The following is a 404,338-nucleotide window of genomic DNA, read 5'->3' on the forward strand; positions in this document are numbered from 1 at the left end:
GGCAGGATGATCCGGCGCAGGGCTTGCAGGCGTGGCATACCGATCGACTTGGCGGCTTCGTACTGCCCGGTGTCCACCGAGAGCAGGCCGGCGCGCACCACTTCGGCGGTGTAGGCGCCCTGGTTGATGCTCAAACCGAGGAGGGCGGCCACGAACGGTGTCATCAGGCTCACGGTGTCCATTTCGAACAGGCCGGGGATGCCGATGGTGGGGAAAATCAGCGCCAGGTTGAACCACAGCAGCAGCTGCAAAATCAGCGGCGTGCCGCGAAACAGCCAGGTGTAGGTCAGCGCCACATAGCGCAGGATCGGGTTGGCCGACATGCGCATGATGGCGGTGATCACCCCGAACACGATGCCCAGCGCCATCGCCAGCACCGCCATGACGATGGTGTTGAGCAGGCCCCACATAATGGCCTGTGAGGTAAGGAACTGGCCGATGTACGACCATTCGATCTTGCCTTCGGCGAAGGCCCGTACCAGACCGATAATTGCAATCACGATCACCGTGGCGAAGAAAATCCGCCCGTAGTAACGCCGTGGCACATGCTGGTACTGGGTGATATCGAACTGGTTTTCCGCCAGTTTGCGCTCCGCCTGGAGTCGTTCTGCCTGAGTCTGGCTCATGTTGTTTCTCCGTACGCTTGGTAATTCAGGCCAACCACAATCCCCTGTGGGAGCGGGCTTGCTCGCGAATGCGGTGTGTCATTCAACATAAATGGCGACTGACACGGCCCCTTCGCGAGCAAGCCCGCTCCCACAGGTTTTGTGTCCTGCTTCAGAGCCGGAAACCCTGATAGTTCTCGGTCCATTGCTGCTGGGCGGCGAGGGCGGTTTTCAAACGGCCGATCTGCTCGCGCACCTGTTGCGGCGCGGTGCCGCCCCAGCCGCTGCGGGCGGCGATGGCGGCTTCCAGCGTCAGGCTGTCGCGCACTTCAGGTTTGAGGCGCGAATCGATCTCGGCCAGCAGCGCCGGGGATGCTTCCCACAATTCGATCTCATGTTTCTCACAGGCCTGGACCAATGCACCGGTGATTTCGTGAGCTTCCTTGAACGGCACGCCGCGCACTGCCAGCCAGTCGGCCACTTCGGTAGCGAGGGTGAAACCCAGCGGGGCCTGACGACGCAGTTCTTCGACGTTGACCTTCATCGTCGCGACCATTCCGGCCATGGCCGGCAGCACCAGCAGCAGGGTGTCGACGCTGTCGAGCACGCCGTTCTTGTCCTCACTCAAGTCGCGGTTGTACGACAGCGGCAGGGATTTGAGGGTCGACAGCAAACCGGTCAGGTTACCGATCAGGCGGCCAGCCTTGCCCCGGGCCAGTTCGGCGATGTCCGGGTTTTTCTTCTGCGGCATGATCGAACTGCCGGTGGCGTAGGCATCGTCCAGCGCGACCCAGCGAAATTGCCGCGACGACCACAGGCAGAACTCTTCGGCGAGGCGGGAAATGTTGATCCCCAGCATGCTAGCGATAAACAGGAACTCGGCAACGTGATCGCGGCTGGCAACGGCGTCGATGGAGTTTTCGCACACGCCGCTGTAGCCCATTTCCTTGGCCGACTGCTGCGGCAGGCGAGCAATGGCGGAACCGGCCATGGCCGCCGCGCCGAGTGGCGACAGCGAGGTGCGCACATCCCAATCCACCAGGCGCTGCACGTCACGCAGCATCGATTGGGCATGAGCCAGCAAGTGATGAGCGAAGACGATTGGCTGGGCCTGTTGCAAGTGGGTGAACCCAGGGCAGATGCTCTCGATGTGTTGCTCGGCCTGATCCACCAGCGCTTGTTGCAAGGCCAGCACTTCGACGGCCAGGGTGCGTACGTGATCACGCAGGAACAGGCGCAGGTCATTGGCGGTCTGGTCGTTGCGCGAGCGGCCAGCGCGCAGTTTGCCGCCCAGCGCGCCGAGGCGTTCGGTCAGCAGGCGCTCAATGAAGGTGTGGACGTCTTCATCGTCCAGCGTCGGCGCGATGCTGCCGGCACGGAAGTCATCACCGATACGCTCCAGGGCGTCGAGCATGGTCTGGGTTTCCTGCTCGCTCAGAAGCCCTGCGCGCTGCAATTCCCGGGCATGCGCCTTGGAGCCGGCGAGGTCGTACGGGGTGAGGCGAAAGTAGCGCTCGGGGCAACGGGACAGGGCCGCCAGGGCTTCGGACGGGCCGCTCTTGAAGCGGGCACCCCAGAGACGGTCGGTGGTTTGAGACATTGTTGTTTTTCCTCGTCGTTGCTCGGAAGTTAAAAATTAATCTGGTGTGAGGCCGAAGAGCTTCGCGGGCAAGCCTCGCTCCTACAGATCATCAGTGTGCAGAGCCTGGAACACCCGCCGAAAATCATTCGGGTGTGGTTCGGCTCAATCAAATTCAAGGGCAGGGGAAAAGCGCAGTTGCTAAATGGCGAGAGCTGATCGAAGTGTCAGCTTTTAATAGTTCGAAATCAGTGAGTTGGCACTGATCGACGGGATTTATTAACGGTTGCCAAGCCTTGTTTTCTGTGTTCATTATTATTAGCCAGCACTGTTTTTGTTGTTGGGCACAGATTGTTGAATAGGGCGCCAGAGGTAAATAAGCATTATGGAAACCCCACTTTCCAATTCCGGAAACCCGCCGCCAAAAACGCTACATCGGGCACCGCTGGCCCTCAGCGGTCTGGACTTCAAACTGCTCAAAGTATTCAAGGCTGTGGTCGAGGCGGGTGGCTTCAGTGCGGCGCAGAATGAGCTGAATGTGGGCCTGGCGGCCATCAGCAAACAGATATCCGACCTCGAGATTCGCATCGGCATGCGCCTGTGCACCCGAGGGCGGGAAGGGTTTCACCTGACCGAAGAAGGGCGCCTGGTGTACCAGGCATCAATCGATTTGTTTGCCTCCGTCGACAACTTTCGAGACCGGCTTAGTTCGGCGCAGAATGAACTTATTGGCGATCTTGGGGTGGGTGTTATTGATAATACGATCACCGACGATAATTCACCGTTAGTTGCGGCGCTTAGAAAAATAAATGAAGAGTCGCCAAAAGTAAGGTTTCAACTTCAAGCGTCTCAGTTAGATGAGGTAGAAAGAGGCGTCGTCGAGGGGCGGTTAGTGGCCGGGATCGTGCCGGTTTATCAGAAAAGAGAGGAGTTCGATTACTTCCCGCTTTATGAAGAACGCTCGTACGTGTATTGCGCCGTCGGCCATCCGCTGTTCTCAGTGCTGGAGGCGGAGATGGGCAGCAATGTGCTGCAGGATTACGAGTGCATCAACCACCGTTACGCGATCCATCGAGACAAACTGAATTTTGCCCGCTACGACAGCTTTTCTGCGTCGGCAACTCAAGTGGAAGCCGTGGCGCTGCTGGTCAAGACCGGCCGTTTCGTGGGTTTTCTGCCCGAGCATTACGCGGCAACCCTGGTGGCTCAGGGACAGTTTCGGGCGGTGCGGCCGGACCTGATCAACATCGTCACGCCGTTCAATTTGATCCTGCGTCACAACACTGTGCGCAGTCCGCTGGTAAAGGCGTTTGCCCAAGCGTTGGGGGTGGATTTGAAGGCGTCGGTTTGACGCTAACGCCGCGTCAAGCGCATCGCACAGCGTCGCTCCCCCGGAAAACCGTGGTTGCTTTCATTGTTCAACACCGCCGTTAAACGCGGGCCGATTTCAGCCAGGCTCAAAGTTTCAAAACCGAGTTGCCGATAAAACGATTCATTCCAGGGCAAGTCGCGAAACGTAGTCAAAGTCAGACCGTGGAGTTCTCGTCTACCAGTGCCGTTAACAGCAACTTGCGGCCAGCGCCCAGGACAAGACTGCGTACACCGAGTTCATGTAGGAGCTGCCGCAGACTGCGATCCTTTGATCTTGATCTTCAGCAATTTCAAAGCCGCCAAAAGATCGCAGCCTTCGGCAGCTCACAAAGGGGGGCTGGAAGATGGGCGCGTCACGCCACGACCGAGGCCGCTGGCCATTGCTGATGGGGAATCGGCAGGTTGCGTGATTCGCCACGGCCCATCGGGAAGTACAGGAAGCCACTGCGGGCCAGGCGTTCGGCGTCGTACAGGTTGCGCCCGTCGAAGATCACCGGAGCGTTAAGCCGTTGCTGGATCAGATCGAAGTCCGGCGCCTTGAATTGCTGCCATTCGGTGCAGATGATCAGTGCGTCGGCCCCGGTAAGAACCGATTCTGGTGTGCCCATGAGCATCAGCTTAGATTCGTCCGGGTAAAGATGTTGGGTTTCCTGCATGGCTTCCGGGTCGAACGCTCGTACATTGGCCCCGGCGGCCCACAGCGATTCGAGCAGCACCCGGCTCGGCGCATCGCGCATGTCGTCGGTGTTGGGCTTGAAGGCCAGGCCCCACACAGCGAAGGTCTTGTCGCGCAAATCGCCCTTGTAGAAGGCGTTGATGCGTTCGAACAGTTTGTGTTTCTGCCGCTCGTTGATGGCTTCCACCGCTTGCAGCAGGTCGCTGTTGCAATGGGCTTCTTCGGCACTGTGAATCAGCGCGCGCATGTCCTTGGGGAAACACGAGCCACCGTAACCGCAGCCGGGATAGATGAAGTGATAACCGATGCGTGAATCGGCGCCGATGCCCAGCCGCACCGATTCGATGTCGGCGCCCAGGTGTTCGGCCAGCTCGGCGATCTGGTTGATGAAACTGATCTTGGTTGCCAGCATGCAGTTGGCGGCGTATTTGGTCAGCTCGGCGCTGCGCAGGTCCATGAACATGATGCGGTCATGGTTGCGATTGAACGGGGCGTAGAGATCGCGCATCACATCGCGCACGTCGTCGCGCTCACAGCCGATGATGATGCGGTCCGGGCGCCGGCAATCAGCCACGGCCGAACCTTCCTTGAGAAATTCGGGGTTGGAGACGATATCGAACTGCAGCAGTCGACCGACCTTGAGCAGGCACTTTTCGATATGCGCGCGCAGCGTATCGCCCGTGCCCACCGGCACCGTGGATTTCTCCACCAGAATCACCGGTTGTTCACGGTGACGCGCCACTGCTTCACCCACCGACAGCACGTAGCGCAGGTCCGCCGAACCATCCTCCCGGGACGGCGTGCCGACGGCGATGAACAGCACCTGGCCATGCTGCACCGCGAGTTTTTCGTCGGTGGTGAACTGCAGTCGTTTGGCTTCCAGGCTCTCACGCACCAGGCTGGCCAGCCCCGGTTCGAAGATGCTGACGTGGCCTTGTTGTAGCAACGCGACTTTCTTCTCGTCAATGTCCATGCACACCACGTCGTGGCCGACTTCAGCCAGGACGGCAGCTTGCACCAGGCCAACATAACCGCTACCAAATACACTGATTTTCATAGAGCTCTCCTGATAGTGGGCACGTGAGCAGGTCGAGAGTTGATGGTGATGACACCGAGAATGACCAGCGCCACCCCGAGGGTTTTCGAAAGACTGAAGGTTTCGTTGAACAACGGCAGGCTGGCGGCCAGCACATACACCAGCGCGTAGCTGATGCTCAGCAGCGAATAAGCCCTACCCAGGGGCAAGTCCCGCAGGGCGGCGAGCCAGGTAAGCATCGACACGGCATAGGCGAGAATGGCGGCCAGCACGACGACTACGGCGGACACATCGACGCTGCCATTGCTCAAGGCGGATATCAATTGTTCGGGATGGGGCAGGCGGGTCATGCTCCAGCGCATACCCAACTGCGCGGCGCTGCCCAGCAGCACGCTGCCCAAGGCGAAGGCGAGTCCGCGACGCAGGCTCATGCGTGTTGCCCCAGCAGCGCCACGCCAGCGATTACCAGCGCCACGCCCAGCCAGTGACGGCGGTCGATGGTTTCATGAAAGACGAAGCGGGCGACCAGGGTGATCAACACAAAATTCAGGCTGAGCATGGGATAGGCGACGCCGACTTCGAGGCGCTGCAACACCAGCAGCCAGACCAGCAAGCCCAAGCCCAGAGAGGCGAGCGCCAGCCACAGCCACGGCGAGCGCAGTTTCTCGCCCCAGCCCGACGTCTTGCCGCGCCAACTTTCCACGGCGTATTTCTGGGCGATTTGGCCCAGGCAGGTCAGCAGGCAGGCAGCCAATACGAGCAGCAGGCTCATGGCGCCCCCTGAGGAAAGATCAGAATCACCAGGTTGCCTTGTTCATAACGTTTGCCATCCTTGGGCAGTCGTTCGATTTCTTGCAGCTCGCCATCGCCCTTGACCCGCATCACCACGCCGACCGAACCACTCTGGCGGGCTTCGCGCATCCACTGTTGCACCTTGTCCAGGTCGACTCGCTGCTTCACTGAATCAGGATAGGCGAGGCCATATTTCAATTCGCCTATCGTGTTGTATAACGCCACGTCGGGGCGTTTCAGGCGCCAGGCCAGGGCTGCAGCGGCGCCCAGGTCATTGCTCAGTAACTTGCCGGTCTGCGCCAGTTCCTCGGCGTGCTCGAGGATGAACTGGTCAGGCATCTTGTTCGCCACCACCGAGTCGGGCAGTCCGGCCGGCAGCACACCGATCAGCAGCAAACTGCCAAAGGCCGGTGCCGCCCAGCATTGCAACGGGCGGAACGCTTGCAGCAGGTTGGCCATGATCCAGCCGGTCAAGCCGATGAACACCAGAACGAGGTTGTGCAGTTCATGGTTGTACAGCGGTTTTTTTAGTTGCAGATAGATCAGCGCAATCAGGATGATCAGGCCCAGCGTCAGGTTCAGCAGGCCATTGATCCCCAGTACCCGACCCTTTTCCAGCTTCAGACGGTCTGCCAGTGCATGGCCCAGCAACAGCGCCAGGGGCAGCAGGCAGGGCAAGATGTAGGTCGGCAATTTGCCGTTGCTCAGGCTGAAAAACGTCAACGGCATCAGCAGCCACAGCAACAGGAAAGCAATGCCCGCCTGATGCCGGGTCTGCCACGCCTGTTTCAGTGCCGACGGCAGCAACGCCGCCCACGGCAGACTGAACGCCACCAGCAGCGGCAAATAGAACCACCACGGTGCGTCATGCTGGGCGTCATCCCCGGCGAAACGGCGAATGTGTTCGTGCCAGAAGAAGAACCGCCAGTAATCGGGTTCCTGCGCGTGCACCGCCAAGGCCCACGGCAGGCTCACCGCGATGGCCACGGCAATCGCCACCGGGCCGTAAGTCAGCAGCTCCCGCCAGCGTTTTTGCCAGAGCATCCAGGGCAGGGCGATCAGCACCGGCAGCAGCCAGGCGAGAAACCCCTTGGTCATGAAGCCCATGCCGCAGGCCAGCCCCAGAACCGCCCAACCGAGCAGACGCCGGCCACGGCTGACGCTGTCCAGCGCAAACCACAAAGCCACCAGACTCAGATTGACCCAGAAGGTGAATTGCGGATCGAGGTTGGCGTAGCCGGCTTGCCCGGCGACGATGGTAAAACTCATGTACAGCAGCGCGCAGGCGAAGCTTTTGCGCGGTTCGTTCCACAGCCGGCGGGCGATCAGATAACACAGCAACACGCTCAGCCCGGTGCTCAACACTGAGGCGATACGCACACCAAACAGGTTGTCGCCAAACAGCGCTTGGCCAATGGCGATCATCCAATAACCGGCCACTGGCTTTTCGAAGTAACGCAGGCTCATGAAGTGCGGCGACACCCAGTTACCGCTCAGGAGCATGTCCTGGCTGATCTGGGCGTAACGGGTTTCGTCGGGAATCCATAAACCGTGGGTGCCCAACGGCAGCAAGTACGCCAGCGCCAGAACGACCAGCAAAAACGGCAGTGCCCAGCGTTTGCTCATACGCCTTGTACCCCGAGCCAGCCTTCACGGCCCTCGAGGGTTCCGCGCGCGACATGACCCATGGGCAAAGTGGCGGGTGCCTCGGGCAGCAGGTCGCCCAGGGGTTGGAAATGAATGTCCTGCCGGCGCGCATCGGCCAGCAGTTGACGGAAATCGTTGGCCATTAGAATCCCTTCTACTTCGGCATGGATCGTGTAGACGTTGAGTGCTTGCGGGGTGAACCGCTCAAGAATGAACGCGTTGAAGTCCTTGGCGGCGACGTTCGGGCCGACCACCTCATCGAAGGTCGGCAGGTCCACCGGAATCTGCGGTGTCCCCGGACTGCCATCGGCCAGCGTCGGCCGGAAGAGGCGCTGGCCCCGACAATCGCTGTTGTAGCGAAAGCCGAAACCCTGCTTGGCCTCGATCACACGCTCGTCCGCCCGCCAACCGGCAGACGCCGAGCACTCGACCTTTTGCCCGAGAATATCGCTGAGGCTGTCGACGCCACGGCGAATCTGCTCGATCAACTGCGCCTCGCTCCAGCGCCCGGCATTGGCCTGCCAGCCGTGGTGATCCCAGGCGTGCAGGCCGACTTCATGCCCGGCCGCCAGGGTCTGACGCATCAGGTGCCCGAGGTCGCGGCCGATCGGTTTGCCCGGCCACGCGGTGCCGGCCAGCAAAATGTCCCAGCCATACAGGCCGGCGGCGTTTGAACGCAGCATCTTCCAGAGGAACTGCGGACGGATCAGGCGCCACAGATGGCGGCCCATGTTGTCCGGCCCGACACTGAAGAAAAACGTCGCCTTGACCTGAGCCTCATCGAGCATGTCCAGCAGATGCGGCACCCCCTCACGGGTGCCTCGGTAAGTGTCGACATCGATTCGTAGGCCTGCCTGCATCAGCATGATTCTTCTGTAGATCGCTGCGCGACTTCGAGCATGGCTTCACGCAGGAAGAAGTCCAGCGTGTTGCCGATGGTTTCGCTCATCTCGACTGTTGGTCTCCAGTCAAGCAGACGTTTGGCGTTGGCGATGCTCGGTTTGCGATGAGACACGTCCTGATAGCCAGTGCCATAGAAGGCTTTGCTTTCGATATCGCGGAATCCGGCGAATGGCGGGAAGTTGGCGCGCAGCGGGTGCGCCTCGAACTGACGCAGCAGTTCTTCGCCCAACTGACGAATGCTGGCCTCGTTATCCGGGTTACCGATGTTGATGATCTGGCCGTTGCAGACGTCGTTCTCATTGTCGATGATCCGCGCCAGGGCTTCGACGCCATCGGCGATGTCGGTGAAGCAGCGTTTTTGCTCACCGCCATCGAACAGGCGAATCGGTGTGCCTTCCACCAGGTTCAGGATCAGTTGGGTGATGGCCCGGGAACTGCCAATGCGTGCCGAATCCAGACGGTCCAGGCGCGGGCCCATCCAGTTGAAAGGGCGGAACAGGGTGAAATTCAGGCCTTTCTGGCCGTAAGCCCAGATCACCCGGTCGAGCAACTGCTTGGAGATCGAATAGATCCAGCGTTGCTTGTTGATCGGGCCGACCACGAGGTTGGAGCTGTCTTCGTCGAAGTTGCCATCCTGGCACATGCCATAGACTTCGGAGGTCGACGGGAAGATCACGCGCTTGTTGTACTTGACGCAGTAGCGAACCAGTTTCAGGTTCTCTTCGAAGTCCAGTTCGAACACGCGCAGCGGATTGCGGGTGTATTCGATCGGCGTGGCAATCGCCACCAGTGGCAGAACCACGTCGCACTTCTTGATGTGGTACTCGATCCACTCCGAATGGATGCTGATGTCGCCTTCGACGAAGTGGAAGTTCGGATGGCTGCGCAGCCGCTCGATGGCGTCCGAGCCGATGTCCAGGCCGTACACTTCATAGCGGTCGTCACGCAGCAGACGTTCGGACAGGTGATTGCCGATGAAACCGTTGACGCCGAGGATCAGGACCCGGGTGCGACGCGGTACACGGCCCGATTCGGCGCCACGCAGCACAGAGCCATCGACCAGCCCCAGTTCGTTGGCCAGTTGCGGGCCGCTCAGGTACAGGCCGTTGTCGTTACGCTGGCCGGCGTTTATCACCAGCGAGTCTTCGCCGCAGGCGATACGCAATGGGTCGACGCTGATGACCCGGCCCGGTAGCAGTCCTTCATTGCCCTTGACCACGTCGGCGCTCCAGACAATCAGCTTGTGCTCACCCACCGCGCAGAACGCGCCCGGGTAAGGCTGGGTCACGGCGCGGACCAGATTGAACAGCTCTTCAGCCGGTTTGCTCCAGAGCAGTTTGCCGTCCGCCGGGGTGCGACGGCCAAACACCGTGGCTTGGGATTCGTCCTGAGGCGTTTCGCTGACTTTGCCCTGAAGCAGCGCGGGGAGGGTGTCGCGCAACAGATCGGTGGCCGCCAGGCGCAATTTACCGTGCAGGGTCAGCGCGGTGTCGGTGCGCTCAATCGCCACCCGTTGCTGGGCGATGATCGCGCCGGCGTCGGCACGTTTGACCATGCGGTGCAGGGTCACGCCGGTTTCCGTTTCACCATTGACCAGCACCCAGTTGGCCGGTGCCCGGCCACGGTAGCGCGGCAGCAACGAGCCATGCAGGTTGAACGCACCTTTACTGGCCGTGGCCAGCAGTGGCTCACTCAACAGATTGCGGTAGTAGAACGAGAACAGGTAATCGGGGTTGAGCTTGCTGATGCGCTCGATCCACAGCGGATGGTTGGCGTCTTCCGGGGCGTGCACCGGGATGCCTTTGCGCGCGCACAGCTGCGCAACCGAGCCATAGAACGCGTTTTCCTTCGGATCGTCGGGATGGGTGAACACGGCGGCAATCTCGTAACCTGAATTGAGCAGGGTTTCGATGCCGGCACAGCCAATATCGTGATAAGCGAAGACAACAGCTTTTGCGCTCATGAGAGAACCTGATCTGAAGAAGTGGAAGTGAGACCATCAACGGTGACAACGGGAGCAGGGGCAGAGGGGGTGCTGCGCAGAACCTTTTCGATAAAGAACCGTGGACGCGCCCGGACGTCGCTGTACATGCGCCCCAGGTACTCGCCCAACAGGCCCATGCCAATGAATTGCCCACCGGTGAAAACGAACAGCACGGCGAACAGGACGAACGTACCGTCGCCGGCCCAACTGGCACCGAAAGCCAGGCGCAGTACAATCAACGCGATGGCGAACAGCACGCCGAGGCCGGCCATGCCGAAGCCGACGATGCTCAGTAATCGCAGCGGTGTGGTTGTCATGCAGGTGATCAGGTCGAACATCAGGTTGATCAGGCGCATCGGGCTGTATTTGGATTCGCCGTGTTCGCGCTCGGCGTGGGTTACCAGGATTTCCGTGGTGTGGCGGGCGAAGCTGTTGGCCAGGATCGGGATGAAGGTGCTGCGTTCGCGGCAGGCGAGCATGGCGTCGACGATGGTCCGGCGATAGGCGCGCAGCATGCAGCCGTAGTCGCTCATGGCGACGCCGGTGGAACGCTGCACGGCGAGGTTGATCAGCTTCGACGGCCAGCGGCGCAAGGCCGAGTCCTGACGGTTATTGCGCACCGTGGCAACCACGTCGTAGCCCAGTTCTGCCTGAGCCACCAGCCGCGGGATTTCTTCCGGCGGGTTTTGCAGGTCGGCGTCGAGGGTGATGACCACATCACCTTTGCACTGTTCGAAACCGGCCATGATCGCTGCGTGCTGGCCGTAGTTACGGTTGAGAATGACCGCCACCACCGGGCTGCACTCGCGATTGGCAGCGTCCTCGAGGATTTGCGCCGAGTTGTCGCGACTGCCGTCATCGACCAACACAATTTCGTAATCCTGGTGCAGTTGCTGGCACGCCGCTTCGGTGCGCCGGAGCAACTCGGGCAGGCTGTCTTGCTCGTTGTAGACCGGAATGACGATTGACACGCAACGGATTGGGTAAGGTCTCACAGGCTTGTATCCAGAATGGTTTCAATGGCGCCGACGACACGATCGACATCATCGGTGGTCATGTCGGGGAACAACGGAATCGAACACAGCCGCGCCGAATTCCATTCGGTGTTGGGCAGGTAGATGTTGGGGAAACGCTGGCGGTAATACGTGTGCAGGTGTGTGGCGATGAAGTGAATGCCGGTACCGATGTTCTGTTCTTGCAGGGCTTTCATGAACGCCTCACGGTCCAGCCCGCAACGTTCGGTGTCGATACGCAGAATGAACAGGTGCCAGGCGTGCTGCTGCGCATGCGCCGGAATGGCCAGTGGCTGCACTGGTAAGCCTTCCAGGCGTTGCAAATAGGTTTGGGCCAACTCCGTGCGCTTGGCGTTGATTGCGTCCAGACGCTCCAGTTGCACCAGAGCTATGGCCGCGTTGATGTCGGCCAGGTTGTACTTGAAGCCGGGTTCGATCACCTGGGCCTGGGGTTTGCGGCCGTGGGTAAGGCGGTCGTAGGCATCCACGCCAAGGCCATGAAACTTGAGCATGCGCACTCGAGTCGCCAGGGCTTCATCGTCACTGACGAACATCGCGCCCTCGGCGCAGGTCATGTTCTTGATCGCATGGAACGAGAAGATCGCCGTGCCTTGGGCGCCGACATGACGACCTTTATAGAAAGTGCCCGCCGCGTGGGCCGCGTCTTCGATGACGGCGATCCCGTGCTGGTCGGCCAGCGCGTAGAGCGGATCGAGGTCGAACGCCGCACCGGCGTAATGCACCGGAATGATCGCCTTGGTGCGCGGCGTGATTGCCGCGTCGATGTTCGCCAGGTCGCTCATCAACGTGTCGCGGTCAACGTCGACGAAAACCGGCGTCGCGCCGAGCAGGCAGATCATGTTGGCGGTCGATACCCAGGTCTGGGACGGTGTGATGACTTCGTCACCGGGACCAATTCCCAAGGCCAGTAACGTGATGTGCATCCCGCCGGTGGCCGAGGACAATGCGACGGCATGGCGACAGCCTACATAGTTGGCGAAGTGCTCTTCCAGTTGCTGGTTTTTCGGCCCGGTAGTGATCCAGCCGGAGCGCAGTACTTGCTCTACGGCAGCAATTTCTTCATCGCCGATACTGGGGCGGGAGAAGGGGAGAAACGCCTGATTCATGGGCACCTCGCAGCTGAAAAATGAATAGCCTTACAGGCGAAAACATCGGATCCAACATTAGCGTAGACGCAAAAACGAAAGCTGCATCAAGTAGTTGCCAGAACTCGTGACAAATCACATTGGTTGACTTTTCGTGTCGTGGCCGGCACGTTGGACGCTTACAAGGTGTTATTTCGGATCCATGGAGGTTAAGCGCGGTTTTGTGAAAGGAACATGAAAAACCGGTAGGCAAATCGTTTATCTGAAGCTGATACAGCCACTGTTCAGACTTCTGCCGTTTATTGCGATTTTTATAGGAAAAGACTTACAGATGTGTCCGCGTTATAGGACTTGTGTTGCATTGCTTAGTTGTTTTGTTGAACTTATTCATTTCCAAGGCCGTTTCATTGATTGACTTACCTGCTACTGAATCCAGCATTTCCAAAGCCAACCCGTTAACCCTGTACCTGGCGCGTCTGGCACCATCCAGCCAGTTGACCATGCGTTATGTATTGCAGGACGCCGCCGACCGTCTGGACTTCGAAGACATGAACATCGAAGAGATTCCCTGGCATCAACTGCAGCCCGAGGATGTCGTTGCACTGGTGGCGACCTTGCGCGAAGACGGCTACGCGCCCAATACCTCGTCGCTCTACGTTAATGCGGTGCGCGGGGTGATGAACGAAGCGTGGCGCATGAGCCTGATCAGTCAGGAGCATCTGCTGAAAATGCGTTCGGTCAAAGGCATTGCCGGCACGCGGCTGTCCCAGGGGCGCAACCTCAAGCGCACCTTGATTCGCGACTTGATGGAGGTCTGCGCCGCCGATCCTCGGCCACAAGGGCTACGGGACGCGGCAATCATCGGGATTCTGTACGGTTCGGGGATGCGCAAATCGGAGTCGGTGAATCTGGACCTGGCCCAGGTGGATTTCACCGAGCGCAGCCTGTGCGTCACCGCCAAGGGCAACAAACAGCTGATCAAGTACGCGCCAGCCTGGGCCTTCGCCAAACTGGATGCGTGGCTGGAGTTGCGGCGTTCGCAGTTAAAGGAGGGCGAGACGGATGATCCGTTCCTGTTCAACCGCATCCGCCGTGGCAGCCACATTACCCGCGAGCGCATCACCAAGCATGCGATTTACTACATTGCCCGGCAACGCGGTGCGCAGGTAGGGGTGAAAATCATGCCGCACGATTTTAGGCGGTCGTTCATCACCCGCGTGATTGAAGAGCACGACCTGTCGATCGCGCAGAAACTGGCCCACCACAGCAACATCCAGACCACGGCCAATTACGATGTGCGCGACGATAATGAACGCCGTCGGGCGGTTGATCGCTTCGATTTGTGACCGCCATCAGAACGCCGAAGGAATGCCGGTTAAGACACAGAACCTGTGGGAGCGTGGCTTGCCCGCGAAGAACGATGACGCGTAGTACCTGAAAAACTGCGGTGCCTTCTTCGCGGGCAAGCCACGCTCCCACAGGATTTTCGTCGCTCAAATTTCTTAACTTACCGGCATTACGGTGAAGGACATCCTTTTTGCGAGCCGATCGCCTGGCTAATGGCGGCAGCTAACCGTTTCACATTGTTCTGATGGGCGAGCACCAGCTCATCGATGCTCGGGCCGGCGGGGGTCTGCAACGTGCTGCGACAGGTGATCAGCGCAGCATCGCCGGGACTTAGATTGCGCAGGCGCCATTTGACGTCGATCAGCGCGTATTGACCGGGGATCGAATCAAAGCGCTGCACGTCCAGTCGCAACGACACTCTGCGTTGCAGATTGCTGGTGACCAGTTGATCGACCAAGGCGCTGCGCAATTCATCCACCAGACTCGCCGCCCACCATTCGGTTTCGAGGATCGCCAGGCCACTGTTACCTTGGCGAATGACAATCTGCGGCCGATCGACCTGGGGCGGCACCGTGATGCCTTCGATCTGAATCTCCGCGCCGCCGCTTGCGCCGCTCAGTTGGGTCGGGGTCAGGGTATGGAACTGAATCGGATCGCTGCGGCAAGCGGTGAGCAGTAACAGCGCAGTGACCAGCGAGATCTTCAGCGGGAAAGCCATGGGTATTGCTCCTGTGGTCAGTTGCGCGGTGGCGCCTTCATATCCATCGGTGCGGCGTTGTCGGGACGACCGCGAATCAGTGATTCCGGATGCCGGCCCAGGTAATCCGAGAGTTCACGCAAGGAGCGTGACATGCGTCCGAGTTCGTCCAGGGTCTGGGTCAACTGCTCCCGTTGCGGCGAATCATCGGCCAAGGTCGAACTGGCCGATTGCAAGGCCTTGCTGACGTCGCCCAAGGTGGTCTGCACGCCGGGCAGGGTCCTGGCGTTGAACTGTACGAGGCCCTTGCGCAGTTCGACGAGGTTGCTGTCGAGATTGCCGGCAATGCGGTCGATCGGTAGCTGGTTGATCTTGTTGATCATGTTTTCCAGTTTTTCCTGCAACTGCTCGAGGCTGCCAGGAATGGTGGGGATGGTGACGGGGCGGGCGGTTGGATCGAACACGACTTTCTCTGCGTCGGGGTAGAAGTCGAGCGCGATGTAGAGCTGGCCGGTCAACAGATTGCCGCTACGGGCCTGGGCCCGCAGGCCGCTTTCGATGAAGCTGCCCATCAGCCGCACACCAGCGGCTTCGTCATTAGGGTCATGCTTCAAGGCCTCGAGCATTTTGGTATGAGCCTGACCGAGGCGTTGCGGGTAGATCACGATGCCGACATTGACCGGGAAGCTGCGCTTTTTCGCGTCGAAATCCAGATTGACCGAGACGACTCTGCCAAATTCGATGCCGAGGAACTCCACCGGCGCGTCGATCTTCAGCCCGCGCAAGGCCTGATCGAAGCGCAAACTCAGGAACTGCCCCTTGCCAAAGGGGGGCGCGAGGGCGGTTTGTTGGTCTTCGAACAGGTCGAAGGCTTTATTCTCGCTGGCCGGCTGATCATTGGGGCTGTATTCCGGCGCGCGAAACGCGATGCCGCCCACCAGCAACGAAGACAGGGATTCGGTATTCACCGCAAAACCATTGGCCCCCACGCTCACATCGATACCACTGGCGTTCCAGAACCGGGTGTTCTGCGTGACGAAGACGTCATTGGGCGAATGCACGAAAATTTCGATGTTCACCCCTTTGCCGTCGGCATCCAGCGCATACGCCACCACTTGCCCGACTGGAATCTTGCGGTAATAGACGGGGGAGCCGATGTCCAGCGAGCCCAGGTCCTGGGTGCGCAGCATGAAGCGCTTGCCCGGCTCGCCATAGGTAATGGGCGGCGGGTTTTCCAGACCAATGAAGTGTTTGGAACGGGCATTGGCCACGCCGATGTCGGCGCCAATGTAATCGCCTGACAGCAGGGTATCGATGCCCGAGACACCGCCGGCACCAATGCGCGGTCGCACGACCCAGAATTGCGAATCTTCGCGGGTGAAGTTTTCAGCCTGTTTGTCGAGTTTGATCGTGGCGTTAACGCTTTTCTGATCGTTGCTCAGCTTCACTTCAGAGACATGGCCGATGACTACGTTGCGGTATTTGACCTCGGTCTTGTTGGCCGTAAGACCGCTACCGGTCTTGAACGTGACGGTGATGGTCGGGCCTTCCTGCATCATGCTGTGTATCACCAGGGAGATCCCCACCAGCACCGCAACGATCGGCACAATCCACACCAGCGAAACGCTGAAGCGACGGGTCTTGATACTGGCCTGGCCGGGGTCTTGCGGCCCATCAGTGGCTTGCGACTTCATCCATGACCTCCTCGTTGGGTGGGTTATGCCGCTCGTTATCCCGCTTTTCATCCCAGATCAGCCGCGGATCGAAACTCATGGCAGACAGCATGGTGAATACCACCACCAGACCAAAAAACAGAATACCCAGGCGCGGTTGAATATCGCCCAGCGCCTGGAATTTCACCAGTGCGGCGACTAGCGCGACAACAATCACATCGAGCATCGACCAGTAGCCGATCAGCTCGACGAAACGGTAAAGCTTCGAACGCTCCTTGCGCGCCCAAAGGCTGCCGCGTTGCACGGTGATCAGCAGCAGGGAGAGGGCAACGAACTTGATGCCTGGTACCGCGATGCTGGCGACGAAAATAATCAGGGCAATGTCCCACGCACCGTGTGCCCAGAACTCCAGCACACCGCTCATGATAGTGCTGTCGGAGCCGTTGCCGAACAGACTGGTGTTCATGACCGGGAGCAGATTGGCCGGGACATAGAACACCAGTGAGGTCAGCAAGTAGGCCCATGTGCGGGTCAATGAGTTGGCTTTGCGAGCATGCAGGGGCGCGCCGCAGCGTGGGCATTCGTGAGGGTTATCGGTGATGTCGCAGGCCAGGCCGCAGCTATGGCACAGGCACAGGTTGAGTTCGCTGGCGAGCGGTGGCCTGTTCATAAGGTGTCCCACAATTCCCGGACATCGCGCCCGGCGATGCGGATCAGTAGCAGGCTCAGGACAGCCAGGGCAAACAGGCCAAGGCCGGGTATTACATCGAGCATACCTGCCAGTTTGAACACCGCCACCATTGCCCCCAGCAGACAAACCTCGAGCATGCTCCAGGGCCTGAGGGTTTCCAGCCAGCGCATGCACAGCTTGAAGCCTGGCGAGCGCCGATGCACGAGGGCGAAGCTCAGGACCCAGATCAGCAACACCAGTTGAAACAGAGGCGCGATGATGATGGATATCGCCGCCACCAGCGCAATAAAGGTGATCGGCCCCTGGCTCAACGCCAATACCGAATCCCACAGCGTCGCACTGTTTTTCAGGCCCTTGAGGCTGATGCTCATGACGGGATAGAAGTTGGCGAAAATCCACAGCACCGTTGCCGTGAAGGCCAAAGCCAGACGCTGCTCCACCGACAGTCCGTTATAACGCTGCAGCACGCCGCCGCAGCAGGTACACAGGGCTTTCTGATGTTTGGCGAGCGTGACTTTTTCATACACGCAGTCGCAGTGCTCGCAGATGATCAGTTGGTCAGTCGTAGCCATAGGCCGCACTCGCCAGGAGGCAGGAAAGTCAGAGCACTCCCTCAATATAGAAGTGACTTGCGATTGAGCAAATTAAAAGACCGATCAAGAGGACGGGGACATAAAGTCTGATCGACCGTGTCATCGTTCTTCGCGAGCAAGCACGCTCCCACATTCGACGCATTCCTCTGAGAGAACTCGGTCAATTGTGGGAGCGGGCTTGCTCGCGAAGACGGCCTGACATTCAACCAATAAGTGGCTGACATGTCGCCCTCGCGAGTAAACCAGTACCCACGATGGCACCCCCTTCAGCCGAGCAATTCGCGCAGGCGATACCAGAACATGCCGAGGGCCAGCAGCGGTGAACGCAGGGCTTTTCCACCGGGGAAGGTCATGTGCGGGACGGCGCTGAACACATCGAGGCCCTTGCTGTGCCCGGCATGAATCGCTTCGGCCAGCAACCGTGCGCACCAGTGGGTCACGTTCAGGCCATGACCGGAGTAACCCTGGGCGTAGAACACGTTCGGGTACTGGCTCAACCGCCCGGCCTGGGGAAAGCGGTTGGCGGTGATGCCGATCATGCCGCCCCATTGATAGTCGATGCGCACGTCCGCCAACTGTGGGAAGACCTTGAGCATTTTTGGCCGCATATAAGCGCCGATATCCTCCGGATCGCGCCCGGAATAATGGCAGGCACCGCCGAACAACAAGCGTCGATCCGCCGAGAGCCGGTAATAATCGAGACCGACTTTCTGGTCGCACAGCGCCAGGTTCTGCGGGATCAATTGCGCGGCAACCTCAGGTGCCAAAGGCTCGGTGGCGATGATGTAACTGCCGGCCGGTAAAACCTTGCCGCTCAGGCGTGGTTCGAGTTCTTCCAGGTGCGCATTACAACCCAGCACCAGACTGCCGGCGCGAACCGTGCCGCCGGCGCAACGAACCTGCACGGTGCTGCCATGGATCAACTCCAGCACCGGGCTTTGTTCGAATATTCGCACCCCGAGGGATTCGGCAACGCGCGCTTCGCCAAGCACCAGATTCAGCGGATGCAAATGACCCGAACCCATGTCGATCAGGCCGCCGGCATAAACATCGGAGCCCACCACTTGCTGGCGGATCTGCTCGGGGCCGACAAGTCGGGTTTCATGGCGGTAACCCAGTTCGGCAAGGTTTTGCAGTTCCGCCTTGAACGCCTCGTACTGCGCCGGGGTGTTGGCCAGCTCGCAGAAGCCCCAGCGGAGGTCGCAATCGATCCCATGCTCACGGATGCGATTGCCCACCAGTTCCACTGATTCGATGCCTGCACGCTCTAAATAGCGCACACCGTCCTGGCCGACATAACGGGCGAAACCTTCGACGTCATGACCGATGCCGCGGATCAACTGCCCGCCATTACGCCCACTGGCGCCCCAACCGATCCGCCGGCCTTCCAGCAGAATCACCGAGAGCCCGCGCTGCGCCAGTTCGATCGCGGTATTGACCCCGGTAAAGCCGCCGCCCACCACGCAGACATCGGCCTCAAGATCCGAGCCCAGCGCGGGGTAAGGTGTCATGCCCTTGGCCGATGCAGCGTAATAGGAATGAGCGTGTTCGTTGTCGTACTGATTCATTGGTTGGACTTCACTTTGCTCCAGGAGCGGGTCATCAGACGCATGATCGGCTGGGGCGGGGTGGTGGAGATGTAGAGTTTGTCGAGCACTTCCTGAGGAGGATAGACCTCTGGATTATTGACCAGCTCCGGGTCCATGTATTGCTTGGCCGCCGGGTTTGGATTGGCGTAACCGACCGACGCGCTGACCTTGGCGATTACCTGCGGATCCAGCAGGTTGTTGACGAACGAGTGGGCCTCTTTCGGGTTGCTGGCGTCGGCAGGAATCGCCAACAGGTCGAACCACAGGTTGCTGCCTTCCTTGGGGATCGAGTAGGCGATGTTTACGCCGTTCTTCGCTTCCTTGGCGCGGTTCGCCGCCTGGAACACATCGCCCGAATAGCCGAACGCGACGCAAATGTCGCCATTGGCCAGATCCGACACGTATTTGGACGAATGGAAATAGGTGATGTAAGGCCGGATGGTGAGCAGTTTGGCTTCGGCCTTTTTAAAGTCCTCGGGGTTTTCGCTGCGTGGGTCCATGCCCATGTAGTTCAGGACCGCCGGGAACACTTCATCGGCCGAATCCATCATCGACACGCCGCACTGACTGAGCTTCTTCAGGTTCTCTGGCTCGAAAAACACCGCCCAGGAATCGATGCGATCGATGCCCAGCACTTGCTTGACCTTGTCGACGTTGTAGCCAATACCGTTGGTACCCCACAGGTACGGCACCGAATGTTCATTGCCCGGATCGTTTTTTTCCAGCAAGGCCAGCAGTTTCGGGTCGAGGTTTTTCCAGTTGGGCAGCTGCGAGCGATCCAGTTTGAGGAACGCGCCGGCCTTCACTTGGCGTGCGAGGAAGTGATTGGAGGGCACCACCACGTCATAACCTGTACGGCCGGCGAGCAGTTTGCCCTCCAGGGTTTCGTTGGAATCGAATACGTCGTAGATCACTTTGGTCCCGGTTTTTGCCTGGAAGTCGGCGAGGGTGGTCTCACCGATGTAATCGGTCCAGTTGTAGACGCTCACACTTGATTGAGCGTGTGCAGTTACGCTGAAGAGCAAGGCCAGCGAGGTCGGAACCACGGATTTCAATAGACGCATATCGACACCTCTTGGAGTTATTGGATTTTTGTGGGAGCGGGCTTGCTCGCGAAGGCGATTTCACATTCAACATTGAAGTCGCCTTACACGCCGCCTTCGCGAGCAAGCCCGCTCCCACAGGGGGTTGTGATCTCATGTGGGAACGAGGTTTTAGACGCTAAGCAACAGAAACTCGCGCTCCCAGGAGCTGATCACGCGCTTGAAGTTCTCGTGTTCGGCCCGTTTGACCGCGACGTAACCCCGGACGAATTTGCTCCCCAGATAACGCTCGATGGTTTCGCACTCTTCCATGCGCGTCAGTGCGTCCTCGATGGTGATCGGCAGGCGCAGATTGCGCCGCTCGTAGGCACGGCCCTGCACGGCAGCACTCGGCTCGACCTTTTCGACCATGCCCAGATAACCGCACAACAGGCTCGCGGCAATCGCCAGATAAGGGTTGGCATCGGCACCCGGCAAGCGGTTTTCCACGCGCATGGCGTCGGGGCTGGAGGTCGGTACGCGCAGGCCGACGGTGCGGTTTTCTTCGCCCCATTCAACGTTGACCGGCGCCGAGGTGTCGGGCAGGAAGCGGCGGAACGAATTGACGTTGGGCGCAAACATCGGCAGCACTTTGGGAATGTATTTTTGCAAGCCGCCGATGTGGTGCAGGAACAGTTCGCTCATCTGCCCGTCGGCATCGGCGAAAATCGGCTGGCCGGTGGCAATGTCCACCACGCTCTGGTGCAGGTGCATGGCACTGCCGGGCTCGTCGCCGATGGGTTTGGCCATGAAGGTCGCGGTGACGTTGTGCTTGAGTGCCGCTTCGCGCAGGGTGCGTTTGAACACGGTGATCTGGTCCGCCAGGTCCAGCGCGTCGCCGTGACGGAAATTGATTTCCATCTGCGCCGGACCGTCTTCGTGGATCAGCGTGTCGAGGTCCAGGCCCTGGAGTTCGCACCAGTCGTAAACGTCTTCAAACAGTGGATCGAATTCGTTGGCGGCGTCGATGGAGAACGACTGACGACCGCTTTCCGCTCGGCCGGAGCGTCCCAGTGGCGCTTTGAGCGGCAAGTCCGGGTCTTCGCAGCGCTGGGTCAGGTAGAACTCCATTTCTGGCGCGACAATCGGCTTCCAGCCTTTGTCGGTGTAGAGCTGCAGCACTTTCTTCAGCACGTTGCGCGGCGACAGTTCGATGGGATTGCCGAACTTGTCGAACGTGTCATGGATCACGATGGCGGTGGGTTCGATGGCCCATGGAATGACGTAAACCGCATCGGCGACGGGCTTGCAAACCATGTCGATGTCGGCCGGGTCGAGCAGGTCGTAGTAGATGTCGTCGTCAACAAAGTCCCCGGTTACCGTTTGCAACAGCACACTTTCCGGCAGGCGCATGCCTCGCTCATGCAGGAATTTGTTGGTGGGTGCAATCTTGCCGCGAGCGATGCCGGTCAAGTCGCTGACCACACACTCGACCTCGGTAATCTTGTGATCTTTCAGCCACGTGAACAGCTGATCGAAAGGGGCATTCATAAAAACCTCATTATTGGTTTGATTAACGCCGGGGAGGGACGCGGCTTCATCCACCGAACACTTCCCCTGTGGCGCGTTGACGACTATCTTGGGTGAGCCTTGCCGTTCCATCTATCCACTTTGAACAAGCACAGAGCGCACCAAAAGAGTGCGTAAGGCACCCCATGACAGCGTGCAATCCATTGCAGGTTCAAGCGTTCAACACCGCCGACGTGGCCGAGCAAATCCGCGCCACACCGGGTTGGGTGCAGCACTATCAGCAAATGTCCCCGGGGCATTTCGCCGGAAGGGTGCGCTATCTGGATTTGCAAGGCGTCGAGATTTACGAGGAACAGATGAACACCCGGGTCGAGCAGAATTTCAGTGCCCCACAAGGCTCGCTGGCGTTCTGTTTCGATCGCAGCGACAACTCGCTGTACGTGTTGAACGGTGAAAGCCGCAATATCTGGATCACCCCGGAGAACTACCAGGAAATCGCCGTGGTGTTCGGTCCGGAATTCGTTCAGCGCCATGGCCTGGACGTGGCGCGGCTCGAAGGCTTGTTCATGTCGCCGCTCAATTCAGGGCAGAACGCGCTGTTCAGTCGCTGGTTGAGCGGGACGTTGACGCGGCTGACGCAGACGCTGGATCCGCCGAGCAAAGAGGCGTTGACCCAGCAACTGTTGGAGGACTGTTTGTACATCCTCGATAACGCCTGTGTGTGCCTGGATCGCGCAGGTTTGCAGCGCCGGGCGGAGGAGCGAACGATCATGAAACGCGTCGCCGAATGGGCCGCCGATACCCCGGAAGAAACCCTCAATTTGCTGGAGCTGTCCCAGGTGGCCGGGGTTTCGCTGCGTCAGTTGCAGCATGCATTCAAGGCGTATACCGCAATGACACCCACGCATTGGTTGCGCTTGCGTCGGCTCAACAGCGCGCGCCGCGAATTGCTCAGACGAACAGCCGGGGAAACCACGGTCGCGCAAGTGGCGATGAATTGGTCGTTCTGGCATTTGGGACGATTTTCCAGCAGTTATCGAGCGTTGTTCCAGGAACTTCCCAGCCAAACGCTGGCCCGCAAACACAACGGACCGTGTCGGAGAACATCATGAGTCGGTTAACTTCTTTCAGCCTGTGTGCCGTCATGTCGATGGTCTATACGCCGGTTCAGGCCGAAACGGTCGTGCCCTTGAACGGGCAGAGCTCCCAACAAATCCAGCTGGACATCGACGATTGCAGCAACGTCACGGCCAGCCAGAGCACCTCTGGCCCGCCAGCCTCGGAGGGTGCTGCGGTGGATGCTACGCAGGTACTTGGACGTCAACATGACGAGTTTTATGAGCCGGTCGAGGTCGATGTGAAACAGCACTATCACGGCTGCCTGCAAGGGCGGGGTTATCAGGTCACTCCGTGAGCTGAGTGACACGTGGATTGCGCTGCCGCCGATCAAGTAGGTGGACCATCAGCAAGGCATAGAGCGTGAGGGCGATAAACAATCCCATGCGCACGGCGAAGGCGGTATAGACGTCTTTCCCGGCGAGGCTGTCCTGAACCGACTGACCCAGCAGGATGATCAGCGTGACCAGGCTGTTGAGCCAGAACCCCGGGGTTTGTCGGGTCGGGCTCAGGGCATAGAGCTTGCGCGCCAACAGCAAGCCGAACAACAGCATCCACAGAAAGAACATCCACAAGTGCACAAACAGGCTGAGTGCGCACCAGAACCCAACAGCCAACAGGCCACCCATGAAGGTCGAACCGAGCAATTCATGAGCAGCGTTGCGCGTCGTTGTCGTCGAACTCTGTTGGCCAAGACTGACCGCTTTCAAGATGATCGGCAGATAGCTCGCCGGGTCGATCAGGGCCAACAGGAATGCCGGTATAACAATGAGGGTTGCACGCAGTGCAACCCTGCTAACTTCTTGCGCCGGCAAAGCGCTGGCGGCGGGTGGGGAGGGCGCATTGGCGGGGTCGGGAAACAGCCAGTGACTAATCCCCACAACGAGAACGGCGAGGATCAAGCCCTTGACCAGGGCACCGATGACCATCATCGCCAGATCGAACTCGGCGACGCCGGCCGAAGAAATCATCGTCAGGCCAATGATCATGAAGGTCATGATCAAGGCGTTGCCGCCGCGCAGGCCAAAACCAAACGCCAGGAACATACTGACGCCAATCAGCAGCACACCGGTAATCGGGTAGTAACGCAGGATTGGAATCAACAACAGGCCGACGCCGGTGGTTAACATCGCAGCCAGAGCGAGAATCAATCCGGCCTTCAATGGCAGCGGCCGATTGAGGGAAGCCAACAGCAACACGGCCAGCACCGGCGCGAGAAAAGGGATCGGCAAGCCCAGGCCGAAGCTGGCCGCCAGGCACAATGCGGTGCCTGTGCCCATGCGCAACGCACGCTGAACCCGGGGCGTGCGCTGGGTAGGCACGCCCTTAATAGGCATAGCTCAGCCAGCTCATTAGCCCAACGAACAAACGACCGAGCAGGTTCAATGGGTTGTCTTGAGTCGGGAATGCCATCACTTCAGCCTGCCCACCGGCACGGATGGCGCGGCTGGCGAACAGCGTTTTCCTTGAGTCCTCGGAGAACTCGATAATCACTGGAAAACGCTGGGCCGGACGCAGCCAGTCGCGGCTGTTCTGCACACTGGGAAGGCTGCCGGGCGCAGTACTCTGACCGACGCTGACACCGTAGCCGAGACTGCGCACACGCCCCTCGAAAACCCTCCCCGGCAGGGCATCCAGCACGATCGAAACAGGGGTGCCGACCTCGACCAGGCCAAGGTTGTTTTCGGTCATGTCCGCGCTGATCCACACATCGTGGATGGCAATCAGGGTCATGACCGGGCTGCCGGCAGTGGCGAACTGTCCGACATCGGTGCGCAGGTCGGTGATCAGACCCGCCGACCGTGCGCGAATCTGCGTGTTGGACAAGTCCAGTTCAGCTTTTGACAACGCCGTGGCGGCGCTGCGCAACAGCGCGTTGTCTTCTTCGCTGCCGCCTTCCTGTTCCCGTGCCCGCTGGACTTCGGCACGGGCTGCGGCGACCTGACTGATGGCCTGCTCACGGCTGGCCCGAGAGACTTCCAGCAGGCGCACGGAAATGGTGCCAGGGTCTTCGCGGTACAAACCTTCAAGGCGCTGATTGTCCTGCCGCGCCTTGAGTTCATTGGCCTGGGCGGCGCGCAAATTGGCTTGAGCCGAAGCAATGCCGGCCGTGCTGGCACCGATCTGCCGGCGTGTCGATTCAAGGTCTGCGCGTGCGCGGTCGACAGCTATTTGATAGGGCTGCTGATCCACTTCAAACAGCACATCGCCCGCCTTGACGTCCTGGTTGTTGCGCACATTCACACGGATCACCTGGCCCGCCACTTCGGAGGCCACCGGAATGACAAAGGCGCCCACCCGAGCCTGTTGCGTATACGGTGTGAAACGGTCAGCCAACAAGTACCAGGCCAGGCTGAGGACGATCAGCAGCATCACCCACTTGATGCCCTTTTTTGCAGGATCGGCGGCAGGCTCGGATGCCTTGGGGGAAGGCGCCTCAGTGACGGGCGGCGAGGGTTCAGTCATCGGCTTTAACCTTCTGGCTCGGGATAAGAGGCTTGCGAAGGGGCCGGCTCATTCAGCAGGTTGCCCCAGTCGGTACGTTGTTCCATTTGCTGGCGAGTGTTTTGATCGACTGTCGGCTGGGCGCTGTACCACCCACCGCCAAGGGCTTTGTACAGAGCGATCAGGTTGCTCACGGCATTACTGCGGCTGAGCAGGTAATTGTCCTGCTGTTCGAGCAATGCGCGTTGAGCGTCCAGCACGCGCTGGAAGTCCGAGTAACCTTCCCGGTATTGAGTGCTGGCCAGGCTCAATGAACGCGCTGCGGCGACCTGCGCTTCACCCAGGATGCGCTCGCGTTCCAGTGATTTGATCAGGCTGCTGGCGGCATCATCGGCCTCTCGTGCGGCCTGGCGGACTTTGTCGCGATAAACCTCAATCAGCTGCTGCAACCGCGCATCCTGTATGCGCACGTTGTTGCTGATCTGGCCGTGGTCAAACAGGTTCCAGCGCAAACTGGGACCGCCGATCAGGTCCAGGCTGTTGGAGGTGCCGCTCAACGTATCGGTGGTCCAGACGATGCTGCCCAGCAAGGTCAGCGACGGATAGAAGTCGGTTTGCGCCACACCGATCAGAGCCGACTGCGCCGCGACATTGAGCTCGGCGGCGCGCACGTCCGGTCGACGTAACAACAGGTTGGCCGGCACGTCTTGCAGCACGGCTTGGTCCACCAGCGGGATCAGTCCCTCGTTTTCAAGCAATTGGGGCAGGGCGCTGGGTGGCTGTCCGATCAGCACAGCCAACGCGTTACGGGTGCGCACTACTTGCGCCTCAAAATCCGGAATGCTGCTCAAGGTGCCCAGGTATTGGGTCTTGGCTTGTTGCAAGTCGAGTTCGGCGCTCTGGCCACTGTTGAACAGTTTTTCGGTGATCTCAAAGTTGCGCTTTTGCTGTTCGGCGTTTTCTCGGGCGACGCGCAAACGCGCTTCGGTGGTGCGCAACGAAAAGTAGGTATCGGCCACCTGAGCACGCAGCAGTACAAGAACGTCTTCATAGTTGGCTTGAGCCGCGAAGTAACTGGCATCGGAGGACTCGATGGCTCGACTGAAACGCCCCCAGAAGTCCAGTTCCCAGCCGGCATCAAAGCCCGCGCTGTGTTGCCAGAAGTGGCTGTCTTGCGGGTTGCTGCCACCGGACTGCTTGCGGTTGAAGTACAAGCTGTCGGCGCTGGCCTGTTGCAGCTGCGGATAACGCCCGCTTTGCGCAATGCCCAACCGGGCACGGGCTTCCATGACGCGGAGGCCGGCAATTTTCAGGTTGGAATTGTGCGCATCCGATTCGGCGATCAGCGCGTCGAGGACCGGGTCGGCGAACACTTGCCACCATTGGCGAATGTCGGGGCTCAGGCTTCGTTGGCTGGCTTGCTCAAGCGCGGGGCTGCTCCAGAGTTTTGTCCAGGCCTCGCCGGGGGGCTGAAAATCCGGCCCCAGACGGACACAACCGCCAAGGCCGAGGGCGCATAGCAGAAGCAGCCGACCCGAGCGCGTCAGCATCGTTGCACTACAAACAGATAACGGGAAAACCTCATCCGAGCGTCCCCAAGTATTGAGTGCCTACACAAATCCTGTAGGAGTAAGGCTTGCCTGCGAAGAACGATGACGCGTAATACCTGGAAAACCGCGGTGCATTCTTCGCGGGCAAGCCTCGCTCCTACAGGCATCAAGGCTTGAGCTGGTTCGCTTAGGTTAGTACAGCTGCGACAAATACAAGGTCATGTTGAATGATCCGGGATCGACTAACTGCTACGCTTCTGAAGATCCATTAATCCCGGCCAAAAAATGAAGGTTAAGAAGACCATGAGCAACCCTCAGGATGACAACGCACCTAGTTCCGCTGGTTGGCGCTTCAAACTGGGCATCGCGATTATCTGTTTGATGCTGGGATCCTGGCTGATGGTGCCTATCGCTGCCGCACTGGATGTGCCCGGCTCAAAGATCGCGGCACTGACAGGCGTTTTGTTTATCAGTAACAAGGTTCTGTTGATTCTGGTCATAGCCATTATGGGCAAATCCGGCTTTCAGCAGCTCAAACGCAGCATGTTCGGTTACGTCTCCACACTTGCACCGGCAGACGTGGAAGTAGGCCCGGCTCGCCATAGAATCGGCCTCGTGATGTTTTGCCTGCCGCTGATTTCGGGATTTCTCGAACCTTACATAGATACTATCTGGCCGGGGCTGAGACCCAATATCTGGCAGCTCCAGGCGCTGGGCGATGCCATGTTGATCGGCAGCTTTTTTGTGCTGGGGGGCAATTTCTGGGACAAGGTACGCGCGTTATTTATTCGCACGGCACGTGTCGTTAATACGAGCGCAGTGTGAATCGCCTCTAACGCGAAATGATCCCGTGATCGATCGCGTACTTTACAAGTGCGGCGGGTTTGTCGATGTTGAGCTTGCGACGGATGCTCAGGCGATGAGTTTCTACAGTCCGCACACTGATATCCAGTTCACGAGCCATTTCCTTGTTGTTCAGCCCCTGAGCCATCTTGTACAGCACCTGGCTTTCGCGCGGAGTCAGCTCGTTGTCGGTACTTTTATCGGCGATGAGCCGCTGTGCGATCTCGGCACTGTAGAACGTCCCGCCGCTGACAATGGCTTCGATTGCCGCAATGATTTCCCGTGAAGGCGCATTCTTCAGCACATAGCCGCTGGCACCCGAGCGAACGGATTCACTCACGTATTCATAGTTGTCGTACATGCTCAGCACCAACACCTTGAGCGACGGGTATTGGCTGCGTAACAACCGCGTCAGCTCAAGGCCATTGATGTCCTTCAGGCTGATGTCGACCAGCAACAGATCCGGCTGGCAGCGCCCGACCATTTCAATGGCATCGGCGCCATTCTCGGCTTCTCCCACCACTTCCAGCTGCGTCATGACCGCCAGCAGCGATTTGATTCCGTCGCGGACCAGGGAGTGATCGTCAACCAGGGCGACGCGGATCGGGTAGGGCAGGTTCATCGCAGGCATTCACTCTAATTGTTATGGGTTGAGTCAGTGTTCTGTACCGGGCATTTTCATCGGCAGCAGCACGTCCAGCTCACTTCTTCCCGGCATCGAGGTCAGGTCGAATCGACCGCCAAAATGCTCGACACGTTCACGGATGTTGCGCAGGCCAATGCCCGCGTGACGACGTTCGACTTGGGCGACGTTGAAACCGATGCCGTCATCGACCACTGTCAAACGTACGGACTTTTCAGAACCGTGCAGGGTAATGATGACGTTTTTTGCTTGTGCGTGGCGTTCGATATTGGTCAGGCCTTCTTGCACGATGCGAAACAACGAGACGGCGGCGCCATCGACCAGATGACAGTCGAATTCGTTATCGTTGAAAGTCACGACCAGACCGCTGCGCTGCTCGAATTCTGCGGCGAGTTGACCGATTGCCGCCGGCAGGCCGAGGGTGTCGAGCAGCGACGAGCGCAGGTCGTGAGAGAGGCTGCGAACTTCGCCAATCGCATCCCCGAGGCGCTCCGTGGCGTCTCTTAAAATGCTCAATCCCTTGTCTTGCCCATTCTCCAGCACATGGCTGGCCAGTTCGAACTGAAACTTGATAGACACCAGTAGCTGGCTGATGCCGTCGTGCAGCTCTCGGGAAACCCGTGACCGTTCTTCCTCTTGAAGGCTGACAATGCGTTGGGTCAGGCGCTGGAGTTTTTTGTCGGCCAGGCGATGCTCGCTGACGTTCAGCGTCATGCCGCTGGCGAAGACAAACAGCACCGCCACGAGGGCCACCGCGGCGATCGCCAGCATGGTTTTGCGGATGCCCTGAGCCACCTCGTCACGGGCCTGTCGGGTGGCGCGTTCAACGTCTTCAAGGTAGATGCCAGTGCCGAGCATCCAGCCCCAACGGTCGAGCATCACCACGTAAGCGAGCTTGTCGGTCACTTGGCCGGAAGAGGGTTTGTTCCAGGCGTAACGTTGAAAACCTTCGCCCGATTGCGCACTTTTAAGCAACGCCTGGATCACCGGCAAACCGTGAGGGTCGGTCATGTCCCACAGGTATTTGCCCACCAGCTCTGACTGGCGCGCGTGCATCAGGCTGCGACCTTCGCGGTCGTAGACGAAGAAGTAGCCGTTGATGCCAAAGCTGAGCTTGCGCAGTTCTTCGAGCACTTGTTGCTGCGCGCGCTCATCACCCCGGCCGTTGTCGTACAGCGGCGCGATCAGGCTCTGGGCCATTTCGACGTAGTTTTTCAGTTCTGCGCGCTTGCTGGCCAGAATGCTGTCTTCGATCAGTTGCGCCTGTTGATCACCCAGTTGCCGGTTCAGGGAAATCACCAGCGCGCAGATGACCGCGATCGCCAACACCAGCGGCAGGATCCCGAGCGCGACGATTTTGTGTTTGAGCTGCATCTCTACTCCTGGCCAGACCGAGGGAAGGCGAAGGCCAGGCATCATATGCCAAAGATACGCGCCTCCAGTAGCAATGCTGGACAGAATGACCTGCGGCTGTGATGAAAACGCAGAACCTTGTGGGAGCGGGCTTGCTCGCGAAGGCGGTCTGTCAGTCAACGGTGATGTTGAATGTACTGGCCTCTTCGCGAGCAAGCCCGCTCCCACAGGTTTTGTATTTCATCTGACAGATCAGCGTCATCTACGTAGAACTACGTAGACACCACGTACGTAGTAACGCGGATTTATTTGTCGACAGCATGGGCGGATATTGGGCCCGCTCCGCACTGCGGACACAATTATAATAATTACCGCCGCAGCTACTGGCTGTCGGCAGGAGACACGCTATGCCCCGTCTGGCTAAACACCTCGCCTGGTTTGCCGTGGCTGTCCTGGGAGCGTTTGCGCTAAGTGTCGTGGCCCTGCGCCGCGGCGAAGCCATCAACGCCCTCTGGATCGTAGTCGCAGCAGTCGCTATTTATCTGGTCGCATACCGCTATTACAGCCTGTTCATCGCCACCAAGGTGATGCAGCTCGATCCCAATCGAGCCACTCCCGCCGTACTCAACAATGATGGTCTGGACTACGTACCGACCAACAAACACGTGCTCTTCGGACACCACTTCGCAGCGATCGCTGGCGCAGGGCCGCTGGTAGGCCCGGTCTTGGCGGCGCAGATGGGCTACCTGCCCGGTACGCTGTGGCTGATCGCCGGCGTGGTGCTGGCCGGTGCGGTTCAGGACTTCATGGTCCTGTTCATGTCCACCCGCCGTAACGGCCGTTCCCTGGGCGACATGGTCCGTGAAGAAATGGGCCGCATCCCCGGGACCATCGCGCTGTTTGGCTGCTTCCTGATCATGATCATCATCCTCGCGGTGCTGGCGCTGATCGTGGTCAAGGCCCTGGCCGAAAGCCCTTGGGGCATTTTCACGGTGATGGCGACCATCCCGATCGCGATGTTCATGGGCATCTACATGCGCTACATCCGCCCGGGCCGCATCGGTGAAATCTCGGTGATCGGCGTGGCACTGCTGCTGGGTTCGATCTGGCTGGGCGGGCAGATTGCTGCTGACCCGGTGTGGGCCAAGGCGTTCACCTTCACTGGAATCCAGATCACCTGGATGCTGATTGGCTACGGTTTCGTCGCGGCGGTACTGCCGGTGTGGCTGATTCTGGCGCCGCGTGACTACCTGTCGACCTTCCTCAAAATCGGCACCATCGTTGCGCTGGCGATCGGCATTCTGATCACCATGCCCGACCTGAAAATGCCGGCATTGACCCAGTTCATCGATGGCACCGGGCCGGTATGGAAAGGTGGGTTGTTCCCGTTCCTGTTCATCACCATTGCCTGTGGCGCGGTGTCCGGTTTCCACGCACTGATTGCTTCCGGCACCACGCCGAAGTTGCTTGCCAATGAAGGTCATGCCCGTTACATCGGTTACGGCGGCATGCTGATGGAATCCTTCGTCGCCATCATGGCCATGGTGGCTGCGTCGGTGATCGAGCCAGGCGTGTACTTTGCGATGAACAGCCCGGCGGCCCTTGTCGGCGCGGATGCTGTTTCAGTGGCGCAGACGGTCAGCAGTTGGGGTTTTGCAATTACCCCGGAAGCGCTGCAAGCAGTGGCCAAGGACATCGGTGAAACCACCATCCTGGCCCGGGCCGGTGGTGCGCCGACCCTGGCGGTTGGTATCGCGCAGATCCTGCATCAACTTCTGCCGGGTGAAAACACCATGGCGTTCTGGTACCACTTCGCGATCCTGTTCGAAGCGTTGTTCATCCTGACGGCGGTGGATGCCGGCACCCGTGCCGGGCGTTTCATGCTGCAGGATTTGCTCGGCTCCTTCGTTCCAGCGCTCAAGCGCACCGAATCCTGGACCGCCAACCTGATCGCAACCGCCGGTTGCGTGGCGATGTGGGGTTACCTGCTGTATCAAGGCGTGATCGACCCGCTGGGCGGGATCAACACCTTGTGGCCACTGTTCGGCATCTCCAACCAGATGCTGGCGGGTATCGCGCTGATGCTGGCAACTGTCGTATTGATCAAAATGAAGCGCCAACGCTACGTCTGGGTCACCATGCTGCCAGCGGTGTGGCTGCTGATCTGCACCACCACCGCAGGCTTCATCAAGCTGTTCGACGCCAACCCGGCAATCGGCTTCCTGGCGCTGGCGAAAAAGTACAGCGACGCCTTGGCCAACGGCCAGGTCCTCGCGCCGGCCAAAAGCATCGAGCAGATGCAGCACGTCATCTACAACGCCTACACCAACGCAACGTTGACCGCGCTGTTTTTGCTCGTGGTGTTCAGCATCCTGTTCTTTGCACTCAAGGTCGGTATAGGCGCCTGGGGCACCAAAGAACGTACGGATAAAGAAGCGCCGTTCCAGGCTTTGCCGGATGCTTGATGGAGGAGGGTGCCCATGTTCAATGACCTGAGTCGCCTCGGTAAATACCTCGGTCAGGCTGCACGCCTGATGGTCGGCATGCCCGACTACGACACTTACGTCGAGCATATGCAAACCAAACACCCGGACAAACCGCTGATGAGTTACGAAGTGTTCTTTCGCGAACGCCAGGAAGCTCGTTACGGCAGCAAGGCGGGACCGAAGTGCTGTTGATGCGAAACATTTAAGCGGTATTTTGCTTTAGAAGCCCGGCCTGCCGGCGATAGCGATCTTCGAGACGCTATCGTTGGCAGGCCGGGCTTTTTTTTGTTGTTGTACTTTCTGATATTGGCCGAATTCCTCCTTGAAGCGGGCGAAACACTCCATGACCTTTTGCTTGTTTTCAAGCAAATAGCCCTCTTTGAAGTACACCGTAGCGATCAATTCCAGCCTGATGACTGGGGTGTTATCCGGCAATTCAAAGGCTAGGTCAGGAGCCTTCTCGTTTAATCTTTCCGGTCTGACGCGCACCTTCAAAAACAAGCCTGCCTCCTGCGGGCAGGCTTTGAAGCTAGATGTCCGACGGTGATGTATTCAATGGGATGATGCGCTCATTTCAGGCGTAAAACCTTGAACCCATGGGTATCTGGCCGAACATCAACACTACCTGCTTCCTCTGGTTGCCCTTTTTCCGCGAAGTAGTCATAAACCAGGAACTTTCCTGGGACCTCGTTCCCGATATTTGGAATGACCAACCGCATTTGCTCTTGTCCAAGATAAAGCCAGCGGGGCAGGGACTTCTCTGCAAAATCGATTCGTTCGATCGAATGACTGACGGGGTTTTTGCGTAAAACAACACCTTTCAAATACGGTGAGCCGTAGTTGAGCGCAAATATAAAGCTGGAGGAAATACACTTTGCCAGGACCACCTGCCCGACAAAGTCGGTATCAGGCATGTCCGTAAATGCAGTCTGCGTTTTCTGATCGAGCTTAAGAAATAAGCGCTGACCCTCGGCAGTTGACTCGGCCAGTAAGGACACCTGTGTTCCATCAGACAAAGGGCAGCCGAGAATTGACTTGGGCGGCTCTGCATAGGCAGCCCCTATAAACAAGACAGTGATTAAATACAGCCGCACGGTTTTCATTTTATATTATCCCTGAGTACGGTCTGTTTTCTCGAGAACTGTTTTTCGTTGAATTAGTGGCGTATATACATCGTGATACCACTCGTCTACATCGTGTCGATTTGGCATTACCTTATTCAATAAGAGTTCATAAAGCGTGTCATCACCTTTTATCTGCTGTGTTTGGTTCGCTGTAATTGCATGCGGTAAGAAAGGCGGAGGAGATGATAAGCCAATAAAATTTCATTGCGCGCTCGCCTAGGCGGAGAGCCTCGCCGCTCTGGTCGAACTGGACATCAAGGTCGCGGTGTTTGACCCGGTGCTTTGTTGCAATCTGTTGACGGTTGCTCAGCAGCGGATGATGGTGTGGAAGGCGCCGGTCTGAGGTCACCGCATTACAAACAAGCCAGTCTCTCGTGGACGCTGGCTTGTTTGCGGGACGCACTGAAACCTAAGCCGTTCTCAAGTTACTGCTACTCGCTTGAGGAATCATCGCTAGCTGGACCTCGACTTTGTTTTCTTTTTTTGCCATCCAGCGATCGACGTTGATTTTATGTTCCGGCGACTGGGTGGCAGAGCCGTAAATATCTTCGGGGGTCAGTTTAAGGAAACTCAAGGCATGCAGCCGTTGCCGGGCTGTATTCAACCGACCTATTTCCGCTCTCAGTAAACTTGCTTCTCGCTGGTTCGCCTGACGGTCATATTGAAAGGCGTTGTTCAGTTCGGCTTCCTTCGTCTTCAAACGGTCCTGCATTTCTTGCAGTTGATAGTAGACCTGATCGTACTCAGTCTTGGTCACCACCGTGGTTCCGCTTTCCTGGGTTTGCTGCCAGCGACGCAATGTTGCCCAGGCGTACGGAATGTAGGAGGGCACCATGTAGTGATCACTCATGTGGAACAGTTGCTGCACAAAAGCGGCACGGTCGGGCAAGTCTCCGAACTTTTTCAATGCCTTGGTGCAGGCAGCCTCTTCGATGGAGTCGCAACCTGGATCCCAGAGAACGGCGGATTGCTCGCGTCCTTTAAACTGGACGGGCATGAAGTGGTGCAAATTACCGTGGTGCTCGTATGGCGAACCGCCCGTTCGCGACAGGCCTATAGCGAAAATAAGTGCGCCTAAAGGGGCGGTGACAAAACTGATGATTACACCGGGTACCCAGATACTTTTGCGAGTGTTCATCCATGGCGCGGGAACACTTGGGATCGGGTCGTTGTTGTTGACCATGCGGTGATGGGCCAGTTCTGCAGCGCCGTTGACGAAGTCGGCGTCGCCGGCTCGTGGGGAGCCGTAGGTGTAGAGCAGGATATCGAACTCGTTGGGATCACGTCGTAATGCTTCTGCAAGCAAGGTAGCGATTGCCCCACCAAGGCTATGCCCACAGACGATGATCTTTTGGCCCGCGTAAAACTGATCGAGGTAGACCTTGATGAATTCGCTCATTGCTTTAAATGCGTCGTAAAAGCCTTGGTGTGCTTTACCTACACCTTCCACAAATGGAACTTGCTCTGCGTCAGTATCCCGTAAGAAGTCCGCGCCTTCCAAGGTTCCTCGGACGGCGATCAGAATGATTTCGTCATGGTGAGTTATGAACGCCTGGGTATCACTGCCACCTTTGATCTTGCCATCATCGAAGAAGTGCCATTTGGCGGGGTGCTCTTGCTTTACACCCGAGTCAGGCTTGTTTTGTTTGTACAACGTAGGGTCGAATGGCAGGATCTCGAAACGCTTCGAATAAGGTATATCTTCATAAAGCGGATAATAAGTAGTTGTTTGATCTTTATTGACTTTCCAAGTTTCTATGAAGCTGGCAAGGCTATTGCCAAACATATATCCGACGCTCGGTTCTAATGGGAACGATACCCTGTCGATAGGGTTTTCGGCTGGCTCTTGGCCAAAGTTGCTGTAGCTCAAGCTGGCAAACAAAGATAGTTGATACAAATTCAAGGCGCTGAACTTGTTATCTTTTGAAAGCATAGGTCGGAAAGCACGCAGTGGCCGAACTTCGAGGGTTGAGTGTTTGTTGGGAAGAAGAGCAACCCCCGATAAGTTTGACTTTTCCGGTCCGAAACCAAGGTCGCCCATCACCTTTAGCAAGTTTTGATTTGGTGGGTATTTACTTTTGGATTCAGGAGGTAAATGACTGCTTTTTTCAACAAGATGTCGAACCTCTACGTGAAAGAACTGGTCAGCTTTGGCTTTCGCAGGATTGTTTTCGACGCGCAAACCATCTTTTCGAACGAAGCGGGTTTTTTCGGCTCGTACCTGGAGTTCGGTAATTCTTAGCGGATAGTTTGGTCTTGTCATCAGCAGTTTATAATTTTTTTCGTCTCCTTTGTAAGCGTTATCAATAGTGAGAGCTACTGGTCCTTCATAATGGTTTTCAACTTTTGCAAAACCTTCAGCATCTAAAACTCCCTCATGGATTTGCTCTGTACTATCCACAAGTTTATAGGCGAGACCTGCATAGGGCTTACCATCTCCCGACTCATCCACTAGTTGAAAACTAACCCATGTGCCTCTGAGTGGGCAGGCGGGTTTAGTTTCGTTCAGTAGAGGTTGCGTTGGTTTTTTAACCGGCATAAATGAATTTCCTTATTCAGTGCAAGCCGGGTAGATGGTGCAGTCACGTCCATCCGGCATTTTGAAAGGCTTGAAATCAGTTTTATTGTCACCACAGAATGCGTAGGGATCCTCGATGCTGTCACCCATGCAGCGTTTCCAGCCAGTAGGAAACTTTACCCAAGTATCGCCTATAGCTGGTTTTTCCTCGTTTATCATAGTGAAGACTACTTTTACTGTCTTTCCTGCGAGCTGGTCACGTTGCAGAGCGCCACCGACAATTGAACTGGCTGTCTGGCTTTCATCAGTTGCCGTTTTGCATTTAAGTATCTTCGTGATGTAATTTTTTTTTCCAATAGTACGAAATAACCATTGGCACTCGTTCTGAAATACTATTGGTGATATGAGCGATTGGCTGTTTGCGATTCCATCTTGGAATGAAAGACCTGCATAGTCTCTCCCGATATCCAGTCGTTTTGCGCCATATTTGCCTTGAACCTCGAAACTAAAGCTATCCAGTACTAAAGGGCATCCTCCAGCCTTGCTGGATAGGGGGATCTCAAAGTTGGCAGTTTGCGCATCTTTGTTAAGCTCTTGCTCAAAGAATTTTAAGCCTGGGTAGTTTCTTCCCTCGCGGGGTGGAACAGTGCATGTTTCTCCAGTGCGGGGAACATACGACGCTTCACCTCTCAAGCGGAATTCAGGTGGGAGTTCAGTTAGTAGCGTGAAACTGTCAGATTGAGCAGACGAACAACCTGTAACCCCAAACGCTCCCAAACTGAGGATTACAACGCGGGTAATGCAACGGAAAAAGTCGCGAGTCTCCATAAATAAAGTCCTTATTCAGTGCAGTTGGGGTAGACGGTGCAGTCACGTCCATCCGGCATTTTGAAGGGTTTGAAATCTGTTTTATTGCCATCACAAAATGCGTAGGGATCCTCGAGGCTGTCACCCATGCAGCGTTTCCAGCCAGCAGGGAACTTCACCCAGTTATCACCTACGGCCGGGCTCTCCTCGCTTGAAATAGCGAAAATTACGTTTATTGTCTTTCCCGCGAACTGAGCACGTTGCATGGGGCCTTTAATATCTGAGTCACTTGCCTGATCCGGCGTTTCCACAGATTTACATTTCAGAAGTTTTACAATGTAACGGTCAGGTCCAGCGGTGCGAAAGAACCATTGGCACTGCTTCTGTAATACCAAAACTGAGGGCGGAACGGGACTGTCTGCATTTCCATCCCGGAACGAGATCCCTGTGTGGGCCCTACCTACATTCCGGAAGTCAGCACCATATTTGGCGTCAATCTCATAGGCGAAGGTGTCAAGCACCAAAGGACAGCCACCTTCCTTGCTCGTCAGCGGAACTTCGAAACGCGCCGTTTGTGCATCGTTACTCAGCTTCTGCTCAAAAAACTTCAAGCCCGGATAGTTCCTGCCTTTCCGAGGAGGGACCGTACAAGTCTCTCCCGTCCTAGGCACATAAGACGCCTCACCTTTAATGCTGAACCCCGGTGGCAATTCCGTCAGCAACGTAAAGCTGTCAGTAGGCCTGATGGCCGAACAACCAGAAGCCGCCATTGCACCGGCAACAGCGAACAACCAAAGCATACATCCCGAAAAGGTCGCGTCAGACACCTCAACCTCACCCACGCTCTGACTCACCAAGCTGTGCATCAAACACCCGCTGACACCGCGCAAAATGTTGCTCCGGCGTCTCACCCGGCAGAGGCTGCCAAGCCATGTCGTCCGCGCACTTCGGATCAAGTCTCAGGCTGAGCATGAACTCGCGCTGTTCCGGCGTGTTCCATTGCCAGGCCTCAAGCAGGTCCATCTGCTCTTCCAGCCATTCGCGGACATTGCGGGTTTCGGTGAGTTTGGCGGCGGCCTCGACGTGGTACACCAGCAACCAGCGTTTCAGGTTCTCGCGCAAGATGCTGCGCGTACGCTCCGGCGAGTTTGGAATTCGCAACCATGGCGCGGGGTTTGGTACTGGGTATATGCCGGGCCTGGCGTTATCTGCGCTTTTCCACTGCTCCTCATCCCAATACAGCACGCTGCTGATCGGGCCTAACAGCAAGGGGCGTTCGGCCTCGCTCAGGTTGGCAACGCAGCGAGCAATCACGCGGTTGTCCTGAAAGCGGAACAACGAACGTTCGCCATCTTCCTCAATAACCATTCGGGCTTGCCAGTGTTGGGTCAGGCCGTCGAGGTCGGCTTTGTCCATGCTGCCGATCCAGCCCCAGTTGCGCTGTGGGTCGTCCAGCAGTTTGCGGAAGGCATCGGCGCCGGGATTGTGCAGTTCGGTCAGCCAAGGGCTGATGGCGGCGAACTCGGCGTATTGGGTGCGCCGATAGAGTTGCACCGAGCGCTGCATCAGGCCTGCGCTGTACAGCGAGGTGACGGGGTTCGGTTCGGCGAGGCTGTCGAGGGCCAGGATCAGGACGCGATTGAGTTTTGCCTGTTCGCCGAGCCAGTTGTTGAGTGCGTCGCTCATGCTGTTGCCCCCAAATCACATTTTCCTTCACGGCAGGCTTCGCAAATCGGGCAGCGGATATCACCGGCTGCCCGGGCCGCTTTGGCCATGGCCATTTGCACGGCGGCCGGGACGAGCAGGGCGCCGGCCTTGTCTTTGGCGGCAGCCCATGGGATTACCGGGTCGAGAATCTGGATTCCCGTACCGGCACCGGGAGCACCCCCGGAATTAACCTTCACCTCAGCCCCGCTAATCGTCACCCCACCCGCATCAATCTTCACAAAACTCCCGCCAGCCTTGGCCGTCAGCTCCATGCCACCCTCAACCACCACCTTCTCCCCGGCGTGGTAATGAATCTCCGTCCCGGCCTCGACAAACTGCGCCGTCCCCACTTTCACATGCCGGGTCACGCCGACGGTGAGGTGATCATCCGCCCGCGCTTCGGTCGTGCGGTCCAGATGGGTGAGGCGGTGCTCTTCCACCTTGAACTCGCTGAACGCGTTGGCTTCGACCGTGTCATGCCGTTCGTTGCCGATGCGGATTTTCTGGTCGTGCTCGATGTTTTCATCCCAGTCTCGCTGGGCGTGCAGGTAGATCTGTTCCGCGCCTTTCTTGTCTTCGATGCGAAACTCGTTGTAGCCCTTGCCGCCCGGTGAACTGAGGGTCTTGAAGGTGCTGCGGGTTTTGTTCGCCGGCAGGTCGTAGGGGACGACGTTTTCCTTGTGGTACAGGCAGCCGGTGATCAGCGGCTGGTCCGGGTCGCCTTCGAGGAAGGTCACGAGCACTTCCATGCCGATTCGCGGGATGGCGATGCCGCCGTAGGCGTTGCCGGCCCAGCCGGTGGCGACGCGCAGCCAGCAGCTGCTGGTGTCGTTGCCCTGACCGTCGCGATCCCAGTGGAACTGCACTTTGACGCGGCCGTATTCGTCGCAGTGGATTTCTTCGCCCGGCGGACCGGTGACGATGGCGGTCTGGCTGCCCAAGGCCTTGGGTTTCGGGTGTTCCAGGGCCGGGCGGAAGTGCGCGTCCCACGGCGTGGCGAGGAAGCGGTTGCGGTAGCCCTGGTGGAAGTCGTCCTTGTTATCGGTGACCTCGCTGGTGATGTTCTCGCCGAGCACTTGCGGCTGCTTGCCTTCGTGGACGATTTCCAGCAGCAGCCAGAGGTCGTTCCACTCGGCGCGCGGGTGTTCGCTCAGGGCCATGAAGTGGCCGCTGACCAGGGTCGGTTCGTCGCCTTTGCCTTCGGCCAGTTGGTAGTCGCTGCGATGGCGTTCCAGGGCACGGGTCGCCAGTTGCTTGCCGCGTGCGCGGTCGGTGAAGCGGCCGGGGTAGTCGTAGTCTTCGAGGTCCGGGGCGAACGCGCTTTTGGCCGCGCCTTCGGGCAGCAGGCGCGGTTTTTCGAAGTCGTAGTCGCGGCGGCTGACGCGGGTGGTACGGGTTTCCAGGCGCAGGTTAAAGCGCTTGATCACCGGTTTTTTGGCGGCCATGCCGGAGTCTTGCTGGTAGCTCACCGGCGCGAGTTTGCGGAACACCGTCTGGTCATCGCCGAACACCAATTTGTGGCCGCTGGCCGAGTGCTGGAAGTGGAAGTGAATGCCTTCCTCTTCGCACAGGCGCTGGATGAAGTGCAGGTCGGATTCGTCGTACTGCACGCAGTACACACGCTCGGGGTAGATGGCGCCGAGCTGGAAGCTGTAGGCGTCGGCCAGAATGCCCCGGGCTTCGAGAACCTGGGCGATGATCTTCGGTACGGTTAACTGCTGGAAAATCTGCTGGTCGTGGTTGTGTCGCAAATAGGCCAGTTGCGGCACCAGGCTGATGCTGTAGCGGGTCAGGCTCTTGCCGGAATCCCCTTGCTCGATGCGATAGACCAGGCCATGGATTTTGCCCTGGCCGGTGGCGCCAAAGGTCAGGCAACCGGGCTTGTGCAGCAGTTTTTCGAGTTTCAGGTCGGGGCGGGTGCTGACCAGTTCGATGTCGAAACAGAACGGCTGGTTGAGGGCTTCGCGACCGACGAAGCTGAGGACCTGCAGGTCGACGGAAACGCCTTCGAGTGTGAGGGAGATATGGATTGCGTTTGCGTCCAGCATGCCTTGAGTTCCGTCCTTTGAAAAAGCAGGGGCGGATGGTGCAGCATTAAAGTGCCATGATCAAGGTTGAAATGCCGTAGGTCCGGGGCCTGAGGGGTATCGGGCTTTCCCCTATAGCCGAGGTTTTGCGCAATGAATACAGGTATTTTTTTTGAGGCGATTGGGGCCGTCACACCAAATAAAAGAAGGCCCCACGGGGTGGGGCCTTCCTTTATTACTCAGCCAGAAAACTCAAAGCGATTGCAAGGAAATGGTCGCGCTCTGAGAGTCTTGCGGGCTGTCAGCATCCATCCACACCCATTGCGTGCCGTCGCCTTGCAGATTATTGGTGATGCTCTGAATCTGCGAGTAAACGATCTTGACGCTCCCAGCCGCACTGGCAGTAGGCCCAATGTTGGTAACCTGATTGGCAAGGAGGCCGTTTGAAGTCTCATTGACGACAAACACGGTCGCTTGCGCCTCACGGAACTGACAAGAGAGGAACTGTGTAATGGTGCTGGTGATCGTCAGGTTCATCCATTTGGATGGGGGTACCGCATAGTAACGGGAGTACTTGTTGAACGGATGCTGCTCACCATCGGCCGGTAGCGGATAATTGGTCAGCCCCGATGTGTTGGTCGGCATGCCGACACTTCCCAACCAGATTTCGACCTGGGAGCTACCGGCATTGCTGGGCAGTGAAACCGAAACGGTTTGAGTATCGGTGCCCGAGACAAAACCCAGCGATGCCAGACCTGCATTGGCCGTGGTGCCAGGCACCGTGATCGGTACGGGCGGCTGGCTATTGCTCCAGTTCACGGAGACAGTCGAGTTGTTGTCATTTTGAGCGGAGTTGTAGATAAAGATGCCATAAAGCTGGCCGGGGCTAAGTGCGGTACAGGTGGCTGTATCTCCTGCGGTTAGAGTAATGCGTTGCCCGCCGTTCCAGTTGATTTGGGCAGCTGAGATAGCGACACTTTCCATGTTGGAGTTCCTTTTCCTGTTGTGGGGTATAAGGATGGCCGCACAGCAATTTCCTTACCTGCGCTGTGCGTGGAAAGGATATTAGTTGAAGGCATGTAGCGGTCAAGTAACGGACTGGTTATTTTTATTGAGCGCACATTATCTTCAGTAGCCGCTGGATTGTCTCGGCGGAGATCCGTAGTGATCATCTATTTATTAATATAATTCAATAAGATAAGAATCGGTTATGCATTCAGTGGTAGTGCTTCTTGAAGAAATAGGAGTTTAAGGAGTTGATTTTTGGAATAGCTAAAATCAGGAAGTGCTATAACTGTGCTCTTAAGTTTAAAAGCTATAAAACTGTCAATATCCGTTTGTCTTTTATTTGGGTTTAGGACTCGTTACATATCTTTAATCGAAATAAAAATATATCAAAAAAATATTTAATCTCTACCGCAGGTCCTTAAACCAGCACCTGCGGCAGGGAGAAGGCATGAGGTCCGGATTTCAGCTCAACTGCTGCCGATACGGCAAATCCGGCCCTGTCTTACTGCACGTCAGCGCCGCTGCGCTCACCGCAAACCTGAGCATCCCGTTGATCTGTTCACGGCTCAGCTGCTGCAACCCTTCAACCGAATCCAGCTGCTGCTCGGTCAGCCAGGTAATCAGCGCCGCCTGGAAGGTATCTCCGGCACCCACAGTGTCCGCAATTTTCACCGAACAGGCCGGTACCGACCACGAACCGTGGGCACGGCTGAATACCGTTGCGCCTTCGCCGCCACGGGTCAGGAACACCAACTGACAGCGATATTCCAGCCAGCCTTCGATGACGCGCTGAGGATCTTGCTCGGGGTACAACAGACTCAAGTCTTCGTCGCTGACCTTGATCAGGTCGGCCAGCTCCACCAGCGTGGCAATCCGCGAGCGCCACAATTCGATGTTCGGCTCGGGATTGAGGCGAACGTTCGGGTCGAGGCTGATCAGGCGTTTGCCGCTTTCCCGTTGCACCAATGCCAGCAGGGTATCGGCAATCGGTTGCACCACCAGCGAAAACGAGCCGACGTGCAAACCGCGCACTTCAGGCCCAAGCGTCGGCAGATGCGCCAGGCTCAACTGCCGATCAGCGCAGCCTTCGCCACGAAAGCTGTAATGGGGCGAGCCGTTGGCACCGACCGCGACCATCGCCAAGGTGGTCGGCGCGGCAAAGTCCACGAGGTAGTCCGGGCGCACACCTTCATCCTGCAGCACTTGCTGCAAACGTCGGCCGAGGTAATCGGTCGACAGTCCGCCAAACAGCGCGGCGTCTACGCCCAAGCGGCGCAAACCTACGGCCACATTGAACGGCGAGCCGCCGGCAATCGCCTTGAAATTCACTTTGGATGCCAAGCCGCTGGCATCGTCTTCGCTGAAGAAATCGAACAGCGCTTCGCCACATACCAGATACATAGTTTCTCGCTCTTTAAAGGGTTGCGACATGCTGTCGATAGCGTTCATAGGCCTGCTGACAGGCCGCCACATTTTCTGCAATCGGTAAGGTTTCACTGGCCAGATCGAGCTTTACGCAACGCTCGCACAAGTCCGCCAGGCTGTCTTCGTGACCGTTTGCCCAGGACTTGCACCACGCCGCCTGAATCGCTGCGCCGAGGGCCGCGGCTTCACTTTGCTCGGTACAAATCACTGGCGTATTCATGATGTCAGCGACGATCTGTCGCCACACTGGGCTCTTCGAACCACCCCCAGTCAGGCAGATGCGCAGGCTTTGTAAGCCATTCTGGCGAAGCAGGTCCAGCCCGTAACGCAAACCGAAGGTGGTGCCTTCCACCACGGCGCGGCACAGATTGGCCCGGGTCAGGTTGGTCATGGTCAGCCCTAGCAGACTGCCGCTGGCATGGGGCAGGGCGGGGACGCGTTCGCCATTGAGGAACGGCAGCATGCACACGCCGTCGGCACCGATCGGCGCTTGCGCGACCAAGGCGTTGAACGCTTCGATATCCAGTTCGAACAACTCGCGAATCGCGCCGGTCGCGTTGGTCAGGTTCATCGTGCAGATCAGCGGCAGCCAACCACCGCTGGAAGAGCAAAACGTCGCGACCGAGGCGTCCGGGCTGACGTTCGCTTGCTCGGCATAGGCGTAAACCGTGCCCGAGGAACCAAGGCTCATGGTGATCGCGCCGGGCTTTATATTGCCGGTTCCGATCGCGCCCATCATGTTGTCGCCACCGCCGCTGGAGACCAGTGCTTGCGGGTTGATGCCCAGATGTTCGGCGATACTCGGCAGGATTGTGCCGACCGGTTGATGGGCATCGATCAGCTCCGGGAGCGCGGCTTGCAGGCGCCCGGTGGGGTCGATGTCGCGCAGCAGTTGCAAGTCCCATTGGCGGGTGCGCACGTTGAAATACCCGGTGCCCGAGGCATCACCGTACTCGCTGCAACTGCGCCCGGTGAGCCAGTAGTTGAGGTAGTCATGGGGCAGCAAAATGCGGGCGATCCGGGCGAACACTTCCGGGTGCTGTTCTTTGGTCCAGAGCAGTTTGGACACGGTGTAGCCCGGCGCGATGACCACGCCGAGGCGTTCCAGGGAGCCTTTTTCGCCGCCCAGATGGGCGAGCAAGCGGTCGTTCTCCGGCGTGGACTCGGTGTCGCACCAGAGCTTGGCCGGGCGCAACACCTGGCCGCGATCGTCGAGCATCACCAGGCCATGCTGCTGGCCGGAAACACCGATGCCGAGGATGGCCTGACCGTCTACATTCGCTGCGAGCAATGCACGGTGGGTGGCCAGGGTAAAGGCTTCCAGCCATTGGGCGGTGTCTTGCTCGCGACGACCATTGGCGCCGCTGATGAGGCTGTGGGCAGCGGCGCCCTGACCGAGGACCCGGCCGCTGTGCGCGTCGAGGATCACGGCTTTGGTGCCTTGGGTGCCGCAATCGATGCCCAGGAATAGTTGTTGGTTTGCCATGGAAGATCCTTGGTGTGTCAGGTCGATCTCGGTGAACCCATTCGCGAGCAAGCCCGCTCCCACATTGGATTGTTGTCGAACACAAAATCTGTGTTCACTGAAGATCTACTGTGGGAGCGGGCTTGCTCGCGAAGACGGCAGCAGGTTCACCACCACTCTTACGCCAGCACCCGCTCCAACGTCCGTGTCACCCCAACATCGCGCAAGCTGTTACAGCACCACTCGAACGCAGCGACAAACTCCGGTGAGCGCGGTATCGCCGTCCCAAAAATCTCCTCCACTTCCAACAACCGCTGAGTGATCAACACATCATCGGCCACCAGTGCCTGACAGAACGCCGCCCGTGGATCCGCAATTGCATAGGTCTGGCCATTCTCATCCACGCCTTTGAGGTACAGCGCCCAGGCCGCCACCACCAGCGCCGCACGTTTGGTTTCCTGGCCATCAGCAATCAAGCGATTGATCGTCGGCACGGTGAACTTCGGAAACTTCGACGAGCCGTCCGAACACACCCGCTCCAGTTGGTCGGCAATCGCCTGGTTGGAGAAGCGCGCCACCAGGGTGTTTTTGTACTCAGTCAGGTCAATGCCCGGCACCGCTGCCAGTTGCGGCGTCACGTCCAGGTCCATGTAGGCGCGCATGTAACGCACGAACAGCGGGTCGTTCATGGTTTCGTGAACGAAGCGGTAACCCTTCAAAAAGCCCAGATAGGTCAAGGCCAGATGGCTGCCGTTGAGCAGTTTGATCTTCATCTCTTCGTAAGGCGTGACGTCATCGGTGAACTGCACGCCGACCTTTTCCCAGGCCGGGCGACCGTTGACGAATTTGTCTTCCAGCACCCATTGCACAAACGGTTCGCAGACCACCGGCCACGCGTCGTCGATGCTGTGTTTGTCGTGCAGTTGCAGACGATGCTCGGTGCTGGTCATCGGCGTGATGCGGTCAACCATCGCATTAGGGAAACTGACATGGCGCTCGATCCAGTCGCGCAGATCGGCGTCGCGCAGGGCGGCGAACGCGAGCAGGGCTTTACGGGTTACGGCGCCGTTGTGCGGCAGGTTATCGCAAGACATCAGCGTGAACGCGGGCGTGCCGGCCGCACGACGTTTGGCCAGTGCGGCGCAGAGGAAACCGAATACAGTCTTTGGCGCGTTCGGGTGAGCCAGGTCGTGCTGGATTTGTGGCAGGTGCGCCATGAACTCGCCGTTGCTGTCGTCGATGCAATAGCCGCCTTCGGTGATGGTCAGCGAGACGATGCGGATCTCTGGATCGGCGAGTTTGTCGATCAGCACCTCGGCGCTGTCTTCGGCCAGCAGCATGTCGCGGATGGCGCCGATAACCCGCACTTCAGCGTCGTCGCTGTCGCCGAGTTCGAATAGGGTAAACAGATAATCCTGCTCTTTGAGATCGTCCCGGGCGCGGCGATCTTCAGCGCGCAGGCCGACCCCGCAAATGGCCCAGTCCAGCGCTTCGCCGGTATTCATCAAGGCATCGGTGTAGTACGCCTGATGCGCACGGTGGAAACCGCCGACGCCAATGTGCGCGATGCCTTGGCGGGTGTCGCTCAGGGTGTAGGCGGGCAGGGCCACCTCGGGGGCGAGGCGGTTGAGGTTCTGTTTATTCAGTTTCATCGCATGCTCTCGGATCAGGCTGCGGCGCGCAGTGGGCGGGTCAGCGCCACGCCGTCGGCATCGAATAAATGGCAGTGTTCGGCATCCAGGTGCAGGCTCAGGGTTTCGCCATAACGGCTGGCCAGATCGCCGCGAACACGCATGGTCAGCGCTTCGCCGGACGACGTCAGGACGTGGCAGAAAGTGTCGCTGCCCAGGCGTTCGCTAACGTCTGCCGTGACCTGCAAGGTGCAGTCGCCGGTTTGCGCGAGATTCAGATGCTCCGGGCGAATGCCCAGGGTCACCGCGCCGCCGACGCTGAGGTTGGCGCCGCTCAGCGGCAACGTGACGCGGGTGCCGGCGTCCAGCAGCACTTCGCAGCGCTGGCTTTCGACGCGGGTGACTTTGCCCTTGAGGAAGCCCATTTTCGGCGTGCCGAGGAAGCCTGCGACAAACAGGTTGGCCGGCTGGTGATACAGGTCCAGTGGCGAACCGACTTGCTCGATCTTGCCGCCATTGAGGACGACGACTTTGTCGGCCATGGTCATGGCTTCGACCTGGTCGTGGGTCACGTAGATCATCGTGGCTTGCAGTTCTTTGTGCAGGCGCAACAGTTCCAGGCGCATCTGCACCCGCAGGGCGGCGTCGAGGTTGGACAGCGGTTCATCGAACAGGAAAATTTTCGGGTTGCGCACGATCGCCCGCCCGATGGCCACGCGTTGACGCTGACCACCGGACAGTTGCTTGGGTTTGCGCTCCAGCATCGGCCCGAGTTCAAGGATGCGCGCCGCTTCGCCGACTTTTTTCTCGACTTCGGCTTTCGCTACACCGGCCAGGTCCAGCGCGAACGACATATTTTTGCGCACGCTCATATGCGGGTACAGGGCGTAAGTCTGGAACACCATCGCCAGGTCGCGTTTGGCCGGGCTGACTTCGGTGATGTCGCGGCCATCCAGTTCGATGGTGCCGCCGCTGACTTCTTCAAGGCCGGCGATCAGTCGCAGCAGGGTGGATTTACCACAGCCCGACGGGCCGACGAACACCACGAATTCCTTGTCATTCACTTCCAGGTCGATGCCTTTGATGATGGAAAAACCTTCGAAGCCTTTTTGCAGATTTTTGATTTTCAGGTTGGCCATGATGATGGGCCTCCAGGTGTTGTTATTCAGTTGAGCCGGACGGGCTTTTCTGTAGGAGCCAGGCTTGCCGGCGAAGGCGTCCATCAAACCGCCTTCGCCGGCAAGCCGTGCTCCTACAGGGATCGGATCGGATTCATTTCACGGCGCCGAACGACAGGCCGCGGACCAATTGTTTCTGGCTGATCCAGCCGAAGATCAGGATCGGCGCACAGGCCAGGGTCGACACCGCCGATAACTTGGCCCAGAACAAACCTTCGGGGCTTGAGTACGAGGCGATCAACGCGGTCAGTGGCGCGGCCTGGGACGAGGTCAGGTTCAGCGACCAGAACGCCTCGTTCCAGCACAGGATCAGCGACAGCAGAACCGTGGAAGCCAGGCCACCCTTGGCGATCGGCAGCAACACCCGGACCATTTCCTGCCACAGCGTTGCGCCGTCCAGGCGTGCGGCTTCGAGGATGTCTTTGGGGATGTCTTTGAAGTAGGTGTAAATCATCCAGACCACGATCGGCAGGTTGATCAGCGTGTAAATCACGATCAGCGCGATGCGCGTGTCCAGCAGGCCGAAGCTCTTGGCCAGCAGGTAGATCGGCATCAACACGCCCACCGGCGGCAGCATCTTGGTCGAGAGCATCCACAACAGCGTGCCTTTGGTGCGCTGGGTTTCGTAGAACGCCATGGAGTAGGCCGCCGGCACCGCGATCAGCAGGCACAGGGCCGTGGCGCTGAAGGAAATCACCACCGAGTTCCAGGCGAAGCTGAAGTAGTCGCTGCGCTCGTTGATGTGCAGGTAGTTCTCCAGCGTCGGTGTGAAGATGAACTGTGGCGGCGTGGCGAACGCATCGATTTCGGTTTTGAAACTGGTCAGTACCATCCAGAAGATCGGGAAGAAAACCAGGATCGCAATGGCCCAGGCCAGGGTGCCCAGCAGCAGGCTTTGCAGACGACGGGATTGTTGAAGAGTCATGGCGCAGGCCTCAGGCTTTGTCTGTCAGGTTTTTGCCGATCATCCGCACCAGCACGATGGCCGCGACGTTGGCAATCAACACCGCGATCAAACCACCGGCGGACGCCATACCGACGTCGAACTGCACCAGCGCCTGGTTGTAGATCAGGTAGGCGAGGTTGGTCGAGGCATAACCGGGGCCACCGTTGGTGGTGGTGAAGATTTCGGCGAACACCGACAGCAGGAAGATGGTTTCGATCATCACCACCACTGCAATCGGCCGCGCCAGGTGCGGCAGGGTCAGGTGCCAGAAGATCGCGATGGGGCCGGCACCGTCCAGGCGCGCGGCTTCCTTCTGCTCCTGATCGAGGGACTGCATGGCGGTCATCAGAATCAGGATCGCGAAGGGCAGCCATTGCCAGGACACAATGATGATGATCGACAGCAGCGGGTAATGCGCCAGCCAGTCCACCGGTTGCGCGCCGAACAGCTTCCAGATGTAGGCGAGAATTCCCGAGACCGGGTGAAAGATCAGGTTCTTCCAGATCAGCGCACCGACGGTGGGCATGATGAAGAACGGCGAGATCAACATCACCCGCACGATGCCGCGACCGAGAAACTCACTGGCCTCCAGCAACGCGCTGATCAACACGCCAAACACCACGCTGATCAGCAACACACTGCCCACCAGCAACAGCGTGTTGGTGGCGCCGGGCAGGAAGCCCGAGTCGCTCAGAAAGTAGCTGAAGTTCTCCAACCCCACGAACTGGTTTTCACCGGGGTAGAGCAGGTTGTAGCGAATCATTGAAAAGTAAACGGTCATGCCCAGCGGCACGATCATCCACAGCAGCAACAACGCTACCGAGGGGCTGACCAGAAACCAGCCGGGGTTGGTCAACCGGCTTTTACGCACCGGTTGGGCAATGTCCATGTGAGCTTTGACAGTTGAAATATTCATGGCGATAGAACCGATTAAGTGCGAAAGCAGGCATAGCGCAAAACCAGTAGGAGCGAGGCTTGCCCGCGAAGGCGATTTGTCTGACACACCGCTTTCGCGGGCAAGCCTCGCTCCTACAGGGGCCGGGATTACTTGGGATAACCGGCACGCTTCATCTCACGTTCGGTGGTTGACTGGGCGGCGGTCAAAGCCTGGTCGACCGTGGTCTGGCCGATCAGCGCTGCCGAGAACAGTTTGCCGACCTGGGTGCCCACGGCCTGGAACTCAGGAATGGTCACCAACTGGATGCCGACATAGGGCACGGGCTTGAGGGACGGTTTACTCGGGTCCGCAGCCTTCAGCGATTCCAGCGTCACCTTGGCGAACGGCGCGGCGCTCATATAGGCCTCGGTGTAAGTCGAAGTACGAGTGCCTGGCGGCACGTTGGCGATGCCGTCTTTTTCCGCGACCAACGCACCGTATTCCTTGGAAGTGGCCCAGGCGCTGAACGTTTTCGCCGCGTCCTTGGCCTTGGAACTGGTCGGAATGGCCAGCGCCCAGGAATACAACCAGGCCGAACCTTTGTCGGTGGTTTCATGCGGTGCGTAGGTGAAGCCGACGTGATCGCTGACCTTGCTTTGGGTCTTGTCGGTGACGAACGAGCCGGCGACGCTGGCATCGACCCAGATCGCACATTTGCCGCTGTTGAACAGCGCCAGGTTTTCGTTGAAGCCGTTGCTTGAGGCGCCCGGCGGGCCGGACTTCTTCATGGTGTCGACGTAGAAGTTCAGCGCGTTTTTCCATTCGGGGCCGATGAATTCCGGTTTCCACTGCTCATCGAACCAGCGTGCCCCGTAAGCATTGGCGACGGTGGTGATCAGTGCCATATTCTCGCCCCAGCCCGCCTTGCCGCGCAGGCAGATGCCGTACTGTTCTTTGTCTTTGTTGGTGAGTTTGCTGGCAAATTCGCTGATCTGGGTCCAGGTCGGGCGTTCGGGCATGGTCAGCCCGGCGTCCTTGAACAGGTCGGTGCGGTAATAGGTGATGGAGCTTTCCGCGTAGAACGGCAGGGCATAGAGCGTGCCCTTGACCGAGAGGCCTTCCCGGACTGAAGGGAACACGTCGTCGAGGGCGTAACTGGCCGGCAAGTCCTTCATCGGTTCCAGCCAACCCTTGGCGCCCCAGAGTGCGGCTTCGTACATGCCAATGGTCAACACATCGAACTGCCCGCCCTGGGTGGCGATGTCGGTGGTCAGGCGTTGGCGCAGGACGTTCTCTTCGAGCACCACCCAATTGAGCTTGATGTCCGGATGCTCGGCCTCGAAGGTTTTCGAGAGTTTCTGCATGCGGATCATGTCGCTGTTGTTGACGGTGGCAATGGTCAGGGTCTGGGCGCCGAGGCTGACGCTACTGAGGGTCATGCAGGTGAGAGCAAGCAGAGCTTTTACAGAAGGTTGCATCGTGCACTCCTTTTCTGCACCCGGCGGGTTACAGAAGGACAGTTATTGTTTTTGTGTCTTCCTGCGCAGGAAGAATGTGCACTGATTACAGCCTTCAATTGATGGGGTGACAAATCATCCATCGCACTGTGACCGATACTTTTTTGCACTGGGGTTTGGGGCGGGAGATGCAAGGACAGGCTTTGCAGAGGCGAGCGGTCATTGAATATGTATAGATTTCACTGGCCCCTTCGCGGGCAAGCCTCGCTCCTACAGGGTGATGTGGTAAGGCTTTGCAGAGGCGGGCGGTCATTGAATTTGTACAGGTTTCATCGGCCCCTTCGCGGGCAAGCCTCGCTCTTGTAGGAGCGAGGCTTGCCCGCGAAGGCGATCTGAAAATCACCACATGACCAAGGTCTTCAGCCCAGGTTTTGCTCAGTCAAACGCTGCACCGCCAACCGCCGATAGTGCGACGGCGTCATGCCCTTGAGCTGTTGGAAACGCCGGTTGAAGTTGGAAATATTATTGAAGCCCGATTCGAAACACACATCGGTCACCGTTTTGTCGCCATCGGCCAGCAGCTCGCAGGATTTGCTGATGCGCAGACGATTGACGAATTCGATGTAGCAGCGCCCGGTGGCCTGTTTGAACACTCGGCTGAAGTAGGTCGGCTTCAGGCCCAAGTGCTCGGCGACTTCTTCCAGCGGCAGTTCCCGGGCGTAATGGGCAAAGATGTAATCCACCGCCCGGTTGGTGCGGTCGATATTGTGTTCATCGGCCAATTGCGGCGTCGTGGCACCGGACAGCAACTGATAGTCATCGGATGCCGCCAGCAACTCCAGCAGAATGAAAAAATGCCCGAGCCGGGTCATGCCCTTGGTATCAGCGATGCGCTGCATCAAGGTCATGGCCTGGCGAATCGTGCGCTTGCAGCGAAACTCGATGCCGTACTGCGCGCGCTCCAGCAAGGGTGCAAGCGTCTTGAGCTCGGCGAACACCTGATGGCCGCTTTCGAACAGTTCGTCAGTGAAATTGACCAGCATGTCGCGTTTGGGCACCACTTCGTCTTCGGCCACCTGGCTGATCCAGTTGTGAGGCAGGTTGGGACCAGTCAGGAACAGCGTTTCCGGGTAGAAGTTACCAATGTAGTCACCAATGAACACCTTGCCGGAGCTGGCGACGATCAGGTGCAGTTCGTATTCCTTGTGGAAATGCCAGCGCACCAAAGGGCACGGGAAGCCATGCTGACGATAGATGATGGACAACCCGTTATGGTCGTCCATCAATTCGTAGGAAGGATCGGTAACTCTGGCTGGTCGGCTCATGTCAGGACACTTTTATTGTTATCGCCCGTTGATCATGCCTCTTTCCAGGCTCTCTGTACCAGCCTGCGACGTTGACCGTTCAGGACCGGTGATACAACGAACGGCCATAGATGGCTTTCATGCTGGAGGCGATGCAGCAGTAGCGGACATAGCCAACTGATAGCGCGGCTGCGTGAAAGTTTATTTGATTCGATTGTTCGCTTTTATCACGCTGGCGGTTCGACAATAAGAAACCATAGTGAAAATTAAAAACAATCACTATTGGTTTCGATTCTTTGCCTCGATCCACTGGGCCATGTACTGAGTGCTTTTGTGATGATGATGGCGCAACATGCTGCCGGTGAAGTTATCCCTTCTAAGTTGTGCCAGGTGTTGCTGGCAATACAACAACTTCTCGATCAGCGCCGGGCCATGTATCGCGGGCTGATAGCGATCGGCTAATAATTGCTGGCCATGGGATTGGGCACTCATCCAGAGGTCTTTGTCTTTATAAAGACGAACCGCACAATCGGCGAACTCGCGCGCGGTTCGGGTCACGGCGCCCGGCCACGGCTGTTCGCGGTGCATCGCTTCTGCGCCAATGGGGGTGGTGACATTGGGCGTGCCACACAGCATGGCGTCGACAATCTTGCCTTTGATACCCGCACCAAAGCGTAACGGTGCCAGGCACACCCGGGCTGCAGACATGACTTGCAAGGCATCTTCTGCCCAGTTCATCACATGAAACCCTTGGGCCGCATTGTGCAGGGCGGTGGCTTTGGGCGGCGTATAGGCGCCATAAATATGCAGTTGCGCCTCTGGGAGCTGCGCACGGATCAGCGGCCAGATCGTGGTTTTCATCCAGAGCACGGCGTCCCAGTTGGGCGCGTGGCGGAAGTTACCGATACTGAGGAAATGCGCACGGTCTTCAAAGGCTGGCGATGCGGTGGCCAGCGGTTCGACCATCAACGGACACCAGTGCAGCAGTTGTTGTGGTAAGCCGAACTGCTCGACCAGCAATTCAATCTCCACTTCGGAGATCATCAGGTTCAAGTCGCAGCGATACAGCGCGGCGATCTCCCGTTTTGCCAGATCGGTATCGGCCATGAGCTCGAACTCTTCGCGCAATGCAGGGGCGAACAACTCACTGAAATCATTGGCGTCATCACTGGCTTTCAAGCGCTCCTTGAGTCGCTGATGCCGGGCATGTCGCAGGCTTTGCAGGTCGGAGGTCTCCAGCACGCGCAAGGCGTCGGGGCAGTGTTTCTCTACTCGCCAGCCGAACTGTTCTTCCATCATGAACTGGTCGAACAACACGATATCCGGTGCCAGTTCACTGACAAAGGTGTCGAAACTGCTGTTATTCAACTCGATCGGCACTTCGCGGATGCCCAACGCGGTCAGGTCCGCACGGTGCTCACCGGTGCCGGCCGGGCTGCTGAAGGTGATGTCCCAGCCTTGCTGCAGGAACATATCGAGAATTTGCATCACATGCCCACTGGCCGCAGAAGAGCGGGGCTCGGGCCAGACGTAACCAATCACCAGGACTTTGGTTGCGCGGGGTTGACTCATTGACGGGTATTCCTTGACGCGGGTAGAGAACGCAGAAAATCGGGGGGGAAAAATCAGGCCTTGAGGATGTCCTTGACCTTGTCCCGCAACTGATCAATGGAAAACGGCTTGCCAATGATATGCATGCCGTCAGGCACCTCGATGCTTTCGGCATAGCCGCTGGCGAACAGAATCGGCAATTCGGGACGCAGCATGCGCGCCTGCTTCGCCAGTTCCCGACCGTCCATGACCGGCAACCCCACATCCGTCATCATCAAGTCGATGTACTGGTCTTCGTCGTTGATGAACTCCAGCGCCGCTTCACAGCCGTCCGCCGCAAGCACCTTGTATTCGAGCTCCTCCAGCACATCGACGATCAGCGTGCGTACGATGGCATCGTCTTCGACGACTAGAATGGTGGAGGTGTCAGCGGGCATAGTGGGGCTCTCAAAGGTTGAATTCGCGGTTGCCGGACAATCGAAACCGCCGGGTTCTTGCGTGATTGAGTGATGAATCACGACAGGTTCCCGACGCGCTACAAAAACAATAGCCGCACAAGAGCCGCAGAGAATAACCGCTCCTTTGTCCCAGAGCAGCTAAATGCAGGTTTTTGCCGCAAAACATGTCAGAAAAATGGATGAGCCCGGACGTTTTGGGGCAGACTCGATGCTTTTCAACAGTACGACAAGGCTTCCCCATGACCTCTGCGTCCTCGGTTGATGAGCAACGATTCCGTAAACTCCTGAGCCGCAACGTCAGCCTGCCATTGGGTGTGGGCGTCATCAGTGCGGTTTTCTTCGTTGCGCTGATCACCTACCTGCTGTCGGTGATTCAGTGGGTCCAGCACACCGACCGGGTGATCAATAATGCCAATGAGGCGATAAAGCTGACCGTCGATCTGGAAACCGGCATGCGTGGGTTCCTGCTCAGTGGCGATGAACATTTCCTCGATCCCTACGAGACGGCCAAGCCGAGAATCGCCGTCGCGCTCAATACCTTGCTCGAATTGACCGCTGACAATCCGGTCCAGACCGATCGTCTGCGCCGGCTCCAGGCCTTGCAGACGGAGTGGGCCAATTACGCGCAAGCGATGATCGATTTGCAGCGCGCCAGCGGTGACTACCGTGGCGCCGTCAAGGCCGGGCGTGGCAAGCGGCTGACCGATGAGATCCGCAAGCAATTCGAAGACGTTATCGACCTGGAGCAGCAGTTGCGTGGTACACGCAACGAGGAAGTGCGCCAAACCACGATCTGGAGCATCGCCCTTTATCTGCTGTTCGTGGCCGCTATCAGCGGGTTGCTGGCCTACATTGGTCGTCGGGACTTGCTCAAACTGTCGCAAAGTTACAGCACCAATCTCGCCGGACAACAGGCCAGTGCCCGACGCCTGGAACAGCAAGCCTGGTTACGTAACGGCCAGACCGAACTGGCCGAGCAAGTTCTGGGGCAGCTATCGCTCAATGTGTTGGGGCGCAACATTTTGCAGTTCTGTGCGCAATATTTAGGCACGGCGGTCGCGGCGATCTATGTCCGTGAGGATCATGGTGGCCTGAAGCGTATCGCGTCTTACGGTTTCTCCCGGGAGCAGGAAGCGCTTGAACAGCAGATCTACAGTGGCGAAGGGATTGTCGGCCAAGTGGCGCAACAGGCGCGTTTGATTCGTCTGGATGACGTACCAGGCGACTACTTCAAAGTCAGTTCCGGCCTGGGCGAAGGTTTACCGCATAGCGTATTGGTGGTGCCGACCAGCGATGACGATCGGGTCAACGGTGTGATCGAACTGGGGTTCCTGCGCACGCTGACGGATCGTGATGTTGAACTGCTCGAATTGATTGCCGGCAACATCGGCACCTCGATCGAGGCCGCTCGCTATCGTCAACGTTTGCAGGAGGTGCTGGCCGAAGCCCAGCAACTCAACGAAGAGCTGCAGGTTCAGCAAGAAGAACTCAAGAGCGCCAACGAAGAACTGGAAGAGCAGTCGCGGATTCTCAAGGAATCCCAGGGCCACCTGGAAACCCAGCAGGTAGCGCTGGAGCAAACCAACGAACAACTCGCCGAGCAGGGGCAGATCCTGGCCGCGCAACGCGATGCCATGGACCAGAAAAACACCGAGCTGAATCTGGCCCAGGTTGAGCTCGAAGCGCGCGCCGAAGAGTTGCAGCGCTCCAGCAAGTACAAATCCGAATTCCTCGCCAACATGTCCCACGAACTTCGCACGCCGCTGAACAGTTCGTTGATTCTGGCCAGGCTGTTGGCGGAAAACCCGCAGGAAAATCTCAGTGCCGAGCAGGTCAAGTTCGCCGAGTCGATCTATTCCGCCGGCAATGATTTGCTCAACCTGATCAACGACATTCTCGACATTTCCAAGGTCGAGGCCGGCAAGCTTGAGGTGCGAGCGGAAAACACCAGTGTCGCGCGTCTGGTGGAAGGCCTGCGTGGCATGTTCCAGCCGTTGGCTGCGCAAAAGAACCTGGATTTCCAGGTGCAATTGCTGGCCGATGCGCCCCTGATGCTGTTCACCGACCGCCAGCGCCTGGAGCAGGTGATCAAGAACCTGCTGTCCAACGCCGTGAAGTTCACCGAGAAAGGCACTGTCAGCCTGAGCGTCGCTGCTCAACCGGGCGAGGGCATTGCCTTTATCATCCGCGATTCGGGCATCGGTATCGCGCCGGATCAGCAGGAAAGCATTTTCGAAGCCTTCCGTCAGGCCGATGGCACCATCAATCGTCGTTACGGCGGCACCGGCCTGGGTTTGTCGATTTCCCGTGATCTGGCCACCTTGTTGGGCGGCTCGATCAGTGTGACCAGTACGCCTGGGCAGGGCAGTGTGTTCACCCTGGTGCTGCCGCAGCATTACGTCGAGCCGGGCGACGCGCCTGTCGAGACGATGGAAGCCACGCCGGTTGTCATGCCCAAAAGCGCCATGGTTGCTGCGCCTGGGCCGCTGATTGCCGCCGTTATTCCGCGTTTCGACGATGATCGCAACAAGGCGCCATTCGCTACCCGCTGCATCCTGGTCGTGGAGGATGAGCCCAACTTTGCGCACATTCTTTACGATCTGGCCCATGAACTGGGTTATCAGTGCCTGGTGGCCCATGGCGCCGACGAAGGCTATGACCTGGCCATGCAGTTCCTCCCTGATGCGATTCTGCTGGACATGCGCCTGCCGGATCATTCCGGGCTGACGGTATTGCAGCGCCTGAAAGAACATGCTGAAACCCGGCACATCCCGGTACACGTGATTTCGGTCGAAGACCGTGTCGAGGCGGCCATGCACATGGGCGCCATCGGTTATGCGGTCAAGCCCACCACCCGCGAGGAGCTCAAGGAGGTATTTGCCCGCCTCGAAGCCAAACTGACGCAGAAGGTCAAACGGGTCTTGCTGGTTGAAGACGATGATGTGCAACGCGACAGCATCGCTCGGCTGATCGGCGACGAGGACATTGAAATCACCGCTGTCGGCCTGGCGCAGGATGCGCTGGACCTGCTGCGCACCACGATTTTCGACTGCATGATCATCGACCTGAAGCTGCCGGACATGCTCGGCAATGACTTGCTCAAACGCATGTCCACCGAGGATATCTGCTCGTTCCCGCCGGTGATCGTCTATACCGGACGTAACCTGACCCGGGACGAAGAGGCCGAGCTGCGCAAGTATTCGCGTTCGATCATCATCAAGGGCGCGCGCTCGCCCGAGCGGTTGCTGGACGAAGTGACACTTTTTCTGCACAAGGTCGAATCCCGCTTGTCCCAGGATCGTCAGACGATGCTCAAAATCGCCCGCAGCCGCGACAAGGTTTTCGAGGGCCGCAAAGTGCTGTTGGTGGACGACGATGTACGCAACATCTTCGCCCTCACCAGTGCGCTGGAGCAAAAAGGCGCAATCGTGGTCATTGGTCGCAACGGCCGTGAAGCGATCGAGAAATTGAATGAAGTCGAGGACATTGACCTGGTGCTGATGGACGTGATGATGCCGGAGATGGATGGTTTCGAAGCCACCCTCGAAATCCGCAAGGACCCGCGCTGGCGCAAGCTGCCAATCATTGCGGTGACGGCCAAGGCGATGAAGGACGATCAGGAGCGCTGCTTGCAGGCCGGTTCCAACGACTATCTGGCCAAGCCTATCGACCTGGATCGCCTGTTCTCTTTGATTCGTGTGTGGTTACCGAAGATGGAACGAATATAAGTGTCCTGCCTCGCAAGTATGTTCCTTTTTGGCGGCGTCTGTTGTCGCCATACTGCGTTGCCGCTCCTCGCCATAGCCAGCTATGACTCGTCGCGGCGCCTTGTCTGGCAACATCAGCCACTCCCCAAAAAGGGACATACTTGCGAGGCAGGACACTAGTGGAGCGCGACACCGAAACCGAATTGCGCTTATTGATCGAGGCGATCTACCTCAAGTACAGCTACGATTTTCGCGATTACTCCAGCGCGTCGATCAAACGCCGGGTCAATCACGCCTTGAGTCAGTTCGAGTGCAAAACCATCTCGGCGCTGCGAGAGAAGGTTCTGCATGATCCGACCGCGTTCATGCAATTGCTGCAATTGCTGACGATCCCGGTCAGTGAAATGTTCCGCGACCCTTCGCATTTCCTGGCGCTACGTCAGGAAGTGGTGCCACTGCTCAAGACTTATCCGTCGATCAAGGTCTGGATCGCCGGTTGCAGCACTGGCGAAGAGGTCTATTCGATGGCGATTCTGCTGCGCGAAGAAGGCCTGCTGGATCGCACCATCCTCTATGCCACCGACATCAACCCGCACTCGCTGGATAAAGCGCGGCAAGGGATTTTCTCCCTGGAGAACGTCCGGGCCTACACTCACAACTACCAACAGGCGGGTGGTCAGCGGTCGTTCGCCGATTACTACACGGCGGCCTATGGTTATGCGATTTTCGACAAGAGCCTGTGCGACAACGTGACCTTCGCCGATCACAGCCTGGCCACCGACAGTGTGTTCTCGGAAACTCAATTAATTTCATGTCGTAATGTATTGATTTATTTCAATAAAAAACTTCAGGGTCGTGCGTTGGGCTTGTTTCACGAATCGCTGTGTCATCGGGGCTTTCTGGCACTGGGCAGTAAGGAAACCGTGGATTTCTCAGCCTATGGCAATCAATTTGAAGCATTGGTCAAACCAGAACGGATCTATCGCAAATCATGAACAGGGCAGTGCTGGATACTCATCGGCTGGATCTTCGCGGCATTGGCCGTCTGTTTGTCGAGCTGGAACGAATCGCATGTTAAGTAATGTCCTGGCCAAATTACTGATCGTCGACGACCTGCCGGAAAACCTTCTGGCGCTCGATGCATTGATCAGGCGTGAAGACCGTATCGTCTACAAAGCCCTGTCCGCCGACGAAGCCTTGTCGCTGTTGCTGCAGCATGAATTCGCCATGGCCATTCTCGATGTGCAGATGCCCGGCATGAACGGCTTCGAGCTGGCCGAGTTGATGCGCGGCACGGAAAAAACCAAAAATATCCCGATTGTGTTCGTCAGTGCCGCCGGCCGCGAGCTTAATTACGCGTTCAAGGGCTATGAAAGCGGTGCGGTAGACTTCTTGCACAAGCCGCTGGACGTTCATGCGGTCAAGAGCAAGGTCAATGTCTTTGTCGACCTGTATCGCCAGAGCAAAGCGATGAAGCATCAGGTCGAAGCGCTGGAGCAAAGTCGCCGGGAACAGGAGGCGCTGCTCAAGCAGTTGCAGAACACCCAGAATGAGCTGGAGCAAGCGGTGCGCATGCGTGATGACTTCATGTCCATCGTGGCCCATGAAGTCCGTACGCCGCTCAATGGCCTGATTCTCGAAACCCAGTTGCGCAAAATGCACCTGGCCCGGAATAACGCCGCGGCATTCACGCTGGACAAGATGCACGCCATGGTCGACCGCGACGAGCGGCAGATCAAAAGCCTGATCCGTCTGATCGAAGACATGCTCGATGTGTCGCGGATCCGCACCGGTAAGCTGTCGATCCGCCCCAGCCGGTTTGACCTTGTACAACTGGTGAACAATCTTCTACAAAACTTTGCCCCGCAGGTCGAGGCCGCCGAGTCGTCGATGACCTTGACGGCCGAGCAGCCGGTGGTGGGCCACTGGGACGAGTTCCGTATCGAACAAGTGATTTCCAACCTGCTGACCAATGCGTTGCGTTATGGCGCCAAGAGCCCGATTGACGTACGCGTGTACAATCAGGACGGGCAAGCGTGGCTCGAGATTCAGGATCGCGGTATCGGGATCGGTGAAGAGGATCAGCAGCGCATTTTTCAGCAGTTCGAACGGGTTTCCGCCAAGGCCGTTGTGGCGGGGTTGGGCCTGGGGCTGTTTATTTCGGAGCAGATTGTCGCCGCCCACGGTGGCTCCATCACTGTCGAGAGCCGGATTGGCGAAGGCGCCTTGTTTCGCGTTTGTCTGCCGCTGCAGGAAAACAGCCCAATAAACGCAACCTCTGAGTGACCGCACGGTCGTATCAGCAGCTATTGACCGAACAAAGGCTTTCCATGAGTGAAGATGCACAAGATGTGGTACTGATCGTCGAGGATGACCCTTCGATCTTGATGGTGCTGTCTGCTTATTTGTCGGGTGAGGGGTACCGGGTGCTGCAAGCCGAAAACGGCGAGCAGGCCTTTGAAATTCTGGCGAGCAAACCGCATCTGGACATGATGATCACCGACTTCCGCTTACCGGGGGGAATCACTGGCGTGCAGATCGCCGAACCCGCCGTGAAGCTGCGACCGGAGCTCAAGGTCATCTTCATCAGCGGTTACCCGCAGGAAATTCGCGAGACCGACAGCCCGATCACCCGCAAAGCGCCGATCCTGGGCAAGCCGTTCGATCTGGATGTGTTGCAACAGATCATGCAGGACATGCTGTCCTGAAGACGGCTGGCCCCCCGTAGGAGCTGCCGCAGGCTGCGGCCGTTCCTGCACAAGAATCCCTCAGATTCTGATCATCTCCCGCACCTTCGCCGTCAATAAATATGAAGAACACCTTTCTTGGCGCTGGAGTCGGCCCCAAGATGATTCATCGAGTCGCGCAATGCCGACGCCTGTGCACATCCCGGACTAGGGAATTGACGGATCCAGATCGTTGGGGTCATAGGTGAACACTGCATTCTCCGAGGAATTGGTAGGCAAGGTTAGCTTGATAATGGGTAATACATCGCCGGATTGATTGCGAAAATGCACTTGATCCTTCCGGGCGTTCGACAGGCCATCGCCCGTGTAGAAGAGCGCCTGGATCGGAAGTCCATTCGGGTTGTCTGTCTGCGCCCACGTTCTCAGAATCAACTCATTCTGTTGAGGGAACCAGGTCGCGCCCAGCAGGTTTCTTGTGCGTAGGGATTGGTAAAACGAGTCGGCGGCCAATTGGTTCATAGAGTCCCTTACATCAAAACTGCACTGGTAAGCCGGCCTGTATGCGCTTGAGGGGGCAGCGTTCCAATGTGCCATCCACTGCTCGGCGGTAGAGATGCCCATCGTCTGGCAGCGTTTGCTTTGTGTCGGGTAATAGGGGTGAGCTCCGCATCCTGGGGTTTCACGCAACTGAGTCCAGCCGTCGATGGGGTAGCTGCACAAGATCTCGATGTGCTCTTTGCCTGGAGGAGTGTTAAATACCGGATAGAAAACAAATCCGTTATTTTGGCCAAATACCAGCTTCTGGAACTTTGCATCTTTACGTAAATAGGAAAAGGACACGCCTCCGCTCTGCTGTGAATGGGGACTTGGATTCCAGAAGAAGTAACCAGGCCCATGCACCGTCGAACGCAAGATGATACCGGAGCACAAAAATGCCGGCGTCGATGGCGAACCGCAATTGATGCGAACATCGTTGTAACGTGCCGTCAGATCTGCTGCGATCTCAGGACCGCTTTGTGCGATGCTTGATGTCGTAGCCGATTGTAGTTGTTGATCGCGAACCTGACAGCCCGCCAAAACAACCATCAACATTAGCGCAGTTATTTTTTTCATTGCTTGTCCACCCCTTGAAGGTTGACCTGCTCAAGGCAGGCGAGCGCAGGCGGCCCTCCAACGGGTATGCTGCGTACTTCAGAAGGGATTTAAACCTCAAGGAATTGCTGTGAATAGCTGTCAGAGTTGACAGGTGACAACCTTTACGCTGGCGTATAGCGTGGTCGATTGATCGACGCGCAATTGCGCTTTTTGAGCGGTCTACCAGCCATTGCGCTCAGGCGCAGCGAAATTTGACGACTGCCTAAAGCCCTTGCTGCAACGCCGGATCGTCGGGGTTTAGCTGCTCCAGCTGTGCCAACAGAATCTGCACGTTCTGCAACTGACCGCTTTCCTTCCAATAGTTGATCAAGAGCACACGCGCCTTGCGATCGGCCGGGTGGCGCTGGACGATTTCCTGCAGCTGGTTCTGCGCCGCTTCCAGCTCTTGCTCGCCATGCAGCGTGGTGGCCAGGTCGTAGCGGTAATCCTTGTTGTCGGGCTCAAGCTCCACGGCTTTGGACAACCCGAGCAGAGCGAACTCACTTTGCCCGTGATGCAGCAACCAAAGCCCCAGGGCATGTTGCAGGTAGGCCGAATCGGGCTGCGCCTTTAATTGCTTGGCCAACAATTGCCTGGCCGCATCGCTTTGGCCCTGTTTATCCAGCACTTCGATCTGCATCACCAGTGCCGGCAGGTTGCCGGGCTCCAGTTGCAACGTGCGTTCCAAGGCCTGCTGCGCATTTTTCAGCTCGGCATTGTGCAAATGCAGGCGCGCCAGTTGATATTGGGTTTCAGCACTTTCCGGCCGATGCTTGAGGACCTGTTCCCAGGCGTCGATGGCTTGCTCCAAGGGGCCGAAATACAATCCCAGCTCATCCGGCGTCAGACCCAATAACGCGTTGACCGCCGCAAACCGGACGTTGGGGTCGCTGTCATCGAGTAAGGGGCCCAGCAACAGACTGCGCTGTCCACCGGGCACCAGCCCGCTGATGCTTTTGATCGCCGCGATGCGCACATCCGCCGAGGGGTGTTGCAGGTCTGCATCGGCCAGTTTCAAAGCTTGCGGGCTTGGGTAGTTGGGCAGTTCGGCATGCAGCCAGACACGACGCTTGGTCGACAGGTCAGGGCGCCCCAATTGCTGATAAAGCACCCGCGCCGCCCCCGGTTGACCTGCACGAGCCTGGGCCAGCGCTTCGCTGTAGCCATGCTTGATCGCCGCCGGCACCACGGGCGTCGTGCTGCGCAGGAAAAACCAGGCGAGGGCGAGGGCAAACAATACGCAAACGCTGATGAGCAAGTAGCGGCGGGACTGAGGCATGCAGGAATCCGGGGTGGCAGGTTTTTGCAAGGTCATCAGCTTCGGTCAGGCCGGGCTGTGAGTCAAACCAGGAGTGAGGTTTTCGCGATTCGAGCCTTGGGGGCGCAGAACTGTTCAATCCTGACACCCCCAAATCCCTGTGGGAGCGGGCTTGCTCGCGAATGCGGTATGCCAGCCACAGAATATCTGTCGGATGTACCGGCCTCTTCGCGAGCAAGCCCGCTCCCACAGGTTCTGTGAAGAATCAAAAAAAAGCCCCGCGACCGAATGAGGCGCGGGGCAAAAGAATTGGTTGGTTGCGGCCAACCAAAGGAGCTCGTTGAAACGTTACTTGCTGGCGACCGTCTCTGGTTGCCAGCCGCCGCCAAGGGCTTTGTAGATCGCGACAATGCCGCGATACAAATCGACTTCGGCCTGGGCCTGGGTGTCTTCGGCTGCGAGGCGCTCACGCTGGGCATCGAGCAACACGAGGAAGTCCACGGTGCCTTCGCGGTAGCGAATGTCGGCCAGATCCGCAGCGGCGCGGCTTGATTCGCTTTGACGAATCAGCGAGATCAGGCGCTGCTGACGTTTGCCGTAATCGCTGAAGGCGTTTTCCGACTCTTCCAGCGCCAGCAGCACTTGCTGCTCGTAGGTCGCCAGGGCGCCTTCGGCTTCGGCATCGGCACCGCGCAAACGGGCCCGCACGCTGCCCAGGTCAAACGCCGCCCAGGTAATGCTTGGGCCCAGTGCCCAGGCGTTGGCCGCCGAGGAACCGATCTGCGATCCGCGCCCGGCGGTGAAACCGAGGAAGCCGCTGAGGCTGACCCGTGGGAACAAATCAGCCTTGGCCACGCCGATGCGAGCGGTGGCGGCCGCCAGTTGGCGTTCGGCGCTACGGATGTCCGGACGCCGTTGCAGCAGCTCGCCCGGATCACCGATTGGCAGGGCCTTGGCGATGGCCGGCAAGTCTTTTGGACTCAGGTCGACGCTCAGCTTGTCCGGACGCTCGCCCAGCAAGGTGGCGATGCGGTTGCGCTGACGCACCTGTTCGGCCTGCAGTTGCGGCACGCTGGCTTCGACAGACGCCAGGCGCGCATCGGCGCGAACCACGTCCAGCTGATCGCCGACACCGGCATCACGCAGGCTTTCGGTGATCTTGCGCGATTCCTGCTGGTTGTTCAGGTTGGCCAGGGCGATCTTTTCTCGCAGTTGTGCACCGCGCAGTTGGCCATAGGCGTCCACCAGTTCGGCAATCATGGTGACTTGCAGTTGGTAAAGATCGGCTTCGGCGGCCTGCTGTTCAGCGTCGCTGGATTCCAGGTTGCGCTGGATGCGACCGAACAAGTCCAGTTCCCAGGCCATGTCCAGGCCCAGGTCATAGCGTTCACTGCTGACCCGGTCGGTGGTCTGGCCGGGAATCTGCCCCTTGGCCAGATCACTGCTGGCGCGGCTGGTGATGGTCGGCATGGCGTCATTGCTGGCGTCATCGCGAATCGCCCGGGCCGCTTTCCAGCGAGCGAAGGCCACGCGCAAATCACGGTTGCCTTGCAAGGATTGGGTCACCAACTGGTTGAGGGTCGGATCGTCGAACTGCTGCCACCAGATGCCTTCGAAACGGGCGCGGTCGAAGTTCTTCTGACCGGCGCTGCCATCGGTGGCGGCCGTGATGTTGGCCGCCTCCGTGGTTGGGGTTTTGTAGTCCGGGCCAACGGCACAGGCACTCAGGGCCAGCACCAGAAGGCTCGGCAGGAAGGCTTTCAGGCTCATTGTTGCGCCTCCAGTTGCTTTTCCAATTTCAGCGCCTTGGCCGCTTTGCGCGCTTCACCGCGCTCCACAAAGTTACGAATCAGTACGTAGAACACTGGCGTCAGCAACAGACCGAAGAAGGTCACCCCGAGCATCCCGGAGAACACCGCCACACCCATGGCATGACGCATTTCAGCACCGGCACCGCTGGAGAAAACCAAAGGCACCACACCCATGATGAACGCGAAGGATGTCATCAGGATCGGCCGCAGACGCAGACGGCAAGCTTCCAGCACCGCTGCCAGCGGGCCAAGGCCTTCTTCCTGTTTATCCTTGGCAAACTCGACGATCAGAATCGCGTTCTTACAGGCCAGTCCCACCAGTACGATCAAACCGATCTGGGTGAAGATATTGTTGTCACCGCCCGAGGCAATCACACCGGTAATGGCCGACAGCAGGGTCATCGGTACGATCAGGATCACCGCCAGTGGCAGGCTCCAGCTTTCGTATTGAGCCGCGAGCACCAGGAACGCCAGCAGTACGCAGAGCGGGAACACGAACAGCGCTGTGTTGCCGGACAGAATCTGCTGGTAGGTCAGGTCGGTCCACTCGTAGGTCATGCCGTTGGGCAATTCGTCCTTGAGCAGTTTCTCGATGGCTTTCTCGGCCTGGCCGGAGCTGTAGCCGGGGGCTGCCGCACCGTTGATTTCAGCGGTGATGAAGCCGTTGTAGTGCATCACGCGGTCCGGCCCCGAGGTGTCGCTGACCTTGATGAAGGTCGCCAGCGGAATCATCTCGCCGCGGTTGTTACGCACTTTCAGCTGACCGATCTGGTCCGATTCGAGGCGGAACTGCTGCTCAGCCTGAACGTTGACCTGATAGGTGCGACCGAAGCGGTTGAAGTCGTTGGCATACAGCGAGCCCAGATAGATCTGCAGGGTGTCGAAGATGTCGCTGACGGCAACGCCGTGGGTCTTGGCTTTTTCCCGGTCGATGGCGGCATCGACCTGCGGCACGTTCACGGTGTAGCTGGTGAACAGGCCGGCCAGTTCCGGCACGCTGTGGCTTTTGGTGATGATGTTCATGGTTTCTTTGTACAGCTCGTCATAGCCCAGGTTGCCCCGGTCTTCGATCTGCAGGCGGAAACCGCCAATGGTGCCCAGGCCTTGTACCGGCGGCGGCGGGAAGATCGCCATGTAGGCTTCCTGAATCCCGGCGTACTGGCCGTTCAATGCACCGGCAATCGCACCGGCGGACATGCTCGGATCCTTGCGCTCGTCGAACGGTTTAAGGGTGACGAACACGATGCCGGAGTTAGGGCTGTTGGTGAACCCGTTGATCGACAGACCCGGGAAGGCCACCGCGCTTTCCACGCCAGGCTGTTTCAGGGCCAGGTCGGACATGCGCTTGATCACGTCTTCGGTACGGTCCAGGCTCGCGGCATCCGGCAGTTGCGCGAAGGCCACCAGGTATTGTTTGTCCTGGCCGGGTACGAAACCGGTCGGGGTATTGGAGAAACCGAAGAACGTCAACACCATCAGGCCGGCGTACAGCAGCAGGGCGATACCGCTGCTGCGGATAACCCTGCCTACAGTGCCGACATAACCTTGGCTGGCCTTGTCAAAGAAGCGGTTGAACGGACGGAACAACCAGCCACCGAAGATATTGTCCAGAACCTTGGAGAAACGGTCCTTCGGCGCGTCATGACTTTTGAGCAACACGGCGGCCAGCGCCGGCGACAAGGTCAGTGAGTTGAAGGCCGAGATCACGGTCGAAATCGCAATCGTCAGGGCGAACTGTTTATAGAACTGCCCGGTCAAGCCGGAGATGAACGCAGCCGGGATAAACACCGCGCACAGCACCAGCGCCGTCGCGATGATCGGGCCGGTCACTTCACGCATCGCACGCTTGGTGGCTTCTACAGGGGTTAATCCGAGCCCGATGTTTCGCTCGACGTTCTCCACCACCACAATCGCATCGTCGACCACGATACCGATGGCCAGTACCAGTCCGAACAGCGACAGGGCGTTCAACGAGAAGCCGAACAGGTGCATCACGGCAAACGTACCGATCAGCGAAACCGGCACCGCCACCAACGGGATGATCGAGGCACGCCAGGTTTGCAGGAACAGGATCACCACGAGTACAACGAGGATCAGCGCTTCGAAGAGGGTGTGAACCACCGCCTCGATGGAACCGCGCACGAAGATCGTCGGGTCATAGACGATGCTGAAGTCCATGCCTTCCGGGAAGTTCTTCTTCAGCTCGGCCATTTTCTCCCGAACATCGTTGGAGATCTGGATCGCGTTGGAACCAGGGCGCTGGAAGATCGGGATCGCCACCGCCGGCTGGTTGTCGAGCAAGGAGCGCAGGGCGTACTGGCTGGAGCCGAGTTCGACGCGAGCAATGTCTTTAAGGCGAGTGATTTCACCATTTTCGCCGGAGCGAATGATGATGTTCTCGAACTCTTCCTCGGAAACCAGACGGCCTTGCGTGTTGACCGACAGCTGGAACGCCGTGGCATTCGGTGCAGGCGGAGCGCCCAGGGCACCGGCCGCCACTTGACGGTTCTGTTCACGAATCGCGGTGACCACATCGGTCGCGGTCAGGTTGCGCGAAGCAGTCTTGTTCGGATCGAGCCACACCCGCAGCGAGTAATCGCCCATCCCGAACAGCTGCACATCACCGACACCGCCCAGACGCGCCAGCTCATCCTTGATGTTGAGCAAGGCGTAGTTGGACAGGTAGAGCATGTCGTAGCGTTTGTCCGGCGAGGTCAAGTGCACAACCATGGTCAGGTCGGGCGAAGCTTTGTCGACGGTGATACCGATACGCGTCACTTCCTCGGGAAGCTTGGGCTCGGTCCGGGTCACGCGGTTCTGAACCTGCACCTGCGCGTTGTCCAGGTCGGTGCCCAGGGCGAAGGTGATGGTCAGGGTGATCTTGCCGTCAGCGGTGGACTGTGAGGACATGTACAGCATGTTCTCGACGCCGGTGATGGCTTGCTCCAAAGGAGCGGCCACGGTTTCACCGATGACTTTAGGGTTGGCGCCCGGGAAGTTGGCACGGACCACAACGGTCGGCGGCACGACTTCGGGGTATTCGCTGATCGGCAGCTGGAACAGCGAGATGGCGCCGGCGATCAGGATCAGCAGCGACAGTACCGCTGCGAAGATCGGCCGTGAAATGAAGAATTGGGAAAAATTCATCGGAGTAATGGTCCCTTAACCGCGTGGAGTGGCAGCAGCCACTTTCACAACCGCACCCGGCGCGACCTTGGCAGGTGCGACTTGGGGCAGGTTGCTGGCTTCCAGCGCTTGTCGTTGTTGAGCCAGCGCCGCGAGGGTTTCCTGGCTGGCCATCGGAATCACTTCAGGGGTGACCGGTGAACCAGGGCGAACCCGTTGCAAGCCCTTGACGATGATGGTGTCGTCTTTGTTCAGGCCGCTGCGCACGATGCGCAGACCTTCGATCTTCGGACCCAGTTCGACGGGGCGGTAAGCCGTTTTGTTGTCGGCATCCATCACCAGCACGAACTTTTTACCCAGGTCGGTACCGACCGCTTCGTCGTTGATCAACACCGCGGAGTAAGTGCCGCTGCCCACCAGTTTCAGGCGTGCATAAAGCCCTGGGGTGTAGGTGCCGTCGCTGTTGTCGAACACCGCGCGACCGCGGATGGTGCCGGTCTTCGGGTTGACCTGGTTGTCGACGAAGTTCATCTGGCCCTGGTGCGGGTTGCCGTCTTCATTGGACAGGCCGAGGTAAACCGGCGTGGTTGCGCCGCGTTGGCCCTGGCGGGCGAGCTGGGTATATTTAAGGAAGACACGCTCGTCGGCGTCGAAGTAGGCGTAAACCTTGTCGGTGGACACCACGCTGGTCAGCGCGGTGGTATCGGCGGTCACCAGGTTGCCGGCGGTGATTTCCGCACGGCTGACACGGCCGCTGATAGGCGCAGTGACGCGGGTGAAGCTCAGGTTCAGTTTGGCCAGGTCCAGTTGCGCCTGGAGCGCGCCGACGGCGGCGCGGGCTTCTTGAGCCGCGCTGGTACGCGAGTCGGCGAGTTCGGCGGAAATCGCGTTGCTGGTGCGCAGGCGTTCGCCGCGCTGGGATTCGTTTTCACTGCGGGTGGCGGTGGCGCGAGCTTGGGCAACCAGGGCTTCGAGGCGGCGGACCTCAGCCTGGAATGGACGCGGATCGATCTGGAACAGCAGGTCGCCTTTCTTGACCAACGCGCCTTCGGTGAAGGCCACATCATCGATCTGGCCGGAAACCCGTGGACGAATCTCTACCGTTTCCGGCGCTTCAAGGCGCCCGGTGAATTCGTCCCACTCGTTGACCGGTTGCTCCAGCACCTTGGCCACGCTGACTTTGGCCGCGGGCATCGTGGCGGCAGCGTCCGGGGTCTTGCCGCAGGCGCTCATCACCAGCACGGCCAACAAGGCCAAGGGGAAGCGCAAATGTTTGAGTGACTGTTCCATGGATGCATCCGCCAATGTATTGAGATGGACGGATGATGCTTGGCGGGGTTGTATGGCACGAATCGAATGAACCGAAGGTAACTATCATTCGGAATGATATAAGTTCATTGCTAGCCCTCTAGCATGCACCTCCCATTAGGGGCCTTTCAAATGAATTGATGACAATTGTGTGTTGCGGGGAATGCAAAGGTTGGCTTGAAACCGAGTCTTGGCGGGCGGGTTCGGCCAACTCTGCCTGTGCTCTCTGAATTCAGCTACGGAATCTGAGCGTTGTTGAGGGGGCTTCGCCGTAGCGTCTTTTGTACTCCTGAGCAAATCGCCCCAGATGGGCAAAACCCCATTTGAAGGCGATATCTGTGACCGAACCTTCTTGTTGCTGGCGGCAAAGTTCAAGGTGCACTTGTTCCAGCCGTAAATTGCGCAAGTAGGCCATGGGCGTGGTATCGCAAAAGTCGCGGAAGCCGGCGAACAGCGTGCGAACGCTCACACCGGCATGTTCGGCCAATTGCTCGATGCTCAGCGGTTGGTCGGCGTGAGCGCGCATGAACTCTTCGGTTCTTTTGACGAAGTGGGGTAAAGGCGCTCTGGGTCTGCTGGCACAGTCCAGGCGTTCTCGAAGATTGTTCGGTTGGCCGTAAACCAGAGCATTGATCAGCATTGACTCGAACTGCTTGAGTACCAGCGAATGGTGCAGTGGATGGTCATCCAGCTTGATTGCGTCCGCCAGAATGCTGATTAGCTGGAGAAAGTAGTGACCTCCAGGTGTGGTCAGGTCGAGTTCTGGATCGAATTCCAACGGTCTGTCCAAATTGTGTCCCAGATGCTGGACGCAATGGTATTCGACTTCACTGCGCTCAATCCTCAAGGCCAATTGTGGCGCGTTAGCCTCCCAGCTCATCGACAACGGCAGATTAGGGGAGATCAGCGAGGCCCGTTCCGGCGTGGAAATGAAGTCATGTCCTGCGCATTGAATGCGTGCTTGTCCCTTGATGGGCACCTGGATCAGGAAAAAATCCTCGAGGCGACCTGGATCGATAAAGACGTTGACGCCGTATTCCAATCGGTTCAAGGACAGTCGTCCACGGTTGATGTGGTGCATCCGTGCGCTGACCCGTTCGGTGCTGTCGATGCAGCGCAATTCGTGGTTTTTGAAGACGCCGCTGACGCCCTCGCGGATGCCGTCCAGATCATTGAGCAGGAACAACTGGTTTTCCGGGGTGAACAGCGACGCACTGTCGAAAAGGCTGGCGCAGCGCTGTGCGATGAGATTCTGACTCATGGTCACCTCAGTTGCATGCACGATTCAAGGCATGTCGCACGGTGGTGTTACCCAGGTTTTGCAGGATCTGGATGATCGCTGCGTTATCCGGATAACCCGTGTGCATGTCCGTTTCTTTTTGTGCCCTTATTGGGCTTTCTGCCTAAGCCAGCAATTGGTGTGCCAAGCGACGACAGTGGCATTCTGACGCAGCGTGCCGTAGTCGGTATTTCTTAGAATCCTCCCGCAAATCCTGGGCGTCCAACTTTTTTTGGAGGGGTGAGGCATAGGTGAATGCGGCAAAGGCACCGACACATTTTCGCAGCTCGCGGACAACGACAGCATCAGATGGATAGTGCTGGCAAGGGCAGGGTCGCACCATGACTTCAACGCTTGTTGATTCGTTGAAGCCGCCAGACGGCGAGGTTGAACGCCATGAACATTACCCATACACCGCCTGTTCCAAGCGCTCATCAATGGCGCAACTGGGACGACCTGGAAAACGCCGACGTTCAGCCTGGCAGCCATCTCATCACGTCAAGACGTCGTTACTACCACCATGGGATTTATCTGGGCGGGCGTCGAGTCGTGCACTACGCAGGCTTTCATAAAGGTTTTCAGGTCGGTCCGGTCGAAGTGTTGGCATTGGACTGTTTTGCTGGCGGGCAACCAGTGTGGGTCGACGATGCCCCGATGTCTCAGTTCGACGGTGAGGAAGTGATCCGCCGGGCACTCTCGCGCCTGGGGGAAAATCACTACCGGTTGCTGACTAATAATTGCGAGCACTTCTGTAACTGGTGCCTGTACGGCAAAAGCAGTAGCGAACAGGTTCGAGGCTTCATGACCCATCCATTGGCACTGCTGCGGCTGGTGCTGCAAAGCCTGCCGGATAACTTCCTGCAGGCCTCGGACAAGCGTTGCACTCAGCGGATAGTCGGTGCAGCAGAAGGTGCCCAATATCACATCCAACGTTCCTGAGCCCTTGGAGATTCGAGATGAAAGGCCAATATATCAGCGTGCCGGTTCCGTCCGGCGGTCAGTTCCAGGCGTACCTTGCGACCTCTATCGATGGTCGCGGTCCGGGTGTGGTGCTTTGTCAGGAAATCTTCGGCGTTAACCAGGCTATGCGTGAAGTTGCCGACCTGTTGGCCGAGGAAGGTTATACGGTGCTGGTTCCGGACCTGTACTGGCGCCAAGAGCCTGGTGTCGATTTAGGTTACACCGAAGCGGAGTTCGGTCGTGCCTATGCGCTCTACCAGGGCTTCGACGAGGCGCTGGGCATTGATGATATCCGTGCCAGTCTGAAGGCATTGGAGTCATTGCCTCAATGTAAGCCGGGGGACCTGGGTGTTGTCGGCTATTGCCTGGGTGGCAAGCTGGCTTACCTGGCGGCCTGTCGGTTGCCTGAGGTGGCCTGTGCCGTTGGCTACTACGGCGTAGGAATTGAAACCGCGCTCTTGGAAATTGAAGGACTTCAAGGGCGTCTGGTGCTCCATATGGCCGAACAGGATCAGTTCTGTCCAGCAGAGGCCCGCTCCGCGATCAAGGAGGCCCTTGGCGATAAAAAGGGTGTTGAACTCTACGTTTATCCGGGCGTTGATCACGCGTTTGCTCGCCCCAGCGGTCATCACTACCACAAGCCATCAGCGCTTCTGGCCCACGAGCGGACTGTTGCTGCACTGCGCAGGGAGCTAGGGCCAGACTACAACCTCTCTGACCTGTGGGATGAGCATGTACGTCACGAGTTCGATACCCGGGACGTACCTGCCACCATGGCGACCATGGTGGCTGAACCTTACGTCAACCACATCCCGACCATGACCGGTGGCGTGGGTGCTAAAGAGTTGAGCCGCTTCTACCAGCATCACTTCGTCCACGGCAACCCCAAGGATATGGCGTTGACGCCACTGTCTCGCACGGTCGGTGCGTCTCAGATCGTCGATGAATTCATCATGAGCTTTACCCATGACGCCGAGATCGACTGGATGCTTCCCGGGGTGGCACCCACTGGGCGTTACGTCGAGATCCCGATGCTTGGCGTAGTCAAGTTCCGCGGTCCGAAGCTCTATCACGAACACATCTACTGGGATCAGGCCAGCGTGCTGGTTCAGATCGGCCTGCTTGACCCGACCGGACTACCCGTGGCGGGTGTGGTGACTGCGCAAAAGTTGCTTGATGAGTCACTGCCCTCCAATACGCTGATGCCGAGTTGGGCTTCCAGCGCTGACAAGCCGGTGTAAGGGGAAAGACATGTCTCAACTAGAGAATAAGGTCGCCGTGATCAGCGGTGGCGCAACCCTGATTGGTTCCGCCGTCGCTCGGGCGCTGATGGATGCAGGTGCTGTCGTTGCACTGTTCGATATCGATCGTGAAGCAGGTCTCAGGGCGGCGTCCGAGCTCGGTGAGCGAGCCGCATTTTTTCATCTCGATGTAACGGATGACGAACTCATTGCCCATGTAGTCGAAGACGTTCGGGCACGTTTTGGTGGGGTCGACCTGTTGATTAATCTGGCCTGCACCTACAGCGACCAGGGCTTTGCTTCCAGCCGCCAGGATTGGCTACAGGCACTTGATGTGAACCTGGTTTCAGCCGTGGCATTAACTCAAGCGGTGCATCAGGACCTTAAAGCCCGACGTGGTGCGATTGTCAATTTCACGTCCATCTCGGCCAAGTGTGCCCAGACCGGGCGCTGGCTTTATCCAGTCTCGAAGGCCGCCATGGTGCAGCTGACTCGCTGCATGGCGATGGACCTGGCCGCCGACGGTATCCGCGTTAATTCGGTGTCGCCTGGCTGGACCTGGTCGCGGGTGATCGACCAAGCCAGTGGTGGTAACCGCGAAAAGGCTGATGCGGTCGCCGCGTCCTATCACCTGTTGGGTCGGCTGGGAGAACCCGGCGAAGTGGCCAATGTGGTGGCGTTTCTATGTTCGCCAGCCGCCAGCTTTGTGACGGGTGCGGATTATGCCGTCGATGGAGGCTACTCGGTCATGGGACCGGAACAGAACCTGCCGGCGATACCAAGGCTTGCTGAGTAACACCGAACACTAACAAGAAACCCTGTTCGGCGACTGCCGAATGCTGCACCTGTAACCGTCGATAACCAGGAGAATAACAATGCGTCGAATCGCCATCGTCGGAGCCGGTCAAGCCGGCCTGCAACTCGCTCTAGGCCTGCTCGCCAAGGGCTACCATGTGACCCTGGCCACTAATCGTAATGGCGAGGACATTCGCAACGGTAAAGTGATGTCCAGTCAGTGCATGTTCAACGCCGCCCTGCAAAGTGAGCGTGATTTGGGCCTCAACTTTTGGGAAGACCAGTGCCCGGCCGTAGAAGGTATTGGCCTGGCAGTGCCTGACCCAGAGAAGCCAAACGAGCCACTGTTCAGCTGGAGTACCCGGCTGGAACGCTACGCCCAATCAGTCGATCAGCGCCTGAAAATGCCAGTCTGGATGGACGAGGTCGTGAAGCGTGGCGGCGAGGTCATTATTCAGGATGTCGGTGTGGCCGAGTTGGAGCTGCTGTCGACTAGCCATGACCTGGTACTGCTGGCGGCGGGTAAGGGCGAAATCGTCAATCTGTTTGAAAAAGATGCCGAGCGGACTCAGTTTCAGCAACCGCAAAGAGCGCTGTCATTGACCTATGTGAAGGGCATGACACCGATGTCGCCGTTTTCCCGGGTCAGCTTCAACTTGATTCCCGGTGTAGGCGAGTACTTTGTGTTTCCTTGCCTGACGACCACCGGACCTTGCGAAATCATGGTTTTCGAAGGGATTCCGGGCGGGCCGATGGATTGCTGGCAGGGGATTACGTCTGCAGAGCAACATCTTGAGAAAAGCCTGGAGCTGATCAATCGCTACGTCCCTTGGGAAGCGGAACGCTGCCGCTCCGTGGAAATGACCGATGACAAGGGCTTCTTGTCCGGCAGATTCACGCCGATGGTGCGTAAACCGGTATTGACGCTGCCGTCTGGCCGCAAGGTCTTTGGCATGGCCGATGCTCTGGTAGTTAACGACCCGATTACCGGCCAGGGTTCGAACAATGCCGCCAAGTGCAGCAAGGTTTACCTGGATGCGATTGTCGCTCGTGGTGCGCAAGATTTTGGCCCGGACTGGATGCACGACACTTTCGAGCAGTACTGGAGCTATGCCCAGCATGTGGTCAAGTGGACCAACACCATGCTGACTCCACCGCCTCAGCACCTGCTGGAACTGCTGGGCGCCGCCAGCCAGTCAAAACCCCTGGCATCGGCCATCGCCAACGGCTTCGATGATCCGCGCAATTTTGCACCTTGGTGGTTCGACGCCCAGTCTTGCCAAGCCTTTATTCAGGAAAAGACTCGTCAGGCCGCTTGAGCCGCCATCGAGCCAGGAGTTCATCATGAATGCATTTAGTCCAGAATCTATCCAACACGAACTGGTCAACGCACAAGACTGCGACCCGCGCGAACTGCGTAATCTGCTCGGGAAGTTTGCGACCGGTGTGACCGTTATTACCACGCGCACCCCTGACGGGCGCAATGTTGGCATGACCGCCAACTCCTTTTCATCGGTATCGCTGGATCCGCCACTGGTGCTTTGGAGTATTTCTCGCAACGCTCCGAGCCTGGCGGACTACCTGTCGTGTGGCCATTTTGCAATCAATATCCTGGGTGCTGATCAGCACGATCTTTCGGGACGTTTTGCGCGGCCTGCGCCAGACAAATTCTCGGGCGTGGCGTTCAAGGCCGGGGAGGCCGGAGTACCGCTTCTTGATGGCGTGATCGCGACCTTGGTCTGCCGCAACGTTACGCAGTATGAGGGGGGTGATCATCTGATTTTTCTTGGGCAGATCGAGCACTACCGCCACGGCACAGGCGAGCCGCTGGTGTTTCATTGTGGACAGTATCGAGTGGCGTCGGAGCATCCAGGATTGAGTCGATAATTTAAGAACCCCGAACTTCGCCGCTACTTCAGAGTGGCGAAGTATTTGTTACCGCTTGAAAACATAAAGTTGCGGTGTGATCGCAAGTATTCGCTGTATTTCCTGAAGGTGTTGAGTCTGACTGTTGCTTGTGCAATGAGGATTCTGCGTTTGTACGTTAACGGATGGCCTTGCCTGCAGATTGCAACTTTCGACTGCTCTACCTTTAGCCTGGCTGTAAGTGGAGAGCGTGATGAAAATAAAAATCAAACTGCTGTCGGTGTGCATTCTGGGATCTGGCTTTTCGGGATTTGAAACGGTACAGGCGTATGACCTGCCCGTGGTCAATTTAGGTTTCACCAGTTTTCTCGATGGCGGCCCACCCGCTGGATCAGGTTGGTACTTCCAGGAGTACTTCCAGAGCTACAGCGCCGATCGGCTGCGCGATAAAGACGGCAAGGCGCTGGGGCTACCCAAGCAACAGCTGGATTATCAAGTGGCCGTCACTCAACTGACGTACTTGTCCGACATTCGCGTAGGCAATGCCGCACTGGGTATGAATGCCTTGCTGCCCTTTGTGACGCGGATGGACGTCGATGACGGGCTGAACAATGCAGCGATAAAAGCTCAAAGTGGCTTTGGTGATTTGCTGTTGGGACCGATGATTCAATTTGATCCGATTATGGGGCCCGATGGCCCGCGCTTCGTTCATCGCATTGAATTGCAGGTCAATTTGCCCACCGGCAAATACGATAGCAAACACGATGTTAATCCCGGGGCTAATGCCTGGTCGTTTAATCCGTATTGGGCGGGCACCTATTGGTTCACGCCAAAATGGACGGCGTCGGTGCGAGCGCACTATCTCTACAACGGCAAAAACAACGACCCGGGGCCAGGCTTTGGCGATGCCGGCGACATCCAGGCCGGACAGGCTCTGCACGCCAACTTTGCAACCGAGTATGCCGTCACGCCACAGCTGCGCCTGGGCATCAACGGTTATTGGTTAAAGCAGATCACCGATACCAAAGTGGACGGTCATGAAGTATCTGGACGTCGAGAGAAGGTCTGGTCCATCGGACCGGGTGCAATGTACAGTTTCTCGAAGGATGACCATGTATTTTTGAATGCGTACTTTGAGCAAGACGTAGAAAACCGTGCTGACGGCAGTCGTGTGCAAATGCGTTACATCCATCACTTTTAAGACCGCGAAACTCCTGCTCCTTTGGCGTTCGATGCCTTTGGTCTTTTGCCTGCCCCACGCGGCAGGCATTTTTTTTTCTGCTTCCGGGACTTTTCGATCATGCCCGCATCGCCCTTATCATCCGATACCGCCGTTCTGATCTGCCGCACTGATTTGCGAGGACGCATCAGCCATTGCAGCGAAGCATTTGTCGCGCTCAGCGGCTATTCAAGCCAAGAACTGACTGGTCAACCTGGTAACGTGCTTCGGCATCCGGAAATGCCGGCACAGATTTTCAGTAACCTGTGGCAAACGTTAAAGCTTGGCCGGCCCTGGATGGGCCTGATCAGGAACCGTCGTCGAGACGGTTCAGCCTATTGGTTGAGTGCATACATCAAACCGGTGTTCGGCCTCGATGGCATAGAGGCCTATGGTGCGGTTTATAGCGTACCTTCCGAGCAACAACGTGAGCGAGCGCAAAAGCTCTATGCTCGCTTGAATAGCCAGGATCCGGTCGTGCGATGGAATATCGGGCGTTTGCCTGGCTGCGCACTGCCGGCGGTACTCTTAGGTTTTGTCCTGTCCGCCGGGCTTTGGCAACTGGACGCTTTTGTCGCTCAGAGCGCGTTGATCGTAGTGGGGCTGGGGGCCATGGCGGCTTTTCAGGAGTATCGACAAACTCGAGCTCTCCAGCGTGTTTTCTCTGCACATCCGAAAGCATTCACTGAACCGTTAATGGCGCAAATGTACAGTCGCGAGCAGGGTGCCGCAGCTCAGGTGGATATGGCCTTGGTCGCGCAAGAGGCTCGTCTGCAAAGTGCTCTGTCGCGGATTGGCAGCACCGGCCTGGTGGTACAGCAGCGGGTGCTGGAGCTCGGGCAACTGATCCAGGCCGAAACCCTGCGCCTTGAACGTCAGCGCGATGAAACCGATCTGTCGGTGACGGCGCTCACCGAGTTGGCAGCGACGATTCAAGAAGTCACCGGCAATGTGCAGGCCACCCATCTGGCGACCACCCGGGCCGTCGATCTGGCCAACCATGGGGAGCAACTATCCGGTCAAAGCCTGAAAGCAATGCAATTGCTCAATACATCCGTGGGCGACACCGCCATGGCCGTTCAACAATTGGCCAGTTCTACGGAAGCGATCAGTCATATCACCAACATCATCAGTTCGATTGCCGGGCAAACCAATCTGCTGGCACTGAATGCGGCAATAGAGGCGGCGAGGGCGGGGGAAGCGGGCAGGGGCTTCAGTGTAGTGGCCGATGAGGTGCGGCAATTAGCGACGCGAACCCAGGAAGCGACACAACAAATTCAACCGCTCTTACTGCAATTGCGCGATGCCACCGAGCTGACGGTGCAACTGACTGATGCCGGGCGTGAGTTTGCCTCAAACAGCACCCTTGAAGTCACTTCGGTGCAGGACAACCTGGCGGGTGTGAACTCATCCCTCGCACAAATTTCCGGCATGGGCATGCAGATCGCTTCTGCCATGGAGCAACAGTCCCAAGTGGTGGAAAGTTTGTCGCAACAGGTATTGCAGGTGGCTGAGCTGTCGACGGGTAGTGTCGACAAGGCGCTGGACGGGAAACGCATCAGTGAGGACTTGCAACGTCAGGCCGAAGCATTGTGTCATCTGGCTGAACGCTTTGATCGATGATTTGCCAGGTTCAATTGAAGACAAGATAAAAGGGGAAATAGCCGCGAGGCTATTTCCCCTTTTTAGTCATCACTGCTTGGTGTTGCTCTCGATGAATTTTTCGTAGTACATCTGAAAATGTTCAATCTGCTGGGCATCAAACCAGGTTTTGATGGACTCCACCATCGGTGGCGGACCGCACAAGTAGATATCGAACGGATTAGCCTCCAATTGCTGGCGGTCGAAGTGTTCTGGAATCCACCCGCTTTTGCCTGCCCATGCCGCGGACGGTTTCGAGACGACGAGGTGGTAGTCGAAGTCCGCGATGCGTTCACGGTAACCGGCCAGCCGCGAGAGTTCACACAAATCGTTGTCTTGCGTAACGCCATAAAACAACTGGATCGGCTGGCCGCAACCTCCTTTTTCCGCAATGTTATCCAGCATCCCGAGGAAAGCCGACAGGCCGGTGCCGCCTGCCACCAGTACCAGTGGTTTGGTCACTTGGCGTAGATAAAAGCTACCCAAAGGTGCCTCGAACTCAATGAGTTGACCGGGCTGGCAATGCTCACGGATGAAGTTACTCATCACTCCATCAGGCAGCAGCCGGATGAGAAACTGAAGCTGGTTAGTGGGGTTCGGGCGGTTGGCGAACGAATAAGAGCGCCACTCACAGGTTCCAGGAACATGCACACGTGCGTACTGTCCCGGAAGAAAATCCAGTTGCTGTTTGTTGGAACACGCATCGATATGAAGGATCGCAGTGGTGGCTGACACTTGATCTACTCCGGTAACAACTGCCTGTAGCAGCTGGGTTCCGCCGCCGTTACACAGCGTCGAATCGAAGTCGAAATAAAACGAGGCGTCCGATTGCACGCGGGTCTGGCAAGAGAGCATTTTGCGTTGGGCCAGATCGTGTTCGGACAATGCCTCTTCATCGACGTAGTCTTGAGTGAATTGACCTGATTCGCAGCGGCCCTGGCAGGTGCCACAGACACCTTCGCGACAATCCAGCGGAATGTTCACACCATTACGCAACGCGGCGTCGAGCAGCAATTCGTTTGGTTTGACCTCAAAGAATGAGGTCTTGCCGTCCGCGAAGCTGAAAGCGACTTTATGGTTCATGACAAGGTGCCCCACAGCTCACAGGTGATAGAAATCAAGCACGGAATTGATCGTGTCATTGAGCAACACGATGTGCTTGCGAGTGATCTTCCAGCTGTCTGCGACCGCTTTAAGGTGGTAGGTCACATGGCCGTAGAACTGCTCGGACAATCCTTGACGCGTATAAAGCGTGACCCAGCCGGCCTTGACTTCAAGCAAGCCTTCATCGAGCTCCTTGATTCGCACGTTGCTGATTTGATGCAGGGTGCGCGGCATCGGGTTTGAAGCCGCTGACTTACCGGTGCGCAGGCGAAATACCCGGTCTTCAAGGCCAGACCGGTTCGAGTAGTAAATCAGCGACATGCTGCGCTTGGGATCGGTGGTGTACACATGCTCCGACTCCCATTGCGGCAGATGGAATTCACTCTGCTCATCAAAGAGGGCGATGTAGGCGTCCCAGTCCTGCTGATCGCATAGCTCGGATTTACGGTAAAGGAACTGCTCGACGGAATGTTGTAGTGCGCTCATTTCACACCTCCTTCAACTTCAGGGCTTTTTGTTCCAGGCCTTGCAGAAGGAAGCGCTGCCAGGAACCGTGCTGATTAATGTAGAGCCCCTCATGGGTGAACTCGGTGCCGGTCAATACCGGGTTGATGCCCAGAACCTCGCTGTTGGGTGTGGGGCCTTCAACCCATTTTTCACTGCCGCGGGATACTTCGTTCCAACGCTCAAGGCGTGCCTGGAATCCACGTTGGGCTTCACGAAACTCCACCAGGTCGTCTGGGGTTCCCATTCCTGAAACGTTGAAGAAGTCCTCGAACTGGCGAATCCGGTTTTCCCGGTCCGCGTCGGACTCACCTTTCACGCCGATGCATTGGCTGGTGATCTCTGTCTTGTTCCAGGCCACCGGGCGCACAATGCGCAGTTGTGAGCTGATTTGATCCATGAAGAACAGGCTTGGGTAAATGTTGAGGTTGCGCAGACGGTGCATCATCCACTCGGCTTGCTGCTGGCCATACTCTTCCACCAGACGCGGCATGACGGTGGCATAACCGGCGCGTACAGTCGGGTTGGGCATATCGCTGAACAAGAGGCTGTGACCATTCTTGAACGAGAACCAGCCGTCGTCGGTTTCGGCATCGCCGGCGCCCAGTTTGCTGTAGTCCAGTGTGTCGGAGCCGCCGCCATTAGCGGCATTGACTTGCTGGCGATGCTGTACCGTGGAGACGTAGTTGTAGTGCACCGTGCTGACGTGATAACCGTCCAGACCGTTTTCGTGCTGCAGTTTCCAGTTGCCGTCGTAGCTATAGGTCGACTTGCCCGGCAGTATCTCCAGTTCGCCAGTGGGGGACTGCGCGACCATCATGTCGAAGAACACTTTGGCATCACCGAGGTAGTCTTCCAGCGAGTCGCTGCCGTTGACGTCCAGACTAATGAAGACGAAGTCCTTGTAGCTTTCGATCCGGGCTTTCTTCAGGCCGCGGGTTGCCTTGTCAAAGCCTTCCGGATACTCCCCTGGTGCCTTGACCTTGACCAGGCGGCCGTCACTTTTGTAACACCAGGCATGGAACGGACAGGTGAAGGTTGACTGGTTACCTTTGCTGACGCGAGTTAGCGTTGCGCCCCGGTGCTGGCAAGCGTTGATTAGCGCGTGGAGCTGATTGTTCCCATCCCGGGTGATGATCATCGGCTGACGACCTGCGCGCATCGTCAGGAAGTCATTGGGATTCGCGATTTCACTTTCGTGGCAAGCGTAGATCCAGTTCTTTTCGAAGATCAGCTCCATCTCCAGGTCGAACAGTTCCGGCTCTGTGAACATGTCACGGGCGATACGGTATATACCTTCCGCCGGCCGGAAATCCAGACAACCCTGAATGTAGTCTTGCCACTGCGCAATGCTTCTAGTGCTGTTCATCAGGTACACCCTTTTTGTAGTTTTAGGCTCAGCCCGATTGAAAGCCTTTCTGTGCAGTGCGGCTATCCGGATTCGAGGCGATATCTGTCCGTTTCTTGGGGGCGAGGATCGATTTGGGTGAGCGCTGCTCAAGCAAGCTTCTTTTCGCGTTTTTTTGATTGTTTTTGCACTATGTGGATAGCGGACTGGTGGGGGCAAAAAGTATGGTTACAACTAATCTGTAACCCTTGTGGTGCTGTGATGAATCTGCAAACTCATGCTCGGGCTGATGCTGAATTTCAAGATATCCATGCGGTACGTCATGACCTGCAGAGTGCGCAGGCCTGGATGGCGAACATTTGTGGCCCCCACGAATTAAAGACCTCTTCTCCTCAACGTCTTCATTTTCAGCATGATGGAAACGTCCTGAAGTCGATGTCTACGGTGATTGGCTATATCGAATACGGTACAGATGTCACTATCGATATTGATGCGTCGGAACTCAACAGCTACAGCATCAGTCTTCCGGTCAGTGGGCAGCAGGAGTTGCGAAAACCAAATGGATTGTTGATGTCCGATAGCAGTAATGGGCTCATTGTTTCGCCCTATGATCAGCAAGAACTTGCCATTGCAGGTAACTGTCGGAAAATTCAGGTTGCGATCAAGTGCGTAGCAATGCGTCAAGTGTTGGAGGAGTTGCTACAGCGACCCGCGCCACAACCGATTGTCTTCGAAACAGGGATAAGTACAGATCAAGGAACTCCCGCGGCATGGTGGCGGCTGGTTAAATTTCTGCTGATGGAACTGGATCAGACGCGAGACCTTTTTGGCCATGTGTCTATTGTCCGTGACATTGAACGGACGTTGATAAAAGGTTTAATCCTGGCGCAGCCAAATAATTACTCAAGTGAACTGGAGGGGATCTCGCAAACACGTTGCCCTGCGTATTTGCTGAAGGCCAAGCAGTTCATGCACGAAAATGCTGGCAGCGAACTGCATCTGGACGATGTCAGTCGGGCGGCTGGCGTATCCCGTTTCAAACTGTCTGAGGACTTCAAGAAGTACTTCGGTATATCTCCCGCTTTGTACTTGAAGCGGTTTCGCCTTGAAGCGGTCAGGCAGGCGCTTTTAGAAGGTGGTTGTAATGAAAACATCACCGCGGTAGCGATGCGGTGGGGGTTTAACCATCTGGGGCGCTTTTCATCAGATTACAAAAAATTGTTTTTGGAAGTGCCATCGAAAACGGTTGAACGAAGTCGCAGTCATTGACCAGGCAGGGCGCCTGTTAGCCGGCGCTTGCATCAAAGTAAAATAAGAGAAAATTGTCATGAAAACAGTTACCCAATTACTGTGTTTAAAGCCCGTGCATAATCAAAAAGTTCACACCATTGCGCCAGATCAAATGGTGTTGGAGGCGATCAGGATTATGGCTGAGCGAAACATCGGTGCTCTACCTGTCGTAGAAAACGGGAAGGTAATCGGTATTGTCAGTGAACGAGACTATGCACGGAAAATGGTACTGCAGGGGCGCTCCTCGGCGGGTACGCCTGTGAGGGATATCATGAGTTCCCCAGTCATAACGGTAGACGCTCGCCAGCGCATTGAAGATTGCATGGGTATTATGACCGATAGCCATCTTCGTCATCTGCCAGTCGTGGAAAACGAAGAATTGCTGGGTTTGCTATCAATTGGTGATCTGGTAAAGGCTGCTATTGCAGAACAGGCCGACCTGATACTGCAATTGGAAAGCTATATCCGCGGGCATTGAAGACGTCGGCGAAACGCTCGACTACATCCCCGACGTGGGGTGGGGGAGGTTAGCCCAAGACAGGGCCGGAATTGAGTTCGCTCCCGCAATAAACCCGAATATTTCAATGGGCCCGCCGCTGGATGTGAGTATCGTTACCTGTTCCAAAAACACAAAAGCGCTGCGGGTGCCGTTTGTTTTGCCTGGTGTTTATGCAAAGTCGAAGCCTTGTAAAACCACTCAATGTAGTCAACGATGCTATTGGCCTTCGTCCCTTGTTTTGTGCCATGGACCCTGTCCCATTTCCTGAATGTTCAGGACTAAAGTTCGCGCACTTTCCCCACAAAAGACCTGATGACAGCAGAACCGACTATCCTTTCGGATAGTGAACGCTGCACTCTTGGCAAAAAGGGACGCCATGCCAGACTATGAACGCGCCATCAGCTCCAGACCCGGCATCACATGCGGTGATCGAACCTGTCTGATCAGGTTCTGGTTACTCAGGCCCTGGCTACTCGCTTCAATTACGGTTTGCTGTCTTTTCACGGCAACTCCCGGATACGCTGTCGAAAACGCCACGGTTACGGTGATTCAAGCGCAGGAAATCGTTTCCAGGGCCACCCTTGAAGCCGTTCGCTGGAGCGGCCCTGAATCCGGCCCGCGCGCCCTGCGGGGCAAGAACATCGCCCTTGTCGCAGAAGATTTGCGTAACGGAGGAATTGTCGGTGTCGCGCAGGGCGCTCGCGAGGCAGCCAAGGCGATGGGCTGGACGCTGAAGATATTCGATGGCGCTGGATCATCGGCCGGGCGCGCAAAGGCCTTTTCCGATGCCCTGGCAGCGAAACCCGACGGCCTCATTCTGTGCGGCTCCGATGCTCTTGAGAACAATGCGGCGCTGATCCTCTTCGCCAACACGGATGTGCCGGTGGTTGGCTGGCACGCCGGGGCACGCCCCGGGCCGATTGACGGCACGCCGGTGGCCATGAACGTCACGACCGACCCGCTCGAAGTGGCTCGCCTCACGGCCATGGCGGCCGTGGCACAGTCAAACGGACGCGCCGGCGTGGTCATCCTGACCGACTCCAAATACAGCATCGCCATGGCGAAAGCCAAGGCCATGGAAAACGTCATTCGGGCCTGTCGGGAATGTACGTTGCTGGAAATGCGCGATGTCGCGATCTCCGAAAGTGGCGAGAAGATGCCGGTGATCACCAAGGAGCTGCTTCAGCGCTATGGCAAGCGCTGGACCCACACGCTGGCCATCAACGATATCTATTTCGACTACTCGATTGCCTCATTGACCAGCGCCGCAATACCCAGTGACGGCATCAGTCTGTTGTCTGCCGGTGATGGCAGCGCTTCGGCTTTCTTGCGCATACAGGCAAAAACCTACCAGACCGTTACCGTGGCCGAGCCGCTCAACCTGCATGGCTGGCAAGTGATGGATGAATTGAACCGGCTGTTTGCAGGTCAGCCGGTGAGCGGCTTCGTAGCGCCGATTCACCTGGTCAATGCCGACAATATCGCCTTCGACGGCGGGAAGAAATTCCAGTACGACCCTGACAATGGCTATCGAGACATCTATCGCCACCAATGGAATCCCTGACATTGGACGTTACTTCCCGGCTCGGACGCCGGCTATTGCCGCAATCGCTACGCGCACAGTTCACACTGGCGTTTCTGACGCTGGCGCTGCTGATCCTGGCGAGTGGTGCAACGGCGGTCTACGCCTTGCGCACGTCAAACAACGGCACCCGCCAGTTGACGGAAGAACGACTGGTCCGCATGCAAAATGGGCAAGACATGCTGCAGCGTACCTTGCTGATCGAACGCCAGACCGATCAGCTTCTGACAACCCGCTCCCCCGACACCTTGCGTTCAAGCTATGCGGCGACCGTCGAACAGCTTGAAGCCCTTGATCAACTGGTGCAGCAGCTGACTGCCGCGAACAGTGGCGTGGCGATACTCGACATGCATCAGTCGAGTCAGATGTTCCGCAATACCGCCAACATCGTTGCGCAGTTGCGAGAAAGCCTGCTGCAAACCGAGGTCACCTTCAAGCAAACCATGGAGGATCACACCGCCCGGTTAACGGCGACCCAGACCCGGGCCAGCCTGGAACTGGCGGTGTTACTTTTCGATCTGCCGCAGGCTGTCGACAGTGATGCCGTGCAACGGCTGCGGATCCGATATGAGCGCCTGTCACGCACCACAGGCAAGCTACCCGACGCTAATGTCGAGATGCCCGATCTCTTCTCCCTGCGCCTGAGGCTCATCAATCAGCACAACGTCATACAGCACTTCAATGAGGAACTGAAGAACGAGGCCGGGGTTCTGGTCGCGGTGGCCCGTGCGCAATCCAGTGCTTACACCGAAGACTATCGCCAAGCCCTGCAGCGCCTGGTCGAGGACTCAAATCGTAGCCAGCAATGGGTGCTGATCATGTTGGGCGCCAGCCTAGTGTTTGCCTGGTTCGTGACCCGGGTCTTCATGGGTCGTCATGTGCTCGTGCGTCTGAATGAAATAAGCCGGCAATTGCGTCAGGAGCGCACTGATAAGACGCATTTGATGATGGCGGAACATGGGAAGGACGAGATCGGCAACATGGCTCGCGCGGTGAATCAATTCCTCAAAGACCGACTTCAGCTGGAAAAAAGAACGGTCCAATTGAGCATTGCCACAGAACGGCTCGCCTTGCAAAACAGCCGATTAGAGCAAGAAGCCGTCATCCGTGCCGGACAAGGTCATGTCCTGGAGCTGATCGCCAGGAGCACCGAGCTTGCAGAAGTCCTCGACAGCCTGGCTCACTTGGTCGAGTCCCAACTGGAGGGGATGATGGTGTCCATCCTGGTACTGGATGAGGATGGCAAACACCTGCTGCACGGGGCTGCGCCCAGTTTGCCGAAAGCCTATAACCAACTCATTGACGGGATTGCGATCGGTCCGAACGTCGGTTCATGCGGCACCGCGGTGTATCGACGAGAACCGGTCATCGTCACGGATATCGAGCTGGATCCGCTGTGGGAGGAGTACCGTTCAGTCGCCGCGCCCTATGGATTTCGCGCGTGCTGGTCGACGCCGATTCTGTCCCATGAACGCAAGGTATTGGGTACGTTTGCCTTGTATTCCAGCACCGTACGCAGCCCCAGCTCGACCGAGACGCGACTGATCAACATGGCGACACCGCTTGCCGGTATTGCGATAGAACGCCAACTGACCGAAAAGCGCATTCGCTATATGGGTGACCATGACGCACTGACCGGGCTGCCGAATCGCACACTGCTCGAAGACCGTCTCAAGCAGGCAATACTTTATGCTCAGCGCTACAACCGCTTGGTGACGGTGGTGTTTCTCGATCTGGACAAATTCAAACTGGTGAATGACAGCCTTGGGCACAGTGCTGGAGACGAACTGCTGAAAACCGTCGCCCAGCGCATGCTGGAGTGTGTACGCCGCACCGACACCGTCGTGCGACTGGGTGGCGACGAGTTTGTGATCATCCTGTTCGACCAGCCCTCAGACCTCGACGGCGTTACTCCCGCCCTGCACAAAATCCAGGAAGCCATCCTGCAACCGATTCAGCTCAGCGGACATACACTCCACGTCACCTGCAGCATGGGATTGGCCACCTATCCCGCCGACGGCAGCGATACCGAGACGTTGCTCAGCAACGCGGACGCCGCCATGTACCGGGCCAAGGAGCTGGGGCGCAACAGTTACCAGTTCTATACGAGCGAGATGAATAACAAGGATCAGGGCAAGCTCGCCATGCAAGACGGGCTTCGAAACGCACTCAACCATGACGAGTTCCTGCTGCTGTACCAGCCACAGGTGGATTTGCAGTCAGGTCAGATTATCGGCGTAGAAGCACTGATCCGCTGGCAGCACCCCGAGCTCGGCATGGTGTCTCCAATCAAATTCATTCCGCAGGCCGAAGAGACCGGCTTGATCGTGCCCATCGGCGACTGGGTGATTCATACCGCGTGCAGACAGAACAAGGCCTGGCAGGATGCGGGCTGGCCGCCGATCACCATGTCGGTGAATATTTCAGCACGCCAGTTCATCGAAAGGGACCTGATCGACCGGGTGAGGCATGCCTTGCAAGAAACCGGACTGGACCCGAGGTACCTTGAGCTGGAGCTGACCGAAAGTCTGATCATGCAAGACCTTCAGCAAGCCATCAGCAAAATGAAGGAACTGCAATCAATGGGGATCAGTCTCTCGATCGACGATTTCGGCACCGGCTACTCCAGCCTCGCAGCATTGAAAAGCTTCCCGATCGCCAGACTCAAGATCGACCAGTCTTTCGTGCGCGATCTGCCCGACAACGAGAACGACAAAGCCATCGCCACCGCAGTGATTTCGTTGGGGCACAAACTGAACCTGAAGGTCATTGCCGAAGGTGTCGAAACCGAAGAGCAGCAAACCTTCCTGCGTGAAAACGGCTGCGATGAAATTCAGGGCCACTTTTTCAGCAGCGCGGTCAGCGCAGAGGAAATAAGTCTGTTACTGCGTAAGCCCCGGCTGCCTCAACCGAGCCGCATTGCGAGCCCTGACTCGCTCAGGCGAAAACGCGTTGTAAAACGCCCAGGCAGTCCAATACCCGGGCGTTAATGACCAGCGTACGGTAAAACGCTCGGCGTGCTTTATGAACCTTCAAGAGCCACTCGGCCAGAGGCCTAAGTTGCCCGCAACGCACCCTGAAGAGCGCTCATCACCATGTCATGCAACAGTTTGCGGCGTGCTCCCTTGCTTGCCTGTGGCTCCGCAACCCAGGCCGGCAGTTGGTTCAGCAGGGAAACGATGCCGCTCAAGGTGGCGCGTCGGGTGGCGTTGGCCGGTGTGCCGGTGAGTTGCTCTATCGTTTCCACCAGATGCTCCTCGTAGCGTCGGCGTAGGCTCAGGATCGAGGCATGCTGTTCGCTGCTCAGGCAATGGAGGTCGTATTCCGCCAGACGGAAATGCGCCCCCATTCGCTCGTGTAGCAGCAGATGCGCCTCAAGCAGGCCTTGCAGTCGTACAGCGGGGGCGGATTTGCGACGAGTCACCAGGCTGGCGCCATGAAGCAACTGTTCGTAGAGTTCCTCGATCAGTTCGAACAGCAGTGCCTCCTTGCTTTCGATGTGGTTGTAAATGGAGCCAGCCTTGATCCCCAGATAGGTGGCCAGGTCGCGCATGCTTACCCGGCTGAAACCACACTTGGCGAACAACTCGAGAGCCTTCTGGCGGGTTTCCAGGTAGCGCGAGTCGATGGCCACCGCCAACAAGGCATTCGATTTGGCGCAACGCGACATGACGGGCTGGGCGTGGGTCATGAAATCAGGCCTCCATTCCGCGAGAGGAAACACAGTGAAGTCCGGACGCGGCAGGCGCGTCCGGCTGGAGGGGGTCAGAGCGCGTAGTGACTCAGTTCGCGGGCGATCACCAGGCGCTGGACCTCGCTGGAGCCTTCGTAGATCTGAGTGATACGCGCGTCGCGGTAGTAACGCTCCACCGGGTAATCCTCCAGATAGCCGTAGCCGCCATGGATCTGAATGGCGCTGGAGCACACGCGTTCGGCCATTTCCGAGGCGAATAGTTTGGCCTGGGAGGCTTCGGACAGACACGGTTGTGCGGCACTTTTCAGGCGCGCCGCATGGAGTATCAGCAGCCGGCTGGCGTTGAGTTGGGTGTGCATGTCGGCGAGCAGGTTGGACACGCTCTGGTGCTCGATGATCGGCTTGCCGAACTGGATGCGTTCGCGGGCATAGCCAAGTGCAGCCTCGAAGGCGGCGCGAGCGATACCCAGGGCTTGGGCGGCGATGCCGATGCGACCGCCCTCGAGGTTGGACAGGGCAATGGCCAGACCTTTGCCGCGTTCACCCAGCAGGTTGGCTTCGGGAATGGTGCAGTTGTTCAAGGTCACCGCGCAGGTATCGGAGGCCTTGATCCCCATCTTGTGTTCGCGTCGGTCGACCACGAATCCGGAGTTGTCAGTGGGGACCAGGAAGGCCGACAGCCCTTTCTTGCCCAACTCCGCATCAGTGACAGCGAAGACAATGGCCAGCCTGGCCCGCTCCCCGTTGCTGACGAACTGCTTGGCACCGTTGAGAATCCACTGACCGTCGCGCAGTTCGGCACGGGTGCGCAGGTTGTGCGCCTCGGAGCCGGCCTGTGGTTCGGTCAGACAGAAACAGCCGATCGCTTGACCACTGACCAGAAGCGGCAGCCAGCTGTCTTGCTGGGCGGGGGTGCCGTATTTGAGTAGCGGGCCGCAGCCCACTGAGTTGTGGATGCTCATCAGCGCGCCGAGGGCACCGTCGCCGGCCGAGATTTCTTCCACGGCCAGAGCGTAGGCCACATAGTCGGTATAACTGCCGCCCCAGGTGTCCGGGACGACCATACCCAGCAGGCCCAGCTCGCCCATCTGCGTCACCACCGCGTCATCGATCCAGCCAGCCTTCTCCCAGGCTTGGGCATGCGGCGCGACTTCACTGCGGGCGAAGTCGCGCGCCATGTCGCGGATCATGCGTTGCTCTTCGGTCAATTCGATATCGTGCATTGTAAAGTCTCCTGCCGATCAGGCGGTGCGTACGGGCTTGCCGGAGGCGCGTTCAAAGTCGTTGAAAAAGGCTTGTACCCGGGCAGGAACCAGCTCTGCCAAGGTGGGTGGGTTCCAGCAAGGGCGCTTGTCCTTGTCGATGATCAGGGCGCGCACACCCTCCATCAGGTCGCCCTTGTCGAACCACTGGTAGTCGAGGTGCAACTCCAGAGCGAAGCACTCAGCCAGGCTCAGGTAACGACCACGACGCAACAACTCAAGCGTCGCAGCCATCGCCAGCGGCGAGCGGCTGTCGAGCAGCTTGACCGTCTGCTCGGCCCAGTCTTGCAGCTCAGGGCGATGTTCGCCCTGCAGCGCGGCGCGAATGGCCGGGACATCGGGCAAGGCGAAATATTCGTCGATTGCCTGGCGATAGGCCTTGAGTTCGGACCCGGCCAGACGCTCGGTGGCCATGTCGCAGAGCAGGTCCTGCAAGTCTTCGGCGGGTGCAGCGGTCCAGATCAAGTGGTCGATTCTGGCATCCAGTTCAGCCAGTCGTTCGCTGGGCAGGTAGTAGTCGGCAAGGTTCGCATAGAGGGCATCGGCGGCACGCACCTGGCAGCCGGTGATGCCCAGATAGGTCCCTAGTTCACCTGGCAAACGCGGCAGGAAATAGCTGCCACCGACATCAGGGAAAAAACCGATGCCGACTTCCGGCATGCCCATCCGCGTGCGCTCGGTGATCACCCTTAGCGAGGCGGCCTGGGCCAGGCCCATGCCGCCGCCGAGGACGAAACCATCGAGCAGTGCCAGCACTGGCTTGGTGTAGCCGTGCAGGTACTCATCCAGGGCGTATTCTTCTTCGAGGAACAGCTCATGCTGGTTGTCGCCGGCCTTGTGACTGTCGTACAGCATGCGGATATCGCCACCGGCGCAGAAGGCCTTTTCGCCAGCACCGCGCAGGGTCACGGCGACAATCTCCGGGTCCTGCTCCCAAGCCCGCAGGTGCCGGCAGAGCAGGCGCACCGTGGGCAGGTCCAGGGTGTTCAACGCATTTGGCCGATTCAGTGTCAGGTGGCCTACGCGGTTACGCACGCTGGCCAGCACTGGGGCTTGCTGCTCGCTCATGCTCAGGCTTCTCCGCGGAACAGTTTGATGATGGCGGAGAAGTCCAGGCCACCGTTACCTTGCAGGCTGAAGGTCTGGTACAGCTGCTGGGCTACAGCACCGAGCGCCACCGGTTGACGCGCATGCCTGGCTGCTTCGGTGGCCAGGCCCAGGTCCTTGAGCATCAGGTTGCTGCCAAAGCCGCCACTGTAACCACGCGAGGCTGGAGCGTTTTCCAGCACGCCTGGGAACGGGTTGTTGATCTCCGAGCTCCAGCAGCGGCCGGTGGAGGTATTGATGACTCCGGCCAGTACCTTGGCGTCCATGCCCAGGGCTACACCCAGGGCCATGGCTTCAGCGACGCCGACCATGGAGATGCCGAGCAGCATGTTGTTGGCGATCTTGGCCACCTGACCGTTGCCTGCTGCGCCGCAGTGCACGATGTTCTTGCCCATGGCCGAGAGGATCGGCAGGGCCTGGTCGAACACGCTGTCCGGGCCACCGACCATAAAGGTCAGGGTGCCTGCCGCCGCACCGCCGGTGCCACCGGATACCGGCGCGTCGAGCATTGGGTTGCCTTGGGCAAGGGCGTATTTGGCCAACTCGCGGGTGCTCAGCGGGTCGATGGTCGAGCTGTCGATCAAGAGCACGCCTTGGCCAATATTGGCCAGCAGGCCATCCTTGCCCCGATAGACCTGCTTCACGTGCTCGGCGGTCGGCAGCATGGTGATGATCACCTCAACCCTGGCCTTGGCCACGGCGGCGGGGGAGTCGGCGGCGCTGGCACCGGCCTCCACCAGGGTGGCGACCGCCTGGGGGAATGGATCGAAAACGGTCAGGCTGTGGCCAGCCTTGAGCAGGTTGCGGGCCATTGGGCCGCCCATGTTGCCGAGGCCGAGAAATCCGATATGCATGATGGCTACCTTTTGCGAGTTGGATTCAGCGGTGCAGGAAATTCGGCACGCGCTTGTCGACGAAGGCTTGCATGCCTTCCTTTTGGTCGTGGCTGGCAAACAGCGAATGGAACAGCCGGCGCTCGAAACGTACGCCTTCAGTGAGGCTGATCTCTTCGGCGCGGTTGACGCATTCCTTGATCATCATGGCTGCTGGCAGCGACTTGCCGGCAATGCCGCGGGCGACTTCCAGGGTTCGTTCCAGCAACTCTGCGACGGGGAAAACACGGGCCACCAGATTGGCGCGCTCAGCTTCCTCGGCGCCGAGTTGGCGACCAGTCAGGCACATCTCCATGGCTTTGGACTTGCCTATGGCGCGGCTCAGGCGCTGGGTGCCACCAATCCCGGGGATCACACCCAGGTTCAGCTCCGGCAGGCCGAAGCGGGCGTTATCGGCGGCATAGATGAAGTCGCACATCAGCGCCAACTCGCAACCGCCACCCAACGCGTAGCCAGCCACTGCGGCAATCATTGGCTTGCGCCGGGCGCCGATGCGGTCGGCGGCGGCAAAGAAATCGTCCAGATAAATCTGCGGATAACCCAGCGCGGCCATCTCTTTGATGTCAGCACCCGCGGCAAAGGCCTTGGTCGATCCGGTGATGACCAGGCAGCCGATTTCAGGGTCGGCCTCCAGGCGATCAAGGGCCTGGTTCAGCTCGGCGATCAATTGGCTGTTCAGCGCGTTGAGCGCCTGTGGCCGGTTGAGGGTGATCTGGCCCACCTGCTGTTGCACATCGACCAGTAAAGTTTGGTATTCCATCTTTCAGCTCCTGACTGGCCGGCGCTTGGCGCCGGCCAGCAAAGGTCATTTCAGGGTGATGGTGGTGTTTACCGCACCGCTGGTGTCGTCTTCGTCGAACCAGCGCTGGGTGACCGTCTTGGTCTGGGTGTAGAAGGTCACCACCTGCTTGCCGTAGGGGCCCAAGTCGCCCAGTTTGGAGGCACGGGAACCAGAGAAGGAAAACAGCGGGACCGGCACCGGGATCGGCACGTTGATGCCCACCTGGCCGACATCGATCTCTTCCTGGAAGTGACGGGCGGCAGCGCCGGAGCGGGTGAACAGGGCCGTACCGTTGCCGTTCGGGTTGGCGTTGATGATCTCGATCGCCTCGCTCAGGCTGGCGGCGTGCATGACGCACAGCACCGGGCCGAAGATCTCTTCGCGGTACACAGACATCTGCGCGGTAACGCCGGAGAAGATAGTCGGGCCGACGAAGTTGCCGTCTTGGTAGCCCGGCACACTCGGGTTGCGCCCATCCAGTTCGAGCCTGGCGCCTTCTTCGATGCCGCTGGCGATCAGACCGTTGACGCGCTCCAGGGCGGCGCAGGAAATCACCGGGCCGATGTCGGTGCCCGGCTCGGTGCCGCCATTGATCTTGAGGGTCTTGGTTCGCTCGATCAGGTCTGGCAACCAGGCCTGTGCTTCACCGACCAGGATCACCACTGGCAGAGCCATGCAGCGCTGGCCCGCAGCGCCAAAGGAAGCACCCAGCAGGTTGTTCAGGGTCTGCTGTTTGTTGGCATCGGGCAGGACGATGGCATGGTTCTTTGCGCCCATCATGCACTGCGCACGCTTGCCATTCTGGGTAGCGCGGTTATAGACGTGGGTGCCGACCTTGGTCGAGCCGACAAAGGACACGGCTTTGATGTCCGGGTGGTCGCAGATCAAGTTCACCGCGTCGACGCCGCCGTGGATGACGTTGAGCACACCCTTGGGTACACCGGCCTCCAGCGCCAGTTCCACCAAGCGCATGGTCACCAGCGGATCCTGCTCGGACGGCTTGAGGATGAAGGTGTTGCCGGTGGCAATGGCCATCGGGAACATCCACAGGGGGATCATCGCCGGGAAGTTGAACGGGGTGATGCCGGCGCACACGCCCAGCGGCTGCATCAGGGTGTAGGTGTCGACGCCGTTGGCCACGTTGTTGGCCAGTTCACCCATCTGCAGATTGCCGATGGCGGTTGCGTGCTCAACGACCTCTAGCCCGCGGAACACATCACCTTCTGCATCCGGCAGGGTTTTGCCCTGTTCGGCGGTGAGCAGAGCGGCCAGTTCCTTGATGTTCTCGCGGATCAGTTGCTGGTATTTGAAGAAGATCCGGGAGCGGACGCCAATCGGCGTTTTGCGCCAGGTCTTGAAGGCTTCCTTGGCGCTGGCCACGGCGGCGTTCATTTCTTCGGCGGTGGCGAAGGGGACGCGGGCCAGGACTTCCTGGGTAGCCGGGTTGATCACGTCGCGCCATTGGGTGCTGCGCGATTCGACGAATTCGCCGTTGATAAGAAGCTTGACGCTAGGAATGCTGGAGGAGGTCATTTTCGGGTCCTGTCTACTTTCTTTGAGTCGAGTGAGGCCCCTCGGCCTGATTGGCCGAGCGGTCGCGTTTGAATTCAGAATGGCCGGCTTACCGGCCCGGGTTCAGCCCTTGAGTTGCGGGAAGTCTTCTTCGAAGTATTCCTGGGGGCCTCGTGCGTCGCCCTGGCGACGCTGCACTTCCATTTGCCGCAATTCCACCCGGCGAATCTTCCCGGAGATGGTCTTGGGCAGTTCGCTGACGAATTCGATACGTCGCACCCGCTTGTAGGGCGCCAAATGCTCGCGGGCGAAGGCGAGGATGTCGGCGGCGAGTTCGTAGCTGCCCGGTGCGTCATGGGCCAGGATCAGATAGGCCTTGGGCACTGCCAGGCGCACCGGATCAGGGCTCGGCACCACGGCCACTTCCATCACCGCCGGGTGTTCGATCAGCGCGCTTTCCAGCTCGAAGGGACTGATGCGGTAGTCGGAGGCTTTGAACACATCGTCGGCGCGGCCGACAAAGGTGACATAGCCGTCCTCGTCGATCTGCGCGGTGTCGCCGGTGCGGTAGTAACCGTCGCGCATCACTTCGGCGGTTTTTTCCGGGCTGTCCTCGTAGCACAACATCAGACCGAGTGGTCGCACATCCAGCGGCAGGGCTACTTCACCCTCATTGCCGGGTATGCCATCGGGGTCAAGCATGGTCACTCGGTAGCCCGGCAGCGGACGGCCCATGGAGCCGGGTTTGAGCAGTTGGCCGGGTGTATTGCCGACCAGGGCGGTGGTTTCCGACTGGCCGAAGCCGTCGCGCAGTGGCAAGTCCCAGGCATGCAGAATCTGCTCGATAATCTCCGGATTGAGCGGTTCACCGGCGCCCACCAGTTCACGCAGTTTCAAGCGCTCCTTGTAACTGGCCAGGTCTTCCTGGATCAGCATGCGCCAGACGGTGGGTGGGGCGCACAGGCTGGTGACGCCGTAGCGCTCCAGCGCGCCGAGCAGAGCCGTGGCGCTGAAGCGCGCGACATTGTGGATGAAGATGCAGGCGCCGGCGTTCCATGGTGCGAAGAGGCAGCTCCACGCATGCTTGGCCCAACCCGGTGATGAGATGTTCAAGTGCAGGTCACCCGGCTGCAGGCCGATCCAGTACATGGTCGACAGGTGGCCGACCGGGTAGCTCTGATGACTGTGCAGTACCATCTTCGGTTTGGAGGTGGTGCCGGAGGTGAAGTACAGCAGCATCGGGTCAGTGGCCAGGGTGAGGCCCTCGACTTCGAACTGCTCGGAATATTCGCTGGCTGCGCTGTGCGAGGTCCAGTCGGCGGGGCCCGGGCCGACGCATATGCGGCTGCAGCCTTCACCCAGGCCGACGAACTTGTCGACGTGGGCGCCGCCGACCACAAGGTGGCGAACCTGGCCGCGCTCGATGCGGTCGCGCAGGTCATCCGGGGTCAACAGGGCGGTGGCGGGAATGACCACGGCGCCGATTTTGAAGGCGGCCAGCATGGTTTCCCACAGGGCGACGTCGTTGCCGAGCATCAGCAGGATGCGTTCGCCACGGCGCACGCCAAGGGCACGCAAGTGGTTGGCCACCTGGTTGGAGCGCGAGGCCAGTTGCTGGAAGCTGTAGCGCTGTTCGCTGCCGTCTTCTTCGACGATCCACAAGGCGTTGGCGTGATTGCCCTGCGCCATGGCATCGAAGTAATCCAGCGCCCAATTGAACTCGCTCAGTTGCGGCCAGCGGAAGTCACGCACCGCGGTGGCGTAATCGGTACGGTGGGAAAGCAGGAAGTCGCGAGCGGCAAGGAAGGGTTGGCTGTTGGTATTCATTGTTCTCTCCATCAATCAAGGTGTCGATCGGCGCGGGTGGCGAGTACGAAGCAGTCAAGCGGCGAAGGTGGTATCGCTGCGAGCTGCGGGACGTACGGGACAGGTGCGCAGACCTGATGATGGGGAGACGGCCAGCAAGAATGGTTTCACGGTGGGTTCCCTTGTTTATTTTTATCGGGATTGATCTGATTAGTGACCAGATTTGAATCGAGTATATGCATGCATAAAACAAATATGAATGGCTAAAAAAGCCAGTGTGTTGTGCAAAAATGCATGGGGCTGTTTGGCCCATGACGCGGCAGAACCGCAAGGCGAATGCCACTCACACCGCCAGGCGCTGGGAGTAGCATTCGGCTCGCGTGCGTATTTACCAGAGCTTCAGGGTGTAGCTGACGATCAGGCGGTTTTCATCCAGGTCGCTGCCGAAGTTGGTCGAGCGAACTGTCGCGTTACGCCATTTCACCCCGACATTCTTCAATGGCCCGCTCTGCACCACATAACCAATGTCGGTATCACGTTCCCATTCCTTGCCTTCCGGGCGGTTGCCACCCAGATAGATGTTGTCACCGGTGAGATAGCGGGTCATGAAGGTCAGGCCCGGAATGCCGATGGCCGCAAAGTTGTAGTCGTAACGCGCCTGCCAGGATTTTTCATCCTTGCTGGCGAAGTCGCCGATCTGCACGAAGTTCACCAAAAAGGCATCGGTGCCGTTGACGTAGGCGTAGCCGGTGTCGCCGCTCATGCCTTGATAACCCAGGCCCAACGCATGCCCGCCGAGGTTGTAGGTGAACATCGCGCCAATCGCATTGTTATCGACATTGCTGCCGCCATCATCCGTGGAGCGGGCGAAGCGCAAGTCCGTCTTCAGCGACTGGCCCGTCGTCACCGGCAACACGTAGGTCAGGTTGACCAGGTGCTGACTGTAGAAGTTGTCGAGGTGACCGTAGCTGTAGCCGGTGGCGAGGTTGCTGGTCCATTTGTAGTTCAGGCTGGCGAAATCGAAACTGTCGCTGTCGAGATGACGTGTGGTGATGCCCTTGGCGCCGGTGCGGGTGATGCCCATGTCCTCGTAATCCGAGGAGTCGCGCTGATTGACCTGCGTCAGTCGCCCGGCATCCACGGTGAGGCCTTCGAGTTCCAGCGAGGTCAACTGGCCGCCCTTGAAGGTTTGCGGCAACAGCCGTGAATCGTTGGCCAATAACGTGGGCAGTTTCGGCAGCAGCGTGCCCAGTTTCAGTGTGCTTTTGGAGGCACGCATTTTGGCGGTCAGGCCCAGTTCGCCGTACTCGTCCTGAGCACCTTTGCTCGTGTCGCGGTGGCGTTTGAGCAGGCCGGAGCCTGCGCGATCAGGGCTGGAATCGAGCTTGACGCCAACCAGGCCGATGGCATCGAAGCCGACACCAATTAGCCCTTCGGTGAATCCCGATTCGTAGCGCAGCAGAAAACCTTGCGCCCATTCCTCTTGCTTGGATTGGGCGGCATTGGCTTGGCGATAGTCACGGTTGAAATAGAAGTTGCGTAACTCAAGGTTGGCTGTGCTGTCTGCGAAGAAGTCGGCGTGAGCTTGTGCTGCGAGGCCGCTGCCGGCCAGGAACAGGGTAAGGGTGGTCGGTTTCATTGGATGCCTTTTGTTGTTTTTGTTGTCGACGAGCCGCTCCCGCGCCATTTGGAGTTGGCGAGGGAGGGGCGCTTTTTGGGTGTCCTGCGCCGAGCGGCGCAGGTCGGGCGTAAAAAAGCGCGAAGCAAAGGAGCGGACTCGCGCTAGGGGCATCAGCCCCGGAAAAAGCAGCGTCAGTGACTGCTGGCCATGGAAGCTCCAAGGCCGGTCTGGGCACGGACGAATTGGTCGGCATAGGCGGCGCGCTCGCGGTCGGCGCGCTCGCTGCGGTCAAGCCTGGAAGCGACCACGATGACCAGGAAGGCCAGGGGCATCGAGAACAGCGCCGGCTGGTCGTAAGGGAAGAGCGCCTGGGCATGCCCCAGTACACCGACCCACACCGACGGCGAGCAGATCACCAGGGCCAGTGCGCTGATCAGGCCGGTCAGGCCGCCATAGAGGGCGCCGCGGGTGGTCAGGCCGCCCCAGTACATGGACATGATCAGTACCGGGAAATTCGCCGAGGCGGCGATGCCGAACGTCAGGCCGACCAGGAAGGCGATGTTCTGGCCCTCGAACAGAATGCCAAGGGAAATCGCAACGATGCCCAGGCAGACGGTGGCAATGCGCGACACGCGCATTTCCTTTTTCTCGTCGGCGCGGCCCTTCTTCAATACCGAAGCATAAAGGTCATGGGAGATGGCCGAGGCACCGGCCAGGGCCAGACCGGACACGACGGCGAGAATGGTGGCGAAAGCCACGGCGGAGAGGAAACCGAGAAACAGGTTGCCGCCCACCGCCTTGGCCAAGTGCATGGCTACCATGTTGCTGCCGCCGATCATGGTCCCGCCCAGCTTACCGTCGACGTAGTACTGTGGGTCCGTGCCGACGATGACGATGGCGGTGTAACCCAGGACGCAGACCACCAGGAAAAAGAAGCCGATGAACATCGTGGCAAATAGCACCGATTTACGCGCTTCCTTGGCATTGGGCACCGTAAAGAAACGCATCAGGATGTGCGGCAGGCCGGCGATACCGAACACCAGGCCAAGGGACAGCGACACGGCATTGATCGGGTCGGCCAGCAAGGTGCCCGGCCCCATGATCTGCACACCGCTGGCATGCACCGACACAGCCTGGGCGGCCAGCGTTTCGAAGCTGAAGTCGAAGCGGCTCAGGGCCATAAGCACCAGGGTGGTGCCGCCCGCCAGGAGCAGGACCGCCTTGGTGATCTGTACCCATGTGGTGGCGAGCATGCCGCCGAAGATCACGTAGACCAACATCAACACGCCGACTACCACCACCGCCGTGCGGTAGTCGAGACCGAACAACAGTTTGATCAGTTGACCGGCGCCGACCATTTGCACCACCAGATAGCAGCACACCACGGTCAGCGATCCGAGGGCGGCAAAGCTGCGTACGCGGGTTTGATCGAGGCGGTAGGAGACGATGTCGGCGAAGGTGTAGCGCCCCAGGTTGCGCAAGCGCTCGGCCATCAGGAAGGTGACGATAGGCCAGCCAACAAAGAAGCCAATGATGTAGACGAAGCCGTCGTAACCCTTGGCGAATACCATGCTCGACAGGCCCAGCAGAGTTGCTGCCGACATATAGTCCCCAGCGATTGCCAAGCCATTCTGAAATCCCGTGATACCGCCGCCTGCGCTGTAGAAATCGGCGGCTGAGCGGGTGCGTCGTGCAGCCCACCAGGTGATCAGCAGGGTGGCGAGGACAAAGACGAAAAACATGCCGATGGCGTGCAGGTTGAGCGGTTGCTTCTGCGCGATGATAGGCTCGGCATGGGCCAGCACAGGGCTGAGGGCGAGAAGGGCGGACAGGCGTTTCATGCGCGGGACTCCTGGAGGATCTGCGAGCTGAGCACGTCGAAGTGGGTGTTGGCTCTGTGCACGTACCAGGCGGTAAGTAGCCAGGACAACAGGATGATCGTCACGCCGATTGGCATGCCAAGACTGAGGTGGCTGCCGTCGTACAGCGGCAGGTGCAGCCAGGCAGGGACAAAAGCCACCACCATGATGAAACTATAATAAATAGCCAGAACCACGACGCTCAATGACCAGGCCATCAGCGCGCGCTGGCGGGTGAGGTGTTTGAACTTGGGATTGGCCCTGACCTGTGTGTAGGTCAGGGTGTGGTTCGGATGGTCAGTCGTCATAGTGAGGCTCCGAGTGTGTTTTTTGTTGTTGTTTCCGCCTTTTCAGAGGCAGACGAGTACTCGGGCGACGCCCGTGCTGGGCGTCACCTGAATGCGGGTTGCAGGACTCATTGCCGGTCGAATGAACGTCCGGGGATGGGAGGGCAATGTGGGAAGTCGATGTCGTACCAATGCGTTACGAGCAGTGGCACGAGCCAGCGGCGCACAGTGAGGGTTGCCGTTATTGCGTAGCGGCACAACTGCTTGTGTTCGGCGTATACGCCGACGTTAACCCATGCGCTCATGCTGTTAGCCCTATATTGTTTTTGTAGTGGCTTACTGGCTAGGAAACGATGCTGGTGGACCAGCTTGATCGCGAGTATAGGGTGGCTTTTTTACAATAAGAATTGACAGAAACGCCTGATTGACATGCAAAAATGCACAGCGAAAAGTCAAGGGAATTGGGAAAACACGAGTGAGCGCGTCGCCACAACACATCAGAACATTCTTATGTGTTAATGTGTTTGCACATTCAACTACCCATACGGGCTCAACAATGTCCTCTCGCAATCTTTTTGACGCTATGAACCTTGGCAGCATGGTGCTTCGAAATCGTATCGTCTTACCCCCACTAACTCGCTCCAGAAGCTCGCAGCCAGGTAACGTACCGAACTCGCTCATGGCAGCGTACTACCGCCAACGCGCTACAGCGGGCTTCATGGTCACCGAAGGCTCTCAAATCGAGCCACGCGGCCAAGGCTATGCTTGGACGCCCGGTATTTACAGTGACGAACAGGTCGAAGGTTGGCGCCAGGTGACCGAAGCAGTTCATGCCGAGGGTGGCACCATCTTCTGCCAACTCTGGCACGTTGGTCGTGTTTCCCACGTCAGTTTGCAGCCAGATAATCAGCCTCCAATTGCACCTTCAGCTATCCGCGCGACCAACGTTAAAGTATTCATTGAAACCGGCCCTAACGAGGGACAGTTAGCAGATCCGAGCATGCCGCAAGAATTGACCACTATCCAGGTCAAGGAGCTGGTAGAGCTTTATCGCCGAGCGGCTCAAAATGCGAAGCGTGCGGGGTTCGATGGCGTTGAGCTGCATTCCGCGAACGGATACCTCATCAACCAATTCATCTCAGAGCACACTAATCGCAGAACTGACGAGTACGGGGGATCACTCACAAACCGGCTGCGGTTCCTGCGTGAAGTGACTGAAGCGGTCATTGGTGTATTCGCAAGCGAGCGCGTTGGTGTACGCTTCGCGCCATTGTTTGAATCGACGGATGAAGAACGGGTCTATTTGGGGCTGGTCGAAAAAGATCCGCACGAGACCTACGTCGAAGCGACCAAAATGCTGGAAGGCCTGCGCATCGGGTACCTTTCAATTGCAGAAGCAGATTGGGACAATAGCCCTGATCTTCCAGACTCATTCCGGCAGGCACTGCGTGATACGTTCTCGGGCCCGATCATGTATGCCGGTAACTACACTCATGAGAAAGCCAAACGTATTCTCTCGACGGGTTACGGCGACTTTTTCGGCTTCGGACGCACGTTCATCGCAAACCCGGATTTACCACTACGTTTCAAAGAAAACCAACCCCTTAACCCCGTAGATCCTTCAACTCTGTATGGCGGTGGGGAGCGGGGATACATCGACTATCCGCACAGCACCTGACAGCGTGCGCGGTCACCCAAATGGGGGCAGCCCCCACATTAGAGTCAAGGTTCAAGGTTTATGGAGCTAAGCGAAGCACTTAAGGTCTTGTCTCATCCGACCCGACGAGCTGTACTCGCGTGGCTGGCAAACCCGCACAAGTCTTTCAAGAGCTACAGCCAGCTCTACGACTTCAGCGTATACGGTGTATGCGCAAGCTTGATCCAAGACAAAGCGGGGATGTCGCAACCTGCAACATCCCTTTGCCTGAAGGTTCTTCAAGACATGGATTTCGTGACAGCAACAAAAGTTGGAAAATGGACGTACTACAAGCGCAACGATGAGCAACTTTTTGCCGCGTTGTCCGAATTGCATTCAGAGCTGAACATCTGAGCTCTGCCCTTAGCCATCACTGTCCGACTGAGATCGAAGGGAGTCTCCTGGCTGGAATGACGCCAGACCTAAGGGGCTTGTCTATGGCGTTCAGCAGAGCATTGACGCGAAAGAGATCAGTAGGTTACTGATTTTAGCTGACCCATGTGCAGCCTCTGAAATCCCACGCAAGGTCATCGATTACTGAGTATTCGGATGGGTCAATGATTTCCGGCGGCTTGGGTCAAAATCGCATCAGCGCCAACAAGCGATGGGCCTCTTGTGCTGGTTCGTGACTTGTTTGCGCCGGCTGGCCTACCGGCCTCTCTCCACGGCTAAAGCCTCTTGTTGATGCAGCACGGCTGCATAGTGCGTCTCCACCCAATCGGCCAGTTCTCGCACCCTTACGGCCGCTTCCCTACCCATAGGCGTCAGCGTGTATTCCACGTGTGGCGGCACGATGTCATAGGCGTGACGCTCGACCATTCCATCGCTTTCCAACAACTGAAGCGTCTGCGCCAGCATTCGTTCGCTGACGCCGCCGATCTTACGTCGTAGCTGGCTGAATCGCAGCGTGCCAGGCAGCAGAGCAATCAGCACCAATACCCCCCAGCGGCTAGTCAGGTGGTTCAGGATTTCACGCGACGGGCATTGTGGAGTCAGCACGTCGCCACGCCTTAAGCGCTCGGACAAAGGGGCTGCTGACGGCTTTTCTGATGATCTTGAAGGAACGCTTGCACTCATACACTTACCTTTTTGTGCGTACTTACTTAAAGTAACTTTATATCCTACAGTCGCTCATGGCTATTTCTTCAACCCTTTCGTTCACCAAGGAGTGACCTCATGAGCATTGCCGTTACTGGAGCCACCGGCCAACTGGGCCGCATCGTCATCGAGAACCTCAAGCAGCGAACCGCCACGAGCAGCATTCTTGCCTTGGTGCGCAAGCCGGAACAGGCAGAAGCGCTGGGCGTTGCGGCAAGGGCGTTCGACTATTCCAAGACCGAGACGCTGGATGCGGCGTTGTCCGGAGTGGAAACCTTGCTGTTGATCTCCTCCAGCGAAATCGGTCAGCGCGCCGCGCAGCACGCCAACGTCATTGCGGCGGCGAAGAGGGCCGGCATCAAGCGCATTGTCTATACCAGCGTGTTGCACGCTGACTCGTCCGTGCTGCCACTTGCCGACGAACACCGCGCAACCGAGGCTGCCCTCAAGGCGTCCGGACTTTCCTACACGCTGTTGCGCAATGGTTGGTACACAGAAAACTACACAGGTTTCGCTGGTGTGGCGCTGGCTAATGGCGCGCTGTTTGGTAGTGCAGGCGAAGGCCGGATTTCGTCAGCGACACGCGAGGATCTGGCCGAAGCCGCCGCAGTGGTGTTGACTGCTGACGGCCATGAAAACACTACCTACGAACTGGCCGGCGATACCTCTTGGACGCTGGCTGATCTGGCGGCGGAAATCTCGAAGCAGACCGGCAAGCACATCCCTTACCGCAACCTCCCGGAAGCCGACTACGCCGCCGCGCTCGAAGGTGTTGGCTTGCCGAAGGATCTTGCCGCAGCATTGGCTTCCTATGACGTCAGCGCCTCCCAGGGGGCTCTCTACGCCAACGAACGCGCCTTGGCTGAACTTATCGGGAGGCCAACCACGCCGCTTGCTATCAGCGTCGAACGTGCGCTAAAGGCGCTCTGACGAACTGCCGGCAAGCAGCAGTTTAAAACAGCGTTCAAGGGATATTTCCTCCTTGCAGGGGGCTGATTCAGCCCCCTGCAAGTTTAAACCCTATAACCAACCTTTAATCTGCGCGCACACAGCCTGGGTGGAAATGCCGTAGCGATCGTGCAACGTCGGAAGCGCGCCAGCATCGAGAAACGCGTCCGGCAGCGCTATTTGCCTGAATGTCGGCGTGACCCCATTGCGCAACAGCACGGTCGCCACCGCTTCGCCCAATCCCCCGATGATGGAGTGGTTTTCCGCAGTCACTACCAGTCGTCCCGGCTTTCTGGCCTCAGCCAAAATGGTCTGCTCATCCAAAGGCTTGATTGTGGGAACGTGTAGCACCGCGACATCCACACCGTCAGCCTGAAGCTCCTTGGCTGCTTCCAACGCGCGCATTGTCATCAAACCGGTGGCAATGATTAAAACCTCATTGCCCGTGCGCAGGGTTTTGGCTTTGCCGATCTCGAATTTGTAGCCATATTCGTCGAGCACCAGCGGTACGTTGCCCCGCAGTAACCGCATGTAGACTGGCCCTTGATGCGCTGCAATGGCGGGCACTGCCTGTTCGATTTCCAGGGCATCGCACGGGTCGACGATCATCAGGTTCGGCATGGCGCGGAAGATTGCCAAATCATCAGTTGCCTGGTGGCTGGGGCCGTACCCGGTGGTCAGTCCTGGCAGACCACAGACGATTTTGACGTTGAGGTTTTCCTCGGCAATCGCCATGCAGATGAAGTCATAGGCCCGGCGCGAAGCAAACACCGCGTAAGTGGTAGCGAAGGGCACGAACCCCTCCCGAGCCATGCCCGCTGCCGCGCTCATCAACAACTGCTCAGCCATGCCCATCTGGTAGAAACGCTCCGGGTGCGCCTTCGCGAAAATGTGCAGGTCGGTGTATTTGGACAAGTCAGCCGATAAACCCACGATATCCTGGCGCTGGTCCGCGAGTGCGGCCAACGCGTGACCAAAGGGCGCGGATCTGGTGGCCTGACCTTCAGCGGCAATCGAGGCAATCATCGCGGAGGTTGTCAGTTTTTTCTTCAGGGCCGCGGGCGCCTGAGCCGTAGTGTTGGTTGCGTTGCTCATAGCGTTTTGCCTTCTTCGAGGTTGTTCAGGGCCACATCCCATTCATGCTCATCCACGCGGATGAAGTGAGTCTTTTCGCGGGTTTCCAGGAACGGCACGCCTTTGCCCATCTTGGTATCGCAGATGATGACGCGCGGTTGTGCGGCGGGATGGCTGCGGGCCGCGTCGAAAGCTTTGACCAAGGCGTCCAGGTCGTTACCGTCTACCCGCTGGGTGAACCAGCCAAAGGCTTGCCATCGGTCAACGATGGGTTCAAATGCCAGCACCTCGCTGGAGTGCCCGTCGGCTTGCTGGTTGTTCACGTCGACGATGGCGATCAGGTTGTCGAGTTTCCAGTGCGAAGCCGACATCACAGCTTCCCAGGTGGAGCCCTCATTCAGCTCGCCATCCGATAGCAGGTTGTAAACGAAAGAGCTGGACTGTTTGCGCTTCAAACCCAGGCAGGCGCCCACCGCGATGCCCAGTCCCTGGCCCAGCGAGCCGCCGGTGATTTCCATGCCGGGGGTGTATGCGGCCATACCGGACATGGGCAGGCGGCTGTCATCCGAACCGTAGGTTTCAAGCTCATCCAGTGGAATGATTTCAGCCTCGATCAGCGCGGCATACAGCGCGATCGCGTAGTGACCGATGGAGAGGTAAAAGCGATCACGCTGTTCCCACTCGGGGTTTTCGGGCTTGTAGTTCAAGGCATGAAAGTACGACACGGCCAGCAAGTCTGCCGCGCCCAGCGCCTGGCCGACATAGCCCTGGCCCTGGACTTGCCCCATGCGCAAGGCATGGCGGCGAATGTTATGGGCGCGTTGCACCAGCGTGGTGGATGACACGCGAGATAAAGTGGCAGTCATGGAAATTCTCCGTTAACTCAACGATTGACCGAAGCGGCGGGAATGCGCAGCACCAAACAAGCACCGATGCACAGCACACCGGTAATCAGGTACATGCCGATGGCGCTCGAACCGGTAGTGGTGGTGATCCATCCAATCAGGTACGGCGAGCAGAACCCCGCAAGATTGGCAAAGCTGTTTATTCCGGCGATCCCCGCAGCGGCGGAGACACCACCGAGCAACGTGGTAGGCAGCATCCAGAACAGTGACGACGCCGACAGCACACCGGCCGCCGCTAGGCACAGGCTCAATACCGACAGCATCAGGTTGCCGCCGAACACCGCAGCCAAAGTGAGGCCGAGCGCGCCGGCAATCATCGGTGCGACCAGATGCCAGCGGCGCTCCTGGTGTTTGTCGCCGCTACGCCCCATCAGCACCATCGCGACGATGGCGCACAGGTAGGGGAGACTGGTGAGCAAGCCGATGTGCATCGGCTCGGCAACACCTGCGTTACGGATGAGCGTCGGCAGCCAAAAGGTGATCGCGTACTGGCCCATGACCACGCAAAAGTAGATGCAGGCAAGCGTCCACAGGCGGCGGTCCCGCAGGAATGCCCCGACCGATGCGTGGGTGACTTTGCGGCTGTTGTCCTCGGCCAGCTCTTTGCTGACGAGTGTTTTTTCTTCATCAGTCAACCAGGTCGCCTGGTGAACGCCATCTTTGAGGTAAGCCAGCACCATCAGGCCAACAATAACCGTCGGAATGGCTTCAATCACGAACATCCACTGCCAGCCCGCCCAGCCATGAAAGCCTGCGAACTGGGTCATGATGTAGCCTGAGAGCGGCCCGCCGATCATTCCTGAGAGCGGGATGGCGATGAACCACAGCACGGTCATTTTTGCGCGGCGGTAGGAGGGGAACCAGTAAGTGAGGTAGAGCAGCAAGCCCGGCGCGAGACCCGCTTCGGCGATACCGAGCAGAAAGCGCAGCGTATAGAACTGCCAGGCCGTTTCTACGAAGGCGAAGAGGGCGGAGATGATGCCCCACGAGATCATGATGCGCGCGATCCAGCGACGGGCACCGACCTTGTGGAGGATGAGGTTGCTTGGCACTTCGCAGAGGAAATAGCCAAGAAAGAACACGCCAGCGCCAAGCCCGTATACGGTCTCGCTCAGGGACAGGTCATTCATCATCTGAAGCTTTGCAAACCCGACATTTACCCGGTCCAGGTAAGCGCACAGGTAGCACAACATCAGGAAAGGCATCAATCGCCAGGCAGTTTTGCGATACGCGCTTGAGCGTACTGTGGACACAGCGTCGAGCGTCATGGTGGTCATCATGATGGTCTGATCTCTTGTTTTTATAGAACGCCGGGCTTGAGGCCCGACGTATCTTCGATCCAGAACTTAATGGGCAGCGGGTGGTTACACCTGTCGTCAGTGGATCAACATGCCGCCGTTTACATCCAGCGTGATGCCGGTGAGGTAAGAGGACAAGTCGCTGGCGAGAAACAGTGCCGCATTGGCAACATCCTGCGCTGCGCCCAGCCGGCCCAGCGGGATGCTTTCGATGATCGCGTGGCGGCGATCATCCTGCATCAGGCCGCCGGTGATGTCGGTATGGATCAAACCTGGCGTGATGGAGTTGACGCGAATGTTGTCCGCGCCAAATTCGCGCGCCATGGCCTTGCCCAGTCCGAGCACACCGGCTTTCGCTGCGCTGTAGTGTGGGCCGCCGAAAATGCCGCCACCGCGCTGGGCCGATACGGATGACATGCAGACGATGCTGCCCGAAGCCTGAGTGCGCATCACCGGAATGACCGCCTGCGACATCAACAGCGTGCCGCGCAGGCTTACATCCAGAACCTTGTCGTAATCGCCCGGGCGTATGTCCAGGGTCTTGATTGGCTGCGTGATGCCGGCATTGTTGATGAGTATGTCGATACGGCCGTAGTGCTCGACAACCTTGGCGACGGCTGCTTTGACTTGCGTCTCATCGGCGACGTTGGCAGCCAGGCCCAGATGGCCTTCGCCGAGGGTGGCCGCAGCGTCGCGGGCGGCGGATTCGTCGAGATCCAGGATCACAACGCGGGCGCCGTGTTTGGCGAAGGTGACAGCCGTTGCGCGGCCGATACCACGTTCGGATGCAGCGCCAGTAATAATCGCGACTTTGCCTTGAAGAAACATGAGGGGTACCTCTGATTGTTTTTATGGTTCGATTCAGCGATCGATGACTCAGAGTGGCTCCCGTCGACATGCCGAGCAATAACGCAAACGTCACTGCTACATGAATAAAATTCAGCACTCGTCAATGCAGACCGCAAATGCTTGAATGGCACTACCCGTTCAAGACCAAAAAACAGGCTGAATACTGATGCGCCAGGACGATATCCCTTCATCCAATCTGCCACCGCTGAGAGCAATTCAAGCCTTCGAGCAGACCGCCCGTTTTGGCAACCTGGCAAGAGCAGCCGAAGTGCTGGACCTCACGCCATCAGCGATCAGCCACCAACTGGCCAAACTGGAGGTCATGATCGGTCGACAGTTGTTTGTGCGGGCAGCGCGTGGGGTGACGCTGACACCAGTGGGTGAGCAGTACTTGAAGGACATTTCCGGTTTATTGCAGAGCCTTGAGGTCGCTACCGAGCGGGCAGCGAGTGACGTGAGTCTGGATTGCCTGCGGCTGCATTCCTCCCCCAGCTTTGGCTTGCTCTGGCTGATGCCCCGGTTGGAGTCATTTCGCTTGACCAACCCGGACATCCAAATCAATTTGTCTTGCTCTTACGAATCGCTGCATTTCAGCCAGGACAAAATCGATGTCGATATTCGCCACGGCCGGCCTAACTGGCCCAGCTATGAAGTGCGCACCTTGCGCAACGAGAGTTTCGCTGTGCTGGCCTCGCCCAAGCTGATCGCGCGCTGCGCGGTATACAACGCAGCTGATCTTCTGGCTGAAGACCTGATTCTTTCCGAAGCGACCTTGCTCAGATGGCCTGAGTGGTTCGCTCAGCATGGCCTGGCGCGCCCCGAAAGACCCTACGCTTTGAGTTTCGACCGATCCTACATGAGCCTGGAAGCAGCGAGTCACGGTTTGGGATTCGCTCTCGAAAGTACGCTGCTGGCGCAAAAATACCTGGCCAGCGGTTCGCTGGTTGAGGTCGCCCCTGAAGCGTTGAGCTCTCCGGTAGCCGCCCACCATTTAGTGTTCCCCAAGGCACACTCCAGTTTTCCCAGAGTCAGGCGATTTTTGAGCTGGATGGAAGGGGAGTTAGGGCATAGCTTCGTGTTTTAGAGTTATGGCCTTCCGAGGGGTGACTACCGTCATTTCGACAATCGAACGCGATCATTGACCCATTCGAATACCCAGCAATCATGACTTTGCGTGGGATTTCAGAGGCTGCACATGGGTCAGCTAAAATCAGTAACCTGGGTCAAAATCGCATCAGCGCCAACACTTTGCACCACATGGTGGATGTCATGACGCCAAAGATTGGTACTAAGTAGCGATTGCCTGCTCGTCGTCGGCCCGGAGCTCGCCCAATACTGAGCGCGCCGGACGCGGTGCACCGAGATGCAGATAACGTAGCTCATCCATAAAGGCACTCCAAAGTGAAGGGCCGCCCTTTTCCAGCACCTCCGCGCGCAAAGACGCTTCCTTGCTCGGATGCGTATGCCGAACGCCCCAGGCAGCCATATGTGCGAGCAGAGGTACAAGCTGTATTGCCGCTTCCGTGAGGCTGTAAATTCCTTTCTGCTGATGTTTCGGATCCGGACATCGTGTCAGCAGGCCAGACGCGGTCAAGTGCTTCAGTCGACTTGCGAGGATGTTCGTGGCGATGCCTTCCTGGTTTTGCTCCAGCAGGGCGCCATAACTGCGTCTGTTCTCAAACATAACATCGCGGATAACGATCAGGCTCCAGCGGTCGCCGATCTGCTCAAGCGTCAGGTTGATCGGGCAGCCCGATCGTCTTGTTTGCTGCACTGCTATTCCCCTTAAATTTCCACTTGCATTATGCAAGTAGCGCAAATATTATTCAACCACTTGCATTTTGCAAGCGCTAAAGAATCGAACATCTGGTTTTTTCAACACGGGTAACAGCGGCAATTCGGTGCTGCGTATGGCCGAAATGACGGTAACAGCGACATGGCACGATGAGCTGGCGTTTCGCCGAAGATCATTACAGTTGTACGGACCAACATACCCCACCACACAGCCGTGGGAGATGGCGAAATTTAATCCGCCTACCCTCCCTCAACCCAACAGATAACGAAGAGAGGACAAACCAATGAGCACCGAAGAGAGAAACAGGAATTTCGTGCTGGAAGCGTTTGATACGCTGTTCAACAAGCGCGACTATGCCGCGGCCGAACGCTTCTGGTCGCCCGACTATATCCAGCACAGTGCTTATATCGCGCCCGGTCGCGAAGGCCTGTTTGATCTCGTCAAGGCAGCGCCCGCCGAGTTTCGCTACGAAAATGGGCTGGCCGTGGCCTCGGGCGATTATGTCGTACTTCATGGCCGCTTCTCAGGATTCGGCGCCCCGACAAACTGGATCGTGGTCGACATAGTCCGCATCGAAAACGGCCAGCTCGCCGAACACTGGGATGTTATCCAAGACGAGGCCACGCGCGACGGTTCGAAAAGTGGGCTCCCGATGTTTGGCGACAGCTTTCCGAACTGATCCTACTGCGCCGCCCCTGGCGGCCGCCAATTTTTCCTGAGGACAATTACCATGACTGATGCAAAAACATTGCTGTTAGACCTTCTTGCCGTTGTCCCCGACGGCAAGAAATGTGCTGAGCTGTTCGCCGAGGACGGCGTGCTGGAACTCCCATTCCTCCATTCGCTCGGTATTCCGACCCGCCATCAGGGGCGCGAAGCCATCGCGGAGCTCTATGATTTTGTCGGCGGCAACCTTTATCCCGGCTTCAGCTTCAAACCCGAGAATACCACGGTGCTGATCGACACGAAGGATCAGGTGTACGCCGAATATCTGGCGGAAACGCGCGCGGCGTCGACCGGACGTCTCATCCATCACTTGTTCACGGGATACCTCGTTGCCGAGGGCGGCAAAATCAAGTTGCTTCGCGAGTCTCTTAACACGGTGGCCGCGGCACAGGCACTCCACCCAAACGGCGCTGCTGACCTGCCGCCACCGGAGGCGGAGATTTTCTCGGTTCCTCCGGGATATGAAAGCTAGGGTTGCCGAGGCCGCTGAGGCAGCGCACACATCGAAACGCACTTCATCGCCTCATTTAACCTGAACAACACCACCGAGGAAACACTCATGCCAATATTCCACGCCCACATTCCAGCTCAAAAATTCTCTAGCGAAGAGAAACGCGCGCTGGCGGATGCCTTGAATCTCGCTCTTCATGAAGCCATGGATACGCCCAAGGATGACCGTTTCGTCATCATCAGTGAGCACAAGGACGATGAGCTTTTCATCCATCCGACTTTTCCTGACATGAAGAGATCTGACAAGCGCATGGTCGTAACGGTGACGATAGGCACGAGCAGGACAGTGGAGCAGAAACGCAAGCTCGCGGAGTTGGTCACCCGTTACGCGGTAGAAAAGGTGGGCGTCAGCCAGGACGATATCAGCCTGATCATGTATGCCGTTCCCTTGGAGAACATGAGCTTTGGCGGTGGCAAGCTGGTCTCTGACATTGACCTCTCCATGCCTTGGGTAAACAAGTAAGAAATACGAAAGCCGCCCCGTTCTTTAGAAACGGCGCAGCAGAATTGACTCGAAACGAATGTCTCGTTCGTTTCTCAGGCGTGGGGCTCATGTGGCTCCGATCCGACACCATGCTCTGGACGGGTATCGGGATGAATGCAGCCATCACTTCGACCATGGTGTTGCGCACGCGCACCGAGCCGGAGGCACTGTAGGCGGCAGTCCTTGCGCTCGTCCCAAAAGAGGTACGCTATGACCGATTGGCATTTCTACGAACCGGCACAGGGACATTCCCTGCGGCACGATCCGCTCAACGCCATCGTCGCTCCGCGCCCGATCGGCTGGATCAGTACTGTCTCCAACGACGGCGTACGTAACCTTGCTCCCTACAGCTTTTTTAACCTATTCAGCTACAAGCCGCCGATTATCGGCTTTTGCTCGCTTGGCGCGAAGGACTCGCTCGCCAATGCGCGTGCGACCGGCGAGTTCGTATGGAATCTGGCGACGCGAGAACTCGCCGAGGCGATGAACGCCTCTGCGGCGATGGCGCCAGCGGACGTCGATGAATTCGAGTTGGCCAAGTTGGAGACGCTGCCCTCCGCAAAAGTACGGCCATCGCGCGTTGCGGCTAGCCCGGTGCAGTTCGAGTGCGTGGTCACCCAGATCGTGCAGCTTGAGGCGCAAGGCGGTGCTGCGCTCCCGGCGTGGCTGGTGTTGGGCGAAGTAGTAGCGATCCACATTGACCAGCAACTGATCAAAGACGGCGTGTATCAGACTGCGCATGCGCGCCCGATCCTGCGCGGAGGTGGGCCGGCCGACTACTTCGAAATCGGCGCGGAGCAGCTCTTCACGCTTGAGCGACCAGGCAATTGACCTGGCATCGAGTGACCGAGGCAAGGGTGGAAGGCATGAACTGCCGCTGTGCATAGGGTTTATGGCGCCGCCTGACCTCTTTCTACAAGGAGAACTTCCATGTTTCGACGTACCGATATCGCGTTCGAAGCCGAGGGCGGCGTCACGCTGCGCGGCTGGCTCTATATTCCCACCGGCGGCACCGCCCCCTATCCTGCCATCACGATGGCGCATGGTTATGCCGGCGTGAAGGAGCACGGCCTGGAGCCGTTCGCTGAGAAATTTGCCTCCAACGGCTTTGTCGTCCTCCTGCACGATCACCGCAACTTCGGCGCCAGCGAAGGCACGCCGCGCCAGGATATCGACCCATGGTGTCAGATCGCCGATTGGCGGCGCGCGATCAGCTTCCTCGAAGACCAGGACGCCGTCGACGCGAAGCGCATCGGCTTATGGGGCACGAGCTATTCCGGCGGTCACGCACTCGTGCTTGGCGCAACCGAACGCCGCTTGCGTGCGGTCGTCGCGCAGGTGCCGACGATCAGCGGCTTCGAGCAAGGACTGCGCCGCATTCCGCCAGATGCTGTCGCCGCCATCGAGGATGCCTTCACGGCGGACGAGCGCGCGCAAGCACGCGGCGAGCCGCCGCGTAGGCAGGCAATCGTCAGCGCCGATCCGGCCGTCCCTGCTTCGTACCGCACCAAGGAAGCCATCGAGTTCTATCTGCAGCCCGTACCCGACGGCGCCTGGGAGAACAGCGTCACGGTGCGCTCGACGCGCGCTGCGCGCATGTACGAACCGGGCACGTGGATTGCGCGCGTGTCCCCCACGCCGCTGCTGATGATCGTCGCGCTGCAGGACACGATCACGCTGACCGATCTTGAGCTGGCCGCCTACGAGCGTGCCGTTGAGCCAAAGCGCCTCGTGACGATTCCCGGCGGCCACTTCGATCCGTACATCACCAGATTCGATCAATCAAGTACCGCCGCGCTGGACTGGTTCAAGGAACACCTCTCCTAACCTCAACTTGCGACAACTCGGGAGCCCGACATGTCTCATCTCACCCATACCATCGAGAACGGCATAGCAACGATCATTCTTGATCGCTCGCCGCAAAACCGCATCGACGACCAGATGGTTGACGAACTGGCTACGGCAGTCAGCGCGATCGAACGCAGTGACGCACGCGTCGTGCTGGTGCGCGCCGAAGGCGAGAGCTTCAGCTTTGGCGGCGACATCATGTCCTGGCCCGATGACACCCCCCGCCAGTTGCGTGCACGCTTCGAGGGTTACATGGACGTCTTCAATCGCTTCGAACGTCTGACCCTGCCTGTCATCGCCGTGGTGCAAGGCTTGTGCGCCGGCGGTGGTTTCGAACTGGCGTTGCGTGCCGATGTAATCTTTGCCGCCGAAAGCGCAACATTCTGCCATCCGGAACAGTCGCTTGCCTTAGTGACCCTGTTGGGCGGCATCTACCGCGTCGCCGAACGTGCAGGACGCGTACGAGCCATGGAATGGGCGCTGACTTCCGAGCGTGTCCCCGCCGCGACGATGGAGCGCTTCGGCGTAATCAACCGCGTCGTCGCCGATGCCGAACTGTTTGCAACGGCGCATGCGTTCGCCGCGAAGTTTGTGCATGGCCCCACACGCGCCCACGCAGCTCACAAAGCCTTGCTGCGAGCCTGGGCCAACGGCGGTGTCCAAGCGGCCGACGATGTGATGTTCAACATTGCCATGCCCTTGTTCGAGACAGAAGACGTGAAGAACGGGCTTGCTTCGGCCATCAAGGCCCTGAAGGCCGGTACGCCGCGTCTGGAGCTCGAATTCAAGGGGCATTGATTTCCCATACGCAAACCGACTCAAGGAGAGGAACATGTACAAATTGCTAGCGCGGGTAGGCGAGGTGCATGAAAGAATCGGTGCGCTGGAAGCGGCATGAACCGCACAGCGTCACTATCGTTACCGGGGCGCACTACGGGCGCTGAAGGCTGTTCAGTGCCTACAAACATTCCTCTATCGCCATTGCCACGGTGGTCTACCACGTTCAGCCGTTCATGCTGGTCGGTCTGGGTGTGCTGTTTTTCGCTGAACGCCTCAGCGCCGCCAAGGTTGGCTGGCTGCTGTTGGCCTTCGCCGGGCTGATGCTGTTCGTGTCCGCCAAGGGCAGTGGGCAGGCCACCGGCGCCGACTACTTGCTCGGCGTCTGCCTGGCCCTGGCTTCGGCCTTTTTCTACGCCGTGGCGGCGGCGATCACCAAGCGCCTCAAGGACCTGCCCGCGCACCTGATCGTGCTGATCCAGATGGTGGTAGGCGTGCTGGTCCTGGCCCCGTTCGTGTGTGATCAAGGGCATGTACCTGCTCGATACACTGGACGCCGGGTCGGACGCGCCGTTGGTGCGCCTGCTTGGAAGCGGCGCGATCCTCAATGAAGTGCTGGCGGCGGCGAACCGGCTGCGCGAGCAATGGGGCGTGACGGTGCAGGTCTGGAGTGTCACCAGTTTCAGCGAGCTTGAACGCGATGCCAGGTCTGCCCAACACGCGCGTCTGGCGGGTGCGCAGACGACACTGGGACATGTCGAGCAATGCCTGGGCGGGTCCGCGCCGGTCGTGGCGGCGACGGACTATGTCAGGGCCTATGCGCAACTCATCGCTCCCTATGTCAGTGCGCCGTTCAAGGTGCTGGGCACGGATGGCTTCGGCTGTTCAGACACCCCCGGCGCGCCCTGCGGCGTTACTTCGAGGTGGACAGCCAGGCGATCTGCCTGACGGCTCTGCAGGCACTGGTGGAGCAAGGACGCCTGGCCGCAGACACGGTCGCCAAAGCCCGTCGTATCATGGACGGTACGGATAATCGCCATGCTTGACCGCCTTGGATAGCCAGGATTGACCTGGGTGGTGTTCCAACTCAGCTACCTGTGGCTGTGGCTGGTGTGGCAGGTGCTGTCATATGACCTTGCGGGTTGGCGTACCTTGCTGGTCGCCACCCATCTGGCTCAGCAGCAGTGCCTGCAGCTCTTTTGCGGGCCGTTGTGAGTGCCCGGTCATCCAGCGTTTAAGTGTGCGACGGCTTGAATCAAAGACTCTCAGGGTCGCCAAAGAACATCTGAATCCGCGACCGTAACCACCGCTCCCCCGGATCATTATCCTGCGACCCACGCCAAGCCATGTGCAGCTCAAAACTGCGCACCGGCAACGGTGGATCTTCCGCCCGCACGCCACCGGCTGCAGTCAACGCTTCAGCGGTGTAATCCGGGACAGTGGCCACGATATCAGTCCCGCTGATCAGTGTGCTCAGCCCATTGAACTGCGGCACCGCCAGCACCACATGCCGTTTGCGCCCCAGCTTCTCCAGTTCTTCATCGATAAAGCCGCTCAGGTCGCCCGCGAACGAAACCAAGGCATGGGGGCGGGCGCAGAAGTCATCCAGGCTCAACGGTCCCGGTACCGTGTCGGCGCGTAACAGTTTCGGCATGCTGCGGCGCAGCACTTTGCGCTTGGCGTTGGCCGGCAGGTCGGCGGTGTAGCTGACACCAATGGAGATCTCGCCCGAGGCGAGCAGGCTTGGCATCAGGATGTAGTTGGCCCGACGCACCACCAGCACGATTCCCGGCGATTCCGCGCGCAGCCGTTTGAGCAGCATTGGCAGCAGCGCGAATTCAACATCATCCGACAAGCCGATGCGGAACACCGCGGTGCTGGTCGCCGGGTCGAATTCCGCCGCACGACTGACCGCGGTGGAAATCGAATCCAGGGCTGGAGAGAGCAGGGCGAAGATTTCCACTGCTCGGGCGGAAGGCTCCATGCTGCGGCCGGTACGCACGAACAACGGGTCATCGAACAGCCCGCGCAGGCGCGAGAGCGCCGCACTGATGGCCGGCTGGCCGAGGAACAATTTTTCCGCAGCGCGGGTCACGCTGCGTTCGTGCATCAGTGTTTCGAAAACGATCAACAGGTTCAGGTCGACACGACGCAGGTCATTACGATTCATCTGGAGTCCTGGCAGAGTCAGCAAACTTGACGTGAGCGGCCATATGAGAACAATGGCCGGCATGAATCTTACGGGGAAAGACTGGTACTCTGCACAGGGTAATTCAGTTTTTTCTGAAAGGCTGCTTCGGTTTTTCACGGCATTGGATGATGTCGCCGTCGCTGCGGAATCAATGACAGGCATGTCGACTATTAATAGCCACTGATGGTCTTGGGTAGAAAGCCCAGATAGAGTTCAGGGCATTAGAGGTTACTTTGACGAGGTTTGCGATGTCCCGCACGATCCGTTTTCACAAGTTTGGTCCAGCCGAGGTGCTCAAATGCGAAGAGCATGCGGCAGCCCTGCCTGCGCCGGGCGAAGTGCAGGTGCGCGTCGAAGCGATAGGCATCAGCTGGTATGACATTCTCTGGCGCCAGAACCTGGCCTCGTCCCATGCTCGTCTGCCTTCGGGCCTGGGTCATGAAATGGCCGGCGTGGTCACGATGGTCGGCGAAGGTGTCGATGACTTGGCCGTTGGCGACAAAGTCGCCAGCTTCCCGGCCGAAAGCCCCAACGACTATCCGGTCTACGGCGAACAGATCGTTCTGCCACGCACGGCGCTGACCCGCTACCCGGACGTGCTCAGCCCGATCGAAGCCAGCGTTCACTACACGCCGCTATTGATCGCTTATTTTGCCTACGCCGACCTGGCGCGAGTCAAACCCGGGCAATTTGCCCTGGTGACCGACGCCAGCCACTGCGCCGGGCCGTCGTTCGTGCAACTGGGCAAAGCCCTTGGTGTGCGGGTGATTGCTGCGACCAAAACCGCGGATGAGCGTGAATACCTGCTGTCTCTGGGCGCCGAGAAAGTCATCGTTACCGAAGAAGAAGATCTGCTGATGCGGATCAACAAAATTACCGATAACCGCGGCGTCGATGTGGTGTTCGATGGCCTCGGCGGTCCGCAGATGTCATTGCTCGGCGATGTGCTCGCACCTCGTGGCAGCCTGGTGCTTTATGGTCTGCAAGGCGGTAACCAGACACCATTTCCGGCTTGTGCGGCGTTCCAGAAGAACATTCAATTCTTCGTGCACTGCATCGGCAACTTCACCGGCAAGCCGGAGCTGGGCATCCTCCAGGACCAGGCCGCATTGCAGCGTGCCCTGCGCGACATCAACCAGTTGACCGCAGACCGCGTGCTGCTGCCGCTCAAAACCCGGGTCTTCCCGTTTTCCGAGTTTGTCGAAGCACACCGCTACATGGACGAATGCCCATGCCGCGAACGGGTCGCCCTTCAGGTCGAGCCTGCCTGAGCCCTTCCTCTGCCAAGAGTCCGTGCGAATACGGACTCTTCTGCTGGCAGTCACTCCCAAATGAGACGTGCCATCGATCTGTCGGTGGGCCGGTTCAGCAACTGAACTGGTTTTTGCTCTCGATCTGTATCTTCTAATCATTATGTAAGCCCTGATAATTGAATGATTACTTTCATCTCAAGGAAAGAGTCATGGCTGAGTATCAGGCTGAAACTCCTCAATGCGCGCCGGCAATATATGCTCAACAAATAATGCGGCGTCGCTCAGTTGTCTTACATTCATGGGCAACTTCTTTCTTTATTTCTTGTGCTAAGTGTCTGTGGGACGCTGTCGGAAATTTCCTAGGAAAACCCGCCGGAGCCCAAGGCGCCCGCGCTGCGGGGCATTGCGCCGATATAGGTCTCCCTGGGTTACCCGTAACGTTCAAACATTTCAAATAATTACACAATGCTTAAGTGCTAGCATTTGAATAACGGCACCGGCACTCCATTCATGACAAACAACCTGTTGCGCAATACACCTCGTTATTTGCGTGGCATCGCACTTTTGAGTCACAGGTAAATAATGATGACCGCTACCCATGATCAGGCAATGAACTATGTTTATCAGCAAATGCTGCAGCGCTTGCTGGGGTTTTTCTCTCGCGCCGAGCGCACGGCATTGCAATTACTGATTCAGCGCCTGGTGATGTCCGCAGGAGGTTTGGAGCGTATCGGCGATTACAAGGTGCTGTCGATCCAGTCAGGGTCCCGCGACAGCTGCTACACCCTGGCGCTACTGCGTGCCGCGCAGCTGAGTATTGCCGGCCGGGCACCGGCTACGTTTCAGCTGCGAGTGGCGACCTTGCGCTTGAACGGTGCGGCCTCGACAGCTTTGGAAAACATCCATCGCAGCTGCAGTGCATTGTTTCTCTACGACGATCCCCGGGTCGAAGTGTTGATGGTCGATAATCGCGAAGTCCTGCCGTTCAATCATCTGGCGCCGATCTCCGAAGCCGGTCGTGAGTCGAATCGGCTCAATCTGCTGATGGTCGGGCACCGCCGAGTCTGGGACGGGCCGCTTGATCTGTGGGATGACGGGTATCTGGCGACCGGCGAGTTTTACGGACAAATCGCCCGTTGGGACCAGGGTGTCGACGCATTGATCAGTAGCGATACGCCCCGTCTGCAGAAGCAGTTTCTCGAGGGGTTGAATCGTGCGGCGGCCAAGGCCGGGCTCAAGGCGCCGGACCGTCACGAAACGGGCTACGAGTGTCTGTTCGCGCGACTCGATGAATTGGGCAGCGATTGCTACCGCGAGTTTTATCCCGAGGCTGCCCAGGCGGCGTGGCGTCCCGCCGAACGTTTTGAAGCATGTCGCCGCACGACCTTCATCGATATTCACGACATGCTGGTCAGCAACCTGGAAGAGCGCTGGCCACTGCTCACCGATTTCCTCGGGTTTCAACCTGACGAGTTGTCGGCCCAGCTCAGTGATAACGGCTACGTCAGCTTGTCGATATCCGCGCATCTTCGTGGCTTGCAAGCGTGCTTTGTACAGGGTCGCAGCTACGAGGAAGGCATTGGTGAGTACCTGCAGCGGGCGCTGGTGATGATGCGCCGCAAACATGTTCCAGAGCGCTTTTGCGAACAGGCCATGGAAACCTTCGGCAACCCGATGACGATGACCGATCAGCGCGCATTGGCATCGGCTGAAGCACAAAAGAGCCTTGGTTTGAGCGAGGCTCAACTGGTGTGTCTACTGTTTGCCCCGTTTGTCGATAACGGCGCGGCGCTTGAGCATTTTCTCCGTCAGTGCCATCCCGGCATGCTCGTCGCGTTGCCGGACTTGCACCGGGCGATGCAGGGCGGCCCGGCTCCCGAGCAGGTTCTGCAATGGATGGTCGATGTCAGCGGGTTGCCCGTGAGTCTGATCAGTACGCTTTACCGCATGGGGCTGGTGGTTCGGGATGAGGGCAGGGCTCTCGGCCTGGAAAGCGTCGAGGTGGGTGGGCAAGCTGAAGTCGTGGAGCCTGGCAGTGAAACGACTGTGTCTGGCGAATGGTCGACGGGCCGGTGAAAGTGACTGGTTCGACGGATCCGGCAAGGATGCGTCACGACGTTCGTAGTCTGTTCGGCCATTACCCATGAAAGGACCACGAGATACCGATTTTGCGTACCAGGCGGTGTACCGTTACCTGACTAACCTGATCAATGAGCCGGGCAGTGACATGCAAGTGCGCCTGCCTTCATTGCGGCAGTTGGCGCACCGCCTGAGTGTGTCGATCTCGACCATTCAGTACGCTTATTCGCTGTTGGAAAAGGAAGGGCGCGTCTATTCAGTGGCCAAATCAGGCTACTACGCACTCCCCGTGTCCTCAATCGGCATGCCCGGTAGCGGCAAGGACCTGCTCGAAACGGTTTACGTCAACGCCAGGCGTCCCGGCATGCTGGTGCTGAGCGCCGATGAACCGGCGTTATTACAACCCCTGGATAGCCCGTTGCTGTTACTGGAGAGAGAACTGCTGCGCCAGTATCCGCGCCAGCCGCAACCGTCTTCGCAACCCTGCGGCGAGCTGGAGCTGCGCACAGCCCTGGCGGCGCGCTACACCACTTCGCCGACCCGTTGCTGGCATGCTGATGATGTCTATATCGGCGCCGATCTGCGTGGCGTACTGGAAATATTGATCGCTGTCCTTGGCCTTAAGGATGCTGTGGTGGTGGTCGAATCACCGTGCGACTGGGCTATTTTGCGCCTGTTTCAAGACGCGGACGTGCAGGTGGTCGAGCTGCCGCTGCAAGCCCATGGCGGCCTGGATCCTGAGCAGTTGAAGCAGCTGCTTGAGACTGAGCAGGTGCGACTGGTGATGCTTTCATCGAGGCTGAATATGCCCCGGGGCAGTGTGGCGCCTGACAGCAACAGGCAAATCACCGCACAGTTGCTGGAGCGACACGGCAGTTGGGTGCTGGAAAACGATTGTTACGGCGAGCTCGAATTCGAGCCGAGCGGCCTGCGGTTTCGTGATCTGCTGGACCCGGATCGGCTGATCGTGTTCTCCACATTCGAGAAAATCATCGGGTCGGAGGCGCCCTTCGGCTATCTGCTGTCGCGACAGCTGCGCGCCGAATTGCAACGGCACTTTCTGCTGCGCGCGTTTCGCTTGTCGCTGATTCGTCAGAAAGCCATTGCACGGCTGTACAGCAACGGACGCATTGATCAACACCTGCTGGTGTTGCGTCGACTGCTCAAGGAACGCATGGTGCAGATGACTCGGTTGCTGGAAGAGCGTCTGCCCGATGCGTTGCACTTCGTTGAGCCCCGGGGCGGAGCGACAATCTGGATTCGTTCGTTGCGCCAGGTCGATGTGCGTCGAGTGTTCGAGCGTTTGCTCAAGCAGCATGTGGTGATTGCACCGGGTGAGCTGTTCAGTTTGCAAGGCCTGCACGGGCAGCACTTGCGCCTGAGTCACACCTTCGGTGGTCACCACGACCTCGCCGATGCATTGGGTCTGTTGGCGGATGCCTTGCGCCTGGAATCGATCGACTGAGCCGAGGCGCAAACCCTCCTCGGTACCTGACAATTGATAACGTCGCGCCCGGAGCAAACTGTCAGTAAACTGCGCTCTATTCCCGAACCACTCTTTCTCAGAGGTTTTGCATGACACTCAGTCCTTTTGCGGGCAAACCGGCACCGGCAGAACTGTTGGTCGACATCCCGCGACTGGTAACGGCCTATTACACCGGCCAGCCCGATGCAGCCATTTCTACCCAGCGCGTCGCCTTTGGCACGTCCGGACACCGAGGTAGCTCGTTCGATCTGAGTTTCAACGAATGGCACGTTCTGGCCATCAGCCAGGCGATCTGCCTGTACCGCGAAGCCCAGGGCATTGACGGTCCATTGTTCGTCGGGATCGACACCCACGCGCTGTCCACGCCGGCCGGTGCCAGCGCCCTGGAAGTCCTGGCGGCAAACGGCGTGACGGTGATGATCGCCGAAGGCGACGAGTACACGCCGACGCCGGCCATTTCCCACGCGATTCTTTGCTACAACCGTGGTCGAACTTCGGGCCTGGCAGACGGCATCGTCATCACCCCGTCTCACAACCCGCCACAAAGCGGTGGCTACAAATACAACCCTACCAACGGCGGCCCGGCCGATACCCACATCACCAAGTGGATCGAAGCCAAGGCCAACGAGCTGCTGGCGGCCAAACTCGCCGGCGTCAAACGCATCAGCTACGAGCAGGCCCTGAAGGCCAGCACCACCCATCGTCACGATTACCTCAACACCTATGTCGCTGACCTGATCAACGTGATCGACTTCGACGCCATCCGCGATGCGAAGCTGCGTCTGGGTGTCGATCCGCTGGGCGGAGCAGGGGTGCGCTACTGGTCGGCGATTGCCGAGCACTATCGCCTGGACCTGGAGGTGGTGAATAAAGAGGTTGATGCGACATTCCGTTTCATGACCGTCGATTGGGACGGGCAGATCCGCATGGATCCATCATCCAGCCACGCCATGCAAGGCCTGATCGGTCTGAAAGAGCGTTTCGACGTGGCCTTTGCCTGTGACCCGGATCACGACCGCCATGGCATCGTGACCCCGTCCGGTGGCTTGCTGGCACCCAACAACTACCTTGCGGTGTCGATCGATTACCTGTTCCAGAACCGTCCGCTGTGGCGCGCCGATGCGGCCGTGGGTAAAACCGTGGTCAGCAGTGGCTTGATCGATCGCGTCGCCAAACGCCTGGGCCGCCGTCTGTACGAAGTGCCGGTTGGATTCAAATGGTTTGCCGACGGCCTGTTCGACGGCTCCCTCGGTTTTGGCGGCGAAGAAAGTGCCGGCGCGTCGTTCCTGCGCAAGGATGGCAGTGTCTGGTGCACTGACAAGGATGGCTTGATTCCGGCGCTGCTGGCGGCTGAAATGACTGCCCGCACGGGGCGTGACCCAAGTCAGGCTTATCGCGCGTTGACTGATGAACTGGGCGAACCGTTCTCGGTACGGGTCGATGCCAAGGCCAACCCTGAACAGAAAGCGCTGCTGAGCAAATTGTCGCCAGACCAGGTCACCTCCACTCAACTGGCGGGCGAAGCGATCCAGAGCATCCTCAGCCATGCACCGGGCAACGACCAGGCCATTGGCGGTCTGAAAGTCATGACCGAGAACGGTTGGTTCGCGGCACGTCCGTCGGGCACTGAGGACATCTACAAGATCTATGCGGAAAGTTTTGTGAGCGACGACCACCTGAAGCAGTTGGTGGCGGAAGCTCAGACCTTGGTGGATGGCGCGATTTCTGCGAAATAGGTGATGGCCCCTTCGCGGGCAAGCCTCGCTCCTACAGAAGTTAGTCGCCCATGTGATCGACACTACTCCTGTAGGAGCGAGGCTTGCCCGCGAAGGCGTCGGGACAGTCACCCAGGATTTCAGCCAAAAAAAGGGGGCGATCCATCAACGGTCGCCCCTTTTTTCGTCCTGCATTTACCCCGTCAAGCCACATCCACCAACACAATCTCACTGTCCTCAATCGCGATCACGCGCAACACCTGCTCATCGACAATCGCAACCCCGTCTCGAGCTTGTGCACGCAAACCATTGACTTCAATGACCCCAGTGGCTGGAACCAGATAAGCCCGACGGCCGCTGTCCAGGTGATACTCCGCAGACTCCCCGGCCTTCAGATTCGCCGCCACCAAGCGCGCATCGGCGCGAATGTGCAGGCTTTGATCGTCGCCGGCCTTGCCGCTGGCCAGGGTCACAAAACCTTCGCGCTCGCCTTTGGGGAATGGCTTGGCACCCCACGACGGTGCCGAACCGGCTTCGTTGGGGATGATCCAGATCTGAAAGATCCGGGTTTCGGTCGCTTCCAGGTTGTACTCACTGTGAGCGATTCCGGTGCCGGCACTCATGACCTGAACATCGCCCGCTTCGGTGCGGCCCTTGTTGCCGAGATTGTCCTGGTGGGTAATCGCGCCTTCACGAACATAGGTGATGATTTCCATGTCCCGGTGTGGGTGTTGCGGGAACCCGGTTCCGGGGGCAATCACATCATCGTTCCATACCCGCAGGTTGCCCCAGTTCATGCGTTTGGGGTCGTAGTACTCGGCGAACGAAAAGTGGTGATGGGCATCCAACCAGCCATGGTGCGCGCCACCCAGCGAGTTGAAGGGTCTGAGTTCAAGCATGATCGTCTCCTGAAAAGGTTCGTCATGGGGCAGAGCGCCTGAGCCACAGACGAGAACCGGTGGTTGATGGCGAGCATGATCTATCAGGCACCCATCGATAAAAAGCGTAAAAAATGCCTCAATGCAATCGAATTAGTTGATATCAAATAACCTCGAAACATTCTCATCCAGCCTTCACTTCATCGCATAAGCCGATGACCTGTAAGCATTTCACTAGAACTCAGCGGCAAATGCAGACACCATAGCCCTCAACAGCCTCACACCCTGGAGTCCGTCCGCGTGCCGCAACACACCCCCGATCTTCCTCCCGAACTTCGCCCTTTGGCTGAGATGCCTTTGTTCAAGCGCCTGGCCGCCCGGTTCTTTGGCCACGGCCTTACCCGCCTGCGCGCGCAACACCGTGCATCCTGGCTGCACGGCCAAGCTGACGGTTTTCGCAGCGGTCACAGCGCTGGCGTGGAGTACGGCTATAAAGAAGGCAAACTCGAGGGGCTGGAGGAAGGTCGGCAGGTTCTGTTGATTCGCGACTCACGCTCAACCGAGCATCGACCGCCCAACGTCGATGACAATCTGTTTGACGATTGGCGGCTGCCATTGAGTGCTGAGCTGAAGAAGCGCATGAAGGCCGACGTGGCGCGGCTGTTGCCCGCGCATGCCCAGCCGAGCGCTGCCCAATGGAAGATGATTTTCAGCGACACTCCGTCGACCTCGGTGATCGCCGGGGCGGGGGCGGGCAAATCGACTACCCTGGTGCTGCGAATTCTGCTGCTCAGCCATTACCTGGGGTTTGAATTAAGCTCGATGACCGTGGTGACCTTCACCCGCGAATCGCGCAAGGACTTCATCAATAAGCTGATCGAACTGTTTGCAGTCTGGGGCCGGGGAATCAGCCTTAAAGACGCGCGTGATCTGGTGCGCACGTTCCATTCGCGCATCCTGCCGATGGTTCGCAGCCTGCCGGGTTTCGAGCGGCTGCAAGCGTTCGAAAACCTCAGTCACCGCGTGCAAGGCGGCGATGAGGAGGTCGACAGCAACCCCTTCGACCTGCGCATCAACGATGCCCAGCGCCAGCAACTCAACGCCTGCTATCACAGCCTGCACACCCGCGATGAGCGTTTTCGCGAATTGATCAAGCCTTTGTCTCGTCATGCCTTGCAGCTCAAGGAGCTGGAGCGTGATCACCCGGACGTGCAGAAGCGCATGGCGGTGACTGAACTCGCCGCCAAGCGCGATGAAGAACTGTGCGACACAATCGAAGACCTATGGTTTCGCGCCGGCGCCTGGCCGATCAAGGGCATCGAGCCGAATCGTCAGACCTTCGATATCAACGGTTCGACCTTTCATTGTCACGGCTACATTCCGACGCTGGACGCCTGGGTGGTGCTGGGTTTCGATCCCCGGGAAAATCCCCAGGTCAGCCGTCCAAATGCCAAACTTTCAGTGCGCGCAGAATGGGCGGTAAAGCGCACCCTGTTTCAAGCTTTCTGCCGTAAGCCTTTGATATGGCTAGATAGTTATGAATCTTCAAAGCGTGTTTTGGCATCCCTTGCCGGGGACGCCAGCGCTGGGCCAGGCTTCGATTACAAGGTCAAGGGCGAGCTCGGCTCCGCGCCGTTGCTGGACTGTTTTGTTGCGGCGGCCGGGTTTATTGAAAACCTCGGCCTGGATGTGCCGAATGCCGTGGGCCAGATGAGTTTCGCCAAGGATGACCCGGACCGGTTCTTCTTCGAGGCCTTGAGCCTGTTCTGGCGGGCGCTGGAAGATCATCTGCTGGATCAATCGCCGCCGGTGATGACCTACAACCGGATGTTCGCCTTGTTCAGTGAACATTCACCGGAGAATCTCAAGCTGCTGAGCGATGAGCTGCTCAGGCCCATGTCGCACTTGATGATCGACGAGTTTCAGGACGTATCACCGCAGATCGTTTCGTGGATTCGCGCCAGCCTGGCGGAGATCCGCAGTCGCGGACCGGCCATGCATGTGGGGCGCGGCGCGCAACGTTCGTCATTGCTTTGTGTCGGTGATGACTGGCAGTCCATCTATGGCTGGCGCGGCAGTTCGCCGACTTACTTCATGGAGTTCAACAAGGAATTCCCGTCGCCGAGCACGACCAAAGTGATGCTCAGTGACAACTACCGTAGCCATCAGCACATCATCGACGCGGCGGAGCATATTGTCCGCGCGGCTCCGGCGATCGTTGGCAAGAAAGCCAAGGCCAGCGGTGAACCCAAGGCGCTGCTGCCAGTGAATATTCTCGACCGGGATGACCAAGGCATGGCCCAGCGCCTGATCGAGCACTATAGAAAGGGTGATTCAATCTTGATGCTTTATCGAAAAAGCAGCGATAAGTCATTGATTGAAGAGCATATTCAGTCTGTAGTTAATGTGGATTCGAGCTTGCCGTACGACGCTCGACGGCTCAAACAACTGACCTATCACAGCGCCAAGGGCCTGCAGGCTGATGCGGTATTTCTGCTGGGCGATTGCCAGCACCTGACCAGTTCACCCTACAAGAACCAGGTCTATCGCATGGCCGGACTCGGCAAGGCCGGCGACAGCGAAGCTTACGACAGTGCACAGAAAGACGAGATCTTGCGGCTGGCCTACGTGGGCATCACTCGGGCCGTGAGCCATTGCTACTGGTATGTCGATGGCCAGGATACCTCGGCTGCGAATATGCCCAAGGCCTCCGACCGGATTGGCAAGGGTAAGGCGTTCTTCGCTGATCACCGTCAGGGAAAAGTGTCTGCCTGACCATTCAGAGAGTCTTGAGCAGAAAACCTGTGGCGAGGGAGCTTGCCTCCCGCTTGAGTGCGTAGCACTCACAAAGAAATGGGCGCTTGTCGAATTTTTGGGGCCGCTACGCGACCCAGCGCGAGCAAGCTCGCTCGTCACAAAGGCAGGCATGGCTGAAGAGGTACCGACTGGCTGCGAAAAGTTGCGGGGGGCGCAATCCCGGCCTATGGTCCAAAGCGAGGCTTTGCTTGCGACTGGCGCGCAATGATTCGCCGCAGGTCGCTGTCCATCCAGTGCGGATACATGCAGCGAGGTGACGACATGCCGAATGACTCCCGTCCCGCCGTGCTCGAACTGATCGGCAATACGCCGCTGGTGCGTATCAGCCGCTTCGATACCGGCCCATGCACACTGTTTCTCAAACTCGAATCACAGAACCCCGGCGGTTCGATCAAGGACCGCATCGGCCTGGCGATGATCGACACCGCCGAGCGCGATGGTCGCCTGCGCCCCGGTGGCACCATCGTCGAGGCCACCGCCGGCAACACCGGCCTGGGCCTTGCCCTGGTCGGCCGGGCCAAGGGTTATCGGGTGGTGCTGGTGGTGCCGGACAAGATGTCCACCGAGAAGGTGCTGCACCTCAAGGCGATGGGCGCCGAAGTGCACATCACCCGCTCCGACGTCGGCAAGGGCCATCCCGATTATTACCAGGATGTCGCTGCGCGGTTGGCGCAGGACATTCCCGACGCCTTCTTCGCCGATCAATTCAACAACCCGGCCAACCCGCTGGCCCATGAGTGCAGTACCGCTCCGGAGATCTGGGCGCAGACTCAGCATGATGTGGATGCCATCGTTGTCGGCGTCGGTTCGGCCGGCACGTTGACCGGGCTGACCCGTTTCTTTCAGCGCGTACAACCGAATCTGGAAATGGTGTTGGCCGATCCGGTCGGCTCGGTGATGGCCGAATACAGCCGCAGCGGCACCCTGGGAACGCCCGGTTCCTGGGCGGTGGAGGGCATTGGCGAAGATTTCATTCCGTCGATTGCCGACCTGTCCAGCGTGCGTAAGGCTTATTCGATCAGCGACGAGGAAAGCTTCGATCATGCCCGCCAACTGCTGCGCGCCGAAGGCATTCTCGGCGGCTCTTCGACCGGTACATTGCTCGCTGCGGCACTGCGTTACTGCCGCGAGCAAACCGAGCCGAAGCGGGTGGTCAGTTTCGTCTGCGACACCGGCACCCGCTACCTGTCGAAGGTCTACAACGACCAGTGGATGAACGACCAAGGGCTGCTTGCGCGCAAGCGCTACGGCGATTTGCGTGATCTGATTGCGCGGCGTTTCGAGGATGGCCGGGTGGTCAGCGTGGGGCCGGACGACACCTTGCTCACGGCGTTCCAGCGCATGCGCCTGGCGGATGTATCGCAACTGCCGGTGCTGGTGGATGGGCAGCGGCTGGTCGGGGTCATCGACGAGTCCGACATTCTGTTTGGCGTGCACGAAGACGCTACGCACTTTCGCATGACCGTGACCAGCGCGATGACCGACAAGCTCGAAACCCTGCCTCCCGGCGCCAGTCTTGCTGAGCTGGAGGCGGTGCTCGATCGTGGGTTGGTGGCGATCATCGCCGACACTACGGGCTTCCACGGCCTGATTACTCGCGTCGACATGCTCAATCACTTGCGGAGATCCCTTGCATGAGTCAGCACGATGAAACCGCCAAACCACGTGCCTTCGCCACCCGTGTGATCCATGCCGGACAGACACCGGACCCTTCCACCGGGGCGCTGATGCCGCCGATCTACGCCAACTCCACCTATCTGCAACAGAGCCCCGGTGTGCATAAGGGTTTCGATTACGGGCGTTCGCACAATCCGACGCGCTTCGCCTTGGAGCGTTGCGTGGCGGACCTCGAGGGCGGCACTCGGGCCTTCGCCTTCGCTTCCGGGCTGGCGGCGATCGCCAACGTGCTCGAACTGCTCGACGTCGGCGCCCATATCGTCTCCGGCAATGACCTGTACGGCGGTACATTCCGGCTGTTCGACAAGGTGCGACGGCGCAGTGCCGGGCATCGTTTCAGTTTTGTCGATCTGACCGATCTGGCGGCCTTCGAAGCGGCGCTGCAGGACGACACGCGGATGGTCTGGGTCGAGACGCCGAGCAATCCTTTACTGAGCCTCACGGATCTCGCCGCCGTCGCGCGTATCTGTCGTCAGCGAGGCATCATCTGTGTGGCCGACAATACCTTCGCCAGCCCGTGGATACAGCGGCCGTTGGAGTTGGGTTTCGATATCGTGCTGCACTCGACGACCAAGTACCTGAACGGTCACTCCGACGTGATCGGCGGCATCGCCGTAGTTGGGCAAAACGCAGAGCTGGCCGAGCGGCTGGGTTTTCTGCAGAACGCGGTGGGGGCTATCGCCGGGCCGTTCGACGCTTTTCTCACATTACGCGGCGTGAAGACCTTGGCATTGCGCATGGAACGCCACTGCAGCAACGCGCTGGAGCTGGCGCAATGGCTGGAGCGTCAGCCGCAGGTGGCGCGCGTTTACTATCCGGGCCTGCCATCGCACCCACAGCACGAACTGGCGCGGCGGCAGATGCGAGGATTCGGCGGCATGATTTCCCTCGATCTGAACTGCGACCTGGCGGGTGCCAGGCGTTTCCTTGAGAGTGTGCAGATATTCGCCCTGGCCGAGAGCCTGGGCGGGGTGGAAAGCCTGATCGAGCACCCGGCGATCATGACCCATGCCAGCATCCCCGTCGAAACCCGGGCACAACTCGGCATCGGCGATGCGCTGGTGCGTTTGTCGGTGGGGGTTGAGGATGTCGAAGACCTGCGTGCCGATCTGGCTCAGGCGCTGTTGAAGGTCGGTTAAACACTATCCATGTGGGAGCGGGCTTGCTCGCGAAGAGGGAGTGTCAGTAAACATTGATACTGCCTGACACACCGCATTCGCGAGCAAGCCCGCTCCCACATGTTTTGTGAAACGCTGGTCGTTCAGGCATAACTCCTGAGAGCCTGCGGAGGAATGAACGCCTCCAGCTCATCTTCCACAGCTTCAATGATTCGTTCTACGTCCGCCGCATTCATGACCGTTGCGCAAGGAATGCCGGCAATGGCGATCATGGTTTCACCACTGGCGCGGTCGAACAGCCGCGCAACCATACTGCCCGGCGCATCCATGGTCGCTTCGAAACCCATGGGATGAAAATGCCAGCGCATCAGCTGGCAGGCATTTGGAAAAGTGACTTTGCTGAAGGAACCTTTATTCATGTGTTGCCCACCTTAATCATCGAGCGCTTCCTTTAGCTCATGTTAGGAGGGAAGAACCTTCAATGGCTCAACCGGTGACTGTCTTTAAAAGTAGCATCCAGATGTGAAAGTCATGTGGATTTTTTCAGTCCGTTTAGCGATTGGTTCATTTTCTTTTGACGCAGATCACGAGACACCGATTTTGTGGCGAAAGGCCAATATTGGCGGGGGCATTCCACGGGGGCCATTGAAGCCTGGCGAGAACTTCGGCAAGCTCGGTTTTTTCTCGTAGAGTCTTTTACGCACGCCGATGATGGCCCGTTGCAAACCAGGCCACTGATGCGTTACCACCTGCGCTGGAAACACCGGGATCTGGACAGACCCGCGCCCCAGGATCGACACCATCGAAGTTTTGAGCAGCGGAGTCTTGCATGTCGGCGTGGCGCACGATCAGTTTGTGGATGGATCAACTTGAGGAGCCATTGCTGGCACGCCCGGCACTGGAGCAGGATCTGGACGTCGATGTGGCCATCATTGGTGCCGGTTACACCGGGCTCTGGACCGCGTATTACCTCAAACGCCTGGCGCCGGAGCTGAACATTGCCATCGTCGAAGCAAGCATCGCGGGTTTTGGTGCTTCGGGCCGAAACGGTGGCTGGTTGATGGGCAACCTGCTGGGCGAAGATCGCTTGCTCGCCGATTTACCGGCCGAACAACGGCGCGCCTCTTTCGAACTGCTGCACGGCATCCCCGATGAAGTAGAGATCGTCATCGAACGAGAAGGCATCGACTGCGATTATCGCAAAGGCGGGGTGCTTTACTGTGCTGCGCGCTATCCAGAGCAGGAAGCCAGCCTGCGTCATTATCTGGACACGCTCTACCGCCAGGGGCTGACCGAAAGCGACTATCGCTGGCTCAGTCCCGAGCAATTGGCGCAACAGATCAGAGTTGCCAAACCTTATGGCGGTATCTATGCACCGCACGTCGCAACCATTCACCCTGCAAAGTTGGTCCGAGGTCTGGCACGGACGGTGGGGCGCATGGGGGTCAACATCTATGAGAACAGCCCGGTCATTCAATGGCAGTCAGGCAGTTTGCGCACGGCCAAGGCTCAGGTTCGCAGTCGCTGGATCGTGCCGGCGGTAGAAGGGTATGCGGCCACATTGCCACCGTTGGACCGTTATCAGTTGCCGGTGCAGAGTTTGCTGGTGGCGACCGAACCGCTGTCTGCGGCGACCTGGGATGAAATCGGCCTCAGCCACGGTCAGGCCTTTAGTGAAAGCAGCCGACAAGTCACTTATGGCCAGCGCACGGCGGATAACCGCTTGGTATTTGGCGCCCGTGGTGGCTATCAATTTGCCGGCAAGTTGCGCCATGACTTCGACTTGACCGCCAGCGAAATAGAGTTGCGTCGCTACCTGTTCAGCGAACTTTTTCCGCAGCTCAAGAACGTCCGAATTACCCATGCCTGGGGCGGCAACCTGGGTATGTCCCGGCGCTTCAAGCCGCACATGCTCTGCGATCAGGCCAGCGGCATCGCCTTGTCCGGCGGTTATGGCGGGGAGGGCGTCGGTGCCAGCAACCTCGGCGGGCGGACGCTGGCCGACCTGATTCTTCAGCGCGACACCGATTTGGTCCGCCAGCCGTGGGTCATTGCTCAGGGTGGTCTCGACGCGCTCAAAGCCTGGGAGCCCGAGCCCTGCCGCTGGTTGGGCTACAACGCGATCATCCGCAGCTTCGTCCACGAAGACCAGACCCTGGCCAACCCGACTACCGCGCCCTGGCGTCGAAAACTGGCCAGCCGGGTCGCGGAGTTCATGGAAGGGTTCATGCACTGAGCGGGGCAACGGCAGGCCACAACTACAACTAACCGATCGTTTAATTTAGTTGATGGCAATCCAATGGCACTTATATTAATAAATCCGAAAAAGTGAGAACTCATCTACAGAAAAACAACTTACTCATATTTAATATTTAGATAGCAGATTGTCGGACAATCCGGCCAAAATCTTCAACTACAAACTATATTTCGACAGCGCACGCACTGTTTACTGGAGTTCGCCGGAACCACTCAATTTGACGTCAAAAAAAATGTAGACGTTTGATTTCGAATTGTGTCAGTTTTTATACGCCTTCATTGGGCGAGTGATAGGACGATCTCGCCAGAGATTGTCGTATCGGACAAAAACTGTTCCATTGCTAAACAAGGAAGTGTGTTTATGTCGAAAGTAAAAGACAACGCTATTGATCTTGCCGAACAGGCCTTTGCGCCATTGCAAGCGCTGGCTGCACCCAGTTCCGCCTACAACCAGATCGATAGTTTCAGCCATCAGTATGATCGGGGTGGCAATCTCACGGTCAATGGCAAACCCTCCTTCTCCGTCGACGAGGCTGCTACCCAGCTGCTGCGCGACGGCGCTGCCTACCAGGACAAGGACGGCAGCGGCAAAATCGAACTCACCTACACGTTCCTGACCTCGGCCTCGTCAAGCACCATGAACAAGCACGGTATCACCGGGTTCAGTCAGTTCAGCGCGCAACAGAAAGCACAGGCCGCACTCGCCATGCAATCATGGGCCGACGTGGCCAATGTCACCTTCACCGAGAAGTCCTTCGGCGGTGACGGTCACATGACCTTCGGTAACTACAGTGGTGGTCAGGATGGCGCCGCAGCATTCGCCTACCTGCCTGGCACCGGTGCGGGTTATGACGGTACGTCGTGGTATCTGACGGGGGGTGGTTATAACGTCAACAAGACGCCGGACCTGAACAACTACGGCCGTCAGACCCTGACCCACGAAATTGGTCACACCCTGGGCCTCGCTCACCCTGGCGACTACAACGCTGGTGAAGGCGCACCTACTTACAATGACGCGACCTACGGCGAAGACACCCGCGGTTACAGCGTCATGAGTTACTGGAGCGAGAGCAATACCGACCAGAACTTCAGCAAGGGCGGTGTGGAAGCCTATGCGTCCGGCCCGCTGATGGACGATATCGCCGCCATTCAGAAACTCTACGGTGCCAACACTACCACCCGTACCGGTGATACCACCTACGGCTTCAACTCCAACGCCGGTCGCGACTTCCTGAGCGCGTCTTCGTCGTCGGACAAAGTCGTGTTCTCGGTCTGGGATGCGGGCGGCAAGGACACCCTGGATTTCTCCGGTTTTACCCAAAACCAGAAGATCAACCTCAATGAAGCCTCGTTCTCCGATGTTGGCGGCATGGTGGGCAACGTGTCCATTGCCAAGGGCGTCACCGTCGAAAACGCGATTGGCGGTTCGGGTAGCGACCTGCTGATCGGCAACAGCGTGGCCAACGAACTGAAGGGCGGTGCCGGCAACGACATCCTCTTCGGCGCGGGCGGTTCGGACAAACTGTGGGGCGGTTCGGGTTCGGACACCTTTGTGTTCGCGGCCAGCAGCGACTCCAAGCCAGGCGCGGTCGACCAGATCCTCGACTTTGTCAGTGGCCTGGACAAGATCGACCTGACCGGCATCACCAACGGCGCGGGCCTGCATTTCGTGAACTCGTTCACCGGTGCGGCAGGCGATGCAGTGTTGACCACTTCGGGCGGTAACAGCCTGTTGTCGGTGGACTTCTCCGGGCACGGCGTGGCTGACTTCCTGGTCAGCACCGTTGGCCAGGCGGCGTTCTCGGACATCGTGGCCTGATTCAAGGCAAAAAGGAGGGCGGCGCTTGACGCGCCGCTCTCTGTCCCTTGAACGGCAAGTGTTATGAGTAAGGCTACAACCCAGAGTAAAACGCCCTATGATCCAGAACGCTTTTACCTACAAAGCAACCGCGTGGCTGTTGGCGACGCTGATGATGTTTCTTGGAGAGGTAGCCATGGCAAACAGTCTGAAATTAGCCGACCCGTCGGAACTCGCCGGGAAATGGCGGGCTACCTTGAACACCGCGCAAGACTCGCCCGAGTCCCAGGCGCTGCAGGACAAACCGTCGAATGTTTGCATGATCGAGCTCAATTTGAACCAGACCCTGGGTGACGGTGCCGACTGCCTCGGCGCCTGGCTGAACGAGTCGGCGATTGGCTGGTTCCCGGAACCGGATGGCATTGCCGTGACCGGTAAAGAAGGCTCAAGAATTGTGTTTTTCAGCCGACAGCGTGAGGGGCTTTATAAAAGCACCTTGAATTCAGGTCTGATCATTACGCTCGAGCGCACTGCGCATTAAGTGAAAAATGTCGGACCGGCGCCAGGCGCTGAATATTAAGCTTGCTATTGCCGTTATAAGCAGCCGATCAATAACAGGAATTCTTTGAAGAACCCAAAGAGTTGTTATTAGTGTGTGAGCGATCACCGGAAAAATAATGTCTCGACCCATGTGCGGACAGTTAATTGGAACCTCGCCAAGTGGGCGAGGATTAATACCTCAGGAAAAACCAATGAAGATGGCGAAGAGCCCGGCCACTGCACCGTTATTCAAGGCACTGGGCGACTATAAGAGCATCCTGATCAGTGTCGGGTGTTTTACCGCACTGATTAATGTGCTGATGTTGGTCCCGTCGATTTATATGCTGCAGGTCTATGACCGGGTACTGTCTTCGCAAAACGAAACCACCTTGGCAATGTTGTCGTTGATGGTGGTCGGGTTCTTCGCTTTTATCGGTTTGCTGGAGATCGTGCGCAGCTTCATTGTTATCCGTATCGGCAGCCAACTGGAGCGCCGCTTCAACCTGCGGGTGTATCAAGCCGCTTTCGAGCGCAACCTGTTCAAGGGCGAGGGCAACGCGGGGCAATCCCTGGGTGACCTGACCCATATTCGCCAATTCGTCACCGGTCCGGCGCTGTTTGCCTTCTTCGATGCGCCGTGGTTTCCGGTCTACTTGTTTGTGATCTTTCTGTTCAACGTCTGGCTCGGCGTATTGGCCACCGCAGGCGCGGTACTGCTGATCGGGCTGGCCTGCCTCAACGAGGCGATGACCAAAAAGCCCTTGGGCGAAGCCGCGGGGTTTTCCCAGAAATCCAGCCAACTGGCCACCAGTCACCTGCATAACGCCGAAACCATTCAGGCCATGGGCATGCTCGGTGTCTTGCGCAAGCGCTGGTTTGAGGTGCACTCGCGTTTTCTCGGCTTGCAGAATCAGGCCAGTGACACCGGCGCGGTCATCAGCTCCCTGAGCAAAACCCTGCGCCTGTGCCTGCAATCCCTGGTGCTGGGGCTGGGCGCCTTGCTGGTGATTCAGGGTGACATGACCGCCGGGATGATGATCGCAGGGTCCATCCTGATGGGCCGGGTGCTGAGCCCCATCGATCAGTTGATCGCTGTATGGAAACAGTGGAGCGGCGCCAAACTCGCTTACCGCCGCCTCGACGCCTTGCTGCAAGCCTACCCACCGGTTGACGAAGCCATGGCGCTGCCGGCGCCGAAAGGTCAGATCACCTTCGAGCAAGTCAGCGCCGGCCCACCGGGGCAACGGGCAGCGACCTTGCACATGGTCAATTTCAACCTGGGCGCCGGGGAAGTGCTGGGCGTACTCGGGGCTTCCGGTTCGGGTAAATCGACCCTGGCTCGGGTGCTGGTCGGCGTCTGGCCGACGCTGGGCGGCACGGTGCGGCTCGATGGCGCGGACATTCATCGCTGGAACCGCGACGACCTCGGCCCTTACATCGGCTATCTGCCCCAGGACATCGAACTGTTCAGCGGCAGCATCGCCGAGAACATCGCTCGATTCCGTGAGGCGGATCCGCAAAAAGTCGTCGAAGCCGCGCAACAGGCCGGCGTTCATGAACTGATCCTGCGCATGCCGCAAGGCTACGACACCGTGCTTGGCGAAGACGGCAGCGGTTTGTCCGGTGGCCAGAAGCAACGTGTGGCCTTGGCTCGCGCGCTGTACGGCAATCCGAGTCTGGTGGTGCTGGATGAACCGAACTCCAACCTCGACACCGTTGGCGAAGCGGCATTGGCCGGCGCCATCGCGCACATGAAGGCCCGGGGCACCAGCGTGATTCTGGTGACCCATCGCTCTTCGGCCCTGGCCCAGGCCGACAAGTTGCTGGTGCTCAATGAAGGTCGCTTGCAGGCCTTCGGCCCAAGCCAGGAGGTGCTCAAGGCGCTGTCCGGTGCTCAGGAGCAGCAACGTGAAAAACCTGCACAGGCACCGGGCGGGCTCAGCATGAGCCGACAGTATCAGCCCACGACAAGGAATTCGGGTGTATGAGCAGCACACGCATGAACGACGACAGCGAAGCGACAATGGAACACGACTACATCGCCGAACGCCCTGAGCGCGACGCGCGTTTCTTCGCCCGCATGGGCTGGATTCTGGCGATTGTCGGTGCCGGCAGTTTCTTCACGTGGGCGAGTCTCGCGCCGCTCGATCAAGGCATTCCGGTGCAGGGGACCGTGGTGGTCTCGGGCAAGCGCAAAGCCGTGCAATCGATGAGCAGCGGCGTAGTCAGCCAGATTCTGGTGCGTGAAGGCCAAGTGGTGAAGCAGGGCCAGCCGCTGTTCCGACTCGACCAGACCCAGGTCGCGGCCGACGTGCAATCGCTGCAAGCGCAATACCGCATGGCGTGGGCTAGCCTGGCGCGCTGGCAGAGCGAACGGGACAACCTCAAGCAGGTGAATTTTCCCACCGAACTGAGCAACGATCCTGACCCGCGCCTGGCCCTGGTGCTTGAAGGTCAGCGGCAATTGTTCAGCAGCCGTCGCGAAGCCTTTTCCCGTGAGCAAGCCGCCCTGCGCGCCAACATCGAAGGCGCCAGCGCGCAACTGGCCGGCATGCGCCGTGCGCGCACCGACCTGACGGCCCAGGCCAGTTCCCTGCAACAACAGCTGAGTAATCTTCAGCCCTTGGCGGACAACGGCTACATCCCGCGCAACCGCTTGATGGATTACCAGCGTCAGTTGTCGCAAGTGCAGCAACAGCTGGCAGAAAACACCGGCGAAAGCGGCCGGGTGGAGCAGGGCATCCTTGAGTCCCGGCTGAAACTGCAACAGCACAGCGAGGAATACCAGAAGGAAGTCCGCAGCCAACTGGCCGACGCGCAACTCAAAAGCGTGACCCTGGAAGAGCAACTGACTTCCGCCGGCTTCGACTTGCAACACAGCGAAATCATCGCCACCGCCGACGGCATCGCCGTCAACCTTGGGGTTCACACCGAAGGCGCGGTGGTGCGTCAGGGCGACACGCTGCTGGAGATCGTCCCGCAAGGCACCCGCCTGGAAGTGGAAGGGCACCTGCCGATCAACCTGATCGACAAGGTCGGCACGCACTTGCCGGTGGACATCCTGTTCACCGCGTTCAACCAGAGCCGTACCCCGCGAGTTCCCGGCGAAGTCAGCTTGATCTCCGCCGACCAGATGGTCGATGAGAAAACCGGTGTGCCGTACTACGTGTTGCGCAGCAGCGTCAGTGATCAGGCCATGGAAAAACTCAATGGTCTGGTAATCAAACCCGGCATGCCGGCGGAAATGTTCGTGCGTACCGGTGAACGTTCACTCCTCAACTATCTGTTCAAACCGCTGCTCGACCGGGCAGGCTCCGCGTTGACCGAGGAATAAGGATGTTCGGCTGTATGAATAAGCTTTCCCTGCTCGCAGCGACCCTGGCGTTGCTGACGTGCAACAGCGCGATGGCCATGGGGCCGTTCGACATTTATGAGCAAGCGTTACGCAATGATCCGGTGTTTCTCGGCGCCATCAAGGAGCGTGACGCGGGCCTTGAAAACCGCGCCATCGGCCGCGCCGGGCTGCTACCCAGGATCGGTTACAACTACAACAAGGGGCGTAACACCTCCAAGGTCACTCAAATTAATGAGGGGAGACCAGACTTCACCGAGGACCGCAACTACAGCAGTTACGGCTCGACCTTGACCCTGCAACAGCCGCTGCTCGATTACGAGGCTTATGCGGCGTACCGCAAAGGCGTGGCGCAATCGCTGTTCGCTGACGAAAACTTTCGCGGCAAGAGCCAGGAACTGCTGGTTCGCGTGCTCGAGAATTACACCAAGGCGCTGTTCGCTCAGGATCAGATCGACATTGCACGAGCGAAGAAAAAAGCCTTCGAACAGCAGTTTCAGCAGAACGAACAGATGTTCCGCCAAGGGGAGGGCACGCGCACCGATATCCTCGAAGCCGAGTCGCGTTATGAACTGGCGACCGCCGAGGAAATCGAGGCGCGGGATGAACAGGATGCATCCTTGCGTGAGCTGGGCGCACTGATTGGCGTGCCGGCCATCGACATTGCCGACCTGACGCCACTGGATCAGAACTTCCAGACCTTCACCCTGCAACCGGCCAATTACGACACCTGGCACGAGATGGCGGTGGCCAATAACCCGAACCTGGCCTCCCAGCGTCAGGCGGTGGAAGTGGCGCGCTACGAAGTGGAACGCAACCGCGCCGGCCACCTGCCAAAAGTCAGCGCCTACGCCTCGGTGCGCCAGAACGAATCGGAAAGCGGCAACACCTACAACCAGCGCTACGACACCAACACCATCGGCATTGAAGTCAATGTGCCGCTGTATGCCGGTGGTGGGGTCTCGGCCTCGACCCGGCAGGCCAGCCGCACCATGGAACAGGCCGAGTACGACCTGGACGGCAAGACCCGGGAAACCTTGATCCAGTTGCGCCGCCAGTTCAGCGCCTGCCTGTCGGGGGTCAATAAATTGCGGGCTTATCAGAAGGCGTTGACGTCGGCGGAAGCGCTGGTGATCTCGACCAAACAAAGCATTTTGGGCGGCGAACGGGTCAACCTCGATGCGCTGAACGCCGAACAACAACTGTTTACCACCCGCCGGGATCTGGCCCAGGCGCGCTACGACTATTTGATGGCCTGGACCAAGTTGCACTACTACGCCGGAACCTTGAGCGACCAGGACCTGGCCAAGGTGGATGAGGCCTTTGGCCAGGGCCCGAAAGCTCAGTAGCGCATAGAAAACATTGTGGCGAGGGAGCTTGCTCCCGCTGGACTGCGAAGCAGGCCCAATGGCGGTTGCTGCGCAACCGAACGGGAGCAAGCTCCCTCGCCACAGAAACAGAGCAACGCCGCCCCTGGACTGGGGACTACAACTCTAAAAACGCCAAGAAAGCGAGATGTCATGCACATGGACGTACAGATCAAGCCGATGTCGGTCGGCACGCTATTGCTCCTGATTTCATCAGTATCAGGCCCAGCCCAGGCGCTTTCCCTGGAAACCGGCACCCTCGGCGACCCCGCCAGTTGGCGCTCGGCAGAGTTCCAGCGCGATTGGGGCCTGGCGCGCATGCAGGCCGATCAAGCCTATGCCGCCGGCATCACTGGCAAGGGCGTGAAGATCGGCGCACTGGATTCCGGTTTCGATTCCAGCCATCCCGAATTTGCCGCAGACCGTTATCACGCGGTGACGGCCAGCGGCAGCTATGTTGACGGCTCAGCGTTCAACGTCGACGGCTCGCTCAACACCAACAACGACTCCCACGGCACCCACGTCACCGGCACCATGGGCGCTTCCCGGGATGGCACCGGCATGCACGGCGTGGCGTACAACGCGCAAATCTACGTCGGCAACACCAACAAGAACGACAGTTTCCTGTTCGGCCCCAGCCCCGACCCGCGCTACTTCAAAGCGGTCTATAACGCCCTGGCAGATGCCGGTGTACGCGCGATCAACAACAGCTGGGGCAGCCAACCGCGGGATGTCAGCTACCGAACCCTCGACGATCTGCACGCTGCCTACGCCCAGCACTGGAACAAAGGCACCTGGCTCGACGCCGCCGCCGACGTTTCGCGGCGCGGCGTGATCAACGTGTTCAGCGCCGGCAACAGCGGCTACCCGAATGCCAGCGTGCGTTCAGCCTTGCCGTATTTTCAGCCGGACCTGGAAGGCCACTGGTTGGCAGTGTCGGGACTGGATCAAAGCAACCAGCAGAAATACAACCAGTGCGGGATCGCCAAGTATTGGTGCATCACCACCCCGGGCGCGAAGATCGACAGCACCATTCCCGGCGGCGGTTACGCGATCAAGTCCGGTACTTCCATGGCCGCGCCGCATGCCACCGGGGCGCTGGCGCTGGTGATGGAACGCTATCCGTACATGAACAATCAGCAGGCGCTGGAAGTATTGCTGACCACCGCGACCCAGCTCGACGGCTCGATCACCGAGGCACCGAGTACGCGCATCGGTTGGGGTGTGGCTAACCTCGAACGGGCGATGCGCGGGCCGGGGCAATTGCTCGGGTCGTTCGACGCCAATCTGGGGGCAGGGCAAAGCGATGTCTGGAGCAATGACATCTCGGACAAGGCGCTGATTCAGCGTCAGGCCGAAGACACCGCCGAACGCAGCGCCTGGCAACAGACGTTGAAGGACAAGGGCTGGGAGAGCGGCGTTCCGGTTGGCGCCAGTCAGCAGGATCAGACCGATTACGCAGTGGGCACAACTCGCGATTCCGCCGCCGCCAACCGAGTCTACGAAGGCCGCCTGATCAAGTCCGGTGCCGGGCGGTTGATGCTCACTGGCGACAACACTTATCGCGGCCCGACCACGGTCAATGGCGGGTTGCTGGCGGTGAACGGCTCGCTGACGTCGGCGGTGACCGTCAATGACAGCGGCACCCTCGGCGGTAACGGACGAATCGCAGCCTTGACCGCCAATGCCGGGGGCACCGTGGCGCCCGGTAATTCCATCGGTACGTTGCACGTCAGCGGCGATGTGACATTTGCGCCGGGTTCGACTTATGCCGTCGAACTGTCACCCACCCGCAGCGACCAGATTATTGCCGGCGGTACGGCCACGATCAGCGGCGCCACCGTGAGCCTGTCCCTGGAAAACAGCCCGACCTTGCTCAGCACCCAACAAGTGCAAAGCCTGCTGGGCCGTCAGTACAACATCCTGCAAGCGGCGGGCGGCATTCAAGGCCAGTTCGGTGCGGTGTTGCCCAACTACCTGTTCATCGGCGGCAGCCTCGATTACGCCGCGACTGGCATTCAGCTGAGCGTTGAACGTAACGCCACGACCTTCGCCAGCGTCGGGCAAACGCCGAATCAGCGTTCTGTCGCCGCCGCAGTGGAAGGGCTTGGCGCGGGTAACGCAGTCTACGAAAGCCTGCTGCTGTCGCCGACCGCCAGTTCCGCGCAACAGGCTTTCCAGCAGTTGTCGGGGGAAATCTACCCGGCGCTGGGCTCGGTGTTGATCAATGACAGCCGTTATCTGCGCGACGCAGTGGGTGAGCGTCTCAACAACGCCAACAGTTCCCGAAACAACGGCTGGATCAAGGCATTGGGCGCCTGGGGCAAGACCGATGACAGTCACGATACCGCCGACTACACCACCTCGATTGGCGGTTTGCTGGCGGGTGTCGATGGCGCAGTGGACGACGAAACCCGTGTCGGCCTGGTCGCCGGTTATAGCGACAGTTCGGTCAGCATGGGCTCCGGAACTCATTCATCAGCACAAGTCGATAGCTATCACCTGGGCGCCTATGCCGGCCACGAACTGGGCGCCTGGCGTCTGAGTGCCGGCGGCGCCTACAGCTGGCATCGAGCCGACGTCAAACGTGACCTGCAATACGGCGACGTCAGTGCCAAACAGAAAACCAAGGTCGATGCCGGGACCACCCAGGTGTTCGGCGAAGCGGCCTATCGCTTGAACCTGCAAGCACTGGCCTTGGAGCCATTCGCCAATCTGGCTTACGTGCACCTCGACACCGAGGGCTTCACCGAGAAAGGTGACGCCGCCGCGCTCAAAAGCAGTGGCGACCGGCGTGACGCGGTACTCAGCACCCTGGGCGTACGCGCACTGAAAACAGTAACGCTGTCCGGCCAGCAACAACTGGACCTGAGCGGCAGCCTCGGTTGGCAGCACAACCTGAGCCACACCGATTCCGAAGAGCACCTGGCGTTTGCCAGCGGTGGCACTCCGTTCGTGGTGGAAAGCTCGCCGCTGGTTCGCGATGCGGCGCTGGTGGGCGCCCATGCCAGCCTGGCCTTGAGCCGGGATGTTCGGTTGAACCTCGATTACACCGGCCAACTGGCCAGCCGCGAGAAGAGCCACGGCGTCGGGCTGAGTCTCAATTGGCAGTTTTAACGTGGTAAGGGGCTGTAACACCGCAACCCCTGTAGGAGCGAGGCTTGCCCGCGAAAGGGCCGTGACATTCAGCATTGACGTTGACTGACACACCGCCTTCGCGGGCAAGCCTCGCTCCTACAAGTTGCACGCAGGCCCCTGGCCACAAGGATTTTGGCAAAACAACTAAGGACGGTAGTTCGATGAATAACAAGTACAACAACCTTGCCTTGCTCTGCGCATTGGCCACCCTGGGTACCGCACACGCGGCGCCCTACGTGGAAAACGGCAGGACAGGCGATCCCGATAGCTGGCGCAGCACAGAGTTCAACGCCGATTGGGGGCTGGGGGCGATCAATGCTCAGGAGGCCTACGCCGCCGGTTACACCGGTAAAGGCGTGAAGCTGGGGATTTTCGATCAACCGGTTTACGCCTTGCACCCGGAGTTTTCCGGGGCCAATAAAGTGATCACGCTGGTCACCAGCGGCATCCGCGAATACACCGACCCGTATATTCCGGTCAAAGCCGGGGATGCCTTTCTCTATGACGGTTCGCCCTCGGTGGGCTCCAACGGCAAACTCGGTGCCCATGGCACCCACGTTGGCGGGATTGCCGCGGGCAGTCGCGATGGAGGGCCGATGCACGGCGTCGCCTTTGGTGCGCAGATCATCAGCGCCGACAACGGCGACCCGGGCCCGGAAGACGGGATCATTCGCGGCAACGACGGCGCGGTGTACAAGGCCGGTTGGGATGCCCTGATCGCCAGCGGCGCGCGGATCATCAACAACAGCTGGGGCATCGGTATCACGGATCGTTTCGACCTCGGCGGTCGGGACCCGGCGTATCCGCACTTCACCGTGCAAGACGCGCAACTGCAGTTCAACGAGATCCAGACCTTGCTCGGGACCAAACCCGGCGGTGCCTACGACGGCGCCATCGCGGCGGCCCGCAGTGGCATCGTGACGATCTTCGCCGCCGGCAACGACTACAACCTCAACAACCCGGACGCCATCGCCGGCCTCGGCTACTTCGTCCCGGAGATCGCGCCGAACTGGATGACCGTCGCCGCGTTGCAGAGAAATCCGGACACCAGCAGTCCCGACCCTTACAACATCAGTACGTTTTCGTCACGCTGCGGCTACACCGCGAGTTTCTGCGTGTCGGCACCGGGCAGCCGCATCTACAGCTCGATTATCAGCGGCACCAATGCCGATGACCTGACCACCGGCTACGCCAATTACAACGGCACCTCCATGGCGGCGCCGCACGTTGCAGGCTCAGTGGCGGTGTTGATGGAACGCTTCCCGTACATGACCGGCGCGCAAGTCGCCAGCGTGCTGCGCACCACTGCCACCGACCTCGGCGCACCCGGTGTCGACTCGCTGTACGGCTGGGGCATGATCAACCTGCGCAAAGGCATCGATGGCCCGGCGATGTTCGTCACCGAGCAGGACATTCCCGAGGAATTCCGCATCGACGGCGCCTACGGCTCCAGCCAGTTTGTCGCGGACTTGCCGGGCATCGGCGCGATCATCGACGCCGGCAAACCCACCGAGCGTGTGTGCAATGACGTGCATTGCGGGCTCGATGTGTGGCGCAACGACATTTCCGGCCATGGCGGCCTGACCAAGCAGGGCATCGGCACACTGGTGCTGACCGGCGCCAATACCTACGCCGGCCCGACCCTGGTCAATCAGGGCCGATTGGCCATCAACGGTTCGCTGCTGTCGGCCGTCACCGTCAATGACAGCGGGATCCTCGGCGGTAACGGCAGCATCGCGGCGCTGACCGCGAAAAGCGGCGGTACCGTGGCGCCTGGCAACTCCATCGGCACCTTGCAGGTGGCGGGCGACGTGACTTTCGAGCCTGGCTCGACCTACGCCGTAGAGCTGTCGCCCACCAGCAGCGACCAGATCATTGCCGGCGGCAAGGCGATCATTGAGGGCGCAACGGTCAGCCTGTCTCTGGAAAACAGCCCGACATTGCTGACCACCAGCGAAGCGAAATCCCTGCTCGGCAATCAGTACAATATCCTGCAAGCGGCCGGCGGGATCGAAGGGCGCTTCGGTGCGGTGGTGCCGGATTACCTGTTCCTCGGCGGCACCCTCGATTACTCGGCTGGCGGCATTCAATTGGCGGTGGTGCGCAACGCGACCTCCTTCACCAGCGTGGGCCAAACTCCGAACCAACGCGCCGTGGCCGCTGCCGCCGAGCAGTTGGGCGCAGGCAATCCGCTCTACGAAACCCTGCTGCTGTCGCCGACCGCCGCTGTCGCGCAACAAGCGTTCCAGCAACTCTCCGGGGAAATTCATCCGGCAATCGGCACTCTGCTGATCAACGACAGCCGCTACCTGCGCGATGCGGTCGGCGAGCGTCTGCGTGAGCATGATTTGTTCGACGCCGGGGCACCCACCGATGACCGCAGCAACGCCTGGCTCAAAGTGCTCGGCGCCTGGGGCAAGAGCGATGGCGGGCATGACAACGCCAGTTCCAACAGCTCCATTGGCGGGTTGCTGGCCGGTGTCGATGGCTTGATCACTGAAGATACGCGACTGGGTTTCGTCACCGGTTATAGCGACAGTTCATTGAGCATGGGCGATGGCACACATTCGTCGGCCTCGGTCGACAGCTACCACTTGGGTGCGTACCTGGGCCATGAAATCGACGCGTTGCGCCTGAGCGTCGGTGGCGCTTACAGCTGGCATCGCATCGACGTCAAACGTGATCTGCAATTTAACGGTGTCAGCGGCAAGCAGAAATCCAAACGCGATGCGACCTCCGCGCAACTGTTCACCGAAGCGGCGTATCGCCTGGACCTGCAACCGGTCGCTCTGGAGCCGTTCGTCAATCTGGCCTACGTGCACTTGAACACTGAAAGCTTCAGCGAAAAAGGTGACGCCGCCGCACTCAAGGGGGGTGAAAACAACCGCGACGTGGTGCTTTCGACCCTTGGCTTGCGGGCGAGCAAAGCCATTGCGCTGTCCGACCAGCAACAGCTGGAACTGTCCGGCACGCTCGGCTGGCAGCACAACCTGAGCAACACCCGTTCCGAAGACCACTTGGCCTTCGTCAATGGCAACACCGCGTTCAGCGTGCAAAGCGTGTCCATGGACCGCGATGCCGCGGTGGTTGGTGCCCGTGCCGGATTGGCGCTGGGCAGCGATACCCGTTTGAGCCTGGATTACAACGGGCTGCTCGGCTCCCGGGAAAAAGACCACGGCGTGGGCCTGACCCTGGACTGGCAGTTCTGATTTGACGCAAAGGAAGCAAGCACATGGGACTGTTTGATTATAAAAATGCCGGCAGTGAGGCCGGCAAAGCGCTGTACTCCGACGCGATCGCGCTGACGCTCTACGCCTACACGCCAACCGGCCAGCCACTGCCGGCGACCGCTTGGGCGCCGATTGGCGCCACAGCGTTGGGCTATCAGGGTAACGTCGGGGCGCAAGGCACTTTCTATGGCGAGAAGGACGGCTTCACCAGCGCCGAAGCCGAAGTGCTCGGTAAATACGACGGGGCAGGCAAGCTGATCGGCATCGGTATCGCCTTCCGTGGCACCGGTGGCCTGGGGTACAGCGACACCTTCGGCGACATGAAAAACAACCTGCTGGCCGCGGTCGGTCCGGTGGATTACGCGACGAACTACGCGAAAAACGCCTTCGACACTTTGCTCAAGGACGTCGCCGCGTTTGCCATCGCCCATGGCCTGAGTGCCAAGGATGTCTTGGTCAGCGGGCATAGCCTCGGTGGGTTGGGGGTCAACAGCCTCGCGGAGTTGAGCGGCAATAACTGGGGCGGTTTTTTCAAGGACGCCAACTACATCGCCTTCGCCTCGCCGACCCAAAGCGCCACCGGCAATAACGTGCTGAACATCGGCTATGAGAATGACCCGGTGTTTCGAGTGCTCGACGGCACCACGTTTAGCAGTGGTTCGCTGGGCAAGCACGACGGTCATCAGGAGTCGGCGACCAACAACATCGTCAATTTCAATGACCAATACGCCTCCACCGCGCAGAACCTGGTGCCGTTCAGCATCCTCAATCCGTTGAACTGGTCGGCCCACGGTTCGTTGGGCTATGCCGATGGCTTGAACCGGGTGATCGACTCGCGCTTCTACGACCTCACCGACAAGGACTCGACGCTGATCGTGTCGAACCTGTCGGAATCGTCCCGAGGCAGCATCTGGGTCGAGGACCTGGGCCGTAGCGGCGAGCCGCACACCGGCAGCACCTTCATCATCGGCACCGACAGTAATGACTGGCTCAAGGGCGGCGCGGGCAATGACTTCATAGAAGGCCGAGACGGTAACGACCGGTTCCGCGATGACGGTGGCTACAACCTGCTGCTGGGCGGCAAGGGCAGCAACACCTTCGAGCTGCAGAAGCCGTTGCAGAACTTCAGCTTTGCCAACGATGGCGACGGCACGCTGTACGTGCGCGACGCCTACGGCGGCATCAGCCTGACCCGCGATATTGGCGCGCTGGTGAGCAAGGAGTCGGGTTCGTGGTGGGGCAGCAAGGAGGTGACCTACAACGTCACCGCCAATGGCTTGCTCAATGGCAGTGAACTGACCCACTACAACCACTCGCTCAACGGCGATGGCTATGGGGATGGGAATGGCAACACGCTGTCGGCGACGCTGGATGGCGATTGGCTGTTCGGCAACGCTGGTAACGACCTGCTGCGCAGCGACAAGAGCCACGTGACCTTCGTCGGTGGCGCGGGCAATGACGTGATGCAGGCCTCGGGGGGCGGCAACAACACCTTCCTGTTCAGCGGCGCCTTCGGCTTCGACGCGATCAATGGCTACCAGGGCAGCGACAAACTGGTGTTCATGGGCGTCCAGGGCGCGGGGCAGGGTTATGACTACGCCCAGCACGCGACCCAGGCCGGCAACGACACTGTGCTCAAGATTGGCGATTACGCCGTAACGCTGGTGGGCGTGGGTCTGGATAATCTCTCGGCTTCGGGAATTACCTTCGCGTAAAGGCTGCATGCACTAAATGCTCCGGGGCGCCTCGTCAGTGAGGCGTCCTGGTTGTGAGCTATCTCTGACAATTCCAACAAAGAGAGAGGCAATACCAATGGGTGTGTATGACTACAAAAACTTCGGCACAGCAGACTCCAAGGCGTTGTTCAGCGACGCCATGGCGATCACGCTGTATTCCTATCACAACCTCGACAACGGTTTCGCCACCGGTTACCAGCAAAACGGCTTCGGCCTGGGCTTGCCGGCAACCCTGGTGACCGCGCTGATTGGCGGCACCGATTCCCAGGGCGTCATTCCCGGCATTCCCTGGAACCCCGATTCGGAAAAGGCTGCTCTCGAAGCCGTGCAAAAAGCCGGCTGGACGCCGATCACCGCCGCGCAATTGGGCTATGACGGCAAGACCGACGCTCGCGGAACCTTCTTCGGCGAGAAAGACGGTTACACCAGCGCCCAAGTGGAGATCCTCGGCAAGTACGACGCCCAGGGTCATCTCACCGAAATCGGCATCGCTTTTCGCGGCACCAGTGGCCCGCGGGAAATCCAGATCGGCGACTCCATCGGCGACGTGATCAACGATCTGATGGCGGCGTTGGGGCCTAAGGATTATGCGAAAAACTACGTAGGCGAAGCCTTCGGCAATCTGCTCGGTGACGTTGCAGCGTTTGCCCAGGCCAATGGGCTGTCGGGCAAGGACGTGCTGGTCAGCGGCCACAGCCTCGGCGGGTTGGCGGTCAATAGCCTGGCGGACTTGAGCGGCGATAAGTGGTCCGGTTTTTACCAGGATTCCAACTACATCGCCTACGCCTCACCGACCCAAAGCAGCAGCGACAAAGTGCTGAACATCGGTTATGAAAACGACCCGGTGTTCCGCGCCCTCGATGGCTCGTCGTTCAACCTGGCCTCGGTAGGCGTGCACGATGCCGCCAAGGATTCGACGACCGATAACATCGTCAGCTTCAACGACCACTACGCCTCGACGGCGTGGAACGTGCTGCCGTATTCCATCCTCAACATTCCTACCTGGATCTCGCATTTGCCCACCGGTTACGGCGACGGCATGACCCGGGTGCTGGAGTCGCAGTTCTACGACCTGACCAGCAAAGACTCGACCATCATCGTCGCCAACCTCTCGGACCCGGCGCGCAGCAACACCTGGGTCCAGGACTTGAACCGCAACGCCGAAACCCACAAAGGCAGCACCTTCATCATCGGCAGCGATGGCAATGACCTGATCCAGGGCGGCAAGGGCAACGACTACCTGGAAGGCCGCGACGGCAACGACACCTTCCGCGATGGCGGCGGCTACAACATCCTGTTGGGCGGCAAGGGCAGCAACGTGCTGGACCTGCAGCAGTCGGTGAAGAACTTCGTCTTTGCCAATGACGGTGCCGGTAACCTGTACGTGCGCGACGCCAATGGCGGCATCAGCATCACTCGCGACATCGGCAGCATCGTCACCAAGGAACCGGGTTTTCTCTGGGGGGTGTTCAAGGATGACGTGACCCACAGCGTCACCGGCAATGGCCTTGTGACCGGCAGCAACCTGACCCAGTACGCCTCAAGCGTGAAGGGCACGACCGGCGCCGACACCCTCAATGCGCACGCAACCGGCGACTGGATGTTTGGCTTCGATGGCAACGACCATTTGCTCGGCAGCACCGGCAATGACGTGTTTGTCGGCGGGGCGGGTAATGACCTGATGGAGTCGGGCGGCGGGGTCGATACGTTCCTGTTCAGCGGCGCGTTTGGCCAGGATCGGGTGGTGGGTTATCAAGCCAACGACAAACTGGTGTTCCTCGGCATTCAGGGCGTTGCGCCGAACGATGACTACCGGGCCCATGCCACGGCGGTGGGGCAGGATACGTTGCTGACGTTTGGCAGTGATTCGGTGACCCTGGTCGGTGTCGGGCTGGACAGTTTGGCCGGTAGCGCGATTGTGATCGCCTGAGGGTGATGCGGCGCCAGTAAGGGCCTCTTCGCGAGCAAGCCCGCTCCCACATTTTGATCGCAGGCGTACCCATATTGGGTGTTCACTGAAGATCTAATGTGGGAGCGGGCTTGCTCGCGAAGAACGATAACGCGGTAAACCTGCCTGCCTACGTGACTCACCGTTCATTCCCGGACTCCAATACCTGCACCAACAGGAACTGGCACTAAACCATCAGCCCATCCACGCGTTATCCCTATGACGCCGGTGCTGCATGCCGCCATTGAGTACAGGAGATTTTGCAACGTGAGTAACAGCAAGAGGTACACCTTCGGTCTGGCGCTGGCCTTGTTATCGGCAACCGCTGCCGCAGAACTGCCTCAGAGCTCGATTCTGACCCGTTACGGGGTCACCTCCGATCAACTGCCAAAACCGGCCGCGATCGAAACCGCCAAACCTGCCAAACCCATCGAAGAAAAAACTCGCTTTCAAATCCAGCCGGAACAGCCCTGGGTGACAGTGCGCCTGGGCGACGGTAAGCAACCGGAGAAAACCGGCAATATCAGTATTGATCGTTCGATGCAGCAGGAACGGGAGCGTTGCCAGAGGATGCAGGAACGACTGATGCTGAAAGGAGGGCAGTCCTTTTCCTGCGATAACAATATTCTGGGAACTCACTGAGCATAACGGGTGACCCTGAGCATAATGCCGGTTAGTTAAGCCGTAATGCGATCTGTAGCAGCTGCCGAAGGCTGCGTTCGGCTGTAGCAGCTGTCGAGCTTGCGAGGCTGCGTTCGGCTGCGCAGCAGTCGTAAATCCGGCTTGACGACTGCTGCGCAGCCGAACGCAGCCTCGCAGGCTCGACAGCTGCTACAAAGAGTGCGTCGTGGCTTAACTAACCGGCATTAGGCGATCAATAACCCTGCGCACGATCGATCTCACCGAGCATCGGCTCACCCCGTTGATGTCGACGAATATTCTCCAGCAACACACCAAAGGCACTTTCTGGCTGGGTCATCGCCGCGATGTGCGGTGTCAGCAGAATCTGTGGGTGGTGCCAGAATGGATGATCCACCGGTGCCGGTTCCTGCTGCAGCACATCAAGGACCGCGCCGCTCAAATGCCCGCTGTCCAATGCCTCAAGCAGATCGCCTTCCACCAAATGCCCGCCACGGCCCATGTTGATCAGCGCCGCGCCTCGGGGCAGTTGCTCAAACAGCCTGCGATCAAGAATGCCCAGGGTCTGTTCGGTCAGCGGCAATACACACAAGAGAATGTCGCATTGGCTGAGGAACGCTGGCAGCTGTTGGTTGCCGGCATAGCAATCGACCCCCTGAATGTGATGGGCACTGCGCGCCCAGCCTGACAAGGCAAAGCCCAGCGGCTGCAAGGTTGTCAGAATCTGCTGCGCCTGAGCGCCGAGCCCCATCACCCCGACCCGACGCCTGGCGGCCGGTTGCAGCAAGTGCGCTTGCCAGCAGCGGGCCATTTGTTGCTGGCGATAGCGCAACATGTCCCGGTGCAGGCTGAGCACGGCAAAACTGGCGTATTCGCACATGCCACGGGTGATGCCGGGGTCCAGCAGGCGCACCACCGGCAAGGTCGCTGGCAGGCGATTGAGGTCGAGTTGATCGACGCCAGCGGACAAGGCAAACAGCACTTGCAGATTGGGCAGCACAACCTCGAGATCTTCGGGTGCCTGCCACGCGGCCAGGTACTGAATGTCCTTCGGGTCGCCGATGTCCGGCCACGCGCGCCATTCGATATCCGGGGCGTGTTCGGCGAACAGCGCTTTCCACTGTTCGCCGCGCACAGGGTCAGCTTTATACAGCAGGGCCATGGGCATTTCCTGAAAGGTGAAGGTGCTGCCCATCATCGCGCAACGCCAGCGCAGGATCTGTCGAAAGCACCGGGGTTAACGCGTTGTGTGAGGTTCTATCGGCCATCCACCGGCAGATTCGGCGGGTTGAAGGAATCTGCCGTTTGGCGGGGTGAAAACAGTCGATCCGAATTTCTCAGGGGGCAAGTTCGGCGTAGTTCGTTTCGCGCAAGCCTTAACCTGAACACCATCGCAACCACTTCCCGGTTGCCGGACTCACGATGGGAAATGCCATGAACAGCAAAGTCGACGAAACCCCTCATTTGCTCCGTCAGCGCGATCAATTCGTGCCACGTGGCCTGGTTACCGCGCACCCGTTGGTGATCGATCGGGCCCAAGGTTCAGAATTGTGGGACGTGGACGGCAAGCGCTACCTGGACTTTGTCGGCGGTATCGGTGTGCTGAACATCGGCCACAATCACCCGAAGGTGGTCGCGGCGGTGCAGGCGCAGCTGCAAAAAGTCTCCCACGCCTGTTTCCAGGTGGTGGCCTACAAGCCTTATCTCGACCTGGCTCAGCGCCTGTGCGAAATGATCGGCGGTCAGGAATCCTATAAAGCGGCGTTCTTCACCTCCGGCGCCGAAGCCGTGGAAAACGCGGTGAAGATCGCCCGCGCCCACACCAACCGCTCGGCGGTGATCGCCTTTCGCGGCGGGTTCCACGGCCGGACCTTGCTCGGCACCACGCTGACCGGCATGAGCCAGCCCTATAAGCAGAACTTCGGGCCGTTCGCGCCGGAGGTCTTCCACACTCCGTATCCGAATGCCTATCGCGGCGTGACCGGCGACATGGCGCTCAAGGCGCTGGACGAATTGTTGGCCACCCAAGTGGCGCCCGAGCGGGTCGCGGCGATCATCATCGAGCCGGTGCAGGGCGATGGCGGTTTTCTCTCGGCACCGACGGAATTTCTCCAGGCCCTGCGTGCCTTGACTGAAAAGCACGGCATTGTGCTGATCCTTGATGAAATCCAGACCGGTTTCGGTCGCACCGGTAAATGGTTCGGCTTTCAGCACGCCGGCATTCAGCCGGACCTGGTCACTGTCGCCAAAAGCCTGGCCGGTGGTTTGCCGCTGTCCGGTGTGGTCGGCAAAGCCGAGATCATGGACGCGCCGTTACCCGGCGGCCTCGGTGGCACTTACGGCGGTAACGCGCTGTCATGCGCGGCGGCGCTGGCGGTGATCGAGGCTTATGAGCAAGAGCAGTTGCTGGCCCGTGGTGATGCTTTGGGCGAACGTCTGCGTCAGGGCTTGTTGAGCTTGCAGGCTCGTTACCCGCGTATCGGCGACGTGCGCGGTAGCGGCTTCATGCTGGCGATCGAGCTGATCAAAGATGATGCGCACACCCCGGATGCCGACCTGAACCAACGGCTGATCGACGAAGCCCGAGCCGGTGGCTTGCTGGTGATCAAGTGCGGCGTGTACCGCAACGTGCTGCGCTTCCTCGCGCCGCTGGTGACCACCGAAGCGCAGGTCGACGAAGCGCTGCAGATTCTCGACGCGGCGCTGGCACGAGTCTTGAACTGAGCTCACGCCTGCTCCGGGCGGTGCCACATGGCATCGCCCGTGAGCATTTATGGAGCATGGATTGATGGAATGCATCATCGGAGGCTTTACACACCATGGGGCTGACTGATTATCGAGCGTTGTTGATCGATTGCGATGAGGTCCTGGTGGATCGCGATTCCGGGGTCTGGACGGCGTTGCAGCCGCTGCTCGACAGCCGTGGCGGCCACCCGGACAAGGCACAGATACTGGCCGAATTCAGCGAGGTGGTGCATGCGCTGTACCCGCGCTTCGGCGAGCTGGGGTTCAGCGGCTTGCTGTGTTTCGCCCACCGTCAGTTGGCCGAGCGCTGGGGGCTGAAAGCCAGTTGGGAGGAGGGCATGAGCTTTGCCCGCTCGGTGGCGGGTTGGTCGTTGTTCGAAGACGCGCCCGGCGCCATGCTGTACCTGCGCAAGTTCTATCGCCTGTTGGTGCATGGCGATCGTGATGCCGAGGATCGGGGCCTGCTGTGCGAGCGTCTGGGAATCATGCCCGACGATTTCATTTCACTGGCCAGTGATCCCTTGCAGGATCGCGACTGGCTGGCGGCCAATGAGCTTGATGCCAAAACCATCCTTCAGGTGACCCGGCCTTCCGCCCGGCAGAAGGGCGCGGGCGCTGTCTGTCTGATCTGTCGCGGCCGGGGCAAACACCCGACGCCGTGCGCGGCGGATTACTGCATCAACAGCATGGCGGATCTGGTGGCTCAGCATCAGCTGTCTTTACGGCGCTGATTTTGCTAGAAGATTGTCTTACAAACGGCAGTCAAGAGGTACGCAATGGAAGGTTTAGTAAAACTGGACCGGATCGACATCAGCATCTTGGTTGAGCTGCAAAAGGATGGGCGCATGACCAACGTCAGCCTGGCCGATGCCGTGGGCCTGTCGGCCAGCCCCTGCCTGCAACGGGTCAAACGGCTTGAGTCGGCCGGGTACATTTCCAGCTACAAGGCCCATCTGAACCTGGCCAAGATCACCGACTCGGTCACGGTATTCACCGAAATCACCTTGAGCGACCACAAGCGCGAAGACTTCGCCAAGTTCGAATCCAATATCCGTCTGGTCGATGAAGTGCTCGAATGTCACCTGATCAGTGGCGGCTACGATTACCTGGTGCGTTTCATGACCCGCAGCATCCAGCATTATCAGGAAGTGATCGAAAGCCTGCTGGACAAGAACATCGGCATCTCCAAGTACTTCAGCTACATCGTCATCAAATCACCCGTGCTCAAGGACGGCGTGCCGCTGCGCAAATTACTGCGTCACTGAAACTCCCTCCGCGAACACATCCATCGTCCATTCCATGCCCCGGCAGCCTGCCGTCCCCCATGTGGGAGCGGGCTTGCTCGCGAAGGCGGTGTGTCAGGCAACATTCATGTCGACTGACACTCCCTCTTCGCGAGCAAGCCCGCTCCCACAGGTTTTTCGTGTCTGTCGATGAAGTTTTTGGGAATGCACCTCGACTGGACATGGGGGCCGCAGAACCTCTCTGCACGCTTCACACTGGCGCAGGCCGCATAAACAGCTGTTTACGCGGCAAAAACAGTCTTCATTTGCGTAATGAGCAATGAATTCGGGACGAAGCGCAAAATAGCCTGCGTTGTAATGCGTTCAGAGAGAGGGGCCGATCGTTGCAGGGCTGCAACGATCCGTTGAACAACACCAATCGGAGCGCAAAAAATGCGAATGAGCCACGCAAAAAAAGCACTGTTGGGTTACGGCGTCTTCCTGCTGGCAAGCAGCAGCGAGGCGCATCAAATCTGGTACGAGCAGCCACCGGGGCAACCCCTGGCGTTGTACTACGGGGAATATGACAAGAACATGCTGGAAGTCACACCGGGCGGGATGGACCGGTTCCGGCAACTCAAGGGCTGGTCGATCAGCAACAAGTCTCAGCCGTTGAACCTGACCTTACAGCGCCAGGCGTTTGCCGTGGCGCATCAAACCAAAGCGGATGACTCGCTGCTGGCCGAGGACGCGCATTACCCGATCTTCGACCTTCATGAAGGCGATAAAACCCAAAAGGCTTACTGGACGCCCGCCACCCGTTGGGTCGGTGACTTGCGTGCCCGCACACCGGAACTGACGCTGGATATCGTGCCTACCGGTGTCGCCGATGCGGGCAAGGCGCAGTTCCAGGTGTTCTATGCGCACAAGCCCTTGGCTGATCAGGACGTGGTGCTGGAAACCGGTTCTGGCGAAGTGTTTACCCGACGCACCGATGCGACCGGCAAGGTCAGTTTCGAGCTGCCTTGGCAGGGCACCTATGTGGTGGCCGTCGAATACAAGGACCACACCGCCGGCGAGCGCATCAATGCCCAGGGCCAGGCCGAACCCTTTGATGTGAAGAGCTTCAGTTCGACGCTGTCGTTCTATCAAAAGGAAGGTCAGGTACCCTTGCCGCGGACGCCGTCGCAGCTGCCGGCATCGGAAGTTGCCAGGCTGAAGAAACAGGGCTGAGCCAGCGGTAGTCCACTGACCACGACATGAGTGACTGATATGACCCTATCTACAGGTGTGGCAGGGCAGGCGGGAAGTGTTTCCCCTGCGCTTGCTACCAGCGCTGCAAAAACCAATACCCGGATGCTGGCCATCGATGCCTTGCGCGGCTTCGTCATGCTTTTGATGCTCATCGACCACGTGCGGGAAACCTTTCTGCTGCACCGCCAGGTCACCGATCCGATTGATGCGCTGAGTGTCACGCCGGACTTGTATTTCACCCGCATGCTCAGCGAGATCTGCGCCCCGGTGTTCATTTTCCTCACCGGCTTGTCGGCCTGGCTCTACAGCCAGAAACACACGGCCAGCGAGACGTCAGTGTTCCTGCTCAAGCGCGGGTTGTTCCTGGTGTTCCTGGAGCTCACATTCGTCTGCTTTGCCTGGAACGCCGAGTTCCCGCCCAAAACGTTGTGGCTGCAAGTGATCTGGTGCATCGGCATCTGCATGATCGTGCTCGCCGGGTTGCTGCACTTCAAACGCGGTTGGCTGATCGTGCTCGGGGTGGCGATTGTCGCCGGGCACAACCTGCTCGATGGCGTGACCGTGGGGCCGGAGTCGCCGTTCTTCGTGCCGTGGTCGATCCTGCATCAGCGGGTGTTCATCGACATCACCGAATTCACCCGGGCTCGCACCACGTATCCGGTGTTGCCGTGGATCGGGGTGATTCTGCTGGGCTGGGCCATCGGGCCGTGGTTCGGCAAGGACATGGAACCGGCCGAGCGGATTTCCCGGTTGCTGAAAGTCGGTGTCGGCCTGCTGGTGGCGTTCGTGTTCATTCGTTACCTGAACGTCTACGGCGAGAAGCCTTGGGTGCAGACCGGTGACTCCCTGCGCACGTTCATGAGCTTCATGAGCGCGAAGAAGTACCCGCCGTCGCTGATGTTCCTGATGCCGACCCTCGGCCTCGGGCTGATCCTTCTGGCGTTGTTCGAGAAGGCCCAGGATCGCTGGTCCACCGCGACCCTGGCGATCTACGGCGGTGCGCCGATGTTCTTCTATTTGCTGCACCTGTACGTACTCAAGGCCATGTACCTGGTAGCCGTCGCCATCTGGGGCGCCAATCAGGGCACCTATTACGGCTTCGATGACCTGCCCATGGTCTGGCTGTGGAGCGTGATCCTCGGGGTGTTGCTGTTCTTCCCGACGCGTTGGTTCGCCAACCTCAAACAGCGCCGTCGCGACATCGCGATTCTCAAATACCTCTGATTGCCCTTCGGTGTCCCCCATTCGGCGGGACACCTTGCCTACCTGCTACGTACGACTGATTTTCCAGGAGTCAAACTGTGAAGACATTGACCACGCACGCCCTGCTTTTGGCCTTGGGAGGGCAAAGCCTGCTCGCTCAGGCCTCGGAACAAGACAATGCCAAAGGTTTTTTAGAGGACGGCCAATGGAACCTGCTCAATCGCAGCGTCTATGACCGTCGCGATTATGAACACGGCTCGCTCAGCAATGGCGCGCGCAATGCCTATAAACCCAGGGCCCAGCGCAGTGATCTGGCGGAGGAATGGGCTTATGGTCTGATGGCCGATGTGGCCTCGGGTTTCACCACCGGCACCGTAGGCTTTGGGTTGGACGCGCACCTGTATTCCGGCTGGCAACTGGACAGCGGAGGCGGGCGCGCCGGCAAGGCCCGACTGCTGGGCGTCGACAACGAAGGTCACCCCAAAGACGAGTTCAGCCGAGGCGGCGCGGTGGCCAAGCTGCGTTTTTCCTCCACCGAATTACGCTACGGCGAGCAGCGAGTGAAAACCCCGGTGTTCGGTTCATCAGACAGTCGCTTGTTGCCCGAGACCGCCACCGGTTGGCTGCTGACCAGCCGCGAACTGCCCGGCACAACGTTGTATGGCGGGCACTTCAATGAGAGCACCGACCGTAATGCCACCAGCCATGACCAGGGCTTCGTGGTCAATTACTCCAACGGCAAACAGGGCAACAGCTTCGATTTGATCGGCGTGCGTAACACCTCGATCAAAGGGCTCAATGCCAGCCTGTTCAGTGCGGAGTACGACGAGACATGGCGTCAGCACTATCTGGGCGCGGTGTACACGCAACCGTTGGCCGCCGGCCAGGACCTGATCTTCGACCTCAATCTGTATCGAACCCAAGACACCGGCAAAGCCTTGTCCGGCCGTATCGACAACACCACCTGGAGTTTTCTTTCCACCTACAAGGTCGGCTCCCACAGCTTCGGCCTGGGTTACCAAAAGGTCGATGGCGACACGCCCTACGACTACGTGACCCGTGGCGCGATCTACCTGAGCAACGCGGTGGCGCTGTCCGACTTCAACGCACCCGAGGAAGCGTCCTGGCAGGCCCGCTACGATCTGAATATGGCCGGCTACGGCGTTCCCGGCCTGACCTTTGGCGCACTGTATGTGCGCGGCAGCGGCATCGATGGCAGTCATATGGACCCGAGCGGTGGTTACAAATGGCTGGGTTACGGGCAGGGCGGCAAACATTGGGAACGAGATCTGCAAGCCAAGTACGTGGTGCAGTCGGGACCGGCGAAAAACCTTGGGTTTACCCTGCGGCATGCGGTCCATCGGGGGAATTCGGCGCAGGCCGAGCTGGATGCCGATCAGATTCGTCTGGCGATTGAATATCCGCTGGGTGGGAAGTTCTGAGGCACAGCCTTGTAGCCGCTGCCGAGCTCCTGAGCCTCCCACAAAGGATTTGCTGTGAGCCCGTTTTTTTGCGAACGCCACAGATCCAATGTGGGAGCGGGCTTGCTCGCGAAGAGGCCATAACATTCAGTATCCGTGTTGAATGTAAGTCCGCCTTCGCGAGCAAGCCCGCTCCCACAGGTTCTGCACCTACGAGAGCTACTAGTGAGCGCTATTTGACGGCATAAACCTTGCGCACGTACCGCGCACTGCTCCAGGCGCATGGCGCGCCTTGCGGTACGAACACGGTATCGCCGGGGTTGACGGTTACGCGGGTTCCATCCGGCGCCTGCAAGGTCACGCTGCCTTCGAGCAGGTGCATCAGCTCGTTGAGTTTGTGCGCTCGGCCATGGCGAGTGTACGGCGTCGAATCCCAGACACCGACGCGCAGATCAGTGGCGTCGTCTTCGAAGGCATTGCGGGAGCGGCACTGCGGCGTAGGACCGATCAGTATTTGCGGTTCCGGGGCTGCCGAAGGGGACAGCATTGCCAATGGGTCGAGTGCGGTCAGCCCCGGCGTCGGTTTGGCGGTGGGGCTGGTGACGGCGCAGAAGGCCCAGCAGGTATCGGGTTGTGCCTGAAGCTTGAGCGCCGTACCGCGACCGATCACGGCGCTGGCACCGATCCCCAGTTCCAGCATCTGCTCCGCGGATTGCAGCGCGACATGCCCGGCGTGGACCACGATCACTTCGGTGTGCGGAAAGTCATCGATATCGAGGGTTTTGCTGGTGTGAACAATGCCCGCCGATACGCCGTCGGGCCCGGTGTAGGCGACCTGGCGACCGTCCATGAACGGATCGATGGAGCTCAAGGGTGCTGTTTTGAAAGGCGTAGAAATACGGCTGCCGTCGGCGCGAGCCAACAGCAGAACGGTAGGTTGAGACATGCGGGTGACGCTCCCTGCAAATGGGGGGGAGAAGGTGTTGGATGGCGCTTGTTTCATCGCGCGCCGGAGTCAACCAATGGCTTGGGTGACGAGGGCAAATTGGCGAACGCCGCTGACCGCTGGCGGCGGTGTACCGAGTGCCATTTGTGCCACGGTGTCGACCTGTTTGAGGCCGGCCAGCTCCAGCCATTCGCCCAAGCCACTGTCCGCTGGAATGTCGATCCGTACGAAGGCGTCCGGCACCTCAGCCAACAACACGGCGATCATGCGTTTGGCCTGCTCGGGGGTTTCGGCGATGACCGGACCGATACAACGACCGCGGCCGAAGGGGCGCAACAGGGCGAAGGCTCGCAACTGACCGTTGCGTTCGATGCCCACCGAATGCTCGACCACATCAAACAGATCCGTAAGCACCGCTTGGCGGTCGAGCCCACTGCCAGCGTTGGCCAGTTCCAGTTGACGAACCTGATCAGCCGCGCGCAGCGGGCGACATTCTTCACCGTCCGCCAGCGCTTCAAGCGCGGGTGCTTGCGCCTGGCCTTGATGCTGCTGAACCCGGCCGAATTCGACAAAACCCTGACTGGCGTAAAGCGGTGCGCCGGCGAGGGTGGCATTGAGCATCGGCGTGCATGACTGGCAAGCCTCAAGCGCAAGCTCCATCAACCGGCGACCGATGCCCTTGCCCTGATAGTCATCACTGACGATCACCAGGCCGATGGTCGCGTATTTGCCTTGCGGACAGGCGAACGCGCTGCCGATCAATCGCTCGCCATCGAGCACCACGAAGCCTTCGCTGACCCGCTGCAACATCGCCCAGTCTTCCAGGCGATGGGGCCACTTCAACTGCACGGACAAGGCGTGGGCCGAGGGCAGATCGGCGGCAGTCATCGGCCGATAGACATAAGTGGAAGGGTGCGAGGCGGACATGGCGAGTCTCCGTTTTCAGTGTGCGCGATCAACCGGTTTTCCGGCGCTAGGGTGCCTGTATCCCATCTGCGTGAAGGCCTGGCAAGGGGGCCGGATAGATTCGGCAGATTCCTCACGTCGAAGGCGTACAGACCACACTTACTACTTAATTGCCCCATAAGGTCGGCAGCAAATGCTTGGGCTTTTTTTCTACGATGGAGGCCTGAGTTCACGACTCGCCGTCCCTTTTTGGAGTGCTCCATGGATAGCTTCGATCCTCGCCTTATCGCTGTGCGCAGCGCTCACTTTATTGCCGGTCAATACCGCGATGCCCGACCGGGACTGAAAGTGGTCCGGCCTTCGGACGGCCAGGCCTATGCCCAGTTGCCGATCGCCGATGCCGACCTGGTAGATGAGGCGGTCAATGATGCCTGGCAGGCGTTTAATCGCAGCGACTGGGCCAGCCGTCCACCCCGGGAACGGGCGCGAGTCATGCGCCGTTGGGCCGATCTGATCGAAGCCGATGCCGCCGTCCTGGCGCCGTTGGAAGCGGTGGGTTCGACTCGTCCGCATAAAGATGTGATCGCCTGGGATATTCCTTATGTGGCGGAAGGCATTCGTTTTTTTGCCGAACTGGCGGACAAACACGGCGGCCATGTCGCGGCCACCCAGACTGATCGGCTGGGCATGCAGATCGCCGAACCATACGGCGTGATTGCCGCCATCGCGCCGTGGAATTTCCCGTTGAGTATGGCTTCCTGGAAAGTCGCCCCGGCGCTGGCCGCAGGCAATGCCGTGGTGCTCAAGCCGTCGGAGCTGACGCCGTTCTCCAGCCTGCGTTTTGCCGAGCTGGCGGTGCAGGCGGGCATTCCTGCGGGGATTTTCAACGTGGTGCAGGGCGATGGCCGCATCACCGGCGACGCTTTGTGCCGTCATCCGCGGGTGGGCAAGGTGACCTTTACCGGCTCCACGGCGACCGGGTCGAGCATCATGTCCACCTGTGCGCTGGTGGGGCCGAAACCGGTGACGCTGGAGCTGGGCGGCAAGAGCCCGCAACTGGTGTTCGCCGACGTGCCGGACATCGCGAAAACCGCGCGCACCGTGGCGCTGGCCATTACCGGCAACGCCGGGCAAGTGTGCGTATCCGGTTCGCGGTTGTTGATTGAACGTTCGATCATGGAACCGTTCATTGCGCACTTGCAGACGTATTTCGAAGAGCTGCGCCCGGGGCCGACCTGGTCTTCCGAGAGCACGCTGTCGCCGATCATTTCCCGGTTGCAGGCCAGCCGTATTGACGGCATCGTCCAGCGTTCGCGTCAGGCCGGGGCCGAGGTGTTGACCGGCGGCGGGTTGTTCGAAGGGCTGGGTGGGGCTTATTACCAGCCGACCTTGCTGGCGGGTCTGGACAACCAGAACCCGGCGGTTTGCGAAGAGATCTTCGGCCCGGTGCTGACGGTGCAGGCGTTCGATGATGAAGAGCAGGCATTGAGCCTGGCCGCACACGCCACCTACGGCCTGGCGGCGGGGGTGCACACCGCTGACATCAATCGTGCGTTGCGGCTGGTCCGGCGTCTGGAAGCGGGCACGGTGTGGGTCAATCGTTACGGGCGCAGCAACGACTACATCCTGCCAACCGGCGGCTACAAACGCTCCGGCATCGGCAAGGATCTTGGGCGCGAAGCGTTCGAAGCGAATTTGCGTTTCAAGAGTGTGCTGATCGATATCGTGCAGTAGGGCGATACGCAATCCCTGTGGGAGCGGGCTTGCTCGCGAAAGCGGTGGGTCAGGTGACATCAATATCGACTGTGCCGCCGTCTTCGCGAGCAAGCCCGCTCCCACAGGTTTCGCATTATCAAATTTCGAATCATCGACAAACGGGCGCTTCCTGACGGACGCGCCCGTTTTCGTTCCGCCCGGCGCAGGTTCTGCCGTGAATGCGGGCGCTGTTGAGCCTTGCGCGGCCATCAAGGTCCATAAACGCGCACAAATACGGGGTTTGCCCAAGGCTGGAGCGAGCCGCAAAGTCTGCTGAGGGGGGTGGCTAAAACGGTGGTTTGTATCAAGCAGAGGTCGCTTTTAACGCCATCTGCTGGTTTCACGGTGTTGTAATGACCGTGTGCTGCAGCGTTGCATCGCCGCTCCCGAGACGCAGCGAATGCCTGTCGCGCCATGACCTCAACGAACTTCAGGACCGCACTCAATGAGCTTTCTTCGCCCCAAATTCATTACGTTCGACTGCTACGGTACGCTGACCAATTTCCACATGGGCACGATGACTCGCGAACTGTTCGCCGATCGCGTGGTGCCCGAGCAGATGGATCAGTTCGTCAAGGATTTCTCCGCCTATCGTCTGGATCAAGTGATGGGGGACTGGATGCCGTATGACGAAATCCTCAAGACCGCACTGGCGCGAGTCTGCAAACGTTGGGGCATCGAATACCGTGACGAAGGTCAGCTGTATTACGACGCCGTGCCGACCTGGGGCCCACACCCGGACGTGCCGGCCGGCCTGTCGAAAATCGCTGACAAGATTCCTCTGGTGATTTTCTCCAACGCCAGCGACAGCCAGATCATGTCCAACGTCGACAAACTCGGCGCGCCGTTTCACAAAGTCTTCACCGCCGAACAGGCCCAAGCCTACAAGCCGCGTCTGGCCGCATTCGAGTTCATGCTCGACAACCTCAACTGCGGCCCGGAAGACATCTTGCATGTGTCTTCGAGTTTCCGTTACGACCTGATGCCGGCCCACGACATGAAGATCAAGAACAAGGCCTTCGTCGCCCGTGGCCACGAAGTCCCGGCCAATGCCTTCTACGGCTACCAGCAGATCACCGACATCGGTGGGCTGGCGGCGCTGGTCGGTCTCTGAGTCGAACGGTAACGGCATTCTTCATTTGGCATAGGCGGGTTAGACATGGGCAGTGAATCCTACTGGCTCGACACTGCACCGGCGTTTACCGGTGCTCAGCCCGGTGCGTTGCCCGGGCAGGTCGACGTGGCCATCGTCGGTGGTGGTTTCACCGGCCTGGCGGCGGCTCGGGCATTGGCGCTAAAGGGCGCCAGTGTGGTGGTGCTGGAAGCCGGAAGGGTGATCGGCGAAGCCTCCGGGCGCAACGGCGGCCAGTGCAATACCGGCGTTGCGCAGGACTACGCCGGGCTGAGCGCCAGCCTCGGTGCCGACAAGGCCCGCGCTTATTACCAGGCCTATGAAAGCGCAGTGCAGAGCGTGGTGTCGCTGGTGGAGCAGGAGCAGATCACCTGCGACCTCAAGCGCAAGGGCAAGCTCAAACTGGCGGCCAAGCCGATGCACTACGAAGGCCTGGCGCGTACCTGCGAACTGATTCGCCGGGAAGTCGATGCCGAGGTTGAGTTGCTGTCTGCCGAGCAAACCCGTGCTGAAGTGAATTCGGCACAGTTCCACGGCGGCTTGCTGCAGCGCAACGGCGTGCAGATGCACGTCGGGCGCTTCGGTGTGGGGCTGGCCGAGGCGGCGGCGCGTCATGGCGCGTTGATCCATCAAGGCACGCCAGTAACGGACTGGAAAGCCCAGGCCGGCGGCTATCGGGTCAACACCGCCAAGGGGGCGCTGCACGCCGGACAAGTATTGCTGGCGACCGGTGCCTGTCAGCACGGCGGCCTGGGCTGGTATCGGCGGCGGATCGTGCCGGTCGGCAGTTTCGTGATTGCCACTGAAGTGTTGCCACAGTTCCTGATCGATCAGCTGCTGCCCGGTCGGCGCGCCTATGTCACCAGCCGCATGATCGGTAACTACTTTCGCCTGACCCCCGACAACCGCTTGCTGTTCGGCGGGCGAGCACGGTTTGCGATGTCCGACAGCGTGTCCGACGCCAAGAGCGGCAAGGTGCTGCAAGCGGCGATGGTGCAGATGTTCCCGCAGTTGGCCAACGTCAAGATCGATTACTGCTGGGGCGGACTGGTGGACATGACGTCCGACCGCTTGCCTCGGGCCGGTCAGCACGGCGGGGTTTATCACTCCATGGGCTACAGCGGCCATGGCGTACAGATGTCGGTGCACATGGGCCAGGTGATGGCCGAGGTGATGGCCGGCAAGGTCGAGGCCAACCCCTGGCGCGAACTCGACTGGCCGGCGATTCCCGGGCATTTCGGCAAGCCGTGGTTCTTGCCATTCGTGGGCGCTTATTACCGCTTCCAGGACTATTTGCATTGAGTTGATGTTGTGGCGTCACCGTCGTTTGCGTTTCCAGGACGCTCCGGTTAACCGCGAGCACTCGAGCCTCATTTTTTCGACAGGTACAACTGATATGACTGACAACAAAATCGACTCGACACTGATTTCCGGCCAGGAAAGCCTGCGGGTGTTCGAAGGCCTCAATCGCGGCATGTCGCGCCGCAACGCCTTGCAGATGCTCGGCGTGGTGGGTGTCGCCGCAGCTGGCGCCGGTAGCCTGTTCGGCGCCGCCGGCAAGCTCTTCGCCGAAGAAGCGGCGACCCCGGGCAAAGGCAAGCCGGGCGGGCGGATTCGCGTCGCCGGCATGTCCAGCTCCACCGCCGATACCCTGGACCCGGCCAAGGGCGCGCTGTCCACCGACTACGTGCGCCACTTCATGTTCTACAACGGCCTGACCCGTTTCGACAGCCACCTGGTGCCGCAACTGGAACTGGCCGAGCGCATCGACAACACCGACGCGACGCTGTGGATCATCACCCTGCGCAAGGATGTGACCTTCCACAACGGCAAGACCCTGAGCGCCGCCGACGTGGTGTTCTCGCTGTCGCGCCACAAGGACCCGTTGACCGGTTCAAAGGTCATGCCGCTGATGGCGCAGTTCGAAGAGATCAAGGCCACCGGCACCCACGAAGTGCAGATCCGCCTGAGCGCGCCGAACGCCGAACTGCCGTCGATCCTCGCGGTGTCGCACTTGTTGATCGTTCCCGAAGGCACCACCGACTTCAACCAGGGCATCGGCACGGGCCCATTCAAGGTCAAGGAATTCAAACCGGGCGTGCGCTCGATTGCCGCGCGTAACACCGGCTACTGGAAACCGGGCCTGCCGTATCTGGACGAGATCGAATTCATCGCCATTGCCGACGAACCGTCACGGGTCAACGCGCTGCTGTCGGGCGACGTGCACATGATCAACGAGGTCAACCCGCGCTCGACCACGCGGATCAAGGCCAGCGCCAAACACCGGGTCGTCGATGCGCCGTCGGGCAACTACACCGACTTGATCATCCGTCAGGACCAGATGCCGGGTAAAAGCGCCGAATTCACTCAGGCCATGAAGTACCTGCTAGACCGTGAACAGGTCAAATCCGCGGTGTTCCGTGGCTTTGCCGTGGTCGGTAACGACCATCCGATTTCCCCTGGTTCGCGCTATTACAACGCCGACCTGCCGCAGCGGGTCTACGACCCGGAAAAAGCCAAATTCCTGCTCAAGAAGGCTGGCATGGAAAGTATCAGCATGCCGCTGGTGGCATCGCCCGCCGCGACCGGTTCGGTGGACATCGCCGTGCTGTTGCAGCAATCGGCGAAGCAGGCCGGGCTCAAGCTCGACGTCAACCGCCTGCCCAGCGATGGCTACTGGTCCAACCACTGGATGAAGCACCCGCTGAGCTTCGGCAACATCAACCCGCGGCCGAACGCCGACGTGATGTTCTCGCAGTTCTTCCAGTCCAGCGCGCCATGGAACGAGTCGGGCTGGAAGAACGAGCAGTTCGACCAGTTGCTGATGCTCGCCCGCGGTGAAACCGACGACGCCAAGCGCAGCAAAATGTACGCCGACATGCAGACCCTGGTGCATGAACACAGCGGCATCGGCGTGCCGGTGTTCATCAGCAACATCGACGGCGTCGACCAGCGCATCAAGGGCTACGGCAGCAACCCCCTCGGCGGTTTCATGGGCTACATGTTCGCCGAGCAGGTCTGGCTGGATGCCTGATCGGCCACACACGGGTGTAAGCGGGGCTATTGCATGAGGGTAGGGCAATGAATAGCAACACACTGTGGTTGATCGGCCGGCGCCTGGGCGCGGCGGTCGTGACCTTGTTGATCGTGTCCATGGTGGTTTTCGCCATTACGGCGGTACTGCCGGGGGACGCAGCGCAACAGGCGCTCGGGCAATTCGCCACGCCGGAACAGGTGGCGGCCTTGCGCCTGAAGCTGGGGTTGGATCAACCCGGTGTGGTGCGTTACCTGCATTGGTTGATGAGTCTGCTCAGTGGTGACATGGGGCAGTCGGTGTCCAATGCCATGCCGGTCAGCGAGCTGATGGCCGGGCGGGTGCCCAACACACTGATGCTGGCGGCCGTCACGGCGCTGGTGTCGGTGCCGGTGGCGCTGATCCTCGGCATCGGTTCGGCCATGGGCCGGGGCGGGCGCATCGACAGCTTCCTCAGCTTTGTCACCCTGGCCCTGGTCGCGGTGCCGGAGTTTCTGGTGGCGACCCTGGCGGTGCTGATCTTTGCGGTGAACCTGGGCTGGCTGTCGGCGTTGTCCTATGCCAGCGACATCACCTCACCGCTGCAATTTCTGCGCACCTACGCCTTGCCGGTGATGACGCTGTGCTGCGTGATTGTTGCGCAAATGGCGCGCATGACCCGGGCGGCGGTGATCGATCAACTCGACAGCGCCTACGTGGAAATGGCCCGGCTCAAAGGCGTGAGCCCGATGCGAATCGTACTGCGCCATGCCTTGCCCAACGCCATCGGGCCGATTGCCAATGCCATCGCCCTGAGCCTGTCCTACCTGCTGGGCGGGGTGGTGATCGTCGAGACGATCTTCAACTATCCCGGCATCGCCAGCTTGATGGTCGATGCGGTGACCAACCGCGACATGGCGCTGGTTCAGGCCTGCACCATGCTGTTTTGTACGGCGTACCTGGGGTTGGTGCTGATTGCCGACCTGTGCGCGATTCTTTCCAATCCGAGGCTGAGAAACCAATGAACGATCTCATTGCGAAATCGGCGCCTGCCGGCCCCGAACTGGCGCTGGGCAAGGTCTCCCATGGGCCGTCGTGGCTCGGTCTGGTCGGCGCTGCGATGTGTGTGATCTGGTTGCTGGTGGCCATCTTCGGCCCTTGGCTGGCGCCGCACCCGGTAGGCGAAGTGATCTCCGACAACGTCTTCGACAGCCTCAGTGCCGCCTACCCGCTGGGCACCGATTACCTGGGCCGCGACATGCTCAGCCGCATTCTCGTCGGTGCGCGGTTCACCGTGGGCCTGGCGCTGGTTTCAGCGGTGCTGGCCAGCACACTGGGTACCGGATGCGCGTTGCTGTCGGTGGTCTCGCCGAAATGGCTGGACGAGGTGATCAGCCGTTTGATGGACGCCTTTATTTCCATCCCGAGCAAGATGCTGGCGCTGATCATGGTCTCGGCTTTCGGCTCCTCGGTGCTGTTGCTGATCTGCACCGCAGTGCTGAGTTTCACTCCGGGCGCGTTCCGCATTGCCCGCAGCATGGCAGTGAACATCGAAGCGCTGGAGTACGTGCAAGTAGCCCGTACCCGCGGCGAACGCCGGCTATATATCGCTTGCGTGGAAATCCTGCCGAACATGCTCAACCCGGTGCTGACCGATTTGGGGCTGCGTTTCGGTTTCATCGTGCTGTTGCTCAGTGGCATGAGCTTCCTTGGCCTGGGTGTGCAACCACCGGATGCCGACCTTGGTTCATTGGTACGCGAGAACATCGGCGGCCTCAATCAGGGCGCACCGGCCATTGTGATTCCGGCGCTGGCCATCGGCACCCTGACCATTGGCGTGAATCTGTTCATCGACCGACTCTCGTCACGGCGTAGTCGACGTGCGGGAGGTCATTGAGATGAGTGATTTGATTCGAGTCGAAGACCTGCGCGTGGTCGCCTGTGGCGAGCGCGGCGAGGTGGAAATCGTCAAGGGCGTGAGTTTCTCCCTGGCCAAAGGTGAAGTGCTGGCGCTGATCGGTGAGTCCGGCTCCGGCAAGACCACCATTGCCCTGGCGCTGCTCGGCTATGCCCGGCGCGGCTGCCGATTGGCGGGCGGGGTGGTGCAGGTCGGCGAACACGACATGCTGGCGTTGAGCGAAAGCGAGCTGCAGGGGCTGCGCGGTAACCGCGTTTCGTATATCGCCCAGAGTGCCGCCGCCGCGTTCAACCCGGCGAAAAAGCTTATCGACCAAGTGGTGGAGGGCGCCTTGATTCACGGTTTGGGCAGCCGGGCCGTGCTGGAAGCCAAAGCCATCGAGTTGTTCCGCGACCTGGCCCTGCCGGACCCTGATCACATCGGTCAGCGTTATCCGCATCAGGTGTCCGGCGGGCAGTTGCAACGGGTGATGGCGGCCATGGCGCTGATCAGCGATCCATTGCTGGTGGTGCTCGACGAGCCAACCACTGCCCTCGACGTGACCACCCAGATCGACGTGCTGCGCGCCTTCAAGCGCGTGGTCCGCGAGCGTGGCGCGACGGCGGTCTATGTGTCCCATGACTTGGCGGTCGTAGCGCAAATGGCCGATCAGATTGTGGTGCTCAACGGCGGTCAGATCTTCGAGCAGAGCGCCACCGCGCCGTTGCTCAAAGCCCCGGCCCATGAATACACCCGCAGCCTGCTGCTGGCGGCCCGCCCGGACACGACAATTCGCCCGCCTTGCGGCATCGCCGAAGAAACGCCGCTGCTGACCATCCAGGGGCTGACCGCCGGCTATGGCAACAAGAATATGCAAGGCATGCCGGCAATCCGCGTGCTGGAAGACATCGACCTGACTGTGCGCCGGGGCCAGGCCATCGGCGTGATCGGTGAGTCGGGTTCTGGCAAGTCGACCCTGGCGCGGGTGGTGGCCGGGTTGCTGACGCCCGCATTGGGCGGCCTGACGTTCGATGGCCAGCCATTGGGCGGCAGTTTGTCCGAGCGTACTGACGAGCAATTCCGACGGATTCAGATGGTGTTCCAGAACGCCGACACCGCGCTCAACCCAATGCACAGTGTTGGCACCATTCTGAGTCGTCCGCTGAAAATGTACTTCGGCCTCAAGGGCGCCGCACTGCGCGAGCGGATTGGCGAACTATTGGACCTGGTGCGCCTGCCGCGAGCCATGGCGGAACGACGTCCGAATGAACTCTCCGGCGGGCAAAAACAGCGGGTCAACCTGGCGCGGGCCCTGGCGGCGAAACCGGACCTGATCCTTTGCGATGAAGTGACCTCGGCGCTGGACACCGTGGTCGGCGCGGCGATTCTCGAACTGCTGCGCGACCTGCGTCAGCAACTGGGCGTGTCGTATCTGTTCATCAGCCATGACATCTCCACGGTGCGGGCGCTGTGCGACGACATTGTGGTGATGTACAGCGGCCACAAGGTCCAGGCCGGCACTCGGCAGTCTTTCGCCCAGGCACCGTTCCACCCCTACACAGACCTGTTGATCCATTCGGTGCCGGAACTGCGACAGGGCTGGCTGGAAAACTGCGGCACCACTTGCGGCACACTGCCGCCGATCGGCGCCAAGGCCAATGTGCCAGAGCTGTGCACCTTCCTCAGTCGCTGCCCGGTTCGGGTCGACGGCCTGTGCAATCGCACCGCGCCGAACCGGCGGATCATCGACGGCGGTAGCGAAATTCTTTGTCATCACGACGGTGCCGAGTTGCTGAAAACTCAGCAGGGTTTATCCACCATGAGCCTGGGAGCCTATGCATGAACGGGCGTTTTGTGAGGCTGGCCGAGCAGGGTCGGCCGAGCGTCAAACTGACGGTGGACGGTTCGCCCATCGAGGCATTGCGGGGCGATACGCTAATGGTCGCGTTGCTGACCCAAGGTAACGCGCTGCGCCAATCGGAATTCGATTCGGGCCGTCGCGCCGGATTCTGCCTGATGGGCGCCTGCCAGGATTGCTGGGTCTGGACCCGCAGCGGCGAACGCCTGCGTGCCTGCTCCAATGAAGTCCGCGAAGGGCTGGACATCGTCACCACACAACCGGAGGCGATATGGCCACTGCACGGCTGAGCACTCATCGGGTCGTTATCGTAGGCGCCGGGCCGGCCGGCATTCGCTGTGCCGAGACGCTGTTGGCGGCAGGCCTCAAACCGATCCTGATCGACGAGAATCGCCGGGATGGCGGGCAGATCTACCGTCGCCAACCCGAAGGGTTTACCCGGGATTACGTCACCTTGTATGGCACCGAAGCCGCCAAGGCCAAGGATTTGCATCAGAGCTTCGACCGTTTGCGTGAGCAGATCGACTACCGCCCAGACACCCTTGTGTGGAACCTGACGCCGGGGCAATTGTGCTGCGTCAGCCAGGGCAAGCATTCGACAGTGGATTACGACGAACTGATCCTGTGCACCGGCGCCACCGACCGCTTGATGCCGATTGAAGGTTGGCAGTTGGCGGGCACTTACAGCCTCGGCGGGGCGCAGATCGCACTGAAATCCCAGGCGGTGTCCATCGGCCATCGCGTGGTGTTCATGGGCAGCGGGCCGCTGCTGTATCTGGTTGCCAGCCAATACGTCAAAGCAGGCGCCACGGTTGCGGCGGTGCTCGATACCTCGCCAATCAGCAAGCGCATCGGCGCCTTGCCCAAGTTGTTGGCGCGCCCGGGATTGCTGTTCACCGGGATGAAACTTCTGGCGCAGCTTTATCGGGCGAAGATTCCGGTGCACTTGGGGATCTCCCCCCTGCAAGTACTGGGCGATGCCGCCAACGGGGTCAGTGGTGTGCGGATCTGCACGGCGAAAGGCGAAGCCCTGACGATCGATTGCGATGCCGTGGCCCTGGGTTATCACTTGCGCCCGGAAACCCAACTGGCAGACCTGGCCGGTTGCCGCATGCGCTTCGACGAGGCCTCCAGCCAATGGTGGCTGGCCGTCGATGAAGCGGGCCGGACCTCGGTCAGCGGTGTGTATGCCGCCGGGGATGGTTCGAAGATTCGTGGCGCCGATGCCGCCGAGCACGCCGGGCGACTGGTGGCGATGGCGTTGTTGGAGGATCTGCAGCAACCGGTAAACATCGGATTGCGCGACGAACAACGGCATGCGCTGGCGGTAATGGATGAGTTTCGCCTCGGCCTGGCCCAGGCGTTTCCCTGGCCTGCGGCGCAAGCCAAAGCGCTACCGGATTCAGCCATCGTCTGCCGCTGCGAGATGATCAGCGCCGGCGAGTTGCGCCGCACCGTGAGCGAGAAGGGCGCCTGTGAAGTCAATCGGGCCAAGGCCTTCAGTCGGGTCGGCATGGGCCGTTGCCAGGGCCGTTATTGCTCCCAGGCCGGGGCCGAAGTGATTGCCGCCGCCGCGGGCGTCAGCGTGCAACAGGTCGGTCGGCAACGCGGCCAGGCGCCGGTCAAACCCCTTTCGATGCTCACCGAGGAGGTGTCGCCATGACGCTACACAAAGCCGATGTCGTGATTGTCGGCGGCGGCCTGATGGGCTCGGCGGCGGCGTTTTTCCTGCGTCAACGCGGGCAGTCGGTGATTCTGCTGGAACGCGACCAGATCGGTCAGTACGCCAGCGGGGTGAACTTCGGCAACGTCCGGCGTCAGGGACGATTCCTCGGGCAACTGGAATTGGCCAACCGTTCCTGGGCGCTGTGGAGACGCCTGCCGGAATTGATCGACGACGACCTCGAATTCATCGCCAGCGGGCACATGCGCGTGTGTTACCGCGAAGACGAAATCCCCGAGCTTGAGGCCTACGCGGCGGCGCCCGAAGCGGCGCAGCTGGACTTGAAGATCTATCGCGGCGCTGAGCTGCACGAGCGTTTCCCATTCCTCGGGCCGGATGTGAAGGGCGGCTCTTATGCGCCCCACGATGGCCACGCTAACCCGCGCCTGGCCGCTCCGGCATTTGCCCGGGCGGCACGCCGCCTCGGAGCGCGGATCGAAGAACAGACCGAAGTCGCCGACGTGCAGAAGGTCGGCGGTGAGTTCACGGTGACCACCACCGATCGCCGCCAGTTCAGCGCCGAGCGCTTGCTGATCACGGCCGGTGCCTGGGGCCAGAAACTCTCGGCGCAGTTCGGCGAACCGGTGCCGCTGGACACCCACGGCCCGCAAATGGCCGTGACCGAACCGGTGCCCTACACCTTGCCGACGGTGATCGGCGTGTACACCAAAATTCCCGAGGAAGTGATCTACTTCCGCCAGATCCCGCGCGGCAACATCATCATCGGCGGCGGTTACCGGAGCAAACCGGACATGCTGAACCGCCGGGCCTATGTCGAGCCGCGCAGCATTCTCAATCAGATGGAGCAGATGCGTCGCCTGCTGCCGGGTGTCGGCAACCTGAACATCATTCGCGTGTGGAGCGGCATCGAAGGCTACCTGCCCGATTCCCTGCCGGTGATGGGGCCGAGCGGCAACGTTGACGGCTTGTACTACGCGTTCGGCTTCTGCGGCCACGGCTTTCAGCTCGGCCCCGGTGTCGGCGACGTGATGGCGGAACTGATCAGCACCGGCAGCACGAGTACCTCGATTGAGCCGTTCTCCATCCGCCGGTTCGCCCCTTCAGCCGAGCAACGGACAACTGAGCAAAGGAGCAGGGCCTCATGAAACCCCGTGTACTGGATATTCTCAAACGCCTGATGGCCTTCGACACCGTGTCGTCGGAGTCGAACATGGCCCTGATCGAGTACGTGCGCGACCTGTTGCTGAGCAAAGGCATCGAGTCGCTGATCGTCAAGGACGAGACAGGCAAAAAGGCCAACCTGTTCGCCAGCACCGGTCCCAAGGAATTGCCGGGAATTTTGCTGTCCGGGCACACCGACGTGGTGCCGGCTGCGGGGCAGGCCTGGACCTTTCCAGCGTTTCAGGCGACGGTGCAGGACGGCCGGATTTACGGCCGTGGCAGTTGCGACATGAAGGGGTTTATTGCTTTGGCGATCGACGCCATGCTCGATGCCGCCAACCATTCTTTGAGCCGACCGCTACAAATCGCCCTGTCCCATGACGAAGAAACCGGCTGCGTGGGTGTACGACGTTTGCTCGACGTGCTGCATCTGGCGCCGGTGCGTCCGTTTTTGTGCCTGATCGGTGAGCCGACCAACATGCAGTTCGTGCTGGGGCACAAGGGCAAGGGTTCTTACCGCACTTATTGTCGTGGGTTGGAAGCCCATTCTTCCCTGGCACCGCGTTCGGTCAATGCGATTCACGTCGCCTGCGACTTCATCGCGGCACTGCGCCAGAGCCAGCAGCAACTGCAAGCGCAAGGCGCGCAGGATGCGGATTACGACGTGCCTTACAGCACCGTGCATGTCGGGCAGATTGTCGGCGGCAAGGCGCTGAACATTGTGCCGAACCTGTGCACCCTGGATTTCGAGGTGCGTAACTTGCCGGCGGACAATCTGGAGCAGTTCCTGGAGCAGATGCGCGAGCGTGCCGAAGTGATCGTGCGCGAGGCGAAAAAGCTGTCTAGCGTGGCGGACATCGAGATCGAAACCCTGAACGTTTATCCGGGCCTCGATACGCACCCGAGCGTCGAAGCGGTGCGTTTCCTGAAAAACTTCGCCGCCCCGGACACCGGTACTGCCAAAGTCTCGTTTGGCACAGAGGGCGGGTTGTTCAAGCAGCGTCTGGATGTGCCCGTGGTGGTTTGCGGCCCGGGTTCGATCGAACAGGCGCACAAGCCGGACGAGTTCATCGAGATCAGCCAGATGGAGGCTGGGGAGCGGTTTTTGGATGGCCTGCTCGGTTCCTTGAAACTGTAATCAGGTCTTGTAGCAAATGGAGATCAAATGTGGGAGCGGGCTTGCTCGCGAAGGCGTCGTGTCAGGCGACATCTATATTGACTGGAAGGACGCCTTCGCGAGCAAGCCCGCTCCCACAGGGTTTTGTGTTTGTCTGAAAGGTCATGAACCCCCTCGGTAGAGCCTGCCGTCCCACCGCAAATTTCAGCATCCAACACTGCCCATCAGACGCTTTCAGCATCCTCATCCGTGGCATCTCCCTAGACTGGAAATGTCTCGGATCAGGACTCGACCATGCTCAAGAATCGTTTGAAAGACCCCAGCCTTCTGGCAGAACTCGCTTATGTGGACGGGCAGTGGATCGGCGCCGATAACGCCGCGACCCTGGACGTCATCGACCCGGCCACCGGCCAATTGCTCGCCCGAGTCCCGGCCATGCAAGGTGCGCAAACCCGAAGTGCGATCGAAGCCGCCGAACGCGCCTGGCCTGCATGGCGCGTACGCCCGGCGGCGGAACGTGCGGCGCTGCTGGAGCGCTGGTATCAGGCGATGATCGACAACCTCGACGACCTCGCCTTGATCATGACCTGCGAGCAGGGCAAACCGCTGAATGAAGCCAAGGGCGAAATCCGTTATGGCGCTGGCTTCGTCAAGTGGTTCGCCGAAGAGGCCCGTCGGGTTTACGGCGAAACCATGCCGGCCCCCAGTGGCGACCGGCGCCTGCTGACGCTCAAACAACCGGTGGGCGTGTGCGCCGCGATCACCCCGTGGAATTTCCCCAATGCGATGATCACCCGCAAGTGTGCGCCGGCCCTGGCCGCCGGTTGCCCGATCATCGTCAAACCCTCGGACCTGACCCCGCTGTCGGCCCTGGCCCTGGCGGTACTCGCCGAGCGCGTCGGCATTCCGGCCGGGGTGTTCAATGTGTTGACCGGGATGCCTGCTGGCATCGGCGAAGAACTGACCGGCAACCCGACGGTGCGCAAGATTTCCTTCACCGGTTCCACCGCTGTCGGTCGGCTGCTGATGCGCCAGAGCGCTGAACACATCAAACGCTTGAGCCTGGAACTGGGCGGTAACGCGCCGTTCATTGTGTTCGACGACGCCGATCTGGAGCAGGCAGTCGCGGGCATCATGCTCAGCAAGTTTCGCAACGCCGGCCAGACCTGCGTCTGCGCCAACCGCATTCTGGTGCAGGACGGCATCTACGAGCGCTTCGCCCAGCGATTGGTGGAAGAGGTGGGCAAGCTCAAGGTCGGCAATGGCCTGGACGCCGACGTGACCATCGGCCCGCTGATCAACCCGGCAGCGGTGAGCAAGGTCGCCCGGCACATCGACGATGCCCTGAGCCAGGGCGCGCGTTTGCTCTGCGGCGGCATTCCCGAGGGCGACAGTCAGTTTGTCCAACCGACCGTCCTCGGCGACACCCATGCCGGCATGTTGCTGGCTAACGAAGAAACCTTCGGGCCGGTGGCGCCGTTGATGCGTTTCACCGATGAAGCCGAAGCGCTCGCGTTAGCCAATGCCACGCCCTATGGCCTGGGCGCCTACTATTTCACCCAGGACTTGCGCCGTTCATGGCGGTTCGGCGAGGCGCTGGAGTTCGGCATGGTCGGCCTCAACACCGGGATCATTTCCATGGAAGTCGCGCCGTTCGGCGGCATCAAGCAGTCGGGCCTTGGCCGTGAAGGCAGCAAGTACGGCCTGGACGAATACCTTGAAGTCAAAGCCTTCCATATCGGCGGGCTGTAACCCGGCAAACAGCCATTTTGCGAGGCATGATTAATGAGTAAACCATTCAGAATCGCCGCAATTGCCGGCGATGGTATTGGCAAGGAAGTTCTGCCGGAAGGATTGCGGGTACTGGAGTACGCCGCGAAAAAGTGGCAACTCGATTTGAGCATCGAAGTGCTCGACTGGGCCCACTGCGATTATTACCTGGAACACGGGCAGATGATGCCTGACGACTGGTTCGAGCAACTCAAGGGCTTTGACGCCATCTACTTCGGTGCCGTGGGCTGGCCGGACAAAGTGCCGGATCACATTTCCCTGTGGGGCTCGCTGCTGAAGTTTCGTCGCGACTTCGACCAGTACGTGAACATTCGCCCGGTGCGTTTGTTTCCCGGTGTGCCGTGCCCGTTGGCCGGGCGCAAACCGGGCGACATCGATTTCGTGGTGATCCGCGAGAACACCGAGGGCGAGTATTCATCGGTCGGCGGCAAGATGTTCGAAGGCACCGAGCATGAATTCGTGCTGCAAGAGTCGGTGTTCACCCGGCGTGGCGTGGACCGGATTCTCAAGTTCGCCTTCGACCTGGCCCAAACTCGACCGCGCAAGCGCCTGACGGCGGCGACCAAGTCCAACGGGATTTCCATCAGCATGCCGTATTGGGACGAACGCACGGCGTTGATGGCCGCGCAGTACCCGGACATCACCTGGGACAAGCAACACATCGACATCCTGTGCGCGCGTTTTGTGCTGCAACCGGACCGGTTCGATGTGGTGGTGGCATCGAACCTGTTCGGCGACATCCTGTCCGACCTGGGACCTGCCTGCGCCGGCACCATCGGCATTGCACCGTCGGCCAACCTCGATCCCGAGCGGCGTTTTCCGTCGCTGTTCGAGCCGGTACATGGCTCGGCCCCGGACATCTACGGGCGCAATATCGCCAACCCGATCGCCATGATCTGGTCCGGTGCGTTGATGCTGGATTTTCTGGGCAATGGCGATGAGCGTTATCGCGCCGCGCACGACGGGATTCTGCAGGCGATTGAACGGGTGATTGCCGAGGGGCCGATCACACCGGATCTGGGCGGGAAGGGCTCGACCCAGGAGGTCGGAAAGGCGATTGCACAAGCGCTGTAGGAGCGAGGCTTGCCCGCGAAGAACGATGACGCGTAATACCTGAAAAACCGCGGTGCATTCTTCGCGGGCAAGCCTCGCTCCTACAGGTTCTGTGTCAGTCTTCCTTGCGAACCGTGGCCACGTCATCGGCCCGGACTTTCACCTTCGCCCCGGAAATATCTTCAAACTCAAAGAAGCCGTCTTCGGTCTTGGTATTCGGCATGTCCTTGGTCAAGTACTGAGTGCCGTTCTGCAGGGTAACAACCGTTGGCGTCGAGCAACCGGCCAGGGCCAGAAAGGCCGCTACCGCCAAGGGCAAACCCAGAGTCTTGATATTCATACACACCTCTCCTTACTCAATAAAAACAGCGCGAACGCCTCGCTTGAGGTCAATCGTCACTGTGCCTCTAACGCGGTTGGTGCGATGGAATGGCAGAAAGTTCGATGGTCACCCGAAAATTGTAGGATAGCGTCGCCACTGATCCTTTTCCGTTTGCACCGGGAGGGGCATAGCTGGTATCTGTACGCATAACCAGTACTCGTTTGCCATGGCCCTATTGCCCGTGATTGTAAAACCTCTCGATGATCCGTTCTATTACTTGAACAACTTCATGCAAGTGCTTGATTGGCTTGAATATCGTTATGCCGATGTATTGAGCCTCGAGGAACAGGATTTCATCCGCGACTTCAATCGATTGCCCCGCGAGTCCCAAGCCTTGCTGGTCAGACTGGTGATGCGCAAGGGTGTGCATTTCAGGGCCGGCAAACTGAGTTACGTCGAGATCGGCGACATCGACAACGCTGCGGCGCCGTTGCTGGCATCGGGCTGGATCGATGAGCAGTCGCCATTGCACATCGAGGACTTGTTCGAGGTGTTGCTCAAGGCCGAGATTCTCCAGTGCCTTGGCGGCGCCATCGATCAGCCCAAAGGCAAAAAGACTGATTGGCTGCCGGCCCTGAGCGAGCAGTTTCCCGAAGCACACAGTTTTGCCCAATGGTGTCCGGCACTGAATGATCGATTGTTCAGCCTGACCGTCATGGGCCTGTGCGACCGATTGCGGCTGATGTTCTTCGGCAATCTTTACCAGGACTGGTCGGAGTTCGTGCTGGCCGACCTGGGCATCTTTACCTACGAAAAAGTCGAGTTCTGTGCCGAGTCCCGCGGCTTGCGCAGTCGCGAGGACGTCGACGCCTGTCTGTTCCTGCACAGCTGCCAGCAGCGTTTCGAGGCCGGTGAAGACGTGGCGGCGATTGTCGAGCAGATCAACGGGCTGGAACTCGACAATCCCTGGCTGCAAAAACGTCGGGGCAAACTGCTGTTCCAGATCGGCCAGCATTGCGAGCGCGTCGCGGATTTTTCCACCGCCCTGAACCTCTACCGCCAATGCGCCTACCCCGGCGCGCGTCTGCGGTTGATTCGCGTGCTGGAGCGCTGTGCTGAATACCAACTGGCGATGGATCTGGCCATCCACGCCGAGCAAGCCCCTGAAAGCGCCGCCGAGCATCAGCATTTATTGCGTGTGCTGCCCAGACTGCGGCGCAAACTGGGCGGGCCGCCGATCAAGCGGCCAGCCCCTCGGGCCATGCAGCGTCTGGACCTGCAACTGCCCCGGCACGATCCGGCGTTGTCGGTGGAGTCTTACGTTCAGGCGCACCTGGCGGACGATTCGGCGCCGGTGCATTACGTCGAGAACAGCCTGATCAACTCGCTGTTCGGGCTGCTGTGCTGGCCGGCGATCTTCGCGCCGTTGCCGGGGGCGTTTTTTCACCCGTTCCAGCGCGGGCCGGTGGACCTGCTCAACGAAGACTTTCATGCGCGGCGCGCGGAGCTGTTCCAGGCCTGCCTCGCCGAACTTGATGACGGGCGTTATGTGCAAACCGTCCGCGAGCGTTACAGCGCCAAGTGGGGCGTGCAGTCACCGTTCGTATTCTGGGGCGCGCTGAGCGAGGAACTGCTGGAGCAGGCACTTGCCTGTCTGCCCGCCGAACACCTCAAGCACTGGTTCAATCGCCTGCTGCTCGACATCAAGGCCAACCGCGCCGGCATGCCGGACTTGATCCAGTTTTGGCCGCAAGACAAAACCTACCGGATGATCGAAGTCAAAGGCCCCGGCGATCGGCTACAAGACAATCAATTGCGCTGGCTGGAGTTCTGTCACGAACACCAGATGCCGATCGCCGTGTGCTACGTGCAATGGGCGGAGCAGGGCGCGTGAGCTATAGCATTGCGGTGCGGGCGCTGTGTGAATTCACCGCCAAGGTCGGCGACCTCGATCTGCGCTTTACCCCGTCGCCAACCGCGCTGGAAGGCATCGTTGGGCATCGCACCGTAGCCTCACGGCGTAGCGAGGGTTACCAGAATGAAGTCGCGCTGGAGGGCCAGTATCGAACCTTGACGGTGAAGGGCCGGGCGGACGGCTACGATCCGGTGCAAAACTGCCTCGAAGAAGTTAAAACCTACCGTGGCGACCTGAGCAAGCAACCGGCCAATCACCGGCAGTTGCACTGGGCGCAGGCGAAGATCTACGGCGCGTTGATGTGCCAGAAACTGCAGTTGGAACGCATCAATCTGGCGCTGGTGTACTTCGATATCGTCAGCGAAAAGGAAACCTGTCTGGTTGAGGCCTTCAGCGCCGCCGAACTACAGCTGTTCTTCGAACACCATTGCGGATTGTTTCTGCATTGGGCCGAACAGGAAATGGCCCATCGCGAAGGACGCAATCTGGCGGCGCAACAGCTGGCATTTCCCCATGCCGATTTTCGTCCCGGGCAACGGCATCTGGCCGAGTCGGTGTTCAAGGCGGTCAGCACCGGTCAGTGCCTGATGGCCCAGGCACCGACCGGCATCGGCAAGACCGTTGGCACGCTGTTCCCGATGCTCAAGGCCTTGGCGCCACAGCAATTGGACAAGGTGTTCTTTCTCACGGCGAAAACTCCGGGGCGCAAATTGGCGCTGGACGCCGCGCAGGTCATCCTCGACAGCGCCGACGCTCCGCCATTGCGAGTCCTCGAGATGATCGCCCGGGACAAGGCTTGCGAGCACCCGGACAAGGCCTGCCATGGCGAGTCCTGCCCGTTGGCCCAGGGTTTTTATGATCGTTTGCCGGCCGCGCGTCAGGCCGCCAGCCAATTGAGTCTGCTGAACCAGAGCGCCTTGCGCGAGGTTGCCCTGCAGCATGACGTTTGTCCCTACTACCTCAGCCAGGAAATGGCCCGCTGGGCGGACGTGGTAGTCGCCGACTACAACTACTATTTCGACTTCAGTGCGCTGCTGTTCGGGCTGGCCCAGGCCAATAACTGGAAAGTCGCGGTGCTGGTGGACGAAGCCCACAATCTGGTGGAACGCGGCCGGCAGATGTACAGCGCCAGCCTCGACCAGGCGACGTTGAACAGCGTGCGAAAAACCGCGCCTGAGCCACTGAAGAGATCCTTGCAACGGGTCAATCGTGAATGGAATGCCCTGCATGATCAGCAACTCAGTCCCTATCAAGCCTACGACAAAGCCCCGGAAAAACTGCTTCAGGCGCTGTCCTTATGCTGCGCGAGCATCGGCGACTACCTGAATGATCACCCTCAGGGCCTGGACAGCGGGTTGCAGAATTTTTACTTCGACATGCTGCAATTCGGCCGTGTGGCTGAACTGTTCGATGAACATTTCCTGTTCGACATCAGCAAGCGCGACCTCGAGCGCAAGCGCAACCTGTCGCAACTGTGCCTGCGCAATGTGGTGCCCGCCGCTTTCATTCGCCCGCGCCTGACTGCTGCGCGTAGCGCTGTACTGTTTTCCGCCACCCTGAGCCCTCGGCATTACTACGCCGACTTGCTGGGTACACCGGCGAATACAGTCTGGATTGATGTGGAGTCGCCGTTCAGCGCCGAACAGTTGCAAGTGCACATCGTCAGCCAGATTTCGACCCGCTTTGTCCACCGACAGGCGTCCCTTGAACCCATCGTCGAACTGATCGCCAAACAGTTCACCCAGCGCCCCGGTAATTACCTGGCGTTTTTCAGCAGCTTCGATTATTTGCAGCAAGTGGCGCAGTTGCTGGCCGAGCGGCATCCGCACATCACGCTGTGGTCGCAGTCCCGGGGAATGGGGGAAGGGCCGCGTCAGGCGTTTCTCGATCAGTTCACCCTCCATGGTCAGGGCGTCGGCTTTGCGGTGCTGGGTGGAGCATTCGGCGAAGGCATCGATCTCCCCGGCGCGCGATTGATTGGTGCATTCATTGCCACTTTGGGGCTGGCGCAACTCAATCCGGTCAACGAACAGATGAAACAGCGCATGGCGGCGATTTTCGGTGCCGGGTATGACTACACCTACCTGTTTCCTGGCGTGCAGAAAGTCGTGCAAGCGGCGGGGCGGGTGATCCGCACTCAGCAGGATCAAGGGGTGGTGATGCTGATCGATGACCGGTTTGGCGAGAGCAAGGTCAAGCAATTGCTGCCGCGCTGGTGGTCGATAAAATCTGCGCTATTTTAGCCTGTTGAGTAGTGTCCCCACCCACGTATTGGTTTTTTGAATTCCCAAACGTGCGGCTTGTCGCATACTCCAGAAGATCAATAATAAGGGCAGGGATCCATGAGCGATGACCGGACCAAGATCAATGCCATCGAGGAGATGCGCTTTCGTCTGCTGATCGATGCCGTGGTCGACTACGCGATCTACATGATTGACCCCGATGGCATCATCACCAGTTGGAACGCTGGCGCCAAGCGTTTCAAAGGGTATGAGGAAGCGGAAATTCTCGGCCAGCATTTCTCGCGTTTCTATACCGAAGAGGACCGCAAGGCCGGTTTGCCTCAGCGCGCCCTTGATACCGCCATTCACGAAGGGCGTTTCGAGGGCGAAGGCTGGCGGGTTCGCAAGGACGGCACGCATTTCTGGTCCCATGTCATCATCGATCCCATTCTCGATCCGTCGGGCAAGTTGTTGGGTTTTGCCAAGATCACCCGGGATTTGACCGACCGCAAAATGGCCGAAGAAACCCTCAAGCAAAGTGAGCAGCAGTTCCGGCTGCTGGTGCAGAGCGTCACCGACTACGCCATCTACATGCTCGCCCCGGATGGACGCGTGACCAACTGGAATCTGGGGGCTCAGCGAATCAAGGGCTACCGGCCCGAAGAAGTTATCGGCCAGCATTTCTCGATGTTTTACACCCCTGAAGACCGCGAAGCCGGTGAACCCCAGCGTGCGCTGGAGATCGCTACACGCGAGGGGCGATTCGAAAACAAGGCCTGGCGCGTGCGCAAGGACGGCACGCAGTTTTTCGCGCATGTCGTGGTCGACCCGATTTGGGGCGAAACCGGCACGTTGCTGGGGTTTGCCAAGATCACTCGGGACATCACCGAGGTGACCCAAGCCCAGCAAGCCCTTGAGAAAACCCGCGAAGCGTTGTTTCAGGCGCAAAAGATGCAGGCCATCGGTCAACTCAGCGGGGGGATTGCCCACGACTTCAATAATCTGCTGACCGTTATCCTTGGCAATCTGGAGGTCGTTCGCAAACGTGCGGCGGACGACCCGAGAATTACCCGTTTGCTCGACAATGCCACCCAAGGCGCCTTGCGCGGCGTTTCCCTGACCCAGCGCATGCTGGCGTTTGCCAGGCGTCAGGAACTCAAGACCGAATCCGTTGAGATACCAGTACTGATAGAGGGGATTACCGGGCTGTTGCGCAGCTCTCTGGGGCCTGCGGTGAGCATAGAAACCCGCTTTGCGCCTGGACTTGAACCGGTGATGGCCGACGTCAATCAGCTCGAACTGGCGGTGCTTAATCTGGCGACCAACGCCCGTGATGCCATGCCCGACGGTGGGAAACTTGTCATCAGTGCACAGACAGAAGAGATCTGCGATCAGGCGAAACTCGCCCTGACGCCAGGCCGCTATGTCTGCCTGAGTGTCACGGATATAGGGGAGGGCATGGATGACGCTACCCTGGCGTCGGCAATGGACCCTTTCTTCACCACAAAAGGTGTCGGCAAAGGCACAGGCCTGGGGTTGTCGATGGTTCACGGGTTTACTGAACAACTGGGGGGACGCTTCATCCTCAAAAGCCAGAAGGACGTCGGCACCACTGCCGAACTCTGGTTACCCGTTGCGCTAGCCGACTCGACCACCGAACCCGCTATTGAAGAGGCCGCCATGTCGCGGGTGCCTCGTCTGTGTGTGTTGGTGGTGGACGACGACAGTCTGGTGTTGACCAGTACCAGCCTGTTGCTTGAGGACCTGGGTCATCGGGTGATCAGTGCAGCGTCCGGCGCACAGGCACTGGAGCTGTTCGACAGCGAGCACGACGTTGACCTGGTCATTACGGACATGGTCATGCCCAAGATGAGTGGCGCGCAATTGGCACAGGCTATTCGGGTGATAAGGCCACACCTGCCGATCATCCTCGCCACCGGTTATGCGGAGCGCCTGGAAGGCTTCGCAGCCAGACTTCCACGCCTGTCGAAGCCCTTTACCCAACTTAATCTGGTGGAAGTCATTGCCTTGGCGATGAAGTGAGTCAGGTAATGCCTGTCAGTTAAGCAGTTAAGCGAAATTTCTGTAGGAGCGAGGCTTGCCCGCGAAGAATGCGCCGCGGTTTTTCAGGTATTACGCGTCATCGTTCTTCGCGGGCGAGCCTCGCTCCTACAGGTTATGCGCCTTAACCCACCCCTATCAAGCAGCGAGATTGGGCGCGCCCAGCTCTTTTTTGTAGCGTGCTTTCAGGCTTTCCATTTCTGCACCCAATTCGTCGAGTGTCGTTTTGCCCAGCAGTTTTTTGGCCTGAGGAAACATTTCCTTTTCCTCTTCTTCAATGTGATGTTCCAGCAGCTCCTTGACCACTTTCACGCGACCGGCAAATTCGAGAGTGGAGGGGTCAGTGGTTTTCAGGTCCGGAAGCACCAGCGTATCGACGGTGCGATGTTCTTCTTTGGCTTCGTAATACATCACGTCCTGTTCCTTGCCCCCGGCTTTTTTATACGCCGGGTACAAGACTTCCTCTTCCAGACGGGTATGGATCTTGATTTCCATTTCCAGTTTGGCCAGCAACTCGGTGCGCTTTTTAACCCCACGCTCGGTGGACTCGCTCAACTGGGCCAGGATGCCTTTCACGCGTTCATGGTCGGCTTTCAACAGGTCAATAGCGTTCATGATCGAACCTCTTGTTTAGTCACGGGTCAAGCGCAAACGGTCTTCCTGCCGTTGTCGCTCGCATTGTTGGAGCATTTCCCGTGCCTATTTCAATATCCAATAAAAAGCTAGTAAAAACAGTGGGTTGAAGTCGGCTTAAAACGGCGTTTGTCGTGCAACCTGCATGAATATCCGTTGCTGTTCAATGCAGGTTGACCGAACGATTGCCTCGCCTGAGAAGGTGTCAGGCGTCCGGTTTATTGCGCCGCTCATAACGGGCCAGCATCGGTTGCGTACTGATGCCATGCGCCAGAATGCTGAGCGCCACTACCGACAACGTCAGGTCTGTGCACAGCGTCGCTGCCGCCGGACCGAGGTCGTGATTCAATGCGTAGAACAGGTAATAAAAGCTCCCGATCCCGCGAATCCCGAACCAGCCGATCAACAGCCGCTGGCGACCGTCCAGCAAGCGCCCCCACGGCATGATCCATACACACAAGGGGCGAATGGCACAGAACAACACCAGTGCAACCACCAACGCTCGCCAATCCCAGTGGCCCACCAGCACCACGCCCAGCAGGGTGACCAGAAACACTTCCATGGCCCGTTCCACCAGGCTACCGAATGCCAGCATGTCGCCCATCATGATCCCCGCCGCGACTTGGGTTTCTGGCAGATTCGCCACGTCGCCGTGGACGGCAGCCTCAGGTTCGACGTTCTGGTGGCCGACCACCGGTTGCACCAGATGCTCGGCGGGAATCCGCGCGTCGCCGGTGGATTTGACTTCGGCTTGTCGCAACCCCAGGCCGGCGGCGAATACCGACAGAAAGCCATAGCCATGGATCGCTTCGGCCGCGACATAAGCGAGGGCGATCAGGGCCAGGGTCAGGTAATCGTTGGGAGAAATAGTGCTGTCGGCATTGCGGATGCGCATCGACAAGGTCAAGCGACCGATGCCGTGGCCCATCCAGTAACCGGTCAACAAACCGACCGGCACGGCCCACAGCACACTTTTCAATGCCCACTCACCGAGCCAGGCATCGCTGTTGCCGCTCTGTTGCACAAACAACAAACCGAGAATCACGAAAGGGAAGGCGATGCCGTCGTTGAGGCCCGCTTCACCGGAGAGCCCGAAACGCACCGAGTCGTAATCCCTGGCGTCGTTGACCTGCACCAGCGAGGCCAGTACCGGATCGGTGGGGGCCAGAATCGCCCCGATCAGCAACGACGGCCCCCACGCCAGGGCAAAACCGTAATGCAGTAGCAGGCAGACGCCAATGATGGTCAAGATCATCACCGGTCCCGCCAGGCCGAACGCCACCCGCCATCGAAGATCCTTCAGCGGCAGGCGCAATTTGAGTCCGCAGACAAACAGCGAAAAGAGCACCGCGACTTCCGTCAGGTGCTCCATCCAGATCGCCGCATCCTTGATGTCCAGCTTCAGCAGGCCCAGGCCACCCGGACCGATCGCCACGCCCAGCGCCAGGCACACCGCCGACGTGGTCACCGGCATCCAGCGCAAATAGGACGAGGTCAGTGCCAGGGTCAGCAGCACCGCACCCAACACCGCCACCCATACAATGAAGCTCATGCCCGGTTCTCGGAGGTGTACCGCCGACCGCCGTTGAATGGCGGACTCAGGAAAATCAAACGCCAGTCACGCGCACGTACTCAGGTCCCAGGTAGTTGAACCAGAGCAGAATCATCTCCACCAAAATAGTCACCAGCACCAATAGCCCGACGCCCCATACGCTCGCCGCATTCAGCAGACCTTGCTCCTTGCGCTCGTGCATGAAGATCGGCAAACCGACGAACAGCAGAAACGTTGAATAGAGGGAGGCGGCCCCCAGCACGGTGATCGCCAGCCAGCGACTCGGATAGAGCCCGGCAATACCTGCAAGGAAGAACGGAGTGACGGTGTAGGCGGCAAAACCGATGCACTGATTGACGGTGGGGCGTGAGTCGAAGGTGCGCGACATCCAGCGGATGAACAGCCCCATCAGCACCACGCCGACGATGATGCTCAGGTACAGCAGCCCACAGAGTTGCAGGGCGCTGGCGGCACTGAGTTTGACCGTTTCGTTTTCGGCCAGGCTCCAGCCGACGTAGGTGGTCCCGATAAACAGGCACACGGCGGGAATTAAGGCAAGCAGCAGTAAATGAGCGAGGTAATGGCGCGGATTCGCTTCCTCTTCTTTCCGAATATCTGTCCAGACGAAATTGGGCTGAGTGAACAGCCTGACGAAGGGTGCGGACATGTCGACCTCCAGATAGCGAGCGGCCCGGCATAGGGGGCCCCTAAAAGTATTGAGGTGCATCCGTCGCCGGGGGTTCATTTTTTATCGCAGGGGCGTGGGTGGTCTGCCCGAGGGAATGTTTGCAAGCGTCAAAGGTCAACCGAGCAGTTCCTCTTGCCTGGATGCTTTGTCATGAACGTCAGCCAAACCGTCGTCGAATATTTGCGCCAACACGACCTGCGACTGACGACTGCCGAGTCCTGTACCGCCGGAAAGATCGTGACCTTGCTGGCCGAAGTGCCGGGCAGCGGTGACCTGATCGAGAGCGGTTACGTGGTCTATTCTTCCGAAGCGAAGCAACGGTTACTTAACGTCAGCCCCCATACGATCGAAACCTTCAACCTGACCAGTTGCGAAGTCGCTCGCGAAATGGCCTTGGGCGCCTTGCTCGACAGCACCGCCAACGTCGCCGTGGCCACCACCGGTATCCTGGGGCCGGAAGATATCGACGGGATTCCGGCCGGCACCATCTGTTTTGCCTGGGCTTATCAGACTGAGCAAGGAAAGCGTGTTTTCACTCAACAGCATCGCTTTTTCGGGTCCCGCAGCAAGGTTCAGTTACTGGCCGCCGAACATGCCTTGAAGCGGATCTCGTTTTTTCATAAACGTGCCCTGGCCTGTGACAAGACCGGTGAACAAGATCGGGTAAACCCATGAACGAGCATTCCCGCCGCACCGAATACCACAGCCGTGATTTTCCGGTGCGCGAAGACATGGCCTATCAGGTCAAGGTCTGGCGATTCGAGCGCTGGGGCTGGTACGTGATGGTGCTGCTGGTGGTGTTGGCGTTGCTCGGCTTGTTTTCCCGTGGCCCGCTCAGCTCCCAAGACGTTCACGGCAGCGATGGCAAGGTACGGGTGGAGTACGAGATGTTCCACCGTCATGGCTCGACCAATCCGATGAAGGTCAGTGTGATCGGCCGGCCGGATGCCACGGTTGAGCTGGAACTGACCGGTAAACTGCTGGAGGGCTTCGAAATCGAAACCCTGCAACCGGAACCTGTGCGTGCACTCAGTGGCGAGCAGGGCATGAAACTGTGGGTACAAACGGACGCGCAAGGGCAGGCCAGTCTTTACCTGACTTTGCGTGGCGAGGGGCTGGGCCTGTTTCGCAGCCATATCGCCTCGCCCGGTGCAGCCCCCGTCAAGGTGGATCAATTCATTTTCCCTTAGGTGACTTATGGATTCAGTATTGCGCGCGGCCGTGATGTACCTGGCGTTAATGGTGCTGTTCAAAATTGCCGGTCGGCGTTCGCTGGCCGAACTGACGACGTTTGATTTCGTACTGCTGATGATCATCGGCGAGGCGACCCAACAAGCGCTGCTGGGCAATGATTTTTCACTGACCAATTCGGTGCTGGTGATCGTTACGCTGATTGCCATCGATGTCGGGCTTTCATTGCTCAAACAGCGCTCGCAATGGGTGCAGCGGCTGATCGATGGTGGGCCGACGATCATTGTCGAAAACGGCAAAATCCTGCACAAGCGCCTGCGCCATGCACGACTGGTGGAAGCGGATGTCATGGAGGCTGCGCGATCGAGCCAGGGCATTGAAACCCTTGAGCAGATCAAATTCGCCATCATCGAGCGCAATGGCAAGATTTCGGTGATTGCTCAAGAGCGCTGATTTCTTGGGTAAGCCCCCATGCCAGTCAGTCAAGCGAATGAACCGCTTTTCGTAGGAGCCAAGCTTGGCGGCGAAGGCGTCCTTAAGAGCGCCTTCGCCGGCAAGCCTGGCTCCTACAGGGCCGAACGCAGGCCATGCCAGTTGCGTCAAAGCATCGGTTTGCCGCCGGTAACGCCATACCGTTGCCCGGTGATGTAGCTGGCTTCATCCGAGGCCAGCAGCACATAGATCGGCGCGACCTCCACTGGTTGGCCGGGGCGGCCGAGCGGGGTTTGCGAGCCGAAGTTTTGCACGTCTTCCTCGGGCATGGTCGATACGATCAACGGCGTCCAGATCGGCCCCGGCGCCACGCTGTTTACCCGGATGTTCTTTGGTCCCAGCATCTGTGCCAGGCCGGCGGAAAAGTTGGCAATCGCGCCCTTGGTGGCCGCGTAGGCCAGCAATGTCGGCTTGGGCATGTCGGAGTTGACCGAACTGGTGTTGATGATCGAACTGCCGGGCTTCATGTGTTTTAACGCGGCCTGACAGAGCCTGAACATGGCCGTGATGTTCACATCGAAGGTCATCACCCATTCTTCGTCCGGGATGTCTTCGATGTTTTCGTGGGTCATCTGGAATGCGGCGTTGTTGACCAGAATGTCGATCCGGCCAAAGCGCTCCACCGTTTTATCCACCAGCGCCTGGCAGTGCGCTTTCTGCGCCACATCGCCGGGCAGCAGCAGGCATTGACGACCGGCCTGCTCGACCCAACGTGCGGTTTCCTGCGCATCTTCAGTTTCATTCAAGTAGGCAACCACCACATCCGCGCCTTCCCGGGCGAATGCAATCGCCACCGCACGGCCGATGCCGCTGTCGGCACCGGTGATCAGGGCAATCTTGCCCTCCAGCCGACCCGAACCCTTGTAGCTCTGCTCGCCACAATCCGGGTAAGGGTCCATTTTCGTTTGAGCACCGGGGACTGGCTGGCTTTGTTTCGGGAAGGGTGGTTTTGGATAGTCAGTCATCGGAAAATCTCCTCTGTTCAAGGCAAAAGACCATGGCATTGGGGTTGACCCCGGTCTTTTGTCTTGAGTTCGGTTGGACTTCCGACGGGTTTAGCGCACAGGAAAGTTCGCTGTTCCTGCATACACTCAACTCATGAGTTAGGCTCAATGCGATGCAAGAAACTCGATGAGGAATTGCTCATGAATACTCAATCGCTCGTTGCACTGGCACTCTCGTTGGCATGTCTCGCCGGCTGCGAAAACAAATACGATGTGAACGAGAAGAATTGCGAGCCGAAAAACTTCATGAAGCTGCCGGACGATGCGAAGCGGGAAGCCTTCATCAAGGCTTGCTTGGAGCGCATAACGCCTTGAACAGGATTCGATGCTGCGCCTATCGCCCATAAAAAACCCGAAGCACAGGCATCGGGTTTTCGGTGTCAACCTGGGGCGTCAGGCTTGGCGGTTACGCAAACTACGCTCCATCCGCGCGATCCCTTCTTCCAGCAGCGCCCGCGGGCAGCCGAAGTTCAGACGCACGAACTGCCGGGCGTGATCGCCGAAATCCAGCCCTGCGCTCAGCCCGACCTTGGCCTGTTCAAGGAAAAACTGCTGCGGGTTATCCAGCCCCAGCGCCGTGCAGTCGAGCCATGCCAGGTAAGTGCCCTGAGGGATGTTCATGGTCACACCCGGCAACCGCGTACGAACCGCCTCCACCAGATAATCCCGATTGCTTTGCAGGTAGGCCATGAGCTCGGTCAACCACGGGCCGCCTTCGCTGTAGGCGACGCGGGTGGCTTCCAGGCCCAGCGGGTTGACGCTGTCGACCATGCCGCAGCGAGCGCTGTTGACCCGATGACGCAGTGCCGCGTCCTGAATGATCATGAACGCAGTCTTCAAACCGGCGATGTTGTAAGCCTTGCTCGCCGACATCAGGGTGATGGTGCGCTTGGCGATCTGCGGGCTGAGCGAGGCGGTCGGAATGTGTACGCGCCCGTCGAAGCACAACTCGGAGTGGATCTCGTCGGAGATGATCCAGGCATCCTGCTCCAGACAAATGTCGGCGACCGCTTGCAGCTCCTCGCGCGGGAAGACCTTGCCCAACGGGTTATGCGGGTTGCTCAGCAGCAGCGCGCCGCCCCCTTGCAGCGCTTCGCGCAAGGTATCGAGTGGCGTGGCATAGGTGCCATCGGCCAACGCGTCGAAATCCAGTTCGACTTTGTTCAGCTGCCAGTGGCCCGGCGCATGGCGCAGCGGCGGGTAGTTTGGCGTCTGCACGACCACGTTCTGCTGCGGCTGAACCAGCGCATGCAGGGCCATGTTGAACCCCGACTCGATACCCGGCAGGAATATCAGCTCCTGAGGTTGCACGCGCCAGGCGTACTTGCTCCAGAGGTCGGCGACGATGGCGTCACGCAAGTCATCCTGGGCCACGCTGTAACCGAGCATCGGGTGTTCCAGGCGTTTTTGCAGCGCCTGAATGATCGCTGGCGGCGCGGCGAAGTCCATGTCGGCGACCCACATCGGCAACACGTCGGCCGGGTAGCGGCTCCATTTGGTACTGCCGGTGCCATGGCGGTCGAACACCTGATCAAAATCGAAAGTCATGCTCAGTCTCATAAAAGGCAGGGGGGTTAATCCGGTGGCCATGATAAGCGCCAACCTTGATCGCTGGCGAATTGCGCAACAGAGCATGACCGGCAAGCCGCCGATGGTCGGTTTTCAGACGGCGCACGGCAACATTGTCTAAAGTTCTAAGTGGCGGTAGATAGGTTACCGTCACCGTGATCGTCCAGAAAAATCCGGCCAACGCACGATGCCAGGCAGTTAAGCAAAATCCCTGTGGGAGCGGGCTTGCTCGCGAAGAGGGCGGCACAGTCAACATTGATGTCGGCTGACACACCGCTTTCGCGAGCAAGCCCGCTCCCACAGGGGCCGCGAATTGACTGACTGGCCAATGCACCGGGTTTCCACCTGATCAGGAGTGCACGATGGACCTCAACCGTCGTCAGTTCTTCAAGGTCGCTGGTCTCGGCCTTGCGGGCTCAAGCCTCGGCGCGCTGGGCATGGCCCCGACGCCCGCTTTCGCCGAACAAGTGCGTCATTTCAAGCTCGCCCATACCCATGAAACCCGCAACACCTGCCCGTACTGCTCGGTCGGTTGCGGCTTGATCATGTACAGCCAGGGTGACAACGCGAAGAATGTCGCCCAGAGCATCATCCACATCGAAGGCGATGCCGACCACCCCGTCAATCGCGGCACCCTCTGCCCCAAAGGCGCAGGCCTGCTCGATTTCATTCACAGCCCCAGCCGTCTCCAGTACCCGCAGGTGCGCAAGCCCGGCACCACGGAGTGGACGCGAATCTCCTGGGATGAAGCGCTGGATCGCATCGCCGACCTGATGAAGGCCGACCGCGACGCCCACTTCATCGAGAAGAACGCTCAGGGGCAAACGGTGAACCGCTGGTTGAGCACCGGTTTCCTCGCGGCGTCGGCATCGTCCAACGAAGCGGGTTACATCACCCACAAGGTGATTCGCAGTCTCGGCATGCTGGGGTTCGATAACCAGGCACGTGTCTGACATGGCCCGACGGTGGCAAGTCTTGCCCCGACGTATGGCCGTGGTGCCATGACCAACCACTGGACCGATATCGCCAACGCGAATCTGGTTCTGGTGATGGGTGGCAATGCCGCCGAAGCGCACCCTTGCGGTTTCAAATGGGTGACCGAAGCCAAAGCCCATAACAAGGCGCGGCTGATTGTGGTCGACCCGCGTTTCACCCGTACCGCCTCGGTGGCCGACTATTACGCGCCAATCCGCACCGGCACCGACATCGCCTTCATGGGCGGGCTGATCAATTACCTGCTCACCGAAGACAAGATCCAGCACGAATACGTACGCGCCTATACGGACGTGTCGTTCATCGTCAAGGCCAACTACGGCTTCGAGGACGGCTTGTTCAGCGGTTACGACGCGAGCAAGCGCATCTACACCGACAAGTCCGGCTGGGGCTACGAAATCGGCGAGGACGGTTTCGCCAAAGTCGACCCGACCTTGCAGGACCCACGCTGCGTCTACCAATTAATGAAGCAGCATTACAGCCGCTACACCCTGGAATTGGCCAGTCAGGTCTGCGGCATGCCCACGGATGCCATGCAGAAAATCTGGGAGGAGATCGCCACCTGCTCGCAACCGGGCAAAACGATGACGATTCTCTATGCCCTGGGCTGGACCCAACACTCGATTGGCTCGCAGATGATCCGCAGCGCGGCCATGGTGCAACTGCTGTTGGGCAACGTCGGTATGCCGGGCGGGGGCGTCAATGCCTTGCGCGGGCACTCCAACATCCAGGGCCTGACCGACCTGGGCTTGCTGTCCAACTTGCTGCCCGGTTACCTGACCCTGCCGGCCGAGGCCGAACAGGATTACAACGCCTACATCGCCAAGCGCGCACTCAAGCCGCTGCGTCCCGGGCAGATGTCCTACTGGCAGAACTACGGCAAGTTCCACGTCAGCCTGATGAAAGCCTGGTACGGCGCCAATGCCACCGCCGAGAACAACTGGGGCTACGACTGGCTGCCGAAACTGGACATTCCCGGCTACGACATCCTGAAAATGTTCGACATGATGGGCAAGGGCGAGGTCAATGGCTACATGTGCCAGGGCTTCAACCCGATCGCCGCGTTGCCGGACAAGAACCGGGTGATGAAGGCGCTGGCCAAACTCAAGTGGCTGGTGGTGATGGACCCACTGGCCACCGAAACTTCGGAGTTCTGGCGCAACGCCGGTCCTTACAACGATGTGGAAACGGCCAGCATCCAGACCGAAGTCATCCGTCTGCCCACCACCTGTTTCGCCGAAGAAAACGGTTCGCTGGTCAACAGCGGCCGGTGGCTGCAATGGCACTGGAAGGGTGCCGATGGCCCGGGGCAGGCGCGCACGGACGTGAAGATCATGGCCGAGCTGTTCTTGCGTCTGCGCCAGCGTTACCAGGCCAACGGCGGTGCCTGGGCCGAGCCGATCCTCAAGCTCGACTGGCCTTACAAAGTGCCGGATGACCCGACGCCGGAAGAGCTGGCCCGGGAATTCAACGGCTACGCCGTATCCGATGTCACCGATGCTTCGGGCGCGGTGATCAAGACCGGTCAGCAGCTGTCCGGTTTCGGCCAGCTCAAGGACGATGGCAGCACGGCATCCGGGTGCTGGATCTTCTGCGGCAGCTGGACCGAGCAGGGCAACAACATGGCCCGGCGTGACAACAGCGATCCTTTCGGCATGAAGCAGAACCTGGGCTGGGCCTGGGCCTGGCCGGCGAATCGCCGGATTCTTTACAACCGCGCCTCTTGCGACCCTCAAGGCAAACCGTGGGACCCAAACAAACGGCTGGTGTGGTGGAACGGCAAGGTCTGGACCGGTACCGACGTGCCCGACTACAAGGCCGATGTGCCGCCGGAAGCCGGGATGAACCCGTTCATCATGAACCCCGAAGGCGTCGCGCGTTTCTTCGCCCTCGACAAGATGAACGAAGGGCCGTTCCCGGAACACTATGAACCGTTCGAGACGCCCATTGGCATCAACCCGATGCACCCCAACAACAAGCAGGCGACCAGCAACCCGGCCGGACGGGTCTTCGATTCCGTCTGGGACACCCTCGGGCAGGCCAAGGACTTCCCTTATGCGGCGACCAGCTACCGGCTGACCGAACACTTCCACTTCTGGACCAAGCATTGCCCGATCAACGCCGTGACCCAGCCTGAGCAGTTTGTCGAAATCGGCGAGGTGCTGGCCAAGGAGAAAGGCATTGCTGCCGGTGACCGGGTAAGGGTCAGCTCCAAGCGCGGGCATATCGAAGCGGTGGCGGTAGTGACCAAGCGGATTCGTCCGCTGCAGGTCAACAATCAGGTGGTGCACCAGATCGGTATCCCGTTGCACTGGGGCTTCACCGGCGCTACCCGCCACGGTTACCTGACCAACACCCTGGTGCCGTTCCTCGGCGATGGCAACACACAGACCCCGGAATCCAAGTCATTCCTGGTCAACGTGGAGAAAATCTAAATGGCCAGCCAAGACATCATCGCCCGCTCGGCCACCACCACCGTGCCGCCCTCGGTGCGCACGCAAGAGGAAGTGGCCAAGCTGATCGACACCACCAAGTGCATCGGCTGCAAGGCCTGCCAGGTCGCCTGCTCGGAATGGAACGAGTTGCGCGACGACGTTGGTCACAACCTCGGCACCTACGACAACCCTCAAGACCTCAGCGCAGACACCTGGACCTTGATGCGCTTCACCGAGCATGAAACCGACGCCGGCAACCTCGAATGGCTGATTCGCAAGGACGGCTGCATGCACTGCGCCGAGCCCGGCTGCCTGGCGGCATGCCCGAGCCCCGGCGCGATCATCAAGCACGCCAACGGCATCGTCGATTTCGATCAGGACCATTGCATCGGCTGCGGGTATTGCATTACCGGTTGCCCGTTCAACATTCCGCGCATCTCGCAAAAGGACCACAAGGCTTATAAATGCACGCTGTGCTCGGACCGCGTGGCGGTGGGGCTGGAACCGGCTTGCGTAAAAACCTGCCCGACCGGCGCCATCGTTTTCGGCAGCAAGGAAGACATGAAAGAACACGCGGCCGAACGTATCGTCGACCTCAAGAGCCGCGGTTTCGAAAACGCCGGTTTGTATGACCCCGCAGGTGTCGGCGGCACCCACGTCATGTATGTGCTGCACCATGCCGACACGCCCAGGTTGTATGCCGGGTTGCCGGATCACCCGGCGATCAGCCCGCTGGTGGACCTGTGGAAAGGCCTGAGCAAACCCCTGGCGTTGCTGGCCATGGGCGCGGCGGTGCTGGCCGGGTTCTTCCATTACGTGCGTGTCGGGCCACAACTGGTCGAGGAGGACGAACATCCAGTCACCCTCGACCCGGCGGTGCACGAGTTCGATCCATCGGTGCACACCTTTGATCCGACGAAACCCGGCGGGGAGGACAGGCCATGAACGACAAATCGATCCTGCGCTACACCGCCAACCAGCGCACCAATCACTGGCTGGTGGCGATTCTGTTTCTCGCGGCCGCGCTGTCGGGGCTGGCCTTGTTTCATCCGGGGTTGTTCTGGCTCAGCAACTTGTTTGGCGGTGGTTCGTGGACGCGCATTCTGCATCCGTACATGGGCGTGGCGATGTTTGTGCTGTTCCTCGGCCTGGTGTTCAGTTTCTGGCGGGCGAATTACTTCAGCGCCAACGACCGGTTGTGGCTCAGGCGCGTCGGGACTGTCATGCGTAACGAAGAGGAGGGCGTGCCGCCGATCGGCAAGTACAACCCGGCGCAGAAGCTGCTGTTCTGGGTGTTGCTGATTTGCATGCTGGTGCTGTTGTTCAGCGGGCTGGTGATCTGGCGTGCCTGGTTCAGCGCGTACTTCGGCATCACCGGTATTCGCTGGGCGATGCTGCTGCATGCGCTGGCGGGTTTCATCCTGGTGCTGAGCATCATCGTCCACGTCTATGCCGGTATCTGGATTCGCGGCTCGGTCCACGCCATGGTGCGTGGCCGGGTCAGCCGCGCCTGGGCGAGAAGACACCATGAGCTCTGGTACCGGGAAGTGACCCAAGACGAAACGCCTGAGCGACCGATCACAAAAAAAGGATGACCCCTTGGCGACGATCCTCGAGCCTGGGCAGATAGAAGCGGCGGCGAGTTCACCGCCGTTTCTGTACCTGCCACCGAACAATCTGTTCACCTTGCGCGCGCTGCGTCTGGAACGCCTGGCCGACGGGCATCCCATGGCGGACTATCTACGATTGATCGCGGGACTGTGCCACGTTCAGCAGAACCTGATGGACGATCCGCCCGTGACGTCCATGCCCGAACCCGAACGCCTGCGGGTTTGCATGGAACATGGCTTGCCACCGTTCGCTGCCGACAGTCTGGTGCGCGAAAACATTTGGCTGCCGTATCTTGAAGCCATGTTGCAACGTTATCAGCCACCGCCAAACGCTGCGGTAGAAAACGCCGTGGCGACGTTGCGCAGTGCCAACCCGGGGCTGCTCAAAGCCTGGGCGATTGCCTTGGTCAGCGGCCAGTATTCAATGTTGCCGGCAGAACTGGTGCCGTTCCTCGGTGCAGCGCTGCAAGCGGCCTGGAGCCATTGGCTGTTGAGTTCACCCAACCTTGAACTCAAGCGCGGCGACAGCCTCAGCCAATGCCCGGCCTGCGGTTCGCCGGCGATGGCCGGGGTGATTCGTCATCGCGGCAAATACAACGGTTTGCGTTATCTGGTGTGCTCGTTGTGCGCCTGCGAATGGCATGCGGTGCGGGTCAAATGCGTGTACTGCGAACAGAGCAAGGGGCTTCAATACATCAGTTTCGAGGATGACCGTCACGCTGCCAATCAGGCACCGTTGCGGGCGGAAGTCTGCCCCGGCTGCAACAGCTACCTGAAATTGATCTACCTGGAAAACGATGCCGAAGCCGAAGCGCTTTCGGCGGACCTGTCCAGCCTGATGCTGGACATGCGCCTGGAGCAGGAAGGCTACCAGCGCCTGTCGCCGAATCTGATGCTGGCCCCCGGCGGCGACTAAGCCTGTCCCCTTGATGTTCAGGCTTGAGATAAATCCCACCCAATAAGCGAGATAAATCCGGTTATGTCCACGAAGCGTGCTGGTCAAATCCGATGCAAATAACTGGTCGAGTCAGGGGTATTCCTGCCTGGCATGCAAAACGGTCACGATCTCGATTCGATCCGTCACCCGGTAGACCACCAAGTAATTGGGATGCACAACAATTTCCCGCGTACCGGGTACACGACCAAATCGATAAAGGTAGGGATGTTGCGGAAGGGCCGAGGTAGCAACCTCAATGGCTTGGTACAGTTCGCTCGCCGCTACAAGGTGGCGGTCGCCAATATAATCAATGATTTGCCACAGTTCAGCCCGCGCTTCGGGCCGCCACTCAACCAGCATCGCGCTTATTGCGCTTGGCTTCGAGAAGGGATCGCATATCAGCCATTACCTGATCGTGCGGGACATTCGGGCGTGGATCATCGAGCGACGCCTGCACTTTGGCACGGAACCAACGGTCGTAGCTGGCGGCCTGCTCTTCGGTTTCAAACTCTGAAACGATGGGGGAAAGTTCGGCGCTCATAGTGACCTCCGGGATCAATACTTAGCAGTCTAATCGGTATGTGGCTCACTGTCGTGGGTGTCAAGATGAAGTACACCCAGCAAAGCATCACGTGGTCCCATCTCTCTACCTGATGGGCGCAACCACATTAAACCTCTCGCTTGCGACAGCCAACCCCTAAAACATGTCGGACTCTTCCTCAATTTTTTGAACGCTTTCATGTGTTTAACGTACGCGTTTAAAGACACCCGCCGTTACGTCCTAACGGCTACAACGCCTTGCGTCGTTACCTACGCGTGCGCCAGAATCGGCTGGCTTGTGCGGCTGTGGGGCGGGCTATATCGTTTCCCTGTCACTGAAAAACAGTGATCGGGTTTGGTAGCCCGCCTGTAACAGCCGTATGGCAACACCTTATGCCGTCTCTTTTTTAGGACTCTGCTTTTATGGTGGTCATGCGTGGGGCTCCTTTGTGAGCGCCGGGTTTCCTGTTGCAGCCGGTCTACCAACCCGCGTATGGCCGCCACCCTTCGTTTGGTAGCGAGGGTGATGGCTCCTTAAAATCTGCAACAAGGAGTTTTCATCTATGTTCAAAGTTACGCCCAACCCGCCAGACTCTGATCCGGCATCCCCGTACGAATCTAACGATTCAAAAAAATTTCACGAAGCCGCCGAACGCGCCCTCAATTTCTACCTCAACCCGGCAGCGGTCATGAACAACACCCCCCGCAAACCCAGCACCATGTACATGGTTGCGCCGGATGTCGGCCATGAAACCTTGCTGGTTCAAACGTGTGAGAACTTGGCCTCGGCCAGTGTCATGGCCAGTGACATTGCTGCATTGGTAGAGGGCACCCACCGCAATACCCTGCTGGCGCTTCAGCAAGTCATCATGCTGGCTGAACTGGCGGTTAATCGAATGCTGGATAATTTCGTTCCACCTAAGTAATCACTCAGCCCTTTACCGAGAGGCTTGCCCCTCGGTAAAGGGCTTTGATCAAAGCGCTGTCTTTTTAAGGTCGATTAAAAGTCAGCACCACGGCCAGGTGCGATGCTCTGGGTTCTTCAAGAGCAACCCAGCTGGAGCACCAACAATGGCCGACCCACTCAGCTTCACCCTCAAATTCCCCTTCAAAAGCGCCAGCGGCGATACGATCACAACGCGAGCCTCAAACGCAAAGACATCACCGCCGCGCAGACGACGACCAAAGACCAAAGACGAAGGCGGCGCTCGGCATCACCTTGAGCAGTGAGCCCAGCGGCTACACTCAGACGCGACGGTCATTCGCTTCCGGGAGCCTCTGATGTCTGCAACCTCCGCCAGCCACACCTTGCGGCTGCCCTCCATCGACAGCTTGCTGCGCCATCGCGCCTGTCAGGCGTTGGCCGAGCGTTATGGGCGTGATGCGCTGCTGGCCGGTTTGCGGCAACTGCTCGATGACTTGCGTGAACCGGTGCTCAAGGGTGAACTCAATGCCGTTGAAATAGCCCCCGATGTATTGGCGGGCAGGGCAGGCGAGCGTCTGGCGATCCAGCATCGCAGCCAGGTGCGGCGGGTGTTCAACCTCACTGGCACGGTGCTGCACACCAACCTCGGTCGCGCGTTGTTACCGGAGTCGGCTATCGAAGCCGTTCAACTCGCCGCCCGCTATCCGCTCAATCTGGAATTCAACCTGCACAGCGGCAAGCGTGGCGACCGGGATGATTTGATCGAGGGCCTGATCCGTGAGCTGACCGGTGCCGAAGCGGTGACCGTGGTCAACAACAACGCCGCCGCCGTGTTGCTGACACTCAACAGTCTGGGCGCGCGCAAGGAAGGCATCATTTCCCGTGGTGAACTGATCGAAATCGGCGGCGCCTTCCGCATTCCCGACATCATGGCCCGCGCCGGGGTGCGGCTGCACGAAGTGGGCACCACCAACCGCACCCATGCCCGCGATTACGAGGCTGCGATTGGTCCGCGCAGCGGCCTGGTGATGCGCGTACATGCGAGCAACTATTCCATCGAAGGTTTCACCGCCCGGGTGCCGACAGCTGAATTGGCGGAGCTGGCTCACCGTCACGGGCTGCCGCTGCTGGAGGACCTGGGTAGCGGCAGCCTGCTGGACCTGACTCGCTGGGGCTTGCCCGCCGAACCGACGGTGCGTCAGGCGTTGCTCGATGGTGCGGACATCGTCACTTTCAGCGGCGACAAATTGCTCGGCGGTCCCCAGGCCGGGTTGATTGTCGGCCGCAAAGACCTGATCGCGAAGATCAAAAAGAATCCGCTCAAGCGCGCACTGCGGGTCGACAAACTGACCCTGGCCGCCCTCGAAGCTGTATTGGCGTTGTACCGCGATCCTGATCGATTGGCCGAGCGCCTGCCGAGTCTGCGCCTGCTGACCCGCCCCCAAGCCGACATTCATGCCCAGGCCGAACGCCTGCAACCGTCACTGGCACAGGTGTTGGGTGACGGCTGGAGCGTCAGCGCGGTACCGGCGCTGGGCATGATCGGCAGCGGCAGCCAGCCGGTGGCGCGACTGCCCAGCGCCGCGTTATGCCTGCGGCCCAACGTCTCCAAGCGTCTACGCGGGCGGCGATTGCTGGGGCTGGAGGCCGCGTTTCGCCGCCTGCCGATTCCCGTGCTCGGGCGCATCGACGGTGATGCGCTTTGGCTGGACCTGCGCCAACTGGATGACGAAGCCGCATGGCTGGCCCAGATCGATCAACTAAAGGAGGAGGGCCAGGACGGGTGATTGTCGGCACGGCGGGGCACATCGATCACGGTAAAACCTCCTTGCTCCAGGCACTGACCGGCCAGGCCGGCGACCGTCGCCGGGAAGAACGCGAACGCGGCATGACCATCGACCTCGGCTATATCTACGCGGCGCTGGAACCGGGCGCCGCCCTGACCGGTTTTATCGACGTGCCCGGTCATGAGCGCTTCACCCACAACATGCTGGCCGGGGCGCAGGGCATTGATCTGGTGTTGTTGGTGGTGGCGGCTGATGACGGCGTCATGCCGCAGACCCGCGAACATTTGGCGATCGTCGAGTTGCTGGGCATTCCTCGGGCACTGATTGCAATCACCAAATGCGACCGCGTCGACCCTGCTCGTGTGCAAGCCGTCCGGGAACAGATCGAGACATTACTGGCGCCCGGACCTTATGCCAACGCGCCGCAAATCGCGCTGTCGAGTGTGACCGGCGAGGGTGTCGAGACGCTGCGTCAGGCCTTGCTGAGTGCGCAACATGAGGTGCTTCAACGCAGCACCAGCGGCGGTTTTCGCCTGGCGATTGATCGGGCGTTCAGCGTGGCCGGCGCCGGTATCGTGGTGACCGGCACCGCGTTGTCTGGCCAGGTGGCCGTGGGCGATACGCTGATGTTGAGTCCGCTGGGCAAACCCGTGCGGGTGCGAGGCCTGCATGCGCAGAATCAGGCGGCTGACAGCGCGACGGCCGGGCAACGAGTCGCACTGAACCTGAGTGCCGAGCGTTTGGCCCTCGAGCAGATTCACCGTGGCCACTGGTTGTTGGCCGAATGGCTGCATGCGCCGACCCAGCGGCTGGATATCGAGATGACCTTGCTGGCCAGCGAAGCGCGAAGCTTCGAACACTTTCAACCGGTACACGTGCATCTCGGTACTCAGGACGTGACGGCGCGGGTGGCGTTGCTGGAGGGCGCCAGCCTGGCACCGGGTGAGCAGATGTTCGCACAACTGCTGGTGAATGCGCCGGTGCTGGCGGTGAAGGGCGACCGCTTGATCCTGCGCGATCAAAGCGCCCAACGCACCCTCGGCGGTGGCCGGGTGCTTGACCCGTTCGCCCCGGCCCGACACCGCCGCAGCCCCGAACGATTGGCGCAGCTGCAAACGCTGGCCACCACGACCAGTCTGGAAGACGCACTGCCGACGCTGCTGGCCAACAGCGACACCGGGCTCGATCCGCAACGCCTGGAACGCCAGTTCAACTGTCCGCGCAACACGTGGGTGTTGACCGAAGACGTGCGCTTGATCGATACGCGGCAGGGGCCGTTGCTGTTCAGCGCTGCCCGCTGGGAAGCCCTGAAAGCGCCGCTGCTGGAACACCTCGCACGTTTTCATCAACTGGAACCGGATCAAATGGGACCGGACAGGGATCGCCTGCGTCGCTTCGCCGGCACCGCGCTGGACCGACCGACCTTTATCAGCCTGCTCGACGAATTACTGGCCAGCGGTGCGATCGTCGCCAGCGGTCCGTGGCTGCATTTGCCGGACCATCAAGTGCGTTTGAGCGAGGATGACGAAACCCTGTGGCAACAGCTACAGCCGCTGTTTGAACAAGCGGGTTTCGATCCGCCATGGGTACGTGACTTGGCCAAAGTTGCTGGCCGTGAAGAGGCCTCCGTGCGCCTGCTGCTGCGCAAGATGGCGCGGCTGGGTCTGGTGCATCAAGTGGTTCGTGACTTGTTTTATACCGAGACGCTGCTGCGCCGATTGGCGGCTATGCTGGTGCAACTGGCCAGCGATGACCCGGTGATACAGGTCACCGCGTTTCGCGATGCTGTGGGCCTGGGGCGCAAGCGCAGTATTCAGATTCTGGAGTACTTCGACCGAATCGGCCTGACCCGACGCTTTGGCGACCGACGCCACATTCGGCTCGACAATGCATTGGCCCAACAAACAGAAAACTGAGTTCAAGGAAGGCAATCGCGCCCGGTGGCGCGGCCGGGCTTCAAACCCGGTTGGGGACGGCATCCGTTCCCGGGCAGGTTCGACTCCGGCTGCCTTCCGCCATTTATTGCGGTAGAACACAGGGGGCCGGCAACGCAACAATCCCTGTGGGAGCGGGCTTGCTCGCGAAGACGGCGGCACAGTCAACATTGATGTCACCTGATACACCGCTTTCGCGAGCAAGCCCGCTCCCACAGGTTCTGCATTCATAATTGACTTGCGTTAGGAACCCCATTGAAAGCGCCCCAACAAACACAACTATGACCTACGCTTATTCCCAGACGCATGTTCAACCAACAGGGGCTCCCCCCTGATCGAAAACAACAAGAACAGCTATCCGGAGACGACTCATGTTTGCATTGGCCCGTCGATTCAGCAGCAACCTCGCCGTTTTAGTTACCGCCGCCGCGCTCGCCTCACCGGTTTTTGCGCTGGATACCGTCAAGTTCATGGCCCCAGGTTCAGTCGGTGGTGGTTATGACCAGACTGCACGGGTCCTGGGCAAAGCCATGGTCGAGGCGAAAACGGCAAAGTCCACAACCTTCGAGAACAAGGGTGGCGCTGGTGGGACCCTGGGGTTGGCGCAATTTGCCAATGGCACCAAGGGCGACGCCAATGCCCTGATTGTGGTCGGCGCGATCATGGTCGCGGCCATCGAGCAGAACAAACCGCAAATAACCTTGAAAGATGTGACACCGATCGCCCGGCTGTTTACCGAATACAACGTGATTGCCGTGCGTGACGACTCGCCATACAAAACCCTGGCCGACTTGCTCAAAGACTTCAAAGCCAACCCGTCCGACATCAAATGGGGCGGTGGCTCCAAGGGGTCGATCGACCACATTGGCATCGCCGAACTGGCGAGCAAAATGGAGGTCCCTGTCAACAAAGTGAACTACGTCGCCTTCGCCGGTGGCGGCGAAGTCGTCGCTGCGGTGCTGGGTGGCCATATCACGGTGATCACCGGCGGCTACGCCGAGCTTGCCAAATACGTCCAGTCCAAACAGTTCCGCTTACTCGCCATCGGCGCGCCCAACCGCGTTGAAGGCATCGATGCGCCGACGCTCAAAGAAAGTGGCTATGACGTGACAATCGGCAATTGGCGGGGCGTTTACGGCGCCGCGGGCCTGACGCCTGAACAGCGCAAAGAACTGACCGAAGCCGTCCTGACCGCCACCAAAAGCACTGTCTGGCAAGAAAACGTAAAAACCAATGCATGGTCACCCAGCATTTTGACCGGGGATGACTTCGGCAAATTCGTCGAAGAAGAGCATGGGCGCCTGCGCGCGATGCTGGTCAAGGTGGGGCTGCTTTGAGATGGCCGGGCGCTGGAGAGTCATGCCGACCCAACTGGCGATTGGTTTAGGTGTCGTCGCCATCAGCGCGGTATTGGCGATCGGCGCCTCGCGGTTTCCTCCCGAGATGGGCTTCGTCATCATGGCGGCGTACGTCTATCCCTACGCCGTCGCGGCGTTTCTGGGCGTCGTCGGTCTGTTGATGTGCTATCAGGCGCTCACGGGTGGTTTTCGCAACCTTGGCGACGATCACGAAACCACCCAGGCTCAGCCCGGCGGCAAGGCCGGAGCGACCTGGGTCACGGCGGGGCTTGTGGGCGTTGCCTTGCTCATTACCTACATCGGCTTCGTATTGGCGGCAGCATTGCTGTTTGCCTGTTCTGCACGGGGTTTTGGCAGTCGCAGCCCGCTGCGGGACCTGGCCATCGGCATCGCCCTGACGCTGCCGATTTACTGGCTTTTCACCGCCGGGCTAGGGGTTTCCCTTCCGCCCCTGGTCAACGCCTGGATCTGATCCGGGCCCTAGGAGGTCGACAAGGTGGACATTCTCTCGAGTCTGGCAACCGGCTTCGGTGCCGCGTTGGCGCCGATCAATCTGATGTGGGGTTTTATCGGCTGCCTGCTGGGCACCGCGATCGGTGTTTTGCCGGGGATCGGACCGGCGCTGACGGTGGCCTTGCTGCTGCCGATCACCGCCAAGGTCGATCCTACCGGCGCGCTGATCATGTTCGCCGGCATCTATTACGGCGCTCAGTTTGGCGGCTCTACCACCTCGATTCTGCTCAACACTCCAGGGGAATCGTCCTCCATGGTCACGGCCCTGGAAGGCAACCTCATGGCGCGCAACGGGCGGGCAGGCCCGGCTTTGGCGACGGCCGCTATCGGTTCATTCGTGGCCGGTACCATCGCAACAATTTTGCTGACCCTGTTCGCCCCCCTTGTTGCTACGCTGGCGCTGAAGTTCGGGCCGGCGGAGTATTTCGCGATTCTGGTGCTGGCCTTCACCACGGTGTCGGCGGTGCTCGGTGCGTCGATGCTGCGCGGCTTTGCGTCATTGGGCATTGGGCTGACCATCGGCTTGATCGGCCTGGACTCGACCTCGGGCATTGCCCGCTACACCATGGAGGTGCCCGAACTGGTCGATGGCATCGAAGTGGTGCTGGTGGCGGTCGGCTTGTTTGCCGTCGGTGAGGCCTTGTATAGCGTGCTCTACCAAAAGGAAGAAACGGGAAGCCGACATCGCCTGACCTCGTTGTGGATGACCCGTGCCGACTGGAAACGCTCGATTCCCGCGTGGCTGCGGGGCACTTTGATCGGTTTTCCCTTCGGGTCGATTCCGGCCGGTGGCGCGGAAATTCCGACGTTCCTGTCGTATTCAACCGAACGCAAACTCAGCAAGTACCCGAAAGAGTTTGCCGCCAGCAAAGGCGAGGGCGCTATCGAAGGTGTCGCTGGCCCCGAGGCGGCGAACAATGCAAGCGCCACCGGTTCTCTGGTGCCATTGCTGACCCTGGGCATCCCGACCTCCGCCACGGCGGCGATCTTGTTGGCCGCGTTCCAGAACTACAACCTGCAACCGGGGCCGCTGCTGTTCCAGACCTCGGGTGAACTGGTCTGGACGCTGGTGGCCTCGCTGTACATCGGCAATACCATCCTGCTGGTGCTGAACCTGCCGTTGGTGGGCCTGTGGGTCAAACTCTTGCAGATTCCACGACCGTACCTGAACGCCGGCATTCTGGTGTTCGCGACCATCGGCGTATACGGCATGCGCCACTCGACGTTCGACCTGTTTCTGATGCTGGGCATCGGCTGGGCGGGGGTGTTGATGCGGCGTTTCGATTTCCCTGTCGCCCCGGTGATCGTCGGCATGCTGCTGGGCCCGATGGCGGAAAAACAACTGCGCAACGCGTTATCAATCAGCCAGGGGGACTGGATGATATTTGTGACGCAACCCATCGCGGCCTCGCTTCTGGTGCTCACGCTGTTGGTGTTGCTGGTTCCGTACGTGCTGCATAAACGCGGCATCAAATTGCATGAGGATGATTGACGGATGATTGCCTAACTCCGTAACGCGATCTGTAGCAGCTGCCGAAGGCTGCGTTCGGCTGCGCAGCAGTCGTGAGTCCAGCCAACGCGGTCTGCCTGTAGAAACGGCGTTGCACGGGAGGAGGGGTTCAAGACTGCTGTTTAGCGGTGTAGCGACGGACGCCTTCGCGAGCAAGCCCGCTCCCACATTTGATCGCTGGCATGCACAAATAATGTGTTCACAGAAAATCCAGTGTGGGAGCGGGCTTGCTCGCGAAGAGGCCGACACATCCAGCATTGCCATCGCCTGACACCCCTCATCTCGCCACAAACGGTTTGCAGTGTTTGTGGGAAACAGCCTTCAGCCCCGATAGCGCAGCGCATCCACCAACAGCGCAAACGCCGGCGATGCCTGACTGACGCTGGGGGCAGGATCTGTTCGGCAGACAGGCCTCGATCGGTGAATACTTTCTTCACTACGCCGGCGGCCGATGAGGCTGCGATCTTTCAAAGCAGCCAACGCCTATTGACTGCCTTGCCGCGCAGAAATCAGAAACGAAACGCTTGTCGTCCGACCAGTAGCCATTTGCCTTTCTGTTTCTGCCAGATCTGGAAGTTCTCGATTTCCGTGGGAACGATCTCTTCCCCCTTGATGGCTTGTGCCGAAAAATGATGCCGGACCAACGCCACATCACCCGACAGCGTGATGGTCTGGCCCTGCATTTCGAGTGTCTTGAAAGCGCTTTTTCCGGTTTCGATGTCGGCGATGAACGCTTTCTTGTCCTGGATTTTCCCGCTGGAATGGCCGTAGGTGAGGTTTTCAGCGGTGAGCGCATTCAGCTGGGGAATATCCTTGTGCAGCATCGCTTGAGTCAGATGGTCTACCGCTACGGCGACATCCTTTTCGCCCGAGGAGGGGGCTGCCATCACATAGCCGCTGAAGAGGCACAAGAAGCCGATAAGCAATTTCGTTTTTTTCATGGGTATTTTCCTTGTTGTTATGGAGATGACAGACGAGAGATAGGCGTCTCGTCTGTCATCGTACAACTTAGCAGGTTTTTGTTGCGAGATGCATCCAGCCAGTCAATGAAACGCAATCCTGTGGGAGCGGGCTTGCTCGCGAAGACGGCGTCACATTCAACATTGATGTCGCCTGACACATCGCTTTCGCGAGCAAGCCCGCTCCCACAGGTTCCGCTCCCGCGAGCGCGTTTTTTATCACTTCATCATCTGCTTGGAACTCCCCGCCAGACACCCTCGTCATCTGCAATGAAGCACCACCGCGGACATACCGCGGGCACTTCCTGACGTGTTCATTACGAAGGCGAGGGATGACATGACTATTCCAGACAGCAGAACCGGACAACCGGATGCCCCTCGGGATCCCGCAGGCTCCGAACAAAACTTTCAGCATTTAAAGGAGGAGGTTACCGAAGCGATAGGCGGTGCGCGGCATCAGGCCGATGAGCAGTTCGGCCAGTACCGCGATACCGCAGCGGACCAGATTGAAGCATTGGCCAGAGGCGCCCAGTCAGTCGTTTCCGAGATCCGGACGAACGATACGTTTGGGATGTCCGATTACCTGGCGGACATGGCCGAGAGCATGAGCAGCCTGGCGGGAAAACTGCGCAGCAAAAGTGCCGAAGAGCTTCTGCACGATGGCGCTGATCTGGCGCGGGACAATCCGGGGTTGTTCATTGTCGGCAGCATCGCGGTGGGGTTCGGTCTGTCGCGGTTCCTGAAAGCGGGCACGGCGACTCTGCCGACAACCACCGATCGTGAGTTTGCCGCCCAGAGCAGCACTGCCACGTTCACTGGCGATGGCTCGCAAGGACTTTATGAAACGTCGATGCCGTCCGGAGGCGAGCTGTCGCCCGGGTTGGCCTCTAGCATCACGCCGTCCTCGCCGAGCGCGCCCGACCATCGTGGCGACAGTTCCTCAATGCCGGGGTCCAGCCCCTTCACAGGAGAACGGTGATGAACAGAAACGATCCAGAACTGCAACCCACACCACCCGTCACACCGTCTGTCACGACGGCTGATCATGACGCTTCCGTGGTCGGTTTATTGCGGCAGTTAACCCGGGAAGTACCGGCGTTATTCACCAAGGAGCTGGCGTTGGCCAAGGTGGAATTGCAGGCCAGCCTGACGACGTTGAAAGCAGGGATTGCCGGGGTAGCCGGCGGCGCCATTGTGCTGCTCGCCGGGTTCATCATTGTGCTGATGGCGGTCGTCTATGCCTTGAGCCTGGTGATGGCGCCCTGGCTGGCTGCGCTGATTGTTGGCGTCGTGGTGATGGTCATCGGGTTCGTGATGCTGCAGGCAGGCAAAAAACAATTCGAACCTTCCCACTTCAAGCCTGATCGCACCCTGGACGCGCTGAATAAAGACCAGGAAGCCCTGCGGAGGAAAGTGTCATGAAGCGAGAATTCGAAACCGAAGCGGCCAAGAGCCCGGAAACCATCGAGCGTGAAATCGATGCGCAACGGGAAAACATCGGGCATATCGTCGACGCGCTGGAAAGCAAGTTTACCCCCGGCCAGATGTTTGATCAGGCGCTGCTGATGATGCAAAGCAACGGCTCGACCTTCCTGACCAACCTGGGCACCAGTGTGCGCAACAACCCCGTGCCCGCGGTGCTGACCTCGGTCGGCCTGATGTGGTTGATGATGAGCCAGAATCGCCCGCCAACGCCCAGGGAATATCGCGTAGAGCCGAATGTCGACTGGACCGATGACTTGGCCGAAGGGCTCACCGATGGCATGGACAGCGCCCGACAGCGTCTGCACAACACCACTGATTCGCTCAAGGACAGCTATCAGGCGGTCAAGGGTAAGGCCGCGCACCTGAGCGATAGCCTGCATGCGAAGACCGATCACCTCAGTCACGCCGTCCATGACACCAGTGATCGTCTGGCGCGCAGGACTCATGAAATGGGTGACCAGTTCAATCATCTGCTCAAGGAGCAACCACTGCTGATGGCGGCGATGGGTATAGCGGTGGGAGCGTTGCTGGGCGCGGCGCTACCTACCACCGCAACGGAGCGCCGTTATCTGGGCAGGACCAGCGCAAGCCTCACCAGCAAGGTCAAACAGCAAGCACGGGAGGGCTATGAGGCGGTGCGCGAAAAGGTGATGGAAACCACAGAGCCCCACGAGGCAATCGCGGGAGAAACAGGCGAGATGCGCAAGACCGCGTCCGAAACCCCGGCCGATCTGTCACGTGGCTTGGGGACTTCTTGACAGGTATCAGGGCAAGGCGGGAGGTCTGAGGCACAGACGTCCCGTCGAGCCCGGTTTATCGGCGCCTTGAAACAACCATGACGAGGTACACATCATGATTGATGAATCCACAGGCATGACCCCAGGTGTGCGCTACGAAATCGAGAACCGCGAAAGGGTAGAACCGTTTGCCGGTTTTTTTCTGAACGGCAAGTATTACCTCACGCCCGAACTGCAAACGGCCATCGGCTGGCTTGAGGGCAATCGCTTTATCTACGATGTACTTGATCCCGAGGGCGAGCCGGTTTTCAAGGATCGTGTGGCCGGCACTATCAAGGATTTGAAACTCACATTGAGTGACGGAATGCCCCTGGATATTTACCCCATTGCGGGCACCTGACTTATCGGTATCGGGGCCGTCTCGAACGTGCGTCAGCCGCCACTGATTTTCCAGTGTTTGACGTTATCGGCAAACACCATCTGATGCATTTCGTGGGCGATTCCGTAGGCCAGGGATTCATGCGCCGCAATGACCTTCTCTTCCGCTGAAAGGCAATGAAAAATGTCCAGTTTGGTATCCGCGTTGGCGGTTTCCAGGGCAAAGATTTGCACATAACGCGCGAGGTCGTTATCCAGGCTCAAGAGGTATTCGCGCAGGCGTTGATGGTCGACCGAGCTTTGGGGGAAGTACCAATTCATTGGGTGAATCAGAAACCGCGAATGGGGCGCGGTGATCCGTCGGCCGGCGGCCAGGTACATGATGATGCCCATCGACTCGATGTTGCCGGCATTGATCGCGCACAGCGGCACCGGCAGGGATTTGAGGAAGGTGTAGAGGGCGAAGCCGAAGTTGGTGCTGCCGCCGCTGGTGGAAAGATTCAGCAGCAAGGAGGAGGCGCCCTGGTCGATGGCGTCGAGGCAGCAGTCCCTGAAGCGTTCCATCGTGCCCTGATCAATCTGGCAATGAAAGTGGACGATGTGCTCTGTCATCGACGTACCTCCACACAGGATAAATGAGAGAGCTGACAGTTCAGCGTAACTGCTTGAATGATGCCAGACCTCAACGCGCTTTTCTTTCATCAATTTGTATAAGCGGACCCCTCTTTTATACTCGTTTTACTCACACCCATTAGTCGCCGCATCAGGAGTTTTCTGGAACTAATCGTCCCAATCCGCTTGTCGCAAGAACGACAGATCAGTTCAAACTTTCAATCGCAGAAAACCTCGGAATTAGACGAGCCGACGACGAAGGCTCGTGAATAACAATGAGGAGAACGGAAATGGCTAACACCGGAAACAAGAACCCAGGCAATTTTGCCAATGACCCTGGAAAAGCCTCCGAAGCCGGTAGAAAAGGCGGGGAGTCGGGCGGCGGTATGATGAACGATCCGCAACGCACCTCCGATGCCGGCAAAAAAGGTGGACAGGCCTCAGGGGGCCGTCAATCCAGCGATACCAATCGTCCTGGCAGCGGACAGGGAGGAGGACGCCCAGGCAACTTTGTCGAAGACAGAGAGAAAGCATCTGACGCAGGCAAAAAAGGAGGAGGGCAAAATCCCGGCAGCGGGCGTAAACCCTGATGCCGAGTGAAATACATCAAGCCCCGCTTATGGCGGGGCTTGGTTTTATCCAGGTCAGATTCCTGACGCCGCCAAGTTTCCTGAAACCATCAGGAGTGATCTGGCCGCAACTATCGGTTCAAGTAATAGTGACAATCAAGAAACGCGAGTTCTGGTTTGTTGGGCAAAGGTGGAAAATCGCCCCCATCGAAGACGCTGCTCAATGAACCAGACTTTTTATTTTCAGGACTTCACCGATGCGCCCTTTATTTGTTCCTGTCATGGCTTTCGCCTCCTTACTGTTGGCCGGTTGCGCCTCCGCACCGAACGACCCGACGCTGACCTTCCAGACGAAAAAAACGCCTGCCGAGTACGCCGACTGCGTGATACCGAAGTTGCAGGGCAGCGCACTGAACCCTACGGTCTCGCAAACCCAGCGCAGCTACCGGATCGTGGTGCCGAGCAAAGTCGCGGCAGACAACGTTCTCGAAGCCTACAAGGCCCCGAATGGCGGCAAGGTGTTTTTATATGAGCGCCACTTGCTGGCATCGAACTTCATGCCTTCGAGTTTCGAACGTGCCGCGCAGGAATGCCTGTAACCGGTAACCGCTTTTAAAAATGCTCCTTTGGTTGGCCGCAACCAACCCATTTTTTGTCCCGTGCCTCATTCGGTCACGGGACTTTTTTTTGCGTGTAGATAGTTGAGCCGTAATGTTCTCCATAGCAGTGATCGAGGAGTTCGCCCATTTACCCGGACGGGCTCCTCTCATTGCATCACATACCGCCCCGGTGCCGACTCAAGTGCCGGATGTTGCGCGCTCCCCGTGCTCAGCACTGAAGGCTGGCGTTCTCCGGCGTGTTCGGCCAGCCAGACGAACCAGTCATTCCACCAGCTGCCCGGATGCTGCTGGGCATTCTTGAACCAGGTTTCAGGGTTCTTGGTGACGCGATTATTGGTCCAGTAGTGGCGTTTTTCCTTGGCCGGCGGGTTGATCACCCCCGCGATATGCCCTGAGGCGCCGAGTACGAAACGCTTGGTTCCAGACAGTAGCTCGGTGCTGGCGTAAGCGCTTTTCCATGGCACGATGTGGTCGTCATGGGTGGCGAGGATGTACGCCGGGGCATCGATGGCGCGCAGGTCCAGCTTGACCCCGCAGCAATCCAGTTCGCCGGATTTCAGATCGTTCTGCAGGTAGGTGTGGCGCAGGTACCAGCAGTACATCGGTCCGGGCAGGTTGGTGCTGTCGTTGTTCCAGAACAGCAGGTCAAGGGGTATCGATTTTTGCCCCTTGAGGTATTTGTCGACGTTGTAGTTCCACCACAAGTCGTTGGGGCGCAGCAGCGAGAATGTATTGCCCATGTCCTCGCCCTTGAACAGGCCGATGGGGCCGTTGAGGCCGCCGATGGTGCGCTCGCGATAAGCCACCAGTTGCTCGTCGACGAAGATGTCGATGGGGCCGGTATCGAGGTAGTCGAGGAAGGTGGTCAGCAGGCTCACGCTGGCGATCTCTTTGTCGCCACGGGCCGCCAACACGGCCAGCGCCGAACTCAATAACGTGCCCCCAATGCAGAATCCCACGCAATTGGGCCGTTGCTCGCCGCTGATTTCACGGGTCAGCTGCAGGCCTTTGATAATCCCGGTTTCAATCAGGTCATCCCAGGTGGTGCCGGCATGTTCCTGGTCGAAGTTGCGCCACGACATTAGAAACACCGGGTGGCCTTGCTGCAACAGGTGGCGAACCATCGAATTGTCGGGGCGCAGGTCGAGGATGTAGTACTTGTTGATTGACGGAGGAACGATAAATACCGGGCGCCGGTACTGGGTTTCGCTTTGCGGATAGTACTGGATGAGCTGGAAGAGTTCGTTCTCGAAGACCACTTCGCCGGGGGTGTTTGCCAGGTCGACGCCCACTTTGAACGCGCCGGCGTCGCACTGGCGCATCTTGCCTTCCTGCAGGTCGCTGGCCAGGTGCATCAGGCCTGTGAGCAGGCTGCTTCCTTGGGTGTCAACGGCCCGTTGCAGCGCATCGGGGTTACTGGCCAGAAAATTGCTCGGCGCGCCGGCGGCGATGGCTTGTTCCGCCAGATAGAGCAAGCGTTGACGCGGTTTCTTGCCGTCGATCGGCAGCTGATCGAGCAGCTTCAGCAGAAAGCCGGCATTGAGCAGATAAAACGCCGCGAGGGAACCGAACAGCGGTTGGCTCCAGTTGCCACTGGCGAAACGTCGATCTTCAAAGCTGAAGGGCTGACCGGTCAACAGACGCTGGCCGAGTTCACACCATTGTTGCTGATAGTCCGATTGGAGGCTGTCCAGGGTTTCGCGTGGCAGCTCGAACCAGGCGTTGTAGTCCTGCCCGGTAAACCAGGGATTGGTGCTGACCCAGAGCCTTAATTGTTGCACTGCAAAGGACGCAATGAACGGAACCTGGCCCGACCAGAGCGTGTTTAAGGTATGCGCGTTGTCCATGGAACTCCTTGCCCACATGAATAAAACCGGGCAGAAAAAAACCGCGGCGCCGGACTTCGGCGCCGCGTCACCAACCAGCCTGTGTTTCTAACGCTCGATGACCAGGCTGACGCCCTGGCCGCCACCGATGCACAAGGTGGCCAGACCTTTTTTGCCATCGCGACGAATCAGTTCATGAACCAGCGACACCAGAATCCGCGCGCCTGATGCGCCGATCGGATGACCGAGGGCAATGGCGCCACCGTTGACATTGACCTTGTTCATGTCCCAGCCCAGTTCCTTGCCGACGGCCAGTGACTGCGCGGCGAACGCTTCGTTGGCTTCGATCAGGTCCAGGTCGTCCAGGCTCCAGCCGGCTTTGGTCAAGACCAGACGGGTAGCGGGCACCGGACCGATGCCCATGATCGCCGGGTCCACCCCGGCGCTGGCATAGGCCTTGATGCGCGCAAGTACCGGCAAGCCCAGAGCGAGGGCCTTGGCGGCGCTGGCCAGCATCAACACGGCGGCGCCGTCATTGAGGGTCGACGAGTTGCCCGCGGTGACGCTGCCGTTTTTCTGGAACGCAGGTTTGAGGTTGCCCAGTGCCTGGAGCGTGCTGTCCGGACGCGGTTGTTCATCGGTGTCGAAGACCAGCGGCTCGCCCTTGCGCTGGGGAATCAGGATCGGGGTGATTTCACCCTTGAAGTAACCCGCCTCGATGGCCGCGGCGGCTTTCTGTTGCGAGGTCGCGGCGAAGGCGTCCTGATCTTCGCGACTGATGCTGTATTGATTCGCCAGATTCTCGGCAGTGATGCCCATGTGGTAGTCGTTGAAGACATCCCACAAACCATCCTGAATCACGCTGTCTTGCAGTTGCGCATGACCCAGACGCAGACCGGTGCGCGCCTTGGGCAGAACATAGGGCGCCAGGCTCATGTTTTCCTGACCGCCGGCAATCACCAGTTCGGCGTCGCCGCAACGGATCGCCTGAACCGCAAGCTGGACCGCCTTGAGGCCTGAACCGCAGACTTTGTTCAGGGTCAGGGCGGGGGTGGTATGGGGCAGGCCGGCCTTGATCGCGGTCTGGCGTGCCGGGTTTTGCCCGGAGCCTGCAGTCAGCACCTGGCCGAGGATGACTTCATCAACCTGCGCAGCGTCGATCCCGGTCTGTTCGAGCAGGCGACGAATCACCGCCGCACCCAACTCGGTGGCTGGAATGGCGGACAGTGAACCTTGAAAACTGCCAATGGCGGTGCGAGTAGCGGCAACGATTACGACTTCGTTCATGCATGACCTCATTAGGATTCTGTCGAGCGGGAGCAGGGCATCCATGCCCTGACAGGCTTACTGCATGTTCATGCCGCCGTTGACCGAGAAGTCGGCACCGGTGCTGTAGGCCGATTCATCGGACGCCAGCCAGGCGACGATCGAAGCGATTTCTTCGGGTTGGCCAAGGCGCCCCACGGGTGTGGCTGCGATCATGGTCTCGAGAATGTCCGGACGGATGGCCGCGGTCATGCTGGTCTGGATGTAGCCGGGCGATACGGTATTGACGGTCACGCCCTTGCCCGAGACTTCCCGGGCCAGTGCCATGGTGAAGCCATGGATGCCGGCTTTGGCCGCGCTGTAATTGGTCTGGCCGAACTGGCCGCGCTGGCCGTTGATCGACGAAATGTTGATGACCCGACCCCAACCCTTGGCCAACATGCCTTCAATCACCTGTTTGGTGGTGTTGAACAGGCCGCTGAGGTTGGTCCCGATCACCGCGTTCCAGTCTTCTGGAGTGAGTTTGCGAAAGGAGGCATCCCGAGTGATGCCGGCATTATTGACTAGCACATCGATCGGGCCGAATTGCTCTCGTGCCATCTCGAAGGCCTTGCGGGTCGATTCCCAATCGGTGATGTCGCCGAAGATACATTCGAATTGATAACCCGCCGCCAGTTGGGTCGCTATCCATTCGTTCTTGCGGGCGGAATCCGAGCTGCAGCCGACGATGACCTTGAATCCTTCCTTGTACAGGCGTTGGCTTATCGCAGTGCCAATCCCACCCATACCACCCGTGACCAACGCAATACGACCAAGCGACTTCATACAATCCCTTCCTTTCTTTGTTTTGCGTTGCAAGATGGGGGGATTGTTCGGTATTGGCCGGGCGTGAGGAAGTGTTGAGAGGTGACTGTCTGGTGTCCAACGGTGCCATGCCCCGGTTAATGACGGGTGGCGAAAAACGCTGGTTACCTATACTGGGATCAATATTGGCCACTGAAGAACCCGTTAGTCTTTGATTCATCGCAGATCAGTTATGGCTCCGGACAGGATGTTCGGTTCCACAGGTCATTGAGGACGCCATGTATAGAATGAGTTCAGGCTATGCCAGCGTGCTGGTAAATACACTCTCGGCTCAAGGACTGGATGTTGCCAGTCTGTGTCGGGAGGCTGGACTAGACATGAAGCTTGCGAACAAACCAGGAGCGTTTTGCGAGCGAAGGGCAATTTATCGATTATGGGATCTGGCGGCTCAGGCCTCGGGCGATCCGGACATCGGCCTGGAGGCCTATGGAAGCTTCCACCCCGGTAGCTTTCAGATCGTCGGCTACACCATGATGTCCAGCCTGAATCTGAAAAAAGCCCTTGAGCGCCTGGTTCGTTTCAGTCCGTTGATTGGCACCGGATTCAGCCTTTTCTTTACATCGGAACCGCAGGGTTACCGACTTTCCGGCCTCGATCATCAACAAAAAGGTTCGGTCAAACCTCGCCAATACACCGATGCGGCGCTGGCTTCGTTGCTGGGCTTCTGCCGTAAGCTGGCGGGCGGTCACTCACCGCAACCCTTGAGTGTGGAGTTCACCTATCCCGAACCTGAAGACACCTCCGAGCATCGACGGTTGTTTGGCTGCGACCTGCGTTTCGACGCGGCTTACGACAGCATTTTGTTTGATGGGCAGGAGCTGCTGCGTCCGTTGAGCATGGCCAACGAAGCGCTGGCGGTGCTGCATGACAGTTTTGCCGAGGCGCAACTGGATCTGCTGTTTGGTTTTTGCATCGTCGGCAGGATTCGCGCGCTGATTACCGAGCGCTTGAGTCAGGGCCAGGGGCAATGCGATATGGAGTCGATCGCGGCGGCATTGCACGTTAGCAAGCGCACGCTGCAACGCGCGCTGGAAAAGGAAGGGACGCAATTCAAGGACGTGCAGAACGCTGTGCGCCGGCAATTGGCCGACTTCTACCTGCGTCATTCTCACTTCAACATGAAGCATGTCGCGTATCTCCTTGGTTTTCATGATCACAGCAGCTTTAACAAAGCCTGTAGCCGCTGGTTTGGCATGACACCCGGTCAGTATCGGGCCGAGGAATCGTTGGCAATCGAGGAAGCCGCGCCGGTTTGACACGGCCTTCCGTCAGCGTTCAACGTTATTTCATCGGAGGTTTTTTTACCGCTTTCTTGCCCTTGGCAGGTTTACGCACCGGACTCGCCACCTTGGCGATGGGGTCTGGGGTCACTGCGGGGATTTTCTGCTTGATCGGCTCAGGGATGAGCACCGGGATGGCTTGCTTGATCGGCTCTGGCGTTATCGCCGGGACTTTCACTTCGATGGCGTCGGCCGCACCAGGTGGTTGGGTCAGGTTGAAACCTGGCAGCGGAACGTCGAGTAGCGTGTGCAGCTCACACCAGCATGGGTTGTTTGCGCCGCTGGTCAGCAGTTCCGGCAGTAAATTGGCGACGGCCGCCAGCACTTGTTGGCGCTCTTCGACTTCAACCAGCATCAAGGGCAGGCTGTGCAGGCTTTCTTGCGGGAGGGTGGCAACCAGCAGTTTTTGCAGGCGTAGGGTTTCGCGCAAATCAAGCGGCTTGGCACTGTAGTCCTGGAGCAGCACCTGCAGTTGCAGGATCAATTTTTCGACGCTTTCCTTGCCCGGTTCGTCGCTGTCGCGGCCCAGCAGGAACAGGATCCGTATCAAGGCTTCCATCAGACCGCCAAGGGGCAGGGCATCCTGCAGGCGCTCGATCAGAACCTGGTCGTGCTGCTTGGCGTGTTCCTGCAGATTTCGTCCGGGTGCGTTGCCAGCGAGGCTATTGAGCACGCCATACACGCCGTAGAAACACATTTCGTGAGCCGCATCACGCAGGTCCCGATAGCCGTTCAAGGCGTCCTGCACCTGGTTGGAAAACAGTTCTTGCCAGGCCAGCAACGGGTTGTTCTGGCTGGCGGGGTAACGATCCTTGCTCACTTGGGCGGCACTGCCAGCCAGCCACCACAGCGCCGGGTTCAAACTGCTCCAGGCCACTTGCTGCTGATGGAAAGGGTGCGCGCGGCGCAGCAGTTCGGCGCTCGGTTCGTTGATCAGCTGGCGCAACCATGGGCGTATGAATTCGTCGTACACGTTGTTGTTGATGGAGGAGGTGCGCTGCACCAGTGCGAATTCGCGATCGTCATCACGGGGCGGCTTCACTTCGCCATGGATGTCGGCGATACGCCGGCGTTCGAAACGCACGGCATACGGCGTCGTCGAGTGCTCCGGCAGGTCTTCGATCAGCATTTCATAGAGCCCGGACGGCAGCGCATTGATCGCATCGACCGCACCCAGCAACTCACGGTGCTCACGCCGCGCCACGTCACCGGACACGAAGATGCCCAGGTGACCGATGCTCGCATGTCGCAGGTAAACGATGGTGCGTCCGGCATTTTGCAACGCGAGATCGCTGGGATAGACGTCGGTGATCCAGTCCAGCGCCTGCTGCGGGGAGGTGATGTTGTCGCCATAGGAACAGAACACCACCACCGGCACTTTGATCAATTTGAGGTCAAGCCCGCTGCTCTTGCGCCCCAGGCCACCGGACAGCTGATTACCGATGAACAGGTCGTCGACAATCATCTCGATTTCTTCGCTATTGAGCAGGGTCGGGCTGCCCCACCAGCGTTCGAAATCCAGAAAGCGTGCGGCCTCGCTGTCGACTTCACTGAACAGGTGGTAGTACTTGCCCCAATACGTGTTGGCCGGGTCCAGGTTTTCGAAATTGCTCACCAGCCAGGTGCCGTCGAAACGATCATTGCCGAGGTCGCTTCCCAGGCGTGCCATCCAGCCACCGCCCAGCAAACCGCCGGTGTAGCGCATTGGATTGTGGCCATTGACGCCGGCCCAGTACGACAACGGCGCACCGTTGACGATGATCAGCCCCGGCAACTCTGGCCGAGTGGCCGCCAGGCCCATTAACGCCCAGCCCGCTTGGCAGTTACCAATGACGACAGGTTTGGCGCTGTCCGGATGCCGGGTGCTGACGACCTCGATGAACCGTGCCTGGGCGTCTGTGATATCGGCAAGGGTTTGCCCTGGGCGTGGCGAGTGACTGAAGGCGATGAAATAGGTGGGATGGCCGGCTCTCAGGCTTTCGCCGATGACCGAATCCTTTTTGAAACCGCCGATCCCCGAGCCGTGACCGCCGCGGGGGTCAATGATGATCACGGGCTGTTTTTTGCTGTCGATCTGTTGCTCCGGGCCGCCGAGAATTTGCAACAACGAATAGTTGACCGCACGGGGCAGGTCTTCACCAGCGACCAGCGTTTCATGATTGAACTTGAGCAGCAGCGGATACCCGGCGCGTTCGTGGGCCAGGGTGTTGTCGCCGCGCTGACGCAAGGTGTCCCAGAACAGCACGCTGCGCTGGCCAAGGTCAGTGAAGTATTCCTGCCAGTCAGCCGGTGTCGGCTGTCTGAGTTGCCCAAGGCTTAAAGGCGCGAAGGTTTTTGCCTGGCGCTTCTGCACGGCGTCGAGGACGTTGTGGGTATTGAGGCGTTGCAGATGATTAAGGTGTTCGAACAAGCCGGCGGGGTCGCTACGCTCTTCATCTTGCAGCGCAATATTTACTTCCTGACCCATGGTGATCTCCTGCTGCTATGCATGGGAACCTGCGCATCTGAACCCTTTAATTAAAGAGGGCAAGGCGGGCCGTTCGATGAGCAGGAGTCTACAGCGAATAAGGAGGGCGTTAGCAACGTTTATTTTGCACCGCACAAAAATAGGCATTGCCAAATAGTTTTGTGCGCTGCAATATCAAGGCTAACGCGATGACTGGCCGGATCGCTATCGCGTCCTCAGGCTCATCAGGGCCTTCCAGTACCAGGAGATTCAAGCATGTCTTTTTTCAATTCGGAAAAACTGCAAACCGCTCAGAAAGCCAACCTCGACCTTTTGCAGCAAATCAGCGGCAAAGTGTTCGCCAGCGTTGAACAGCTCAGCCAGTTGCAGTTCAAGGCACTGCGCGACTCCACCGAAGAGCACTTCGAAGGTGTTCGCAAGCTGCTGGCCGTCCGTGATCCACAAGGCTTCGCCGAGCTGCAGGCGTCTTTCACCCAGCCGAGCGCGCAAACCGAACGCCTGGCCGAGTTCAATCGTCAGGTTCAAGCATTGATCGTGGGTACTCAGTCGGACATCGCCAAATTGACCTCGAGTCAGGTCGAAGCGGGCACCCAGCAGATGCATGAGTTCGTTGAAACGATCAGCAAGAATGCACCGGCCGGCTCCGAGCCTGTTGTGGCCGCGTTCAAGTCGGGCCTGGCGAATGCCGGTACTGTGTTCGAAAGCGCACAGAAAGCCGTAAAACAGGCTGCCGATGTGGCTCAGAGTGGTTTCGATGCAGCGACTGCCGCGGGCACTAAAGCTGCCCCGGAAGCTAGCGCCAAGCCTAACAGCGGTAACAAGTAAGTCACGTCAGGCCAGCGGTACCAATGGCGATGGGGTTATTCCCCATCGCCATTTTTTTTCGTTCCGCCATCGGCACCGGGCTTGCCGCCGAACATGCCGAACAGGTTCTGGGTGTTCAGGTACAGCGCCTTCGACTGATCGACATACTGACGCATCAAATCCTGCATCACCGGCGCTTGCTGATGCATGAAGGTGCTCCAGGCCTCGGATGATTGCGCACCGGTCTGGGACTGGATGTCGATTACGGTCTGAATGCTCTTGTCCAGGTAACTGCCGAGTACGCCCTGATATGGGCCGTAGAACTGGATAATCCCCATCAGCATCTCGCTGGTGAAGATCGGCTCACCGCCGCTTTCGGCTTCCAGAATCACTTGCAGCAAGATGCTGCGCGTCAGATCCTCGCCGCTCTTGGCATCGACCACCTGAAAAGCAATTTTGTCGACCACCAATTGGCGTATGTCCGCCAGCGTCAAATGACTGCTGGTGTGGGTGTCATACAGTCGGCGATTGGGGTACTTCTTGATCAGGCGTGGGGTGGTATCAGTCATGCGGGGCGTCTCGCGGCGGGCCTGGTTTGCAGGCATCTTAACCTACAATCATCATTGGTGTTTTTGAGGCCGCCTTCGCGAGCAAGCCCGCTCCCACATCTAACCGCATTCTCATGGGAGACTCGGTCAAGTGTGGGAGCGGCGGTGCGGCGATCCGACTTGCTCGCGAAGAGGCCCGCCATCACAGCACAAATCCAGCAGCAAAAAGGAGACTGCGCCGTCAAGCGAGTCCCCCTTGTGCAACCAGAACTGACTTACCAGATCGGCAAGGTGTAGCTGACGATCAGGCGGTTTTCATCCAGATCGCTGCCAAAGTTGGTCGAGCGAACTGTCGCGTTACGCCATTTCACCCCGACATTCTTCAACGGCCCGCTCTGCACCACATAACCAATGTCGGTATCACGCTCCCATTCCTTGCCTTGCGGGCGGTTGCCGCCCAGATCGATGTTGTCACCGGTGAGATAGCGGGTCATGAAGGTCAGGCCCGGAATGCCAATGGCCGCAAAGTTGTAGTCGTAACGCGCCTGCCAGGATTTTTCATCCTTGCTGGCGAAGTCGCCGATCTGCACGAAGTTCACCAGGAACGCATCGGTGCCGTTGACGTAGGCGTAGCCGGTGTCGCCGCTCATGCCTTGGTAACCCAGGCCGAACGCATGGCTGCCGAGGCTGTAGGTGAACATCGCGCCAATCGCATTGTTATCAATATTGCTGCCGCCATCATCCGTGGAACGGGCAAAGCGCAGATCCGTCTTCAGCGACTGCCCCGTCGTCACCGGCAACACGTAGGTCAGGTTGACCAGGTGCTGGCTGTAGAAATTGTCGAGGTGACCGTAGCTGTAGCCGGTGGTGAGGTTGCTGGTCCATTTGTAGTTCAGGCTGGCGAAATCGAAGCTGTCGCTGTCGAGATGACGTGTGGTGATGCCCTTGGCGCCGGTGCGGGTGATGCCCATGTCCTCGTAGTCCGAGGAGTCGCGCTGATTGACTTGCGTCAGTCGCCCGGCATCCACCGTCAGGCCTTCGAGTTCCAGCGACGTCAACTGACCGCCCTTGAAGGTTTGTGGCAACAGCCGTGAATCGTTGGCCAATACCGTCGGCAGTTTCGGCAACAGCGTGCCGAGTTTCAGCGTGCTTTTCGAGGCCCGCACTTTAGCGGTCAGGCCCAGTTCGCCGTACTCGTCCTGTGCACCTTTGCTGGTGTCGCGGTGACGTTTGAGCAGGCCGGAGCCTGCGCGATCAGGGCTGGAATCGAGCTTGACGCCGAGCAGGCCGATGGCATCGAAACCCACGCCGATCAAACCGTCGGTGAATCCCGATTCATAGCGCAGCAGGAAACCTTGCGCCCATTCCTCTTGTTTGGATTGCGCGGCGTTGTCCTGGCGATAGTCACGGTTGAAATAGAAGTTGCGCAGCTCCAGGCTGGCCTTGCCGTCTTTGACAAAGTCAGCAGCGGCGGGGGCCGAGAGGCTGATGACGCCGCCGGCCAGCAATAATCGGGTAGCGAGGATGCGGGTGTTGCGGTCCATGGTGAAGCCCCTTTGTTTTTATTATGGAAAGACAGGTCCCGCGGCCCTCGCCAGGTGGGCGAGGGCTTATCAATAAAAAACGCGAACGCCAAAAAGAGAGGAGCGTGGCGCCGCGTGCGGTTCAATCGTTAGAACTGTTCGGCGCTCAGGCCAAACAACGAGGCACTGCCCGCGCGGATGGATTGCTCCAGGCTCAAAATGCGCGGCAGCAAGCGGTGAATGTAGAAGTCGGCGGTGGCGATTTTCGCGCCATAAAACCCTGCATCTTCGTGCAGCTTTTGCTTGGCAACCTGCGCCATGCGCGCCCAGAGCCAGGCGTAGGCGACGTAACCGAACAGGTGCAAATACTCCACCGAAGCAGCGCCGACTTCGTTGCGATTGGTGGTCGCCTGGTCCTGCAGCCAGTCGCTCAGGTCTTCCAGACGCTGCACGGCATCGAACAGTTGAGCGGAGTAGGGCGCGTCGGGCTGATGGGCGAAATGGCGGATCTCACCGGTGAACTGGCGCAGCGCGGAGCCCTTATCGGCGAGCACTTTGCGTCCAAGCAAGTCCAGGGCCTGAATGCCGTTGGTGCCTTCGTAGATCTGCGCAATGCGCACGTCGCGGACCAATTGTTCCTGGCCCCATTCGCGGATGTAGCCATGGCCGCCGAACACTTGCTGGCCGTTGATGCAGCTTTCCAGGCCGGTGTCGGTGAAGAACGCCTTGGCCACCGGCGTCAGCAGCGCCACCAGGGTTTGCGCGTTGTCCCGTTCCTGGACGTCATCGGAAAACTTCGCCAGATCGAGTTGCTGGCCGACATAACTGGCGAACGCGCGGCCGCCTTCGGTCATGGCTTTCATGCTCAGCAGCATGCGGCGCACATCGGGGTGGACGATGATCGGATCGGCCACTTTGTCCGGGGCAATGGCACCGGTCGGCGCACGGCTCTGAACCCGTTCGCGGGCATAGGCGACGGCGCTCTGATAGGACGCTTCGGCGCAGCCAATGCCCTGAATGCCGATGGACAAGCGCTCGTAGTTCATCATGGTGAACATCGCCGCCAGGCCTTTGTTGGCCTCGCCGACCAGCCAGCCGCTGGCGCCGTCGAAGTTCATCACGCAGGTGGCCGAAGCCTTGATGCCCATCTTGTGTTCGATCGAACCGCAACTCACGGCATTGGCATCGCCGAGGGAGCCGTCTGCATTGACCAGCACTTTGGGCACGACGAACAGTGAGATACTTTTCGGCCCCGCCGGTGCGTCCGGCAGTTTGGCCAGCACCAGATGGACAATGTTTTCGGTCAGGTCCTGATCGCCACCGGTGATGAAGATCTTGCTGCCGGTGATGCTGAAGCTGCCATCGGCCCGGGGTTCGGCGCGGGTGCGGATAATCCCCAGATCGGTGCCGGCGTGGGCTTCGGTCAGGCACATGGAACCGGCCCAGCGGCCTTCGTACATCGGCGGCAGGTAGAGGTTTTTCAGGGTGTCGCTGGCGTGGGCATCCAGCGCCAGGCAGGCGCCGGAACTCAACGCCGAATACAGGGCGAAGCTGGAGTTGGCACCGTAGAGCATTTCTTCGAACTGCACGGCGAGCATCTTCGGCATGCCCATGCCGCCAAAATCGGCGTTGCCGGAAAGGCCCACCCAGCCGCCTTCGATGTAGGTGGCATAAGCCTGTTTGAAACCGATTGGCGTGCTCACCTGGCCATCGACCCACTGGGCGCCTTCTTCGTCGCCGCTGCGATTCAATGGCGCAATCAGGTGCGAGGTGACTTTGGCCGCCTCCTCAAGAATGGCGTCAGCGGTGGCGGCGTCGACACTGTCGGCCAGGGCCGGCAAGCGTGCCCACAGGGCCGGGGCGTCGAACACTTCATGCAAGACAAAGCGCATGTCGCGCAGCGGGGCGTTGAATTCGGGCATAACGTGAACCTCAAAAGGGTGTGCGATGGGCACGGCGCCGCTAGAGCAGGCCGTGCCCTTTCAATCAATGAGCGGAAGCGCTGGCGGCACCGAGGCCGGTCTGGGCGCGAACGAACTGGTCGGCGTAAGCGTCACGCTCCTTGTCGGCCCGCACGCTTTGGTCGAGTTTCGACACCACGACGATCACGAAGAACGCCAGCGGCATGGAGAACAGCGCCGGGTGGTCGTACGGGAAGATCGCGTGAGCATGGCCGAGCACGGTGACCCAGACCGCTGGCGAAAGGATCACCAGCACCAGCGCGCAGATCAGGCCGGCGAAACCGCCGATGATTGCACCTTTGGTGGTCAGGCCTTTCCAGTACATGGCCATGATCAACACCGGGAAGTTGGTTGATGCGGCGATACCGAAGGTCAGGCCCACCAGGAACGCGACGTTCATCTTCTCGAACAGAATGCCCAGCAGAATCGCGATGATGCCCAGGCCGACAGTGGCCATGCGGGTCACGCGCATTTCCTGTTTCTGGCTGGCTTTGCCTTTCTTGAACACCGTGGCGTAGAGATCGTGGGAAATCGCCGAAGCACCGGCCAGGGCCAGCCCGGAGACCACCGCCAGAATGGTGGCGAAGGCTACGGCCGAGAGGAAACCGAAGAACAGGTTGCCACCGACCGCTTTGGCCAGGTGCATGGCGACCATGTTGCCGCCGCCAATCAACGCGCCGCCGACTTCACCATTGACGTAGTACTGCGGGTCGGTGCCGATGATCACCATCGCGGCGAAGCCAAGGGTGCATACCACCAGGAAGAAGAAGCCGATGAAACCGGTGGCGTAGAACACCGATTTGCGCGCTTCCTTGGCGTTAGGCACGGTGAAGAAACGCATCAGAATGTGCGGCAGGCCGGCAATCCCGAACACCAGGCCCAGCGACATCGAAGCGGTGTTGATCGGGTCGGCGAGCATTGAACCGGGGCCCATGATGTTCCAGCCGCTGGCATGGGCTTCGACGGCTTTGCTGGCCAGGGTTTCGTAGCTGAAGCCGAATTGCGACATGGCCATCAACGCCAGGGTCGTGCCGCCAGCCAACAGCAACACAGCTTTGATGATCTGCACCCAGGTGGTGGCGATCATGCCGCCGAAAATGACATACACCAACATCAGCGCGCCGACGATCACCACCGCAACCGGGTAGTCGAGGCCAAACAGCAACTTGATCAACTGACCGGCACCGACCATCTGCACGATCAGGTAGCAGCACACCACCGTCAACGAACCAAACGCGGCGAAGATCCGCACTTTGTTCTGGTCCAGTCGATAGGACACGATGTCGGCAAAGGTGTAGCGCCCCAGGTTGCGCAGGCGCTCAGCCATCAGGAAGGTGATGATCGGCCAGCCAACAAAGAAACCGATGGTATAGATGAAGCCATCGTAGCCCTTGGCGAACACCAGGCTGGATAGCCCCAGCAGCGTGGCGGCGGACATGTAGTCGCCGGCAATCGCCAGACCATTCTGAAACCCGGTGATGCCACCGCCCGCGGTGTAGAAATCAGACGTGGATCTGGTTTGCCGCGCGGCCCACCAGGTGATGGCCAGCGTGCCCAGTACGAAGACGAAGAACATGCCGATCGCATGCAGGTTGAGCGGCTGTTTTTCCACCGTACCCAGCGCGGGCGCAGCCAGCACAACGGAGGCCGGCAATAGCCCGGCAGCGGCGAGGAGAAGTTTACGCAGCAGAGTCATCACTTGCTCTCCTCGAGAATGGCGGCGCCCAGTGCATCGAAACGCGTATTGGCGCTGTAGACGTACCAACCGGTCAGTAGCCAGGAAAAAATGATGATCGCCGCGCCCACCGGCATGCCCAGGGTCAACATCCGATGCTCGGCGATCGGCGCATGCAACCACTGCGGGGCAAACGCCACCACCAGCATGAACGCGTAGTAAGTGCCGAGCACGGCAGCACTCAGCGACCAGGCCAGGCGCGAACGGCTGCTCACCAATTGAATGAATTTCGGGTTGGACCGAATGCGTTCACAGCGTTGGGTATCGGTTGAATGAATGTCGATCATGGGTGGCTCCACATTGTTTTTGTTATCAGTGTGTAGGTCAGGGGCAGGGCCAAATTCAGCCTGCACGAGCCCGAAGCGGCAGGTAAAACACCTGCCGCCTGGTGGGTACAACGTCGATTCGGTTAGAGCGCTTTGGCCCTGTCGCGCAGAACGTACTTCTGGATCTTGCCGGTTGAAGTCTTCGGCAGCAGGGTGAAAATCACTGTGCGCGGGACTTTGAAACCGGCCAGGTGTTCGCGGCAGAAACTGATGATGTCGGCCTCGCGAACGTCCTGGTGATCAGCCTTCAATGTGATAAAGGCGCAGGGCGTTTCGCCCCATTTCTCATCGGGACGGGCGACGACGGCCGCTTCCATGACGGCCGGATGGCGATAGAGCACACCTTCCAGTTCGATGGTGGAAATGTTCTCACCGCCGGAAATGATGATGTCCTTGAGTCGATCCTTGATCTCGACATAGCCGTTCGGATGACACACTGCCAGGTCGCCGGTATGGAACCAGCCGCCGTCGAACGCTTCAGCCGTAGCAGTCGGGTTCTTCAGGTAGCCCTTCATCACGGTGTTGCCACGCATGAAAATCTCACCGATGGTCTGACCGTCTCGCGGGGTCGGCTCCAGCGTTTTCGAATCGCCAACCATCACGCCTTCGAGCGTCGGGTAGCGCACGCCCTGACGGGATTTGATTTGCGCCCGTTCGTCCAGCGGCAACTCATCCCACTCGGCATGCCAGGCGCAGAGTGTCACCGGGCCATAGGTTTCGGTCAGGCCATAGACGTGGGTGACCTTGATGCCCATTTGTTCCACAGCACCGATCACTTTGGCCGGCGGTGCGGCACCGGCGACCATTGCGTTAACCGGATGATCGATCGCCGCTTTAGCCGATTCCGGCATGTTGACCAAGGCATTGAGCACGATCGGCGCAGCGCACAGATGGGTGACCTGATGCTCGCGGATCAGCGTGAGGATTTTCTGTGGATCGACGCGGCGCAGAAACACATGCACACCGGCCATGGCGGTGATGATCCACGGGTAGCACCAACCGTTGCAATGGAACATCGGCAAGGTCCAGAGGTACACCGGATGGTTACCCATGGCCCAGGTCATCTGGTTGCCCAATGAGTTCAGGTAAGCACCGCGATGGTGGTAAACCACGCCTTTGGGGTTGCCGGTGGTGCCGGAGGTGTAATTCAGCGAGATGGCTTGCCATTCATCATCGGGCCACTGCCAGGCGAAAGCAGGGTCGCCTTCGGCCAACAGCGCTTCATAGTCCAGCTCGCTGACAGCCTGGCCTTCGCCGTATTCCAGATCATTAACGTCGATGACCAATGGCGGGTGGTCCAGCATGCCGATCGCCGCGTGAATCACATCATGGAACTCACGGTCGGTAATCAGCACCTTGGCTTCGCCATGCTGCAGCATGAAAGCAATGGCTTCGGCATCCAGACGCACGTTGAGCGGGTTGAGCACCGCGCCAATCATCGGCACGCCGAAATGCACTTCGAGCATCTCGGGAATGTTGGGCAACATCACCGCCACCGTGTCGTTCTTGCCGATGCCGCGACCGGCCAGCGCCGAGGCCAGACGGCGGCAGCGGGTGTAGGTCTGCGCCCAGGTGCGGCGGATCGAGCCATGGATGACGGCGGGATAGTTTGGGTAAACGCTGGCGGTGCGCTCGATGAAGCTGAGCGGAGACAAGGCAATATGGTTGACAGCCGCAGGGCCTAGCCCTTGTTCATAGATCGACATGTACGGGTACTCGGTGGCTGATTGTTAGCTCTATAGGTGACCTTGCAGCGTAGCCGCTGAAGTCGCCTTTTATGTCCGGCCTGCTTTATATAACATTCAGCTAGCGATATGGAAGTACAACCTACGTCATATAGGATATGTACTATATTTGATTCTTGCAGGTCTAAATGAATACAGTGACACCGCCAAGGCCGGTATATCCTTGGCTTCCCCAACGAAGCGGACCTGTGATGACCCTGACTCCCGTTCGATTGCACAGCTGGTTGCGCCTTCAGCGCGAGGGTGTGTCTCTGGCCGCCCGGGCCGATGCGTTGTGCCGTGCGCTGCAGGATTGCCCTGAGGTGCGCCGGGCGGTTTATCTGAGTTGGCAAGCCAATGCGCGGATTTACAGCCACGAGGGCGCCGCCCAGCATTTTCCACCGGGGCTGGGCGACCCTTCGCTGGCCAGCGATCAGCGGCTGTTTGATCGGCTGGCCGAAGCGGGGCGGCTGGATCTGGATCAAGTACGTCAACTCGATTGTTGGCTGGCCGGCCGACTGCGCCGGGCCGCTATCAGCCATGGCCAGGTGTTTGATCTGGCGTTGCAACCGGGGCAGGCGGGTTTGTTGCTGGTGGAAGTGTGTGAGGGCGTGAGCCTCGATTGGCTGGGGTGGGTGCAGGACTTGCTGACAACCTTGCTGAGCAGCGTCAACGGCATGCTACGCGGCTCGCCGCTATTGGGCCACGATCCACAGCCGAGCCTGTTGCTCGATGCCCAGGGCCGGCCGCTGGAGTTCAATGCCGCGCTGTTGGCACTGCTCGCTGAAAAGCCGTTGACTGATGTGCTGGGTTTTCTGCCGGTGAATCACCGGGTGCTGGTACGCGCCTGCCTGGACCAGCAACGCGCCATCGAAGGGGTCGAAGCCCAGTTCGAAACGCAGATCCTGATCTGGACGTTTATCCCCGATCCCCAGGACAACCGTGTGCTCGCCCGGTGTCGCGATGCCACGGCACAAGTGCTGGCCGAGCGTGAAGCGGCCACGGCACGACGGCTGTACCGGCTGATCATTGAAAACACCACCGACCTGATTTCCAGGCATACACCCGACGGGCGCTTTCTCGATGCCTCGCCGGCGTCCTGGACATTGCTCGGCTACTGGCCGGAGGAGTTGCGCGGGCAAATGGCCCAAGGCTTGTTCCATGGTCAGGACCTGGCCAGCCTGGTGCAGCGCGCGCGGGATGCCCTGGAGCAGGACGGTTATCACACGATGACGTATCGAATTCGCCATCGGGATGGGCATTACCTGTGGTTTGAAACCGCCAGCCGGGCGATTCGTGAGACCTATACCGGGGCGGTGGTGGAAGTGGTCAGCGTGTCCCGGGACATTACCGCCCGGGTGCACGCCGAGGAGAACAAGCGGCGCCTGGCGGAAGTCGTCGAGGCCAACACCGATCCTGTGTTGTTCATCGACCCCGAGGGGCAAGTCACTTACCTCAATCCAGCGGCGCGGCGCATCCTGGGGATCGACGAACAACAACCGATGCCAGCCCTGAAAACGTTGTTCGCCAGCGGCGACCTGGCACGCCTGCAGCGTGATGGCTGGAGCAGTGCCGAGCGCGACGGTGTCTGGAGCACCGATGCGCGATTGCAGCCACCGGCAGGCGGCACTTCAGTGCCGGTATCGCTGGTGCTGCTGGCGCACCGTTCGGCCGGCGGCGAGCGCTATTACTCGTTGGTGGCGCGGGACATGACCGAGCGTGAACTGCGTGAAGTGCAACAGCGCCGCCATCAGGACGAACTGGCGCACACCGCGCGGTTGGTCACCTTGGGTGAATTGGCCTCGGGCATCGCTCACGAAATCAACCAGCCATTGGCGGCGGTGGTCAATTACGCCAATGCCAGCCAGCGCTATTTACAGACACTGGATTCCAATCCCCAGGCTGCCGCCCGAGTGGCGCAAGGCCTGGAGCGCATTACCCATCACGCCACGCATGCTTCAGAAGTGATCAGACGTTTGCGGGCGTTTCTGCGCAAGGGGCAACGCCGGATGCAGGCCTTGAATTTCACCGACGTCGCCCGCGAGGCCGTGCGTTTATGTGCCTGGGAGGCGAGCAATTGCCAAGTGACAATCGAGGATCGCCTACCGGATAATCTGCCGCCGATTTATGCCGACCGAGTGCTGCTGGAGCAGGTCCTGCTCAATCTCTTGCGAAATGCCATCGATGCCAACCGCGAACAACATCCGGGGCAACCCTCGCTGATCGTGATGGCTGCGGAGCAGGGCGGTGGTGCAACCGTGGAAATCAGTGTGCAAGACCAGGGGCCAGGCGTCAGCGAGCCTGAACTGGAGCAGATTTTTACCCCGTTCTATACCAGCAAGGCCGATGGCCTGGGGCTCGGCTTGTCCATGAGCCGCAGCATCATCGAAGGTTTTGGTGGCGAGTTACAGGCCCGACGCCAGCCTGTCGGGTTGCTGATGTGCTGCCGTTTGCCGCTGGCCGGCCCAACAAAACAACAACAGGAATAACGTAATGGCAGGTGTGACGGAGCACGTGGTGTATGTGGTCGACGATGACCAAGGCATGCTCGATTCAACCGTCTGGTTGTTGGAATCGGTAGGGCTCAAAGCCTTGCCGTTTACCAGTGGCGTGGCGTTTCTCAATGCCTGTGATGCCAGTCTTGATGCCTGCGTGCTGCTCGATGTTCGTATGCCCGGCATGGGCGGTTTGAACGTGCAGGAAGAAATGCGCGCACGTGAGCTGAACCTGCCGATCATTTTCGTCAGCGGGCACGCAGATGTGCCGATCGTGGTTCGCGCCTTCAAGGCGGGCGCCCATGACTTCATCGAGAAGCCCTACAACGAACAATTGCTGCTGGACAGCGTGCAACAGGCGCTCAGCAACTGCGCGGCAAACCGCTCGGGCAATCAGGGGCACGAAGCCTTGCAGGCGCGCTTGCTGACACTGACCCCACGGGAGCGCGATGTCTTGCTGCCGCTGGTCCAGGGTTACACCACCCGCGAGATCGCCGAGCAACTGGGCGTCAGTGCGAAAACCGTCGATCTGTATCGTTCGCGGGTGATGAAACGCATGCAGGCCAATACCTTGCCGGACCTGGTGGGCATGGCCATCGCCGCTGAACTGGTCGATCCGCTGAAGCTGCGCTGATTGCTGGCGTTTCTAATGATCGTCCATGGGGGGGAGGATCAGCCGCAGGACAGACCGGACGTCCCGCCAACCCCATGGCTGCCTTTGCTTGCGCTAGCATGAAAGATGTTCAGGCCACTCGCCATTGAGACTGGTCATGGGGGGTGTCGAGTGTGCGTGACGGGCTCTGTCAGTTGCGGGGGCCGGAGGAGGCGTGTTGAAACCATTCCCGCTCAGACCTGGCGCCTCAACCCTGAACATGTTGCGTCAAGCATGCCTGCAACGCCGTGATGCGGTGCCGCCAACGTTAACGGAAAAAGCGCTGATCCCGGGCATTCCAGATGCTCGCTACTGGCTGGACCAGGACCTGACGCCGTTCATTCGGGATGTGAGCCAGGCCAACCTTCGAGAGGCTGAGGCACTCGCCCGCGCAGGGCTACCGAATGACATCCTGCCGAGGGCAAATTTGCTGGCCGTTTCGGGTGGCGGTGACGCTGGCACATTCGCCGGGGGCATCATTGCGGGATGGACCCGGCATGGGACTCGACCTGTATTCAAAGTCGTCACCGGTATTAGCGCTGGCGCCCTGGTCGCCCCGTTTGCCTACCTGGGGCCCCAGTACGACGATGTCATTGTGCGAATCTGCAATGCAGTCGGTCCAAAAGACATTTTCCATGCGCGCAATTTGCTGACCCGTCTTACCAGCGATGGCATGGCGCACAGCAAACCACTGTCGCGGCTCATTGCACAGCACGTCACTGCCGAGATTCTTGCGGCGATCGCCTCGGAATACGCCAAGGGACGGCTCCTGATGATCGGTACCACCGACCTTGATTCAGGGCGCCCGGTCACCTGGAACATGGGCGCTATTGCCTCCAGCCAGGCACCGGGAGCGCTCGAGCTGTTTCGCAACATCATGGTCGCGTCGATGAGTATTCCCGGTGCCGTCTCACCCGTCATGATTGATGTGGACGTTAACGGCCACCCGTTTCAGGAAATGCACGTGGACGGAGGTGTCCTGACGCAGGTGTTCCTTTACCCACCCGGCACCGTGATGGCGCTGAACCAGGTGCCCGGGGCGCGTTTGCGTCGTGAACGGCATTTCTATGTGATTCGCAACGGCAAACTGGAACTGCAATGGTCCGGAACGAAGCGCCGAACCTTGAGCATCGGCGGTCGAGCCATCAGCGCATTGATCCAGACTCAGGGGATCAGCGATCTGGATCGAATTTACCGAATTGCCCAGCAGGATGGGGCGGACTTCAATCTGGCGTACATCGGCTCCGATTTCCGCATTTCTCGCCTCCATAAATTCGATGGCGAGTACATGAAGCGCTTGTTCAAATACGCCTTTGAACTCAGTGCCAAAGGCTATCCGTGGCATAAATCGCCGAGTACGTGAGAGACGGTCTCAGCTGACAGGCTCGAGCATACAACTCATTTCCCCTGAGCCTGGCTTCTGGAAAAGCACCGCGTTGCCGTCTTGCCAGAAGCTGTAGTTCCCTTGGGAATCCTTGCCGGTGTATTGGGTTCCTGAATCATTCTGCACCTGACTCAGGGTGATCGAGCTGTTCGCCCATTTCAGGTACACGACACCAGGCTGGGTGTTAAAGAAAGTGGCGGCAATCAGCGCGTTTAACCCTGTACAACGAAACGCCAGGGGGCCTTCGGTGAGTCTGTCCGGATCCTTGGTTCTCGCAATGGCCGAGCCTTGGCGTAGCTGGTGCGCGCGCTCGGCATAACTTCGGATTGTGCATATCTTGGGTGCAGGCTCGGAGGCACACTGATTGCGAGCGTCGATCCAGAACTGCTGGTCGATCATGATTTTGTCCGGACGCGGTACTGAATGATCATCCGTGAGCGCCAGGCGATAAAGACGCGTCAGTTCGATATCCATTTGCATCAGTTGTGGATCGCGACAGATAAGCTTTTCGACGGAAGCCCTTGCCGTCGCGCAGTCGAAACTGGTGTGGAAGATGGGCGAAGCATTTGCACAGGTGCTCGTCGCCGCGCACACGCTGGCAGCGAACAGACAGGTGAGCGCTTTCATGTTGGGTTGATTCATTACCTGATACCCGGATTGCTGTGGGATCTATTGATCCGTTGAACAGTCATTTGTTCGCATTGGGTGTATCGCAGTGTAAGTCAGTGCTTAAAAATTACCGCACCAATTCGAGGGGTGCACACGTACAAAAGGAATTAGAAGTTCCACTCTAAGAACATTGTTCCAGGGTTAGTCGCCAAACGCTGAACTAGACTCAAATATCCAAAGCACACTGATAACAGTGGAGGCTTTATGAAGAAATCCATCCCCCCCTGTCTGGCTACGATTGTCTCGGTATTTTGCCTTTGCGCTTCAGCCGAGACCGTAACGCCGCTCAAAGGGCAGTCCCCCGAATTGATTCAGCAGGACATCAGCTCATGCCAGGCTCAGGCCGGGAGTGCGACAAGCACCAGCACGACGTCTCAATCAGGTGGACGTGCCCGTGGTGCCGCTACTGGCGCAGTAGCCGGTGCGGCGGTTGCCGGAGCACGCGGTCGTCAGCATGACGAGCTTTATGACAAGGTAGACGACGATGTTAAACAGGAATATCGACAGAACCAGGCCAAGGATGCGGCGGTGGCAGGTGCGGTTGTAGGTGGATCTCGGCAACGTCAGGATCGTCGCCAGGATCGCCGGGCAGAACCGGCGGCTACTGCTTCGGCCTACAACAGTTGCATGCAGCAACGGGGCTATCAGATCACCCCTTGAACTGGCGTTAAAGGCTTGAAGAAAGCCAAGAGCATGAAGATCTGTATCGTCTTTGACGGGCGCGACGGTGCAGGGAAGGGCGGAACGATCAAGGCGCTCAAGCCTGCCTGACCACAGAGGGGGTGCAATGCGCATTCCATTGTTCTACGCAGTGTCAGCTGTATTGTTTTTGAGCGGATCTTCCTGCCTGGCGCAGCCATTGGATGCGAGCGCGACCACAAGCACTGTCGATACAGTGCCCGTCACCGCGGCGGCCAAAGATGCCGTGTTTACCCAGGAGCAGCTGGATCAAATGCTGGCTCCTATTGCGCTTTACCCGGACCCACTGCTGGCCCAGGTGCTGATGGCCACCACGTACCCCGGGGAAATCGCCGAAGCGGTCACCTGGTCTAAAGCACACCCGGACGCCAAAGGCGATGATGCGGTCAAACAAGTGGCCAACCAGCCCTGGGATCCGAGCGTGCAGGCGCTGGTTGCTTTCCCTCAAGTCATGGCAACGCTGGGACAGGATCCCGTCTGGGTGCAACGCCTGGGTGATGCCTTCCTGGCGCAGCCCGACGATGTCATGGGGGGTGTGCAACGCTTGCGTCATCAGGCCCAGGCAGCAGGCAACCTGCAGAGCAACCAATATCAGAACGTGACGGTGCAGGCGGCTGCGGCACCGGCACCGGCAGCTCCGGCTTCGGCTCCGGCCAGCAGCACCTCCACGATCATCATTCAGCCCTCCGATCCGCAGGTGGTTTACGTACCCAGTTATAACCCGACAACAACCTACGGCACCTGGCCTTATCCGGCATCGCCTCCCGTGTACTATCCACCGCCGCCGGCCTATTACCCCGGCTCGGCATTGATGGCCGGGCTGGCCTTTGGTACCGGTGTGGCTATCATCGGCTCGTTATGGGGTGAATGTGACTGGGGCAACAACGACATCGACATTGACGTCGACCGCTACAACAACATCAATCGCAACAACCAGATCACTAAGAATCAGAACAAGTGGCAGCACAACGCTGTTCATCGCGATGGCGTTCCCTACCGAGACAGTAAGAGCCGCGAACAGTACGGCCGACAACTGGACGGTGCCCGTCAGCGTGAAGCCTATCGAGGGGACGATGCTCAGCGAGCCCAGGCTCGTGAAAAAGCCCGAGGTTCAATGGACAAGCACGGTATCGAGCGACCTGCCACCAGCAACCGCGAAGCCCGTGATTCGGCGCGCAAAGCCCAGTCCGCAACCGCGCCCGGCAATCGGATGCAAGCCGGTACCGACAGACCGAAAGCGTCTGACAGGAGCCAGGGCACAGCCAGAACTACTCGGGAGAGTCAGCCTCCCAGGAAACAGACCGCTCAGGTAAATCAGCGCGGGCAGGGCGATTTGCAAGGGCGCCAGACGGCGCAAAAACGGCCGGCTGCCAGTACCGGCAGTGCGGGCAGTGCGCGCAACAATGCATTCGCCGGCGTGCGCTCGCCGACCCAAGCCAACGCACAAGCCAGTCGTGGCCAGGCCAGCCAGGCATCCGCCCGGCGCCCCAATGCCTCGCGTCCAGCCGGCCATCAGGTCAGTCGGCCATCCAGTCCACCAGCGCGTCAAAGGGGGGGCCGTCGTTGAAAAACAATGCTCGAGTGAAGGCTCTCATGGGCTTGCGCCTTCATGTCATGGCGATCGCTGCCGGCTTGACGTGGTCGTGCATGGTTACGGCACAGCAGGCATTTCCAACCCCGGAAATGGCCGCCCAGGCGTTCGTCGAAGCGCTGGGTACGGAACATGCCGATCAGGCACGCTTGGCAGAGTTGCTGGGTAATGAATGGCGCAGTTTCATCCCGCGCGAAGGCGTGCAGCGCAGTGATGTGGATGCGTTTTTGAAGCAGTATCGCGAGCAACACGCCATTGAAAAAACCAGCGATAGCAAGGCGGTCCTGTCGGTTGGCAGTGACCACTGGACACTGCCTATCCCCATGATAAAAGCCGCGAACGGTTGGCGCTTCGACATCGACGCCGGCAGCGCCGAAGTCCGTGCACGTCGAATTGGCCGCAACGAACTCGCCGCGTTGCAATCAGTGCTGACTTATCACGACGTCCAGATGGAATATGCATCCGTGGATCGTGACGGTGACGGCGCGCTCGCCTACGCGCAAAAAATCTTCAGCACCGCCGGCAAGCACGACGGACTTTATTGGGAGGACGACGATAGCGGTCAGATCAGCCCGTTGGGGCCGTTGTTCGGCAAAACCATTGCCGGCGAAGACTGGCAGGGCTATCACTTTCGCATCCTTGATGGCCAAGGTCCTTCGGCACCGGGCGGCGCCTACAGCTACCTCATCGGTGACGAGATGAGCCGTGGTTTTGCACTGATCGCCTGGCCGGCGAAATACGCGGACACCGGGGTGATGAGTTTCATGATCAGTCATGAAGGGCAGGTGTTCGAAAAAGACTTGGGACCCGGTGGTGACAAGTTGGCGCAGTCGATGAAGCGCTTTGATCCAGATGACAGTTGGAAGGTGGTTACCGTGGGGCAGGAATAGATCTGTCTCGGACTGCAAATCCCTTTGGGAGCGGGCAGGTCCCGCTCCCGGGGATGTGAGCCTAACCCAAGGCTGTGAAATCGCTGGCGTGCAGCTCCTGGACACCCACCAGTTGGATTTCGAACTCCGGAATGGCGTCGGCATCGACACTGCCGTAAAGAATGCCATCGGCAAAGCGCAGTTGGCCGGTGGCGTCGGCAGGGTCAAAGGCATTGCTGCCGACGAAGGTGAAGGCGTCGACAGCGGTGGTCAGCGGGTTGGCGTCCAGGCCGGTGAAATCCAGAAGATCGCTCTCTGTGCTCTTGAATCCGTTGATCACATCGCGCAAAGCCCCGATGCCCATGTCCGACAGCGCACCAAACGCGTAGGTATCCGCGCCAGTGCCAGCGGTGAGGTTGTCGGTGCCTGCACCGCCGATTAGCCGGTCGTTGCCCGAACCGCCCACCAGCGCATCGTTGCCCGCACCACCGTTCAGAACGTTCGCGGCGCTGTTGCCCGACAGCGTGTCGGCGTAGGCGCTTCCCGTCAGGTTTTCAACGAATTTCAAGGTGTCGAGTCCGGAACTCACGGTGTTTTGTTGCGCTGACGTCGAGAGGTTTACGGTAACGCCGGACAGGGCCCGTTCAAAGGACACCGTGTCATTGCCATCGCGCCCGTCCAGCACGTTGTTCCCGGCTCCGGCGAACAGTGTGTTGTCCAGCGCGTTGCCCGTGCCATTGGCGGCGCCAGTGCTATCGATGTACAGATGCTCGACGTTGTTGGCGAGGGTATAGGCCGCCAGGCTGCTGTGCACACTGTCGATCCCTCCAGGCACCGCATTGCTGTTGATCTCGATCACGGTGTCGTTGGCGTTATCGACATAGTAGGTGTCGTTGCCATCGCCGCCGCTCATGCTGTCGTCCCCTGCGGCACCATTAAGCACGTTATTGGCGGCATTGCCGGTGATGAAGTTGAGCCGCTCATTGCCGGTGCCGTTGATGGCCGATACACCGGTGAGCACCAGGTTCTCGAGGTTGGCACCCAGGGTCCAGCTGACCGAGGCCTGCACCGTATCGATCTGCGAGGTCGAGGTGTTGGTTTCCACCGCGCGGTCGGACGCGTTATCGACCACATAGACGTCGTTGCCATCACCACCGGTCATGGTGTCGGCGCCCAGTTTGCCATCCAGTGTATCGTTGCCCGAACTGCCCACCAGGGTATCCGCCTGGTCGGTACCGGAAATCATGTTCTGAGCGTTGTCGAAAATGTCCTGCACGCTGTTGTTGTCGTTGGGGTTGCCCTGGAAGCCAAGGTCATTGGCAATGTAGTCGGCCAGGCGCTGGCCGACGATCTCCGCCGACTCCTCGTGCAGGTGCCAGACATCGTCGGGATACGCCTGCGGATCGACTTCGTGGCGCAAGGGCAGGTCGGTGTAGTCCGCCGCCAGCTTGACGTCGGCGCGCTCGGCGGCGATGGCTTCCTGGGCGGCGCGGACATAGCCAACCCCCTCGACGATGGAGGCGATTTTCTCTTCCGAATAACCACGGGCACGCGCCGCGTCCTGTTCGTAGTGACCGGTTTCCATCAAGTACACGCTGAAGTTGCCGAATTGGGCATGCAGGTAATCAAACACCTTCAGGGTCGCGGCCTTGTAGTCCGCTGCTGCCGCTGCTTTGTCCGTGGCGCGGGCAATCTCCTGGGCGGCTTCCTCGCCCTGGCCCCAAATGATGCCCATGGTGACCTTATCGATCGATTGCAGTTCGGTGAGCTGGTCGTGCAGCAGCGTCACGGCGCGCAACAGCGCAGCCCCGGGTTGGTTGGTGTCGGTCAGCCACCAGCACAACTTGAGTTCCTCGGCGCTGAGGGTCGACAAGCCTGTAACCGTGCTGCCGCCCACCGCGATGTCGATACCGTTGCCATTGGCATCGGTGAATTGGCTGCGCACGTCATAGGGGGTATAGCGGTCCAGGTCGTTGACCAGCATCGAGGTGCCGGACTGATTGTCGTCCTCCGTCATGCGCAGCAGGCGCGCATTGGATTGGCCGAGGGTGGGCAGGTAGAGGATGTCCTGCTGGACGCTCTCGCCAAACACGAAGTCGCTGGCGGTCAGGGTGTTGAGGTAGTTGCCGTTGAGGGCGATTTCAAAACGATTGCCATCGGCATCCGCTACGGCGGACTTGATGTAGGTCTTGTCGCCGGCCGCGTTGAGGGTGATGTACAACGTGCCATTGCGGCCATCGCCGAGGCCTACAAAGCCAGCGTCCGAAACATCGATCTTGTCGACGCCCGCGGTGAAGTCATAAATCGTGTCGGTGACCGTGACACCGCCGGTGTCGTAGTCGCGGTAGCTGTCGAGCACGTTGGTATAGCGGAAAGTGTCGGCACCGTCGCCGCCGTACAGCGAATCGCGTCCGGCGCCGCCATCGACGATGTCCGCGCCGGTGCCGGCCTTGATTGTGTCGTTGCCACCGAGGCCGAGGATCAGGTCCGCACCCGCCGTGCCGTTGAGGGTTTCCGCATTGTTGGTGCCGGTGATGGTGTTGGCGGGTGCATCGGCCACGACCAGGGCGAAGCTATCGCTGACCGATGCACCGGCCGGGTCCGTGGCTTTGACCAGCACGTTGTAACTGCCGGACGCGGTGCTGGTCGGCGTGCCGGTGAAGGTCAGGTTGGTGGCATTGAAGCCCAGCCACGCGGGCAGGGCGCTGCCATCGGCCAGGGTCGCGGTGTAGCTGAGGCTGTCGTTATCCGGATCGGTAAAACTGGTGGCCGGCACCGCGTAGCTGAACGGGGTGTCTTCGGTCGCGTTCTGATCCAGCAACGCCGTTGCCACCACCGGCGCATGGTTGACCGTTGGCGAAGTGGCAAAGACGAAATTGGCGCTGGTCAGCGTGTTGAGGTAGTTGCCGTCCAAAGCCACTTCGAAGCGGTTGCCATTGGCGTCGGCGGTCAGGGACTTGATGTAAGTCTTGGTGCCGGCACTGTTGAGCACCACGTACACGGTGTTGTTCTTGCCATCCCCCAGGCCGGTGAAACCCATGGCCGAGAGGTCGATTTTGTCGGCGGTGGTATCGAAGTCGGTGATCAGGTCGCCAAGGTTGGCGCCGCCAGTGTTGTAGTTGCGGTAACTGTCCAGGCGATTGGAGAACACAAAGATGTCCGCTCCAGCGCCACCGGTGAGGGTGTCCATGCCGGCGCCGCCGTCGAGCTTATCGTCGCCCGCACCGCCACTGAGGTTGTCGTTGCCCGCCAGGCCGAGGAGGGTGTCGGCAGAATCACTACCCAGCAGCGAATCGCTGCCGCTGGTGCCGGTGATCACGCGATTGAAGATGAAATTGCTGGCGGTGAGGGTGCTGGCGAGGTTGCCTGAGAGAATCAACTCGAAGCGATTGCCGCTGGCGTCGGCATCGTAGTCCTTGATGTAGGTGCGGTCGCTGCTGGCGCTGTAGCTGACCTGCAGGGTGCCGCCATGGCCATCGCCAAGACCGGTGAAACCGAGGCCGGCGAGGTCGATCGTGTCCTGGGTGACATCGAAGTCGGTGATGGTGTCATCGAAGCTTGTGGTTGCGTTGCGGTAACTGTCGGACTGAGCGACGAAACGGAACGTATCGGCGCCCGTACCGCCGGTGAGTTTGTCGATACCTGCACCACCCACCAGAATGTCGCCACCGGCACCGCCATTGATGGTGTCGTTGCCGGCAACGCCGTAGAAAATCTCGCTGGCGGCACTGCCCAGCAGGGTGTCGTTGCCAGCCGTACCTTGCACGGTGGTCATCGGCACCGTGGCGCTGACGTAGCTGCCGTCGCCATAGATCAGCGTGGCACCGTTGCTGGTGTGGCTGATGGTGTTGCCGATGATGGCGTTGCGATCAGTGCCGTCTTCGTTGCGTTCGGCGACGCCGTAGGTCGACAGGTCGCTGCCGATGATGATGTTGCCCTGGATGGTGTTATCGCTGCCGTTGAAGTACTTGCCGGACACGCCCAGGGTGTCGTTGTAGGACTGGATAATGATCTCCGGTACGGGGCTGCCCAGGGAGTTGTTGTTGAGCGTGTTGTCGATGATCTCGACGTGGTTACTGCCGTAGATGCGTATCCCGGCGCTAGTGTTGTCGTGAATGTCGACGCCGCTGACCGTCACCTCGCTGGACATTTTGATCAGCACCCCTTCGGCGCCGTTGCCGTACACCTCGCCACCGGTGATGGTGATGTTGCTGGGGGAGGGGATGTCCTCGCTGCCGCGCTGGATCACGATGCCATTGCCGCCGTTGTCGTAGGCGACGTTATTGGTGAGTGTGAAATCGTGGGTGCTGGTGACGATGTTGAAACCGTGGCGGTCGTTGTCGTAGGCGATGTTGTTTTCGAAGGTGCTATAGCTGAGGAAGTCAGCCACGAAGCCGTCCAGGCCGTTGCCGTGGGACACACTGTTCTTGATGACCATGTTGACGGTCTGCTCGTGGGGGTCGAAACCGTACCCGGAGCAATCCTTGATCTCGACACTGTCGAGGGTGACATTGGAGTCGTAGCCTGCTTCGCCGGGAATGTAGCCATTGAACCAACCGTCGATCTTGCCCGTGGTGCTGTCACGGTTGCCGTCGATGGTGAGGTTGCTGACGCCGAAGTCGTGGGTTTCCTCGCCATAGGCGGAGCGGATGACCCCCGTGATCTTGGTGTCGGAACCGTCAGCCACCTTGACGGTGGTTGCGCCCATGCCGTCGCCGTACAGGTAGACGTTGCTCTTGAGCATCAGGCAACCGTCGGAGGGTTCCTCACCTCCCGAAACGATATAAGTTCCGGTCGGCATATACACCTGCCCACCGCCTGCAGCGGCCGCCGCATCAATTGCACTTTGAATCGCCGCCGTGTCGTCAGTGATGCCATCTCCTTTGGCGCCAAAATTTTGTACATTGAAAATCATGAGCTTATCTCCGTATCAGGCGAAAACCTCGAAAGATGCCAATATTCCATCGACAGCTACCGTGTTATGACCCAGCGGAGGGCAAAAGTTGTTACCGCGTATCGGCGGAGCGTCAAAAAACCGGACTAACTGATTAACGGTTACGTGGTTTTTTGAGGCGTTTCGGAAAAGTAACGTTCTGTTGACGTTTGCTTAGGTGGCGAGTGATGCCCTGTGGGAGCGGGCTCGCGAAGGCGATTTTTCAGGTTCGCTTAGGCTCGTCGCAAAAAAAACCGCCTTCAGGAAGGCGGCTTCTTCATTCAATCAAATCAAACCTGGAACTCGGTTCCTGCGGGTCGACCTTGATATTCAATCGGAGAACAGCTCAAACATGAGCTGGCGTAACCAGCGATTGGCCGGATCCTTGTTGTATCGGGTATGCCAGAATAGATTGATCTCGATTTTCGGCAACTCCAGGGGCGGCGGTAGAACGGCGAGTCCGAAGGGTTGTTCGCAACTGGTGGCGAATCGTTCAGGCACAGTTGCCAGCAAGTCCGTACGTTGAAGTATGTGGCCTATCGCGACGAAATGCGGAACCTCCAAACGGATATTTCGCTCGATGCCCGCACGTGCGAGAAACGTATCAACTTCGCCGTGTCCTGTGTTCGCCGCTACAACACGAACGTGGTCATAGCTGCAAAAACGCTCAAGCGTCAACGGTTCCCGGGTGGCAGGATGGGCTTTGCGGCACATGCAGACGTAGCGATGGTGGAACAAGCGCTGCTTGAAAAAACCGGCTTGAAGGTGAGGAAGTAACCCGACGGCCAGGTCGATAGCACCGTTCTGCAGCCCTTCGGCCAGGGTATCGGTGTTGTTGCGCAGCGTACTGATCGAGCAACCCGGAGCGCGTTCAGCCAGCGCATCCATCAGCCGCGGCATGAAGTAGATTTCACCAATATCCGTCATGGCCATGGTGAATCTTCGATTGCTATTAAGCGGGTCAAACGTGTCCTGCCGGCTAAGTGCATCGCGCAATGTTTGAATGGCTTGCGCAATCGGCTCAGCCAGCTGCCGGGCGTAAGGCGTGGGCTCCATTCCCTGGTAGGTGCGTACGAAAAGTTCGTCGTTCAAGGCGCTACGCAACCGCTTTAGCGCGTTGCTGACCGCGGGCTGGGTCAGCTCAAGATTATCCGCCGCAGTCGAAACCCTGCGGTCGATCAGCAGTTGGTTGAACACCAAAAGCAGATTGAGATCCAGCTCACGTAATTCCATAACGCCTCGTGCAGGTTGGCTCATACCAGAGCAATAAACCGTTGCCCGTCGTTGGGTCTGCACCGCTCTGAAATGGCCGCTGCAAGAATCACAAGCCTATCAAGTGCTAAACCGTCGCGTCCATTGTAAGGGTCGCTTGGCTTTTGCTCGTGTCCGATCTTTATTCACGTTCGAAATAATAGGTATTCGGATCACTGCATTTATCACGGTTGATGCCTTGGCCATGATCGCTTCAATGCCCAATCCTCAAGCACGTCGGCCAGCGAGTTGGGCACTGCGCAACTCCCGGAGGCATCTGAACCTCCGGCTCTATAACAATGACAAAAAGAGCGATGCCATGCGTACGATCGATGTATCAGCCCTGATTGACGGGGCACGTTTCAACGCCTTCCATGCGCGCGTACTGTTCTGGTGCGCACTCACCATCATCTTCGACGGCTATGACCTAGTCATCTATGGGGTTGTGTTGCCCTCACTGATGGCCGAGTGGGGGCTGAGCTCATTACAGGCGGGAGCGCTGGGTAGTTGTGCGCTGGTGGGAATGATGTTGGGCGCGCTGTTTTTCGGATCATTGTCGGACCGGATAGGCAGACGTAAAACCATCATGATGTGCGTAACTCTTTTCAGTGGTGTCACCGCGATCAACGGCTTGGCGCAGAGCCCGGAGGCTTTTGCGTTGTGCCGGTTTGTTGCCGGTCTGGGGATTGGCGGGGTCATGCCGAACGTTGTCGCGTTGATGAACGAGTACGCACCCAGGAAATCCCGCAGCACCTTGGTCGCCCTCATGTTCAGTGGCTACTCGCTAGGAGGGATGCTGTCTGCGGGTTTGGGCATGGTGTTGATTCCTCAGTGGGGATGGCAAGCGGTGTTCTATGTGGCCTTGATCCCACTGTTGGCGTTGCCATTTTTGATACGGCAGTTGCCTGAATCGATGGATTTCCTTCTACGAACGGGTCAGACGATCAAGGCCCGGATATTACTGACGCAGGCCGTACCGAGTTATGTGCCCAGCGCAACCGATCAGTTGAATCACACAGTCGCTAAAGGCACAAACGCGTCGATTGCGCAGTTGTTCCAAGAGGGGCGCAAGTTGAGCACCTTCATGCTATGGCTGGCGTTTTTCTGTTGCCTGCTGATGGTTTATGCATTGAGTTCCTGGTTGCCGAAACTCATGAGCGCCGCTGGTTACGGCTTGAACTCGAGCCTGGCGTTTCTGGTGGCGCTGAATCTTGGTGCGATTATCGGCGCGGTGGCCGGCGGGTGGCTGGGTGATCGAATAGGCATCGCCAAGGTCTTGTTCGTCTTCTTCAGCTGCGGTGCTTTGGCCCTGAGCCTGCTCGCACTCAAGGCCCCTTTACCTGTGCTCTATTTGCTCATCGCCGTTGCCGGTGCGTGCACCATTGGCACACAGATCCTGGCCAACGCTTGCACCGTGCAATATTACCCGCCGCAGATCCGGGCTACAGGCCTCGGTTGGGCGATGGGGGTAGGGCGCACCGGTGCCATCATTGGTCCTCTGCTGGGCGGCGCACTGCATGCCTCATCGTTACCGCTGCAGGCGAGTTTTCTCATCTTCGCTATACCGGGGCTGGTAGGGGCAATAGCCATTCTGGTCTTTCTGATCCAGAACGCGCGAAATCGATCTGGCTCCCTTCGTCACTCATACCATACTACTTGAACGTATTAATGAGGCCTTCGATCTGATGCATGAAGGCACTATCAAATACTGATCCGCGCCCTGGAGCTCCGGCTCCAGATCCAGTTCGAATACTCCCTGATACTGGAGGTTTATCGTGAGCAATTTGAAGCTTCATCCTTCACTGGATAACGGCATAGCGCCAAGCGCTGCAAATTTCTCTGGCGGTACCCTGCAATGCCTGTGTCCGACCGACAAGGTTGAAATCAGGATTGACGCTCAGACTCTGCACAATCATGCCTGTGGCTGCAGCAAGTGCTGGAAACCCGCAGGTGCGAAATTCGCGGTCGTAGCGGTTGTTCCTCGCGATAAAGTCAGCGTCATCGCGAACGCTGAGAAGCTGGTCATTGTTGACGAGCGCGCCACTATTCAACGACATGCTTGCAAAGAGTGCCATGCGCATATGTTCGGCCGCATCGAAAATAAAGACCATGCGTTCTACGGCCTGGACTTCGTGCATACCGAGCTTTCTCCGCAAAAAGGGTGGGCTGCACCGGGCTTTGCAGCCTTCGTTTCGTCGCTCATCGAAACCGGCACTCCGCCGGAGGACATGAAGGAGATTCGCGAAAAACTGCGCGCGCTCGGTTTGGAACCTTATGACTGCTTGTCGCCAGATCTGATGGACGCATTGGCTACGCAAGTGGCGAAGTTGAATGGTGTTCTCGCATCCCGTTAAACCCATTTGCCGAATGTATTGTTCGGCACGATCCACCCTGGCTGAACCATGAGTGCAATGCCCTTCACCTGGATCCGTTCCAGGTGAAGGGCGTTGCGCTCAAGCAGCATTTTTCGGCGAACAATATTCACATTCGTAATGTTGAGTATGAGAGTTACGGTATTTATCAATAGCGCTCAGATGGCGATGATTCAGTTACTCCAATAACAATCAGCCTCATGGGTACCTTGCTATGCAAACCTCTCAATCTACTTTGCACATCGGTATTGTCGGCGGTGGTATCGCCGGCGTGGCGTTGGCACTGGATCTGTGCCGCCACTCCCATCTCAGCGTGCAGTTGTTCGAATCGGCCCCCGCCTTTGGCGAGGTCGGTGCAGGTGTCTCCTTCGGCGCCAACGCCGTTCGTGCTATCGCCGGCCTGGGTATTGCCGAACCCTACCGGCAGATCGCCGACCGCACGCTTGATCCCTGGCAGGATATTTGGTTCGAATGGCGCCGCGGCGAGGATGCCGGTTACCTCGGCGCAAGCCTGGCTGAAGGGGTAGGGCAGTCTTCAGTGCATCGTGCGGATTTTCTCGACGCGTTGGCCAGCCAGTTACCAGAGGGAATCGCCCAATTCGGTAAGCGCGCGGTGAGCGTGGAGCAGGATGCCGAACAGGCCCGCGTATTGTTCACCGATGGCAGCGAGCACCGCTGTGACCTGTTGATCGCTGCTGACGGTATCAAGTCTTCGATTCGTGATCATGTTCTTCAAGGCCTCGGACAGCCCCTGGCTACGCCGCGCTTCAGTGGTACTTGTGCTTACCGCGGGATGATCGACAGCGAACAGTTGCGCGCTGCCTACCGTACTCGAGGTGTAGATGAACACTTGGTCGACGTCCCGCAGATGTATCTGGGGCTCGACGCACACATCCTCACATTCCCGGTTAAACAAGGCCGGCTGATCAACGTCGTGGCGTTCATTTCCGATCGCAGTCAGCCTGACCCATCCTGGCCGAGCGATTCCCCATGGGTTCGTAATTCCAGCCAGGAAGAAATGCTTGCCGCCTTCGCCGACTGGGGCGATGCCGCACGGGTGCTGCTCGAGTGCATTCCAGCGCCGACCCTTTGGGCTCTGCACGAAATCGAAGAGCTGCCGGGCTACGTGCACGGCCGCGTAGGTCTGATCGGCGATGCGGCCCACGCCATGTTGCCGCACCAGGGCGCCGGCGCAGGGCAGGGGTTGGAAGATGCCTGGCTTTTGGCCCGACTGCTGGCAGACCCACAGGTTCTGGCGAGTCGGCCGCAAGCGGTGCTTGAGGTCTATGACGCGATCCGTCGTCCACGCGCCTGTCGTGTGCAACGCACCTCCTGGGAAGCCGGCGAACTCTACGAGCTGCGTGATCCGGTGGTAGCCGATGACGAGCAGCTGCTGGGCAAAACCCTGGCAGAGCGTTTCGACTGGTTGTGGGATCACGATCTGCAATCCGACCTGCAAGAGGCTCGTGAGCAACTGGGCTGGAAAGTACTGGCTTAGTGATTTGCCCGGGTATGCACGGGGTGGGACAAGAATGCGCCGGCTGGATAAGCGACTTTAATCGTTCCCACCGCTCTGAGACTCGGATTTTTACAGAAACTTCCACAATTTCGGCGCATCGCCTGTCGAAAGCTGAGAGCGACGGTTAGAGTGTTCAGTTCATAAGGACCCTCCACTCGATTCGCATAGTCGCGCCAAGCGATTCCAGCGAACGAACAGGGCAAAAAAAACCGTATATCAATCGTTATGTGAAGAATGAATCGTCCGCTGTTTGTTTCTCTAGATGGGCCCAAGGGTGCCGGCAAAACCACACTGTTGGAGGCCGTTACGAAAGTACTGAGGGCAGACAACAAAAAGGTGATCCGACTTTGCGAGAAAAAAAGCGACCCCTATAGGGGGGAAACAATGGCCCTCGTGAACAAACTCGTCAGAAATCCCTCCCGGGATTTGGAGTTGGAGGTTTGTGAGCGCTTTGCTGATAGCCGTACCTGGATTTCCCAACACGTGCTGGCTAAACAGCCACCAGGCAGCATCATCTTGATCGATCGCTGGTACCCGTCTGATGCCGCGTTTCGCCGGATAGTCCCGTTTGCAGAAATTCTACAGTTAAACATTGATCGAAACGTGCGATTGCCAGACCTGCATGTCGGGGTTGTCACCGCCCCTGAAATTTCATGGGCAAGGGCAGCGGCACGACGGCGTGGGCTGAGCAGTACGGTGATCCATAAGCTGGAAGAACAGATCGCTTGTACCAAGGCGTTCGAGCAAGCGACTGCAGATCACGGCTGGGTTTTATGCCGTAATGAAGGAACGATCGAAGACGCAACGATGCAGGTGATTTCTGAGATCTATAGCGTCCAGGCGAAGTTAGCTGCGCCGGCCTTGATGCGGTTGAGATAGCCGTAGCTATAGATCATTAGCAGGATCGAAGGAGTGATTTGTCGCTGTAGCGGTAGCCGGCTGATGCTTTGATCTGGGTGCCTGTCATCGAACTCAGAGCCAAAGCTTCCCGGGGTGGGTCATACATGATCAGACGGTTCGAGCGTCGATTGCTGGAACCGGGGTATAGAGTTGGCTCAAATAGGGATCGGGGATTGGTAGCTTGAAAGAACCTTTGGTAGAAGTTCCGCTCTGACACATCATTTAACATAATATACATTACACGTAACATGATGTTTCAAGATTAGCCCGGTTGCACGCAGATTTTGAAGCCCTCATTTCACCCAAGCCCCTCATCCTTGGGTCAGCTTCCCAATCAGTTCCGAATGCTCGGGAAACTGCTCTCTGAGCTTCTGTCGATTACCCATCTCCATATCTGCAAAATCAAACCCTGGTGAAACCGCTTCACTGATCAAACCGTATTCCGCTAAACCATTCATCAGTTGCGAAGCTTTCCAGACGCCACCAGGTACATGCAGCTGCAAACACTGCCCAGCGATAACGTCGCTGCCCATCACCACAGTATTCAACGTGCCGTCTGGAAAAATCAGGCTGTACTGAATCGGGTTTCCCAAATGGTAGTAATGAACGATGTCCGATTGATTCATGTGAAAATGACCTATAGGCGAATCCTTGGTCAGCAAGTAATAAATTGAAGTCATCAAGTGACGTTGACCTCCATTGATCTCGACCATAGCGTGGTGATCAGATTGAAAGGTTCTTCGGTAGAAACCGCCTTCCATGTGAGGCTCCAGAGCCAATGCGGCGATGACTGCTTCAGCGTTGGGAATTTGAATGTTGAGCTCACTGTTGGTCATGTGGATCGCCCTCCTTAAAACACTTAAACTATTATGTAAGTCTATTCGATAGATTATAACTATGCTAAATGGTTGTTTAGTCGTTTTATCTCGTTAGCGTTTAAAAAGCGTAAGCAAACGCAATTCGTCAGCTTGACGCTATAGCTACCCCTGCCCTCGCAACACCGCAATATCCCGCTTGGGAGGTACGCCAAACAGACGGCTGTATTCGCGGCTGAACTGGGACGGGCTTTCATATCCAACCTTGTAAGCCGCACTGGATACGTCCTGGTGTTCATTGAGCATCAATCGCCTCGCCTCGTTCAGTCGCAGCCATTTCTGGTACTGCAAGGGGCTCATTGTGGTGAGTTGACGGAAGTGGTGGTGAAAGGTCGGAGTGCTCATCTGCACTCGGGCTGCAAGTTCATCGACGCGAAGCGCTGAGGTGTAATTCAACTTCAGCCAATCGATGGCTTTGGCGATCCGATAACCTTGGCCATCGACAGAAGTTATTTGTCGTAGCCGGCTCGCCTGATCACTCTGCAAGAGACGGTAGTGAATCTCGCGTTGAATCAAGGGGGCCAGAACAGGAATGGATTCCGGCTCATCGAGCAGTGCTAATAAGCGCTCGAATGACGCCAGCATTGCAGGGGTCACTGAACCAATTCCTACCCCCTTCGCAACTGATCGATCACGGGTTGGCGGTAGGTCACTTTGTGCTATCAGCTCAGCCAGCATGCGCAGATCGAGCTTCAAAGTGAGTCCCAGGCATGGCTGTTCCGGGCTTGCCGCCAGCACTTGCGAATTGGCAGGCAAGTCCAATGAGGTGATCAGAAATCGCGACGTGTCATACGGGTAGCCTTCGCCGCCTACCCAGAGCTGTTTCTCACCCCGGGCGACGAGGATGATGCTTGGCTCCACCATGCAGACGACGGGCGGCGATGGATGTTCGCGCCTGAAGAAGCCGAGGCCCGTAATGGGCGTTCCGTAATCACCTGGTTTCGGGATCTGCGCGCCGATGATCTGCGCAAGCGTTTCTTGCGGCGATGTCTGTTGCGGTGCGGTGCCGTGTTTGATCGTCATGTTCGTCTAGTACCTCTTCGCTGAACTCTAACTCGCCAGTTCACGACCGTCCTGCAAAAAAACAGAGACTCATAGGATCAGGCAAGTAATCCAGCGATATGCACTACAGGGAGTATGGGCAGAACCGGAGAATGTTCATCCGACAAACCCATTGAGGAATCTCCCATGACGTCAAGTATTGCTTCGTGATCGACAACGCCATGTTGGCTGATTAAGCACTGGGTCAAAGCACTCCAGCAAACTACAACTCAATCGAAAGGACTATCCGGTGAAAGGAATTTTTCTTGCCCTGGGGCTTCTCGTTGCCTCTTTTTCTTCAATGGGAGCCGATATGTCAAACGGCGCGGACAACTTCTACAAAAGCGAGAAAGTGACCGTTGAAAAGGTCACCTTCAAGAATCAATACGGTATGAAGGTAGCGGGCAACCTGTTCACCCCGAAAGACCTCGCCTCCAAATCCAGGAACGCCGCCATCATCGTCGGCCATCCAATGGGGGCGGTGAAAGAGCAGAGTGCGAACTTGTACGCCACCAAAATGGCCGAACAAGGATTTGTCACCCTGTCCCTGGATTTATCCTTCTGGGGTGAGAGCGAGGGCACGCCTCGCCAGGCCGTCTCGCCCGATATTTACGCAGAAGACTTCAGTGCCGCCGTGGACTTTCTTGGCACTCACCCAATTGTCGATCCTGAGCGAATCGGCGTCCTCGGCATCTGCGGCAGTGGCAGCTTCGCTATCAGTGCGGCCAAGATTGATCCGCGTATGAAGGCCATTGCCACCGTCAGCATGTACGACATGGGTGCGGCCAACCGTAACGGTCTCAAACACGCAGTGACTGCGGAACAACGCCAGCAGATCATTCGCGACGCCACCGAGCAGCGCTATGCCGAATTCCAGGGTGGCGAAATCCGCTACACCGGCGGCACGCCGCTCAAACTGACCGGCAATGCCGTGGGTGACGAGTTCTACGATTTTTATCGCACCCACCGAGGCGAAGTCACTCCGGCCGGCGCATCGCCGCAGACAACCACCATGCCGACGCTGACCAGCAACGTGAAGTTCATGAACTTCTATCCGTTCAATGACATCGAGACTATCTCCCCTCGCCCGCTGCTGTTCATTGCCGGCGCCCAGGCACACTCACGCGAGTTCAGTGAGGACGCCTACAAGCGGGCCGCCGAGCCTAAAGAGTTGCTCATTATTCCAGATGCCGGACACGTGGATCTTTACGACCGGGTCAACCTCATTCCATTCGCCAAGTTGACCACGTTCTTCAAAAGCACCCTGAAGTAGTCTGATCGGTGCCCTGGCCGGGCATCACTTCTCTCGTAGCCTCGTCCTTGGGGCTACGACGCTTCGCGCAATACAGGATTCAACCAATGACTGATCACCTCCTCCCTGTGCCCCATAAATCATGGGGCGCCGTATTCGCCATGTCCCTCGCCGCCTTCGTGCTGGTGGCATCGGAGTTCATGCCCGTCAGCCTGCTGACACCGATTGCCGCAGATCTACACGTCACCGAGGGACAAGCCGGCCAGGGAATCTCCGTTTCGGGGCTGTTTGCCTTGTTCACCAGTCTTCTGATCGCATCGGTGGCTGCGCGGGTTGACCGCAAACCGCTGCTCCTTTCACTGACACTGCTTATGATCCTTTCTGGAACAGTGGTCGTGTTCGCCCCGAACTACTGGGTGTTCATGACCGGCCGCGCGCTGATCGGTGTTGCGATAGGTGGATTCTGGTCATTGTCGGCGGCAACCGCCATGCGCCTGGTGCCTGATGACCAGATCACTCGCGCAATGGCCATCGTCAACGGCGGCAACGCTTTGGCGACGGTTATTGCAGCGCCATTGGGCAGTTTTCTCGGCGCCCTGATTGGCTGGCGCGGTGCATTCTTGTGCGTCATCCCAGTCGCGATAGTCGCTTGTGTATGGCTGTCGTTAAGCCTTCCACCGATGAAATCGCAAAGCGGTTCAGGCACTGGCAACGTCTTCAAGTTGATGAAACGCACGCCGGTCGCGTTAGGAATGGTGGCGGTCAGCGTGTTTTTCATGGGCCAGTTCATGCTGTTTACCTATTTGCGCCCGTTTCTTGAAACGGTCACGCACGTCAGTGTTTCCATGCTGTCGTTGATGTTGCTCATCCTGGGTATTGCGGGCCTCGCAGGAACCTTCCTGATTGAAGCGTTCTTGAAAAATGGCCTGCATCGAACCCTCATCGTCATCCCGATCTTGATGGCGGTGATTGCACTGGCGCTTGTTTCATTCGGTAGCTCGGCGGCTACCACGACTGTTTTGCTTGGCCTCTGGGGACTGGTTGCGACTGCTGCGCCCGTGGGATGGTGGACATGGCTGGCGAGAACGTTGCCAGACGCTGCTGAAGCGGGAGGCGGCTTAATGGTGGCGATCATCCAACTGGCAATTGCGTCTGGCGCAACCGTTGGCGGGCTGGTCTTTGACTTGAGTGGCTATCGAGCAACCTTCGAGTTGAGCGCCACTGTGCTGGGCGTGGCGGCCGTTTTTGCCTTCCTGGCTGCACGCGCAGCATCGCGGGAGCCTCTTGCCGCGACGAGCATCGCTTGAAATACCACAAGACACGCCAAGGCATATCTTGTGGTATGGGAAAAGCGTGCCGGTGAAGCCAAACCCGCGCGGTCGTAAACCCAAAATCACTTAAGCATCGGGCGATGCTGCCACTTTGATTAGTGTCAGGAGGTAGACCTTAATTGTTCTTGAGGAAATGCTTTTCGAGCCTTGGAACTTCAATCAATGAGCTGTTTTGCCATGGAGATCGCGGGAAGCTCCTTCGAGGGTTTTCCATAGACTGCGCATCGTAGGGTTCTCGTTGGTGATGGAGCAGTAGGAGCGTATCTCCAGTCGCGTACTCCATTCATCACCACCCGCTTTTACCAACTGACCTCGCTGAAGCTCGTCAATAACAGCGCTTTGTGGCAACCATGCCACGCCATACCCCTCTATCGCCATTCGCATCAAAAGCATTGCCATGTCTGCCTCATAGCACCGTTCCAGCACACTCACACTTGGACCATTTTTGATGACTATGTCGGCAACGCGACCTAGAAAAGTTGTGGCCGTATAAGCGAGGTGAGGCACAGCTTTAGCTGAGGTGCCGGGCAAGCGATACAGCGGTTGCCCCTTCTTGTCAGGGGCACACAACGGAATAAAGGCGTCATGCCCCAACGTCAGGCATCCGAACTTTTCCGGGTCTAGAAGAATGGGTGCCAGGGGATGGTGGTAGACGATCATCAGATCGCAACTCCCCTCCTCCAAGGCTATGACGGCATCATGAATGTTCGCGGCAACGACCCGGGCGTTGAACTGCTCATTGTGCTGCTGAAACTGGGTCAGCCATTTCGGTAGAAATGTCATTGAAAGGCTGTGGCCAGCAGTCACCTGGATGGATCGACCGGGCATTCGCTCAACCTCACGCAGGGCTGAGCGCAGTCTCAATAACCCTGCTAATGCCTCGCGGCCTTCTTCACAAAAACTTCGCCCCGCAGGTGTGAGCTGAACGGGATAAGTACCGCGATCTACCAACTCCGCGCCTACCCATTCCTCAAGTGACCGTATGCGACGCGACAGAGCCGACTGGGTCACGCAGCGAACCTCCGCAGCCCGAGAAAAGTTCTTCCACTCGGAAATCGCTAAAAGATCATCCAACCATTTGATTTGCATACCGGTACCTCACGCCCCGAATGCGCAGTGTACTGCGCCTCAGTCAGGACTAAGCAGAAGTTTCGAAAACTATTCCAAAAGCGCATGAGGCTATCGGGATTACTCATCACGACCTTTCAATCCCGCCCCTAGAATCGAAAACGTTGAAGCGATGCCATAGAGCTTCGACCCAATGACACTTGTCTCCTGCCAAGTAAAAAAAGCAAAAAAACCACTTGAGGAAAGCTCCGTGAAGAAAAACAAACTTCCGCGTCGGATCGCAATTGGCATCGCCTTGGGCGTGCTTGTCGGTTGGGCGTGCCACCATTTCGCAGGGAGCGAACAAAGCGCCAAAGAGATCGCGTCCTACTTCTCGATGGTCACCGACATTTTTTTACGCATGATCAAGATGATCATCGCGCCTCTCGTGTTCGCCACTTTGGTTGGCGGCATTGCCAGCATGGGAAACTCCCGCTCCGTTGGGCGTATTGGCCTAAGAGCCATGGTCTGGTTCGTAACCGCTTCGGTGATCTCGCTGGCAATCGGCATGGGCCTGGTCAACCTGTTCCAGCCCGGTGCGGGACTGAACATGGAGGTCGTCCAGCATGCGGCAAGCCCTGCGGTGGTCAACACCGGGGATTTCAGCCTCAAGGTATTCATCAGTCACGTGTTTCCCCGCAGCATTGCTGAAGCAATGACCAACAACGAAATCCTGCAAATCGTGGTGTTCTCGTTGTTCTTCGGGTTTGCCTTGGCGGGTGTGAAACGAGCTGGTTACATGACGATTGTCGATAGCATCGAAGAGCTGGCCAAGGTGATGTTCAAGGTCACGGACTTCGTCATGGCCTTCGCGCCCATTGGGGTTTTCGCGGCCATCGCATCGGCTATCACCACTCAGGGCCTTGGCTTGATAGTCGATTACGGAAAACTGATTGCCGAGTTCTACTTGGGTATTGTGATGCTGTGGTGCGTGTTGTTCGCTGCCGGCTACCTGTTCCTGGGTCGCTCAGTATTTACCTTGGGCAAGCTGATTCGCGAACCTGTCCTGTTAGCATTCTCGACTGCCAGTAGCGAATCCGCGTATCCGAAAACCATGGAGGCACTGGAGAAGTTTGGTGCGCCGAAGCGCGTATCCAGCTTCGTTCTACCGCTGGGTTACTCATTCAATCTTGATGGTTCGATGATGTATCAAGCGTTCGCCATCATGTTCATTGCTCAGGCCTACAACGTTGACTTGAGCTTCACACAGCAACTGCTCATCTTGCTGACGCTGATGATTACCAGTAAGGGAATGGCCGGTGTAGCCCGAGCATCGGTGGTTGTGGTGGCGGCTACGTTACCCATGTTCAATCTTCCCGAAGCCGGTATTTTGCTAATCCTTGGCATTGACCAATTCCTTGATATGGCCAGGACTGCCACCAACGTGGTTGGCAATAGCATCGCAACGGCTGTGGTTGCCAAATCAGAACCACATGAAGAAGTTGAAGAATCGCCCGGCACGAAATCTCCGCTCCCGATTCATACTGCAGCCACCGCCTGAGAACCTGAACATGAAAGGTAAATCGAAGCCGTCCAGCGGGTCATCGTTTGCTCGCAAACTAGGTATCGTCGGCGGACTTGGCTCACTGGCCGGCGGCGATCTTTTCTACAAATTGGTGAAGTCCAGAGCTGTTTTGGAAGATCAAGGTCGCTATCACTTCCTGTTTGAGCAACACCCTTTCAAAGACGTCCTGATGCCCCTGGACCGGGGCGCGAACATGACCTCCAGGAAGTTCTACGTTTTTCAGGTTTGTCAGACATTCGAGGCAAGCGAAGTAAATGCCGTTTTACTACCTTGCTTTGCCAGTCACACCTTTCGAGAGGAAATTCAGGAGGAAATAGGCATACCCGTCCTGGATATGGTGGCTGCGTTGCGCAAGCATATTGATCACATCGCTGAACGCGGCAGTACGTTGGGAATCATCGCATCCGACTATGTTCGGCACTCCGGGCTGTTTGAGCGATATTTCGGCAATGACTTCAAGCTCGTGTATCCAGATGATAACGAGCAGTCCGGGTTGATGGACGCGATGTATGGCGTTAACGGCATCAAAGACGGGTACCTAGACGGGGTGCCGCTAGAGTGTGTTTATCAGGCGTGCCTTTCGCTTCAGGATCAGGGAGCCACAATCATATTGCCGGGTATGACTGAGCTCTCATTGATCTGTGGTGATCTGCAACGGCGAGGCATCACAGCTCTGGACATCAACGAGGTTTATGCCGGTTTCGCGACGTCGCAAAGCGGCCAGTTGACTCGTCCGCCGTTTAAATTAGGGATAGTTGGCGGAGTTGGGCCGGCGGCAACAGTCGACTTCATGGGTAAGGTAGTTGCGCATACACCGGCAGGCCGAGATCAAGAGCACATTAAAATGGTGGTCGAACAAAACCCCCAGATTCCTGATCGCACAGCCAACCTGCTGTATGACGACACCGACCCGACAATGGCGATGTATGCAACATGCAAGCGTCTTGAAAGTGCTGGAGCCAATGCCATTGCGATTCCGTGCAATACAGCTCACGCCTTCGTCGAACGCATCCAGGCGCACCTGCGTGTCCCCATAGTGAATATGTTGACTGAGACGGTTGAGGCTATCGCTCAGCAATACGGTGCTGGCAAAACCGTAGGGCTGCTAGCGACGTCCGGCACAATCAAAAGTCAGGTCTATCACGAGGCTGCCCGGCGAGCAGGACTTCACGTCATCACCCCTGGCGTGGATTACCAAGTGTTGGTCATGGAGTCGATTTATGGAGACCATGGTGTTAAAGCGGGTTTCACTGACGGCATATGCAAAGACCAGCTTCTAACCGCTGCTGAGCACTTATGTGAACTGGGCGCTGATGTGCTCATCTTGGGTTGTACAGAGCTGCCTCTGGTGCTCGAACATAGCGAAGCTTACAAGATAAAAAAACATACGGTGGCGTTGATCGACCCGACAACTATTTTGGCATTGAAGTGTATTGAGCTTGCCCGTGAAAATACGGTCAAGCCTCAGGCACTAGTCCGTGTCAGCTACAGAAAGGCCCTTCTCGGGCAATGACCGGACATGTAGGAGCCAGCGGTGCGGCAAGTCGGATCGCCGCACCGCTGGCTCCTACGAAAAGCGGTTTACTCGCTTAACTGACTGGCATTGCCCTCATCAGGCCTTTTTTGTACTCAAATCAAACTCACTTGGTCAGCCAGGACTCGACAGTGGCAGAGCCGAATTTAGATTTCCATTCCCTCAGTCTCTTCTGGTTGCCGCCCTTGGTCTCGACGACTTCGCCAGTGTTTGGATTTTTGTAGATCTTCACCTGGCGCGGCTTGCGTGTGCCGGATTTCGGCGCGGTTACTGATGCGCGACGACCCGTTTGTGGCTCAAGAAGATTGATCACGTCTTTCAGGCTATAGCCGTATTTGGCTAGCAAATCACGCAGCTTCTTTTCGAAATCAATTTCCTTTTGAAGGCCTGCATCACCTTTCAGTGCCTCGAGCACCTGGAGCTGTTTAGCCAGATGTTTTTCCAGTTCACGGAACTCTGCAAGCTTGGACATGTAAAACCTCATATGTGTTTTGTATGGACATGTGACAGAGCCAGCTAAAGAAAAGTCCCCCCTACAATGGAGTCATACCCTGTCGGCCATTTCTTTTTGCTGTTCAGAACCCAAAAAGCCATCTTCGATGAGACTGACTGGCGATAAATCTGTTCGATGGGCTATTTCCCGACGTTGAGCATGGCAATCAGGGCTATGGTCAATGTGTTGAGCAGATCAAGGAGTTTCCGATGGCCGACTCAAGCAAGAAAATGAGCCTCATGGGGCTCACCACTCTGGTGACGGTGAACATGATGGGGTCGGGCATCATCATGTTGCCGACGAGCATGGCCCAACTCGGGGCCGTTTCGTTGCTGTCATGGATCGTCACTGCCGTCGGTTCGATGGCCATCGCTTACTGCTTTTCCCAGTGCGGCATTTACTGCCTGCGCTCAGGCGGGTTGTCTGCCTACACTGAAGAAGCGCACGCCAAATCAGGCTTCTTCCTCTGTTCGTATCTGTACTTTCTCTCGCTGGGCATCGCCAACGTGGCCGTCGCCATCTCCGCGGTGGGCTACATGACATCGTTCGTGCCCTGGCTGGGCAGTGGCGCCATTCCTCTGTTCATCGGTACGGTTGGCCTGCTCTGGTTGACCACCGTGGCCAACTTCGGTGGCCCCGGTATCACCGGCAAGATCGGCGCGATTACCGTGTGGGGGGTGATCATCCCGGTGGCAGGCTTGAGCATCATCGGTTGGTTCTGGTTCAAGCCCGATGTGCTGATTGCCGCCTGGAATCCGAACAACCTGCCGATCTCCGACGCCATCAGTAAGGCTATTCCCCTTACTCTGTGGGCTTTTCTTGGCATGGAGTCGGCGGCACAGGCCTGCGATGCAGTGGAAGATCCCAAGCGCACCGTACCGTTGGCCTGCCTGTTCGGCACGCTGGGTGCGGCAGTGGTCTATGTGCTGTCGACTACGGTCATTCAGGGCATCATCCCCAATGCCGAACTGGCCAACTCTTCGGCGCCCTTCGCGCTCGTCTATGCACATATGTTCAACCCCGTGGTCGGCAATATTGTCATGGCGCTGGCAGTGATGGCTTGTGTCGGTTCGCTGCTGGGCTGGCAGTTCACCCTGGCGCAAACGGCCAAGATGACCGCTGACCAAGGGATGTTTCCGAAACTGTTCAGCAAGGTCAGCACACAGAATGCGCCCATTGTCGGCATGATCGTCTGCGGCGTCTTGCAGACCTTGATGGCACTGTCGACCATCTCGCCCAATGCCAGCGCCCAGTTCGGAAAGCTCGTCAGCCTGGCAGCAGTGACCAACCTGATCCCATACGTGACAGCCGCCACCGGCCTGCTGGTCATGATGTACAAAGCCAAAGTCAGTACAGGGGTCTACACCCGTAACACGACGCTATTACTGATCGCCGTGGCCTATTCGTTGTACGCCCTTTATGCCTGCGGCAAAGATGCCGTTTTCGGTGGACTCATTGTCCTTACATTCGGCTACCTGCTTTATGGCTTCCTCTCCAAGCGTTTTGTCGATGCGTCTCCAACCGCTCAGACCAGGGCGGGCAATCCTTAGCTGTAATCGTCAAGACAGCACAGACATCCGAATGCGGGGCGCCAAGGATATGAACGTACAACTGACCAAAGCCACTAACTTGCTGTTCGTCTGCCTGCTCACAATGGTGCCGGTACTGGCTGGTGCCAATACCCTTGAACGCGTGCAGGCGAGCAATACCTTCACCCTTGGTTACCTGCCGGACTTCGCACCTTTTAGCGTCCAGGAAGGTGACAAAGCCAGCGGTTATGCGATCGAGCTTTGTCTGAAGGTTGCCGACAAAATCAAGACCGGACTGGGTTTGCCCGCGATGCAGGTACGTTACCGACCCGTCTCCGTCAACGACGAGATGAGTGCCGTGAGCTCGGGCGAGATCGACATCCTCTGTACGCCGACGCCCCCCACATTGGAGCGACGCAAGCGTGTGAGCTTCTCGGTTCCGATCTACACCGCCGGCCTCTCGGCAGTGGTGCGCCAGGAAGCGCCTGAGGCGTTGCTCAATGTACTTAATGGCAAAGTAGCCCATACCGGACCGACCTGGCGTGCGACCATCAATCATGGGCTGGCCAACCAAACCTATGCCGCCACCGCAGGTGGCGTCACCGAGGCATGGATCCGTCAACAGATGCGATTACTCGGTGTGGTAGCCACCCTGGTCACAGTCGAGAACACTGAAGCGGGCCTCAAACTGGTCGCCGAAGGCAAAGCCGATGCCTTCTTCGCCGAACGCATGATGCTGAAGAATCTCCTCGCCAATCACTATTCCGCAGGGAATCTGGTCCTGCTGGATCGAGTTTTTGAGTACTCGCCGACTGCAATGGCGGTGGATCGAGACGATGAAGATTTCCGTTTGCTGGTCGACACCGCGCTGAGTGAAATGTATCGATCGGGCGAGATCGAGCAGGCATACGGCACCTACCTGGAAGGCATTACCGACACGGACAAAAAGCTGTTCAAGGTCTATGCGATACCGTAGAGGCAATCCTGAAAAGTACAATAACCATCGCGGGCAAGCCCGCTCCCGCGCGGTTTTGTGAACGCCACAAAATCCCGTGTAGGAGCGAGGCTTGCCCGCGAAGAGGCCATCAAACTCAACACAAATCGATCAGGCTCGTCGCACCTGCAGCAACTGCGCCGCACACGATGCAATCCGCTGGCACGCATCCGCCAGCCTCACCTGATCCACCACCAGGCCAATGCGAATATGCCCCGCCGCGCTCGGCCCGAAGGCTTCGCCCGCCAGCACCGACACGCCGTACCCTTCCAGCAAACGCTCGGCAAAATCTTGCGCACCGAGCCCGGTCTGGCGCACATCGACCATCACGAACATCCCGCCATCCGGTTTGATCGGCCGGATACCCGGGCAACCGCTTAGCCTTGCGCACACCAGATCGCGACGCTGGCGATATTCCTCGCGCATCAGTGCCACTTCCGGCAAGTCTTTATCGAGCGCTACTTGCGCGGCGTTCTGGACGAAATCCGGAAGGCCGAACAGCATGCACAGCGACAGATGCATCAAATGTTCAGCCAACGGTTTAGGGCCGATCATCCAGCCCACCCGCCAGCCGGTCATGGCATGGGATTTGGACAGACTGTTGATCGTCGCGGTGCGCTCGGCCATGCCCGGCAGACTGGCCGGGCTGATGTGCTCGCCCTCAAACAACAGGTCGCTGTAGACCTCGTCGCTGATCAGCCAAAGGTCATGCCGCACACACAACGCTGCCAACGCTTGCCAGCTCTTCAACGACAGACTGGCACCGGAGGGATTATTCGGGCTGTTGAGCAAAATGACGCGGGTTTTTGAGGTGATCAGCGCCGCGACATCCGCCGGTTCAACCCGAAAGCCATTTTCCGGACGCACCGCCACCGGCACCACGCTGGCTCCGCAGGCACCGAACACGCCTTCATAGGTCACATACATCGGTTCGGCGACGATCACTTCATCGCCAGGGTCGAGCAGGCATTGGGCAACCGAATACACCGCGCACTGCGCGCCAGGCAGTACGATCACATGGTCGGCATCCACCAATTGGCCGCTGCGCCGCTGATGACGGCTGGCGATGCTACTGCGCAGCGCGCGGGTGCCGCGTACATCCGAGTAATGGGTGTCACCCGCCAACAGGCTATCGATGGCGGCGTGAATGATCGGCAGCGGCGTGTCGAAATCCGGGTCGCCAATGGAAAGCAGCAACACGTCGACGCCCTGCTCGCGCAATTCCAGCGCTCGATCATGAATCTTCCAGGCTGCGGCTCCGTCACCATCGATTCGTTGGGTCAAGGCTGAATAGCGCATGTACTTCTCCTAACGCGCGAGTTCCAGTTTCAACCCTATCTCAAATCACGAAACGCGCCACCATCGCATTCAAATCAACCGCCAATCGCGACAGTTCGTGGGTGGCTGCACTGGTCTGGTTGGCACCGGCGGCAGACTGAGTGGCCAGGTCGCGAATGTTCACAAGATTGCGGTCGACTTCACGGGACACCTGAGCCTGTTCTTCCGAGGCGCTGGCGATCACCAGGTTGCGTTCGTTGATCAGTTGAATCGATTGGGTGATCTGCTCCAGGGCGATACCCGCCGCACGAGCCATTTCCAGCGTGCTTTGGGTGCGCTGATTGCTTTGCTGCATCGACGAGACCGCTTCGCCGGTGCCGTTCTGGATGCCGGCGACCATCTTCTCGATTTCCTGGGTCGACTGCGCGGTGCGATGGGCCAACGCCCGGACCTCGTCCGCCACCACCGCAAAGCCACGCCCGGCTTCCCCGGCACGGGCCGCTTCGATCGCGGCGTTGAGGGCCAGCAGGTTGGTCTGTTCGGCGATGGCACGAATCACGTCCAGCACTTTGCCAATGTCCCGGCCCTGAGTCGCCAGGCCCTCGATCATCAACGCGGTGTTTTGCACGTCGTGGGTCATGGTCTGGATCGCGTCGACGGTTTCCACCACCCGGTCACGACCTTCGCGAGCCGCTTGGGTCGACTGGTTCGAGGCTTCGGAGGTCGACACCGCGTTGCGCGCCACTTCTTCCACGGCGGCGGTCATTTCGTTGACGGCGGTGGCCGCCTGTTCGATTTCGTTGTTTTGCTGTTGCAGGCCCCGTGACGCTTCTTGCGTCACGGTACTGAGTTCCTCCGCGGCAGCACCCAGTTGCGTCGCGGAGCCGGCGATCTGTTCGATGGTCTTGCGCAGGTTGGTCTGCATGGCGGCCAAGGCGCCGAGCAAACGCGCCGGTTCGTCGTTGCCGTCGACCTCGATGACCTTGCTCAGGTTGCCGCCAGCAATGGTTTCGGCCGCGAGCACCGCACGGTTCAGCGGTGTGAGGATGCTGCGGGTCAACAGCCAGGCCAGCAGCACGGTCAGCAACGAAGCCATTACCGCCACCGTCACGATGCCGATAAAGGCTTCGCTGTAATGCTCACCCGCCTTGGCCGACGCGGCTTTGGCATCGGCGGCGTTGAGCGCCACCAGTTTGTTCAGTTGCTCGCCCATCTGATCGGTGCCTTCCTTGATCCGGGTATTGATCAGGGCACGCATCTCCTCCAGTTTGTTCTGCCGCGACAGGTCCAGCATTTGGCTCTGGGCCTGCATGTAGTTGTCGAGGGTTGTCGCGAAGGTTTTGTACAGCGCGGCTTCTTCAGGGCCGGCCGGCAAGGCGGCATAGCTGGCTTGGGCGCTGCGCACCTTGTCGACGAGCACGCTGATGCGGGTCTGGGCTTCCTGCAACGCCGCCGGATCACGGTTGACCAGTACGCGGAACGAGAGAATCCGCAGCCGCAGAACGTTCTCTGTCACGTTACCCAGAAACCCGATGCTGGGTAACTGCGTCATTTCCATATCGACAGAGGCCTGGCGAATGATCGACATGCGGTTCACCGCAAACACACCCAGCACGATCACTAGCAAGGCAATGAAGGCGAAACCCAGGAAAGCTCGAGGCGCGATTTTCAGATTACGCAGTGACATAGGATGATCTCGGTAATTGAGGCGGCGAGCATCCTTGCGGGGGATCACTGTTCGGGCGGGCGATGGCGCGCGCACCTTTCAGTTTGGCGCCACTGTTGTAATAGGTTTGTGTGCGCCTGTTAGCTGTATCGGCCGGGGTTGAGGTTTGTTGCAGGGGTTGGAGAAATATTTTTCAAGGGAGGCAGGAGTGTTTCAGTGGTGAAACACTCGTTAGCTTAAATGCAGAACCTGTGGGAGCGGGCTTGCTCGCGAAGGCGGCGGTACAGTCAACAATGATGTTGCCTGACGCACCGCTTACGCGAGCAAGCCCGCTCCCACATGGATTGCGTTTAACTGACGGGCATTGGTCAGGCCTTGCGGGCCGCCACCCGCCACACCCGCGCAATATCACGGGCGCGATCACGCAACAAACGCGGTGCTTCAGCGCAGGCCTGCTCCAATGTCATCGGTCCGCTGGCCAAGGCAAAGGCCGCATCGATGCCATGTTCGTACAGCGCCTGATACCCCTCGCCCAAGGTGCCGGCGATGACGATGACCGGCACGCCGTGCTGGCGTGCGATGCGCGCCACGCCAAACGGGGTTTTGCCGCGCAACGTCTGGGCATCGAAACGACCTTCACCGGTGATCACCAGGTCGGCGCCTTTGACCGCCTCGGCCAGCCCCACCAATTCGGCGACCACTTCCACCCCGGCCTGAAATTGCGCACCGAGAAACGCCTTGGCGGCAAATCCCAAGCCGCCCGCTGCGCCGCTGCCCGGTTCGTCGCGCACGTCCTTGTCCAAAGCTTGTGCGCAGAGTTCGGCAAAGTGCTCGAGGGCCTGGTCCAGTTGCTCGACCTGTTCGGGTGTTGCACCTTTCTGCGGGCCGAAAATCGCTGAGGCTCCATGAGGGCCGCACAGCGGGTTATTGACGTCGGCGGCGATGTCGAAGCGCACCTTGGCCAGACGCGCATCGATCTCACTCAGATCGAGGCGGGCCAATTGCGCCAGGGCCAGACCACCCGGCACCAGGGTTTGGTCCTGAGCGTCCAGCAGTTTCACACCCAAGGCCTGCATTGCCCCGGCGCCGCCGTCGTTGGTGGCGCTGCCGCCAATCGCCAGGATCACCCGTTGCGCGCCGGCATCCAGCGCGGCGCTGATCAATTCACCGGTGCCGTAGGTGCTGCTGGTGCAGGCATCGCGCAGGTTCGGCGCAACCAGTTGCAGGCCACTGGCCTCGGCCATTTCGATGATCGCGGTGTGACTCTGTGGCAACCAGCCCCACGCGGCATCGACCGTGGCACCCAGCGGCCCGCGAACATGGGTACGGCGCAGTTCGCCGTCGCATGCGGCCAGAATCGATTCGACCGTGCCTTCCCCGCCATCAGCCATCGGGCACTTGATCAAGTGTGCATCCGGCCAGACTTCCGCCAACCCCAGCGCAATGGCCTCGGCCACACCTTGAGCACTCAGGCTGTCCTTGAACGAATCGGGGGCGATGACGATTTTCATGCGAATTCTCCAGTTTCAATGCGTCCATGCTGCCAGCCGCCATCAACAATAACGCCGGTCCGCTGCACAAGCAGGTATGAGGATTATTGTTCATTTCCACAAAACCCAGGATTGATAGCGATTGGGATGGCCTCTTCGCGGGCAAGCCTCGCTCCTACAGTGGGTGCGGCGCTCTTGTAGGAGCGAGGCTTGCCCGCGAAGGCGTCCTTACAATCACCTCCTCTCTAATTAGTTTGCGGCAGAAGCTGAACACCCAGATACAGCGCCAACATCCCATCCAACCGCAACGGATCAACCCCACTCAACTCGGCGATCCGCTCCATGCGGTAACGCAAACTGTTGCGATGGATGCCCAAGGCATCGGCGCAGGCCTGGCTCTGGCCGTCGTGTTCGCACCAACTGCGCAGGGTCGCCAGCAGTTGGCCGTTGCCATCCTTGGCGATGACTTTGCGCAGCGGACGCAGCAGTTCATCCAGCGCATCGTCGTTGCGGTGCCGCCAGAGCATTACCGGTAGCCGATAGCGGTTCAGGGTCAACAAGCGCGAATGCGGCAACACATCACGCCCGTAGGCCAGCAAATCACCGACCCGACGATAGCAACGGCGCAATCCCGACAAGCCATCGGCCTGCCCGCCCACGGCAATGCGCAAAATATTCCAGCCGAGGCCATCGAGCTTCTCCAGCAGCCGATCATTTTCGATCGCAGGCGTCGCCGGTCGGCACCATAGCAACGAAGACTTGGCCGAGCTCACGCACCAACTGTCCGGATAACGCGACATCAGCCAGGCGCTGAGCGCTTCGACGGTCTGGCCCGGACCGTGTTCCAGGCCCAACTCGAACAGATACGGCACCCGCGTCAACTGCGGTTTAAGCCCCAGTTGCTGAGCTTCGTCCAGCAACCGCGGCGAATCCCCCGCCTCGCTGAGCAGCAGCGCCAGCAGATCATCGCAACGCTGGCGCCGCCATTGCTGCTCGGCCTGCTGATTGCGCTGGCCCACCAGCATCTCGGCGGTCATTCGCACCAGCTCGGCGTAGGTGCGCAATTGCTCGGGTTCGCCGGTAATGCCCAGCACACCAATCAAACGCTGATCGAGCAACAGCGGCAGGTTGATGCCCGGTTGCACGCCTTTGAGGTGAATCGCGGTCTGCGCGTCGATCTCCACCACGCGCCCGTTGGCCAATACCAATTGCGCGCCTTCGTGGCGAGTGTTGATGCGCTCCGGTTCGCCGCTGCCGAGTATCAGCCCCTGGCTGTCCATGACATTGACGTTGTACGGCAGGATGGCCATCGCCCGGTCGACGATGTCCTGGGCCAGGTCGTGATCGAGTTCGAACATAGCGCGGTTCCTTGAGAACGTGATGGAACGGGTTGTTCACCCGCACAGGCCTTGGTCGTAAACCCTGTGCTCAGGCACAAAGACAACCACCCAAGGGGTGGCCGAGACTCACTGGGCGATCAACGTTACCCTTGCGTCGCAAAAAATCATAATAAAGAGAGAGCCCGCCATGTCACAGAGCGCCGCAGCTACCCTGGCCACCGCTGACGACAAAAACGCCGTTTACAAACGCATTACCCTGCGCTTGATCCCCTTCATCTTCATCTGCTACCTGTTCAATTACCTCGACCGGGTGAACGTCGGGTTCGCCAAACTGCAGATGCTCGACGCACTGAAATTCAGCGAAACCGTGTACGGCCTCGGTGCCGGGATCTTCTTCATCGGCTACGTGCTGTGCGGCGTACCGAGCAACCTGGCCCTGACCAAATTCGGCCCGCGACGCTGGATCGCGCTGATGATGATCACTTGGGGCACGCTGTCGACCTGCCTGCTGTTCGTCACCACCCCGACCGAGTTCTACACCTTGCGCCTGTTTACCGGTGCGGCCGAAGCCGGGTTTTTTCCGGGCGTGGTGCTTTACCTCTCGCAATGGTTCCCGACATTCCGTCGTGGCCGCATCATGGCGCTGTTCATGTCGGCGATCCCGGTGTCCGGCCTGCTCGGCAGCCCGTTTTCCGGCTGGATCCTCAACCACTTCGGCGCAGGCCAGGCTGGTTTGGCCGGCTGGCAGTGGATGTTCCTGCTGCAAGGCATACCGACCGTTATTCTCGGCGCCCTCGCCTACTTCCTGCTCAGCGACAATTATGCCAACGCCAAATGGCTGACCCCTTACGAGCGTTCGGTGCTTGAGGCCGATCACGCGCAAGACCTGGCCAGCAAACCGAAAACCGCCACTGATTCCCTGCTGGCGGTGTTCAAGAACCCGGCGATCTGGGCCTTCGGCCTGATTTATTTCTGCATCCAGAGCGGCGTCTACGCGATCAACTTCTGGTTGCCGTCGATCATCAAGAACCTCGGTTTCAGCGATAACCTGGTGATTGGTTGGCTCAGTGCGATTCCGTATCTGCTGGCGGCGGTGTTCATGTTGATGGTCGGTCGCTCGGCAGATTTGCGCAAAGAACGCCGCTGGCACTTGGTGGTGCCGATGCTGATGGGCGCGGTGGGTCTGTTGATTGCGGTGAACTTCGCCGCTAACCCGGCCATCGCCATTCTCGGGCTGACCATCGCCACCATGGGCGCCCTCACCGGCCTGCCGATGTTCTGGCCCGTGCCGACCGCTATGCTCAGCGCGGGTGCGGCAGCCGGTGGGTTGGCGTTGATCAACTCCATGGGGCAGATGGCGGGTTTTCTTAGCCCGTACCTGGTGGGTTGGGTCAAGGACAGCACCGGGTCGACTGATGCGGCGCTGTATCTGCTGGCGGGTGTGATTGTTTGTGGGAGTTTGCTGGCGTTGCGCATGACGCGGACATTGCGGGTTTAAAAGGGCAATCAGGCCTGATAATTCCGATTGCTCCCAGTCACGGTTCTGGTATTTGATTAGGGCTTTCTGACCGGTAAAAGGATTTCGTCATGAGCTATCGCACGCTGGGTCATTCGGGTTTACAGGTGTCGACCCTCACATTGGGCACCATGATGTTCGGCGAGCAGACCAGCACCGAAGATTCCCTGCGAATCATCGACAAGGCCTGGGACCAGGGCATCAACTTCATCGACACTGCGGACGTGTACACCAACGGCCGTTCCGAAGAGATCGTCGGCGAAGCGATCGCCAGTCGGCGGCAGGAATGGGTACTGGCCACCAAGGTCGGCTTCGGACCGGTGGACGGTATGCCGAACCGCAGCGGCCTGAGCCGCAAGCACCTGTTCAATGGCATCGACGCCAGCCTGACGAGGTTGGGCACCGATTATCTGGACATCTATTACCTGCACCGCGAAGACCACAACACGCCGCTGGACGTCACGGTGTCCGCCATTGGCGATTTGATCCGCCAGGGCAAGATCCGTTACTGGGGCCTGTCGAACTACCGTGGCTGGCGTATCGCTGAAGTGATTCGTGTGGCTGACAAACTCGGTGTCGATAGACCGATCATCAGCCAGCCGCTGTACAACATCGTCAACCGTCAGGCGGAAACCGAGCAGATCACTGCCGCGCAAAACTATGGCCTCGGTGTGGTGCCATACAGCCCGCTGGCGCGCGGTGTGCTCAGCGGCAAGTACGCGCCCGACGTGACGCCGGACGCCAACAGCCGCGCGGGTCGTCAGGACAAACGCATCCTGGAAACCGAATGGCGGGTGGAGTCGTTACGCATTGCCCAACAGATCCAGGAATACACGCAGGGCCGTGGCGTGGGCATCGTCGAGTTCGCGATTGCCTGGGTACTGAACAATGGCGCTGTGACTTCGGCCATCGTCGGGCCTCGCACTGAGGAACAGTGGGATGCGTACACCAAGGCGCAGGCGGTGAAGATCACGGCTGAGGACGAGGCGTTTATTGATTCGCTGGTGACACCGGGGCACGCGTCGACGCCGGGGTTCAATGACGTGAGCCATTTTGTGCCGGGACGTAAACCGCGTACGGCTTGAGATTTAACGCGAGCAGGCTAGCTTCCACAGGATTCTTGTTGACCGAAATATTGTGTACACCACCGGCAAAAATGTGGGAGCGGGCTTGCTCGCGAAGACGGCTTCACATTCAGCATTGATGTTGACTGGCAGTCCGTTTTCGCGAGCAAGCCCGCTCCCACAGGGTTTTGTGTGGGCCGCAGGCATTGAGTTCACACCGGAAAATTGTGGGAGCGAGCCTGCTCGCGATGGCGGTTTTGCATCCACCATTTGTCTGTGCTTCTGCCACACTCGATGGGTGTTGATCGTTCGGACAATATTCGCTTCGAAAACCACGTATCCTCCGCCCCCGTTTCACGTTCAACCTCGCGAGGACAGTTTGTCTAAAGGTATCGCTCTATCGGTTACAGCCTCGATGCTGTTTGCCGTCATGTATTACTACACTTCGCTGCTCTCCCCCTTGAGTGGCGTAGAAATCTTCGGTTGGCGGATGCTGCTGACCGCGCCGTGCATGACGGTGTTCATGGTGGTGTCCGGTGAGTGGAAGCGCGTGGTCGAGATTGTTCGGCGGCTGGCTGGCAAGCCGAAGCTGATTGTCGGGCTGGTTGGCTCCGCAGTGCTGTTGGGCCTGCAACTCTGGTTGTTCATGTGGGCACCGCTCAACGGTTATAGCCTCGACGTGTCGCTGGGGTATTTCCTGTTGCCGCTGTCCATGGTCCTGACCGGGCGAATCGTCTATGGCGAGCGCCTTTCCTATCTGCAGAAAATAGCCGTGTTCTTCGCCAGCCTCGGCGTGCTCAACGAGCTGTATCAGGTCGGCGGTTTTTCCTGGGCGACCTTGCTGGTGGTGGTCGGCTATCCGATCTATTTCATCCTGCGCAAACGCCTGGCGACCGACAACCTTGGCGGGCTCTGGCTGGACATGGCGTTGATGCTGCCGGTGGCGTTCTGGTTCGTGCAGGGCGGCGAGCAAGGTTTCGGCGTGTTTGATCAACATCCGTGGCTGTCGCTGTTGATCCCGATACTCGGGGTGATCAGTGCTTCGGCGCTGGTGGTCTACATCATTGCCAGTCGGTTGCTGCCGTTCAGCCTGTTCGGGTTGTTGAGTTATGTAGAGCCGGTGCTGTTGCTCGGCGTTGCGTTACTGTTGGGGGAAAGTATCAAGGCCGGCGAATGGCTGACCTATATTCCGATCTGGTTGGCGGTGTTGGTGTTGGTGTTTGAAGGGTTCAAGCATCTGGTCCGGCAACGACGCCGGCCGATGTAATTGTAGGAGCGAGGCTTGCCCGCGAAGCTTTTAGCGTCCTCAACGTCCCCTTCGCGGGCAAGCCTCGCTCCTACAAGGGTTTTTGCATGATCCAAAAATGGTTTTGCATGATCCAAAAAAAGCCCGGCCAGCATTGCTGCTGACCGGGCTTTTTCACGCCTGAACCGGGTTAATCGGTAGAGAGCACACCCCGACGAACCTGATCACGCTCGATGGATTCGAACAGTGCCTTGAAGTTGCCTTCGCCGAAGCCATCGTCGCCTTTACGCTGGATGAATTCAAAGAACACCGGGCCCATCAGGGTTTCCGAGAAGATCTGCAGCAGCAGACGCTTGTCGCCCGACTCGGACGAACCGTCCAGCAAAATGCCCCGCGCTTGCAATTCGTTGACCGGCTCGCCGTGGTTCGGCAAACGGCCTTCGAGCATTTCGTAGTAGGTGTCCGGCGGCGGTGTCATGAAGCGCATGCCAATGCTTTTCAAGTGATCCCAGGTCTTGATCAGGTCATCGCTGAGGAAGGCCACGTGCTGGATGCCCTCCCCGTTGAACTGCATCAGGAACTCTTCGATCTGCCCGGCGCCCTTGGAGGACTCTTCGTTCAGCGGGATACGGATCATGCCGTCCGGCGCGGTCATGGCCTTGGAGGTCAGGCCGGTGTATTCGCCTTTGATGTCGAAATAGCGGATTTCACGGAAGTTAAACAGCTTCTCGTAGAAGTTGGCCCAGTAAGCCATGCGACCGCGATACACGTTGTGGGTCAGGTGATCGATGATCTTCAGGCCGGCTCCGACCGGGTTGCGGTCAACGCCTTCGATGAACACGAAGTCGATGTCATAGATCGAACTGCCTTCGCCGAAACGGTCAATCAGGTACAGCGGCGCGCCGCCAATGCCTTTGATCGCTGGCAGGTGCAGTTCCATCGGACCGGTTTCGATATGGATCGGCTGGGCACCGAGTTCCAGGGCACGCTTGTAGGCCTTTTGCGAATCCTTGACGCGGAACGCCATGCCGCACACCGACGGGCCATGTTCGGCCGCGAAGTACGACGCCACGCTGTTGGGTTCGTTGTTGAGGATCAGGTTGATCTGGCCCTGGCGATACAGGTGCACGTCTTTGGAACGGTGGGTCGCGACCTTGCTGAAGCCCATGATCTGGAAGATCGGCTCCAGGGTGTTAGGGGTCGGCGATGCGAATTCGATGAACTCAAAGCCCATCAGGCCCATTGGGTTTTCGTATAAATCTGCCATGGTTGGCGCCTCATCATTTTCTTGTCAATTAACGGATCGTTAGTTGCTAGCAATGCTGAGACCGGCGGGTGGCGCGCAGGAGATGCCCCGCACGCTGCGGGCGAGGAAGTCACCGTAGATCAATTGAAACCCAAAACTCTTCATTGTCGACCCAAGGCTCTTGCGGGCGAGGCTTCTGCTGCCAGAAGACGATTATTCTTATATGCGTAAACCGATTCTACACAGCGTAAATCAGTTTGTCCGCCTTCTTATAAAATCCCCCTTTTTGTAGCGTGCGCAAGCGGTTTGTTGCACAGAAAAATCCCCGCCAGGATCAGCGCGCCGCCCAGGCACGTCACCAGTGTCAATTGCTCACCCAGCAACAATGCGCCAAACAAAACGGCAGTCAGCGGGTTCAAGGCGATGAACACACCCGAACGCGTCGCACCGATTTTGCGGATACCGTCGTAATAACCAATATAGGCCAATGCCGAACCCAGTACGCCCAGGTACAGCAGGCTCAACCATTGTTGCGTGCCGAGTTCAGCCAGTGCCGCGACACTCAGCTCACCACGCACGGCGCTGGTCACCCAGAGCATCAGCGTGCCCAGCAAAATCGAGTACGTCACCGTCTGCAACGGCCCCAACGTTTGATTCAGGCCTTTGGAGAACAGAGAATAAATGCCCCAGCCGAGCACGCAGCCGAAGATCAACAGATCGCCGATCCAGGCATCAGTAGCACCGGCCAGTAACTGCGGATTGCGGCTGACGATCACCAGGCTGGCGCCGGCAATGCAGATCGCAATACCGGACATTTTTGCCCCACTCAGTCGCTCCTTGAAGAATAGCCACGACGCCAGGCCGATCACAGCCGGATTCAACGCCACGATCAACGACGCCCGTGACGCGTTGATGTAATGCAGCCCATAAAAGAAGCACAGGTTGTAGAAGAAAATCCCGAAAAAACCCAGCAGCGTCAGTTGCAGCCATTGCCGAGGGCTGGGGCGCACCAAAGGCACCCGCGCCAGCAACAGAAACAGCAGCAACGCCACGCTCGCCAGCAAGAACCGCAGGCTCGCGGCCAATAGCGGACTGAGGCTGTCGGCCAGAAATCGCCCGGCGACGAACGTCCCGCCCCAGATCATGGTGACCGCTGCCAGTTTCAGATAAACCGGTACATCGGAAGAATTCACCAAGGTCTGTTCACACGTAGTCATAAGTCTCCACCATCAGATATCGGGCACATGGCGTATCATTCGACTAATGCCAAATCATCGTAAAATGAGTAAATACTCATGACCCTTACGCAACTCGAGATTTTCTCCCTGGTGGCCGAACTGCGCGGCTTCACGGCGGCGGCCCATCGTTTGGAGATTTCCCAATCCGCGGTGTCCCACGCGCTCAAGTCGCTGGAACAGGAGCTGGGTGTAGAACTGCTGCGTCGGCATCAGTCCCAGGTCGAGCTGAGTGACATCGGCCAGCAGCTGTTACTACGTGCTCGGGCGATGCTCGGGCTGGCCAACACGTTGCGCCAGGAAGCGGCGGATGCCCGCGGAATGAAACGCGGCACCCTGCGCATCGGCTCGTTCGGCCCGACTTCATCGATCAAACTGCTGCCGAAAATCCTGCAGCATTACCGCGCCGCACACCCGGGCATCGAGGTTCACATCGACGAAGGGCCGGATCGCCAGGTGATCCAGTGGCTGGAAGAACGGCGTATCGATATCGGCTTCGTGGTGTTGCCCCTGGAGCGTTTCGACACTTTTGGGCTGATCGAAGACCAGATGGTCGCGCTGCTGCCTGCCGACCATGCGCTGGCCGGACGCGACAGTTTGAGCTTGAGCGATTTATGCCACGACCCTTTTGTGCTGACCGAAGCCGGTTCTTCGGAACTGGTGTCGCGCCTATTTAATGCGGCGCGGTTGACGCCGAACATTCGCTATCGCTGTTCGCAGTTGCTCAGCACGCTGGACACCGTAGGCCGAGGCGATGCCCTGACCGTTGTCGCCGAAGGCTCTTTGCCTGACGACAACGACAACCGCTACGTGAAAAAACCGCTGTCGCCACCGGTCTGCCGTCAAGTCGGGCTGGCAGTGCTCGATCAGCGTCAGTCATCACCTGCTACGCTGGCCTTCATCAAATTGGCCTCAAGCCTGAATGAACGTTGAGCGGCATAAGCGCCGTCGGCCAACTATCATGGCTGAACTCTTCCAGGAGGCGTGTCGCCCTGCCAGTCTTTGAGAGCCCTCTTTTATCGCGATGGATTTGCGAATGCCACTGAACGTCAAAAGCCGCCGTAAACGTGGTACCCGGATCGTTGTGACTGTTTTGAGCGGATTGCTTCCGGTGTTGCTGGGAGTCGCCATTCTCTATCTGCAGGCTGAACGTACGCTCAAGCAAAGTGCCGAACTGACTGGCGAAGAAGCCGTTCGCCAATTCGAGCTGATGCTCGACAACACCGCCCAAGCGGCGCAAGAGCTATTGCCTCTGGCCGGCCAGAATTGCAACGACGTCAAACTGGCCCTGCGTGAACAAGTCACCCGCCGGCCGTTCGTGCGCTCGACCAATCTTGTATGGAACACCAACCTCTATTGCAGTTCGTTGTTCGGTGAATATCAGGAAAAGATCAATCCCGACGATTACACCCAAGGCAAGCTATGGCTCATGAACGGCAACCCGGTCACGCCCAATACCGCATTGCTGGTGTATCGGCTGAGCGAAGGAAACCAGGGCGCATTGACCACGCTGGACGGTTATCACCTGAGTAATGTGCTGCGCCTGATCGGTCGCAAAACATTATTGTTGTTGCAAGTCGGTCCTCACTGGTTGTCGGCTGACGGCAAGGTCCACGACGATGCCCTGCCCGCCTTGCCGGTGGCGCAAAACACGCTGGCGTCCTCGCGTTATGCCTTTACCGTAGCCGCAGGTTTTCCCGAAGGAGAAACCTGGCGTTACATGCGCAGTGAGTACCCGCCGCTGTTCAGTCTGTTGATGTTCTTCGGTGTGGTGTCCGGCTCGATCGGACATGTGCTGCAGAAACGCTCGATGTCGCCGAGCCGTGAAATGCAGCGGGCGCTGGAGGCAGCAGAGTTCATTCCATATTTTCAGCCCGTGGTGCACGGCGACAATAAGCAGTGGTCCGGCGCCGAAGTATTGATGCGCTGGAAACATCCCAAGGAAGGCCTGGTACGCCCTGATCTGTTCATCCCGTTTGCCGAACATTCCGGGCTGATCGTGCCGATGACTCGCTCGTTGATGCGACAGACCTGCGCATTGCTGGCTCCCCTGTCGACCTCGTTCGACAGGCCGTTTCACATTGGCATCAACATTACCGCCAGTCACTGCCGGGATCTGGAACTGGTCGAGGACTGCCGCGAATTCCTCAGCGCTTTCGCCCCGGGCAGCATCAACCTGGTGCTGGAACTGACCGAACGCGAACTCATCGAGCCGACAGCCATCACCCTGCAATTGTTCGAACAGCTTCACGAGTTGGGCGTGATGATCGCGATCGATGACTTCGGAACGGGTCACTCAAGCCTGGGTTATTTGCGTCAATTCAATGTGGACTTTCTGAAAATCGATCAGAGCTTTGTCGCCATGATTGGCGTTGACGCCCTGTCTCGACACATTCTGGACAGCATCATCGAACTGTCGGCCAAACTCGATCTGGGTATTGTCGCCGAAGGCGTGGAAACCGTAGAACAGAGTGACTATCTGACGGCCCACGGCGTGAACTTCCTGCAGGGTTATCTGTTTGGTCGGCCGATGCCCGGCGCAGACTTCATTAGAGAATTAAGTGATCGTTAACTAACCGCTCTAAGGGGCGAAACCATGAAGATGCGCACCAAATTGAATCAAAAGACTACTCTTGTTACATGAAGAAAAAGTCAGGATTTACTCTTGGCCAATTAACTACTACAATTTTTCATGCCTGTGCAGAACTGGCAGGTGCGCCATTATCACCGAGTCGCTTCAAGGCTCTTGGCTTATAGCTTTGTTTGCGGTTGGTATCAGCCAAACACACTATTGGAGTAAAGATATTGTCCAGACTCGCTGAATTCCGTGCAGCTGAAAAGGCCCTTCAAGAACAGCTCAAGCAGTTGGAATCGCTGAAGAACGATGCCGGGCTCAAGAAAGAAATCGAATTCGAAGAAAAGCTCCAGGGGCTGATGAAAACCTACGGCAAGAGCTTGCGCGACATTATCGCCATCCTCGATCCAAACCCGGCAAAATCCGGCCTGCAGCAGGCAGCAGCGCCTAAAACCCGCCGCGCTCGCGTGGTCAAGGTGTATCAGAACCCGCACACCGGTGAACTGATTGAAACCAAGGGCGGCAATCATCGCGGCCTGAAAGCCTGGAAGGAACAATACGGTGCTGCCACCGTTGATTCCTGGCTGCGAGGCTAAACACTCGCGATCATAAAAAAGCCCTGCATTGCAGGGCTTTTTCATAGACAGCGTCTAAATGCAACGAAAGTCGCCGATCAACTCGTTACATATCGTCCAACTTTATGCTTAATCCCTTTGGCTATCTAAAAACTCCGAACCCGCTGAAATCTACTGATACGCAAACCTTAAACTAAAGTTTCAAGCTGTTTCGAGCCGCTGCTATGTCGTCCTGACTTGCCTTGTAAACCTCTGCCTGCCCCGCATAAGAAAGAACATAGGCCTTATCGGCGTCTACCGCAGCGACCAATGTTTGAGACAGCACATGTCGACCGTTCTGCGTAATCGTGCAGGTAGTTTCCAGCGCCGATAGCCGGCTTAAGGTAGTCGGGTGAATTTTAGTGCAAACGCTCTGATACCCACTCTGAAAAAAGTCCTTTTGCACCGACTTGCGCATTTCCAGCAGCACGCCTTCCAGGTTCACCTGATGACCACTTTCTACCTGAGTCATGGTCAACTCCATCACCATCACCGGCGTACCGTCCTGATCGTTTTTTACCGCGCCTTGCCGGGATACCTGCGGTTTAGTCTCATCTTGCGAAATAGCCTCGACAGTCCATCCGCTTGGCCAAATCACGACCGGAGCCTCTGCATAAACGAGGGTAACACCTGAAAGCAGACAGATCAGGACGAACATCGATTGACAGAATCGGGTCATTGCAATGAACACTCACGAATTGAGCCGTAAAGTCTGAGCCTCACCCGGCTGTCAGGCAAGCCTGCGGTTTGGGTTTGGCGATGCCGGAGCCCTTGCGTATCATTGTGACCATTCTTGGATTTTCCGGAGGGCCCCATGAGCCTGCACGAACTCAATACATTTCCCGGTGTGACCGCCCAACCCGACACCGCCACCCAGAAGTTCGTCTTCAACCACACCATGCTGCGGGTCAAGGACATCACCCAGTCGCTGGATTTCTACACCCGCGTCCTGGGTTTCTCGCTGGTGGAAAAACGCGATTTCCCGGAAGCCGAATTCAGTCTGTATTTCCTGGCGCTGGTCGATAAAAACCAGATCCCGGCCGATGCCGCGGCTCGCACCGAGTGGATGAAATCGATCCCCGGCATTCTCGAGCTGACCCATAACCACGGCACCGAGAACGACACGGATTTCGCCTACCACAATGGCAACACCGACCCACGCGGCTTCGGCCATATCTGCATTTCGGTACCGGACATTCGTGCCGCGTGCGAGCGCTTCGAAGCGCTAGGCTGCGATTTCCAGAAACGCCTGAACGACGGTCGCATGAAGAGCCTGGCCTTCATCAAGGACCCGGATGGTTACTGGGTCGAGATCATTCAGCCTGCACCGCTGTAAGCCCCATCACCAATCCCCTGTGGGAGCGGGCTTGCTCGCGAAAGCGGTGTGTCATTCAACAGTGATGCTGACTGACAGGCCGCCTTCGCGAGCAAGCCCGCTCCCACAATTGGGAATGTATGAGACACACAAAACCCCATGATCGCTCATGGGTTTTTTTGTTTTAAGCGTCGGCGTTTATGCAGGCGCCGAGGTGCGGATCAAGTGATCGAATGCGCTCAGGGAAGCCTTGGCGCCCTCGCCCACCGCAATCACGATCTGCTTGTACGGCACGGTGGTCACGTCACCGGCCGCAAATACGCCAGGCATCGACGTTTCACCACGGGCATCGACGATGATCTCGCCACGCGGCGACAGCTCGATGGTGCCTTTGAGCCAATCGGTGTTAGGCAACAGACCGATCTGCACGAAGATCCCTTCCAGCTCGACAGTGCGCAACTCGTCCGACTGACGATCCTTGTAGCGCAGGCCGTTGACCTTTTGACCATCGCCAGTCACTTCAGTGGTTTGCGCACTGGTGATAACAGTAACGTTCGGCAGGCTGTGCAACTTGCGCTGCAATACCGCATCGGCGCGCAGTTGTACGTCGAACTCCAGCAGAGTCACGTGGGACACGATACCGGCCAGGTCGATGGCCGCTTCGACGCCGGAGTTACCGCCGCCAATCACCGCCACACGCTTGCCTTTGAACAGCGGACCGTCACAGTGCGGGCAGTACGCCACGCCCTTGTTGCGGTATTGCTGCTCACCGGGAACGTTCATTTCACGCCACCGGGCGCCGGTCGCCAAAATCACGGTCTTGGCTTTCAAGGACGCACCACTGGCGAAATGGATTTCGTGCAGCGCACCATTTTTGCCCGGCACCAGCTTGTCGGCGCGTTGCAGGTTCATGATGTCCACGTCGTACTGCTTGACGTGTTCTTCCAGCGCCACGGCCAGTTTCGGCCCTTCGGTTTCCTGCACCGAGATGAAGTTCTCGATGGCCATGGTGTCGAGCACCTGCCCACCAAAACGTTCCGCCGCCACACCGGTGCGAATGCCTTTACGAGCAGCGTAGATCGCCGCCGAAGCACCGGCCGGGCCACCGCCGACGACCAGTACATCAAAGGCTTCTTTGGCGCTGATTTTCTCGGCCTGGCGCTCGATGCCGCTGGTGTCGATCTTGGCGAGGATTTCTTCCAGGCCCATACGGCCCTGGCCGAAGTTCACACCGTTCAGGTAGATGCTTGGGACGGCCATGATCTGGCGCTCGTCGACTTCAGCCTGAAACAGCGCGCCATCGATGGCGACGTGGCGGATGTTCGGGTTCAGCACAGCCATCAGATTCAACGCCTGGACCACGTCCGGGCAGTTCTGGCAGGACAGCGAGAAGTAAGTCTCGAAGTTGAACTCGCCTTTGAGCGAGCGGATCTGTTCGATCACTTCGATACTGGCCTTCGAGGGGTGGCCGCCGACTTGCAGCAGAGCCAGCACCAAGGACGTGAATTCGTGGCCCATCGGGATACCGGCAAAACGCAGGCTGATATCGGCCCCTGGGCGGTTGATCGAGAACGATGGCTTACGTGCATCGTCACCGCTGTCGAGCAGCGTAATCTGGGTAGAAAGACTGGCAACGTCTTTCAGGAGTGCGAGCATTTCCTGGGATTTCGCACCGTCATCGAGGGAGGCAACGATCTCGATCGGCTGGGTGACCCGTTCCAGGTAGGATTTCAACTGGGCTTTAAGAGTGGCGTCCAACATACGGGCGATTTCCTTTATTCGTGTCGAAAAAAAACGCCCGAGCGAATCTCGCCCGGGCGTTTTTGAGGGCGGAGCAGCTTACTTAGGAGGTGCGGAGTTCCGCCCTGATGAAGCGCGTCACAGACTTAGATCTTGCCGACCAGGTCCAGGGACGGAGCCAGAGTGGCCTCGCCTTCTTTCCACTTGGCTGGGCAAACCTGGCCAGGGTGAGCGGCAACGTACTGAGCAGCCTTGATTTTGCGCAGCAGCTCGGAAGCATCACGGCCTACACCGCCGTCGTTCAGTTCAACGATTTTGACCTGGCCTTCAGGGTTGATCACGAAGGTGCCACGGTCAGCCAGACCAGCTTCTTCGATCAGCACGTCGAAGTTGCGGGAGATAGCGTGAGTCGGGTCGCCGATCATGGTGTACTGGATTTTGCCGATCGCTGGCGAAGTGTTGTGCCAGGCAGCGTGAGCAAAGTGGGTATCGGTGGAAACGCTGTAGATTTCGACGCCCAGCTTCTGGAACTCGGCGTAGTTGTCAGCCAGGTCTTCCAGTTCGGTCGGGCAGACGAAGGTGAAGTCAGCTGGGTAGAAGAACACGACAGACCACTTGCCTTTCAGGTCAGCGTCCGACACTTTTACGAAGTCGCCATTTTTAAAGGCGTCAGCTTTGAACGGTTTAACTTGGCTGTTGATGATAGGCATCGATGACTCTCCGTCAGGGGTTAAGAAGTTGATGAGGTGAATCCTACCCAGTCGATCGCCGGCTGGCTCATTGGCAAACCTGATACTGCTGATTGGTTTTCGCTATTAGCCGACAGTATTAATAGAAGAAAACGTGATCTACAGCGCCAATGGCTTTTCAGCGATGCGGGTCATCCCGATAAACGGGCTGGATTCAACATAGCGCATGGCGGACTTCATATCCTTCCAGCCCACGTAACTCATCAACGACTTCAAATCCCAACCGCTCTGATGAGCCCAGGTAGCAAACCCACGACGCAAGGAGTGACTGGTGTAGTGCTCGGCCGGAATACCGGCGCGCTCCAGGGCCTGGCGCAACAACGGGATCACGCTGTTGGCATGCAAGCCCTCCTCGCTCAAATGGCCCCAACGGTCGATACCCCGAAATACCGGCCCGCGGACCAACGCGGCGTCAGTGATCCATTGGATATAGGCCTGCACCGGACACAAACGCTGCAAGGCTGGCGTCTGGTACGTCTGACCGAGGTTCTCGCGGTCGCTCTTGCTGCGAGGCAGGTAGAGGGTAATGCCTGAGCCGGCGCTGGCCTGCACATGCTCAATCTGCACGCGACATAACTCATCGCTACGGAAGCCGCGCCAAAAGCCCAGCAGGATCAGCGCCGTGTCGCGCCTGGCCCGCAGCAATCCCGGTTGATCGCCCTGCGCCTTGGCGGTTTGTGCTTCCTGCTCCAGCCAGGCCACCACTTGCTCCAGATGCTGAAGCTGCAACGGCTCGGCCTGTTTCTCCTGCGCCGGGTGCAGCGCGCGAATGCCTTTGAACACCTTGCGCACCACGGGCGCTTTGGTGGGATCGGCGAACCCCTGACTGTTGTGCCACTGGGCCAGCGCGGACAAGCGCAACTTCAAGGTATTGATCGACAGCACGCCTGCGTGCGCCACGAGATAGCGCGCCACGCTGTCACTGGTCGCTGGCAGGAACCCGCCCCAACTGACTTCGAAGTGCTCGATGGCCGCGCGATAGCTGCGACGGGTGTTGTCGCGCGTGGCGGCTTGCAGGTAGCGATCCAGTTCAGTCATGGGCTCAGTTCTCGAAAACGTACCGCTCTGGCGAGTGAAAACCCGGATTACAGCGCATCACACGGGGTAATACCAGTATATCCCGTATGATAAATCATAGAATTCTAACTTCAGTAGAATCATGGTACATTGCGTATATTAGTGGTACGTACCACAGTATCAAATCGTAGGAGAACACATGGCACGTGGCGGCGTAAACAAGGCACTGGTGCAAGCGGCGCGCTCAGCAATCCTCGCCCGGGGCGAACACCCCAGCATTGACGCGGTGCGGATCGAGATGGGCAATACCGGTTCAAAAACCACAATCCATCGCTATATGAAGGAACTCGATGACGGCACCGAACCCGCCCAAGCACCTTCCGAGCCTATCGACGATGAGCTTGCAAGCCTGGTGTCACGCCTGGCGCAACGCCTGAAAGAACAGGCGCAAGAGCCCATCGACCAGGCACGCGCACAGTTCGAGCAACAACGAAAGGAGCTGGAAACCCAACTGCATGAGGCCCGCGAGGCCAATACCGAACTGCACCAGCAATACGAAATTCAAAGCCTGGCACTGACCCAGGAATCAGCAGAACTGCATGACACCCGCTCCATGTTGCAAAGCGAACAAACCCGCAACGCCGGATTGAACCAGGCGCTGGCAGATTTCGAATTACGCTTGCAAGACAAGGATGAGCAGATCCGCTCGCTGGAAGAAAAGCACCTGCACGCTCGTGAGGCGCTGGAACACTACCGCAATGCCGTCAAAGACCAGCGCGAGCAGGAACAGCGACGCCACGAAGGGCAGGTTCAGCAGATTCAGATGGAGTTGCGTCAGGCGCAGCAAAGCGCACTGGTTCGCCAGGATGAAATCACCCAACTGCATCGCGACAACGAGCGCTTACTGACGGAAAACCGCGGAACGCTGCGAGAGTTGAGCCTGTCGCAAGAGCAACTCAAGCACACCAACAGCCGGCAGGATCAGCTGCTGGACCAGGTCAACCGTATCGACAGCGAACGCACCCTCCTCCAGGAACGCTTGCGCATTGCCATGCTGGAAAGCCAGTCACTCAAGCAGAACATCGACGAGCAGTCGCATATCAACAAGGCGCTGGAAGTTGAACTGATCAAGTTGCAGGCAAGCCTGGATGAAAGCGCGCGACTGGCCGCTGTCGTTGCGGCAGGGCCAGACGCATCAGCGCCGCGTAAGGACGATTAACTCGCGACCGGCGTACGCATGGTGACGAACTCTTCGGCGGCAGTCGGATGCACGCCGATGGTTTCGTCGAAGTCACGCTTGGTCGCGCCGGCCTTCAAGGCAATTGCCAACCCCTGAACGATCTCACCGGCTTCCGGGCCTACCATGTGGCAGCCCAGGACCTTGTCGGTCTTGGCGTCCACCACCAGCTTCATCAAGGTCCGCTCCTGGCATTCAGTCAGGGTCAGCTTCATCGGCCGGAAACGGCTTTCGAAGATCACCACCTCATGCCCGGCCTCCCGCGCCTCTTCTTCGGTCAGGCCGACAGTGCCAATGTTCGGCAAGCTGAACACGGCGGTCGGGATCATCTTGTAATCTACCGGGCGATATTGCTCGGGCTTGAACAAACGCCGCGCCACGGCCATGCCTTCCGCGAGCGCGACCGGCGTAAGCTGTACTCGCCCGATCACATCGCCCAGAGCCAGGATAGATGGCTCTGCGGTTTGATACTGCTCATCGACCTCGACAAAACCTTTCTTGTCGAGTTTGACGCCAGTGTTTTCCAACCCCAGATTGTCGAGCATCGGACGCCGGCCGGTGGCGTAGAACACGCAGTCCGCCTCCAGTACACGACCATCCTTGAGAGTGGCTTTCAGGCTGCCATCAGCTTGCTTGCCGATGCGTTCGATATCGGCATTGAATTGCAGGTCCATGCCGCGCTTGGACAGCTCTTCCTGCAAATGCTTGCGCACCGCACCATCGAAGCCACGCAGGAACAGATCACCGCGATACAGCAGCGTGGTCTCGGCACCCAGCCCGTGGAAAATCCCGGCAAACTCCACCGCGATGTAACCACCACCAACCACCAGAACGCGCTTGGGCAGCTCTTTAAGGAAGAACGCCTGGTTAGAACTTATCGCGTGCTCGTGCCCCGGAATCTCCGGGATCTGCGGCCAGCCACCGGTAGCGATCAGGATGTTTTTGGCGGTGTAGCGTTTGCCATCGAACTCGACGGTATGCGGATCGACGATTTTTGCGTGGCCTTCATGCAAGATCACACCGCTGTTGACCAGCAGATTGCGATAGATGCCGTTCAGGCGATTGATCTCGCGATCCTTGTTGGCGATCAGCGTCGCCCAGTCGAACTTCGCCTCACCCGGGGTCCAGCCAAAACCTTGCGACTGCTCGAAGTCTTCGGCGAAATGCGCACCGTAGACCAGCAATTTCTTCGGCACGCAGCCGACGTTCACACACGTACCGCCCAGATAGCGGCTCTCGGCCACGGCGACTCTCGCGCCGAAACCAGCCGCAAACCGCGCAGCCCGCACACCGCCGGAACCGGCGCCAATCACATACAGGTCAAAATCGTAGGCCATTTCTATCTCCTCGGCAGGCCACCAGCATACCTGCGAGCGGCCTTTGGGCAAGCGTTGCAAACTATGTGGGGCCGGAAAATGAAAAAGCCACCCGAAGGTGGCTTTTCAGTACAAGCAGCTCAGGCGCTATCAGTAAGCCTTGCCAGTCTTGTAGAAGTTCTCGAAGCAGAAGTTGGTCGCGTCGATGTAGCCTTCGGCGCCACCGCAGTCGAAACGCTTGCCTTTGAACTTGTAGGCCATGACGCAGCCGTTTTGTGCCTGCTTCATCAGGGCGTCGGTGATCTGGATTTCGCCGCCCTTGCCTGGCTCGGTTTGTTCGATCAGGTCGAAGATGTCCGGAGTCAGGATGTAACGGCCGATGATCGCCAGGTTCGACGGCGCATCTTCAGGCTTTGGTTTTTCAACCATGCTGTGAACGCGGTAGATGTCGTCGCGGATCATCTCACCGGCAATCACGCCGTACTTGTGAGTTTCTTGCGGGTCGACTTCCTGAATGGCCACGATCGAGCAGCGGAACTGCTTGTACAGCTTGACCATCTGGGTCAGTACGCCGTCGCCTTCCAGGTTTACGCACAAGTCATCCGCCAGTACCACGGCGAACGGTTCGTCGCCGATCAGCGGGCGACCCGTCAGAATCGCGTGGCCCAAGCCTTTCATTTCGGTCTGGCGAGTGTAGGAGAACGAGCACTCGTCGAGCAGTTTGCGGATACCGACCAGGTATTTCTCTTTGTCAGTGCCCTTGATCTGGTTTTCCAGCTCGTAGCTGATGTCGAAGTGGTCTTCCAGAGCACGCTTGCCACGACCGGTGACGATGGAGATTTCGGTCAACCCGGCGTCCAGTGCTTCTTCCACGCCGTACTGGATCAGTGGCTTGTTTACCACCGGCAGCATTTCTTTGGGCATGGCTTTAGTCGCTGGCAGGAAGCGAGTACCGTAACCGGCTGCTGGGAACAAGCATTTCTTGATCATATAAGTCCTTGAAAGGGCTGTGTGTTCGAGTTTCGGCGCAGTCTAATCAGGCGGCGGGCACCTTACAATGCCCTGCACTGGCTAACCGATGCCATCATAGAGAAATATTCTGATGGATAGTTCCGCAGATACATTGCACAACCTCTTATAGATAGCAGAGATCGGCAGATCTGCGCGGCCATCATCCGAAAGACAATCCGCCCTACCCTACACCATAGGCACCCGTTGAGGGCATTTGGCGCTATCATTGTGCGATTGAACCAGCCAACGAGGCAGATAGATGTCGGCAGCAAAAAGTGTTAATGGGTACCTGATCAATCAGGCAAAAGACGGCCAGTGGTGGGTAGACAGCGTCGGCGGCGAAAATATTGCCGGGCCGTTCCCTACGGAAGCGTTGGCGATTGAAGTGGCATCGGTGTTGCAAGATCAACCCGCAGGCCCCAAGCGGCGCGGCAAGGACAAGCCTTGAGCTGAACCTGACACGACGCAGCCCTGCCTTTGCGCAGGGCTTTTTTGTGATTATCTGCAGAGAAGTGGCCATTCGCTACAATCTTTCGATGACGCCGCTGTCACAGCCTTTAGCCCCCATCACCGACGATCACCACAACATGAACAAATTTTTGCCACTGATTGCAGTTCTGGCCCTGAGCGGCTGCGCCACGTCCGAAACCACTTACCTGAAAAATGGCGAACAAGGCCTGAGCATCGACTGCTCCGGGGAAGCCAACGACTGGGCCACCTGCTACGAAAAAGCCGATGCCTCTTGCGCTGGCACCGGTTATCGGATTGTCGGTACCGACGGTACACCTTCACCCCAGGAAAGCGACAAGACCTTGGGCGCGGACATCGGCAACTACAAAAACCGCAGCGTGGTGGTGGTCTGCAAGTAGCTCTCCCACTGTTAAGAAACTTGAGCTACACAAATCCTGTAGGAGCGAGGCTTGCCCGCGAAGAATGTACTGCGGTTTTTTCAGGTATTACGCGTCATCGTTCTTCGCGGGCAAGCCTCGCTCCTACAGGTTTCTCGCTGCCCCTACATATGAATTTCGGCGAATTTGATCCCGAGCCCGCGCACGGTCTCGATCAAATCGTCGAGGCGACTGAAGGATTCGACTTCATCGTTGTCATCCACCAGGAAAAAACTGCGCCCGGCGCTTTTCTTGAAAAACACGATCCACTCTCCCGGATTCGCCGGGTTCTGAATCACGTGGGTGGCAGAGATATGACCCTCTGCATGGCGCTCCCGCACCTGCTCTCGCTTCATGCTCAACTCCAGAAATGACAATGCCGTCAAAGCGCGACTTTGGCGGCATCGATGCTGACTGGGGGTAGTTTATCAGCCGGATATGCATGCGGTGGCGGCATTGCGTACATCCCATGGGCGCAATGGCACATTGGAGATGCGCTCATGCAGCTTGATGCTGCTGCCGCCAGAGCGGTCTTCAATTTCAAATACGGCGGCCGGCCCCGACGAGAACTTTTGCGGCACGATAACTCGCACGCCTTCCTTGTGCGGTTCGACTTGCAGGGCTCCACGGCTATCGGCGAGCTTTTCGACCAGGCATTGGGCGTACTCATGGGGATTCTTGCCTGATATCACGCTCATGGTGGGCAGTGTCTCATTGATGTCCGAGACACTCGCACATCCACCCACTGCCAACGCCAACGGCCCGACCAGAACTCCCCACTTCATACAGAACCTCCGATAAAGACCTTCCGACAGCTCAAATGCTGGTTTTCTCCGAGGCACACTGCTTTTATCGCTCATAGAATTCCGTATAACTGTTTTTAATTGTCAAAGCGCACCTCGAGAGCCGGATAATAACCTGTTCGGGCTGATAAACTGCGCCAATCGCCCATGCTATCGTTTTGATTTTGTAGAAAAAGCCCTTCTGGAGGCGCCTCATGAAATTTATCCACCAGCGCGAGCACCTCAACGAAGACGACATCGTCGTCATCCAGTGCTCCCAAATGTGCAACATCCGCTTGATGAACGACGCCAACTTTCGCAGTTTCAAGAATGGCGGCCGTCATACTTACCACGGCGGCGCATTCGACACCTTCCCGGCCCGCATCACAGCGCCAAGCACCGGTTTCTGGAACATCACCATCGACACGGTCAATCGCCGGCCGATCAGCGTGACCCGCAAACCGACCCTGACGCACTCGATCAAGATCATCCGCCGCTCCAGCTCGAAACTGAGCTGAGCCCACACCAAAACAGGCAGGTATGACCGTGGCCCAGACGACCAAATACGTCATCAAATACAAACTCAACGGCGAGCGCCGCTTCGAATTCGCCCAGCTGGAGAACGGCACGGAAGAAGAAGCCAAGGCCGCACTCGACGTCATTCATGGCCAGACTGAAGATGTCATCAGCGAGATCAGCGTGAGCAAAGCGCTGTAAAGCGATCTGGAGCGACAACATGGACGTCTGCTCCCCTTTCGAATTCGACCGCAAGCGCCGGAGTGCCCACTCCCGCCACGCTCACTAAACTGGCCGCCTCGACCTTCTGGTCAAGGAGTCAGAACCTTGTTTACCGACCCGATTCATCACGATGCCCTCGACTGGATCACGCTTGCGCAGCAACTCGATCAGGATGGCTGCGCGCTAATCCGGTCGTTTTTAGGCCATCCGACCTGCGATGAAATAAGCGCCCTGTACGACCGGCCCGAGCCCTTTCGCTCCAAAGTGGTGATGGCTCGCCACGGTTTTGGCCGGGGCGAGTACAAGTATTTCAAGTACCCGTTGCCGGATCCGGTGGCCCGGTTGCGTAGCGCGCTCTACCCTCGACTGGTTCCAATCGCCAATCGCTGGTACGAATCGATGGACCTGCCGACCCGTTTCCCCGAATCCCACGAAGCATTTTTGCAGCGCTGTCATGCTGCTGGTCAGGAACGCCCGACACCTTTGTTGCTGCAATATGGGCCACAGGACTACAACTGTTTGCATCAGGATCTGTACGGCGAACACGTCTTTCCGCTGCAAGTGGCGATTCTTCTGTCAGAACCGGGAGAAGACTTTACCGGCGGTGAGTTTGTGCTGACTGAACAACGTCCGAGGATGCAGTCGCGTCCGCAAGTCATCGGTCTGAAGAAAGGCGACGCGTTGATTTTTGCCGTGAATCAGCGTCCGGTAAAAGGTGTTCGCGGCTATTACCGAGTAACCATGCGTCATGGCGTGAGTCGCCTGCACAGTGGAAAACGGCATACCCTTGGAATCATCTTTCACGATGCGTTATGACCCCATGAGCCCGATCACTTTTGATCTGTTTGCCGATACAGAACCCGAGCAGCCGTCCAGGCGCGAGCAGATTGGCGAACAATCCTTCGTTCTTAGAGGCTTCGCCCTGCCCTGGCTCGACCGGTTGCTGCCGGCACTAGAGGCGGTTCTGGCAGCAGCCCCTTTTCGGCAGATGGTCACGCCCGGCGGCTTTACCATGTCAGTGGCGTTGAGCAGTTGCGGCACCTGGGGCTGGACGACCGACCGCAGCGGCTACAAGTACACCCGTAATGATCCGCAGACCGGCGCGCCCTGGCCTGAAATGCCTGAGGTGTTTTTCGAGCTGGCGCAAGCGGCGGCGCGAGAGGCAGGCTTTATGGATTTCGTACCGGATTCCTGCCTGATCAACCGCTATATTCCCGGTGCCAGAATGTCGTTGCATCAGGACAAAAACGAAGGCTCCTACGCGGCGCCCATTGTGTCGGTGTCCTTGGGGTTGCCGGCGACGTTCCTGTTCGGTGGCTTCGAACGCAGCGCCAAAAGCCAACGCGTGCCGCTGTTGCACGGCGATATTGTGGTCTGGGGCGGCGTCGACCGTTTGCGTTATCACGGCGTATTGCCGATCAAGGAGGGTTATCACCCTCAATTGGGCGAACAACGGATCAACTTCACCTTCCGTACCGCGGGATGAAACCGTTGAATTCGACCGCAAGACCCGGAGTGTGGCACCTCTGCCGGCTGGTTAATCTGCATGAAACGGGTCAACGGACATGAAGCCATGACAACTCAATCGACAAAAAACGCTACCGAGAACGATCCTCGCTGGGCTGCCGTGGTCGCACGCGATCCCCGCGCCGACGGGCAGTTTGTGTATGCAGTGAAAACCACCGGCATCTACTGCCGCCCCAGCAGCCTGGCGCGTTTGCCGAAACCGCAGAATGTCGAGTTCTTCGACACCGCCGAGCAAGCTCAGGCAGCGGGTTATCGCCCCAGCAAACGGGCCGCGAAAGATCAAAGCGACGTCGCCGCACAACACGCCACGACCGTGGCCGCCGCATGCCGTCACATCGAATCCGCCGAGACGTTACCGGCGCTGAATGAACTGGCGGACGCAGCCGGCCTGAGCAGTTTCCACTTCCATCGCGTGTTCAAGGCCATCACCGGCCTGACGCCCAAGGGCTACGCCACGGCCCATCGCTCACGCAAAGTTCGCGAGCGCCTGACGGACGGCGGCACGGTCACCGACGCGCTGTATGACGCCGGATTCAACTCCAACAGCCGTTTCTATGAGGCTGCAGATCAAGTGCTGGGCATGAAGCCCGGCGATTACCGTGCGGCCGGGCAGAACAACGACATTCGTTTTGCCGTCGGCCAGTGTTCTCTGGGAGCGATTCTGGTGGCGCAAAGTGAGCGCGGCGTCTGCGCGATTCTGTTGGGGGACGACCCGCATCAATTGGTCTGTGACCTGCAGGACAAGTTTCGGCGCGCCAACCTGATTGGCGCCGATCATGAGTTCGAGCAGTTGATCGCCAAAGTGGTGGGTTTTATCGAAGCTCCGGCGCTCGGCCTGGACTTGCCGCTGGACGTACGTGGCACGGCGTTTCAGGAGCGGGTGTGGCAAGCCCTGCGGGAGATTCCCGCCGGCAGCACCGCCAGTTACGCCGATATCGCTCAACGCATCGGCGCACCGAAAGCCGTGCGCGCCGTGGCCCAGGCCTGTGGTGCGAACAGCCTGGCGGTGGCAATCCCTTGCCATCGCGTGGTGCGCAGCGACGGCAACCTGTCGGGCTATCGCTGGGGCGTGGAGCGCAAGCGTCAGTTGCTGGAACGCGAAAACGCGGCTGAGTCCTGAATGCCGATATAGACCGCCACGGTCTCCGGACCGGTGTAGACCTCGAAGTCGGTGGCGAACTTGCGGCGAACCTGTGGGTTATCCTCGAAGTAGGCCCAGACCAGGCCCCACGTCTGGATGACGCTGTCGGGCATCGGCCCTTTGGCGCTGAACACTAGGTAATCGCCGCCCTCAACCTGAATCTGCGCAAAGTCCTCGGAGGGCGCGGTAACCGCCGCACCCGCGGTTACATCGAAGTAGCCCGAAGCATCGGATTCGTAGTTGGAATAGACGCCGTACATAAACGAGTCCGGCTGTTTGTGGGCGATCTTGTCGAAAACGTCCTCAACGAAAAACTGTTCCCACATAGGGCCGATACGCGCGGTATCTGGCTGCTGTTCTGCGGCATTAAGCGTTCGCACCTGCAACCCAGAGACGCTAAAGGGCAGCACTTCACGCAGCTTTACATCCATTGTCGCTATTCCTTGTTTCTACAATTTGTCTGTTTGATTGGCGCCGAGACGATCAACGATTGACGTCGACCACCACCCGACCGCGCAACTGGCCGGCAAGCAGGCGCTGGGCCGCGTCGATGGCTTCACTCAAGCCGATTTCGTGACTGATCAGCGGCAGCAAGGCGAAATCCAGATCCTTGGCCAGGCGATTCCAGGCCAGTATCCGCTTGGCTTTGGGTTGGGTCACGCTGTTGATGCCGGCCAGGGTCACCCCACGCAAAATGAACGGCGCGACGGAGGCTGGAAAGTCCATGCCTTGTGCCAGGCCGCAGGCAGCGACAGTGCCGTTGGCCCGAGTGCTTGCGCAAGCATTGGCCAGCGTGTGGCTGCCGACCGAATCGATCACCGCCGCCCAACGTTCCTTGGCCAATGGTTTGCCCGGCTCCGATAACGTGGCGCGATCGATGATTTCACTGGCACCCAATTGCTTGAGGTAGTCGTGCTCGGCGGTGCGGCCGGTGGACGCCACCACGCGATAGCCGAGTTTGCTCAGCAGCGCGATGGCGAAACTGCCTACGCCACCATTGGCGCCCGTCACCAGCACTTCACCCTGCTCGGGGGTCACGCCGTTGTGTTCCAGCGCCAGGATGCTCAGCATCGCCGTGTAACCGGCCGTGCCGATGGCCATTGCTTGCGCGGCGGTGAATGCTTTGGGCAACGGGATCAACCAGTCGCCATTCAGGCGAGCTTTCTGCGCCAATCCGCCCCAATGTCCTTCGCCCACACCCCAGCCATTGAGCAGGACTTGATCACCGACCTTGTAGTCCGGATGACCGCTGACTTCGACAGTGCCCGCCAGATCGATCCCCGGCACCATCGGGAATTTTCGCACCACCGGGCTGCTGCCCGTGATCGCCAGGCCATCCTTGAAGTTCAGCGTGCTGTACGCCACGCGCACGGTCACATCGCCTTCAGGCAATTGATCGTCACTGATCTCTTGCAACGTGGCCCGGTAACCGTTGTCGTCCTTGTCGATCAAAATGCCTTTGAACATCACTGCCTCCCGATGGAATCGCTCAGTTGTCGTGCTGTTGAAATAACACATGAAAACACATCGCCGTAGCCGACTTTAAGCCAATCCTCAAACTCGACTGGCCTTGCGTCAGTCATTACTGATACAAATTCGCTTCTACCGACGTCGGAGAACACTGCACATGAGTCAATGGCCAGACACCCGCATTCTCGACCTGCTCGGGATAGAACTGCCGATCATCCAGGGCCCCTTGGCCGGCGCGACGACGTCGGCCATGGTGATTGCGGTGAGCAACGCTGGCGGCCTGGGCTCGATGCCCGCCGCGATGCTGAGCATCGAGCAGTTGCGCGAGGAGCTGAAAACGATTCGCCAACACACCCGGCGCCCGCTCAACGTCAATTTCTTTTGCCATCAACCTCCGCCACCCGATGAGCAACGCGCCCGGGACTGGAAGAATCTGCTGGAACCGTATTACCGGGAATTGGGTGTCGACTTCGACGCGCCGACGCCAGTGTCCAATCGCGCACCGTTCGATCATGCGGCCTGCGAAGTGATCGAAGAATTTCGTCCTGAAGTGGTGAGTTTTCACTTCGGCCTGCCGGAAAAGTCCCTGCTTGATCGGGTAAAAGCTACCGGGGCGAAAATTCTCTCTTCGGCGACTACCGTCGAAGAGGCCATCTGGCTGGAACAACATGGTTGCGACGCGATCATCGCCATGGGTTACGAGGCCGGCGGTCACCGGGGGATGTTCCTCAGTGATGACCTGAGCAGCCAGGTAGGAACCTTTGCCCTGGTGCCACAAATCGTCGATGCGGTGAATGTGCCGGTGATTGCGGCGGGCGGGATTGGAGATGCACGGGGCGTGGCGGCGGCTTTTCTGCTGGGCGCTTCGGCGGTCCAGGTGGGTACGGCTTATTTGTTCACGCCGGAGGCCAAGGTCAGCGCGTCTCACCACAAGGCGTTGCGCACGGCCAAGGAAAGCGAGACGGCGGTGACCAACATTTTCACCGGGCGCCCGGCGCGCGGGATTCTCAATCGGGTGATGCGAGAACTGGGGCCTATGTGTGACAAAGCGCCGGCCTTCCCATTGGCGGGCGGTGCGCTGATGCCGTTGCGGGCCAAAGGGGAAGCGGACTTCAGCAATCTTTGGGCTGGGCAGGCGTTTACGTTGGGGGTTGAAATGACTTCGGCAGAGCTGACCCGGCGGTTGGCGGATGAGGCGTTGGCGAAACTAACTCACCGCTAGACACAGAACCCTGTGGGAGCGGGCTTGCTCGCGAAAGCGGTGTGTCAGGCGACATCAATGTTGACTGTACCGTCGTCTTCGCGAGCAAGCCCGCTCCCACAGGTTCCAACGGCATTCAGTGCCAACCTGCACTTTGCATCTGGCAAGTTCCGTTTACAGGCAATTCGCTATATATTCCGCTATATAGCGTTTCACTCGCCTACCACGGAGCCGCTCCATGATCATTCGTGCCTCACGTATTGCCCCCGCGTGCCTGTTCACCGTGTTCACTTTCGGGTCCGCCCAGGCGGATGAAGTCCAGGTCGCCGTCGCTGCCAACTTCACCGCGCCGATCCAGGCCATCGCGGCCGATTTCGAGAAAGACACCGGGCACAAACTGGTCACCTCCTTTGGTGCAACCGGCCAGTTCTATACCCAGATCAAGAACGGCGCGCCGTTCGAAGTGTTCCTCTCGGCAGACGACACCACCCCGAAAAAACTTGAAACCGAAGGCGACACGGTCAAAGGCTCGCGCTTCACCTACGCCATCGGCACCCTGGCGCTGTGGTCGGCCAAGGACGGTTATGTCGACGCCAAGGGCAAGGTGCTGAGCGACAATCAGTATCAGCATCTGTCCATCGCCAACCCGAAAGCTGCCCCGTATGGCCTGGCTGCCACTCAAGTGCTGGCCAAACAGGGGCTGACCGACAAGGTCAAAGACAAGATCGTCGAAGGCCAGAACATCACCCAGGCGTACCAGTTCGTCTCCACCGGCAACGCCGAACTCGGTTTTGTGGCCTTGTCGCAGATCTACAAAGACGGCAAAGTCACCAGCGGTTCGGCCTGGATCGTGCCGGCCGATCTGCATGACCCGATCAAACAAGACGCGGTAATCCTCAATAAGGGTAAGGACAACCCGGCCGCCAAGGCACTGGTTGACTACCTCAAAGGTCCGAAAGCCGCCGCTGTCATCAAATCCTACGGTTACCAACTCTAAATGACGCTATCGAGTGCCGATTATTCCGCCATCTGGCTGACTCTCAAACTGGCGTCCCTGACGACCGTGATCCTGCTGGTCATCGGCACTCCGATTGCTTTATGGCTGTCGCGCACCCGGTCCTGGCTGCGCGGTCCGATCGGGGCGATCGTCGCCCTGCCCCTGGTGCTACCGCCGACGGTGATCGGCTTTTACTTGTTGCTGGTGCTCGGCCCTAACGGGTGGGTCGGCCACTTCACCCAATCGCTGGGGCTCGGCACCTTGACCTTCAGTTTTGCGGGGTTGGTGATCGGCTCGGTGCTGTACTCGATGCCGTTCGTGGTCCAGCCGCTGCAAAATGCTTTTTCCGCCATCGGCACTCGCCCACTGGAAGTGGCTGCAACCTTGCGCGCCAATCCCTGGGACACGTTCTTCAGCGTGATTGTGCCGCTGGCCCGCCCCGGTTTCATCACCGCGGCCATTCTTGGTTTTGCCCATACCGTTGGCGAGTTCGGCGTTGTACTGATGATCGGCGGCAACATTCCCGACAAGACCCGCGTGGTCTCGGTGCAGATCTACGATCACGTCGAAGCCATGGAATACGCCCAGGCTCATTGGCTGGCCGGGGCGATGCTGGTGTTCTCGTTTGCAGTATTGCTGGCGCTCTACTCCAGCCGTAAAACCAAAGCGGTCTGGAGCTGATCGATGATTCATGCGCGCTTGAAACTGAATTATTCGGGCTTCTCCCTGGATGTGGACTTGCAACTGCCCGGCCGCGGAGTGACCGCGCTTTACGGCCATTCCGGCTCGGGCAAAACCACGTGCCTGCGCTGCATCGCCGGCCTGGAACGGGCCGAGCAGGGTTTTATTCAGGTCAACGATGAAGTCTGGGAAGACAGCGACAAAGGGATATTCGTACCGCCGCATAAACGCGCTTTGGGTTATGTTTTCCAGGAAGCCAGCCTGTTCCCGCATTTATCGGTGCGGGCCAATCTGGAGTTCGGCCTCAGACGTATTCCCCGCCAACAGCGCCGGGTCGACATGGCCCATGCCACTGAGTTGCTGGGGATCAGCCATTTGCTGGCCCGTGATCCGCAAAACCTTTCTGGCGGCGAGCGCCAGCGGATCGGCATCGCTCGCGCCCTGCTCACCAGCCCGAAACTATTGCTGATGGACGAACCGCTGGCGGCACTCGATACCCAGCGTAAAAACGAAATCCTGCCGTACCTGCAACGGCTGCACGATGAGCTAGACATCCCCGTGCTGTACGTCAGCCATTCCCAGGATGAAGTCGCGCGGCTCGCCGACCACCTCGTTCTGCTCAGCAACGGCAAGGCTTTGGCCAGCGGCCCCATCGGCGAAACCCTGGCCCGGCTCGATCTGCCGCTGGCGCTGGGGGACGACGCAGGGGTGGTGATCGAAGGGCACGTCAGCGCCTATGACGCCGACTATCAGTTGTTGACCTTGCAACTACCCAACACGGAGCTGAGCATTCGAGTCGCCCATTCGCCGATGGCTGAAGGCCAGACACTGCGCTGCAAGGTCCAGGCGCGGGATGTCAGCCTGAGCCTGCAAGGCGTCGAACAAAGCAGCATTCTCAATCGTCTGCCGGTCACGGTGATCAGTGAAATCGGTGCCGATAACGCCGCTCACGTACTGATCCGCCTGAACGCGGCCGATACGCCGCTACTGGCGCGGATCACCCGTTATTCCCGGGATCAATTGGGCGTGCACCCCGGACAGCAACTCTGGGCGCAAATCAAAGCGGTGGCGGTGCTGGCCTGAATCCATCGGCACCCCGGCGATGGCGCGCGGTCAATGGCTTAACGCCCCATGATTCGTCGCCCAGGATTGCCCGCCATGCCAGATACCGCGTTGCCCGATGTTCTGCCGCCCGACCTGCATTACGTCGATGACAGCCAGCCCGGCATCACCCGCAAACGCCTGCGCGGCAAGTTTTGCTACTTCGACCCGGCGGGTCAGCGCATTACCGATCCGGATGAAATCAAACGCATCAATGCACTCGCGGTGCCGCCCGCCTACACCGATGTGTGGATTTGCGCCGACCCGCGCGGCCATCTGCAAGCCACCGGCCGCGACGCTCGTGGCCGCAAGCAATACCGTTATCACCCGCGCTGGCGCGAAGTGCGCGATGCCGACAAATACTCGCGCTTGCGGGACTTCGGCCTGGCCCTGCCGAAACTGCGCAAACAACTGGAAGCGCTGCTGGCGGCCCCCGGCTTCAGCCGCGACAAGGTCATGGCCACGGTGATTACCTTGCTCGATGCGACACTGATCCGGGTCGGCAACACGCAATACGCTCGGGACAACCGCTCATATGGCCTGACGACCCTGCGCAACCGTCACGTCGAGGTCAACGGCAGCGCGATTGTGTTCCAGTTTCGCGGCAAGAGCGGCATCGAGCACCAGATCACCGTAAAAGACCGGCGCCTGGCGCGAATCATCAAACGCTGCCTGGAAATCCCCGGGCAAAACCTCTTTCAGTATCTGGACGAAAACGGCGAGCGGCACACCATCAGTTCCTCCGACGTCAACGCCTACTTGCAGACGCTGACCGGCGCCGATTTCACCGCCAAGGACTACCGCACTTGGGCCGGCAGTGCGTTGGCATTGGCGGTGCTGCGCGAGTTGCAGTGGGAATCGGAAGCCGACGCGAAGCGGCATGTGGTGGAAATGGTCAAGAACGTCGCCCGACAGTTGGGCAACACTCCGGCGGTTTGCCGCAAGTGCTACATCCATCCGGCGGTCGTCGATGGTTTCATGCAGGGCGCATTATCCAAACTGCCGCGATCAAGAGGACGTAAAAGGTTGAGGGCAGAAGAAGTCGCGTTGGCTGTGCTTCTGGAGAAGCTTATCGAGACGGCTGAAACACCCTAAGACCTCTTCGAGGCGAACTAAACCGACGAACTGACCTGTCCTTTTTTTGCGTGATTGCAAAGGGCTTCTATGCTTGATCTGAATACGAATAGCTTCGGTGACGCCATGGAAGACATTTTCGTTGTGAAACGCTGCAACAAGATCATCATTCATGGCCGCCGGGCCGGAGAACCCGATCACCCGCCACCCGATGCTGCCGTCTGGTATCGCATTACCGATACCCGCACTCGCGGCTTCATCGGTGACGGCTTCGATCTTGAAGAGGACGCCGCGCGCGAATGTCGGCGGCTTAACGCGGTCAGCTCGCCGAAGTCCCGGCAGGCCTGAAGCTGACCTGTTTTATTTCCGGGTCTATACTTAGAGGTGCTGAAGGATCAGCGACCCATCGGCAGAAAGCTCGCTCCCCGCGGGCTTTTTGTTGCCCTTTACCCGATTTCTTTGAACGGAGGTGTATGTCATGTCCGAGAAAGAGTCCATCACCACCCTGCTTACCCTGCTTGACTCCCGTCAGGCGCGCCTTGCCGCTGCCTGCAAGGAAATCGCCGACTGGGTTGATAATCAAGGGGGGCATCCGACAGCCCTCAGGATTCGCGATCGTCTGAACGACATCGAGAAAGACACGCCGCAGATTCGCAGCGCGCTGTCTTCACTCAAACCTGTAGAGCCGCCGCTGCCTCGGTTCAGATGAGTCGACCCCAGTACTTGAGCCAAGCACAAAGCCCCCTTCAGGGCACCTGAACGGTGACAATCGTCACCAGGCTTATACCTGCCTGCCCATCATGCGCTACACACCCACCCGGCCAAATTTGCCGGGATTTTTTTGTTTGTGTCTTTTCCCATTTCACATGGCCTTCACAACTCATCCCCTACAGTGCATCCACTCCTTTCAAGAAATCCCCCTGGCCCGCCCGCATGCGGGCCTTTTTTTGCCTGTTATATAACGAACGAACGCCCTCGCCTGTCTGTCGAACGATTACACATCACGAAGGAGATACCCCATGGTCACTCACTTCAAAGTCGGCGGGCACCTGGCCTGCGGACACAAAGGCAGCAACCTGACGTCAAGCAGCATACTGACCCGGGTGAAATGCCGAAGCTGCCGAAACACCGATGCGTTCAAAGAAGCACGCAAAGCCGAACGCAACGCTGCCCGTCGCGCTGCACGCAAGGCCAAAGCAACCCACACCGCCAATGACTGGCGCGCAGCCTGGACCCAGCGGCTGATCGAAATGCCCGGTTTGCAAAGATTACCGCGTGGTTTTACCGGCCAGCCATTTGTGTAGCTGACTCCCTGATCCTCCATGGGGCGCTAGATGAGAGAAAATACCGATGAACAGACTTCTTCTGCTTCTGATCGTCTGCCTGTGCCCCGGGCTGGCGATGGCACAAGGGTGCGACGTCAAAACCCGATCCCAAAGCCCTTCGGTCCCCGTGATCGAAACACACTCCTGCTATGAATACGAAGGCATGCCTGTGGACTCTATTGACTGGTCCTGCAGCAATGAGAGCAAGGAAATGCTGACCAACACCAAGAAAAAAGTCGCACAGTGCGGCGATCGCTATCGGGCCACCTGCCTGGGCACTTTGACTGCAGAGGCGCTGGCCAACCCTCAATCCATCAGCAAAGACAAGAACAGCAAACCACTGAACATTCCCGACAATGCCCAGGTCATCACGTATTACTACAGCGTCGAGAACCTGCCGCAGGCCAAGATCGATTGCGAAACCGGTGGTGGGAAATGGACGCAGAAATAGCTGCTTTATGAGCTGGAGGTACTCAGGGTCGATACAGGCGAGATAGCGAGCATCGCGGCTGAATTTCTTAAGTGATGGGTGTTAACGATAGGCCTGTCAAAAATTGAGAGGCAGAAACGACAAAGGCCTGCATGAGAAACCTCATGCAGGCCTTTGATAAATATGGTGCCCGAAGCCGGAATCGAACCGGCACGCCCTTACGAGCGGGGGATTTTAAGTCCCATGCGTCTACCAGTTTCGCCATTCGGGCGGTAGCGCGGTAAAGCGGTCTGAAGACTGACCAATAACGATCTGGCAGTTCTGACGCTTGTGCAACAGAGGGGGAAATATATACATCCCGCCCCGGTGAAGCAAGTTCGCAAAGATCCTTTTCAAGACTAAATCTTGCAGGACTGCGAAAATAAAAAAGCTCCGTAGATCATGGATCTACGGAGCTCGTTTAAAGTGGAGGCCGAAGTCGGAATCGAACCGGCGTAGGTGGATTTGCAATCCACTGCATAACCATTTTGCTATTCGGCCTCAAACATCTGATGTCAGTAGCACAACATCAAACGTGTAAACTCGTATCTGGAAACAAGATTCTAATCTAGTATCCAACCCTTTGAAATCTAAGGGGTTTTCGTGTTCCCTAAGCAGGAATGGACGCAATTCTGGACTGGTTCGAAAGGCATGTCAAGAACTGGAGAAAAATAATTCCAGGTCCGTCCCGTCAGCCTTAAAAGATCGCAGCCTTCGGCGGCTCAACATGGGTCGCGTACATCCGTAGGAGCTGCCGAAGGCTGCGATCTTTTGATCTTGTGCCCTTTAATGACTGACCGCCACCACCCGTTGCAACCGCTGCCGATACTGACTGGGAGTTTCCTGCATTTCATGGCGGAAGTGTCGATTGAAATTCGACAGGTTGGCATAACCTACTTCAAAGCAGATATCTGCAACGCTGAAACTGCTTTGCGCCAGCAAACGGCAGGCACGCTGGACCCGCAGTTTACGTGTCAGGTCGACGAAGGTATGGCCAGTGGCGCGCTTGAAGAATTTGGAGAAGGCCGGTTCGTTCATGTCCAGGCGCTGGGCGATGACGGACATCCGCAGCTCATCCGCGAGATCGTTGAGGATGTAGTCGAAGACAATACTCATGCGCTGGGCCGTCAATGCGTCGAGCATCGGCGCATATTGCAGGCTGGCGAGCGTCTGTCGCTCGGTGTCGGGGGCCGATGCCAGCAACTGCAGCAACGACAGGAACAGGCACAGCCTCTGCAATCCTTGGCACTGACCGATTTCTTCCAGCAGTCGGGCCGCTTTTTTACGGGTAAGGCCATGAAACTGGATGCCCTGGGCCGCCTGACGAAACAGACTTTGCAATTCGCTGAGTTCAGGGACCTTGTCGCGCAGCTGCATCAGCATCTGACCATCGAATTGCAACACGACGTCGCGGCCGGCTATCACCTCCCCTTTGCCCAGGTCACTGATCCAGTCGTGAGGCAGGCCTGGACCGATCAGGGCGACGTGGCCGGCCTCGAACAGGCCGATGTAGTCACCCGCCAATAGCCGACCACTGCCTTCGCGGATCAGGTGAATCTCGAATTCCGGATGATGATTCCAACGCGCAAGGTCGAAGGGATAGTCATGCTCGTACCAACGAAAGCTGTGCTGGGGCTCGTTCAGAATGACTTCAAGCGCGGGCGGCTTGTCTGCGGTTACGTGATGGCTCATCACCCTGGCGATTCCATTTTTGTTGGTTTTATCAAGGCTACCGCGAAGCCGGGACGAATCGACGAGATTCGAAACTCCACGGCGCTGTTATCAGATTCACACTAAGCAGACAGCAAGCCTAGCGTCCTGTGTGGCGGTCACTGATACTTTTTTTCCACTGTCCTGCCCGGTTAAAAAAGTATCAGTGCGGTGTATGCCGTTCATTTGTTCACCACTTGGGTTGCTGTAATCCTGTGTTCATCCCGTTGCGGCCATGGCTCGCACCGTGGATTACAACAACAATAAGTGCCTCTGCCGCCCAAGGCGCAGAGCGGAGAACACGATGAAGATCATCCCAAGCGCGTTTTTTCTATCCGCCGGCCTGTCCTCTGCCCTGCTCTGCCAGGCTGCCGAAACGGTGACCATCGCCACCGTGAACAACAGCGACATGATCCGCATGCAGCGGCTGTCCAAAACATTCGAACAGCAGCATCCGGACGTGAAGCTCAACTGGGTGGTGCTTGAAGAGAACGTGTTGCGTCAGCGCCTGACCACTGACATTGCCACTCAGGGCGGTCAATTCGACGTGCTCACCATCGGCACTTACGAAACACCGCTGTGGGGCGCCAAGCATTGGCTGGAACCGATAAAGGATCTGCCCGCCAGCTATGACCTCGAGGATATTTTCCCCTCGGTTCGTCAGGGACTGTCAGTCAACGCCACGCTCTATGCCCTGCCGTTTTATGGCGAAAGTACCATCACCTATTACCGAACCGACTTGTTCAAGAACGCCGGCTTGAGCATGCCCGAGCACCCGACCTGGACGCAGCTCGGTGAGTTCGCCGGCAAGCTGCACCAGCCGGACAAAGAGCAGTATGGAATGTGCCTGCGCGGCAAGGCTGGTTGGGGTGAAAACATGGCGCTGCTGACCACCATGTCCAACGCTTTTGGCGCGCGCTGGTTCAACGAGCAGTGGCAGCCGCAACTCACTGGGCCGGAATGGACCGCCGCCGCGAACTTCTACGTCAACACCCTCAAGCAGTACGGCCCGCCGGGTGTTTCGAGCAACGGCTTCAACGAGACGCTGGCCCTGTTCAACAGCGGCAAATGCGCGATCTGGGTCGATGCCAGCGTCGCCGGCTCCTTCATCACCGACACAACTCAAAGCAAGGTCGCCGATAAGGTCGGCTTCGTCGCGGCGCCCACGCAGGTCACCGACAAGGGCTCGTCCTGGCTCTATGCCTGGTCGCTGGCCATCCCTGCGACGTCCAAACACAAGGAAGCCGCCAAAGCCTTTGTGACCTGGGCGACCTCCAAGGACTACATCCAACTGGTCGCCGATAAGGATGGCATCACCAACGTACCGCCGGGCACTCGTATGTCCACCTACAGCGACGCTTATTTGCAGGCTGCACCCTTCGCCGGTGTCACGCTGAAAATGATGCAGAACGCCGACCCTGCACACCCGTCAGTCCAACCCGTGCCTTATGTCGGTATCCAGTACGTGACCATTCCTGAATTCCAGGCCATCGGCACGTCGGTCGGCAAGCTGCTGTCTGCGGCGCTCACCGGGCAGATGCCGGTTGAGCAGGCTCTGGCCTCGGCCCAGCAAACCACCGAACGCGAGATGAAGCGCGCTGGTTATCCAAAATAGCAACATACCGATAGATCAAGACGCAGAACCAGTGGGGGAACCTGTAGGAGCGAGGCTTGCCCGCGAAGAATGCGCCGCGGTTTTTCAGGTATTACGCGTCATCGTTCTTCGCGGGCAAGCCTCGCTCCTACAGGGGGGGCTTCGCAGACTGACGACCGCATTTAATGCCCTCAACGGGGGCGTCTCTCTATAGCTCTAATGAATGGATGGGAAAAATGAAACGTTTGGAAGGAAAAAGCGCCCTTATCACCGGTTCTGCCAGAGGCATCGGAAGAACGTTCGCGCAAGCCTATATCCGCGAAGGCGCTACGGTCGCGATCGCAGACATCAACCTGGAACGCGCGCAAGCCACTGCGGCCGAGCTGGGACCGAATGCCTATGCGGTCGAGATGGACGTGACCGATCAGCAGTCAATCGACGGCGCTATCGCAGCGGTCATCGCCACCGCAGGCAAGCTCGATATCCTGATCAACAACGCGGCCCTGTTTGATCTCGCACCGATTACGGAAATTTCTCGCGAGAGCTACGAACGGCTGTTCTCGATCAACGTGTCCGGCACCCTGTTCACCCTGCAGGCCGCGGCCAAACAGATGATCCGCCAGGGCCATGGCGGCAGAATCATCAATATGGCCAGTCAGGCCGGTCGACGCGGTGAAGCGCTTGTCGCGGTGTATTGCGCGACCAAAGCGGCGGTGATCAGCCTCACGCAATCGGCGGGTCTCAATCTCATTCCCCATAACATCAACGTGAATGCCATCGCACCGGGCGTGGTGGACGGTGAGCATTGGGATGGCGTCGATGCGCTGTTCGCCAAATATGAGAACCGGCCGCTTGGGGAAAAGAAAAGGCTGGCGGGTCAGGAAGTACCCTATGGACGCATGGGCACGGCAGACGATCTTGTCGGCATGGCGATCTTCCTGGCATCAAACGAGAGTGAGTATGTCGTGGCGCAAACCTATAACGTCGATGGCGGCAACTGGATGAGCTGACGAGTATCGAACCCCAATTAAAGCCCCTACCGAACAGGCCATGTCTACTGCACCGTAGACATGGCCTGCTCGTTCCCGTCCGGCCCTCAATGCCCGCGAATGTAGTGCTCCAGTTGCCGAATCAAATCCGCCTGCTCGACGATGGCTTCCTTGACCAGATCGCCAATCGACAACAGCCCGATCAGTTCACCGCTCTCCAGCACCGGCAGATGGCGCAAATGACTGTCGGTCATGACCGCCATGCAGCGCTCGATGCTCTGCTGACTGTCGGCGGTCACCACCGGCGCGCTCATGATCTCGCGCACCGGCGTGCCGACCGAAGAACGGCCCTGTAGCACCACCTTGCGCGCATAGTCGCGCTCGCTGATGACGCCGACCACCTGCCCGTCTTCAATGACGGGCAACGCGCCGACGTTCTTCTCGGCCATCATTTTCAGGGCGTCGAGAACCATCTGGTCCGGCGCGATGCTGTGCACCTGCTGGTTTTGCACGACTTTCAGTTTGAGCAACTGTGCGGCTGTCTTCATCAACGTTCTCCAATATGGTTCAGGGCGGCGATCAAGCCGCCGCGACTTCCACGATGCCGGCGTTCAGGCGCACCGGCCACACCCGCAGGCGCTGCTCCGGGTATTCCAGGCAACTGCCGTCCTCAAGACGGAAATGCTGCTTGTAGATCGGCGATGCCACCACCAGATCACCCTTGAGGCTGCCGATCAGTCCACGGCCGATGACGTTCGCGCCGGATTGCGGATCATGGTTGTCGATGGCGTAGAGGGTGCGACCTTCGGCCTGCGGCAGGTAGAACAGCGCCACCTGCGCGCCGTCGAGCCAGACCACGACGCCGGAGTTGCTGACCAGATCCTGCTGGCTGCACACCGCCTGCCACGCCTGAGCATTGGCCGCGGTTGCAGGGGCTTCGACACGCTGGGTATTGGACTGACTCATCAGGCATTCTCCTCGGTGACAGGGATAAGGTTGAGTTCGGCGGCCATGATCGGCCGGCGTTGACCGCGTTCCTGAACAAAATGGATGTCCGGGTCCGGGCGTTTATCGTTGACGAAGGTGCGGAAGCGCTTGAGTTTTTCCGGGTCTTTGAGGGCGTTGGCCCATTCGCATTCGTAGCGGTTGACCACCAGTTGCATCTGCGATTCGAGTTCTGCGCCGAGCCCCAGGCTGTCGTTGATGACCACGTCCTTGAGGTAATCCAGGCCGCCCTCCAGGCTTTCGCGCCAGACCGAGGTGCGCTGCAATTTATCGGCGGTGCGGATGTAGAACATCAGGAACCGGTCGATGTAACGGATCAGGGTTTCATCGTCGAGGTCGGTGGCGAACAGCTCGGCGTGGCGTGGGCGCATGCCACCGTTACCGGCGACATAGAGGTTCCAGCCGTTCTCGGTGGCGATCACGCCCACGTCCTTGCTCTGCGCCTCGGCACATTCACGGGTACAACCGGAGACCGCGAACTTGAGCTTGTGCGGCGAACGCAGGCCTTTGTAGCGATCCTCGAGGGTCAGGGCCATTTTCACGCTGTCCTGCACGCCGTAACGGCACCAGGTGCTGCCGACGCAAGACTTCACCGTGCGGGTCGATTTGCCGTAGGCATGCCCGGTTTCGAAACCGGCCTCAATCAACTCGGACCAGATGTCCGGCAACTGATGCAACTGCGCGCCGAACAGGTCGATCCGCTGGCCGCCGGTGATTTTCGTGTAGAGGTCGTATTTTTTTGCCACCACGCCAATCGCGATCAGCTTGTCGGCTGTGATCTCGCCCCCGGCGATGCGCGGCACCACCGAATAGGTGCCGTTTTTCTGCATGTTGGCCATGAAAGTGTCGTTGGTGTCCTGCAACGGCACCAGCGAGGCATCCATGATCGGCTGGTTCCAGCACGAGGCGAGGATCGAGCCCACCGCCGGTTTGCACACGTCGCAACCGGTGTGACCACGGCCGTGCTTGGCCAGCAGTTCTTCGAAGGTGATCACCCCTTCTACCCGCACGAGCGCATAAAGCTCCTGACGGGTGTAGGCGAAGTGTTCACACAGGCTCTTATCGACACTGACGCCACGGGCAATCAATTCATGCTCGAACACTTGCTTGAGCAGCCCCGCGCAACCGCCGCAACCGGTGCACGCCTTGGTCTGCGATTTGAGCAGGCCCAGGTCTGTGCAGCCGCCGTCGATGGCCGAGCAGATCGAGCCCTTGGTGACGTTATGGCACGAGCAAACGGTCGCCGACTCGGGCAGCGCCCCCGGGCCCAGGGTTGGCGCGCCGGTGGACGACGGCAGAATCAGGCTGGCCGGTTCCGACGGCAAGGCAATGCCGTTCTGCATGTATTGCAGCAAGGTGTCGTAGTAGCTGTTGTCGCCGACCAGCACCGCGCCGAGCACGCGTTTGCTGTCAGCATCCACCACCAGGCGACGGTAGCTGGCCGTCGCTTCATCGATGAACTGATAGCTGCGCGCACCCGGCGTCTGGGCATGGGCATCGCCGATGGAGCCGACATCGACGCCGAGCAGTTTGAGCTTGGTCGACATGTCGGCGCCCTGGAACGGCTCCGCCACTTGATTGCACAGCAGCGTCGCGACGCCACGGGCCATTTGATAACCCGGAGCGACCAGACCGAAGAGGCTGCCATTCCAGGCCGCACACTCGCCGATTGCGTAGATGTTCGGATCGCTGGTCAGGCATTGGTCATCAATCACCACGCCGCCACGGGGACCGATGTCCAGCGCACATTGGCGGGCCAGCGCGTCTTGCGCGCGGATGCCGGCGGAGAACACGATCAGGTCGGCTTCAAGGAATTCGTCATTGGCAAAATTCATCCGGTAGCGGTACTGCTCGCCGGCACTGATCGACTGCGTGCCACGGGACAGGTGCACACTCACACCGAGCCGCTCGATCTGCGTCTTCAGCGCCAGGCCACCCTGCTCGTCCAGCTGCACCGGCATCAGGCGCGGGGCGAATTCCACCACATGCGCTTCCAGGCCCAGGCTTTTCAGGGCGTTGGCCGCTTCCAGACCGAGCAGGCCACCGCCGACTACTACGCCGCGCCGGGCATTGGCCGCCGCGGCACGAATCGCGTCGAGGTCTTCGAGGGTGCGATAGACCAGGCGCGAGTCGCCTTCTGCACCTTCAATAGGCGGTACGAAAGGATAAGAGCCGGTGGCCAGAACCAATTTGTCGTACGCGACGCAACCTTGTGCGGTAATCACCTGGCGTCGCGCTCGATCGATTTCCAGCACCGGCACGCCCAAATGCAGGGTGACGCCCGGCGTCTGGTACAGAGAGGCTTCGCCCAGGGCCAACGACTCGGCATCGCGACCGCCGAAATACTCGGACAGATGCACCCGGTCGTAGGCGCGCATCGGCTCTTCGCTGAAGACATGCAGCCGGTAATGGTCGAGGGCACCGCGCTCGATGAGCTGCTCGACACAATGATGTCCGACCATGCCATTGCCGATCACGATCAGTGTTTGCAGTTTGTTCAACGCGGCAACATTGGAATTCATAGTAAGCACCCAGCCAAAGCCAATCACGGTTAAAAAAAGCAAAAAAAAACGCCTGAAACCTCTCGGTTTCAGGCGTCTTTGCCTGTTCTTCGCGGTGTTCGACCTGGCGCCTTCGCCGGATCCACCGATGTTGCCCACGACCTGCTCGGCCGCTCGATCATCGTTGACCGAGTGGGCTGCCCATCTGTTTTTGATGGACCTGAGGGGATCAATGCAGCCTTTGTGCCAGTCTGCGGCGTATGACTTCCTCAGTGCTGGAAAACCGACCTCTGAACGATGGGGAAATGTGATAAAGACACCGGCCCAGGCGGGTCTCATCGGGCGTTAGTCAACTTTGCAGGAGCCCGCGAGCGGGTGGACGGACGTTGGAGCGGTAGGAAGGAATAGCTCAGGAAACCGCTTCGCACTGGTGCATGTTGTCAGGCATGGCTCTTTAAAAGTGCATACGGCTACGTTCTATTTGGGCTTGAGCAATGCCAGTGAGTTAAGCGCGAATCCCTGTGGGAGCGGGCTTGCTCGCGAAGACGGCGGCACAGTCAATATTGATGTCGCCTGACACGCCGCTTTCGCGAGCAAGCCCGCTCCCACAGGGATTCGCAACATTGCCGGAATGCGCGTGTTTAAAAGCCCTGAAGGTTACTTCCTGAAAGCTACAAGATCTTGCGCCGTTGCCTACGCTTACGCCAGAATCCGCCGGCTTGTGCGCCTTGGGGTTGCTCGGTAACTTGATTCGCGTCACTGCCCATCAGTGATCGGGTTTAGTCGCCCGGGGTTATAAGTAAGGTGTACAAGCTCTTGTCAGTCAGGCATTCCCATGCCTGCACTTGATGGTGGTTGTGCGCAGGGCGCCTTCGGGCGCGCCGGCTTTGCTAGCTTCCCCGGTCGACTAACCTGCGTACAGCTGCCTCCCTCTCGTTTAGTCGCAAGAGGGTGGCACCCAATCAGAGAAGCCAGCTTATGTTCAAAGTTACGCCCAACCCACCGGACATCGATCCGATATCTCCGTACGAACCCGATTCAAAGAAGCTCAATGAGGCCGCCGAGCGGGCTCTGAACTTCCACTTCCCGTCGAATGCCGACATCAAAGCCACCGCGCGTAAACCCAGCAAGCTGTTTGCCGTGGCCCCAGAGGCGACTACCGAAACCCTGGCGGTTTTTTTGGTCGAGACACTGGCCTCGGTCGATGTGATGGTCCATCAGTTGGTGGATCATCTGGAGGGTGAGTCGCGTCACGCCCTGCTGGGCATTTCAAACAGCATCATGGTGGCGGAGATCACCGCGAACCGGGTGCTGGATCACATTAATACGCCTGAGTAGGTATGAACTGTTGTGGTGAGTGAGTTACTGACGCAGGGTTGTGCAGTGATCCTTTTTTTGGGGGCCGCTGCGCGACCCAGCGGGAGCAATCTCCCTCGCCACAGGTTTCTCGGTGTTTGATCCCAGTAGGGTATCCCGAGGCCGCGACCTTTTGGCGCATGACCGGCGGGCCATCGATTGAGCGCCATAGCGCAACAGTTTGTTAACATCCGTGCGCTTTTTTTCGTCTGATTGATCAGCCACTGTAGATTCCCGGTCGCTACACAGGATGCTTTTTTCCATGAGTACGTTGTATACCCGTCGCACGGTCCTGCAAGGCATGAGCCTGTTGAGCCTTGGCCTGCTCGCCGGCTGCGATGACAGCAGCAAGCTGTCGTTCAAGTACGGCAAGGACCTCAGCGACAAGATCATGGGGCGTACCTTCAAACTCAAGGACGCGCAGGGCGAGTACCGGATGCTGGGCAGCTACCGTGGCCTGATGCCGATGGTTTTTTTCGGTTTCACCCAATGTCCGGCGGTCTGCCCGACGACGCTGGCCCGTGCGGCACAAGCGAAAAAACTGATGGGCCGCGATGGCGAACGCCTGCAAGTGATCTTCATCACCCTGGACCCCGAACGCGATACGCCGCAAATGCTCGACGCCTACGTCAAAGCCTTCGATCCAAGTTTCGAGGCGCTGTACGGCTCGCTGGAAGAAACCGCCGCCACCGCCAAGGAGTTCGGTGTGTTCTTTGAAAAGATCCCCAGCGGCTCGACCTATACCCTCTCCCACACCGCGACCAGCTTCGTTTTCGACTCCCGAGGCACTTTGCGCCTGGGACTGTCCGCGTCCCTTACCGCTCAAGAGTGTGCAGAAGACCTGCTCACCGTCATGGAGGTCTGCTGATGACTTCGATCTACGCACCACGTATTAAACAGCTGACCCTGGGCCTTTTCCTGATCGGCATGGCCTGGCAGGTGTGCGCCCAAACCCAGGTGAACGACGCCTGGGTCCGCGCGACGGTGGCCGGCCAGCATTCGACCGGCGCCTTCATGACCCTGCAGGCCGACAGCGACAGCAAACTGCTCAGCGTGCAGTCGCCAGTCGCGAACACCGTGCAAATTCACCAATCCAGCATGAAAGACGATGTGATGAGCATGAGCCAGGTCGAGTCCGTCGCGCTGCCGGCCGGCAAACCGGTGAGCTTTGATCCCCATGGCTACCACATCATGCTGATGGACCTGACGACTCAGGTTAAGGAAGGCGACAAAGTGCCCCTGACCCTGACCGTGGAAAACGCCAAGGGCGAAAAAGAGACGATCAAGATTGACGCCGAGGCTCGGGCGCTCGGCATGCAGGATCACAGCAAGATGCATTGAGAGGCTCAATCCCGGCCCGTCTGATCGCCGCTGTTGCGGTGGTATTGGCCTGCCCTCAACTGGTAGCCTGTGCGTCCCTGCCTGCATGTCTCTGATGGATCATCGGCGCACGAAGACGCCTTGATGATCACTTCACCCCTTTCAATCAAGACGACGGTGACGCATTTGATCAGCAGTACCCCACCACTGGCCCGCGATATCGACGGCAAAGCCATTTCTGCCCAGGTTCTCGACGAGGTCCGGGAGGAGGTTCTGGCCCTGGCCGGCCAGCAAATCTATCCCGCCCTTGCGGTCCTGTTGGTCGGTGACGACCCGGCCAGCCACGTTTATGTGCGCAACAAACTGCTGCGCGCCAAGGAAGTCGGTATCCGCTCCCTTGAATACCGCCTGCCGGAAACCGCCAGCCAGACCCAGGTTCTGGAACTGATTGCGCAACTCAACGCCGATGCCTCGGTGACCGGCATCCTGGTGCAACTGCCCTTGCCCGCCGCTATCGACGAACAGGCGGTGATTCAGGCCATCGACCCGATCAAGGACGTCGACGGTTTTCATCGGGAAAACGTCGGTGGGCTGGTGCAAGGCATGGAGGTCCTGACCCCGTGCACGCCCAGTGGCTGCATGCGCTTGCTGCACGAGACCTGCGGTGATGACTTGAGCGGCTTGCACGCGGTGGTCATCGGCCGTTCGAACATTGTCGGCAAACCGATGGCGACCTTGTTGTTGCAGGCCAACTGCTCGGTCAGCGTGGTGCATTCGCGTAGCGTCGACGCCCCGGCGTTGTGCCGGCTGGCGGATATCGTGGTCGCAGCGGTGGGTCGGCCTGAGTTGATCGACGCCAGTTGGCTCAAGCCCGGTGCGGTGGTCATCGATGTCGGCATCAACCGCATCGCCAGCGAATCCGGCGATCGTCTGGTGGGCGATGTCGACTATGCCAGCGCCCGCACCGTCGCGCGGGCGATTACCCCGGTGCCGGGTGGCGTCGGGCCGATGACCATTGCCTATCTGCTGAAAAACACCCTGATCGCCTGCCAGTTGCAACTCGCCGCACAGGCCCGCGGGCAGCAGCCTGCAGATGACTTGGCGTTGAACTGACACAACGCACACGGCCCACTTCAAAGTGGGCCGTGTCGGTAATGCCAGTCAGGCGCGGAACCTGTGGGAGCGGGCTTGCTCGCGAAAGCGGTGTGTCAGGCGACATCAGTGTTGGATGTGCTGACGCCTTCGCGAGCAAGCCCGCTCCCACAGGGATTGTGTCTTAACCACATCAAGCGTCGAAAACGCGGTTACTTCCCGGCGTGCAGCACCTGTGCTTGCGGCATCGCCGAAGAGTGATGGTTGAGAATCTTCCACTGCCCGCCAACCTGTTCATAGACGAAGGTGTAGCGCGCCTGCACCTGACGAGTCTTGCCATCGGCCTCGGTCAGGAAAAAGGTGTAGACGCCGCTGTCCATCGCCACATTGGCGCCTAATGGACGGATCTCACGGAAGTTGATCTGGCCCACCGGCTTGAGCGCCATGAAGTGATCGAAGTAGTCCTTGATCTGTGCCGGCGTGGTGCGCACCTTGTTGGAAACCGTCGGCTGCAACACGGCGTTCGGCGCATACAGGTCGACCACGCTCTGAACATTGCCGCTCTTCAATGCGCTATTCCATTGATCAAACAGCGCGGCGATTTCACGATCCTTCACGTTACCGGGCTGTTCGGCCACGCTGCTGTAGACGTAAGGCACTACCTCCAATGCCTGGACCAACGGGGCGGTCAGGGCGAACAACAGGGCGATGGTTGAGGTCTTGAATTTCATTGCGCGATTCCAATGGTGGTCGATGGCCACACTGTGCCGCTCGGAACGTCGCCCGCCATCGGCCAACCGGAGTCATTTGCCTATGCCATTCGGCAGATAGCGCCCTGCCCCGTCAACAAGGTTTAATGACGCCCCAGCCCGAACGGGCGAGCCTGCGCCGGAATATGCCCATGCAAAACCCTGATCATGACCCCGGTAGCGCCTTGGCCATTCGGACCCAGTATCGGCAATCGCAAAGTCGCGCCGCGCGACTGCGGCTGCTGGTGGATACCGGCCAGGAACTGACGCAACTGGCCCCCGCAGCCATGCGTCAACGGGTGCTGCAACGGGCCTGTGCCTTCCTCGCGATGGACCACGCGTTACTGCTGGAATGGGACGTGGATGCGCAGGTCAGGACCACCGCCAGTCACGGTAGCCGTGATCGTTTACACAGCCTCGAGCGTCTCGCCGATACGGCGATGTGCTCCCCGCAATGGCAGGAACAGCCGAGCGCGGTTCTGCCCAATGTGCTGCGGGTACCTTTGCGCGGCGGCGATGGCGCGGCCTTCGGTGCGTTGGTGCTGGCCAACAGTGTCAGCATCAGTGCACCGGACACCGAGGACCTCGAATCCCTGCAATTGCTCGCCACCCTGCTGGCCGCGCACCTGGAAAACCAGCGGTTGCTGGATGCACTGGTGGCCCGCGAGCGCACCATGTCCGATCTGGTCCACAGGCTGTTCAGGGCACAGGAAGACGAACGCAAACGCATGGCTTACGACTTGCACGACGGCCTGGCGCAAACCCTCGCCGGGCTGCATCAGCGCCTGCAAGGTTTTGCCGGCCGCTGCCCGCCACTGCCCGACGAACTCGGCGCAGACTTACAGACGATTCTTGCACTGGCCCAGCACTGCGTCGGCGAAGGCCGGCAATTGATCAGCGGCCTGCGCCCGACGGTACTCGACGACTTTGGCTTGCTGAAGGCGGTCGACAAAGAAGCGGATCGCCTGCGTGACGCCGGGATCAAAGTGAACTGGAGCACGCGTTGCGAAGCACGTTTGCCCAGCCAGGTGGAGATCGCCCTGTTCCGGATCGCCCAGGAAGGCATTAACAACATTCTCAAGCATGCGCAGGCCAGCCATGTCGTCCTCGCGCTGGAACTGCTCGAAGGACTGGCCTCGCTACGGCTGGACGACAACGGCAAAGGTTTTGCCATGGAACAACGACTCGACACCTGCGGCGCCCGGCACTTGGGGCTCGCCGCGATGAAGGAACGCGCAAGCCTGCTGGGCGGCGATTTCACTTGCGTCAGCCATCTGCATGGCGGGACGCAACTGCGTGCAACCGTACCCTCCGACCTCAATGGAACAGCTCAATGACTGAAGTTTTACGTCTGGTTCTGGCGGACGATCATGAGGTCACCCGAACCGGTTTCGTCGCGCTGCTGGCCGGCCATCCGCAATTCGAAGTGGTCGGCCAGGCCCGCGATGGCCAGGAAGCGGTGGACGTTTGTGAGCGCTTGCTACCCGACATCGTCATCCTCGACATTCGCATGCCCGTGCTCAATGGGTTGGGCGCGGCGCGGATTCTTCAGCAGCGCCTGCCGGCCCTGAAAGTGGTGATCTTCACCATGGACGACAGCCCGGATCACCTGGAAGCGGCGATGAATGCCGGTGCCGTGGGTTACCTGCTCAAAGACGCCAGCCGCAATGAAGTGATTGACGCCCTGCAACGCGTCGCCGCGGGCGAGGAAGCCCTCAATAGCGCGGTCAGCGCCCGCCTGCTGCGGCGCATGACCGAACGCAACGCCAGTGGCGCCGCGCCTGCCGAAACCTTGACCGCCCGCGAACGCCAGGTCCTCGGGCTGGTAGCCAGCGGCTTCAGCAATCGTGAAATCGGCGAAGAACTCGGTATCACCACGGGCACGGCCAAAGCCCACGTCGAACGGGTCATCGGTAAACTCGGCGCCGCCGACCGAACCCAGGCGGCCGTTCGTGGCATGGCCCTGGGGCTGGTCACCCAGTCATGAAAGTTTCAAATGCTCGACGCTGGGCCGATCTGCCATTACGCGGCAAAGCCCTCGTGGTGATTTCCCTGCCGTTGGTCATCCTGTTGCTCTCGCTGGTGCTGATCTACATCACCGAGCGTCAGACCGCACGCGCGGAAGAGGACGTGCGCCGGGTGCTGCTGGTGCAAGGCGACATTCAGGCCGTGCACACCCTGCTCGCCGAGGCCGCCGCCAGCGTGCGCGGCTATCTGCTGACCCGCCGCGAGGATTTCCTGCCGGGTTATCGCCAAGCCAAACCCTTGATCGAATCAGCCCTGCGACGGCTCGACAGCAACGTTCGCGATGAGCGGGTGCGCAAACATCTGGAGGCGATCACCCCGTTGATCGAGACCAAGGTCGAGGGTCTGGTTGAACTGCTCGACGATCGCAGCGCCACACCCGAGTCGATCACCACCATCCTGATCAACAACAAGCACATCCTCGACGAATTGCGTGAACGCATCAGCGCCATGCGCACCCTCGAGGATACGTTGCTGGCCGAGCGCACCGCGGCGGCCGCCTCGACTCGACAGCGGTTGTTGTTCTCCACCCTGCTGGCCGCGGCCTGCGGGTTGTTTGGCGCCATCGTAGCGGTGCTGTTCCTGTCCAAGGGCATTGTCGCCCGGGTCAAACAGGTCCAGGGCAACGCACAACGACTGGCACTCGGTCAGCCGTTACTGCCGCAACCGCCGGAGAACGATGAGATTGGTCAATTGGGCACGCGCCTGGTCGAAGCCGGGTTGTTGCTGGCTGAACGTGAGCGGGCGTTGCGCGACAACGAAGAGCGCCTGCGGCTGATCATCGACGGGGTGAAGGACTACGGTATTTTCGCCCTCGACACACAGGGCTTCGTCACCAGCTGGAATGCGGGCGCCGAACGGATCAAGGGCTACACCGAACAGGAAATCGTCGGTCAGCATTTTTCGGTGTTTTATCTGTCGCAAGAATGCCCGCAGCATCCCGACATGGCGCTGCGCGAGGCCACTCGCGACGGTCATTACATGGAAGAGGCCTGGCGTTGCCGCAAGGATGGCAGCCGCTTCTGGGCCAGCGTGGTGATTACCGCGCAATACGACAGCAGTGGCGCCTTGCGCGGATTCTCCAAGATCACCCGCGACATCACCGATCGCCGCGTGGCCGAGATAGCACTGAGCACCGCACGGGAAGAAGCCGAACGCGCCAGCCGCGCCAAAAGCGAGTTCCTGTCGCGCATGAGCCACGAACTGCGTACCCCGCTCAACTCCATTCTCGGCTTCGCACAACTGTTGGACATGGACTCACCCAAGGGGCAGCGGGCACAGATCGGTCATATCCTGCGGGCCGGACAACACCTGCTGACCCTGATCAACGAGGTGTTGGACATCGCCAAGATCGAAGCCGGGCGCCTGCCGCTGAATGTTGAAGCCGTGCCCTTGGCGGTGGTGCTGCAAGAAGCCCTGACACTGGTTTCCCCCATGGCCTGCGACGCCGGCATCCAATTGGTCGATTTGCCGATGCTGGCCGCCGACAGCGGAATCGTCGCCGATCGGCAACGTCTGGTTCAGGTGCTGCTTAACTTGCTGTCCAACGCGATCAAATACAACCGGCCCCAGGGTCAGGTGCACATCGAAGTCAGGGTTATTCAACAACGAATTGCCGTGTCCGTCTGCGACACTGGCAAGGGCATTGCGGCCGATCGACTGGAGCAACTGTTCAAGCCGTTCGAGCGTCTGGAGACTGATCCGAACGTGGAAGGCACCGGCCTGGGCCTGGCCTTGAGCAAGAGTCTGCTGGAAATGATGAACGGCAGCCTGACCGTCAAAAGCCAGCCCGGCGAAGGCGCAAGTTTCACCCTGGAATTGCCCTTCGTGCGCCTGCAGCCAATCACCGAGCCACCGGTTGCACGAATCAGTCACCCAACGGTCACGGCCGCCCTCACCGCTCCCGATTACCAGGGCAAAGTCCTGTGCATCGAAGACAATCTCTCAAGCCTGGCCCTGATCGAAACCCTGCTGCAACGACGGCCGCACATCCAGTTGCTCTCAAGCATGCAGGGGCAAATGGGTCTGGACCTGGCCCGTCAACATGCACCGCAGCTGATATTGCTCGACGTGGCGCTGCCGGATCTGGATGGTTTCAATGTGCTGCAACGCTTGCGTCAGTCTTCCATCACCCGTGCCATTCCCGTGCTGATGATCACCGCCGATGCCAGTGACCTCACGCATCTGGCCTTGCTGGAAGCGGGAGCGACGGCGGTGCTGACCAAGCCGATTAACATCCCTTCATTCCTCGCCCATCTTGACCAGCATCTACCGGAGCCCGTGTGAACACCGACCTGCGCATTCTGATCATCGACGACCAGCGGCCCAACCTCGACTTGATGGAGCAGTTGCTTGTCCGCGAAGGGCTTACCAATGTACTGAGCAGTACCCAGCCGCTGCGAACCCTGGACCTGTTCAACAGCTTCGAGCCTGACCTGGTAATTCTCGACCTGCACATGCCGGAGTTCGACGGCTTTGCCGTACTGGAACAACTCAACCGGCGCATCCCGACCGGCGAATACCTGCCGATCCTCGTGCTCACCGCCGACGCCACCCGCGATACCCGCCTGCGCGCGCTGGCCCTGGGCGCCAAAGACTTCATCAGCAAGCCACTGGACGCCCTGGAAACCATGCTGCGCATCTGGAACCTGCTCGAAACCCGCGCGCTGTATAAAGCCTTGCGTACTTTGGTCCCGGCGGATCAGATCGAGTTGCTGCGCCAGTTAAAGCCGCACCCAGTTAGCTGACTGAAGGGGCGGAATCACTGACGCTTTGCTACTGAACGTCAGGTCACGGGGCTGGCTCGGTATTTTGGCGACCGGCTGCAGAAAGCCCAACAAGGCCTGCTGGGTGTCATTCCAGGCCGTCGGGTGTTCCATATCGAGGAAGTGCCCGGCGTTCTTGATGGTCTGAAACTGAGCCTGACGGGAATGAGTTGCGAAAAGACGGGCGTCTTCCACCGAGGTGTACTCATCCCGTTCGCCGTTGATAAACAGCAGCGGAACTTCGATGGCATCGGCACAGGAAACGTAGCAATGAGTGTCCTGAGTCAGCACTTCGTTGACGTGAAAATGCATCTGCCGGTATTCGTGTTCGTCAAGGCTGCTGACATGGCGTTCGTTGAAACGCTTGAACAGCGACGGCAGATGCTTGCCGATCGTGCTGTTGATCAAGCGCCCGACATTGCGCCGATCACAAGCCTGTAGGAAGTGCCGGCCACTCTCCAGATAATCGCGCATCGGCGTATTGATTCGCGCCGCGAATGAACTGATCACCGCTTTTTCGATTCGTTGTGGGTGCTGGGCCAGCGCCAGCAAAGTCGCCGCGCCGCCCCAGGAAAAGGACAGCACATGCTGCGCCCGAAAGTGCTCGATCAACTCCAGCAATATTTCGGCTTCGTCTTCCTTGCGGATCGGCTGGTCATGCTGGTTGTGTTGTTTCGATTGACCGGCGTAGGGCTGATCGTAGAGGACTACATTGAAGCGTGGCCGCAGGTAGCGCACCGTTTGGGCAAAAGATGCGGTCGTTGCCAGCGAGCCGTTGACCAGAATAATGGTCTTGTCGGCGGTGGCGTTGAGGTAATGCTCGGTATAAACCCTGTACTTCTTACCAATCTGGACGATCGCAGTTTTCAACGTCATTTCATTCTATTCCTTGAACAAATTGGATCAGACACACAGCTTGATTGACCGTCCGGCTTCCTCCGGGCAAGCCTGACAGCACAAACCAGCGACAACGGTACAAGGGCGCTGAGATGAACGCCATGACCAATAAGTCACAAACCGACCAGTGGCTCACAGTAAAGCAGGGATTTTCCCGTGTGCAAGTACGCACGCTTGAAAGTGGCGGCCCTGACGCATCGCCAACATCCGCCTATGATTATTCATTGCCCCCACCTTCATCAGTTCCAGGGCTCTCGCCCCCTCACGTCAAATGAGGAGTTGAAAGATGTCGCTGACGCTTTACTACCATCCACTGGCGTCGTTCTGTCACAAAGTACTCATCGCGCTCTACGAAAACGGCACCGAATTCGAGAGAAGAATCATCGATCTCGGTGACCCTGCCGACAGCGCAGAACTTCAGGCATTGTGGCCAATCGGAAAGTTTCCAATAATTTTTGACTCTGTTCATCAGCTGAATCTGCCGGAGTCCAGCATCATCATCGAGTACCTGGATAGACGATTTCCAGGCACGCACAATCTGGTTCCAGACGATTGGGAGACCGCGCTGGAAGTCCGATTATGGGATCGCTTTTTCGACCATTATGTACAAGTGCCGATGCAACAGATTGTCAGTGATCGGCTACAGGCGACCAACGGCGATTTGACCAAAGAGCGATCCATGCTGAAAACGGCCTACGGCATGCTTGAACGCCGGATGGCATCCAGAATCTGGGTGGCCAGCCCGGCCTTCAGCATGGCCGATTGCGCCGCTGCCCCGGCACTTTTCTATGCCCGGACGCTTGTGCCGTTCCCCGATGACTACAGCCACCTGAGCGCCTATTTCGAGAGGTTGGTACAGAGACCATCATTTCAGCGCGTGATCGATGAAGCCCGGCCCTGGTTTTCGTTCTACCCGTTTGCAGAGGCGATCGAACAGCGGTTTTGCCAGGCGCCGGACAACGCATGATCCGCGTCCATAGCCTTCGCGCCTGATACCAGTCGGTACGAAGCGCGAAGGACAGTCACCGATTTGTTCGGGAATGCGCGATCAAAAACGCGGTTTGATCGTCTTCCACTCCGGCTTGTAACGCTGCATCTGTTTCACGTCATCGCGCTGACGAATGCCGCAGCTCAGGTATTGATCATGCAGCTTGCCCAATTGATCGTGATCCAGCTCAAGACCCAACCCAGGCGCACGGGTGATTTTCACGCAGCCATCGACGATGGATAGCTTGCCGCCCTTGATCACCTCTTCGTCCGGTTCCTGCCAGGGGTAATGAGTGTCGCAGGCGTAATCGAGATTGGGCACTGAAGCGGCGACATGTGCCATGGCCATCAGGCTGATGCCCAGGTGCGAATTGGAATGCATAGACACGCCAAGGCCGAAGGTGTCGCACATTTTCGCCAACGCCTGGGTGTCCCGCAGACCACCCCAGTAATGATGGTCGGCGAGCACGATCTGCACGCTGTTCAGGGCCACACTGCGGCGAAACTCATCAAAATCCGTGACCACCATATTGGTCGCCAGCGGCAGACCGGTACGTTTGTGCAATTCGGCCATGCCGTCGAGGCCCGGTGTCGGGTCTTCGTAATATTGCAGGTCATCACCCAGCAGCTCTGCCATGCGAATCGAAGTCTCCAGCGACCAGTTGCCGTTCGGATCGATGCGCAACGGGTAACCTGGAAAGGCCTTTTTCAACGCCTTGATGCACGACACTTCGTGCTCCGGCGGCAGTGCCCCAGCCTTGAGTTTGATGCTCTTGAAGCCGTAGGCCTCGATCATGCGCCGGGCCTGGGCGACGATCTGCTCTTCATTCAGCGCCTCGCCCCAGCTATCCGGTTTGTACGGTGAATCGATGTGTTGCGCGTACTTGAAGAACAGATAGGCGCTAAACGGCACTTCATCACGAATCGCCCCGCCCAGCAGGTCCACCAGCGGCACGTTCAGGGAATGGGCCTGTAGATCGAGAAACGCCACTTCAAACGCCGAATACGCGTTGCTCACCGCTTTGCTGGCGTGAGAGCCAGGCGCCAGTTCCGCACCGGCGATGCTCTGGGTTTTGTTCGCCGCCACGGTGGCCTGCACGATAGCGCGCAGCTGATTGAGGTTGAATGGGTCGAGACCGATCAGCTGACTTTGCAATTGCTGTTGAATCGCCAGTGCCGGGGCGTCGCCGTAGCTTTCGCCCAAACCGATGTAGCCATTGTCGCTCTCGATCTCGATGATCGAGCGCAGCGCGAAGGGTTCGTGAATACCGCTGGCATTGAGCAGCGGCGGATCACGAAAGGCGATGGGGGTGACGGTAACGCGTTTGATTTTCAAGAGGCAGCTCCCTTTGGCTCGGTATTCAAGGCTTGATGACTGACAGAATTTTTTGCGGCTGCGGCGTCGACCGGTTTACCGGTGAGCGAGCTGCGCGCGTCGCCACGCGCTGCAGTGCGGGCAAAAAAGATCACCACGGCCGCGACCAGCGAAGTCGCCGCCAGGCCGTACAAACCGCCTTCGATGGAGCCGGTGGTCTGCTCCAGGAAACCGAACGCGGTCGGCGCCACGAAACCGCCGAGATTGCCGATGGAGTTGATCAAAGCCAGCACTGCCGCAGCGATACGCGCATCCAGATAGCCCTGGGGAATTGGCCAGAACAAAGCCGAAGCCGCCTTGAAACCAATGGCCGCAAAACAGATGGCGACGAAGGCAAAGATCGGCCCGCCGGTGGTTGACATGAACATGCCGAACGCGGCAATCACCAATGTCACGGCCACCCAGGCCTGTTGGTATTTCCATTTACTGGCCATGGCAGCGAAGCCATACATCGCCAGAATGGAAATGATCCACGGGATCGAGTTGAACAGGCCGACCTGGAAGTCGCCGAGGTTGCCCATCTTCTTGATCATGCTGGGCAGCCAGAACGTGGCGCCATAAATCGTCAGGGCGATGGAAAAGTAGATAAAGCAGAACAGGGCGATCTGCCGATCGGCGAGCAATTTGAACATCGACGGTTTAACTGTCTGCACGGCTTCGCGAGCCTGCTGTTCCAGGTCAATGGCGCTTACCAGTGCATCCCTTTCTTCGGTGCTCAGCCATCTCGCCTCGCGTGGATGAGATTGCAGCCAGAACCAGACAAACCCACAGAGCACGATGGAAGCAAAGCCTTCAATCAGGAACATCCACTGCCAGCCATGCAGGCTGAGACCGCTGACGTGCAGCAGCGCGCCGGATACCGGCCCGGAAATCACCGAGGCAATGGCTGAACCGCTGAGGAAGATCGCCATGGCCTTGCCGCGCTCGGTCGACGGTAGCCATTGGGTGAAGTAATAAATGATGCCGGGGAAAAAACCCGCTTCGGCGGCGCCGAGAATGAAGCGCAGCACATAAAAGCTGGTTTCGCCGCGCACGAAGGCCATGGCCATCGCCGCCGCGCCCCAGGTGAACATGATGCGCGTCAGCCAGGCGCGGGCACCGTAGCGTTGCAGCAGCATATTGGAAGGCACTTCGAAGATCGCGTAACCGATGAAAAACAGCCCGGCACCCAAGCCATAGGCCGCGGCGCCAATGCCCAGGTCGGTTTCCAGGTGGCTGCGCACGAAGCCGATATTGACCCGGTCGATGTAATTGACGATGAACATCACCACGAACAGCGGTAGTACGTGACGCTTGACCTTGGCCGCTGCTCGGGCGAGGACGGTCGGGTCCGGCGGACTCTTATGGGTATTCAAAGGGCGACTCCCGTTCATTGTTTTTTTAGGGGAGAACCGATCATGGACGCGCCTATTGATCCCGTCTAATCTAACTTGGCACTCGATTGATACCTGGATTAGATCAATGTTCGAACTGACGCAACTGCGCTGTTTCACCACCGTGGCCACCGAACTGAACTTCCGCCGGGCTGCCGAACGGTTGAACATGACCCAACCACCTCTGAGTCGCCAGATTCAACTGTTGGAACATCACCTGGGCGTCGAGTTGTTCACCCGCAGCACGCGCAGCGTCGCCTTGACCGCCGCCGGCCGCGCTTTTTTTATTGAGGCACAGAACCTGCTGGAGCGCGCTCAGCAAGCCGCCGTAACCGCTCGGCGCTTCGCCGAAGGGGACATAGGTACGGTCAATATCAGCTTCGTCGGTAGCGCGGTTTACGAGTTCCTGCCCAAGGTCATCGCGGAAGCGCGGCTCAAACAGCCTCACGTCAAAATCGATCTGTCGGAGATGAACACCTACCAGCAACACGAAGCCCTTCGCGCCCGCCGGATCGATCTGGGCATCGTTCGCGCACCGTTGCTCGAGCCAGGCTATGCCACCGAATGCCTGGTGCGTGAACCTTTCGTATTGGCCGTCCCCCACAACCATCGACTGGCCAGCGCCAACACCGTGTCCGTCAACGATCTGGACGCACAACCCTTCCTCATGTACTCCCATGCGGCGTACCCGCCGTTCAACGAACTGCTGACCGGCATGCTCCGCTCGGCCCGCGTCGCCCCGGAATATGTGCAGTGGCTCGGCTCGTCCCTGACTATCCTGGCCCTGGTCAACGCCGGAATGGGCCTGGCCCTGGTACCTCGCTGCGCCACCAGTGTTGTGTTCAAGAACGTGGTGTTTCGCGATATCGATCTGGGCGAAGGCGTACAGAGTGAACTGCATTTGATCTGGCGTGAGAACAACGACAACCCGGCGTTTGCGATGTTGCTGGAGGGCATTCGTAAGGCTGTGAGGGATGGCTGGGGGTTGTGAGGAACCCCGGAGCTGCCGCAGTTACCCGGCGATCGTCGCGATGACACTTTCATTTCATGATCGCTCCTCTTGTATGATGCCCCGCTTTCAAGCGTGAGCCGCAGGCTAAGACTCGCCAAACCCGGGCCCGCAGTCGTCGAGGATTTTTCATGAATAGGCTTTACCGGACCTCCCGCCAGGGAGTGGCCGCCCCGCGGTTCGCGCTCAATCCCCTGAACCTGGGCTTGGGCCTGCTGCTGTCCAGCGCCGTGCCTTCGGCCTGGGCCACCGCGACCGAACTGCCTGCGGTGACCGTCACCGGCGAAGATACTTCCGGTTATCAGGCCGACAGCGCTTCGGTCGGTGGTTTCGAGGCGGCGCCATTGCTCGATACGCCGGCCTCGATTTCGGTGGTCAACGAGGCGATGATCAAGGATCAGCAGGCCCGTCTGCTCAGCGAAGTACTGCGCAACGACGCGTCGGTGGGTGAAAGCTACGCGCCGGTCGGCTACTACGAAAACTTCGTCGTGCGGGGCTTCTCCCTCAACTCCGCCAGCAGCTACAAGATCAACGGCCGCACCATCACTGGCGAGCAGAATGTCGGGCTGGAGAACAAACAGCAGGTGGAGTTGCTCAAGGGCCTTTCCGGTTTGCAAAGCGGTGTCAGCGAGCCCGGCGGATTGGTCAACTACGTGACCAAACGGCCTGGCGACGTGCGTTCGGTCACCGTCTCTACCGACGATCGCGGCAGTGGTTACCTGGCGACCGACGTCGGTGGATGGTTCGGCAGCGAGCAACAGTTCGGCCTGCGCGCCAACCTGGCCCACGAAGACCTGCATTCCTACGTCGAACACACCAATGGCCAGCGCGACTTCGCCTCGCTGGCCTTCGACTGGAACATCAGCCCCAATGCGCTGCTGCAACTGGACGCCGAGTACCAGACCAAAGAGCAGCGCTCGGCACCGGGTTATCAATTGCTCGGCGGTTCCAGCCTGCCGCACCACGCCTCGCCAAAGAAACTGTTGGCACACCAGAGCGGTTCGAAGCCGGTTACCACCGATGCACTGAACCTCAACGGTAATTTCGAATACCGCTTCAGCGACCAGTGGAAAGGCAACCTCAGCGCCTCGCGCAGCCGGGTGGTGATCGATGACTACAGCTCGTTCGCCTGGGGCTGCTACGGCTCCGCCAGTTGCGCCGGCGCGGCGGTGCCGAACTACTTCAGCCCCGAGGGCGACTACGACATTTACGATTTCCGCAGCCCCGACGATACCCGCCGCAACGATGAAGTGCAGGCTGCCCTCAGCGGCCACTTTGAAACCGGTGGCCTGGGCCACGAACTCAGCGTCGGGACTAGCGCGTTCCGCCGCGTGGTGGACAAACGCGATGCCATCAATCAAATGATCGGCAGCGCCAACATCAACAACGAACCGGCGGATTTTGCCCCTTACGATGGCCCGCTCAACGATTCCTACCGACGCCTGGACAGCCGTCAGTACGGGCTGTTCTTCAATGACCGGATCAGCTTCAACGAGCAATGGCAGGCAGTGCTGGGCGGGCGCGAAGTGCGCCTGGATGAAGAGACCTTCGACAGCCAGGGCGACACCACCCGGCACACCCAACGCTATGAGTTCCTGCCCCAGGCCGCGCTGATCTACAAGCCGGTGCAAAACCTGTCGCTGTACACCCGCTACAGCAAGGGCCTGTCCCTGGGCGGCGAAGCAGCGTGGTTCACCACCAATGCCTATGAAATCCTCGCGCCTACCGTATCGCGACAAATCGAGGCAGGGATCAAATACGACTGGCAGCGCATCAGCCTGGCCGCGGCGTTGTTCCAGATTCGCCAGGCCTACCAGTACTCGCGACCGAATGACGACGGTACGTTCACGTTCACCCAACAGGGCGAACAGAAGAACACCGGGCTGGAGCTCTCGGCCAATGGCTGGGCCAGCCAGCGCCTGCAGATCGCCGCCAGTGTCGCGGCGATCCGCGCGCGGGTCACCGACAGCGGCACGCCAGCTTATGAAGGTCACCAGGCAATCAACGTTCCGACCCTGCGCGCCAACCTCTACGGCGACTATGCCCTGCCCTGGTTCGATGGCCTGGCGCTGCTCGGCGCAGTGCAGTACAGCGCCAGCAAGTACGCCAACCGCCAAGGTGAAGTGCAGACCGGTGCCTATGCCATCTTCAACATCGGCAGCCGCTACAGCACTCGCATCGACGGTTACGACACCGTGTTCCGCCTGACCGTGGACAACCTGTTCGACAAACGCTACTGGCGCGACGCCGGTGAATACATGGGCGATGGCTACCTGTTCCAGGGCGCCCCACTCACAGCCCGGCTGAGCGCCTCGATCAACTTTTAGCGTCGGGCCAACTCATGCCGGATGCATTGCTCGTAGTACGTTTGCTTGATAGCAGCAGGCTTGAGGCGCGAGGGACTGTTATAGGTTTGTTCGGTAATCCCCATGGCCGTCATGCGCATCCACGGCCGGGGGAATTTTCGCGTTTGCAGTTTCTTGCGTGCCCCGTAAAGCGTGAATCCGGAAAGCTTCGCCGCTTGCGCGTCTGCGGCTATGTCCGAGCCCCAGCTGCAGACGAAACGACTGTTATTGCTCAGGTCCTTTGCCTGAGCCTCAAGCGAGAGCATCAGGGCAAACGTCACAGCCATCCATACCAAAGTCCGCATATCGCCAATGCCTAACCTTCTGAAAAGAAAGCAAGTTTGACAACGAAACGGAAATCGGTGGGCCAGCAGTTCGCCTCATTCTCATCTGTTTTTTGGTCTCGATCGGCAGAGCAGAATCTCCTTGACGGTGTCCGAAACTTTTTTGAGCTTTAACTGAGCCTTGCAGTCTCTAGTTTGAGAGCGTCGTGGTTATCGACAGGTCATTTGCGGCGAGCGCGCGATCAGCCGGTGGAGGCTATCGATGTCAGATCTTGAGCATGTCATTCAGCCCTTTGATGCCAGGTTGGTGATGATCGGCTCTGGCTGTATCGGAAAAGGCGTACTCCCGCTACTGTTGCGCCATCTTGAACTTGAACCGCAGCGACTGTTGATCCTCAGCCCCGATGACGATGGACGCTTGCTCGCGCAGGAATTTGGCGTTGCCCACCAAACCGAGCAACTGGATCAGAACAATTACGAGGCGGTGCTCGACCCTCTGTTGAGCGCTGGCGATTTCCTGCTCAACCTCTCGGTGGGGGTTTCGAGCCTGTCGCTGATTCAGTTCGCCCAGCGTAAAGGCGTGCTGTATCTGGACACCTGTATCGAGCCGTGGGAAGGCGGTTACACCGACCCCGACAAATCCCTGTCCGAAAGATCCAACTATGCATTGAGAGAGGCGGCACTTCAGCTTCGCAGGGAAAGTGCGCAAGGTTTGTCCACCGCTGTCTTGACTCACGGGGCCAATCCGGGGCTGGTGTCCCACCTGATCAAGCAGGCACTGGTCAACCTCGCTGAGGATTTGGGTGACACAACGCCCCAGCCCACTACTCGCGAAGAATGGGCGCAGCTGGCCAGCCGACTGAATATCCGCTGCATCCACATTGCCGAACGCGATTCGCAGTTTTCATCGCAACACAAAATCGCCGATGAGTTCGTCAACACCTGGTCCGTGGACGGTTTCATCAGTGAAGGCAGCCAACCGGCGGAGTTGGGTTGGGGCAGCCATGAGAAAGCGCTGCCCGAGGATGGCTATTACCACGCCTTCGGGTGCCAGGCCGGGATCTATCTGCAACGTCCCGGTGCCTCGACGCGGGTTCGAACCTGGACGCCCTCGACGGGGCCAACCCATGGGCTGCTCGTGACCCACAACGAAGCCCTGTCGATTGCCGACTACCTGACCCTTGGCCAGGGAAGGCAGCCGACTTACCGGCCGACGGTCCACTACGCTTATCGGCCCTGTGACGATGCTTTGCTCTCGGTGCATGAACTCGCCGAGCGCAACTGGAAACCCCAGACCCGCCAACGCCTGCTCGATGACGACATCCTTGATGGCGATGAAGAACTCGGCGTGCTGCTGATGGGGCATGCCAGCAACAGCTATTGGTATGGCTCGCGCTTATCGATCCACCAAGCCCGGACACTCTGCCCCCATAACAGCGCCACCAGCCTGCAAGTGACGGCGGGAGTGCTGGCCGGCGTGATCTGGGCCATTCGCAATCCGCAACGTGGCATTGTCGAACCGGATGAATTGCCCTTCAGGGAGATTCTGCAGATCTGCATGCCTTACCTTGGCAAGGTAGAAGGCATTTATTCCGACTGGACGCCGCTTACCGGACGTCACTCACTGATGCCCGAGCAGACCGATGAATCCGATCCGTGGCAATTCGTGAACGTCAGGATCACTTGAAAGCCTGACGTAGTTTGCTCCACGCCAGGCAACGGCTCAAATACCGGAACCGTTCTGAAATGAGTCGCCCGAACCGGACTCTCGTTGCCAGGCCCGGTGCAGAAGATCGATGACCTCTTCGTCCGATGTCTGCGAAAAATCCGTGTACCAATGCCCGATCGAGATCATCCAGTCGGGGATGAGCGGGCAAATCAGCTCGTCCACTTCATCGCGCAGCGCCTCTGCCGTCTCAACCGGTGCCACCGGCACGGCAACGACGATGCGCGATGGCGCTTGCAGGCGCGCGGCCTGTATCGCAGCCATCATCGTGGCGCCTGTCGCCAGGCCGTCATCAATCAGAATCACCACCTGATCCTTGAGCGCCACAGGTGCACGTGATGCCCGGTATAGCTGCTCGCGACGCAACAACTCCTGCGTTTCCTTTGCAACCACGGCATCGAGCGTGCGTTGATCAATACCGTTAGCCCGCAGCGCATCTTCGTTGACGATTTGTATGCCGCCACTGGCAATTGCGCCCATGGCGAACTCCTGGTGGGTCGGTACTCCCAACTTGCGCACCAGCATCAGGTCCAGGCGAACCTCCAGGGCCGTGGCGACTTCATAGGCCACCGGAACGCCGCCACGGGGTAAGGCGAGAACGATGACATCGGCTCTTTTAGCGTATTTGAGCAACGGCTCCACCAGGCCTCGGCCGGCATCCACCCGGTCATGCAAGATGGTTTGCAATGAAGGACTAGTCATTTGAAAACCTCCCTGGGGCGGGATCCCCAAAAACGGGCGTTCGTTTGACGGCGGCCATCATTCCGATCGGGGCGCCCGCCCCTAGACCGCCAGAATGCTGCAAGGCACCTGATACAGAATATGTTCGGTCGTGCTGCCGAGCAGCCGCTCCAGGCCACGGTATTGAGCTCTGCCCATCACTACCACATCCACTTGATGCACGTGGGCGAACTCACTCAGCACCGAGACCGGTTGCCCCATAATGAAATGCCGACTCTCAGGGGGTACACCAAATCGGGCGGCCAGCTTGAGAAATGACGCTTCCAGGTCGTTGCGCAACTCCCTGGTCAGCTCCGAGAGCGTCAGACCGCCGCCCAGATCCGCCAGAAAAGCCGCCGAAATGTCACACGCGTACAGCAGATGCAACTCGGCATTGCACTGCAGCGCAAGGCCCGACGCCTGCAAGATGATCCGGTCATTGAGTTCACTGTTCGAAGGCTCGGTGTCTGACACGTCAACCGCGGCCACCACCTTCTGCGGCAAGGCATGGCATTCACCCCCCACCAGATAAACCGGGACCGGACAATGGCGCAACAAACGCCAATCCAGCGGCGTGAAGAACGCGCGCTTGAGCACGGGTTCATGCTGCACTTGCTTGATCAACAGATCGGGTTGCATTTGCGTGACATGCTCAAGAATGTCCTGACGCATGTTGTCGGCCCATGCAACGTCGGTTGTCACCTCAATCCCCCGGCCTCGCATCTTTTCCGCTTGTTCATCGAGCCAGTCGCGGTGCTCCTGCAGGTAGGTCGCCCGAGCCATTTTGCGGTCGCCTTCTTCGAGCAGCGACAGAATGTCCAACGAGGGAATCAGGCCGGCGATGTGCAAGCTCGCCCCGCTGGCCTTGGCCAGGGCAGCGCCATGGTTTATCGCAGGAGAATGGCGCAGCAGCGGGTTGATGATCAGTAATAACCGTTGATACTGGCTCATGGGCAGACTCCAGACAGGTTGATTCTCGACGCCGGCTCGAGAATCCAGCATCAGGCCCAGATTCGTCCCTTAAAGCCTCTTAAGCGTTGATTTATATCAACTCCCTTGAATGAGGCATTTGAAAGGGCCACTTGAGAAGAATAGTTCACAACGCTGCTGTGCATCCCATAGCAGACTCATACGCGATGGCCGTTCGCCTGAAAATCGGCAATCTGCTGCCACATCGCGATCGGGTTGGAATACATGGGGAAATGCCCGCACTGCGCAATCGGCGCCAACCGCACGCCTTGGGCCTGGATATGCGGCAGATAGGACAATGAAGCGTTCTGCTCGCCGTACATGAACATGCGCGGGCATGGCAGGCCGAGGAACTTGTTCATCAAGTCGGCGTTGTCGGAAAGATCGACCATCGACTCGAAGATCCCGCGTACCGCTCCGGCACGAACCTTGTGCCGCAAGCTGGCGGAATAAAGCGCGCTGGCATAAGCCGGGGCGTGTCGGGCGCGTTCGATGAAGGCGGCGAAAAACACCTCGGGATCGTCCGCCGGGTAATCGACGATCTGCCGGCTGAGGAAGCAGTCCTCCGGGGCGATGTTGCCCTCGATGTCGACGAAGCTGAGTACCCGGTCCGGGCATTGATGAGCCAGCATCAGTGCGGTCAGTCCGCCCATGGAATGGCCGACCAGATGAAAACGTTCGATACCGAAATGCTCCAGCACCTGCAACGCGGTCTTCAGCAGAAAAGGGATGCAAATCCGCGAAAGGTCGCCGCACTGGCTTTCCCCGCAACCCGGTGCGTCATAAGCGACGAAAGGATGACCGGCGAAGGCGGCCTGCTGCACGATGTCGGCGTAGTCTTCCTTGGTCGAGCCAAACCCATGCAGGAACACAATCGGCGCCAGGACACCGTCGCGGTGAAGGGTGGCGATGTTCAGCCGGACGCCCTCCACCGTCAGAGGGATGTGCGCTTGAGTGAAGGTTTCGGGTTTGGACACGTGATGGATTCCTTGAGCGAAAAGGGTGACCGTCGGGCTGCATAGCGGTCCCGGAAATCTGACAAACATTGCCTGTTTTTTGTGAGTGCTGCGCACTCAAGCGGGAGCAAGCTCCCTCGCCACAGCAGGCCGTCAATTTCGCGGGGATCGGTCCTTCTGTAAATTCCTCATTCGGGAATACCGTCATAGGTCAAACCTATCAAACACGCTTGGTGAGTCGAGCAACCACCTCCTCCACCAGCGGATTGAGCCGATCGGCGTTCCAGGCCACCGCTGTCGTCACTACATTGAGCGGCTGGCTCAGTGGTCGCAACACCACATTATCGGGGGCCAGTTTTTTCAGCGACGCCGGCACCAGGGCGATGCCCTGTCCACAACTGACGAAAGCGATTTGCGACGCGACGGAGCGCACTTCATGCAGCACGCGCGGGGAAAATCCACTGGCGCGGCAGGTCGCGATCAGATTGTCGAAGTACACCGGGCTGACCTTTCGGGAAAACATCACCAGGGGCTCGGTGGCCAGGCTCGACAGGCTGATGCGCTTGCGCGAAGCCAATGGGTGATCGCTGGGCAAAGCCACGACCAGGCGATCCTCGGTCAGTGGCAGTGACTTGATCGAGGCGCCCAGGTCGCCGTCCAGACGGGCGAAGGCCAGGTCGATGTCCCCGGCTTCCAGCGCAGGCACGGCTTCGACGCTGTCGATCTCCCGCACGGACACGGTGAGGTGCGGGTAATCAATCTTCAGTTGCTCGATCAACCCGGGCAACACATCGAACATCGCCGTGGAAATCGCGCCGACAGTCAACATCCCCGACTGCCCCGCCACCGCCTCTTCCACGGCCAGTTCCAGGCGCTCCAGTTGCTCGGCGAACTTGCGCACCGCCGGCAGGATCGCGGCGCCTACCGGGGTCAGTTTCGCTCCCCGCCGCGAGCGGTCGAACAGCTTGACCTTGAGCGCCTGCTCCAGCACCTGAATCTGCTCGCTTAACGGTGGCTGGGACATTCCCAAGCGTTTGGCGGCGCGGCCGAAATTCTGTTCTTCGGCAACGGCCAGGAACAACCAGAGGTGACGAATCAAGCGGAAATTGATCATGGTTAATCCATAGGTTTAACGTATGTAACACTTCTGTGATTAGTAATATACCTATCAAATAGTCTCGCCGACACTGGGCGCCTCCGTCACCACTGGGGCTTTCCCATGATCAATAAAAGTTTGCTGGATCGCTTGGCGGCGCTGGATACCAACACGGTCTCCGATGCGCTCGACTTCCTCGGCCTGCCGGGCGCCACCGTGGGGCTACGCCCGCTGTGGAACTGCCCGAAGATCGTCGGCCGCGCCAGTACCGTCTTGCTGGCGCCCAAATCCGACACCGTCCCGACCGTGCACCTGATTACCCCGGTGGTTGAACAGATCGACAGCGACGATCGTGTATTGGTGATCGCCGGCGGCATCGAAGGTATCTCCTGCTGGGGCGACATCCTCGCCAACGCGGCGGCCGGCAAGCAGGTGCGCGGCACGGTGATCGACGGTTTCAGCCGCGACATCGACGGCAGCGAAGCGATTGGTTACCCGGTTTATGGCCGTGGGGTCACCATGATCAGTGCGCGCAACCGGGTGGTGCAGATCGATGCCGCGGTGACGATCAAGGTGGCCGGTGTCGACGTCAGCGAGGATGACTATGTCATTGCCGATACCTGCGGAACCGTATTCGTCCCCCAAACCTATATCGAAAAGGTCATCGACCTTGGCGAGCGCATCGCCCGCCGCCAAGACGGCATGGTCGAGGCCGTGCGCAGCGGCCGCTCGGTGGCCGAGGTGATGCACGACACCCAGTTCGAAGCGATTCGCGTGGAGCACGCCTGATGAATCTTGAAGATCAAACCCTGGTCGCCTTGTTTGAAGGCCTCGACACTCCTGGCGTCTCCGATGCGCTGGACAAACTTGGCCTGCCCGGACAATGCCTCGGCGTGGCGCCGCTGGACAATTACCGCAAGGTCATCGTCGGACCGGCGTTCACCGTGCAGTACGTCTCGGCCAGCGTGCCTCCCGGCACGGTGGGCGACTTCATCGAAGAGGTGGCACCCGGCGACGTGGTGGTGATCGACAACGGCGGCCGTACCGACTGCACCGTTTGGGGCGACATCATGACCCAGTACGCCGGCACTCGACAGATCGCCGCCACGGTCATCGACGGGGTGTGCCGTGATGTGAACAAGGCGCTGGGTGATGGCTACCCGATCTTCAGCAAAGGTCGCTTCATGCGTACTGGCAAAGACCGCGTGCAAGTGCAGTCGGTCAACCAGCCGGTGTCCATCGGCACGGCACGGGTCTGCTCCCGTGACATCGTGGTCGCCGATGCCAACGGCGTGGTAATCGTGCCTCGCGCCCGTGCCGCTGAAGTGGCGGCATGTGCCCGCCAGATCGAATCGGTCGAAGCCGGCATTCGCGCCCTGATCGCTCAAGGCAAAACCCTCAAGGAAGCCCGTGCTGCATTGGGTTACCACAACCTGCAGAGGAAAGTCTGATGACCACGCTCCCCTTCCCCCCGGATTTTCGCGCGCGGGCAAAAGTACTGGGCACCTCGACGTTGTATGAAGCGTCCCATCTGCCCTGCGCGGTTGACAGTGCAATCCGCCCGATCTGGGACGGCGCCTTTATCGCCGCCCCCGCCTACCCGCTGGAATGTTCGCCGGGCGATAACCTGGCCCTGCATCTGGCGATGGAGCGGGTACCCCGTGGCAGCGTACTGGTCGTGGGCACGGGCGGTTTCATCGCCGGTTACTGGGGCGAGGTGCTCACCGTGGCGGCCGAAGCGGCTGGTGTGGTTGGTTTGGTAATCGATGGCGGCGTACGTGATATCGCTGCGTTGAAGAAACGCCAGTTCCCGGTATTTGCCCGTGGCATCTCGGTGAAAGGCACGGTCAAGGCCAGCGCACCCTCGGTGGGACAACCGTTCAATTTCAATGGTGCTTTCGTGGCACAGGGCGACCTGGTGGTGGCTGACGATGACGGCGTGATCATCATCCCCAAGGCCGATGCAGCACGTACCCTCGCTGAAGGCGAAGCGCGCGCGAACAAGGAAGCGCAAATGATGCAGGCACTGACCGAAGGCCGCTCGACCCTGGAACTGATGAACCTGACAGACTGGAGAACCCGGGCATGAGCATCGACATTCAGCGCCTCAACCAACGCCTGGCCAGCGCACAGCCCTCGGCGACTTATCGGATCATGGATCGAGTGGCGGAACGCCGGGCACAAGGGGCGAAGATCATTTCGCTGTGTGCCGGCGAGCCCGATTTCGATACCCCCAAACATGTGCGTGAGGCGGCCATTCACGCCATCGAACACGGCCACACCCGCTATACCCAGGTCGCCGGTGCGCGCTCGTTGCGAGAAGCGGTGGCGGCCAAGTTCCGCCGCGAAAATGGTCTGGACGTGAGCTGGCAAGACACGCTGGTTTGCAACGGTGGCAAACAGGTGATCTACAACGCCCTGGCCGCCACCCTCAACGAGGGCGACCAGGTCATCGTGCCGGCGCCGTACTGGGTCAGTTACCCGGAAATGGTGCAACTGTGCGGCGGTGAAGCGCGGATCGTTATGTGCGATGCCGGTACGGGTTTCAAACTGACGCCCAGGGCACTGGCTGCCGCGATCACCCCGCAGACCCGTTGGTTAATTCTAAATTCGCCGTCCAACCCGACCGGCGCGGTGTACAGCGAGACGGAACTTCGTGCCCTGGCGGCTGTGTTGCTGGACCACCCCCACGTGCTGATTCTGGCCGATGATATCTATGAACACCTGATCTTCGACGATCAAGCGTTCTACACCCTGGCCCAGGTGGAGCCACGACTGGCGCCGCGAACCCTGACCATGAACGGTGTCTCCAAGGCCTACGCCATGACCGGTTGGCGCATCGGTTTTGCCACCGGGCCGCGCTGGTTGCTGGAGGCCATGGAGAAGCTGCAGGGCCAGCAGACCTCGGGCGCGAGCTCGGTTTCGCAGCAAGCCGCACTCGCCGCGCTGGAGGGGCCGAAAGACTTCATCCGCGAAAGCCGTGCCGCTTTCCAGGCTCGTCGCGATTTGATGGTGACGCTACTGAACGACACGCCGGGACTGGAATGCGTGAGCCCGGCGGGTGCGTTCTATGCGTTCGTCTCTTGTGCGGGGCTGATCGGCCGAACCTCGCCCGCCGGTCGAGTGCTGCACACCGACGAAGATGTCGCCCATGCGCTGCTCGACGAAGCGGACGTGGCAGTGGTGCATGGCAGTGCATTTGGTCTTGGCCCCTACATTCGCATTGCCTATGCGCTGGATGACGCTTCGTTGCACCAGGCCTGCGAGGCGATTCGGGCGTTCTGTACAACGTTGCGTTAAAACCTGTGGGAGCGGGCTTGCTCGCGAAAGCGGCGTGTCAGGCAACATCAATGCTGACTGTGCCACCGTCTTCGCGAGCAAGCCCGCTCCCACATGTACTGCGCTTGGCTGACGGCATTGGGCAATCGCCAGGTTTTGTTTGTGACTCGGGTATTCATCACCCAGTCCCAAAAACAAACAACTCCAACATGGCCCAAACAGCATGCATCCGCAAAGACTGATCCTGCACAACGAGTTGCACGCGCGCCCGTCTCTGTATTTCGACGAGCCCGCCCACGTGTTTCATCTGGCGTTTCTGGCGAATGACGGGCAGTGCGACACCTTGCTGAGTCACTGCTGCCCCGGCCCCGTCGACCCGGATGCAGCCCAGGGCATCACCGAGTTGGAGGGCCATGCCTTGAAGTGGGAACGGCACGCAGAGTTCCTGACGCTGACGCTGGTGGTGCCCTCCTCCAGTCACGAGCCATGCTGGAGCCCGCCACCCAGGGCCTTGATGGACCGGGTCGAGCCTTTCATGCAGCACGTGATCAACGCTGTGCAGATTGTGGTGCGCACCGATACGTCTTTTTCCGGCGATCTGTCCGTTTATGGATTCAAGGATCCCAGCGGCTCTTGCATCGGCGGTGGCGATGCGACGGTCTGGAGCGACTTTCGCCTGAGCGAGGATGGCACCAACCGTTTTCTTTTCATTAACAAACGCCTGAATGCCTATCGCTTGGGACGGATGATCCGCCGCCTGCTGGAAATCGAAACCTACCGAATGATGGCTTCGCTTTCACTCATCACCGCGAAAGCCTTGAGCACTCAGCTCAACGTCTTCGACAAGACCCTGGTCAACCTTTCGGAACGTAACGCCGGCCCCGATACCGGAAATGCGAAAGCGTTGCTGACCGACATTGCCAACCTGTCGGCGCAAGTGGTCAGCAGCAGCGCAAAAACCCGACACCGCTTCAGCGCCACCCAAGCCTATGCACAGCTGGTTTTCGAACGCCTGGGTGAACTGCGCGAAAGTCATGTGGGTGATTGCCAGCGACTGGGTATCTTCATCGAAAGGCGCTTCAAACCCACGGTCAGATACTGCGCCGTCACCGAACAGCGCCTGGAGCAACTGGCTGAAAGCGTGGCCAACCTCGGGGACTTGTTGCAGGCCCGTGTCCAGGTCGAAATGGAAGAGCAGAACTCGGAAATCCTGAGGAGCCTGAACGCTCGCGCTGATACTCAAATCAAAATCCAGCGCGCCGTCGAAGGCTTGTCGATTATCGCCATCACCTATTACTTGTTAAGCCTGTTCAAGCTGTTCTACTCGGGGCTGCACGTCATGGGCGCGGACATTTCCGCGAGAGACGCTCTGCTGGCCATGACTCCGCTCGCGCTCTGCGTCCTGCTGTTTATTTTGATCAGGATCAGGAAGGCCAAAGAGCATTGATACGCGGCACCAGAATCGACCGATTCCGAAGCTGACATCCGGGATGATCCGCTACGGATCCGGCTGGCTTGGCAGAGGGCTAGAACTACGCCAATGGATCCATAAAATCGTTAACAAACAGAATCAGTTCATTCGGCAGTGCCCAGGCCTATCGCCCGCTCACCAGCCAATTGGCAGCCCGAGCCACTGAATCCGCTGGCCTCCCCCCTATACGGCGACCTTCGGAGTCTACCGCCAGTGCTGATCCAGGTGGGCAGCCGGGAATGCCTGCTGGATGATTCAACCCGGCTCGCCAGCCGCCTGGCCAGCGCCGAAGTGGCGGTACACCTGGACGTCTGGCCGGGAATGATTCATGTCTTCCAGACTATGAGCGATCAACTCGAAGAAGCCCGCCGGGCACTGGACCAGATCAGCGCCTTCCTCCTTCGGCACCTGGGGGAAGATGTGACCTGACCTCAAGTTTGCGTAGAATGCGGGGCGATACCGTATCCAATAATAAACAACGGCCGGTAGACTCATCCCCCCTTGTGATCCACTGGTGACTTGTGGCGCCCTTCTACGTTCAATGCCTGAACTATCAACCATGAGCGCAAGCTCATGGTTATTAAATGCCTACGCAAAAGCACTTTGCAGATTTTTTCTGTCGGGATCGCTGCTGATTGCCTATAACGCGTGTGGCGCCCCCTTGCCGCTCGAACTGTATATCCCTGACGCTCCGCCACTGACGTTTGTCGATGACGCCAAGGGTCACGGAATGGTCGGAGAAGCCGTCCTGACAGCCATTGCCAACGCTGGCTATGTCGCTCATGTCCATGTGCTTCCCTGGGCCCGATCACAAAAACACGTCAGCGAGAAGCAGGATCTTCTGATAGCCCCCTTGTCTCGCACGTCTGAACGCGAAGATCACTTCACCTGGATCGCGTCGATCATGCCCATGGAGCGCGCTTTTTTCAGCCTCGACCGGCCGGTGAGCAGCTTCGCGCAAGCGAAAAAAACCTACCGGGTGATCGGCGTCGGCCTCGGTAGTGCGCAGGAGGAAATCCTGCGTGCACAAGGCTTCAGCGACGATCAGATCTACCCCCTGACCATTGGCGACAACCCCGCGCAGATGCTCTTGAAAGGTCGCATTGATGCCTGGTTCAACGGTGTTCCCGAGAGTCGATACATCTGGCCGAAGATGTCTGAACGCAAACTGTTCATGAGCCCGGTCATGAGCAGCGCGGAGCTCTATCTGGCTTGCTCCAGGCTTTGCTCCGCTCAACTGGTGCAAGACCTGCGCAAGGCGGTTGAAAAGCTTCGCGATGACGGCACCCTGGCGCGTATACAACAGAGCTATTTGTCGCAATAACGGAACCGCCAGCGCCGCGCAGTCTGCGTATTGCCGGGGCGGCTAAACCCATTCAAGACAGACATACCTCCTGCGCTGGCTCCTGCAACCCCATGAACCGCCGCACTCGATGAGCCTCAGGCTCCTCGCGGATCGCCTGTGGCGAGGCATCCAGCTGTATGTAGCCGTTGTCCATGAAGATCACCCGGTCGGAAATCGACAGGGCAAAGTCCATCTCATGGGTGACGATCAGCAGGGTCATGCCTTCCCGGGCCAAATTGCTGATGACCGTAAGCACCTCGCCGACCAGCTCCGGATCCAGCGCCGAGGTGGGTTCGTCGAACAACAAGATGTCCGGGTCCATGGCCATGGCCCGGGCAATAGCCACGCGCTGTTGCTGGCCCCCGGACAGTTGATGCGGATATTTGTGGACGTGCGCCAACAAGCCGACCTTGTCGAGTAGCTGGCAGGCGCGTTGTTCGATCAGTGCGCGGCCGATGCCATGATAACGGGGAGCGAGGCTGATGTTGTCCAGCAGTGTCCGGTGAGGGAACAGGTTGAAGTTCTGGAACACCATGCCGATGCGCCGTACGCCCTGACGAACCCGACGACCATCCGGTTTGTCCCCGGCATTGATGAAGCTTTCCCCGAACAACAGGATTTCGCCTTGATCGATGTGCTCCAGGCCATTGATCGTACGAATCAGTGAGGTCTTGCCGGAGCCCGACGGGCCGATGATAGAAATCACCTGGCCACTTTGTACCTTCAGGTCGATGCCCTTGAGCACATGATGATCGCCGTAGCGTTTGTGCACGCCCTGCAGTTGCAGGGCCGGGGCGGCGCCTTTGGCCGGGGGGGTGAACGTGCTCGTTGCGACAGGCGCCAGACTGTCACGCAGTACTTTTGTAGAGGCGCTATCGAGGGTTTGCGGTGTCCGCATGTTGAGGTCCAGGTAGCGTTCCAGGCGTTGCAGGGCGAAGCCGAACACAGTGACGATCAGCACGTAATACACACCCACCGCCGCCAGGGTTTCCATCACCAGGAAGTTCTGGGCATACAGGCGCTGACCCACAGTCAGCAGCTCGGTCAGTGAAATCACCGAGATCAACGAGGTCAGTTTGACCACCGTAATGTATTCATTGATCAAGGTCGGCAGTGAGATGCGAAACGCCTGGGGAATCACAATCAACCGTTGCAGGCCGAACAGGCCGATACCCAGAGCACGGCCGGCTTCCTTCTGCCCCTTGGCGACCGAGATCAGTCCGCCACGATGAATTTCGGCCATGTAGGCGGCCTCAGTGACCACCAGCGCCAACAGGCCGGAATAGAACGGTACTGACAGGATCGGCCCGGCACCGGGTAGCAACTGCGGCAGGTTGTAGATGAAGACCACCAGCACCAGCAGCGGAATGCTGCGAAAGAACCAGATATAGAGTGACGCCGGCATGCGCAGCCAGGGCAAGCTGGACAATTTGGCTGATGCCAGAACGAAGCCCAGCACCATCCCCAGGAACCAGGCCAGGGCACTCAGTTCGATGACGGTCAGGCTCGCCGCCCAGAAGTCAGTCTTGGAGAACAGCGAAATAAAGTAAGACCAGTCGAATTGCATAGACACCTCGTACGAGCCGCGCCCTCGACCGAGGGCGCGGTTTCAGCCATTACTCGGAGACCGGTTCCAGATCATATTTTTTGAGAATGGCGGTGTACTCACCGCTGGCTTTACTGTCGGCCAGGGCTTTGACTAGCGCCTGATAGGTAGCGTCGGCGTCTTTCTTCACGTAGATGCCCAAGGTCTGCGGATAAACCAGCTTCTGCGAACTGACCACGACCCGCCCGTTGGTGCGCTGGGCGATCATGTGCGCGGCACCGGCGATTTCCACCTGCGCCTGAATGTTCTTCGAGAGCAGCGCCTGCGTCACTTCGGGAGCCGAGGGGTACTCGTTGACGGTGATGGCGCCTTTGTTGTTCGGTACGCAATAGTCTTTGGACAACTGGGTGAATTTGGCGACCCAGGTGGTGCCCTGCTCCAGGCCGATCTTCAGGCCGCACAAGTCCTCGGGAACCTGCGGGGTCAATTCACTGCCCTTGGGCACCATGATCGCGGCGCCGGTGTTGGCATAGGCAATGGTGCGGGCCTGGAGCTGGCGTTCGGGAGTGATGTACATGCCGGAAATGATCGCGTCGTAATGCCCGGCGTTGAGGCCGTTGATCAGATTGGGAAACTTGGTGTCGACGAAGTTAGCCTTGACGTCCATCGCCTTGGCCAGGGAATGAGCCAACTCAGGGTCGGAGCCAACCACATTCTTGTCAGCGTCGTAGGACTCGAATGGCGGGTAGGTGATTTCCATACCGACCTTCAATACACCGGGGGTCGCGGTGCTGGCGAAGGCGGCGTTGGCGCAGAACAGGCCGGCGGCGAGCAGGCTCAGTTTGCTCAGGGCGTAGTGGCTTTTCATCGTGGGAAGCTCCGTTGGTTGTTTTTTTAGGAATGAGTGGTGGTGTTTTTCAGGCGGCCGAAGCTCGATGGCTTTCGAGCCCGGGACGGCAGCTCAAGCTCGCCGTTTTCCACGCGTTTGCGCAGGTACTGGTAGGTCTGCAGCGCTTGGCTCCACATGTGCTCGCCAATCGCCAATGCCTCGTAATCCCCGGCATCCTTGGCGAAAGCCGGCAGCGGTTTGATCAGCGTGTGATAGTCGCAGGCGTAGAACAGCGGGAAGCTGTAGCGCTCCTGAGCGACCTTGCGCACCCGGTGGGCGGTGGCGACAAAGGCACCTGCGGTCATGACTTCCAGCATGTCGCCGATGTTCACCACGAACGCCCCGGGCATTGGCGGTGCATCGATCCATTGATCCTGATCGTTAAGCACCTCCAACCCCGGCTGATCGGCGTGCAGGATGGTGAAGCACTCGTAGTCGGTATGCGCGCCGATACCCGGGGCATCCACGGCTTCGGCGTCGAAGGGGTAATGGATCAGTCGCAGCTTGGAGGGTGGGCGAGTCACCAGCGCATCGAAATAGCCCTCCTTCAGCCCCAGGGCCAACGCGAAGCCATCAAACAGCCGGCGGCCAAGGGCAAACACCGCCTGATAGTAGTTTTGTACCGCGCCCTGGAAGCCCGGCACGTCGGGCCAGTGGTTCGGCCCCAGCAGCGGCGTACGGTTGAGGAACAGTGGGTCATCCACTGACACTTCGAAGCCGATATCGAAGGCCTCTTTATGGTCCGGTTTGCCCTTGGAATACACCTCCTCACCTTCGGGCACGAACCCCTTATGGCTTTGCGAGGTGCCGATGTAGTGGCGCATCTTGGCTTCCAGCGGCTGTGCAAAATAATTGCTGGCCGCCTGGCGCAGCCTCTCGATCAGCGCCGGATCGATGCCATGCCCGGTGATGTACAGAAAGCCCACATCGCTGGCGGCGCGCCCCAGTTGCTCGGCCACTGCAAGGCGGTGCTCCAGTTCAATACTGAAGAGTCCGGCGATGTTCACCACCGGGATGCTGTTGAAGTTGGCCTGGGTTGATGAGGTGTTACTCATGGCGGGTTCCTTCACGGATGAAACGGTCGAAGTGTTCGCGCTCGGTCCGGGCCATCCACTGGTTCAAGGTCCAAAGGTCAGCCACCGGCATATTGGTGAAGGGCAAGTGATGCAGATAACCGTCGGCACCGAACTCCGGCGTCAGGGTGCTGAGCGAATAGCCGCGCTGAAGCTGAGAGGCCCAGACGGCCTCCCAGTGGCGCTGATGAAACGCCAGTTCACCGGCATATTCCGGGGCGGCGGGATGGGGGACTTGCGGGCCCTGGTCATAGCCGACCCGGGCCTGAAGGTGATGGACACGCTCGACGAAGGTCGAAAGATCGTCGGCCGGGTCGTCCAGCAATCGCTCACAGCACACCACCCAATGACTGATGTCACTGGTGAAGCGCAGTCCCGGCAGTTGGCGGATCAGTTCCAGGGTTACCCAAGGGCTGTATAGGGAACGGGCGCGGTGAGTCTCGAAACTGCAGAACACCCCATGCCTGGCGGCCAGTTCCATGGCCTGGCCGAAGAACTCGACCTGCAATGCTTGCGGCCAGCGGTCGTTGCCGGCCAGCAGATTGACGAAACGTGGGGTCAGCTCCGAGGCCCAGCCCAGCTTGCGATCAATGTCGGCCAAGTGTTGGGCGGGTGTGGCGTTCTGGTCGGGCAATACATCGTAAGCACTGAACAGCGTGCAGATATAGGGAACCCGATTGCTGCGCAGGAAAGCGCCGAACTCACCACGCTCATTGGCCTGCAGCGGCAGGCGTGCTTCGAGGCCATCGAAGCCGGCGGCGAGCAATTCATCCAGGGCCTGTGCCTTGCTGGCGGTATAGCCCCACAACGTGCGGAAAATCTCTAGCTTCATGCATTCCTCCCGGCTGCGTCGGGCCACTAGCGGATTGGGCTGGTGGCGTTACTGGGCAGTCGAAAGGGTTGCTGCGGGCTGCTGCTCTGATGGCGTCAGTCCCGTGGGGAGGATCCTAAGATCATGTCGGCAAATGATTGAATAGGCTGCAGCAAATAGTTAGTTCAGAAATTCATGAACTAACGCTGGCGGGTTTCCTCGTGGGAACAGTGATCCGCAACACCTCGTCCCTTCACCGTAGATTCGCTACTATGTTTGCCCCCGCTTTCCTTGTCTGCGGTTTTCTTCATTCTGGAGCCCGAATGCCTAGTCAAAAGGACATCGCCGCCGAAAGCGGCGCACCGATGATCCCTGAACAGCGCCGTGAATTGATGCTACGCCAGTTGCGCAAGCATCAGGTGCTGAGCGTTCATCAGTTGATGGACATGTTCGACTGTTCGCACATGACCATTCGCCGCGATATCGCGCTGCTGGAACAGGAAGGCCGTGCTTACTCGGTCACCGGTGGCGTGCGAATCGCCAGCCAGCTCCATAGCGAGCCCAGCCATCAGTTCAAAGCGGTGGTCGAGTTGCCGCAGAAGCAGGCGATGGCCAAGCTCGCCGCACGGTTACTGCATGCCGATATGACGATTTATCTGGATGCGGGCACGAGTACGCTGGAGATCGTCCCGTATATCAAGGCGCTGTCGGGCATGACCGTGGTGACCAACGACTTCGGGATTGTCCAGGCGTTGATCGATGCGCCCCATGTCACGGTGATTCACACCGGCGGGCAACTGGATCACTCCAATCAATCGTGCGTGGGCGGTCTGGCGGTGGCCACCTTGCGGCAGATCGTCACCGATATCGCGTTCATCTCCACCAGTTCCTGGGATTTGCGTCGCGGCCTTACCACGCCTTCGGCGCTGAAGGTGGAGGTCAAGCAGGTCGCGATGCAATCGGCCTCGCAAGTGGTACTGGTGGCGAGCAGTTCGAAGTACGGCACGTTCAGCATGTACAGGATCGCCGGGCTCGAGCAGTTCGACATCATCCTCAGCGACGACGCGCTGACCCCTGCCGCGGCCGACAGCATCCGCAAGCAGGGTGTCGAACTGCTATTGCCCGGCGATAACAACGTGTAAGGCGTTAGCGCGCCTTCCAGTCACGCAGCCATTGCAAGCCGGCTGATGTGTTACCACGCGGCCGGTATTCGCACCCTACCCAGCCGTCATAACCCAACTGGTCAATCAGCTCGAACAGGTAGGGATAGTTGACTTCGCCCAGGTCCGGTTCATGTCGATCCGGCACACCGGCGATCTGGATATGGCCGATGCCGTCGAAATCCCGACGCAGTTTAGTGGCCAGGTCCCCTTCGACGATCTGGCAGTGGTAGCAGTCGAACTGAACCTTCAGGTTAGTGGCGCCCACTTCCTTGCAGATGGCCTGGGCCTGATCCTGGCGGTTGAGAAAAAAGCCCGGCATGTCCCGCGTATTGATCGGTTCCAGCAGCACCGTGATGCCAGCCTTGGCGGCCTGCGCAGTGGCGTACGCCAGGTTCTCCAGGTACACGCCGTGATGCCGTGGGCGATCGCTTTCCGACGGCAGCAAGCCGGCCATCACATGGATGCGCGAGTTGCCCAGCACCGCGGCGTACTCCAGCGCGCGATCGAAACCGCTACGAAATTCACTCTCCCGCCCGGGCAACGACACCGTGCCTCGCTCGCCCGCCGCCCAATCGCCGGGCGGTGCGTTGAACAGGGCCTGCACCAGGCCGTTGTCGCTCAAGCGCTGTTTGAGTTCCTGAGCGCTGTAGTCGTAGGGAAACAGGTATTCCACGGCTTCGAAACCATCGGCGGCAGCGGCGGCGAAGCGGTCCAGAAACTCATGTTCCGGGTAGAGCATGCTGAGGTTGGCAGCAAAACGAGGCATGGTAGCTCCTATGTATATGTTTTGTAGGAGCCAGGCTTGCCGGCGAAGGCGATCTCAAGGACGCTTTCGCCGGCAAGCCTGGCTCCTGCAGGTGTTCGATCGGCTCGACAATTTTCGTTAGACAAACGGCCAGATCAACAAGGTAATACCGAAACCCAACGTGCCGAGCAAGGTGGTCAACACGGTCCAGGTGCGCAAGCCGTCGGCCACGTTCAGCCCGGACAATTTGGTGAAGATCCAGTAACCGGCATCATTGATGTGGGACATGGCCAACCCGCCACCGCCCATGGCCAGGCACAACAGTGCCATGTGGTTTGCCGTGAGATCGAGGGTAGCGATCAGCGGGCTGATAATGCCGGCGGTGGTCACCAGCGCCACCGTGGTCGAACCCTGAACCGCACGCAACAGCATGGTCAGCAGAAAGCCCAGCGCGAGTACCGGCAGACCGGTGGTGCGCAGCATGTCGGAGACCACGGCGCCGATTCCGGTATCCACCAACACCTTGCCGAACACACCGCCGGCACCGGCAATCAGAATCACCATGGCCACGCCAGGCAAGGCCGAGCCGATCACGTCAGACACCTGAGTACGACTCCAGCCCCGACGCGAACCCAGCAACCAGGCACACAGCAAAGTATCGATCAGCAGCGCCACCAGCGGCGCGCCGAGCACGGTCATGATGCCGCGCAGGACCGAGTCGGCAGGCAGCAACGAGGTGGACAGCGTTCCCAGCAGGATCAGAATGATCGGCAACACAATCAGGCTGACGATCAGGCCAAAACCCGGTGGCGGTGCCGATGGCAGTTTGGAGACGATGCTGCTGGTGGCTTCTTCCAGACCCATGTGAGACGCGGCCACGGCCGCTCGTTCAGGGCTCTTGTCGTTACCATTGGACCAGGCAGCCAGATCCTCGTTGGTGACATGTGGGCCATAGACCTCGGCACGAATATCGTCGGTCATCGGGTACACCCGACGGGTCATGCGCCCGGCCACGCGGTAGCCGACATAGCAGAGGAACGCCGTGATCGGCAGACCGAACATCAACACGCGACCGAGGTCGGCACCCAATTGGCTGGCAGCGGCCACCGCACCCGGATGTGGCGGCAGAAAGGCGTGGACGGTCAACAATGCAGCGCACATCGGCAGCGCGAACACCAACAGCGGCTTACGCGCACTGCGAGCGACGCCATAGGCCAGCGGCATCAGGATGATCACGCCGACCTCGAAAAACACCGGCACCCCGACCATGAACCCGGCAATCGTCAGTGCCAGTGGCGTGCGGCGGTTGCCGAATCGGGTAATCAACGTTTTGGCCAGCGCCTCGGCACCGCCGGAAAGTTCGATGATCCGCCCGATCATCGCGCCCAGGGCAATGATGATCGCGATATGGCCCAGGGTCTTGCCCATGCCGCCTTCGATGGTGGCAACCAGATCGGCCGGTTTCACCCCGGCCACCAGCGCCACCAGAATGCTCACCAGCATCAAGGCCACGAAGGGCTGGAACTTGTACTTGAGCACCAGAAACAACAACAGAGCGATCCCTAGCCCCGCGGTAACCATCAAGATTAACGGGCTCATTTCAGAAGCCCTCCACATCGGGTGAACGAAAGGGTTGTTCTGAAAATGTCGCAGTGAAGGTGAGTCATGCCTGGATGTCCTCTTGTTATTGTATTTTTCAGGCAAGCCGGGAGCGTGGGGAGTCGCTGTGCGTCTCCCGATCAGGGCCTGCCTTATCGATCTGTCGTGTTAAAAAATCAGGGCTCTACCAGTGCGCGCCAAAGGTCACTCGCAGCTCGTCCAGTGCTGCCTGATCGAGCGGCTCGGGCTTGGGATTGCTCATCAGCCACAGCCGCGCGGTTTCCTCGAGTTCTTCCAGGGCGTAGCTGGCCCTGGACACTGAACTTTCCCAAACTACCGGCCCCAGCCGCTCGAGCATCACGCCGCGAACGCGGTTGGCCCATTGCGCGACCTGTTCGGCCACCTTCGGCGAGCCGGGCCGCTGGTAACCAATCAACGGGACAGGCCCGACTTTCATCACCTGATACGGCGTCAGCGGCGGCAGGATGTTGTCCGGCTGCCAGACACCGGCCAGCGTCAACGCCACCAGATGGGTGGAATGGGTATGCACCACGCCACCGACGCTCGGGTTGCGATCGTAGACCTGGCGATGCAGCGCCAGTGTCTTTGACGGCTTGTCACCGGACACCCATTCGCCGGCCAGATTGACCTTGGCGATGGTCGCCGGGTCGAGGCGGCCGAGGCAGACATCGGTCGGTGTGATCAACCAGCCGTCATCCAGACGCGCGCTGATATTGCCGGCGCTGCCGACCGTGTAACCACGCTCATAAAGGCTGCGACCAACCTGGCAGATTTCTTCGCGCAGGGCATTTTCATTACTCACTGCACCGTTCATTGCACATCCCCGGCCAATTGCTTCAAGGCTTTGCTGAAGAAATCCCGGCCACCGAAGTTGCCCGATTTGAGTGCCAGGGCCAGAGGCTCATCGGTGCTACTGACGGTGGCCGGCACGCCCGGATCAATTTGTGCGCCGATCTGCAGCAGTTGCACACCCAGCGCCTGAACCACGGCGCCCGAGGTTTCACCGCCAGCGATCACGAAGCGTCGTACGCCGCTCTGGCGAAGGCCCTGAGCGATCTCCCCCAACGCATTCTCCACCAAGGTACCGGCCCGTTCGACGCCGAGTTGCTGTTGCACCGCCTTCACTTCGTCCGGGGTGCTGGTGGCGTAGATCAATACGGTTTGTTCGTTATCACGGGCAAAGGCCAAAGCCTGGGCGACCACCGGTTCCCCGGCAGCCAGGGCCAACGGATCAATCCGCAGTGCTGGCCGACCGGCTTCGAGCCAGGCAGCCACTTGCCCATTGGTAGCGATCGAAGCGCTGCCGGCCAACACCACTTCACCGCCTGATACTGCCGGGAGTTTCGAGGCGTCGAGGTCACGCAGTTTGCCGGCGTGACGGAAATTTTCCGGCAAGCCCAATGCAAGCCCCGAACCGCCAGTCAACAACGGCAAATCAGCGCAAGCGGCCCCGAGGGTGTACAGATCGCGGTCCGACAAGGCATCGGCAATCGCCATGCCGACACCTTGAGCCCGCAGCTCGTTGATGCGCTCACGCACCTGCTCGGCCCCTTGGGCAATGGTGTCGTAACGCAACAAGCCGACGTTCAGACCGGTCTGCGACTGCAAGACCCGAACCAGGTTGGCGTCGGTCATCGGAGTCAGCGGGTGATGCTGCATGCCCGACTCGTTGAGCAGTTGATCCTGCACAAACAGGTGGCCGCGAAAGATCGTCCGGCCATTTTCCGGAAACGCCGGGCACGCCAAGGTGAAATCGCTACCCAACGCCGCCAGCAGCGCTTCGCTGACCTGGCCGATGTTGCCGGCTGCGGTGGAATCAAACGTCGAGCAATATTTGAAAAAGATCTGCTCGCAGCCTTGCTCACGCAGCCAGGCAAGCGCCGCGAGGGACTGTTCGACCGCTTCGGCGACTGGAATGGTGCGCGACTTCAGTGCGATGATAATCGCGTCGGCGTCGAACTCGGCAGCCACTTCACTGCTCGGAATGCCGATGCTTTGCACGGTGCGCATACCGCCGCGCACCAGCATGTTGGCAAGGTCTGTGGCACCGGTGAAATCGTCGGCGATGCAACCCAGCAATGGGCGTGCAGTGGTGGTGTTCATTGGGCGTTCCTCAAACCGGCTCAGTCTTGGCAGTCGGCAACTCGATGCCGGGGAAAATCTTGATCACCGCCGAGTCGTCTTCACGACCGAAACCGGCGCTGGAAGCCTGCATGAACATCTGGTGGGCGGTGGCCGACAGCGGCAGCGGGAATTTGCTGGCCCGTGCGGTATCCAGCACCAGGCCCAGGTCCTTGACGAAAATATCCACCGCGGACAACGGTGTGTAATCGGCCTTGAGAATGTGCGGCACGCGGTTTTCGAACATCCAGGAATTGCCGGCGCTGTGGGTGATCACTTCGTACAGCGCATCGGCATCGACACCTTCACGCAGGCCCAGCGCCATGGCTTCGGCAGACGCAGCGATGTGCACCCCGGCGAGCAACTGGTTGATGATCTTGACCTTCGAACCCAGGCCATGAGTGTCACCCAGGCGATAGACCTTGCCGGCCATGCCCGCGAGGACCGCGTCGGCCTTGGCATAAGCATCGGCCGGGCCAGAGGTCATCATGGTCATTTCACCGGCAGCGGCCTTGGCCGCGCCACCGGAAATCGGCGCATCCAGATACAGCAAGCCTTGCTCGGTCAGGCGCTGGCCCAGGTCCACGGCGTAGGTCGGCGCGACGGTGGCGCAACCGATCACCAGGCTGCCAGGGCGCAACGCAGCGACGGCACCACCCTCGCCAAACAACACGGTTTCGGTCTGCTCGGCATTCACCACCACGGTAATGATCACGTCGCACTCAGCTGCCATGTGCGCGGGTGAAGCACACGCCACGCCACCCTCGCTGGCAAACTGTTCCGTCACCGCGGCACGCACATCGCAGGCATGCACATTAAAGCGGCTGCGCAACAGTGAGCGGGCAATGCCCAGGCCCATCGCGCCCAGACCGACAACACCGACATTCTTGTTATTCATGGGGTACTCCTTAGTTACCGGCTTACGAGGAAAACAGCGGCCTATTCCACGCCAGCAAGGCGCAGGCGGCGGGCCGCGTTGTAGATATGGGCACGGGCGGCATGCCCGGCGGCGAGCGGATCGCGCAGCCGAATGGCCGCCACGATCGCCTGGTGTTCTTCATGCACCTGACGGGAGAAATCCGCCCTGCCAGCTTCATTGGTACGGGTGATGCGGGTGGCGGCCTCCAGGTACTGACTGACGAATTCCAGTGTCTTGAGAAAGTAGGGATTGCCCGTGGCTTGAGCGATGGCGCGGTGAAAAGCCACGTCGGCACGCACACCGTCCTGCCCTTCATCCACCTCTTCGTCGATGCGTGCCAGCGCCTCGTCAATCTGCACCAGATCGGCCTCGCTGCGATTGAGCGCCGCCTCGCTGGCGATTTCCGCCTCGATGGCACGTCGCAGCGCCAACAGGTGAAAGACACTGCCGGGCAGATTGGCTTCGGCGTAATCGATACGCAGCGGGCGGATATTGGCGTTGGCGGTAACGAAGATGCCGCGCCCTTGTTGAGGCTGCAGCACGCCTTCGTTCTTGAGACGGGAGATGGCTTCGCGGACCACGGTGCGACTGACACCGAAGGCTTCCGAGAGCATGGCTTCACTGGGCAGTTTGCTGCCGGTGGCGAACACACCGCTGTCAATCTTGTCCAGCAGCTGCTGAGCGACGCTGTCACTCAGCACGTGAGTCGGGACCTTGTCGAACATCGTAGCCATCCTGTTTTTGTCTTGTTATCAGGTTGTCATACAGGTTGAGCAGATAATCCTCCAATGAGCAGATTATGTGAAGTCTTTTTTTAAAATAACATTTTTTAACATGCGGACTGAAGGAATGGGCAACCACTGCTCAGTGGGATCCAACTGCCAGGAGCGTTTGTTATCGAGGAATGAGTCGGTGGGCGTTTTGAGTAATGCCCTGTGGCGAGGGGGCTTGCCCCCCGTTGGGCTGCGAAGCAGTCCTGAAAATCTCTGGTGTAGCAAAGATTTTTGTGAGCGCTACGCGCTCAAACGGGGGCAAGCCCCCTCGCCACAGTTCATTCCCGATCGATCGTCATTGACCGAGGGCTGCGAATGCAGACAGTGGTGAGCCAACGTCGCTGGAAAAGCGGATGATCAGGCCACCCTTTCTCGAAGTTGAAGGCAAACGTTCATGACGCCGCCTCCGACTGACGCAGGTTGTTCGTGTGGCGCTTTATAAAAGTGCGCCCTGAAGCGCTCTCTACAAGGTGTATGAAATTCCCATCTGCACGGTTCTCGGCGCGCCCGGATAAGCGTAAACGTTGCCAAAGGCGCCTTCATCGTAGTGACTGTCGAACACATTCTTCAGGTCGAGGTTAAGCCGCAGGTGCTCGTTGACTTTGTAAAAGCTGAGCAGGTCGAACACCTTGTAGCTATCCATGGAGAAGGCATTGGCCGCGGTCTGGCCGGCGCGCTCGTCGACATACTTGGCGCCCAGTCCCAGGCCCAGTCCTTTGAGGCCACCGTCCTGAAACTCGTAGACGTTCAGCAGGCTGAAACTGTTGCGCGGAATGTTCACCAGGCGGGTGCCTGACTTCAGCACGTTATCCTGGGTGACTTCGGCATCCACGTAGGCGTAGCCACCGATCATGCGCCACTCTGGCGTGAGGTTGCCGGCCACGTTCAGATCAAAGCCACGGCTACGAACTTCACCCGCCGCAACACTGAAGGTCGAGTCCACCGGGTCTGTCGTCAGGACATTGCGTTTTTCGATCTGATACACCGCGGCATCCACGCTTAGCTGACGATCAAGGGCCTGCCATTTGACGCCCACCTCGTAGGATTTGCCTTCTTCAGGTTTGAAGCCGCCGCCCGCTCGACTGGCACCGCTGTTGGGCTTGAAGGACCGCGCCGTATCGGCATAGATCGCCACTGTCGGGGTCAGATCGTAGATCAGCCCCAGGCGCGGGGTGACGGCGTTGTCGCTGTTGGTCCAGCTTGTGCCGTTGACGAGGTAGCTGTCGTAATCCTGTTCGAAGCGTTCGAAACGCACGCCAGCCAAAGCTTTCAAACCCTCGGCCAGGGTCACCTGGTCTTGCACGAAAGCGGCATAGGTCTTGAGGTTTTCCTGATCGTGGGTGGTGGTGCGAGTCAACGCCGGGCGCGGCTGGCCGTAGACCGGATTGAAAATATCGATGGGGTAGGCACTCACCGCCCCACTGGAGCGACGGATGATCGACTTGTAATCGTAATCCTCATACTCGATGCCCGTGAGCAACGTGTGATCGAATCCACTGGTGGAAAAATGCCCGGTCAGGTTCAACTGCACATCAACGTCACGCCACTCCAGCTTGCGGTAGTTGAAATTGCGTCCCAGCGTTCGGCCGTCGGCAGCGACACCGTTGGCTTCGATGGCATTGCCTTGCAGGCTGCCGTCGAGAAATTGCGTGCCGCCGCCCAAGGTCCAGTTGTCGTTCAGGAAATGTTCGAAACGCAGTTGCGCCATGTTGTTGTCGTTGTGCAGCTTGCCGATATCCTTTTCACCGAAAAAAGTATCCCTCGACGCGACGCCGATCTGATTGCGATAGCGGGTCACGCCCCGATCGAGCGGCGCGTTGTTGCGCATGAAATCGCCTTCGAAGGTGATACGGGTAGTGTCGTTGACCTGCCAACCGAGGACCGGCGCCACACCGTAACGCTCGTTTTCGACGTGATCACGGAAGGTGTCGCCACCCTCGCCTATCACGTTCAGCCGGTAGGCCAGTCGCCCTTCATCGTCCAGCGGCCCTGAGGCATCCATCGTTGCGCGACGCATGCCCTGATCATTGAGCTGACTGCCCAGGGTGACGGTGCGCTCGGCCAGGGGTTGTTTGGACACCACGTTGAAGGTACCGCCTGGGTCGCCACGGCCGTAGAGCGTGGTGGCTGGCCCGCGCAGGACCTCCAGACGCTCGATGGTATTGGCGTCGGGCATGTTCGGATAACCGCGGTTGATCGGGAAACCGTTGCGGTAGAACTCACCGGTGGTAAAGCCTCGCACGGTGAAAGTGGTCAGGCCCTGGCCGCCGAAATTGTTCGCACGACCCACGCCACCAGCGTAATCGAGAGCGTCTTGCAGGCGGGTGGCGCCGAGGTCTTCCACGACATCCCGGGTGACCACGCTGATCGATTGGGGGGTTTCATGAATCGGAGTGTCGGTGCGCGTCGCACTGGCCGAACGAGTCGCCCGATACCCTTGAACCGGGCCCTGGGCCTGCTCTTCGAATGTGCCGTTGATGTCGATCGCTTGTAACTCTATTGACGCAGGATCAGTCGGTGCCTGGTCAGCCCAGGTGGTCTGGGAAATGGCTTGGATCACACACAGAGAAACGAGAGTTCGACGCATCGACATACAACCTTGAGAAGATGCCGGGCACATCAGGAGCCCGGCGAATAAAGAGTGAGGAGCCCCCCGTTCCGACCGGTACAAAACCAGCGAAACGGGGGCGTCTCAATGCAAAAGGATCAGAACGTCACACTGGCGCTGAGGCGTGCCGTGCGCGGCTCGCCGACATTGACCGCCAGTTGGGTGCCGGTAGAGGACGGGTAGTACTGTTTGTCGAACAGGTTGTCGACGTTGAATTGCAACGAAGTCTTGTAGCCGAACATCGGCGCTTCCCAACGCACGAAGGCATCGGCCACGGTGTAGCTGCTCAGCCAGAAATCGTTGGCGTTGTTGGCCGCGCGCTCGCCGACGTAACGTGCGCCAGCGCCGGTATGCCAGGCCCCGAATTCCGCAGGAATGTTCAGGTTATGGGTGAGGTACAGGCTCGCGGTGTGCTTGGGCGCATCGGCAAGGCGATGACCTTCGTCATCCGGATCGTCGAGGATTTCCGTGTGGGTGTAAGCGTAGGTGCCGATCAGGTCCCAGCGCTCGGCCAAACGCCCGGTGATGTCCAGTTCCAGGCCCTGTGAACCGACCTTGCCCGCCGCCTCCGAAAGGCTGACGCCACCGATCGACTGGCTCGTCACGACGTTTTTCTTGACGATGTCGAACAGCGCAAGGTTGATGTTCAGCCCCGGCAGCGGGTCGTACTTCGCACCGACCTCGTAGCTGCGGCCCTCCTCCGGATCGAAGGTGTGGCCGGCGTCGTCGACTTCGGTATTGGGCTTGAACGAACGGCTGTAGTTACCATACAGCGACAAGGTATCGGTGGCTTTGTAGACCAGGCCCAGAAATGGCACGAAGGCATCGCCATTATCGTCGCGGTTGACGGTATAGCTGCTGCCTCGGCCCTGATCGCTGTACTGATCGTAATGCTGCTGACGACCGCCGAGGACCAGGATCCAGCGGTCATCGAGGTGCCAGTTATCCTTGAAGTACACGGAGCTTGAGGTCAGCTGGTTGCTCAGATCACTTTGCGTGGCACTGACCAGACTGGGCTCAGCCAAACGCCCATAAATTGGCGCGGTGATGTCGAAGCCTGACCGCGGGGTATTACGGTAGGTTTTGCCACGGAATTGGTCGGACGCTTCGGTGTCCGCGCCGATCAGCAGGTCATGGCGTTGGCCGAACAGCTCCTGCTGGCCGATGAAATCCCAACTGGCGTAACGGGTCTCATCATCGTAGTGAGCGCCGTTGGCAGCACGTCGCAGATTGTTGCCGGTCAACGCATTCGGTTGGGCAATCGAGAGGCTGTAGCGGTCGTTGTTCCAGCCGTAGGTGACGCGGGTTTTCCAATCGTCACTCAACTGATACTCGAAACGCGCGGTAGCCACTTCACGGATACCGACGCTTTTCGCCCAGCGTTCGTCGAGGCGCTTGTCGTAGTCGATGTCCGCCGGATGACCATTGGTGAACACGGTGCCGCGGTCGAAGGGGCTGGAATAATCGTTGTATTCGTAACTCAGGGTCAGGCTGGCGCGATCACCGGTCCAGCTCAGCGATGGCGCGACCAGGGTGCTCTCATTCACACCGTAATTGCGCCAGTAATCTTCATGGCCGCGTTCGGCAATCAGGCGATAGGCCAGGCCCGTGTCTCCCAAAGGCCCGGTGGTATCCACGGCCAGGGTGCCGCCGCCTTCGCTATAGGCCGAGCCACTGAGCGTTGTGCTCTGGGTGTATTCAGGTTTCTTGCTGATCACGTTGATCAATCCGCCGGGCTCCAGCGCGCCGTACAGCATTGAAGCAGGCCCTTTGAGCACTTCCACACGATCCGTGGTGGCGCTGAAGTTGTGGCCCATATTGGAACGCACGCCATCGCGCAGGATCGAGCCGTCGTCGTTGGTGCCAAAACCGCGCTTGACCAGGGAGTCCCGCGAGTTGCCCAAGGTATTGCCCTGGCTGACACCACTGACAAACTTCATGGCGTCGTCCAGCGAGCGCACCTGATAGTCAGCCAGGGTCTGTTGGGTGACCACATTGACCGATTGCGCCTCTTCCTTGATCGGCACATTGCTTTTGCTCGCGGTGCTGGCTTGAGAGGTGGTGTAGCTCGTGTCCTGGCTCACGCGGCTTGCCTGAATATCCGTGGTCGGCAGTTCGAGGGGTGCCTGTGCCCACAGAGGACTGGCAAACATAACGCAGGAGAGCGTCGGCAACGCGTGTTTCATGAAGATCTTGCGGCGGGCGAAGGGGTGGGGCTGGCTCAAGACGTCGCACTCGATGAGTTAGTAGTAACGATTCTCATTGTATTGTGCGATCTATTTTCAGTAAATACCCTTGACCGCCATCTGCCCGCTTTTGATTTAGGAGGGTTTTGTGTGTTGTCTGCCGGTCGGTTTCAGCAAGTACTCTGTGTGCGTCAAAAAAAATGGCCCGTTAAAACAATGGCTTGAGGGCTTTTAATAGATTATTGGACAGAAGGCTATATTTTTGACTAGTGACATTTGACAGGCCGTCTGGAGTGGTCGATACCTAACAGGGTCGACGTATAAAAAGATGTAATTCCTTTAATAGATATACGTCAGCCCCCAGCGATTAAGTTCACGATAGACAGTGTTTATTTTTCATAGGACCGAGAGTTCGGACCCTGCGGTAGCTTTGCCCATCGCAACGATCTGATGACACATCGATATCACTGATAGCGTTAAGTAACCTTTACACTTTTCAATCAAAAGTTCTATTTGAGCGCCGTCCAACAAAGCAAACTAGCTGCACGGCGCTCACGCCAAATTATTGACTTGGGTGTTCTATCGTTACTTGCCCATTACATGTTTCATTATTGACACACCTGTTCCAGTGACTTAACACTTTCGCAATTCCACCTACTCTAAAGCGTTCATTGGAGGGGCAGTGGCATTGCTGAGGCGTGAACAGGCATGCTTAACCCATATTCCGGAGCTTGCCAGAATGCTGACGAGTACCCAAGGTTCCAACTGGTATCTTTTGCAATGCAAGCCGCGCCAGGATGAACGGGCACAAATCAATCTATTGCGACAAAACTACGTTATATTTTGTCCGCAAATTATTAGCGAGCGCCTGATTCATGGCAAACCCCATCAATCGCTCGAACCTCTCTTCCCGGGGTATCTTTTCATTCAGCTGAGCCATGACGACAAATGGGCGCCCCTGCGTTCTACCCGCGGTGTCAGCCGCCTCGTCGACTTCAACCACGGCCCGGCAATCGTCCCGGACGATGTCATCGAGCATCTGCGTACCCGGTGTTTTAAGCCACCCGTAATGCAGGCCTCTCAACCGTTCAAACCTGGGGAAACGCTGCAAATAACCCGAGGACCACTGTCGACACTGGAAGGTATTTTCCTGAGCATGTTAGGTGATGAACGAGTCATGATCCTTCTTCACTTTTTGAATAGAGAGCATCAGGTCCGCGTGCCATTAACTGACATTGCGCGATCTCGGCCTTATCTATAAATATATCATTGCCTTTTTTAACTTTTGCATCTTATAACAAGCTGCGCAACTCAAATTAGAGTCTGTTATTGCCAGCGCCAGTATTAACTATTTAACCCCGCCCCGATTAAACCTGAAAACTCCTGCCCGACCAATGAATTATTGATTGCTGCCGGCATTACACAGCCGTATTTACCCACTGTTTTTCCGGTCTATAGTCATTGAACTCACCCCTTGGAGCAATGATATGACTCTCAAGACCCGCGGCCCTTTCGCACTGTTCATGATCTATTTGTGTCCCGGAACGGCCTGGAGTCTTGATCCCCAGTCCATTGATATTTATGGGTTCGACTTCACCCCTACCCTGCTGTTTTCAGAAAGTTATGATGACAACTTCCGCGAACTGGAGCGGGCGCAGTCTTCTATGGTGACAAAAGTGGCGCCCACTTTCGAACTCAAGGCTGAAGACCGCAACAGTGCTACCCGACTCATATGGCAGCCTACCCGGTACATTTATCATGACGACTCGGATGCCTCGAATACGGCGCAACGCTTGCGCCTCAATAGCATCATGGAATTCACCGACCGCCATCGACTGAAACTTGATGCGGAAGCACGTAAATATGAGCGTACAACGTCGACCGCTGTCGATGGCATCAATGACAAGATTCGCAGTAACCGCGTCAACGGTCTCTATACCTACGGCGCCAGGAGCGCTGCCAATCAGATTGATCTGGGCGCCAGTTACGCCCAACTTCGCTACGACAACTCAGATGGCATCAACGACGACAAAGAGCGCGATACCACTGGCCTGACCACCACGTGGTACCACCGCATCGGCAGCAATACACGTGGATTACTGGAATACGACCATACCGTCTTTGATTACGAGTCCAACAGCCGCCTCAATAGCACATCCGATGCGGTCCTCGCCGGTGCCGAATGGGATTTCACCGCACGCACCACCGGCAAAGTCCGTGTTGGTTATGAGCGCAAGAACTTCGACGACAGCGATGTCGATGACCTCAGCAACCCGACCTGGCAAGTGGATCTGCGCTGGAAACCACGCACCTATTCGACCTTCTCCTTTGTTGCCCGCCAGGCCATGGCCGAGGGCGACGACGGTGCTGATGCCGTCAAGACCACCACGGCGCTGGTCGGCTGGCGTCATGGCTGGACGGAACGCATCACCACAGTGGCCGAAGTCGGCCTTGGCCGTTATGAGTACGAGGGGCAGGACCGAACTGACGACCTTCGTGACTACAACCTCGCCGTGGAATACGCAATGCGCCGCTGGCTGGATATCCAGCTGGGCTATCGCTACCGCAATGATGACTCCGATGTCGACAATCAGAGTTTTGAACGCAACATCTTCTTGCTCAGCTTCAACGTAAGTCTCTAAGAGAAGAGGTTTTCCCCATGAACTCGCGAATGCTTGGCTTGTTGTTCGTGCCGTGGCTGTTGCCCGTGACGTTTGCAGCAGACACCGGCGCCCAGTACAAACTGGCAGCCGGCGATGTATTGCGTATCACTGTGTTCGGTGAGCGGGACCTGAGCTTCGAAAAAATCCGCCTCAACGATGCCGGAATGTTTTCCTATCCATTTCTGGGTGACATTGCCGCCAAGGGACTCACGCCCCAGCAGGTAGAAAAACTCATCGTCGACGGGCTCAAGCAAGGTTATCTGGTCGACCCCAAGGTCAGCCTCAACCTGATCGCCTACCGCTCGTTCTACATCAATGGAGAGGTCCAGAAACCCGGCAGCTATCCATTCGAGCCCGGGCTGACGCTGGAGAAAGCCATTGCCCTGGGCGGCGGCCTGACCGAACGAGCCTCGATCAAGCGGGTGACCATCGTGCGAGGCGATGGCTCCCCACCGCTGACCGACAACATCACGCGCAGCACTGCCATCGGCCCCGGTGACACCATATCCATTGCACAAGGCTTTTTCTAATCATGGACAACAGCCCTAGCCTATATGTCGAACGTCCGATCCAGCCGCGTGTGCCGCAACATCAGCAGTACAGCGAGGAAAAGGACACCATTGACCTGCTCAAATACTGGAGGGTTATCTGGCGCGCCCATTGGAAAATCTGCTGGTGGGTCCTGTTTGGCTGTGTGTTGGCGGTGGTTACGCTGTCGTTCATTCCTTCGCAGTACATCGGCAGCACCACGTTACTGATCAAAGAGAAAACGCCACCGTTGTTGGCCTTCCAGCAAGTCACGGATTCGAGCGCCGGTACCGTCGATTATTTGCAAACACAATTGGCGCTCCTGCAATCGCGCGATCTCGCTGAGCGGGCAGTCAGAAAGCTCAACCTGACCACGCACCCGGTGACTGATCCACGCCAGCAACCGCAGTCATGGTTTGCGCCGCGCAAATGGTTGGCAACGCTTGAGCTTGGTCAATGGCTGCCAGTACTGGGCCGTTTGACCCCCGTGCAGGTGATGCCCTCCGAAGCCGAGATCTTCAATGAAGTCACGCAGAACCTCATGCGGCACACCACCGTCAAGTTCGTCGGCAAGAGCCAGTTGATCAAAATAGAGGTGGAGCAGCCCGACCCTGGTTTGGCAGCCGCTACTGCCAATGCAATTGCTCAAGGCTTCATCGATAGCCAGCTCGATAACAGCCTGAAGTCCTCGCTGACCAACACCAGCTGGATGAACTCACGCCTGATCGAGTTGCGCAATAACCTGCGCAGGGCCGAAGACAAACTTCAGGGTTACCGGGAAGCACAAGGCCTTGTCGACGTCGGTGGTGTCGCCACCATTAGCGCCAATGAACTGGAAATGACCGGCAACCGCATGATCGATGCCCGTCGTAATCTGGCAGAGGCCGAGAGCCAGTTCCGCCAGGTACAGGCCCTGAGCAATGGTGACCTGAGCAAGCTTTCCAGTGTTCCGGCTGTCTTGAGTAACCCTTTGGTGCAGAAATTCCAGGCGCAACAGGCCAAGGCCCAAGCCAAGGTCGAGGAGCTGTCCGGGCGCTATGGTCCAAAACATCCGACCCTTGCTGGCGCCCGTGCCGAGTTGCGGACGGCTACCGACAGTTTGCGCTTGCAGGTTCAGCAGGTGGTTGCCGGTATCGAGCGTGAATATCAGCTATCACAAGCCAATGAAAACTCACTGCGCAAATCCTTCAACAGCAACAAGGCGCAGCTACAGGATATTTCGCGCAAGGAGTTTCAACTGCGTGAGTTCCAGCGTGAAGTCGACAGCAGCCGCGCGCTGTATGAGACCTTTATCACCCGTTTGAAAGAAACCGCGGCCACCTCAGACATGGACTCCACCAAGGCACGCATCGTCGACCCTGCAATTGTTCCTCTGGAACCCAGCAAGCCGCGTAAAAAACTGATTCTGGCGATTGTCGCTGTCGTGGCTGCGCTGATCGGGGTAGCGCTGGCATTGCTGTCCGAAACCCTGAACAAAACCTTCAAGAGCGACGAAGCCATTGAAAGTACGCTTGACGTTCCCCTGCTCAGCGTCGTGCCGCTCGTCATGAGGAAAAGCCGCCGGCAACTCGCGCGACTGTTCGACGACAACGACCATCCGCGCTTTTGCGAGACCATTCGCAACCTGCGCACCTGGTTGATGCTGCACGGCGGCGACATGCCGTCACAGGTGGTACTTGTTGCCTCGACCATGGCCGAAGAAGGCAAAAGCACCATCGCCAATAACCTGGCCTACTCCCTTGCCAAGCTGGAACGGGTCCTGTTGATCGATGCCGATATGCGCAGACCCAGCCTTTCGCTCAACTTCGATTTCCCGGCAGACAGCCCGGGATTGGCCAACGTCCTGGCGGGCACTGCGCGGCTCGAGGACTGTATCCGTTCTGTCGGCAACCTCGACATGCTGCCGGCCGGAAAACTGTCGCCGCCACCGCTGGATCTGCTGGGTTCGACGCGCCTGGCCCCAATGCTTGAGGCGCTGAAGTCGCGGTATCAACGCATCATCATCGATTCCCCCCCGGCACAAATGGTCAGCGATGCACTGTTGCTGGCCAAGCATTCGGACGCGGTGATCTACGTAATCAAGGCCGAAAGCACGCCTGTCAGCGAAGTACAAAAGTGCCTTGCGAACCTGCAGCAGAGCCATGCACCGGTGTTCGGTGTGGTGCTTAACCAGGTTGACCTGAGCAAGGCCCGAAAACAAGGCTACAGCCATTCCGATACGTTCCAGAACTATGACTACCTGTCCAGGTAGCACCTTGCGTCTGTCTCACCCGTAGCCCCCTTCAAACATCTACTAAAAACTGCTTCATCCCAGTCGAGCTATACCAGCGTGCGGGAACGAGGGCGTGCAATGTTTGGCGCCGATGTCCAACCCATGCCCGGAGGTTACGCCGATGACATCGCTCTACGCCGCTCAAATGACGCGCCGCCGAGGTCTGACCTTCTGGGGCCAATGGCTGTGCGCGCTCAGTCTGGTCAACCTGCTGCTGATGTTGCTGGTGTATTGGCGCGTTGGCAGCCTGACCAGTGAATACCGTGTGCTGATAATTCTCACCGTGCTCGGTTCGGTGCCGATCTACAGCGTCATGCAGGTTTATCACAAGCGTCATGAATGGTTGTCAGGGCTCGCACGGTTGCTGGCGGCCTGGATGATCTTGCTGGCCGTGCTGATCAGCATTGCCTTCGTCACTCAGACCAGCGTGATTTTCTCCCGTCAGGTGATCATCGTCTGGGCCGTATTGGGCTACCTGATCCAGGCGGCGAGCTTTTTGCCCCTGCACTACCTGGCCCGCCTGCATTCACACAAGCTCTGCAACGAGCGCCGCGCGGTGATCATCGGGACCTGTCCGACCGCACATACGCTGGCCAGAAAACTGTCCAGGCGCAATCGCGTACCGCTGCTGGGTTTTATCGCAACCGCCGACCATACCGGCCCGGCCCCGAGCATTCTGCCGCTGCTGGGGCGTATCGACGAGGTTCGCGAAATCATCACCCGCCTGCACGTACGCCGCGTCTATATCGTTTTGCCGATGGCACAAGCCGCCATCATCGAGGCGCTGTACATCGATCTTCTGGACGTGAATGTCGACGTGGTCTGGATCCCGGATTTCGGCAGCATGGTGCTGCTCAATCATTCGATCTCGGAAATAGAGCGAATGCCCGCCATCTACCTCAATGAAAGCCTGATCAGTTCGCACCCCGGCAGCCTGCTCTGCAAAGAACTGTTCGAACGTAGCCTGGCCGCCGTGGGCATTATCGTGCTCAGCCCCTTGCTGCTGATCGTGGCGGCCGCCGTGAAGCTGTCTTCGCCCGGCCCAGTGCTGTTCAAACAAAATCGCTACGGCTGCAACGCTGAGGTGATCAAGGTCTGGAAGTTCCGGACGATGCGTGTGCATGACGACAACGAAGTGCGTCAGGCCACCCGCGATGATGAGCGCATCACTCCGCTTGGGCGCTTTTTGCGCCGTAGTTCCATTGATGAACTACCACAACTGTTCAACGTGCTCTTCGGCGAAATGGCCCTGGTCGGCCCGCGACCGCACGCCGTCACGCACAACATTTATTACACCGGCAAAGTTCGCGCCTACATGGCCCGTCATCGCCTCAAGCCGGGCATCACCGGTCTGGCCCAGATCACCGGGCATCGAGGTGAAACCCAGACGCTGGAAAAAATGCAGCAGCGCGTCGCCCAGGACCTCAACTACATCAACCAATGGTCGCTGTGGCTGGACATCAAGATTCTGGTCAAGACGCCTTTTACGTTGTTCTCAAAAGACATCTATTAATAGGGTCGGTTGACCCTGAGGCCCAGCCAATGATCGACCTGGAATTAATCGGGCATTACGCACCCACTCTGCTGGACGCCAACAAGGCATTTTCCTTCATCAATTTTGCGTCCGTCGGCGGTCTGCTCGACCGCCCCCCGACTTCCATCGCCTATTTTTGCGACGGCATGCTGATGTCGACCTTCATGTCGCGCATCACCGGGCGCGCGATCGGCCGGGTCAGCTTCGACTTCACGTCCATCGCCGATTCTGTGTTCAGTTATGCCGAGAAACACGGCAAGCGCCTCTATTTTGTCGGTGCCCGGCAAGCCGAACTGGACCTGTTCCTCGATAAGATCAGGGCTCGCTATCCCACGCTGATTATTGCCGGGCATCACAATGGCTATTTCGATGCAGCGCAGGCCGCGTGCATCCTGGCAGACATCTGCCGCAGTGAAGCGAATATCCTGATCGTAGGCCTGGGCGCCGGGCTTCAGGAACAGTTCGAGCAGGATGCCCTGCGTGCCGGCTTCAACGGTGTGGCATTCACCTGTGGCGGTTTCATTCGCCAAGAAGCCACGGCAACGCATGATTATTACCCTGAACTGATCAACCGCCTGCATCTGCGCGCGTTCTATCGGATGTACCGCGAACCGCACACCATCAAACGCTACCTGATCGATTACCCGACCAATTTTGTTCATCTGTTGGTGATGATCATCCGGCGAAAAGTGACCATCAATATCACTTATCCCTGAACATCCAGTACCGAGCCACGACCATGCATATCCTGTTCACCCTCAAGGACTTCAAGCCCGATGGTGGCCTCGAGCGTGTCCAGCAACGCCTGGCCAGACAGTTTCTGAAAGATGGTCAGCGTGTCAGTTATTTCGTCATGAATGGCGACACGCCAGACGATGAAGGAACGGCCACGCTCAATGGCGGCGGCAATGGAATTGTCGGCCTGTTCAAGTCCATCGTATTGCTGCGCCGGATCATTCGTCGCGAACAAGTGACTCACCTCATCGCAGCCAAAGAACAAGCCAACCTCTGCACCTGGTTTGCCACCTTGGGTAGCCCCTGCAAGGTCATCTATAGCCGTCATGCAGCACTGGATTGCGGTGAACAAAAAATCAGCCCCGCCACCTTGCGCCTGCTCTATGCGTTGTACCTCTGCGGCAACGGCCAGGTAGTGACGGTTTCCAACGGCTTGCGCCAGTCCCTCTCTGACCTGGTGCCCTGGGGTCGCGAACGCATTCGTTATTGCCCCAATGCTGTGGTCACCGAGCAACTGCTCAGTGCCGCACAGACGCCCATGTTCACCGGTTTGCCGGCGCAGTTCTGGCTGGCAGTGGGACGGCTGATAGAACCGAAAGGTTTCCACCTGCTGCTCGATGCCTATGCCCTGGCCTTGCGCCGTGCTGCGCTGCCGGATCTGGTGATCATCGGCGATGGCCCGCAACTCGCCGCGCTGACCTCACAGGCCAGCCGCCTGGGCATCCAGGACCGTGTGCATTTCACCGGTTTCCTGAGCAATCCCTACCCTTTTATCAGACAGGCAAGACTGCTGATCCTGAGTTCGTTTCATGAGGGCTTGCCGACCGTGCTGATCGAAGCCCTGGCGCTGGGCACCCCTGTGTTGGCCTGCGACTGTGAAACCGGGCCCCGGGAACTGCTTGATAACGGCCGCCTTGGCGATCTGGTCAAGGTCAATGATGTACCGGCGCTGGCCGAAGGGATGCTGCGCAGCCTGATTTCGCAAAGCCAGGCGACACCAAGCCGGGAAGTGGCCGCTGAAGCCGTCCGACAGTACACCAGTCAACATGCCGCGCAAGCGTATTACCAGGTTTGGAATCAATGAAAAGACTGCTGATTATTCTGCAGGACTTGAATGGCGGCGGCGCCGAAAAAATGATGGCGCGGCTCGCCGGTGCGCTGACTGACGCAGGCAATGACGTGACCTTGTTGATGCTCACCGGCACGGGTGTGAACTCGCTGTGCCTCGACCCCCGGGTCAAACAGGTGCAGTTGCACAGTGCGCGCAGCGCCAGAGCCGTGCCGGCGCTGGCACGCTTTCTTCGCCACAATCGCTTTGACGCACAACTGGCCGCCCTTACCCATGTCAATGTCGTAGCCATCGCCGCGGCTGCGCTGTCAGGTACGCTGGCGCGCCTGCATGTCAGCGAACGCAACGCGTTTTCCCGTGACAGACACGTCAATCCGGCATTGATGGTGCGTATCGCCTATCTGTTGGCACCACTGCTGTATCGGCTCATCCCCAATCCGGTGATCTGCGTCTCGCGCGGTGTTGCTCAGGACCTGGTCGACACCACCATCACGCGCCCGCAGGATGTCACCATCGCTGACAACCCGGTGCTCGACAACGATTTTCGCGACAAGACGCCGGGACGTCCAAACCATCGCTGGCTGTCGAAAAAAACCGCCCCGGTGATTGTCGCTGTAGGTCGCCTGGCACAGCAAAAAGGCTTTGACGTATTACTCGATGCCTTTGCCCGATTAGCCGATCCCAGTGTTCGATTGATCATTTTCGGCGAAGGCGCGCTCAGAGCCGAGTTGCTCGAGCAGGCCATTGCCCTGGGCGTGGCCGACCGCTTCGATCTGCCGGGCTATACCAGCGATCCATTGGCCGAGGTGGCAGCGGCCGATTGCTTTGTGCTGTCGTCGCGTTTCGAGGGCAGTCCCAACGCGCTGGTCGAGGCCCTGTCCACGGGCACCCCAGTGGTATCGACCCGCTGCCCCTATGGCCCGCAAGAGATTCTCGACAATGGCGCGATCGCCCCGCTGGTGGCGGTCGATGCCCCTGACGCACTGGCCCAGGCGATCACCGTGGAACTGACGTTGCCGCGTGATGCACACCGCCAGGCGCGCATCGATGCCGCTGCCCGTTTTGTGAGTGCGTGCGCGGCGAAGACTTATCTCGATGCCTTGCTAGGGAATCAATCGTGATGAACAAACTGGAAGTCAGGTACACCACCCTGCGCGACGCTTTCACATTGTTCGGCGTGCTGTTCTACACCCAGGTCATCGGATTTTTTTTCGGGTTGGCTGATACGTCGAATCTGGACGCCGCCGAAAGAGACCTCGAAGGCAACGTGGTCAACCAGATCTGCGGCCTGATCACCCTGCTGGTTCCGCTGTTCTTCTTCATCCGCAACAAGGTCTTCATCAGCAAAAGCTTTTACAGGAACAACACCTTCCTGCTGATATTCATGCTTAGCCTGGCCGTATCGATCAGTTGGTCCTACGACCCGATGTTGAGTTTCAAACGGTTTGTGGCGCTGATCAGCGTGGTGTTCTTTGCCGGTTTCATTGCCTACAACTACAGCCTCGAGAAAATCGCTTTCATGCTCGGCTGCACCATCGGCGCTGTAGCGTTGTTCGGTTTGATATTCGCGCTGGTAAGGCCCGACATCGTCTTCATTGATGGCGGCATTCGTGACGGTGCGTTCAAGGGGATTTTCCCGGAAAAAAATGCCGCTGCCCGAATCAACGCGATCGCCATTCTGTTACTGCTGCCGATGATCCGTCAGCGCAATCCCTGGGCCATCGTCTACTCATTATTCTCGCTGATCGCGATTGCGCTGGCCCAATCTGCCACGGCAATCGCACTGATTATTGCCGGCACCGTGAGCTATTGGTACTTCCTCACGCTGATTCGCCTGCACATCAACCGCTCACTGACAGCATTCCTCGCTACCACATTCATTTATTTGCTGATCTGCCTGTTTCTATACGGCAATTACACCCTGCTGCTGGAACTGATGGGGCGTGATGCATCACTCACCGACCGCACGCTGATCTGGGACTTGCTCACACCGCTGATCGACGCCGAATTCCTCAAGGGTTACGGCTTCGGCGCTTTCTGGTCCAGCCCGGACGCCGAGACATTCATCAACCGCTGGGGTTACATCGGCAATGCCCACAGCGGCTACATGGAGACCTTGCTCAACGGCGGTGTCATCCAGCTGACAGCGCTGATCCTGATGCTGATCGAGGCGTTGATCAAACACTACCGGGCCGTGGTAGCGGATCAGTCGGCGCGGTTTCACGCCAGCGCTATGGTCATCATCGGAGCGTTCATGCTCACCAACTATGTGGCGTATGTCGTTCCCAACTACCGCTCCGCAGAGTTTCTGGTGTTCTGCGTCCTCGCCCTGTCCTTTCGGCATCACCACGCGACATACCCCGAGTGGTCACGGCCAACCCTGGGTCAGCGTCCGCCTGGCAAGGCATTACCACGCGACTCAGCCAATGCGTAACAGAAGGAGAAATAACCATGCCAGACCAAGCCCCCTCTTCACGCCCTACGGTATGTGTCGTGATCGCGATGTACAACGGCGCCGACAGCATCGAGCAAACACTGGCGTCCGTGGCCGGGCAAACCCGACTACCCGATCACGTCATCGTCATCGACGATGGTTCCACCGATGATGGACCACAACGCGTCAAGGACTTCGCGGCGCCGTTTCGCCTGACGCTGTTGCATCAAGCCAACGAAGGCCAGGCCAGTGCCCGCAACCACGGACTGCAGCACACTGAAGAGACTTATGTGGCGTTTCTCGATGCCGATGACAGATGGTATCCGCAAAAGCTGGAGCGACAACTGGCACTGTTTGAGGAACTGAGTCGTCAGGGACGGCCGGTGGCGCTGATAGATTGCTACGTGCACAACGACTACAGCGACGGTACGCGAATACTGGAAAACCGGCAAAAAAACGGTAGGCATTTCGATGATTTCATTCGCGCCAACGTCCTCAATGGCGTGTCCTCCGCGATGGCCAGACGTGATGTGATCATGCAACTCGGCGGCTTCAATGCCAGCCTGCGTTACTCCGAAGACCGTTTCATGTGGACCCGGATCGCCGAACACTGGGAGGTTCACACCGTGCCAGAGGTGCTGATGCAGCGCATGGTCAACAGCGGCAACATGACCGCGCAACCGACAAGGTACTACCCGTACAAGATCAGGTTCATCGAAGCGTTCCTCGCCCACTTTGGCCCGCAGTTGAGCAAGCAGCAACGGATCGATTTCGCTCTGGGCAGCCACTCCGACTTTCTCGAACTGTTTTCCCGCAGAGGCGAGCATGCCCAGGTGATCGATGTATACCGGCGAATGCTGGAGTACTCCTGGCAAACGCTGATCTTCAGGAACGGCAAACCGACATTGCGCTTGCTCTATGCATGCGTCCAGTCATTGCGCAAGGCAGTTGCATCAACCACCGCTCATTGAGCCGGTATCCGCCATGGCCAATCACCGTCTGGTTAAATTGATCTGGATTTTCACCGAGAAATTCGGCCTGATTTTCCTGTCGATGATTACCTTTGTCGCGTATGCCAGGCTGCTGTCGCCCACGGAGTTGGGTGTGGGCACGGTCATCATTGCCATCGTCGAGTTGATCGGCATGATGTATTCCTCGGTTCTGGAAGACCCGCTGGTACGACTCGAGCGGCTGGAAGACAAACACATCGCCACAGCCTTCTGGGCGTCGGTACTCGTCAGCCTGGCGTCCATCGTCGTCATCTCGGGCGCGGCGATGCTGTACACGCCTCACCCGATGCTGCAATGGATGACGGCGGTGGCCTCGGTAAAAATCCTGTTCACCATGATGGCGCGGGTCTATGTGGCGCAAATGCGCCGTAGCGGCAACTTCAGGATGCTGGCGTCGCGCACGCTGCTGGGCAAGGTGTGCGGGGGCGTGGGCGGCATCGCTGCCGCACTCTGGGGATTGGGCGCCTGGGCGGTCATTGCTCAGGCACTGATCATGGAGTTCGTGTCCGTTATCGTATTGATGCGCGCAGACCCGCGCCGCATTGCCTTTTACATTGACGGCCCGCTCTTGCGCGAACTGTTGAGGGCCGGCGCACCGGTTGCCGTCAACGCGCTGAGTTCGCAAACGCTACAGCGCGGGGTCACCGTCATCCTGGGCATGACGGCCGGCACCAACGCAGTTGGCATGTTCAACATGGCGATGCGCATCATCGATCTGCCGCGCACGGCGATCTATCACGGCCTGATCAGCTATGCGCTGCCGGTGTTTGCCCGACGCAGCGCCGATCCATCGCGGTTGCGCACGATCGTCAGCGATTCGACCGCCGTCAGCTGCTTCCTGCTGACGCCCCTGTTCATCGGCATCGCACTCACGGCGCACGATCTGATCCTGTTGATCTTCGGCGCCAAATGGACCGAGGCCATTGTGCTGCTGCAAGTGCTTGCATGCACGGCAGCCATCGGTAATACCGCCATGTACGCCACGACCGCACTGGTCGCGGTCAATTGCAGCCACCTGACCATCAAGGCCGAAGTGGCAACCACCGTATTGGCACTGGCGCTGGTTTATGGCTTCGGCAGCCTCTATGGCGGCATGGCCGCCGCCCTCGCCCTGCTGGTCCGGATGGCGATCATCACGCCACTGCAAATCCGCGGGTTGAACAGTGCAATCGGCTATGGCTGGCGGCGATTTTTCGAAACCAACTATCGCAGCGTGATTGCTTCGTTCGTCATGGCGGCGATCGTCCTGATGGTTTCTCCCCGCCTGGGTGTTCAGGGCTACTTGCACCTGATCTACAGCATCGTGGTTGGCGCACTGAGTTATGCCGTGGCGTATAGCGTGATGCATCCGCGCTGGCCGCAAGAATTCAAATCGGTTTTCACCATCCGCTGAGAGGACGCACCCGACAACCTTTTCCCTTCCCGGACCCCATTCTCCTGACTCGTGCAATTTCCTTGTGACAGGAACGCCTCATCATGCACAAAACCACGTTGATTACCGGCGGGGCCGGATACATCGGCTCCCATACCACCCTGACCCTGATTGACGCCGGTCGACAGGTGCTGGTCCTCGATAACCTGTGTAACAGCTGCCGCGAATCGCTCACGCGCCTGGAGTATCTGACTCGCAAGCGAGTCGATTTCATTGAAGGTGATATTCGCGATAGTCAGCTGCTCGACGATATTTTCAGCCGCTACGACATCGACGCCGTGATGCATTTTGCCGGCCTCAAGTCCGTCGAGGAAAGCGTTCGCAAGCCGCTGGATTATTACGCCAACAACGTGGTTGGCACGCTCAATCTCTGCCATGCGATGGCCCGGTCTGAGGTCTTCAAACTGGTGTTCAGCTCGTCGGCCACCGTGTATGGCGCCCCCCGGCAGATACCGCTCATCGAAGACATGGGCGCAGGCAAACCGATCAATCCCTACGGCCGCACCAAGCTGCTGATCGAAGAGTTGCTCACCGACCTGTGCCTGTCCGATCCGCAATGGAGCATTGCGGTGTTGCGCTACTTCAACCCGATTGGTGCTCACGCAAGCGGGCTGATCGGAGAAAACCCCAATGGCAGACCCAACAACCTGCTGCCTTGCCTGACACGGGTCGCGATGAGGCAAGTGCCCGAACTCATGGTGTACGGCAGCGACTACCCCACTGTCGACGGAACGTGCGTGCGCGATTACGTCCATGTGCTCGACGTTGCCGATGGCCATCTCAAAGCGTTGCGGGCGTTGCAGAACACAAACGGCATCCACGTCTGGAACCTGGGAACAGGCATTGGCCATAGCGTGCTGCAGATCATCCACAGCTTCGAGAACATTACCGGTATTACCATCCCCTTCCGGTTCGCACCGCGCCGCGACGGCGATATCGCCGAATGCTGGGCCGACCCCACCAAGGCAGGGCGTGATCTAGGCTGGTACGCACAGCGCGACCTGATGCAAATGATCATCGACACCTGGCGATGGCAATTGTGTAATCCGCATGGGTACCGCTCCCAACCCGGATTGGCGGCATCGATTGCGTTAAAGCAATGGGTATGAGCAGGTTCATTCTTTTGGCGACCCTGCTATCGGTCGTTTGCAACGCGTCGGGGGGCACTTCCCCGCCGCTGGCCAACGGCCTGGTGCTGTGGCTCGACGCCGCCGACGCGTCGACTATGACCCTCGATGCCCAGAACCACCTCCTGCGGTGGCACGACAAGTCCGGCGAAGCCAATGACGTTACCGTAGACAATGGCGCAGACGCCGCACTCCCCCAGCGTGTGGAGAACGCCATGAATGGCCATCCGGTGGTGCGCTTGAGTGGTACTTCAGCCTTCCTTGGCAAGGCCATTCGTACGGCAAAAGGCCCTGTTACCCTATTGATCGTGTCACGCAGACTAAACGAGCAAAGCGGCGGCGAGACCTGGCAGCGACTGTTCAGTTCGCGCCCGATAATCGCCGATAACGACAACGTGCCACCGAACTTCGCGATCAGCGTGCAACAGCGCACCGCCTACGATCCGACCCTCTTCGTCCTGGAACTCAACGACGTGCCCATCGGCCCGTACGCGGTGGGGCGCAACGTAGTCGGCAGCGTCGAACATTTGCGCGGCGACATCGCCGAAATACTGATGTACGACCGGCACCTCGCCTCCCTGGAGGAACGGCAGCGCGTCTTTCAGTACCTGGCGGACAAGTGGTCCGTCGCCCTTCCCAAGGCTGCCAATTCCTGGACCCGCGTCGGCCCGCTGGGAAAGGTACCGGAACGGACCCACACCGGACTGCCGCTGTCCGATCAGGGCAATGCCGGCCAATGGAGGTTGGACACACAATTCTCCGACGATTTCGACGGCGCGACCCTTGACCCCAGCCGCTGGCACGTCAACAACGCCACTGGCACCGACTCGCTCGGGCGCAAACCGGCGCTGTTCATGCCGGACAATGCTTACCTGAGCGATGGCCATCTGAACATCGTTTTCCGCAAGCAAACCTTGCCGCAAAAGTACGTAAAACTCGGCTTTGAAGGTTACAGCTCGGCGATGGTCCGAACGATCGAGCGCAGTTTTTACGGCTACTACGAAGCCCGCGCCAAACCGATGGACTCGGCCGGCTCCAGCGCCTTCTGGCTCGCGTTTACGGGGCTTGCCGACAATGCCACGGAAATCGACATCTTCGAAATCGGTGGCAAAACCAAAAACGCCTCCTTCGACCGTCGCTACAACATGAATGCCCACGTTTGGGCCACGCCGCACAGCACCGAACATTTGAGCGATGGCAGCAGTTGGGTCAGCCCATGGCGGCTGGCCAGTGCCTTCCATGTCTACGGTTTTGACTGGCAGCCCGACACATTGTGCTGGTACGTCGACGGCGTACTGGTGCGCGAGGCAAAGAACACCCACTGGTTCTTCCCCATGCATATCCTCTTTGACAGCGAGGCCATGTGGCAGTGGTTCGGCGTAGTCGACGACGCCGACCTGCCCTCCACCTTCAGCGTGGACTACCTCAAGGTGTGGCGTCGCGGTAGATAGTCGCAACTCGGCCGGGTTTTCTTGAAAGGCCCCAAGCGCTTTTCACAGGGGCCAGGCATCCCCCCAAATCCAGGAACCCACCCATAAAAGAGGTCGCAGCAATGAACGGTACGATGACTTCCGATCAAGCGATAGCCTGCCTGAATCTGGCGCTTGAACGTAACAAACAACTGTTCAGCGACGCCTATCACTTGAGCCACGCCGCCCTTGATCTTCTCGATCAGCCCAACATGGACGCGGAAAAGTTCACCCAGTATCAGAGAAAAAGACGGCAGGCCGATCTTAAATACCTGGAAGCTATCGAGCACTTGCGATTAATCATGGCTGAATACCCTGTCCATCTCTTCTCTGCGCAGAACTCAATACATGAGCCACTGGGATGCCGGATCGACCGTTCTGGAAAACATGCTTAACGCCCTGCGCGAACCAGAACAGAGCACTGCGGCTCGGAAATTCCCGCGACTGGTGCGTTGATCGCCTTTTCTGCCTTCGTAGCCCTATCGCCATCGAATGGCGCCCCTCCCACTGCGCGAGCGACAGGCTGACAAGTTGTCGATGGCACGGCTGGCAAACAACTTGCTTAGGTCTGATCAGGCTTGAGCCATCAACGACGATGGCTTCGCAAACATCACGGACAACGGCGTCCGCTCCCCTGCGCATTACGACAGGTGGGCGTGCGCCGTTTTTGCTTTCACCCCGGCATAAAAGGAAATCCTCATGCCTGCTCAAGGAATGCTCCCCCCGGGTCACGCCATCGCGCCTGCGCACAGCGGTGTCGGCAAGTCACGCCCTGCTGGCATTGCCCTGCGGTCATTGTTCGACCCTGGCATGGCCCTGCTCGAACGCACCAGGATCGGCCTCTGGTTACCACTCGGGTTGGCCCTCGGCGCCTGCGGTCTCGCACTGGCCGAACAGCCAGCAAGCGCACTGGCCCTGATACCTGGCGTCCTCTATCTGGGGGGCGCGTGGCATCTTCGGGAGCGTCATCAACGCCATCTACAGATATTCTGGGACACTGAACTGGCACAACTGCTGCGCAGCTCCCGGGATGCCGACCCAGCGACGCTACTGGTGGCCGCCAGCATGCAACTGCGCAACAACGAACGCTTGCGCAGCGAAGTACAGTTCGCCAGTCGTGCGCTGGAGCAAATGTCTCAACAGGCCCGCGACCAAGGTGAGGAACAGAGCCAACGAATCGCCATGATCGCCACCGCCAGCGAGCAAATCGATCAGACCTTACACAGCATTGATGCCTTGGCCCAGGGCGCGCTGGCAGCCTTCGCCAACGCTCATACCATGAGCGAAACCGGTTGTCTGGAGGCGCGTTCAGTGGGTGACAGCATGCGCGCCATTCAGCACAGCCTGGGCAATACCGCACACGCCGTGGAAGCATTGCTGCAGCGCACCAGCGCAGTAGAAAGCACCGTCAATAGCATTCAGGCACTGGCCAAACAGACCCAGTTGTTGGCACTCAATGCCTCCATCGAAGCGGCCCGTGCCGGCGAGCACGGTCGCGGTTTCGCCGTGGTCGCCGATGAGGTCCGCAGCCTGGCCCAAGCCACGGACCGGGCTACCCATGAAATCACCACAGCCGCGACGGCGATCGCCATGGCCGTGCGCCAAGTGGATGGCGAGGTCAAGGAACACCGCGGCCTGCTGGCAGCCGGTAGCCAACAGAGCGAGCAACTCGCCGCCAACCTCGACGACCTGGCTCAACATAGCCAGATCAATCTGCAACACCTCGGCGCCATGCAGCAGGCGCTCAGCGAGCACCAGCAAGCCAATCATGACCTCAGCGAACAGTTGCAACAGGTCAATGCCACGGTGCAAGAGCAGAGTACGCGGACCCATGCGCTGCACGACCTGACCCATTATCTCAACCAGCTCACCGTCGGAAACCGCCCATGAACCTACAATTCGCCGCCGCACTCGATGGTGGGCAATCCCGACGAACCCGTCTGCCACACAACGACGCGGGACTCAGACAGATGCTTTTGCTGGGTCTCGACCTGTTGCAAGGTCTGCAGCAGCATCGCGGTCTCGGCGGACAGACCTCCCGCGAGGCACAGCAACGTTGCCAGGCACTGGGTCATTCGCTCGACCAACGCTGGAAAGAATGGCCGTATAGCGCACAGTGCCAGGCCTGGAACGCATTACGCCGCGAACCTGCGGATTTCGAGGGCCATTGCCGGTTGCTGCAAGACTTGCTCGGCGCCATCCAGAACCTCGAACTGCGGCGCTGCGCGCTTAATCTGCAGCCCCCGAGCATCGCCGAGCGCTGTTGGGAGCTGGAAGACCTGGGGCGGCTGCGCGGCCTGTCGGTGCGCGCCGCCGCCCATCAGAATTGCCCACTGCAAATGCTTGTTCAATTGCAGTACCTGCACGAGCGCTTGCTCAGGCATGCCCCCCGCTCGCTGCACAACGCTCTCGAACGACTGCAACGCTGCCTGATCGGTACAACGACAGTGTCCATCTCCCCAGCGCAGTGCTACGCCCTGCTCACCCCCTTGCTCGACGAGCGCCTCGACGCCATCCGCCGGGATCTGGGCTAAGGCTTACCTCCATTCGACTTCGCAACGGTGCGCAGGAGAGCTGTTTTAGTTCACCTCGCACCCAAGCTGCCCAAAAAGCGATCAGTGCTTCGCTCTCCCCCGGCTCTACGCCCCCTTCGATATCTTTTTAGAAAACATCACAAAACTACTTCAAGCCTTTGTACCAATTGATTTTTTTTGCATAAAAAAACTCGGACATAAACTTGGCAAGCCCTTTGCTACTACTGACTAACAGACTTATGCGGCACGCCAATGGCGGCGTGCTGCACTTTCCGGACAACGGCGTCCGTCAGGTCCCTCTATCGAGGGTGCCTGGCGCACGCCGTTTTTTTTTGCCCCTAAAAAAAGGATGTGGTTATGACTGATGAGCGTGACTCGCAACATCCGGTACACCCTGGCCGGCGCACTTTTCTGAAGCAATCCCTGGTGACGGCAGGTACTGTCGCCGGGATCGCCGCCCTCGATGTTGTCGCGCCGGGCTTTCTGCGTAGCGCAGTCTGGGCTGCCGGCAGCGACGCGCCGGAGAAAGCTGCACTGAAGGTCGGTTTCATTCCCCTCACCGACTGCGCATCAGTCGTGGTGGCGGCAACCCAGGGTTTCGGCGAAAAATACGGCCTTACTATCACGCCGAGCAAAGAGGCCTCCTGGGCCGGCGTACGCGACAAACTGCTCAACGGCGAACTGGATGCTGCCCATGTGCTCTACGGCCTGATCTATGGCGTGCAACTGGGCATCGGCGGGCCGCAGAGAGATATGGCCATGCTCATGGGACTGAACCAGAACGGCCAGGCGATCACCCTCTCCAAACAGCTGCAGCAAGCGGGCGTGACCAATGGCGAGCAACTGGCCGCCAAGGTCAAGCAAGGTGGCACGCCACTGACCTTCGCCCAGACGTTCCCCACCGGCACCCATGCCATGTGGCTCAATTACTGGCTCGCCAGCCTCGGCATTAACCCGCTGACCGATGTGAAGACCATCGTGGTGCCACCGCCACAGATGGTCGCCAACATGCGCGTGGGCAACATGGACGGCTTCTGTGTCGGCGAGCCTTGGGGAGCCCGGGCGATTGCCGACAACATCGGCTTCACCGCCGTTACCACCCAGAAACTCTGGCCCGATCACCCGGAGAAAATCCTTGGCACCACCCGTGCCTTCGTCGAGCAATACCCCAACACCGCCCGGGCGTTGACCATGGCGGTGCTCGACGCCAGCCGGTTCATCGAGGCCAGCGTAGAGAACAAAAAAAGCACCGCCCAACTGATTGCCGGCAAGGCCTACGTGAATGCGCCCGTCGAAGTGATCGAACAACGCTTCCTCGGCCACTATGACGACGGGTCAGGCAACCAATGGACGGACGAGCATGCGATGTCCTTCTGCAAGGATGGCAGCGTCAACTACCCCTACCTGTCGGACGGTATGTGGTTCCTCACTCAGTTCCGTCGCTGGGGCCTGCTCAAGGAGGATGTGGACTACGCCGGTGTGGCCAAGTCTATCAACCAGACAAAACTCTACGGCGAAGCCGCCAGCCAGCTTGGCCTGACTGTACCGGGCAGTCCGCTGCGCAGTAGCACCCTGATCGACGGCAAGGTCTGGGACGGCTCCAATCCGGCCGCCTATGCCAACTCCTTCACCATCAAAGCCTGACCGGAGTAACCCGCCATGAACGCACCCCTCAAGTTGCCAGCGCCGCCCACCACTACGGCGAGTACCCAGCCAGAGCGTCGCTCTCCCTTCCTGAGCGGGTTGCGTCAACGCGCCAGGGATGGCATTGCCCCAGCATTGGGTATCGCCCTGTTTCTCGCCGTCTGGGCGTTTATAGCCGCACGCAGTGAGGGCCTGCCCGGCCCGCTCGCTACTTGGTATTCAGCCCTGGAGCTGTTCAGCGCCCCCTTCTACGACAACGGTCCGAACGACATGGGCATTGGCTGGAACGTACTGGCCTCCCTTGGCCGGGTCGGCATCGGCTTCGGCCTCGCCGCCCTGCTCGGTATTCCGCTGGGCTTCGCCATCGGCCGCTTCGCCTTCCTAGGCGGTATGTTCGCGCCGATCAACAGCCTGCTACGTCCGGTCTCGCCGCTGGCGTGGTTGCCGATCGGCCTGCTGGTGTTCAAGGCCGCCGGCCCGGCATCGATCTGGGTGATTTTCATCAGCTCGATCTGGCCGATCATTCTCAACACCGCCGCAGGGGTCGCCAGCGTGCCGCAGGACTACTTGAACGTCGCGCGGGTGCTCAAGCTCAGCGAATGGAAGGTGTTCACCCACATCCTGTTTCCTTCGGTGCTGCCGCATCTGATGACCGGTATTCGCCTGTCCATCGGCGTGGCGTGGCTGGTGATCGTCGCCGCAGAAATGCTCACCGGCGGTGTCGGTCTGGGCTTCTGGGTGTGGGACGAATGGAACAACCTCAATGTCGAGCACATTCTCATCGCCATCATCATCGTCGGTCTGGTCGGCCTGCTGCTCGAGCAGGGCCTGTTGTGGATCGCCAAACGCTTCGACTACACCAACTGAACCGACGCCCGCGCGGGTGTTTGGGTTGCCCGCACCTGACGCTTACCCGATGCAGGAGAACCGAGATGACTAAATTCGTCGAGCTGACCCAGGTCAGCAAGCACTTCGACACCAAAAAAGGCCGCTTCCAGGCCCTCAGCAACGTCAACCTGAGCATCGCTCGTGGCGAGTTCGTCTCGTTGATCGGCCATTCAGGCTGTGGCAAATCCACGGTGCTGAACCTGATCGCCGGTCTGCTTGAAGCCAATGGCGGCGGCTTGATATGCAACGGTCGCGAGATCGACGGTCCCGGCCCTGAGCGCGCAGTGGTGTTTCAAAACCACAGCCTGCTGCCCTGGCTGACTTGCTTCGGTAATGTGCACCTGGCTGTGGAGAAGGTATTCGGCAAACGCGAAAACAAGGCCGCGCTGAAGGCGCGTACCGAGGCGGCGCTGGCAATGGTCGGTCTTGAGCATGCCATGCACAAGCATCCCAGCGAGATTTCCGGGGGCATGAAGCAGCGTGTCGGCATCGCTCGCGCGCTGGCCATGGAGCCGAAAATACTGCTGATGGACGAACCCTTCGGCGCGCTCGACGCCCTCACCCGCGCGCACCTTCAGGACGAGCTGCTGCGTATCGTTGCCGCCACTCAGAGCACCGTGGTGATGGTCACCCATGATGTCGATGAGGCCGTATTGCTCTCCGACCGCATCGTGATGATGACCAACGGGCCGGCGGCCACCGTCGGTGAGTTCCTTAGCGTTGGCCTGGCAAAACCGCGCAATCGCCTGGTGCTGGCCAACGACCCCGAGTACCACCGCTATCGCACAACGGTCCTCGAGTTCCTCTACCACCGCCAGCAAATGCCGGCGGCTTGAAAACGAAACAAGTTTCGGGGTGGCCGTGACCGATATGACCCTGGCAGCGGAATCCAACGGTCGAGGTGTGCTCGTCAGCGACGGTGGATTCTTCTTGCCACGGAACAGGAAAGACACGGGTCAGAGTGAGAGCTCTTCAAGCTTGCGATCGCCAGCCATCGCCCCGTTCAAGCACTCATCCAGGAACCTCACCACCGTTCCCATGCAGCCGACCCGCTCCTCGACATGGGGCATATGGCTGGAGTTCTCGAACAACGCCCAACGAACATTCGGGATCTGCTGCAGAAAGGGTCTGACCACCGTCGGTGTTGCTTCATCGTAGCGACCTGAGATCACCAGCGTCGGCACGTTGACCTGCGGCAAACGGTCGACGATGGTCCAGTCTTTCAGGCTGCCTATCACATGAAATTCCGTCGGCCCGCTCATCGCATGGTAAACGGTGGGATCGGCATCGACCTGGGCAAACGTACGCGCGACTTCTTCGGGCCAGGGAATGACGCGACACACATGGTTGTCGTAAAAAACCCTCGAAGCGTCCTGATAGGCGGCCGCTTGAAAATCCCCTGCCCGTTCGTACTCAAGCAAAGTTTCATGGACCCCGGCAGGCAGCAGTTGACGTAAACGGTTGGCTTCCTGAACCCAGACGCGCATGTCCGACGGGGAATTAGCGAGGATCAAGGCCCGTAGTCCCGCAGGTTGGCGTACCGCGTGCTCGCTGGCGAGCATGCCGCCCCAGGATTGCCCCAGGAGTGCGTAATTGTCGCTGATACCGAGATGATCCAGCAGGTTGTCCAGCTCCTCGAGAAACAGCGCTACGTTCCAGAACGAGGTGTCTTTTTCCGGCAGGTGGGTCGAGCGACCGTTACCCAATTGATCGTAATGCACCACCGCCCGCCCACTCGCGGCGATGTCCTTATAGGCATCGACGTAATCATGCGTGCAGCCCGGGCCGCCATGCAAAATCACCAGCGGCGTGTTCTTGCCGTCAAAGTGACCTGTGACGCGATACCAGGTCTGATAAGGACCAAAAGGTGCGAAGCCTTCGCGTATTCCGATAGATTCCATTTCTTCGTGCCGCCCCTGAAAAACCGTACGGCACACGATAGCGGGATCAGACCTTCAAAATAACTAGAGAAATAGATAGGTTTTTGCCCTGTTTCAGCTATCGAGCAATCGATAGTGGGTGGCCCGAACCACGGCCTGGACCCGATTCTTGGCCCCGAGTTTATGCATGGCCGAGGTCAGATGGAGGCTGATGGTGGCCAATGAACGATTCAGTTGGTTGGCAATCTCGGCGGCGGTCAGCCCCTCAGCCGCCCATTTAAGGCACTCGCGTTCACGTTTGGTCAGATGAACGGGAGGCGTGTGAGCCTCCTTGCCAAGCAACGGATAGGCCGCTTCCTGCAAGGCATGGGAAATCAGGCTGAAATCGGCGAGGGTCCGCCGGGCATCGCACAGGACACTGCTGCTGCTGGTACGCAGCCCGGTCAAGGAGGCAAAGCCGCCTCTGGGCAGATGAATCGGGACCGACACACCACAGGTCATCTGCGCGTCTTCCAGATAATTCACCACTGGCGCATGGCACTGACTGATGACCGGCTCCAGCAGGGTGTCAGTCCCGGGTTTGTAAGACCAGACAAAGGGTGAAACACAATTGAGTGCTACCTGCTGGACAGGGTCGATCTGGTAGTAACCCTCTGCACACCAACGCGCATGCCAATCGGCTGGCGTGTTGCGCAGTTTGAGCACCGAGGGCGTGATCAACTTGCCTTCATGGTCCAGCGGCACCGGGCTGTAGTCGTACACCAACGCATCGAAGCCCAGCTCCTGGGCCAACAGCAAGGCGTTGTCCATCTGCTCATCCAGGCTCTTGCCCGACAACAGACGGGGATTGAGGTCTGATAGCTTCGTCTGCATCCATTGCCCTCCCTAATTAATTTCAATCCTGAAATTCAGCACGTAGAATGCCACGCCTCGGCGAGGGACTGCCAGACAAAACCTATTAGAAATACTAGCTTTTGGGCGCAAGACTTACTCAGTAAGGTAGGCCATTTAGTTAGCCTCCGAACCGGTCAGCATCATAAAGGGAGAATTGCGATGTGGCGTGAAATCGAGCCGGACCAGCACTATAACGTCGAGGTCGATGGCCACAATCTGGTGGTTTATAGCTTTGGCGAGGGCGATGAGGTCCTGCTATGCCTCAATGGAGGCCCGGGGCTTCCCTGCGATTATCTGCGTGACGCCCATGGCTGGCTCAAGGACAAGGGGTTGCGCGTGGTCGCCTTCGACCAACTCGGCACCGGCGCATCTGACAGACCTCAAGACCCATCCCTGTGGGATATTTCCCGTTATGTCGCTGAGGTGGAAACCGTCCGGCAGGCCCTCGACCTGGGCCGGGTGCATTTGCTGGGGCACTCCTGGGGCGGCTGGCTGGCGATCGAATATGCCATTTACCACCCTCATGCACTCAAAACCCTGATTCTGGAAAATACCGTAGGCGATATCCCGCACCTGTCTCAGGAACTGGAGCGTCTGCGTGGTGCGCTTGGCAGCGAAACCGTGGCCATGATGCAGCGCCATGAAGCCATGGGCACCCTCGATCACCCTCAATACCAAGCGGCAATCACCCTCCTCAACTATCGCCACGTCTGCCGCCTGGACGAGTGGCCGGCGCCGGTCACGCGCTCTCTGGGCGACTGGAACATGGAGCCCTACACAACCATGCAGGGGCCGAATGAGTTTCTCTACGTCGGCAACCTGAAAAACTGGAACCGTCTCCAGGAAATGGCCGATTTCACCATGCCGGTATTAATTACCACCGGCCAGCACGACGAACTGACGCCGGCCTGTGCCATGCGCATGAAAATGGCGCTCAAGGATGCGGCACTGCATGTGTTCCCCAACAGCAGCCACATGCCCTTCTACGAAGAACCTCACGCCTACTTTCCGGTGTTACTGGATTTCCTCCAGCGGCACCGAGGTTAGTCGATGAATCTGTCGCGTTACCGTTTCATCCTGTCACGCCCCCTGCAGCTGCTGCCGGTGCTGTTCGGCATCAGTCTCATCACGTTTGTGCTGGTGCGCTCGATTCCCGGCGACCCGGCGCGCGCCCTGCTCGGCTCGCGCAGTACGCCGGAGGGGCTGCTCAGGGTGCGCGCTCAGTTCGGCCTCGATCAGCCGCTGTGGATGCAGTACTTCTACTTCCTGAAAAACCTGTTCAACGGCGATCTCGGCCAGTCATTGCTGTACAAGGTCGACGCCTTGAAGCTGATCAGCACGCGCATCGAGCCCACGTTGTTTCTGGTGCTGGGCAGCGTGCTGCTTGCCATGTTGATCGCGGTGCCGCTGGCCACCGTTGCGGCCCGTAACAAGGGCGGTTGGGGTGACAACCTGATCCGCCTGTTCACCACCGCCGGCCTCGGCATGCCGGCATTTTGGCTGGGGATCATGTTGATCCTGCTCTTCAGCGTACAACTGGGCTGGTTTCCGGTTTCCGGCTACGGCCGTTCCTGGCTGGACAAACTGCACCACATGGTCCTGCCCTGCCTGACCATTGCCCTGGCGTTATCGGCGGTATTGATACGTAACCTGAGGGCAAGCATGCTGATGGAGTTGCAAGCCGACCATGTCACGGCAGCCCGGGCTCGCGGTCTGTCTGAAGACGTGGTGTTTCGTCGCCATGTGCTGCCCAACTCGCTCGTACCCGCCGTCAACCTGCTGGCGGTGAACATCGGCTGGCTGATCAGCGGCACGGTGGTCATCGAAAGTCTGTTCGCCATACCCGGGATCGGCCAGTTATTGGTCCGAGGCATCTTCACCCGTGACTATATGGTGGTCCAGGGCGTGGCGATGGTGCTGGCCTGCGCCACTGTGGCGGTAAACTTTCTCGCCGACGTGGTGACAGTCGCCATCGATCCACGGGTGAAAATCCGATGAGCAGCCAGGCAACGACGGTTACTCGACTGAACCTGCGCCTGGGTTTGCGCAACCCTCGACTGGCAATGGGATTAGGCTTGGCAATCCTGCTCGGCTGGCTGGTGCTGGCGATCTTCGCGCCCTGGATCGCGCCCTTCGATCCAATCGCCCAGAACACTGATATTCGCTTGCTGGCGCCCCATCTGGCCCACCCGTTCGGCACCGACAATTTTGGCCGCGACGTCTTGTCCCGAGTGATCTGGTCGGCCCGCATCGACTTGCAATTGGCGGTCATCGGGGTGATTTTCCCGTTTCTGATCGGCACGTGTGTCGGGGCTTTGTCCGGCTACATCGGCGGACGTTTCGACACGTTCTGTATGCGCCTGATCGATATCATCCTGGCCTTCCCGTTCCTGGTGTTGATGCTGGCGATCATGGCGATCCTCGGTCCCGGCCTGATGAGTTTCTATATCGCCATGGCATTGGTGGGCTGGGTGTCCTACGCACGATTGATCCGCTCGCAGATCCTGATACTCAAGGAAAGCGATTTTGCCCTGGCCGCCAAAAGCCTCGGCTTCGGTCATGGGCGCATTCTGTTCAGGCACCTGCTGCCGAACGCGATGTTCGGTTCGATCGTGTTTTCCATGTCCGATGCGGTGCTGGTATTGCTCAACGGCGCAGCGGTCAGTTACCTCGGCCTCGGGGTTCAACCACCGACCGCCGAGTGGGGCACGATGGTCGCCGAAGGCCAGAGTTTCATTACTTCCGCCTGGTGGATCTGCACCTTTCCGGGATTGGCGATCGTCACCCTGGCCATGGGCTTCAGCCTGTTGGCCGACGCTGTTGCCGAACACTTGGGTGAACGCTCGTGAGTGCGCCTGTGCTGAAGGTCGAGGAGCTCAGCGTTATCGCCCGTAAGGGTGAGCACGAGGTGACGCTGGTGGATCGTTTGTCCTTTGACCTGGCCGAGGGTGAAGTGCTCGGACTGGTGGGAGAAAGCGGCTCCGGCAAGACCTTGGCTTGTCGCGGTTTAATGAGGCTGCTGCCGTCGCCGAACCTGCGAGTCGAAGGCACAGCCGTGCAACTGGCCGGGGAAAATCTGCTGCACCTGGACGAGGCCGGCATGCGCCGCATGCGTGGGCGTCAATTGGGGATGATTTTCCAGAACCCCAGCAGCCATCTCGACCCGTTGATGCGCATCGGCGAGCAGATTGGCGAAGGTATTCGTCTGCACCAAGGCGCCAGCAAGCGTGAAGCCCGCGCTCAAGCCATCGACGTCCTTCGTCAGGTGGGCATTCCCGATCCGCAGCGACGAGTCGACAGTTACCCTCACGAATTCTCCGGCGGCATGCGCCAGCGAGCGATGATCGCCGTGGCACTGGGTTGCAACCCGAACGTGCTGATCGCCGACGAACCGACCACCGCCCTCGACGTCACGGTGCAAGCGCAGATCCTGCGCCTGCTGTTGGATCTTCGTGACCAGCGTGGCCTGTCGATCATCATGATCACCCATGACCTGGGGGTCGTTGCGCAGACCTGCGACTCGATTGCGGTGATGTACGCCGGACGCTTGTGCGAGCACGGCAACAAGCACGAGGTGCTGGCCCATCCGCGCCACCCTTACACCGCGGGGTTGATCGACTGTCAACCGGCCACCAGTCACGGTCACGCATTGCTCAAAACCATCGCCGGGCAACCGCCCCTGCTCGACGCCCTGCCCCAGGGTTGTCGTTTCAATCCGCGTTGCCAGCAAATCGGCAACCGATGCACAACACTGATGCCAGGTTTGCAGCCGGTCAGCCATGGACACCGCATCGCTTGCCATTACCCCTTGGCCGCCGGAGACCGCTCATGACCCTGCTCAAGGTCAAGGATTTGCATGTGCGCTTCGCCGCGCCGGGCACTGGTCTGCTGGGCATGAACCGGCAATGGCTGACGGCGGTCAACGGCGTTTCGCTGACCCTCTCAGCCGGAGAGACGCTCGGGCTGGTCGGCGAGTCGGGCAGTGGCAAAAGCAGCCTGGGGCGAGCGATCCTGCACCTTAACGAGATTTACGCCGGGCAGGTGCTGTTCGATGGCATCGACATGGCCCATGCCGGGAAGATCGATATCGAGAGACTGCGTCATGAGACAGCGATGGTTTTCCAAGACCCTTATGCCGCCCTCAATCCACGCCTGAGCATCGGCCAGACCCTGGCAGAAGTGCTCCGGGTACAACGCAAGGTGCCGGAATCGCTGATTGCCGCCCGTGTCGATGAACTGCTGACGCTGGTCGGTCTGCGCCCCGAATTGGCCGCCCGCAAACCGCACGCCTTGAGCGGCGGCCAATGCCAGCGTGTCGGGATCGCCCGTGCGCTGGCCGTGGAGCCGCGCCTGATCGTCGCCGATGAATGCGTGGCCGCGCTGGACGTGTCCATCCAGGGGCAGATCATCAACCTGCTGCTGGAGCTGCGTCAGCGCATGAACCTGGCGATTGTGTTCATTGCCCATGATCTGGCCATCGTTCGCCGGCTCTGTGATCGGGTGGCGGTGATGTACCTGGGCAAGATCGTCGAAGAAGGACCGGTGGAAGAAGTATTTCGCTCCCCGCGACATCCCTATACCGCCGCGCTGATCCAGTCGATTCCAGAAATCGATCCGGCCCGGGCGCTACCCACCGACCCTTTGCCCGGTGAACCGCCCAGCCCTTTGCAGTTGCCATCCGGTTGCGCCTTTCACCCACGCTGTCGCTACGTTCGTGCCACTTGTAGCCAGGTGGCGCCCCCTACCCGTCAACTCGACGCTCGCCGTTACGACTGCGTGCTCGAGGAGCCTCTGTTTTAAAAAACCACGTACTCATCAAGAAGGAGTTTGACCATGAGATCCAGGCATTTGAAATTGCTCGCCGCAGCCACATTGACCGCTTGCACCCTTGCCAGCGGCATTGCCCAGGCGGCGGGTGTACTCACCATCGGTTGCCGTGAAGAAAGCACCACGTTCGACCCGATCAAAAGCGCGCAAAACCGCGATACCTGGGTGTTTTCCAATGTCTACGACACGCTGATCCGGGTCGACAAGGCCGGCAGCAAGATGGAACCCGGCCTGGCTGAAAGCTGGAAAGTCTCCGACGATGGCCTGACCTACACGTTCAAGATGCGCGCGGCGAAATTCTCCGACGGCTCGCCGATCACGGCCGATGATGCGGCATTCAGTCTGTTGCGCACTCGCGATAACAAGGCGTCGCTGTGGAGCGATGCCTACAAACTGATCGACACGGCGAAAGCAGCCGATCCGCAGACCCTGGTGGTCACCCTGACTACCCCGTCGGTACCGTTCCTCTCGCAATTGGCCTCGCCGACTGTGTCGGTGCTCTCGCAGAAGGCCATGACCCGCATGGGCGAAGATGCCTATGCTCAGGAGCCTGTGGTGTCAGGGGCATTTTTTGTCAAAGAGTGGCTGCGCGGAGATCGCGTGAAGCTGGAGAAGAACCCGCACTTCTGGCAGGCCGACAAGGTCAGCCTGGATGGCGTGGAGTGGATTTCCATTCCCGACGACAATACCCGGATGCTCAAGGTGCAGGCAGGTGAGCTGGACACCGCGATCTTCGTACCGTTTTCGCGAGTCGATGCGCTGCGCAAGGACCCCAACCTGACCATCCACTCCGACCCTTCCACTCGGGAAGATCACCTGCTGATCAACCACGAGCACGGGCTGCTGGCCAAGCCTGAAGTACGTCAGGCGTTGGACATGGCCATCAACAAAAAATCGCTGGTCGATACCGTCACCTTCGGCCATGGCCAGGAGGCTTACTCCTACATTCCCAAAGGCTCGCTTTACCACTACGCCGACAATTTGAAGCGTCCATTCGACCCGACCAAAGCCAAGAAAATGCTGAGCGATGCCGGCGCAGCGGGCATGAAGCTGAATTACGTGGTCAACGCCGGTAACGAAGCTGATGAGCAGATTGCCGTGCTGGTTCAACAGCAACTGGCGGCTGTCGGTGTGACCGCCACCCTGCAAAAAGTTGACCCCACCCAGAGCTGGCAGATGCTGGTCGACGGTGACTACGACCTGTCCGTGATGTACTGGACCAACGACATCCTCGACCCGGACCAGAAGACCACGTTCGTTCTGGGCCACGACACCAACATGAACTACATGACCCGCTACAAGAACGATAAGGTCAAGGATCTGGTATCGGCTGCCCGTATTGAAGCGGCCCCGGCCAAGCGTGAACAGATGTACGTCGACCTGCAGAAGATCGCCAAAAATGACGTCAACTGGATCGACCTTTACTACAGCCCTTACATCAACATTTCGCGCAAGAACATCGAAAACTTCCAGCAGAATCCACTGGGGCGCTTCTCTCTTGAGGAAACGGTGAAGAACTGAGCAATCGTTGCGCTGAAGCATGGAAAAACAAAAGGACCTCTTTTCAGAGGTCCTTTTTTTATGCCTGTAGCAGGTACTGAAAACCCACATCCAGCACGCCGCTGTCCAGCCCCAAAAAATCATCGCAAGGGTTCGCGCAGGGTGTTTTTATACAGGCTGGGCCATCGTCAATCGCGCGCTTGCCAGTGCTTCAGACTCGAGCGGGTGAAACGATGATTTTCACGTTGCGTTCCTTGTTATTGACCAATTCCTCAAAGCCCTGCCCGACGATCTGTTCCAGCTGAATGCGCCCGGTTACCAACGGTGTGATGTCCAGCCGGCCGTCGGCAATAAAGGCGATCACATCGGCGAACTCGCCGTTGTAGGCGAGCGCACCCAGCACCTGTTTTTCGGTGGAGACCAACTCGAAGAAATTGAACTCGCTGGGTTCTTCGAAGATGCCCACCAACACACACATGCCGGCCTTGCGGATGAGGTCGATAGCGAGCTTGGCCGTGTGTTAGTTGCCGATGCATTCGAAGCTGACATCCGCCCCAAGTCCGCCGGTCAGCCGCCGCACCTCTACCAGAGCGTCACATTCATTGGGGTCCAGCACGTGGCTCGCCCCAACCTCCAGAGCCTTGGCCTTGCGCGCTCCCGACATTTCCAGGGCGATGACCTGGGCCGCACCAGCAGCCTTGGCACACATGATGGTGCACAGGCCGATGGTTCCCGCGCCAACCACCACCACATTTTTCCCCAGCACACTCCCGGCCTTTTTCACCGCGTGCATGCCCACTGCCAGCGGTTCGATCAGCGCCCCGGCCTCAGCGGGAAAGTTGGCCGGCAACTTGTAAAGCAGATTGGCCGGCACGTTGACCAACTCGGCGAATGCACCATTGTTCATCAGCCCGGTGAAGGCCAGGTTCTCGCAAATGTTGTACAACCCATGAGTGCAGTAATAACAGGTGCCACAGTGCTGACAGGCATCGGCTGCCACCGGCTCGCCCACACTGAACCCCTCAACACCGGCTCCGATTTCGACGATCTCGCCACAGAACTCATGACCGAGAATGCACTGCCCCTTGATACCGGTCAGCGGGTGTGGCGCATCCACCGGGATGAACACTGGCCCGGCCACGTATTCATGCAGGTCGGAGCCGCAAATACCGCACCATTGCACGCGAATCTGGACCCAGCCCGCAGGTGGCGACACGGGCAGTGGAACGTCTTCGACACGGATATCGTGACGGCCATGCCAGACAGCGGCACGCATGCGGCGGGTCGGATCAATTGAAAGGCTCATGTTGGAATCTCCTTGAAGTCGTTGGCCAGGGCGACCCGCAAAAAGGTCGCCATGGGAGCATCAGTGTTGTTGCACAAAGTCCAGAATCAGCCGGTTGACCTGCTCGGCCGCTTCCATCTGCACCATGTGCGCCTGGCCCGGCAGGATTTCGACCCGGGCTGTCAGGCCGGCACTGTGGGCCGCAGGAATGATCGCGTCGTCACCGCCCCAGATCAGCAACACCGGCTGCCGGCTTTCTTGCACCACGCCGCGCAGATCGAACTGTTGCCGTCCTTCTTTGAACAATCCCGAAACCAGCTGGCGCAGGGCCGTGTCCACCCCTTCCAGGCGCTTGTACTTGAGCATGTCTTCGAGCATCTGCCGATTGACCAGTTCGGGGTCGGAGAACAGTTGTACCAGCTGTGGCTTGAGGGCATTGCGGCTGGCCGCCTCGACAAAACCTTGCAGGTAATCGCCGTTGATGTCCGCGCCCAGACCGGCGCTGCCGATCAAGGTCAGGGAACGTACCCGTTGTGGAGCCAGACGCGCAGTGTTCAGCGATACCGCGCCGCCCATGGAGTGCCCCACCAGATGCGCTACGGGAATGTCCAGGTGATCGAGCAATGCCAGCACCACGCCGCTCAGCTCATCCAGGTTTCCGTGCTCCAGCTGTTTGGTTGATTCGCCATGGCCCGGCAGATCCAGAGCAATCACCCGGCGTTCGGCAGCCAATGCTTCATGGTTGAACATCCAATTGTTCAGATCACCGCCAAACCCATGCACCAGCAGCAACGGCACCCCGCCTTCGCCTCGCTCGAAGTAACGGATCAGCCGCCCGTCCAGTTCGACCTTCTGCGGCTTCGGCCCACTGTCTTCCTCGGCTCCGTCACCCGGCACGAACGCGGCCTGAAACTGCTCGATCACCGCATCGATTTCGGCCTCGCTGGCTTCGCCGTCGACCACAATGCCGAGCAACGCACCGACCGCAAGGGTTTCATCCTGGCGCGCGATCTGCCGACGCAACACACCGGAAAACGGCGCCTCGACGCTGCTGGAAATCTTGTCGGTTTCCACATCGAGTACTTCATCGCCCTTGGCGATCGCCTGGCCCTCCTCCTTGAGCCAGACATCGACCCGGCCTTCTGTCATCGACAAGCCCCACTTGGGCATCGTCAGGGTATGAATCTGGCTCATGAACGCTTGCTCCACTCGATCAACTTGAGCACGGCGTTTTCGATCTTCGCCGCATCAGGGATATAGAGGTCTTCCAGGGCGTCGGAGAATGGCACCGGTGTGTGCGGCGCAGTCACCATCTCGATGGGCGCCTTGAGCGAGGCGAACGCTTTTTGCGCCACCAGGGCCGAGATGTCAGTGGCCATGGAACAGCGCGGGTTGGCTTCGTCGATCACCACCAGGCGCCCGGTCTTTTCCACGCTTTCGAGAATGCTGTCTTCGTCCAGCGGGCTGGTGGTGCGCAAGTCGATGACCTCGCAGTCAATGCCTCGCGCGGCCAGGCTGCGGGCTGCGTCCATCGCCGTATTGACCGTGCGCCCATAGGAGACCAGCGTCACGTCCTTGCCATCGCGCAGGAAGTTGGCTTCTCCGAACGGGATGGTATAGAGCTCTTCCGGTACCTCACCCTGCATGCTGTAGAGCAGTTTGTGCTCACAGAAGATCACCGGGTCGTTATCGCGGATAGCCTGGATCAACAGGCCCTTGGCGTCATAAGGGGACGACGGGCAGACGACTTTCAGCCCGGGGATGTGGGTCCACAGCGATGTGAGCATTTGCGAGTGTTGGGCCGCTGCCCGCAGGCCCGCGCCGACCATGGTGCGAATCACCAACGGGGTGGAGGCCTTGCCACCGAACATGTAGCGAAACTTGGCCGCCTGATTGAGGATCTGGTCCAGGCAGCAACCGGCAAAGTCGACAAACATCAATTCACACACCGGGCGTACGCCGCAGGTCGCTGCGCCTACCGCAGCACCGACATAACCCAACTCCGACAGCGGCGTGTCCAGCACACGTCCGGGGAATTGGTGATAGAGGCCCTTGGTCACGCCCAGCACCCCGCCCCAGGCGTCGTTTTCACCGGGAGCACCGGCGCCGCCAGCGACGTCTTCCCCCATGATGAACACCGTGGGATCGCGGCGCATTTCCTGGGCCAGAGCTTCATTGATTGCCTGCTGATAACTGATTTTTCTCGCCATGATGAAGGTCTCGATTCTTGTTATAGGGGGCGTTCAGGGATAGGAAACGTAGACGTCGGTCAGCAGGTCGGCCGCACTCGGCTTGGGGTCGGATTTGGCCTTGCGCACGGCATTTTCGATCAGCAGGTCCACTTCGCTATCGATCTGGTCCAACTGGCTGGCATTAATCAAACCGGTCCGGGTGGTGCGTTCGCGAAACTGCATCAGGCAGTCGTTGTGCTCGCGGAAATACTTGACCTCGTCCGGTGCCCGGTAGGTCTGGGCGTCGCCCTCGAAGTGACCGTAATAGCGGGTCAGCTTGACCTCGATCAGTGACGGTCCTTCACCCGCTCGTGCCCGTTCCACGGCGGCGCTGGCGGCTTCGTGAACAGCGAAAAAATCGAAGCCGTCGACGGTGACCCCGGGCATGCCGAAGCCGGCCGCGCGGTCGGCGATGTGATCGCACGCCACAGACCAGTTGGAGGCCGTGGCCTCGGCATAACCATTATTCTCGGCAACGAACAGGCACGGCAGGTTCCACACCGAAGCCATGTTCATCGCTTCGAACACCGCACCTTCATTGGAGCCGCCGTCGCCGAAGAACACCACCGCGACGCTGTCGGTACCTTTGAGTCGGGCGGCCAGAGCCGCGCCCACAACCAGCGGTGCGCCGGCGCCGACGATGCCGTTGGCGCCGAGCATGCCCTTCTCGAAATCGGCAATGTGCATGGAGCCGCCCTTGCCCTGACAAACCCCGGTTTTCTTGCCGTAGATCTCGGCCATCATCCCGTACACATCAACGCCCTTGGCGATGCAATGACCGTGGCCACGGTGATTGGAGGCGATGCAATCATCATCCCCCAGGTGAGCCATGACACCGGCGGCCGAGGCCTCTTCACCGGCATAAAGATGGACGAAACCGGGAATCTCGCCGGTGGCGAACTCCACGTGCAAGCGCTCTTCAAAAACGCGGATGGTGCGCATCACCCGATAGGCATGCAGCAATTGATCAGCGGTCAGCTGTGTCGACATTTTTATTCTCCAGGGTGTCTTGAGGCTCAGGTTCAAGGTGCAAGGTTCAGAGGGTGTTGCGGATGTTCACGGCCGATGGCCAGCAGCCGCTCTCGCGCTGCATAGGCCAAGGCCGCATTGACGTCGATGCTCAGCGGACCGCCGGCATCGAGGGTAACGGTGGGTAAGTCAGGGGCGTTGAATTCGATTTCCCGCTCGCCATCCAGGGCCAGGGTGCCGCTGGTCAGGCACAGACGATGGGCAACGCCGGGTTCAAGGCTGGCGGCGGCGAGTACGCCGCAGCCTTGCAACAGGCCGGGCGCCAGTGGCACCAGCAACGCTTCGCAAGAGTGCGGATCAAGGCGCATCCAGGCGCCATTGGGGGCTTGGCGCGATACCGGAAACCACAAGCCACAGAGCGCCGAAAGGCCAATGGACTGAGGTTCGGCGAAGGTTACAAACACCTCCGCCAGATCGATCCCACGGCTGATGGCGCGGGCGCCGATAAACGGCAGCGAGGACACCGCCACGTCCACCAAGGCCACTTCGCACAGATCGCGGTTCGCAATCCGCACCAACAGGCGCTTATTACGGCGTAAAGCGATTTCGGGTGGAATCCGTCCGCTGGCGAATAACCCGCCGGCCAGCCCGGCACTGGTGGCCTCACGCAGTTCCGGGAAGGCATTGTTGGTCCCCGTCGACAGCGTCAGCAGTGGAATGTCGCCGACTTCTGCAGCCACCGCTTTGTGGGTACCGTCACCGCCGAGTACGGCGATCAGCGACACGCCGCGTTGAGCCATCCAGCGCGCAGCCTGGCGAGTGTCCGCCACGCTCTGGCGCAAGGTAAGGTCGAGGAACTCCAGGGTGGGCCAGTGGCTGTCACGCGCCTGGCGGCCATGACTGTTCTTCAACACCGCAGCGGCGATGCCGGTCATGTCGGTGGGCATCAGCACCCGCTCGACACCGGTGGCACCAAAAGCTGCCAGCAGCCGCTGGATCACCGAGACCTTGTCGGTGCTGGAAAACAACCCGGCATTCGCCGTCAGGCGCCGTACATCCCGGCCGGACGCCGGGTTGGCAATGATGCCGACGGTCAATGGCAAGCGACTCATGCCAGCACCACAGGTAGAACAGGGAAAAGGCCTCGGCAGGAGGACATAGGGCACCTCTTTTTATTATTGGGTTGCCAGCGCACTGGTTGCTGGGACTAGGTTGCAGGGGCTACGTTTCAGGGGCTACGTTTCAGGGACTAGAGCAAGGCCGGTGCCAGATTTGCAAAAAAGCGCCAGGATGCCTGTTCCAGAGCGGCTCCGACTTGAGCCCATGAGGGTTGGGATCACGCTCGATTGAGACGTCCCATGTCAGCCAGCACGGGTTCGTGGTGAGACCTTGAGACGTTGCGTCTCACCGTCGCCATGAGTGAACCGATGCTTGTCGAGCGTCCGTGAACGGCGCTTAATGGCCGCACAACTAAAAGAACATCGAACCGGAGACCTTAAATGCTTTCCGCCCACTCGAAGGCGCACGTGGATTGCGTCAGCCGTGTTTTGAAGAACGCAGCGCACCTGCCGCAACTGCCTGTGCCGGACTTGATATTGGACTCCTGGCGCCGCTCCATGGAGCAACACCACCTGGACCCCGGCTCATTACAAGGGCCACGCATCCTTTCGCAGAACGTGCTGCAGGAGTGTCAAGAACGCTCCGAACTGTTCCTGCGCATCGCCAGCGAAGAAGTCGCCCGCCTCCATGGTCGCGTGCGCGATGCCGATTACTGCGTATTGCTGACCGATGCCCAGGGCCAGACCATCGACTACCGTGTGGAAAGCACTATCCGAAATGACTGCCGCAAAGCCGGCCTGTACCTGGGCACCTGCTGGTCAGAAGGTGAGGAAGGCACCTGTGGCGTGGCCGCGGTGCTGACCGCACGAACACCAGTCACGGTGCATAAGCGAGATCACTTCCGCGCCGCTTTTATCGGGCTCACCTGCTCTGCTGCTCCCGTCTTCGACCCTAGGGGTGAACTGCTCGGAGTGCTTGATGTGTCCGCGGTGCGCTCTGCGGACGACCGCCGTTCGCAACACCTGATCCGGCAGATGGTGGTGCAGAGCGCGCGGGAAATAGAACAGGCGTTTTTCATGAGCAGTGCCCAGGGCTACTGGGTGCTGCGGGCTCACAACAGCCCGGGCTACGTCGACAGCCAACCCGATTACCTGCTCGCCTGGGACGATGACGGACGCCTGCAGGCGCTGAACCCTGCGGCGCGGCAGTGGCTGTCGCACAGCTTTGGTCAACTGCCGGAACACATCGACCAAGTGTTCGATCAGCAGTTATTGCATCGGGCCAGGGACGAATCGCTTTGCCTGTTTCACTGCCAGGGTGGCCGCCACGCCTTGCATGGACGACTCAACGCGCCACGGCGGGTCAAACGCACCCCGGCGCGCCGGGTGCTGTCACCCGCCGAACTCGACCCGCGACTGGAAGAAAGCCTGCGCCTTGCGGTGCGGGTCAAAGACCGCAATCTACCGGTGCTGATCCAGGGGGAAACCGGTTCTGGCAAGGAAGTCTTCGCCCGGCAGCTGCACCAGGCCAGCCTGCGCCGTGAGAAACCTTTTATCGCGGTGAACTGCGCAGCGATTCCCGAAAACCTGATCGAAAGTGAGCTGTTTGGTTATGTGGCCGGCGCTTTCACCGGTGCCTCGAGCAAAGGCATGCAAGGGCTGCTGGAACAGGCCGATGGCGGCACTCTGTTTCTCGATGAAATCGGTGACATGCCCCTGCCCCTGCAAACCCGCCTGTTGCGGGTTTTAGCCGAGGGCGAAGTGGCGCCCCTGGGAGCGTCACGAAGCAAAGCGATAGACATTCAGGTCGTCTGCGCGAGCCACCGCGATCTGGAAGCGCTGGTGACCTCTGGGGCGTTTCGCGAGGACCTGTACTTTCGCCTCAGAGGCGCGCGATACCAGTTACCGCCGTTGCGCGAGCGCAGCGATCGGCTGGCCTTGATCAACCGGATACTCGAAGAAGAATCGTCGGCCTGTGGGATAGCGGTGCAACTGGGAAGCGCCGCGCTGGAATGCCTGCTCGGCTATCGCTGGCCGGGAAATGTGCGCGAACTGCGGCACGTGCTGCGTTACGCCTGTGCGGTGTGCGAGACCCATTTGATTCTGTTGAGTGACTTGCCTGAGCAACTGCTCGGCCATCGACTCAATGATCCGGCTTCAGCTGACACCGTGGAACGCTGCGCCAGTCCGGAACGCCAGGCACTCATCGATGCCCTGGTGCGTCATCGCTGGAAACCCATCGCCGCGGCCAAGGCCTTGGGCATCTCACGGGCAACGCTGTATCGACGGGTGCATCAACATCACATCGACATGCCGGGCAGAGGCTAACCACAGCTTCATCCAGCCGCCCCGCTCGTCGCAGGAGGGGCCTATGGGTGCCGATCAAACATTTCGCCGCTACAATGCGCACCTCGACCGTGACAAGCCCGACTAAAAAAATATGTCCCTGCCCAAACATCACCTGGAACTGCTCAGCCCCGCCCGCGATGTGGCCATCGCCCGCGAGGCCATCCTGCATGGCGCCGACGCCGTGTACATCGGGGGCCCGAGCTTCGGTGCCCGCCACAACGCCTGTAACGAGGTGAGCGATATCGCCCAATTGGTGGAATTCGCCCGTCGCTACCACGCCCGGGTGTTCACCACCATCAACACGATCCTGCACGACAACGAGCTGGAGCCGGCCCGCAAGCTGATCCACCAGTTGTACGACGCCGGCGTCGACGCGCTGATCGTCCAGGACCTGGGCGTGATGGAACTGGACATCCCGCCGATCGAGTTGCATGCCAGCACCCAGACCGACATCCGCACCCTGGCGCGGGCGAAGTTCCTCGACCAGGCCGGCTTCTCCCAACTGGTACTGGCCCGCGAGCTGAACCTCCAGGAGATCCGCGCCATCGCCGACGAAACCGATGCGGCGATCGAATTCTTCATCCACGGCGCGCTGTGCGTGGCGTTCTCCGGCCAGTGCAATATTTCCCATGCGCAGACCGGCCGCAGCGCCAACCGAGGCGACTGCTCCCAGGCTTGCCGCCTGCCCTACACCCTCAAGGACGAAAAAGGCGGTGTCATCGCTTACGAAAAACACCTGCTGTCGATGAAGGACAACAATCAGAGCGCCAACATCCGCGCGCTGGTGGACGCCGGCGTGCGCTCGTTCAAGATCGAGGGTCGCTATAAAGACATGGGCTATGTGAAGAACATCACCGCCTGGTATCGCCAGCGCCTGGACGATGTCCTCGAAGACCGGCCGGACCTGGCCCGCGCGTCCAGCGGCCGCACCGCGCACTTCTTCGTGCCCGATCCGGACAAAACCTTCCACCGTGGCAGCACCGACTACTTCGTCAGCGACCGCAAGATCGACATCGGCGCCTTCGACACACCGACCTTCACCGGCCTGCCAGTAGGCGTGGTGGAGAAAGTCGGCAAGCGCGATCTGCTGGTGGTCACCCACGAACCGCTGTCCAACGGCGACGGCCTCAATGTGCTGGTCAAGCGTGAAGTCGTGGGCTGGCGTACCAACATCGCCGAGCCGAAGGGCGAGTTCGAAGAGGACGGGGAAAAGCGCTACCGCTATCGTGTGGAACCCAATGAGATGCCAAAAGGGTTGCACCAGTTGAGACCGAATCACCCGCTGAGCCGCAACCTCGACCACAACTGGCACCAGGCCCTGCTCAAGACCTCCGCCGAGCGCCGGATCGGTGTTGCCTGGATCGCTCGCCTGCGTGAGGATCGCCTGGAACTGACGGCCACCAGCGAGGAAGGTGTCAGCGTCAGTGTCGCCCTGGACGGTCCATTCGGTCTGGCCAACAAGCCGGAGCAGGCCCTGGAGCAACTGCACGACCTGCTCGGCCAACTGGGCACTACTCAGTACCACGCCACGGCGATCGAGCTGGATGCACCGCAGGCGTATTTCATTCCCAACTCGCAGCTCAAGGCCTTGCGCCGCGAAGTCATCGAAGCGCTGACCGCGGCCCGCATCAAAGCCCACCCTCGTGGTGGTCGCAAGGCCGAGACCGAGCCGCCACCGGTGTACCCGGAGTCGCACCTGTCGTTCCTGGCCAACGTCTACAACCAGAAAGCCCGCGACTTCTATCACCGTCACGGCGTCAAGCTGATCGACGCGGCCTATGAGGCTCACGAGGAGACCGGCGAGGTGCCGGTGATGATCACCAAGCACTGCCTGCGTTTCTCCTTCAACCTCTGCCCCAAGCAGGCCAAGGGCGTCACCGGCGTGCGTACCAAGGTCGCGCCGATGCAACTGGTGCATGGCGATGAGGTGCTGACGCTGAAGTTCGACTGCAAGCCTTGCGAGATGCACGTGATCGGCAAGATGAAGGGGCACATCCTTGACCTGCCGCAACCGGGCAGCGTGGTCCAGCAGGTCGTCGGCCACATCAGCCCTGAAGAGCTGCTCAAGACAATCCCTCGCGCGCCCCACTGAGTGACTGGCGAGCGCGCCGCTACGGCGCCGCGCTCGCTGCACTCGCAAGACGGCTGAACGTCAAAGACGTCACCTAGAGGGATTTACAGGCATAAAAAAACGCCAGGCCGGATCGGCGTTGGCGTTTTCTGTATGACGACTCTCCAGGACTCCCGCACTGCCTGTCGGCTGGGCCATACTTGGATGAGTATCAGGAAAATGGCAGGGGCGGCTGGATTCGAACCAACGCATGGCAGGATCAAAACCTGCTGCCTTACCGCTTGGCGACGCCCCTGTATCTGTAGCGAGTGCCCTTGCGCGACAAGCCCTGTAAGGGTCGCTGCAAGAACGGGCGGCAATTTATCAACTTTCTCTTCGTCTGGGAAGGCCAACACAAAAATATATTTGTTTTAAAACAGATGCTTACTCTTGATGCTGGAGGGTGCCATGGCGGCTGTTACCGATACACTGAAGCTGTTTCTCGCCGGCGATGTCATGACCGCCCGTGGCATCGACGCAGTACTGCCGCGTCCTGGCGATCCGCAGCTTTACGAAGACTACGTCAAGAATGCCGGCGTTTACGTCCGGCTGGCAGAAAGACTCAATGGCCCGATTCCCCTCCCCGTCGATTTCACTTATGTCTGGGGCGCTGCATTGGATGAGTTTGAACGTCGCCAGCCACACGCACGCATCATCAATCTGGAAACAGCGGTGTCGCGCCGCGGACGACCGGAGCCAAAAGGCATCAATTACCGCATGAACCCGGAAAACTTCCCGGCCATCAGCGCAGCCGGCATCGACTGCTGCGTGCTGGCCAACAACCATATGCTGGACTGGGGAGCAACCGGCCTGGCCGATACGCTGGATACCTTGTCGAGCAACGGCATGTGCAGCGCCGGCGCCGGGCACGACAGGCTATCGGCCGAAGCGCCCGCCGTGCTGCCGCAGCCTGGCGGGCGGCGCTTGCTGGTGTTTGGCCTCGGCGCACCAGACAGTGGCATACCGCCGGACTGGGCCGCCACGGACAGGCGCGCAGGCGTTGCGCGCCTGGAGGATCTGTCGATGCACAGCCTGCGCCCTGTGGCCGAACGGATTCTCCAGGGCAAAAAACCGGGAGACCTGGTGGTCGCCTCCATTCACTGGGGCGGCAACTGGGGGTTCGATATTCCGCGCGAGCAGGTCCGGTTCGCCCATGCCTTGATCGACGAAGCCGGAGTTGACCTGGTGCACGGGCATTCCTCACACCACATCAAGGGCATCGAGGTGTACCGCGAACGCCTGATTCTCTACGGCTGCGGGGATCTGCTGAACGATTACGAAGGCATCGAGGGCCACACAGACTTTCGCGGCGACCTGGGGCTTCTGTACTTTGCCTCGCTGGACCCGAACGGTCACCTGCAGTCGCTGGATCTGGTCCCCACTCACCTGCGTGGCTTTCGCATCTGTCGCGCCGAAGGGGATGACCGTCAATGGCTGCACGACACCCTTTCTCGCGAGTGCGCACGCTTGGGCAGCAGCATCCAGCCGGGCGCGACAAATGCCTTCGAGTTGCGTTGGTAGAACCGTCTGAACACATGAAAACCTAGGCAACCTTCCCGCAATGCTTTTCGTAGGAGCCAGGCTTGCCGGCGAAAGCACTCTTAAGGACGCCTTCGCCGGCAAGCCTGGCTCCTACAAAAAGCGCTTTGCTCACTTCCCGGTTTTTTTTCGTTTCTGCGTCGCTTTTGCATTTTTGTGCGACAGATCCCACTTCAGGGACTCCCGTACCACTCCCTTGTGGTGGTAGTTTGGAAACGTTTCTGACTCATCGACCAGATATTTCTTACAACCTGCCTGCAAAGGAATGCCCCCAACAATGGATTTTTCACTCAAGCACCTGGCCGCGACAACCCTGATGCTGGCCAGCCTTTCGTCGCTCACCACGTCAGCGCACGCCAACATCACCCCGCAACAGAGCGCGACCATCCTCAAGACCTTCAGTGACACATCGGTCACCGATTTCAGGCAATTCCTGGCACGCCTGGCCAAGAGCGACCTTGCCCACACCAGCGATCTCGGCCCGGCAATCAGTGCCTTCCAGGGCAACAAGCCGCTTACCGCTGAACAACAGAACGAGATCCATCGCCTGCTTGGCCTCTATGCACGGGTGAAATACGGCAACGCGGCCACCGAGACCCTGCGCGAGCTGGTGGCAATCCCGACCTTCCGCGTGGACGGCGTTGCTCAGCACGACAATCCCGAATTCATCAAGATCGCCGACAAGCTCAAGGGCCTCGCCCAAGCGTTCAACCTGAACTTTCGCAACATCGACAACCGCGTCTATGAAATCTCCCTCGCAGGCAATGGCGACGAAGTCGTAGGCATTCACGCGCACGCCGATGTGGTGCCCGTGACGCCGGAGAACTGGGTCCTGAAAGACGGCACCCGACTCGATCCGTTCAAGGTCACTCTGGTCGGCGACCGCCTGTATGGCCGCGGCACCGAGGATGACAAGAACGGTATCGTGGTGGCGCTCTACGCCATGAAGATCATCAAGGAAGAGAAGCTGCCGCTGGCGAGGAATTTCAAGCTGCTGGTAGACACCACCGAAGAAACCACCGGCGACGCCATCCCCTATTACTTCGAACACAACCCGACGCCCAACTACAACCTGGCGCTGGATGGCGGCTATCCGGTGGTGATTGCCGAGAAAGGCTACGGCACCGTCATGGCCAGCTTTGCCCGGCGTAAGGCAGAAGGCAAAGGCGCCGAAATCACTGCAATGACGGGCGGCCTGGCAACCAACCAGATTCCATCGACGTCGGTCGCCACCCTGGTGACCGCCAAGCCCGCCGAATTGGCCGCCAGCCTGCAGAAGGCAGGTAGCGATTATGCCAAGCGCAATGGCGGCAACTTCGAGGTGAGCGCCAAGGTCGTCGGCATGGACGTCAAACTGACGGTCACTGGCGTTTCCGCCCATTCCTCCGAGCCCGAGTCAGGCGTCAACCCGGTGGCAAGAATGCTGGACTTCATCAACAGCCTCGACGGGAAGGTCGCGCTCAAGCACAACCACATCACCGACGCCGCCCGCTACGCCGCCGACAACTGGGGACTGGACTACCTGGGTGGCAAATTGGGGGTCGGATTTTCCGATGACTTCATGGGGCCGCTGACCGCATCCCTGACCTACGTCGGGATGGATGAAAAAGCCTTCAAGCTCGCGGTCAACCTGCGGGTGCCCAAGGGCAAATCCCCGGAAGTGCTCAAGACCGAAATCGCCGACAAGCTTGCCGTCTGGAGCAAGAAGACCCACATTGCGGCGGCCTTTGACTACTCGATCGCGGAGCCGATGCACCGCAACCCGGAGGGTGAATGGGTCAAGGCCCTGCTGGCCGTGGCCAGCGAAAACCTCGGCATGGAACACAAATTCGGCACCTCTGCCGGCGCCACTTCGGTCCATGAGTTGCCTAATGGTGTGCAGTTCGGCCTGGCCAGGCCCGAGGTCAAGTACACCGGCCACAACGACAACGAGTTCAAGACTGTCGACCAGTTCCTGCTGGACCTGCAGATCGTGACCGAAATGTTCGGGCGCATCGGGCAGATGCCAAAACTCTGATCCCTCCTTTCGGACCCGCTATTCTGGCGGGTCTGTCAGTCAGTCAAGACATAATGTTATCCGTAGCAGCTGCCGAGCCTGCGAGGCGGCGTTCGGCTGCGAAGCAGCCGCAAATCAGCAATAGTTATATATCAGGCAGACCTTGCCTGCCGGACTCACGACTGCTGCGCAGCCTCGCAGGCTCGGCAGCTGCTACATCGAGTGCGTCGCGGCAGAGATTGCCTGGAATTCAGTGGGATCAATTTATGTCGCTAAGTTTTCATAAAATGCACGCCAATGGCGATGACTTCGTCATTGTGGACTCGCGAAATTCGGCCAATCCAATGACAAGCACCATGGCTCGGCGAATGGGTGATCGGCACCGAGGAATCGGGTTCAATCAACTCGCGGTGGTGCTCAATTGCGATGATGCCGTTGCGCGCCTGATGTTCTGGAATGCCGATGGTTCCACCCTGGATGCGTGTGGCAGCGCAACGCGGGGGGCCGCGGATATGCTGATGCGCGAATCAAATACGACGTCGATAACGCTGCGAACCAACCGTGGCCTACTCACCTGTGAGCGAACCTCAAGCGGTGCAATTTCCGTCAACATGGGGGAGCCGCTTTTCGGCTGGTCGGAAATTCCCTTGGCGCTGGAACTGGATACGGCTGTTTTACCACTGGCGGGTGACCCAGCAGCGACCAGTATGGGCAATCCGCACTGCACCTATTTCGTCGATGATCTCACCGCCGTCGATATAGCGGCCCTCGGACCGATCATTGAAACCAACCCTCTATTCCCCCTCAAGACGAATGTGCATTTCGTCCAGATCATTAATCGAAAGCACATTCGATTGCGCATTTGGGAGCGCGGGGGCGGGATTCCACTCGGCTCAGGCTCCTGCTCTTGTGGCGCCGCTGTTAACGGCATTCGTCATGGTTTGTTAGATCATTGCGTTGAGGTTGAATGTGATGGCGGCACCGTAACGGTTCAATGGGATGGCGTGGGACCTGTCTTTCTCATCGGGCCGGTAGAGACAACGTTTTCGGGAACCGTTCACGACAGCCTCAGGCTATGAATCGGCAACCATCGCGTAACTGACCTATTCTGAATCGACCGACAAAAGATCACCCTTTTGAGGTACCTGAACTCGTTACAGCAATGGAGGCTGGATGATGAAGGAGCATTCGATTGAGTTTCGCGCTGGAGAGGCGCACACGCCGCACACTTCGCCCCTCGCCATGACCCGTTCCACCCAATCTCCCACGCTCAATAGCCGCATCGAGCTTTACACCCAGGAGGCGATGGTCAATTGGCTAGGCCCGTTGCAGCTGATGCGCACGGGCTTGCAAACGGCTGTCGCCACCACGATGGGAGCCTTCGCAGACCCGCGCGAAGTGCTGGCGATGCTCAACCCCCGGGACTCTAACCCGCCTATCCAGGTGGTTGCCGACGGTGACGTGTGGGTCGATTATCTGGCCGATACCGGCGATGGCTGGGACTCCACCTACTCGATGGCGCTGTGTGTCAGCCATGCTGTCGAGTTGCCGGAACACCAGCTCTCACTGCCGCGCGGCGACGTGCTGCTGCTCGGCGGCGATCAGGTCTATCCCACACCGGCCGGCAACGGGTATCGCACCCGTTTCCTTGATCCCTTCCGCGCCGCATTTCCCGCGCCGGTACCCAAGGAGCGCCCTGGTGACCAGGCCCAGCCCGTACGGCAGCCGGGTGCGCCGTGGATATTGGCGACGCCCGGCAACCACGATTGGTATGACGGTCTGCGCGGTTTCTCCCAACTGTTTTGCGAGCAGAAGCCCATCGGCGCCTGGGAAACCCGCCAGCGCACTGGTTACTACGTGCTGCAGTTGCCCAATGGCTGGTGGATCTGGGGTCTGGATCTGCAGTTTGAATCCATGATCGACCGACAGCAGAAGCAATACTTCCAGCAGATGCACGCCAAATTGCAGCCAGGCGATCGCGTGATCCTCTGCACACCCGAGCCGAGTTGGGTGGACGAGGCCGAGCGGCTGGCACGGGAGGACAGCAAGGCCTTGCCCTCGATCGAAACCCAGACGCCGCGCTTTCGCAGCCTGCGCGAGATCGAGGAACTCTTGGGTGACCACCTCGCGGTCGTCTTGGCCGGAGACTCACACCACTACGCGCGCTACCAGCCACAAGCGGGCACCCAGGCGCCGCAGCGCATCACCTGCGGAGGCGGTGGCGCCTTCTTGAATGCCACCCATCACCTTCCCGATCCGCCCAAGCCGATCAACGTTGGCGGAACCCGGCAGCACTACGAGCTGGCGGCGGTCTACCCGGCCAAAAAGACCTCCGAGCAACTGCGTAATCGGGCATGGCGGCTACCTACCCGGAATTTCTCGTTCTGCGCCATGCTGGCCATCTTGTACCTGCTGTTTGACTGGATGGTACAAAGCGCCAGCACGGTGCCCCACCTGGCACGAGGCAACCGCAGCCTGATGGACGTGTTGTCTGACCTCCAAGCGTCTATTCCCAACATCAGTGAAGTCTGGCGACATCTGCTCCTGGTCTTGTCACACAGTCCTTCGTCGGTGATGTTCGCCGTGATCATTGTGCTGGGTTGCGCCGTGTTCTCAGCCGCCGGGGTCAAGCGCACCCGAAAGCTCGCCTATGCCATTGGAGCTGTTCACGGGGTCCTTCATCTGGGACTGGCGATCGGACTGCTGTGGCTGATGGGCCGTGTCAACATCCACTACCTGCAGTTGGAGGTTGAAAACCTGCACCAGGTTGTGTTGTTCCTGGCGGAAACGCTGGTGCTCGGCGGCAGTTTGGGAGGGCTGTTGTTCGGTGCCTGGATGGTGATGGGCAACACCTTTTGGGGGCTACATAGCGAGGCGGTTTTTTCCTCGCAGTGCATCGCCGACCACAAGTGTTTCCTGCGCATGCACTTCAAAGGCGACCAACTGACCATTTACCCACTCAAGTTGGAGAAGGTCTGCCGGCGCTGGTCCCTGGGGTCGGGAGTCGCCAAACTGGCGAAGGTGCAGCGCACCTGGAGGTTGCGGGCAACGCCTGAAAGCACTGGCCCGCGATTCGTGCCAGCCTCGGGTGAGCTCGAACTGCAACTGATCGAGCCGCCCATCGTGATTCAACGTGGAAGAACCGCCTGATGAACGCTTCGTAGGAGTCAGGCTTGTCGGCGAAGGCGCTTTCAAAGACACCTTCGCCGGCAAGCCTGGCGCCTACACAGATGAAGCAGATATCAGAACCAGGTTTCCATCTGTATGCCGTACTGCCATACACCGCCGGCGTTGAAGTCCGACTTGCCGAAGTTGTCTGTGGAACTGTATCCGTCCAGATCCGAAGACCAGTTCATCAGGCTTGCGAATACTCGCAATTCGGGGCGTGTGAGCAGGTCTCCAACGTCGGGTTTGAATGTCGGGGCAATGGTGAATTTCCAGAAGTTACCGTCGACCGCATTACGTTGCAGGTAGCCCTTGGGGTCGAGGTCCATGGTTTGCCAGCTCATCTCGTAGGCCATCTCGAAATTGCTGTTGATTTCATTGGCCAACCGCACGTTCAACGTCATCCAGCGGTAGTCGTCACCCTTGACGTATCTGTCCTTGCTTTGTTCGGCCAGCAAACTGGGGCCGATGCGCCAGCCCGGCGCAATGGGTGTCTCGCCGTAAAGCGCCAGACGCAGAGCCCGGGCGTCGTCGATCAGCTCGCCATCCGAACCGATGTTCTTGACCTCTGCCCCCAGACCTTGCCCGTAGAGCAGCGCTGTTTTAAAGAAGCCTTCGCGGCCGAAAAAGTTTTTCTGATGATTCGCGACCATGCTGTGCAAACCGGAATCCGCAGGCGTCAGGCCCGCTGCATTGCTGCGAGTGGCAAAGTCGTTTTTCTTTGAGCCAATGCCATTGAACATCCACTGCCACTGACCATTATCGAAGAACTGGTTGGAGGTCAGGATGTAGCTTTCCACATCGGCATTGACACCGCCCTCACTGAAATCCCCATAGTTACGCCCCATCAAGGAATAATTCGAGCGCCAGTCCTTGTTCATCTGCACATCGTAGATACCACCCCCGGTGCCGGCCAGAAAGACCACGTCCGAGTCCAGCCAGTGGATATCGAAGTTGTCTCTGTCGAATCGTTTGCCAGCCCACAGGGTGGAGTTCTCGAACACTGAATTGCCCTTGAAGGCGGCGAGATGATCGAGCTCGGTAAACACCTGACGCACGTTCAGATTGCTCTCGTCGGCGGTCCAGTCGTTGGAGCTTTCCACACCGTCGGCGATGGACACCGTGAATTTGGAACGGGTACCGTTTTGCGCATAGATTTCTTTCGAGAGATCTATGCGCATGTAGGTGTCGTCTTCGTTACCGAGTCGCCCGACGGCACCACCGACTGAACCGGCAGGCGTTGTATAAGGGCCGCCACGACCACCACCCAGCCCATCGTTGATCAGCAATCCGGAGCGGGCGTAGCCCTTGAAGCTGAAACCGTCAGTCAGGTGTCCGCTACTGTCCTGCTTTTCCATGCTTTGCTGACGGGCTTCGAGTTTTGCCAGTCGAGTGTCCAAAGTGGGCGCCGCAGTGGCGGCTGCAGTAGACGCCGACGCCTGCAAGGCGGGAGTCGCCAGTTTGATTTGCTGCAATTCCCTGGCGAGTGCCTGGGTTTGCTGTTCGGCTGCGGCGGCGCGTTTTTCCGCCGCGCTGGCACGGGCTTCAAACGCAGCCATGCGCTCTTCCAGAGTCGCGGCCTGAGTGGTCGCCGCCGAGGTGCCGAGTACGCCTGCGAGTAGCCAGCTTGATGCTTTCTGCATGGGGGATTTCCTGTTTTGTTTTTATTTTTCTGTCCTGCGACCGGCCTTTTTTTCGTGAATTGTTAATTGTCAAAATCCACCAAAAAAAGGATGCCTCATCGCAAATACACTGCTACATTTGGCGATGTTAACGTTAACTTTTCTAAAAACAAAAATAAAGAGGGCTTTATGAAACACCTCAAATCTCTTCTTCCAGCAACACTGCTTACCCTCTGCGCCGGGCTTCCATCCCTCTCGAGCGCAGCCGATTTGACGATCTCGTGTGGGGCGGTAGGTGCGGAGTTACAACTCTGCAAAGAGGCTGTCCAGGCGTGGTCGAAACAGACCGGCAACAACGTCGAGGTGGTTTCCACACCTAACTCGGCCACCGAGCGATTGTCGTTCTACCAACAGATCCTCAGTGCGCAGTCCAGCGACATCGACATCATTCAAATCGATATGGTGTGGCCGGGGATGTTGGCCAAACATTTGCTGGATCTGCGCGAGGTGCTTCCCGCCAACGCGACCCAGGGCTATTTCCAGGCACAGGTGGATAACGCCACCGTAAACGGACGGCTGGTGACGATGCCGTGGTTCACCGACTCGGGCCTGCTGTATTACCGCAAGGACTTGCTGGAGAAGTACAACCAGCAGGTTCCCCGGACTTGGGAGGAAATGACCGCTACCGCCAGAACTATTCAACAGGCTGAACGCACTGCCGGGAACCCCAATGCCTGGGGTTACATCTTTCAAGGGCGCGCCTACGAGGGCCTGACGTGTAATGCGCTGGAGTGGATCAGCAGTCAACCGCAAGGCGGACTGGTCAATTCACGAGGCGATATCGTGGTCAACAGTCAGGCTTCAAGAACGGCGTTGACCCTGGCGAAAAGCTGGGTAGGCGACATCTCCCCGCGTGGCGTGCTCAATTACACCGAGGAAGAAGGCCGGGGCGTATTCCAGTCGGGCAATGCGCTGTTCATGCGTAACTGGCCGTATGTCTGGGCCCTGGTCCAGGGTCAGGACAGTGCCGTAAAAGACAAGGTCGGGGTCGCTCCCCTGCCCCGCGGTGGCGAGGCCGGCAGCCATGCATCCACCCTCGGTGGCTGGGGCCTGGCGGTATCGCGTTACAGCGCCCATCCAAAACTGGCCGCAGAACTGGTGAGCTACCTGACCAGTGCCCAAGAGCAAAAACATCGTGCCCTGATAGGCGCCTATAACCCGGTTATCGAGTCGCTGTATCAAGACCCCGAACTGCTCGCGGCCATGCCTTATTACGCCCAGCTGCACAGCATTCTCAACGATGGGGTCATGCGTCCCGCCTCCATCACCGCCGATCGCTATCCACGGGTCTCCAATGCGTTCTTCGATCGAGTGCATGGTGTGCTGGCGGGCGAGTTGCCTGTCGATCAGGCGCTGGCGGAACTGGAAAGCGAACTCACGCGCATCAAACGCCGGAACTGGTAAGCCACAAGGAAGGAAATCACCATGTCTGTCTCTTCTACCCATGCCCCCTGTGATGAGCTGCTGCTCACCAGGGAAACGCCCGTACAACGTCGCCGAGTGCGCGCCGCCTGGCTGTTTCTGACGCCGATGCTGCTGTGTCTGGCCCTGGTGGCAGCATGGCCGCTACTGCGCACATTCTGGTTCAGCCTGACCGACGCCAACCTGGCGGACACCGGTGGCGGAACCTTCATAGGCTTTGGCAATTATCTGTTCCACAACGGTTCCAGCTGGTCGGGCATTCTGGTCGACCCGCAATGGTGGAACGCGGTGCGCAACACCTTGTATTTCACCGTGGTGTCGGTGGGACTGGAAGTCGTACTGGGGCTGCTGGTGGCGTTGCTGCTGAACATCAAGTTCACCGGACGTGCTCTGGTGCGTGCGTTGATTCTGATTCCCTGGGCGATTCCGACCATTGTTTCGGCGAAGATCTGGTCATGGATGCTTAACGACCAGTTCGGCATCATCAATCACCTGATGCTGAGCCTGGGCCTGATTGACGCCCCTCTGGCCTGGACGGCCGATGCGGATCTGTCGATGTGGGCGGTGATCATCGTCGATGTCTGGAAGACCGTCCCTTTTGTCACGCTGCTGATGTTGGCCGCCTTGCAGATGTTGCCAAGCGATTGCTACGAAGCCGCCAGGGTCGATGGTATTCATCCGCTGAAGGTGTTCTGGCGTGTCACGCTGCCCCTGCTGATGCCCGCACTGCTGGTGGCGGCGATCTTCCGTATTCTCGACTCGCTGCGGGTGTTCGACGTGATCTATGTGCTGACCTCGAACTCGTCAAGCACCATGAGCATGTCGGTGTATGCCCGCCAGCACCTCGTGGAATTCCAGGACGTCGGTTACGGCAGCGCGGCCTCGACGCTGCTGTTTCTGGTGGTTGCGGTCATCGCCCTGCTTTATCTCTACCTCGGACGCCGTCAACTGGAGGTCCGGTCATGAACCTGCGCCTACTGAAAAAATCGCTGTTGCGCCTCGGATTCTGGTGTCTGATCGGGGTGTTGCTGCTGTATGCGGTCTTCCCTTTCTACTACGCCATCGTGACGTCGCTGAAGCCGTCCAGCGCCTTGTTCGAGGTGAGCTACTGGATCGACAACCCCGACTTCTCCAATTACGCGGCGGTGCTCAATCAAGCCTCATTCCTGAGGGCGATCGGCAACTCGCTGGTGGTTGCGCTGTGCGTGGTGACCCTGGCGCTGTTCCTCAGCCTGACCGCCGCCTATGCCTTGGGCCGGGTGAAGTTTCGGGGGCGTGGCACGGTCTTGATGATGGTCCTTGGCGTGTCGATGTTTCCTCAGGTCGCGGTGCTGTCGGGGCTGTTCGAAGTGATCCGCGCCCTGGGCCTGTACAACACCTCCTGGGCGTTGATCCTGAGCTATACGATTTTCACCCTGCCCTTCACCGTCTGGGTGCTGACCACGTTCATGGGGCAACTGCCCCATGAACTGGAAGAAGCGGCAATCATGGATGGCGCCTCACCCTGGGTCACGCTGACCCGCGTGCTGTTGCCGCTGCTCTGGCCTGCACTGGTCACCACTGGCTTATTGGCTTTCATCGCCGCGTGGAACGAGTTCCTGTTTGCCCTGACCTTCACCCTCACCGACACCCAACGCACGGTGCCGGTCGCCATCGCCTTGATTTCCGGCGGCAGCCCCCATGAGTTGCCTTGGGGGTTGTTGATGGCCGCCTCGGTGGTGGTCACCGTCCCACTGGTGATTCTGGTGCTGATCTTCCAGCGCCGAATCGTTTCCGGTCTCACTGCCGGCGCGTTAAAGGGTTGATGCCCAACAAAGACAAGGAACAGCATCGTGATCAAATTGAAACTGGACAACGTAAACAAGCAATTGGGCGGCATGCGGATTCTTCGCGACGTCAGCCTGGAAATCGCGGCGGGTGAATTCGTGGTGTTTGTTGGCCCTTCGGGCTGCGGAAAATCGACCCTGCTACGACTGATCGCCGGCCTGGATTCGATCTGCGGCGGCGACCTGCTGATCGACGGGCGTCGGGTCAACGACCTGGAACCGCGCGAGCGTGGTGTCGGCATGGTGTTTCAGTCTTATGCGCTGTACCCGCACATGAGCGTCTACGACAACATCAGTTTTGGTCTCAAACTGGCCAAGACGGAGAAGACCAGCCTGCGCGAGCGCGTGCTGAAAACTGCGCAAATCCTGCAGTTGGACAAACTGCTGCAACGCAAGCCAAAGGAACTGTCCGGAGGGCAGCGTCAGCGTGTGGCCATGGGCAGAGCCATGGCGCGGGAACCGGACATTTTGTTGTTCGACGAACCGCTTTCCAACCTGGATGCGTCCTTGCGGGTGCAGATGCGCAACGAAATCGCCCGACTGCATGATCGGCTCGGCTCGACCATGATCTACGTCACCCACGATCAGGTTGAAGCGATGACCCTGGCCGACAAAATTGTCGTGCTCAATGGCGGTCGCGTAGAACAGGTCGGCTCACCGCGCGAACTCTATGAGCGCCCGGCCAGCCGCTTTGTCGCCGGTTTTCTCGGTTCGCCCAGAATGAATTTTCTGTCGGCGCGCCTTCAGACGCCAGGCGAAACCAGCCTGGTCGATACCCTTGTGTGGGGTATCACCTCCCTGCCCTTCGATAGCTCGAACCTGGCGGCAGGCACGCCGCTGAGCCTGGGGATTCGCCCGGAACACGTGTCGCTCAAAGCGGCTGATGGAACTGCCGGCGTCGTGGTGACCGCGGTCGAATACCTGGGCAGCGAAACTTATGTGCACCTCGAGACAGGTCAGGACGAGCCACTGATCTGTCGTTGCGAGGTCAGCGCCGGATGGCAAGCGGGCGATCGGGTTGAGCTGCAACTGGACATCGACAACCTGCACCTGTTCGACGCCGACGGCGCGGCCTTGAGCCGTCACCCACACGCCGTTGAAACCCTGCCGGCTGGCGTCCCTCTGCGCTCGGCACGAGCAAGCGCCCTATGACTGTGTCTTTGAATTCCATGAGTGTTCCAATGTCCGCTGCAATTGAGCTTGCGCAATATGCGCTGAGTGATGGCCTGTCTCGCGTCATCGATGATTATCGTCCCGGTTATCATCTTGCCCCCCCAGCGGGCTGGATGAACGACCCTAACGGGGTGGTGTACTTTCGTGGCGAATACCACGTGTTCTATCAACACCATCCCTTCGACGCGAAATGGGGCCCGATGTATTGGGGGCATGCCAAGAGCGCCGATCTGGTCCATTGGCAGCATCTGCCCATTGCGCTGGCGCCCGGCGATGACTTCGACCGAGACGGTTGTTTTTCCGGTAGCGCGGTGGTGTGTGGAGACACCCTGGCACTGATCTACACCGGGCACACCTGGCTGGGGGACGTGGGTGACGAGCGCTCGATCCGTCAAGTCCAGTGCCTGGCCACCAGCAGCGACGGCATCCGGTTCGTCAAGCATGGCGCCGTCATCGAGACCGCGCCGCACGATTCGATCATGCACTTTCGCGACCCCAAGGTATGGCAGGAGGATGACGGCTGGTACCTGATTGCCGGCGCACGTCTGGGCGATAAACCGCTGCTGCCGCTGTACCGTTCCACGGATCTGCACACCTGGGAGTTCCTCGATTATGTAGCCAGCGGCAACGAGGGTGATGGCTATATGTGGGAGTGCCCGGATCTGTTCCGGCTGAACGGACGCGATGTGCTGCTCTACTCCCCTCAGGGCATGCAGCCCCAGGGTTACGATCGCCTCAACAAATACCAGACCGGTTATCGAGTGGGCCGACTCGACAGTCAATGGCACTTCACCGGCGGGCCTTTTATCGAGCTGGATAACGGCCACGATTTCTATGCCGCGCAAACGCTTCTGGCCGCCGATGGCCGGCGCCTTGTGTGGGCATGGCTCGACATGTGGGAAAGCCCAATGCCGAGCCAGGCTCATCACTGGTGCGGCATGCTCGGTGTGCCGCGCGAACTTGAACTGCACGCCGATCGCCTTTGCGTGTATCCGGCACGGGAGCTCACCGCTCTGCGCATGGCGCCATTGCCGGGCGTGCCTTGGTGGGAGGGTTCGGGAACCCAGTGCGTGCCGGAAGTGAATGGCGAGATGCTCGAAATCCATGTGCATCTGGATTTGCGTGGCTGCACCAACGGCCACCTCGGAATCGCCTTGCGTTGCAGCGACGATGACCACGAAGAAACCCTGCTCTACTACGATGCGTCGCTGCAGCGTCTGGTGCTTGACCGCAGCCGCTCGGGTGCGCAAGTCACCGGTCAGCGCAGTGTGGCGATTGACCCGACACAAGAGCGACTGGAACTGCGCGTATTTCTCGATCGCTCGTCCATCGAGGTGTTCGACGAAAACGGGCGCTTCAGTCTCAGCAGTCGGTTCTATCCACGGCCCGACAGCCTGGGCGTGAAGCTGTTTGCCCATGGGAGTGGCGGCCGTGTCTCGATTCCCAAGGCGTGGCCTCTGGCCTCGGGATGGCTGTGAGCGGCGTCATTCGAGTCGCGAGAAACCCGGGCGCTGTGTCATGATCCTGCGTCAACCTGACCGGCCTCGCCTCGCATGACTTCAGTGAAAGACGTTGCACAGCTGGCCGGCGTGTCCCTGATGACGGTTTCTCGAGCGCTCAATAATCCGGAAAAACTGAGCCCCGAAACCCTTCAGCGGGTGCGTCGCGCCATTGACGAACTGCAATTCGTACCGAGCCTGTCGGCGCGCAAGATGCGCGGCGACAACCTCCAGTCGCGAACCATCGGAGTGTTCGCACTGGACACCGCGACCACACCGTTCGCGGTCGAGTTGCTGCTGTCCATCGAACAGACCGCGCAGCAGGCGGGCTGGAATGTGTTCATCCTCAACCTGTTGAGCAACCCGCCAACCGACCAGAACATTGACCTGATGCTGTCGCACCGTCCTGACGGGTTGATCTTCAGCGCCATGGGGTTTCGTCAGGTATGCATTCCCGAACGCTTGAAGAGCAAACCCTTGGTGCTCGCCAATTGCCTGGCAGATGACAGTCGCCTGGTCAGTTATGTGCCAGATGACGAAACGGGGCAGTATCGAGCCGTACATCACGCGTTGAGCCAAGGCTATCGGCGCCCTCTGTGCATCAATCTGCCCAAACAGAGCCTGGCCTGGGGCTTGCGACAAAAAGGCCTGCAGCGTGCCTGTCAGGCATTTGGCCTTGCGCCTGAGGCACTCCTGCAATACGACCTTTCCGATCATGACGCCTATGGTGAAACCGCAGCCATCCTCGACCGGCACATCATCGAGGGTCGCCCGCAATTCGACATCCTGATCTGTGGCAACGACCGGATTGCCTTTTGTGCCTATCAGCTGTTGTTGGGCCGAGGCCTGAAAATTCCCGCCGATGTCGCCGTGCTCGGCTATGACAATATGATCGGCATCGCCGAACTGTTCATCCCGCCGCTGACCACGGTGCAATTGCCGTACTACGAGATTGGTCGCAATGCGGCCCGGCACCTGATAGAGGCCCTTGAGGTAGAGGGTGCCCAGCCCGTTGATTGTCCGTTGGTAGTCAGAACGTCGTTATGAGCTATCAAAACCCTTTACCGAGGGCCAGCGCTCGGTAAAGGGCTGAGTGTTTACTTGAGCGGAACGAAGTTATCCGGCATTCGATTCACCGCCAATTTCCCCAGCATGATGACCTTTGTTCATGATCGCTGCCACGCCGCGCCCTCTCGCCTCTTCCCGCCTCCCCCTCCCGAGTAGTCCGAAACTCCCACACCGTCTGGGAGTATCCGCCGATGCGCGATCCTCGGCGCTTATCCATAGTTGCGACCAATGGTCAACGGTCAGGCCTTGATGACCGCAATTACCCAGGAAAAAGTCATGACAATTGAGCAAAATTCATTGCTGACGAACGCTATGAGCGTCGTGGCGAGCGGCGCGAACGTTTCGCTGGACGAAACGTCCGGTTTGCAGAACGCCACCGCCACGCCAACCCCTACGGGAGACGCTGACGACAACGACATTCTGGTGACCTCCCTGCCCTCGACCTTCGCTACCCGTTTGACCGCACTGGGTGCCGGGACCGCAACGGGTGCAGCGTTGAGTGGCTATACCGGTGCCGTGGGCAATACGGGCAGCAATGCGTTCACCGTCACCGCGGACCCCGGAGCCACTATTACCAATATCAGCTTCGTCGACAGCAATGGCGCACCGCTCAATGGCCTGGACAGCGGTCTGGATACCCTCAATGGCACCAGCATCCTCCTCTATACGGACGCGAACAACGACAACATCGTTCTGGGCCGGGCCGGTGGCTCGACCGGCGCGATCGTGTTCGCTGCCTATATCGAAGAAACTGGATCGCCGGTCTCGGGCGGCAAGATCTGGACCGTGGAGTACCAACCGCTCAAGCACCCAGATGCTGCGAACGCCGATGATTCGCTCAATCTGCTCAATAAGGTGTACGTCGGCGCCAGTCAGGACCTGGAATTCAGCCTGGCCAATGCGCCCTCCGGTCAGAACCTCTTCCTGATGTTCACGAAAGCGAACCCGGCAACTGCAACTGTCGATGGTGTCTTGCGGATCACGGATCCCGTCATCATCGCCACCGGCAAGGATCCGGCGAATCAGTCAACTGGCGCCAGTATAACGACTGGCGACACGATCAATACCAGCCAGGCGGGTGGCCCTACCACCTTCGGCACCAACAGCCAGATGATTACGGAACAGGAAGGCATCCGTTATTCGTTCGTCACAGGTGCCAGGCAGGATATGACCATTCCTAACCTGGATCAGAACGAAGCAGATGTTGAATCCAACATCGACTTTACCGGCGTCTTCAATGCGAAGATGGCCAATTTCGACGTCGTGCAGTTGCAAAGCGGCAAGAGTGCTGTGGTAAAAATCAGCGCATTCAGCACCGCTGTTGAATCTGGCGCGGCGTTCATCGACGGCTATGCGGGTGATGCGTCGGTTGCCATCACCAATGTTCGCATCATCAACATCAGCACCGGGCAGGTGATCGAGAACTCAAACGGATCGGTGAATGATCCGGCCATTGGCATCACCTTTTCCGGTGGGGTTGCTACCATCACCGGCGTTAAAGCCGGCTACCAGATTGAATACACCACAACGACGGACCACAACCGCGTGCTCATCGAGAACGGGGCGGCCCTGGATGCCAAGGGCACTGCCCATGCCGATTTTGATATTGGTGGTTTCACGCTGGTCCAGGCCTCTATTTCGAAAACCGAAATCGGCTCCAAAATGATCTTCGAGGACGACGGGCCGACGGCGACCGGTACCGCCGTGACGGGAACCGTCGACGAGGACGGCCTGGCCAATGGCATTGCCGGCGGTACGGGCGACGTGGCTGGCGAGGCGACCACGGCCAGCGGCAGCGTGACCGGTATCTTCCAGTCCGGCGCCGACACGCCGCTGACCTATGCCTTGTCGAGTAACACCAGCGGCTTGCCGGCGCTGAGCTCGGGCGGGGTGGCGCTGGTGTACAGCGTCGTGGGCGGCACGCTCACCGCCACGGCCGGCGTAGCCGGTGCCGACGTCTTCACGTTCAGCCTCACCACAGCGGGTGCCTACACCTTCACGCTGCTCAAGCCGCTGGATCACGCGGCAGGTAACAACGAGAACGACATCACCATCAACCTGGGCTCGCTGCTGCAAGCCACCGACAAGGACGGCGACACGGTGACGGCCGCGGCCGAGAAACTGGTCATCACCGTCGACGACGACACGCCGACCGCGACCGGTACCGCCGTGACGGGAGCCGTCGACGAGGACGGCCTGGCCAACGGCATTGCCGGGGGTACAGGCGACGTGGCTGGCGAGGCGACCACGGCCAGCGGCAGCGTGACCGGTATCTTCCAGTCGGGCGCCGACACGCCGCTGACCTATGCCTTGTCGAGTAACACCAGCGGCTTGCCGGCGCTGAGCTCGGGCGGGGTGGCGCTGGTGTACAGCGTCGTGGGCAACACGCTCACCGCCACGGCCGGCGCGACCGATGTGTTCACCTTCAGCCTCACCGCAGCGGGTGCCTACACCTTCACGCTGCTCAAACCGCTGGATCACGCGGCAGGTAACAACGAGAACGACATCACCATCAACCTGGGCTCGTTGCTGCAAGCCACCGACAAGGACGGCGACACGGTGACGACCGCGGCCGACAAACTGGTCATCACCGTCGACGACGACACGCCGACGGCGACCGGTACCGCCGCAACGGGAACCGTCGACGAGGACGGCCTGGCCAACGGCATTGCCGGGGGTACGGGCGACGTGGCTGGCGAGGCGACCACGGCCAGCGGCAGCGTGACCGGTATCTTCCAGTCCGGCGCCGACACGCCGCTGACCTATGCCTTGTCGAGTAACACCAGCGGCTTGCCGGCGCTGAGCTCGGCCGGGGTGGCGCTGGTGTACAGCGTCGTGGGCGGCACGCTCACCGCCA

The 404,338-nt window shown here is 59.0% G+C and carries 343 protein-coding genes, 4 tRNA genes and 6 pseudogenes (1 of these 353 running past the window's edge); 202 read left to right on the forward strand and 151 right to left on the reverse strand.

Annotation, left to right across the window (positions count from 1 at the left end):
* A protein-coding gene (locus ACIPLA_RS00270) for an amino acid ABC transporter permease (protein WP_401170462.1) crosses the window boundary here: on the reverse strand, nucleotides 1–626 show its 5' portion. Its footprint begins 253 nt before the window's first position; the window shows 626 of its 879 coding nt (coding positions 1–626); it begins with the start codon at nucleotides 624–626; its stop codon lies beyond the left edge, outside the window.
* A 151-nt stretch (nucleotides 627–777) separates the two neighbouring features.
* On the reverse strand, nucleotides 778–2,205 hold the full coding sequence (argH, locus tag ACIPLA_RS00275; protein ID WP_063343604.1) for an argininosuccinate lyase: 1,428 nt from the start codon (nucleotides 2,203–2,205) through the stop codon (nucleotides 778–780).
* Between the two features lie 364 nt (nucleotides 2,206–2,569).
* On the opposite strand from argH, the gene ACIPLA_RS00280 reads away from it, so the two are divergent.
* The gene (locus ACIPLA_RS00280) at nucleotides 2,570–3,535 is read left to right on the forward strand and encodes a LysR family transcriptional regulator (protein WP_192342993.1); all 966 of its coding nucleotides are present in this window, start codon (nucleotides 2,570–2,572) and stop codon (nucleotides 3,533–3,535) included.
* A gap of 373 nt (nucleotides 3,536–3,908) precedes the next feature.
* Here ACIPLA_RS00280 and ACIPLA_RS00285 read toward each other — a convergent pair whose 3' ends face one another.
* From ACIPLA_RS00285 to arnB, 8 genes are read right to left on the reverse strand one after another with little or no spacing between them, the layout of a single operon-like run.
* Nucleotides 3,909–5,288 (reverse strand): UDP-glucose dehydrogenase family protein, encoded by a 1,380-nt coding sequence (locus ACIPLA_RS00285; protein ID WP_401170465.1) that lies wholly within the window; start codon nucleotides 5,286–5,288, stop codon nucleotides 3,909–3,911.
* Nucleotides 5,285–5,698 carry a 4-amino-4-deoxy-L-arabinose-phosphoundecaprenol flippase subunit ArnF gene (gene arnF, locus ACIPLA_RS00290; protein ID WP_192342995.1) on the reverse strand — a complete coding sequence of 138 codons (414 nt, stop codon included), beginning with the start codon at nucleotides 5,696–5,698 and terminating at the stop codon, nucleotides 5,285–5,287. Before arnF ends, ACIPLA_RS00285 begins: the two co-directional genes overlap by 4 nt.
* A complete protein-coding gene (gene arnE / locus ACIPLA_RS00295; protein ID WP_008072369.1) occupies nucleotides 5,695–6,039 on the reverse strand; it encodes a 4-amino-4-deoxy-L-arabinose-phosphoundecaprenol flippase subunit ArnE in 345 nt (114 codons plus the stop codon). Before arnE ends, arnF begins: the two co-directional genes overlap by 4 nt.
* Nucleotides 6,036–7,685: a lipid IV(A) 4-amino-4-deoxy-L-arabinosyltransferase gene (gene arnT, locus ACIPLA_RS00300; protein WP_192342996.1), complete on the reverse strand. Its 1,650-nt coding sequence runs from the start codon at nucleotides 7,683–7,685 to the stop codon at nucleotides 6,036–6,038. Before arnT ends, arnE begins: the two co-directional genes overlap by 4 nt.
* Nucleotides 7,682–8,566, reverse strand: coding sequence for a 4-deoxy-4-formamido-L-arabinose-phosphoundecaprenol deformylase (gene arnD / locus ACIPLA_RS00305; RefSeq protein WP_192343201.1), 885 nt, complete (start codon nucleotides 8,564–8,566; stop codon nucleotides 7,682–7,684). The genes arnT and arnD overlap by 4 nt, the downstream gene beginning before the upstream one ends.
* Nucleotides 8,566–10,572: a bifunctional UDP-4-amino-4-deoxy-L-arabinose formyltransferase/UDP-glucuronic acid oxidase ArnA gene (arnA, locus tag ACIPLA_RS00310; protein WP_401170470.1), complete on the reverse strand. Its 2,007-nt coding sequence runs from the start codon at nucleotides 10,570–10,572 to the stop codon at nucleotides 8,566–8,568. Before arnA ends, arnD begins: the two co-directional genes overlap by 1 nt.
* A complete protein-coding gene (arnC, locus tag ACIPLA_RS00315; protein WP_218394818.1) occupies nucleotides 10,569–11,588 on the reverse strand; it encodes an undecaprenyl-phosphate 4-deoxy-4-formamido-L-arabinose transferase in 1,020 nt (339 codons plus the stop codon). Before arnC ends, arnA begins: the two co-directional genes overlap by 4 nt.
* Nucleotides 11,585–12,733: a UDP-4-amino-4-deoxy-L-arabinose aminotransferase gene (gene arnB / locus ACIPLA_RS00320; protein WP_218394819.1), complete on the reverse strand. Its 1,149-nt coding sequence runs from the start codon at nucleotides 12,731–12,733 to the stop codon at nucleotides 11,585–11,587. The genes arnC and arnB overlap by 4 nt, the downstream gene beginning before the upstream one ends.
* 386 nt (nucleotides 12,734–13,119) lie before the next feature.
* Between arnB and xerC the strand changes: the two genes are divergently transcribed.
* On the forward strand, nucleotides 13,120–14,058 hold the full coding sequence (gene xerC, locus ACIPLA_RS00325; protein ID WP_371317105.1) for a tyrosine recombinase XerC: 939 nt from the start codon (nucleotides 13,120–13,122) through the stop codon (nucleotides 14,056–14,058).
* Between the two features lie 170 nt (nucleotides 14,059–14,228).
* Here the strand turns inward: xerC and ACIPLA_RS00330 are convergent, their stop codons facing one another.
* The 7 genes from ACIPLA_RS00330 to ACIPLA_RS00360 all read right to left on the reverse strand — a co-directional run bounded on the left by ACIPLA_RS00330 (nucleotide 14,229) and on the right by ACIPLA_RS00360 (nucleotide 21,875).
* Nucleotides 14,229–14,777 (reverse strand): membrane integrity-associated transporter subunit PqiC, encoded by a 549-nt coding sequence (locus ACIPLA_RS00330; RefSeq protein WP_401170473.1) that lies wholly within the window; start codon nucleotides 14,775–14,777, stop codon nucleotides 14,229–14,231.
* Nucleotides 14,778–14,794: 17 nt separating this feature from the next.
* Entirely contained in the window at nucleotides 14,795–16,450 is a 1,656-nt protein-coding gene (locus ACIPLA_RS00335; RefSeq protein WP_401170475.1) for an intermembrane transport protein PqiB, read from the reverse strand.
* Nucleotides 16,431–17,099 carry a paraquat-inducible protein A gene (locus ACIPLA_RS00340; RefSeq protein ID WP_401170477.1) on the reverse strand — a complete coding sequence of 223 codons (669 nt, stop codon included), beginning with the start codon at nucleotides 17,097–17,099 and terminating at the stop codon, nucleotides 16,431–16,433. The genes ACIPLA_RS00335 and ACIPLA_RS00340 overlap by 20 nt, the downstream gene beginning before the upstream one ends.
* Nucleotides 17,096–17,692 (reverse strand): paraquat-inducible protein A, encoded by a 597-nt coding sequence (locus tag ACIPLA_RS00345; RefSeq protein ID WP_123496986.1) that lies wholly within the window; start codon nucleotides 17,690–17,692, stop codon nucleotides 17,096–17,098. The genes ACIPLA_RS00340 and ACIPLA_RS00345 overlap by 4 nt, the downstream gene beginning before the upstream one ends.
* 287 nt (nucleotides 17,693–17,979) lie before the next feature.
* Complete coding sequence (locus ACIPLA_RS00350; protein WP_218394824.1) at nucleotides 17,980–19,281, reverse strand: FAD-binding oxidoreductase; 1,302 nt, start codon at nucleotides 19,279–19,281, stop codon at nucleotides 17,980–17,982.
* Nucleotides 19,278–20,366, reverse strand: a complete 1,089-nt coding sequence (locus ACIPLA_RS00355; protein WP_218394825.1) for a polyamine ABC transporter substrate-binding protein — start codon at nucleotides 20,364–20,366, stop codon at nucleotides 19,278–19,280. The genes ACIPLA_RS00350 and ACIPLA_RS00355 overlap by 4 nt, the downstream gene beginning before the upstream one ends.
* A gap of 150 nt (nucleotides 20,367–20,516) precedes the next feature.
* Nucleotides 20,517–21,875, reverse strand: a complete 1,359-nt coding sequence (locus ACIPLA_RS00360; protein ID WP_007900282.1) for a glutamine synthetase family protein — start codon at nucleotides 21,873–21,875, stop codon at nucleotides 20,517–20,519.
* Nucleotides 21,876–22,039: 164 nt separating this feature from the next.
* Here ACIPLA_RS00360 and ACIPLA_RS00365 point away from each other — a divergent pair, with 164 nt between their 5' ends.
* Nucleotides 22,040–22,966, forward strand: coding sequence for a helix-turn-helix domain-containing protein (locus ACIPLA_RS00365; RefSeq protein ID WP_401170481.1), 927 nt, complete (start codon nucleotides 22,040–22,042; stop codon nucleotides 22,964–22,966).
* Nucleotides 22,963–23,268, forward strand: a complete 306-nt coding sequence (locus tag ACIPLA_RS00370) for a hypothetical protein (RefSeq protein ID WP_218394827.1) — start codon at nucleotides 22,963–22,965, stop codon at nucleotides 23,266–23,268. The genes ACIPLA_RS00365 and ACIPLA_RS00370 overlap by 4 nt, the downstream gene beginning before the upstream one ends.
* Here ACIPLA_RS00370 and ACIPLA_RS00375 read toward each other — a convergent pair.
* Genes ACIPLA_RS00375 through ACIPLA_RS00385 form a run of 3 tightly spaced genes read right to left on the reverse strand, consistent with a single transcriptional unit; the run spans nucleotide 23,258 to nucleotide 26,965 of the window.
* Nucleotides 23,258–24,307 (reverse strand): DUF2955 domain-containing protein, encoded by a 1,050-nt coding sequence (locus ACIPLA_RS00375; protein ID WP_401170484.1) that lies wholly within the window; start codon nucleotides 24,305–24,307, stop codon nucleotides 23,258–23,260. The two genes, ACIPLA_RS00370 and ACIPLA_RS00375, sit on opposite strands and share 11 nt — an antisense overlap.
* Entirely contained in the window at nucleotides 24,297–25,436 is a 1,140-nt protein-coding gene (locus tag ACIPLA_RS00380) for an HlyD family secretion protein (protein WP_401170487.1), read from the reverse strand. The genes ACIPLA_RS00375 and ACIPLA_RS00380 overlap by 11 nt, the downstream gene beginning before the upstream one ends.
* A gap of 5 nt (nucleotides 25,437–25,441) precedes the next feature.
* Complete coding sequence (locus ACIPLA_RS00385) at nucleotides 25,442–26,965, reverse strand: efflux transporter outer membrane subunit (protein ID WP_401170490.1); 1,524 nt, start codon at nucleotides 26,963–26,965, stop codon at nucleotides 25,442–25,444.
* Nucleotides 26,966–27,268: 303 nt separating this feature from the next.
* Here ACIPLA_RS00385 and ACIPLA_RS00390 point away from each other — a divergent pair, with 303 nt between their 5' ends.
* The gene (locus ACIPLA_RS00390; protein WP_401170492.1) at nucleotides 27,269–27,790 is read left to right on the forward strand and encodes a transporter suffix domain-containing protein; all 522 of its coding nucleotides are present in this window, start codon (nucleotides 27,269–27,271) and stop codon (nucleotides 27,788–27,790) included.
* 7 nt (nucleotides 27,791–27,797) lie between these two features.
* Here the strand turns inward: ACIPLA_RS00390 and ACIPLA_RS00395 are convergent, their stop codons facing one another.
* Both ACIPLA_RS00395 and ACIPLA_RS00400 read right to left on the reverse strand, forming a co-directional pair.
* Nucleotides 27,798–28,430, reverse strand: a complete 633-nt coding sequence (locus tag ACIPLA_RS00395; protein WP_007900295.1) for a response regulator transcription factor — start codon at nucleotides 28,428–28,430, stop codon at nucleotides 27,798–27,800.
* Nucleotides 28,431–28,463: 33 nt separating this feature from the next.
* On the reverse strand, nucleotides 28,464–29,825 hold the full coding sequence (locus tag ACIPLA_RS00400; protein WP_401170495.1) for a cache domain-containing protein: 1,362 nt from the start codon (nucleotides 29,823–29,825) through the stop codon (nucleotides 28,464–28,466).
* A 386-nt stretch (nucleotides 29,826–30,211) separates the two neighbouring features.
* Here ACIPLA_RS00400 and ACIPLA_RS00405 point away from each other — a divergent pair, with 386 nt between their 5' ends.
* Both ACIPLA_RS00405 and ACIPLA_RS00410 read left to right on the forward strand, forming a co-directional pair.
* Nucleotides 30,212–32,269: a carbon starvation CstA family protein gene (locus tag ACIPLA_RS00405; protein WP_218394833.1), complete on the forward strand. Its 2,058-nt coding sequence runs from the start codon at nucleotides 30,212–30,214 to the stop codon at nucleotides 32,267–32,269.
* A 15-nt stretch (nucleotides 32,270–32,284) separates the two neighbouring features.
* Nucleotides 32,285–32,482: a YbdD/YjiX family protein gene (locus ACIPLA_RS00410; RefSeq protein WP_008069978.1), complete on the forward strand. Its 198-nt coding sequence runs from the start codon at nucleotides 32,285–32,287 to the stop codon at nucleotides 32,480–32,482.
* Between the two features lie 27 nt (nucleotides 32,483–32,509).
* On the opposite strand, the gene ACIPLA_RS00415 is transcribed toward ACIPLA_RS00410, so the two are convergent.
* The 18 genes from ACIPLA_RS00415 to ACIPLA_RS00500 all read right to left on the reverse strand — a co-directional run bounded on the left by ACIPLA_RS00415 (nucleotide 32,510) and on the right by ACIPLA_RS00500 (nucleotide 53,752).
* Entirely contained in the window at nucleotides 32,510–32,791 is a 282-nt protein-coding gene (locus ACIPLA_RS00415; RefSeq protein ID WP_256348534.1) for a hypothetical protein, read from the reverse strand.
* Between the two features lie 68 nt (nucleotides 32,792–32,859).
* Nucleotides 32,860–33,393, reverse strand: coding sequence for a hypothetical protein (locus tag ACIPLA_RS00420; protein ID WP_401170500.1), 534 nt, complete (start codon nucleotides 33,391–33,393; stop codon nucleotides 32,860–32,862).
* Between the two features lie 430 nt (nucleotides 33,394–33,823).
* Entirely contained in the window at nucleotides 33,824–35,953 is a 2,130-nt protein-coding gene (locus ACIPLA_RS00425) for a lipase family protein (RefSeq protein ID WP_401170503.1), read from the reverse strand.
* Between the two features lie 12 nt (nucleotides 35,954–35,965).
* Nucleotides 35,966–36,760 carry a hypothetical protein gene (locus tag ACIPLA_RS00430; RefSeq protein ID WP_123496964.1) on the reverse strand — a complete coding sequence of 265 codons (795 nt, stop codon included), beginning with the start codon at nucleotides 36,758–36,760 and terminating at the stop codon, nucleotides 35,966–35,968.
* 11 nt (nucleotides 36,761–36,771) lie between these two features.
* Complete coding sequence (locus tag ACIPLA_RS00435; RefSeq protein WP_259698691.1) at nucleotides 36,772–37,350, reverse strand: hypothetical protein; 579 nt, start codon at nucleotides 37,348–37,350, stop codon at nucleotides 36,772–36,774.
* 223 nt (nucleotides 37,351–37,573) lie between these two features.
* Nucleotides 37,574–38,425, reverse strand: coding sequence for a DUF4123 domain-containing protein (locus ACIPLA_RS00440; protein WP_401170507.1), 852 nt, complete (start codon nucleotides 38,423–38,425; stop codon nucleotides 37,574–37,576).
* The gene (locus ACIPLA_RS00445; protein ID WP_401170510.1) at nucleotides 38,422–40,494 is read right to left on the reverse strand and encodes a type VI secretion system tip protein VgrG; all 2,073 of its coding nucleotides are present in this window, start codon (nucleotides 40,492–40,494) and stop codon (nucleotides 38,422–38,424) included. The genes ACIPLA_RS00440 and ACIPLA_RS00445 overlap by 4 nt, the downstream gene beginning before the upstream one ends.
* 231 nt (nucleotides 40,495–40,725) lie before the next feature.
* Entirely contained in the window at nucleotides 40,726–41,457 is a 732-nt protein-coding gene (locus ACIPLA_RS00450; protein ID WP_123496957.1) for a hypothetical protein, read from the reverse strand.
* Between the two features lie 486 nt (nucleotides 41,458–41,943).
* Nucleotides 41,944–42,882 (reverse strand): carbohydrate kinase, encoded by a 939-nt coding sequence (locus tag ACIPLA_RS00455; protein ID WP_218394840.1) that lies wholly within the window; start codon nucleotides 42,880–42,882, stop codon nucleotides 41,944–41,946.
* Between the two features lie 13 nt (nucleotides 42,883–42,895).
* Nucleotides 42,896–44,392, reverse strand: coding sequence for a xylulokinase (gene xylB / locus ACIPLA_RS00460; RefSeq protein ID WP_401170512.1), 1,497 nt, complete (start codon nucleotides 44,390–44,392; stop codon nucleotides 42,896–42,898).
* Nucleotides 44,393–44,550: 158 nt separating this feature from the next.
* Nucleotides 44,551–46,023 carry a mannitol dehydrogenase family protein gene (locus ACIPLA_RS00465; RefSeq protein WP_401170514.1) on the reverse strand — a complete coding sequence of 491 codons (1,473 nt, stop codon included), beginning with the start codon at nucleotides 46,021–46,023 and terminating at the stop codon, nucleotides 44,551–44,553.
* A gap of 14 nt (nucleotides 46,024–46,037) precedes the next feature.
* Nucleotides 46,038–47,141 (reverse strand): ABC transporter ATP-binding protein, encoded by a 1,104-nt coding sequence (locus ACIPLA_RS00470; protein ID WP_401170976.1) that lies wholly within the window; start codon nucleotides 47,139–47,141, stop codon nucleotides 46,038–46,040.
* A 133-nt stretch (nucleotides 47,142–47,274) separates the two neighbouring features.
* Nucleotides 47,275–48,105, reverse strand: coding sequence for a carbohydrate ABC transporter permease (locus ACIPLA_RS00475; RefSeq protein WP_192343026.1), 831 nt, complete (start codon nucleotides 48,103–48,105; stop codon nucleotides 47,275–47,277).
* Between the two features lie 10 nt (nucleotides 48,106–48,115).
* On the reverse strand, nucleotides 48,116–49,042 hold the full coding sequence (locus ACIPLA_RS00480; protein WP_123496945.1) for a carbohydrate ABC transporter permease: 927 nt from the start codon (nucleotides 49,040–49,042) through the stop codon (nucleotides 48,116–48,118).
* A 128-nt stretch (nucleotides 49,043–49,170) separates the two neighbouring features.
* Nucleotides 49,171–50,481, reverse strand: a complete 1,311-nt coding sequence (locus ACIPLA_RS00485) for a sugar ABC transporter substrate-binding protein (RefSeq protein WP_218394844.1) — start codon at nucleotides 50,479–50,481, stop codon at nucleotides 49,171–49,173.
* Nucleotides 50,482–50,879: 398 nt separating this feature from the next.
* A complete protein-coding gene (locus tag ACIPLA_RS00490) occupies nucleotides 50,880–51,785 on the reverse strand; it encodes an AraC family transcriptional regulator (RefSeq protein ID WP_401170518.1) in 906 nt (301 codons plus the stop codon).
* A gap of 258 nt (nucleotides 51,786–52,043) precedes the next feature.
* Entirely contained in the window at nucleotides 52,044–53,336 is a 1,293-nt protein-coding gene (locus ACIPLA_RS00495; protein WP_401170520.1) for a glycosyltransferase, read from the reverse strand.
* Nucleotides 53,337–53,389: 53 nt separating this feature from the next.
* Entirely contained in the window at nucleotides 53,390–53,752 is a 363-nt protein-coding gene (locus ACIPLA_RS00500) for a response regulator (RefSeq protein ID WP_401170522.1), read from the reverse strand.
* A 260-nt stretch (nucleotides 53,753–54,012) separates the two neighbouring features.
* Between ACIPLA_RS00500 and ACIPLA_RS00505 the strand changes: the two genes are divergently transcribed.
* The 5 genes and pseudogenes from ACIPLA_RS00505 to ACIPLA_RS00525 all read left to right on the forward strand — a co-directional run bounded on the left by ACIPLA_RS00505 (nucleotide 54,013) and on the right by ACIPLA_RS00525 (nucleotide 60,188).
* On the forward strand, nucleotides 54,013–57,501 hold the full coding sequence (locus ACIPLA_RS00505; RefSeq protein ID WP_401170525.1) for a response regulator: 3,489 nt from the start codon (nucleotides 54,013–54,015) through the stop codon (nucleotides 57,499–57,501).
* Between the two features lie 158 nt (nucleotides 57,502–57,659).
* Nucleotides 57,660–58,475, forward strand: a complete 816-nt coding sequence (locus tag ACIPLA_RS00510; protein WP_218394848.1) for a protein-glutamate O-methyltransferase CheR — start codon at nucleotides 57,660–57,662, stop codon at nucleotides 58,473–58,475.
* Nucleotides 58,472–58,558 (forward strand): annotated as a pseudogene (locus ACIPLA_RS00515) (chemotaxis protein CheB); the annotation flags it as partial. The gene ACIPLA_RS00510 and the pseudogene ACIPLA_RS00515, both read left to right, overlap by 4 nt.
* Nucleotides 58,552–59,766: a hybrid sensor histidine kinase/response regulator gene (locus ACIPLA_RS00520; protein ID WP_218394849.1), complete on the forward strand. Its 1,215-nt coding sequence runs from the start codon at nucleotides 58,552–58,554 to the stop codon at nucleotides 59,764–59,766. The pseudogene ACIPLA_RS00515 and the gene ACIPLA_RS00520, both read left to right, overlap by 7 nt.
* 44 nt (nucleotides 59,767–59,810) lie before the next feature.
* Nucleotides 59,811–60,188, forward strand: coding sequence for a response regulator (locus ACIPLA_RS00525; RefSeq protein WP_008069938.1), 378 nt, complete (start codon nucleotides 59,811–59,813; stop codon nucleotides 60,186–60,188).
* 186 nt (nucleotides 60,189–60,374) lie between these two features.
* Here the strand turns inward: ACIPLA_RS00525 and ACIPLA_RS00530 are convergent, their stop codons facing one another.
* The 6 genes from ACIPLA_RS00530 to ACIPLA_RS00555 form a co-directional block, all read right to left on the reverse strand.
* Entirely contained in the window at nucleotides 60,375–61,280 is a 906-nt protein-coding gene (locus ACIPLA_RS00530) for a halovibrin HvnA (protein WP_401170529.1), read from the reverse strand.
* A gap of 244 nt (nucleotides 61,281–61,524) precedes the next feature.
* The gene (locus ACIPLA_RS00535) at nucleotides 61,525–62,580 is read right to left on the reverse strand and encodes a tetratricopeptide repeat protein (protein WP_123496925.1); all 1,056 of its coding nucleotides are present in this window, start codon (nucleotides 62,578–62,580) and stop codon (nucleotides 61,525–61,527) included.
* 327 nt (nucleotides 62,581–62,907) lie between these two features.
* A complete protein-coding gene (locus tag ACIPLA_RS00540) occupies nucleotides 62,908–64,329 on the reverse strand; it encodes an efflux transporter outer membrane subunit (RefSeq protein WP_401170532.1) in 1,422 nt (473 codons plus the stop codon).
* Entirely contained in the window at nucleotides 64,326–67,517 is a 3,192-nt protein-coding gene (locus tag ACIPLA_RS00545; protein WP_401170535.1) for an efflux RND transporter permease subunit, read from the reverse strand. Before ACIPLA_RS00545 ends, ACIPLA_RS00540 begins: the two co-directional genes overlap by 4 nt.
* 15 nt (nucleotides 67,518–67,532) lie before the next feature.
* Nucleotides 67,533–68,786, reverse strand: a complete 1,254-nt coding sequence (gene mexE / locus ACIPLA_RS00550; RefSeq protein ID WP_401170538.1) for a multidrug efflux RND transporter periplasmic adaptor subunit MexE — start codon at nucleotides 68,784–68,786, stop codon at nucleotides 67,533–67,535.
* A 250-nt stretch (nucleotides 68,787–69,036) separates the two neighbouring features.
* Nucleotides 69,037–70,065 (reverse strand): AraC family transcriptional regulator, encoded by a 1,029-nt coding sequence (locus tag ACIPLA_RS00555; RefSeq protein WP_401170540.1) that lies wholly within the window; start codon nucleotides 70,063–70,065, stop codon nucleotides 69,037–69,039.
* 414 nt (nucleotides 70,066–70,479) lie between these two features.
* On the opposite strand from ACIPLA_RS00555, the gene ACIPLA_RS00560 reads away from it, so the two are divergent.
* From ACIPLA_RS00560 to ACIPLA_RS00590, 7 genes are all read left to right on the forward strand, one after another.
* Complete coding sequence (locus tag ACIPLA_RS00560; protein WP_095632643.1) at nucleotides 70,480–71,022, forward strand: lecithin retinol acyltransferase family protein; 543 nt, start codon at nucleotides 70,480–70,482, stop codon at nucleotides 71,020–71,022.
* 17 nt (nucleotides 71,023–71,039) lie between these two features.
* Entirely contained in the window at nucleotides 71,040–72,284 is a 1,245-nt protein-coding gene (locus ACIPLA_RS00565; protein ID WP_401170542.1) for a dienelactone hydrolase family protein, read from the forward strand.
* Nucleotides 72,285–72,294: 10 nt separating this feature from the next.
* Nucleotides 72,295–73,080: an SDR family oxidoreductase gene (locus ACIPLA_RS00570; protein ID WP_401170544.1), complete on the forward strand. Its 786-nt coding sequence runs from the start codon at nucleotides 72,295–72,297 to the stop codon at nucleotides 73,078–73,080.
* A 79-nt stretch (nucleotides 73,081–73,159) separates the two neighbouring features.
* Nucleotides 73,160–74,398, forward strand: a complete 1,239-nt coding sequence (locus ACIPLA_RS00575) for a styrene monooxygenase/indole monooxygenase family protein (protein WP_401170546.1) — start codon at nucleotides 73,160–73,162, stop codon at nucleotides 74,396–74,398.
* A gap of 25 nt (nucleotides 74,399–74,423) precedes the next feature.
* Nucleotides 74,424–74,966, forward strand: coding sequence for a flavin reductase family protein (locus ACIPLA_RS00580; RefSeq protein WP_007905566.1), 543 nt, complete (start codon nucleotides 74,424–74,426; stop codon nucleotides 74,964–74,966).
* A 232-nt stretch (nucleotides 74,967–75,198) separates the two neighbouring features.
* On the forward strand, nucleotides 75,199–76,146 hold the full coding sequence (locus ACIPLA_RS00585; protein WP_401170550.1) for a transporter: 948 nt from the start codon (nucleotides 75,199–75,201) through the stop codon (nucleotides 76,144–76,146).
* A gap of 99 nt (nucleotides 76,147–76,245) precedes the next feature.
* On the forward strand, nucleotides 76,246–77,787 hold the full coding sequence (locus tag ACIPLA_RS00590; RefSeq protein WP_401170978.1) for a methyl-accepting chemotaxis protein: 1,542 nt from the start codon (nucleotides 76,246–76,248) through the stop codon (nucleotides 77,785–77,787).
* Nucleotides 77,788–77,856: 69 nt separating this feature from the next.
* Here ACIPLA_RS00590 and antC read toward each other — a convergent pair whose 3' ends face one another.
* The 3 genes from antC to antA are packed head-to-tail and all read right to left on the reverse strand — an operon-like array spanning nucleotide 77,857 to nucleotide 80,782.
* On the reverse strand, nucleotides 77,857–78,888 hold the full coding sequence (gene antC / locus ACIPLA_RS00595; protein WP_401170552.1) for an anthranilate 1,2-dioxygenase electron transfer component AntC: 1,032 nt from the start codon (nucleotides 78,886–78,888) through the stop codon (nucleotides 77,857–77,859).
* Between the two features lie 18 nt (nucleotides 78,889–78,906).
* Nucleotides 78,907–79,395, reverse strand: coding sequence for an anthranilate 1,2-dioxygenase small subunit (gene antB / locus ACIPLA_RS00600; RefSeq protein ID WP_183681524.1), 489 nt, complete (start codon nucleotides 79,393–79,395; stop codon nucleotides 78,907–78,909).
* A 1-nt stretch (nucleotide 79,396) separates the two neighbouring features.
* On the reverse strand, nucleotides 79,397–80,782 hold the full coding sequence (gene antA, locus ACIPLA_RS00605) for an anthranilate 1,2-dioxygenase large subunit (RefSeq protein WP_401170555.1): 1,386 nt from the start codon (nucleotides 80,780–80,782) through the stop codon (nucleotides 79,397–79,399).
* Between the two features lie 240 nt (nucleotides 80,783–81,022).
* Between antA and ACIPLA_RS00610 the strand changes: the two genes are divergently transcribed.
* The 4 genes from ACIPLA_RS00610 (at nucleotide 81,023) to ACIPLA_RS00625 (ending at nucleotide 87,122) form a co-directional block, all read left to right on the forward strand.
* The gene (locus ACIPLA_RS00610; RefSeq protein WP_401170558.1) at nucleotides 81,023–82,030 is read left to right on the forward strand and encodes an AraC family transcriptional regulator; all 1,008 of its coding nucleotides are present in this window, start codon (nucleotides 81,023–81,025) and stop codon (nucleotides 82,028–82,030) included.
* Nucleotides 82,031–82,088: 58 nt separating this feature from the next.
* A complete protein-coding gene (locus ACIPLA_RS00615) occupies nucleotides 82,089–82,529 on the forward strand; it encodes a CBS domain-containing protein (protein ID WP_401170561.1) in 441 nt (146 codons plus the stop codon).
* A 565-nt stretch (nucleotides 82,530–83,094) separates the two neighbouring features.
* On the forward strand, nucleotides 83,095–84,114 hold the full coding sequence (locus tag ACIPLA_RS00620) for a substrate-binding domain-containing protein (protein WP_401170980.1): 1,020 nt from the start codon (nucleotides 83,095–83,097) through the stop codon (nucleotides 84,112–84,114).
* Entirely contained in the window at nucleotides 84,102–87,122 is a 3,021-nt protein-coding gene (locus tag ACIPLA_RS00625; protein WP_401170564.1) for an EAL domain-containing protein, read from the forward strand. Before ACIPLA_RS00620 ends, ACIPLA_RS00625 begins: the two co-directional genes overlap by 13 nt.
* Before the next feature lie 65 nt (nucleotides 87,123–87,187).
* On the opposite strand, the gene ACIPLA_RS00630 is transcribed toward ACIPLA_RS00625, so the two are convergent.
* From ACIPLA_RS00630 to ACIPLA_RS00675, 10 genes are all read right to left on the reverse strand, one after another.
* Entirely contained in the window at nucleotides 87,188–87,823 is a 636-nt protein-coding gene (locus ACIPLA_RS00630; RefSeq protein ID WP_192343046.1) for a TetR/AcrR family transcriptional regulator, read from the reverse strand.
* 74 nt (nucleotides 87,824–87,897) lie between these two features.
* Nucleotides 87,898–89,049: an acyl-CoA dehydrogenase family protein gene (locus ACIPLA_RS00635; RefSeq protein WP_218394852.1), complete on the reverse strand. Its 1,152-nt coding sequence runs from the start codon at nucleotides 89,047–89,049 to the stop codon at nucleotides 87,898–87,900.
* Nucleotides 89,050–89,067: 18 nt separating this feature from the next.
* Nucleotides 89,068–90,156: an enoyl-CoA hydratase/isomerase family protein gene (locus ACIPLA_RS00640; RefSeq protein WP_401170567.1), complete on the reverse strand. Its 1,089-nt coding sequence runs from the start codon at nucleotides 90,154–90,156 to the stop codon at nucleotides 89,068–89,070.
* Between the two features lie 2 nt (nucleotides 90,157–90,158).
* On the reverse strand, nucleotides 90,159–91,049 hold the full coding sequence (gene mmsB / locus ACIPLA_RS00645; RefSeq protein ID WP_401170569.1) for a 3-hydroxyisobutyrate dehydrogenase: 891 nt from the start codon (nucleotides 91,047–91,049) through the stop codon (nucleotides 90,159–90,161).
* 25 nt (nucleotides 91,050–91,074) lie between these two features.
* Nucleotides 91,075–91,848, reverse strand: a complete 774-nt coding sequence (locus ACIPLA_RS00650; RefSeq protein WP_401170571.1) for an enoyl-CoA hydratase — start codon at nucleotides 91,846–91,848, stop codon at nucleotides 91,075–91,077.
* Between the two features lie 45 nt (nucleotides 91,849–91,893).
* Nucleotides 91,894–93,402, reverse strand: coding sequence for a CoA-acylating methylmalonate-semialdehyde dehydrogenase (locus tag ACIPLA_RS00655; protein ID WP_192343051.1), 1,509 nt, complete (start codon nucleotides 93,400–93,402; stop codon nucleotides 91,894–91,896).
* A 102-nt stretch (nucleotides 93,403–93,504) separates the two neighbouring features.
* Nucleotides 93,505–95,208, reverse strand: a complete 1,704-nt coding sequence (locus ACIPLA_RS00660; protein ID WP_192343052.1) for an AMP-binding protein — start codon at nucleotides 95,206–95,208, stop codon at nucleotides 93,505–93,507.
* 367 nt (nucleotides 95,209–95,575) lie between these two features.
* The gene (locus ACIPLA_RS00665) at nucleotides 95,576–96,826 is read right to left on the reverse strand and encodes an OprD family porin (protein WP_401170574.1); all 1,251 of its coding nucleotides are present in this window, start codon (nucleotides 96,824–96,826) and stop codon (nucleotides 95,576–95,578) included.
* 173 nt (nucleotides 96,827–96,999) lie between these two features.
* Entirely contained in the window at nucleotides 97,000–98,649 is a 1,650-nt protein-coding gene (locus tag ACIPLA_RS00670; protein ID WP_192343054.1) for a cation acetate symporter, read from the reverse strand.
* Nucleotides 98,646–98,975, reverse strand: a complete 330-nt coding sequence (locus ACIPLA_RS00675; protein ID WP_401170577.1) for a DUF485 domain-containing protein — start codon at nucleotides 98,973–98,975, stop codon at nucleotides 98,646–98,648. Before ACIPLA_RS00675 ends, ACIPLA_RS00670 begins: the two co-directional genes overlap by 4 nt.
* A 535-nt stretch (nucleotides 98,976–99,510) precedes the next feature.
* Here ACIPLA_RS00675 and ACIPLA_RS00680 point away from each other — a divergent pair.
* Both ACIPLA_RS00680 and ACIPLA_RS00685 read left to right on the forward strand, forming a co-directional pair.
* Nucleotides 99,511–100,632 (forward strand): alkene reductase, encoded by a 1,122-nt coding sequence (locus tag ACIPLA_RS00680; RefSeq protein WP_192343056.1) that lies wholly within the window; start codon nucleotides 99,511–99,513, stop codon nucleotides 100,630–100,632.
* Nucleotides 100,633–100,692: 60 nt separating this feature from the next.
* A complete protein-coding gene (locus tag ACIPLA_RS00685; protein ID WP_218394857.1) occupies nucleotides 100,693–101,004 on the forward strand; it encodes a helix-turn-helix transcriptional regulator in 312 nt (103 codons plus the stop codon).
* A gap of 294 nt (nucleotides 101,005–101,298) precedes the next feature.
* On the opposite strand, the gene ACIPLA_RS00690 is transcribed toward ACIPLA_RS00685, so the two are convergent.
* Nucleotides 101,299–101,649, reverse strand: coding sequence for a winged helix-turn-helix transcriptional regulator (locus tag ACIPLA_RS00690; protein WP_371317106.1), 351 nt, complete (start codon nucleotides 101,647–101,649; stop codon nucleotides 101,299–101,301).
* A gap of 177 nt (nucleotides 101,650–101,826) precedes the next feature.
* Between ACIPLA_RS00690 and ACIPLA_RS00695 the strand changes: the two genes are divergently transcribed.
* Nucleotides 101,827–102,678 carry an SDR family oxidoreductase gene (locus ACIPLA_RS00695; protein ID WP_401170580.1) on the forward strand — a complete coding sequence of 284 codons (852 nt, stop codon included), beginning with the start codon at nucleotides 101,827–101,829 and terminating at the stop codon, nucleotides 102,676–102,678.
* A gap of 90 nt (nucleotides 102,679–102,768) precedes the next feature.
* On the opposite strand, the gene ACIPLA_RS00700 is transcribed toward ACIPLA_RS00695, so the two are convergent.
* The 4 genes from ACIPLA_RS00700 to ACIPLA_RS00715 form a co-directional block, all read right to left on the reverse strand.
* Nucleotides 102,769–103,791, reverse strand: a complete 1,023-nt coding sequence (locus ACIPLA_RS00700) for a transketolase family protein (protein WP_192343060.1) — start codon at nucleotides 103,789–103,791, stop codon at nucleotides 102,769–102,771.
* Entirely contained in the window at nucleotides 103,788–104,636 is an 849-nt protein-coding gene (locus ACIPLA_RS00705) for a transketolase (protein WP_218394860.1), read from the reverse strand. Before ACIPLA_RS00705 ends, ACIPLA_RS00700 begins: the two co-directional genes overlap by 4 nt.
* Nucleotides 104,637–104,653: 17 nt before the next feature.
* A complete protein-coding gene (locus ACIPLA_RS00710) occupies nucleotides 104,654–105,955 on the reverse strand; it encodes an MFS transporter (RefSeq protein ID WP_218394861.1) in 1,302 nt (433 codons plus the stop codon).
* 96 nt (nucleotides 105,956–106,051) lie between these two features.
* Nucleotides 106,052–106,801 carry an SDR family NAD(P)-dependent oxidoreductase gene (locus tag ACIPLA_RS00715; protein ID WP_401170585.1) on the reverse strand — a complete coding sequence of 250 codons (750 nt, stop codon included), beginning with the start codon at nucleotides 106,799–106,801 and terminating at the stop codon, nucleotides 106,052–106,054.
* 187 nt (nucleotides 106,802–106,988) lie between these two features.
* Here ACIPLA_RS00715 and ACIPLA_RS00720 point away from each other — a divergent pair, with 187 nt between their 5' ends.
* Nucleotides 106,989–107,906: a LysR substrate-binding domain-containing protein gene (locus ACIPLA_RS00720; protein WP_192343064.1), complete on the forward strand. Its 918-nt coding sequence runs from the start codon at nucleotides 106,989–106,991 to the stop codon at nucleotides 107,904–107,906.
* Nucleotides 107,907–108,110: 204 nt separating this feature from the next.
* Here ACIPLA_RS00720 and ACIPLA_RS00725 read toward each other — a convergent pair whose 3' ends face one another.
* Nucleotides 108,111–108,596, reverse strand: coding sequence for a helix-turn-helix domain-containing protein (locus ACIPLA_RS00725; RefSeq protein WP_218394863.1), 486 nt, complete (start codon nucleotides 108,594–108,596; stop codon nucleotides 108,111–108,113).
* Nucleotides 108,597–108,900: 304 nt separating this feature from the next.
* On the opposite strand from ACIPLA_RS00725, the gene ACIPLA_RS00730 reads away from it, so the two are divergent.
* The 9 genes from ACIPLA_RS00730 (at nucleotide 108,901) to ACIPLA_RS00770 (ending at nucleotide 114,177) form a co-directional block, all read left to right on the forward strand.
* A complete protein-coding gene (locus ACIPLA_RS00730; RefSeq protein WP_192343066.1) occupies nucleotides 108,901–109,296 on the forward strand; it encodes a nuclear transport factor 2 family protein in 396 nt (131 codons plus the stop codon).
* Between the two features lie 51 nt (nucleotides 109,297–109,347).
* Nucleotides 109,348–109,815, forward strand: coding sequence for a nuclear transport factor 2 family protein (locus ACIPLA_RS00735; RefSeq protein WP_192343067.1), 468 nt, complete (start codon nucleotides 109,348–109,350; stop codon nucleotides 109,813–109,815).
* Between the two features lie 87 nt (nucleotides 109,816–109,902).
* A complete protein-coding gene (locus ACIPLA_RS00740; protein ID WP_123585015.1) occupies nucleotides 109,903–110,316 on the forward strand; it encodes a tautomerase family protein in 414 nt (137 codons plus the stop codon).
* Nucleotides 110,317–110,547: 231 nt separating this feature from the next.
* On the forward strand, nucleotides 110,548–111,168 hold the full coding sequence (locus ACIPLA_RS00745; RefSeq protein ID WP_401170591.1) for a flavin reductase family protein: 621 nt from the start codon (nucleotides 110,548–110,550) through the stop codon (nucleotides 111,166–111,168).
* Between the two features lie 99 nt (nucleotides 111,169–111,267).
* A complete protein-coding gene (locus tag ACIPLA_RS00750) occupies nucleotides 111,268–112,164 on the forward strand; it encodes an alpha/beta hydrolase (protein WP_401170594.1) in 897 nt (298 codons plus the stop codon).
* A gap of 30 nt (nucleotides 112,165–112,194) precedes the next feature.
* Nucleotides 112,195–112,983 carry an enoyl-CoA hydratase/isomerase family protein gene (locus ACIPLA_RS00755; RefSeq protein ID WP_401170597.1) on the forward strand — a complete coding sequence of 263 codons (789 nt, stop codon included), beginning with the start codon at nucleotides 112,195–112,197 and terminating at the stop codon, nucleotides 112,981–112,983.
* Between the two features lie 215 nt (nucleotides 112,984–113,198).
* A complete protein-coding gene (locus ACIPLA_RS00760; RefSeq protein ID WP_225603256.1) occupies nucleotides 113,199–113,573 on the forward strand; it encodes a hypothetical protein in 375 nt (124 codons plus the stop codon).
* Nucleotides 113,494–113,910: a transketolase-like TK C-terminal-containing protein gene (locus ACIPLA_RS00765; RefSeq protein ID WP_225603257.1), complete on the forward strand. Its 417-nt coding sequence runs from the start codon at nucleotides 113,494–113,496 to the stop codon at nucleotides 113,908–113,910. The genes ACIPLA_RS00760 and ACIPLA_RS00765 overlap by 80 nt, the downstream gene beginning before the upstream one ends.
* Before the next feature lie 129 nt (nucleotides 113,911–114,039).
* Nucleotides 114,040–114,177 (forward strand): hypothetical protein, encoded by a 138-nt coding sequence (locus ACIPLA_RS00770; RefSeq protein ID WP_218394866.1) that lies wholly within the window; start codon nucleotides 114,040–114,042, stop codon nucleotides 114,175–114,177.
* Between the two features lie 40 nt (nucleotides 114,178–114,217).
* Here the strand turns inward: ACIPLA_RS00770 and ACIPLA_RS00775 are convergent, their stop codons facing one another.
* The gene (locus ACIPLA_RS00775) at nucleotides 114,218–115,132 is read right to left on the reverse strand and encodes a LysR family transcriptional regulator (RefSeq protein ID WP_007896187.1); all 915 of its coding nucleotides are present in this window, start codon (nucleotides 115,130–115,132) and stop codon (nucleotides 114,218–114,220) included.
* A 269-nt stretch (nucleotides 115,133–115,401) separates the two neighbouring features.
* Between ACIPLA_RS00775 and ACIPLA_RS00780 the strand changes: the two genes are divergently transcribed.
* From ACIPLA_RS00780 to pgm, 4 genes are all read left to right on the forward strand, one after another.
* Nucleotides 115,402–116,424 (forward strand): zinc-dependent alcohol dehydrogenase family protein, encoded by a 1,023-nt coding sequence (locus tag ACIPLA_RS00780; protein ID WP_123496895.1) that lies wholly within the window; start codon nucleotides 115,402–115,404, stop codon nucleotides 116,422–116,424.
* Nucleotides 116,425–116,991: 567 nt separating this feature from the next.
* Complete coding sequence (locus ACIPLA_RS00785; protein WP_401170602.1) at nucleotides 116,992–118,482, forward strand: hypothetical protein; 1,491 nt, start codon at nucleotides 116,992–116,994, stop codon at nucleotides 118,480–118,482.
* Nucleotides 118,483–118,549: 67 nt separating this feature from the next.
* Nucleotides 118,550–119,950: a PLP-dependent aminotransferase family protein gene (locus ACIPLA_RS00790; protein WP_218394909.1), complete on the forward strand. Its 1,401-nt coding sequence runs from the start codon at nucleotides 118,550–118,552 to the stop codon at nucleotides 119,948–119,950.
* A gap of 110 nt (nucleotides 119,951–120,060) precedes the next feature.
* On the forward strand, nucleotides 120,061–121,707 hold the full coding sequence (pgm, locus tag ACIPLA_RS00795; RefSeq protein ID WP_401170606.1) for a phosphoglucomutase (alpha-D-glucose-1,6-bisphosphate-dependent): 1,647 nt from the start codon (nucleotides 120,061–120,063) through the stop codon (nucleotides 121,705–121,707).
* A 182-nt stretch (nucleotides 121,708–121,889) separates the two neighbouring features.
* Here pgm and ACIPLA_RS00800 read toward each other — a convergent pair whose 3' ends face one another.
* On the reverse strand, nucleotides 121,890–122,585 hold the full coding sequence (locus ACIPLA_RS00800; protein ID WP_401170608.1) for a pirin family protein: 696 nt from the start codon (nucleotides 122,583–122,585) through the stop codon (nucleotides 121,890–121,892).
* 279 nt (nucleotides 122,586–122,864) lie between these two features.
* Between ACIPLA_RS00800 and ACIPLA_RS00805 the strand changes: the two genes are divergently transcribed.
* The 3 genes from ACIPLA_RS00805 (at nucleotide 122,865) to ACIPLA_RS00815 (ending at nucleotide 128,197) form a co-directional block, all read left to right on the forward strand.
* The gene (locus ACIPLA_RS00805; protein ID WP_401170610.1) at nucleotides 122,865–125,339 is read left to right on the forward strand and encodes a UvrD-helicase domain-containing protein; all 2,475 of its coding nucleotides are present in this window, start codon (nucleotides 122,865–122,867) and stop codon (nucleotides 125,337–125,339) included.
* Nucleotides 125,340–125,642: 303 nt separating this feature from the next.
* Complete coding sequence (locus ACIPLA_RS00810) at nucleotides 125,643–127,019, forward strand: cystathionine beta-synthase (RefSeq protein ID WP_218394912.1); 1,377 nt, start codon at nucleotides 125,643–125,645, stop codon at nucleotides 127,017–127,019.
* A complete protein-coding gene (locus ACIPLA_RS00815) occupies nucleotides 127,016–128,197 on the forward strand; it encodes a cystathionine gamma-synthase (RefSeq protein WP_218394913.1) in 1,182 nt (393 codons plus the stop codon). Before ACIPLA_RS00810 ends, ACIPLA_RS00815 begins: the two co-directional genes overlap by 4 nt.
* 122 nt (nucleotides 128,198–128,319) lie before the next feature.
* Here ACIPLA_RS00815 and ACIPLA_RS00820 read toward each other — a convergent pair whose 3' ends face one another.
* The gene (locus tag ACIPLA_RS00820; RefSeq protein WP_123494656.1) at nucleotides 128,320–128,595 is read right to left on the reverse strand and encodes a DUF1652 domain-containing protein; all 276 of its coding nucleotides are present in this window, start codon (nucleotides 128,593–128,595) and stop codon (nucleotides 128,320–128,322) included.
* A gap of 225 nt (nucleotides 128,596–128,820) precedes the next feature.
* Here ACIPLA_RS00820 and ACIPLA_RS00825 point away from each other — a divergent pair.
* From ACIPLA_RS00825 to ACIPLA_RS00880, 12 genes and pseudogenes are all read left to right on the forward strand, one after another.
* Nucleotides 128,821–128,952: pseudogene (locus ACIPLA_RS00825) on the forward strand (DUF4440 domain-containing protein); the annotation flags it as partial.
* A 53-nt stretch (nucleotides 128,953–129,005) separates the two neighbouring features.
* Nucleotides 129,006–130,412, forward strand: coding sequence for an NAD(P)/FAD-dependent oxidoreductase (locus tag ACIPLA_RS00830; RefSeq protein ID WP_401170614.1), 1,407 nt, complete (start codon nucleotides 129,006–129,008; stop codon nucleotides 130,410–130,412).
* 381 nt (nucleotides 130,413–130,793) lie between these two features.
* Nucleotides 130,794–132,251, forward strand: coding sequence for a serralysin family metalloprotease (locus tag ACIPLA_RS00835; RefSeq protein WP_218394915.1), 1,458 nt, complete (start codon nucleotides 130,794–130,796; stop codon nucleotides 132,249–132,251).
* Between the two features lie 97 nt (nucleotides 132,252–132,348).
* Entirely contained in the window at nucleotides 132,349–132,771 is a 423-nt protein-coding gene (locus ACIPLA_RS00840; protein ID WP_218394916.1) for an AprI/Inh family metalloprotease inhibitor, read from the forward strand.
* A gap of 211 nt (nucleotides 132,772–132,982) precedes the next feature.
* Nucleotides 132,983–134,758 (forward strand): type I secretion system permease/ATPase, encoded by a 1,776-nt coding sequence (locus tag ACIPLA_RS00845; protein ID WP_401170618.1) that lies wholly within the window; start codon nucleotides 132,983–132,985, stop codon nucleotides 134,756–134,758.
* A complete protein-coding gene (locus ACIPLA_RS00850; RefSeq protein WP_401170621.1) occupies nucleotides 134,755–136,104 on the forward strand; it encodes an HlyD family type I secretion periplasmic adaptor subunit in 1,350 nt (449 codons plus the stop codon). Before ACIPLA_RS00845 ends, ACIPLA_RS00850 begins: the two co-directional genes overlap by 4 nt.
* Before the next feature lie 2 nt (nucleotides 136,105–136,106).
* Nucleotides 136,107–137,471 (forward strand): TolC family outer membrane protein, encoded by a 1,365-nt coding sequence (locus tag ACIPLA_RS00855; protein ID WP_401170624.1) that lies wholly within the window; start codon nucleotides 136,107–136,109, stop codon nucleotides 137,469–137,471.
* A 177-nt stretch (nucleotides 137,472–137,648) separates the two neighbouring features.
* Nucleotides 137,649–140,606, forward strand: a complete 2,958-nt coding sequence (locus ACIPLA_RS00860) for an autotransporter domain-containing protein (protein WP_401170982.1) — start codon at nucleotides 137,649–137,651, stop codon at nucleotides 140,604–140,606.
* Nucleotides 140,607–140,788: 182 nt separating this feature from the next.
* The gene (locus tag ACIPLA_RS00865) at nucleotides 140,789–143,836 is read left to right on the forward strand and encodes an autotransporter domain-containing protein (RefSeq protein ID WP_401170627.1); all 3,048 of its coding nucleotides are present in this window, start codon (nucleotides 140,789–140,791) and stop codon (nucleotides 143,834–143,836) included.
* 23 nt (nucleotides 143,837–143,859) lie between these two features.
* Nucleotides 143,860–145,572, forward strand: coding sequence for a polyurethanase (locus ACIPLA_RS00870; RefSeq protein ID WP_401170629.1), 1,713 nt, complete (start codon nucleotides 143,860–143,862; stop codon nucleotides 145,570–145,572).
* 97 nt (nucleotides 145,573–145,669) lie between these two features.
* Entirely contained in the window at nucleotides 145,670–147,523 is a 1,854-nt protein-coding gene (locus tag ACIPLA_RS00875) for a polyurethanase (protein ID WP_401170632.1), read from the forward strand.
* Between the two features lie 285 nt (nucleotides 147,524–147,808).
* A complete protein-coding gene (locus tag ACIPLA_RS00880) occupies nucleotides 147,809–148,183 on the forward strand; it encodes a hypothetical protein (RefSeq protein ID WP_218395166.1) in 375 nt (124 codons plus the stop codon).
* Between the two features lie 232 nt (nucleotides 148,184–148,415).
* Here ACIPLA_RS00880 and ACIPLA_RS00885 read toward each other — a convergent pair whose 3' ends face one another.
* Complete coding sequence (locus tag ACIPLA_RS00885; protein ID WP_401170635.1) at nucleotides 148,416–149,342, reverse strand: 2-hydroxyacid dehydrogenase; 927 nt, start codon at nucleotides 149,340–149,342, stop codon at nucleotides 148,416–148,418.
* A gap of 272 nt (nucleotides 149,343–149,614) precedes the next feature.
* Here ACIPLA_RS00885 and gabT point away from each other — a divergent pair, with 272 nt between their 5' ends.
* The 6 genes from gabT to ACIPLA_RS00915 all read left to right on the forward strand — a co-directional run bounded on the left by gabT (nucleotide 149,615) and on the right by ACIPLA_RS00915 (nucleotide 156,047).
* On the forward strand, nucleotides 149,615–150,904 hold the full coding sequence (gabT, locus tag ACIPLA_RS00890; RefSeq protein ID WP_401170637.1) for a 4-aminobutyrate--2-oxoglutarate transaminase: 1,290 nt from the start codon (nucleotides 149,615–149,617) through the stop codon (nucleotides 150,902–150,904).
* A gap of 95 nt (nucleotides 150,905–150,999) precedes the next feature.
* Entirely contained in the window at nucleotides 151,000–151,656 is a 657-nt protein-coding gene (locus ACIPLA_RS00895) for a 2-haloalkanoic acid dehalogenase (protein ID WP_218394925.1), read from the forward strand.
* Nucleotides 151,657–151,701: 45 nt separating this feature from the next.
* Nucleotides 151,702–152,190 carry an Lrp/AsnC family transcriptional regulator gene (locus ACIPLA_RS00900; RefSeq protein ID WP_008055821.1) on the forward strand — a complete coding sequence of 163 codons (489 nt, stop codon included), beginning with the start codon at nucleotides 151,702–151,704 and terminating at the stop codon, nucleotides 152,188–152,190.
* A gap of 417 nt (nucleotides 152,191–152,607) precedes the next feature.
* On the forward strand, nucleotides 152,608–153,381 hold the full coding sequence (locus ACIPLA_RS00905; protein ID WP_401170641.1) for a DUF4198 domain-containing protein: 774 nt from the start codon (nucleotides 152,608–152,610) through the stop codon (nucleotides 153,379–153,381).
* A gap of 39 nt (nucleotides 153,382–153,420) precedes the next feature.
* Nucleotides 153,421–154,626, forward strand: coding sequence for a DUF1624 domain-containing protein (locus ACIPLA_RS00910; RefSeq protein ID WP_063343677.1), 1,206 nt, complete (start codon nucleotides 153,421–153,423; stop codon nucleotides 154,624–154,626).
* 77 nt (nucleotides 154,627–154,703) lie between these two features.
* Nucleotides 154,704–156,047, forward strand: coding sequence for an OprD family porin (locus tag ACIPLA_RS00915; RefSeq protein ID WP_192344689.1), 1,344 nt, complete (start codon nucleotides 154,704–154,706; stop codon nucleotides 156,045–156,047).
* A gap of 211 nt (nucleotides 156,048–156,258) precedes the next feature.
* Here the strand turns inward: ACIPLA_RS00915 and ACIPLA_RS00920 are convergent, their stop codons facing one another.
* Entirely contained in the window at nucleotides 156,259–156,972 is a 714-nt protein-coding gene (locus ACIPLA_RS00920; RefSeq protein WP_401170645.1) for a cupin domain-containing protein, read from the reverse strand.
* A gap of 69 nt (nucleotides 156,973–157,041) precedes the next feature.
* The gene (locus tag ACIPLA_RS00925; RefSeq protein ID WP_401170648.1) at nucleotides 157,042–157,899 is read right to left on the reverse strand and encodes a GNAT family N-acetyltransferase; all 858 of its coding nucleotides are present in this window, start codon (nucleotides 157,897–157,899) and stop codon (nucleotides 157,042–157,044) included.
* A gap of 240 nt (nucleotides 157,900–158,139) precedes the next feature.
* Between ACIPLA_RS00925 and ACIPLA_RS00930 the strand changes: the two genes are divergently transcribed.
* The 13 genes from ACIPLA_RS00930 to ACIPLA_RS00990 all read left to right on the forward strand — a co-directional run bounded on the left by ACIPLA_RS00930 (nucleotide 158,140) and on the right by ACIPLA_RS00990 (nucleotide 174,360).
* A complete protein-coding gene (locus ACIPLA_RS00930) occupies nucleotides 158,140–159,612 on the forward strand; it encodes an aldehyde dehydrogenase family protein (protein ID WP_401170650.1) in 1,473 nt (490 codons plus the stop codon).
* Between the two features lie 466 nt (nucleotides 159,613–160,078).
* Nucleotides 160,079–160,747: a haloacid dehalogenase type II gene (locus ACIPLA_RS00935; RefSeq protein ID WP_192344685.1), complete on the forward strand. Its 669-nt coding sequence runs from the start codon at nucleotides 160,079–160,081 to the stop codon at nucleotides 160,745–160,747.
* A 45-nt stretch (nucleotides 160,748–160,792) separates the two neighbouring features.
* A complete protein-coding gene (locus ACIPLA_RS00940) occupies nucleotides 160,793–162,067 on the forward strand; it encodes an NAD(P)/FAD-dependent oxidoreductase (RefSeq protein WP_401170653.1) in 1,275 nt (424 codons plus the stop codon).
* Between the two features lie 94 nt (nucleotides 162,068–162,161).
* Nucleotides 162,162–163,799: an ABC transporter substrate-binding protein gene (locus ACIPLA_RS00945; RefSeq protein ID WP_401170655.1), complete on the forward strand. Its 1,638-nt coding sequence runs from the start codon at nucleotides 162,162–162,164 to the stop codon at nucleotides 163,797–163,799.
* Between the two features lie 47 nt (nucleotides 163,800–163,846).
* On the forward strand, nucleotides 163,847–164,803 hold the full coding sequence (locus ACIPLA_RS00950) for an ABC transporter permease (RefSeq protein WP_192344682.1): 957 nt from the start codon (nucleotides 163,847–163,849) through the stop codon (nucleotides 164,801–164,803).
* The gene (locus ACIPLA_RS00955) at nucleotides 164,800–165,675 is read left to right on the forward strand and encodes an ABC transporter permease (protein ID WP_192344681.1); all 876 of its coding nucleotides are present in this window, start codon (nucleotides 164,800–164,802) and stop codon (nucleotides 165,673–165,675) included. The genes ACIPLA_RS00950 and ACIPLA_RS00955 overlap by 4 nt, the downstream gene beginning before the upstream one ends.
* Nucleotide 165,676: 1 nt before the next feature.
* Nucleotides 165,677–167,518: an ABC transporter ATP-binding protein gene (locus ACIPLA_RS00960; RefSeq protein WP_401170659.1), complete on the forward strand. Its 1,842-nt coding sequence runs from the start codon at nucleotides 165,677–165,679 to the stop codon at nucleotides 167,516–167,518.
* The gene (locus ACIPLA_RS00965; protein ID WP_218394936.1) at nucleotides 167,515–167,823 is read left to right on the forward strand and encodes a (2Fe-2S)-binding protein; all 309 of its coding nucleotides are present in this window, start codon (nucleotides 167,515–167,517) and stop codon (nucleotides 167,821–167,823) included. Before ACIPLA_RS00960 ends, ACIPLA_RS00965 begins: the two co-directional genes overlap by 4 nt.
* Entirely contained in the window at nucleotides 167,805–169,196 is a 1,392-nt protein-coding gene (locus ACIPLA_RS00970; RefSeq protein ID WP_401170661.1) for an FAD-dependent oxidoreductase, read from the forward strand. The genes ACIPLA_RS00965 and ACIPLA_RS00970 overlap by 19 nt, the downstream gene beginning before the upstream one ends.
* Nucleotides 169,193–170,362, forward strand: a complete 1,170-nt coding sequence (locus tag ACIPLA_RS00975; protein WP_401170664.1) for an NAD(P)/FAD-dependent oxidoreductase — start codon at nucleotides 169,193–169,195, stop codon at nucleotides 170,360–170,362. The genes ACIPLA_RS00970 and ACIPLA_RS00975 overlap by 4 nt, the downstream gene beginning before the upstream one ends.
* On the forward strand, nucleotides 170,359–171,516 hold the full coding sequence (gene argE / locus ACIPLA_RS00980; protein WP_401170665.1) for an acetylornithine deacetylase: 1,158 nt from the start codon (nucleotides 170,359–170,361) through the stop codon (nucleotides 171,514–171,516). The genes ACIPLA_RS00975 and argE overlap by 4 nt, the downstream gene beginning before the upstream one ends.
* 273 nt (nucleotides 171,517–171,789) lie before the next feature.
* Complete coding sequence (locus ACIPLA_RS00985) at nucleotides 171,790–173,247, forward strand: NAD-dependent succinate-semialdehyde dehydrogenase (RefSeq protein WP_218394940.1); 1,458 nt, start codon at nucleotides 171,790–171,792, stop codon at nucleotides 173,245–173,247.
* A gap of 33 nt (nucleotides 173,248–173,280) precedes the next feature.
* Nucleotides 173,281–174,360 carry a tartrate dehydrogenase gene (locus ACIPLA_RS00990; protein WP_218394941.1) on the forward strand — a complete coding sequence of 360 codons (1,080 nt, stop codon included), beginning with the start codon at nucleotides 173,281–173,283 and terminating at the stop codon, nucleotides 174,358–174,360.
* 94 nt (nucleotides 174,361–174,454) lie between these two features.
* Here the strand turns inward: ACIPLA_RS00990 and ACIPLA_RS00995 are convergent, their stop codons facing one another.
* Nucleotides 174,455–174,679, reverse strand: coding sequence for a YgdI/YgdR family lipoprotein (locus ACIPLA_RS00995; protein ID WP_007902349.1), 225 nt, complete (start codon nucleotides 174,677–174,679; stop codon nucleotides 174,455–174,457).
* Nucleotides 174,680–174,887: 208 nt separating this feature from the next.
* On the opposite strand from ACIPLA_RS00995, the gene ACIPLA_RS01000 reads away from it, so the two are divergent.
* The 3 genes from ACIPLA_RS01000 to ACIPLA_RS01010 all read left to right on the forward strand — a co-directional run bounded on the left by ACIPLA_RS01000 (nucleotide 174,888) and on the right by ACIPLA_RS01010 (nucleotide 180,841).
* A complete protein-coding gene (locus ACIPLA_RS01000) occupies nucleotides 174,888–176,555 on the forward strand; it encodes a VRR-NUC domain-containing protein (protein WP_218394942.1) in 1,668 nt (555 codons plus the stop codon).
* Nucleotides 176,552–178,819 (forward strand): ATP-dependent DNA helicase, encoded by a 2,268-nt coding sequence (locus ACIPLA_RS01005; protein WP_218394943.1) that lies wholly within the window; start codon nucleotides 176,552–176,554, stop codon nucleotides 178,817–178,819. Before ACIPLA_RS01000 ends, ACIPLA_RS01005 begins: the two co-directional genes overlap by 4 nt.
* A gap of 99 nt (nucleotides 178,820–178,918) precedes the next feature.
* On the forward strand, nucleotides 178,919–180,841 hold the full coding sequence (locus ACIPLA_RS01010) for a PAS domain-containing sensor histidine kinase (RefSeq protein WP_218394944.1): 1,923 nt from the start codon (nucleotides 178,919–178,921) through the stop codon (nucleotides 180,839–180,841).
* Nucleotides 180,842–180,997: 156 nt separating this feature from the next.
* On the opposite strand, the gene ACIPLA_RS01015 is transcribed toward ACIPLA_RS01010, so the two are convergent.
* The 3 genes from ACIPLA_RS01015 to ACIPLA_RS01025 form a co-directional block, all read right to left on the reverse strand.
* Nucleotides 180,998–181,474, reverse strand: coding sequence for a hemerythrin domain-containing protein (locus ACIPLA_RS01015; RefSeq protein ID WP_038983335.1), 477 nt, complete (start codon nucleotides 181,472–181,474; stop codon nucleotides 180,998–181,000).
* Nucleotides 181,475–181,697: 223 nt separating this feature from the next.
* The gene (locus ACIPLA_RS01020; RefSeq protein ID WP_218394945.1) at nucleotides 181,698–183,044 is read right to left on the reverse strand and encodes a sodium:proton antiporter; all 1,347 of its coding nucleotides are present in this window, start codon (nucleotides 183,042–183,044) and stop codon (nucleotides 181,698–181,700) included.
* A 55-nt stretch (nucleotides 183,045–183,099) separates the two neighbouring features.
* Nucleotides 183,100–183,711: a Yip1 family protein gene (locus ACIPLA_RS01025; RefSeq protein WP_218394946.1), complete on the reverse strand. Its 612-nt coding sequence runs from the start codon at nucleotides 183,709–183,711 to the stop codon at nucleotides 183,100–183,102.
* A 171-nt stretch (nucleotides 183,712–183,882) separates the two neighbouring features.
* On the opposite strand from ACIPLA_RS01025, the gene ACIPLA_RS01030 reads away from it, so the two are divergent.
* Genes ACIPLA_RS01030 through ACIPLA_RS01040 form a run of 3 tightly spaced genes read left to right on the forward strand, consistent with a single transcriptional unit; the run spans nucleotide 183,883 to nucleotide 185,376 of the window.
* Nucleotides 183,883–184,407 carry a CinA family protein gene (locus ACIPLA_RS01030; protein WP_401170670.1) on the forward strand — a complete coding sequence of 175 codons (525 nt, stop codon included), beginning with the start codon at nucleotides 183,883–183,885 and terminating at the stop codon, nucleotides 184,405–184,407.
* Complete coding sequence (locus ACIPLA_RS01035) at nucleotides 184,404–184,922, forward strand: hypothetical protein (RefSeq protein WP_401170671.1); 519 nt, start codon at nucleotides 184,404–184,406, stop codon at nucleotides 184,920–184,922. The genes ACIPLA_RS01030 and ACIPLA_RS01035 overlap by 4 nt, the downstream gene beginning before the upstream one ends.
* A gap of 7 nt (nucleotides 184,923–184,929) precedes the next feature.
* Nucleotides 184,930–185,376: a DUF421 domain-containing protein gene (locus ACIPLA_RS01040; RefSeq protein WP_218394949.1), complete on the forward strand. Its 447-nt coding sequence runs from the start codon at nucleotides 184,930–184,932 to the stop codon at nucleotides 185,374–185,376.
* 146 nt (nucleotides 185,377–185,522) lie between these two features.
* Here the strand turns inward: ACIPLA_RS01040 and ACIPLA_RS01045 are convergent, their stop codons facing one another.
* Nucleotides 185,523–186,380, reverse strand: coding sequence for an SDR family oxidoreductase (locus tag ACIPLA_RS01045; protein WP_401170674.1), 858 nt, complete (start codon nucleotides 186,378–186,380; stop codon nucleotides 185,523–185,525).
* 180 nt (nucleotides 186,381–186,560) lie between these two features.
* Here ACIPLA_RS01045 and trbK point away from each other — a divergent pair, with 180 nt between their 5' ends.
* On the forward strand, nucleotides 186,561–186,734 hold the full coding sequence (gene trbK / locus ACIPLA_RS01050; protein ID WP_218394951.1) for an entry exclusion lipoprotein TrbK: 174 nt from the start codon (nucleotides 186,561–186,563) through the stop codon (nucleotides 186,732–186,734).
* A 78-nt stretch (nucleotides 186,735–186,812) separates the two neighbouring features.
* Here trbK and ACIPLA_RS01055 read toward each other — a convergent pair whose 3' ends face one another.
* A complete protein-coding gene (locus tag ACIPLA_RS01055) occupies nucleotides 186,813–187,967 on the reverse strand; it encodes a MalY/PatB family protein (RefSeq protein WP_123494680.1) in 1,155 nt (384 codons plus the stop codon).
* 383 nt (nucleotides 187,968–188,350) lie between these two features.
* Between ACIPLA_RS01055 and fdnG the strand changes: the two genes are divergently transcribed.
* From fdnG to fdhE, 4 genes are read left to right on the forward strand one after another with little or no spacing between them, the layout of a single operon-like run.
* A complete protein-coding gene (fdnG, locus tag ACIPLA_RS01060; RefSeq protein ID WP_401170677.1) occupies nucleotides 188,351–191,416 on the forward strand; it encodes a formate dehydrogenase-N subunit alpha in 3,066 nt (1,021 codons plus the stop codon).
* Nucleotides 191,417–192,361: a formate dehydrogenase subunit beta gene (fdxH, locus tag ACIPLA_RS01065; protein ID WP_007902318.1), complete on the forward strand. Its 945-nt coding sequence runs from the start codon at nucleotides 191,417–191,419 to the stop codon at nucleotides 192,359–192,361.
* Nucleotides 192,358–193,011: a formate dehydrogenase subunit gamma gene (locus tag ACIPLA_RS01070; protein ID WP_218394954.1), complete on the forward strand. Its 654-nt coding sequence runs from the start codon at nucleotides 192,358–192,360 to the stop codon at nucleotides 193,009–193,011. The genes fdxH and ACIPLA_RS01070 overlap by 4 nt, the downstream gene beginning before the upstream one ends.
* Nucleotides 193,012–193,015: 4 nt before the next feature.
* On the forward strand, nucleotides 193,016–193,942 hold the full coding sequence (fdhE, locus tag ACIPLA_RS01075; RefSeq protein ID WP_401170680.1) for a formate dehydrogenase accessory protein FdhE: 927 nt from the start codon (nucleotides 193,016–193,018) through the stop codon (nucleotides 193,940–193,942).
* A gap of 111 nt (nucleotides 193,943–194,053) precedes the next feature.
* Here the strand turns inward: fdhE and ACIPLA_RS01080 are convergent, their stop codons facing one another.
* Nucleotides 194,054–194,323, reverse strand: a complete 270-nt coding sequence (locus tag ACIPLA_RS01080; RefSeq protein ID WP_218394956.1) for a type II toxin-antitoxin system RelE/ParE family toxin — start codon at nucleotides 194,321–194,323, stop codon at nucleotides 194,054–194,056.
* Entirely contained in the window at nucleotides 194,313–194,504 is a 192-nt protein-coding gene (locus ACIPLA_RS01085; RefSeq protein WP_007902309.1) for a hypothetical protein, read from the reverse strand. The genes ACIPLA_RS01080 and ACIPLA_RS01085 overlap by 11 nt, the downstream gene beginning before the upstream one ends.
* A 562-nt stretch (nucleotides 194,505–195,066) precedes the next feature.
* Here ACIPLA_RS01085 and ACIPLA_RS01090 point away from each other — a divergent pair.
* The 7 genes from ACIPLA_RS01090 (at nucleotide 195,067) to ACIPLA_RS01120 (ending at nucleotide 202,512) form a co-directional block, all read left to right on the forward strand.
* Nucleotides 195,067–195,429, forward strand: a complete 363-nt coding sequence (locus ACIPLA_RS01090; RefSeq protein WP_218394957.1) for a DUF6124 family protein — start codon at nucleotides 195,067–195,069, stop codon at nucleotides 195,427–195,429.
* 355 nt (nucleotides 195,430–195,784) lie between these two features.
* Nucleotides 195,785–197,215: an L-seryl-tRNA(Sec) selenium transferase gene (gene selA, locus ACIPLA_RS01095; RefSeq protein WP_401170684.1), complete on the forward strand. Its 1,431-nt coding sequence runs from the start codon at nucleotides 195,785–195,787 to the stop codon at nucleotides 197,213–197,215.
* Complete coding sequence (gene selB / locus ACIPLA_RS01100; protein WP_401170685.1) at nucleotides 197,212–199,131, forward strand: selenocysteine-specific translation elongation factor; 1,920 nt, start codon at nucleotides 197,212–197,214, stop codon at nucleotides 199,129–199,131. Before selA ends, selB begins: the two co-directional genes overlap by 4 nt.
* Before the next feature lie 6 nt (nucleotides 199,132–199,137).
* Nucleotides 199,138–199,233: transfer RNA gene (locus ACIPLA_RS01105), tRNA-Sec, on the forward strand.
* Between the two features lie 287 nt (nucleotides 199,234–199,520).
* Nucleotides 199,521–200,486, forward strand: coding sequence for a tripartite tricarboxylate transporter substrate binding protein (locus tag ACIPLA_RS01110; RefSeq protein WP_401170688.1), 966 nt, complete (start codon nucleotides 199,521–199,523; stop codon nucleotides 200,484–200,486).
* A gap of 1 nt (nucleotide 200,487) precedes the next feature.
* Nucleotides 200,488–200,979: a tripartite tricarboxylate transporter TctB family protein gene (locus ACIPLA_RS01115; protein WP_401170691.1), complete on the forward strand. Its 492-nt coding sequence runs from the start codon at nucleotides 200,488–200,490 to the stop codon at nucleotides 200,977–200,979.
* Nucleotides 200,980–201,003: 24 nt separating this feature from the next.
* Nucleotides 201,004–202,512, forward strand: coding sequence for a tripartite tricarboxylate transporter permease (locus ACIPLA_RS01120; RefSeq protein ID WP_401170694.1), 1,509 nt, complete (start codon nucleotides 201,004–201,006; stop codon nucleotides 202,510–202,512).
* Between the two features lie 527 nt (nucleotides 202,513–203,039).
* On the opposite strand, the gene ACIPLA_RS01125 is transcribed toward ACIPLA_RS01120, so the two are convergent.
* Nucleotides 203,040–203,471: a nuclear transport factor 2 family protein gene (locus tag ACIPLA_RS01125; protein ID WP_192344654.1), complete on the reverse strand. Its 432-nt coding sequence runs from the start codon at nucleotides 203,469–203,471 to the stop codon at nucleotides 203,040–203,042.
* A gap of 355 nt (nucleotides 203,472–203,826) precedes the next feature.
* Between ACIPLA_RS01125 and ACIPLA_RS01130 the strand changes: the two genes are divergently transcribed.
* The 4 genes from ACIPLA_RS01130 (at nucleotide 203,827) to ACIPLA_RS01145 (ending at nucleotide 206,111) form a co-directional block, all read left to right on the forward strand.
* Entirely contained in the window at nucleotides 203,827–204,468 is a 642-nt protein-coding gene (locus ACIPLA_RS01130) for a hypothetical protein (protein WP_401170696.1), read from the forward strand.
* Complete coding sequence (locus ACIPLA_RS01135; RefSeq protein ID WP_123494695.1) at nucleotides 204,468–204,911, forward strand: phage holin family protein; 444 nt, start codon at nucleotides 204,468–204,470, stop codon at nucleotides 204,909–204,911. The genes ACIPLA_RS01130 and ACIPLA_RS01135 overlap by 1 nt, the downstream gene beginning before the upstream one ends.
* The gene (locus ACIPLA_RS01140; RefSeq protein WP_401170698.1) at nucleotides 204,908–205,732 is read left to right on the forward strand and encodes a DUF3618 domain-containing protein; all 825 of its coding nucleotides are present in this window, start codon (nucleotides 204,908–204,910) and stop codon (nucleotides 205,730–205,732) included. Before ACIPLA_RS01135 ends, ACIPLA_RS01140 begins: the two co-directional genes overlap by 4 nt.
* Before the next feature lie 94 nt (nucleotides 205,733–205,826).
* Nucleotides 205,827–206,111 carry a hypothetical protein gene (locus tag ACIPLA_RS01145; RefSeq protein WP_401170700.1) on the forward strand — a complete coding sequence of 95 codons (285 nt, stop codon included), beginning with the start codon at nucleotides 205,827–205,829 and terminating at the stop codon, nucleotides 206,109–206,111.
* 32 nt (nucleotides 206,112–206,143) lie between these two features.
* Here ACIPLA_RS01145 and ACIPLA_RS01150 read toward each other — a convergent pair whose 3' ends face one another.
* Entirely contained in the window at nucleotides 206,144–206,701 is a 558-nt protein-coding gene (locus tag ACIPLA_RS01150; RefSeq protein ID WP_123494699.1) for an ATP-dependent Clp protease proteolytic subunit, read from the reverse strand.
* A 290-nt stretch (nucleotides 206,702–206,991) separates the two neighbouring features.
* Here ACIPLA_RS01150 and ACIPLA_RS01155 point away from each other — a divergent pair, with 290 nt between their 5' ends.
* Together ACIPLA_RS01155 and ACIPLA_RS01160 are read left to right on the forward strand one after the other, a co-directional pair.
* Nucleotides 206,992–207,291, forward strand: coding sequence for a KGG domain-containing protein (locus ACIPLA_RS01155; protein ID WP_218394966.1), 300 nt, complete (start codon nucleotides 206,992–206,994; stop codon nucleotides 207,289–207,291).
* Nucleotides 207,292–207,527: 236 nt separating this feature from the next.
* Nucleotides 207,528–207,869, forward strand: coding sequence for a hypothetical protein (locus tag ACIPLA_RS01160; RefSeq protein WP_218394967.1), 342 nt, complete (start codon nucleotides 207,528–207,530; stop codon nucleotides 207,867–207,869).
* A gap of 167 nt (nucleotides 207,870–208,036) precedes the next feature.
* Here ACIPLA_RS01160 and phaC read toward each other — a convergent pair whose 3' ends face one another.
* The 3 genes from phaC to phbB all read right to left on the reverse strand — a co-directional run bounded on the left by phaC (nucleotide 208,037) and on the right by phbB (nucleotide 211,807).
* A complete protein-coding gene (gene phaC, locus ACIPLA_RS01165) occupies nucleotides 208,037–209,737 on the reverse strand; it encodes a class I poly(R)-hydroxyalkanoic acid synthase (protein WP_401170704.1) in 1,701 nt (566 codons plus the stop codon).
* A gap of 87 nt (nucleotides 209,738–209,824) precedes the next feature.
* Entirely contained in the window at nucleotides 209,825–211,003 is a 1,179-nt protein-coding gene (locus ACIPLA_RS01170; protein ID WP_218394969.1) for an acetyl-CoA C-acetyltransferase, read from the reverse strand.
* Nucleotides 211,004–211,060: 57 nt separating this feature from the next.
* Nucleotides 211,061–211,807: an acetoacetyl-CoA reductase gene (phbB, locus tag ACIPLA_RS01175; RefSeq protein ID WP_123359419.1), complete on the reverse strand. Its 747-nt coding sequence runs from the start codon at nucleotides 211,805–211,807 to the stop codon at nucleotides 211,061–211,063.
* A gap of 257 nt (nucleotides 211,808–212,064) precedes the next feature.
* Here phbB and ACIPLA_RS01180 point away from each other — a divergent pair, with 257 nt between their 5' ends.
* On the forward strand, nucleotides 212,065–213,102 hold the full coding sequence (locus ACIPLA_RS01180) for an AraC family transcriptional regulator (protein ID WP_218394970.1): 1,038 nt from the start codon (nucleotides 212,065–212,067) through the stop codon (nucleotides 213,100–213,102).
* 25 nt (nucleotides 213,103–213,127) lie between these two features.
* Here ACIPLA_RS01180 and ACIPLA_RS01185 read toward each other — a convergent pair whose 3' ends face one another.
* Complete coding sequence (locus ACIPLA_RS01185) at nucleotides 213,128–215,593, reverse strand: DUF3141 domain-containing protein (protein ID WP_401170709.1); 2,466 nt, start codon at nucleotides 215,591–215,593, stop codon at nucleotides 213,128–213,130.
* 255 nt (nucleotides 215,594–215,848) lie between these two features.
* Here ACIPLA_RS01185 and phaP point away from each other — a divergent pair, with 255 nt between their 5' ends.
* Nucleotides 215,849–216,418: a TIGR01841 family phasin gene (gene phaP, locus ACIPLA_RS01190; protein ID WP_038983296.1), complete on the forward strand. Its 570-nt coding sequence runs from the start codon at nucleotides 215,849–215,851 to the stop codon at nucleotides 216,416–216,418.
* A 35-nt stretch (nucleotides 216,419–216,453) separates the two neighbouring features.
* On the opposite strand, the gene phaR is transcribed toward phaP, so the two are convergent.
* From phaR to ACIPLA_RS01220, 6 genes are all read right to left on the reverse strand, one after another.
* A complete protein-coding gene (phaR, locus tag ACIPLA_RS01195; RefSeq protein ID WP_123359415.1) occupies nucleotides 216,454–217,002 on the reverse strand; it encodes a polyhydroxyalkanoate synthesis repressor PhaR in 549 nt (182 codons plus the stop codon).
* A gap of 218 nt (nucleotides 217,003–217,220) precedes the next feature.
* Nucleotides 217,221–218,489: an OprD family porin gene (locus ACIPLA_RS01200; RefSeq protein ID WP_401170712.1), complete on the reverse strand. Its 1,269-nt coding sequence runs from the start codon at nucleotides 218,487–218,489 to the stop codon at nucleotides 217,221–217,223.
* Nucleotides 218,490–218,617: 128 nt separating this feature from the next.
* Nucleotides 218,618–220,390: an acyl-CoA dehydrogenase C-terminal domain-containing protein gene (locus tag ACIPLA_RS01205; protein WP_401170714.1), complete on the reverse strand. Its 1,773-nt coding sequence runs from the start codon at nucleotides 220,388–220,390 to the stop codon at nucleotides 218,618–218,620.
* A gap of 64 nt (nucleotides 220,391–220,454) precedes the next feature.
* Complete coding sequence (locus ACIPLA_RS01210; protein WP_401170715.1) at nucleotides 220,455–222,125, reverse strand: cation acetate symporter; 1,671 nt, start codon at nucleotides 222,123–222,125, stop codon at nucleotides 220,455–220,457.
* On the reverse strand, nucleotides 222,125–222,451 hold the full coding sequence (locus ACIPLA_RS01215) for a DUF485 domain-containing protein (protein ID WP_046049842.1): 327 nt from the start codon (nucleotides 222,449–222,451) through the stop codon (nucleotides 222,125–222,127). Before ACIPLA_RS01215 ends, ACIPLA_RS01210 begins: the two co-directional genes overlap by 1 nt.
* Before the next feature lie 122 nt (nucleotides 222,452–222,573).
* A complete protein-coding gene (locus tag ACIPLA_RS01220; protein ID WP_401170717.1) occupies nucleotides 222,574–224,196 on the reverse strand; it encodes an acyl-CoA synthetase in 1,623 nt (540 codons plus the stop codon).
* A 230-nt stretch (nucleotides 224,197–224,426) separates the two neighbouring features.
* Between ACIPLA_RS01220 and ACIPLA_RS01225 the strand changes: the two genes are divergently transcribed.
* From ACIPLA_RS01225 to ACIPLA_RS01235, 3 genes are all read left to right on the forward strand, one after another.
* A complete protein-coding gene (locus ACIPLA_RS01225) occupies nucleotides 224,427–226,703 on the forward strand; it encodes a PAS domain S-box protein (protein WP_401170719.1) in 2,277 nt (758 codons plus the stop codon).
* Between the two features lie 4 nt (nucleotides 226,704–226,707).
* On the forward strand, nucleotides 226,708–227,343 hold the full coding sequence (locus ACIPLA_RS01230) for a response regulator transcription factor (protein ID WP_074876618.1): 636 nt from the start codon (nucleotides 226,708–226,710) through the stop codon (nucleotides 227,341–227,343).
* A 196-nt stretch (nucleotides 227,344–227,539) separates the two neighbouring features.
* Entirely contained in the window at nucleotides 227,540–228,724 is a 1,185-nt protein-coding gene (locus tag ACIPLA_RS01235; RefSeq protein ID WP_401170984.1) for a patatin-like phospholipase family protein, read from the forward strand.
* A gap of 9 nt (nucleotides 228,725–228,733) precedes the next feature.
* On the opposite strand, the gene ACIPLA_RS01240 is transcribed toward ACIPLA_RS01235, so the two are convergent.
* A complete protein-coding gene (locus ACIPLA_RS01240; protein WP_371317108.1) occupies nucleotides 228,734–229,387 on the reverse strand; it encodes an MliC family protein in 654 nt (217 codons plus the stop codon).
* Nucleotides 229,388–229,618: 231 nt separating this feature from the next.
* On the opposite strand from ACIPLA_RS01240, the gene ACIPLA_RS01245 reads away from it, so the two are divergent.
* The 4 genes and pseudogenes from ACIPLA_RS01245 to ACIPLA_RS01260 all read left to right on the forward strand — a co-directional run bounded on the left by ACIPLA_RS01245 (nucleotide 229,619) and on the right by ACIPLA_RS01260 (nucleotide 232,594).
* Nucleotides 229,619–230,074 carry a YMGG-like glycine zipper-containing protein gene (locus ACIPLA_RS01245; RefSeq protein WP_007900331.1) on the forward strand — a complete coding sequence of 152 codons (456 nt, stop codon included), beginning with the start codon at nucleotides 229,619–229,621 and terminating at the stop codon, nucleotides 230,072–230,074.
* Between the two features lie 24 nt (nucleotides 230,075–230,098).
* Nucleotides 230,099–230,173, forward strand: a pseudogene (locus tag ACIPLA_RS01250) (hypothetical protein); the annotation flags it as partial.
* Between the two features lie 28 nt (nucleotides 230,174–230,201).
* On the forward strand, nucleotides 230,202–231,680 hold the full coding sequence (locus ACIPLA_RS01255) for a DUF3300 domain-containing protein (protein WP_401170723.1): 1,479 nt from the start codon (nucleotides 230,202–230,204) through the stop codon (nucleotides 231,678–231,680).
* Nucleotides 231,681–231,706: 26 nt separating this feature from the next.
* On the forward strand, nucleotides 231,707–232,594 hold the full coding sequence (locus ACIPLA_RS01260) for a DUF2950 domain-containing protein (RefSeq protein WP_218394978.1): 888 nt from the start codon (nucleotides 231,707–231,709) through the stop codon (nucleotides 232,592–232,594).
* Nucleotides 232,595–232,655: 61 nt separating this feature from the next.
* On the opposite strand, the gene ACIPLA_RS01265 is transcribed toward ACIPLA_RS01260, so the two are convergent.
* Both ACIPLA_RS01265 and ACIPLA_RS01270 read right to left on the reverse strand, forming a co-directional pair.
* Complete coding sequence (locus tag ACIPLA_RS01265) at nucleotides 232,656–237,488, reverse strand: M10 family metallopeptidase C-terminal domain-containing protein (protein WP_401170726.1); 4,833 nt, start codon at nucleotides 237,486–237,488, stop codon at nucleotides 232,656–232,658.
* A 348-nt stretch (nucleotides 237,489–237,836) separates the two neighbouring features.
* Nucleotides 237,837–238,739 (reverse strand): LysR family transcriptional regulator, encoded by a 903-nt coding sequence (locus tag ACIPLA_RS01270; RefSeq protein ID WP_401170729.1) that lies wholly within the window; start codon nucleotides 238,737–238,739, stop codon nucleotides 237,837–237,839.
* Between the two features lie 337 nt (nucleotides 238,740–239,076).
* Between ACIPLA_RS01270 and ACIPLA_RS01275 the strand changes: the two genes are divergently transcribed.
* The 4 genes from ACIPLA_RS01275 to ACIPLA_RS01290 all read left to right on the forward strand — a co-directional run bounded on the left by ACIPLA_RS01275 (nucleotide 239,077) and on the right by ACIPLA_RS01290 (nucleotide 243,527).
* Nucleotides 239,077–240,417, forward strand: a complete 1,341-nt coding sequence (locus tag ACIPLA_RS01275; RefSeq protein ID WP_401170732.1) for an MFS transporter — start codon at nucleotides 239,077–239,079, stop codon at nucleotides 240,415–240,417.
* A gap of 115 nt (nucleotides 240,418–240,532) precedes the next feature.
* Nucleotides 240,533–241,111: an S-(hydroxymethyl)glutathione synthase gene (gfa, locus tag ACIPLA_RS01280; protein ID WP_192344629.1), complete on the forward strand. Its 579-nt coding sequence runs from the start codon at nucleotides 240,533–240,535 to the stop codon at nucleotides 241,109–241,111.
* A 232-nt stretch (nucleotides 241,112–241,343) separates the two neighbouring features.
* On the forward strand, nucleotides 241,344–242,627 hold the full coding sequence (gene salA, locus ACIPLA_RS01285; protein WP_401170735.1) for a salicylate 1-monooxygenase: 1,284 nt from the start codon (nucleotides 241,344–241,346) through the stop codon (nucleotides 242,625–242,627).
* A 255-nt stretch (nucleotides 242,628–242,882) separates the two neighbouring features.
* Entirely contained in the window at nucleotides 242,883–243,527 is a 645-nt protein-coding gene (locus ACIPLA_RS01290; RefSeq protein WP_401170738.1) for a dTMP kinase, read from the forward strand.
* Between the two features lie 332 nt (nucleotides 243,528–243,859).
* On the opposite strand, the gene ACIPLA_RS01295 is transcribed toward ACIPLA_RS01290, so the two are convergent.
* Nucleotides 243,860–244,384: a cupin domain-containing protein gene (locus ACIPLA_RS01295; protein ID WP_218394982.1), complete on the reverse strand. Its 525-nt coding sequence runs from the start codon at nucleotides 244,382–244,384 to the stop codon at nucleotides 243,860–243,862.
* A gap of 144 nt (nucleotides 244,385–244,528) precedes the next feature.
* Nucleotides 244,529–245,446, reverse strand: a complete 918-nt coding sequence (locus ACIPLA_RS01300; RefSeq protein WP_218394983.1) for an AraC family transcriptional regulator — start codon at nucleotides 245,444–245,446, stop codon at nucleotides 244,529–244,531.
* Nucleotides 245,447–245,777: 331 nt separating this feature from the next.
* On the opposite strand from ACIPLA_RS01300, the gene ACIPLA_RS01305 reads away from it, so the two are divergent.
* Nucleotides 245,778–246,737, forward strand: coding sequence for an alpha/beta hydrolase (locus ACIPLA_RS01305; RefSeq protein WP_371317109.1), 960 nt, complete (start codon nucleotides 245,778–245,780; stop codon nucleotides 246,735–246,737).
* Nucleotides 246,738–246,823: 86 nt separating this feature from the next.
* Nucleotides 246,824–248,023 (forward strand): MFS transporter, encoded by a 1,200-nt coding sequence (locus ACIPLA_RS01310; protein ID WP_218394985.1) that lies wholly within the window; start codon nucleotides 246,824–246,826, stop codon nucleotides 248,021–248,023.
* 183 nt (nucleotides 248,024–248,206) lie between these two features.
* Here the strand turns inward: ACIPLA_RS01310 and ACIPLA_RS01315 are convergent, their stop codons facing one another.
* Nucleotides 248,207–249,136, reverse strand: coding sequence for a LysR substrate-binding domain-containing protein (locus ACIPLA_RS01315; RefSeq protein ID WP_052963155.1), 930 nt, complete (start codon nucleotides 249,134–249,136; stop codon nucleotides 248,207–248,209).
* 229 nt (nucleotides 249,137–249,365) lie between these two features.
* On the opposite strand from ACIPLA_RS01315, the gene ACIPLA_RS01320 reads away from it, so the two are divergent.
* Nucleotides 249,366–250,655 carry a dicarboxylate/amino acid:cation symporter gene (locus ACIPLA_RS01320; RefSeq protein WP_401170987.1) on the forward strand — a complete coding sequence of 430 codons (1,290 nt, stop codon included), beginning with the start codon at nucleotides 249,366–249,368 and terminating at the stop codon, nucleotides 250,653–250,655.
* Nucleotides 250,656–250,665: 10 nt separating this feature from the next.
* Nucleotides 250,666–252,192, forward strand: coding sequence for an amino acid racemase (locus ACIPLA_RS01325; protein WP_401170743.1), 1,527 nt, complete (start codon nucleotides 250,666–250,668; stop codon nucleotides 252,190–252,192).
* Nucleotides 252,193–252,319: 127 nt separating this feature from the next.
* On the opposite strand, the gene ACIPLA_RS01330 is transcribed toward ACIPLA_RS01325, so the two are convergent.
* Nucleotides 252,320–252,685 (reverse strand): histone-like nucleoid-structuring protein, MvaT/MvaU family, encoded by a 366-nt coding sequence (locus ACIPLA_RS01330; RefSeq protein WP_123494736.1) that lies wholly within the window; start codon nucleotides 252,683–252,685, stop codon nucleotides 252,320–252,322.
* A gap of 230 nt (nucleotides 252,686–252,915) precedes the next feature.
* Between ACIPLA_RS01330 and potE the strand changes: the two genes are divergently transcribed.
* Nucleotides 252,916–254,256 (forward strand): putrescine-ornithine antiporter, encoded by a 1,341-nt coding sequence (gene potE, locus ACIPLA_RS01335; protein ID WP_401170746.1) that lies wholly within the window; start codon nucleotides 252,916–252,918, stop codon nucleotides 254,254–254,256.
* A gap of 49 nt (nucleotides 254,257–254,305) precedes the next feature.
* Entirely contained in the window at nucleotides 254,306–255,211 is a 906-nt protein-coding gene (locus ACIPLA_RS01340; protein ID WP_218394987.1) for an amino acid ABC transporter substrate-binding protein, read from the forward strand.
* Between the two features lie 129 nt (nucleotides 255,212–255,340).
* On the opposite strand, the gene ACIPLA_RS01345 is transcribed toward ACIPLA_RS01340, so the two are convergent.
* The 4 genes from ACIPLA_RS01345 to ACIPLA_RS01360 all read right to left on the reverse strand — a co-directional run bounded on the left by ACIPLA_RS01345 (nucleotide 255,341) and on the right by ACIPLA_RS01360 (nucleotide 261,021).
* Nucleotides 255,341–256,528, reverse strand: a complete 1,188-nt coding sequence (locus ACIPLA_RS01345; protein ID WP_192344620.1) for a pyridoxal phosphate-dependent aminotransferase — start codon at nucleotides 256,526–256,528, stop codon at nucleotides 255,341–255,343.
* Between the two features lie 40 nt (nucleotides 256,529–256,568).
* Nucleotides 256,569–258,194 (reverse strand): methyl-accepting chemotaxis protein, encoded by a 1,626-nt coding sequence (locus ACIPLA_RS01350; RefSeq protein ID WP_218394988.1) that lies wholly within the window; start codon nucleotides 258,192–258,194, stop codon nucleotides 256,569–256,571.
* A 347-nt stretch (nucleotides 258,195–258,541) separates the two neighbouring features.
* The gene (locus ACIPLA_RS01355) at nucleotides 258,542–259,684 is read right to left on the reverse strand and encodes a glycerate kinase (RefSeq protein ID WP_401170750.1); all 1,143 of its coding nucleotides are present in this window, start codon (nucleotides 259,682–259,684) and stop codon (nucleotides 258,542–258,544) included.
* A gap of 224 nt (nucleotides 259,685–259,908) precedes the next feature.
* Nucleotides 259,909–261,021, reverse strand: a complete 1,113-nt coding sequence (locus ACIPLA_RS01360) for a sugar diacid recognition domain-containing protein (RefSeq protein ID WP_218394990.1) — start codon at nucleotides 261,019–261,021, stop codon at nucleotides 259,909–259,911.
* Nucleotides 261,022–261,190: 169 nt separating this feature from the next.
* Here ACIPLA_RS01360 and ACIPLA_RS01365 point away from each other — a divergent pair, with 169 nt between their 5' ends.
* From ACIPLA_RS01365 to rarD, 3 genes are all read left to right on the forward strand, one after another.
* Entirely contained in the window at nucleotides 261,191–262,501 is a 1,311-nt protein-coding gene (locus ACIPLA_RS01365) for an MFS transporter (RefSeq protein ID WP_401170753.1), read from the forward strand.
* 89 nt (nucleotides 262,502–262,590) lie between these two features.
* Nucleotides 262,591–263,604, forward strand: coding sequence for an aldo/keto reductase (locus ACIPLA_RS01370; protein WP_218394991.1), 1,014 nt, complete (start codon nucleotides 262,591–262,593; stop codon nucleotides 263,602–263,604).
* A 358-nt stretch (nucleotides 263,605–263,962) separates the two neighbouring features.
* Nucleotides 263,963–264,850: an EamA family transporter RarD gene (gene rarD / locus ACIPLA_RS01375; protein WP_401170755.1), complete on the forward strand. Its 888-nt coding sequence runs from the start codon at nucleotides 263,963–263,965 to the stop codon at nucleotides 264,848–264,850.
* Between the two features lie 169 nt (nucleotides 264,851–265,019).
* Here rarD and hppD read toward each other — a convergent pair whose 3' ends face one another.
* Both hppD and ACIPLA_RS01385 read right to left on the reverse strand, forming a co-directional pair.
* Nucleotides 265,020–266,096, reverse strand: coding sequence for a 4-hydroxyphenylpyruvate dioxygenase (hppD, locus tag ACIPLA_RS01380; RefSeq protein WP_401170758.1), 1,077 nt, complete (start codon nucleotides 266,094–266,096; stop codon nucleotides 265,020–265,022).
* 248 nt (nucleotides 266,097–266,344) lie between these two features.
* On the reverse strand, nucleotides 266,345–267,292 hold the full coding sequence (locus ACIPLA_RS01385; RefSeq protein WP_401170761.1) for a DMT family transporter: 948 nt from the start codon (nucleotides 267,290–267,292) through the stop codon (nucleotides 266,345–266,347).
* 78 nt (nucleotides 267,293–267,370) lie between these two features.
* On the opposite strand from ACIPLA_RS01385, the gene ACIPLA_RS01390 reads away from it, so the two are divergent.
* The 3 genes from ACIPLA_RS01390 to ACIPLA_RS01400 all read left to right on the forward strand — a co-directional run bounded on the left by ACIPLA_RS01390 (nucleotide 267,371) and on the right by ACIPLA_RS01400 (nucleotide 270,481).
* A complete protein-coding gene (locus tag ACIPLA_RS01390) occupies nucleotides 267,371–268,243 on the forward strand; it encodes a LysR family transcriptional regulator (protein WP_218394994.1) in 873 nt (290 codons plus the stop codon).
* Nucleotides 268,244–268,346: 103 nt separating this feature from the next.
* The gene (locus ACIPLA_RS01395; RefSeq protein WP_401170763.1) at nucleotides 268,347–269,882 is read left to right on the forward strand and encodes an EAL domain-containing protein; all 1,536 of its coding nucleotides are present in this window, start codon (nucleotides 268,347–268,349) and stop codon (nucleotides 269,880–269,882) included.
* 233 nt (nucleotides 269,883–270,115) lie between these two features.
* A complete protein-coding gene (locus tag ACIPLA_RS01400) occupies nucleotides 270,116–270,481 on the forward strand; it encodes a histone-like nucleoid-structuring protein, MvaT/MvaU family (protein WP_008075430.1) in 366 nt (121 codons plus the stop codon).
* A 172-nt stretch (nucleotides 270,482–270,653) separates the two neighbouring features.
* On the opposite strand, the gene ACIPLA_RS01405 is transcribed toward ACIPLA_RS01400, so the two are convergent.
* A complete protein-coding gene (locus tag ACIPLA_RS01405; RefSeq protein WP_401170765.1) occupies nucleotides 270,654–271,157 on the reverse strand; it encodes a DUF4946 domain-containing protein in 504 nt (167 codons plus the stop codon).
* Between the two features lie 156 nt (nucleotides 271,158–271,313).
* Here ACIPLA_RS01405 and gloA point away from each other — a divergent pair, with 156 nt between their 5' ends.
* Nucleotides 271,314–271,835 (forward strand): lactoylglutathione lyase, encoded by a 522-nt coding sequence (gene gloA / locus ACIPLA_RS01410; protein WP_218394997.1) that lies wholly within the window; start codon nucleotides 271,314–271,316, stop codon nucleotides 271,833–271,835.
* Between the two features lie 177 nt (nucleotides 271,836–272,012).
* Here gloA and ahpF read toward each other — a convergent pair whose 3' ends face one another.
* The 3 genes from ahpF to ACIPLA_RS01425 all read right to left on the reverse strand — a co-directional run bounded on the left by ahpF (nucleotide 272,013) and on the right by ACIPLA_RS01425 (nucleotide 275,341).
* The gene (gene ahpF / locus ACIPLA_RS01415) at nucleotides 272,013–273,575 is read right to left on the reverse strand and encodes an alkyl hydroperoxide reductase subunit F (RefSeq protein ID WP_401170768.1); all 1,563 of its coding nucleotides are present in this window, start codon (nucleotides 273,573–273,575) and stop codon (nucleotides 272,013–272,015) included.
* 125 nt (nucleotides 273,576–273,700) lie between these two features.
* Nucleotides 273,701–274,264 (reverse strand): alkyl hydroperoxide reductase subunit C, encoded by a 564-nt coding sequence (gene ahpC / locus ACIPLA_RS01420; RefSeq protein ID WP_007900047.1) that lies wholly within the window; start codon nucleotides 274,262–274,264, stop codon nucleotides 273,701–273,703.
* Between the two features lie 138 nt (nucleotides 274,265–274,402).
* Complete coding sequence (locus ACIPLA_RS01425; protein ID WP_401170770.1) at nucleotides 274,403–275,341, reverse strand: site-specific integrase; 939 nt, start codon at nucleotides 275,339–275,341, stop codon at nucleotides 274,403–274,405.
* Between the two features lie 178 nt (nucleotides 275,342–275,519).
* Between ACIPLA_RS01425 and ACIPLA_RS01430 the strand changes: the two genes are divergently transcribed.
* The gene (locus tag ACIPLA_RS01430) at nucleotides 275,520–276,539 is read left to right on the forward strand and encodes a DNA-binding protein (protein WP_401170773.1); all 1,020 of its coding nucleotides are present in this window, start codon (nucleotides 275,520–275,522) and stop codon (nucleotides 276,537–276,539) included.
* On the opposite strand, the gene gorA is transcribed toward ACIPLA_RS01430, so the two are convergent.
* Together gorA and galU are read right to left on the reverse strand one after the other, a co-directional pair.
* Nucleotides 276,536–277,894: a glutathione-disulfide reductase gene (gorA, locus tag ACIPLA_RS01435; RefSeq protein ID WP_401170775.1), complete on the reverse strand. Its 1,359-nt coding sequence runs from the start codon at nucleotides 277,892–277,894 to the stop codon at nucleotides 276,536–276,538. The two genes, ACIPLA_RS01430 and gorA, sit on opposite strands and share 4 nt — an antisense overlap.
* Before the next feature lie 129 nt (nucleotides 277,895–278,023).
* Nucleotides 278,024–278,863, reverse strand: coding sequence for a UTP--glucose-1-phosphate uridylyltransferase GalU (galU, locus tag ACIPLA_RS01440; RefSeq protein ID WP_007900040.1), 840 nt, complete (start codon nucleotides 278,861–278,863; stop codon nucleotides 278,024–278,026).
* A gap of 280 nt (nucleotides 278,864–279,143) precedes the next feature.
* Between galU and ACIPLA_RS01445 the strand changes: the two genes are divergently transcribed.
* Together ACIPLA_RS01445 and ACIPLA_RS01450 are read left to right on the forward strand one after the other, a co-directional pair.
* Nucleotides 279,144–279,332 carry a hypothetical protein gene (locus ACIPLA_RS01445; RefSeq protein WP_007900038.1) on the forward strand — a complete coding sequence of 63 codons (189 nt, stop codon included), beginning with the start codon at nucleotides 279,144–279,146 and terminating at the stop codon, nucleotides 279,330–279,332.
* A 139-nt stretch (nucleotides 279,333–279,471) separates the two neighbouring features.
* Nucleotides 279,472–279,753 carry a hypothetical protein gene (locus tag ACIPLA_RS01450; RefSeq protein WP_063343753.1) on the forward strand — a complete coding sequence of 94 codons (282 nt, stop codon included), beginning with the start codon at nucleotides 279,472–279,474 and terminating at the stop codon, nucleotides 279,751–279,753.
* A gap of 143 nt (nucleotides 279,754–279,896) precedes the next feature.
* On the opposite strand, the gene ACIPLA_RS01455 is transcribed toward ACIPLA_RS01450, so the two are convergent.
* Both ACIPLA_RS01455 and ACIPLA_RS01460 read right to left on the reverse strand, forming a co-directional pair.
* Nucleotides 279,897–280,127 carry a hypothetical protein gene (locus tag ACIPLA_RS01455; protein ID WP_007935641.1) on the reverse strand — a complete coding sequence of 77 codons (231 nt, stop codon included), beginning with the start codon at nucleotides 280,125–280,127 and terminating at the stop codon, nucleotides 279,897–279,899.
* A 72-nt stretch (nucleotides 280,128–280,199) separates the two neighbouring features.
* A complete protein-coding gene (locus ACIPLA_RS01460; protein ID WP_123494758.1) occupies nucleotides 280,200–280,556 on the reverse strand; it encodes a hypothetical protein in 357 nt (118 codons plus the stop codon).
* Between the two features lie 212 nt (nucleotides 280,557–280,768).
* Between ACIPLA_RS01460 and ACIPLA_RS01465 the strand changes: the two genes are divergently transcribed.
* The 5 genes from ACIPLA_RS01465 to ada all read left to right on the forward strand — a co-directional run bounded on the left by ACIPLA_RS01465 (nucleotide 280,769) and on the right by ada (nucleotide 283,938).
* The gene (locus ACIPLA_RS01465) at nucleotides 280,769–281,071 is read left to right on the forward strand and encodes a DUF1883 domain-containing protein (RefSeq protein WP_007900033.1); all 303 of its coding nucleotides are present in this window, start codon (nucleotides 280,769–280,771) and stop codon (nucleotides 281,069–281,071) included.
* Nucleotides 281,072–281,099: 28 nt separating this feature from the next.
* Complete coding sequence (locus tag ACIPLA_RS01470) at nucleotides 281,100–281,270, forward strand: hypothetical protein (RefSeq protein WP_162232616.1); 171 nt, start codon at nucleotides 281,100–281,102, stop codon at nucleotides 281,268–281,270.
* 126 nt (nucleotides 281,271–281,396) lie between these two features.
* Nucleotides 281,397–282,107 carry a 2OG-Fe(II) oxygenase gene (locus ACIPLA_RS01475; protein WP_192344602.1) on the forward strand — a complete coding sequence of 237 codons (711 nt, stop codon included), beginning with the start codon at nucleotides 281,397–281,399 and terminating at the stop codon, nucleotides 282,105–282,107.
* Nucleotides 282,097–282,777, forward strand: a complete 681-nt coding sequence (alkB, locus tag ACIPLA_RS01480; RefSeq protein WP_401170781.1) for a DNA oxidative demethylase AlkB — start codon at nucleotides 282,097–282,099, stop codon at nucleotides 282,775–282,777. The genes ACIPLA_RS01475 and alkB overlap by 11 nt, the downstream gene beginning before the upstream one ends.
* An 87-nt stretch (nucleotides 282,778–282,864) precedes the next feature.
* A complete protein-coding gene (gene ada, locus ACIPLA_RS01485) occupies nucleotides 282,865–283,938 on the forward strand; it encodes a bifunctional DNA-binding transcriptional regulator/O6-methylguanine-DNA methyltransferase Ada (protein ID WP_401170784.1) in 1,074 nt (357 codons plus the stop codon).
* On the opposite strand, the gene ACIPLA_RS01490 is transcribed toward ada, so the two are convergent.
* Together ACIPLA_RS01490 and ACIPLA_RS01495 are read right to left on the reverse strand one after the other, a co-directional pair.
* Entirely contained in the window at nucleotides 283,902–284,390 is a 489-nt protein-coding gene (locus ACIPLA_RS01490; RefSeq protein ID WP_123494761.1) for a GyrI-like domain-containing protein, read from the reverse strand. The genes ada and ACIPLA_RS01490 overlap by 37 nt on opposite strands.
* A gap of 52 nt (nucleotides 284,391–284,442) precedes the next feature.
* Entirely contained in the window at nucleotides 284,443–285,426 is a 984-nt protein-coding gene (locus ACIPLA_RS01495) for an MDR family oxidoreductase (RefSeq protein WP_401170787.1), read from the reverse strand.
* A 160-nt stretch (nucleotides 285,427–285,586) separates the two neighbouring features.
* Between ACIPLA_RS01495 and ACIPLA_RS01500 the strand changes: the two genes are divergently transcribed.
* The 9 genes from ACIPLA_RS01500 (at nucleotide 285,587) to ACIPLA_RS01540 (ending at nucleotide 292,259) form a co-directional block, all read left to right on the forward strand.
* On the forward strand, nucleotides 285,587–286,651 hold the full coding sequence (locus tag ACIPLA_RS01500) for a nitronate monooxygenase family protein (protein WP_218395004.1): 1,065 nt from the start codon (nucleotides 285,587–285,589) through the stop codon (nucleotides 286,649–286,651).
* A gap of 217 nt (nucleotides 286,652–286,868) precedes the next feature.
* On the forward strand, nucleotides 286,869–287,627 hold the full coding sequence (gene modA / locus ACIPLA_RS01505) for a molybdate ABC transporter substrate-binding protein (protein ID WP_401170790.1): 759 nt from the start codon (nucleotides 286,869–286,871) through the stop codon (nucleotides 287,625–287,627).
* Nucleotides 287,628–288,308, forward strand: a complete 681-nt coding sequence (modB, locus tag ACIPLA_RS01510) for a molybdate ABC transporter permease subunit (RefSeq protein ID WP_192344597.1) — start codon at nucleotides 287,628–287,630, stop codon at nucleotides 288,306–288,308.
* Nucleotides 288,309–288,311: 3 nt separating this feature from the next.
* Entirely contained in the window at nucleotides 288,312–289,391 is a 1,080-nt protein-coding gene (modC, locus tag ACIPLA_RS01515; protein ID WP_401170793.1) for a molybdenum ABC transporter ATP-binding protein, read from the forward strand.
* 75 nt (nucleotides 289,392–289,466) lie between these two features.
* A complete protein-coding gene (locus ACIPLA_RS01520; RefSeq protein ID WP_401170795.1) occupies nucleotides 289,467–290,504 on the forward strand; it encodes a DNA topoisomerase IB in 1,038 nt (345 codons plus the stop codon).
* A gap of 69 nt (nucleotides 290,505–290,573) precedes the next feature.
* Complete coding sequence (locus tag ACIPLA_RS01525) at nucleotides 290,574–290,831, forward strand: hypothetical protein (protein ID WP_007900018.1); 258 nt, start codon at nucleotides 290,574–290,576, stop codon at nucleotides 290,829–290,831.
* A gap of 130 nt (nucleotides 290,832–290,961) precedes the next feature.
* Nucleotides 290,962–291,192 carry a hypothetical protein gene (locus tag ACIPLA_RS01530; RefSeq protein WP_008012835.1) on the forward strand — a complete coding sequence of 77 codons (231 nt, stop codon included), beginning with the start codon at nucleotides 290,962–290,964 and terminating at the stop codon, nucleotides 291,190–291,192.
* A 310-nt stretch (nucleotides 291,193–291,502) separates the two neighbouring features.
* A complete protein-coding gene (locus ACIPLA_RS01535; protein WP_008012834.1) occupies nucleotides 291,503–291,787 on the forward strand; it encodes a hypothetical protein in 285 nt (94 codons plus the stop codon).
* A 46-nt stretch (nucleotides 291,788–291,833) separates the two neighbouring features.
* Nucleotides 291,834–292,259, forward strand: coding sequence for a hypothetical protein (locus ACIPLA_RS01540; RefSeq protein ID WP_401170798.1), 426 nt, complete (start codon nucleotides 291,834–291,836; stop codon nucleotides 292,257–292,259).
* A 163-nt stretch (nucleotides 292,260–292,422) separates the two neighbouring features.
* Here the strand turns inward: ACIPLA_RS01540 and ACIPLA_RS01545 are convergent.
* From ACIPLA_RS01545 to ACIPLA_RS01555, 3 genes are all read right to left on the reverse strand, one after another.
* Nucleotides 292,423–292,509: transfer RNA gene (locus ACIPLA_RS01545), tRNA-Leu, on the reverse strand.
* A gap of 195 nt (nucleotides 292,510–292,704) precedes the next feature.
* A tRNA-Cys gene (locus ACIPLA_RS01550) sits at nucleotides 292,705–292,778 on the reverse strand.
* A 285-nt stretch (nucleotides 292,779–293,063) separates the two neighbouring features.
* Nucleotides 293,064–293,969, reverse strand: a complete 906-nt coding sequence (locus ACIPLA_RS01555) for a helix-turn-helix domain-containing protein (RefSeq protein WP_401170801.1) — start codon at nucleotides 293,967–293,969, stop codon at nucleotides 293,064–293,066.
* A gap of 322 nt (nucleotides 293,970–294,291) precedes the next feature.
* Between ACIPLA_RS01555 and ACIPLA_RS01560 the strand changes: the two genes are divergently transcribed.
* Entirely contained in the window at nucleotides 294,292–295,602 is a 1,311-nt protein-coding gene (locus ACIPLA_RS01560; protein WP_401170804.1) for an ABC transporter substrate-binding protein, read from the forward strand.
* A 215-nt stretch (nucleotides 295,603–295,817) separates the two neighbouring features.
* Complete coding sequence (locus ACIPLA_RS01565; RefSeq protein ID WP_401170805.1) at nucleotides 295,818–296,591, forward strand: L-iditol 2-dehydrogenase; 774 nt, start codon at nucleotides 295,818–295,820, stop codon at nucleotides 296,589–296,591.
* 86 nt (nucleotides 296,592–296,677) lie between these two features.
* Here the strand turns inward: ACIPLA_RS01565 and ACIPLA_RS01570 are convergent, their stop codons facing one another.
* From ACIPLA_RS01570 to nirB, 3 genes are read right to left on the reverse strand one after another with little or no spacing between them, the layout of a single operon-like run.
* Nucleotides 296,678–297,118: a CBS domain-containing protein gene (locus ACIPLA_RS01570; RefSeq protein ID WP_008071340.1), complete on the reverse strand. Its 441-nt coding sequence runs from the start codon at nucleotides 297,116–297,118 to the stop codon at nucleotides 296,678–296,680.
* Between the two features lie 31 nt (nucleotides 297,119–297,149).
* Entirely contained in the window at nucleotides 297,150–297,536 is a 387-nt protein-coding gene (gene nirD, locus ACIPLA_RS01575) for a nitrite reductase small subunit NirD (protein ID WP_401170808.1), read from the reverse strand.
* A complete protein-coding gene (gene nirB / locus ACIPLA_RS01580) occupies nucleotides 297,536–300,097 on the reverse strand; it encodes a nitrite reductase large subunit NirB (protein ID WP_401170811.1) in 2,562 nt (853 codons plus the stop codon). Before nirB ends, nirD begins: the two co-directional genes overlap by 1 nt.
* A 957-nt stretch (nucleotides 300,098–301,054) precedes the next feature.
* On the opposite strand from nirB, the gene ACIPLA_RS01585 reads away from it, so the two are divergent.
* The 4 genes from ACIPLA_RS01585 (at nucleotide 301,055) to ACIPLA_RS01600 (ending at nucleotide 303,865) form a co-directional block, all read left to right on the forward strand.
* On the forward strand, nucleotides 301,055–301,414 hold the full coding sequence (locus ACIPLA_RS01585) for a DUF6124 family protein (protein WP_218395013.1): 360 nt from the start codon (nucleotides 301,055–301,057) through the stop codon (nucleotides 301,412–301,414).
* 280 nt (nucleotides 301,415–301,694) lie between these two features.
* Nucleotides 301,695–302,300 carry an SCO family protein gene (locus tag ACIPLA_RS01590; protein ID WP_008072038.1) on the forward strand — a complete coding sequence of 202 codons (606 nt, stop codon included), beginning with the start codon at nucleotides 301,695–301,697 and terminating at the stop codon, nucleotides 302,298–302,300.
* Entirely contained in the window at nucleotides 302,300–302,773 is a 474-nt protein-coding gene (locus tag ACIPLA_RS01595) for a copper chaperone PCu(A)C (RefSeq protein WP_401170815.1), read from the forward strand. Before ACIPLA_RS01590 ends, ACIPLA_RS01595 begins: the two co-directional genes overlap by 1 nt.
* A 123-nt stretch (nucleotides 302,774–302,896) precedes the next feature.
* Complete coding sequence (locus ACIPLA_RS01600) at nucleotides 302,897–303,865, forward strand: bifunctional 5,10-methylenetetrahydrofolate dehydrogenase/5,10-methenyltetrahydrofolate cyclohydrolase (protein WP_256348544.1); 969 nt, start codon at nucleotides 302,897–302,899, stop codon at nucleotides 303,863–303,865.
* Nucleotides 303,866–304,056: 191 nt separating this feature from the next.
* Here ACIPLA_RS01600 and ACIPLA_RS01605 read toward each other — a convergent pair whose 3' ends face one another.
* A complete protein-coding gene (locus tag ACIPLA_RS01605) occupies nucleotides 304,057–304,575 on the reverse strand; it encodes an SgcJ/EcaC family oxidoreductase (protein WP_401170818.1) in 519 nt (172 codons plus the stop codon).
* Between the two features lie 170 nt (nucleotides 304,576–304,745).
* Here ACIPLA_RS01605 and ACIPLA_RS01610 point away from each other — a divergent pair, with 170 nt between their 5' ends.
* The 4 genes from ACIPLA_RS01610 to ACIPLA_RS01625 are packed head-to-tail and all read left to right on the forward strand — an operon-like array spanning nucleotide 304,746 to nucleotide 309,365.
* Entirely contained in the window at nucleotides 304,746–305,930 is a 1,185-nt protein-coding gene (locus tag ACIPLA_RS01610) for a sensor histidine kinase (RefSeq protein ID WP_401170821.1), read from the forward strand.
* Nucleotides 305,927–306,580, forward strand: a complete 654-nt coding sequence (locus ACIPLA_RS01615) for a response regulator transcription factor (RefSeq protein ID WP_192344584.1) — start codon at nucleotides 305,927–305,929, stop codon at nucleotides 306,578–306,580. The genes ACIPLA_RS01610 and ACIPLA_RS01615 overlap by 4 nt, the downstream gene beginning before the upstream one ends.
* Nucleotides 306,577–308,904, forward strand: coding sequence for an ATP-binding protein (locus ACIPLA_RS01620; protein ID WP_401170824.1), 2,328 nt, complete (start codon nucleotides 306,577–306,579; stop codon nucleotides 308,902–308,904). Before ACIPLA_RS01615 ends, ACIPLA_RS01620 begins: the two co-directional genes overlap by 4 nt.
* Nucleotides 308,901–309,365, forward strand: a complete 465-nt coding sequence (locus ACIPLA_RS01625) for a response regulator (protein ID WP_401170827.1) — start codon at nucleotides 308,901–308,903, stop codon at nucleotides 309,363–309,365. Before ACIPLA_RS01620 ends, ACIPLA_RS01625 begins: the two co-directional genes overlap by 4 nt.
* Here ACIPLA_RS01625 and ACIPLA_RS01630 read toward each other — a convergent pair.
* The gene (locus ACIPLA_RS01630) at nucleotides 309,342–310,259 is read right to left on the reverse strand and encodes an alpha/beta fold hydrolase (RefSeq protein ID WP_192344582.1); all 918 of its coding nucleotides are present in this window, start codon (nucleotides 310,257–310,259) and stop codon (nucleotides 309,342–309,344) included. The two genes, ACIPLA_RS01625 and ACIPLA_RS01630, sit on opposite strands and share 24 nt — an antisense overlap.
* Before the next feature lie 307 nt (nucleotides 310,260–310,566).
* On the opposite strand from ACIPLA_RS01630, the gene ACIPLA_RS01635 reads away from it, so the two are divergent.
* Nucleotides 310,567–311,247, forward strand: a complete 681-nt coding sequence (locus tag ACIPLA_RS01635; protein WP_401170831.1) for a glutathione S-transferase family protein — start codon at nucleotides 310,567–310,569, stop codon at nucleotides 311,245–311,247.
* An 81-nt stretch (nucleotides 311,248–311,328) separates the two neighbouring features.
* On the opposite strand, the gene ACIPLA_RS01640 is transcribed toward ACIPLA_RS01635, so the two are convergent.
* Both ACIPLA_RS01640 and ACIPLA_RS01645 read right to left on the reverse strand, forming a co-directional pair.
* Complete coding sequence (locus ACIPLA_RS01640; RefSeq protein ID WP_218395018.1) at nucleotides 311,329–312,603, reverse strand: glucarate dehydratase family protein; 1,275 nt, start codon at nucleotides 312,601–312,603, stop codon at nucleotides 311,329–311,331.
* Nucleotides 312,600–313,997 (reverse strand): MFS transporter, encoded by a 1,398-nt coding sequence (locus tag ACIPLA_RS01645; protein ID WP_401170834.1) that lies wholly within the window; start codon nucleotides 313,995–313,997, stop codon nucleotides 312,600–312,602. Before ACIPLA_RS01645 ends, ACIPLA_RS01640 begins: the two co-directional genes overlap by 4 nt.
* A gap of 106 nt (nucleotides 313,998–314,103) precedes the next feature.
* On the opposite strand from ACIPLA_RS01645, the gene ACIPLA_RS01650 reads away from it, so the two are divergent.
* The gene (locus ACIPLA_RS01650; RefSeq protein ID WP_401170837.1) at nucleotides 314,104–315,006 is read left to right on the forward strand and encodes a LysR substrate-binding domain-containing protein; all 903 of its coding nucleotides are present in this window, start codon (nucleotides 314,104–314,106) and stop codon (nucleotides 315,004–315,006) included.
* 149 nt (nucleotides 315,007–315,155) lie between these two features.
* Nucleotides 315,156–317,351, forward strand: coding sequence for a TonB-dependent siderophore receptor (locus ACIPLA_RS01655; protein ID WP_401170839.1), 2,196 nt, complete (start codon nucleotides 315,156–315,158; stop codon nucleotides 317,349–317,351).
* Here the strand turns inward: ACIPLA_RS01655 and ACIPLA_RS01660 are convergent.
* Complete coding sequence (locus tag ACIPLA_RS01660) at nucleotides 317,348–317,674, reverse strand: hypothetical protein (protein WP_401170840.1); 327 nt, start codon at nucleotides 317,672–317,674, stop codon at nucleotides 317,348–317,350. The two genes, ACIPLA_RS01655 and ACIPLA_RS01660, sit on opposite strands and share 4 nt — an antisense overlap.
* 241 nt (nucleotides 317,675–317,915) lie before the next feature.
* On the opposite strand from ACIPLA_RS01660, the gene ACIPLA_RS01665 reads away from it, so the two are divergent.
* Entirely contained in the window at nucleotides 317,916–319,340 is a 1,425-nt protein-coding gene (locus ACIPLA_RS01665; RefSeq protein ID WP_401170843.1) for a homospermidine synthase, read from the forward strand.
* Nucleotides 319,341–319,376: 36 nt separating this feature from the next.
* Here ACIPLA_RS01665 and ACIPLA_RS01670 read toward each other — a convergent pair whose 3' ends face one another.
* From ACIPLA_RS01670 to ACIPLA_RS01685, 4 genes are all read right to left on the reverse strand, one after another.
* Nucleotides 319,377–320,081, reverse strand: coding sequence for a phosphoribosyltransferase (locus ACIPLA_RS01670; protein ID WP_192344575.1), 705 nt, complete (start codon nucleotides 320,079–320,081; stop codon nucleotides 319,377–319,379).
* A gap of 81 nt (nucleotides 320,082–320,162) precedes the next feature.
* The gene (locus tag ACIPLA_RS01675; RefSeq protein WP_401170845.1) at nucleotides 320,163–321,050 is read right to left on the reverse strand and encodes a universal stress protein; all 888 of its coding nucleotides are present in this window, start codon (nucleotides 321,048–321,050) and stop codon (nucleotides 320,163–320,165) included.
* Nucleotides 321,051–321,226: 176 nt separating this feature from the next.
* Nucleotides 321,227–322,045 (reverse strand): alpha/beta fold hydrolase, encoded by an 819-nt coding sequence (locus ACIPLA_RS01680; protein WP_401170848.1) that lies wholly within the window; start codon nucleotides 322,043–322,045, stop codon nucleotides 321,227–321,229.
* A 199-nt stretch (nucleotides 322,046–322,244) separates the two neighbouring features.
* Complete coding sequence (locus tag ACIPLA_RS01685; protein ID WP_401170851.1) at nucleotides 322,245–323,138, reverse strand: LysR family transcriptional regulator; 894 nt, start codon at nucleotides 323,136–323,138, stop codon at nucleotides 322,245–322,247.
* A 105-nt stretch (nucleotides 323,139–323,243) separates the two neighbouring features.
* On the opposite strand from ACIPLA_RS01685, the gene ACIPLA_RS01690 reads away from it, so the two are divergent.
* The 7 genes from ACIPLA_RS01690 to ACIPLA_RS01720 all read left to right on the forward strand — a co-directional run bounded on the left by ACIPLA_RS01690 (nucleotide 323,244) and on the right by ACIPLA_RS01720 (nucleotide 329,194).
* Nucleotides 323,244–323,909 carry an RraA family protein gene (locus tag ACIPLA_RS01690; RefSeq protein WP_401170854.1) on the forward strand — a complete coding sequence of 222 codons (666 nt, stop codon included), beginning with the start codon at nucleotides 323,244–323,246 and terminating at the stop codon, nucleotides 323,907–323,909.
* On the forward strand, nucleotides 323,909–324,571 hold the full coding sequence (locus ACIPLA_RS01695) for an RraA family protein (protein ID WP_401170856.1): 663 nt from the start codon (nucleotides 323,909–323,911) through the stop codon (nucleotides 324,569–324,571). The genes ACIPLA_RS01690 and ACIPLA_RS01695 overlap by 1 nt, the downstream gene beginning before the upstream one ends.
* Nucleotides 324,571–325,209, forward strand: coding sequence for an RraA family protein (locus tag ACIPLA_RS01700; RefSeq protein WP_401170858.1), 639 nt, complete (start codon nucleotides 324,571–324,573; stop codon nucleotides 325,207–325,209). Before ACIPLA_RS01695 ends, ACIPLA_RS01700 begins: the two co-directional genes overlap by 1 nt.
* Nucleotides 325,206–326,420, forward strand: a complete 1,215-nt coding sequence (locus ACIPLA_RS01705) for a pyridoxal phosphate-dependent aminotransferase (RefSeq protein ID WP_401170860.1) — start codon at nucleotides 325,206–325,208, stop codon at nucleotides 326,418–326,420. Before ACIPLA_RS01700 ends, ACIPLA_RS01705 begins: the two co-directional genes overlap by 4 nt.
* Nucleotides 326,421–326,622: 202 nt before the next feature.
* Nucleotides 326,623–327,846 (forward strand): DUF3422 domain-containing protein, encoded by a 1,224-nt coding sequence (locus tag ACIPLA_RS01710; RefSeq protein WP_218395025.1) that lies wholly within the window; start codon nucleotides 326,623–326,625, stop codon nucleotides 327,844–327,846.
* 138 nt (nucleotides 327,847–327,984) lie between these two features.
* The gene (locus ACIPLA_RS01715; RefSeq protein WP_401170862.1) at nucleotides 327,985–328,299 is read left to right on the forward strand and encodes an alpha/beta hydrolase; all 315 of its coding nucleotides are present in this window, start codon (nucleotides 327,985–327,987) and stop codon (nucleotides 328,297–328,299) included.
* 130 nt (nucleotides 328,300–328,429) lie between these two features.
* Nucleotides 328,430–329,194 (forward strand): substrate-binding periplasmic protein, encoded by a 765-nt coding sequence (locus ACIPLA_RS01720; RefSeq protein ID WP_401170864.1) that lies wholly within the window; start codon nucleotides 328,430–328,432, stop codon nucleotides 329,192–329,194.
* A 52-nt stretch (nucleotides 329,195–329,246) separates the two neighbouring features.
* Here ACIPLA_RS01720 and ACIPLA_RS01725 read toward each other — a convergent pair whose 3' ends face one another.
* From ACIPLA_RS01725 to ACIPLA_RS01745, 5 genes and pseudogenes are all read right to left on the reverse strand, one after another.
* Nucleotides 329,247–330,113, reverse strand: a complete 867-nt coding sequence (locus tag ACIPLA_RS01725; protein WP_401170990.1) for an amino acid ABC transporter ATP-binding protein — start codon at nucleotides 330,111–330,113, stop codon at nucleotides 329,247–329,249.
* A gap of 66 nt (nucleotides 330,114–330,179) precedes the next feature.
* Nucleotides 330,180–330,782 (reverse strand): annotated as a pseudogene (locus tag ACIPLA_RS01730) (amino acid ABC transporter permease); the annotation flags it as partial.
* 49 nt (nucleotides 330,783–330,831) lie between these two features.
* The gene (locus ACIPLA_RS01735) at nucleotides 330,832–331,629 is read right to left on the reverse strand and encodes a transporter substrate-binding domain-containing protein (RefSeq protein ID WP_401170866.1); all 798 of its coding nucleotides are present in this window, start codon (nucleotides 331,627–331,629) and stop codon (nucleotides 330,832–330,834) included.
* Nucleotides 331,630–331,655: 26 nt separating this feature from the next.
* Entirely contained in the window at nucleotides 331,656–332,705 is a 1,050-nt protein-coding gene (locus ACIPLA_RS01740) for an isopenicillin N synthase family dioxygenase (RefSeq protein WP_401170869.1), read from the reverse strand.
* Nucleotides 332,698–333,555, reverse strand: a complete 858-nt coding sequence (locus ACIPLA_RS01745) for a sugar phosphate isomerase/epimerase family protein (protein ID WP_401170872.1) — start codon at nucleotides 333,553–333,555, stop codon at nucleotides 332,698–332,700. Before ACIPLA_RS01745 ends, ACIPLA_RS01740 begins: the two co-directional genes overlap by 8 nt.
* A gap of 302 nt (nucleotides 333,556–333,857) precedes the next feature.
* On the opposite strand from ACIPLA_RS01745, the gene ACIPLA_RS01750 reads away from it, so the two are divergent.
* Nucleotides 333,858–334,676 (forward strand): DeoR/GlpR family DNA-binding transcription regulator, encoded by an 819-nt coding sequence (locus tag ACIPLA_RS01750; RefSeq protein ID WP_401170874.1) that lies wholly within the window; start codon nucleotides 333,858–333,860, stop codon nucleotides 334,674–334,676.
* Nucleotides 334,677–334,680: 4 nt separating this feature from the next.
* Here the strand turns inward: ACIPLA_RS01750 and otnI are convergent, their stop codons facing one another.
* From otnI to ACIPLA_RS01790, 8 genes are all read right to left on the reverse strand, one after another.
* A complete protein-coding gene (otnI, locus tag ACIPLA_RS01755; RefSeq protein ID WP_401170877.1) occupies nucleotides 334,681–335,463 on the reverse strand; it encodes a 2-oxo-tetronate isomerase in 783 nt (260 codons plus the stop codon).
* A 117-nt stretch (nucleotides 335,464–335,580) separates the two neighbouring features.
* A complete protein-coding gene (locus tag ACIPLA_RS01760; protein ID WP_192344561.1) occupies nucleotides 335,581–337,041 on the reverse strand; it encodes an SLC13 family permease in 1,461 nt (486 codons plus the stop codon).
* 184 nt (nucleotides 337,042–337,225) lie between these two features.
* Nucleotides 337,226–337,864: an aldolase gene (locus ACIPLA_RS01765; RefSeq protein WP_185022088.1), complete on the reverse strand. Its 639-nt coding sequence runs from the start codon at nucleotides 337,862–337,864 to the stop codon at nucleotides 337,226–337,228.
* Between the two features lie 8 nt (nucleotides 337,865–337,872).
* Nucleotides 337,873–339,165: a 3-oxo-tetronate kinase gene (gene otnK, locus ACIPLA_RS01770; RefSeq protein ID WP_401170881.1), complete on the reverse strand. Its 1,293-nt coding sequence runs from the start codon at nucleotides 339,163–339,165 to the stop codon at nucleotides 337,873–337,875.
* 10 nt (nucleotides 339,166–339,175) lie between these two features.
* Nucleotides 339,176–340,081: an L-threonate dehydrogenase gene (ltnD, locus tag ACIPLA_RS01775; RefSeq protein WP_401170884.1), complete on the reverse strand. Its 906-nt coding sequence runs from the start codon at nucleotides 340,079–340,081 to the stop codon at nucleotides 339,176–339,178.
* A 41-nt stretch (nucleotides 340,082–340,122) separates the two neighbouring features.
* A complete protein-coding gene (locus ACIPLA_RS01780; protein WP_063343794.1) occupies nucleotides 340,123–340,827 on the reverse strand; it encodes a FadR/GntR family transcriptional regulator in 705 nt (234 codons plus the stop codon).
* Nucleotides 340,828–341,338: 511 nt separating this feature from the next.
* The gene (locus tag ACIPLA_RS01785) at nucleotides 341,339–343,462 is read right to left on the reverse strand and encodes a TonB-dependent siderophore receptor (protein WP_401170886.1); all 2,124 of its coding nucleotides are present in this window, start codon (nucleotides 343,460–343,462) and stop codon (nucleotides 341,339–341,341) included.
* Between the two features lie 119 nt (nucleotides 343,463–343,581).
* Nucleotides 343,582–345,669 carry a TonB-dependent siderophore receptor gene (locus tag ACIPLA_RS01790; RefSeq protein ID WP_401170993.1) on the reverse strand — a complete coding sequence of 696 codons (2,088 nt, stop codon included), beginning with the start codon at nucleotides 345,667–345,669 and terminating at the stop codon, nucleotides 343,582–343,584.
* Between ACIPLA_RS01790 and ACIPLA_RS01795 the strand changes: the two genes are divergently transcribed.
* The 20 genes from ACIPLA_RS01795 to ACIPLA_RS01890 all read left to right on the forward strand — a co-directional run bounded on the left by ACIPLA_RS01795 (nucleotide 345,661) and on the right by ACIPLA_RS01890 (nucleotide 367,844).
* Entirely contained in the window at nucleotides 345,661–345,894 is a 234-nt protein-coding gene (locus ACIPLA_RS01795; protein ID WP_192344766.1) for a hypothetical protein, read from the forward strand. The two genes, ACIPLA_RS01790 and ACIPLA_RS01795, sit on opposite strands and share 9 nt — an antisense overlap.
* Before the next feature lie 514 nt (nucleotides 345,895–346,408).
* Entirely contained in the window at nucleotides 346,409–346,930 is a 522-nt protein-coding gene (gene rfaH, locus ACIPLA_RS01800; protein ID WP_401170889.1) for a transcription/translation regulatory transformer protein RfaH, read from the forward strand.
* A gap of 226 nt (nucleotides 346,931–347,156) precedes the next feature.
* Nucleotides 347,157–348,311: an outer membrane beta-barrel protein gene (locus ACIPLA_RS01805; RefSeq protein ID WP_401170890.1), complete on the forward strand. Its 1,155-nt coding sequence runs from the start codon at nucleotides 347,157–347,159 to the stop codon at nucleotides 348,309–348,311.
* A 17-nt stretch (nucleotides 348,312–348,328) separates the two neighbouring features.
* Complete coding sequence (locus ACIPLA_RS01810) at nucleotides 348,329–348,862, forward strand: polysaccharide biosynthesis/export family protein (RefSeq protein ID WP_401170893.1); 534 nt, start codon at nucleotides 348,329–348,331, stop codon at nucleotides 348,860–348,862.
* Between the two features lie 2 nt (nucleotides 348,863–348,864).
* Nucleotides 348,865–351,111 (forward strand): GumC family protein, encoded by a 2,247-nt coding sequence (locus tag ACIPLA_RS01815; protein WP_401170896.1) that lies wholly within the window; start codon nucleotides 348,865–348,867, stop codon nucleotides 351,109–351,111.
* Nucleotides 351,112–351,253: 142 nt separating this feature from the next.
* Complete coding sequence (locus ACIPLA_RS01820) at nucleotides 351,254–352,645, forward strand: undecaprenyl-phosphate glucose phosphotransferase (RefSeq protein ID WP_401170899.1); 1,392 nt, start codon at nucleotides 351,254–351,256, stop codon at nucleotides 352,643–352,645.
* Nucleotides 352,646–352,674: 29 nt separating this feature from the next.
* Nucleotides 352,675–353,382 carry a WecB/TagA/CpsF family glycosyltransferase gene (locus ACIPLA_RS01825; RefSeq protein WP_401170901.1) on the forward strand — a complete coding sequence of 236 codons (708 nt, stop codon included), beginning with the start codon at nucleotides 352,675–352,677 and terminating at the stop codon, nucleotides 353,380–353,382.
* 23 nt (nucleotides 353,383–353,405) lie between these two features.
* The gene (locus tag ACIPLA_RS01830) at nucleotides 353,406–354,485 is read left to right on the forward strand and encodes a glycosyltransferase (RefSeq protein ID WP_218395040.1); all 1,080 of its coding nucleotides are present in this window, start codon (nucleotides 353,406–353,408) and stop codon (nucleotides 354,483–354,485) included.
* Complete coding sequence (locus tag ACIPLA_RS01835; RefSeq protein ID WP_401170904.1) at nucleotides 354,482–355,591, forward strand: glycosyltransferase; 1,110 nt, start codon at nucleotides 354,482–354,484, stop codon at nucleotides 355,589–355,591. Before ACIPLA_RS01830 ends, ACIPLA_RS01835 begins: the two co-directional genes overlap by 4 nt.
* Complete coding sequence (locus tag ACIPLA_RS01840) at nucleotides 355,591–356,904, forward strand: O-antigen ligase family protein (protein ID WP_401170907.1); 1,314 nt, start codon at nucleotides 355,591–355,593, stop codon at nucleotides 356,902–356,904. The genes ACIPLA_RS01835 and ACIPLA_RS01840 overlap by 1 nt, the downstream gene beginning before the upstream one ends.
* 17 nt (nucleotides 356,905–356,921) lie before the next feature.
* Nucleotides 356,922–357,875, forward strand: a complete 954-nt coding sequence (locus ACIPLA_RS01845) for a glycosyltransferase family 2 protein (RefSeq protein WP_401170910.1) — start codon at nucleotides 356,922–356,924, stop codon at nucleotides 357,873–357,875.
* Between the two features lie 13 nt (nucleotides 357,876–357,888).
* Nucleotides 357,889–359,307 carry an oligosaccharide flippase family protein gene (locus tag ACIPLA_RS01850; RefSeq protein WP_401170913.1) on the forward strand — a complete coding sequence of 473 codons (1,419 nt, stop codon included), beginning with the start codon at nucleotides 357,889–357,891 and terminating at the stop codon, nucleotides 359,305–359,307.
* Nucleotides 359,308–359,390: 83 nt separating this feature from the next.
* Nucleotides 359,391–360,455 carry a UDP-glucose 4-epimerase GalE gene (gene galE / locus ACIPLA_RS01855; RefSeq protein WP_401170915.1) on the forward strand — a complete coding sequence of 355 codons (1,065 nt, stop codon included), beginning with the start codon at nucleotides 359,391–359,393 and terminating at the stop codon, nucleotides 360,453–360,455.
* The gene (locus tag ACIPLA_RS01860) at nucleotides 360,452–361,924 is read left to right on the forward strand and encodes a family 16 glycosylhydrolase (RefSeq protein WP_401170918.1); all 1,473 of its coding nucleotides are present in this window, start codon (nucleotides 360,452–360,454) and stop codon (nucleotides 361,922–361,924) included. Before galE ends, ACIPLA_RS01860 begins: the two co-directional genes overlap by 4 nt.
* Nucleotides 361,925–362,025: 101 nt before the next feature.
* Nucleotides 362,026–362,337 (forward strand): hypothetical protein, encoded by a 312-nt coding sequence (locus ACIPLA_RS01865; RefSeq protein ID WP_401170920.1) that lies wholly within the window; start codon nucleotides 362,026–362,028, stop codon nucleotides 362,335–362,337.
* Nucleotides 362,338–363,265: 928 nt separating this feature from the next.
* A complete protein-coding gene (locus tag ACIPLA_RS01870) occupies nucleotides 363,266–363,832 on the forward strand; it encodes a methyl-accepting chemotaxis protein (RefSeq protein WP_371317122.1) in 567 nt (188 codons plus the stop codon).
* A complete protein-coding gene (locus tag ACIPLA_RS01875; RefSeq protein WP_218395049.1) occupies nucleotides 363,829–364,476 on the forward strand; it encodes a hypothetical protein in 648 nt (215 codons plus the stop codon). Before ACIPLA_RS01870 ends, ACIPLA_RS01875 begins: the two co-directional genes overlap by 4 nt.
* Before the next feature lie 357 nt (nucleotides 364,477–364,833).
* Nucleotides 364,834–366,120: a CmpA/NrtA family ABC transporter substrate-binding protein gene (locus tag ACIPLA_RS01880; RefSeq protein WP_401170923.1), complete on the forward strand. Its 1,287-nt coding sequence runs from the start codon at nucleotides 364,834–364,836 to the stop codon at nucleotides 366,118–366,120.
* A gap of 15 nt (nucleotides 366,121–366,135) precedes the next feature.
* A complete protein-coding gene (gene ntrB / locus ACIPLA_RS01885) occupies nucleotides 366,136–366,987 on the forward strand; it encodes a nitrate ABC transporter permease (RefSeq protein WP_401170926.1) in 852 nt (283 codons plus the stop codon).
* A 65-nt stretch (nucleotides 366,988–367,052) separates the two neighbouring features.
* On the forward strand, nucleotides 367,053–367,844 hold the full coding sequence (locus tag ACIPLA_RS01890) for an ABC transporter ATP-binding protein (protein ID WP_401170929.1): 792 nt from the start codon (nucleotides 367,053–367,055) through the stop codon (nucleotides 367,842–367,844).
* A gap of 120 nt (nucleotides 367,845–367,964) precedes the next feature.
* Here ACIPLA_RS01890 and ACIPLA_RS01895 read toward each other — a convergent pair whose 3' ends face one another.
* Nucleotides 367,965–368,909 (reverse strand): proline iminopeptidase-family hydrolase, encoded by a 945-nt coding sequence (locus ACIPLA_RS01895; RefSeq protein WP_218395053.1) that lies wholly within the window; start codon nucleotides 368,907–368,909, stop codon nucleotides 367,965–367,967.
* 93 nt (nucleotides 368,910–369,002) lie between these two features.
* Entirely contained in the window at nucleotides 369,003–369,761 is a 759-nt protein-coding gene (locus ACIPLA_RS01900) for a LuxR family transcriptional regulator (protein ID WP_123494874.1), read from the reverse strand.
* Nucleotides 369,762–369,941: 180 nt separating this feature from the next.
* On the opposite strand from ACIPLA_RS01900, the gene ACIPLA_RS01905 reads away from it, so the two are divergent.
* From ACIPLA_RS01905 to ACIPLA_RS01930, 6 genes are read left to right on the forward strand one after another with little or no spacing between them, the layout of a single operon-like run.
* Entirely contained in the window at nucleotides 369,942–370,829 is an 888-nt protein-coding gene (locus ACIPLA_RS01905; RefSeq protein ID WP_218395054.1) for a proline iminopeptidase-family hydrolase, read from the forward strand.
* Nucleotides 370,830–370,832: 3 nt separating this feature from the next.
* Entirely contained in the window at nucleotides 370,833–371,780 is a 948-nt protein-coding gene (locus ACIPLA_RS01910; RefSeq protein ID WP_401170933.1) for an ABC transporter permease, read from the forward strand.
* Nucleotides 371,777–372,631, forward strand: a complete 855-nt coding sequence (locus tag ACIPLA_RS01915) for an ABC transporter permease (protein ID WP_401170936.1) — start codon at nucleotides 371,777–371,779, stop codon at nucleotides 372,629–372,631. Before ACIPLA_RS01910 ends, ACIPLA_RS01915 begins: the two co-directional genes overlap by 4 nt.
* Nucleotides 372,628–373,614, forward strand: a complete 987-nt coding sequence (locus ACIPLA_RS01920; protein ID WP_401170938.1) for an ABC transporter ATP-binding protein — start codon at nucleotides 372,628–372,630, stop codon at nucleotides 373,612–373,614. Before ACIPLA_RS01915 ends, ACIPLA_RS01920 begins: the two co-directional genes overlap by 4 nt.
* Nucleotides 373,611–374,582, forward strand: a complete 972-nt coding sequence (locus ACIPLA_RS01925) for an ABC transporter ATP-binding protein (protein WP_123494879.1) — start codon at nucleotides 373,611–373,613, stop codon at nucleotides 374,580–374,582. Before ACIPLA_RS01920 ends, ACIPLA_RS01925 begins: the two co-directional genes overlap by 4 nt.
* Before the next feature lie 33 nt (nucleotides 374,583–374,615).
* On the forward strand, nucleotides 374,616–376,130 hold the full coding sequence (locus tag ACIPLA_RS01930; RefSeq protein ID WP_218395059.1) for an ABC transporter substrate-binding protein: 1,515 nt from the start codon (nucleotides 374,616–374,618) through the stop codon (nucleotides 376,128–376,130).
* A 190-nt stretch (nucleotides 376,131–376,320) separates the two neighbouring features.
* On the opposite strand, the pseudogene ACIPLA_RS01935 reads toward ACIPLA_RS01930, so the two are convergent.
* The 5 genes and pseudogenes from ACIPLA_RS01935 to ACIPLA_RS01955 form a co-directional block, all read right to left on the reverse strand.
* A pseudogene (locus ACIPLA_RS01935) lies at nucleotides 376,321–377,385 on the reverse strand (2,3-butanediol dehydrogenase).
* Nucleotides 377,386–377,475: 90 nt separating this feature from the next.
* A complete protein-coding gene (locus ACIPLA_RS01940) occupies nucleotides 377,476–378,588 on the reverse strand; it encodes an acetoin dehydrogenase dihydrolipoyllysine-residue acetyltransferase subunit (protein ID WP_401170941.1) in 1,113 nt (370 codons plus the stop codon).
* Nucleotides 378,585–379,604 carry an alpha-ketoacid dehydrogenase subunit beta gene (locus ACIPLA_RS01945; protein WP_192344526.1) on the reverse strand — a complete coding sequence of 340 codons (1,020 nt, stop codon included), beginning with the start codon at nucleotides 379,602–379,604 and terminating at the stop codon, nucleotides 378,585–378,587. Before ACIPLA_RS01945 ends, ACIPLA_RS01940 begins: the two co-directional genes overlap by 4 nt.
* Before the next feature lie 33 nt (nucleotides 379,605–379,637).
* On the reverse strand, nucleotides 379,638–380,615 hold the full coding sequence (locus tag ACIPLA_RS01950) for a thiamine pyrophosphate-dependent dehydrogenase E1 component subunit alpha (RefSeq protein WP_218395062.1): 978 nt from the start codon (nucleotides 380,613–380,615) through the stop codon (nucleotides 379,638–379,640).
* 32 nt (nucleotides 380,616–380,647) lie between these two features.
* Nucleotides 380,648–381,706, reverse strand: coding sequence for an ATP-NAD kinase family protein (locus tag ACIPLA_RS01955; RefSeq protein WP_401170944.1), 1,059 nt, complete (start codon nucleotides 381,704–381,706; stop codon nucleotides 380,648–380,650).
* 387 nt (nucleotides 381,707–382,093) lie between these two features.
* On the opposite strand from ACIPLA_RS01955, the gene ACIPLA_RS01960 reads away from it, so the two are divergent.
* Nucleotides 382,094–383,980, forward strand: a complete 1,887-nt coding sequence (locus ACIPLA_RS01960) for a sigma-54-dependent Fis family transcriptional regulator (protein WP_401170946.1) — start codon at nucleotides 382,094–382,096, stop codon at nucleotides 383,978–383,980.
* A gap of 112 nt (nucleotides 383,981–384,092) precedes the next feature.
* Complete coding sequence (locus ACIPLA_RS01965; RefSeq protein ID WP_401170949.1) at nucleotides 384,093–386,093, forward strand: U32 family peptidase; 2,001 nt, start codon at nucleotides 384,093–384,095, stop codon at nucleotides 386,091–386,093.
* A gap of 199 nt (nucleotides 386,094–386,292) precedes the next feature.
* Here ACIPLA_RS01965 and ACIPLA_RS01970 read toward each other — a convergent pair.
* Nucleotides 386,293–386,367: transfer RNA gene (locus tag ACIPLA_RS01970), tRNA-Gln, on the reverse strand.
* 152 nt (nucleotides 386,368–386,519) lie between these two features.
* Between ACIPLA_RS01970 and ACIPLA_RS01975 the strand changes: the two genes are divergently transcribed.
* The 4 genes from ACIPLA_RS01975 to ACIPLA_RS01990 all read left to right on the forward strand — a co-directional run bounded on the left by ACIPLA_RS01975 (nucleotide 386,520) and on the right by ACIPLA_RS01990 (nucleotide 392,796).
* Nucleotides 386,520–387,632 carry a CapA family protein gene (locus ACIPLA_RS01975; protein WP_401170952.1) on the forward strand — a complete coding sequence of 371 codons (1,113 nt, stop codon included), beginning with the start codon at nucleotides 386,520–386,522 and terminating at the stop codon, nucleotides 387,630–387,632.
* A 295-nt stretch (nucleotides 387,633–387,927) separates the two neighbouring features.
* Complete coding sequence (locus ACIPLA_RS01980; protein ID WP_401170954.1) at nucleotides 387,928–389,667, forward strand: dipeptidase; 1,740 nt, start codon at nucleotides 387,928–387,930, stop codon at nucleotides 389,665–389,667.
* 245 nt (nucleotides 389,668–389,912) lie between these two features.
* Nucleotides 389,913–390,725: a diaminopimelate epimerase gene (dapF, locus tag ACIPLA_RS01985; RefSeq protein WP_401170957.1), complete on the forward strand. Its 813-nt coding sequence runs from the start codon at nucleotides 389,913–389,915 to the stop codon at nucleotides 390,723–390,725.
* A gap of 97 nt (nucleotides 390,726–390,822) precedes the next feature.
* Nucleotides 390,823–392,796 (forward strand): preprotein translocase subunit YajC, encoded by a 1,974-nt coding sequence (locus ACIPLA_RS01990; protein ID WP_401170995.1) that lies wholly within the window; start codon nucleotides 390,823–390,825, stop codon nucleotides 392,794–392,796.
* 92 nt (nucleotides 392,797–392,888) lie between these two features.
* Here ACIPLA_RS01990 and ACIPLA_RS01995 read toward each other — a convergent pair whose 3' ends face one another.
* Complete coding sequence (locus tag ACIPLA_RS01995) at nucleotides 392,889–394,454, reverse strand: carbohydrate porin (RefSeq protein WP_401170960.1); 1,566 nt, start codon at nucleotides 394,452–394,454, stop codon at nucleotides 392,889–392,891.
* 168 nt (nucleotides 394,455–394,622) lie between these two features.
* On the opposite strand from ACIPLA_RS01995, the gene ACIPLA_RS02000 reads away from it, so the two are divergent.
* The 7 genes and pseudogenes from ACIPLA_RS02000 to ACIPLA_RS02030 form a co-directional block, all read left to right on the forward strand.
* A complete protein-coding gene (locus ACIPLA_RS02000) occupies nucleotides 394,623–395,897 on the forward strand; it encodes an ABC transporter substrate-binding protein (RefSeq protein ID WP_401170963.1) in 1,275 nt (424 codons plus the stop codon).
* A 21-nt stretch (nucleotides 395,898–395,918) separates the two neighbouring features.
* Nucleotides 395,919–396,881 (forward strand): carbohydrate ABC transporter permease, encoded by a 963-nt coding sequence (locus ACIPLA_RS02005; RefSeq protein ID WP_008074257.1) that lies wholly within the window; start codon nucleotides 395,919–395,921, stop codon nucleotides 396,879–396,881.
* Nucleotides 396,878–397,720, forward strand: a complete 843-nt coding sequence (locus ACIPLA_RS02010) for a carbohydrate ABC transporter permease (RefSeq protein ID WP_401170965.1) — start codon at nucleotides 396,878–396,880, stop codon at nucleotides 397,718–397,720. Before ACIPLA_RS02005 ends, ACIPLA_RS02010 begins: the two co-directional genes overlap by 4 nt.
* A 27-nt stretch (nucleotides 397,721–397,747) precedes the next feature.
* On the forward strand, nucleotides 397,748–398,893 hold the full coding sequence (locus ACIPLA_RS02015) for an ABC transporter ATP-binding protein (protein WP_401170967.1): 1,146 nt from the start codon (nucleotides 397,748–397,750) through the stop codon (nucleotides 398,891–398,893).
* Nucleotides 398,890–400,392 (forward strand): glycoside hydrolase family 32 protein, encoded by a 1,503-nt coding sequence (locus ACIPLA_RS02020; protein ID WP_401170969.1) that lies wholly within the window; start codon nucleotides 398,890–398,892, stop codon nucleotides 400,390–400,392. Before ACIPLA_RS02015 ends, ACIPLA_RS02020 begins: the two co-directional genes overlap by 4 nt.
* Before the next feature lie 75 nt (nucleotides 400,393–400,467).
* On the forward strand, nucleotides 400,468–401,460 hold the full coding sequence (locus tag ACIPLA_RS02025; RefSeq protein ID WP_218395074.1) for a LacI family DNA-binding transcriptional regulator: 993 nt from the start codon (nucleotides 400,468–400,470) through the stop codon (nucleotides 401,458–401,460).
* 297 nt (nucleotides 401,461–401,757) lie between these two features.
* A pseudogene (locus tag ACIPLA_RS02030) lies at nucleotides 401,758–404,338 on the forward strand (hypothetical protein); the annotation flags it as partial.

The organism is Pseudomonas sp. NPDC086112 (assembly GCF_044746425.1).
GTDB lineage: Bacteria > Pseudomonadota > Gammaproteobacteria > Pseudomonadales > Pseudomonadaceae > Aquipseudomonas.

What these genes read in the sequence shown, in the direction of transcription:
- argH (WP_063343604.1), bottom strand. Translation starts at nt 2,205, where the DNA reads ATGTCTCAAACCACCGACCGTCTCTGGGGTGCCCGCTTCAAGAGCGGC.
- ACIPLA_RS00280 (WP_192342993.1), top strand. Translation starts at nt 2,570, where the DNA reads ATGGAAACCCCACTTTCCAATTCCGGAAACCCGCCGCCAAAAACGCTA.
- ACIPLA_RS00285 (WP_401170465.1), bottom strand. Translation starts at nt 5,288, where the DNA reads ATGAAAATCAGTGTATTTGGTAGCGGTTATGTTGGCCTGGTGCAAGCT.
- arnF (WP_192342995.1), bottom strand. Translation starts at nt 5,698, where the DNA reads ATGAGCCTGCGTCGCGGACTCGCCTTCGCCTTGGGCAGCGTGCTGCTG.
- arnE (WP_008072369.1), bottom strand. Translation starts at nt 6,039, where the DNA reads ATGAGCCTGCTGCTCGTATTGGCTGCCTGCCTGCTGACCTGCCTGGGC.
- arnT (WP_192342996.1), bottom strand. Translation starts at nt 7,685, where the DNA reads ATGAGCAAACGCTGGGCACTGCCGTTTTTGCTGGTCGTTCTGGCGCTG.
- arnD (WP_192343201.1), bottom strand. Translation starts at nt 8,566, where the DNA reads ATGCAGGCAGGCCTACGAATCGATGTCGACACTTACCGAGGCACCCGT.
- arnA (WP_401170470.1), bottom strand. Translation starts at nt 10,572, where the DNA reads ATGAGCGCAAAAGCTGTTGTCTTCGCTTATCACGATATTGGCTGTGCC.
- arnB (WP_218394819.1), bottom strand. Translation starts at nt 12,733, where the DNA reads ATGAATCAGGCGTTTCTCCCCTTCTCCCGCCCCAGTATCGGCGATGAA.
- ACIPLA_RS00330 (WP_401170473.1), bottom strand. Translation starts at nt 14,777, where the DNA reads ATGGCTTTCCCGCTGAAGATCTCGCTGGTCACTGCGCTGTTACTGCTC.
- ACIPLA_RS00335 (WP_401170475.1), bottom strand. Translation starts at nt 16,450, where the DNA reads ATGAAGTCGCAAGCCACTGATGGGCCGCAAGACCCCGGCCAGGCCAGT.
- ACIPLA_RS00340 (WP_401170477.1), bottom strand. Translation starts at nt 17,099, where the DNA reads ATGAACAGGCCACCGCTCGCCAGCGAACTCAACCTGTGCCTGTGCCAT.
- ACIPLA_RS00345 (WP_123496986.1), bottom strand. Translation starts at nt 17,692, where the DNA reads ATGGCTACGACTGACCAACTGATCATCTGCGAGCACTGCGACTGCGTG.
- ACIPLA_RS00350 (WP_218394824.1), bottom strand. Translation starts at nt 19,281, where the DNA reads ATGAATCAGTACGACAACGAACACGCTCATTCCTATTACGCTGCATCG.
- ACIPLA_RS00355 (WP_218394825.1), bottom strand. Translation starts at nt 20,366, where the DNA reads ATGCGTCTATTGAAATCCGTGGTTCCGACCTCGCTGGCCTTGCTCTTC.
- ACIPLA_RS00360 (WP_007900282.1), bottom strand. Translation starts at nt 21,875, where the DNA reads ATGAATGCCCCTTTCGATCAGCTGTTCACGTGGCTGAAAGATCACAAG.
- ACIPLA_RS00365 (WP_401170481.1), top strand. Translation starts at nt 22,040, where the DNA reads ATGACAGCGTGCAATCCATTGCAGGTTCAAGCGTTCAACACCGCCGAC.
- ACIPLA_RS00370 (WP_218394827.1), top strand. Translation starts at nt 22,963, where the DNA reads ATGAGTCGGTTAACTTCTTTCAGCCTGTGTGCCGTCATGTCGATGGTC.
- ACIPLA_RS00375 (WP_401170484.1), bottom strand. Translation starts at nt 24,307, where the DNA reads ATGCCTATTAAGGGCGTGCCTACCCAGCGCACGCCCCGGGTTCAGCGT.
- ACIPLA_RS00380 (WP_401170487.1), bottom strand. Translation starts at nt 25,436, where the DNA reads ATGACTGAACCCTCGCCGCCCGTCACTGAGGCGCCTTCCCCCAAGGCA.
- ACIPLA_RS00385 (WP_401170490.1), bottom strand. Translation starts at nt 26,965, where the DNA reads ATGCTGACGCGCTCGGGTCGGCTGCTTCTGCTATGCGCCCTCGGCCTT.
- ACIPLA_RS00390 (WP_401170492.1), top strand. Translation starts at nt 27,269, where the DNA reads ATGAGCAACCCTCAGGATGACAACGCACCTAGTTCCGCTGGTTGGCGC.
- ACIPLA_RS00395 (WP_007900295.1), bottom strand. Translation starts at nt 28,430, where the DNA reads ATGAACCTGCCCTACCCGATCCGCGTCGCCCTGGTTGACGATCACTCC.
- ACIPLA_RS00400 (WP_401170495.1), bottom strand. Translation starts at nt 29,825, where the DNA reads ATGCAGCTCAAACACAAAATCGTCGCGCTCGGGATCCTGCCGCTGGTG.
- ACIPLA_RS00405 (WP_218394833.1), top strand. Translation starts at nt 30,212, where the DNA reads ATGCCCCGTCTGGCTAAACACCTCGCCTGGTTTGCCGTGGCTGTCCTG.
- ACIPLA_RS00410 (WP_008069978.1), top strand. Translation starts at nt 32,285, where the DNA reads ATGTTCAATGACCTGAGTCGCCTCGGTAAATACCTCGGTCAGGCTGCA.
- ACIPLA_RS00420 (WP_401170500.1), bottom strand. Translation starts at nt 33,393, where the DNA reads ATGAAAACCGTGCGGCTGTATTTAATCACTGTCTTGTTTATAGGGGCT.
- ACIPLA_RS00425 (WP_401170503.1), bottom strand. Translation starts at nt 35,953, where the DNA reads ATGCCGGTTAAAAAACCAACGCAACCTCTACTGAACGAAACTAAACCC.
- ACIPLA_RS00430 (WP_123496964.1), bottom strand. Translation starts at nt 36,760, where the DNA reads ATGGAGACTCGCGACTTTTTCCGTTGCATTACCCGCGTTGTAATCCTC.
- ACIPLA_RS00440 (WP_401170507.1), bottom strand. Translation starts at nt 38,425, where the DNA reads ATGAGCGACGCACTCAACAACTGGCTCGGCGAACAGGCAAAACTCAAT.
- ACIPLA_RS00445 (WP_401170510.1), bottom strand. Translation starts at nt 40,494, where the DNA reads ATGCTGGACGCAAACGCAATCCATATCTCCCTCACACTCGAAGGCGTT.
- ACIPLA_RS00450 (WP_123496957.1), bottom strand. Translation starts at nt 41,457, where the DNA reads ATGGAAAGTGTCGCTATCTCAGCTGCCCAAATCAACTGGAACGGCGGG.
- ACIPLA_RS00455 (WP_218394840.1), bottom strand. Translation starts at nt 42,882, where the DNA reads ATGTATCTGGTATGTGGCGAAGCGCTGTTCGATTTCTTCAGCGAAGAC.
- xylB (WP_401170512.1), bottom strand. Translation starts at nt 44,392, where the DNA reads ATGGCAAACCAACAACTATTCCTGGGCATCGATTGCGGCACCCAAGGC.
- ACIPLA_RS00465 (WP_401170514.1), bottom strand. Translation starts at nt 46,023, where the DNA reads ATGAAACTGAATAAACAGAACCTCAACCGCCTCGCCCCCGAGGTGGCC.
- ACIPLA_RS00470 (WP_401170976.1), bottom strand. Translation starts at nt 47,141, where the DNA reads ATGGCCAACCTGAAAATCAAAAATCTGCAAAAAGGCTTCGAAGGTTTT.
- ACIPLA_RS00475 (WP_192343026.1), bottom strand. Translation starts at nt 48,105, where the DNA reads ATGACTCTTCAACAATCCCGTCGTCTGCAAAGCCTGCTGCTGGGCACC.
- ACIPLA_RS00480 (WP_123496945.1), bottom strand. Translation starts at nt 49,042, where the DNA reads ATGAATATTTCAACTGTCAAAGCTCACATGGACATTGCCCAACCGGTG.
- ACIPLA_RS00485 (WP_218394844.1), bottom strand. Translation starts at nt 50,481, where the DNA reads ATGCAACCTTCTGTAAAAGCTCTGCTTGCTCTCACCTGCATGACCCTC.
- ACIPLA_RS00490 (WP_401170518.1), bottom strand. Translation starts at nt 51,785, where the DNA reads ATGAGCCGACCAGCCAGAGTTACCGATCCTTCCTACGAATTGATGGAC.
- ACIPLA_RS00495 (WP_401170520.1), bottom strand. Translation starts at nt 53,336, where the DNA reads ATGAGTCAACCCCGCGCAACCAAAGTCCTGGTGATTGGTTACGTCTGG.
- ACIPLA_RS00500 (WP_401170522.1), bottom strand. Translation starts at nt 53,752, where the DNA reads ATGCCCGCTGACACCTCCACCATTCTAGTCGTCGAAGACGATGCCATC.
- ACIPLA_RS00505 (WP_401170525.1), top strand. Translation starts at nt 54,013, where the DNA reads ATGACCTCTGCGTCCTCGGTTGATGAGCAACGATTCCGTAAACTCCTG.
- ACIPLA_RS00520 (WP_218394849.1), top strand. Translation starts at nt 58,552, where the DNA reads ATGTTAAGTAATGTCCTGGCCAAATTACTGATCGTCGACGACCTGCCG.
- ACIPLA_RS00525 (WP_008069938.1), top strand. Translation starts at nt 59,811, where the DNA reads ATGAGTGAAGATGCACAAGATGTGGTACTGATCGTCGAGGATGACCCT.
- ACIPLA_RS00530 (WP_401170529.1), bottom strand. Translation starts at nt 61,280, where the DNA reads ATGAAAAAAATAACTGCGCTAATGTTGATGGTTGTTTTGGCGGGCTGT.
- ACIPLA_RS00535 (WP_123496925.1), bottom strand. Translation starts at nt 62,580, where the DNA reads ATGCCTCAGTCCCGCCGCTACTTGCTCATCAGCGTTTGCGTATTGTTT.
- ACIPLA_RS00540 (WP_401170532.1), bottom strand. Translation starts at nt 64,329, where the DNA reads ATGAGCCTGAAAGCCTTCCTGCCGAGCCTTCTGGTGCTGGCCCTGAGT.
- ACIPLA_RS00545 (WP_401170535.1), bottom strand. Translation starts at nt 67,517, where the DNA reads ATGAATTTTTCCCAATTCTTCATTTCACGGCCGATCTTCGCAGCGGTA.
- mexE (WP_401170538.1), bottom strand. Translation starts at nt 68,786, where the DNA reads ATGGAACAGTCACTCAAACATTTGCGCTTCCCCTTGGCCTTGTTGGCC.
- ACIPLA_RS00555 (WP_401170540.1), bottom strand. Translation starts at nt 70,065, where the DNA reads ATGAGTCAGAATCTCATCGCACAGCGCTGCGCCAGCCTTTTCGACAGT.
- ACIPLA_RS00560 (WP_095632643.1), top strand. Translation starts at nt 70,480, where the DNA reads ATGAACATTACCCATACACCGCCTGTTCCAAGCGCTCATCAATGGCGC.
- ACIPLA_RS00565 (WP_401170542.1), top strand. Translation starts at nt 71,040, where the DNA reads ATGAAAGGCCAATATATCAGCGTGCCGGTTCCGTCCGGCGGTCAGTTC.
- ACIPLA_RS00570 (WP_401170544.1), top strand. Translation starts at nt 72,295, where the DNA reads ATGTCTCAACTAGAGAATAAGGTCGCCGTGATCAGCGGTGGCGCAACC.
- ACIPLA_RS00575 (WP_401170546.1), top strand. Translation starts at nt 73,160, where the DNA reads ATGCGTCGAATCGCCATCGTCGGAGCCGGTCAAGCCGGCCTGCAACTC.
- ACIPLA_RS00580 (WP_007905566.1), top strand. Translation starts at nt 74,424, where the DNA reads ATGAATGCATTTAGTCCAGAATCTATCCAACACGAACTGGTCAACGCA.
- ACIPLA_RS00585 (WP_401170550.1), top strand. Translation starts at nt 75,199, where the DNA reads ATGAAAATAAAAATCAAACTGCTGTCGGTGTGCATTCTGGGATCTGGC.
- ACIPLA_RS00590 (WP_401170978.1), top strand. Translation starts at nt 76,246, where the DNA reads ATGCCCGCATCGCCCTTATCATCCGATACCGCCGTTCTGATCTGCCGC.
- antC (WP_401170552.1), bottom strand. Translation starts at nt 78,888, where the DNA reads ATGAACCATAAAGTCGCTTTCAGCTTCGCGGACGGCAAGACCTCATTC.
- antB (WP_183681524.1), bottom strand. Translation starts at nt 79,395, where the DNA reads ATGAGCGCACTACAACATTCCGTCGAGCAGTTCCTTTACCGTAAATCC.
- antA (WP_401170555.1), bottom strand. Translation starts at nt 80,782, where the DNA reads ATGAACAGCACTAGAAGCATTGCGCAGTGGCAAGACTACATTCAGGGT.
- ACIPLA_RS00610 (WP_401170558.1), top strand. Translation starts at nt 81,023, where the DNA reads ATGAATCTGCAAACTCATGCTCGGGCTGATGCTGAATTTCAAGATATC.
- ACIPLA_RS00615 (WP_401170561.1), top strand. Translation starts at nt 82,089, where the DNA reads ATGAAAACAGTTACCCAATTACTGTGTTTAAAGCCCGTGCATAATCAA.
- ACIPLA_RS00625 (WP_401170564.1), top strand. Translation starts at nt 84,102, where the DNA reads ATGGAATCCCTGACATTGGACGTTACTTCCCGGCTCGGACGCCGGCTA.
- ACIPLA_RS00630 (WP_192343046.1), bottom strand. Translation starts at nt 87,823, where the DNA reads ATGACCCACGCCCAGCCCGTCATGTCGCGTTGCGCCAAATCGAATGCC.
- ACIPLA_RS00635 (WP_218394852.1), bottom strand. Translation starts at nt 89,049, where the DNA reads ATGCACGATATCGAATTGACCGAAGAGCAACGCATGATCCGCGACATG.
- ACIPLA_RS00640 (WP_401170567.1), bottom strand. Translation starts at nt 90,156, where the DNA reads ATGAGCGAGCAGCAAGCCCCAGTGCTGGCCAGCGTGCGTAACCGCGTA.
- mmsB (WP_401170569.1), bottom strand. Translation starts at nt 91,049, where the DNA reads ATGCATATCGGATTTCTCGGCCTCGGCAACATGGGCGGCCCAATGGCC.
- ACIPLA_RS00650 (WP_401170571.1), bottom strand. Translation starts at nt 91,848, where the DNA reads ATGGAATACCAAACTTTACTGGTCGATGTGCAACAGCAGGTGGGCCAG.
- ACIPLA_RS00655 (WP_192343051.1), bottom strand. Translation starts at nt 93,402, where the DNA reads ATGACCTCCTCCAGCATTCCTAGCGTCAAGCTTCTTATCAACGGCGAA.
- ACIPLA_RS00660 (WP_192343052.1), bottom strand. Translation starts at nt 95,208, where the DNA reads ATGAATACCAACAGCCAACCCTTCCTTGCCGCTCGCGACTTCCTGCTT.
- ACIPLA_RS00665 (WP_401170574.1), bottom strand. Translation starts at nt 96,826, where the DNA reads ATGAAACCGACCACCCTTACCCTGTTCCTGGCCGGCAGCGGCCTCGCA.
- ACIPLA_RS00670 (WP_192343054.1), bottom strand. Translation starts at nt 98,649, where the DNA reads ATGAAACGCCTGTCCGCCCTTCTCGCCCTCAGCCCTGTGCTGGCCCAT.
- ACIPLA_RS00675 (WP_401170577.1), bottom strand. Translation starts at nt 98,975, where the DNA reads ATGACGACTGACCATCCGAACCACACCCTGACCTACACACAGGTCAGG.
- ACIPLA_RS00680 (WP_192343056.1), top strand. Translation starts at nt 99,511, where the DNA reads ATGTCCTCTCGCAATCTTTTTGACGCTATGAACCTTGGCAGCATGGTG.
- ACIPLA_RS00685 (WP_218394857.1), top strand. Translation starts at nt 100,693, where the DNA reads ATGGAGCTAAGCGAAGCACTTAAGGTCTTGTCTCATCCGACCCGACGA.
- ACIPLA_RS00695 (WP_401170580.1), top strand. Translation starts at nt 101,827, where the DNA reads ATGAGCATTGCCGTTACTGGAGCCACCGGCCAACTGGGCCGCATCGTC.
- ACIPLA_RS00700 (WP_192343060.1), bottom strand. Translation starts at nt 103,791, where the DNA reads ATGAGCAACGCAACCAACACTACGGCTCAGGCGCCCGCGGCCCTGAAG.
- ACIPLA_RS00705 (WP_218394860.1), bottom strand. Translation starts at nt 104,636, where the DNA reads ATGACTGCCACTTTATCTCGCGTGTCATCCACCACGCTGGTGCAACGC.
- ACIPLA_RS00710 (WP_218394861.1), bottom strand. Translation starts at nt 105,955, where the DNA reads ATGATGACCACCATGACGCTCGACGCTGTGTCCACAGTACGCTCAAGC.
- ACIPLA_RS00715 (WP_401170585.1), bottom strand. Translation starts at nt 106,801, where the DNA reads ATGTTTCTTCAAGGCAAAGTCGCGATTATTACTGGCGCTGCATCCGAA.
- ACIPLA_RS00720 (WP_192343064.1), top strand. Translation starts at nt 106,989, where the DNA reads ATGCGCCAGGACGATATCCCTTCATCCAATCTGCCACCGCTGAGAGCA.
- ACIPLA_RS00730 (WP_192343066.1), top strand. Translation starts at nt 108,901, where the DNA reads ATGAGCACCGAAGAGAGAAACAGGAATTTCGTGCTGGAAGCGTTTGAT.
- ACIPLA_RS00735 (WP_192343067.1), top strand. Translation starts at nt 109,348, where the DNA reads ATGACTGATGCAAAAACATTGCTGTTAGACCTTCTTGCCGTTGTCCCC.
- ACIPLA_RS00740 (WP_123585015.1), top strand. Translation starts at nt 109,903, where the DNA reads ATGCCAATATTCCACGCCCACATTCCAGCTCAAAAATTCTCTAGCGAA.
- ACIPLA_RS00745 (WP_401170591.1), top strand. Translation starts at nt 110,548, where the DNA reads ATGACCGATTGGCATTTCTACGAACCGGCACAGGGACATTCCCTGCGG.
- ACIPLA_RS00750 (WP_401170594.1), top strand. Translation starts at nt 111,268, where the DNA reads ATGTTTCGACGTACCGATATCGCGTTCGAAGCCGAGGGCGGCGTCACG.
- ACIPLA_RS00755 (WP_401170597.1), top strand. Translation starts at nt 112,195, where the DNA reads ATGTCTCATCTCACCCATACCATCGAGAACGGCATAGCAACGATCATT.
- ACIPLA_RS00760 (WP_225603256.1), top strand. Translation starts at nt 113,199, where the DNA reads ATGCTGGTCGGTCTGGGTGTGCTGTTTTTCGCTGAACGCCTCAGCGCC.
- ACIPLA_RS00765 (WP_225603257.1), top strand. Translation starts at nt 113,494, where the DNA reads ATGTACCTGCTCGATACACTGGACGCCGGGTCGGACGCGCCGTTGGTG.
- ACIPLA_RS00775 (WP_007896187.1), bottom strand. Translation starts at nt 115,132, where the DNA reads ATGAATCGTAATGACCTGCGTCGTGTCGACCTGAACCTGTTGATCGTT.
- ACIPLA_RS00780 (WP_123496895.1), top strand. Translation starts at nt 115,402, where the DNA reads ATGTCCCGCACGATCCGTTTTCACAAGTTTGGTCCAGCCGAGGTGCTC.
- ACIPLA_RS00785 (WP_401170602.1), top strand. Translation starts at nt 116,992, where the DNA reads ATGACCGCTACCCATGATCAGGCAATGAACTATGTTTATCAGCAAATG.
- ACIPLA_RS00790 (WP_218394909.1), top strand. Translation starts at nt 118,550, where the DNA reads ATGAAAGGACCACGAGATACCGATTTTGCGTACCAGGCGGTGTACCGT.
- pgm (WP_401170606.1), top strand. Translation starts at nt 120,061, where the DNA reads ATGACACTCAGTCCTTTTGCGGGCAAACCGGCACCGGCAGAACTGTTG.
- ACIPLA_RS00800 (WP_401170608.1), bottom strand. Translation starts at nt 122,585, where the DNA reads ATGCTTGAACTCAGACCCTTCAACTCGCTGGGTGGCGCGCACCATGGC.
- ACIPLA_RS00810 (WP_218394912.1), top strand. Translation starts at nt 125,643, where the DNA reads ATGCCGAATGACTCCCGTCCCGCCGTGCTCGAACTGATCGGCAATACG.
- ACIPLA_RS00815 (WP_218394913.1), top strand. Translation starts at nt 127,016, where the DNA reads ATGAGTCAGCACGATGAAACCGCCAAACCACGTGCCTTCGCCACCCGT.
- ACIPLA_RS00820 (WP_123494656.1), bottom strand. Translation starts at nt 128,595, where the DNA reads ATGAATAAAGGTTCCTTCAGCAAAGTCACTTTTCCAAATGCCTGCCAG.
- ACIPLA_RS00830 (WP_401170614.1), top strand. Translation starts at nt 129,006, where the DNA reads ATGTCGGCGTGGCGCACGATCAGTTTGTGGATGGATCAACTTGAGGAG.
- ACIPLA_RS00835 (WP_218394915.1), top strand. Translation starts at nt 130,794, where the DNA reads ATGTCGAAAGTAAAAGACAACGCTATTGATCTTGCCGAACAGGCCTTT.
- ACIPLA_RS00840 (WP_218394916.1), top strand. Translation starts at nt 132,349, where the DNA reads ATGATCCAGAACGCTTTTACCTACAAAGCAACCGCGTGGCTGTTGGCG.
- ACIPLA_RS00845 (WP_401170618.1), top strand. Translation starts at nt 132,983, where the DNA reads ATGAAGATGGCGAAGAGCCCGGCCACTGCACCGTTATTCAAGGCACTG.
- ACIPLA_RS00850 (WP_401170621.1), top strand. Translation starts at nt 134,755, where the DNA reads ATGAGCAGCACACGCATGAACGACGACAGCGAAGCGACAATGGAACAC.
- ACIPLA_RS00855 (WP_401170624.1), top strand. Translation starts at nt 136,107, where the DNA reads ATGTTCGGCTGTATGAATAAGCTTTCCCTGCTCGCAGCGACCCTGGCG.
- ACIPLA_RS00860 (WP_401170982.1), top strand. Translation starts at nt 137,649, where the DNA reads ATGGACGTACAGATCAAGCCGATGTCGGTCGGCACGCTATTGCTCCTG.
- ACIPLA_RS00865 (WP_401170627.1), top strand. Translation starts at nt 140,789, where the DNA reads ATGAATAACAAGTACAACAACCTTGCCTTGCTCTGCGCATTGGCCACC.
- ACIPLA_RS00870 (WP_401170629.1), top strand. Translation starts at nt 143,860, where the DNA reads ATGGGACTGTTTGATTATAAAAATGCCGGCAGTGAGGCCGGCAAAGCG.
- ACIPLA_RS00875 (WP_401170632.1), top strand. Translation starts at nt 145,670, where the DNA reads ATGGGTGTGTATGACTACAAAAACTTCGGCACAGCAGACTCCAAGGCG.
- ACIPLA_RS00885 (WP_401170635.1), bottom strand. Translation starts at nt 149,342, where the DNA reads ATGGCCCTGCTGTATAAAGCTGACCCTGTGCGCGGCGAACAGTGGAAA.
- gabT (WP_401170637.1), top strand. Translation starts at nt 149,615, where the DNA reads ATGAACAGCAAAGTCGACGAAACCCCTCATTTGCTCCGTCAGCGCGAT.
- ACIPLA_RS00895 (WP_218394925.1), top strand. Translation starts at nt 151,000, where the DNA reads ATGGGGCTGACTGATTATCGAGCGTTGTTGATCGATTGCGATGAGGTC.
- ACIPLA_RS00900 (WP_008055821.1), top strand. Translation starts at nt 151,702, where the DNA reads ATGGAAGGTTTAGTAAAACTGGACCGGATCGACATCAGCATCTTGGTT.
- ACIPLA_RS00905 (WP_401170641.1), top strand. Translation starts at nt 152,608, where the DNA reads ATGAGCCACGCAAAAAAAGCACTGTTGGGTTACGGCGTCTTCCTGCTG.
- ACIPLA_RS00910 (WP_063343677.1), top strand. Translation starts at nt 153,421, where the DNA reads ATGACCCTATCTACAGGTGTGGCAGGGCAGGCGGGAAGTGTTTCCCCT.
- ACIPLA_RS00920 (WP_401170645.1), bottom strand. Translation starts at nt 156,972, where the DNA reads ATGTCTCAACCTACCGTTCTGCTGTTGGCTCGCGCCGACGGCAGCCGT.
- ACIPLA_RS00925 (WP_401170648.1), bottom strand. Translation starts at nt 157,899, where the DNA reads ATGTCCGCCTCGCACCCTTCCACTTATGTCTATCGGCCGATGACTGCC.
- ACIPLA_RS00930 (WP_401170650.1), top strand. Translation starts at nt 158,140, where the DNA reads ATGGATAGCTTCGATCCTCGCCTTATCGCTGTGCGCAGCGCTCACTTT.
- ACIPLA_RS00935 (WP_192344685.1), top strand. Translation starts at nt 160,079, where the DNA reads ATGAGCTTTCTTCGCCCCAAATTCATTACGTTCGACTGCTACGGTACG.
- ACIPLA_RS00940 (WP_401170653.1), top strand. Translation starts at nt 160,793, where the DNA reads ATGGGCAGTGAATCCTACTGGCTCGACACTGCACCGGCGTTTACCGGT.
- ACIPLA_RS00945 (WP_401170655.1), top strand. Translation starts at nt 162,162, where the DNA reads ATGACTGACAACAAAATCGACTCGACACTGATTTCCGGCCAGGAAAGC.
- ACIPLA_RS00950 (WP_192344682.1), top strand. Translation starts at nt 163,847, where the DNA reads ATGAATAGCAACACACTGTGGTTGATCGGCCGGCGCCTGGGCGCGGCG.
- ACIPLA_RS00955 (WP_192344681.1), top strand. Translation starts at nt 164,800, where the DNA reads ATGAACGATCTCATTGCGAAATCGGCGCCTGCCGGCCCCGAACTGGCG.
- ACIPLA_RS00960 (WP_401170659.1), top strand. Translation starts at nt 165,677, where the DNA reads ATGAGTGATTTGATTCGAGTCGAAGACCTGCGCGTGGTCGCCTGTGGC.
- ACIPLA_RS00965 (WP_218394936.1), top strand. Translation starts at nt 167,515, where the DNA reads ATGAACGGGCGTTTTGTGAGGCTGGCCGAGCAGGGTCGGCCGAGCGTC.
- ACIPLA_RS00970 (WP_401170661.1), top strand. Translation starts at nt 167,805, where the DNA reads ATGGCCACTGCACGGCTGAGCACTCATCGGGTCGTTATCGTAGGCGCC.
- ACIPLA_RS00975 (WP_401170664.1), top strand. Translation starts at nt 169,193, where the DNA reads ATGACGCTACACAAAGCCGATGTCGTGATTGTCGGCGGCGGCCTGATG.
- argE (WP_401170665.1), top strand. Translation starts at nt 170,359, where the DNA reads ATGAAACCCCGTGTACTGGATATTCTCAAACGCCTGATGGCCTTCGAC.
- ACIPLA_RS00985 (WP_218394940.1), top strand. Translation starts at nt 171,790, where the DNA reads ATGCTCAAGAATCGTTTGAAAGACCCCAGCCTTCTGGCAGAACTCGCT.
- ACIPLA_RS00990 (WP_218394941.1), top strand. Translation starts at nt 173,281, where the DNA reads ATGAGTAAACCATTCAGAATCGCCGCAATTGCCGGCGATGGTATTGGC.
- ACIPLA_RS00995 (WP_007902349.1), bottom strand. Translation starts at nt 174,679, where the DNA reads ATGAATATCAAGACTCTGGGTTTGCCCTTGGCGGTAGCGGCCTTTCTG.
- ACIPLA_RS01000 (WP_218394942.1), top strand. Translation starts at nt 174,888, where the DNA reads ATGGCCCTATTGCCCGTGATTGTAAAACCTCTCGATGATCCGTTCTAT.
- ACIPLA_RS01010 (WP_218394944.1), top strand. Translation starts at nt 178,919, where the DNA reads ATGAGCGATGACCGGACCAAGATCAATGCCATCGAGGAGATGCGCTTT.
- ACIPLA_RS01015 (WP_038983335.1), bottom strand. Translation starts at nt 181,474, where the DNA reads ATGAACGCTATTGACCTGTTGAAAGCCGACCATGAACGCGTGAAAGGC.
- ACIPLA_RS01020 (WP_218394945.1), bottom strand. Translation starts at nt 183,044, where the DNA reads ATGAGCTTCATTGTATGGGTGGCGGTGTTGGGTGCGGTGCTGCTGACC.
- ACIPLA_RS01025 (WP_218394946.1), bottom strand. Translation starts at nt 183,711, where the DNA reads ATGTCCGCACCCTTCGTCAGGCTGTTCACTCAGCCCAATTTCGTCTGG.
- ACIPLA_RS01030 (WP_401170670.1), top strand. Translation starts at nt 183,883, where the DNA reads ATGAACGTCAGCCAAACCGTCGTCGAATATTTGCGCCAACACGACCTG.
- ACIPLA_RS01035 (WP_401170671.1), top strand. Translation starts at nt 184,404, where the DNA reads ATGAACGAGCATTCCCGCCGCACCGAATACCACAGCCGTGATTTTCCG.
- ACIPLA_RS01040 (WP_218394949.1), top strand. Translation starts at nt 184,930, where the DNA reads ATGGATTCAGTATTGCGCGCGGCCGTGATGTACCTGGCGTTAATGGTG.
- ACIPLA_RS01045 (WP_401170674.1), bottom strand. Translation starts at nt 186,380, where the DNA reads ATGACTGACTATCCAAAACCACCCTTCCCGAAACAAAGCCAGCCAGTC.
- trbK (WP_218394951.1), top strand. Translation starts at nt 186,561, where the DNA reads ATGAATACTCAATCGCTCGTTGCACTGGCACTCTCGTTGGCATGTCTC.
- ACIPLA_RS01055 (WP_123494680.1), bottom strand. Translation starts at nt 187,967, where the DNA reads ATGACTTTCGATTTTGATCAGGTGTTCGACCGCCATGGCACCGGCAGT.
- fdxH (WP_007902318.1), top strand. Translation starts at nt 191,417, where the DNA reads ATGGCCAGCCAAGACATCATCGCCCGCTCGGCCACCACCACCGTGCCG.
- ACIPLA_RS01070 (WP_218394954.1), top strand. Translation starts at nt 192,358, where the DNA reads ATGAACGACAAATCGATCCTGCGCTACACCGCCAACCAGCGCACCAAT.
- ACIPLA_RS01080 (WP_218394956.1), bottom strand. Translation starts at nt 194,323, where the DNA reads ATGCTGGTTGAGTGGCGGCCCGAAGCGCGGGCTGAACTGTGGCAAATC.
- ACIPLA_RS01085 (WP_007902309.1), bottom strand. Translation starts at nt 194,504, where the DNA reads ATGAGCGCCGAACTTTCCCCCATCGTTTCAGAGTTTGAAACCGAAGAG.
- ACIPLA_RS01090 (WP_218394957.1), top strand. Translation starts at nt 195,067, where the DNA reads ATGTTCAAAGTTACGCCCAACCCGCCAGACTCTGATCCGGCATCCCCG.
- selA (WP_401170684.1), top strand. Translation starts at nt 195,785, where the DNA reads ATGTCTGCAACCTCCGCCAGCCACACCTTGCGGCTGCCCTCCATCGAC.
- ACIPLA_RS01110 (WP_401170688.1), top strand. Translation starts at nt 199,521, where the DNA reads ATGTTTGCATTGGCCCGTCGATTCAGCAGCAACCTCGCCGTTTTAGTT.
- ACIPLA_RS01115 (WP_401170691.1), top strand. Translation starts at nt 200,488, where the DNA reads ATGGCCGGGCGCTGGAGAGTCATGCCGACCCAACTGGCGATTGGTTTA.
- ACIPLA_RS01125 (WP_192344654.1), bottom strand. Translation starts at nt 203,471, where the DNA reads ATGAAAAAAACGAAATTGCTTATCGGCTTCTTGTGCCTCTTCAGCGGC.
- ACIPLA_RS01130 (WP_401170696.1), top strand. Translation starts at nt 203,827, where the DNA reads ATGACTATTCCAGACAGCAGAACCGGACAACCGGATGCCCCTCGGGAT.
- ACIPLA_RS01135 (WP_123494695.1), top strand. Translation starts at nt 204,468, where the DNA reads ATGAACAGAAACGATCCAGAACTGCAACCCACACCACCCGTCACACCG.
- ACIPLA_RS01140 (WP_401170698.1), top strand. Translation starts at nt 204,908, where the DNA reads ATGAAGCGAGAATTCGAAACCGAAGCGGCCAAGAGCCCGGAAACCATC.
- ACIPLA_RS01145 (WP_401170700.1), top strand. Translation starts at nt 205,827, where the DNA reads ATGATTGATGAATCCACAGGCATGACCCCAGGTGTGCGCTACGAAATC.
- ACIPLA_RS01150 (WP_123494699.1), bottom strand. Translation starts at nt 206,701, where the DNA reads ATGACAGAGCACATCGTCCACTTTCATTGCCAGATTGATCAGGGCACG.
- ACIPLA_RS01155 (WP_218394966.1), top strand. Translation starts at nt 206,992, where the DNA reads ATGGCTAACACCGGAAACAAGAACCCAGGCAATTTTGCCAATGACCCT.
- ACIPLA_RS01160 (WP_218394967.1), top strand. Translation starts at nt 207,528, where the DNA reads ATGCGCCCTTTATTTGTTCCTGTCATGGCTTTCGCCTCCTTACTGTTG.
- phaC (WP_401170704.1), bottom strand. Translation starts at nt 209,737, where the DNA reads ATGGACAACGCGCATACCTTAAACACGCTCTGGTCGGGCCAGGTTCCG.
- ACIPLA_RS01170 (WP_218394969.1), bottom strand. Translation starts at nt 211,003, where the DNA reads ATGAACGAAGTCGTAATCGTTGCCGCTACTCGCACCGCCATTGGCAGT.
- phbB (WP_123359419.1), bottom strand. Translation starts at nt 211,807, where the DNA reads ATGAAGTCGCTTGGTCGTATTGCGTTGGTCACGGGTGGTATGGGTGGG.
- ACIPLA_RS01180 (WP_218394970.1), top strand. Translation starts at nt 212,065, where the DNA reads ATGTATAGAATGAGTTCAGGCTATGCCAGCGTGCTGGTAAATACACTC.
- ACIPLA_RS01185 (WP_401170709.1), bottom strand. Translation starts at nt 215,593, where the DNA reads ATGGGTCAGGAAGTAAATATTGCGCTGCAAGATGAAGAGCGTAGCGAC.
- phaP (WP_038983296.1), top strand. Translation starts at nt 215,849, where the DNA reads ATGTCTTTTTTCAATTCGGAAAAACTGCAAACCGCTCAGAAAGCCAAC.
- phaR (WP_123359415.1), bottom strand. Translation starts at nt 217,002, where the DNA reads ATGCCTGCAAACCAGGCCCGCCGCGAGACGCCCCGCATGACTGATACC.
- ACIPLA_RS01200 (WP_401170712.1), bottom strand. Translation starts at nt 218,489, where the DNA reads ATGGACCGCAACACCCGCATCCTCGCTACCCGATTATTGCTGGCCGGC.
- ACIPLA_RS01205 (WP_401170714.1), bottom strand. Translation starts at nt 220,390, where the DNA reads ATGCCCGAATTCAACGCCCCGCTGCGCGACATGCGCTTTGTCTTGCAT.
- ACIPLA_RS01210 (WP_401170715.1), bottom strand. Translation starts at nt 222,125, where the DNA reads ATGACTCTGCTGCGTAAACTTCTCCTCGCCGCTGCCGGGCTATTGCCG.
- ACIPLA_RS01215 (WP_046049842.1), bottom strand. Translation starts at nt 222,451, where the DNA reads ATGATCGACATTCATTCAACCGATACCCAACGCTGTGAACGCATTCGG.
- ACIPLA_RS01220 (WP_401170717.1), bottom strand. Translation starts at nt 224,196, where the DNA reads ATGTCGATCTATGAACAAGGGCTAGGCCCTGCGGCTGTCAACCATATT.
- ACIPLA_RS01225 (WP_401170719.1), top strand. Translation starts at nt 224,427, where the DNA reads ATGACCCTGACTCCCGTTCGATTGCACAGCTGGTTGCGCCTTCAGCGC.
- ACIPLA_RS01230 (WP_074876618.1), top strand. Translation starts at nt 226,708, where the DNA reads ATGGCAGGTGTGACGGAGCACGTGGTGTATGTGGTCGACGATGACCAA.
- ACIPLA_RS01240 (WP_371317108.1), bottom strand. Translation starts at nt 229,387, where the DNA reads ATGAATCAACCCAACATGAAAGCGCTCACCTGTCTGTTCGCTGCCAGC.
- ACIPLA_RS01245 (WP_007900331.1), top strand. Translation starts at nt 229,619, where the DNA reads ATGAAGAAATCCATCCCCCCCTGTCTGGCTACGATTGTCTCGGTATTT.
- ACIPLA_RS01255 (WP_401170723.1), top strand. Translation starts at nt 230,202, where the DNA reads ATGCGCATTCCATTGTTCTACGCAGTGTCAGCTGTATTGTTTTTGAGC.
- ACIPLA_RS01260 (WP_218394978.1), top strand. Translation starts at nt 231,707, where the DNA reads ATGGGCTTGCGCCTTCATGTCATGGCGATCGCTGCCGGCTTGACGTGG.
- ACIPLA_RS01265 (WP_401170726.1), bottom strand. Translation starts at nt 237,488, where the DNA reads ATGATTTTCAATGTACAAAATTTTGGCGCCAAAGGAGATGGCATCACT.
- ACIPLA_RS01270 (WP_401170729.1), bottom strand. Translation starts at nt 238,739, where the DNA reads ATGGAATTACGTGAGCTGGATCTCAATCTGCTTTTGGTGTTCAACCAA.
- ACIPLA_RS01275 (WP_401170732.1), top strand. Translation starts at nt 239,077, where the DNA reads ATGCGTACGATCGATGTATCAGCCCTGATTGACGGGGCACGTTTCAAC.
- salA (WP_401170735.1), top strand. Translation starts at nt 241,344, where the DNA reads ATGCAAACCTCTCAATCTACTTTGCACATCGGTATTGTCGGCGGTGGT.
- ACIPLA_RS01290 (WP_401170738.1), top strand. Translation starts at nt 242,883, where the DNA reads ATGAATCGTCCGCTGTTTGTTTCTCTAGATGGGCCCAAGGGTGCCGGC.
- ACIPLA_RS01295 (WP_218394982.1), bottom strand. Translation starts at nt 244,384, where the DNA reads ATGACCAACAGTGAGCTCAACATTCAAATTCCCAACGCTGAAGCAGTC.
- ACIPLA_RS01300 (WP_218394983.1), bottom strand. Translation starts at nt 245,446, where the DNA reads ATGACGATCAAACACGGCACCGCACCGCAACAGACATCGCCGCAAGAA.
- ACIPLA_RS01305 (WP_371317109.1), top strand. Translation starts at nt 245,778, where the DNA reads ATGTCAAACGGCGCGGACAACTTCTACAAAAGCGAGAAAGTGACCGTT.
- ACIPLA_RS01310 (WP_218394985.1), top strand. Translation starts at nt 246,824, where the DNA reads ATGACTGATCACCTCCTCCCTGTGCCCCATAAATCATGGGGCGCCGTA.
- ACIPLA_RS01315 (WP_052963155.1), bottom strand. Translation starts at nt 249,136, where the DNA reads ATGCAAATCAAATGGTTGGATGATCTTTTAGCGATTTCCGAGTGGAAG.
- ACIPLA_RS01325 (WP_401170743.1), top strand. Translation starts at nt 250,666, where the DNA reads ATGAAAGGTAAATCGAAGCCGTCCAGCGGGTCATCGTTTGCTCGCAAA.
- ACIPLA_RS01330 (WP_123494736.1), bottom strand. Translation starts at nt 252,685, where the DNA reads ATGTCCAAGCTTGCAGAGTTCCGTGAACTGGAAAAACATCTGGCTAAA.
- potE (WP_401170746.1), top strand. Translation starts at nt 252,916, where the DNA reads ATGGCCGACTCAAGCAAGAAAATGAGCCTCATGGGGCTCACCACTCTG.
- ACIPLA_RS01340 (WP_218394987.1), top strand. Translation starts at nt 254,306, where the DNA reads ATGAACGTACAACTGACCAAAGCCACTAACTTGCTGTTCGTCTGCCTG.
- ACIPLA_RS01345 (WP_192344620.1), bottom strand. Translation starts at nt 256,528, where the DNA reads ATGCGCTATTCAGCCTTGACCCAACGAATCGATGGTGACGGAGCCGCA.
- ACIPLA_RS01350 (WP_218394988.1), bottom strand. Translation starts at nt 258,194, where the DNA reads ATGTCACTGCGTAATCTGAAAATCGCGCCTCGAGCTTTCCTGGGTTTC.
- ACIPLA_RS01355 (WP_401170750.1), bottom strand. Translation starts at nt 259,684, where the DNA reads ATGAAAATCGTCATCGCCCCCGATTCGTTCAAGGACAGCCTGAGTGCT.
- ACIPLA_RS01360 (WP_218394990.1), bottom strand. Translation starts at nt 261,021, where the DNA reads ATGTTCGAACTCGATCACGACCTGGCCCAGGACATCGTCGACCGGGCG.
- ACIPLA_RS01365 (WP_401170753.1), top strand. Translation starts at nt 261,191, where the DNA reads ATGTCACAGAGCGCCGCAGCTACCCTGGCCACCGCTGACGACAAAAAC.
- ACIPLA_RS01370 (WP_218394991.1), top strand. Translation starts at nt 262,591, where the DNA reads ATGAGCTATCGCACGCTGGGTCATTCGGGTTTACAGGTGTCGACCCTC.
- hppD (WP_401170758.1), bottom strand. Translation starts at nt 266,096, where the DNA reads ATGGCAGATTTATACGAAAACCCAATGGGCCTGATGGGCTTTGAGTTC.
- ACIPLA_RS01385 (WP_401170761.1), bottom strand. Translation starts at nt 267,292, where the DNA reads ATGACTACGTGTGAACAGACCTTGGTGAATTCTTCCGATGTACCGGTT.
- ACIPLA_RS01390 (WP_218394994.1), top strand. Translation starts at nt 267,371, where the DNA reads ATGACCCTTACGCAACTCGAGATTTTCTCCCTGGTGGCCGAACTGCGC.
- ACIPLA_RS01395 (WP_401170763.1), top strand. Translation starts at nt 268,347, where the DNA reads ATGCCACTGAACGTCAAAAGCCGCCGTAAACGTGGTACCCGGATCGTT.
- ACIPLA_RS01405 (WP_401170765.1), bottom strand. Translation starts at nt 271,157, where the DNA reads ATGTTCGTCCTGATCTGTCTGCTTTCAGGTGTTACCCTCGTTTATGCA.
- gloA (WP_218394997.1), top strand. Translation starts at nt 271,314, where the DNA reads ATGAGCCTGCACGAACTCAATACATTTCCCGGTGTGACCGCCCAACCC.
- ahpF (WP_401170768.1), bottom strand. Translation starts at nt 273,575, where the DNA reads ATGTTGGACGCCACTCTTAAAGCCCAGTTGAAATCCTACCTGGAACGG.
- ahpC (WP_007900047.1), bottom strand. Translation starts at nt 274,264, where the DNA reads ATGCCTATCATCAACAGCCAAGTTAAACCGTTCAAAGCTGACGCCTTT.
- ACIPLA_RS01425 (WP_401170770.1), bottom strand. Translation starts at nt 275,341, where the DNA reads ATGACTGAACTGGATCGCTACCTGCAAGCCGCCACGCGCGACAACACC.
- ACIPLA_RS01430 (WP_401170773.1), top strand. Translation starts at nt 275,520, where the DNA reads ATGGCACGTGGCGGCGTAAACAAGGCACTGGTGCAAGCGGCGCGCTCA.
- gorA (WP_401170775.1), bottom strand. Translation starts at nt 277,894, where the DNA reads ATGGCCTACGATTTTGACCTGTATGTGATTGGCGCCGGTTCCGGCGGT.
- galU (WP_007900040.1), bottom strand. Translation starts at nt 278,863, where the DNA reads ATGATCAAGAAATGCTTGTTCCCAGCAGCCGGTTACGGTACTCGCTTC.
- ACIPLA_RS01445 (WP_007900038.1), top strand. Translation starts at nt 279,144, where the DNA reads ATGTCGGCAGCAAAAAGTGTTAATGGGTACCTGATCAATCAGGCAAAA.
- ACIPLA_RS01450 (WP_063343753.1), top strand. Translation starts at nt 279,472, where the DNA reads ATGAACAAATTTTTGCCACTGATTGCAGTTCTGGCCCTGAGCGGCTGC.
- ACIPLA_RS01455 (WP_007935641.1), bottom strand. Translation starts at nt 280,127, where the DNA reads ATGAAGCGAGAGCAGGTGCGGGAGCGCCATGCAGAGGGTCATATCTCT.
- ACIPLA_RS01460 (WP_123494758.1), bottom strand. Translation starts at nt 280,556, where the DNA reads ATGAAGTGGGGAGTTCTGGTCGGGCCGTTGGCGTTGGCAGTGGGTGGA.
- ACIPLA_RS01465 (WP_007900033.1), top strand. Translation starts at nt 280,769, where the DNA reads ATGAAATTTATCCACCAGCGCGAGCACCTCAACGAAGACGACATCGTC.
- alkB (WP_401170781.1), top strand. Translation starts at nt 282,097, where the DNA reads ATGCGTTATGACCCCATGAGCCCGATCACTTTTGATCTGTTTGCCGAT.
- ada (WP_401170784.1), top strand. Translation starts at nt 282,865, where the DNA reads ATGACAACTCAATCGACAAAAAACGCTACCGAGAACGATCCTCGCTGG.
- ACIPLA_RS01490 (WP_123494761.1), bottom strand. Translation starts at nt 284,390, where the DNA reads ATGGATGTAAAGCTGCGTGAAGTGCTGCCCTTTAGCGTCTCTGGGTTG.
- ACIPLA_RS01495 (WP_401170787.1), bottom strand. Translation starts at nt 285,426, where the DNA reads ATGTTCAAAGGCATTTTGATCGACAAGGACGACAACGGTTACCGGGCC.
- ACIPLA_RS01500 (WP_218395004.1), top strand. Translation starts at nt 285,587, where the DNA reads ATGAGTCAATGGCCAGACACCCGCATTCTCGACCTGCTCGGGATAGAA.
- modA (WP_401170790.1), top strand. Translation starts at nt 286,869, where the DNA reads ATGATCATTCGTGCCTCACGTATTGCCCCCGCGTGCCTGTTCACCGTG.
- modB (WP_192344597.1), top strand. Translation starts at nt 287,628, where the DNA reads ATGACGCTATCGAGTGCCGATTATTCCGCCATCTGGCTGACTCTCAAA.
- modC (WP_401170793.1), top strand. Translation starts at nt 288,312, where the DNA reads ATGATTCATGCGCGCTTGAAACTGAATTATTCGGGCTTCTCCCTGGAT.
- ACIPLA_RS01520 (WP_401170795.1), top strand. Translation starts at nt 289,467, where the DNA reads ATGCCAGATACCGCGTTGCCCGATGTTCTGCCGCCCGACCTGCATTAC.
- ACIPLA_RS01525 (WP_007900018.1), top strand. Translation starts at nt 290,574, where the DNA reads ATGCTTGATCTGAATACGAATAGCTTCGGTGACGCCATGGAAGACATT.
- ACIPLA_RS01530 (WP_008012835.1), top strand. Translation starts at nt 290,962, where the DNA reads ATGTCCGAGAAAGAGTCCATCACCACCCTGCTTACCCTGCTTGACTCC.
- ACIPLA_RS01535 (WP_008012834.1), top strand. Translation starts at nt 291,503, where the DNA reads ATGGTCACTCACTTCAAAGTCGGCGGGCACCTGGCCTGCGGACACAAA.
- ACIPLA_RS01540 (WP_401170798.1), top strand. Translation starts at nt 291,834, where the DNA reads ATGAACAGACTTCTTCTGCTTCTGATCGTCTGCCTGTGCCCCGGGCTG.
- ACIPLA_RS01555 (WP_401170801.1), bottom strand. Translation starts at nt 293,969, where the DNA reads ATGAGCCATCACGTAACCGCAGACAAGCCGCCCGCGCTTGAAGTCATT.
- ACIPLA_RS01560 (WP_401170804.1), top strand. Translation starts at nt 294,292, where the DNA reads ATGAAGATCATCCCAAGCGCGTTTTTTCTATCCGCCGGCCTGTCCTCT.
- ACIPLA_RS01565 (WP_401170805.1), top strand. Translation starts at nt 295,818, where the DNA reads ATGAAACGTTTGGAAGGAAAAAGCGCCCTTATCACCGGTTCTGCCAGA.
- ACIPLA_RS01570 (WP_008071340.1), bottom strand. Translation starts at nt 297,118, where the DNA reads ATGAAGACAGCCGCACAGTTGCTCAAACTGAAAGTCGTGCAAAACCAG.
- nirD (WP_401170808.1), bottom strand. Translation starts at nt 297,536, where the DNA reads ATGAGTCAGTCCAATACCCAGCGTGTCGAAGCCCCTGCAACCGCGGCC.
- nirB (WP_401170811.1), bottom strand. Translation starts at nt 300,097, where the DNA reads ATGAATTCCAATGTTGCCGCGTTGAACAAACTGCAAACACTGATCGTG.
- ACIPLA_RS01585 (WP_218395013.1), top strand. Translation starts at nt 301,055, where the DNA reads ATGTTCAAAGTTACGCCCAACCCACCGGACATCGATCCGATATCTCCG.
- ACIPLA_RS01590 (WP_008072038.1), top strand. Translation starts at nt 301,695, where the DNA reads ATGAGTACGTTGTATACCCGTCGCACGGTCCTGCAAGGCATGAGCCTG.
- ACIPLA_RS01595 (WP_401170815.1), top strand. Translation starts at nt 302,300, where the DNA reads ATGACTTCGATCTACGCACCACGTATTAAACAGCTGACCCTGGGCCTT.
- ACIPLA_RS01600 (WP_256348544.1), top strand. Translation starts at nt 302,897, where the DNA reads ATGATCACTTCACCCCTTTCAATCAAGACGACGGTGACGCATTTGATC.
- ACIPLA_RS01605 (WP_401170818.1), bottom strand. Translation starts at nt 304,575, where the DNA reads ATGAAATTCAAGACCTCAACCATCGCCCTGTTGTTCGCCCTGACCGCC.
- ACIPLA_RS01610 (WP_401170821.1), top strand. Translation starts at nt 304,746, where the DNA reads ATGCAAAACCCTGATCATGACCCCGGTAGCGCCTTGGCCATTCGGACC.
- ACIPLA_RS01615 (WP_192344584.1), top strand. Translation starts at nt 305,927, where the DNA reads ATGACTGAAGTTTTACGTCTGGTTCTGGCGGACGATCATGAGGTCACC.
- ACIPLA_RS01620 (WP_401170824.1), top strand. Translation starts at nt 306,577, where the DNA reads ATGAAAGTTTCAAATGCTCGACGCTGGGCCGATCTGCCATTACGCGGC.
- ACIPLA_RS01630 (WP_192344582.1), bottom strand. Translation starts at nt 310,259, where the DNA reads ATGACGTTGAAAACTGCGATCGTCCAGATTGGTAAGAAGTACAGGGTT.
- ACIPLA_RS01635 (WP_401170831.1), top strand. Translation starts at nt 310,567, where the DNA reads ATGTCGCTGACGCTTTACTACCATCCACTGGCGTCGTTCTGTCACAAA.
- ACIPLA_RS01650 (WP_401170837.1), top strand. Translation starts at nt 314,104, where the DNA reads ATGTTCGAACTGACGCAACTGCGCTGTTTCACCACCGTGGCCACCGAA.
- ACIPLA_RS01655 (WP_401170839.1), top strand. Translation starts at nt 315,156, where the DNA reads ATGAATAGGCTTTACCGGACCTCCCGCCAGGGAGTGGCCGCCCCGCGG.
- ACIPLA_RS01660 (WP_401170840.1), bottom strand. Translation starts at nt 317,674, where the DNA reads ATGCGGACTTTGGTATGGATGGCTGTGACGTTTGCCCTGATGCTCTCG.
- ACIPLA_RS01665 (WP_401170843.1), top strand. Translation starts at nt 317,916, where the DNA reads ATGTCAGATCTTGAGCATGTCATTCAGCCCTTTGATGCCAGGTTGGTG.
- ACIPLA_RS01670 (WP_192344575.1), bottom strand. Translation starts at nt 320,081, where the DNA reads ATGACTAGTCCTTCATTGCAAACCATCTTGCATGACCGGGTGGATGCC.
- ACIPLA_RS01675 (WP_401170845.1), bottom strand. Translation starts at nt 321,050, where the DNA reads ATGAGCCAGTATCAACGGTTATTACTGATCATCAACCCGCTGCTGCGC.
- ACIPLA_RS01685 (WP_401170851.1), bottom strand. Translation starts at nt 323,138, where the DNA reads ATGATCAATTTCCGCTTGATTCGTCACCTCTGGTTGTTCCTGGCCGTT.
- ACIPLA_RS01690 (WP_401170854.1), top strand. Translation starts at nt 323,244, where the DNA reads ATGATCAATAAAAGTTTGCTGGATCGCTTGGCGGCGCTGGATACCAAC.
- ACIPLA_RS01695 (WP_401170856.1), top strand. Translation starts at nt 323,909, where the DNA reads ATGAATCTTGAAGATCAAACCCTGGTCGCCTTGTTTGAAGGCCTCGAC.
- ACIPLA_RS01700 (WP_401170858.1), top strand. Translation starts at nt 324,571, where the DNA reads ATGACCACGCTCCCCTTCCCCCCGGATTTTCGCGCGCGGGCAAAAGTA.
- ACIPLA_RS01705 (WP_401170860.1), top strand. Translation starts at nt 325,206, where the DNA reads ATGAGCATCGACATTCAGCGCCTCAACCAACGCCTGGCCAGCGCACAG.
- ACIPLA_RS01710 (WP_218395025.1), top strand. Translation starts at nt 326,623, where the DNA reads ATGCATCCGCAAAGACTGATCCTGCACAACGAGTTGCACGCGCGCCCG.
- ACIPLA_RS01720 (WP_401170864.1), top strand. Translation starts at nt 328,430, where the DNA reads ATGAGCGCAAGCTCATGGTTATTAAATGCCTACGCAAAAGCACTTTGC.
- ACIPLA_RS01725 (WP_401170990.1), bottom strand. Translation starts at nt 330,113, where the DNA reads ATGCGGACACCGCAAACCCTCGATAGCGCCTCTACAAAAGTACTGCGT.
- ACIPLA_RS01735 (WP_401170866.1), bottom strand. Translation starts at nt 331,629, where the DNA reads ATGAAAAGCCACTACGCCCTGAGCAAACTGAGCCTGCTCGCCGCCGGC.
- ACIPLA_RS01740 (WP_401170869.1), bottom strand. Translation starts at nt 332,705, where the DNA reads ATGAGTAACACCTCATCAACCCAGGCCAACTTCAACAGCATCCCGGTG.
- ACIPLA_RS01745 (WP_401170872.1), bottom strand. Translation starts at nt 333,555, where the DNA reads ATGAAGCTAGAGATTTTCCGCACGTTGTGGGGCTATACCGCCAGCAAG.
- ACIPLA_RS01750 (WP_401170874.1), top strand. Translation starts at nt 333,858, where the DNA reads ATGCCTAGTCAAAAGGACATCGCCGCCGAAAGCGGCGCACCGATGATC.
- otnI (WP_401170877.1), bottom strand. Translation starts at nt 335,463, where the DNA reads ATGCCTCGTTTTGCTGCCAACCTCAGCATGCTCTACCCGGAACATGAG.
- ACIPLA_RS01760 (WP_192344561.1), bottom strand. Translation starts at nt 337,041, where the DNA reads ATGAGCCCGTTAATCTTGATGGTTACCGCGGGGCTAGGGATCGCTCTG.
- otnK (WP_401170881.1), bottom strand. Translation starts at nt 339,165, where the DNA reads ATGAACACCACCACTGCACGCCCATTGCTGGGTTGCATCGCCGACGAT.
- ltnD (WP_401170884.1), bottom strand. Translation starts at nt 340,081, where the DNA reads ATGAATAACAAGAATGTCGGTGTTGTCGGTCTGGGCGCGATGGGCCTG.
- ACIPLA_RS01780 (WP_063343794.1), bottom strand. Translation starts at nt 340,827, where the DNA reads ATGTTCGACAAGGTCCCGACTCACGTGCTGAGTGACAGCGTCGCTCAG.
- ACIPLA_RS01785 (WP_401170886.1), bottom strand. Translation starts at nt 343,462, where the DNA reads ATGCGTCGAACTCTCGTTTCTCTGTGTGTGATCCAAGCCATTTCCCAG.
- ACIPLA_RS01790 (WP_401170993.1), bottom strand. Translation starts at nt 345,669, where the DNA reads ATGAAACACGCGTTGCCGACGCTCTCCTGCGTTATGTTTGCCAGTCCT.
- rfaH (WP_401170889.1), top strand. Translation starts at nt 346,409, where the DNA reads ATGCTGACGAGTACCCAAGGTTCCAACTGGTATCTTTTGCAATGCAAG.
- ACIPLA_RS01805 (WP_401170890.1), top strand. Translation starts at nt 347,157, where the DNA reads ATGACTCTCAAGACCCGCGGCCCTTTCGCACTGTTCATGATCTATTTG.
- ACIPLA_RS01810 (WP_401170893.1), top strand. Translation starts at nt 348,329, where the DNA reads ATGAACTCGCGAATGCTTGGCTTGTTGTTCGTGCCGTGGCTGTTGCCC.
- ACIPLA_RS01815 (WP_401170896.1), top strand. Translation starts at nt 348,865, where the DNA reads ATGGACAACAGCCCTAGCCTATATGTCGAACGTCCGATCCAGCCGCGT.
- ACIPLA_RS01820 (WP_401170899.1), top strand. Translation starts at nt 351,254, where the DNA reads ATGACATCGCTCTACGCCGCTCAAATGACGCGCCGCCGAGGTCTGACC.
- ACIPLA_RS01825 (WP_401170901.1), top strand. Translation starts at nt 352,675, where the DNA reads ATGATCGACCTGGAATTAATCGGGCATTACGCACCCACTCTGCTGGAC.
- ACIPLA_RS01830 (WP_218395040.1), top strand. Translation starts at nt 353,406, where the DNA reads ATGCATATCCTGTTCACCCTCAAGGACTTCAAGCCCGATGGTGGCCTC.
- ACIPLA_RS01835 (WP_401170904.1), top strand. Translation starts at nt 354,482, where the DNA reads ATGAAAAGACTGCTGATTATTCTGCAGGACTTGAATGGCGGCGGCGCC.
- ACIPLA_RS01840 (WP_401170907.1), top strand. Translation starts at nt 355,591, where the DNA reads ATGAACAAACTGGAAGTCAGGTACACCACCCTGCGCGACGCTTTCACA.
- ACIPLA_RS01845 (WP_401170910.1), top strand. Translation starts at nt 356,922, where the DNA reads ATGCCAGACCAAGCCCCCTCTTCACGCCCTACGGTATGTGTCGTGATC.
- ACIPLA_RS01850 (WP_401170913.1), top strand. Translation starts at nt 357,889, where the DNA reads ATGGCCAATCACCGTCTGGTTAAATTGATCTGGATTTTCACCGAGAAA.
- galE (WP_401170915.1), top strand. Translation starts at nt 359,391, where the DNA reads ATGCACAAAACCACGTTGATTACCGGCGGGGCCGGATACATCGGCTCC.
- ACIPLA_RS01860 (WP_401170918.1), top strand. Translation starts at nt 360,452, where the DNA reads ATGAGCAGGTTCATTCTTTTGGCGACCCTGCTATCGGTCGTTTGCAAC.
- ACIPLA_RS01865 (WP_401170920.1), top strand. Translation starts at nt 362,026, where the DNA reads ATGAACGGTACGATGACTTCCGATCAAGCGATAGCCTGCCTGAATCTG.
- ACIPLA_RS01870 (WP_371317122.1), top strand. Translation starts at nt 363,266, where the DNA reads ATGCGCGCCATTCAGCACAGCCTGGGCAATACCGCACACGCCGTGGAA.
- ACIPLA_RS01875 (WP_218395049.1), top strand. Translation starts at nt 363,829, where the DNA reads ATGAACCTACAATTCGCCGCCGCACTCGATGGTGGGCAATCCCGACGA.
- ACIPLA_RS01880 (WP_401170923.1), top strand. Translation starts at nt 364,834, where the DNA reads ATGACTGATGAGCGTGACTCGCAACATCCGGTACACCCTGGCCGGCGC.
- ntrB (WP_401170926.1), top strand. Translation starts at nt 366,136, where the DNA reads ATGAACGCACCCCTCAAGTTGCCAGCGCCGCCCACCACTACGGCGAGT.
- ACIPLA_RS01890 (WP_401170929.1), top strand. Translation starts at nt 367,053, where the DNA reads ATGACTAAATTCGTCGAGCTGACCCAGGTCAGCAAGCACTTCGACACC.
- ACIPLA_RS01895 (WP_218395053.1), bottom strand. Translation starts at nt 368,909, where the DNA reads ATGGAATCTATCGGAATACGCGAAGGCTTCGCACCTTTTGGTCCTTAT.
- ACIPLA_RS01900 (WP_123494874.1), bottom strand. Translation starts at nt 369,761, where the DNA reads ATGCAGACGAAGCTATCAGACCTCAATCCCCGTCTGTTGTCGGGCAAG.
- ACIPLA_RS01905 (WP_218395054.1), top strand. Translation starts at nt 369,942, where the DNA reads ATGTGGCGTGAAATCGAGCCGGACCAGCACTATAACGTCGAGGTCGAT.
- ACIPLA_RS01910 (WP_401170933.1), top strand. Translation starts at nt 370,833, where the DNA reads ATGAATCTGTCGCGTTACCGTTTCATCCTGTCACGCCCCCTGCAGCTG.
- ACIPLA_RS01915 (WP_401170936.1), top strand. Translation starts at nt 371,777, where the DNA reads ATGAGCAGCCAGGCAACGACGGTTACTCGACTGAACCTGCGCCTGGGT.
- ACIPLA_RS01925 (WP_123494879.1), top strand. Translation starts at nt 373,611, where the DNA reads ATGACCCTGCTCAAGGTCAAGGATTTGCATGTGCGCTTCGCCGCGCCG.
- ACIPLA_RS01930 (WP_218395059.1), top strand. Translation starts at nt 374,616, where the DNA reads ATGAGATCCAGGCATTTGAAATTGCTCGCCGCAGCCACATTGACCGCT.
- ACIPLA_RS01940 (WP_401170941.1), bottom strand. Translation starts at nt 378,588, where the DNA reads ATGAGCCAGATTCATACCCTGACGATGCCCAAGTGGGGCTTGTCGATG.
- ACIPLA_RS01945 (WP_192344526.1), bottom strand. Translation starts at nt 379,604, where the DNA reads ATGGCGAGAAAAATCAGTTATCAGCAGGCAATCAATGAAGCTCTGGCC.
- ACIPLA_RS01950 (WP_218395062.1), bottom strand. Translation starts at nt 380,615, where the DNA reads ATGTCGACACAGCTGACCGCTGATCAATTGCTGCATGCCTATCGGGTG.
- ACIPLA_RS01955 (WP_401170944.1), bottom strand. Translation starts at nt 381,706, where the DNA reads ATGAGTCGCTTGCCATTGACCGTCGGCATCATTGCCAACCCGGCGTCC.
- ACIPLA_RS01960 (WP_401170946.1), top strand. Translation starts at nt 382,094, where the DNA reads ATGCTTTCCGCCCACTCGAAGGCGCACGTGGATTGCGTCAGCCGTGTT.
- ACIPLA_RS01965 (WP_401170949.1), top strand. Translation starts at nt 384,093, where the DNA reads ATGTCCCTGCCCAAACATCACCTGGAACTGCTCAGCCCCGCCCGCGAT.
- ACIPLA_RS01975 (WP_401170952.1), top strand. Translation starts at nt 386,520, where the DNA reads ATGGCGGCTGTTACCGATACACTGAAGCTGTTTCTCGCCGGCGATGTC.
- ACIPLA_RS01980 (WP_401170954.1), top strand. Translation starts at nt 387,928, where the DNA reads ATGGATTTTTCACTCAAGCACCTGGCCGCGACAACCCTGATGCTGGCC.
- dapF (WP_401170957.1), top strand. Translation starts at nt 389,913, where the DNA reads ATGTCGCTAAGTTTTCATAAAATGCACGCCAATGGCGATGACTTCGTC.
- ACIPLA_RS01990 (WP_401170995.1), top strand. Translation starts at nt 390,823, where the DNA reads ATGAAGGAGCATTCGATTGAGTTTCGCGCTGGAGAGGCGCACACGCCG.
- ACIPLA_RS01995 (WP_401170960.1), bottom strand. Translation starts at nt 394,454, where the DNA reads ATGCAGAAAGCATCAAGCTGGCTACTCGCAGGCGTACTCGGCACCTCG.
- ACIPLA_RS02000 (WP_401170963.1), top strand. Translation starts at nt 394,623, where the DNA reads ATGAAACACCTCAAATCTCTTCTTCCAGCAACACTGCTTACCCTCTGC.
- ACIPLA_RS02005 (WP_008074257.1), top strand. Translation starts at nt 395,919, where the DNA reads ATGTCTGTCTCTTCTACCCATGCCCCCTGTGATGAGCTGCTGCTCACC.
- ACIPLA_RS02010 (WP_401170965.1), top strand. Translation starts at nt 396,878, where the DNA reads ATGAACCTGCGCCTACTGAAAAAATCGCTGTTGCGCCTCGGATTCTGG.
- ACIPLA_RS02020 (WP_401170969.1), top strand. Translation starts at nt 398,890, where the DNA reads ATGACTGTGTCTTTGAATTCCATGAGTGTTCCAATGTCCGCTGCAATT.
- ACIPLA_RS02025 (WP_218395074.1), top strand. Translation starts at nt 400,468, where the DNA reads ATGACTTCAGTGAAAGACGTTGCACAGCTGGCCGGCGTGTCCCTGATG.